Raw genomic sequence first — 355,238 nt, 5'->3', positions numbered from 1 at the left:
TTTGCCCGGCCAGCGTCACGACAGCATCGGGGTCGAGCCTTTGATCGCCGGCCTCGATTTTGAGGCACTCCTCGGCGACAAGGCCTTCGACAACAACTGGCTGCGCGCCAACCTGAATGAACGCGGCGCCGTGGCGGTCATCCCGTCAAAAGCAGACCGGGCCGGGCGCATCCCTCACGACACCGAGATGTACAAATGGCGCCATCTCGTCGAGAACTTCTTCTGCCATCTCAAGGCATTCCGACGCATTGCAACCCGTTACGAAAAGACCGATGCTTGCTTCGCCGGACTCCTCAATCTCGTCTCCGCTTTCCTCGCAATCCGATGAATGTAAACAGGCCTTAATGCATGTCGCACAGAAGTGTGCAGCGGTTCTGGGACAACGACATGCATAAAAACAAAAACTTAAAGCGTGTCGCCTGAATCCGTTTCAGCGCGACACGCTTTAGGCAGGCCTGCCACATTTATTAACGCCTGCTTAACCCTTTGGAATCATTCTGCATACGTCGTTATGCATGTCGTCCAGACCGGCGCGCGGTTTTGGAGAACGGCACGGCATGACAAGCTTGAGCGCGGAGAGCCGGAGTGAAGCTGCTAGCCGGATTGGTTGCGTCAGTCGCCTTGTACGGGGGCGTTCAGTTCCTGCATGACGGCAGCGGCCGCAGCGCCGCCAAAGAAGCCGCCGCCTCAAGCACCTATCGGCTGACGGCCAACGGCGACGAAGCAGCCTGCGCGGTCAAGCGCGGCGCCGAGGTCTCGGACGGCCTGTCGCTGCTGACAATTGCCCCGACCTGCCGCAAGCTGCTGCCCGGCATCGAGCATGCAAAATTCTGGCGCGAGCAGGCGGATGGCTCTGTCGCTTTCAGCGAAAACGGCATCGATCCGATCGTCACCTTCGGCGTTGCCGATGGCGACGGCTACGAATCCTACGCGCCGGCGCTGCCGCTTCTGTCGCTGGCGGCCGCCGGACATTAGACAGTCCTAGATGACGGCAACGGTGGAACCTTATCGTTCGCTTAGGCTGCCGGAATAGCGTGGTCGCGCCATTTCCAGAACCTCACGAGAAGCGCCCTGAACGACGCATTGCGGCGGATTTGCAGTCTTTGAGGGATAGAGGCCGAATACATATATCGCCTCAGCGATCATCTGGTTTGGTCATGTTGCCGGCGCGCCTCCTCGATCACGTCCCGATTTGAATCTGCCCAGGTCATCAAGGCCATGACTGGGGTGAGAAGCGACCTGCCGACTGCGGTCAGCTCGTAATCCACGCGCGGTGGGATCGTCGGAAAGAGGGTTCGACTGATCAAACCGTCGCGTTCCAATTGACGAAGCGTAATCGTGAGCATCCGCTGCGAGATCCCGTCGATCTGCCGTCGCAATGCATTGAAGCGGACCGGCCCATCCTTCAGGGCCACGAAGATGTAAAGGCTCCACTTATCGGCAATGCGATCGAGGATCTCCCGAACGGGACGGCAGTCGGCGTCTTCGCTTGGGGTAGGAAACTCTATGTCACTGAGTGTCATGGATGTGCCTTCTTGCGAGCAGTCAAATAGTTACCTTAATAGCGTTGGTCACAGTTTGATACCGCCAAGGAGCCACCAATGACCAACATCCTCCTCGTTACCTCTAGCCCACGCGGACCTCAGAGCCTTTCCACCCGATTTGCCCGCGACATCGCTGAAAGCCTCAACGCCCGTTCTGGCGGCATAATTGTCGAACGTGATCTTGGGGCGGCACCGCTGCCGCATATCACAGCAGCCTATATCGACGGCCGCATTGCGCCGCCCGAGACACGTGCACCCGAACAGATCGAAGCCGTCAATCTCGCTCAAAGCCTCGTTGACGAGGTTCAGGCTGCCGACGTGATTGTCATTGGCTCGGCCATGATCAACTTCGGCCCGCCGACGCAGCTCAAGGCTTGGTTTGACTACATCACTTGGCCTGGCGTCACCTTTCGCTACGACGCAACCGGTGTGATGGGATTGTTGCCCGCCAAGAAAGTCTATCTCGTGACGGCAACTGGCGGCGTCTTTTCGGAAGGCAGGAACGCCCCGTTAGACTTCCAGACCACCTATCTCTCGCATCTTCTCGGTTTTATCGGACTGACGGATATCGAAGTGGTCCGCGTGGAAGGGACACTCGTAAGTCCGGATGCCGCCAAGGCTGCGATCGCCTCCACCGAAGCACAGATCCGGGCTGCAATAGAGCGTGCCGCCTGACCCGCAAACCCATCAGTCAGCTACCGAAGAAATCGGCGAATGGTCCGATGCGAGCGGCTATGGCGATGGAAAGGATGGCAGGGCTGCCTTGCAGCTGCTGCCATCCCCGGCTCATGGTGTGCTTTGGCCTTTCATGGCTGGCCTGTCAAACGACGCGTCGATCACGTCGCGCCATGTTCCCGCAGAACGTGATCGATGCCGCATGACCAGTGCCGCCGGCAGTCGTGACCTCTGACGATTGACCTATTCCGCCGCCGCGCGAACGCCGGCTTTCGCCGCTGCGTGCAGCCGCACGGCATCGCCGAAAGCCTTGAAGATCTTGGCGGAGTTGCTGTCCGACCTCACCCAGTATTCGGGGTGCCATTGCACGCCGACCGCGAAGGCGCGGGCGTCCTTGACGGAGACCGCCTCGATCGTGCCGTCGGCGGCTAAAGCCTCGACCTGCAGTTTGGATCCGAGCCGGTCGATCGCCTGGCGATGCAGGGAATTCACCTTGATCTCACCGGCGCCGAACACGCCGGCAAGACAGCTTCCCGGCTTGATCGAGATCGTCTGGTGGATGCCGAAGCGCTCGTCCTGATTGTCGCTCACCGGCGCGCGGTGGTCGAGCGAGCCCTCGCGCTCCTGGATCTCGGTGCCCAGCGTCCCGCCGAGCGCAACGTTTAGTTCCTGGATGCCGCGGCAGATGGCGAGCAGCGGCACGCCGCGCTCGATCGCCTTGCGGATCAGCGGCAGCGTGGTGGCGTCGCGCGCCGGATCGTAGGGGCCGTTCGCCTCGCTGGGATCGCCGCCATAGAGCGAGGGATGCACATTGGATTTCGAACCCGTGACCATGACGCCGTCGACGGACGAGAGCAATTCGTCGAAATCAAGCCGGTCACCGAAGGACGGCACCATGAGCGGGAACACGCCGGCGCCGACAAGCGCAGCCTCCAGATATTGCTGCGGCGCAGCATGCCAGGTGTAGTTGTCGAACTGGCGGACATCGGTCGAGATGGCAACGAGCGGCTGCTGCATTTTGGATATGGGTTCCATTGAAGCTAACGAATTATTCTGCCTACTAAATAGGCGATCTGAAGGCACTTTGCCATGGCAAGTTTCGCCGCCTTGCATGGGCCAGGTTCATCGGCGTTAAACTATAGTTGCAGGCAGGCCCGCGAATGGCCGGAACCTTGGCTGCGATGCTGGACACGACCTTTCGCCTGTGTATGTTTCTTCTCCTACCGATCCGGGCAGCGAGGATGTCCGAACGTCGGTCTGTTGATCCGCAAGGGAGGAAACTGCATGGATCGTCGTTCATTCATCCGCAAGGCCGGTGTGTCCGGCGTGGGCGCCGCGGCGGCCGCGGCACTTGCCACGCCGGCCATTGCCCAGTCCAATCCGAAAGTGACCTGGCGGCTGGCATCGTCCTTTCCGAAATCGCTCGACACGATCTATGGCGGCGCCGAAGTCTTCTCCAAGATGCTGTCGGAAGCGACCGACGGCAATTTCCAGGTCCAGGTCTTTGCGTCTGGCGAGCTGGTACCCGGCCTGCAGGCAGCCGACGCCGCCGCCGGCGGCACCGTCGAAGCCTGCCACACGGTGGCATACTATTACTGGGGCAAGGACCCGACCTGGGCGCTGGGCGCCGCCGTGCCGTTCTCGCTCAATGCGCGCGGCATGAATGCCTGGCATTACCATGGCGGCGGCATCGACCTGTTCAACGAGTTCCTTGCCACGCAAGGGCTGTTCGGCCTGCCGGGCGGCAACACCGGCGTGCAGATGGGCGGCTGGTTCCGCAAGCAGATCAACACGGTCGCCGATCTTTCCGGCCTTAAGATGCGCATCGGCGGCTTTGCCGGCAAGGTGGTGCAGAGGCTCGGCGTCGTGCCGCAGCAGATCGCCGGCGGCGATATCTACCCGGCGCTGGAAAAGGGCACGATCGACGCCGCCGAATGGGTCGGTCCCTATGACGACGAGAAGCTCGGCTTCTACAAGGTCGCGCCCTACTACTACTATCCCGGCTGGTGGGAAGGCGGCCCGACCGTGCACCTGATGTTCAACAAGGCCAAGTACGAGGAGCTGTCGCCGACCTACAAGTCGTTGGTGCACACCGCCGCGCAAGCCGCCGACGCCAACATGCTGCAGAAATACGACTATCTCAATCCGGCGGCGGTGAAGCGGCTGGTCGCGGGCGGCGCCAAGCTGCAGCCGTTCAGCCAGGAGATCATGGCCGCCTGCTTCGAGAAGGCCAACGAGGTCTATGCCGAGATGGAAGCCTCGAACGCGCCGTTCAAGAAGATCTGGGACTCGATCAAGGCCTTCCGCAAGGAGCACTACCTCTGGGCCCAGGTCGCCGAATACAACTACGACACCTTCATGATGGTGCAGCAGCGCAACGGCAAGCTGTAGGCGGGGCCCTCCTTCTCCCCTTGTGGGAGAAGGTGGATCGGCGCGCAGCGCCGAGACGGATGAGGGGTACTCCAGGGAACGCCAGCGTCTCACTCCGCTGGAACACCCCTCATCCGTCGCCTTCGGCGACACCTTCTCCCACAAGGGGAGAAGGGAAGAACCAGCACCTCACCCCTGGCCCGGCACCACCAGCACCTTGACCTCGCCCGGCGCGGGCGGATTGGCGATCACATCTGGCGCTTCCTCCAGACTGACCTGCTTTGAAATCAGCCTGTCGACTTCGATCGCGCCCGAGGCGATCAGTTGCGCCGCCCGGCCATGCGTAAAGGGGTTGAGGAAGGAACCGAGCACCTTCAGTTCGCGGAACAGAAGGTCGAAGGGCTCGATTTCCACCTTCATGCCTTGCGGCACCACGCCGACGATGACGACCGTGCCGCCGGCCTTCGCAATCCGCATCGACTGCTCGACCGTGTCGCGCACGCCCGCGCATTCCAGCACCACGTCGACACCGCCCGGCACAAGGCCGGACGAGCCTGCGATGGCTTCGATGGGATCATTTGCGCTCGGGTCGACCGTTGCCGTCGCGCCGAGTTCCTCGGCCAGCGCCCGGCGCGAGGCCTGCCTGGTCGACAGGATGATGGTCGCGGCGCCCGCGAGCTTGGCCAGTTGTACGACGAGCAGGCCGATGACGCCGCCGCCAAGCACCACCACCGACGAGCCCGGCCGGATAGCGGCAAGGTCGACGCCGTGCAGGCAGCACGCCAGCGGCTCGCAGAAGGCGCCATGCGTCGGCTTGAGGCCGGCGGGCAGCAGGAAGGCCTGGTTTCGCGGCATCACGACATAGTCGGCGAAGCCGCCGTCGCGGTGGATGCCGATGGCCCTGAGATTGCTGCACAGATTGACGCGGCCGGCATGGCAGTGCGCGCAGCGCCCGCAAGCGATGTTGGGATCGCCGGTGATGCGGTCGCCGACGGCAATGCCGGACACCGCATCGCCGACGGCCTCGACGATGCCGCAGAATTCATGGCCGAGCGTCACCGGCGGAGTGCAGGGAAACTCGCCATGGAAAAGATGCCGGTCGGTGCCGCAGACGCCGCAGGCCTCGATGCGCACGAGAACGTCCTCGAGCCCGGGAACGGGTTTCGGGACCTCGCGCAATGCAATGTTGCCCACCGCTTCCAGCCGTACGGCTCTCATGGGTATCACCTCAATTGAATTTGGGTGGCTGCGACAGATCTTGCGCCGGCTCCGCCGGCTTGGCAGGTGCGTCGCCGAAGTTCGGCGGCTGCGACAGATCGGACGTGCCGGGTGCCGCCGGCGCCGTGCCGCCATTTGCGGGTGCCGCCCCTTTGTCCGCCGGCGGCGTGCCGAGCGGCGAAAGCCCCGGCATGTCCGGCAGCTTGATATCTATCGTGCTCGGCTCGGCCACCGTGCCTTTGTAGTGCATCACCATTTGCGGGAAAGCGATGGTCAGTCCGATCATCAGCACCTGGATGCAGACAAAGGGCACCGCGCCCCAATAGATCTGGCCGGTGGTGATCGGCTGGATCTTCTTGCCGGTGAGGCGGTCGAGATAGGGCACGCGGGCGGCGACAGAGCGCAGGTAGAACAGCGCGAAGCCGAATGGCGGATGCATGAAGCTGGTCTGCATGTTGACGCCGAGCAGAACGCCGAACCAGATCAGGTCGATGCCGAGCTTGTCCGCGGCAGGCGCGAGCAGCGGCACGATGATGAAGGCGAGCTCGAAGAAATCGAGGAAGAAGGCGAGCACGAAGACGAGGATGTTGACGCCGATCAGGAAGCCGGTCTCGCCGCCGGGCAGCGAGGTCAAGAGGTGCTCGACCCAGATATGGCCGTTGACGCCGTAGAAGGTGAGCGAGAAGACGCGCGCGCCGATCAGGATGAAGAGCACGAAGGACGACAGCCTGGTCGTCGAGGCCAGCGCCTGCTTGACCACGTCAAGCGACAGTCGCCCCTTTGCCGCCGCCATGATCAATGCGCCTACGGAGCCCATGGCGCCGCCTTCGGTCGGCGTGGCGATGCCTAGGAAGATGGTGCCCAGCACCAGGAAGATCAGCGCCAGCGGCGGGATCAGCACGATGATCACCTGCTGCGTCAGCCTGGACATCATGTTGATGTTCAGGCCCTTGTCGGCAATCGCCACGACATAGATCAGGATCACGCCGACGCAGGCGCCGAGGATGTCGGCATTGTCGCCATGCGTTGGCGCCAGATAGCGATAGGCCGCATAGGAAGCCGCGACCGCCACCAGCAGCGCCGCCACCAGCGACAGCACGCCATGGCCGAGCGTGCGAGCCTCCAGCGGCAAGGCCGGCATCGATTTCGGCCGGATGATCGACATGACCAGGATGTAGGCCATGTAGATACCGGTCAGGACCAGGCCGGGGATCAGCGCGCCGGCATACATGTCGCCGACCGAGCGGCCGAGCTGGTCGGCCAGGACGATCAGCACCAGCGAGGGCGGGATGATCTGGGCGAGCGTGCCGGAGGCGGCGATGACGCCGGATGCCAGGCGCCGGTCGTAGCCGTAGCGCAGCATGATCGGTAGCGAGATCAGGCCCATCGCGATAACGGAGGCCGCGACCACGCCCGTCGTTGCGGCAAGCAGCGCGCCGACGAAGATCACCGCATAGGCGAGGCCGCCGCGGACCGGTCCGAACAGCTGGCCGATCGTGTCGAGCAGGTCCTCGGCCATGCCGGACCGTTCGAGCACGATGCCCATGAAGGTGAAGAACGGGATGGCCAGCAGCGTGTCGTTCGACATCACCCGGCTGCCGTAGAAATTGTCGGGCAGCGCATGCAGCAGCGGCCAGGCAAGGTTGATCGATCCGCCGGAATAGGGCGACAGCACGACGCCGATGAAGAAGAACATGAGGCCGTTGGCGGCGAGCGAGAAGGCGACGGGGTAGCCGATCAGCAGAAAGATGATCAGCGAGGCGAACATGATCGGCGCCATGTTCTGGGCGATGAACTCGATCATGAGCGCACTTCCCCGGCCAGCGCCTTGGCTTCCTCGGCCAGCGCCTTCGCCTCGAGCTCTGCCTGCTCATGTGCCGATATGAAGGGATTGGGATCGTCCATGTGACCGCGCATGATGGCGATCTTCTTGATAATCTCGGAGATGCCCTGCACCGCCAGAAGGAAGAAACCGACCAGCAGGATTGCCTTTGCCGGCCAGATGATCAGCCCGCCGGAATTGTTCGACATTTCTCCGCTTCGGTACGACAGCGACACGTAAGGCACGAAATAGATCACCATCAGCACCACGAAGGGCATCAGGAAGAACAGGTGGCCGAGCAGGTCGATCCAGTGCTGCATGCGGCGTGAAAACATGCCGTAGACGATGTCGATGCGGATATGGTCGTTCTGCCTCAGCGTGTAGGCGGCGGCCAGCATGAAGGCGGCGCCGAACAGGTACCACTGCAGCTCCAGCCAGGAGTTCGACGAAATGTCGAACACCTTGCGGATGACGGCATTGCCGGCGCTCACCAGGATCGCGAACAGGATCAGCCATGAGACCCAGCGGCCGATGAATTCGTTGATGCGGTCGATCGTCCTGGAAAGAGCGAGAAGCCCTGCCATGCACATTCCTCCCTGGCGCATCGGCCCGAAAATCGCATGCGATTTTCGGAAGGCACGATGCGTAAACTCAAAGCGCCGCTGCGCGCCCGATTCCCCCTCCGGTGTCGCGCCGCTTGGCCCAACGGTATGCAGTGCGTGGTACGGATGGTCAACATGACAAAGGCGCGCCCGGCGGAAGGCAGGCACGACGAGTGTCGGTCAGCGGCTGGAATCCGCTGCCTTACGAAACGTCATTCAACCAAAGTCTGATGCTCAGGCGATCTTGGCCTGGTCGCGGCCGGCACCGATCAGCATCAGCATGGCGACGAGGAAGAGGTAGATCCAGGCGTCGCGCCATTCGAGCGGGAAATAGCCGGCCCAGAGCGATTCCGCCATGCCGAAGGCCGCGGCGCCAAGCGCCGCCTTGAGCGGCGACAGATAGCCGCCGACCGCCGTCACGAACAGGATCTTCAGGCCGTAGACCAGCCCGGTGCCGAAGCTGACATTGCCGTAATAGAGACCGGCAAGCACGCCCGCCAAGGCCGCGCAAAAGCCGCCATACAGCACCGCGCGGCGGAACACGGCGCGCACGTCGATACCGCACATCGCCGCCGCTTTCGGATCGTCCGAGACGGCGCGCCAGGCGCGGCCGAAGCGTGAATGCGAAAACAGCCAGGCCGCCAGCGCCACCACCGCGATGACGCCAGCGCAGTCGAGCAGTTGGATGACGGTGAGCGTGACCTTGAAGCCGTCACCTTCAGCGAAAATGACGGGATCGGCGAGCATCGGCGGTAGCCAGAGGTCGTGCGTGTCGGCTGCGATGCGGCTGGCCTCCGACAGGAAGAGCAAGATGCCGAGCGTCGTCACCACGATGGCGTTGGGCGAGCGGTCGGCGAGCTTTTCGAATACGTTGCGCGACAATACGTGGCTGATCAGCGCGGCGTAAAGCAGGGCGGCAACCACGCCGAGCGCGACCGAGGCGGCCAGCGTCAGCCACAGCGCCTGGTAGCTGAAGGCGGCGGTCAGGATCATCGTCTGGCCGCAAAAGGCGAACACCGCGCCATAGGCCAGATTGGTGCGGTGCAGGATGCCGTTGGTCAGCACATAGCCGAAGGCGAGCAGCGCATAGAGCGCGCCCGAATGCAGCCCGTTCAGCACCTGCTGGTAGAAATAGAGCATGCGGCATCCCAAGAGCAATTCCAGGAAAAGTGCGTACCGGTTTTCCGTTCGGAATTGCGCAAAAACAAAGACTTAGAGCGGTCGGCGATTCTGTGAAACGCTGAAACGCTCTAGGGCCGTCCCCTCGGCCACATTCGAAGCGTCGCATCCGGAATCTAACTTGTCAAATACGTTTTATCGGTTAGATTTCTGTCATGACGGTATCCTGGACCCCGCACCGCTTCACCGGTGGCATTCTGGCGCTCGATACGGCGAACACCGTCGTATTGCGCAACGATCCGGAAAAGACTTTCGACCGTTTCGACGATCCGGTCGAGATCGCCCGTTTCGCCGAGGCGGCGAGCGGTTTTCGCGCCGCCGAGCTCGGCGGCCGGCGGCTGGAGGCGGCGGAGCCGAACGATGTAAAGCCGACTGTCATAGCCATCCGCGAAACGACCGATCGATTGTTCCGCAACGCCGTGTCGAAAGGCGCGATCGCCACCGGGCTTCTGTCGAATTTCCTCACGGCCTGCGCGGAAGGGCTGTCGGGCCGCGCTGTGGAAATCGGTGCGCCCGGTCAGCCTTTCGGTGATCCGGCAACGCCCATCGCCTTCGAGGCGGCGCTTTCCGTGTCGGCGCTCTCGCTTCTGTGCGACGACACTTTGGCGAGGCTCAGGATCTGTCCCAATTGCAGTTGGCTGTTCGTCGACCGCAGTCGCAACTCCAGCCGCCTCTGGTGCGACATGGCCGTTTGCGGCAACCGCCAGAAGGCCAATCGTTACTATCGCCGCCGCACGGCGGTCAGGGAGGCAAGCAATGCCTAAAAGGTTCTCACGTTCGGTCGTTCTTTGTGTCGTCCTGATTGCCGCGGTCGCGCTCGGCGCCTGCCGCGACACCGGCAAGGATCAGCTCTTTGCCATCTCGGGAAAACTGTTCGAGTTCAACTACCGGCTGGCCATCGCCACCTATGTCATCACGCTGAGGCCGCTGCGGCCGATGGTCGACGGCCAGGTCGCGGTCGTGAGCTTCCAGAACCCGGCCGGCGGCGATCCGATCATCGTCAACCAGAAGATCTGGCCTAAGCTGCCCCACATCACGCTGACCAGTCCGCCGCTTACCTGCGTGGTCAAGGACAAGCCCTATGCCGTCTCGATCCGCATCCAGGATGCGAGCGGCACGTTGCTGCAAAGCATCGACACCACCATGACGTCGTCCGAGGATCAGACGATGCTGCCGGACCGGCCTCTGGTGATCGGTCCGAAATACGAACTCAACCCTGACCTCGCCGGTCATCCGGACGGCAAACTGCCCGATGCGCAGAAGCCGGATTGCTCGAAAGCGACCTGAAACGCACGCATCCGCGCGAAATTTTTGTTCCTCGCGAAGCGATTAGCATCATCTTGCGTGCGCCGCTGGCTACTCGCCAGACCGTTTGTTGCGTGTTACTTGGCTCCTGCGATTTTATTTGACCTCTCCCGTAAGGGAAGAAAGACTGCGGCGTCCCACTCCGACGCTGGCTGCCTGATATGGGGCGCCTCCGCAGAGGAAATACCTGATGACGCTGCACGACGTCGCGCTCGACGACAAGTTCGATCTTGGCAAGGAGCGCATCTTCCTGTCCGGCGCGCAGGCAGTTGTGCGCATGCTTCTGATGCAGCGCGAGCGCGACCGCCGCGCCGGCCTCAACACCGCGGGTTTCGTCTCCGGCTATCGAGGCTCGCCGCTGGGCGGCCTCGACATGCAGCTGTGGCGGGCGAAAAAGCAGCTTGCGCAATCCGATATCGTCTTCCAGCCCGGCCTCAACGAGGAACTCGCCGCCACGGCCTGCTGGGGCTCGCAGCAGACCGAACTTCTGGGCGAGGGCACGCATGACGGTGTTTTTTCGGTCTGGTACGGCAAGGGGCCCGGCGTCGACCGTTCCGGCGACGTCTTCCGCCATGCCAATCTTGCCGGTTCGTCGAAGCATGGCGGCGTGCTCGCCCTGATGGGCGACGACCACATGGCAGAATCCTCCACCAACGCGCATGCCACCGAATTCCTCTTCGTCGACACCATGGTGCCGATCCTCAATCCGGCCGGTGTCCAGGAGATCATCGATTACGGTCTCTACGGCTTCGCCATGTCGCGCTTCGCCGGCACCTGGGCGGCGATCAAATGCGTGAAGGACAACATCGAATCGACGGCTTCGGTGGACGCCTCGATCGAGCGGCTCAACATCGTCATTCCCGAATTCGACATGCCGCCGGGTGGCCTGAACATCCGCCACGAGATCGACATGCTCGGCCAGGAAGAGCGGCTGCACGAACATAAACGCGCCGCAGCTTCGGCTTTCATCCAGGCCAATGGTCTCAACCGCATCGTCTATTCCGGCGGCCGCAATCCGAAGCTCGGCGTCATCACCATCGGCAAGAGCTATCTCGATGTCCGCCAGGCGCTGGAGGATATCGGCATCGATGAAGCGGCGGCCAACCGCATCGGCATCCGGCTGTTCAAGGTCGGCTGTCCGTGGCCGCTCGACCTGCAGCACATCGCCGAATTCGCGCGTGGCCTCGACACCATCGTCGTCGTCGAGGAAAAGCGCTCGCTGATCGAGGTGCAACTGCGCGAGAACCTCTACGGCACCGCTACGCGGCCGGTGATCGTCGGCAAGAAGGACGAGCGCGGCGATTGGCTGTTTCCGGCCAAGGGCGCGCTCGATCCGAACGAGATCGCCATCGCGCTCGGCGAGAGGATCCTGCGCACGATCGGCCCGTCGGAAGAAATCGCCGCGCGCGTCGCCAAGCTGCGCCAGTTCCAGGCTATGCTTGCCGACACTGTCGACATCGGTTCGCGCACGCCCTTCTTCTGCTCGGGCTGCCCGCACAATTCCTCGACCAAGGTGCCGGATGGCTCGATCGCCGCCGCCGGTATCGGCTGCCATTTCATGGCGCTGTGGATGGACAGGAACACCGTCGGCTTCACCGCCATGGGCGGCGAGGGCGCGCAATGGGTCGGACAGGCGCCGTTCTCCAAACGGGACCACATCTTCCAGAATCTTGGCGACGGCACCTACAATCATTCCGGCGTTCTGGCGATCCGCTTCGCGCTGTCGAGCGGCGCCAGCATCACCTACAAGATCCTCTACAACGACGCGGTTGCGATGACCGGTGGCCAGCCGCATGAGGGCGGCCTGACGGTCGACATGATTGCCAGGCAGGTGCGCGCCGAGGGCGTCGACCGCATCGCCGTCGTCACCGACGAGCCCGACAAATATGCCGGCAAGGCTGATTTCCCGGCCGGCATCACCATCCATCACCGCGACGATCTCGACCTCGTCCAGCGCGAATTGCGTGGGCTCAAAGGCGTTTCCGTTCTCGTCTATGACCAGACATGCGCCGCCGAAAAACGCCGCCGCCGCAAGCGCGGCACCTTTCCCGATCCCGACAAGCGCGTCTTCATCAACGAATTGGTCTGCGAAGGCTGCGGCGATTGCGGCGTGCAGTCGAACTGCGTCTCGATCCAGCCGGTAGAGACCGAATTCGGCCGCAAGCGCCGGATCGACCAGTCGAGCTGCAACAAGGATTTTTCCTGCCTCAACGGTTTCTGCCCGTCTTTCGTCACCGTGCATGGCGGCAAGATCAGGAAGGCCGAAGGCATTGCCGGCAGGGCCGATCCCCTCGACGGCGTGCCCGTGCCGGCTGAATTCCGCATGGGCAACCAGGGCTGGGCGGGGATCATCGACGGGGTCGGCGGCACCGGTGTCGTCACCGTCGGCGCGGTGCTCGGCATGGCCGCGCACCTGGAAGGCAAGGGCTGCGGCATGATCGACATGGCGGGCCTTGCCCAGAAGGGCGGCTCGGTCTTCACCCATGTCCGCATCGCCCCGACGCCCGAGGACATCCACGCCATCCGCGTTTCGGCCGGCAAGGCCGACCTCGTGCTCGGCTGCGACCTCGTCGTCTCCGGCGCCAAGAAGGTGCTGGGCGCGGTGCGCGAGGGCCACACGATCTTCCTCGCCAACACCGCCGAGATCATGCCCGGCGAATTCACCCGTTCCGCCGACTTCTCGCTGCCGGTCGAGCGGCTGAAGAAAGCGATCCGGGCGGCCGCCGGCGACGACAAGGCGCATTTCTTCGACGCCACCCGCACGGCAACCGCTTTGTTCGGCAATTCGCTCGGCGCCAACATGTTCATGCTTGGCTTCGCCTTCCAGCATGGCGGCCTCCCGCTCTCGGCCGAAGCTGTTGAAAAGGCGATAGAATTGAACGGCGAAGCGGTGGCGATGAATATCGCCGCGTTCCGCTGGGGCCGCCGCGCCGCGCACCAGCCCGACTTCGTGCGCGGCCTCGTCGGCCAGACGGGCAAGCCGGCGCCCAGACTGGCTGAAACACTCGATGAGGTCATTGCGCGTCGCGTCACCTTCCTCACCGCCTATCAGAACGCCGCCTACGCCAGGCGCTACGCCGATCGCGTGGCGACGTTGCGCGCCGCCGAAGCCAAGGCCGAGCCTGGCTCGACCGCGGTGACCGAGGCCGTCGCCAGGAATCTCTTCAAGCTGATGGCGATGAAGGATGAGTACGAGGTGGCGCGGCTCTACACAGACGGCACTTTCGCCGCCGACCTCGCCAAGCAGTTCCAGGGCTACGAGAGGCTTGAATTCCATCTCGCGCCGCCGATCCTTGGCCGGCGCGGCAATGACGGCACGCCCAGGAAATCCAGCTTCGGCCCGTGGATGATGAAGGGCTTTCGGCTGCTGGCGGCGATGAAGGGCCTGCGCGGAACCGCTTTCGACCTTTTCGGCTACACGGCCGAGCGGCGCATGGAGCGGCAGCTGCTGAGAGAGTACGAAGCCGATCTCGACCTCATCGCCGGCGCGCTGGCGCCGGGCCGGGTGCAGGCCGCCGCGGCCCTTGCCTCCGTGCCGGCGCTCATCCGCGGCTATGGCCATGTCCGGCAGGCCAGCGCAGGGAAAGCGGCAGGCGAGCGCTCGCGGTTGATCGAGCGCTTGACCCAAGCCTCCGCGGAGCCTTCGCTTCGGGCAGCGGAGTGACCGCGCCCGCGCGTTGACGGCGCGCCAAAACTCCCCGGATTCCCTGGTCTGTCCCGCCTGCCGCAACCCTCCGCGACCGGGGTTGAGCGCTGTTCTAAGCCTTTCTTAAGGCGGGTGTGGCATGACAAGGCTTAGCGTTGGGCCGACGATATGGGCAGAGCAAAGACCGAAGACATCCCGGCGGATGTTTATATCCAGTTCGTGCGGGCGTTGTCCGACAACGCCTACATGCTGGTGGTCGGCGGCGTATGCTACTGGATCCTCGGATTGACGATCTACCTGCGGACTGGCGATCCGCTGTATCTTGGCTTCGCCTTCGTTCTGTTGTCGGTCAGCCTCTGGCGTTACTTCAGCATCCGCAGCTTCCAGCGGGCAGGCGGCACCATACCCACTGTCGAAAAGGCAGAGGCGTGGGAACGCGGTTACATTCTCAAAGGCAGTGCGCAGGGCCTCGCATTGGGGTCATTGTGTTTCGTGTCGATCTACCTGCGTCCCGATGCCTTCGCCGAACTGGCGTCTGTGTCGTTGGCATTGACCACCCTGCTCACGGTTGTCGGCCGAAGCTACGGGTCCAGGCGCATGGTGCAGATTTTTGCCGTGACCCTCATTGGGCCGGCAGCACTTGCGCTCTTCCTGCGCATGGACATCCCCGACTTCGTCCTCGGGCTGATGATCATTCCGACGATAATCGTCACCATCAGCAGCGCCGACCATGTCCGCAACGTTCTGTTCTCGGCGGTCATCGGTCACAGGCAGGCGAAGGAGTTGGCGCAAAGATTCGATCGGGCGCTAAATACGATGTCGCATGGCCTTGTCATGCTCGACTCGAACGGCAAGGTGGTCGTCGCCAACGCCGAGGCGGCACATTTGATGTCATTGAAATCGCCGGGCACGCTGCTGGGGCGGGCGATCCACGGCCTCCTGATGCGCGGCGTTGCCGGCGGCATGCTGGCCCCGAAAGACTGCCGCTACATCGAGGCGCAACTGACGCGCGCCCTGCGCGAAGGTCGCGACCGCAAAGTGCTGGTCTCGCTCGCCAACGGCCAGCATTACGAATTCTCCGCCCGTGAAGGCAGCCAGGAACTGGGCGTCATCACCTTCGAGGACGTGACGGCCCGCGTCGAGGCGGAGGAAAAGATCCGCTTCATGGCGCGCTACGACAATTTGACCGGCCTGCCGAACCGCGCCTATTTCCACGAACTTGTCGGCGAGGCCATGGCCTCCGGCGAGCAGGAGCGGCTCTGCGGTCTGGCGGTGCTGGATCTCGACGACTTCAAGAGCGTCAACGACACCCTCGGCCATCCTGTCGGCGACGGGTTGATCTACGCCGTGGCCGAGCGTCTCGCGGCGATTGCCGGACCGGGCATCACGGTCAGCCGCTTCGGCGGCGACGAGTTCATGATCTTCTTCGACCGTGTCGAGGACGAGAGCCATCTCAGCACCCTGCTCGACCAGATATTCGCGAATCTGCAGGGCGAGGTGGACGTCGCCGGCCACGGGTTGCGCATCCAGACCAGCGGCGGCGCGGTGCTGTCCAAGGTCCAGGGCACCGACGTCGATGCCATGATCGTCAAGGCCGACCTTGCCCTCTACAAGGCCAAGGAACTCGGCAAGAACAGCTGGCGGCTGTTCGAGGCCGCCATGGATGCCGCCTTCCGCAATCGCCAGCTGATGAAGGCCGATCTGCGCAACGCCGTGCAGGCCAGGGAATTGCGCGTCGTCTATCAGCCGATCGTGGCTGTCAGCACCATGCGCATCGCCAGTTGCGAGGCGCTCTGCCGTTGGGACCATCCCGATCTCGGCCCGATCTCGCCTAGTGTCTTCATCCCCCTGGCCGAGGAGATGGGTATCGTTTCCGACATAAGCACTTTCGTGCTGGAGGCGGCTTGCGCCGAATGCGCCAAATGGCCGGCCCAGACCAGCGTGTCGGTCAACCTCTCGGCCAAGGACTTCCGCAATCGCGATATCGTCCAGAAGGTCAGGGATGCCTTGGCCAAGTCGGGCCTGGCGGCGCACCGGCTCGAAATCGAGGTCACCGAGACCGCCCTGCTCGACGACAAGTCGCTGACGCGCGAGTCGATCGAGGAATTGAAGGCGCTTGGCGCGCGCATCGCGCTTGACGATTTCGGAACCGGCTACTCCAGTCTGAGCTATCTCCATAAACTGCCGCTCGACAAGATCAAGATCGACCGCTCTTTCCTGGTCGATCTAAACCAGAACCGGCGGTCGCTCGATCTTCTGAAGGGCATCGTCGGTCTGTCCCGGACATTGGGCCTTTCGGTTACCATCGAAGGGGTCGAGACCTTCGAGCAGCTCAAGACGCTGGTCCATTTGGTCAAGCCGGACTTCGTGCAGGGCTTCCTGTTCGGCGCCGCGCTCAGCGCATCGGGCATCGAGACGATGTCGAGCGTCACATGGCCATTTGCCGCCGACCTGCACATCGCTGGCAAACGGACAGCCAGCTAAAAGCAATCCCAGGAAAAGTGTGAAGCGGTTTTCCGGCCGGGATTGCGTTTGAACAAAGAGCAATTCCAGGAAAAGCGTGAAGCCGTTCTCTATCTGGAACTGCATTCAAACACAGAGCGAATTATTCATTTAATGAAATACCGATCGCTCCGGCATCCGTCTAGACCACTATGTCTTGGCGCTTTCAAGATCTGACTTCAGAATAATTTTGATGACAGCCGCCAGATCGGATCGGACGACTTCCGGCTGCGCCGTTGCTTTTTGCGTGCAAGATCGGTGAAATGACTGCTTCCGTTAAGGTTAACAAGCGGTAAATCAGCAATATCGAATTTTCAGCTTTGTGTCTCATTTCAACTCGAATAGCTTACATCCAGGCGGAATTCGAGGATTGGCAATGGATGCTGCGAGGAAGAGTGCGTCGGCTGATGCCGGCGCGAAAGACGGTTCGGTGCTGAACCGATCGATCATGCAACTGTTAGAGCATGTCGAGTATCGTCTCATTACTGGGGGCGAGGATTTGGAGGCGATCTACCGGCTTCGTTATCGATCCTACCTACGCTCAGGCATGTGCGGCCCGATCGCCAGCGGCATGTTCGAGGATCGCTGGGACAATCTGCCCAATTCCTACCGGTTCGGTATCTACTGCTACGGCGAATTGGTCAGTACAGTGCGCCTCCACTATATTACCAGCGAACATCCGTATTCGCCCTCCGTCGACGCCTATCCCGAAATATTGATCGAGCGGCTTGCCCGCGGAGAAAGCTTCATCGACGGAACCCGGTTCGCGACCGACCCGGACAGCGCGCCGGCGCCCGGAGTGCTGCCTTTCCTGACGCTCAGGATTTGCATGGTGGCCTACAGTTATTTTCGCCAGACCGCGATGTTTATCCCGATTAAGTTGGAGCATTCCGCTTTTTATAGCCGCTTCTTCAGCGCCAAGCAGAGGACCGAGGGCAAGGCGTTTCCGGGCGTTGTCCCTCCGCTCGCATTATTCGAAATTCCCGGCAATGAAGAGAATGTTCACCGGATACTCGACCGGTTGCCGTTCTTCAGATCGACAGCGACGGAGCAAAGGCTGATGTTCGGCAATCCGGCCATCAACCGGCTGACGCCTCTCTCGATTGTGCCGACGGCCAAATACTATCGCACCGCTGCCTGAACGCGGGCCATGAACCTTTCGCCGGCTGCGCCGTTATCAGGACCGCAGCCCAGCCTGACAGGCGATCGCGCCTGTCATAGGAAAGGATCCCCCAAATGACCATCCACTCGTTCGCGCTGACGCCGCTGATCTCGCTGATCGCCGGTGTGCTGATCCTGGTGATGCCGCGGCTCCTCAACTATATCGTCGCGCTGTACCTGATCGTCGTCGGCCTGCTCGGCCTGTTCCCCCACCTCGCCAGCTGAAGGTCCGTCAGCCCGCGAAAAAGCGCAGGGCTGCTGCCACGATCGCTTCAGGGGCATCTTCCTGCATGAGATGGCCGGACCCGGTAATGAGGGTCAAGGCGCAATCCGGCAGCAGGGCCGCGAGCTTCTTGCCTCGCTCGGGTGGAATCCAGCGATCTTCTTCTCCCCACAGCAAAGCCACCGGACAGCGGAATTCGGCATAGAGCGGCTCGACCTCGTCGGTAAAACGCTGATCCATCTGGGCGATCTGGCGATAGAAAGCCGACTGGCCAATCGGCCCCGTCCACGGCGCGATATAGGGCTCGAGCTCGCTGTCGGACAGGGGCCTGGCAGCAGCGCCCGCAACATACGTTTTTAGGATCGCCGCCTGGATGTAGTCCGGCACGCCTGCGAAGGCGGCTTCGTGCTGCCGGACATGCTGGACAAAGGGCGAGCCCCAGGGACGCACCGCCACCGGATCGATCAGCAGCAGCCTTTCATAGTTGCAACCGTCGATCAAATGCGCGCGCAAGGCTGTGGCACCACCGAAATCATGGGCGATGACTTTAGGCCGCTCAAGCTTCCAGAAACCCAGCATTGCCGCCAGCGCCCTGTTCTGGATGCCCAGCGAAACATCCTGGCCTTCCCGTTTGTCGGATCGCCCATACCCGGGAAGATCGTAGAAATATAGCGTATGGTCGCGCGCCAGTTCAGGAGCGACCCGATGCCAGACATGCGAGGAGAACGGCGTTCCGTGGACGAGCACAATCGGTGGCCCGGAGCCGGCCGTGCCCCAGGCGATGCTGATGCCGTTCCAGTCAAATTTCTGTGTCGGCGAGATCATGGCGCTTCACCGTTCGGCCGATGTTGTCGGCGACAGTAGCCTCTCCTTACGTCGCCAAGGAATCGCGAAATTATCACAGTATGTTCAAAGCCGCTGATGCCGTTTGTCGCCGAGATCCAGCGCCGCGTCGGCAGCCGGCTTCAACTTTCCCTTGAGGCAGTTGTCGCAGGCTGTGCGGCAATAGCGCCATTGCTCTTGGTTCGGCTTTTCGCTATGTGCCTCAAAGGCATTTTCGAAGGGGTACTTCCATGGCTGAACACACGCCGACCGGTCCTGTCGAGCTTGGCGCGCAGATGGACTATGCCGAGCACGACCGTACCTATAAAGGCTTCCTCGGCCTGGCCAAATATGGCTCGCTGGTCTGTGCCGCCATCCTTATCGCAATGGCCTTCGGCTTTTTCGTCGGCGGCTTCTTTTCAGGCCTCATCGTGTTCATCCTGATCACGGCCATCGGCACTCTCATTCTGCGGTAGACTTCCCAAGCCCATTGCCCTCGACGTCGCCGGACGTCCCGGCCGACGCCTTGCGTAATCAAGGTTCCAGCCGAAAGGATCATCCGGTGGGACAAATAGTGTTCATCCCTCGTGAGCTTGACCCGAACGAGCCGCGCGTCGCGGCCTCGCCGGAGACAGTCAAACGTCTGGCGGCTCTCGGCTTTGACGTAATCGTCGAAAAGGGCGCCGGTCTCCGGTCCCGCATCCCCGACCAGGATTTCGCCACGGCGGGTGGCGCGATCGGCAATGCTGCCGACGCCAAGAAGGCCGATGTCGTGCTGAAGGTGCGCCGGCCGACGGATGCGGAGCTGAAGGGCTACAAGTCCGGCGCGGCGGTCATCGCCATCATGGACCCCTACGGCAACGATGCCGCCGTCGCGGCTCTTGCCAAGGCCGGCGTCACCGCCTTCTCGATGGAATTCATGCCGCGCATCACCCGCGCCCAGTCGATGGACGTGCTCTCCTCGCAGGCCAATCTCGCCGGCTACCAGGCGGTGATCGACGCGGCCGCCGAATATGACCGCGCGCTGCCGATGATGATGACCGCGGCGGGCACCGTGCCGGCGGCCAAGACCTTCATCATGGGCGTCGGCGTTGCCGGCCTGCAGGCGATCGCCACGGCGCGCCGCCTCGGCGCCATCGTCACCGCCACCGACGTGCGGCCGGCCGTGAAGGAGCAGGTGCAGTCGCTCGGCGCCAAGTTCCTGGCGGTCGAGGACGAGGAGTTCAAGGCAGCCGAGACGGCCGGCGGCTATGCCAAGGAAATGTCGAAGGAATACCAGGCCAAGCAGGCGGCGCTCACCGCCGAGCACATCGCCAAGCAGGACATCGTCATCACCACCGCGCTGATCCCGGGCCGTCCGGCGCCGAAGCTGGTCTCCGCCGCCATGGTCGCTTCGATGAAGCCGGGTTCGGTGATCGTCGATCTCGCTGTCGAACGCGGCGGCAATGTCGAGGGCGCGGTGCCCGGCAAGGTCGTGACGACGGAAAACGGCGTCAAGATCGTCGGCCATCTCAATGTGCCGGGCCGCGTTGCGGCATCGGCTTCGCTGCTCTACGCCAAGAACCTCTACGCCTTCCTCGAGACCATGGTCGACAAGGCGGCGAGAGAGCTTGCCATCAAGCGCGACGACGACCTGGTCAAGGCGACCATGCTGACCGACGGCGGCAAGGTCGTGCATCCGAACTTCGCCAAGGCGGCGGAGGAGCCGCGCACCGAGCCGGCTGCAATACCGGCTTCGACTATGGTCGCCGACGCTTCCGGCAAGAAACCGGCGCCGAAAAAGAAAGCCGCAGCCAAGTCGCCCTCGACCAAGCCAGAAGGGACCGCGTGATGGAACAGCTGCAGAAAGCTCTCGACCAGCTCGATCAGGCGACCGCCGCCGTACGGCTCGCGGTGCAGGATCTCGCCAACAACGCGCCGGGCGCGGCCGACGCCGCCGGCAGCGCCGCGCACGCCATCTCCGGCGGCGCCATCGATCCCTTCGTCTTCCGCTTCGCCATCTTCGTGCTGGCGATCTTCGTCGGCTATTATGTCGTGTGGTCGGTGACGCCGGCCCTGCACACGCCGCTGATGGCCGTCACCAACGCCATCTCCTCGGTCATCGTCGTCGGCGCGCTGCTCGCCGTCGGCATTGCCGCCTCCGGCCTGGCCGCGGGCTTCGGCTTCGTCGCGCTGGTGCTGGTCTCGGTCAACATCTTCGGCGGCTTCCTCGTCACCCAGCGCATGCTGGCCATGTACAAGAAGAAGGAAAAGTGACGTGAACGCCAACTTCGCTTCCTTCCTCTACCTCGTCTCCGGCGTGCTGTTCATCATGGCGCTGCGCGGGCTGTCGCATCCGACCACCAGCCGCCAGGGCAATCTCTACGGCATGATCGGCATGGGCATCGCCATCGCCACCACGCTGGCGCTGGCGACCCCGTCGGCCGGACGCTTCGGCCTGATCGTGCTCGGCCTCGCCATCGGCGGCGGCGTCGGTGCCGTCACCGCGCGCCGCATTGCCATGACCTCGATGCCGCAGCTGGTCGCCGCCTTCCACAGCCTCGTCGGCTTCGCTGCCGTCATGGTCGCCGCGGCCGCCATCTACGCGCCCGAAAGCTTCGGCATCGGCACGGCGGGCGATATCCACGCCCAGGCGCTGATCGAGATGAGCCTTGGCGTCGCCATCGGCGCCATTACCTTCACCGGCTCGGTCATCGCCTTTCTGAAGCTCGACGGCCGCATGTCCGGCAAGCCGATCATGATCGGCGGCCGCCACCTGATCAACATCGCCCTCGGCGTCGCGCTGGTCGTGCTGATTGTGCTTTTGGTCACCACCGAATCCAAGCTCGTCTTCTGGCTGATCGTGCTGGCCTCGCTGGTGCTGGGTGTGCTGCTCATCATCCCGATCGGCGGCGCCGACATGCCGGTCGTGGTGTCTATGCTGAACTCCTATTCGGGCTGGGCCGCGGCGGCGCTTGGCTTCACGCTCGGCAACCTCGCGCTGATCATCACCGGCGCGCTGGTCGGCTCGTCCGGTGCGATCCTGTCCTACATCATGTGCAAGGGCATGAACCGCTCCTTCTTCTCGGTCATCCTCGGCGGCTTCGGCGGCGAGACGGCCGCCGTTGCCGACGACGGCATCGAGCGCACCGTCAAGCAGGGCTCGGCCGACGACGCCGCCTATCTGATGATGAACGCGCAGAAGGTCATTATCGTGCCAGGCTACGGCATGGCGGTCGCCCAGGCGCAGCACGCGCTGCGCGAGATGGCCGACAAGCTCAAGGCCAACGGCGTCGAGGTCAAATACGCCATTCATCCGGTCGCCGGCCGCATGCCCGGCCACATGAATGTGCTGCTCGCCGAAGCCAGCGTGCCTTATGACGAGGTGTTCGAGCTGGAGGATATCAACTCCGAATTCGCGCAGGCCGACGTCGCCTATGTCATTGGCGCCAACGACGTCACCAACCCGTCCGCGCGCGACGACAAGTCCTCGCCGATCTACGGCATGCCGATCCTCGACGTCGACAAGGCCCGCACCTGCCTGTTCGTCAAGCGCTCGCTCGGCTCCGGCTACGCCGGCATCGACAACACGCTGTTCTACAAGGACGGCACCATGATGCTGCTCGGCGACGCCAAGAAGATGACCGAGGAAATCGTCAAGGCCATGGATCACTGACCAGCCGCAGCTTCCGCAACAAAAAGGCCCGGTGGATGTGAACTGACCCCGTAAAGTTGGACACAACCTTCGGGGTCAGTTCAGATGCCGGGCTTTTTTTGTTGAGTGTGTAAGTCCCGCTCAAATGTCCAGATTGGCGACCGACAGCGCATTGTCCTGGATGAACTCGCGGCGCGGCTCGACTTCGTCGCCCATCAGCCGCGAGAACAGCGAGTCGGCGTCCGTCGCGTCGTTGACCTTGACCTGCAGCAGCGAGCGCACATTCGGATCGAGCGTCGTTTCCCAGAGCTGCTCGGCGTTCATCTCACCAAGACCCTTGTAGCGCTGCATGGTCAGTCCCTTGCGGCCGGTCGCGAAGACGGCATTGAGCAGCGCCAGCGGCCCCGAGACGGTTTCGGAGACATCCTTGCGGCGCAGCACTGGAGGCGTCCCATAGACCTCGCTGAGGCGCTGTGCATAGCGGTCGAGCTGGCGGGCGTCAGCCGAATTGATCAGTGCCATGTCGAGATGGGCGTATTCCTTGACGCTGCGCACGGTGCGCTCGAATACATAGCCACCGGTCCCTTCGTTCGACGTCGACATCCGCCCTGTCCAGCCGCGCTCCGTGTCCTCGGCGATGATGTCGAGACGTTGTGCGACCCGCTCGGCCATCGCGTTGGCGCGGCCAAGATCGTCAAGCACATCGGGATTGAGCGCGCCGGCAATCGCCGCCTGCTCGACGACGCTACGGCTGTAGCGCGTGTGCAGCCCGTTGATGAGCTGGCGCACGGCTAGCGCATCGTCGATGGCGCTGCGCAGATCCTGTCCGGCCCGAACCTCGCCGGAGCCCAGCGCAAGCGAGGCTTCCTCCAGCCCGGAGCCGATCAGGAATTCCTCGAAGGCGCTTTCGTCCTTGAGGTATTGCGAGCTCTTGCCGCGCGTCACTTTGTAGAGCGGCGGCTGGGCGATGTAGAGATGGCCGCGCTCGATCAGCTCCGGCATCTGCCGGAAGAAGAAGGTGAGCAGGAGCGTGCGGATGTGGGCGCCGTCGACGTCGGCGTCCGTCATCAGGATGATCTTGTGGTAGCGCAGCTTGTCGGCGTTGAACTCGTCCTTGCCGATCGAGGTGCCGAGCGCGGTGATCAGCGTGCCGATCATGTCGGAGGAAAGCATGCGGTCGAAGCGCGCGCGCTCGACATTGAGGATCTTGCCGCGCAGCGGCAGGATCGCCTGGTTTTGGCGCGAGCGCCCGCCCTTGGCCGAGCCGCCGGCCGAGTCACCCTCGACGATGAAGATTTCCGACTTCGCCGGATCGCGTTCCTGGCAGTCGGCCAGCTTGCCGGGTAGCGAGGTGACGCCGAGCGAGCTCTTGCGCGTGATATCGCGGGCCTTGCGCGCGGCCTCGCGCGCGGCAGCAGCCTGGATCACCTTCTCGACCACCACCTTGCCTTCGGCCGGGTGTTCTTCCAGCCAGGTACCGAGCGCCTCGTTGACCAGGCTCTCGACCACCGGGCGGACCTCGGACGAGACCAGCTTGTCCTTGGTCTGCGATGAGAATTTCGGGTCAGGCACCTTGACCGAGAGAACCGCGGTCAGGCCTTCGCGGCAATCGTCGCCGGTCAGCGAGACCTTTTCCTTCTTGGTCTGGCCGGAGGACTCGCCATAGCCGGTGACCTGCCTGGTCAGCGCGGCGCGGAAGCCGGCCAGATGCGTGCCGCCGTCGCGCTGCGGGATGTTGTTGGTGAAAGCCAGCACATTCTCGTGGTAGCTGTCGTTCCACCACATCGCCACTTCGACGGTGATCCCGTCGCGCTCGGCGCGGATGGCGATCGGCGTCTCGATCAGCGGCTTCTTCACCCGGTCGAGATATTTGACGAACTCCTCCAGGCCGCCGTCATAGTGCAGCTCATGGCGCACCAGGTCGGCATGGCGCGCGTCCGTCAGCACGATGCGCACGCCCGAATTGAGGAAGGCGAGCTCGCGCAGCCGGTGCTCCAGCGTGTTGTAGTCGAACTCGACCATGGTGAAGGTCTCGGACGACGGAAAGAAGGTGATCTCGCTGCCGCTGCGGCCCTCATATGTGCCGGGCTGCTTGTCCTGCACGTAGCTGCCGGTCACCTTCAACGGCGCGTCGGCATTGCCATGCGTGAAGCTCATCTCGAAGATTTCGCCGTTGCGGCGGATCTTGAGCTTGAGCCATGCTGAAAGCGCGTTGACCACGGAAACGCCGACCCCGTGCAGGCCGCCCGAGACCTTGTAGGAGTTCTGGTCGAATTTGCCGCCGGCATGCAGCTGCGTCATGATCACTTCCGCCGCCGAAACGCCTTCGCCGGAGTGGATATCGGTCGGAATGCCGCGGCCATTGTCGATGACGGTGACGGAACCGTCGGGGTTGAGCGTCACCGAAACGAGGTCGGCATGGCCGGCCAACGCCTCGTCGATGGCGTTATCGACCACCTCATAGACCATGTGATGCAGGCCCGAGCCGTCATCAGTGTCGCCGATATACATGCCCGGCCGCTTGCGCACGGCATCCAACCCCTTCAAAACCTTGATGGAATCGGCGCCGTACTCGGCTTCCGCGCCAATGGCGCTTTCGATCTGGTCGCTCATAAATACCTGTCTGATTGATGTCGCTGATCCGGTGTGGAAAAATGGTCCCGAATCGCGCCGTTTTGATGTCCTAGATATAGGCGCAAACGGCCGTTTTTCCAAGGTTTTACGGGCATTTTGCCAGCTTGGCGACAAGCAGGATCGAAAATGCTTCCGCGCCTTTGTAACGCGACCGGCGAACAAACCCTAGAACGTGCCTGCACTCGCAAAAATCATGTGGGTGACCTGCCGCTCGGACACGTGGACGCCCGCTTCGTCGGACACTACATTCGGCGCTGTCAGCGGAGCATCTTCATGGACACGCAGCCTGCCCCCTTCGTGCCGCCCGCGCCGAAGCCGCGCACCACGCCGCCTTCGACGCTGGAGATGATGCGCATCGTCTACCGCAACCCGCTCGAATTGTGGGGCGAGCATACCTACAACGAGCCCTGGATTTCGGCGAACGGCGTGGGCGGACATCTGATCGTCGCCAACGATCCCGGCCTCATCCGCCACGTGCTGATCGACAACGCCAAAAACTACAAGATGGCGACGGTGCGCCAGCTGATCCTGCGCCCGATCCTGCGCGACGGCCTGCTGACCGCCGAGGGCGAGGTCTGGAGGCGCTCGCGCAAGGCGATGGCGCCGGTATTCACGCCGCGCCACATCTTCGGCTTCGCCCAGCCGATGCTGAAGCGCACGCTGGACTTCGTCACCCGCTACGAGACCGGTGGCATGTCGGACATTGCCCACGACATGACGCTGCTCACCTATGACATCCTCGCCGAGACGCTGTTTTCCGGCGAGATCGCCGGCGAGCCCGGAAGCTTCGCCAGCGAGATCGACCGGCTGTTCGAGACCATGGGCCGCGTCGATCCGCTCGACCTGTTGCGGGCGCCCGAATGGCTGCCGCGCCTGACCCGCATCCGCGGCCGCAAGACCATGGCCTATTTCCGCAACATCGTCGCCGGTACGGTGAGGATGCGCGAAGAGCGCATGAAGCGCGATCCCGACGGCGTGCCGCAGGATTTTCTGACGCTTCTCCTGCGGGCCGAGGGACCGGAGGGGCTGACGCGCGCCGAAGTCGAAGACAACATCATCACCTTCATCGGCGCCGGCCATGAGACGACCGCGCGTGCGCTGGGCTGGACGATCTATTGCCTAGCCGAGGCGCCCTGGGAGCGTGACAAGGTCGAGCAGGAGATCGACGCGGTGCTGGCGCGCGAGCCCGATCCGACGAAGTGGCTGGATGCCATGCCGCTCACCCGCGCCGCTTTCGAGGAGGCGCTGCGCCTCTATCCACCGGCGCCCTCGATCAACCGAGAGCCGATCGAGCCCGAAACCTGGAACGGTCTTTACATCCCGAAATACGCCGCCGTGCTGGTGATGCCCTGGGTCGTGCACCGCCACCGCAAGCTGTGGGACAGGCCGGACGCGTTCATGCCGGAGCGGTTCCATCCGGAAAACCGCGACCGGATCGACCGCTTCCAGTACCTGCCCTTCGGTGCCGGCCCCCGCGTCTGCATCGGCGCCAGCTTCGCCATGCAGGAGGCGATCATCGCGCTGGCGATCCTGTTGTCGCGCTTCCGCTTCGACGCGACTCCTGAGACCCGGCCATGGCCGGTGCAGAAGCTCACCACGCAGCCGCAGGGCGGCCTGCCGATGCAGGTCTCCCGGCGCCTGAGTTGAGGTGATTACCGGTCGGCGATCGGCCGGCGCTGCTGGAACTGGCCGGCGGCGCGGAAGCGCCAGAGATAGCTGGGCAGGATGCTGGCGATCGCCTGCGGCTGGATGCCGAGGCCGGCAAGTGTCCTGGCGGCCTTCGCGGCTTCGGCCGAAACGATATTGTGCTCGCGCAACTGCAGCACCTGGTCCTTGGTCAACAGCGGATTGGGCAGTAGCTGAAGGATCGACGCCTGGATGTTGGCCACCCAGAACGGCACCGGCACCAGGAGGCGGCGGCGCTCGACGACCAAGAGCAGCTCTTCCATGCATTCCTTGAAGGTCAGAACCTGCGGGCCGCCGAGCTCATAGACCTGGCCGCCCTTGACCGTGCCGTCGACCGAACGCGCCACCGCTTCGGCGACGTCGCCGACATAGACCGGCTGCAGCTTGTTCTGTCCGCCGCCGATCAGCGGCAGCACCGGCGAGTAGCGCGCCATGTTGGCGAAGCGGTTGAAGAAGCTGTCCTCCGGTCCGAAATTGATCGACGGCCGGAAGATGACGGCGTCGCCGATCGTGTCGAGCACGGCCTTTTCGCCGAGCGCCTTGGTGCGGGCGTAGTCGGACGGCGAATTGAGATCGGCGCCGAGCGCCGAGATGTGGGTGAGGCCGGCGCCGACGGCGCGTGCGGCCTCGGCGACGGCGCGCGCGCCGAAATCGTGCACCGCGCCGAATTTCTGGCGGCCCGTCTCATGCAGGATGGCGACCAGGTTGACGACATGGTCGGCGCCCTGCACGGCGCGGTCGACCGACCAGCGCACGCGCACATTGGCCTGCACCGGCTGGATCTGGCCGACATTGCCGAGCGGCTGCACATGGCCGGCAAGGTCGGGCCGCCGGCAGGCGACCCGGATGCGGTAGCCGCGCTTGGCCAGCGCCCGCACGACATGGCGACCGACGAAGCCCGAGCCGCCGAAGACGACGACGAGCTTGGGGGTCTGCAGGATTTCGGTCATGACTGGCTCCACGCGCGAATGCTTGGCTGAAGCCGTTTCTTAATCCGTTTCTCGCCAAAGGCAAAGCGCGACCGGAGGTCGCCGCCGCCTTGTTTTTGAGCTTGCCCGGAAGGCGGCTCCCAGCCGCGTCTTTAATGCATGTCGCCCAGAAGTGTGCAGCGGTTCTGGGACAACGACATGCATCAAGACAAAGACTTAAAGCGCGTCGCCTGAATCCATTCAGCGCGACGCGCTTGAGAAAACAGAAAACCCCGCCGAAGCGGGGTTTTCCGGGCAGTGTCCACGCCGAAGCAGGGTCCAACGAGGCGGCCTGACCTGAGACGGTATCAAGGTGGCGTGAAGCAAGCACGCCCGCCTCCGCCCTGAACGCCCGGCGCGGCGCCGCCAACCGCGAGCCGGACGAAGCCAACCAAGACGGCTCGCGGCGTGGGGTGCCGGATATGGGTCGTGTCAGGCCGGGAAAAGGTTCAACAGCGCGGCAAATCAGGCCGAATAACGCTCGGCGAATTCCGAAATGCGCTGCACCACTGCCTTGGACGTGGTGATGCCGCGTGCCTTTGCCTTCTCGGCGGCCTCGGCACGCGAGCGGCCGGGAATGTGCACGCCATAGCGCCGCCGCAGCCGGTCGAGCTGGTCCTTCATGCGCTGCTCGAATTCCGGATCGAGCAGCTTGGGTTCGATGGCGAGAACGAAGAGGCCGGTGGCGGGGCTGTCCGGTCCGCCCGAGAACCATGGCGCGTCGAGCGACCAGTTGGCGCCGGAAATGCCCGCCGCCAGCACCTCGACCATCAACGCGATGTTGGCGCCGCGCTGGCTGCCAAAGGCGAGCATCGCGCCCTTCATCGCCGCCGCCGGATCGGTGGTCGGGTTGCCGCTGGCATCCAGCGCCCAGCCTTCCGGGATTTTCTTGCCCTCTTCGGCCGCCTTGCGGATGTTGACGAAGGCCGTGGCGCTCGACGACTGGTCGATGACCAGCGGCGGACCGTCGGCGGCGGGCGACGCGAACGACATCGGATTGGTGCAATAGACCGGCTTGATGGAGCCGGAGCCGGCCAGCACCGCCGGCCCGTTGGTGGCGGCGAAGGAGACCAGCCCCTGTTCGGCCAGCCGCCCGGTGAAATAGCCAAGCGCGCCGCATGTATAGGCGTTCTTTTGCGAGAAGATCGACACACCGAACAGCTTTGCCGCCTTGACCAGGTCGTCGATCGTGCGGTCGAAGCCGGTATGGGCAAGCCCACCGCGCGCGTCGGAGAGATAGACCGCGAGCGCTGGCCTCGTGATCACAGGATCGGCGTTGCCGTCGATGCGGCCCGCTTCGAGCGCTTCGAGATAATCGATGAAATGCGACAGCCCGACCGTCGCCAGGCCCTCCGCCTCCGCCGCGATGATCGAGGCTGCGAGCGACCGCGCCGCCTCCTCATTGGCGCCGGCGCCGAGCGCCGCCATCCGGCATAGGCCTGTTGCCTGGTCGAGAGTGAGTTGCATGGTGATTGCCTCTAAGCGAATAGGGAATAGCGAGTAGGGGAGCCAGCGAACCGCCCGCTATTCGCTACTCCCTATTCGCCACTTGCTTCTAGCCGATTTTTACCGGAATCCGAGCCTCTATCCGGCTGAAGGCAAAGACGAGAATACCCGTGATCGTCATATAGATCAGCGCCAGCAGCAGCAAAGGCTCGTAGGTCAGGTATGTGTCCTGCCGCACCTTGGAGGAGACGGCGAAGATATCGATGACGCTGATCGTCGCCACCAGCGGGGTCGATTTCAGCTGCAGCACCGTTTCGCCGGTCAATGTCGGCAGCGCCCGGTAGAAGGCTTGCGGCAGCCAGATGCGGCGGAAGATCTTCCAGCGGCTCATGCCGAAGGCGCGGGCGGCCTCGAGCTGGCCTCTTGGCACGCCGGCGAAGGCGCCGCGCATCACCTCGCCCTCATAGCCGGCAAAGGACAAGGTCAGCGCCAGCACGCCGTAGGGCCACGCCTGTCTCAGATAAGGCCACATCCAGGACTCGCGGATCCACGGATATTGCGGGAAGATCGAGCCGAGGCCGTAATAGAGCAGCCAGAGCTGCAACAGCAGCGGCGTTCCGCGGATGATGGTGCAGAAGACCTTCGCCGGTGCCGAGAACCATATCGGTCCGCCTGCCTGGGCGAGCCCGAGCGGCACGGCAAGCGCAAAGCCCAGCGCGCAGGTGACGGCGAGGATCCAGAGCGATCGCCAGAGGCCCATCAGGCCCATTTCCCAATATTGCGGCAGCCAGTCCCAGCGCATGAAGAAGGCGGCGCAGAGAACCAGCGCCAGCGCGATCAGCATCAGCACGATGCGGTGCGGCTTGAGCCAGATCGAGGCGCGCGCCGCCATGTTGATCGCGGTGGCTTCGGCTGACATCAGCGCGCCTCCTTGACGGAGGGCATGCCGCGCCGCGACCAGGCCTCGACACGGCCGATGATCAGGTTGGAAAAGAGCGACAGGGCAAGATAAAGCGCGCCGGCCGCGAGATAGAAAAGAAGGTAGGCTTTGGTCACGCCGGCCGCCTGTCGCGTTGCCAGAGTGAGTTCGAAGAAGCCGACGACGGCGAGCAGCGCTGTGTCCTTGGTGGCGATCAGCCACAGGTTAGCCAGGCCTGGAATGGCGAAGGGCAACATCGCGGGCAGCGTGATGCGTCGCAGCATCAGGCCCGGCGACATGCCGTAGGCGCGGGCGGCCTCGATCTGGCCTTGCGGGATGGCGAGGATGGCGCCGCGGATGACCTCGGTCGAATAGGCGCCCTGGACGAAACCCAGCACGAAAATGCCGGCCGCCAAGCCGCTTATGTCGATGCGCTGATAGCCGATCGCCGTCAGCACCTGATTGATGAGGTCAGTGCCGGCGTAGTAGAGCAGCAGGATCAGCACCAGTTCCGGCACGGCGCGCACGACGGTCGTGTAGACCGCGAGCAGATCGCGGGTAACCGGGCCGCCATAGAGCTTGCCGAAGGCGCCGGCGGTGCCAATCATCAGGCCAAGGCAGGTGGCGCCTATGGCGATCTCGACCGAATGCAGCAGGCCGACCAGCAGCGTGCCGCCCCAGCCGGGCGCCACGGGTGACAGGAGTTCCATGATGCCGGCCGCGGAGGCCGGAAGAAAGGCGTCGATCAGCTTCGCCCCCGGATTGCTGGCGTCAGCCGCTGTCAAGTCTCGTCAGCGGCAAGCGTGCGTGGACAGGTTTCGGCGAAGCCGCACGGCGCGATGCCGTGCGGCTGTTGCTCATGCCTTGGCGATGTCAGTTCGACTGCGGGTCGTCACCATAGACATCGAAGTCGAAGTATTTCTTGGTGATCTCGGCATATTTGCCGTTCGCGCGGATGGCTTTGATGCCGGCGTTGATCTTGTCCTTCAGCTCGGTGTCTTCCTTGCGGAGGCCGGCGCCGACGCCAGGTCCGAGGACCTCGAGATCTGGAGCCACGTTGCCCTTCATGTCGCAGCACGCCTTGCCCTGATCGGATTTCAGAAACTCGCCAAGCGCGATGGCATCGGCCTGCACCGCGTCGACGCGGCCGGCGGCGAGATCCTGGTTGGCTTCGTCCTGGGTCTGGTATTCCTTGATCTCGGAAGCCGTGGCACCGAAGTGCTTCTTGGCGTAGACGGCATGCACGGTCGACACCTGGACGCCAACCACCTTGCCCTTGAGGTCTTCAGGCGTGGCGCCGAACTTCTGGTCCTTCGGTCCGATGATGCCGGTCGGGGTGTTGTAGTATTTGTCCGAGAAGGCGATCGTCTTCTCGCGCTCGGCGGTGATTGACATCGAGGCGGCGATAAGGTCGATCTTCTTGGTCGTCAGCGCCGGGATGATGCCGTCCCAGGCGACGGGGGTGATGACACAGTCGAGCTTCTCCTCGGCGCAGACGGCGTCGATGAACTCGATCTCCCAGCCGACCCACTTGCCCGAGGCATCCGGCGAGGCGAAGGGCGGATAGGGTTCGGCGGCGACGCCGACCTTCACCGGATCGGCCTTCGCCACGCCCATCGCGGCGACACCCAGCAGCAGCGCTGCGGCAAATGTCTTCAGAACAGTCTTCATTTCAAACTCCCAGTTTGTTGTTGGTTCCCGGTTTTCTTCCGTCTCGGCCTGTCCTAGCCGATGTTGCGGATGAACTGCTTGAGCCTTTCGGATTTCGGTGCGCCGAACAGCTGTTCCGGCGGGCCTTCCTCCTCGACCAGCCCGTTGTAGAGGTAGACGACATGTGTCGCGACCTCGCGGGCGAACTTCATTTCATGCGTCACCAGCACCATGGTGCGCCCCTCGCGCGCCAGGTCGCCGATCACCTTCAGCACCTCGCCGACCAGCTCGGGATCGAGCGCGGAGGTCGGTTCGTCGAACAGCATGACGCGCGGATTGATCGCCAGCGCCCGGGCGATCGCGGCGCGCTGCTGCTGGCCGCCGGACAGGAAGGCCGGATAGACGTCGCGCTTCTCCGCCAGTCCGACGCGGGCAAGCAGCTTCTCGGCCTGGACGATCGCCTCGTTGCGCTTGACGCCGAGCACATGCACCGGGACCTCGATGACGTTTTCGATCAGCGTCATGTGGCTCCACAGGTTGAAATTCTGGAACACCATGCCGAGCTTGGAGCGGATGCGCTCGATCTGCTTGCGGTCGGCCGGAACGGTGTGGCCATGGCTGTCGGCCTTGAGCTTGATCTCCTCGCCATTGACCCGGATGATGCCGCTGGTCGGGTTTTCCAGGCAGTTGATGCAGCGCAGCAGCGTCGATTTACCGGAGCCGGAGCCGCCGATGATGGCGATCACCTCGCCGTCACGCGCCGACAGCGAAACGCCTTTCAGCACGTGCAGCTGGCCGAATTTCTTGTGCAGGTTTTCGACGTGGATCGCTTCTGCGGCGCCGTTCTGCGCCTCGCCGGATCGGACTTCGGCAGCGTCCACCGCGCTCACCGGGTGACCTCCATATGGCCGACGGCAGGTCGTCGAACGTCCATCCGGCTAATCAACATACGCTATACTGTTCCGCTCCTGCTTTCAGCATGGACCCGACAGCGCGAGCCCGTCAATCCCGCCCATTACGGCACTTGCGGCCTTGTTGTGCAAGTGTATAAATAGCCTTCCATGAAATTTTCTCGGTTTTTTTCAGCATAAAAGGGCATCGATGAGCGCTTTCGGATCACAGTCCATGGCGGCGCCGCTGCAGCGCGTGCTGATGCGTTCGGCGGCCAATGCCATGCGCGACGCCGACAGGGCCGCCTGGCATTATGGCCCCGGGTTCAACCCGGCGAAAGCAGCCGCGCAGCATGCGGTCCTTGCCGAGCTGGTAGCGGCTTCCGGCGCCGAAATCGAATGGATCGAGGACAAGGCCGACGCACTTTCGGATTCGGTGTTCACACACGACCCGTCGCTGATGACCGACCGCGGCGCGCTGATCCTGTCCATGGGCAAGCCATTGCGCGCCAGGGAGCCCTCGCTGCATGAGGAAACCTACACAAGGCTGGGCATTCCGATCCTCGGCCGCGTCGAGGCTCCCGGCCAGGTCGAAGGCGGTGACTGTGTGTGGGTGGACGCCCGCACGCTGGCGATCGGGCGCGGTGTCCGCTCCAACCAGGAAGGCATCCAGCAGGTTGCCAACCTGCTGGCGCCGCTGGGCGTTTCCGTCTACGGCTTCGATCTGCCGCTGTGGCAGGGCGAAGAGGCGTGCCTGCATCTGATGTCGGTGATCAGCCCGCTGGCCGACGACCTGGCACTGGTCTATTCACCGCTTTTGCCGGCCCCGTTCTATCAGATGCTGAAGGCGCGCGGCATCAGGCTGGTCGAAGGTGACGCCGAAGAGTTCGCGGCTTCCAATGGCCTCAGCCTGAACGTGTTGCCGACCAGCCCGCTCAAGGTCATTGCCGTCGCAGGCTTTCCCAAGACCAAGGCCGCGATGGAAGCCGCAGGCTGCACGGTTGAGATCTTCGAGGCGGATGCGCTCTGCATCGCCTGCGAAGGCGGCCCGACATGCCTGACGCGGCCGATCCTGCGGCAATGAATGCGCGCCGTAAGTTCCGTCGCGAGGGCGAGGAGCGGCGGCGGCAGGATCTGATCGAAGCGACCCTGGACAGCGTGGCGGAGCATGGCCTGCAGGGCGCCACCTTGCGCACCATCGCATTGCGCGCCGGCGTCACCGCTGGGCTGATCCGGCACTATTTTCCCGGCAAGGAAGAATTGCTGCAGGAAGCTTATACTGCGCTGGTCGGTCGCATGACCGAACAGGCGAAAGCGGCATTGGTCATGGAAGATGCCTCGCCGCGCCGACGCCTTGCGGCTTTCGTCACCGCCAACCTCAATGCGCCGATCATCGACACGCGGGTGTTTTCGCTCTGGGCAACCTTCATCGGCCGCGCCGGTGCGGATTCGACGCTCGCCCGTGCCCACCGCGAAGGCTACCTCGGCTTTCGCAACGAGGTGGAAGCGGTCGTGGCCGAAGTGCTCGCCGCCGAACGACGCAAGACGGACGCGGGCGAGCTGCGTCACCATGCCATCGCCATCAATGCGATCATCGACGGGCTCTGGATCGAAGGCTGCCTGGCCGGCGAGATGTTCTCGCCCGGCGAATTGGCGGCGATCGGCATCAAGGCTGTCGAGGCCGAACTCGGCCTCGCGCCGCTAGAGCAATTCCAGGAAAAGTGAGAAGAAACCAATGACCACCATCGGCGAAGCGCTGATCACCCTGCTCGAAGCGCATGGCGTCGATACCGTCTTCGGCATTCCAGGCGTGCATACGGTGGAACTCTATCGCGGCCTGGCGCGCTCGAAGATCCGTCATGTCACGCCGCGCCACGAGCAGGGCGCCGGCTTCATGGCCGACGGCTATGCGCGGGCCGGCGGTCGGCCGGGCGTCGCCTTCGTCATCACCGGACCGGGCCTCACCAACACCATCACCGCGATGGGTCAGGCGCGCGCCGATTCGGTGCCGATGCTGGTCATTTCCGGCGTCAACGCCACCGATACGCTGGGCAAGGGGTTGGGCTTCCTGCATGAACTGCCCGACCAGCGCGGAATGATGGAAAAGGTCGCGCTTTTTTCCGAGCGTGTCACCGAGGCCGGGCAGCTGCCCGGCGCGCTCGCCCGCGCCTTCGCGCTGTTTTCGTCGGCGCGGCCGGGGCCGGTCCATATCGAGATTCCCACCGATGTCATGGTCAAGCCCGCCGATGGCATCGTGGCAGTGCTGACCAATACCGTATCGCCGGCGCCGGACGAGGCGGCGATTGCCGAAGCGGCGAAGTTGGTCAAGGCCGCCCGTCGCCCGCTCATCCTTTCAGGTGGCGGCGCCAAGAAGGCCGACGCTGCGTTGCGGCGCCTTGCCGAGACACTCGGCGCGCCCGTGGTGGAGACCACCAATGCGCGCGGTCTCATGCATGGCCATTCGCTTTGCGTGCCGGCAAGCCCGAGCCTCAAAGCGGTGCGCGCGCTGATGGCCGACGCCGATCTGGTGATTGCCGCCGGCACCGAATTCGGCCCGACCGATTATGACGGCTATGGCGACGGCGGCTTCGTGCTGCCGAACAACCTGATCCGCATCGACATCGGCGCCGACCAGATCGCGCGCCGGCCGGTGACGGTCGGCATCCAGGCGGATTGCGCCGAAGCGATCGAGGCTTTGCTTGCCGCGATCGGGCCTGGCCATGTGGCGGCAAGGGATGGCGAGGCTCGCGCAGCCGCAGCGTGCGCGGCGGCGCGGGCCGAACTCAAGCCCGACTATCTGGCGCAGGTACGCGCCGTGGAGATGATCCGCGACGCGCTGCCGGGCGCCATCGTCGTCGGCGATTCGACCCAGCCGATCTACGCCGCCAACCTCTATTACGACCACGACCGTCCCGGCGGCTGGTTCAACGCCGCGACCGGCTTCGGTGCGCTGGGCTACGGTCCGCCGGCCGCGATCGGCGCCGCACTGGCCGTGCCGGAGGCGCCGGTGGTGTGCCTCACCGGCGACGGCGGCTTCCAGTTCACCCTGCCGGAAATCGGCGCCGCGCTCGACGCCGAAGCGCCGGTGATCTTCGTCGTCTGGAACAATCGCGGCTATCGCGAGATCGAAACCTCGATGCTCGATGTCGGCGTCGAGCCGGTCGGCGTGTCGCCGGCGCCGCCGGATTTCTGCAAGCTCGCCGAGGCCTATGGCATCGAGGCCGAGCGGCTGGCCGGGGTCGGCGGCCTTGCCGAGGCGCTGAAGCGCGCGCGGGCGTCCGGCAAGCCGCGCGTCATTGAAATCACCGTCGACTGAAGGACGTGGCGACCGGTGCGGCTGCCGCGTTGATCCCAGGCTGGCGCACCGGCGATCTCATGATTCGATCCATTCCAGGCGGCGGGCGTTTGATGTGGCCCGCGACCGGCCAGACGCATGCAAAGACGCTGCGCCTGCCATGTCGATATTTCAATTGAGTGACAACGCGAAAGGCGCGACGTTCCAATCTGGGGCGGTATAACCAAAAGAATAATCATAAAAAGTGACAGGAGCAGTCGAAGTATGACGGAAACGCTGAACGGCAGGCATGTCGTGGTGACGGGCGGCACTGGTGCGCTCGGCGGCGCGGTTGTCGGCAGGTTGCTTGAACAAGGCGCGATCTGCCACGTGCCCAATGCCCACGCGGCGGCCCCGCCGCATTTTCCTTACGCAGCCCACGCCAGCGTGCATCTGGCGCATAATGTCGACCTGTCGGATTCGGCCAAGGTCGATGCCTTCTACCACCAGGTGCCCGAGCTCTGGGCCTCGATCCACCTTGCCGGCGGTTTCACCGCGGCGCCTGTCGAAAAGATCGAACCGGCATCCTTTGCCGAGATGATGGACACCAATGCCCGCACCGCCTTCCTGTGCTGTCGCGCTGCTATCCGCTCGATGCTGGCGTCTGGCACCGCGGGCCGGATCGTCAATGTCACGGCGCGCGCCGGGGTCGACCCAAGGCGCGGAGCCGGCAAAGTCGCCTATGCCGCCAGCAAGGCGGCGGTGGCGGCGATGACCGTGGCGATGGCCGAGGAATTGAAGCACAAGGGCATTCTGGTCAACGCCGTGGCGCCCTCGACGCTCGACACGCCGGCCAACCGCGCCGACATGCCCGACGCCGATTTCGGCAAATGGGTCAGCCTCGAGGCTGCGGCGGAAGCGATCGCCTATCTCGCCTCGCCCACCAACCAGGTGATGAGCGGCACGCTGGTGCCGCTCTACGGCCGCGCCTGACCTCACGGATATCTAATGCATGTCGCCCAGAAGTGTGCAGCGGTTCTGGGACAACGGCATGCATCAAAACAAAGACTTAAAGTGCGTCGCCTGAATTCGTTTCAGCCCGACGCGCCTTAGACAGAAGAAAACCCCGCCGGATCGCTCCGGCGGGGTTTTTGTTGTTCGCCAGGCGAAGAGGCTTAGCTGCCCTGCTTCTTCAGCGCCGCGCCCAGGATGTCGCCCAGCGAGGCGCCGGAGTCGGTCGAGCCGTACTGGGCGACCGCTTCCTTTTCCTCGGCGATTTCCAGCGCCTTGATCGAGACCTGCAGCTTGCGGGTCTTCTTGTCGAAGGCGATGATGCGGGCATCGACCTTCTGGCCGACGGTGAAGCGCTCGGGGCGCTGCTCGTCGCGGTCGCGCGAAAGGTCGGAACGCTTGATGAAGGTCTCGATGCCGCTGTCGACCAGCCGCACGTCCAGACCGCCATCCTTCACGCCGATGACCTCGCAGGTGACGACGGCGTTCTTGCGCAGTTCGCCAGAGGTCGCCGCTTCGCCGACCGTGTCACGGGCCAGCTGCTTGATGCCGAGCGAGATGCGCTCCTTCTCGATGTCGACGTCGAGCACCTGCGCCTTGACCATGTCGCCACGATTATACTCTTCGATGACCTGCTCGCCCGGACGGGTCCAGTCGAGGTCGGACAGGTGAACCATGCCGTCCACGTCGCCTTCGAGGCCGATGAACAGGCCGAACTCGGTCTTGTTCTTGACCTCGCCCTCGACCTGGCTACCGACCGGATGGCTGCGCGCGAAGGCTTCCCACGGATTCTCCAGCGTCTGCTTGAGACCGAGCGAGATGCGGCGCTTGGCCGGATCGACCTCGAGCACCACCACGTCGACTTCCTGCGTCGTCGACAGGATCTTGCCGGGGTGCACGTTCTTCTTCGTCCACGACATTTCAGAAACGTGGATGAGGCCCTCGATGCCCGGCTCCAGCTCGACGAAGGCGCCGTAGTCGGTGATATTGGTGACGGTGCCCTTGATCTTCTTGCCGATCGGGAACTTGGTGCCGATATCCGACCACGGATCGCTCTCGAGCTGCTTCATGCCGAGCGAGATACGGTGGGTTTCCTGGTTGATGCGGATGATCTGCACCTTGACCGTCTGGCCGATGTTGAGGATCTCGGTCGGATGGTTGACGCGGCGCCATGCCATGTCGGTGACATGCAGCAGGCCGTCGATGCCGCCGAGGTCGACGAATGCACCGTAATCGGTGATGTTCTTGACCACGCCTTCGACCACCTGGCCTTCCTCGAGGTTCTGCACGATTTCCGAACGCTGTTCGGCGCGGCTTTCCTCGAGCACGGTACGGCGCGACACCACGATGTTGCCGCGGCGGCGATCCATCTTGAGGATCTCGAAGGGCTGCGGGTTGTGCATCAGCGGGGTGACGTCGCGGATCGGGCGGATATCGACCTGGCTGCGCGGCAGGAACGCCACGGCACCGTCGAGGTCGACGGTGAAGCCGCCCTTGACCTGGTTGAAGATGACGCCTTCGACGCGCTCACCCTTGGTGAACTTCTCTTCGAGACGCACCCAGCTCTCTTCGCGGCGGGCCTTCTCGCGCGACAGCATGGCCTCGCCAAGCGCGTTTTCGATACGCTCGACATAGACCTCGACGGTATCGCCGACCTTGAGGGAGGATTCCTTGCCCTTGGCGCCGAATTCCTTCAGCGGCACGCGGCCTTCGACCTTAAGGCCGACGTCGATGATGGCCATGTCCTTTTCGATCGCGGTGATCGTGCCCCGGACAACCTGGCCCTCGCCGGAATGGCCGGCGCCGAATGATTCTTCGAGCATGCTCGCGAAATCGTCGCGAGACGGATTAGCTACTGACATTGTTTCTCCTGGAATACCCCGCGTCTGTCGCGGAGCGGGCGCCGTGGGTTAGCGTTGCGTGAGCCTGCCGGCGTTCCGGGCTCAAGAGCCCTTGGCCGCTATTTGAGCGGCAAGTCCGGCGCATAAAGAATGCTGGCAGGCTGGTTCGTGCCCGATATGGGCATTTTTCCGGCGTTCGGCAATTGCAAACGCGGAGAAAACCCGGATCAGGCCTTGTTTCTCTTGGCAAGGACCTCGTCAACGATCGCCATCGCCGCCAGAAACGCGGCTTCTATAGCCATTTCGCTGGTATCAAGCAAGTGCGCGTCTCCCGCCGGCTTCAGCGGCGAGTCTGTTCGACCCATGTCGCGCTCGTCGCGGCGCTCGATATCGGCAAGGATGGTGGCGAAATCGGCGCTGCCGCCCATGCTCTCGATCTCGGCCAGCCGGCGCTGCGCCCGCACCTCGGCACTTGCCGTGACGTAGAGCTTGATGTCGGCGTCGGGACACACGACGGTGCCGATGTCGCGGCCGTCGAGCACCGCACCCGGCGGCGCCTTGGCGAAAGCGCGCTGCTTTTCGACCAGGATGCGCCGGACAGTGGGGATCACCGCGACCTTCGAGGCGGCCTCGCCCACCGCATGCGCCGAAAGCACGGTGCGGTCGAGGTTCGACAGGTTGACCTGCCGGGCCGCGGTTTCGGCCGCCGAGACATTGTCGAGCGGCAGGCCGAGTTCGAGCAGCTTGTGGGCCACCGCGCGATAGGTGAGGCCGGTGTCGAGCAGGTTCAGCCGGTAGTGGTCGGCCAGCCGGCGGGCCAGGGTGCCCTTGCCGGCGCCGGCGGGGCCATCGATGGCGATGGTGAAGGCGTGGGTCATTGGTGGGTCGCCGTGATCGAAAAGCGCGCTGAATAAGGCGAGCGTTCCGTCAGCGTCTCAAGTCGGCTCATGCTCATCGCCCGTCACTCGATCTCCGCGCCCAGTCCCGTCATCAGTCCCATGAACTCCGGAAAGCTCGTTGCGATCATGTTCGCATCGTCGATCGTCACCGGCTTCTCCGTCGCCAGCCCCATGACCAGGAAACTCATCGCGATGCGGTGGTCGAGATGGGTTTGCACCGTCGTATCCTGGCCATTCGGATGCCCGCCCAGCCCCTTGCCGCCCGGCTTGCCGCGCACGGCGAGCGAAGCCTCGCCCTCGCTGCAGTCGACGCCGTTGAGCTTCAGCCCGGTGGCCACCGCCGCCAGACGGTCGGATTCCTTGACGCGCAACTCCTCCAGCCCCTGCATCAGCGTCTCGCCCTCGGCAAAGCTCGCGGCGACCGCCAGCACCGGATACTCGTCGATCATCGACGGCGCCCGCTCCGGCGGCACCACGACGCCCTTGAGGTCGGAGGAGCGCACCCGCAGATCCGCCACATCCTCGCCGCCGGCATTGCGCGGGTTGAGGACGTCGATGCGCCCGCCCATTTCCTGCAGGGTCAAAAGCAGTCCCGTGCGGGTCGGATTCATCAGCACGTTCTCTATAACAATGTCGGAGCCCGGCACGATAAGCGCCGCCACCAGCGGGAAGCCTGCGGAGGAGGGGTCGCCGGGCACGGCGATTGTCTGTCCGGTCAGCTTGCCCTGGCCTTCGATGAAGATGTGGCGCACACCGCGCTCGTCGGTCTCCACCGTCAGGTTGGCGCCAAAGCCCCTCAGCATCTTCTCGGTATGGTCGCGCGTCATCACCGGTTCGACCACCGTGGTGATGCCCGGCGTGTTGAGGCCCGCGAGCAGCACCGCCGACTTCACCTGGGCCGACGCCATCGGCACGCGATAGGTGATGGGGGCGGTATGCTTCGGGCCGCGCAGCGTGATCGGCATGCGGTCTCCCGGCGCTGCCTTCAGCACCTGCACGCCCATCTGGCGCAGCGGGTCGAGCACGCGGCCCATCGGCCGGCCGGAAAGCGAGGCATCGCCGATGAAGGTCGTCTCCATGTCATAGGGGCCAACAAGCCCCATGGTCAGTCGCGAGCCGGTGCCGGCATTGCCGAAGTCGAGCGGGCCTTCGGGCTGCAGCAACGCGCCGTTGCCGGTGCCGCGGATCACCCATTCGGCGCCCTTCTTTTCAATATGCGCGCCCATCGCCTGCATGGCAGCACCGGTGCGCATCACGTCTTCGCCTTCGAGCAGGCCGGTGATGCGGGTTTCGCCGGAGGCCAGGCCGCCGAACATGAACGAGCGGTGCGAGATCGATTTGTCGCCCGGCACCCGCGCGGTGCCGGAAAGGGCAGGGGATTTGCGGGCCGTGGCTGGCTTGGCGGCGGCGGAGTGAGACATCCTTGTCTTCCAAATGAAATGCCGGCTGGCCGGCTCAGTTCGTCATGCTGCGGCGGTCTCGTATCACGGCGCGCCGCAATGGTCATCCCCTTGCGCGAGGCCTTCGAATGCGGGCTTTTGCGACGCCGGCTTTAGGCTTTGACAGCGCCGCAAACTGCGGCTAAGGGGACCGTTCTTTTATTGACGAGGCTTGCTGTGGCAAAAGCTGAACTTGGCACCAAACGCATCGACCCCGAAACGGGTCGGAAATTCTATGACCTGAACAAGGACCCGATCGTCTCGCCCTATACCGGCAAGAGCTATCCGCGTTCCTACTTCGACGAAGGCAAGATTTCCGCCGTCGAAGAGGAGGAGGAGGAGGTCGCCGAGAAGGAAGTCGACGCCGAGGAAGAAGAAGGCGCCGAAGTCGTCTCGCTCGAAGAGGCCGATGACGAAGCCAAGGGCGGCGCCGACGATCTTCCCGATCTCGGCGATGACGAGGATGACGTCGATCTCGGCGACGATGACGACGACACCTTCCTTGCCGACGAAGAGGAAGAGGACGACGACGTCGCCGACATGATCGGCGTCGGCGACGACGATGACGAGGTCTGATTCGATCGTTTGCCGGCCATTTTGGCCTGTGACGAAAAAGCGGCCTTCGAAGGCTTGATCTTGACCGAAGGCGGCGCTAGAAGCCGCCAGCACTAAACGACGGCACGGTTTCCAACCGCGCCGGATCTCTTCGCCGGAAACGGCGCCGGCTGACTGCCGGGAGTGGGGCCATAGCTCAGTTGGGAGAGCGCTTGAATGGCATTCAAGAGGTCGTCGGTTCGATCCCGATTGGCTCCACCAAACAGTCTCTTGCTTGGCTTGGCGGCATTTGCGCTCGTTGCCTGCCAATCTACCCCAGACACACAACCTGTTGCTAACTCGCAGCCTGTTGCTGACCTCCAACCTGCCCCGGCCGCCGTTGCCGCTCCCGCACCGAGTTCGGCTGTGCTGGATCAGGCGGTTGCGATCGTTCCTCCCGGCAAGGGCGTTCCGGCCAGATACGCCGCATTCTCCGGCATATGGGCGGGGCAGCTCAATGGCATGTATGACGGCAGGCTGGCGGTGCTGACGGTGTCCTCCGGCGGCCAGGTGACGGTCAGCTATGCATGGGGCGATCTGGCCGACAACAAGCCGGGCGTCGCCGACGGCTCCGGCCGGATTGTCGGAAACAGATTGAAGCTGGGGCGCCTGCCGAACGGCGCGGACATCACCGCCACGATGCCGTCCGAGGGAACGCTCGACGTTGCCTACACGCTTGGCGACCAGACCTATACCGGCTCGTTCGCCCGGGTCAGCCAGTGAACAAGATCAGCCGCTAAGATTAAAGCGGGTCCCGTGTGATCCGCACGCACATCGGCGTTCCGATTTCGATAGCATGGCCGGTATCGGTCAGCCGGCCGCTCGTCTCGTCCCTGGCGAAGATCGAGATACGGTCGGCATTCTGGTTGGCCGAAAACAGATGCCTGCCGGATGGCGTCAGCGCCAGGTTGCGCGGCGTCGCGCCGCCACAGGGCGTGAAATCGACCAGATCCAGCGTCCCCGACTGCTGATCGACGCCGAAGATGACGACGCTGTCATGGCCGCGATTGGAGCCATAGATGAAGCGGCCGTCGGGTGAGATCTGGATGTCGGCGCAGTGATTATGCGCTCGCGCCTGCTCGGGCACCGCCGGCTTGGCGTCGATCGGTTCGAGCCGGCCCGTGGTGGGATCGAGCGCCAGCGACACGACAGTCGAGTCCAGCTCGTTCATGACGAAGACGAAGCGGCCACCCGGGTGCAGCGCGACGTGGCGCGGTCCGGCGCCGCGCGCGAGTGCCGAGGAGGCGAGCTTCACCAGAGTGCCGTCTGGCTCGATGCGGTAGGAGACCAGCTGGTCGATGCCGAGATCGGCGACGATGGCGACGCCGCCCTGGATGGTCTCGGTGACGCTGTGGGCATGCGACCGCTCCTGCCGATCGGCATTGGTGCCGGTGCCGGAATGCGCGACGCTCGCCAGCGGCGCGGTCAGGCCGCCGTCTTCGTCGAAGCCGAAGACCGCGACCGCCTTGTCCGGGCCGCCGCTTCCCATGCCGTAATTCGCCACCAGCAGCTTGGAGCCGTTACGGGTGATCGTGTTGTGCGCCGTGATGCTGCCGAGCGAGGGTTGCTTGTTAATGTAGGCGAGTGAACTGGTGGCGCGGTCGAAGCCATAGGCCGAGACTGTTCCCTCGCGCCAGGCAAAGACTTCGGAATTGGCATAGATGCGCGAGCCGTCGGGCGTCACCGACAGGAATGTCGGATTGTCGACCTCGTTGGTCTCGGCAAGCTTTTGCACGGCAAGCATCGCCTCGTCGAAGGCGTAGACGCTTAGGCCGACGCCGCGCGCGCCCTGGAAATAGGGCGCCTCGCGGTTGAGGCTGCCGACAAACACAAGACAGGCGCTTTGCATCGATCTTCCTCCCAAGCAGGTTCCGCAAAGTGTCCTACGGTTTTGCGAAGAGAACCTGCGAAAAACAACAATCCCTAAGCAGGCATTCGTGGGCTTGCCCGCGAATGCCTGCTTAGGGGCCGGCGGCTCCTCCGCTTGTGCCGGCTGTCAAAAATTTCGCCGATCATCGCTTGCAAGGCAATCCCATATGTGAAAATATTATTCACAAAAGAAAATTGACGGGAGGAAAGCGATTATGCATCTCGCCATCCGGCATCGTGCCCGGAACAGCCTTGCAGGTCGCGCCGGAACCTTCCGGAGCGAGGCATGAGCACCTTCTCGCCGACCATCGGCGTCGCCTCGACGCATCCAGCAGATATGCCTGAGGCGCATGCCGAAATACCGGTCTGGAACTCGGAAAACTGGTTCTACGAGGACTGGCAGGTCGGCCACAAAATCCGTTCGCTCCGCCGCACCATCGCCGAGGGCGAAAGCCATATGTTCAATGCGCTGGTGCTGGATATCCACCCTTACGTGCAGGACCAGATGTTCGCCGAAAGCGAAGGCATCTTCGGCCGGCGGCTGGTGGCAGGCGCCTTCGTCTTTTCGGCCGGTCTCGGCCTGGTAGCCACCAACTGCGTCAACGCCTTTTCGTACGGCTACGACAAGCTCAGATTCATCAAGCCGGTCTTCATCGGCGAGACCATCTATTCGATCCGCACCAACCTCGACAAGAAGCCGCGCTACCGGGACATGGGCCTGATCCGCGCCAGTTATGAAGTCTTCAAGGGTGAAGGAGAGCTGGTGCTCTACTGCGAGCATCTGCAGACGGTGAAATACAAGAACCCGGCCGACTTTGTCGGCAAGACCGAGAAGTGAACCGTGGCCGCTGAAAAAGAACTTCCGCTGACCGGCCTCGTCGTCGTCGACATGAGCCAGTTCCTGTCGGGCCCCTACTGCTCGCTGCGCCTGCTCGACCTTGGCGCGCGCGTCATCAAGATCGAGCGGCCCGATGGCGGCGACCTGTCGCGCCGGCTTTATCTCAGCGACACCGAGATCGGCGGCGATTCCACCATTTTCCACGCCATCAACCGCGGCAAGGAAAGCCTTGCCGTCGACCTCAAGAACGACGCCGATCTTGCCATGCTTCGCGCGCTGATCGCCAAGGCCGACGTGCTCATCCAGAACTTCAGGCCGGGTGTCATCGAACGGCTCGGCCTCGACTATGAGCATGTGAGCACGATCAACCCCCGGCTCGTCTACGCCTCGATCAGCGGCTATGGCGAGGAAGGACCGTGGGTGAAGCGCCCGGGACAGGACCTGCTGGCACAGGCACGCTCCGGCGTGATGTGGCTGAACGGCGATGAGGAGCAGGGGCCGGTGCCATTCGGCCTGGCGATCGCCGACATGCTGGCGGGCGCGGCTAGCGCGCAAGGCATCCTTGCCAAGCTGGTACGGCGCGGCATCACCGGCCAGGGCGGCCATGTCGAAACCAGCCTCCTTGAGGCGCTGATCGACTTCCAGTTCGAGGTGCTGACCACGTATCTCAATGACGGCCGCCGTCTGCCGAAGCGCTCGTCCTTCCGCAGCGCGCACGCCTATCTCTCGGCGCCCTATGGCGTCTATCCGGCCAAGGACGGCTACCTGGCGATCGCCATGACGCCGATACCGAAGATTGCCGACCTGCTCGAATTGCCTGAGCTGAACCCGTTCCGCGACAAGCCGGCGACCTGGTTCACCGCCCGCGACGAGATCAAGGCGATCATCGCCGGCCGCATCGCTGGAAAGACCATCGACGAATGGCTGGCTGTTCTCGAGCCCGCCGACGTCTGGTGCGCCAAGGTGCTGACCTGGCCGGAACTGATGGCAAGCGACGGCTTCAAGACGCTCGACATGCTGCAGACCGTGACGCGCGAGGACAACGTCTCGATCCTCACCACGCGCACGCCGCTGCGTGTCGACGGCGCGCGCGCCAAGGTCGATCGGGCAGCGCCCCGCATCGGCGAGCACAGCGAAAAAATCCGCGCGGAGTTCGGCCTGTGAGCGGTGTTTCGTTGAAAGGCATGACCTGGAGCCATCCGCGCGGCTATGACCCGATGGTGGCGTGCTCGGCGCTGTGGAAGGAAAAGACCGGTGTCTCGATCGAATGGGAAAAGCGCTCGCTGCAGGATTTCGAATCCTTTCCCGTTGAAGACCTCGCCCGCGCCTATGATTTGATCGTCATCGACCATCCGCATGTCGGCCAGATCACTGCCGAAAAGTGCCTGGCACCGCTCGATGTGCCTGGACGCGAGGCGGAACGCGAGGCGCTCGCGCAGGCAAGTGTTGGCCGGTCCTATCCGAGCTACACCTGGCAAGGCCGGCAATGGGCTTTCCCGATCGATGCCGCGACCCAGGTGCAGGCCTGGCGGCCCGACCTGATCGAAGCCGCGCCGACGATCTGGACCGAAGTGCTGGCGCTTGCCGAGCAGGGCCGCGTACTCTTGCCGCTCCGGCCGCCGCATTCGCTAATGTGCTTTTTCACGTTAGCCGCCGATGTCGGCCGGCCATGCGCGGTCGAGGGACCGGGCGACATGGTCGATGGCGAGACCGGCGAAACCGCCTTCGAGATGCTGCGCGAGATCGCGGCGCTGGTCGATCCCGCCTGCCTGGCGATGGACCCGATCGCCGTGTTCGAAAGGATGGCACAATCCGGCTCGCCCATTGCCTGCGCGCCGCTGGTCTACGGCTATGTTCCCTACGCAGTGCCGGGTTTCCGGCCGCACCGCCTCGCCTTTGCAGACATGCCTGTCGCCGGCGGCAGCGGCCCGGTCGGCTCGGCGCTCGGTGGCACCGGCATTGCCGTCTCCGCCTTTTCCGCCGCTCGCGAAGCGGCGATCGACTTCGCCTACTGGATCGCCGGGGGCGACGTGCAGCGCGGCCCCTACGCGGCCGCGGGCGGCCAGCCCGGCCATGCCGCGGCGTGGGAGGATGACGCCGTCAACGCCGCGACCGGTGACTTCTATCGCGCCACCCGGGCGACGCTCGAAGGCGCCTGGGTGCGTCCGCGCCATGACGGCTACTTGGCTTTCCAGCGGCAGGCCTCCGACCGCATCAATGAAGGCCTTGCCGGCCGGCAGGACGCCCGTCGCGTCGTTGCCGACATCAATCGCCTGTTCCGGGAGAGTTTCGCGCCGGCTGCCGCCGGCTAGTTCTAGTGCACCAAGGGAGGAAAAAATGACCAGCCTGATACGCGGCCTTCTCGCCGCAACTGCTATAGTCTCAATCCCGCTCGCCGCTCATGCCGCGGACGTGAAATCGGTGATTGACGGCCTGCCTGCCGATCTCAAGGCGCAATATGACGGCGCGCCGCAGAAAGTGCTGCCGTCGGCCTGGGATAATTTCACGCCGCCGGCAAAGCCGTGGAAGTGGTGCCACTCGGAGAGCTACCAGGGCAATCCGTGGCGCGTGTCGGTCACCAAGGAACTGAAGCGGCTGGTCGATGGCCTCATCGCCGACGGCACGGTGTCGAGCTTCGAGGTATCGGATTCGAACAACGACCCGAGCCAGCAGATCAACCAGATCCGCGCCTTCATCGACAAGAAATGCTCGATCATCACTTCGATCCCCGGCTCGGCGACGGCGCTCGACGATGCCGTGGATGCCGCGGCCAAGGCAGGGATTCCCTTCATCACGGCGGCCGGCTCGATCACCAGCCCCAATGCCATCAATGTCGATTCCAACTATGCCCGCTGGGGCTATGACATGATGACCGCGATCGGCAAGGCAAAGCCTGACTCAAGCGTGCTGGTGGTCGAAGGCATCGCCGGTCATCCGATCGTGGTCCAGGAGAAGCAGGGCGCCGACAAGGCGCTCGCCGAGAACAAGGGCCTCAAGATCGCGCGCACCGTCAACGGCAACTGGACGGCCAATGTCACCAAGACGGTGGTGCTGCAGGCGATCGCCACCAATCCGGCGCCGATCGATGCGGTGTGGACGACCGGCAGCGAGAGCCGCGTCGTGGCCGAGGCCTTTGCCGAAGCCGGGCGGCCGGCGCCGCTGATCACCGGCTCGATCACCGGCGACGCGCTCGGCTACTGGAAGGCCAATCCCGACAAGTACCGCTTCGAGGGCCATGCCGTGCTGCCGGGCTGGACGGCGCAGACGCTGTTCCGTGTCGGCGAGCGTATGCTCGACGGCCAGAAGCCGAAGCTCAACACGCTGCTGATCCCGATTCCGCCGGTGCATGCCGCCGAGCTCGGCAAATGGTACAAGGACTGCATGACGCCGGATGCCGTTTCGGTCTTCCCGGTGCCGCCGACGGACCCGATGCCCGAGGACGTGCTCGACGCCTATTTCACCAATCCCGCGCCGACCAAGGGCTGGGACTACGCCAAGGTGCCGGACGCCTGCGCCAAGTGATGTTTTGTGGAGCCGGCTCTTCTTGAGGGGCCGGCTTCTCCATTTCGGAAAGACACATGCTGGAAGTCCAACGCGTCTCCAAACGCTATGGCGAAACCATCGCGCTCGCCGAGGCGTCCATCGCCTTCCGGCCAGGCACGATCCATACGATCCTCGGCGAGAACGGCTCGGGCAAGAGCACACTGGTGAAGCTCTTGTCCGGCATCGTCCAGCCTGATGGCGGTGCCATCCTGCTCGACGGCAAGGCGTTTTCCGGCATTGAGCCCGCCGCCTTCCAGGCTGCCGGCTTCGCTACCGTTTTCCAGGAGGTGCTGGTCGCGCCCGACCGTTCGGTGACCGACAACATCCTGCTCGGTCTTGACGGGTTTTGGTGGCGAGGCGTGCCGCGCGGCGAGCGGCGCGCCCGGGCGCAGGCGGCGCTCAGCCGCTTCGCGGTGACGCCGATCGATCTTGACCGGCCATGCGGCGAGCTGCCGCTTGCCGCGCGCCAGCTTGTCGTGCTGGCGCGCGCCGTAATCCGCAATGCGCGTGTCCTGATCCTCGACGAGGTGACGGCGGCGCTTGATTTCGCCGATCGCGAATCGGTCTTCGCGCTGATGCGCGCCATGGCCGGGGCGGGCACGCTGGTCCTGTTCATTACCCACCGCATGGACGAGGTGATGGCGTTGTCGGACCGCATATCCATCCTGCGCGCCGGCCGTGTGGTGAAGACCGAGGAGCGTGGCGTGTCGACGCCCGCCGAGCTTCTGGCGGCCATGGCGCCGCTAACCGCCGCGGAGCTGGCGCATGGCTGACGCAAACGCTCTTCATGTCCGCGAGCTTGTCATCGCTCCCGGGGTCGATCCGATCGGCCTGACGATCGCGCCGGGCGAGATTGTCGGTCTTGCCGGGCTCGACGGTCATGGCCAGGAACGCTTCCTGCGCGCGCTGGCGGGGCTCGAGTCGCCGGTAGGTGGCGAGGTCGCGGTCGACGGCAAGCCGGGATCGATCACCAGCTTCCGCAAAGCTGTCGCCAAGGGCATCGCCTATTTGCCGCGCGACCGCCGTTCGACCGGCATTTTTCCGACCCAATCGGTGCTCGACAATTTCGCCATCTCCACCGTGTCGAATGATCGCCGTTTAGGTCTGCTCAGCTTTGCCGCCCGGCGCCAGCGCTACGAGGCCTACAGGCAGAAGCTCGGCATTGTCGCGCCGCGTCCCGATGCGGCGATAACCACGCTGTCGGGCGGCAACCAGCAGAAGGTGCTGCTCGCGCGGGCCCTGGCGCTCGAGCCGGACTTCCTTCTGCTCAACGACCCGACGCGCGGCGTCGACGTGGCGACCCGCCATGTCCTCTACGATGTCTTTCGCGGCCTCGCCGCCGAGGGCATGGCCCTGGTGATCCTGTCCAGTGAGATCGAGGAGATCCTGCTTCTCTGCCATCGCGTGCTGGTGTTCCGCGAGCAGCGCGTGTCGGCCGAGTTCGCAGGCGCGGAGATGACCACCGACACGGTGATTGCCGCCATGTTCGGGCGCGCCGTATGAGCCCGGTCCTTCGCAAGTTCCGTGGCGTCGGCTTTGCCGTGGTGATGCTCGTCATCCTGCTCGTGCTCGACGTCGCGCTCAATCCGGCGCGCTTCCAGCCTTCGTCCTGGGGCACGCTGCTCGGTCTGGCCGCACCCCTGATCGGCGCGGCCGTCGCCTCGGCGCCGGTCATCCTCGCTGGACGCGGCGGCATCGACATCTCCGTCGGCCCGCTAATGGGCTTCGTCAACGCTCTGGTCATCCAGGTGCTGTTCCTCAATCTCGGCATCTCGTCGCCGCTGATCATCGTTCCGGCCGCGCTGCTGGTCGGCGCGGCGGTGGGCGCCGCCAACGGCGTGCTGGCCACAATCGTCCGTATCCAGCCGATCGTGGCGACGCTCGGCACCTATCTCATCCTGACCGGCATCACGCTCACCATCCTGCCGGCGCCGATCGGTCCGGCGCCGGATTGGCTGAAGGCCATGGCCGGGCCGCTCTCGATCGTGCCGCTGGCGCTGATCGGCCTATGCTGGCTCCTGATCCGCCGGACGCCCTACTACGACCTGCTGATGGCGGTCGGCAGCGACGACCGCGCCGCCTACACAGCCGGCGTGCCGGTGACCAAGGTGCGGCTTGCCGCCTACGTCCTGACCGGGACCTTCGCCGCCGCTGCCGGACTGATGCTCACCTCGCTGATCGGCTCGGCCGATCCGAACATCGGCCCGACCTATACGCTGATTGCGATCGCCGCCGTGGCGCTCGGCGGCGTCAGCCTCGCGGGTGGACGTGGCGGGCTTGGCGGCGCTGCGATCGGCGCCATCGACATCTTCCTGCTGCAGAGCCTGCTCACCACCTTCAACGTCTCCACCTATGTGCTGCAGATCGCCTACGGCCTGATCCTCGTCGTCGCCGTCGTGCTGACGGCGTTGCAGGAGCGGTTGGCGAGGCGGAAAGGTTGACCGGGATGACGCGCAACTGGTTCCAGTCCACCAACGCCCGCATCGCCGGCGCCTTCCTGATGGCGCTGCTGCTTCAGATCGTCGGCACGCTGCTCATTCCCGGCTATTCGGCGCCTTTCGCCATCCGCGCGCTGCTGGTCATCGCCTCGCTGCTGGCAGTGGCCTCCATCGGCCAGACGCTGGTCGTCATCCTCGGCGGCATCGATCTTTCCATTCCCTTCGTCATCGGCTTTGCCAATGTCGTGGCGGCGCAGCTTTATGGCCAGGGGTGGAACTTTGCCTTGGTCTGTGTTCTCGTCGGTATCCTTGCCGTCGCGATCGGCGCCCTGAACGGGCTGATCTCGCGCGGACTGAATATCCATCCACTCATCGTCACGCTCGGCATCGGCATGATTGTCCAGGGCGCCGTGTTGTTGTGGACCGGCGGCTTCCCGTCCGGATCGGCGCCCGAGGCGGTGTCAACCTTCGTCTCGATCGGGGGCTCGGTCGGCCCCTTGCCCGTGCCCTTGCTGGTGCCATGCCTCGGGGTGTTGACGGTGCTGATCGTGCTGGTGCTCGCCCGCACGCCCTATGGCCGCCGGCTCTACGCGGTCGGCAGCAACCCGGAGGCAGCGCCGCTGGCGCTTATCGATCCGTTGCGGATGTGGGTGGTCACCTATGCGGCGAGCGCCTTCTTCGCGGCGATGGCCGGCGTGCTGCTTCTCGGCTTCACCGGCTCGGCCTATGGCGATGTCGGCCAGCCCTATCTGTTCCAGACAATTGCCGCCGTCGTGGTCGGCGGCGCGGCACTGGTCGGCGGGCGCGGCAACTATCTCGGCACCATTGCCGGGGTTCTTGTGCTCACCGAAGTCAACACGCTGCTGATCGGCCTCGGCTTCCGGCCGTCGACGGTGCAGGCCGCGCTCGGCTTGGTCATCCTGCTGCTGGTTTCGGTGTACGGGCGCGAGCGCCACGTTCGCACGACGATCTAGATCGAGTGACTATCCAAGCCGCCACAGCCGGCGCGCATTGCTGGAGAGCAGGCGCGTTCGCTCTGAGTCGCTTGCGCCGGCAAGCAGCGCATGCGTCGCGGCAATCCAGGTCGTCAGCCCGCCGCCCAGCGTGCAGACCGGCCAGTCGCTGCCCCAGATCACCCGGTCCCAGCCGAAGCACCGGATCGTGTGCTCGACATAGGGCTTGAGCGTATCGGCCGTCCAGGTCGCCGGGTCGGCATAGGCGACGACGCCGGAGATCTTGCCGACGACGTTCGGCCGCTTTGCGATCGCTTCCATATGCTCTCGCCACGGATGTTCCGCATTGCCCTTGATATCGGGCACGCCGCAATGGTCGAGGACGAACTGGACGTCGGGCGCGAGGTCGGCAAGCGCCATCGCCTTCGGGATTTGATGCGGCAGCACCACAAGGTCGAATGTCAGGCCGGTGCCGGCCAGCCGCTTGATGTTCTGACGGAACAGCGCCCCTTCCGAAAGATCGTCGGGCACGACATGCAACACGCGGCGGAAGCCTTTGACGAACGGGTCTGCCTTGGCCGTCTCCAAATAGGGCTCGAAACCGGCCTCTTCCGGCCGGCAGGACGCGATCGCTCCGCGAAGCAGGCTCCCAGCCCGACCGGCAACCGACTTCACATGGGCGGTCTCGGCGGCGATGTCGGCGGGGTCGACATCGACCTCCATGTGCAGCACGCCATCGATGCCGCAGCGCCGCGCGTCGGTGGCGTATTCGCCATAGGCGAAATCGCGGTTCAGCGCCGGCACGCCGGCCAGCCACGGATAGCGAAGCGCGCTCTGGTCGATGAGATGCAGATGCGTGTCGATGATCACGGCGGCGTATCCTCCTTGGTCCTCGAGAATGATCCCGAAAAGTTGCAGACTTTTCGGATAAGATCATACTCCAAAAAACAAAGCCTTAGAGCGGGATGACCGGCTGCTTTGGCTTCATCCCGCTCTAAGGCACTATCTCGCCGAAAAATCCATTATTCAAATAAGAAATTACGACGATTGCGGCACGTCGGACCCTGCCAGTTGCGAGAGCCTGGCGGCGGCGCCTTGCAGATGCCGAATCGTCAGCGTGATGTCGGGCGCCGTTGGCGCGTTGACAAGGGTGATGTAGGGGATGGTCAGCGCGGCGATGGCTCTGCCATCCGGCCCCAGCACCGGCGTCGACAGATTGTAGACGCCGGCGGTCTGCAGCGAGGCCATCATCTCGTAGCCACGGTCGCGCACCTGGTCGAGGCGGGCGAAGAACTCCGGTGTCAGGTTGAACTGTTCCGTGCTCTGCACATGCTCGGCGATCATCATCTTGCGCTCTTCGGGCGAGCGGAAGGCAAGCAGCACATGGCCGGAACCGGTATCGAAAAGGCTGATATGCGACCCGACGCGGATCGAGATACCCCAGTAGCGCGGCGCTTCCTGCTGCGCGATAACCACGGCGGCGCCGCGATCGAACACCACCAATTGGTTGGCCTGCCATGAGGTCTCGGCCAAGTCGCGCATGATCGGCGTTGCGTAGGACACCAGCCGCCGCACCGGCGCGTGCAATTGCGCGAGGCCGAAAAGCTTGAGCGTGAGCGAATAGCGGTCGCCGTCGATCTTGGTGACATAGCCGCGCCGCACCAGGCGGTCGAGCATCCGGTAGAACTCGTTCGGGCTGCGGTCGAGCCGCTTGGCGATCTCGGCCTGCGTCAGCCCGCCGTCCACGCCCGACAACAGCTCAAGGATATCCAGGCCTTTGTCGAGCGCCGGCGCGCGGTAGCGGTCCCCGTCTTCTTCCTCTGCCACCCGCCCCTCCAGTGAATTTCGATCTGCATATATGCATGAACTTCTCTCCACGGGAAGCATAATCGGCTTGACCCGGGAATGAAAATGCTATTTGCATATGAATGAAGCTTGAGCGATCGGCTGCGCACTCGGCCGGCCGTCGCCGCGAGCTCATGGGAGGAGAACATGACGAGATTGCTTCTAGGCATTTCCACCGGCCTGGCCGGCCTGCTGCTCGGCGGCACGGCCTTTTCAGCCGATTTGCCCGGCAAATTTCCGGGTGTGACGATCGACGTGAAGCTGATCGGCGGCCAGCAATATGAAAAGCTCTACGAGCGCATCCCCAAATGGGAGAAGGCGACCGGCGCCAAGGTCAACATCCTGACCAAGAAGAACGGCTTCGACATCGACAAGGAGCTGAAGTCCGACATCGCCTCGGGCAGCACCAACTGGTGCGTCGGCTGGAACCATTCGTCCTTCGCGCCGCAATATACCGGCCTTTACACCGACCTCAGCAAGCTGCTGCCGAAGGAAGAGATCGACGCCTTCGTGCCGTCGACGATCACGGCCGCGACTATCGACGGCAAGCTCGAGATGCTGCCGCGCGCGCAGTTCGACGTCTCGGCGCTCTACTACCAGAAGAGCCTCTACGAGAACGCCGACAACAAGACCAAGTTCAAGGCCAAATACGGCTATGACTTGGCTCCGCCCGACACCTGGAAGGAAGTCACCGACCAGGCCGAGTTCTTCGCCAACCCACCCAATTTCTACGGCACGCAGTTCGCCGGCAAGGAAGAGGCGATCAACGGCCGCTTCTACGAGATGGTGGTCGCCGAGGGCGGCGAATATCTCGACAAGGACGGCAAGCCCGCCTTCAACTCCGAGGCCGGCATCCGCGCGCTCGACTGGTTCGTCAATCTCTACAAGGCCAAGGCCGTGCCGGCCGGCACCACCAACTATCTCTGGGACGATCTCGGCCAGGGCTTCGCCTCGGGCACCGTGGCGATCAACCTCGACTGGCCGGGCTGGGCCGGCTTCTTCAACGACCCGAAGTCGTCGAAGGTCGCCGGCAATGTCGGCGTCAAGGTTGCGCCCAAGGGTTCTTCCGGCAAGCGCACCGGCTGGTCAGGCTTCCACGGCTTCTCGGTGACCGAGAACTGCGCCAACAAGGAAGCAGCCGCATCCCTGGTGTGGTGGCTGACCAATGAGGACAGCCAGAAGCTGGAAGCCGCCGCCGGCCCGCTGCCGACCCGCACCGCGGTTTGGGACTGGGACCTGAAGCAGGCCGAAAACGATCCTTACAAGAAGGAGGTTCTGGCCGCCTTCCAGGAGGAAGCCAGGCACGCCTTCGCCGTGCCGCAGACGCCTGAGTGGATCGAGATCTCTAACGCCGTCTATCCCGAACTGCAGGCGGCGATCCTTGGCGACAAGACCTCCAAGCAGGCCCTGGATGAGGCCGCCGCCAAGGCGACGCAGATCCTCCAGGACGCCGGCAAGCTCTAGACATTGCTGCCAACGCTGCCTCCCCCATCGCGAATGGGGGAGGCGACAGCGTCTTGCCGCTATGGGCAGAGCCGTCCGTACAGACCGGGCCTTGCCGGTGAGCGGTCCGAAGTCGCCCGAAGTCGAATGCAAAACCTCACAGGATCCCGATGAAGGGCTTCAAGCCATCCGCGCCGTTCCTGTTGTTGCTCCCGGCCATCATCGTGCTGGCGGCGGTCGTGGTGCTGCCGTTGATCCTGTCGCTCTATTCCAGCTTCACGCCGTTTCGCCTGACGCGGCCCGAGACGTTCTTCGTCTTCGTCGGCTTCCGCAACTACCTCTCGATCCTGTCCAATGCGGATTTCTGGTGGGCCTTTGGCCGCACCGTTCTGTTGCTCACCATCGCGCTCAACCTCGAGATGCTGCTTGGCCTCGGCCTGGCCATGCTGGTTGAGAAGGCGACGCGCGGGCAACGCATCCTGCGCACGCTGATGATGTTCCCGATGATGTTCTCGCCGATCCTGGTCGGCTTCCAGTTCAAGTTCATGTTCAATGACAATATCGGCCTGGTGAACAACGCGTTGCAGTCGCTAGGGCTTACGCAGGACGCCATCCCGTGGCTGATCGAAGGCCGTCTTGCCTTCATCGCCATCTCGATCGCCGAGATCTGGTCGTCGACCTCGATCTTCGCCATCCTCATCCTGGCCGGGCTTCTCGCCATGCCCAAGGAGCCGATCGAGGCGGCGCGCGTCGACGGCTGCACGCCCTGGCAGACCTTCCGCTATGTGACCTGGCCGTTCGTCATGCCTTTCGCCTATATCGCCATGACGATCCGCTCGCTCGACGTGGCTCGCGCCTATGACATCGTCAAGATCATGACCGATGGCGGACCCGCCGGCCGCACGGAGCTGTTGTGGACGCTGGTCGGGCGCACCGCCTACAGCGATGCGCGCATGGGCATGGCCAACGCCATGGCCTATTTCTCTATCCTGCTATCGATCGCCTTCACCGTCTATTTCTACAACAAGCTCGCTGCGGCGCGCGCGCAGATCGGCGCGGAGTGGTGAAGATGGACGAGAACGCCTCCGCCCGCCTCACGCGCCGCGCGCTGACCGTCGCGCACCGCGTCGGCCTGTTCCTCGCGATGCTCGTCATCTGCCTGCCGGGCATCTGGATCGTGCTGTCGTCGCTCAGGCCCACGGTCGAGATCATGGCCAAGCCGCCGGTCTGGATCCCGCAAGAGCTGTCCCTCGACGCCTATGTCGCCATGTTCAGCGGCATCGGCAAGGGCGGCATCCCGGTGCTGGACTATTTCCGCAACTCGCTGATCATCTCGGTCACCTCGACAGTGATCGCGGTGGCCATCGGCATGGCCGGCGGCTATGCCTTCGCGCGCTACCGGTTCCGCGGCAAGTCTGGCATGTTCCTCGGCCTGATGCTGACACGCACCGTGCCCGGCATCGCGCTCTCGCTGCCGTTGTTCTTCCTCTATGTCCGGCTGGGCATCATCGACACCCATATCGGCATGATCCTCGCTTATGTCGCGCTCAACGTGCCGTTCACGATCTGGCTGATCGACGGCTTCTTCCGGCAGGTGCCGAAGGACCTCGCCGAAGCCGCGCAGATCGACGGCTGCACGCGCTGGCAGGCGTTCTGGCAGGTCGAATTCCCGCTGGCGCGTCCGGGCATCGCATCGGCCGCGATCTTCGCCTTCCTCACCTGCTGGAACGAGTTCGCGCTGGCCTCGCAGCTTACCCGTTCCGTCAATTCCAAGACGCTGCCCGTCGGGCTGCTCGACTACACGGCCGAATTCACCATCGACTGGCGCGGCATGTGCGCGCTGGCCGTGGTGATGATCATCCCGGCGCTGACCCTCACCTATATCGTTCAGAAACACCTCGTCGGCGGCCTGACCTCCGGCGCGGTGAAAGGTTGATTTCCATGGCTACGGTTTCGCTGAAAAAGCTCGCCAAGCGCTACGGCAATATGGAGATCGTGCACGGCATCGATCTCGAGATCGCCGACCGCGAGTTCATCGCGCTGGTCGGTCCCTCCGGCTGCGGCAAGTCGACGACTTTGCGCATGATCGCGGGTCTCGAGGATATCAGCGGCGGCACGATCGACATCGGTGGCCGCATGGTCAACGACCTGCCGCCGCGCTCGCGCAACATCTCGATGGTGTTCCAGTCCTACGCGCTTTACCCGCACATGAGCGTGCGCGAGAACCTCGGCTTCTCGCTCAAGATCGCCGGCGCCGCCAAGGACGACATGGACAGGCGCGTCGCCGAGGCCTCCGCCATCCTTGGCCTCGACGAACTGCTCGAGCGCCGTCCCTCGCAGCTTTCCGGCGGTCAGCGCCAGCGCGTCGCCATGGGCCGCGCCATCGTGCGCGATCCGGATGTCTTCCTGTTTGACGAGCCGCTGTCGAATCTCGACGCCAAGCTGCGCACGCAGATGCGCACCGAAATCAAGAAATTGCACGCCAAGGTGAAGTCGACGGTCATCTACGTCACCCACGACCAGGTCGAGGCGATGACGCTTGCCGACCGCATTGTCATCATGCGGTCGGGTTATATCGAGCAGGTCGGCACCCCGGACGAGGTGTTCAGCCGCCCCGCGACCCACTTCGTCGCCGGCTTCATCGGCTCGCCGCCGATGAATTTGCACGAGGCGACGGTGAGCGACGGCAAGCTTGTCTTCAGCGGTGGCGACAGCCTGCCTCTGCCTGGCCAGTTCAAGTCGAAGACATCGGCCGGCGACAAGGTCGTGTTCGGCATCCGCCCTGATGATTTCTACCCCACCGGCCACGGCCTGAGTTCCGGCGGTGAAACCGAAGTCCACCGCGCCGAGCTGCCGGTCAGCATCACCGAGCCGCTCGGCAACGAAACGCTGGTCTTCGCCGAGTTCAACGGCACCGACTGGGTGTCGCGCATGCTCAATCCGAAGCCGCTGAAGGCCGGCGACAGGATCGGCATGAGCTTCGATCTGAGCCGCGCGCACCTGTTCTCTGCCGAAACCGGCAAGTCGCTGAGGATCTGACATGGCAAAAATCGAGAAAGTCGAGCTGCGCATGGTCGACCTCGTGCCGAAGGTCAAGCGCACGGACGCGATCCAGAGCTTCGTCAGCCAGGAAACACCGATCGTCACCATCACCGATTCCGACGGCGCGTCGGGCACCGGCTACAGCTATACGATCGGCACCGGCGGCTCCTCGGTGATGCGGCTTCTGGCCGACCACCTTGCGCCGCGCCTGATCGGCCGTGACGTCGACCAGATCGAGGCGATCTGGCACGACCTCGAATTCGCCACGCATGCCACCACCATCGGCGCCATCACCGCGATCGCGCTGGCCGCGATCGACACAGCACTTTGGGATCTGCGCGCCAGGAAGCAGAGCCTGCCGCTGTGGAAGCTAGCCGGCGGCGCCAAGGACCGCTGCCCGCTCTACACCACCGAAGGCGGCTGGCTGCATATCGAGACGGCCGCACTGGTCGAGGACGCGCTTGCCGCGAAGGCGAAGGGGTTTACCGGTTCGAAGGTCAAGATCGGCAAGCCGCATGGCTCGCAGGACGTCGCGCGGCTGTCGGCCGTGCGCAAGGCGGTCGGCGACGGCTACGAGATCATGACCGACTGCAACCAGGGCTTTTCCGTCGACGAGGCGATCCGCCGCGCCGAGCGGCTGCGCGAGCTCGATCTTGCCTGGATCGAGGAGCCGCTGCCGGCCGACGATATCGACGGCCATGTGCGGCTGTCGAAATCGACCGCGACACCTATCGCGGTCGGCGAATCGCTCTATTCGATAAGGCATTTTCGCGAGTACATGCAGAAGGGCGGCTGCAACATCGTCCAGGTCGATGTCGGCCGCATCGGCGGCATCACGCCCTGGCTTAAGGTTGCCCACGCGGCGGAAGCCTTTAACATGCCGGTCTGTCCGCATTTCCTGATGGAGCTGCATGTCAGTCTGGTCTGCGCCATCCAGAACGGCAAATATGTCGAGTATATTCCGCAGCTCGACGAGTTGACGGGCGACAAGATGCGCATCGAGAATGGCCATGCGCTGGCGCCCAGCGAGCCCGGCATCGGTATCGACTGGGACTGGGACGCGGTCAAGGCAAGGAGCATCGCCGAGTTCACCACGGCGATCGTGAAATAGGGAGGCGGATATGCAGCGCATGGGAATGGTGCTTGGCCTGAAGCCCGAGAAGGTGGAGGAATACGTTCGCCTGCACGCCGCCGTCTGGCCGGACGTTCTCGCCATGATCTCGGCCTGCAACATCAAGAACTATTCGATCTACCTGAAGCGGCCGGAGAACCTCTTGTTCTCCTATTTCGAGTACCACGGCGCCGACTACGCCGCCGACATGGCCAGGATGGCCGCCGACCCGAAGACCCAGGAATGGTGGGCGGTCTGCATGCCCTGCCAGGAGCCGCTGGAGACCCGCAAGGAAGGCGAATGGTGGGCGACGATGGACGAGGTCTTCCATCATGACTGATGCCTTCGATCCGGTATCGCTGGCGCAGTCCTGGCCAAAACCCTCGAAGCCGCGCCCGATCGTCACCTTCGGCGCCGGCTCGATCGTCGGCGACGCGCATTTCCCCGCCTACCGCAAGGCCGGCTTCCCGATTTCCGGCCTCTATGATCCGGATCAGGCCAAGGCGCAGAAGCTCGCCGACAAATGGGGCGTGATCGCGTTCCGTTCGGTCGATGAGGCGGCGATGGTGAAAGACGCGATCTTTGATCTGGCGACGCCTCCGGGGCGGCATGCCGAGGTGTTGAAGGCCCTGCCCGACGGCGCGGTGGCGCTGATCCAGAAGCCGATGGGCAACTATCTCGGCGAGGCCACGGAAATCCTCGAAATCTGCCGTGCCAAGAACCTGAGGGCGGCGGTCAACTTCCAGCTTCGCTTCGCGCCGATGATGCTGGCGCTGAAGGACGCCATCGCCAAGGGCTGGCTGGGCGAGGTGGTGGATTTCGACGCGCTTCTGGCGCTCGATACGCCGTGGCAGCTCTGGGAATTCCTGCTCAAGGCGCCGCGTGTCGAGATCGCCATGCACTCGATCCATTATCTCGACCTGATCCGCCAGCTTCTCGGCAATCCGCTGGGCGTGCATGCCAAGACGCTTGGCCATCCCAATCACAAGGTCGCCCAGACCCGCACCAGCGCCATCCTCGATTACGGCGATACGGTGCGCTGCGCGCTCTCGATCAACCACGACCACAAATTCGGCCGCCGCCACCAGGCCTGCGAGTTCCGCATCTGCGGCGCCGAGGGCGCGGCCTATGTCAAGCTCGGCCTCAATCTCGACTATCCGCGCGGCGAGCCGGACATATTGGAAATCCATCCCAGGGGCGGGTCGGATTGGGTCAGCGTGCCGCTCGCCGGCGAATGGTTCCCCGACGCCTTTGTCGGCCGCATGGCCAATATCCAGCGCTTCGCTTCCGGCGAGGACGCCGAGCTTGTCAGCTCCGTCGAGGATGCCTGGCACACCATGGCGTTGGTTGAAGCCGCCTATAAATCGAGCGCCGCGCCGGCGACGCCGCTCGCCGCGAAGCCGTAAGACAGGACATGGAACAGACCACCTATTTCGAAGACTACGAGATCGGTTCGTCACGCCTCACAAGCGGCCGCACGATCACCGAGACCGACTTCGTCGTCCACGCTGGCCACACCGGGGATTTCTTTCCGCATCACATGGATGCCGAGTTCATGAAGACGACGCCCTTCGGCCAGCGCATCGCCCATGGCACGCTGGTCTTCTCGGTCGGCGTCGGCCTGACCGCAAGCGTGATCAATCCCGTCGCCTTCTCCTACGGCTATGACCGGCTGCGCTTCATCAAGCCGGTTTTCATCGGCGACACGATCCGCACGCGCACCACCATCGCGGCCAAGGAGGATGACCCGAAGCGCCCCACTTCGGGTCGCGTCATCGAACGCGTCGAGGTTTTGAATCAGCGCGACGAGGTCGTGCTGGCGGCGGATCACATCTACATCGTCGAGCGTCGGCTCGGCTGACAGACGGAGACAGGAACATGGCTGATCTGACAGGTAAGGTCGCGATCGTCACGGCGGCCGCGCAAGGCATAGGCCGGGCAAGCGCGCTGGCTTTCGCAAAAGCCGGCGCTATCGTCCACGCCACCGACATCAATGAGGCGGCCCTGGCCGAACTTGGCAAGACGCCCGGCATCAAGACGCGCAAGCTCGACGTACTGAACGACGACGCGGTGAAGGCCGCTTTCGCCGAGATCGGCCGCGTCGATGTGCTGTTCAACTGCGCCGGCTTCGTCCATTCCGGCTCGATCCTGGAGATGAAGGACGAAGACCTCGACTTCGCCTTCAACCTCAATGTACGCGCCATGATCCGCGCCATCCGCGCCGTGCTGCCGGGCATGCTGGAGCGTGGCGATGGTTCGATCATCAACATGTCCTCAGTCGCCGGCGCCCCGAAGGGCGTGCCGAACCGTTTCGCCTATGGCGTGACCAAGGCTGCCGTGATCGGCCTGACCAAATCGATCGCCGCCGATTATGTCGCCAAAGGCATCCGCTGCAACGCCATCTGCCCGGGCACCGTCGAGAGCCCTTCGCTGCAGGGCCGCATGCAGGCGCAGGGTGACTATGACGCAGCGCGCGCCGCCTTTATCGCTCGCCAGCCGATGGGCAGGCTCGGCACGCCGGAGGAGATCGCCGATCTTGCGATCTATCTGGCCGGCGCCACCTACACGACCGGACAGGCCTATAATATCGACGGCGGCTGGTCGATCTGAAACCGTTTCAGCGGCCGGGTTGAGTGTCGGCGGCAATCCAGTTACGAGGCAGATATGACCAGGATCACAAACCTCAGAACCTTCGACCTGCGCTTTCCGACGTCGCAAAGCCTCGACGGTTCGGACGCGATGAATCCGGACCCGGATTATTCGGCCGCTTATGTCGTCCTCGACACCGATGTTCCGTCGCTGAAAGGGCACGGCCTCACCTTCACCATCGGCCGCGGCAACGAAATCTGCTGCGCTGCGATCGAGGCGCTGCGCCATCTGGTCGTCGGGCTCGATCTCGACTGGGTGAAAGAGGATCCCGGCCGCTTCTGGCATCACGTGACCGGCGACAGCCAGTTGCGCTGGATCGGTCCCGACAAGGGCGCCATGCACCTTGCGGTCGGCGCGGTGGTCAACGCGGTCTGGGACCTATGGGCCAAGGAGGCCGGCAAGCCGGTCTGGCGCCTCGTCGCCGAGATGAGCCCGGAAGAGATCGTGCGCATCGTCGACTTCCGCTACCTCACCGACGCGATCACGCCGGCCGAGGCTCTCGATATCCTGAAAAAGGCCGAAGCCGGCAAGGCCGGTCGCATCGCCACGCTCGAGCGCGAAGGCTATGCCTGCTACACCACCTCGGCCGGCTGGCTCGGCTACCCCGACGACAAGCTGCGGCGCCTTTGCCAGGAAGCGGTCGACGATGGGTTCAACCACATCAAGCTGAAGGTCGGCCGCGACCGCGCCGACGATATCCGCCGCCTGCGGATCGCCCGCGAGGTGATCGGCCCGGACAGATATTTGATGATCGACGCCAACCAGGTCTGGGAGGTCGACCAGGCGATCGACTGGCTGAAGGACCTTGCCTTCGCCAAGCCGTTCTTCATCGAGGAGCCGACAAGTCCGGACGATGTCGCCGGCCATTCGAAGATCCGCAAGGCCGTGGCGCCGATCAAGGTCGCGACCGGCGAGATGTGCCAGAACCGCATCATGTTCAAGCAGTTCATCGCCGGCGGCGCGATCGATGTCGTGCAGATCGATTCCTGCCGCATGGGCGGTCTCAACGAAGTGCTGGCGGTGCTTCTGATCGCCGCCAAATTCGGCCTGCCGGTCTGGCCGCATGCCGGCGGCGTCGGCTTGTGCGAATATGTCCAGCATTTGTCGATGATCGACTATGTCGCCGTGTCAGGCAGCAAGGACGGTCGCGTCATCGAATATGTCGACCATCTGCACGAGCACTTCCTCGAACCCTGCGTGATCCGCGACGCCGCCTACATGCCGCCCCATGCACCCGGCTTCTCGATCGAGATGAAGGCTCAGTCGATCGAGGACTATCTGCATCGCGGCTGATACCCGGTGACCGCGGCGGCAACCGTGCCGCGGTGCGCTGTGCCGGACCGCACCGAATCGGTTATGCCTTCCGCATGCAGGAAACATCCCTCTACGAGCCGGTGAAGCGGTTTCTCGAGAGCATGGATTTCGCCGTCAAGGGCGAGATCGGCGGCTGCGACGTGGTCGGCGTGCGCGCCGGCGAGCCGAATGTCGTCGTCATCTGCGAACTCAAGCTGCAATTCAACCTCGAGCTCGTTCTCCAGGGTGTCGACCGTGCCGCCGTCTGCGACGAGGTCTGGCTGGCGGCTCGGCAGTCGGCGCGCGGCAAGGGCCGCGAGCACGACCGCCGCTTCCGCGCACTCTGCCGCCGCCTCGGTTTCGGCCTGCTCGGCGTCGATGGCAAGGGTGAGGTGGAGCTGATCCTCAGTCCGGCCGCCTTGCCGCCGCGCCGCGATCCGCGGCGGCGCTCACGCCTGGTCGAGGAGCATCACCGTCGCAAGGGCGATCCGTCCATCGGCGGCAGCACGCGGAGGAAGCCGATCATGACCGCCTACCGGCAGGAGGCGCTTGCCTGCGCCGCCGCGATGGCCGACGGGCCGAAGCGGCCGCGCGACCTCAAGGCGCTTTCGCCGCGCGCGGCGAGCATCCTTCTGCACAATTACTATGGCTGGTTCGCCAGGGCCGAGCGCGGCGTCTACGCGCTGACCGAAACCGGCCTTGCGGCGATCGGACCTTTGCCGGCGGCGTTGTAACTTATCGCGGATCGAAAGCTTCGCCGGCTTACCACTCGGCGCCCGGCTTACCACTCGGCGAGTGAGCCGTCCTTATGGCGCCATACCGGGTTGCGCCAGCGATGGCCTTCCTTTGCGCGTTCCTTGACGTAATCCTCGTCGATCTCGACCCCCAGTCCGGGCCCGTCCGGGATCGCGACATAGCCTTCATGATAGCGGAACACGTCCTTGTTGGCGGCATAGTCCAGAAGGTCGTTGGCGGCATTGTAATGGATGCCGAGGCTTTGCTCCTGGATGAAGCAATTGTAGCTCACCGCGTCGAGCTGCAGGCATGCGGCAAGCGCGATCGGGCCGAGCGGGCAATGTGGGGCGACCGCCACGTCATACGCTTCCGCCATCGCCGCGATCTTGCGGCATTCCGTGATGCCGCCGGCATGCGACAGGTCCGGTTGGATGATGTCGACGACCGCCTCCTCGAACACCGACTTGAAGTCCCAGCGGCTGTAGAGCCGCTCGCCCAGCGCGATCGGCGTCGAGCCGAGCGCGGCTATCTCCTTCAGCGCTTCGCGGTTTTCGCTCAGCACCGGCTCCTCGATGAACATCAGCCGGTATGGCTCCAGTTCCTTGACCAGGATGCGCGCCATAGGCCGGTGCACGCGGCCGTGGAAATCGACGGCGATGCCGATATTGGGACCAACCGCCTCGCGCACCATGGCGACGCGTTCCACCGCTGCATCGATCCTGTCGTGGCTGTCGACGATCTGCAGTTCCTCCGTGCCGTTCATCTTGAGCGCCAGGAAGCCGCGCGCGACCATGTCCCTGGCGCCCGCCGCAACCTCCGCCGGCCGGTCGCCGCCGATCCAGGAATAGACCTTGATGGTGTCGCGCAGCTTGCCGCCAAGCAGTTCATGCACCGGCACGCCGAGCGCCTTGCCCTTGATGTCCCACAGCGCCTGATCGATACCGGCGATGGCGCTCATCAGGATCGGCCCGCCGCGGTAGAAGCCGCCGCGATACATGACCGTCCAATGATCCTCGATCAAGCGCGGATCCTTGCCGATCAGATAGTCGGCCAATTCCTTGACCGCCGCCTCGACCGTCAGCGCCCGGCCTTCGACGACGGGCTCGCCCCACCCGCTGATGCCGGCATCGGTCTCGATCTTGAGGAAGAGCCAGCGTGGCGGAACGATATAGGTGGTCAGAGCGGTGATCTTCATGCGGCCGGCCGGTCTCAGTTGTTTTTCAGTTTCTTGGCGCTGGTCAGGTCGCGCGCCGCGAGATCGAGTATCTTGTTCGCCGCGTTGCGCGCGGCGACCGCATCGCGCATGCGCAGCGCCTCGACGAGGTCGCCATGCGCCGCCGCCGCTTCCATGCGCCTGACGGGCGAGATCGTCGCGGTGGCTTCCAGCGAAAACAACAGCGCCGTGTCGATCAGCTTGCCGATCTGGCGAAAGATCGGGTTATGGCTTGCGCCATAGACGATCTGGTGGAAGGCGATGTCGGAGCGCGAGAACCGCGTCAGGTCCTCGCCGGCGCCGGCCATGCCTTGCCACGCCATCTCGAGGTCGGCGATCTCCTGCATCGTCGCCCGCGTCGCCGCGAGCTCCGCGACAAGCGGCTCGATGGCGCGGCGGGTCTCGAGGATCGCGTCGAACAGCTTGTCGTCCAGCGCATGCGGCGCATGCCAGGCGAGCACCTGTGCGTCGATGATGTTCCAGTTGTCCTGGTCGCACACGACCGTGCCGACGCGCGGCCTGGACAGCACCAGCCCCTTGGCCGCCAGCACCTTCAGGGCCTCGCGGATGACGGTGCGGCTGACGCCATATTCGATGCCGAGATCGTTCTCGGTCGGCAGCGACGACCCGGCCGGGTAGCGGCCGGAGAAAATGTCGGAGGCTAAAGCCTTGGTCACGTCGGGCATGACGCGTGGACGACGCGCGGTCTCGCGCGGTTCGGCCTCTTCGTCAGCCTTCTTCGGTGTTTCGGTCACCTCAGCCCCTCCTCCAAGGCAGCGAACCCTTTGGTTTGCGCGCAATTGGTCCGGCCTTAGCGGATGCGAGTGATTTGCGCCAGCGACTACTTGTCAGACTATCTATCTCATTTATCATACCAGATCAATTGACGGGTATGATAAAATTGACTACACACTCCCAATCCGGGCCGAGCGCCCGGCCGTTTGCTGGGAGGTAATCATGCGACTTTTGAAAACCGCGCTCGTCGCGGGTGCTCTCGCCGTCTTGTCGGTCACCACGATTGCGTCCGCCTATGCGCAGGACACCAAGATCGGCTTCATCGTCAAGCAGCCCGAGGAGCCGTGGTTCCAGGACGAATGGAAGTTCGCCGACCAGGCTGCCAAGGAAAAGGGTTTCACCCTGGTCAAGATCGGCGCCGAGGACGGCGAGAAGCTGATGTCGGCGATCGACAATCTGGGCGCTCAAGGAGCGCAAGGCTTCGTCGTCTGCACGCCGGATGTGAAGCTCGGCCCTGGCATCGTCGCCAAGGCCGCCGCCAACAATCTGAAGCTGATGACGGTGGACGACCGCCTCGTCGGCGCCGACGGCAAGCCGTTGGAAGACGTGCCGCATATGGGCATCTCCGCCACCAAGATCGGCGAAGCCGTGGGACAGGCCATCGTCGACGAGATGAAGGCGCGCGGCTGGAAGGCGGACGAGGTCGGCGCGATCCGCGTCTCCTACGACCAGTTGCCGACCGCCGTCGACCGCGTCGAGGGCGCGATTTCGGTGCTGAAGGCCAACGGCTTCAAGGCGGAGAACATCTTCGACGCCCCGCAGGCCAAGACCGACACGGAGGCCGCGCTCAACGCCGCGACGGTGGTGCTCAACGCCCATGCCGACATCAAGAAGTGGATCGCCTTCGGCCTCAACGACGAGGCGGTGCTGGGCGCCGTGCGCGCTTCCGAGAGCGTCGGCATTCCGGGCGACGGCATGATCGGCGTCGGCATCGGCGGCGCGGAATCAGCGATCAACGAGTTCAAGAAGCCGGCGGCGACCGGCTTCGTCGGCACGGTCATCATCTCGCCCAAGCGGCACGGCTACGAGACGGCGCTCAACATGTATGACTGGATCGCCAACAACAAGGAACCAGCGAAGCTGACGCTGACCGCTGGTGCGCTGGCCAAGCGCGACGACTATCAGAAGGTCCGCAAGGACCTCGGCATCGAATAGCCTTCCTTGTACAAACAGGCGGCGGCCTTGTCGCCGCCTGTTTGATACGATCCGGCAAGGGTAGCGCAGAAGGATCGAAGCGTGTCCTTTCTCGAATTCTCCAACATCACCAAGACCTATCCAGGCGTCAAAGCCCTGTCGGATGTGTCGTTCGGCGTCGAAAAGGGCGCCGTGCATGGGCTGATGGGCGAGAACGGCGCCGGCAAATCCACCTTGATCAAGATCCTGTCCGGCGACCAGCATGCCGATGCCGGCGAAATAAGCATCGACGGCAAGGTCCAGGCCTATGCCTCGACCAGGGACGCTTTCGACAACGGCGTCATCGTCATCCACCAGGAATTGCAGCTCGTTCCCGAGCTGACCGTCGCCGAGAATCTCAGCCTCGGGCGTTTCCCGGCCAGCGCCGGCATCATTGCGCGCCGCCGGATGCTCGACGATGTCGGCGCCAAGCTGAAATCGGCCGGCATCGACATCGACATGCGCCGCAAGGTGAAGACGCTGTCGATCGGCGAGCGGCAGATGGTCGAGATCGCCAAGGCCGTGATGCTCGACGCCCGTGTCATCGCGCTCGACGAGCCGACCTCGTCGCTGTCCTCGCGCGAAAGCGAGATCCTGTTTAAGCTGATCGACCGGCTGCGCGGCGAAGGCAAGGTCATCATCTATGTCTCGCACCGCCTCGACGAGGTGTTCAGGCTCTGCGACAGCCTGACGGTGCTGCGCGACGGCAAGCTCGCCGCTCATCACACATCGCTGAAGGATGTGACGCGCGATCAGGTCGTGGCCGAAATGGTCGGCCGCGAGATTTCCGACATCTGGGGTTTTCGCCCGCGAAAGGCCGGAGATGTCCGGCTGAAAGTCGACAATCTGAGCGGCGCCAGGCTGCGGACGCCGGCGAGTTTCGAAGCACGCGCCGGCGAGATCGTCGGCTTGTTCGGCTTGATCGGCGCCGGACGCTCGGAGCTGATGCGGCTCGTCTTTGGCGCGGATCCACGCTCGGGCGGCACGATTGCCGTCGACGGCAAGACGGTTGCCGCCGCCAGCCCGCATGACGCGATCAGGGCAGGCATCGTGCTGTGCTCGGAAGACCGCAAGCACGACGGCATCATCCAGGGCCGCTCGATCGAGGAGAACATCAACATCTCGTCCAGGCGCCATCACACGCGCTTCGGCATCCTGAACCGCGCCAGCGAGATCGCGACCGCCGAGACCTTCATCAAGAAGCTCAAGGTGCGCACGCCATCGCGCAGGCAGGACATCGTCAATCTCTCTGGCGGCAACCAGCAGAAGGTCATCCTTGGCCGCTGGCTGTCGGAACAGGGCATACGCGTGCTGATCGTCGACGAACCGACGCGCGGCATCGATGTCGGCGCCAAGTCGGAGATCTACGAGTTGCTCTACCAACTCGCCGAGGACGGCATGGCGATCGTCGTCGTCTCCTCCGAGCTGCCGGAAGTGATGGGCATCTGCGACCGCATCCTGGTGATGTGCGGCGGACGCATCAGCGCGGAGCTCGCGCGCGAGCAGTTTGCCGAAAGGGCGATCCTGGCCGCCGCGCTGCCCGACAAGAAAACCCCCGACGCGATCGCATCCTGAGGATTTGCAATGACCGACCGGTTGAAGAAGGTACTGCTCGGAGAACAGGGCCTCGTCGTCATCTTCATCGTCGCCTTCGCGCTGGTGTCGCTCCTGGTGCCGAACTTCCTCACCGACCGCAACATGCTTGGCCTGCTGCAGTCCGTGGTCACTGTCGGCATCGTCGCCTGCACCATGATGTTCTGCCTCGCGGCGCGTGACTTCGACCTGTCGGTCGGCTCCATCGTCGCCTTTGCCGGCATGGTCGCGGTGATGGCGTCGAACACCACAGGCTCGATCCTGCTCGGCCTCGTCGCGGCAATCGCCTGCGGCGCCGTCGTCGGCTGGGTCAATGGCGTCGTCATCGCCAAATTCCGCATCAATGCCTTGATCACCACCTTGGCCACCATGCAGATCGTGCGCGGCATGGCGCTGATCTCGTCGGACGGCCGCGCCGTCGGCATCAACAGCCCCGATTTCTACCAGCTCGCTCTGTCGAAGCTGCTCGGCATACCGACGCCAATCTGGGTGCTGGCCGTGCTGTTCGGCATTTTCGGCTTCGTGCTCAACAGCACCGTCTTCGGCAAGAACACGCTGGCCATCGGCGGCAATCCGGAGGCCTCGCGCCTTGCCGGCGTCAATGTCGACAGGACGCGCATCTGGATATTCACGCTGCAGGGCGTGGTCTGCGGCATCGCCGGCATCCTGCTTGCATCGCGCATCACCTCGGGCCAGCCCAACGCCGCGGTCGGGCTCGAGCTGTCGGTGATCTCGGCCTGTGTGCTCGGCGGCGTCTCGCTTGCCGGCGGCAGGGCCACCATGTCGGGCGTCATCGTCGGCGTGCTGATCATGGGCATCGCCGAGAACGCGATGAACCTGCTCAACATCCCGGCCTTCTACCAGTACATCGTCAGGGGCGTGATCCTGCTTCTGGCCGTCCTGCTCGACAATCTGCGTTCCTCCGCCTTGGGGAGGCGCTGATGGCACGGCTTTCCGGTAAACGCATCTTCCTGACCGGCGCGGCGCAAGGCATCGGCTACGCGATCGCCGAGGCGTGCCTGCGCGAGAAGGCCGAGCTGTTCCTGGTCGACCGCGACGCGAGCCTGCTCGCCGAAAGTGCCGCACGTTTGGGCAAGGTCGCTCATGCTGCGGCCGACATCGCTGACGCCAAAGCAATCGATGCCGCAATGGCCTCGGCAGCGAAGGCCATCGGCCCGATCAACACCGTCATCAACAATGCCGGCACCAACGTCTTTTCGACACCGCTCGAAACCACCGAGGATGACTGGACGCGCAATCTCGACGTCAACGTCAAAGGCGCCTGGCACTGCGCCAGGGCGGCGCTGCCCGGCATGATCGGGCAGGGCGGCGGCGTGATCCTCAACATCGCCTCCACGCACGCCTTCACCATCATCCCGCACACTTTTCCCTATCCCGTCGCCAAGCACGCCCTGCTTGGCCTGACCCGGTCGCTGGCCATCGAATATGCCGGCAGCAACATCCGCGTGAACGCACTGGCGCCCGGCTACGTCGCCACGCAGAAAGTCATCGACTACTGGAACGGTTTCGACGATCCGGAGGCCGCGCGCGCCAAGACGCTGGCGCTGCATCCGGGCGGACGGATCGCGACGCCTGAGGAGATCGCCATGGCCGCGGTCTTTCTCGTCTCGGACGAATGCCCCTTCATCAACGCCGCCTGCCTCGTCGCGGATGGTGGCCTGAGCGTGCTTCACCACCCCTGAAACAAGCCATAAATCGGAGGATAAAATGGCAAATGATGTGTTCGCAAAATCCCTGTTGACGCGCCGCCAGGCGCTTGCGCTTGGTGCAAGCGCCGCGCTGGCGGGCTCGCTGCCGCGCATCGCGTTTGCTGCGGACGAGAAGGTCACGCTCTGGCACGGCTGGACCGGTGCCGACAACACCACCGCGCTCAACGGCGTCATCGACACCTTCAACAAGGGCGGCAAGGGCGTCACCATCGAGCCGACCGGCTATGACTGGGATACCTTGTTTTCCAAATGGGTGGTCTCCTCGGCGGGTGGACGCGCGCCGGACCTGGTGCTCTTCCACATCACCGAACTGCCCGAATTTGCCACGCGCAAGGTCATCCGTCCGATCGACGATGTCGTCGCCTCGTCCGGCCTCGACCTGTCGCAGGTTCCGGATGCCGGCCGCACCGGTGTGACCTTCGACGGCAAGGTCTATGCCGCGCCGCTCGACGTCCATCCGCTCGGTTTCTACTACAATGTCGATATGGTGCAGGAGGCCGGGCTCGATCCGACCAAGCCGCCAAAGACCGGCGAGGAATTCCTCGAATGGGCAAAGAAGCTCACGGTCAAGGACGGCGGCGGCAAGGTCACGCGATACGGCTTTGAATTGCCGAACACCTGGGCGACTGCGCGCTGGATCTGGTTCAGCCTGATGTACCAGTTCGGCGGCACATTCCTCGACGACAAGGGCCTCGCCGCGGTCGACAGCGAGGCCTCGCAGAAGGCGCTGCAGTACCTCGTCGACCTGATCAACGTTCATGGCGTCACCAACCCCGAGGTCGGTGGCAACAAGGGCGAGGACGCCTTCGCCTCGAAGCAGGTCGCGATGAAGTTCATCGGTCCGTGGGAGGTAAATCTGCGCATGGCGCAGAAGATGAATTTCATGACCGCGCAGCTGCCGGTGTTTGGCGCCAAGCCGGCGGTGTGGGCCAACTCGCACTGCATGGCGGTGTCGAAGCAGAAAAACGACGATAAGCTCGCCGCCGACGGCACCTTCATGAAGTGGTTCTTCGACAATTTCGCAGCACCCGCCACCACCGTCGGCATCATCCCGCAGAGCAAGGCGGTGCGCGAGAGCGCTGCCTTCACCGGCACCGAGCAGTACAAGTACTTCAAGTCCTTCGTCGACGACCTGCCTAACATCGTCTACGAGCCGCTGATCCCGCAGTACCTCTCGGTCTTCTCCTTCGACAAGCCGACGCCGCTGGTCACCAACCTTCAGGCCGCGCTCAGCGGCTCCAAGCCGGTGCCGGATGCCTTGAAGGCGATGAAGGAAGGTCTCGACGCGCAGCTGAAGAAGGGCTGATGACATCGCTGGCATCACAACCGGCGGGCCGCTCCAGGGCCCGCCGCGCAGCTGCGCAGGAGGGAGGGGCGGTGCGCAGCGGCATGACGCTTGCCGCCTATCTCTTCCTGTCGCCCTATCTGGCGCTGTTCATAGCCTTCATGCTGATGCCGACGCTGGCCGCCGTCGGCATCAGTTTCATGCGCTGGGACATTCTCGGCACGCCTGAATTCATCGGGTTCGACAATTACCGGCAGATATTCGCCGATCCGCTGTTCCTGACCGCGATCAAGAACACCTTTTATTTCGTCTTCCTGACGGCGATCCCGATGGTCGTGCTCGGCCTGGCCCTTGCCATGCTGCTCGACCAGAAGCTCAAGGGCACCGCCTTCGTGCGAACGGTGGTGTTCCTACCCTATGTGGTCATGGTCTCGACGGTCGGCATCCTCTGGGGCTGGCTGTTCGACAAGGGCACCGGCCTCGTCAACTATTACCTGACCACGATCGGCATCGAGCCCATCGCCTGGCTCAAGGATCCGCATTGGTCGATGCCGGCCTTGGCCATCACCACCATCTGGTGGACCGTCAACACCAACATGATCATCTTCCTGGCGGCGCTGCAGGATATTCCGGAAGAACTGCACGACGCCGCCACGCTCGACGGCGCCGGCCCGTGGCAGCGTTTCGTCTACATCACGCTGCCTTTGCTGCGGCCGGCCATGGCGCTGGTCACCGCGCTCACCATCATCAATGGCTGGCGCGTCTTCGGCCAGGCCTATGTGATGACGCAAGGGGGGCCCGAAGCGAGCACCTTCGTCATCGTGCAGTACATCTACCTCACCGCGTTCCAGAATTTCGAAATGGGGCCGGCAGCCGCCGCGGGCGTGGTGCTGCTCTTGATCACGCTGGTCTTCTCGCTGGCCCAGATGAAGCTGATGAAGGCGATCTGATGCAGGACCAACGTTCAGCCCGTGCCGGGAAATCGCTTGGCGGGCGCGCGCTGGCCTATATGCTGATGGGCGTGGTGACGGTGCTCTGGGGCGCGCCGATCCTTTGGATGCTGGTCACATCGATCAAGCCGGAGAGCGAGATCTACGCCTATCCGCCGGCATGGATACCGGATGCGCCGACGCTTGAGGCCTATGGCGCGCTGTTCCAGCGCTTTCCCATGCTGACCTGGTTCCGCAACTCGGCAGTCGTCGGGTTACTGACGACCGTGCTGACCTTGGCCGTCGACGCGCTGGCCGCCTATCCGCTGGCGCGCATGCAATTCCCCGGCCGCCGCGTCATCATGGGCGTCATCTTCGCGACTTTCCTGCTGCCATACGAACTGCTGTTCGTCCCGCTGTTCCTGGGCCTGAACAGCTACGGCCTGGTCGACAGCATTTTCAGCCTGACCGTGCCGGCCTCGGCCAACGCCTTCGGAGTGTTCCTGCTCACCCAATTCTTCCAGGCCGTGCCGAGGGAATTGGAGGATGCCGCGATCATGGACGGATGCAGCCGTTTCGGATTCTTCTGGCGCATCCTTTTGCCGCTCACCAAGCCGGGCCTTGCCACCGTGGCGATCTTCACTTTCGTCGCCAGCTGGAACAATTTCTTCTGGCCATTGATCGCCACCAATTCCGACGAGACGCGCACGCTTCCGGTCGGGCTGGCGACGCTGGTTGGCGGGGCCGGCATGTCGATGAAGCAAAGCGTGCTGATGGCGTCAGCCGTCGTGGCGACCCTGCCGACGGCGCTCTTCTTCCTCGCCTTGCAGCGCCACTTCGTGCGCGGCATTGCCGCGACCGGCATCAAGGGCTGACGACGGCCGATATCGCCATCGCCGGCGACCGCCTTCGCTGCGTGCTCTCGACGCAAGGCGGTTTGATCTGGCGGCTCGCGGCCGATCTGGGCGACGGCTGGCAACCGCTGGACAGGAGATGCGGAATGACGAAGGTTGCGGAAGTTTTCCGCTCGCGCGACAGCCTTCGTGCCGGCGACGCCCTTTCGCCCGGTGGGGCCACGCCGGGCAGCGGCCAGACTGCCGTTCTCGATCGCGATCAGAAACGCTCGCGGTAATCGCGCGGGTTGGTGCCCAGCACGCGTAGAAAACCGCGACGCATCGTTTCTTCGGAGCCGAAGCCGCAGCGCCGGGCCGTTTGGCCAACCGTCTGCCCCCGTTCCAGCATCCGCCGCGCCGCTTCGATACGGATCTCCTCGATGGCACGGGCGGGTGTCCGCCCGGTTGCTTCCTGATAGTGCCGCGAGAAACTGCGCCGGCTCATATTGGCTTGCTCGGCCAACTGCGCCAGCGAAAGGTCGCTGGCCAGATTGTCGAGGATCCAGCCATGCAGCCGATCGAAGCGCCCGTCGCCTTCCTGCAGCTTGAGGGTCTGGCTGAACTGCGCCTGGCCGCCCGGACGTTTCAGGAAGACGACCAGTTCGCGCGCCACCGCCAGCGCCATGCGCCGGCCAAGGTCGGCCTCGACGAAGGAAAGCGCAAGATCGATGCCCGCTGTCACGCCGGCCGAGGTCCACACATTGCCGTCACGAATAAAGATCGGGTCGGGTTCGAGCCGAACCGCCGGAAAGCGCCGGGCGAACTCCGCGCAGCGCCCCCAATGGGTAACCGCGCGGCGGCCGTCGAGCAGGCCGGCCTGCGCCAGCAGCATGGCGCCGCTGCAGACGGAAGCGGTTCGCGTGGCATCGCGCGAGCGGCCGACGATCCACTGGACCAGCTCGGGATCATCGCAGGCCGCGTTGACGCCCCATCCACCGGGCACGATCAGCGTGTCGATCTCGAGCCCGTGCGCCGGCAGCGCTGTTGCCTCCAGCACGAGACCGGCCGATGTCCTGATCCGCGGCAAAGTGGCGACGACGGCGACGTCATAGGCGGCCGGTCCGCCGGCCTGCGTCCTGAAGTCGTTGGCGCTGGCGAAAACCTGAAGCGGTCCGCTGACATCGAGGAGCTGGATGTCGGGATAGGCAAGGATTTCGATACGGCGCATGGCATTGGCCTGAAACGAGGGATGATTGGCGATCGTGCCAAACCATGATGCCTTAGATTGCCAGAAGTCAACTCGCCCCGAGTCAACCTGTGGAGATTTCCATGACCCTTCGTTTCGGCATTCTCGTATTCCCCAATGTCCAGCAGCTCGACCTCACCGGGCCGTACGAAGTCCTGGCCACCGCCAGGGGCGCCGAGGTCGAATTGATCTGGAAGGACCGCAATCCGGTGGCGTCTTCGACGCGTCTTTCCCTCACGCCGACCGCGACCTTCGACGATTGCCCGCCTCTCGACGTGCTGTGCATTCCAGGCGGAGGCGGCGTCAACGCGCTGCTGGAAGACCAGGCGGTCCTCGATTTCGTCTGCGAGCGCGCGGCGCAGGTGCGCTACATCACCTCGGTCTGCAGCGGCGCCCTGGTGCTCGGCGCGGCCGGATTGCTGAAGGGCAAGCGCGCCACCACGCACTGGTATGCGCATGATTTCCTTGAAGAGTTCGGCGCGATCCCTGTCGATGCGCGGATCGTCGAAGACGGCAAGCTGATCACCGCCGGCGGCGTCACCTCGGGGATCGATTTCGGGCTGGCGCTGGTCGCAAGGCTCCTCGGACAGGCCGAGGCCGAGACGGTGCAGCTGTCGCTCGAATATGCGCCGGCTCCCCCTTTCCGCTCCGGCACGCCCGCCGAGGCTTCGCCGGCCGTGTTGGCGGAGGCAAAGGAGCGGCTCGCGGGTTCGAGGCGGGTCCGCGAGGAAATGTTCGCCCGCTGGCGCGAAGCGCGCGCGGCGGCCACGCCGTCGCACATTCACGCCTGAAGCCAGGGAGCCGAGTGGCGCAGCTCCGCGCCACTCGGCCCGGCTTCGTTTCGACTGTTGACTCGCCTTTCGCTCTGTGCAGAAATTGGTTGGACCATTGAACCACTTTAGGCTCAGCCGGCGTGACCGACTTCCTGCCCCCCATCCAGACGACGGCCCGCGATGACGCGGTGCTGAAGGCCTTGGCGGGCTTTGTCCGGCAGGAAGCGCTGGGCCCCGGCGGAAAACTGCCGACCGAGCGCATCCTGGCCGAACGCCTCAAGGTCAGCCGCAACACGGTTCGCGAAGCCCTGACGCGATGGGAGGGGCTCGGCCTGGTGGAGCGGCGCCAGGGCTCGGGCACCTATCTCAAGACCGCTGTTTCCCCTGATATGCTGCACATGCCGCTGACGCTCGCCGGCGGCAATGATTTCACTGGCCTGATGCGCACGCTGGAAATCCGCCGTGCGCTCGAAGCCGAGGCGGCGGCGCTTTGCGCCATTCGCGCCGGCAAGGCCGAGATCGCCGGGATCGAGCGCAAGCTCGACATCATGGAAGAGGCCTTCCGGACCCGCGCCGGCATGTCCTCGGAGGAAGACTGGGAGTTCCACCAGGCGGTCTATCGCGCCTCGGGCAATCCGCTCTTCGAGCAGATCATCGCCGCCATGCATGAGCTGTTCCACCGCTTCTGGGAGCATCCGCTCGGCGTGCGCGACTTCGGCCACGCCAGCTTCCCCTACCACCGCACCATCTTCGACCGCATCGCCGCGCGCGATCCCGATGGCGCTCGCGCCGAGGCGCTGAAGCTCATCGCCACCGTCGAGGACGATCTGAAGCGCGGCGCCGCCAACCTCAAGCTTTTGGACCGCAAATGAACGAGCAGCTCAACGCCTTCGACACTGCTTCGCTGGCCAGCGACTATCTCGCCGAGGCGGCGACGCTTCTGGCGCATGACGATCCGTTTCCCGGCAACGCCGTGGTGCCGCCGATCTACCAGACCTCGCTGTTCACCTTCGCCAACTATGCCGACATGGCCGACACCTTTGCCGGCAGAAGGAAGCAGCCGATCTACTCGCGCGGCGACAACCCGACGGTGATGGAGTTCGAGGCGCGCGTGGCGGCCCTGGAAGGCGCTGAAGCCGCCCGCGGTTTCTCCAGCGGCATGGCGGCCATCAGCGCCACGCTGCTCGCCTTTGTCGGCGCCGGCGAACGCATCGTCGCCGTGCGCAACTGCTATGGCGATGCCTACCGCCTGTTCGAGCGGCTTTTCCCGCGCCTCAACATCAAGGTCGACTATGTCGACGGTTCCGATCCGGACGCGATTGCCGCGGCACTTCCCGGCGCCAAGCTGCTTTACCTCGAAAGCCCGACCTCGATGCTGTTCGAGCTGCAGGATATCGCGCATCTCGCCCGGCTGGCTAAGGAGCAAGGTATCGTCACCACCATCGACAATTCCTGGGCGACGCCGGTGTTCCAGAAGCCGATTTCGCACGGCGTCGATCTCGTGCTGCATTCGGCCTCGAAATATCTCGGCGGTCACAGCGACACCGTCGCCGGCGTGGTGGCGGGTTCGGCGGCGCACATCAAGCATATCAATGAGCAGACCTATTCCCAGCTTGGCGCCAAGCTGTCGCCCTTCGAAGGCTGGCTGCTGCTGCGCGGCCTGCGCACGCTGCCGCTGCGCCTGCCGCATCACATGAAGAGCGGGCTCACCATTGCCGAGCGGCTGAAGGCGCATGACAAGGTCGAGCGGGTCAACCACCCCGCCTATTCCAATCACCCCGGCAAGAAGACTTTAGCCGGCTATGCCGGGCTGTTCTCCTTCGAGGTCACCGAGGATGTCGACATCCCGGCTTTCGTCGATGCGCTGAAATATTTCCGCATCGGCGTCAGCTGGGGCGGCCATGAAAGCCTGGTCGTGCCGGCCAAGGCCTCGCTCGAGCAGACGCCGGGCATCAATTCGATGGCGCGCTTCGGCGTCAGCCCCCGAACCATCCGATTCAATGTCGGATTGGAGAATGTCGAGGACCTCTGGGCAGACATCGCCCAGGCCTTCGACAAGTCAAAAAAATAACGCGTTCAAAATGGGAGTTCTGAACATGAAAAGACTGACCTTCATGCTTGCCGCCGTAGCCGGCCTGGCGATTTCCGCCAGCGGCGCGCTGGCCGACACCACCATCAAGCTGGTCGAGGTCATCACCAGCCCGCCGCGCACCGAATTCCTGAAGAAGCAGATCGCTGAATTCGAGACCGCCAACCCGGGCATCAAGGTCGAGGTGGTTTCGCTGCCCTGGGGCCAGGCCTTCGAAAAGTTCCTGACCATGGTGCAGGCCGGCGATACGCCCGATGTCGTCGAGATGCCGGAACGTTGGATGGGCCTCTATGCCAACAATGCCCAGCTCGAGGATCTCGGCCCCTACATGGCCAAGTGGGACGACGCCAAGACGCTCGGCGACCGCGCCAAGCAGTTTGGCTCGACCGTCAACAACACGCAGTTCATGATCCCCTACGGCTATTATGTGAACGCGCTGTTCTGGAACAAGAAGCTGTTCAAGGAGGCGGGTCTCGACCGTCCGCCGGCAAATCTCGACGAGTTCGTCGAGTTCTCCAAGAAGATCTCGGCGATCCCCGGCAAATACGGCTACTGCCTGCGCGGCGGCCCCGGCGCCTTCAACGGCATGCACATGTTCATGAACATCGCCGACGGCAAGGGCGGCTACTTCACCAACGACGGTGTCTCGACCATCAACGATGAAGGCTCGGTCAAGGGCCTGCAGATGCTGGCCGACATGTACAAGAACGGCCTGGCGCCCAAGGACGCCGTGAGCTGGGGCTTCAACGAAACGGTGACCGGCTTCTATTCCGGTACCTGCGCCATGCTCAATCAGGATCCGGACGCGCTGCTCGGCATCGCCGACAAGATGAGCGCCGACGACTTCGCCGTCGCGCCGCTCCCTGTTGGACCGAGCGGCAAATCCTACCCGACGCTCGGCTATGCCGGCTGGGCGATGTTCGCCAACTCCCAGCACAAGGACGAAGCCTGGAAGCTGATGGCGACGCTGCTCTCGCCCAAGGACAATCTGGAATGGGCAAAGGAAGTCGGCGTCGTGCCGATTCACAACGGCGCCGACCAGGACGCCCATTTCAAGACCGAGCAGTTCAAGGGCTGGTTCACCGAGCTCAGCGACACCTCCAAATATGAAATGGTGACGCCGCCGACGCATCTCGAAAACCTCGGCAATTTCGTCGACCAGGTGGCGATCAAGAACTTCCAGGAAGTGCTGCTCGGCCAGAAGCCGGCCAAGCAGGTGGCCGACGAATGGGCCAAGTTCCTGACCAAGGAACAGCAGGACTGGATGGCCAAGAACAAGAAGTAGCACCGGTTTTTCCTTCTCCCCGTTCAACGGGGAGAAGGTGGCCCGAAGGGTCGGATGAGGGGCTGCGCCAAGTTCTGAGAAGCTAGCGCCGCCCCTCATCTGCCTGCCCATCCTCCGCAGCAGCTGTCCGGCAGGTGCGGAGGGTGGACCGGCATCTTCTCCCCGTGGACGGCAGGGCGATCGCATATGAGTTTTTACGAAGAGGACCCCCACCCCTAACCCCTCCCCACAAGGGGGAGGGAGACTTGGTAGGCGCTGATCTCCGCAAATCGCCTAGGTTCGACGCCAAAAGGGTAGCATGCGGCAGCGTTCCCTCCCCCTTGTGGGGAGGGTTAGGGTGGGGGTCCTCTTCGTAGAAACTCATGTGCGATCGCCCTGCCTCAAGGAGGCAGAGGCCGGCGCTGTCCCGACGCCGCCGGCATCCATTAATCACCCATGAGCCGCCTGTATGACCTACGCCGTGTCCGAAATCCGATCCGCCGCCCGGCCGCGCAAGCAGCGGCTGAGCAAGGCCTCGATCGAGCCGTGGCTCTATCTTTCACCTTCTATCGTCCTGCTGGTCCTGGTGCTGCTGGTGCCGCTGATCATCGGCATCAGCTATTCCTTTCGCAAATTCTCCGCCTTCAAGTCGCAATATGTCGGCCTCGCCCAATACCAGGCGATGCTCACCGACCAGGTGCTCGGCCAGGCGCTGATCAACACGCTGTGGTGGACCGTCGCCAGCCTGTTCTTCCAGTTCTTCCTCGGCCTCGGCCTGGCGCTGCTGCTCGACAAGCCTTTCTACGGCCGCAAGGTGGTGCAGGCTGTTGTATTCCTGCCCTGGGCGGTGCCCTCCTTCCTGTCCGGCCTCACCTGGGCGTGGCTGTTCAACCCGATCATCGGGCCGCTGCCGCACTGGCTCTTCGCGCTCGGGCTGAAGGCCGAGCCGACCAATGTGCTGTCCGATCCCGCCACCGCCATGTGGGGGCCGATTATCGCCAACATCTGGTTCGGCATCCCCTTCTTCGCCATCACGCTGCTGGCGGCGCTGAAGTCGATCCCGTCCGAGCTGCATGAGGCCGCGGCGATCGACGGCGCCTCGCCCTGGCAGCGCTTCACCAAGGTGACGCTGCCTTTCCTGGCGCCGACCATCGTCATCACCGTCATGCTGCGCACCATCTGGATCGCCACCTTCGCCGACCTGATCTTCGTCATGACCGAGGGTGGGCCTGCCGGCTCGACCAGCACGGTGCCGGTCTACATCTATGTCAGCGCCTTCAAGTCGTTGGACAAGGGCTACGCCTCGGCGGTGGCGGTGCTGCTTCTGGTGCTGCTCATCGCCTACGCCATCGGGCTGATCGCCATCCGCCGCATGCTCGTGAGGCATGTCTGATGATCGCCGGTCGCTCCATCTCCTCGCGCATTTTCGGCGGCATCGGGCTCTACGCGGCCGTCGCCGCCTATGTGATCTTCGCGCTGTTTCCGATCTTCTGGACGCTGAAGATCTCGGTCACGCCCGAGCGACTGCTCTATTCGGAAGGCATCACCTTCTGGCCGTCGCAGACGACGTTCCAGAACTTCGTCGCCGTGCTGGAGGCGTCGGACTTCCCGCGCTATTTTCTGAACAGCGTCATCGTCTCGGTGTCGACGGCCGCGTTTGTCACCGTCATCGCCACGCTCGCCGGCTACGCCATGTCGCGCTTCACCTTCCGCGGCAAGGCGACGCTGGCGATCCTTTTGCTTCTCACCCAGACCTTCCCGCTGGTCATGGTCATCCCGCCGATCTACCGCATCATGGGCGATCTCGGCCTGACCAACAGCCTGATCGGCCTGATCATCATCTACACTGCATTCAACACCGCCTTCGCCACCTTCCTCATGCAATCCTTCTTCGACGGCATCCCGAAGGATCTGGAAGAAGCGGCGATGATCGACGGCTGCACGCGCGCCCAGGCGATGCGCCGGGTCATCGTGCCGCTGACTTTGCCCGGCATGGGCGCCACGCTCGGCTTCGTCTTCACCGCCGCCTGGAGCGAATTGCTGTTCGCGCTGATGCTGATCTCCAGCGACGAGCAGAAGACCTTTGCCGTCGGCCTGCTCACCTTCATCGGCAAGTTCGCCGTCGACTGGGGGCAGATGATGGCGGCCTCGATCCTGGCGCTCATCCCGGTCTGCATCTTCTTCGCCTTCCTGCAACGCTATCTCGTCACCGGCCTCACCGCCGGCGCGGTCAAAGGATAATCGATGGCTTCCGTCACGCTGCAAAACGTCGAGAAGGACTATGGCGCGCTGCGCATCTTGCACGGCGTCGATCTGCAAATCGCCGACGGCGAGTTCGTTGTCCTGGTCGGCCCATCGGGCTGCGGCAAGTCCACGCTGCTGCGCATGATCGCCGGGCTGGAAGAGGTCACCGGCGGCGAGATCCGCATCGGCGAGCGCCTGGTCAATGACGTCGCGCCGAAGGACCGCGACATCGCCATGGTGTTCCAGTCCTACGCGCTCTACCCGCATATGGACGTCGCCTCGAATATGGGCTTCAGCCTGCTGCTGAAGAAGGCCGAGAAGACGACGATCGACGGCAGGGTGGGTGCGGCCGCCAAGCGCCTTGGCCTCGACTCCTATCTCGGCCGCCTGCCGCGCCAGCTTTCCGGCGGCCAGCGCCAGCGCGTCGCCATGGGCCGCGCCATCGTGCGCGATCCAAAGGTGTTCCTGTTCGACGAGCCGCTCTCCAACCTCGACGCCAAATTGCGCGTCCATATGCGGGCCGAGATCAAGGCGCTGCACCAGCAGCTCAAGACCACCTCGGTCTATGTCACCCACGACCAGGTCGAGGCCATGACCATGGCCGACCGCATCGTCGTCATGCATGACGGTTACGTCCAGCAGGTCGGCCGCCCGCTCGAGCTTTACGACCGGCCGGCCAACGCCTTCGTCGCCGGCTTCATCGGCTCGCCGGGGATGAATTTCTTGCCGGCGAAAGTTGCCAAGGGCGGCAAGGCGGATGCCGTGCTCGCCGATGGCCAAAAGCTCAGATTGCCGGACGGCCTGCCGTTGCAGGACGGCGACGCGCTCACCGTCGGACTGCGGCCGGAACACATCAAGCTGGTCGACGACGGCGCGCTGAAGGCCGAGGTCGAGGTGGTCGAGCCGCTCGGCCTGTCGACGCAGTTCTATGTCAGGCTGGCCAACCAGCAGATCTGCGTCTTCGTCATGGGTCGCAGCGACGTGAAGCCGGGCGATGCGATCCGCCTCGCCGCCGACCCGGCGTCGCTCCACCTCTTCGATCCGAAGAGCGGCGACCGTATCGGCTAGCCGTCGATGCAGGACGCAAGACCATAGGCTAAAATCGTTCCTGTTGATTCGCTAGAGCATGATCCGGAAAAGTGGGAACCGGTTTTCGGAAAAGATCATGCTCCAACAAGAGCTGAACCGGCATGGCGTTTCAACGAAACGTCATCCCGATTCAGACAGGAAAAGCATGAGCAAAGCCCTCGGCACATTCGCACTGATCACGGTTTTGGGCGCCTTGCTGATGGCGCTGTCGTTGGCCGTAGCGAGGCACGGCTATCCCTATGGCGCGTTCGGCGTGAAGCGTCTCGACGGCATCGCCGACGCCGGCTCTTTCCTGGCGATCGCCGCCGTCTATTTCTTCGGCGCGATGCTGATGATGATCCTGCCGATCCGCGCCGCCGGCGTCGTGCTGACCCATGCCGCCGACGCGATTTTCTGGGCGACGATCGTGCTGTTCGCGGCGATCGTCGGCTCGCTGCTCGCCAGATGGGCCTTCGGCCAGCATGATGTGCTTTGGGCGCTTTTCAACTGGCGTTTCCTCTTCGTTGCGGCGATCGTGGCCGCGCATCTCACCATGAACGAGCTTCGCCGCAACATCCTGCTCAGAAGCCTGTTCTTCGTCCTCTTCGGCGCGGTCACGCTTGCCTGCCTGTTCTGGTCGTTCTCGACCTGACGCGAGCCTGCTCTAGGTTTAAGATCGCGGGTAGACCTCCTCCCGGGCAATGACTATATCATTTGTCTGACAATTGACCTGCCGATGGCGACCACGACCAAAAACTCAAGGAAAAAAGATGACCGTGCTGCGTAAGAATCTGATCGATGGCGAGTGGCTTGGCGAGGCCGGCTCGCGCAACATCAACCCGTCGAACACCAACGATGTCGTCGGCGAGTACGCCTCGGCCGGGCCGGAAGAAGCAAAGCAGGCCATCGCAGCCGCCAAGGCGGCCTTTCCGGCCTGGTCGCGCTCCGGACCGCTGGCCCGCCACGCCGTGCTGAAGAAAACCTCCGACGAGATCATGGCGCGCAAGGACGAGATCGGCCGCTCGCTGGCGCGCGAGGAAGGCAAGACGCTGGCCGAGGGCGTCGGCGAGACGATCCGCGCCGCGCAGCTCTTCGATTTCTTCGCCGGCGAGACGCTGCGCCTGTCGGGCGAGATGGTGCCGAGCGTGCGGCCCGGTGTCGGCGTCGAGATGACCCGCGAGGGCGTCGGCGTCGTCGGCATCATCACGCCGTGGAATTTCCCGATCGCCATCCCTGCCTGGAAGATCGCCCCGGCGCTCGCCTACGGCAACACGATCGTCTTCAAGCCGGCCGAGCTGGTGCCCGAAAGCGCCTGGACAATCGTCGACATCCTGCACCGCGCCGGCCTGCCCAAGGGCGTGCTCAATCTTGTCATGGGCAAGGGCTCCGTGGTCGGCCAGGCCATGCTCGACAGCCCCGACGTCAACGCCATCTCCTTCACCGGCTCGGTCGGCACGGGCAAGCGCGTCGCCGCGGCAAGTGTGGAACATATGCGCAAGTTCCAGCTTGAGATGGGCGGCAAGAACCCGCTCGTCGTGCTCGATGACGCCGATCTTGGCACGGCCGTCGATTGCGCGGTCAACGGCGCCTATTTCTCGACCGGACAGCGCTGCACCGCGTCCTCGCGCCTGATCGTCACCGAAGGCATCCACGACCGCTTCGTCGATGCCGTGAAGGAGCGCCTCGACAAGCTGGTCATCGGCGATGCGCTGGACGCCAAGACCCAGATCGGTCCGGTCGTCGACCAGACCCAGCTCAAGCAGGACGAGGACTACATCGCTATCGGCCGCCAGGAAGGCGCCGAGCTCGCCTTCGGCGGCGACCGGCTGGAGCGAGGGACTCCCGGCTTCTATCTGCAGCCGGCGCTGTTCGTTGGCTCCAGCAATGCCATGCGCATCTCGCGCGAGGAGATTTTTGGCCCGGTCGCCAACGTCATCCGCGTCAAGGACTATGACGAGGCCCTGACTGTGGCCAACGACACGCCGTTCGGCCTGACCTCCGGCATCTGCACGACCAGCCTGAAGCACGCGACGCATTTCAGGCGCAACTCGGAAGCCGGCATGGTCATGGTCAACCTGCCGACGGCGGGCGTCGACTTCCACGTGCCGTTCGGCGGCCGCAAGGGCTCCAGCTACGGTCCGCGCGAGCAGGGCCGCTACGCGATGGAGTTCTACACCACGGTGAAGACCGCCTATACATTTGCCGGCTAAGCAAGAATCGGAGGGGGAACCGATGGCGTCCAGCATGGCCGGCATGACATGGCTCAACCCGCCGCCGCACCACACGGTCGGCGACGGCACGCTCACCGTTCGAACGGCCAAGGAAACCGACTTCTGGCGCGAGACCTTCTATGGCTTCTGGCGCGACAACGGCCATTTCCTCTACCGTCCGGTCGAGGGTGACTTCAGTGCCGAGGTCACCGTCAAGGGCGACTACAAGGTGCTCTACGATCAGGCGGGGCTGATGCTGCGTCTCAGCGAAACGCACTGGATCAAGGCCGGCATCGAATACACCGACGGGCTGGCTTATTTCTCCGTCGTCGTCACCAACGACACCTCCGACTGGTCGCTGGTCGCCATCGCCGCCGGTAAGGACGGCGTCAGGATCCGCCTGACCCGTCATGCCGAAGCGATCCGCATCCAATATCTGGACGCCTCCGATGGCCACTGGAAACCGGTGCGGCTGGCCTATTTCCCGATCTCGAGATCGGTCGATGTCGGCATGATGTGCTGCTCGCCGCAGCGCGAAGGCTTCGAGGTGACATTTTCCGGCTTCACAATCGGGCCGGCGATTTCGCGGGACCTGCATGACTGATGGATGTAGCCCAGAAGCGTCATGCGGTTCCGGGACAACGACATGCATCAAAACAATGACTTTAAAGCGCGTCGCATCGAAACGGATTCAGGCGACGCGCTTTAGACCGGCGCCGGCATGTGGCCATTGTGCCTCTCGTCCTCGACGGGAATGGCTGCCCTGCGGCGCCGGAAAGCCGGCAATGGGCTCAGCTTGAACAGGCCGTAATAGACGATGAAGGACGCCATGAAGTAGGGGCCGAGCATCTCGACCTCGAAGAAGGAGCGGATCAGCATCAGCCCGATCGCGCCGGCAAGAACCACCGAATCGGCGCTCCAGTCGCCGAACACCACTTTCGATATGTGGCCGTAGAAGGCGCGCAGGATGACCAGCGCCAGCAAGGTGACGCCGATGAAGCCGATCTCGACCAGCGTCTCGACATAGGTGTTGTGGAAGTGGAAGCCGGAGCGGGTCGAGATGTAGAATTCCGCCCACAGCCGCTCCGGATCGGCAAAGCCCTGCACCCAGTAGGCGGCATAGCCATAGCCGAGCAGCGGATGCTGCTGCGCCGCTTCCCAGCCCTGCTCCCAGAGATAGGTGCGGCCGGTGAGCGTCGAATCCTTGCCGAAAATGCCGAGCACGACATCCAGCAGGCCGAGGTTCAGCGCCGCCGCGACGGCTGTCACCAGCGCGCCGGCGCCGACGATGAACAGCACGCGACGATAACGCCGCGACAGAACCTTGGACATGGTGAGCAGCGCCACGATGCCGATCACCGCCGGCAGCGAGGCCACCGACGTGGCCGAATGGCAGATGGCAAGCATGTAGACCGACAAAAGCATGATCGGCGCGGTCCAGACGAAGCCCAGCCAGTTGCGCCGGTAGAACACCAGGAACGCAAGGCAGAAGAAGATGCCAAGCGAAGAGAAGAAGCCGATCTGGTTCTTGGAGCCGAAGGCGCCGACGAAATTGACCGTGCCGTCGATCGTGTCGAGCGCGTAAGCGCCGACTTTCAGTGAATAGAACAGAACGAAAAAGATACCGATCAGCGAGCCGACCACCAGCGTGCGCACGTTGATGGTGCGCGCCGCGACATAGGCGCAGACGATGTGCGAGGAATATTGCACCGCCGCGCGTGCGCTGATGCCCGCCGCCTGGGACCAGAACACCGAGAAGCAGACATAGGCCGCAAGCAATATGGGCAACCACGCGCTGGAAAGCTTCCAGGTGAAGCGCCGATAGTCGACAAGGAGCAGCGGCAGCCAGACGGCGTAGTAGGCGAGGATCAGGATCTGGCCGAAATTGGGCGAGTAGGCGAAGGCGATCATAGAGACCGTGACGGCGAAGACGCCGTAAGTCTCGTTGCGGTCGGGATCGATCAGAATGGATTTCGGAATCTTCATACCGGATTTTGCCCGTTGAGCCCTTTTTTTGCGATGAACCGCGCTAAGCTACGGCCCGCGCGCGCTGCATCTGCCGCTGCAGGAAGCGCCGCACCGGCTCGTCATAGATGCGCGTGGCGATGTCGGCGATGACGATGACCAGGGCCGCCATCACGAAACCGAACCACGGATGATGCGCGAACGGATCGATCGAGACGGCCTTGCCGGCCCCGGCGATGATCATCAGCATCGGCGTGTGGATGATGTAGATCGGGTAGGAAATCCGCCCGAGCCAGCCATAGAAGCCTGACAATAGCGGCGCGGTCGGCGCAACCGCGCCGGTCATCACCATGATCGGAAAGACGATGACGATTGCGGCAAGGTCGTAGACAACGCGGGCGCCGCCGGCCGGGGCAAGGGCGAAGACGGCAAGCGTAAGCAGGATCGCGCCTTCGACCCAGTAGCCGCGCCGCAGGAAGCCGAGGCTGCCTTGCCAGCGCACCATCGATCTGCAGAGCAGCACGCCGAGGAAGAACGAGAAGGCTACGCGCGGCAGCCCGCTGAGGATGGTGTTGCCGGTCATGCCGAAATCGAGCGTGCCGGCAAAAACCGAGGCGACGACGAGCAGCACCAGGCTGGCGGCGACAATCCCCGTCAGCACGCGCCGCGACAGCAGGAAGAAGACCGCGACATAGGCGATGTTGACGATAAGCTCGAAGAACAGCGACCACGAAGCGGGATTGAGCGGAAAGATCGTATGATAGGCGTCGCTGACCAACGGAATGAACAGCATGCCGGTCGTGAGTTGCATGCCGATCTCGGACAGCGGCATGTACTCCGTCGGCATCAGCCTGTTCTTGACCAGCAAATAGAAGAAGCCGAGCAGCGTGCCGGCCAGATAGAGCGGATAGAGCCGGATCAGGCGGATGGCCACGAAGGAGCCGAAGCCCATGCCATTCTCGATCTTGCGGTCATAGGCATGCGCGATGACGAAGCCGCTGAGCAGGAAGAAAAGATCGACCGCGAGATAGCTCGACGGCAGCACCCTGCCGTCGGCAAGGAATGGCGAGAAATGGTACAGCATGACGCTGATCGCCGCCACGCCGCGGATGGCGTCGAGGTTCAGATACACATGACGCGGGGCTGCGGGCTGCATGTTATGCCTTCAAGCGGTCCAAAACAGATCGCTCGCCCGCGCCGCGCGCGAACGAGCCTGACGTTTTCCTCCCGCCTCCATTCCTCGGTTTCGCTTCGGGCAAGCCCGGGCCGGCCGCGCTACTGGCTGGTCGTCGGCGCCAGCTTCACCTTAATCACGTCTCCCGGCAGCACGGGCGTGTCTTCCTTGGCTTCGACCTCGCTCGTCTTGCCGTCGGCGACCCGCACCAGCGAATAGAGCAGCGCAGGTTCTTCAGTGCCGGTGAGGGCGGCGGCCGTTGCCGGATCGGATGCCTGGGCGATCAGGCCCTTCTGCATGCCGGTCCGCAACGCTGCCTCGTTCAGACTCGCTTCGGTCTGCTGCCGATCGGCGGTGAGGCCCGAACTCAGCGTGTTGCGGGCATCGATGGCGTCCTGCTCGGCCTTGCTGATCGATTGCTTGGCGGTGAGGATGGCTGTCTCGTAGTCGAGGATCTTGCCTTGCAGGTCGGTGACCGACTGCTGCGAGGAAAGCAATCGCGCATTGGCAATCAGGCCTTTCTGCGCCAGCGGGCCGATGCTGTCGGCCTGCTGCACCGCCAGATCGACCTGCTTCTGCTGGTTGGTGATCTTCTTCTGCAGCGATTCGATTTCCGACTGCAGGACGCCCTTCAAAGAGTCGAGCGCATCGAGCTTCAGCTTCAGCGACTTCTGGTCGGAGACCAGGATCGCCGTTTCGTCGGCGACGATGGTCGGCAATCTCGAATCGCCCTGAATTTCCTGAGGCACCTCGAAAGTCGTTTTCCCGGTAAGCTCGGCATCGATGCGGGCTCGCTTGACCAGCAGCCGCAAGTGCTGGTCGTCATAGATGTCATAGCTGCCCTTGGCGGTGATCAGATCCTTGGCAAGTTGAGGACCATAGTCGGCACTGCGCCGTATGCCGCCGGCAATGCTGATCGCCTTGAGCACGGTCAGATTTGGCACGAAGGGAAACTGGCCGGGGTTCTGGACTTCGCCGGAAATGTAGAACGGCCGGAATTGCGCCATCTCGACCGAGGCCTCCGGCTTGTCGGGCAGCGCCAGCTTGCGTTGCAGGGCGACCCCGATCGCCGAGGCGATCTCCGATGTCGTCTTGCCGGCGGCCTGCATGTCGCCGACGAATGGCACCGAGAGCGTCCCTCCCGGGCCAACCGAATACTCGCCATTGATAGCCGACCAGTCACGGAAGGTGCCGTCGACCGTCTGCCATTCGGCGACGCGGATGTTAAGCTTATCCTGTGGGCCAAGCTGATAATCGCCGGCGGCAGCAAGCTGCGGCAGGGCCAGTGACGCTGCAAGCAAGATGCCCGCGAAGCGGGCTGGTATCCTGGACATGAGACTGCAGGCGAAAGACAGTCCGAAGGGGTTTTTTGTCAAATGAACTTTCCGATCCGCTTTGGCCCCATCCGCCCGAATGAGATCACTGCCGGATGCCTGCCCCGAGTTCTGCGGGACAGGCCCGTCGGTCAATAGCTGCCGCGCGACATCCACACGGCAGGAACTGTCTTGAAGATGATGCGAATGTCCTCGAACAACGACCAGTTCTCGACATAATGGCGGTCGAAGGCGACGCGCGTGTCATAGGATACGTCGTTACGGCCGCTCACCTGCCACAGCCCGGTGAGACCCGGGCGCGACTTCAGGTAATAGACCGCGGCGCTGCCATAGATCTCCAATTCGTCGCGCACGACCGGGCGCGGGCCGACAAGGCTCATGTCGCCCTGCAGGATGTTGAGGATCTGCGGCAGTTCGTCGAGGCTAAGCTTACGAAGCACCTGGCCTACGCGGGTGACGCGCGGATCGTTCTTCAGCTTGCGCGTCGCGATCCATTCGGCATTGGCTTCCGGATTGGCCGCCAGATACGCAGCAAGCACGCGCTCGCCATCCGGCACCATAGTGCGGAATTTGAGGCAGGAGAAAATCCTGCCGCCGCGGCCGATACGCTTGTGGCCATAAAAGATCGGCCCATTGTCCGAAAGCTTGACCAGCAGGGCGACCATCAGGAAAAGCGGGCTGAGCAGAGCCAGCCCCGCCAGGGAACCGACGATATCGAAACTGCGTTTGATCAGACCGCCGATAGGGGGTGGAAAATCAACGCCGGCCTGCGCAAAACCCGCATTAGCCGACTTGGCGACGTCCCTCATGCAGAAGCTCCATACGTTGAACGGATGGTTTACGCCAAGATATCAAAAAAATGCTGCAGCGCAACACACAATTTCCCATCACATTGAAATGTTCACGTCATGAATTGACTAAATAATAAACCAGCCATGCCCAAATTTTCACCTTTGTGGCATGTTTATGACAAGGTGAGAGAAAACCGGGAAAATGTAGTCCGTCTTTTGGGCCATTTTTGGACAGTGCGTTCCTTGCTGCAGAAGAAACGCGGTTGCATGTCGCTGGAAGCACTCGCGATGGTAAGTTGTTCAGGTAAAATACTAATCAAAGTGGTGAGTTTTACTGAGGCGCCAAGCGCTGCATTGAATAGGTGGTGGGGCCACAGTGTGCGACGCAGCATGGCAGAGTCGATCTCGTAAAATCGTTGGAAACCATACCTGTCGGGCCTTGCTCCGAACGGCCCGCCTTAATAGAGTCGCAAATTGTTCCTGTCATAGTCTGCATGGGTAAGGAAGGCCGGAAGCAACCGGCCGGATTGGGCAGCCACAAAAGGCTCTTTGGCGCAACGGGGAGTTACGCGGGTGGGTAAGTCGCAGCTTCTGCATGCTCGTCTCGGTTGAGAGGCCGGCGATCATGTCTCTGCCAAAATTCATCGTCGGTATGATGTTCGCGCTAGCGATCGTCATCGGCTGGTCGTATTTCGACGGCGCCCCGCTGGGCACCATCGTCCTTCGTACCGTCGTCTGTGCCGTCATTATCCAGGCGGGCTATTTCCTTCTGATCTTTGCCATGATTGGCACAACCACGCCGACATCGGCCGGTAAGGTCCGCGAGACCGACCGCGGCACAATCCTGAACAAGGTCGCCGAAGGCGAAAAGCTAAGCGCCAGACGCAGCCTCCACTGATCGTTCGACCGGCGCCGGGACAAGCCCTGCCTCGGCCGGCGGCGCGGTCTCGCGCTCGGCCTGCTCCCCGGCCAGCATCCTGGCAAGGCGGCTGCCGGCTTTTGCCTTCAGCCGCCGATAGTGTCCGACCTCGACGAAGCGTCCGTTCTCTATGGCCACGACCCAGTCGGCAAAGGCGATCATCGATGGCCGGTGCGCGATGGTCAAAATCGTCATGTGGCCGCGCAGCGCCTCGATCGACTGCGCGATCGACGACTGGTTTTGCCAGTCGAGCGCGCTCGTCGCCTCGTCGAGGATGAGCAGCGACGGCTTGCGCAGCAGCGCCCGCGCCAAGGCGATGCGCTGCCGCTCGCCGCCGGAAAGCCGCACACCGCGGTCGCCCACCACCGTCTCGAGCCGCAATGCCAGCCGTTCGACAAAATCGGCCGCATGGGCGTTGCGCAGGGCCGCCCATAGCTCGTCGTCGCCGGCCTCGGGCGCGGCAAGGCGCAGATTGGCGGCGATCGTGTCGTGCAGCAGGAACACATCCTGCGGCACATAGGCGACCCGATCGCGCCAGGCCCTTCGATTTTGTGCCGTGATCTCCACGCCGTCGGCCAGGATCCGGCCGCCGGTGGGTTCGAGCAGGCCGAGCAGCATGTCGGCGATCGTGCTCTTGCCTGAACCGGAGGGGCCGATCAGCGCCGTCACCTTGCCGGCCGGCAGGCCGAAGGTGATATCGCTGACCACCGGTTTCCCATCGCCCTCGCCATAGGCGAACGATACGTTGCGAACGTTGAGGCCGGTTTCGAGCGACAGTTTCGCGCCTTGCTCGGCCATGCTCTCTTCCGGCTCGCGTTCGGCATCGAAACGGGCCTGGAGGCTTTGCATCGAAGCGTAGGCCGGCAGGTTGATCAGCACCTGCTGGGTCTGAAGCTGCATGTCCATGAAGCGCGGCGCGACCCGCATGAAGACCAGGAGCAGCACGACGATCTCGGCAAGCGACAGGTGGAAGCGGACCAGCGCGATGTAGATGAACAGGCTGAGCCCGATCACGCTCGCCACCTGAAACAGCGCGGTGCCGAGCGAACTGTTGCGGACAAAGGCGATGTTGTCGGCCTTCATCCTGTCCAGCGTCGAACCGAGCTCGGCAAAATAGCCTGCCTCGACATTGAGGCTCTTGGCGACCTTTATGCCGCTGAGGAACTCGGAGACCGTTCGGTACTGGTCCTGGCGATTGCCGGTCAGCGTGCGGCCATAGGCGCTGGCGCGCGCCCGGAACGGCTGCAGCGCAACCAAAAGCACCAGGCCGACCAGGATGGCGAAGGACGTCATCACCGGCGAGATGAACAGCGAGACCACGAGATAGCCGACCAGGAGCAGCGTGGCCTGGGTGAGCATCAGCAGCGAGAAGGCCGCCACCTGCACCCGGTCGACATCGCCGTTCAGCGCATGGTCGAGATCGGAGCTGCGGATGCAGGTGAAAACGCCCCAGCGCGCCTTGCCGATGCTCTCGAACAGGTTCATGCGCACGCGATTGACGAAATCGTAGAGCAGCCGCGCCATGTAGACCGACTTGAAGCGGTTGAACGTCGCTTGCAGCGCCACCAACGCGACAAGCAGGCAGAGCACCGTTGCGAGCGACAGCGTTCCGCTGGGCACCAGCCAATGCAGGGCCTCCGGCACCCGCACCGCATAATCCTGGTCGGCCTTGCCGATCAGGCGCAGCAGCGGAACGAGCAGCAGGATTGAGGCGCCTTCCGTCAGGCTGCCGAGGATCAGGAAGGCAAGTGCCGTCGCCGTGCGCCGTCCGCCGATATGCGCCATCATGGCGCCGAAACCGGCCACGTCCCGGAAAAACGACAGGCGAAGCTTGGAGGACCAGCCCATGCCCTGGCTCACCTTGTCCTGGACGCCAGGTCGGTTTCGATCGCCGCGACCGCTTCGTCGATCCGCGCGAGCCCGGCCGGCACTTCGAGGCGGCTGACGCCGATCCGCCCGGCGATCTGCGCGCACTGCCGCAGATGCGCGGCGGCGAAATCGCCCGGCAGCGCCTGCCGGCCGAACCGCGTGATATAGGAGAATTTGATGATCGCCGGCAGCGCGGCGGCACCCGTCAGCGGCGAGATCGCCGCCCGCCCGCCGCGCTCGAGCACATAGATGCGCGATACCGGCACCGCCTCGGTGGCAAATCCGTCGCGCAGCCGATGCTGTGCCTTGTCGATCTGCGGATGCACCTGCGGGCGCACCTCCGCCTGCTCGAGGCGAATGACGCTGGCCGCATCCGCGGCGAGCTTGAGTTGCGGAAATCCAGGCAGGATCATCGGCCGGTCCGGATCGGACAAATCCAGCGCTACGACGTCGTCGGTGAGCAGTCGATGGCCGGCACGGATCATCGCGCCCGCCATCGTCGACTTGCCGGCGCCCTTGTCGCCCATGAAGATCACGCTCTTGCCGCCGACGGCGATGGCGCTGGCATGCAGGACGAGCAGCCCGCGTCGATGCAGGGCGAGCGCCATCACCGGCCCGAGCAGGGGAAAGGCGAGCAGCGGATCGTCGATGCCCGGCGCCGGATCGACATCGATCCGGTTGGCGCCGCTGATCATGAAGGCGCCGACCGCCTGCCAGGAAAGATACTGGCGCGTCGCCTCGAAGCGGAAGGCGGTGGCGTCCTGCGCCACGGCGTCGGGAAAATCGACCGGCCCGACCGCAATCTCCAGGTCCGGCGTCGCCGGTGCCGTCGGCTCCAGTTCCGGCAAGGTCACTTCCGAGCTGACGATCAACCCGTAGGCCTTGTAGAAATGGCGGACACGTCCGCTCGGCGTCACTGTTTCAGCGGTGGGCTCGGGCCGCGCAAGGGAAGCGATTGGAAGATTCATGCAGCGCTTCCCTGGACTTGCCGCAGCCACAGCGACAGCGATACCGAGCGCCAGACATGCTGGACGTCGGGCAGCGTCGCCTGCTCGGGCTGACGCAGCATGCGCTCATAGATCGCGTTCACTTCAGGCAGGTTGACATAGGGCGCGATCCGTTCGCTGTCCGATATCAGCAACCTGTCCAGAAGCTCGCGGTGGTTGCCGAGCATGCCTTTGACCAGGTTGGCGGTGAAATCGATCTTGTCGCGCCGCCATTGCACTGCTGGCGGCAGAACGCCTTGCATGGCCCGGCGAAGCACATGGCGGCCAAAACCGTCCTTGAGCTTTTCCTCGCCGGGCAGCGCCAGGCAGAATTCGACGAGCGGCTTGTCCCAGAACGGGTAGCGGGGCTCGACGCCGAAATTGGCGGCGGCCTTGTCGAGCACTTCGAAGGCGTGCGGCACCAGCCCGGTGGACAGAAGCCAGCGATGCGTCAGCGCTTCGCTGGCGCTGACGGCGCGGGGCATGTAGCCGCTGCGGTGAAAGCGCTCGGCAAGATCGGTGCGCCTGGCAAGATCCGGATTGACCAGACTTGCCCAGCCGCGCGGCGCGGGCGCTGGCCTCAGCAATACCTTGCCGACAAGGCGTCTGGCCATCGACCTCATCCTGGCGATCCGCCAGGCCGGTCCATAGATGGTCAGGAATTTGAAATAGAGGGAAAGCATGCCCTCGCCATAGGTGTTGGCGGCGCTGTGCAGTTCGCGCCACAGCTCGAGCCACCTGCCGGCATTGGCGAGCTCGTGAAGATGCCCATGGCCTTGCGAGACGACCTCGTCGCCGCCATGCCCGTCGAGAAGCACTTTGACGCCCTTTGCGCCCGCCGTTCGGTAAAGGTCGCGGGTCAGCGACAGGCCGGGCGCGAGGAACGTGCCTTCCTGCTCCTCCAGGATGCGCTCGAACTCGCCGAACGGCGCGTAATTGCCAACGGCGATCAGCGTGGCGTCGAGCGGATTGTCGTCGAGCACCGCATCGATGAACGGCTTCTCGTCCATCGACGATCCCTTGTCGAACACCAGCGAGAAGGTCTTGAGCTTCGGGTTGCGCTTCGCCGCCGCCCTGAGACCCGCGAGGCAGGCGATCGAGGATGAATCAAGCCCGCCGCTCAGCATGGCGCCGACGGCCGGCGTGCCGCGCATCCGGTTCTCCACCGATTGCGCGAAAAGATGCCTGAATTCTTCAGCCGCGTCCGAGCGCAGCGGTCGTTGCGACGGCTCGATCTGCCAGTAGCGGCGAAGCGTCACCTGACGGTCCGCGACCATCATGCCGTGCCGTGCCGGCAGGCGGAAGATTTCGGCATAGGGAGTAGCCTGCGGATCATCCGGCAGGCCGGCGAGGAAGCCGGAGATCTGGTGCTCGCTGAGGCGCCTGCCGACGCCGTCCAGCGCCAGGATCGGCCCGATCTCCGAGGCAAACGCAAAACGCCTGTCGGTCGAATGATAGTAGAAAGGTTTGACGCCGAAATGATCGCGCGCGCAAAACAGCGCCTGGCGCTCGCCATCCCATATTGCGAAGGCGAAATCGCCCTGCAGATAGGTTGGACAGGCCTCGCCCCATTTCAGATAGGCGCGCATGATCAGCACCGGGTCGGCTGTCGACTGGTCGCGCATGCCGAGCCGCGCCAGAAGCTCGTCGCGGTTGTCGAGCCGGCAGTCGGCGGTGATGGCGAGCTTGCCGCCGGCCATGGTCAGCGGGCCGGGGCCGTCCTCGTCGGTTGTGTCGAGCCAGGCGTGGCCGAGCGCCACGCTGCCGTCCATCCACCATGAGCTGCCGTCGCGGCCGCGGTGGCGCATGCGCGAAAGCATCTGCTGGATATCGCCGGCCGCGGCGGGCCGGCCATTGTCGCTATGCACGATTCCGGCGACGCCGCTCATCGGTCACGATCCATGATCGACCAGATGGGCAAATCCGTTGATCGAGCCGCCAAGCACGATGTGGTTGCCGCTCATCAACCAGGCATGCGCCTTGAGATCGCTGCCCGTCCCCTTTTCGATGCCGATGCTGATTTTCGAGGCGTTGCCCTGGCGCGCAAGCAAATATTGCCCGGCCAGCGCCTGCGTGAGGCAACTGGCGCCCGGCACGAGCCGCGCCGCGGCGGCGACGCCCCAGGCGACACGCCGCAGGTCTGCGATGCTGGCGTCGCGTCTGGCGTCCTGCCGCGTGACCAGGCTGCGGACACGCCTGTAGGAGGAAAGCGTTAGCGCCAGCCGCACAGCGCTCACCACCGTCAGGCAGCGCGCCAGAAACAGCACCTCTCGGCCGCTCAGCGAGCGGAGCCTAGACCAGTTCCTCACTGTGGAGCCTCGCAAGCCCTGCTTCGGTCAGCCCCTTCAGCAAGCCGTCGACATCGGCCTTGCAACGCTCGGCATCGACATTGTAGCGCGCCAGCACGGCGCTGCGGATATCGAGCATCGATCGCGGCTCCTGGATCTGCTCCCAGATGAAGGCGCCGACGCCGTTCAGGCTGTAGTAGACATTGGATTTGAGGTGGAGCAGCGCCAGTCCGGCGCCGAATTCGCAGGCCACCGCCTCGCCGGTTGCGACCACGCGGTCATGGTCCGAAGGGTTCCAGTGCATCCTAAAACCTCGTTGCTGGGCCCGCCGCGCCCCTCAGTCTCGCCGTGGATCGGTTGCCTGCGATCCTCGGCAGGAAGCCGGGGGACAAAAAGCCCCCCGGCTCACCTGTTGGAGAACATCCGGAGCCCCAACTAGACTCCCGGACGGCCTGTAAGCTTAAGAGAAGGTCAGCTCGCCGACCGGCGTGTGCGCGGGAAAGCTCGCGTCGAGCGCCGTGACGCCAGCACCGCCCTGCGTGATCGTTTCAATCGAACCGTGAACCGTCAGGCTGGGGGTTTCGTACTCATGCTTTTCAACATTCTGTTCCATTTTACTCTCCAATTAAGGACTGGAAGCGGCTGCAGAAAACCGCCAGCATGTCACAATGCTGCACCGCAATTGCTGCACGGCAACATCCATGAGTCAAGCCTGATTTACCAAGCATTAATCAATTCTTGGTTGCGCCCGCTTTCCTTGGTGATCAAGGCACGAGCACCATCATGATAAACCTCAAGCATCCTGAAATTCAACCGCAGGTCTTTGCCGTGTGCATAAGCATTTGATTTATCTATGATAATTTTTTGGGCGAGTAACTTGCCTCGCAAATGCGAAGAAAATGCCGCAAAAACCGCTGTCCTCGGACCCTGCCAAGGCACCTCCAGGGTTGTCTTCAAAAGTGATTGAGAACATGGCGATTTTAAACGCTGGGGTTGCATCGGTCGCTCGACCTCAGCCGTGCTTTGGGCGGCTGCGATAATTTTCCCGGTGCTTTTCTTCGCAAGTGCGGTATAAATCGTCCGGGCGGCATTTTGCGGAGAACGACATCGGGCATGGCGATGCAGGATGGCTCGTATGAAAGGCTGCGTGCCGCCGGCTGTGCCGATGAAGTCGCCTATGTGCAGGCCTGTCTGCGGCTGTTTTTCACGCCGGGCGCCAGCATCGGCGCCGATCATACAGATATGCCCGCGCCGATCTCAGCGGCCCCAGCAATCTCAGCACAGAATGTCGCCGACATCGCCAGGCTGAACAAGATCGCCGTATTCCTGCTCAAGGCTCTCCAGCGTGCGCCTGCCGACGCGGCGCCCCCGGAGTTGCTCGGCTGGCTCGACGGCTACCGGCGGCGCACCATGTCGATGAACGCCGCCTGCATCGGCGATGCGATAGCCATCGATCGCGCGCTGCGCGACAGGCAGGTCGATTTCGTCTTCCTCAAGGGACCTCTCCAGCAGCATCGGCTCTATGGCGACCATTTCATGAAGCCCTCCGGCGATGTCGACATTCTGGTCGCGCCGGCCGGTTTCGCCAAGGCCCGCGAGGCGTTGCGCGCGATCGGCTACGAGGTCGCGGGCAAGTCGCGTTCGGTCTGGTGGGTGCGCTTCCTCGGCGAGCAGCACATGGTTCGCGAAGATGGCCCGAGGGCGTCGACGGTCGACCTCCACCACCGGGTGCAGCAGCCGGGTTCGCCGAGCCCGCGTGACATCGATGGCTTCCTGCGCCGCAAGCGCGACGTCGAGGTTGCCGGCGCCGCCATGCCGATCATCTCGGCGGCCGACACCTTGCTTTTGTCCTCGATCAGCGTTGCCAAGGCCTTTTTCAATCGCGAGCCTTGCGCCGGCTACGTCTGCGACGTCAGGGCCAGCGCCAGCCGGCTGAGCGAAGCCGAGCAGCAGACGGTGCTCGACCACGCAACCGAGCAGGGCCTGGCGGACACGCTGCTTTTGGGATTGCGCGCCGCCGACGTGCTGCTTGGCGCCGCCGGCACCCTGCTTTCGGATCGCGCCGCCCGCATTCTGGCGCGCATCGACAATGCCGACCTTTTCCACATGGTCATCGCGCCATGGCTTGCGTCGCTGCGTTGGCCGCAGCGCCGCCATGTGCTGTGGGAGCTCTGCGGTCGCGAGCCCGTCCGTTACCTGGCCGAAGCCGGCTGGGCGGCGTCCGCCGACCTTAGCCGGCGTATCTTCGAGCGCCCGGTCACAGCTGTCGAACTGGTGCCGGGCGACACAATCAAAATCGTGGGCGGGGCTGCCACTCATGCAAGCGAAAGGTGAGCCCATGTCCCTGACGACGCCCGTGACGAGCCCGAGGGTCTGCGTCATCATCGCCGCCCGCAACGCCGCGCGGACGATTCCCGTCGCCATAGCTTCGGCGTTGCGCGAAGCAGAAGTTGCCGAAGTCGTGGTGGTCGACGACGCTTCCACCGACAACACCAAGGATGTGGCTTTAGCCGCCGATGACGGCAGCGGCCGGCTTGCCGTCATCCGCCTCGACGTCAATCGCGGTCCTTCTTCCGCCCGCAACGTTGCTATCCAGGCCTCCAAATCGCCCTTCATCAGCATTCTCGACGCCGATGATTTCTTCCTCGAGGGCCGCTTTCGCCGGCTATTCGCCCGCACCGACTGGGATTTCGCCGCCGACAACATCATGCTGATCCGCGACGATGCCGCGACCGACCTCGCCAGGATCGCCGCGCCGCCTTTCGCGGCCGAGCCGGAATTTCTCGATTTCGAGCGCTTCATCGACGGCAACATCTCGCGCCGCCGCGTCCAGCGCGGCGAGCTCGGCTTCCTCAAGCCTGTGATCAGCCGGGCTTTCCTCGATCGGCACGGGCTGACTTACGATGAAAAGCTGCGTCTTGGCGAAGACTACGAGCTCTATGCCCGCGCTGTCGCTTGCGGGGCGCGGTTCAAGATCATCAAATCCTGCGGCTATGGCGCGATCGTGCGCGCCGATTCGCTGAGCGGCCGCCATAGGACGCAGGATCTGAAGCGCCTTGCCGATGCCGATCTGGCATTGCTTGAGATCGACAACCTTCCGGAGCGCTCGAAAGCAGCATTGCGGCGCCACGAACGCCACGTGCGTGACAAATACCGGCTGCGCAACTTCCTTGACGTGAAAGCCGAGCGTGGCCTGGCGTCGGCCGCGGCCTATGCCTTCGCCAGCCAGTCGAACCTGATCCCGATCGTCCGCGGCGTCGCCACCGACAAACTCGACGCGCTGTTCCGCCGCACCGGGATTGCTGCAAAGCAGCAAGTGCCGCCGATGCGCTTCCTGATGGCGGCAACCAGCGTCGCAAACCGATGATCCACGCATCTTCCGGAAACCGCCGGCCCTTAAAAAATCCGCATTCCGAAAACTATGATATTGCCTAGTCGTTGCAGGAATGGCAGTCTATGTTGCAATGCAGCAATTTCGAAAGGCCGATAGGATGGCTTCGATTTTTGGCTTCAGATCCCGGGATCCGGCTCGCGACCGGCAGACCGATCTCCAGCGTTTCGACCGGCTAGCGAAGCTGTTTGACCAGATCGCGGCCGAGATCGAGACGGAGAAAACCGGGCTGGAGGGCCGTTATAAGTCGACGGCTGCCAACGCGGCCTTTCTGGTTGAGGCGATGGAGAATGGTTCGGCGTCGGCCAGCAAGGGATCGGATGTCGGCGCGATGACCAAGTCGATCCTGAACTGCGAGCGGCGCATTGCCGAGCTTGCTCGCCAGAAAGGCCTGATGAAGGAACTGCGTCATTCGCTCGAAGCGATTGTCGAGGATGGTGCCGATCGGTCTGCTCAGCAGCCCGCCGCAAGAGGCTGACGGCGCCCTCGCGGGCGTCATCGGTACGAGACGTTAGAGGAGTTAAAAAGGGAAGATCACAAGCGGCTCGCTCACGCGAACCGAGGATGACTTGGGTTGGGCGGACAACACAAGGTGAGTTTGTTATGAACGCAGATCCGAGCAACACCTCCACCATGGCGGCTTGCGAAATGTCGCATACGCCAGGGAACGGATTAATCAGCCTGCGGCTTGGCATGGTCAGCGCCCTGTTTGCGATCGCGGCGACCCTTGCCGCGAGCCAGCATCCGGCGCACGCGCAAGATGCCCAGCAGGAGGTCAAAAGCGCACCGTCCTTTGTCGACAATTTCTCGAATTTCGACCGGTCCCGCTGGTTCGTCTCGGACGGCTGGACCAATGGCGCCCATCAAAACTGCACCTGGTCGAAGGATCTTGTGCGGCTTTCCGACGGCGTGCTTTCGCTGGGCTTCGAAAAACGCAAGCTGAAGGACCGCGAGTTCGCTTGCGCCGAGATCCAGACCAAGCATCGCTACGGCTACGGCGTCTACGAGGCGCGCATGAAGACCGGAACCGGCTCAGGCCTCAACGCCGCCTTCTTCTCCTATATCGGTCCGCAGGACAAACAGCCCTGGGACGAGATCGACTTCGAGGTCCTCACCAAGGACCCGTCGAAAGTGCAGGTCAACAGCTACATCCAGGGCAAGCCGAAGAACGGCAAGCTGGTCGACGTCGAGGGCGGTGCCGACAAGGGCTTCAACGACTATGGTTTCGTCTGGGAAAAGGACCGGCTGCGCTGGTACCTCAACGGCAAGCTCGTCCATGAAGTGACCAACCCGGACGAGTTGCCGAAGCATTCGCAGAAAATCTTCTTCAGCCTCTGGGGCAGCGACAAGCTGACCAACTGGATGGGCGCTTTCGTCGATCCCGGCAGCAAGGTGACCATGGAGGTCAAGCGCGTCGCCTTCACCGCTTTGGGTCAGCCCTGCCAGTTTCCGGAATCGCTGGCATGCAGCATAAGTAACAGCAACTAGGCATGGTCCCGAACCGCAGGGCCCGCGAAAGTGGGGGCCGGTTTTTGGGATAGGATCATGCCGAACTGACTAGGCCGCGAGGCCTGGGGGACATCTGAACCGGCCGGGTCGCTTTTTGCGGCCCGGCCCTCAACAGGAACAGAACCGAATGAATTTGACGGTGTTTGGGATTGGCTATGTCGGTCTCGTGCAGGCCGCTGTGCTTGCAGAGGTCGGCCACGAGGTGGTTTGCGTCGATATCGACGAGAAGAAGGTGGAGCGGCTCAACCAGGGTTTGATCCCAATTTTCGAACCGGGCCTCGAAAGCCTCGTCAGGGAAAACCACGCCGCCGGGCGCATCCGCTTCACCACGGACGCCGCCGCGGCGGTCAAGCATGGCCAGATCCAGATGATCGCGGTCGGCACGCCACCCGGCGAGGATGGCTCGGCCGATCTGAAATATGTTCTGGCGGTCGCCGAGACCATCGGTCGCGAGATGGACAGCACCAAGATTGTCGTCGGCAAGTCGACCGTCCCGGTCGGCACCTGTGAAAAGGTCAAGGCCCGGATCGCCGAAACGCTGAAGAAGCGCGGCCGCGAGGATCTCACCTTCGACGTCGCCTCGAACCCGGAATTCCTCAAGGAAGGCTCGGCGGTCGCCGATTGCATGAAGCCGGACCGCATCATCGTCGGCACGTCCAGCGAGGACACCGAGATGGTGATGCGCGAGCTCTACGCGCCGTTCAACCGCAACCACGAGAAGATGATCGTGATGGATGTGCGCAGCGCCGAATTCACCAAATACGCCGCCAACTGCATGCTGGCGACCAAGATCAGCTTCATGAACGAGATGGCCAATCTCGCCGAGCAGCTGGGCGCCGACATCGAGGAGGTGCGCAAGGGCATCGGCAGCGATCCGCGCATCGGCTACCACTTCATCTATCCCGGCCTCGGCTATGGCGGCTCGTGCTTCCCGAAGGATGTGCGCGCGCTTATCAAGACCGCCGAGGGCGTCAAGTTCGACGCCAAGCTGCTGCGCGCCGTCGAGGAGCGCAACAATGCGCAAAAGTCGGTCCTGTTCGACAAGGTCACCCACTATTTCAAGGGCGCGCTCCGGGGCAAGACATTCGCCGTCTGGGGGCTGGCCTTCAAACCCAACACCGACGATATGCGCGAGGCGCCGGCGCGCGTCCTGATGGAGGCGCTGTGGGCGGCCGGCGCCAAGGTGCAGGCCTACGATCCCGAGGCGATGCAGGAGTGCCAGGCGATCTACGGCCTGCGCGACGACCTGCTGCTGTGCGGCACCAAGGAGGCGGCTCTGCGCGGCGCCGACGCGCTTTTGATCTGCACTGAATGGAAGAGCTTCCGCGCGCCATCCTTCGACGCGCTCAAGGACGCGCTGACCACGCCGGTCATCTTCGACGGCCGCAACCTCTACGATCCGAAGGTGATCGCGCGCTACGGTATCGAATATTTCTCGATCGGCAGGATGGCGGCATGACGATTGCTGCTCACCTCCAGAAGAACTGCCGCCGCCGCGCACGACCGCGGCGAATGGCGCATCGGCACTAGCATGAGGTCACCAATGGCTACCCAGCGGAAACCGACGGTCACCGTTATCGTCCCTACCTTCAACCGGGAAAAGTTCCTGCCCGAATCTGTCGGCAGCTTGCTGCGGCAGACTGTGGTGCCGGATCAGATTCTGATCGTGGACGATGGCTCGACGGACAACACCAGCGCGGTGGCGGCATCTTTCCCCGCGCCGGTGGAGTATTACCGCAAGGAGAATGGCGGCAAGTCGACGGCGCTGAATTTCGCCCTGAAGCGCTGCAAGGGCGATTTCGTCTGGATATTCGACGACGACGATGTCGCGCACCCGACGGCGCTTGAACGGTTTGTGACTGCCTTCGAGCGGGAGCCGACCGCCGATTTCGCGTTCGGCGAATATGCGCGTTTCCAGCAGTCAGCCCAGATCGAAGAGCAGGATTACGAGATCGTCGCCTTCGACCACGTCAACCAGGACAACTTTTTCCCATCCCACCTCGAATATTGCCACGTTCATCAGCCGGGTCTCCTGGTGCGCCGTCAATGCTACGACGACGTCGGAGGCTTCAACGAAACGCTGGTCCGGTCGCAGGACTACGAGATGATGCTGAGACTCGCGCGCCGGTTCAAGGGCGTCAGGGTCGACGGCCTGATGTTCTTCCAGCGCCAGCACGACATGGTCCGCGGCAGCACCAAGGTGGTCATTTCCTATGCCAACCGGATAAAAGCCTGGAGCTCATACGACCGGGCGATCATGGAAGAGATCTACAAGTCGGTCGATCTGCATGAGTATCTCGATCGCTCGGAGCAGGCTTTGCCGAAGACGGCGGATCTCGAGATGCAGGCGCTGCTGCAGCGTTCGAGCATCATGGCCAGGAAGGGGCTATGGCATCACGCGGCCGAAGACATCCGCCGCTACGCCTTGCTTGCCGAACGGGCCGGAAAGACCTCGCTCAGCGACAAGGAACGCGCCATCGTGCGGCGTACGTTCGAAGCCTACGACACGGGTTTGGCGTCCGCGCCCGCAGACGAATTTGTCTCGGCGGTGAAAGGATGGAAGTCCGGAGCCCTGAAGGCCGACATCGTCAGGGAGTACATGCATTCGTTCCCGCATTATCTGGCCAGGGACTTGAAGGCGGGAAAGGTGATCCCGGCATCGAAGTTGTTGCGGGAGTACTCGACGCTGTCGCTTTCCGCCTCGGTCAGCCGGTTGTGCCAGGCAATGACGTCGAAGCTTCCATCGGCGCGCAGCGCAAGCTGATGATCCCTGGGTTGCGGATGCTCGCCCACCGGACTGAATTAGGAGCCGAACGATGAAAGTCCTTTTTGCAAGCGGCAACGGATATATTCCCGAGTTCACCGGCGGCGTGCAATCCAACACCCACCATCTGGTCGAACAGCTGATCGAGCATGGCCACCAGGCGTCGGTGCTCGCCTCACTGTTCGGCGACGGCATGTTCGGCTTAAAGGCGCGCGCCAAGATGAAGCTGTTGCGGCAGCCCGCGGTTGTCGACAATTTTCCCGGCTACCCGGTCATGCGCGCCTGGTTCCCCTGGGAGGCGGCCGGCTTCGCCGTCGGGAAAGCCAGACCCGATGTCGCCGTCGTGCAATGCCACAAGTCCGTCCTGCTCGGAAAGGCGCTTCTCGCCGAACGGGTGCCGCTGGTCGTCTATCTTCACAACGTCGAATTCCATGAGCTCGCCGGCGATCCGCGCGAGCTGCATTCGGCTTTATACATCGCCAATTCGGAGTTCACGGCGCGCACCTACAAGGAAAAATTCGGCATCGATTCTATTGTTCTTCCGCCGACTATCAACGAGGCTCTCTACTGCACGCACACGACCGGCGAATTCGTCACCATGATCAATCCTTACGAGGAGAAGGGTTTCGATCTGGCGGTCAGGATTGCGGCCGCTTGCCCGGAGGTACCGTTCCTGTTCGTGGAAAGCTGGAAGCTGGACGACGACCATCGTGCCCGCGTCGAGAAGACCATCGCGCCGCTCTCCAACGTCACGCTGGAAAACCGCACCGACGACATGAAGACGGTCTATGGTCGCACCAGGATCCTGCTTGCCCCCAGCAAATGGGAGGAAGCCTGGGGCCGGGTGGCATCCGAGGCGCATTGCAGCGGCATCCCTGTCGTCGGCTCGAGGCGCGGCGGCCTGCCCGAAGCCATCGGTCCCGGCGGCGTGGTGCTCGATTACGACGCACCGCTCGCCGACTGGGTTTTGACGGTAAGGCGCCTGTGGAACGATCGCCAGGAATACGAACGGCTTTCGGCTTCGGCTCTCGCCTTCTCCAAACGCCCGGAGCTCGATCCCGCGCGGCAGTTGGTGGTGTTCCTCGATCTGCTCGAAAGAGCGGCCCGGCAGGACGCCCGCCGCGCCGCTTAGCTCGCCAAAACGAAGAGATGGATCTGGGTTGCTGCAGTGCACCAAAATGTTGCGATGCAGCAATGCCTGGACTAGTTTGTGCTTACAGGAGTCAAAGTTCATGCTGCAGGTCTTGGGCCTCGCCAGTAACATTTCCAGGCTGATGGACAGCACGCCGGTTCTTGCCGCGGCTGAAGCCCGATTGGCCGCTCGGAGCATTGGCGGATGTTCTCGACACCGCCAGGCGAAATGGTTTGGAAGGAGCCATCTGGCCAGGTTTTGGGCGAGCACATCGCGCCGATGAGGATTTGTTTCGTAGTCGACAAGTTTCCCACCTTGTCCGAGACATTCGTGCTCGACCAGATAGCCGGATGCCTTGAAAGCGGGATGGAAGTCAGCGTCGTCTGCAACGAGATGGCCTTTGGCAGGGACACCAATGTAGACGATGCACGCTGGCAGAAACTGCCCGGGGCGGTCGTTTCTTGGTGGGGCGGTCTGGATCGCTACCGCTCGTCGCTCAAGAAATGGTCCGGCAGGTTTTGGGACAAACTTTCGACCTTCATCGACCTGGCCAACGCACACAAGCTGCGAAACGTCGATGTGATCGTCGCGCATTTTGGCCACAATGGCCTGCGCGTCGCTCGCATCATGAAGCGGCGCAGGATTGCCGCCCCTCTGGTGACCATATTCCATGGCGTCGATGTCGGCAGGCCGATGCATGACAACACACTCGGCAGCTATAGGCCTGTTTTCGAAAAAGGGGCTCTCCAACTCCCTGTGAATGCGTTCTTCCGTGAGGCCCTGATCAATGCCGGTGCCGCGCAGGCGCAAGTCCTGGTTCACCATATGGGCATCCGTCCCGGCGAGATCGATTATCACTGGCGCTCTTGGCAGAAGGGTACGCTGTCTTTCATCTCGGTCTGCCGCCTGACTGAGAAAAAGGGGATTGAGTACGCGCTTCGTGCCCTCGCTCGCCTGCCGCACCGCGATTGGGTCTATTCGGTGATCGGCGGCGGAGAACTGCTGGAGGATTTGAAGCTGATCGCAACCGATCTCGGCATCGCGGAGAGAGTGACTTTCCTCGGACCGCGTCCGCATAGCGAGGTCAAGCAGCGCCTGCGTGACGCCCATGTCTTCCTCCTGCCAAGTGTCGCCGGGCGAGACGGTGATCTGGAAGGAATACCGGTTGCCCTCATGGAGGCGATGGCCGGCGGCCTGATCACTGTCAGTACCTATCATTCGGGGATTCCGGAACTGATCGAGGATCGCAAGACAGGCTTCCTCGTGCCCGAACGGGACATCGCGGCGCTTGCTGGCAAACTTACTTGGATCGCCGAGAACCCGGGCCTGTGCGAGCCGATAGCGCTTGCCGCACGAGGGAAGGTCGAGGCGGATTTCAACTCGAATGCCTTGAATGAACGCTTTGCGCAGATCGTTGCGAAGCTAGGGGAAACCGGATCCATCACATGAACGCCAATCCGCCGCCCCCGCAATTTGGACGCGTTGCTTTGCACGGCGGGCTGGTCACGGCTGGCGCGCAAGGCTTCAAGATGGTGATCCAATTCCTTTCGGTCATCATTCTTGCCCGGCTGCTTGTCCCGGAGGACTTCGGCCTGGTCGCTTCCGTTGGGCCGATCGTAGCCTTCGTCGGTTTGCTTCAGGATCTCGGTCTCCAGCAGGCGGTCATCCAGCGCAAGGAGATCGGTCAACAGCAACTCAACCAGGTCTTTTGGCTGAGCGCGGTTGTCGGCCTGTGCGCCGCGGTGGTCGTGGCTTGCCTTGCCCCCGCCATCGCCGCTTTTTACGGCGATCAGCGAATGTGGGGAATAACACTTGCTTCCGCCGTTCCGCTGCTTTTTGGCAGTCTGGCCGCCGTGCCGCTTGCTTTGATGAACCGCCATCTCCAATTCGGCCAGCTTGCGCTGAACGACACGCTCACCGCGGCTGCCGGCCTGCTCGCCACCGCAACCGCAGCCTATCTAGGGTTTGGCTATTGGTCTCTGGTTTTGGGCCCGGCCGTTTCAGCCGTCGTCGCGCTGGTTGCTGGCTGGCTGGTGACGCGCTGGACGCCGTCGCGGCCGAACCTGAAGATCGACGCCGACATATTCAGGTTCGGCGCGAACCTCACTGGCTTCAATCTCGTCAATTTTCTCGCTCGCAACCTCGACAACATTCTCATCGGAAAATATTCCGGCGCGGTCGAGCTTGGCTACTATGATCGCGCCTACAAGCTTCTGCTCTTTCCACTGCAGAACATCACCCAGCCGCTGACCCGTATCATGGTGCCGCTGCTCAGCCGCATCCATGAGGACAAGCAGCGATTTCGAGACATCTATGTAAGGACAAATTGGTTGCTGGCCGTGGTCACCATGCCCGGCATTGCGACGTTGACATTGACGTCGGAGCCAGTGGTCAGGCTTCTCTTCGGCGAGCGCTGGATGGCGGTGGCGCCGATTTTCGCCTGGCTGGGCATCGCCGGCCTGATGCAGTCCGTGTCGAGCACCACGGGCTGGATATTCATCTGTCAGGGCAAGACGAAGACGATGTTTCATTGGGGCATCTATTCGTCGTTGACGACCGTCGTCTCCTTCATCGTCGGCCTGCATTGGGGGGCCATAGGCGTTGCGGCTGCCTATGCCATCAGCGGTTACGTGCTACGCATCCCGGTGCTCGCTGCCTTGATCCAACGTGTCGGTCCGGTCACGGCCGGTGATTTCCTTGCCATACAGGGGCTTTTCCTCTTCTCGTCCCTGCTCGCCTGGTTCTCGTACCGGTCGCTGCCGACGTCGCTGACCAGCCAGTCGGACCTGCTCGCCGTCATTGTGGCGCTTGCCCTAAACTACGGTTTCGCCGTGGCCCTGATGCTTGCCGTTCCGCAGTCGCGCAAGGCTTTGTTCGCCATGCTTGCCAACGTGGCGCGCAACATTCGGTGAGCGGTCGGCTATCAAGGGCGACAACGGCTTGGCCGCCGACATTGCCGATGCATGCTGTTCCAGCACGGCCTGAAGGCTTGCTCGGCGATAGAGGTCGAGGTTGCCGGCGAATCTGCCGAGCTTTTCGGCCGCTTCCGGTGGTGTCACGGTATCGATGTCGAGGAGGAGGTCGGCGACGCCGATGTGATTGGCGACTTCCTTGGTTTTGAATTCATAGGCGATCGGCAGGACCGGCGTACCAACGCAAAGCGACATGATCATCATGTGCATGCGGGTAGCGACGACGAAGTCGCAACCCTTTACCAGCGCCATCAGTTGGTCGGGCGTATGAAACGAGGCGTCGACACTGACATGCTTGGCGATCTCCGGATCGAGTTCGGCCACGATCGCCCGCGCTGTCTTGGCGTCGTCATGGGCATATTCCGGCACGCCCTGGCAGGTTGAAACGAAGGTCACCTCTTTGGCGTGGTCCCTGACAAGAATGGTAGCGATCTCGCGGATCGAATCGAGATAGCGGCGCATGCCGTCTTCACCGTCGCTGACAAAGCTCCAGTGGCGGACGGAGATAGCGACGCGGCCCGTCGGCGTCGGTGCGCTGTCGAGGTGTTTTTTGATCCTGTCGGTATCGGCCAGGGCAAAGACGGCATCGGCGACCACATGGCATTTGCCCGGATCCTTCACCAGATCCAGCATGTGATTTCTGGATCGCTCGTCGCGCAGCAGGATGAGCGGACTCCGATCAAAGATCGGACCGAGCTCCCGGCGATTGTAACTTTTCTTGAATGGGCCGAGTGATTGCGTGAAGAAGATGGGATCCTTGCCCAGGATAGCATCGACGCGGAATTGATTGAGGCGCTTTTCAAGATCGTAGTTTTCGACGAGGTAAGTTCCGCCTGTCGTCACGACAAGGTCGGCGCTTGCGTAGGCATCAAGGCCGCGGCGGTCGCTCTGGTTGAGAAAAAAGCTGCTGGCGGCACCGTTTTGGGCGAAGCGACGCAAGGCGCGCAAGACCGCCCAATTGTAGATCGACTTGAGCCGGCCCTTTATCCCGCCGCCGTGATTGTACCTGAACAGGGATTCCGACAGCAGCTTGTGAAATTCCAGATCGGGGTAATCCTTCTTCGGGTAGAGCCGGGCCGCGACTTCGGGCTGACTGTCGAAAACGAAGAACTGCACGTCGTCGCCGGCGATCGATTTGAGAATATGGCGTATAGCCAAAAGGATCGCGGCATCGCCAGTGTTCAGACACACTGTGTTTTCGACCACGACTTTCATGGGCTAACCTCGTTTCGCGTCCGTGGCCAGGCCAACGGCGGTTAAGACGGCACTTTGCCGAGATGCTGCCACGCGATCCGCATCACGATTTGGCAGGTTGCGCCAGACCGGAAGCCAATGCGGAATCCGGATCAATGCCAGGCAGGCTGAAAGTAGCGGATCATTTTTGCAGTGCAACAAAAAATGTGCGGCCATTTGCTACGCCGCACCAAAATTGTTGCGATGCAGCAAAAGCTGTACTAGCATCCCCGATGGGTGGGCCCAACAGCGGGCGAGTTTCATGCTGCATGTCTTGTACCTTGTGCATGACGTATCCGATCCGGCGGTGCGCCGGAGGGTCCAGATGCTCAAGGCAGGCGGCGCCAGGGTCACCTTGGCGGGCTTCCGCCGCACCACCAGTCCGGTCGCCGAGATCGAGGGTATCGAGCCTGTCGACCTTGGTGCGACGCGCGACGGCCGATTCGCGCAGCGCCTGGGTGCGGTCGCCAAGGCGGCCGTGTCGATCGGTGCGAAACTGGGCGCCGTGCCCAGGCCCGATCTCATCATCGCGCGCAACCTCGAGATGCTGGCACTGGCGCGCCGCGCCAATGGCGCGCTCGGCGCGAACGTGCCGATCGTCTATGAATGCCTCGATATCCATCGCCTGGTGCTGCGCGACGATTTTGTCGGCAGGACGCTGCGTGGCGCCGAGCGTCGTCTCGCCCGCGACGTGAAGCTCCTGGTGACGAGTTCACCTGCCTTCATCGCCAATTATTTCGAGCCGTTCGGGCAGATCGACGCACCTGTCGAGCTGATCGAGAACAAATATTTCGAGGCAGCATCCGTTGTCGCCACGCATTCTTTCGAGGACGACAGCCCCGCGCCGCCCTGGCGCATCGGCTGGTTCGGCGCGCTGCGCTGCCGCCGCTCGCTGGAGCTGTTGGCCGATTTCACCCGCCGGCAGGCGGGGCGTTTCGAGGTCGTGCTCAGAGGCCGCCCGGCGCTGTCCGAATTTCCGGACTTTCACGGGTTCGTCGAGGCCGAGCCGTGGCTTTCGTTCGGCGGGCCTTACCGCAATCCGGAGGACATGGCGGCCATCTACGGGCAAGTGCATTTCTCCTGGGCGATCGATTTCTTCGAGGCTGGCCAGAATTCCGAATGGTTGCTCCCCAACCGGCTCTATGAGGGTTGCCGCTTCGGCACCGTGCCGATCTCGATGGCGGACACCGAAACCGGCCGTTTCCTGAAGCAGCAGGACATCGGCGTGCTTCTGTCCGAAGCGACGCCCGAAGGCGTCGAGGCGATGCTTGGCCGGATGGACCAGGACGGATATCGCGGTCTGAAGTCGCGCGTATTGGCCCGCAATCCGCGGACCTGGAGCTACGACCGCAGCGACTGCGCGGCCTTCGTCGACAGGCTGCGCGGCCTTGCCGCCGTGCCTGCAACCTTTGCGGCGGAGGCGGCGGCGTGATGGCGCAGCACGACATACAAAAACCGATGACCGAGGCCGCCGCATCGATCCTCATCGTCATCCCCTGCCTTAACGAGGCGGCCCATATCGGCGGCCTGCTCGACCGATTGCGGCCTGCGGCGGCAAGGCTTGGCGGCCGCATCGTCGTCGCCGACGGCGGCAGCACCGACGGCACGCAAGGCATCGTCGAAAACATCGTCGCGAAGGATCCCCGCGTCATCCTGCTCGCCAATCCGAAGCGTATCCAGAGCGCCGCCATCAATCTCGCGGTAGCGGCCCTCGGCGACGACGCCGGCTACCTCATCCGCATCGACGCCCATGGCGGCTATCCGGACGATTACTGCGACCGGCTGGTCGAGGAGGCCCTTGCCACCGGCGCCGATTCGGTCGTGGTTTCGATGCTGACCGCCGGCACCGGCGCCGTGCAGAAGGCGGTCGCGGCGGCGCAGAACTCCAAGCTCGGCACCGGCGGCTCGAAGCATCGGCACATGTCCGAGGGCGAATGGGTCGACCACGGTCACCACGCGCTGATGCGCATCGCCGCCTTCAAGGATGCCGGCGGCTATGACGAGAGTTTCAGCCACAACGAGGATGCCGAGCTCGACTACCGTCTGCGCCGCGCCGGCTATCGCATCTGGATGAGCGGCAGGACGCAGATGGTCTACTACCCGCGCTCGACGCTGAAGAGTCTCTATTTCCAGTATCTCGGCTATGGCCGCGGCCGCGCCCGGAACGTTCTGAAGCATCGGATGGTGCCGAAGCTGAGGCAGATGATCCCGCTTTTGGTCGCGCCCGTGGTGCTGTTGGCCCTGTTCTCCTTCGTCCACTGGCTGGCTGCCGTGCCTTTCCTGCTGTGGGCTGCCGTGTGCCTCGGCTACGGCCTCGTGACGGCGATACGCCAGCGCAATGCGAGCATCGCGCTGGCCGGCGTCTCGGCGATGGTCATGCATTTCGGTTGGTCCGTCGGTTTCTGGCAGCAGCTTTTGACGCCTCGTTCGCAGCGCAAGGTGGCGTGATGGCCGGCCGCTCGATCGACATCTGCATCTGCACCTTCCGCCGGCCGGAGCTGGCCGACACGCTGCGCTCCGTCGCGGCGCTGGAGAAGCCTGCGGGAGCAGAGATTGGCATCGTCATAGCCGACAATGACGACGAGCCCAGCGCGCAGAAGCTGGTCAAGGCACTGGCCGGGGAGCTGAAATTGCCGGTCCGCTATCGCCATTCGCCGGCGCGCAACATCTCGATCGCCCGCAACGCCTGCCTCGACGCCAGCGTTTCAGACTTCGTCGCCTTCGTCGACGACGACGAGACGGCGTCGCCCGGCTGGCTGGTCGAGTTGATGGCGACGGCCGATGCCACGGGCGCAGCGGCGGTGCTCGGACCGGTGCGGGCGCATTACCGCCAGGACGCGCCGGACTGGATGCAAAAGGGCGATTTCCACTCGACCTTGCCGGTCTGGGTGCGTGGCGAAATCCGCACCGGCTACACCTGCAACGTCCTGCTCAGAATGACCGATGCGAGTCTGCGCGGCCGGCGCTTCAGCCTGGCGCGCGGCCAGACCGGCGGCGAGGATACCGAGTTCTTCGACGCCATGGTCAAGGCCGGCGGCCGCATCGCCTTCGCGCCGCAAGCCTTCGTCGACGAGGTCGTGCCGCGCGCCAGGGCGGCGTTCGACTGGTTGCGCCGCCGCCGCTTCCGCTTCGGCCAGACACATGGCCACCTGATCGGGCGGGGCGCCGGCGGCCTGCGCCGCGCCGGCCAGGTTGGCCTCGCTTCGGTCAAGGCCGCCTATTGCTTCGGCATGGCCATTTTGACCGCAATCAGCCCGGTGCGACGGAACCGCAGCGTGCTTCGCGGCATTATGCACGTTGGCGTCATCAGCGGTTTGGTCGGCGTCCGCGAAATCCGCCAGTACGGCCTCACTTCGCCAGAACAAGGGAACAAGCGTGCAGCCTGACGTCAGCTTCGTAATCGCCGCCTATAACGCAGAGGCGACCCTCGACCGCGCCATCGCCGGCGCGATCGCGCAGCTTGGCGTGACCGTCGAGGTCATCGTCGTTGACGACCAGTCGCGCGACGGCACGCTGGATGTGGCGCGCGCTTATCCGCAAGATATCGTCAAGGTGGTGGCCCTGCCCGCCAACCGCGGCCCGGGCGGCGCCCGAAATGCCGGCCTCGACCTTGCCCGGGGTCGCTGGGTGGCGGTGCTCGATTCCGATGATGCGGTCCTTCCCGACCGCCTGGCCATGATGATCTCGCGCGCCGAAGCGGCGGATGCGCAAATTGCGGTCGACAACGTGCAGGTCGTGCGCGAGGACGACACGCCCGACGACACGATGTTCCCGGTCGGCTATCTCGAAAGCTTGCGCGAGATCTCGCTGGCCGACTACATCGCCGGTAATCTGGTCTTCGAATCGCGCTTCAATCTCGGCTATCTCAAGCCGATCTTCCAGCGCCGCTTCCTCGACGACAACAGGCTGCGCTACGACGAAAAGCTGCGCATCGGCGAGGACTACATTCTGCTGGCAAGCGCGCTGGCCAGCGGCGGCCGTTGCGTGGTCGAGCCGACCGTCGGCTATGTCTATCACATCCGCACCGGCTCGATCTCGCGGGTGCTCGAATTGCATCACGTCGAGGCGATGACGCGCGCCGACGCCGCCTTCGCGGCGGCATATCCGATGGACAGCAGCGCCCAGGCGGCCTTCGCCAGGCGCGGCCGCAGCCTGCGCAAGGCGGCGTCGTTCCTGTCTCTGGTTCAGCACATCAAGGCGCGCGCGCCGCTCAAGGCGATAGGCGCGGCGCTCAGGGATCCGGCCGCGGTCGTGCATATGAGTATGCCTATCGCGGTCCGGCTCAGAAGGGTTGCGGCACAGGTTTGCCGTCGGGGCGGGGAGACGAAGCAGCGGGCATTGTCTAGAGCATGATCCCGAAAAGTGCGAAGCGGTTTTCGGAAAAGATCATGCTCCAACAATGAATTAGCCAGCGGTAAGTAGAAATCTTTTCTGTCAGAAGGAATAGCATATGCAGAAAGTCAGGAAGGCAGTCATCCCGGTGGCGGGGCTCGGAACGCGGTTCCTGCCGGCAACCAAGTCGATGCCCAAGGAAATGCTGCCCGTCGTCGACAAGCCCGTCGTGCAATATGCCGTCGACGAGGCGTTCGAGGCCGGGATTGAGCACATCGTCTTCGTCACCGGCCGCAACAAGGCGGTCATCGAGGACTATTTCGACCTGCATCCTGAACTGATCGGCACGCTGGAGCAGACCGGCAAGAAGGCGCAGCTGCAGTCGCTGGAGAGCCTGCTGCCGGAGGCCGGCGCCACCAGCTTCATCCGCCAGCAGTCGCCGCAGGGCCTCGGCCACGCCGTATGGTGCGCCCGCGATGTGATCGGCAACGAGCCCTTCGCGCTGCTGCTTCCCGACATGGTTTCTTTCGGCGCGCGCGGCTGCCTCGCCGAGACGGTCGACCTTTATCAGCGGACCGGCGGCAATGTGATCGCCGTCGAGCGCTGCGACCCGTCCGAAACCAGCAAATACGGCATTGTCGGCCGCGGCGACGAGGTCGGCTCCGGCTTCAAGGTCACGGCGATGGTCGAAAAGCCCGCGCCAGCCAATGCGCCGTCGAATTTCTACATCAACGGCCGCTACGTGCTGCAGCCGGAAATATTTGCCCTGCTCGGCAACCAGCAGCGCGGCGCCGGCAACGAAATCCAGCTCACCGACGCCATGGTGCGCCTGGCTCAGAGCCAGTCCTTCTACGCCCAGCCTTTCGATGGCCGCATGTTCGACTGCGGTTCCAAGGAAGGCTTCATCGAGGCCACCATCGCCTTTGCTCTGGCGCGCGACGACATGAAAGGACCTGTCTTCGAGATGCTGCAGCAATTTGTCCGGTCGCATGAGCGCCGGGAAGTAGCCGCATAATGCCCATCTTTTGGGTGCATATGCGAACTTGCGATGGCGCGACAGCCACACCAGCGCCCGGGCCTTCAGGCCCGGCGCATCCTGGCAACGACGTTGCGCGGTCTTTTCTGGTCACGACGCCGATCTACCAAGGCCGATAGCGCCTGCAACCTGGAATTGGACCGAAGATGAATTATGCCAACTTCCCTCTCGACAAGAGGATGCCGTTGCCCGGCTCCGATCAGGAAAAGGGTGAAGACTTCATCGATGTCGAACGTCTGCTTGGCATGGCCGCCCGGCAGGCCAAGGTGGTGGCGGTCTGCGCCATCATCGGCCTGTTCCTGGGCCTGATCTATCTGCAGACGACACCCAAGCAATATATGTCCATGGCAAGCGTCTTGATCGACGAGGGCATGAACAAGGTCATGGACGACATCTCGGCTGCCAGCGTTACGCAGCAGACCGACGCGACGATCCTCAGCCAGATCGAGATTCTCAACTCGGCTCGGCTGGCGTCGGAGGTGGTCGACAAGTTGAAGCTCGACCAAAATCAAGATTTCATGAACCCGCCGCAATCGGCTTTGGCCAAGGGCATCGGGTTCCTGCGCGGCATCGTCAGCTATTTCCGCGGCAATGCGGCCGATCAACTCCCCGGCATCCAGAATGTCGATGCCGCGACGCGCGAAGCCATGATCAAGACCGCGACCCACGATTACGCGGTTCTTATGCTGCAGACTGGGCTGATGGCGGATCGCGTCAGCCGCAGCAATGTCATCAGCATCGGCTACCAGGCGACAGACCCGGCACTCGCCACGGCCATCACGAAAGCCTATGCGGATGCTTATCTCGCCGACCAGCTCAACGCCAGCTTCGACGCCACCGAGCGCGCGGCCCTGTGGCTGCAGGGGCGGCTGACCGAGTTGCGCGAAAGCTCGCAGGCCGCTTCGCTGGCGGTCGAGAAGTTCAGGGCCGAGCATGGCCTTTCAGCCAACAGCGACGGCCAGTTGCTGAGCGACAAGCAACTCGCCGACCTCAACGCCCAGCTTATCGTCGCGCAGGCCGATTCCGCGCGTGCCAGCGCCCGCTATCAGCAATACAAGGCGATCGTCGACAGCGGTTCCGAAAGCGCCTTCAAGGATTCGGCCATCGGCGCGGACCAGCCCAGCAGCTCGGTCATCATCGCGCTCAAGACCCGTTATCTGGCCATTGCCAAGCGCCTGCAGGATATTGAGACGAATTTCGGCAAGGATCACCCGCAGGCAGTCGCGCTGGCCAAGGAAAAGGCCGATGTGTCGACGCAGATCTTCGGGCAGCTGAAGCAGCTCACCGAAAGCTACCGCAACGACTTCGAAGTGGCGCAGGCGCGCGAGACGTCGCTCCGCGACAAGATATCCACCGCCGCCGGCAAAAGTTCGATCGACAACCAGTCGCAGGTGAAGCTGAAGGAGCTCGACCAGCAGGCGCAGGCGCTCACCACGCTCTACCAGACCTTCCTCGGCCGCTACGAGGAAGCCTCGCAGCAGCAGTCCTTCCCGGTCGGCAAGGTCCGCATCATTTCCGACGCGGCAATGCCGCTCGCGGCCTCCAGCCCCCGCACCTTGCGCGTGCTGGCGCTGTCGCTTGTGCTTGGCCTGATGCTCGGCGCCGGCTTTGGCGGCCTCAACGAGTTCAACGAGCGTTTCTTCAGGACGGGCGAGGATATTCGTGACCGCGTCGGCCTGAAGTTCCTCGGTTATCTGCCGACGATCGGCGGCGGCAAGGCCAGGGATAGCAAGCCCGACGACCTGCCGACCGACGGCAAGGTGGCCAGCCTTTCCGCGGCCGAGAAACGGGCGCGCATGCGTGTCAGCATCGACGCTCCGGCCTCGATGTTCGCCGAGACGCTGCGCAACGCCAAGATCGCCTTCGACGTGGTGATGGAAGACCGCGGCAGCCGGGTTATCGGCGTCATCTCGGTGCTGCCCGGCGAAGGCAAGTCGACGGTGGCCGCCAACCTTGCCGGCCTGCTCGCAGCCAACGGCGCCAAGACGCTTCTCATCGACGGCGACCTGCGCAATCCCGGCCTCAGCCGCAGCCTCGGCATGGAGGCCGAGCAGGGCCTGATGGAAGCGGTGGTCAACGGCCAGACCTGGCAGTCGGTCGGCAAGGTCGACCGCCAGACCAAGCTTGCGATCATTCCCGCCGTGCTGCGCGGCCAGTTCTCGCATACCAGCGAGCTTCTGGGTTCGGCCGGCATGCGGCGCTTCATCGAGAACGCCAAGGAGACGTTCGAATACATCGTCGTCGACCTGCCGCCGCTCGGCCCCGTTGTCGACGCCAAGGCTTTCGCGCCGCTGGTCGACGGCTTCGTTCTGGTTACCGAATGGGGCCGCACGCCGCGTGCCATGGTGCGCTCGATGCTGGAATCGGAGCCCTATATCGCCAACAAGATCACCGGCGCGGTGCTCAACAAGGTCGACTTGAAGAAACTGGCCAAATACGGCTCGCTCGGCGGCTCGGAAAAGTTCTTCGACCGCTACTCGAGCTATTATCTGGACAAGTCGGAGTCGCGCTCCAAACAAGCTGCTTGACGCGGCGCCCGCTAGAGCGGTTCACCGTTTCACCGAAACGGCGAACCACTCTATCTCTTTGTTTTGACGCAATTCCGGACAGAAGGTTACGGCGAAGACGCCGAACTTAACCGCTCTCACTTTCCCTGGAATTGCCCTAACTTCGTGAGGACAGCAGCCGGCCGTATTTGCCGACGATCCTGAGTGCGGTCAGCCGTCCCGTTTGAAAGGCACCGGTATCGATGTCGAGCCGGCGTCCGTCGAGGGTGGGAACGTCCACGATCGTGTGGCCGTGCACCACCCACCGGTCGAGACGGTGCGCTGCCTGGAAGAATTCCTCGCGGATGTTGGTGAGGTCGCCCTCGTCCTGCGCCTCGAGCGCGACGCCGGGCCGGATGCCGGCATGCACGAAGACGAATTGCTCGGAGCACACCATCGCCGGCAGCGTGCGCAGGAAGTCGACATGGCTGGCGGGAATAGCCTCGCGGATGCGCGCATCCGTCTGCTCGCTCGAGCCATAGAGGCTTGCCAGCCGGTCCGGGTCGACGCCGTAGGAGAACAAGGTCTCGCGCCCGCCATAGCCGAGCCAGGGCTCGCGCGAGAGATAGCCGTCCAGATAGCTGAGCAGCGCCACCTCATGGTTTCCCACGAGGCAGACGCGCAGGAAGCCTTTCGGCGGCGGCCCCATCAAATGTTCGATCACGCGCCGTGAGTGCGGCCCGCGGTCGATATAGTCGCCCAGCATGATGATGATCTTGCGGCCGCGGAATTGCTGCGCGTCGAGCTGGATTTTCTGTTCCAGCGCGCGCAACTCGTCATGGCAGCCATGCACGTCGCCGATCGCATAGACGACCGTGTCGCGCATATCCATGACAAGGCGCTCGCGCGGCGCGGGTCGAGGACGTCTCGATCGTTGGAACAGGTTCACGGATTGAGGCTCGGATACTTGCACTGATTTGCACCTCGATATCATGCCGGATGCAAACAATTCCACACCGGCGTTCCAAACAACGAGATGAGCGGTTCGCCGTTTCCGCGAAACGGCGAACCGCTCTAAGCAGCCTTCAACCGATTAAGGAATGGCGTGTGACGGAGTAGCAGCCGGATGCGTGGCTCGGCCACCACCAGCCAGTTCGCCGCAACGGCGGCGGTAGCCGGGAATCGCTGGATGTCGACACCACCGGATGTCGTCTTGTGCTGAGCCATGCCGTGCCTTCGCAATGGCCGCCCAGCAGAGTTTAGGAGCTATTGCTGCATTGCACAACAGACGATTGCGCTGCGGCAGGAATTCGTTTCGTGGCGCACGACCGCCGCAGCCTATATTCCGATGCCGCGGCCCTTCAGCGCGGTCGCGATCTCGTCGAGGATCACCGGGTCGTCGATGGTCGCCGGCATCGTCCATTCCTCCTTGTCGGCGATCTTCTGCATCGTGCCGCGCAGGATCTTGCCGGAGCGGGTCTTGGGCAGCCGCTTGATCGTCACCACGGTCTTGAAGGCGGCAACCGGGCCGATCCGCTCGCGCACCAGCCCCACCACCTCGCTCTCGATCGCGCCGGTATCGCGCGACACGCCGGCGTTGAGCACGACGAAGCCGAGCGGTACCTGGCCTTTCATGGCGTCGGCAATGCCGATGACGGCGCATTCGGCGACATCGGGGTGGGCCGCCAGCACCTCCTCCATGGCCCCGGTCGAGAGCCGGTGGCCGGCGACGTTGATGATGTCGTCGGTGCGGGCCATGACATAGAGATAGCCGTCCTCGTCCATCATGCCGGCGTCGGCCGTCTTGTAGTAGCCGGGGAATTCTTCGAGGTAAGCCTGGCGGAAACGGGCATCGGCATTCCACAGCGTCGGCAGGCAACCGGCGGGCAGCGGCAGCTTGACCACGACATTGCCCAGCGTGCCGCGCGCCACCTCGTGGCCCGCATCGTCGAGGATGCGAATGTCGTAGCCCGGCATCGGCACCCCGGGCGAGCCGTATTTCACCGGCAACAGCCCGATACCCGCCGGATTGATCGTCATCGGCGAGCCGGTCTCGGTCTGCCACCAATGGTCGATGACGGGACGGTCGAGCTTCTGCTCCGCCCATTTAATGGTTTCAGGGTCGGCGCGTTCGCCGGCCAGGAACAGGGTACGGAACTTCGACAGGTCGTATTTCGGCACGAATTCGCCCTTGGGATCCTGCCCCTTGATGGCGCGGAACGCGGTCGGCGCGGTGAACAGCGCCACCACGCCATGCTGCGAGATCACCCGCCAGTAGGTGCCGGCGTCCGGCGTGCCGATCGGCTTGCCTTCGAACAGCACGCTGGTGCAGCCATGCAGCAGCGGCCCGTAGACGATGTAGGAATGGCCGACCACCCAGCCGACATCGGAAGCCGCCCAGAACACTTCGCCCGGCTTGACGCCGAACTCGTTGTCCATCGTCCATTTCAGCGCGACCATGTGGCCGCCATTGTCGCGCACGATGCCCTTCGGCTGTCCGGTCGTGCCGGAGGTGTAGATGATGTAGAGCGGGTCTGTGGCCAACACCGGCACGCAGTCGACATTGGCGCCGGCGGCGCGCTCGCGAGCGACTGCATCGGCATAGTCGAAATCGTAATTGTCCTTCATCTCGCAGCGCAGCTGTTCGCGCTGCAGGATGAGGCAGGCGTCGGGCTTGTGCTTCGACATCTCGATCGCCTTGTCGAGCAACGGCTTGTAGGCGACGACGCGGCCTGGCTCCAGGCCGCAGGAAGCGGTGATGATCAGCTTCGGCTTGGCGTCGTCGATGCGGGTGGCGAGCTCGTGCGAGGCGAAGCCGCCGAACACCACCGAATGCACGGCGCCTAGCCTCGCGCAGGCGAGCATGGCGATCGCTGCTTCCGCCACCATCGGCATGTAGATGATGACGCGGTCACCCTTGCCGATGCCGCGATGCCTCAGCACCGAGGCCAGCGCGACGACCTCGCGCTTCAGTTCGGCATAGGTGAATTTCCGGATCGTGCCGGTGATCGCGCTGTCATGGATCAGCGCCAGCTGGTCGGCGCGGCCGCCCGCCACATGGCGGTCGAGGGCATTGTAGCAGGTGTTGCAGGAGGCGCCGACGAACCAGCGGCCATAGACGCCTTGCGTCGGATCGAAGACCTTCTCGGCTGGTATATACCAGTCGATCGCCTTCGCCGCCTCGGCCCAGAACCCTATGGGGTCGCGTTTCCAGCCCTCATAGACTTCATGGTAGCGTGAGGCCATCGACATTCCTCCCAGGACATTCTGCCGCCTGGCAATAGCCTAGAGCAATTCCAGGAAAAGTGTGAAACGGTTTTCCGTCCGGAATTGCGTCAAAACAAAGGGATAGAGCGGTTCGCCGTTTCCGTGAAACGCTCCAATGCATGTCGCCCAAAAGTGCGCAGCGGTTCTGGGACAACGACATGCATCAAAACAAAAAACTTAAAGTGCGTCGCCTGAATTCAGCGCGACGCGCTTTAGTCGCCGGCAGACGTCTCCGTTCGGCGCCTCAAGCAGAGGCGTCGCTGTCGCTGTCCGCGATATAAGCCGGCTTAAAGCGGCAATGCCGCCAGCATCAGCCCGACGCCGCCGGCTATCAGGATAGCCGCCGCAAGCGCCTTCCGGTGGCGCTCGAACGCCGTCGGAGCCCGTTCCCAATTGTAACGCATACAAATTCACTCCCCAAAGCGCGGCGGAGTCATAGCTTACTCAGGGGAAGGAAGGCAACCCTGGGGAATCGGGCGCCTTGACGGTGGGCGAGACGGCCGCCGTAACTGAGCACCACAGCGCGAGACAATGGACAGCGTAGGATTGGCGCGGTAGTTGCTCTGTGGCTGATGGAGCGGGCGCATGGCTGAGATTGGTTCTGAAACGGTTCTGCGGATGGCGGACGATGCGTCCGTGCAGCATGTCGGCGATGGCGCCGTCGTGCTCCTGGCTCGCAGCGGCCAGCTTTACACCTGCAACGACACGACCGAGGCTTTTCTCGGCAAGGTCGATGGCGCGCGCAACCTTGACCAGATCGTCGACCTGTTGTCGGACGAATTCGAGGTCGACAAGGCAACGCTCGACGAGGATATGGCCGCATTGGCCGCCGAATTGGTGGCCGAAGGCATCCTCGCCGACCCGGGCGTGTGATGGCCGACGGACCGTTCCTGCGCATCCTGTTCCGCGCGCACTTGTGGCTCAGCGCCCGGCTGATGCCGGTGCTGGTCGGCCGGCGCGATTTCGAAAGCGTATTGAAACTGGCGCCGCTGCAGTCGCCGGCACCCTATCGTGACCTGCCATGGACCTACATCGTCCATCGAGTCAACCGAACCGTCCGGCGTCCCTGGTTGATGCGCGACCGCAGATGTCTTCGCGAGGGTCTCCTCGGCTTCCGCTTTCTGCGCATGGCCGGTCTCGATCCGGAGCTGCGTTTCGGCGTCGATGCAAGGTCGATGCACGAGCCTCGCCTGTCGGCGCATTGCTGGGTCTGCCTCGACGGCAAGTCGGTGGTCAGCGACAGCCAGCCCGGCATGGTGGAGGTTTATCGCCACCCGTCCAGTGTAAAGGCGCGCGCCGCTTGAGCGACCAGACCTTCTGCTACGACCTCAAAGGCCAGGTCATCGGCATCACCGCCGCGCGCGCCGACCTCTGGCCGAGCTTCGACCTGATGCTCGGCACGCTGCGCATGAGCGAGCCCGTCCAGCCCGGCTTTCGCGTCAATATCGTCGAGACGCCGGAATTGCCGGAGAACCCGGAAGGAAAACTCGCCTTCGACGGCGACGTGCCGCTGGATGGCCATTGCCGGATGATCGACGCCGGCCAAGTCTTCCATCTCGTCTTTCCCGGTCAGCAGACGGTGTCGATCCACGACGACGAGAATTGGGCCGAAATCCGCGTTCATCCGGACAGCAAGATCAAGTGGACGCTGCTGATGATGGTGCTCGATGCCGCGCTTGATGCCGGCGCGCAGCACATGCTCCATACCGCCGGCCTGACACTGCCGGGCAGCGAGGCGCTCGTGCTGATCCATGCGCCGAGCGGTACCGGCAAGTCGACGACGTCGCTGGCGCTCGCCTCGCAGGGCTTCGGCCTCTGCTCGGACGACGTTATGATCCTCAGGGCGACGCAGGATGGCGTCACGGCCTGGGGCTTGCCGCGTAAAGTGAAGATCCACCGCCACACCGCAAAGATGTTGCCTTTCGTGTCGCCCTGCCTTGGCGAGACATGGGACAATGAGGGCGAGCAGGCCGTCGCGCTGGATCGCCTTGGCGAGATCATCCGTGTCGAGGACGTTCGCACCAGGCCGATCGCCGCGCTTCTGCATCTTGCCCGCTCGGCCGATGGCGAGACCCGGCTCGTGCCGATGGCGAGAACGGATGCCATGGTGGCTTTAGCCACCGACAATGTGCGGACCGGCATGACCGGCCTGTCGCCGCTGCAGAAAAGGCGAATGACGACGATCGCGGCATTGGTCAAGACGGTACCGACCTTTACGCTGGAAGTCGGGGCGAGGCCGGTCGAAGCGGCGGCGCTGATCCGCGCCGCGGTGCTTCAGGCCGGATAGGGCCGCGCCCGCGCAAGCCTCTGCACCCAGCGGAAGGCATCGCGGCTGAGGCGTGAGCGCAGCTTTTCGCGGGAATTGACCCGCAGCAGCATGTTGCCGGTGATCAGCCATTTGGCCAGCCGTATCGAGAGGTCCGGCTTGATGCGGTTGGCAAGCTCGATCGCCCGCGGCGCGCCGAACAGGCGTCCCGTCACATTGAGGACCGTCGCCAGCTCGAGCTCGATGCCGGTCATGCGGGCGGCCTCGAGCAGTCGCGCTTCCTCCTCCGGCGATTTCAGCGTCCGCACGCCTTGCAGAACGTCGACGCAAAGCTGCAGCCGGTGGAACTTGTGGCCGCCGGCCGCATGAACGATGCCGATGGTCAGCAGCGCCGCCGGCGTGTCGGTTTCGCCGCCGTCGATCGCCTGCAGTTCGCGAAAGCCGAGCGACAGTCGTCTGCGCATGCCGGTGTCGTGCACCAGATTGCCATGCAACTCGATCATCAGACTGGAGTTCTCCTTCTCCAGCCATTTGAATTCCTGCAGCTCCTGCGACTCGGCCTCGCCGCTGCCAAGCTCGAAGCCGCATTCGGCAATGGTCTTGTTGGCCTCGTCGATGCTGGCTGGGTCGACCAGGATGTCGATATCGGTGAACGGCCGGTCGGCAACCTGGCGATAGAGCTTGCGCGCGAACACCGGCCCCTTGACGATCCGGGCCGGAACGCCTTTCGCCGCCAGCGCCTTCATGATGCGGTCGCCATGATATTGCAGCAGCATCGATTGCCCGGTCGCCGTCGTCGCCTGGTCGCGCAACTCGGCAAGCTTGTGCAGCAAGCTTGCGTCTTTCGGCAGATTGGCCTCGCCCCGCTCCCTGAGCTTGCGCAGCACGATCGGCAACACGCCGTGGAACTCGGCATTGGCCAGCAGCGCCATCAGGCCGGCCGCTGAAACATCCTTGCCCCAATCGGCGGGCGCCTCGGGGTCGGCAAGGTTGATCAGCAGTTTTTCCTGGGTGGGCGAAAGCTGGGGCAACATCGGTTCGGCAAACTGCAAAGAGGTCCGCGCATGCTTGCCAGAAAAGCCCCTGAGAAGCCAGCGGCGCCTACATCCCCCAGCGCAGCGCCGCCGTGTGCACCGGAGCGTCCCACAGTGCCGTCATTTCATCGTCTAGCAAAGTGAGCGTGATCGAGCATCCAGCCATGTCGAGCGAAGTCACATAGGAGCCGACGAGCGAGCGGGCCACCGTCACGCCCTGTTTTTCGAACATTCTGCGGGCGCTGTTGTACATCAGGTAAAGCTCCATCGATGGCGTCCCGCCGAAACCGTTGACGAACAGCAGCGCCGGCCCATTGATGCGGTCGCCGAAGTCGCCGGCAATCGCCGCACACACCTCCTCGGCGATGGCGTCGGCGCTCTTCAGCGCATCACGCCGCCGGCCGGGTTCGCCGTGGATGCCGACGCCGAATTCCATCTCGCCGTCGCCGATCTCGAAAGTCGGCTTGCCGGCAGCGGGCACCGTGCCGCTGGTCAGCGCCACGCCCATCGAGCGCGTCGCGTCATTGACGCGGTCGCCGAGCGCCTTGAGCTCGGCCAGGGCCATGCCGTTCTCGGCCGCGGCGCCGACGATCTTTTCCACCACCAGCGTGCCGGCGACGCCGCGCCGGCCGGTCGTGTAGGATGAGTTCTCGACCGCGACGTCGTCATTGGTCACCACTTGCAGCACGCCGTCCGCCATCTCGGCCGCCATGTCGAAATTCATAACGTCGCCTTCGTAGTTCTTGACGATGAACAGGCAGCCGGCGCCGGTGTCGACGGCCTGCACGGCCGCGAGCATCTGATCCGGCGTCGGCGAGGTGAAGACCTGGCCGGGGCAGGCGGCGTCCAGCATGCCATGGCCGACCAGCCCGCCATGCAGCGGCTCGTGGCCGGATCCGCCGCCCGAGATCAGCGCCACCTTGCCGGGCTTCAGCTCTTTGCGGCGGATGAATTTATGCTCGTCGCCGAGCACGAGGATGTCGGCATGGGCGGCGGCGAACCCATCGAGGCTTTCGGTCAGCACGGTATCCACCGAATTGAGAAACTTCTTCACGGCGTTCCTCCCAACTGTCTTCATTCTACGCAATTCCGAACGGAAAACCGCTTCACACTTTTCCTGGAATTGCTTTGCTCAGCCGCTGCCCTTGCCGGCGATGCTGGTTATTTTCTGGATGAACTCGTTGATCGCCCGGTCGAGCGCTGCGTTCTGCCTGTCGTCGCCGAAATCCGGAACGATGAGCGAGACATGGCGTGTCTTGCGCGGTCCGGAAGCCGCGGACACCTTGCCGGGATGCGCCTGGTGATAGGCGTCCATGAACTGGTCGCGCTCCGCCTGGCTGAAATGGCAGACGGAAAAGATGGATGGCAGATGCTTTGACGGGATCGGGATCGAATAGGTCGGGCTGGAAATCTGCGTGACGAAGCTGCGATGCTTGCCGAGCGCATCGGCAAGACGTTGGCGCGTGCCCGACGGGCGCTGGTCGATGACCTGCGACAGGATCGTCTTGTAGGCGCGGATCGCCTCTTCCGAGCTTGCTTCCGGTATCTTTTCGGTCCTGGCCATGCCGCGCTTACACCGGAACGCCGGCAATGGCCGCCTTGGCCATCGCCAGTTGAGCGGGAGCGACCGACAGGTCGCGCAGGCCGGCTTCAAGCAGCGTCGGAATGGCTGCCGGATCGCCACCCGCGTCGCCGCAGAGGCTGACCGGGATCCTCTTGTCGCGCCCGAATGCGGCGACGGCAGTGATCAGCCGCAGCACTGCCGGATGGTGCACGGAGTTGAGATGCGCGACCGCGGCATTGTCGCGCGCAGCCGCCATCACATATTGCGTCAGATCGTTGGAACCGATCGAGAAGAAGGCGACATCGCTGAAGCCCTCCGGCGCCAGCGCGACGGACGGCACCTCGACCATGATGCCGAGCGGCGGCAACTTGTGCGCCACGCCCTGCGCGGCAAGTATAGCCTGCTCCTGCGCGAACAGCGCGGCGGCTTGGCTGTACTCGTCAGGAGTGGCGATCATCGGGAACATCACCTTCAGATTGCCGTGTACGGCCGCGCGCAGCAATGCCCGTATCTGCACGCGGAAGATCTCGCGCCGCGCCAGCGAAAGCCGGATGCCGCGCAGGCCAAGAAACGGGTTGGTCTCCTCGACGGTGAAACCGGGCACAGGCTTGTCGCCGCCGGCATCGACGGTGCGGATGGTAACCGGCTTGTCGCCCGCCCATTCCAGCACCTTGCGATAGGCTTGGTACTGCGTCTCCTCGTCCGGCAGAGCCTTTCCGAACAGGAATTCCGTGCGCATCAGGCCGACGCCGTCGCAGGTCGCGATATCGATGCCGTCTACATCGGAAGGGTAGGCGATATTGACCTGGACGCGCACGGCGGTGCCGGCCTTGGTCACTGCCGGCTCCGTCAGGAATGTCCGCGCCGCGCCCTGGCGGTCGGCGAACGAGGAGGCCGATTGCCGGAAGGCTTCGACCTCAGCCGGCGACGGCGAGAAAATGATCCCGCCGCGTTCGGCATCGAGCAGCGCGAGCCCGGTGAATGTTCCAGCCAGGGCGCTGAGACCCACCACCATCGGCACGCCGCGCGAGCGCGCCAGCATCGCGACATGGCTGGCCGTGCTGCCGCGCTTGAGCGCTATGCCGCCGCCTTTGCTCCAGTCGGTTTCGAGGAATCGCGTCGGCGCGATGTCCTCGCCATAAAGGATGGCGCCCTGGGGCAACGCGACCTCGCTGTCCTCGCTCAGCGCCCGCACTACTTGGTCGCGGATGTCGCGCAGGTCGGCCGCACGGGCGCGAAAATAGTCCTGGTCTGATGCTTCGTAGCCGGCGATTTCGCTGTCGAGCGCCGCTCGCCAGGCGACGTCCGCCGGCTGCCCGGAGCCGATCGACGCGAAGGCCGGGCCGCTCAGCGCGTCGTCCTCCAGCATGGCGATGTGGAATTCGAGGATACCGGCGGCATCGCCGTCCGCGGTTTCGACCAGCGCGGCCAGACGGGCGACGGCCTTGCCTATTGCTGCTTCGAGGGCGGCTTTCTCTTCCGCGGCGCTCGCCTTGGCCTTGTAGCTGGCCGGAGGCTGGTTGAGGTCGAACAGCGGCCCTTCGGCATAGCCCGGAGAGGCTGGGATACCCTCAATCCGCATGGCCCGCATTCCTTGCGGGGCGGGAAACATGCAGGCCGGTGTCAAGCGGACCGGACATGATCCGCATCCTCGTCGAAGTTGCGCTGCACCAGATCGACCAGCGCTTTGACGGCGCCGCTTGCCCCGTCGCCCTTGGCGCGGATGTGCAGCATTGTCCCCTTCGGCGCCTTCGCCCCCATCACCTTGACGATGCTTTTGGCGTCGAACCAAGGGCCGTTGGCGGCGATCGCCACTTCCACTTCGGCCGCGAACGACTTGGCGAGCTTGGTGAACTTCACCGAAGGGCGTGCGTGCAGGCCCACGGCGTGGGTGATCAGAACGGTTGCTTCGGCGGATGCTGACATTCAGTCGGTTCCCGTTCGTTCACGACGGCGACAGTTCATGCGCCGTCGCCACCACTTCCTTGAGCGAGGCGCCGCCGGAGGATTCGGTCGCCGCCATCACCGCGCCCTCGACGATCGGCGCGTTGCAGACGATTATTCTATGCGAGCGCGGCTCGCCGATCATCTCGACCGCCATCTCCGAGTTGGTCTCGGCGCCGCCGAGATCGACCAATATGGCGACGCCGGCTTCCGACCAGGCCTTGTCGATCGCGCCCATGATCGCCTCGACGCTGGTGCCGAGCCCGCCATGGCCGTTTCCGCCGCACCATGCAAGCGGCACTTCGTCGCCCACCATCTGGCGCACCATGTCCGCCGTGCCCTCGGCAACCAGGGGCGAATGCGACACGATGACGATACCGACATTGCTCATCAAATGCCCTCTATCGCTTCCGCGACTGCGCGTACCAGAAGCGCGGTCGAGCGCGCTCCGGCGTCCATATGCCCGATCGAGCGCTCTCCCAGGAAGGAGGCGCGCCCGCGCAAGGCTTTCATCGGCACCGTGGCCTCCGCGGCCTTGTCGGCCGCATCGGCGATCTCGCTGGCCGTCTTGCCTTGCGCCAACGCCTCATACACCGGCTGCAGCACGTCGAGCATGGTTTTTTGGCCAACTTGCGATTTACCCCGCGCGGCCACCGCCTCGATCGCCTTGCCCAGTGCCGCTGCCAGCCCGTTCCGATCCGGTGCCGGCGGCAACTCTTTGCCGAGCGCCATGAACAGCGTCCCGAACAGCGGCCCGGAGGCACCGCCGACGGTCATCACCAGCTTGGTCCCGACCGCCTTCAGCGCCTCCGGAAGCGGCTTCGCAGCGAAGGCGTCCGCCTCGGCGCGCACGGCCTCGAAGCCGCGCTTCATGTTCAGGCCGTGGTCGCCGTCGCCGATCGCCTGGTCGAGCGCGGTCAGCTCCCCGGCATGCGCCGCGATCGTATCGGCCGCCGCCGCGATCAGTCGGGAGAAATCGGATGCGGCCATCATCGGTCCTTCATGCCGGGGCGAACAGCGCCGCCACGGCCGCGAATACTTCGGCCACGGCGAAGGCGCCGGGGTCCGCTACGTCGAGCTGCCTGCCAATGTAGGCGGAGCGGCCGGCCTTCGCCGTTTGCATCGCGGCGGTTGCCTCGGCGCCTTGCCGCGCCGCCTTAGCGGCCGCTTCCAGGCCGCTTGCGTCGAGGGCTCTCAGCGCCGGCTCCAGCGCATCGACCATGGTGCGGTCGCCGACCTTGGCGCCGCCATAGAAGGTCATGCGGTCGAGCCCGGCGAGCAAGGCCTTGCCGACCGGCGCGCCGGCACCGAGCGATTGCGATGCGGCGGTGAAGAAGATCGACAAAAGCACGCCGCTGGAACCACCCATCGAGGCCCCCAGCGTATCGCCGATCGCGGCGGCGGTTGCGGCCTTGTCGGCAAGCGGCAGCGTATCGATGCGCTCGAGAATGCTGCGCGCGCCCGTCGCCACGGTGGAGCCGGTGTCGCCGTCGCCCGCCTTGGCGTCGAGCGAGTTGAGGGGTTCTTCGAGCGAGATCAGCCTTTGGCAAACGGCGGTGATCAGCCGCTGCGCGGCCGCATCGCGGCTGGCGGCTCTTGCGACTGCGGCGATAGCGGGCTTGGCCATCGCCACGACGACCGGCACGCGAACCGGCTTGGCCGGCAGCCAGGCATGCGGACCGACCGGCGCCAGCAGCGCTGCCTCGCGTTCAGCGTCCAGCTTGAGCAGCGACAGCGAGAAGCCGTTCATATTGAGCGCCGTCATCAGATGGCCGGGGCCGATCGTCAGCGCCACCGTCTTCGCCAGCGGCGAGGCGAGCACCGCATTGGCGATTAAAGACATTTCGAGCGGTGGCACCGATCCGAGATTGTTGATCAGCAAGGCATAACGGCTGCCAGCATCTAGCCGCGCCGCGAGGCGCTCCGCCATGATTGCGACGAGCGTGCCGGCGCTCTGCAGCGCGATGCGCTCGACGCCCGGCTCGCCATGAATGCCGAGGCCGAGCTCGCCGTCATCGGCGCCGAATCGTTCCTCATGCGCCTGTCCAGGGATCGAGCAGGAGGAGAGCGAGATGCCGAGTGAAAAAATGTCCTTCGCCACCGCGCGTGCCGCGGCCGCGATCGACGCCAGGTCACGGCCGCTCTCGGAGAGGTGACCGGCGATCTTGTGCACGAAAAGCGTGCCGGCGACGCCGCGCGGCTGCGCGATGTCGGGCAGCGCGATGTCGTCGCCGACGATCACCATCTCGACCGCAAGACCTTCGGCCCGCGCCTTCTCCGCCGCCAGCCCGAAATTGAGCCGGTCGCCGGTATAGTTCTTGACGATCAGCAGGCAGCCGGCGGACCCGGTCGTGGCGCGGATCGCCGCCAGCACCGCCTCGACGCTCGGCGAAGCGAATATCTCGCCGGAGACTGCCGCGGTCAGCATGCCGGCGCCGACGAAGCCCGCATGCGAGGGTTCATGCCCGGCGCCGCCGCCGGAGACCACGGCCACCTTCGTCTTGTCCCAGTCGGCGCGAAGCACGACCTTGATCTCGGGATAGCCGTCGAGGCGGGCCAGCGTGCCCGACCCCGCCGTGGCGAGAAAGCCGTCGAGCGCTTCGGTGACGATCGTGTCTTTGCGGTTGAAAAAGTGCTTCATGGATTTCGTCCAGTCCGTATCTGCGGTCGTCAATCGGTTTGCAAATATGCGGCGCGAGCCGGCTACATAAGTCCCCCGCTACTACATCAATCTTTGCCCGTCCGTGCCGAAATAGAGCGGCGCGATATAGCGGATCGTCACCTTGTCCCCCTTGGCTAAAGGCGTGTCGGGATCGGTCAGCGTCACCAGCTTCCTCGCGCCCACCGTCACGTGCAGATGGTTCTGATCGCCGAGATGCTCGACCCAGTCGACGATCCCGTCGGCGTGCCCGTTCGCCGCCTTCTCGATCGACAGATGTTCGGTGCGGGCGCCGATGGTGGTCGTTCCGGTTGGCGCGCCGCCGTCGGGCAGCAGCCCGGCCGGCAAAAGGTTGATCGCCGGCTGGCCGAGGCGCGCGGCGACATGAAGGTTCGCCGGCTCCGAATAGATCGCGCGCGGCGTGCCGATCTGCACCAGCACACCGTCGGCGAGGATGCCGATGCGGTCGGCCATTGTCATCGCCTCGATCTGGTCGTGCGTGACATAGAGCATGGTGGCGCCGAGCTCGGACTGGATGCGCTTCAATTCGAGCCTGAGATCGCCGCGCAGCTTGGCGTCGAGCGAGGACAGCGGCTCGTCCATCAGGTAGATCGCGGGCTTGCGCACCAGGGCGCGGCCGATGGCGACGCGCTGCATCTCTCCGCCGGACAGTTTTGTCGAACGGTTTTCGAGCTTGTGGTCGATGCGCACCATGCGCGCCACCTCCTCGACCCGGCGCCGTACAGCCTCCTCCGGAAGCCGCCGCGCCGGCGAGCGCAGCGGGAAGGCGAGGTTGTCGAAGACCGAAAGATGCGGGTAGAGCGAATATTGCTGGAAGACGAAGGCGGTGTCGCGCTCGGCCGGAGACAGCGCCGTCGCGTCGTGCCCGCCAATGCGGATCGCGCCGCTGTCCGGCCGTTCCAGTCCGGCGATCAATCTCAGCGTCGTCGTCTTGCCGGCGCCGGTCGGCCCGAGCAGCACGACGAATTCGCCGTCCTTGATCGCGAGGTCGAGATCGTCGATCGCGACGGTGTCGCCGAAACTCTTGGTCACCCCCTGGATGTGAACGTCAGCCATGGCGCGCCTCCGCTGCCTGATCATACATGGCGGTCCTGATCGCGCGTCCGGAGCCCTTCTCGAACAGCGACAGCCGCGCCCCGTTCAGCGCCAGCCCGACCTGTTCACCGGGGCTGAGATGGATGCCTGCCGGCACCCGCGCCTTGATGATGCCGTCGGCCGTCTCGACGGCGACGATCTGCGTGGTGCCGAGATATTCGGTGCCGTAGATCGCGCCGCGCAGCTTCGAGCCGTCGTCGAAGCGGATGTGCTCGGGACGGATGCCGAGCGCCATGTCGGCGGGCGCGACATCCTCGCGCACTTCAGGCACCGCCACCTTGGCGCCCTGCACGACGATCTCCTTCGCGCCCTTCGCAAGTCCACCGCCGAAGCGCAAGAAGTTCATCGGCGGCGAGCCGATGAAATCGGCGACGAACATCGTCGCCGGCCGGTCGTAGATCTCGCGCGGCGTGCCGAACTGTTCGATGACGCCATGGTTCATCACCGCTATCTTGTCGGCCATCGACATCGCTTCCATCTGGTCGTGCGTGACATAGACGGTCGTGGCGTGGATGCGGTTGTGTAGCTCGCGCAGCTCATGCACCATCAGATCGCGGAACTCGGTATCGAGCGTACCGAGCGGCTCGTCCATCAGGAAGCATTTCGGCCGCCGCACGATGGCGCGGCCGAGCGCGACGCGCTGGCGGTCGCCACCGGCAAGGCCGGAAACGGATTTGTCGAGCAGATGGTCAATGCGCAGCAGCTTCGCGGTCTCCTCGACGCGGCTGCGGATCTCGGCCGACGCCATGCCCTGCGCCAGCAGCGGGAAGCCGATATTCTTGCGCACATTCATATGCGGATAGAGCGCGAAGAGCTGGAAGACGAAGGCGATGTCGCGCTCGCGCGCCCGGCGCATGGTGACGTCCTCGCCGCCGAGCAGGATCTTGCCGCCGGTCGGCAGTTCGAGGCCGGCGATCATGCGCAGCGTCGTCGTCTTGCCGCAGCCGGACGGCCCGAGCATGACGAAGAACTCGCCGTCCTCGACGACGAAATTGGAATCCTGCACGGCGACGAATGCGCCGAAGGCCTTCCTCAGGTTCTGAACGCGGATATCGGCCATGTCTATTCCGGGAATTTCGAGACGATGATGAACATGACCGTGCCGGCAAGCATGGTGACGAAGGAATAGGTGTAGAGCAACAGCGCGAAGGGCTGGAACAGCATCAGGAAGCCGATGGCGATCAGTGCCGTCGCGATGTTTTCCATCAGCCCGCGCCGAGCCCAGCGGGGCCATGACGATTTTCTGGAGATGGCGGGGCGCGTCATGCGTAGCTCCCTTCCTTCTCCCCATTCACGGGGAGAAGGTGGCCCGAAGGGTCGGATGAGGGGCGGCGCCAGCGCCTCAATTCAACGTTGACGTCGGCGCTGCCCCTCATCTGCCTGCCGGCATCTTCTCCCCGTGAACGGGGAGAAGGGGCGCTTCCGCAGCGCCGGTTCCATATTTGCTGACTATTCATCATTTGCGCACCGCGCCGAAGGTGATGCCGCGCAGTAGCTGCTTGCGGAGCAGGATGGTGAAGACGAGGATCGGCACCAGGAAGATGGTCGTGCCGGCCGCTACGGCCGGCCAGTCCTGGCCGCCTTCGCCGATGATGGTCGGGATGAAGGGCGGCGCGGTCTGCGCCGTGCCGGAGGTGAGCAGCGCGGCGAACGCATATTCGTTCCAGGCAAAGATCAGGCAGAAGATGGCGGTCGCGGCAATGCCGGTGGTCGCCTGCGGCAGCACGGTGCGCCAGAAGGCCTGCAGCCGCGTGTAGCCATCGATCATCGCGGCTTCTTCATATTCGCGCGGGATCTCGTCGATGAAGCCCTTGAGCAGCCACACCGCGAGCGAGACATTGACCGCGGTGTAGAGCAGGATCATGCCGAGCGCGGTGTCGGAAAGGCCGAGCTCGCGATACATCAGGTAGATCGGGATCGCCACCGCGATCGGCGGCATGAAGCGCGTCGACAGGATGAAGAACAAAAGGTCGTCGGCCAACGGCACCTTGAAGCGCGAGAAACCGTAGGCCGAAAGCGTGCCGAGGAACACCGCGCAGAAGGTCGAGCCGAAGGCGATGATCAGCGAATTGACGAAGCGCGGCAGGAAGTTCGACGGTCCGGCGATCACCATGTTGCGCTTGCGCACCGTCTCGTCGCAGAAGCCGGTCGCCGGTCCGAGCGAGTTGATGTATTCCGGCGTCTGCCGGGTCCGGGTGGTGAACAGGTTGCAATAGCCCTCGATGCTGGGCTGGAAGATGATCTTGGGCGGGTAGGCGATCGAATCCGGCGGTGTCTTGAAGCTGGTGGCAAAGATCCACAACAGCGGCACGATCGAGATCAGCGCATAGGCTATGATGATCGTGCCGGCGATCAGCTTCGCGTTCGACGACGGCGCGACGACGGAATGGGCGGTGGTCAGGCTCATCTCTGCTTCACCTTGTTGAGCGCCTTGACATAGATGTTGGCGAGACCGAACACCGCGACGAACAGGATGATGGCGAAGGCCGAGGAATAGCCGGTGCGCCAGCTCTCGAAGGCCTGCCGTTTCAGCGTGATCGAGGCGACCTCGGTGGTCGAGCCCGGCCCGCCGCCGGTCAACAGATTGACCATGTCGAACATCTTGAAGTTCTCGATGCCGCGGAACAGCACCGCGAGCATGATGAAGGGCAGCGCCATCGGCAGGGTGATCGACCAGAATTGCCGCCAGTTGGAGGCGCGGTCGACCTCGGCCGCTTCATAGATGTATTCGGGGATCGAGCGCAGGCCGGCGAGGCAGATCAGCATCACGTAAGGCGTCCACATCCAGGTGTCGACGATGATGATCGACCACGGCGCCAGCTCGACATTGGACAGCATCTGCACGTTTGTCGGCGGGATGCCGGTGACGAAGGAGATGACATAGGAGAACAGGCCGATCTGCGGCTCGTAGAGGAAGCGCCAGAAATTGCCGACCACTGCCGGCGACAGCATCATCGGCACCAGGATGATCGTCGTCCAGAAGGCGTGGCCGCGGAATTTCCTGTCGATCAGCCAGGCCAGCGTGAAGCCGATGACGGTCTGCAACAGGATCGTCCAGAACACGAAATGCGCCGTGGTCTGCATGGCGATCCAGATGTCCTGGTCGCCGAGGATGCGCTGGTAATTCGACAGCCCCAGGTTCTTTACCACCTCGTTGGGACGGTTGGCGCGGAAGTTGGTGAAGGAGAGGTAGATCGCCCAGAACAGCGGGAAGATGTTGATGGCTAAAAGCAGAAGGATCGTCGGCGAAATGAACAACCAGGCGAGGCCCTTGTCGCTGATGCCCCGGATCTTCTTGGCCAACGGCTCCGGGGTCGCCCGGGCAACGTTGTCCGCAGTCCGATTGAGCATGGTAAGTCCTGCTTCGGTCACTGGTCAGTCTCGATGATGGAATTTATCTGAACTGCGTCCCGTGCCAAGGGCGGCACGGGACCAGAGCATGATGCCGAAAAAGTGTGAAGCGGTTTTCGGACGACATCATGCTCACTCTCACTTTGGTCCGGAGCCGGATGATTTCAGGTCATTCGACCCGAAATCATCCGCTCTGCGGTCGAGCTCGGGAGGAGCCTTACATCTTGCCGTCATCCTGGAAGACCTGCGTCCAGTCCTTGACGAGGCCGTCGAGCGCGTCCTTGGGCGAGCCCTGGCCGGCGACGACGTAATCGTGGAAGCGCTTCTGCGAGGCCTGCAGCAGCGGCGCGTAGCTGGGTTCAGCCCAGAAATCCTTCACGATGGCCATCGAGTCGAGGAAGGCCTGCGCGTAGGGCTGGCTGGACGGGAACTTCGGGTCCTTGACGACAGAGTTCAGGCATGAATAGCCGCCGAGCGACCACCACTTGGCTTGCACGTCCTTGTTGGCGAACCACTTGATGTATTTCAGCGCCGATTCCTGCTTGTCGGAATAGGAAACCACCGAAATGCCCTGGCCGCCGAGCTGCGCGAACTGCTCGCCGTCGGGACCCTTCGGGTTGACGAAGTAGCCGATCTTGTCGCCGCCGACATTCTCGTCCTTCTGCAGGCCGGGCCAGGTGAAGGCGAAGTTCATATGCATCGCCACCTGCCCGGATTTGAAGGCGTCGACGCCTTCGCCCATGTAGCTGTTGGAAGCGCCGGGCGGCGTGCAGCAGTCATAGAGCGCCTTGTAGAACTCCAGTCCCTTCACCGATTTCTCGGAGTTGACGAAGCCATCCATCTCATAGGGCTTCTTCGGATTCTCGTACTGGAAGCCGTAGCTGTAGAGCACGTCCATGGCGCCCATGGTGATGCCTTCCGAGCCGCGCTCGGTATAGATCGAGGCGCCGTAGACGGTCTTGCCGTCGATCTGCCGCTTCTGGAAGAATTCGGCAATCTGCTTCAGCTGGTCGAAGGTGGTCGGCGGGGCGAGATCCCAGCCATACTTTTCCTTGAATTCCTTCTGCAGCTCGGGCTTGGAGAACCAGTCCTTGCGATAGGTCCAGCCGACGACGTCGCCCATGGCCGGCAGCGCCCAGTAGTTCGGCGTGTTCTTCGGCCATTCGGAATAGCCGACCACGGTTGCCGGCACGAAGTCGTCCATGCTGATCTTCTCCTTGTCGAAGAAGTCGTTCAGCTTGACGTAGTGGCCGTTCTCGGCCGCGCCGCCGATCCACTGGCTGTCGCCGATGATCAGGTCGCACAGCTTGCCGTGCGAGTTGAGCTCGTTGAGGAAGCGGTCGGCATAATTGGTCCACGGCACGAATTCGAACTTCATGCCGATGCCGGTTTCCTTGGTGAAGTCCTTGGACAATTCCACGAGCGCGTTGGCCGGATCCCAGGCCGCCCAGCACAGCGTCAGGTCTTCCGCATGCGCGACGTTCGAGACGGCTGTCGACGCAAAGATCGCCGAGGCCAGTCCCAACGCCAGTTTCAAGGTCGATTTCATGCCTTACCTCCCATTTGCGAAACGCGTCCGGATGACGGTTTCAAGAGCCCTCAACCTCTCTCCTCAGAGGCCCAAACATGGCGACGCGGTGCGCCGCAGATGTTTAGTAATTTGTTTAGTGATGCAATTTTTACTAAACAAGGCAAGCGAATTCGTTGCTGCGCCGCAGCATGGCGAAACGGGTGATTGAAATCGTTGGGGAATGATCGCAGGACGCCACGTCCCGCTGCTGTCAGCCGGCCCCGCTGGCGGGGCTCGGGCTTGCCGCCGGGTCGCCCTTGGCACCATCCGTGGCTATCGCAAAAGTCAGCCCTGCGCCTTGCGCGGCATAGGCGGCCAGCGTACCGAACATGAATATCTCGATATCGTCGGGATGCGCGCCCAGCGTCAGTATCTTCACGTCTTCTCTCCCGGAAATGGTATCGTGCCGAACGGAATCCTGCTCGCCCTGATCGCCTATGCAAGCTATTCGTTCAGCGACGGGGTCATCAAGAGCTTGGGCGGGCAGTTCACCGTCTTCGAGATCGGCTTTTTCTCGACCTTGTTTGCCGGCTGCTTTCTGTTCTTCACCAAGCCCAACGGCGAACGCTGGCGCGACGTCTGGCGCACCAAAAGGCCATGGGCGGTGCAGGCGCGCGCCTTGGCGGGTATCGCGTCCGGCGTGCTCAGCGTCTTTGCCTTCACCACCATTCCGCTGGCGGAAGTCTACGCACTGATCTTCCTGGCGCCTTTGCTGGTCACCATCCTGTCGACAGTCATCCTGAAGGAGAGGGTCGGCCCCTGGCGGTGGCTGGCCGTGGTCGCCGGTTTTGCCGGCGTCATGCTGGTGGTGAGGCCGGGCTTCCGCGAATTGCATCTCGGCCATCTAGCCGCCTTCGCCAACGCCTTCCTCGCCGCCACCAGCGTCACCCTGATGCGCTCGCTCGCCCAGCAGGAAAAGCGCACGACGATTCTCGGCGCGCTGGTCGGCTATGGCTTGGTCTTCAACGGCGTCGGCGCGGCCGCGACGTCGTTCGCGCTCCCCAATCTCGGGCAATTGGTCTGGCTGATGCTGGCCGGCATGTTCACCGCCGGCGGACAGCTGCTGCAATTGCTTGCGGTCAAATACGCGCCCGCAAACCGTATCGCGCCGACGCATTACTCGCAGATCGTCTGGGCGGTTATCCTCGGCGCGCTGTTCTTCCAGGAATATCCCGACTGGCTGTCATTGGTCGGTCTGGCTGTGGTCGGCGCTTCCGGCCTTCTGACGATGGTGCGCGAAGAAGTCAGGCTCGGCACCGTGCGCTGGAACCCGTTTTCACGCACCAGGCTTTGACCGCGCGCCGGTCTGGCAAGTTGCGTGGCAACCGCGACCGCTGATATGCGGGCGCCATGACGACGAAACGCTTGCCGGACCTTCCGGTCACCGCCGTGCTGCCGGCGCTTGGCGCGGCACTTGCCGGGCGCAGCAGCGCCGTGCTGGTGGCGCCGCCCGGCGCCGGCAAGACGACGCTGGTGCCGCTGGCGCTGCTCGATGCGCCCTGGCTGGGTGCCGGCAGGATCGTTCTTCTCGAACCGCGCCGGCTCGCCNCCCGTGCCGCCGCCCGCCGCATGGCCGAATTGCTCGGCGAAGAGCCAGGCGGCACGGTCGGCTATGCCATGCGCATGGAAAACCGCACGTCGGCGCGGACAAAAATCCTGGTCGTCACCGAAGGCGTGCTCTCCCGCATGATCCTCGACGACCCGGAATTGCCCGGCGTCTCGGCGGTGATCTTCGACGAGTTCCACGAGCGATCGCTCGACGGCGATTTCGGCCTGGCGCTGGCACTCGACGTGCAGGGCGCGCTGAGGCCGGACCTGCGTCTGCTGGTCATGTCGGCAACGCTCGACGGCGCGCGCGTCGCGAGGCTCCTGGCGCAGGCGCCGGTGATCGAAAGCCAGGGCCGCGCCTTCCCGGTCGAGATCCGCTACGACGAACGGCCGGCCGGCGCGGCGATCGAGGACGCCATGGCCAGGGCCGTGCGCGCGGCTTTGGCCAGCGAGCAGGGCAGTGTGCTCGCCTTCCTGCCCGGGCAGCGCGAGATCGAGCGCACCGCCGAACGGCTTCAAGGCAATGTCGCCGCCGATACCGACATCGTGCCGCTCTACGGCCAGCTCGACAACCGGGCACAGGACGCGGCGATCAAGCCGGCGCCGGCCGGTCGCCGCAAAGTGGTGCTGGCGACCTCGATCGCCGAGACGTCGATCACCATCGACGGCGTGCGCGTCGTCATCGATTCCGGCCTGTCGCGGCTGCCGCGCTACGAGCCGGCGAGCGGCTTGACCAGGCTTGAGACGGTGCGTGTCAGCAGGGCTTCGGCCGACCAGCGTGCCGGCCGCGCTGGTCGCACGCAGCCCGGCGTGGCCGTGCGCCTGTGGCGTGCCGAGCAGACGGCGGCGCTCCCCGCCTTCACGCCGCCGGAAATCCTCGAGGCCGATCTGTCCGGCCTGCTGCTCGACTGCGCCGCTTTCGGCGTCGCCGATCCGTCGAGCCTTTCGTTCCTCGATCCGCCGCCGGCACCGGCGCTCAGCGAGGCGAGGGCTCTGCTCAAGGCGCTGCACGCCATCGACGACGCGGGGCGGCTGACGGAAGCGGGCGCCGCCATGCGCAAGCTGGCGCTGCCGGTGCGGCTGGCGCATATGGTGGCCGAGGCGGCAAGGACCGGCCATGCGCGGGAAGCGGCTACGCTCGCAGTGCTTTTGACCGAGCGTGGGTTGGGCGGCGACAGCGCCGATCTGGAGCGGCGTCTGATCCGGTTTCGCGGCGAGAAATCCCCCCGCTCCAACGCCGCCAGGCAACTCGCCGAGCGTTTGGCCAGACAGGCCGGTGGCGGGCAGGGCGGCGAGGCGGCCTCTGCCGGCGCCCTCCTTATCCACGCCTGGCCGGATCGCGTGGCAAGGGCGCGTGGCGAGCGTGGCCGCTTCGTGCTGGCCAATGGTTCGGGCGCCATGGTCGACGCCGCCGATCCGCTGGGTGGCGAGACCTGGCTGGTCGTGGCCGACCTGCAGGGCAAGGCGCAGAACGCCCGCATCACCGCAGCCGCTCCCGCCGACGAGACCGACATCCGCGCCGCCCTCGCCGACCGCATCGAGACGAAGCGCGAGGTCACCTTCGATCGCGAGCGCCGCACCGCGCGCATGCGCGAGACCGCGCGGCTAGGTGGTATCACGCTGTCCGAACGCATGCTGCCGGCGCCGTCGGGCGCCGATGCCGACCGCGCCATCACGGAGGCCTTGCGCGAGCACGGCCTGTCGCTGCTCGATTGGGGCAAGGAGGCGGAAGCGCTGCGCCAACGGCTCGGCTGGCTGCATCGCGGCCTTGGCGCGCCCTGGCCGGACGTTTCCGATGCCGCGCTTCTGGATCGCCTCGACGATTGGCTCTTGCCGTTTCTCGCCGGCGATGCCTCCTTCGCGGCCATCAGGCAGGCGACGCTGTCGTCGGCGCTCATGGCGCTGGTCCCGCACGATCTGCAGCGCAAGGTCGACGTGCTGGCGCCGACGCATTTCGACGCGCCGTCCGGCAGTCGTGCGCCGATCCGCTATGACGGCGAGTGGCCGGTGCTTTCGATCCGCGTGCAGGAGCTGTTTGGCCTCGACCACCATCCCTCGATCGCCAATGGCACCGTGCCGCTGACGCTCGAATTGCTGTCGCCGGCGCACCGGCCGATCCAGACGACGCGCGATCTCCCCGGCTTCTGGCGCGGCTCCTGGGCGGATGTGCGCACCGACATGCGCGGCCGCTACCCCAGGCATGTCTGGCCGGAAAATCCGCTTCTGGCCGCCGCCACCAGCCGCGCTAAGCCGCGCGGGACGTGACGATGCTCTATCGTTTCCCGGCCGTCGGCTGTAATCCTTGGCGATGATCAACATCCTGCGCGCGCCCGACACCCAGCAAAGCCAGCGGTTGCGGCTCAACACGCTGATCCGCCTGCGCTGGCTGGCCATCGTCGGCCAGAGCTTGACCGTGCTTGTCGTCGCCTATGGCCTGAAATTCCCGCTGCCGGTGTCGATGTGCTTTGCGCTGATCGCCTGCTCGGCCTGGATGAATCTGTGGCTCACCTTCCGCTACCCGGCGGCGCATCGGCTCACCCCGCTCTCGGCCTTCGCCATCCTGACTTTCGACGGTGTCCAGCTCACCGGCCTGCTCTATATGACCGGCGGCCTGACCAACCCGTTTTGCGTGCTGCTCGCCGTGCCGGTGGTCATTTCGGCGGCATCGCTGCCGCTGCGGCTCACCGCCATCCTCGGCGCGCTGGTCGTGGTGGCCGCCACGCTTCTGGTGTTCTTCCACCTGCCGCTGCCCTGGTACGAAGGCTCGCCGCTGCTGATGCCGTTTATCTATGTCGCCGGCATGTGGATGGCGGTATTCGCCTCGATCGCCTTCACCGCCATCTATGCCTTCCGCGTCGCGGCGGAAGCGCGCCTGCTCGCCAACGCGCTTGCCGCCACCGAACTGGTGCTGCAACGCGAGCAGCATTTGTCGGCGCTGGACGGGCTGGCCGCCGCCGCCGCGCATGAACTCGGCACGCCCCTGGCCACCATCACCGTCGTCGCCAAGGAGATGGAAAAGGCGCTCGGCAAGGACCCGAAATACGGCGAGGACGTGAAGCTCTTGCGCTCGCAGAGCGAACGCTGCCGTGAGATCCTGAAGCGGCTGACCAGCCTTTCGTCGGAAGGCGAAGCGCATTTGTCGCGCATGCCGCTCACCTCGCTGGTCGAGGAGGTGACAGCGCCGCATCGTGATTTCGGCATCTCGATCCGGTTGCGTCCCGGCGAATGCATCGGCCCCGAGCCTGTCGGCCGGCGCAACCCCGGCGTCATCTACGGGCTCGGCAACCTGGTCGAGAATGCCGTCGATTTCGCCCGCAAGTCGGTCACCGTCAGCTGGAGCTGGGACAATGACCAGGTCGTCTTCTCGATCACCGATGACGGGCCGGGTTTTCCGGCCGAGATCATCGACCGCATCGGCGAACCTTATATGTCGACCCGCCAGGGCACGGAGGCCGGCGGCGGCCTGGGGCTGGGGCTGTTCATCGCCAAGACCCTGCTGGAACGGTCGGGCGCCACCATCGATTTCCGCAATTCGAGCGGGCTCGGCGAAGGCGCGGTGGTGCAGGTCGCCTGGCCGCGCGGCGTGTTCCTCAACCAGGAACTGGTTTCGGCCTCCATGTTCGACAATGCCTAAAGCAATTCCAGGAAAAGTGCGCAGCGGTTTTCCGTCCGGAATTGCGATACGCTAAACGCAATTCCAGGAAAAGTGCGCAGCGGTTAGGCTCGGCGACTTCGCCGTAGCCTCTGTCCGGAATTGCGATACGCTAACGGAAGCCCTGCATTTGCCGCATGGCAGCTCTGTTGCCGGCTGTAAAAATTGGACATTGCCGTTGCAGGACTGTATCTGCGTAAAAGTAAGGCATGTCGCCCAAAACTATGCAGTGGCGTGTGGGAAAGCGGCACGCCCGGAAACTAATGCATGTCGCCCGGAAGTGCGCAGCGGTCCTGGGACAACGAAATGCATTAAAACAAAGACTTAAGGTGCATTCGCTAGAATCCGTTATGCGAAGTAAGTCAGCAGGATGCCGATAAGATGAGCGGAGACGACACGACGGGTGCAATGGTCGAGGGCGAGGACACCTCGCTGCTCATCGTCGAGGACGACAAGCCGTTCCTCACCCGGCTTGCCCGGGCCATGGAGACCCGGGGCTTCGTGGTCGAGACGGCGGAGAGTGTGGAAGAGGCGGTCGCCAAGGCGCGCGCCCATCCGCCGGCCTATGCGGTGGTCGACATGCGGCTCGGCGACGGCAACGGCCTCGATGTCGTTGCGGCCATCCGCGAGAAGCGCAACGACGCCCGCGCCATCATCCTGACCGGCTATGGCAACATCGCCACCGCAGTGACGGCGGTGAAGCTCGGTGCCATCGACTATCTCTCCAAGCCGGCCGACGCCGACGACGTCTTCGCCGCGCTCACCCGCACCTCCGGCGAACGTGCGGCACCGCCGGAAAACCCGATGTCGGCCGACCGCGTGCGCTGGGAGCACATCCAGCGCGTCTACGAAATGTGCGACCGCAACGTTTCCGAGACAGCGCGCCGCCTCAACATGCATCGCCGCACCCTGCAGCGCATACTGGCCAAACGCGCGCCGCGCTGAGAGACTGTTTCGAAATTCGCTCTGGCGGCCATCTGCTGGCGTTTTCTGCGCTTCCGGTGCTCACGGACCTGAACGTCCGCTCCGCTCCGGTTCTCGAAACCACCACCATATGACTCACCAGAGCGAATTTCGAAACAGTCTCTGAGAGCGCGGAGGATCCATGCGAGACGAGAAGCCAAAATCGATCCTGCGCGAATTCCTCGACGGCGAGGCCGCCGGCGGCATCATCCTGATGGTGGCTGCGGCGCTTGCGCTCATCGTCGCCAACTCGCCTTTGGCGGCCACCTATTTCGCCGTCCTGCACGCCTCTCTCGGGCCGCTCAGCATCTCGCATTGGATCAATGACGGGTTGATGGCGGTGTTCTTCCTGCTGGTCGGCTTGGAGATCAAGCGCGAGATGCTGGACGGGCAGCTCTCGACCTGGCCGCGCCGGGTGCTGCCCGGCATCGCCGCCGCCGGCGGCATGGTGGTGCCGGCGCTGGTCTATGTCTTGATCAATCGCGACAATACGGCCGCACTCTCCGGCTTGGCTATCCCCACCGCCACCGACATCGCCTTTGCGCTCGGCGTCCTGTCGCTGCTCGGCAGCCGCGTGCCGGCCTCGCTGAAGGTCTTCCTCACCGCCTTGGCCATCATCGACGATCTCGGCGCCGTCATCATCATCGCGCTGTTCTACACCAGCGGCCTGTCGCTCGCCTATCTGGCGGCCGCCTTCGCCGTCATCGCTCTGCTCGTCGTGCTCAACCGCATGCGGGTGATGAAGCTCTGGCCTTATCTGCTGCTCGGCGCGCTGCTGTGGGTGCTGGTGCTGAAGTCGGGCGTGCACGCCACGCTGGCCGGCGTGGCGCTGGCGCTCACCATCCCGCTCGAACGCTCCCCCGGCATCAGCCACGAAACAGAGCATTCGCCGCTGCACCGGCTGGAACACGGCCTGCACAAGCTTGTGCCTTTCCTCGTCATCCCGGTCTTCGGCTTCGCCAATGCCGGCGTCTCGCTCGGCGGCGTGAGCTTTGCAGCACTGGTCGAGCCGCTGACGCTGGGTGTCGCCGCCGGCCTTGTGCTGGGCAAGCTGGTCGGTGTCTTCGGCTCCTCGGCGCTCGCGATCCGGTTCGGCCTTGCCGACCTGCCGGCCAATGCCGGCTGGCTGCATATGCTGGGCATTTCGCTGCTGTGCGGCATCGGCTTCACCATGAGCCTGTTCATCGGCCTGCTCGCCTTCGCCGGCAACCCGGCCCTCCAGGACGCGGTGAAGGTCGGCATCCTTGCGGGCTCGCTGGTCGCGGCGCTGCTCGGCGCCGCCGTGCTGCTCATGGCGCCGGCGGCTGGCGGGGTGGAGGAAGACCTGGGTTAGTCCCCAAAGGCGCGAGGCTCCGGCGGCAGGCCGAAGGCCGCAAACAAAGCTGGGCCGAGCGGCGGGACATAGATCGTCAGCGAGGCGATCTTGCCGTCGGCGGGTTCAATGACATGCACCGAATGGGGCCGCCACGCGAAATCCCGGCGGCCGAGCGCGTAGACGCCCACGGCCGGCTGGGCGTTGGCCCCGACAGCCACCGCGCGATAGCCGGCAAAATTGCCCCAGACGCTTCCCAGGAATGCGCCGATTGCCGGGCGTCCGCGGTACCATTCCCGCCATGGCGGCATGTGGTAGACGGCGTCCTCGCGCAGCAGGTCGACGAGCCCGTCCAGATTGTCGCCCTGCCAGGCCCGCATATAGCGTTCGAGCAGCTGCCCTTCGTCCGGGCTGGGCTGGGGTCGCTGCGGCGCGCGCCCCTGGGCGTAATGTCCGCCGAGCGTCGCGCGGGCCCGCTGCAAGGCGCTGTTGATCGAGGCGGTCGAGCCGCCCAGCAATTGCGCGGTCTCGATTGCAGACCATCCGAGCACATCGCAAAGCAAGAGGGCAGCGCGCTGCCTCGGCGGCAACAGCTGGATCGCCGCCACGAAGGCGAGCCGGACGGCCTCGCGGGTCTCGTAACGCGCTTCCGGGCCGGGCCTGTCGTCGGCAATGTCAGGCAGTTCCGCGTCCGGATATGGCTCCAGCCAGGCGAGTTCGGCGGCCGGTCCGCCGGTCGCTCTTCCTTCGGAGGGTGGCCGCTCGGGTTGCTCGAGAATGCGCCGCGACGACGACCGTGCCTTGATCGCATTGAGGCAGCTGTTGGTGGCGATCGAGTAGAGCCAGCCGCGCGCCGAGCCGCGACCGTCGAATTGCGACCGCGCGCGCCAGGCCCTCAGGAACGTCTCCTGGACGAGATCGTCCGCCTCGTTGAGCGAGCCCATCATCCGGTAGCAATGGAGCTTGAGCTCGCGGCGGTGGGTGAGGCTCAGGCGCTCGAAGGCCAGCCGGTCGAGGCCCGGCTGGCCTGGCCGGCCCAAAGGTTCGATAGGGCCGGAAGCGTCAGTCATGAGGAGCCCGGGGCGCTGAATTCGGCCGGCATCCTGCGCGCCTCATGCCGCTGCCGCAAGACCGCTGCCGCTCACGGTGAAGGAACTGCCCTGCGGCTTGCCCGTCGCGAGCTGGATCACCGCCCGTCCGACATCGGCCGGCGTCTGCATGTCGCTCATGCTGGCCAGGAAGTCGGCCGGGCGTATGCCCATATAGGCCGCGACGCCATCGATGCCATGATCGCCGACCCCGGTGCCCGGCATGATGCGGGCCGGCGAAAGCGCCATGAAGCGCAGGCCGAGGCCCAGCCGGTCCGCCTCTTTCTGGCAATGCCCGGCCAGGAATATCTGCATGCGCTTGGCGCCGGCATAGCCGCCGGAATTCGGCGGTCCTCCGCTGATGGCGGCGCCGCTGGCGATCAGCAGCACCCGGCTGCCCGGTTTGAGCCGGCCTTTGAGGGCTTCCCGACAGAACAGGAACGACGCCTTGACGTCCATTTCCCAATTCGCCGAGAAGACTTCCCAACTCTGCTCCTGTATCGGCGCGGAAGGGGCGAGCGCGCCGGCGCAGACCACCAGCACGTCCGGCGCAAGCGCATCGAATACCGCTTGCGGCGCAGTCTCCGCCGTCGCGTCCATGCTCAGGGTTTTCAGGCCCGGGCGTTCCCAGGCGAGTTGCTTCAGGTCGGCGGCACCGCGCGCGACGGCAAGCACGGTCGCTCCTTCGCCAAGCGCTGCTTCCACGATCGAGCGGCCGACACCCCGGCTGCCTCCGACGACGATGACGCTCTGATTTTGTAGAGATTTCACGCTTCACCTCTTTTCCAGGCCGCCGGCCATCCGGACGCGCCTGTTGATGAAGACAATCGTGATCGGCGGAAATCATCGGTGCGGAACGAAAATTCTCGCCGGCCTTCGGCAGGGGGTGGCTTGAGCCTCGGACGTCAGCGGCAACACGCCACGACCAGTATCTACCCGCTCTCGCCATCCAGCGCCGGCACCGCAACGCCGGCGAGCTCGGCCGCCAACAGCCGGGCGGCACCCGCGCGGGCAATCCGCAGCATCAGAGCCTTGCGCGTCGCGGCCGCCATGCGGTGCTCCGGCGCATCGCGCAGGATCTCCGCGCCATAGCCGTCGGAAAGGATGAAGCCGCATTCCTCGGGAAAGATTTCCTGTGGAACGCCGGGATGGGTGGCGAAGAAGAAACGGTCCGAGTGCAGCCGGTAGTCCGGCCATTTGCGGTCGACGCGAAAATCCTCGATCGAGGATTTGATCTCGATGATCCAGATATCGCCCTGCCGCGTCAGCGCGACGAGATCGGCGCGGCGGCCGGTGGCCAGCGAAAGCTCCGGCAGCACATGCGCGCCCATTTCGGTAAGCAGCCGCTGCACGCCGCGCCGCACCAGCATGGCGCGCTCGGACTGGCGGCCGTCGATCAGCGGATTGAAGGGAATCGGGGAAACGATGGGCATGGCCGGCACCATGCCAGATTTTGTTCACGGTTTGAACCCGGTTAGGGCGATTATATGGTTAACAAACCCAAAGTGAAATAGGATTTTATGCCCTACAGGCCGGCACGGCCCTTCGGATATCACTCTTTAATATATAGCTCAAAAAAGGATACAATAATCCCTATAACTACGGCAATATGAAACGAAAAATAGACGTATAGAAGGGATCTTCTTTCCTCCTTTTGCCATCTATTTTTTCTGATATCTAAAAGACTGAAATATATAAATATCAATACTGGCGTAAAAGCAAAAAGAAACATAGGAAGTGGCACTGGTCGCCTCAAAGAATCTACTGAAAGCGAAACATACCGTGCTCAACTCCCGAAAGCTACCTAGCCGTCGGGGAAGGCGATTGTCCGGTTGACAAACCCAAAGTGAAATAGGAATTTAATCAGGACAGGCGCCGGCTAACGTCTGTATGATTCCGTACCGCGATTTTGTATTGAAGGCCCGCGTTGTGCGGATCATATTTTTGTGCCCGGCGCGTCTCAATGTTGTCGGTGCATGGCCCGGCCTGCGAAATCCTGTGAACCCCCCTTGATTGAGCAGACCGGGCTATCTTAGTTCCGGACCTGCGCGATGGACGACGAATAGAGGTCTGCACGAGCCGTGTTGAATGGGTCGAAGCCGCTGGCGAATTGTTCGTCCATGTGGTCGACGGCGAAAAGCATTCTCCGTCTTATTCGAGCTTGAAGCCTTCGCCCTGATGTACGCGGAAGGCCAGCGGATTCGCATGAAGCTGGACAAGATCACGCGGCTGTAAGGCGCAAGAAAAGCCCCAGCGCTGAGGGGGATCGGCGCCAGGGCTCTTAAGGCATGTACGCTGTACCAGCATGACCTTACGTTAGGCTGCGCTAATATCGTGAACGAATGGTGAAGCGGGCGCAGCCCTTAAGTTGCGTGATTGTATGTTTGACAGACCAAAACGCAAATTAATCGAACCGGGATGAGCCTGAAACCAGGGGTGTTCAAGCGAAGATTAGTTCTTGCTAATCATGTCCCTTGGCAGCAATCTCGGCTCAAGGAGCCGCTCATCTGGTAATGTCGGCATAATGGATTTTGCCATGACCCGCGATCAGATGCTCGCCCATCTCCGGTCCGCCGACGCCGTCGCGCGCGAGGCGGCGGCGCATGGGCATCATCCGTTCGGTTGCGTGCTGGTCGGGCCGGACGATCGCGTTCTGATGCGGCAGGGCAATCTCGACACGGTGCGCCATGCCGAGACCGAGCTGGCCCGGCGCGCGGCGGCGGCCTATGAGCCGGAGTTCCTGTGGCAATGTACGCTGGTCTCGACCGGTGAGCCCTGCGCGATGTGCGCCGGCACGATGTATTGGGCGAATATCGGGCGGCTGGTCTATGGCTTCGAGGAGACCGAGCTTCTGGCGCTCACCGGGGATCACGCGGAAAATCCGACCATGGACCTCGCTTCGCGCACCGTATTCGCCTCCGGCCAGAAAAAGATCGAGGTCTTTGGGCCCTTCCCCGAAATCGCGGACGAGATGCTCGCCCCGCACCGCGATTTCTGGAAGCGCTGAGGCGTTCCGGAACCGCGTGCTTCCCTCGCTATTGCAGGTCGGTCCAAGGCGCGGCATCAAGACGCCGGCTTAGGTGCCACCCCAGCCTGATAAAGGAAATGGCCGACGCGGCTGCCGGATGAGCATTGCCTGCGTCGGCCACTGTCGCGGCGGACATTGGGAGCGTCGCCGGCTAGAATTAGGGCGCCCAACAAGGTGGGCAATGCACCTGTGCCGCTTGGTAAAAATCGTACAGTGATTTCCAATTGAACCTACCGGCCGGCGGAATATGAATCGCGAATGTTCCCCGGCGGTGCCATGGGCATCGATGCTTGGGAGTTCGTTGTGCCTGCCCTTGAGGCGTTGTGATGCTACGGGTTCCGCAAAGCCAATTCCTGGGGCCGGAAGATTTGGCCATCTGCCAGCGCGTGTTCGATCGAATATGCGCCGATGCCAATTTGGACCGAAAATCGGTAGATGGTCAGGTTCTGGCGCTGACAGTATTGGCCTTCTTTCAGCGCGGCGTCACTGATCATGACGAGCTGTTGGCCGCAGTGCTCGGTCGTCGTGAAGACTTTACGAAGCTAGGCATCTAAGCGAGCCGTAGCGATTTACCCCCGGTTGACAGACCCGTCGCCAGTCCTGTCCCGTTCCATCGAATAAACGGCGCATCCTTGGCGGGTTAGTTCCGCAGCCATGATTGGATGGCGCGTCAGGCAAGGTGGCAATTGCACCCAAAAGAAGTCAGGCCAGGGGCTGTTTTCAGCGGGGCGGATTATATAACGATATATATGGGTTGCCGTTGCTTGGGGGTTGATATGGCGATGGACGGGGCGGTAGTGAACGGCGAGAGGCTTTCGGCCTTCGACCTCGACGGTCTGCGTGAGGTGTTCAGGAAGTCGGTTCGTGAGCATGACGTCACAGCAGCCGATTGGGCGGAGCACGCCAAATTGTTTCTCAAGCGGACAACCAACCGCCAAACCGGCAAAGATGTGATCGGCCAGGCCGCCTAGCTGGTAGGCGCTCTCTATGCCGTTTGCGCTCGATTGACTTCCACCGCTCCCGCCATGTCATCCAGGATCGGGCAGTCCGGCCGGTGGTCGCCGTGGCAGGCCTGGATCAGCGTCTGCAGCGTCGAGCGCATCGACTGCAATTCGCGCACCTTCTCCTCGATCGCCCTGACATGGGCGGCGGCGATCTCGCGCACGTCGTGGCTGGCGCGGCCGCGATCCTGATAGAGCGCCATCAGCTGCCTGCAATCGTCGATTGAGAAGCCGAGGTTGCGCGCGCGGCGCAGGAAGGCCAGCCGATGGATGTCGTCGCCGGAATAGTCGCGATAGCCGTTCTCGGCCCGCGCCGGGCGGATCAGGCCGATTTCCTCATAATAGCGGATGGTCTTGGCCGGCAGGCCGGAACGCTCGGCGGCATCTCCGACATTCATGGCGCTCTCCTCGAGTTCCAGGCGGCTCTTCAGCTGCCTCATTGATTTTGTTTCACAATCCTTGTGAAGCCTGTTGCGGAAATGCCGCAGTCCGGCACTTACCGGCACGTAAGGTCTTGCATATAGGCAGTGCGCGCTTGGCAAGCAAAAGAAATGCCAGCATGAATGATGGCAACAAAGCGGCCGACTCGTGCCGCTGGCATCGAGGCGGGGCGTCGGACCTATTCATGCGCTTGAAGTCATTTGCAATCGTCGCCGCTCTTGCGCTGTCGACCGCGATCAGCGGCTGCAGCACCATCGGCGGGCAGTTGTTCACCAACAACTATGGCGCGATGACCGATGCCGGCTATCAGCTGCCGCGCATCCCGATCGAGAAGGTCCCCGCCAGGTATCATCGGCAGGAAGTGCGGTATGACTCTCCGGAGAAGCCGGGCACCATCATCGTCGATACCCAGAACAAGTTCCTCTACTTCATCGAGGGCGACGGCATGGCGATGCGTTACGGCATCGGCGTCGGCCGCGAGGGTTTCGAGTGGCATGGCACCGCCCATATCGCGCTGAAGCGCGAATGGCCGACCTGGACGCCGCCTTCGCAGATGATCAAGCGCCAGCCCGAGCTTGCCAAATTCGCCAGCGGCATGGAGCCGGGCCTGAAGAACCCGCTCGGCGCGCGCGCCATGTATCTCTTCAACAAGGGCGGCGACATGGGCTACCGCCTGCATGGCAGCCCGGAATGGTTCTCGATCGGCAAGGCGATGTCGTCGGGCTGCATCCGGCTGATGAACCAGGACATTATCGATCTCTACGACCGCACGTCGGTCGGCGCCAAGGTCATCGTGATTTGATCACGAAGGCCGAAGCCAAAAACTTTCGCAAGCGGACCGTCTAGGCAACAACAAGACGTCCAAGAACAGAAAACCGGGCTGTTGGGGCCCGGTTTTTTGTTTTTGGCGGCTCGGCCGGCTATTGCGCCGGGCGGAGTAGAACTCTCAGGCGACCTGCTCGACCTGCTGGACTTCCGGAACAAAGTGGCGAAGCAGGTTCTGGATGCCGTGCTTCAGCGTCGCCGTCGACGATGGGCAGCCGGCGCAGGCGCCCTTCATGTGCAGGAACACGGTGCCGTTCTCGAAGCCGCGGAAGGTGATGTCGCCGCCGTCCTGGGCAACCGCCGGGCGCACGCGCGTGTCGAGCAGCTCCTTGATGGTCAGCACCAGCTCTTCGTCGGCCTTGTCGTAGAATTCGCCGGTCTGGCTGGTCTCGACGGCCGGGTCAGTGGACGCCATGACCGGCGCGCCGGACATGAAATGTTCCATGATGGCGCCGAGTATAGCCGGCTTCAGGTGCTGCCAGTCGGGGCCGTCCTTGGTGACGGTGATGAAGTCATAGCCGAAGAAGACCCCGGTCACGCCCGGGATCTCGAACAGCCGGCCGGCCAGCGGCGACGCCGTCGCCGCGGCTTCGGCGTTGCGGAAATCGGCTGTGCCCTCGCGCAGCACTTCCTTGCCCGGAAGGAATTTCAGCGTCGCCGGGTTCGGCGTCGATTCGGTCTGGATGAACATGGGTATCTCCAGGCCCTTTCCGGGCCGATAGTTTGGAATAATTCTAAATAGGCTCTATCGGCTGGACATTCAAGCGAAACGCGTCGCCCAAAATGGCTGGCTGGCGGAATGTATTTGCCGTGGCGGGATATCCGAACCGCGGCAGTCCTCATCCTCCAACTTCGACGGTCAGTTGTCCACTCGTCTGCAGGATATCGACCTCGGCGCCATCGTCCGTTCGCCTGAATTCGAGGTCGGCGCTGCCCTTGCCGACACGCAGCCCGCGAAGCTCGATACGGTTCACAAAACCGGGCATTCGCGGCCGCACGATCCGCAGCTTATTCGCGAAACCGTCGGGTTCCAGGCCAAGGCAGGCCGTCAGCAGGAACGGCGCTGCCCCGGCCGCCCAGGCCTGCGGGTGACAGGCCACCGGATAATGCACCGGCGTCTGGAAATCCGCGCGCGGAAAGCCCGCCATCGCTTCGGGGAGCCTGTGATGGCGAAAGTGAATGGCAGCCTCGGCGATCCCAGTGAAAATGCGCAACGCCGCGTCGTCCTCGCCATATTCCCGGCAGCCGGCGGCCACGAGAGCATTGTCGTGCGGCCAGACGGTCCCGAGGTGGTAGCCGACGGGATTGTAGCGCCGCTCCGAGGTGGCGAGCGTGCGCACGCCCCAGCCATTGAACATATCGTCATGCATCAGCCGCGCCACCGACCGGCGGCCCTTGTCCCGGTCCGCGATACCGCACCAAAGCGCATGTCCGGGGTTCGAGGAAACGACCGCGACCTGCCGGCCCCGCGCTTCGAGCGCGAGGGCAAAGGCGCCATGGTCCTCGCACCAGAAATCGCGGTTGAAGCGTGCCCGAAGCCCCTCGGCCTCTTGGCGAAGCTGCTTGGCGCGATTGCGGTCCCCCGCGCGCTTGTAGAGCTCGGCGATGGCATGCTTGGCGGCAAAGACATAGCCTTGCACCTCGACGAGGGCGATCGGCGGCCTGGCGAGGCTGCCGTCGGCCCTGACGATCGCATCGGCCGAGTCCTTCCAGCCCTGATTGATGAGGCCGCTCTCCGCTGTGCTCCGATATTTGAGATAGCCCTCGCCGTGCTTGTCCCCGGCCCTGGCGATCCAGCGCAAGGCTCTTTCCACAGGCTCCCGCAGCTCACGAAAGAGCCCGAGATCGCCCGTCCACGCCGCATGGCGGCCCAGAAGCAGCAGGAAGAGCGGGGTCGCGTCCACCGTGCCGTAGAACCTGGCATGCGGGACATCGCCCGCGCGGGCGAGCTCGCCGACGCGCAGCTCGTGCGGGATCTTGCCGGGCTGCTCCTCCCGCCATCGGTCCGTCCGGGTTCCCTGATAGCTGGCGAGAAGGCGCAGCGTCTGGGCGGCGATCTCCGGCTGGAAGGCCAGCATTTCCAGCGCGACGATCAGGCTGTCGCGCCCGAAAAGGGCGACGAACCACGGCACGCCGGCGGCAAAATACTCTCTGTTGGCCCAATCGGATCTGAGCATCGCGAGATCACGCAGCGAGCGCTCCATGATGCCGTTGAGCAGCAGGCTGTCGCTGTCGAACTTCGTGTGCAGCTCCAGCCATTCTTGCGAGCCTGCCCGGAGATTCTCCGCAAGGTTGTCGAGGATGATTGCCGGCCGCTGGTTCAAATGGTTGGCTTCGGCCTCCTCGGAAACTTCCCTCAGCTCGATGGTCACCGCGATGGTCCGCGCTTCTCCTGCCGGCACATCGATCCTGAACTCTGCCGTGGTCTCGTGCGTGGCATCGGGTGGAGGCGAGAAGGCGATCGTCGCTGTCCTGCGCATCCGGTCGGCGCCGTGATAGACAAAATGCAGCCTGCCGTCTCGCCATGTGGGTCGCTCGGCCCTGCCGAGGTCCTGCCGTACCAGGCCACGCACGTCGAAGATGTCCTCGAAACCGGCACGGAATTGCAAGGTCAGCGGAAAGCCATGCGCCGTGTGACCGAAATTCTGGATGGTCAGGACCTCGCGCACGCATGTCTGCCCTGCGTCCAGGATGCGTTCCCAGCGGATGCCGAGCTCATCCTTGGGGATCGATTCTTCGCCATCGAAATGCAGTTCGGGATTGGTCAGTTCAAAAAGCGCCGCGTAGCCCTTTTGCGCGGTCGAGGCCAGCACGATCGGCGCCAGCCCGGCCAGCGCCATCCGATAGCCGCCGAGGAAGCGGCAGTCGTGGAAATAAAGTCCGAAGCCATGCTCGCCTTTCAAAGGAATCTGTCCGCCGGAGGCGACGACATAGTAGAGATCGAGGCTTTTGACGGTTACCGCGCCCGCGATGCTTTCGACCATGGCCGGATGGCGCTTGGCGAGCACACGGTGCCTGCGCCCTGGCTTTGCAGGGGGCGGCTGCCGGGCTTCCTGCTGGGTTCGTGCACGCTGCCGGAGAGGTGGCGTCGCGGCGGGTTCGGCGGCTCTGCGTTGCGGCCTCGACGTGCCGTTCCGGTTCGTCTCCCGGTTTGATTCGACCATCAGTGCTCCGTTTGGAATTGTCGCCTCGGTGACGATTCCAAATGGCGCACCGCAGGCGCGGGCCAAGGGGCGATGTCGCAGTCTATGGTTGAATGGCCATGCCGAAATAACCCAAAAGGCGCCGCCGGCGGGATGCGCCTGCCGGATTTCGGGGAGACCTTCGCAAGTCAGGCGAGGCTATCGATTTCCTCGTCCGAAAGATTCTGCGGCACCACCGTGACCGGAATGGGGAAAGCAGCACCCCGGCCCGCAACCGCGCTGACCAGCGGTCCCGGGCCTTCCTTGCCGGCGCCGGCCGCCAGCACCAGGATGGCAATGTCCTGGTCGTCCTCGATCAGCTTGTGGATCTCTTCGGTGGGTTTGCCTTCGCGCACCACCATCTCCGGTTCGATGCCGAGCTTCTGGCGTACTTTGTTCGCATAGCCGTCCAAGGCCGCGCGCGCCGTCGCGTTGGCTTCCTCGCGCATGATCTTTTCCACGCCCAGCCAGTGCTGGAAATCGTCCGGCACGATGACATAGAGCAGCACCAGCACCCCGCTGGTGCTCTGCGCCCGCTTCGAAGCGTAGGCGACGGCGCGCTCGCACTCCGGCGTGTCATCGATGATCGTCAGGAATTTCCTGCGATGCCCGGCTTCGCGGCTAAGGCGTTTGGAGACCATGTTTATCTGCTCTGTATGGTTTCGGCCGCAATCTGCCACTGCCGCGAACCGGCGGCAAGCCGCCGGCCGGCGTGGCATGGAAGTTCAACGAGAGCCGATCAGTCCTGCAGCAAGCCGATAATGTCGCGCACCGTCTTCATCGTGCCCTCGGCAATGGCGCGGGCGCGGTCGCCGCCATCCTCGAGCACGGCATCGACATAGGCTCGGTCGCCCTCGATGCGGCGCATCTCGGCAGCGATCGGCGCCAGCTTCTCCACGGCAAGATCGGCGAGCGCCGGCTTGAACACGGAAAACTGCTGGCCGCCATATTCCTTCAGCACGTCTTCCTTCGAGATCTCGGCGAGGCCGGCATAGATGCCGACGAGGTTTTCCGCCTCGGGCCGGCTCTCGAGCCCATCGACTTCGCTCGGCAAGGCCTCCGGATCGGTCTTGGCCTTGCGGATCTTCTTGGAGATGGTGTCGGCATCGTCGGTCAGGTTGATGCGCGACAGGTCGGACGGATCGGACTTCGACATCTTCTTCGAGCCGTCGCGCAGGCTCATGACGCGCGCCGCCGGACCGCCGATCACCGGTTCGGTGATCGGGAAATAGCCGTTCACCGTCTCCTCGCCGATCTGCATCTCGACGCCGATGCCGAGCGCCGCGATCTTCTCGGAGAAGTCGTTGTTGAATTTCTGGGCGATGTCGCGTGTCAGTTCCAGGTGCTGCTTCTGGTCCTCGCCCACCGGCACATGGGTGGCGCGGTAGAGCAGGATGTCGGCCGCCATCAGGCTCGGATAGGCGAGCAGGCCAAGCGAGGCGTTCTCGCGGTCCTTGCCGGCTTTGTCCTTGAACTGCGTCATCCGGTACATCCAGCCGATGCGCGCCACGCAATTGAAGATCCAGGCAAGCTCGGCATGCTGCATGACCCGCGACTGGTTGAAGACGATGTGCTTCTTCGGGTCGATGCCGGAGGCCAGGAACGCCGCGGTGATGGACCGCGTCTGGTCGCCGAGATCCTGGTGGACGAGCTGCGCCGTCAGCGAATGCAGGTCGACGACGCAGTAGATGCAATCGGACTGTTCCTGAAGGGCGACGAATTTCTTGATGGCGCCGAGATAGTTGCCGAGATGCAAATTGCCGGTCGGCTGGACGCCCGAAAAGACGAGTGGCTTGAAGGCGGACATGGTTTCCTCATGGCTTGTGGAGGGCCGTTTCGCACGCGGCGAAAGTCTTTCGACGGCGCGCTTATGTACCAACCCGAGGGCGGGAGCAAGTGGCGACGATAGGGGCGGATGTGGGGGCTGACTATTCGTCGAGGGTGGGTTTTGGCGCAGCCGTGTTCTTACCCGATCCGCGCCTGACATTGCGCCGGAGCATGCCGAAATCGGCGCCACCGGTGCCGAAGGCGGTGATGAAGTAGAGCAGCGCCCCGCCGGCGACGAGGCCGAGCACCGTCGTCGCCTTGACGACCAGCGGCGAGCCCGGGCCGATCCTTGCGGCGAAATAATGCTCGGCGAAATACAGCGCCGTCGCCATCACCACCGCAGACAGCACCAGCCTGGGAATACGCTTCAGCAAAGGAATGTCGCGGCCCCAATGGCCGCGCCTGATCAGCATGGCGAGCAGCATCAGCGCGTTGACCCAGCCGGCGACGGCCGAAGCGACCGCGATGCCCGGAGCGCCCATCGACGGGAACAGGCTCAGCGCCGTGGCGACGTTCACGCCGACCGAGATGGCGGCGAAGATCATCGGCGTGCGCGTGTCCTCGCGGGCGAAATAGCCGGGCGTGAACGCCTTGATCAGCACGAAGGCCGGCAGGCCGAGGCCGAAGATCGCCAGGATTGCCGCCACCGTCGGTGTCGAATGGTTGGCGGCGAAGGCGCCGCGCTCATAGACCAGCCGCACGATCGGCTCCGACATCACCCAGAGCGCCGCCGCTGCCGGCAAGGTCATGAACAGCGTGAACTCGACCGAGCGGTTCTGCAAATTGGCGGCCTCGACCAGGTTGCCCGATTTCAGCGCCCGCGACAGTTCCGGCAACAACACGATCGCCACCGCCACGCCGACGACGCCGAGCGGCAGCTGGTAGATGCGGTCGGCATAGGCGAGCGACGACACGGCGCTATTCTGCGCCGAGGCGATCGCCGTGCCGATCAGCTGGTTGATCTGGGTGATGCCGCCGGTGATCGCCGCCGGCAGCGCCAGGATCAGGAGCCGCTTGACGTTGGGCGTCATCTTCGGCCGGCGGAAGCCGATCGAGATACCGGCATTGCGCACCGCGATCCAGACGATCGCGAGCTGCACGATGCCCGCCGCCAGCACGCCCCAGGACAGGCCGAAGCCGACATCATGCGCGTCCAGCCCATGGTACCACGCATAGGCGAGCACGCTGATCAGGATGATGTTGAGGAAGGCGGGCGCGATCGCCGCGGCGAAATAGCGGCGCAGCGAATTCAGCATGCCCGCCATCATGGCGCCGAGCGACATGCAGATAAGGTACGGGAACATGATCGTCGCCAGCCGGACGGTCGTCTCGAACTTGCCGGGAATGTCGGCGAAGCCCGGCGCCACCAGGTAGCGCACGATCAGCGGCATCGCCAATTCCATCGCGATGGTCAATGCCAGCAGCGCCGAGAACAGCACGCCGAACACCTCCTCCGAGAAGCGTTTGGCGCCCTCGTTGCCGTGCTGCTCGATCTCCTTGGCGAAGAGCGGCACGAAGGCGGCGTTGAAGGCGCCTTCGGCAAACAGCCGGCGGAAGGTGTTGGGGAACTGGAAGGCGGCGTTGAAGGCGTCGGCGACCGGGCCGGTGCCGAGGGCCGCGGCCATCAGCATCTCGCGGCCAAAACCCAGCGCGCGGCTCATCAGCGTGCCGGAAGCGACGGTGGCGAATTTCTTGACTAGGCTCATGCCGGAGACGACTGCCAGAAAAATTGCGTCAAATGGATGGTCACTCGGCTGCTGCCTTGGCCTTGCCGTTGCGTTCGGAAGAATTGCCTTCCAGCGTGTCGATCAGCCGCTTGTGGATGGTGGCGGTGCGCGTCGGGCTGTCGATCTTCTGGCCGGTGAGGTCCGTGACGTAGAACGTGTCGATAACCTTCTCGCCGAAGGTCGTGATGTGCGCCGATGCGATGTCGAGCGAAAGGTCGGACAGCGTTCCGGTGATCTCGGAGAGCAGCCCCGGCCGGTCGAGGCCCTCGACCTCGACCACCGAAAAGCGGTTCGACAGCGTGTTGCGGATTTCGGCGCGCGGCTGGATTTTGAACACCTTGGACCCGCGCCTCGGCTTGGTGCGCTTCTCGATCATCTCGGGCAGCCAGCTCTTGCCGGAGAGCACATCCTCGATCAGCCGGCCGACCCGCTCGGCACGCCGCCGCTCATCCTCGTCGAGGTCGAATTCCCTGGAGATCAGGATGGAGTCCAGCGCCCGTCCGTCCGAGGTGGTGAAGATCTGCGCGTCGACGATGTTGCCGCCGGCCCCAGCGCAGGCGCCTGCAATGATCGAAAGCAGGCGCGGATGGTCCGGCGCCAGCACGGTGATCTCGGTCACCGCCTCGAACTCATGCGTCTTGACCATGGTGGCGAGCTTCTTGTCCGCCGCATCCGCCTCGCGGATGAATTCGGCATGGCGAAGCTGGTCGGACAGGTCGACCGTCAAAAGGTAATTCTCATAATGCTGCGCGACATAACGCTTGCGCTCCTTGGCCGGCCAGGCCGAGAGCGCCTCGGCCAGCCGTTCGCGCGCAGCAGCCGTACGCTCGGCGCGCGAGACTTCGGAGAAGCCGCCGGTGAGCAGCAGTTCGGTCTCGAAGTAGAGCGTGCGCAGCAACTGTCCCTTCCAGCCGTTCCACACGCCGGGTCCGACCCCCCTGATGTCGCAGACGGTCAGGATCAAAAGCAGCTTCAGCCGCTCGACCGACTGCACGATCGAGGCAAAATCCTCGATCGTCTTGCGGTCGTTGAGGTCGCGCGTCTGCGCCGTCATCGACATCACGAGATGGTTCTCGACCAGCCAGGCCACCGTTTCGGTGTCGGCCGGCGACAGCCCCATATGCGGACAGATGCGCCGGGCAATGCGTGCGCCGGCCTCCGAATGGTCTTCCGGCCGGCCCTTGGCGATATCGTGCAGCAGCACCGCCACATAGAGCGCCTCGCGGCTTTTCTTCAGCCCCGGCATCAGCGTATGCGAAAGCGGATGCACTTTTTCGCCGTCGCCGCGCTCGATCTCGGCCAGCACGCCAATGCAGCGGATCAAATGCTCGTCCACCGTATAGTGGTGGTACATCGAGAACTGCATCATGGCGACGATCTTGCCGAAGTCGGGGATCAGCCGGCCGAGCAGCCCGGCCTCGTTCATGCGTCTCAGGTTCAGCTCGGCATTGCGGTCCGAGGTCAATATGTCGAGGAACAGCCGGTTGGCCTCCTCGTCGCGCCGGAGCGACTTGTTGACCAGGCCGAGCGAGCGGGTGAGCAGCTTCAGCGCGTCGGGATGGAACTCCAGCCCATGCTTGTCGGCGAACCAGAAGAGCCTGAGCAGGTTGACCGGATCGCGCTCGAACACGCTGTCGTCGGCGATGTTGATGCGGTGATTGTCGACGATGAAATCGGAGGTGCCGGCAAGCTTGCGCTTGCGGCGCGAGAAAGTGAGGAAGATGCGGTTGAAGCCCGGCACATGCTTGGCCTGCTCTTCCTCGAGCGCCGCGCAGAAGATGCGGGTGAGATCGCCGACATCCTTGGCGACGAGGAAATAGTGCTTCATGAAGCGCTCGACCGCCGACAGGCCGGGATGCGTCGTGTAACCAAGCCGCTCGGCGATCTCGCGCTGGATGTCGAAGTGCAGCCGCTCTTCCGCCTTGCCGGTGAGGAAATGCATGTGGCAGCGCACTGCCCACAGGAAGTCCTCGGCCTTGTGGAATTCGCGGTACTCGGCCTCGGTGAAGACGCCCTTCTCGACCAGTTCCTCGCCGGTGCGCACGCGATAGAAATATTTGCCGATCCAGAACAGCGTCTGCAGGTCGCGCAGGCCGCCCTTGCCGTCCTTGACGTTGGGTTCGACCAGATAGCGGCTTTCGCCTGCCTTGGCGTGACGATCGTCGCGCTCGGCAAGCTTGGCCTGCACATATTCCGGCCCGGTCGTGCGCACCACCTCATGGTCGAAGCGGGTGAGCAGCTCGTCATAGAGCTTGTGCTCTCCCCACAGGAAGCGCGCCTCGAGGATCGACGTGCGGATGGTGATGTCGCTGCGCGACAGCCTGAGGCACTCCTCGATGTTGCGGGTCGCGTGGCCGACCTTCAGCCCCATGTCCCACAGCATGTAGAGCATGTATTCGACGATCTGCTCGCCCCATGGCGTCTGCTTGTAGGGCAGCAGGAACAGGAGATCGATGTCGGAGCCCGGCGCCAGCGTGCCGCGGCCGTAGCCGCCGACCGCCACCACCGCCATGCGCTCGGCGGTCGAACGGTTCTTGACGCGGTACACATGGGTGGCGGCGAAATCATAGAGCGCCTGGATCAGCTCATCCATCAGATGCGAGAGCCGCTCGGCGCAGGCATTGCCGCCGCCATCCTGCCTGAGCATGGTTTCGGCGGTCTTCCGGCCATCCGCCATCCTGCCCTTGAGCAGCTGGAGGACGGCCGTGCGCGCGGCCTTGCTGGAGCCGTCGCCCGCGCTCGCCGCCGTCAGCGCTGTCAAGTCGCGGCGCAGCGCGTCGCCATCGATGATTTCGTCGAGTTTGAGGGAGATCTTTGCCATTCGGCGGCGTCTATAGCGCGTTTTCCGCGCGCTGTGTATGGGGCTGGTGGCCGCGTTCCAACGGCCGGCGATGGATGCCGTGCGCAGCCGAAAGGCGAAAGCTCCAAAAATCCAAACCACCCCTTGACCTTCCAGTTACTGGAAGGACTACCTCCGCCTCAAGTTCGAAATTCAGAGGCCTGGCCATGACCCATTCCGACCATCATCACCATCATGCGCACGGCGGAGCCTGCTGCTCCGCCAAGGATACCGCGCCTGCCGCCGAAGCGGTGATTCGCGATCCTGTCTGCGGCATGACGGTCGATCCGGCGGCCGGCAAGCCGACGGCCGAGCATGGCGGCCGAACGTTCCATTTCTGCAGCGATCGCTGCCGGACGAAATTTGTGGCCGGGCCGGAAGCGTATCTCTCCGCCACCGATCCCGTCTGCGGCATGAGCGTCGATCGGGCGAGCGCCAGGCACTTTCTGCGCCATGAAGGGCAGGGTTTCTATTTCTGCTCCGCTGGCTGCAAGGCCAAGTTCGAGGCGGAGCCGGCAAAGTACCTTGCCGGCCGGCCCGAGCCGCAGCCGATGCCGAAGGGCACGCAATACACCTGCCCGATGCATCCCGAGATCATCCGCGACAAGCCCGGTTCCTGCCCGATCTGCGGCATGGCGCTGGAGCCGATGGGCGTCCCGACAGGCGACGAAGGCCCTAACCCCGAGCTCGTCGATTTCACGCGCCGGTTCTGGGTCAGCGCGGCGCTCTCCATGCCGCTCCTGATCATCGCCATGGCGCCGATGCTAGGCTTCAGCTTCGAAAGCCTCATCGACGGCCGGACGAAGACGTGGATAGAGCTGGCGCTGGCAAGCCCGGTGGTGCTGTGGGCGGCGTTTCCGTTCTTCCACCGCGGCTGGGAATCGATCCTCAACCGCAGCCCCAATATGTGGACGCTGATTTCGCTGGGCGTCGGTGCCGCCTACCTCTTCAGCCTCGTCGCGGCCCTGTTTCCGGATGTCTTCCCGCATCAGTTCCGCGGCCATGACGGCACGGTGCCTGTCTATTTCGAGGCCGCCGCCGTCATCGTTGCCCTGGTCCTCCTCGGCCAGGTGCTGGAGCTGCGCGCCCGTGAGCGCACCGGCTCGGCCATTCGCGCCTTGCTCGACCTTGCGCCGAAGACAGCGCGGCTGATCGGCGCCGACGGCTCCGAGAAGGACGTGCCGCTCGACAGCGTCCAGACCGGCGATCGCTTGCGCATCCGCCCCGGCGATGCGGTGCCGGTCGACGGCATCGTGCTGGAGGGACGCTCGGCGATCGACGAATCGATGATCACCGGCGAACCGCTGCCGGTCGAAAAGACGCAAGGCGACGCGCTTACCGGCGGCACGCTCAACAAGAACGGTTCGCTGGTCATGCGCGCCGAGAAAGTCGGCGCCGAGACCACGCTCTCGCGCATCGTCGAGCTGGTCGCCAAGGCGCAGCGCTCGCGCGCGCCGATCCAGGGGCTCGCCGACCGCGTGTCCTTCTATTTCGTTCCGGCCGTCGTTCTGGTCGCCGTCCTGGCCTTCATCGCCTGGGCGGCCCTCGGTCCCGAGCCGAGCCTGATCTTCGCCATCGTCTCGGCGGTGTCGGTGTTGATCATCGCCTGTCCCTGCGCGCTCGGCCTCGCGACGCCGATGTCGATCATGACGGCGACGGGGCGCGGCGCGCTCGCCGGCGTGCTGATCAAGGAAGCCGCGGCGCTGGAGCGCTTTGCCTCCGTCGACACGCTGATCGTCGACAAGACCGGCACGCTGACCGAGGGCAGGCCGCGGCTTACCGATGTCGTCGCGGCCGGGGGCATCGATGAGAATGAGCTGCTGGGCCTTGCCGCGGCGCTCGAAAAGGGATCGGAGCATCCGCTGGCCGAGGCGATCGTCGAGGGCGCTGCCGGGCGCGGCCTGAAGCTGGCCGATGCTGTCGATTTTGAGGCGGTCACCGGCAAGGGCGTTTCGGGCACCGTTTCGGGCAGGAAGGTCGCGCTCGGCAATGCGGCGATGATGACGGACCTCGGCGTCGAAACCTCGGCGGCCAATGCCGGGGCGCTGCAGGCCGACGGCAAGACGGCCATGTTCGTGGCCGTCGACGGCAGGTTCGCCGGCATCGTCGCCGTCGCCGATCCCGTAAAGGCAACGACGGCCGAGGCGATCAAGGCGCTGCACGACAAGGGCCTGCGCATCATCATGGCAACAGGCGACAACGAGCGCACCGCAAGGGCCATTGCCGGCAGGCTCGGCATCGACGAGGTGCGCGCTGGCCTGCTGCCCGACGGCAAGAGCGCGCTGGTGGAAGAACTGCGCGGCAAGGGCGCCGCCGTCGCGATGGCCGGCGACGGCGTCAACGACGCGCCGGCGCTTGCCAGCGCCGATGTCGGCATCGCCATGGGCACCGGCGCCGATGTCGCCGTCGAAAGCGCCGGCATCACGCTGGTCAAGGGCGACCTCAACGGCATCGTCAGGGCCCGCACGCTCGCCCAGGCGACGATAGGCAATATCCGCCAGAACCTGTTCTTCGCCTTCCTCTACAACGTACTCGGCGTGCCGGTCGCGGCCGGCGTGCTTTATCCGCTCACCGGCATGCTTTTGTCGCCGATGCTCGCGGCGGCGGCGATGAGCCTGTCGTCGGTGTCGGTCATCGCCAATGCTTTGCGGCTGAGGACGTTGAAACTCTGAGCGAAGCCCCCAGATACGCTATCCAACGGAAGGAGATCCTGAATGACTTTGGCCAAGAAAATCGTGCTGCTCTTGATGGCCGCCGGAATGCTGCTTGCCGTCTTCCTCGAAAGCGTGCCGGCCTCATCGGAAGAGATGAAGCACGACATGTCCAAAATGGCGATGGGCGCACAGAGTCCTGCTGTCGCCGGCTACAAGAAGGCGATGAAAAAGATGCACAAGCAGATGATGATCAAATACACCGGCAATGCCGATGTCGACTTCGTCCGCGGCATGATCCCGCATCATCAGGGCGCCATCGACATGGCCAAGGTTGTGATCGGCAACGGCAAGGACCCGGAAATCCGCAAGCTCGCCGAAGGCGTCGTCACGGCCCAGGAAGCCGAGATCAAACAGATGCAGGACTGGCTCGCCAAGCACCCCGTGAAGTAACCCTCCCGCAAATCCGGACGGCCAGGAGACTTCGGTCTGGATTTCCAACCGGGGCTATGCTGCGATCCGGCTTCACGCGGAGAAAACCATGCCGTCATCAGTGAGAACCTTGAAGCTGCCGTCCGGCGAAGCCGTTCCGGTGCTGGGTCAAGGCACCTGGAAGATGGGCGAGGACCGGCGCCGCCGCGCCGATGAGGTCGCGGCGCTGAAGCTGGGCCTCGACCTCGGCATCACGCTGATCGACACCGCCGAAATGTATGCCAGCGGCGGGGCCGAGGAAGTGGTGGCCGAGGCCATCGCCGGGCGCCGCGACGAAACCTTCCTGGTCTCCAAGGTGCTGCCCTCAAACGCCACGCGCGCCGGCGTGAAGCGCGCCTGCGAGAACAGCCTGAAACGGCTCGCGACCGATCGCATCGATCTCTATCTGCTGCATTGGCCGGGCAGCATACCGCTGTCTGAGACCGTGGAGGCTTTCGAGGCGCTGAAGGCCGAAGGCAAGATCCGCCACTGGGGCGTCAGCAATTTCGACACCGACGAGATGGAGGAACTGGTCGGCTTGGCCGGTGGCGGCAACGTCCAGACCAACCAGGTGCTCTACAATCTGTCGCGCCGCGGCCTCGAATTCGACCTTGCGCCGTGGAGCAGGCAGCACCGCATTCCACTGATGGCTTATTCGCCTGTCGAGCAGGGCGCGCTGGCCCGCAATGCCCGGCTCGAGGCGGTCGCCGCCCGCCACAACGCCACGGCGGCGCAGATCGCGCTTGCCTGGGTCATGGCGCAGGATGGCGTCATCGCCATCCCGAAGGCCGGCCGCCAGGAGCACGTGCGCCAGAACGCCGCCGCGCTCGATATCGCTCTGACGGCGGAAGACCTTGCCGATCTCGACCGCGCCTTCCCGCCGCCGACGCGCAAGCGCGGCCTGGAGATCATCTAGCCGAAAACCTCACGTCGGAATGTGCGGTTTAAAGAGAGCGAGCATTGGAACGAGTTTCAGACGGATCTTTTCACGCGACCTACAAAATCGGCGACATCAAGGTCACTTCGCTGCGCGATGGCTATGTCGACATGCCGGTCCGGCGACTGCGCCAGCCGGGAGACAAGCCCTTCGGCGACGATCTCCCGTCGCAGGTACCGCTTTTCGACGGTGCACTCAGATTGTCGGTCAATGCCTTTGCCGTCGACGACGGCCACGAAATCACGCTGATCGATTCGGGATCCTCGAACGCCTGGCACCCGACGATGGGCTTTCTGCCGCAGGCGCTGAGCGAAGCGCGGATCGCCGTCGATCGGATACGCACGGTCGCTTTCACCCACACGCATCTCGACCATATCCACGGGCTCATCCTTCCGGACGGTCGCGACGGTTTCCCGCGGCTCTCCTCCTTGCTTGTCCCTCGAGCCGAGCTCGGCATGTTCCGGTCGGAAGCGAGGTTGAGGCGCTTCCATGATCGAGCGCAGCCTTTGGACCCGGGGCAACGCTTGAGCGCGCATATCGAGGCGGTTGCGGCGCCGGGTCATGAAATCGGCCATACATGCTTTCGTGTCACGAGCGGCGGCGAAACATTGTTGGTCTGGGGCGACCTCGTGCATGCGCCGTCGCTTCAGTTCGAGCGGCCGGAGGTCGCATGGGAATTCGACGCCGACCAGGACCAGGCGCGGGCAACCCGGCTGCGCATTTTGGCGCTTGCCGCGGACAACGCTTATTGCGTTGCCGGAGCGCATCTCGATTCACCGGGCGTCGGCCGGGTTTCCCGAGCCCAAACAGGCTTCCGCTTCGAACCTCTGTAGGAACCGGGGCTACGTCTTGGCCGGCAGCCCAAGCCGCAGCCGCAGTCGCCGCAATGCCCTTGAAAACACATCGAGGTCATTGGCGGCGCGGGCAAGCGTGAGTGCGCCCTGAATGGCGGCGACGGCTTCCTCGGCCAGTTCGCTGGCCTCGCCCGGCCGGTGCCCGGACCGCTCCAGCGCACCGGCAAGATGCACGACCCAGCGGCCGAAATAGCTTCTGATCTGATCGGCGAAGAGATCGCGCGATTCGTCCAGCGCGAAGGCGCCGATCAGGCAAACGCGCCGCCCCGAGCGGAAGTAGCTGTCCGTCGCCTCGATCATGTGTTCGATCCCACCCCGCGGATCGGGGCTGTCGCGCAGGGGTGCAAAGACATTGTCCTCAAACCAGCCGTCGATATGGGCAATGACGGCCCTTGCCATCTCTTCCTTGCCGCCGGGAAAGAAGTGGTAGAGGCTTCCTTTGCCGAGCCTCGTCGCTGCGCCGATCAAGGCCAGGCTGGCGCCTTCATAGCCATGCTCGCGGAAGACTTCGGCCACGATCGCCAGCAGGTCCGCGCGTTCTGGCGCGATGCGCCGCACCGGCCCTAGAGCCCGAGTTCCGAAAGGCCGGGGTGGTCGTCCGGCCGGCGGCCGAGCGGCCAATGATATTTCCGCTCGCTCTCGATGATCGGCAGGTCGTTGATGCTCGCCACGCGACGGCGCATCAGCCCGGCTTCGTCGAACTCCCAGTTCTCGTTGCCGTAGGAGCGGAACCAGTGGCCGCTGTCGTCGCGCCATTCATAGGCGAAGCGCACCGCGATGCGGTTGTCGTTCCAGGTCCACACCTCCTTGATCAGGCGATAGTCGAGCTCGCGCGCCCATTTGCGCTTGAGGAAGGCGACGATCTCGCCGCGGCCGGAGACGAACTCGGCCCGGTTCCGCCAGACGCTGTCCTCGGTATAGGCAAGCGAAACCCGTTCCGGGTCGCGGCTGTTCCAGGCATCCTCCGCGAGCCGCGCCTTTTGCGCTGCCGTTTCGGCCGTGAAGGGCGGCAATGGCGGACGGCTCATGAGATCTCCTGTCGGTTTCGATCACTGGTAACCGACATTGTACCAATCGGTACAGTGAGTCAACACAGCTTTCCGGACGCCTCAGGCGGCCGGACTCATTGAATCTCGGTTTTCAGCCTTTCAAAGGCATCCCGGACATATCCTGCCAGCGGATGCCTGGCCTGTTGCTGCTGCCATGTTTCTACGGCCAGGCGCAACGCCACGACCGCCACCAGGGAGACCAGCCGCAGACTGTTGCGTGCCTGGTCCGGCCGCAACTCGCATAAGCCGTCGAAGATGGCTTGCTCGAGCTGCAGGTAGCCCGCATGCGTGCGTGAGCGCAGCGTCTTGCTCTCCCGCATGATCTTGGCGGTCACCATCATTTCTGATCCCTGGACACTGCCGACAAGATTGAGCAATGCGCCTCGGGCGATGTCGATCGCCGATCCGGTTGGTGACTCGGCAAGGATCATGGCTTTGACCATGCTCGCGTAGTTGCCCAGAGACGCCAGCAGAACCTCGTCCTTGCTCTTGAAATAGTGGAAGAACGTCCGGCGCGAGATGCCGGCGGCTGCAGCTATCTCGTCAAGCGTGGTCGCGTCGTAGCCATTGGCCAGGAAAGCGTTCAGGCCGGCTTCGGCGATGCGGTGGGACGTTTCTCGCCGCTTCCGCTCGCGCAGGCCCTCTGGTTTTGGCGCATCGGTCATGGAGCGTTCCTGTCATGAACGTTCCTCAAATGCGACAAGAAATTTGGTGCACATTCCAAGCTCGTCGTCACGCCCTGCCATAATGGCGCCGTCAATTTATTGCACTGAGTGCAAATATTGACGCTCCCCAACACGCCCCCGCAGGGCGCATCCGGACAGAGGCGTCCATGGCAGTTCGCTTGCGTTCCCGTCGCGAGGCTCACATCGATCGTGGCCCGGTCGATCCGCGCGCGTGCCGCGCGGATCACCGCATAATTTGGCCGTTTGTGCTGGTCCTGAGCATGCTCGCTGTCGGCTGCGCGTCCGCGCCCCTGGATCAGGTGGGCTCACTGCAATCCTATGACGAATTGAAGCCGTCGGACGGTTTGTTGGCCCGCTCACTAATGCGAGTGAGCAAGGACGACGTGCTTGCTGCAAAAACGGTTCGGATCGTTCCAACGGGTTTTTCGCAGCCCGCCGCCGGAAAATCGACATTGACGCCGGCCCAGCGCGGCCTGATCACGAATGCCGTCGACAGGACGCTCTGCTCCGGCCTGAGCCGGCGTTTTCAAGTGGTCGCCCTGACCGAGCCGGCCGACCTGACGATCCACGCGATGGTAACGCGTGTGGCGCCGACGAATGCGCTGGCTGCAGGCGTTTCGAAAGTCGCGTCCACGGCGGTTTCCGTCGCGCTGCCCGAAATGCGCGTTCCGGTTCCGCGCCTGCCGATCGGATTGGGCAGCCTGTCACTTGAAGCCGAAGCGATCGGTGACAACGGCAAGCAGGCGGCGGCCATGATCTGGGGACGTGGCGCGAACGCCCTGCTGGATTCCGGCCGGGTCGCCCGAGAGGGCGACGCCTACGACCTGGCGGCGAAGTTCGGCCACGATTTCAGCAAGCTCCTGGTCACCGGCAAGACGCCGTTCGGCAAGCTGCCGTCGCTGCCGACCAGGGCGGAGCTGCGCGCCATGGTCGGCGGCGGGCCCAAATACCCGGCCTGCAAGGCATTCGGCAAATCACCCGGACTGGTCGGTTTCCTCGGCGATCGGATGGGAATGCCGCCGGCGTGGACCGACAAGGGAGCCGCGCTGCGCAACGACTGAAGGCGATGACGCAAATGCAGGAGAAGTCCCCGATGCCGCTTTCCGCGACGGCTTTTCAACAGGGCAGAAGGATGCGCTTCCTTTGGCTGGTTGCCCCCCTCGTCCTGGCGCCGGCCCTGCTTGCGGAAAGCGGGTGGCCGCAAGGCAGCACCTCTCGCGAAATATTGGAATTTCTCGGTGCCGTGCTGATCCTCATCTGTATCGGCGGTCGTTGCTGGGCAACGCTGTATGTTGGCGGACGCAAGAACCGTGAACTCGTCACAACCGGCCCCTATGCCTATACGCGCAACCCCCTCTATTTCTTCTCGGCCCTTGGACTGGCTGGCGTCGGGCTGACATTCGGGTCGCTGATCCTTTCGGCGTTTCTCTTTGCCTTCACCTATCTGGTCTTTTCCTATGTCGCGACGCGCGAAGCGATCGCGTTGGACGCGATCTTTGGCGAGGCCTATTGGTGCTATTGTCGAAGCGTGCCGGCCTTCTTTCCCCGTCTGCGGCGCGATCGCGACGACGTCCTGGGTCCGTCTCCCGTCACGTTCGACCCGGTGGCGCTGAGGCGGACCGCCATCGACAGCTCTTACTTCCTTGTGGCGATACTGGCGGTCGAATTGCTCGGCTGGCTCCAGTCGGCAAGGCTGGTGACGCCTATGTTCCGATTGTTTTGATTACCGGCCTGCCAATCCCTTCAGCCGATAAAGCGCCTCCAGCGCCTCGCGGGGCGTCATCTCGTCTGGATTGATGGCGCCCAGCGCTTCGCCCAGCGCATCGTTTGTCGCCGGCTTCGGCGCTTCGCGCTTCACCGCTACCGAAAACAGCGGCAGGTCGTCGACCAGGCGGTTGGTCTTGCCGGAAACCTCGCCTTCCTCCAGCTGGTGCAGCACTTCCTTGGCGCGGGCGACCACCGCTTCGGGCAGGCCGGCCAGCCGCGCCACCTGAACGCCGTAGGACCGGTCGGCCGCACCCTTGCCGACCTCGTGCAGGAAGACGACATCGCTTTCCCACTCCTTGACCCGCATGGTGACGTTGTGGAGCCGCGGCAATTTGCCGGCCAGCGCCGTCATCTCGTGGAAATGGGTGGCGAAGATCGCCCGGCAGCGGTTCTTCTCATGCAGATATTCGACCGCCGCCCAGGCGATCGACAAGCCGTCGAAAGTGGCGGTGCCGCGGCCGATCTCGTCGAGGATCACCAGCGCCCGCTCGCCCGCCTGGTTGAGGATCGCCGCCGTTTCGACCATCTCGACCATGAAGGTCGAGCGGCCGCGCGCGAGGTCATCCGAGGCGCCGACGCGTGAGAACAGGCGGTCGACGACGCCGATATGGGCGCTTTGCGCCGGCACGAAGGAGCCGGTTTGGGCGAGGATGGCGATCAGCGCGTTTTGCCTGAGGAAAGTCGATTTACCGCCCATATTGGGGCCGGTGAGCAGCCAGATCGCGCCGGCCTTGGCTCCGCCTTCGGGCGACAGGTCGCAATCATTGGCGACAAACGGGCCTTCGCCGGAACGCCTGAGCGCCTGTTCGACCACCGGGTGGCGACCGCCGGCAATCTCGAAGGCGAGGCTGGAATCCACCAGCGGCCGGCACCAGCCCTCGCTTTCGGAAAGCAACGCCAGCGCGGATGAAACATCCAGAACCGCAAGCGCCTCGGCGCCGGCACGGATCCGCTCGGCCTCGCTTACGACCTCAGCCGTGAGCCGGTCGAAGGCGGCGAGCTCGATGCCGAGCGCCTTGTCGGCGGCATTGGCGATCTTGGATTCCAGCTCCGCCAGTTCGGTCGTCGTAAAGCGCATGGCGTTGGCCATGGTCTGGCGATGGATGAAGCGCGCCTTAGCGGCGTCGCCGCCGGTCATGATCGAGTGATGGTTGGCGGTAACCTCGATGTAATAGCCGAGCACGTTGTTGTGCCGGATCTTCAGCGAGCGGATGCCGGTTTCCTCGATCAGCGAGCGCTCCAGCCCGGCGATCACTTTTCGCGACTCGTCGCGCAGCGCCCGCATCTCGTCGAGCTCGCCATGATAGCCGCTGCGCACGAAGCCGCCGTCGCGCTTGATCAGCGGCAGCTCGTCGTCGAGGGCGTCGCCGAGGTGACGGGCAAGCGCCTCGGGCAAGGCATTGATCGCGGCAAGCGCGGCGGCCAGCTCGGCGGGCAGGGCGGCCGCCGCGAACAATTCGGCGATCGCGCCTGCGGCCTCGAAGCCGGCGCGCAGCGCGCCCAGATCGCGCGGCCCGCCGCGGTTGAGCGCCAGCCTGGACAGCGCCCTCGGCATGTCGGCGACGCTTTTGAGGTTCGCCCGCAAGCCCTGGCAGAGCCGTGTCTCGGAGCGGAAGAACGATACCGAATCCAGTCTGGCCGCGATTGCCGCCGGGTCTGTCAGCGGCGCCATCAGCCGGTCGGCGAGCATGCGCGCGCCGCCGCCGGTCACGGTGCGGTCGATCGCCTTGAACAGCGAGCCGTCGCGGCTGCCGGACAAGGTGCGCAGCAATTCCAGATTGGCGCGCGTCGCCGGATCGATAAACAGCGTCGAGCCCTGCTCCTCGCGCTCGGGGCGCGACAAAGGCGGGCGCTCCGCTTTCTGTGTCTTCTCGACATAGGCAATAGTGCCGGAGATCGCCGACAGCTCGGCGCGCGAAAACGTGCCGAAACTGTCCGGTGTCGCCACCTCGAAGAAGCGCGCGATGCGGCTTGTGGCCGAAGCCGAATCGAACAGGGAAGGCGGCTGCGGGTTGGCGACCCGGCCCAGCACGTCGAAGACCGGTCTCAGATCCGGGTCGTGGAACACCGGCTCGGCGACGATCAGCTCGCGCGGGTCGACGCGGAAGATGTCGGCAAGCAACCGCTCGGCGCTCGTCTCGGCAACGCGGAACGCGCCGGTCGAAATATCGATCCAGGCCAGTGCGAAGCTCGCCTGGCTGGTTGCCGCGCCGCCACCCTTCACGCGGCCGAGTGCCATCAGGAAACTCGATTCCGAAGGCGCAAGCAGCTTGTCCTCGGTGATGGTGCCGGGTGTGACCAACCGCACCACGTCGCGCCGCACCACCGATTTGGAGCCGCGTTTCTTGGCTTCGGCCGGGTCCTCGATCTGTTCGCAGACGGCGACGCGAAAGCCTTGCGCGATCAGCTTCTGCAGATAGTCGTCCGCCGCATGCACCGGCACGCCGCACATCGGGATGTCGTGGCCCTGATGCTTGCCGCGCTTGGTCAAAACGATGCCCAGCGCCTGGCTCGCCTTCTCCGCGTCGTCGAAGAACAGCTCGTAGAAATCGCCCATGCGGTAGAACAGAAGCGAATCCGGGTTCGCCGCCTTGATCTCGATGAATTGCTCCATCATCGGCGTCACGCCGCCCGTGGCAGGCGCCGCGGTCGTCTCCGGGACGTCGGTATCTGTCGGCATATGCATGTTCATGCCCGAACGCTAGCAGAAGTGGCAGCCCGGTTTAATGCCGGCGGCGCGAAAAGCAGGGGAAGACTGGCGACGGGGCCTTCCGCGACTGGCCCGGTTGCGCTGGGCTACCGTGCGGGAAATTGCCGCGCTTGTCAGCGAACCGGACCGGGCCTGATCGCTTGGCCGTTTACAGCGCTGCCGTGTAGCCTTAATCCGAAGACACACAAACACGCACCTGTCTCAAGGGTGCGCTCAGGCGAGGAAATCAAAAGCATCATGGCCAGGAAAACCGAAAGCAGCGGCCCCTCCGTCAGTCCTGAGGAGGCGTTGGAATTCCACGCCATGGGACGGCCCGGCAAGCTGGAGATCGTCGCCACCAAGCCAATGGCGACGCAGCGCGATCTGAGCCTCGCCTATTCGCCGGGCGTCGCCGTGCCGGTGCGCGCCATCGCCGAGGATCCTAGCCGCGCCTTCGACTACACGGTCCGCGGCAACATGGTGGCGGTCATCTCCAACGGCACCGCCATCCTCGGCCTCGGCAATCTCGGCGCGCTGGCCTCCAAGCCGGTCATGGAGGGCAAGGCGGTGCTGTTCAAGCGCTTCGCCGATGTCGATTCCATCGACCTCGAGGTCGATACCGAGGATGCCGACGAATTCATCAATTGCGTGCGCTTCCTCGGCCCCTCCTTCGGCGGCATCAATCTCGAGGACATCAAGGCGCCGGAATGCTTCATCATCGAGCAGCGGCTGCGCGAGTTGATGGATATTCCCGTCTTCCATGACGACCAGCATGGCACCGCCATCATCTCGGCCGCCGGGCTGATCAACGCGCTGGAGGTCACCGGCCGCGACATGAAGACCACCAGGATGGTCTGCAACGGCGCGGGCGCCGCCGGCATCGCCTGCATCGAATTGATGAAGGCGATGGGCTTTGCGCCCGAAAACATCACCCTGTGCGACACCAAGGGCGTGGTCTTTCAAGGCCGCACCGAAGGCATGAACCAGTGGAAGTCGGCGCATGCGGTCAAGACCGAGGCGCGCAGCCTCGCCGAAGCGCTGGACGGCGCCGACGTCTTCCTCGGCCTGTCCGCCAAGGGAGCGCTGACCACCGCCATGGTGCAGTCGATGGCGAAGAACCCGATCATCTTCGCCATGGCCAATCCCGATCCAGAGATCACGCCGGAGGAAGTGGCCGAGATCCGCACCGACGCCATCATGGCCACCGGCCGCTCGGACTATCCCAACCAGGTCAACAATGTGCTGGGCTTTCCCTATATCTTCCGGGGCGCGCTGGATGTGCGCGCCACCACCATCAATGACGAGATGAAGATCGCGGCCGCCAGGGCGCTGGCCGAGCTGGCGCGCCAGGACGTGCCGGACGATGTCGCCGCCGCCTATCAGGGCAACCGGCCGAAATTCGGCGCCAACTACATCATTCCCGTGCCGTTCGATCCGCGCCTTATCTCGGCGATCCCGCTGGCGGTGGCGAAGGCGGCGATGGAAACCGGCGTCGCCCGCAAGCCGATCCTCGATCTCGACCGCTACGCGCAGGAACTATCGGCCCGCCGCGACCCGATCGCCTCGACGCTGCAGCGTATCTACGACCGCGTGCGCCGCCAGCCCAAGCGCATCGTCTTCGCCGAGGGCGAGGAGGAGCAGGTGATGCGCGCCGCCGTCTCCTATGTGAACCAGAAGCTCGGCACGGCGATCCTTCTCGGCCGCGACGATGTCATCAAGGACAATGCCCGCAATGCCGGCATCGACTTGAACAAGCCGGGCCTCGAAATCATCAATGCCAGGCTGTCGCGCCGCAACGGCATCTACACCGACTATCTCTACGAACGCATGCAGCGGAAGGGTTTTCTGTTCCGCGACTGCCAGCGCCTGATCAACAACGACCGCAACCATTTTGCCGCCTGCATGGTGGCGCTCGGCGATGCCGACGGCATCGTCACCGGCGTCACCCGCAATTATTCGACGGCGCTCGACGACGTGCGCCGCATCATCGACGCCAAGCCCGGCCACCGCGTCATCGGCGTGTCGATCGTGCTCGCGCGGGGCAGGACGGTCCTCGTCGCCGACACTGCGGTGCACGACATGCCGAACGCCGAGCAGATCGCCGATATCGCCGAGGAGGCGGCCGGTTTTGCCCGCCGCATGGGTTATGAGCCGAGGCTCGCCATGCTTGCCTACTCCACCTTCGGCCATCCCCAGGGCGAGCGCTCCGAGCGCGTCCAGGAGGCGGTGCGCATCCTCGACAAGCGCCGCGTCGATTTCGAGTATGACGGCGAGATGGCGGCCGACGTGGCGCTGAACCCGCGCGCCATGGCGCAATATCCTTTCATCCGCCTGACCGGTCCGGCCAATGTGCTCATCATGCCGGCATTCCACTCGGCCTCGATCTCGACCAAGATGCTGCAGGAACTCGGCGGCTCGACCGTCATCGGCCCGCTGCTGGTCGGCCTCAACAAGCCGGTCCAGATCGTCTCGCTCAACGCCAAGGACTCAGACATCGTCAACATGGCGGCGATCGCGGCCTATACGGCGGGGAATTGAGGCGCGACTGGCCTCGGCTTTCGCCGTGCCGAAAAAGAAAAAGGCCCGCGGCGGTGCCGCGGGCCCTTCTTTTGTGATCTTCGCGTTCGATCAGAAATTGCGCTGGAAGCGGACGATGCCACCCCAGCTGTCTTTCTTGTCGGCCTTGGTGAAGTTGCCGTAGATGGTCTTTTCGCCGAAGCGGCCGAAATGATCCCAGTCGACTTCGGTCGTGATCGTGAAGCCCGGGACGATGGTGTAGGCGACATTCGCGGCCAAGGCGTAGTTCTTGTCGTCATCGGCCGAAGCCTGGACGTTGAACGACGTCTTCGCATTGAACTTGTAGGTGCCACCAGCCCAGACGGCCCAGTTGCCGCCCCACGGCTTGTATTGGGTGCGGCCGCTCGGGGCAAAGTCGTCGCTGTTGTCGGTGGTGCCGTAGCCGCCCATGACGAACAGCGACAATTCCTTGCTGACGTTGACGTCCAGGCGAACCTTGCCGTCGACTTCCTCGTAGTTGCTGTCATAAGCAACGACGCCGGTGAGCGCGCCCCAGTCACCCTTGTACTTCAAGCCGCCGACGACATGTGGAACATAGCTGTCGATCGTGTAGGCGCCCGTGCCCTCTTCGAGCGAAACGACGGCCGAGAGGCCGTTGCCGGCGTCGAAGTAGTACTGGACGACATTGGTGTCCTTGATGCCGTAGGGGATGATCGTGTCCTGGATGACATTGCCCGCGTAGCCGATGAACGAGTCGTAGGCCGTTTCGTCCTTGCCGACGCGCAGGCCGCCAAGCTGGATCCAGGCGAAGTTCAGCGACGTGGCCGTCGGGCCGCCGTTCGGGAAGTTCCAGCGGGTCTCGGTATAGGTCTTCAACGTGCCGAGCTCGGTCTCCTGGCCGGTCCAGGTCTTCAGCGCGAAGCGGGCGTTCTTCTTCCAGCTGTTCTGCGAGTCGCCGTCCTGAACGTCGGTCGTCTTGCGGCCGTCGAGGGTGCCGACGTCGCCGAAGCCCGCGTCGTAGCGAATGTAGCCGCCGACGCGCAGGCAGGTCTCGGTGCCGGGGATGTAGAAGTAGCCCGTGCCGTAGACATCGCAGATCTTGACGTATTCGGCCGGTTCCGGCTCGGCGACGGTCACCGCGTCGGCGGCGCGGGCGCCCGAAACTGCGATCAGGGCCGCAGCGGAGCCGAGAAGAAGGCTCTTGATGTTCATTTTCTTGAATCTCCAGTCAAAGGTTCAAGACAGGCCTGACATGCCGTTCGGCTTCTGCCACCCCCGTCCCCATCGTTGAAAAAGGTGCGCGCACCGGCGCCGCTTCTTCGCTTTGGACATGGCTTAATCGGCGGTAAGGCACAACAGAGATTGTGTCTGAAAGGCGGCTTTTTGACTCTTATAAAGGTCTTGTTGCCCAAATATCACGTCATATATTTGTAAAATTGGAACATATTGCACAATCTATACAATCAAAACGTCGGGAATTCACCATAATGTGCCAAATGTGCCAATTATTACAGTTTTGTGACGGATAGTTTGCCGAACAAATTTCTAAAATCGCGGATAAACATAGAAAAATCGACTCCTGGAGACCGAAGTCAAGACAGGGTGCGGGCGGCGCGGACCACGTCCTCGACCATGTCTTGCCTCAACATCTCGATGGGGATACGGCCGTCGAGCTCGGGCGAGGGCCGGCTCAGCCAAAACCAGGCAAGCCTCTGACTGGTGATCGCCGCCAGCACGTCGCTGATTCCCGGAACCGGCCTGCCGTCGACGAACTGGGCCAATGGGAAGACGTGCTTGCGGCCGCCCTTGCGCAGCGCGACGACCTCGCCGCGTCTTTGCCAGCGATGCAGCGTGGAACGCGGGATGCGGAGCTTCTCTTCCAGATGGGTCGAGCCGGCGACCTCGCCGGCCCAATCCTCGATCAGCATCGACTGGAGGTCCGCGGCCCGCTCGGCAATCTGCTGGGCCGTCGGTCTTGCCGTTTCCTGTTTCGCCGACGCGCGCTCAAGGGCGCGGTCGGATACGGCCGAACCGTCGCTCGCGATTCCGCTCGACATCGTGCGGAAGAATTCGGAAACGAGCGCGGTCCAATCGCCCTTGAAGGAATCGATTGCAAGGCGCTGCGTCGGCGGCAGGAAGGGGAGGGCGGCCGCCACGTTACCGGCGAGCACACTGGCCGAAACCAGGGCCTGGGCGTCCAGCAGGACACCGTGCTGCATCAACGTCTGCTGCACGGCTTCGGTCACCAGGCCAGCCAAGGCCTCTTGCGAAATCCCCTCGGGCGGAGTCTGAAATCTGGTCATGCGTTCGTCTTGTGGCCCGCGCTCCTCCCCAGGCGCCGGCGGTTGCTGAAATCTATAGCGGAAAATTAAAATCGCGACGGCAACGGACGCCGCGGCCCGGTAGCTTGCTGGCTTGCATCTTCACACCCCTGGTTTGGCGTGCCGAAATGTCAGTCGCGGCATGCCCCACGCTGCCTGTAGGAGGGCTCTGTGACAGGCGTGCGACAGTTGGCGCCTCTTCCTTGCCCCCTTGGCGCCAAGCTACCCCTCACCCGGATTGCCAACCGATTTGCGAAGGGCAAATCGGGGCAATCCGACCTCTCCCGCAGGGGGAGAGGTAAAGGCACTACAGCAGCCCGGCTTGCTCGGCCTCGCGGCGCAGGTTCTGGCGCGGACGCGGGCCGATCTGCTGGATCACCAGCCCGGCCGCCAGCGAGCCGAGATCGCCGCAATCCTTGAGGCTGCGTCCGGTCGTGTAGCCGTAAAGGAAGCCGGCGGCATAAAGATCGCCGGCGCCGGTCGTGTCGACCAAATCCTTGATCTTTGTCGCCTGGATGATGACGGTTTCCTCGCCGCGCACGATCACCGAGCCTTTTTCCGAGCGGGTGACAGCGGCTATTCTGCAATCCTTGCGGATAGCGGCCAACGCCTCCTCGAAGGAAGCGGTCTGGTAAAGCGACTTGATCTCATGGCTGTTGGCAAAGACGATGTCGACAGTGCCCGAACGCATCAGCTCGAGGAACTCGTCGCGGTAGCGGTCGACGCAAAAGGAATCCGACAGCGTCATCGACACTTCGCGGCCCGCCGCATGCGCCAGCTTCGCTGTCTGGCGGATGGCCTCCTTGGCGCGCGGCGGATCCCAGAGATAGCCCTCGAAATAGGTCACCTTGGCGCCGGCGGCCTTGTCGGCCTCGACATCCTCGGGGCCAAGCTCTACGCAGGCACCGAGATAGGTGTTCATCGAACGCTCGCCGTCGGGCGTGACGAAGATCATCGAGCGCGCCGTCGGCGGTTCGCCCTCGAGCGGTCCGGTATCGAAGGCCACGCCCTGGGCGTGGATGTCATGCGTGTAGATTTCGCCCAGCGCGTCGTTCGACACCTTGCCGAAGAAGGCGGCCCGTCCGCCGAGGCTGGCCACACCGGCGGCTGTGTTGCCGGCGCTGCCGCCGGAAGCCTCGATCGCCGGTCCCATGCGGCTGTAGAGCAGTTCGGCGCGCCTAGCGTCGATGAGGTTCATCGCGCCCTTGATGATACCGTTGGTCTCGAGAAAAGCCTCGTCGCATTGCGCGATGATGTCGACAATGGCATTGCCGATGCAAAGCACGTCATATTCCGGCATCAAAATCTCCGCCAAGAACCCATCCGGCTATCTGGCATGCCGGCCGGGCGCGGGTCTAGCGAGTTGCCGCCGCTTTGCCTACCCCGAAAATCGCCACTGCCTTCTGCGATGCCGATTGTTCGCCGCCTGCGGCAGTGTTCCGATTCAACTGGCCCATATCAGCTGCAGCACGGGCGACTATCATTCGGTCGCGATCGAAACATTTGCGCCCCGCCGAGCGCTAGAAGCTGATCGCTGAGGCAACGGGCTGAAGGCACAACCGTAAAATGTCCGAGAAGACCGAAATGTCCACCGACCTCGCACTGCTTGGCGTGCTGGCGGTGTTGTGGGGCGCTTCGTACACCTTCATCAAGATCGGCGTCGAGACGATCCCGCCCGTGACCTTCATCGCCGCCCGCACGTTGATCGCCGGGGCTATTCTCTTCATCGTCATTCGCTGGCGCGGCCTTGCCATGCCGGCAGATGCGGCAACCTGGCGCCGGTTCGCCTTCCAGGCCTGCCTCAACAGCGTCGTGCCGTTCACGCTGATCGCCGCCGCCGAACGCTCCGTCGATGCCGGTCTTGCCACCATCCTCAATTCGACCTCGCCGATCTTCACCTTCCTGCTGACGGCATTGATCACGCGCCATGAGCCAGTCACGGCGCGCAAGCTCGTCGGCGTCGGCGCCGGCATTGTCGGCATCTGCCTGATCATCGGCACCGAGGCGCTTGGCGGGCTTGGCCATCAATTGTGGGCGCAGCTTGCAATCATCATTGCGACGATCTCCTACGCCGGGGCGGCGATCTTCGGCCGTGGCTTCAGGGGCCTCGATCCGATGCTGCCCGCCGCGGGCTCGATGCTTTGCGGCGCGGTGATGCTTGTGCCGCTCAGCCTGATCGTCGACCGGCCGTGGACGCTTGCGCCGTCGTCCGCTTCGATCCTGGCCCTGCTCGGACTGTCGATCTTTTCGACGGCGCTGGCCTTCGTCATCTATTTTCGCCTGATCCATACGCTGGGCTCGGTCGGCACCACCTCGCAAGCCTATCTGCGCGTGCCGATCGGCGTCGGCATCGGCGCTGTCTTCCTTGGCGAGAGCCTGGGGCCGGCGGCCTGGGTCGGCATGGGCTTCGTCGTCGCCGGCGTCGCGGCCATGACCATTCCCGCACGGCGGGCAAGGGCAATTCCACGAAAAGCGTGACCGGCCAGGTTCGGCAATCTCGCTGTAGCCGCCGGTGAACCACCCTGGGCGCGATAGTTGCGCCGGCCGCCGTCGCAGCCTATCTCGGGGCTTCGTTTCTCGATGAGAGCCTGGACCCGCCGTGATCCTAGACGCCGCCCGCGCCGCCGCCAGCCGGCTGTTCTCGCCTGAATTCCGCTCCGTCTTCCTGAGGACGCTGGGGCTGACGCTGCTCGCCCTTGTCGCGCTTTGGCTCGGCCTCGAGAGCCTGCTCGAATGGCTGGCCTGGCCATGGTTGCAGACACTGCTGCCGGGCCTGCCGTCCTGGGCCGGATGGCTGGGCGGCATTATCGCCGGCATCGTTCTTGCGGTAGGGATGGCTCTGCTCATCGCGCCGGTCACGGCGATCGTCGCAGGCCTGTTCCTCGACGACGTTGCCGAAGTGGTCGAGCGTACCGACTATCCCAACGATCCGCCCGGCCGCGCCGTGCCGGCGCTGCATTCGCTTGCGCTGGCCATCAAATTCTTCGGCGTGGTCGTCCTCGGCAACATCGTCGCGCTGCTGCTGCTTCTGGTGCCGGGCGTCAACATTGCCGCCTTCTTCATCGTCAACGGCTATCTGCTCGGCCGGGAATTCTTCGAGTTCGCCGCCATGCGTTTTCGCCCCGAGGCCGAGGCCAAGGCGCTGCGCCGCAAATATGCCGGCACCGTGTTCCTGGCCGGGATCGTCATTGCCGTGTTCCTCGCAGTGCCGCTGCTCAACCTTCTGACGCCGCTTTTCGCGGCCGCAATGATGGTGCATCTGTACAAGGCGGTTGCGGCGCGGGAGCCGGTTTAATGCATGTCGCCCAGAAGTGTGCAGCGGTTCTGGGACAACGACATGCATCAAAACAAAGACTTAACAGGCTGCTGCAAAAGTCGCGTTTGGCGAAGTTTTGTGATTCACTTCGGTTGGCGATCTGGAGTGATTTGCGATGCGCGGACGGGATGATCGATCGGAAGGTCTTTTCAGCTATGTTCGGCTGGAGGAACGCATTCCCGCGGATCATCCGCTCCGGGCGATCCGGGGGTTGTGCGACGAAGCGCTCGGTTGTCTGGATGCCCGCTTTGAGGCGCTCTATTCGGGAATGGGGCGACCGTCGATACCGCCCGAGATGCTGCTGCGGGCGACACTGCTGCAGGCGTTCTTCTCGGTGCGTTCGGAACGCCTGCTGATGGAGCAGATCGACTACAATCTATTGTTCCGCTGGTTCGTCGGCCTGCCGTTGGACGCATCGGCGTGGCATGCGACGGTGTTCACCCACAATCGCGATCGGCTCATGGAGGCCGATGTTGCGCGCGAGTTCCTGGGTGCTCTGATGGGGCTTGGCAAAGTGAAGGAGCTTCTGTCGAGCGATCATTTTTCGGTCGACGGCACGCTGATCGACGCCTGGGCCTCGGTGAAGAGCTTTCGGCCGAAGGACGGTTCGGGCGAACCACCCAAGCCAGGCCGCAACGGTGAGCGCGACTTCCGCAAGGAAAAGCGCTCGAACCAGACGCATGCTTCCACGACCGATCCGGACGCGCGGCTCTACCGCAAGGCGGACGGCCATCCGAGCCGGCTATGCTACATGGGCCATGTGCTCATGGAGAACCGCAATGGGCTTGCGGTCGGCACGACGCTGACGCACGCCACCGGCACGGCCGAGCGGGAGGCGGCGCTCAGCATGCTCGACCGGCGCCGGCGCAACCATCGCATCACGCTCGGCGCCGACAAGGCCTATGACGTGACGGAGTTCGTCGGCGACCTGCGCCAGCGCCAAGTCACCCCGCACATCACCGTGCAAGGTACGGTCTCGAGCACGGGCACGGTGCGCAAGACCGCCATTGACGGTCGCACCACGCGCCACGCCGGCTATACGGTCAGCCAGCGCATCCGCAAACGCATTGAGGAGATTTTCGGTTGGGTGAAGAAGCCGGGCGGACTGACCAAGACGAAGCTGCGCGGGCGGTCAAAAGTCGAGGCTGCCTTCACCTTCGCCATCATCGCCTGCAATCTGGTCCGTATCCCCAGATTACTGGCGATGCAGCCGACATGACGCCAAACCGACAAACACAACATCACACACGCAAGCCCGAAAGCCGCAAAAGCCAAATCCAGCCCGATCCAGACAAACCAATCCGGCAAATGTCATCAAAAATCGAATAGGACGCGACTTTTGCAGCAGCCTGTTAAAGCGTGTCGCCTGAATCCGTTTCAGCGCGACACGGCTTTAGTCCTGTTCGGTGCCGCCGCTGCGGAACAGCGCCTGCAGCTTGCCGAACGGCATTGCCGCCCGAGTGAAGCCGAAGGTGCCGTCCTGCTGGATCTCGCGCGCCGCCGTCTCCAGCATGCCATAGGCGAAATTGGCCAGCCACGGTCCGAGCGAGACGCGCCTGACGCCGGCCATGGCAAGGTCGGCGACGGTGAAACCGGGGCGGGCCATCACATTGACCGGCCGGCTCACCGACGAGCAGATCGTGCGCACCATTTCGACGTCGCTGATGCCCGGCGCATAAAGCACATCGGCGCCGGCTTTCTCGAAGGCCTGCAGCCGCTTGATGGTGTCGTCGAGGTCGGTCTTGCCCCAGAGGAAATTCTCGGCTCGCGCGGTGAAGACGAAATCGTGCTTGAGCGCCCGGGCCGCCTCGACGGCGGCCGCGACGCGTTCGATCGCCAGCGAGAAATCGTAGATCGGATTGGCGGGGTCGCCCGTATGGTCCTCGATCGAGCAGCCGGCGAGACCGGCGGCCTCGGCCGCGAAGATGGTCTCGGCCGCCTGTTCGGGGCTGTCACCCTTGCCGCGTTCGAGATCGGCCGAAACCGGCAGGTCGGTTGCCGCGGTCACCTCGCGGCAATGGTGGATCATCGCCTCGAAGGTCACGGCGCCGTCCGGCAGGCCGCGCGAGAAGGCGAAGCCGGCGCTGGTCGTCGCCAGCGCCCTGAACCCGAACGAAGCCAGAAGCTTGGTCGTGCCTATGTCCCAGGGATTGGGCATGACGAAGGTGGAGGCATGCAGGTCGCGAAAAATCTTGCCCTTGTCCATGGTGGGTCCTCAATCACGAGTGGGGGTCGTACCGGGAATTTATCGCGGCTGTTCGAGCCGGGCAAATGAATGCGGCTGTTTAGAAGCGTTTGGCGTTTTCTACTGACAATTTCTCGAAAGCGTCGGAATTGCGAACGTAACGCGACCTGGCTTGGTCCCAGTGATAGGTGACCGAGATATCGTACGAGGCGGCCTTGGGCGCCGGCTCCTCGCAGGTTTCACCTCTCGGCTTGGTGGCGTCGGTCACGGTCACCGTGATCGCCGCGTAGGGTTCCTTGTCGTCGGGCGTCTGGAAGGAAAGATCCTGCGTGCGCTTATAGGCGCAGACATTCTCGTCGAATGTATCGATCTGGTCGATCGGCTCGAAGCGGTCGTTTCGAACCAGGATAAGGATCGTGCCGACATAGCCCTGGTTCGAATTGAAATGCGTGCTCATGGTGATGAGCACGTCGTCGCCGGGACTGACCGCGAGCTTTCCCGGATCGCGAAAATAGGTGCTCTGGTCGGTTCCGACGTTGACGGCATCGAGCAGCTTCGGCCTGCCGGTGAGATCGTAGAGCGCCAGCACGGCGAACCCTTCGGCGCTGTCTTGCGCCTGGCCGAGGTCGAAAAGCATCGTCAGCCGGTCCTTGCCGCCGGCCCTGATTGGAAGAACCGCCGCATTCGGCAGGTTGACGGTTTCGGGCGGCGAGCCGCCGTCGTCGCCACCGAGCATGTCGCGCATCTCGATCGGCGCGCTGCCCTTGTAGAAACCGTCATCGCCTGCCGTCAGATCGGGAACGACCATCTTCGCAAGGTCGAGATAGGTGACGTCCTGCCGACCTGGAACGGCGCTGTTCAGTTCCGGGAAGCTGACGGCCTGGGCCTGCGCGGCCGTCCATAGCCAGGGAAGCAGCAGGCAGGCAAAGATGAAGCGAAACAGCCCGGCGACCATATGGAAGCCCCCTCGAACGTCGCACGCTAGCACGGCATTCCAAGGCGTGCATCCGGCTGCGATCAGCGGATCGGCACGAGTCCGGCGAGTTCCCGCATGTCGTCGAACAGGATGCCGCCGGCCGCCGCCAGGCCGTCGCGGTCGGAGAACGGATCGGCATAGTAGGAGAACACCCGCATGCCGGCGGCAATGCCCGCCTGGGTGCCTGCGACGCTGTCTTCAATGACGATGCAGTCGGTCGGCGCGAAGCCCATCGTCATTGCCGCATGCAGGAAGAGATCCGGGAACGGCTTGCCTCGACTGACCATCGTGGAGGAAAACATGGCATGCTCGAACAGCGGCAAGAGCCCGGTCTGGCCAAGCGTGATGTGCATCTTCGAGACCCGCGCCGATGAGGCGACGCAATAGGCGATGCCAGCCGCGCGGACTTTGTCGACGAACTCCCGGACATGGGGGATCGCCTCGACGCCATGCGCGAACAGATCCGGCAGGCCGGCATTCCAGCGCTCGACGAAGTCGGCGCCGAGCCTGACCGCGGTCGTCTCTTCGATCTCCTTTTGCACCGAGACCATGCTGCGGCCGGAAAAATGCTTGCGGCAATATTCGAAGCTGGTCGTAAAACCGGCAGCGGTGAGCCATTCGGCGAGGCGCCTGTTGGCAAGGTTCTCGGTATCGACCAGGACCCCGTCGCAGTCGAAGATGACGAGTTTAGGTATTGCCATTCAAGCGGTGCCGGTCGATCCGAAGCCGCCGGCGCCGCGCGTCGTGCCGCCGGCCAGCGCTCTTTCCTCAACCGCAACCTGGGTCACCGCCGCAAAGACGATCTGGGCAATGCGCATGCCGCGCGTCACCGAGAAATCCTCGTCGCCGAGATTGACCAGCAGCACTTTCACCTCGCCGCGGTAGTCGCTGTCGACGGTGCCGGGCGAGTTGAGCACGGTGAGGCCGTGCTTGAAGGCAAGACCCGAGCGTGGCCGCACCTGGCCTTCCATGCCTTCGGGGATTTCCAGGACGAGCCCGGTCGGCACCAGGGCCCGCTTTCCGGGCAGGATGAGCAGCGGCCGGTCTTCCGGCACCGCGGCCCGCAAATCCATGCCGGCCGCACCAGCGCTCTCATAGGCCGGCAGAGGCAGGCCTTCGCCATGCGGAAGCCTGACGAAACCGACGGCGGGGCCGATGACGGAGGAGTTTTGGAAAGCTGCGCGCATAAAATCGATCCTATCGGCGCGAATGCCGATTCGGTCAATTCGGCCGTGACGCTATCCAAGGCTTTCTTTGAGGCGTCACGATGATTTCGTTTTCCAGCGAAGACGTCTCGATAAGGTTGTTGCGCAGGTGGAATGCTTACTTGGCGATTGGCGAGAACGCTTATCGCTTCGTCATCCACGGGCGGAGCAAGGAGCGAAGCGACGCGGCGCAGACCCGAGGATCCATTCCGTGACTTCAAACGTTGCGACGACGGTTCAGCATTCTGCTCCGCTGCATTCTATGGTCAAGGTAACGGAATGGATCCTCAGGTCTGCGCTCCGCTTCGCGTCGCTCCGCCCGTGGATGACGAAGTTGGGATGCCTTGGACACCTCAGCGCAGTTCCACCGGCACCACGGTGGTCTCCTTGATCTCCTCCATGACGAAGGAAGCCGAGACGTCCGACAGCGGCACCTTGGCGATCAGCCGCTGGTAGAGACGGTCATAAGCCTTAACGTCGGCGACGCGGGCCCTCAGCACATAATCGAGGTCGCCCGACATACGGTAGGCGCCGGTGATCTCGGCAAAGCCGGTCACCGCCGCACGGAATTTCTGCAGCCAGTCCGGGTCATGGTTCGACGTGCGGATCAGTATGAAGACGGAGAGGCCGAGCCCAAGCTTGTCGGCATCGACCAGCGCGACGCGGCCGGTGATCACGCCGTCTTCCTCCAACCGCTTGACGCGCCGCCAGCAGGCATTGCGCGACAGCGCCACCCGCTCCGACAGCTGGTCGACCGAAAGCGTGCCGTCGCGCTGCAGCTCGGCCAGCAATCTTCGATCAATCTCATCGATTTCTGTCGACATGTTGGGATAGATGTCCCATGAAATAGCCAAAAGCAAGGACAATTTGGGATCGATGAACCAAAACCGTGTGGCACGATACTCATCATCGGGGCTCATCCCGGCAGGAGGGATCACCATGTCGACACGGCTTACGGCGCTGTTCACGTCTCACCCGGAGAAGGTCGGCGAGACCTATTTCGGCCACATGGCTTTCGCCGCCTGGTTCTGTTCGCGCCTGTCGATGGCGGCGGGCGCCGCGCTTGTTCACGCTTTCTTGCCGTTTCTGTTCGAAACTACGGCGAGCCGAATCGTTCGCGAGCTCTATGAGCGCACGCACAACCGAGGCTCGCATGCGGTGAAGGAGCCGAAGGCTCTCTTGGACCGCGCCTAGAGCCGGATGATTTCAGGTCGGTCCGACCTGAAATCTGAATCCGTCTCTAGATCAAAGAGATTGAGCATGATGTCGTCCGAAAACCGCTTCACACTTTTCGGCATCATGCTCTAGAGATGGTGGAATGCGATGTGCCGGTGGGCGGCCTATCTTGGTGAAGCGGTCTTCCTCGAAGACATCATCACCGCGCCCTGCCATTCGCTGATCGCCCAAAGCCACTGCGCCCAGGAAGCCAAGTCGCCGACCAATGGCGACGGCTTCGGCCTTGCTTGGTATGGCGACCGGCCAAGCCCGGCCTTTGCCGCGACATCCTGCCGGCCTGGTCCGATCCCAATTTGAAAAGCCTCTGCCGGCAGATCAAGTCCGGCCTGTTCCTCGCCCATGTGCGCGCCTCGACCGGCGGCGCCACCAGCCGCATGAACTGCCACCCCTTCATCTCCGGCCGCTGGTCATTCATGCATAACGGTCAGATCGGCGGCTTCGAGAAGATCCGCCGCACCTTGGAGAACACGCTCTCCGACGAAGTCTTCGGCCAGCGCGAGGGCACTACCGATTCCGAGCTTTTCTTCCTCCTGATGATCGACCAGGGTCTGGCGAGCGACCCGCAGGGCGCGGTGTCGCGGGCGACCGGCCGTGTCGTCGAGGCCTCGCGCCGCGCCGGCATCGAGCCGGCCCTGAAACTGACGGCGGCCTTTTCCGACGGCGAGGCGTTGTATGCCGTTCGCCATGCCACCGACGACCATGCGCCGACGCTCTACACCTCTGCCTTCCGCGACGGCGGCCGCTGCATCGTGTCGGAACCCTTCGACCGCGACGGCGGCGATTGGCAGGCGATCCCGCCGTCGAGCTTCGTCACCATGACAAAGGATAGTATGGCGATCCGGCCGTTTGCGCCTGCTGTCGCGAAACTGGCGCTGGCCGTCTAGCCAAAGACAGAGGTCGCCGTAGAGCACCAGCCTGACACGTCGACCGGCGCAATTTCGATCAAGCACAATCCATCTTTGGATGCTCAACTCAGCTTGAAGCTGCGTCGCAATCCGCCATGTTGAGGAAAGGCGCGCAGCAGCCGGAGCTTCGCCATGGACCCCGCCTTCTCCTCCGCCATCGACCTCGCGGCTGCGATTGCCGCACGTAACATCTCGGCAGTCGAGGCGCTCGATGCGCATCTTGCCCGGATCGACCGGCATAACGAGGCGATCAACGCTATCGTCATCCTCGATCGGGAAGAGGCGCGGGCGCGTGCCCGGCAGGCCGATGAGGCAATGGCATGCGGCGACGCGCCCGGTCCGCTGCATGGTGTGCCCTTCACGCTGAAGGACGCCCATGAGACGGCCGGCATGAGGACCACCGCCGGCTTCCCGCCTTTTGCCGACTATGTACCGAGGCAGGACAGCCCCGTCGTGGCCAGGCTCAAAGCGGCCGGCGCCGTGCTTATGGCCAAGACCAATGTCGCGACCATGCTGGGCGACTGGCAGTCGGACAATCCCCTGTTCGGCCGCACCAACAATCCATGGAACCTCGATCGCACCGCGGGCGGCTCCAGCGGCGGCGCGGCGGCAGCCGTTGCGGCAGGCATGACGCCTTTCGAGATCGGCACCGACATGCAGGATTCCATCCGCCTGCCTGCCGCCTTCTGCGGCATCTATGGGTTGAAGCCGACCGAGCATCGCGTGTCGCTGGCCGGAGGCTTCCCTGACCCAGGAGGCACTCCGCGCAGCGTCCGGCTGATGTCATGTATTGGCCCGCTTGCCCGCAACATCGAGGATCTGGCGCTGATCTATCGGATGATCGCCGGCCCGGACGGGGCGGACTCCGATCTGGCGCCCGTGCCGGTCGAGCCGATACCGAAACTCGAACTCAAGTCGTTGCGCATCGCCTTCGCCGGGTCTTTCCCGGGCTTTCCGGTTGAGGCCGAGATCAGTGCGGCCGTCGAAAGCCTGGCCGCACAGCTCGCGTCAACGGGCGCGGTCGTGGAGGAGGCAAGGTTGCCGAAGCTCGACCTGCATGACGATCTCGCCGAAGGCGGCAAGCTGATCGGCATGATGCTGGAAGCCGCGCAGCCGGAACCGCCGGAAAAACCGACGCCGGTGTCGAAGTGGTTCGCGGCGCTCGCCCGCCGCGACCGGTCGATCCTCGCCTGGGAGCGCTTCTTCGAAAGCTGCGACGCCTTGCTTTGCCCGGTCGCCATGACGACGGCCTTCCCGCACTGCAAGCCGGGCAGCCCGCTCAAGGTGGACGGCAAGGACGAGAGCTATTGGATGCTGCCGGCCCACGGCGCGGTGTTCAACTATTCCGGTCACCCGGCGCTCGCATTCCCTTGCGGGCAGGACAGCCATGGCTTGCCGATCGGTTTGCAGCTCGTCGGCCGGCACTGGTCGGAGGCGCGGCTGCTCGCTATCGCGAGTGCAATTGCGCCACTCAACGGTGGCTTTCGCCGACCACCGGGTTACTAAAGCGCGTCGCGCTGAAATGGATTCAGGCGACGCGCCTTAAGTCTTTGTTTTGATGCATGTCGTTGTCCCAGAACCGCTACACACTTCTGGGCGACATGCATTAAGAGAACCGCTCCAGCCCGTACGGCACCAACAGCCCATCGCGCTCGCCTTCGAGGATTTCCCGCGTGGCAAACAAGCCGACGGCTGGCGCCAGTGTGATGCCCGAATGCATGACGGCGATGTAGAGGCCGCCTACTCCTTCGGCCCGGCCGATGATCGGAAAGCCGTCGGCCGGTGTCGGCCTGTAGCCGACTGTGTGGAAGTCTAGCTCCAGTCCGTCCGCGTCATGCAACGCTGCCCTCATCGCCGCGAACAGGTCGCGCGCCGTGGCTTCAGGGTTTTCGCCCGGATCGCTGCCGGCGAAATCCGAGCCGGCGACGATGCGGCCCTCGGCCGTCTGGCGCATGTGCAGTCTCTCGGCATGCACCAGCCCGTTGAGCAGCTTTTTATAGGGGCGGGAGTGCACGATGAGGCCCGGCGGCGTGTCGAGCGGCAGCTTGATGCCGGCTGTCGCGGCAATGGCCGGGGTGCCGGTGCCGGCCGCAACGACGACCTCGTCGGCGCCGACGGTTTCGCCCGAAACGACCACGCCGGTCACCTTGCCATCCGATGGGATCAGCCTGTCCACGACGCCGATGATCACCCGCGCGCCGCTCTGTTCGGCATCGGCGAGCAGCGCCTTTGCTGTCGCGGCCGGCTCGGCAACGCCTTCCTCCGCAACGTAGACGGCGAAATCAGGGGGATCGACAAGGTTGGGCTCGATCTGCGCGGCCCGCTCACGGCCGACGCGCTCGATGCCATAGCCCCACGACAAGTGTTCGGCCGCATAGGCTTCGAGCCTGTCCGGAGGGAGGTCGAAGCACAGGCCGCCGCACCAGGCGAGCGGCAACCCGGCCACGTCCTTCGCCAGCCTTTTCCATTCGGCCATGGCGCGTATGCGCAGCCTGAAATAGACCTCGGGGTTGCCCCAGCTGGCATTGATCCAGGCAAAGGAATTGGGCGTGGCGACGCCGCCGGCGCCGCTTGCCGAGACGACCGTCACCCGCGCGCCGGCTTTCGTCAGATGCCAGGCGATCGAAGCGCCGATGATGCCGGCGCCGATGACGATGATGTGTTTCGTCACGCTGCTCTCCATCCCGTTTCCGTGAGCTTTCCACCTGCCATTTGCAGGAGCCTTTGCCAACGCAAACTTGCGCGCTTGACATAAATACGTACGTACGTATTATATCGTCATGGCTAGACGATCACTCCGCGAAAACCTCCTCGAGGCTGGCTTCCAGACCATCTGGAATTCCGGCTACACCGCAGCCGGCGTCCGCGACATCGTCGCCGCGGCCGGCGCCCGTCCGGGCTCCTTCACCAATCATTTTGCTTCCAAGGAGGAGTTCGCCGGCGAGGTGCTGGAACGCTACTTCGCCTATGTGAGCGGACTGGTCGAGAACGCGCTGGCGCCTGACGGCACGCCGCCTGTGGGCAGGCTGCGCCGCTATCTCGACGTCATCACCTCGAAGCTCGAAGCGCATGACTGGGCGCGCGGCTGCATGATCGGCAATCTCAGCCTGGAAACGGCTGTTCACAGCGAGCCGCTCCGGCTCCGGCTGGTCGACATTTTCGAGTGCTGGCGCCAGCCATTCGCGGCCTGCATCGCCGAGGGTCAGGCGGCGGGCGAGATCACCACGGCCTTCGGTGCCGAGGACCTCGCCGATTTCCTGCTGTCGTCCTGGCAGGGCGCCATGCTGCGCATGAAGGTCGAGCGCAGTCCCGAGCCGCTCGAGCGGTTCAAGAAAATCATCTTCAGCACCGTATTTGGGAAGGAGACAGTGCGATGAATTCGAAGACCGACGCACAGCAGGCCACCTTGCGGCGTTCGCAGGTGGCGGTGCTGGATTCCACCATGTCCTATGTGGAGGCCGGAGCGGCTGGTCCGACTGTGTTGTTCCTGCACGGCAATCCGACGTCCGCCTTTATCTGGCGCAACATCATCCCGCATGTCGCGCTCTTCGGCCGCTGCATCGCGCCCGACCTGATCGGCTACGGCCAGTCCGGCAAGCCCGATATCGACTATCGCTTCTTCGATCATGTCCGCTATCTCGATGCCTTCATCGAGGCGCTCGACATCAAGGATCTGGCGATCGTCGCGCAGGACTGGGGCACGGCGCTGGCATTCCATTTCGCGGCGCGACGGCCGCAGCGCGTCCTCGGCCTTGTCTTCATGGAGTTCATCCGTCCCTTCGAGCGCTGGGAGGATTTCCATCAGCGTCCCCAGGCGCGCGAACTCTTCAAGGCATTGCGCACGCCCGGCGCCGGCGAGAAGCTGGTGCTTGAGGACAATATCTTCGTCGAAAAAGTGCTGCCGGCCTCGGTGCTGCGTACGCTGAGCGAAGAGGAGATGGCCGCCTACCGGGTGCCATTCCCGACGCCGCAGTCGCGCAAGCCGGTGCTGCGCCTGCCGCGGGAACTGCCGATCGAAGGCCAGCCCGCCGACGTTGTCGCCATCAGCGAACACGATCACCGCGCGCTGCGGCTCTCCACCTATCCGAAACTGCTGTTTGCGGGCGATCCCGGCGCGCTGATTGCGCCGCAGGCGGCACGCGAATTCGCCGCCGGGCTGAAGAACTGCCGGTTCATCAATCTCGGACCCGGTGCGCACTATCTGCAGGAGGACCATGCCAACGCGATAGGCGGCACCATTGCCGGCTGGCTCCCCGAGGTCGTTCAGGCGGGCCGCACGGCCGAACTGGCCTGAAGCAAGCCATGGCTTCCCGCGGCTTCCATGCCGCCGGACCGGTCGACAGTCCGGCAAAGCGCTGCTAGAAGCCCGGCCTGTCACACGGAAATCCCAGAGAATGCCCGAAACAATACCCGAGGAAGTGGCGCGCCGCCGCACCTTCGCGATCATCGCCCACCCTGACGCCGGCAAGACCACGCTGACCGAAAAACTACTTCTGTTCGGCGGCGCCATCCAGCTTGCCGGCGAGGTCAAGGCCAAGAAGGACCGCATCCAGACCCGGTCCGACTGGATGAAGATCGAGCGCGAGCGTGGCATTTCGGTCGTCACCTCGGTGATGACCTTCGAATATGACGACAACGTCTTCAACCTCCTCGACACGCCCGGCCACGAGGATTTCGCCGACGACACCTATCGCACGCTGTCGGCGGTGGATTCTGCCGTCATGGTCATCGACGCCGCCAAGGGCATCGAGCCGCGCACGCTGAAACTGTTCGAGGTCTGCCGGCTGCGCGACATCCCGATCATCACTTTCGTCAACAAGATGGACCGCGAGAGCCGCGATCCGTTCGAGATTCTCGACGAGATCGAGCAGAAGCTGGCGCTGGACACCGCGCCCGTCACCTGGCCGATCGGCCGCGGCAGGACTTTTTCGGGCACCTATCATCTCGCGCTGAACGCCGTGCGCAGGGGCGACGAGGAAAAGGAGCGTACCCCTGTCAACGGTCCGGACTCCAATCGCGTCGCGGGACTGCTGCCGGAAAATGAGCGCGAAGCCTTCATCGAGGAGCTGGAACTCGCACGCGAAGCCTGCCGTCCGCTCGATATCGACGCCTTCCGCGAAGGCCATCTGACGCCGGTCTATTTCGGCTCAGCGCTGCGCAATTACGGCGTGCGAGACCTGATCGAGGCGCTCGGCGCTTACGGCCCGCCGCCGCGTGCGCAGGAAGCCGATGAGCGTACGGTCGAGGCGACGGAGGACAAGATGACCTCCTTCGTCTTCAAGATACAGGCCAACATGGATCCCAACCATCGCGACCGCATCGCCTTCGTCCGCGTCTGCTCGGGCAAGCTGGAGCGCGGCATGAAGGCCAAGCTGGTGCGCACCGGCAAGCCGATGAGCCTGTCGGCGCCGCAGTTCTTCTTCGCCCGCACCCGCGTCACCGCCGACGAGGCCTTTGCCGGCGACGTCGTCGGCATTCCCAATCACGGCACGCTGCGCATCGGCGACACGCTGACCGAGGGTGAGGAGATCCTGTTCCGCGGCGTGCCGAACTTCGCTCCGGAAATCCTGCGTCGCGTGCGCCTTGGCGACGCGATGAAGGCCAAGAAGCTCAAGGAAGCCCTGCACCAGATGGCCGAGGAAGGCGTCGTGCAGCTGTTCTCGCCCGAGGATGGTTCGCCGGCTATCGTCGGCGTCGTCGGCGCCCTGCAGCTCGACGTGCTCAAGGAGCGGCTGAACATCGAATACACGCTGCCGGTCGATTTCGAAATGTCGCGCTTCTCGATCTGCCGCTGGATCTCAGCCGATGACAAGGCGGAAGTGCAGCGCTTCATCGAGGCCCATCGCGGCGACATCGCCCGCGACCTCGACAACGATCCGGTGTTCCTCGCCCAGCACGCCTTCTCGCTCAACTACGAGGCCGAGCGCTGGAAGGCGATCCGCTTCACCGCGGTCAAGGACTATCAGGTCCGCGACAAGGCGGCGTAATGCACTTTCCCTTCTCCCCGTTCACGGGGAGAAGGTGCCCGAAGGGCGGATGAGGGGCGGCGCCAACATTCAAGGGCAAGGTACCCCGACCCCTCACAGCCTCAGGGCGTTCGAATCTCGACAAGCCAAGCAATTGGCTTTTCGCCCGCCAAGCGGAAGGCCTCTCACCCCTTCGCCGCCGCCTCCAGCCTGTCGATCTCGATCTTGCCCATCTTCATCATGGCATCCATGACGCGTCCGGCCTTGGCCCGGTCGGGATCCTGAAGCAGGCGCGGCAGCTGTTCCGGCACGACCTGCCAGGAAACGCCGAACTTGTCCTTCAGCCAGCCGCAAGGTCCGGGCTCGCCGCCGCCCTCGGTAAGCTTCGTCCAGAAATGATCCACCTCGGCTTGCGTCTTGCAGTCGATCGACAACGAGATCGCTTCGGTGAACTTGTATTGCGGCCCGCCGTTGAGCGCCTGGAAGGTCACGCCGTCGAGTTCGAACGAGGCGACCAGTACCTGGCCTTGCTGAGCATGGCCTTCGGGCCAGCGCGTGACGCTTAGCGCCTTCGAATTCTTGAAGATGGAGATGTAGTGGTTCATCGCCTCTTCGGCCTGGGTGTCGAACCACAGGAAGGTGGTGATCTTCTGCATTGTTTTCTCCTTTGTGCTCTCTTGGGGAAAAGGTCAGGCGGCACCTTTGACGGCGTCCTGAAGCGAAGCGAGATAAGCATCGAGCTGGGCGTAACTATCGGCCATGCCCGAGGTCATGCCGGTGCCAAGCGCGCCGTCGCGCGCGGCTTGCGATGCGTAGAGGATTGTTTGCGTCAGCAGCGTCTTGCCGTCGACCTCGGTGAACGAAACGGTTCCGAGCGCCTCGCCGCCGGTCCAGTCCTCGTCGAACAACTCGGCGGCCACGATCAGCCTCGGCCGCACGATCTCGCGATAGGTGGCGCTCATGCCCATGGCTTGCCCATCACGATGGCGCCACACATAGCGTGCCGCCCCGCCCACTCTGAGGTCGATCTTGCAAACCTCCAGCCGCCAGCCGTCCGGGCCATGCAGCCAGCCCTTGAGCAGCCTCGGAACGGTCCAGCAATCGAACACCATCGGGCGCGGCGCGTCGAAAACGCGGGTTATGCGAACCTCGCGATCGCTGGGGGTTGTAACGGTCAGCGTCGCGACGGTCGTGCCTGGCAATCTCGTGGTGCTCATCAAATGTCCTCTCTACGCTTGCTTCACCCAAGGACGTTCAGCCGGGCGCCGATCCGACAGTGCGCCGGCTTTTCCGGCCAGCCCGCAGGCATTGGGCCTATTGTTCCCGCTCGTCCGAACCCTGCTGGGCCTTGAGCGCGCCGAGCAGCGCATCCAGCCGTTGGAAATTGCCCTCCCAGATCTTGCGGTAGCGCTCCAGCCATTCCGTGGCTTCGGCCAGCGGCTTCACTTCGAGCCGGCATGGCCTGCGCTGCGCGTCGCGGCCGCGCGAAATCAGCCCCGCGGCTTCCAGCACTTTCAGATGCTTGGAGATCGACGGCTGGCTCATGGCAAACGGCTCGGCAAGTTCCATCACCGAGGCCTCCCCTTCGATGAGTCGGGCGAGAATGGCGCGTCGCGTGGGATCGGAAAGCGCTGCGAAGGTGGCGTCGAGCTGGTTCATATTAAATAGCCAAATGGATATATACCTAAATGGCTATATTACAGTCAGCGTTGTTGGTCAACCAGCTTCCTGGCGCAGCGCAAAATTGTGGCAAGGCCGGATCATGGCCGCTATAACCGCTGCCGACTAAGATTGAGCGCCGCCCGCCGCGTACGGCGCGGCCAGCCAGCAAGGACAATCCAATGCCTGCCTATCGTTCCCGCACCACCACCCACGGCCGCAACATGGCCGGCGCCCGCGGCCTGTGGCGCGCCACGGGCATGAAGGATAGTGATTTCGGCAAGCCGATCATCGCGGTGGTCAACTCCTTCACCCAGTTCGTGCCGGGCCATGTGCATCTGAAGGACCTCGGCCAGCTCGTCGCGCGCGAGATCGAGAAGGCCGGCGGCGTCGCCAAGGAGTTCAATACCATCGCCGTCGATGACGGCATCGCCATGGGTCACGACGGCATGCTCTATTCGCTGCCGTCGCGCGAGCTCATCGCCGATTCCGTCGAATACATGGTCAACGCGCATTGCGCCGACGCCATGGTCTGCATCTCCAACTGCGACAAGATCACGCCCGGCATGCTGATGGCCTCGCTGCGCCTCAACATCCCCACCGTCTTCGTCTCCGGCGGCCCGATGGAGGCCGGCAAGGTGGTGCTGGCCGGCAAGGCGCAGGCGCTCGACCTGGTCGACGCCATGGTCGCGGCCGCCGACGACAAGATCTCCGACGGGGACGTCAAGGTCATCGAGCGCTCGGCCTGCCCGACCTGCGGCTCCTGCTCCGGCATGTTCACCGCCAATTCGATGAACTGCCTGACCGAGGCGCTCGGCCTGTCGCTGCCCGGCAACGGCTCGACCTTGGCCACCCATGCCGACCGCAAGCGCCTGTTCGTCGAGGCCGGCCATCTGGTCGTCGATCTCGCCCAGCGCTATTACGAGCAGGCCGACGAAACAGCACTTCCGCGCAGCATCGCCTCCAAGGGCGCCTTCGAGAACGCCATGACACTCGACATCGCCATGGGCGGCTCGACCAACACGGTGCTGCACATCCTAGCTGCCGCCCATGAGGGCGAGGTCGATTTCACCATGGAGGACATCGACCGGCTGTCACGGCGCGTTCCTGTGCTCTGCAAGGTCGCCCCGGCCAAATCAGACGTCCATATGGAAGACGTCCACCGCGCCGGTGGCATCATGGCCATCCTCGGCCAACTCGACGAAGCAGGCCTCATCAACCGCGACCTGCCGACGGTGCACACGTCAAGCCTCGGTGAGGCGCTTGATCATTGGGACATCTCCCGCACGACCAGCCAGAATGTCCGCGACTTCTTCCTGGCGGCACCTGGCGGTGTGCCGACACAGGTCGCCTTCAGCCAGGACCGCCGCTGGGATGAGCTCGACACGAACCGTGAAACGGGTGTCATCCGCTCGGCGAAGACGCCGTTCTCGAAAGATGGCGGCCTTGCCGTGCTGAAGGGCAATCTGGCGCTCGACGGCTGCATCGTGAAAACAGCTGGCGTCGACGAGTCGATCCTGAAATTCACCGGGCCGGCGCGGGTGTTCGAAAGCCAGGATGCCAGCGTCAAGGCGATCTTGTCGAACGAGATCAAGGCCGGCGACGTCGTCGTCATCCGCTACGAGGGGCCGCGCGGCGGCCCCGGCATGCAGGAGATGCTCTACCCGACCAGCTACCTGAAGTCGAAGGGCCTCGGCAAAGCCTGCGCGCTGATCACCGACGGCCGCTTCTCCGGCGGCACGTCCGGCCTGTCGATCGGCCACGTCTCGCCGGAGGCGGCGGAAGGCGGCACTATCGGGCTGGTGGAAGAGGGCGACACGATCGAGATCGACATCCCCAACCGCACCATCCGCCTCGCCGTCAGCGATGCCGAACTCGAAGCGCGCCGCAAGGCGATGGCGGCGAAGGGCGCTGACGCCTGGAAGCCGGCGGAAAAGCGCAAGCGCAAGGTGACGACCGCACTGCGCGCCTACGCCGCCTTCGCCACCAGCGCCGACAAGGGCGCTGTGCGGAAAGTGCCGGAGTAGCGCGGTTCTCCCTTCTCCCACAAGGGGAGAAGGAGGGCGCACTACGGCATCAGCTGATATTCATAGAGCTTCTGATAGAGCCCGCCCTGCTTGAGCAGGGTCTTGTGCGGGCCGTTTTCCCGTACCTTGCCGTTCTCCAGCACCACGATCGTGTCGGCCTGGTGCACGGTGGACAGCCGGTGCGCGATCACGATCGTCGTGCGCCCGACGGTAAGCTGCTGCAGCGCCTCGCGGAACAGCGCCTCCGATTCCGCGTCGAGCGCGCTGGTCGCCTCGTCGAGCAGCAGGATCTCGGCATTGCGCAGCATGGCGCGCGCGATCGAGATGCGCTGGCGTTGGCCGCCGGACAGCAGCGAGCCATTCTCGCCGACCTCGGTGTTGTAGCCCTTGGCCATGGCGCTGATGAAAACATGCGCATTGGCGGCCTTGGCGGCGGCGATCACCTCTTCGTCGGTCGCGCCCTCGCGGCCGAGGCGGATATTGTGCATCACGGTGCCGGCAAACAGGAAGGTGTCCTGGCTGACATAGGCGATCTTCTGCCGGAGCGAATCGAGCGTCGCGAACGAGATGTCCTGGTCGTCGAACAGCACCTTGCCGACCTGTGGGTCGTACATGCGCATGATGAGGTTCAGGATCGTCGACTTGCCGCTGCCGGACGGTCCGACCAGCGCCGTCATCTTGCCGGCCTCCAGCGTCAGGTTGAAGCCTTCGAACACCGGCGAGCTTTCCGGATAGGCGAAACTCACATCGTCGAAGCGGATTTCACCCGGGCCGGGTTGCAGCGGCTTGGCGTCGGGTTTTTCGGCAAGCGTCAGCGGTCGATCGGCGAGCTGGAACATCATGCGCACGCCGACCATGCCGGTCTCGAGCGAGATGCGCACGCGCGCCAGGCGCTTTGCCGGCTCATAGGCGAGCAGCAGCGCCGCGATGAAGGCCATGATGTTGCCCGGCATCTGGCCGCCCTCCAGCACCAGCAGGCCGCTGACCAGCACCGCGCCGGCAATCGCCAGCCCCGCCAGCGTTTCCATGACCGGGCTGGTGGCTGCCTCAAGCGTGGCGATGTTGTTGGCGCGGTTCTCGACGTCGGACACCGCCTTGTGCATGCGCTTGCGCATCGCGCCTTCGAGATTGAAGGATTTGACGACGCGCACGCCGATCGCCGTCTCCTGCATCACATGCACGATCTGGCCAAGCGACATGAATTCCATCGCCGCGATCTTGCGCACGCGCTTCAGGATGCGGTTGACGCCATAGATCGCCACCGGCCCGACAACGAAGCAGATCAGCGACAGCGCCGGCTGTTGCCAGACCATGACTCCCACCAGGACGACCAACGTCACCAGGTCCCGCACATAGGAGGTGACGACAAGGTCAAGCACGCTGCGCGCCGCCTGCGCGTTGTTGGTCATACGGGCGATCAGGTCGGACGACGAGGTCGAATGATAGAACTCGATGCCTTGCGCCAGAATGCGATCGTAGATCTTGCGCTGCCGGTCGGCGATGATGGCGTTGCCGACGCGGCTCATGAAATAGGCCTGGACGAAGCCGGCAAAGCCCTTGACCAGGAAGATCGCCGCAACGCCCGCCGCGATCAGGTTGACGCGGTCGAGCCTCTTGAAGACGACGAATTCGTTTGTGATCTCGCGCAGGATCCAGGCGCTGGCCCCGGTCATGGCGGCCACCACCAGCATCGACACTATGGCGGCCGCATAGCCGAATTTATGCTCGTGGAAGGATTCTCTCACCAGCCTGATGATGAGGCGCTGGTTTTCCGTCGAGCGCAAGAAACGAAACAACGGCACACCCTGTGTCTGGCTGCAAGAATTTCGGATTCGCCACGAGGGCGAGAGGCGGCTTATAGAGCGAGTTGCGGCGCGATGGAACCTTTCGGCCGCGGGGCAGAGAAAAGGCTGCGCAAGGCTGTCTTTTCGGCCACGATGATTGCCTGTTCTTGAAAGGGGTGGCGACGGATGGATTTCGACCTCATCGTTCGCGGCGGCACGCTGCCGGACGGCAGCATTGCCGACATTGGCATCGCCGGCGAAACCATCCGGGCCATAGAGCCCAACCTGCCTGGTTCGTCGCCGACGGAGATCGATGCGCGCGGCAACCTTGTTTCACCGCCCTTCGTCGATCCGCATTTCCACATGGATGCCACGCTGTCCTACGGCATCCCGCGCATCAACGCGTCGGGCACGCTGCTCGAAGGCATCGCGCTCTGGGGTGAGTTGAAGCCGCTTTTGACCCATGAGGCCGTGCGCGAGCGCGCGCTCGCCTATTGCGACTGGGCCGTGTCGATGGGCCTGCTTGCCATCCGCAGCCATGTCGATGTCTGCGACGACCGGTTGCTCGCGGTGGAAGCCCTGCTCGACGTGAAGAAAACCGTCGCGCCCTATATCGACCTGCAACTGGTCGCATTTCCGCAGGACGGCCTCTATCGCTCGCCGACGGCGCTCGACAACACCATCCGCGCGCTCGACATGGGCGTCGATGTCGTCGGCGGCATCCCGCATTTCGAGCGCACCATGGCCGACGGCACCCGCTCGGTGACGGAGCTTTGCGAGATCGCAGCCAAGCGCGGCCTGATGGTCGACCTGCATTGCGACGAGACGGACGATCCGCTGTCGCGCCATATCGAGCAGTTGGCCTTTGAAACGCAACGGCTCGGCCTGCAGGGCAGGGCGGCCGGCTCCCACCTCACCTCCATGCATTCGATGGATAATTACTACGTCTCGAAGCTTTTGCCGCTCATCGCCGAGGCCGGTGTCTCGGCCATCCCCAATCCGCTGATCAACATCATGCTGCAGGGGCGCCACGACACCTTTCCGAAGCGGCGCGGCCTGACCCGGGTGAAGGAGATGCTGGCGCTCGGCATCCGCGTCGGCTGGGGCCAGGATTGCGTGCTCGACCCCTGGTATTCGCTGGGCACCGCCGACATGCTCGACGTCGCCTTCATGGGCCTGCATGTCGCGCAGATGTCGAGCCCGGCCGACATGGCGCGCTGCTTCGACATGGTGACCAATGTCAACGCCGCCATCATGGGCCTCGACCATCTTGGCCTCGCCGTCGGCAAGCGCGCCAGCCTCGTCGTGCTCGATGCCGGCAATGCGATCGAGGCCGTTCGCCTGCGCCCGGAGCGTCTCTGCGTCATCGCTCGCGGCAAGGTCGTGGCCGAGCGGACCAGGCAGGAAACCAGGCTTTCGATTGCGGGGCGGCCGGGAATGGTCAACCGAAGGCACAAGTCCGCGTAGAACCAGCCGATTTCCGCTGCTGGTCTCACCGATCGGCTTAATTTCCCTCGTCAAACTCGCGGCTTGCGGCTAGGGAGCCGCCATGGCTCAATCCCTTGCCCGCAACTTCACGGTCAGGAACGTTTTGTTGGCCGGCATCCTGTTGATGCTGGCCGGCGACTTCATGTTCGCGCTCAACGACGCGATGGGCAAATGGCTGGTCACGTCCTTCTCCGTCGGACAGGTGGTACTGATCCGCTCGATCGGCGCCTTCATCGTGCTCGGCCCGATGATCGCCAGCCAGGGCACGGCCAGGCTGTTTCACATGGATCGGCCGCTTCTGCAGTTCCTGCGGGTCGTGGCCACCACCACCGATACCGGGCTTTTCTACGCCGCGGTCGTCTATTTGCCGCTGGCCGACGTGATGAGCTTCTACATGGCCGGGCCGATCTACGTCGCGGCGCTATCGCACCTGCTGCTCGGCGAAAAGGTCGGCTGGCGCCGGTGGCTGGCGATCCTGGTCGGCTTCTGCGGCGTGCTGATCATCCTGAAGCCGTCCTCGGCGGCCTTCTCGTTGTCTTCGGCTTTCGCTCTGGTCGGCAGTATCGCCTTCGGCTTCGCCATCATCCTCGGCCGCCTCCTGCGCGGCACCAGCGACACGACTTTAGTCACCTGGCAGACCATCGGCACGCTGCTGGTCGGCGGCGTGCTCGCCATTGGCGCCTGGCGCACGCCGTCGTCGCTCGATCTCGGCGCCATGCTCTTGCTCGGCGTCGTTTCTTGCGCCGCCCACCTGATGATCACCAGGGCGCTGAAGCTGGCGCCGGCCTCGACATTGGCGCCGCTGCATTACAGCCTGCTTTTATGGGCGGTGGTCTTCGGCCTGGCTTTCTTCGGCGACGTGCCGAGCCCACGCATCCTGATCGGCTCGGTTATCGTCGTGCTCGCCGGCATCTTCATCTTCCACCGCCAGAAAGTGGTGGAAACGGCGGTGCCGCCGGAGAACGTGCCGAAGGGCGTGAACTAACCCGATTTCGCGAAAGTATTTTTACGGTGCAAATCGCCCGCCGTATGCAATCTGCGATTGATTCCGATGGGGCAGACAGGATATTTATAGCTGGGAAAATTGGGGTATTGGGGGGAAATGACGGGCAGTTTCTCTATATGGCATTGGCTTATAGTTCTGATCGTTATCGGCTTGCCATTGTTGTTTATCTTGAGGGCGCCGCCAGCCGGCGTCAATCGTTTCGGGGACACATCGCCGTCAATGAACTTTGGTGAGGCAATTTCAAGTTTTTTCCGAAATTATGTAAGTTTTTCCGGCAGGGCCAGTCGTTCGGAGTTCTGGTATGCGTATCTGTTCATTTTCATTGTCGGCGTCATAACGATCGTTGTTGATGCCGTTGTCGGAAATGAACTTATTTCATCGATCTGGAATCTTGCCATCCTTTTGCCGACACTCGCTATGACCGCTCGCCGGCTGCATGACATCAACAGAAGCGGCTGGCATCAGCTGCTTGCGGGGTTGTTCCCCATCGGCACCATCGCGCTGATCATCTGGTATTGCAGAAAGTCCGACGAAACAGGGTCGTTGAACGAGATACAGAGAGTTTTCAGGTAGACGCAACGGAGCGGTTCATTTCCGGCAAATGATGAAACGCTCGCCCATGCGGGATCTGCCGCGCTAGTCCCTGGCTCTATCCCGGTGTTGTTTGATTGTGTCGATAAAGGCACGCAACGTAGACGGCACATGGCGATAGCCCGGGTAATACAGCGCCAGGCCAGGTGTCAGCGGGCACCAGTCGGTCAACACCGTTTCCAGTCGGCCTGAGCGCAACTCGATGCTCGCGAAGGACTGAGGCACATAAGCGATCCCCAGACCGGCCACGGCCGCCTGGACCATCAGGCCGTTGTCGTCGAGCGACAGGGAGCCAGGGACGTCGATCGAGAGTTCTTGGCCGTTGCGGCTGAACTCCCAGAAGTATCGTTTGCCGCTCGGCAGTCTCTGGCGGATGCAGGCATGTTGCCTCAGATCTTCAGGCACCGCCGGCGGCTTTCGGCCAGCCAGATAGGCGGGCGCGGCGACCGCGACAAAGCGCGCGGGACCGCTGAGCGGCACCGCAATCATGTCTTGCGGTATCGCGTCGGCAAGACGCACGCCAGCGTCGAAGCCGTCGCGGACGATGTCAACGAGGCGACCTTCCGATACCAGGTCAAGCTCGACGCCGGGATACTGCGTGAGGAAATGCGGCACTACATGGCTGAGCAGCCATTGCGCCGCGGCCTTGTTTGCATTGATGCGCAATGTTCCGCTCGGCGCGCCGCGGTCGTCGGCGAGCTGGTCCAACGCCGCATCCAGCCCGCGCAGAGCCGGTTCCAGAAGCTCAAGCAGCCGCTGCCCGGCTTCGGTAGGCGACACGCTGCGGGTAGTGCGGTTGAGCAGCCGGACGCCCAGTGTCTTTTCGAGCGCGATGATGGTGTGGCTGAGCGCCGAGCGCGATACGCCAATGCCGTCCGCCGCCTGGCGAAAGCTGCGCCTTGTGGCGACCGCGCGGAACGCTTCCAGCTCCGTGAAAGTCGGTCGGGACATTGGTGAAAACTCCTCACTAGCCTATCCGAATTTGTCCAGCTTATTCGACGAATGGCAACTGTCTATCTCCTTGGCAGCCCGCCGCGGGCTGAGCCTCGCGCCTCTCGTGAGCACGTCCAACCCCGGCAAGCCCGATCAAGTCAGAAGAAAGGACATGGCCATGAGCATGAAGTTGACACGGGACGAACTTGTCGACCGCCTCGTTACAGCAGGTGAACTCGAAGTTGCTGGCGCGCCCACGGATGAAATCGCCAGCTATTTCGACGTCGAGAATTTTCGCTTTCATGGGCCAGACGGCTTTGAAAGCGACTTTGATGGCCTTAACAGCTATTTGGCGGCGATCCGCGCGGCATTCGAGGATCGCAAGATTCGGCGCGGCATTGTCCTGGTGGAAGGCAACATGGTCGCGTGCCAGACCTGGATAACCGGCCGCTTTGTCCGCGAGTTTGCCATGTCGCCGGCCGGACCGCTGCCTCCGAACGGCGCGTATATCACCATGGACCTGATCAACATCTTCATCTTCACCGATGATGGCCGCCTCGTCGAGGAGTTCGTCCGCACCGATTACCGGAGTTTTCTGAGGCAGCTCGGCGCCGAGGGACGATAGGTCAGGCGCCGTCTTGTCTAACCTTTTCGAATCGCTGCGAGGTGCCTGGAGAATTCCTTTGTCTCCATCAGCGCCTTGCAGCGGGCGAAGCGGCCGTCGGCATAGGCGCGGAAATCGTCGACCGGATTGTTGTTGGCGAGCTGGATCAGTCCCCACAGCGTCCATAGGAGGTCGCACATCGCTTTGTAGATGACGACCCGTCCGCGCTCGGCCGGTCGTGCCTCGCCGCCGAAATAGGCGCGCATCAGTTCTTCGTCCTGGACCGCATCGAACCTGCCCTCGACCGAAAGGTCGCCGAGGTCCCACAGCGGATCGTTCATGCCGGAATATTCCCAGTCGACGATCCACATCCGCTCGCCCGTATCGAGGAAGTTTTCGCATAGCGGATCGCAATGGCAGGCGGCGAGCGGGATAGCATGCGCGGCAAGAGCCGTACGCACCGTGCCAGCCTCGCGCACCACATCATGATAGCCGGCGGGCAGCGCCACATCCTTGGTCGACAAGACCTTGAGGTAGTCGTCGATCATCGCGAACAGTTCGAAGCGGAAGGGAAAGAGCGCGCCCGACGCATGCAGCTTGCGAAAGGCCTCGCCGGCGCGCGCGGGGCTGCCCGGCCTTGCCTTGAATTTTTCGGGCGACATCGTCTCGGCGCCGGCGATGAAGCGCGTCGCCATTCGGCCGGATGCCGGATCGGCATAAACTACTTCGGGGCTGACGCCGGCCTTGGCCGCCTCGCGCGCCGCCACTGCTTCATTGGCGCGGTTGATATATTCTTCCGTGCCCTTGCCGGGAATGCGCAAACAGACGTTGCCGGCCCTGTAGACCATGTTGGTCAGGCCGCCGAGCCGCTCAAGCGGACCGCTATAGCCGGCCAGCGCCGGAATTGCGGCCAGCGCCGCGCGTGCCTCGTCCATCGTCATCCCCTTAACTTTCATGTCATGTTTTATGACCGGACGGTTCCACAGTTTTCGTTGCTTGGCTATCATCCGTCGAACGAGAATCGGGCGTCGGGAGCGGCAATGGCGGACGGCAAGCACAACAGCGCGCTGGGAGCCGCTTATGCGGCGAAGCGGCCGGAGGAAGTGGCCGCGATCTATGACAGCTGGTCGGAGACCTATGATGCCGACATGTCGGCGGCCGGCTACCGCCATCCGACGATCTGCCTGGCGCTGCTGGCCCGGCACCTGCCGCGCGGCGCCGAACCCCTGCTCGACGCCGGCGCCGGCACCGGCCTGATCGGCGAATGGCTGGCCATCACCGGCTACCCGAAAGTCGAGGCGCTCGACATCTCGCAAGGCATGCTCGACAAGGCCGGGGCGAAGGGCGTCTACACCGCGCTGCATCGCCTGGCCATGGGCGAAACCCTGCCCTTCGCCGACGGTGCCTATGCGGGGATTATTTCGGCAGGCGTCTTCACCTCCGGTCATGTCGGGGTCGAGGGCCTGGACGAGTTGATCCGCATCTGCCGCCCAGGCGGCGTCATTGTGCTGACCGTCAAGAACACGCTTTGGCATGCCGACTTCGCCGAGCGTATCGCCGCGCTGGAAGCCCAGGGCTTGCTGACGCGTGTCGAGGAGACGCAGCCCTATGCGTCGATGCCGGGCGAAACCGACACCGTGCCTAGCAGGGGACTGGTAATCAAGAGGTCGTAGCTTGAAAAATAAAACTAATCTTTTACCGTTACGGCTTGCCGGCGGTCAGTTCAGCCGAAATCTTTTTTACTTTCTGCAAGACAAGGTAGTCTAGGTCTTCAGTGTCACTCGCCGCTGCTTCGTATTTTTTTCGGGCTTGGTTTGTGAATTCCTCAAAGGCTGCGTTTCGTGTCTTAGTATCATAAGAGGACTGAAGTCCAACCTGCTTAGCAAGTTCTTTTGCCATGGACAATGTCGCCGCAGCGCGATTGGCTGAACTCAACGCGCCGGCAATCGTGTCAAAATCCTTCGGCCCTATGCTCAGGTACAACTCAGTGGTGCCGCCACCTTTTGACTTAATGTCGAAGCGAATTTTCAGTGCTCCGGCGCGACCTTCAACGTCTACACTGCTAGTTTCGTAGCTAAGATATTTGGAAGTGGCCCCGCTCCTCTTCACCTCTGCCTCTGATAGCTTCATTAGATTACCTCCGTTAACATTCGGATGTAATCTTTCAAATAAGGCAAAAATGTGGCGATTGACAATTCAAGTTAGAGCCTAATCCTGTCTCCGGCCGGATCATACATCGGCTCGAGATGGATGCTGGCCGGCGTGCGTTCCATCGCCACCACAAGCTCATAATCGCCCGACGCGAGGAAATCGTCGCTGACGCCGTCGGCATTGCGCACATAGCCATAGCCTATGTTCTTCTCCAACGTGTAGCCGTAGCCGCCGCTGGTGAGGTAGCCCACCGGCTCGCCATTGCGCAGGATCGTCTCGCGCCCGACCAGAACGATCTCCGGATCGTCCACTGTGAAGCCGGCAAAGCGTTTCGTCGGCGGCTTGCCGGCCGCCTTCTCCAGTGCCCTGCGCCCGACGAAGTCGGCGTTCTTGCGAAGCTTCACCGCCCAGCCGAGATCCGCTTCCAGCGGCGTGTCGTTCGGCGTGATGTCGGAGCCCCAGGCGCGGTAGCCCTTTTCCAGCCGGAGCGATTCCAGCGCCCGGTAGCCGACCGGGCGAACGTCGTGTGCCTTGCCCGCCGCCATCATCACGTCGAAGACCTCGCCGGTGGCGGCGATCGGCACATGCAGCTCCCAGCCGAGCTCGCCGACATAGGTGATGCGCAGTGCCTTCACAATATGGCCGGCAATGCCGATCTCGCGCGCATGGCCGAAGGGGAAGGCGACATGCGAGATATCCGCATCCGTCACCGCCGCCAGCACGTCGCGGGCGCGCGGCCCCATCAGCGACAGCGTGCCGAAATCCTCGGTGACGTCCTTCAGTCTCGCGTCGAGACCAGGGCCGATATGGTCGCTGATCCACGACAGATCATGCGTGCGGAAGCCTGTGCCGGTGACGATGTAGAACCTGTCCTCGCCGAACCGCGACACGGTGAGGTCCGCCTCGATGCCGCCGCGCGTGTTGAGGAGCTGCGTGTAGGTCAGCCGCCCGACCGGCTTATTGACGTCGTTGGCGCAGACCCAGTCGAGCGCCTTCAGCGCATCGGTGCCGGTCAGCTCATATTTGGCGAAGGAGGACTGGTCGAAGATACCGACTTTCTCGCGCACATGCCGGTGCTCGTCGCCAACTGGGCCGAACCAGTTCTGCCGGCCCATCGAATAGACGTCCTCGGCGGCTGAGCCGTCGGGCGCGAACCAGTTCGGCCGTTCCCAGCCAAGCTTGGAACCGAACACGGCGCGGTGCGCCTTCAGCCGCTCATAGAGCGGCGAGACGATGCGCGGCCGTCCGGACAGATATTCCTCATGCGGAAAGCCGATCGTGTAATGCTTGCCATAGGCTTCCAGCGTGCGGTCGCGCACCCAGTCGCGGTCGCGATGCAGGCCGGAAAAACGCCTGATGTCGACGACCCACAGATCGAGCGGCGCCTCGCCGTCGACGACCCATTGCGCCAGCACCCAGCCGGCGCCGCCGCCGGACGCGATGCCGAAGGCATTGAAGCCGGCGCCGACGAACATATTGGCGCATTCCGGCGCCACGCCGAGGATGAAGTTGCCGTCCGGCGTAAAGCTTTCCGGCCCGTTGATCATCTGCTTGACGCCGACGGTTTCCAAGGCGGGAACGCGCGCGATCGCCTGGGTCATATGCTGTTCGAAATGATCGTAGTCGTCGTCGAACAGGCGGAATTCCCAGTCGTTCGGGACGTCGCCGCCGGGAAGTCCGGTTGCCCAGGCCTGCGGATTGGGCTCATAGCCGCCCATCACCAGCCCACCGACCTCTTCCTTGAAATAGGTACGGCGGTCGGGATCACGGATCGTCGGCGCGTCGGTGGCGAGCCCGTCGATCTTCTCGGTGACGATGTACTGATGCTTGACCGGCTGCAGCGGTACATCGATGCCGGCCATCGCGCCGACCTGTCTTGCCCATTGTCCGGCGCAGTTCACCACCTTGTCGCAGGCGATGTCGCCCTTTTCGGTCTTCACCCCGGTGATCCGGCCGTCCTTCATCGTAAAGCCGGTGACGCGCACGTCCTCGAACAGTTTTGCGCCATGCATGCGCGCGCCCTTGGCGAGCGACTGGGCGATATCGGAGGGGCTTGCCTGTCCATCGGTCGGCAACCAGGAGGCGCCGACCAGATCGCCGGTTTCCATCAGCGGCCACATGCGCTTCACTTCCGCCGGCGACAGCAGCTGCATGTCCATGCCGAAGCTTTTGGCGGTCGTTGCCAGCCGCTTGAACTCGGTCCAGCGGTCGGCATTGGTGGCGAGCCTCAGGCATCCGGTCATCTTCCAGCCGGTCGCCAGCCCGGTCTCGGCCTCGAGCCCCTTGTAGAGCTCGACCGAATATTTGAGCACGCGGGTGATCGAGGCCGACGAGCGCAACTGCCCGACCAGTCCTGCCGCGTGCCAGGTCGAGCCCGAGGTCAGCTTGCCCTGTTCGAGCAACACCACGTCGGCCTTGTGGTCGCGCGCCAGATGATAGGCCGTGGAACAGCCGATGATGCCGCCGCCGATGACGACGATCGCGGCATGGCTGGGCAGGGTCATGACTTTGTTCCGTATTTCGTCCGGTAGCTGTCCAGCGCCGCGTCGAGCCGCACGAGGTTTTCCTCGGTATAGGCGACGTAATCGATGCCGGGCGCGTCGAGATAAAGCTCGGACACCATGCTCCACATCGCCTCGCGCAGCAGCGAAGCGCATTGCATGGCGGCGTGCGAACGGCGGACCTCGTTATCGGGCTCCTTCATGAAATAGGCGGTCATGAAGGCGAAGGACTCGTCGTCGCTCATGCCGGCATTGGAGGCCGCGCCGGCAAGGTCGAACATCGCGGTGTTGAAGCCGGCATATTCGAAGTCGATCAGCCACAGGCGCTTGCCGTCGTCGAGGATATTGGCCGGCAAAAGATCGTTGTGGCCGAAGACGATAGGCAACAGCTTCTGCGCCCGCTCCAACTCATCGGCGAGCGAAAGATAACGCGGCAACTGGTCCTTCTTGCGGCTGCCGCCTTCGTCCAGGGTGCGCGCATAGTCGCGGATGACGTGGAACACCCAGAACATGAAGCCGGCGCCGGAGACATGGTTCGGCATCTCGCGGTGGAAGCGGCGCAGCAACGCCGCCACCCGGTCGAGATTGGCCCGCACGTCCTCTCCGAGATAGGTCTTGGCCCCAAGAAACGCCGTCACCAGGATGCCCGGCTCGGCATAATGCACGGCAGGGGCGAGGCCAGCCGCCTGCGCCGCCCGCGCCGTCATCACCTCGCGCTCGCGAAAGACATGATGGAATGGAAAGTCCTGGCCGAAGCGCACGACGTGCCGCCCGGCGGCGTCGGTGACGACGAAGTTGGCGTTGCTGAGGCCGCCCGGCAGCGGCTCTATCTCGATGCCGCCGCTCCAGCAAGGCAAGACGCGGATGCGATCTTCGGCGATCACGGTTTTGCTCCGGCTTCAGCCGGTCCTCCGTAAAACAGCGATGGGAGAAAACGAAAAAGCCTCGTCGGTGCGAGACGCCAGGATCGGTATCCCGCACCGCACCGACGAGCCCCTTGGCCAGGTATAATATCCCGGCATCCGCCCCCGCGGATTCTACAAACGCTCAAGTCTGGCTGATTCCAGACGATATCATCATCAGGTTGCGGCTCTGCCATCACCCTCCCGTCGCAGTTCCGAGCCTGACACTACGTCACTCTCACGCCGAGGTGGCCGAGCTGTCAATCAAAAGCTGTGACCTTTTTTGGGTGTTTTGCCCGAAAATATAAGCAACTCCTTTCAAAGCGTTGCTAAAGCCTTAAATTCGGTCAAAATCCCGGACATCCACATGATCCATTCGAAACGGCACGGCGAAATCCTGCGGCTCCTCACCGAGGAGGGCACGATCACCATTGCCAGCCTTGCCGAACGGCTGGGCGTCTCGCTGGAAACGGTGCGACGCGACGTCAAGCCGCTCGCAGATGACGGGTCGGTTCTGAAGATGCACGGCGCCGTGGGCCTTGCCTCGATGGTGGGCGAGGCGCCGTTCGAGCGGCGCATGCGCGAGAATGCCGAAGCCAAGCGCCTGATCGCCAGGATGGTCGCGGCCACCATCCGCGACGGCGAGGCGATCATGCTCGACACCGGCACGACCACATCCTTCCTGGCGCGCGAACTGCTGGGTCACCGCCGGCTGACCGTGGTCACCAATTCCTCCGACATTGCCCGCACGTTGGCCACCGTCAACGGCAACAAGGTCTATATGGCGGGCGGCGAGCTGCGCAGCGATTCAGGCGCGGCGTTCGGCATCTCGGCAATCGAGTTCGTCAGCCGCTTTTCAGTCGACCACGCGGTGATCTCGATAGGCGCGGTCGATGCCGCCGCCGGCCTGACCGACTATGATCTCGACGAGGCGGAATTCGCCCGCATGGTGCTGTCGCGCGGCCAGCGCTCGCTCGTCGTCACCGACCACACCAAGTTCGGCCGCCAGGGCCTGGTCCGGGTCTGTGGCTTCGACGGTTTTTCCGAGCTCGTCACCGACCAGCCGCCGCCGCGCGACATCGCCGCTGCGCTGAACCAGGCCGGCGCGCGGCTCAGCATCGCAGCGGCCTGACATTATCATCCAAGGAAAAAAGGCTAGCCGAACACCAGCGACTGGTGCGCCGCCACGCCGGCCATGGCGCCGCCCGATACCGCAAAGGCGATGTTGTGCATGAGGCGGGCAGCGTCTCCAGCGGCGTACACGCCCGGTACGGACGTCTCCTGTTTGTCGTCCACCACGATCGCCCGGCCAAGCGGGCCTTCGTTGAAGGCACAGCCAAGCTGTTCGGCGAGCGGACTTGCCATCACATTGCGTGGCGCGGTGAACAGCGCCCGCACGCTTGCGCCGCGATCGCCGTCGAGCCTGACGACCAAACCACCCGAGCCGTCTTCCTGCACTTCGGTCACTTTGGCCGGCTCGAACCGGATATTGCGCTTCTCCAATGCCCGCGCCTGGTCAGCGTCGGGTTCGAACAAGCCGTTGGCGAACAGCGTGACGTCACCCCAGTCGGAGATCAGCTCGGCCTGGTGCAGCGACATCGGTCCGGTCGCCAGCACGCCGAGCGGCCCGCCGGCCACCTCGTAACCGTGGCAATAAGGGCAGTGCAGCACCGTCTTGCCCCATTGATCGGTCAATCCGGGAACGTCCGGCAGGATGTCCCGGACGCCGGTGGCGAGCACCAGCCGTGTCGCGCCGAAACCTTCACCATTGTCCATCCGGACCTCGAAGCCATTGCCGGAAACGGCAGCCTGATCGGCTCGGCCATCGATCACCTTGACGGCGGGATAGGCAAGCAACTGTCCTCTTGCCTCTTCGAGAATGTCCGACGGCGCCCGCCCGTCCTGGCCGAAGAAGCCGTGCGAATGTTCGGCAAAGCGGTTCCTAGGCTGTCCGGCATCGATCACCAGCACCTTGCGTCGTCCCCGTGCCGCGTACATGGCGGCGGACAGGCCGGCAAAGCTGCCGCCGACGACGATCACATCATACTGCATGGCTGGATACTCCAATCAGGTCATAACGGCGGCGGAAATCGGCCGTCAGGTCGGCCAGCGTGATATGGCCGAGCCTCTCGGCGAGCAGCCTTTCCGCCTCCAGGCGAAAGTCGTCGAGCACCGCGATCACCGCCTGCTCGACCAGGCATCCGGGACTTTCCGGCTCGGTGCTGAAGGGCAGCAGCGTCTCGCCGAGCGCAGCGCTGATCTCGGCAAGCGAGATCTTGTCCGGCGCACGCCCGAGCTGCCAGCCGCCGCCGTGGCCGCGCGACGAGGTGACGATGCCCGCATCGCGAAGCCCGGCGATGGTGCGGCGCACCACCACCGGATTGGTGTGGATGAAGCCGGCGAGCTGCTCCGAGGTCAGCGCCCGGTCGGGGGCGTCGGCCATGTGAACGAGGATGTGCAGGGTCGAGGACAGTCGGCTGTTGCGTTTCATGTAACTTAGTTAGTTACGAATCGAGAAGCCGTCAAGTTTTGGACCTTGCCCCACTTCCCAGCACCGCATTACCCGGTGTTTAGTCCGGCCATGGCCTTCACCATCCGCCAGTTGCAGTTCTTCGTCGCCGTGGCCGAGCAGGGCACCGTCTCGGGCGCGGCGCAGAACCTGTCGATTTCACAGTCCTCGGTCACCGAGGCGATCAAGGAACTGGAGAGCGATCTCGGTGTCGAGCTCTTCGAGCGCCATCCGCGCGGCCTCAACATCACTCACAAAGGTCACCAGTTCCTGCGCCACGCGACCAAGATCCTGGCCGATGTCTCCGATGCGCGTCGCTCTTTCTCCAGCGATCAGGCCGCCGCGCCCGGCCGGCTGCAGCTCGGCGTCACCTCGCTGGTCGCCGGCTATGTGCTGTCCGACCTGCTCGCCCGCTACCGCCGCGCCTATCCGGGGGTCGAGGTCTCGGCCATCGAGGACAATGGCGACTATCTCGAGCACCTTCTGGTCGGCGGCAAGCTCGATATCGCCGTCATGGTGACCTCCAACCTGCGCGACCGCACGGCGCTGCAGTCCGAAATCCTGGAAGTCTCGGCTTACCGCTTGTGGGTTCCAATCAGCCACCGGCTCGCCAGCGCCGACATCATCGGCATCGGCGACATCGCGTCCGAGCCGCTGATCATGCTCACCGTCGACGAGATCGAGGAGAACACCGGCAAGCTGCTGTCGGCGATCGGCGCTAGGCCGCATGTCGCCTTCCGCACCCGCTCGGTCGAGGCCGTGCGCAGCCTGGTCGCCACGGGCGCCGGCGTGGCGCTTCTGCCCGACCTCGTCTACCGGCCCTGGTCGCTGGAAGGCGACCGCATCGAATCGCGCGACATTTCGGGCTCGCTGCCCGTCGTTCAAGTCGGCATGGTCTGGCGCCGCGGCTCCAGCCTGCCGCAGTCGGCGCGTGACTTCATCGGCCTCGCCCAATCGCAGCGGATGGTCCGCCAGCGGTTCTGAGATAATCTATCGGAAAAACCGATATCGGCTTTCTGATAAATGAATTTGCGAAACCGGATTTTTCACAGCACTTTCAGCCAGGGACCAAAGCCGCCGCGAGAGTGCGGCCCCTAGAAATGGGAGAACGACGATGAATGCATTCCTGAAGTCATGCACTGCGTTGACTGTCGCGCTGACTTTCTCCGGCCAGGCGATCGCCCAGGTCACGGAGCTCGGCAAGGGCGAGGGCGAGGTCAATATCGTTGCCTGGCCGGGCTATATCGAGCGCGGTGAGACCGACAAGGGTTATGACTGGGTGACGGCTTTCGAGAAGGAAAGCGGCTGCAAGGTCAACGTCAAGACCGCCAACACGTCGGACGAAATGGTCTCGCTGATGAACGAGGGCGGCTTCGACCTTGTCACCGCTTCGGGCGATGCTTCGCTGCGTCTCGTCGCCGGCAAGCGCGTCCAGCCGATCAACACCGATCTGATCCCAAGCTGGAAGACCGTCGACGACCGTCTCAAGGACGCGCCCTGGTTCACCGTCGACAAGGTGCATTATGGCGTCCCCTATCAGTGGGGCCCGAACATCCTGATGTACAACACCGAAGTCTTCAAGGAAGCGCCGAAGAGCTGGAACGTCGTCTTCGAGGAAATGAAGCTGCCCGACGGCAAGTCGAACAAAGGCCGCGTCCAGGCCTATGACGGCCCGATCCACATCGCGGACGCCGCCAACTATTTGATGTTCCACAAGCCGGAACTCGGCATCAAGGACCCCTACGAGCTCAACGAGGACCAGTACAAAGCGGCGCTCGACCTCTTGCGCACCCAGCGCACGCTGGTCGGCCGCTACTGGCACGATGCTGCCATTCAGGTCGACGACTTCCAGAACGAGGGCGTGGTCGCCTCCGGCTCATGGCCCTATCAGGTCAACACGCTGGTCGCCGCCAAGAAGCCGATCGCCTCGACCGTGCCGGAAGAGGGCGTCACCGGCTGGGCCGACACCACCATGATCGAAGCCGACGCCGCCCATCCGAACTGCGCCTATATGTGGCTCGAGCATTCCTTGTCGCCCAAGGTCCAGGGCGACGTCTCGGCCTGGTTCGGCTCGCTGCCCGTCGTGCCCGCCGCCTGCAAGGGCAATGAGCTTCTCGGCGACCAAGGCTGCAAGACCAACGGCTACGAGAATTTCGACAAGATCAGGTTCTGGAAGACGCCGGTGTCGAAATGCGCCAGCCAGAAGGACCAGTGCGTGCCGTACTACCGCTGGGTGTCGGACTATATCGGCGTCATCGGCGGGCGGTGATCTCCTTTACCCTCTCCCTTGCGGGGAGGGTCGACGCTTGAGCGTCGGGGTGGGATTGCTCGGCCGCTTGTGCCAGATCACCCCCACCCGCGGCTTCGCCGCGACCTCCCTTATCGAGGGGGAGGTAGGGTGTGCGCGAACTCGCCTTCGTTTGACCCGGCAACTGAACTGACAGGGCCCATGACCTCTGCCGTTTCCTTCAAACAAGTCTCGCGCCATTTCGGCAGCGTGCGCGCCGTCGACGCAGTCGATCTCGATATCGTCCCCGGCGAGTTCTTCGCCATGCTCGGTCCGTCCGGCTCCGGCAAGACGACCTGCCTCAGGCTGATTGCCGGCTTCGAGCAGCCGACGGCAGGCTCGATCTCCATCTTCGGTGAGCGCGCCGAGGGCGTTCCGCCCTATCGCCGCAACGTCAACACCGTCTTCCAGGACTACGCGCTGTTCCCGCATCTGAACGTCTTGGACAACGTCGCTTACGGCCTGATGGTCAAGGGCGTCGGCAAGGCCGAGCGTCTGAAAGCGGCGGAAGAGGCGCTGTCGCTGGTGCGCCTTCCAGGATACGGGACGCGTCGCCCCAGCCAGCTTTCCGGCGGCCAGCGCCAGCGCGTCGCGCTCGCCCGCGCGCTCGTCAACCAGCCCAAGGTGCTGCTCCTCGACGAGCCGCTCGGCGCGCTCGACCTCAAGCTGCGCGAGAACATGCAGGAGGAATTGAAGTCGCTGCAGAAGGTGCTCGGCATCACCTTCGTCTTCGTCACCCATGACCAGGGCGAGGCGTTGTCGATGGCCGACCGCGTCGCGGTCTTCAATGACGGCAGAATCATGCAGGTCGGCTCGCCGGAGGATATCTACCAACGGCCGAAGACGCGCTTCGTCGCCGATTTCGTCGGGTCGTCGAACGTGCTGCCGCCGGATTTTGTCCAGCGCTATTCCGGCCAGCACCGCTGGGGGAGCCTGAGGCCAGAATCGATCCGCGTCTCCAGTGCGGCGAGTGGCGACGGCGTTGCCGCGCGACTGGTCGGCACGAATTATCTCGGCGCCACCACGAGGCTGGCGCTCGACGCCAACGGGCTGATGCTGCACGCCGTGGTGCCGGCGGGCACGTCGCTGCCGGCGGAAGGCGAAGCGGTCCTGCTCACTTTCAACCGCGAGAGCCTGCACTTGATGGACGAGCCGGCATGATGAAGGTTGGCGCGCAGCACCCCCCTCTGTCCGGTCCACCCTCCGAAGCTGCAGCGCAGCTGTTGCGAAGGACGGGCAGGACAAAGAGGGGGGCGAAGGATCGCGGCCTCGGTCTGTGCACGGTGGCCCCATGACCATCGCCGCTGTTCAATCTAATCCCGCCCCCGCCATCCTTCCCGGTAGCGGCGGCATGCGCGGCGCGCTCTCCGACCTGTTCTGGCGCCGGCCGAAACTCCTGCTCCTCCTGATGCTTCTGCCGCCGGTGCTGTGGCTCGGCATCGTCTATATCGGCTCGCTGTTCGCCCTGTTGGCTCAAAGCTTCTTTTCGATCGACGAGTTCTCCGGCCTCATCAACCGCGAGTTCACGCTGAAGACTTATGGCGACCTGTTCCAGGCCGCCAATCTCGACATCATCCTGCGCACGGTGACGATGGCGGCGCTCGTCACGCTCGCCTCGGCGATCGTCGCCTTCCCCATCGCCTATTACGCGGCGCGTTATGCGCGCGGCCGCTGGAAGGCGTTGTTCTATCTCGGCGTCATGCTGCCACTGTGGTCGAGCTACCTGGTCAAGATCTATGCCTGGAAGCTGATCCTGGCCAAAGAAGGCATCCTCACCTGGCTGCTCGCCAAGCTACACCTTCTCTGGCTGCTCGACGCCTGGCTGTCGCTGCCGATCGTCGGCGGCAACTCGCTGTCGGTCTCCTTCACCGGCACCTTCATCGTCTTCGTCTATGTCTGGCTGCCCTTCATGATCCTGCCGGTGCAGGCCGCGCTCGAGCGTGTGCCGGGCAACCTCGTCGAGGCCTCGTCCGATCTCGGCGCCTCGCCCGGGCAGACCTTCCGCAATGTGCTGTTTCCGCTGGCGCTGCCCGGCATTGTCGCCGGCTCAATCTTCACCTTCTCGCTGACATTGGGCGACTACATCATCCCGCAGATCATCGGCACCTCGCGCCTGTTCATCGGCCAGGCCGTCTATTCGCAGCAGGGCACCGCCGGCAACATCCCTTTGGCCGCCGCTTTCACCGTCGTGCCCATCGTCATCATGGGCTTCTACCTCTGGGGCGCCAAGCGCATGGGGGCTTTCGATGCGCTCTGATCGTGGTCAACGTGCTCCGCTCGGCCTGAAGATCGCCGCCGCCTGCGGCCTGCTCTTCCTGCATCTGCCGATCCTGCTGATATTCGTCTACGCCTTCACGACCGAGGAGAAGAGCTTCGTCTGGCCGCCGCCGGGGCTGACCACGCAATGGTTCGCCGTCACCTGGAACCGTCCGGATGTGTGGGAGGCGCTGTCGCTGTCGGTGCGCGTCGCCGCCATTTCGACGGCCATCGCCCTGGTGCTCGGCACGCTGTGCGCCGCCGCCGTCTCGCAGACCCGCTTCTTTGGCCGCGAAGCAATCTCGCTGCTGGTCATCCTGCCGATCGCGCTGCCCGGCATCATCACCGGTATCGCGCTGCGCTCGGCCTTTGCGCTCGCCGACATCCCTTTCTCGTTCTGGACGATCGTGCTTGGTCACGCCACCTTCTGCGTGGTCGTCGTCTACAACAACGCCGTCGCCCGCTTCCGCCGCACCTCAGGCTCGATGATTGAGGCATCGATGGATCTCGGCGCCGACGGTTTCCAGACCTTCAGGCATGTCGTGCTGCCCAACATCGCCACGGCACTCCTTGCCGGCGGCATGCTGGCCTTCGCGCTGTCCTTCGACGAGGTCATCGTCACCACCTTCACCGCCGGCCAGCAGCAAACCGTGCCGATCTGGATGCTGGAGGAGCTGATCCGTCCGCGCCAGCGTCCGGTCACCAATGTCGTGGCCATGGTCGTCGTGCTGGTGACGCTGCTGCCGATCCTCTTGGCCTATTACCTGACCCGCGACGGCGACCAGATCGCCGGCTCGGGCAAATAACGGAATAAGGGAGAACCCCCATGGACACTCAAATGCTGATCGGCTCGAAATTCGAGAAAGGCACCGAAACCGAGGAGCCGATCCTCAATCCGAAGACCGGGGCGACCATCCTCAACCTGCCGGAAGCGAGCCCGGCGCAGATCGAGGCGGCTGTCACTGCCGCCGAACAAGCGTTCGTCTTGTGGTCGCGCACCACGCCCGCGCAGCGCTCCGGCTATCTGCTCAAGATCGCCGATCGCATCGAGGCCGAAGCCAAGGAGTTTGCGGCGCTCGAGGCGCTGAATTGCGGCAAGCCGATCAACGCGGTGCTCAACGACGAGATTCCGGCGATCGTCGACTGCTACCGTTTCTTCGCCGGCGCGGTGCGCTCGATGCCTGGCCAGGTCGCCGGTGAGTATATTCCCGGCCACACCTCGATGGTGCGGCGCGACCCGATCGGCGTCGTCGCCTCCATCGCGCCTTGGAACTATCCGCTGATGATGATGGCCTGGAAGCTGGCGCCGGCGATCGGCGGCGGCAATACGGTCGTATTCAAGCCGTCGGAGCAGACGCCGCTGACCGCGCTGAAGCTGGCGAAGATCCTGGCCGAGATCCTGCCTGAGGGCGTCGTCAATGTCGTGCTCGGCCGCGGCGACAGCGTCGGCAATACGCTGATCAACCACCCCAAGGTCAACATGATCTCGATCACCGGCGACGTCGCCACCGGCAAGAAGGTGCTGCAGGCTGCGGCCAAGTCGGTCAAGCGCACGCATCTGGAACTCGGCGGCAAGGCGCCGGTCATCGTCTTCGACGACGCCGACCTCGGCGCCGTGGTCAACGGCCTGCGCGCCTTCGGCTATTACAATGCCGGCCAGGACTGCACCGCCGCCTGCCGCATCTATGCCGGCAAGAAGATCTACGACAAGCTCGTCGCCGACCTCTCGTCGGCCGTCTCGACCATCAAATACAATCAGCCCGACGATACCGAGAACGAGATCGGCCCGCTGATCTCGCGCCGCCAGCGTGACCGCGTGTCGAGCTTTGTGGAGCGCGCTTCCGAATTGAAGCACATCGACATCACTACCGGTGGCCAGCCGGGCGAGGGCTCCGGCTTCTACTATCAGCCGACGGTCGTCGCCGGCGCGCTGCAAGAGGACGAGATCGTGCGCCGCGAAGTGTTTGGCCCCGTCGTCTCGATCACTCGCTTTTCCGATGTCGACGAAGCAGTGAACTGGGCCAACGACAGCGACTACGGCCTTGCTTCGTCGGTGTGGACGAGGGACGTCTCGCGCGCCATGGCGACCGCCGCGCGCCTGCAATATGGCTGCACCTGGATCAACACGCACTTCATGCTGACCAACGAGATGCCGCATGGCGGCCTCAAACAGTCCGGCTACGGCAAGGACATGTCGCTCTACGCGCTCGAAGACTACACGGCCGTGCGGCATGTCATGGTGGCGCACGGGTAGCAGCGCTTTTACCTCTCCCCTTGTGGGAGAGGTCGGATTGCCCCGATTTGCCCTTCGCAAATCGGTTGGCAATCCGGGTGAGGGGTAGCTTGGCGCCAGGCTGGAACACCCCTCATCCGTCTCGACGCTAACGCGTCGACCTTCCTTCTCCCACAAGGGGAGAAGGAAGGTCGAGCGTAACCACTACTCCACGATCCGATAGATATTCCAGAGGCTGGTGCCCGAAACGACATAGGGCTCCATTTCCTTGCCCCATTTGGCGTGCGCGTCGATCTTGTTGATCTTGGCGAAGAACGCCTCCAACTGGGCCAGGCTCTCGACCTGGTGATGCGACTCGACAGTTGCTTCCCGGGCGCCGATCGATCCGGTCATGATCTGGAATTGCAGGTCGGCTAGGCCGACCTGCGAGCCGATCTCTCGCTCCCATTTCTTGAGCAGTTCGAGCACCGTCTGCTTGTGTCCGAACTTGGCGTCGATCTGCCATCTGGCGCTGAACATTTTCCTTCTCCTCCCTGATTTGCGGTTGAGCCCGCGGTTGATCTATTCGTCCCAGGCCTGCACGACGGTCTGCCGCGCGATGCGGCCGTTCTTCAGCTCCAGCATCGCGGCGCAGAATACTTTCGTGCCGTCCGGATAGGCGCAGGCCTGGGTGAAGGCGAGGCTGTCGCCCTCGGCGATCGTGGTGTCGACCTTGTGGGTCATCGCCCGGCTGCAGATGTCGTCCCAGAAGGTGCTGATCGCCGCGCGTCCGCGGATCTCGCGCGGCTTGCTCGGCGGGTTGTTGCGGTCGATCACCCGCACCAGCGCATCGTCATTGTAGAAGCTTGACAGCAGCTTGCCGTCACGGCCTTCGATCGCCTTCTTGATCGCCGCGCCGTCTACTGTTTGTGTCTTGGTCAACATTTTTATCTCCATGGCCCACATCATGTTGGGCGTTCGATTGAAGAGGTGCTGCCCGGTAGCGGCGCCGGGCAGGGGTTCTCACTGCGACTTCGCCTTTACGGCGGCGAACACGTCGTCGGTCTGCTTCTTGAAAGTGGCGAGATCGACCTGGCTGCCGTTGAGCATTGTCGACCAGTGGCGAACGATCGCGGCCATCGCCACCGCCTCCTTGATCTCCTCGTCGCTGGCGCCGTTGAGCTTGGCCGCCTGGGTGTGGAAGTAGATGCAGTACTGGCACGGGATCTGCGAGGCCACCGCAAGGCCCATCAGCTCCTTGGTCTTGCCGTCGAGCGCGGTGTTCGGATTGAGCTGTACGCCTTTGATTTCGGCCCAGGCGCCGGCGACCGCGACATCGGGCAAAGTCTTGAACATGTCGGGCACCGAACCGAGGGTGGCCTGGATGTCCTTGTAGGCGGCCGTGGCCGAAGCGTCTTCGGCATGCGCCGGGGTGATGGCCAGCAATGCGCCCGCGGCAAATGCCAGCAATCCGATCTTGCGACTGAGTTTCAGCATTTCATCCTCCATTTCGCAGTGCCCCTTCGGCGACATCGCCCGGCCTGCATGGGGAGAATTGATATCGCCTACAGCAGGCCCGGCGCTTCCCCCGAAAGCGCCATGGCTCTTATGGCCCGTCCGGGCCAGGGTGCCTGGCTGAAAATGCCGCCGCCGCCGCTCGTGACGGCAGGTCGAGCTTGAGCAGGATATTGGCGACATGGCGCTTGACCGTGTGCTCGCTGAGGCTGAGCTCGGCGGCGATCGCCGCATTGCTCTTGCCGTCGGCGACCAGGTTCACCACCTCGCTTTCGCGCGCGGTCAGCGCCGCCGGCTCGGCAGGCTTTGGCTTGGTCCGACAGGCCGGCTCCAGATGCTGCTCCGACGTCGCCAGAACCGCCGGCAGGGGCTCATCCAGCTCATCGAGGCTGACACGGCCGGCATCGATGAAATGCAGGCCGGAGCCCACGGCGAGGTCGGCGACCAGCCGCGAGGCGAGGATGTCGCCGCGTCCGGCATGGGTGGCGAGCTGCATCGTCACCCGCGCCGTCAGCCCGACCGGCTGGCCGCGCATTTCGATCTCGCCGACATGCGCGCCTTGCGCGCTGGCCACGCCGATCTGCTGCGCCGCCTCGCGCAACGCCGCGGCGCAGCGTATGGCGCGCGCCGGCCCGTCGAAGCGCGAGATCATCAATTCGCCATGCGTGCCGGCCGTGCGTCCGCCATGGCGGCTGACCAGAAGCCGCCAGGTTTCCTGGAAGCGCTGGCTGCGCTCGCTCCACATGCGATCGCCGAGCTTGGCGGTGTCGTAGATGCGCGTCACCAGCAGCGCTGCGAGCACGCGCTCGGTGTCGGCCACGGCGGGCTCGCCGGTGAGGCATTCCTCGATCAGGTCGGCCACGCGATCGACATCGCCGGTCCAGATCGGATGATCGCGTCCGGGTATCTCGACCAGACGGGCATGGGGAATTTTCTTCGCAAGGAAGCGACTGGCGTCGGGGTCGACACGGGCGTCGTTGCGGCGATGGATGAGCAGCGTCGGCGCGCTGATCATCGGCAGGATGCCGCGCACGTCGATGTCGGCGTTCATGCGGGCAAGCGCCGCAGCGGCCGTCGGGCTGGCCGACAGCCGCTCGAACCGCGCCCACCACTGCGAGAAATGCGCATCGTCGACCCGTCCCGGCGCGAAATTGGGCAAGGTCGCGCCGGTGCCCCAGGAGGTCTCCGCCGTCTCGATGAAGGCTTCCAGCCGTTCCGGCGGCATCACCCATTTGTGGAAATGCGCATAGCCGCCGTAAAGCACCAGCGCGCGCGTCCGTTCCGGATAGGTGGCGGCGAACAGCATCGCCATCGGCGCGCCTTCCGAAGCGCCGAGGATCGCCGCCCGGCCGCTGCCGGCGGCATCCATCACCGCGCGCACGTCGTCCATGCGGGTCTCGAGGCTGGGCAGATGCCGGGTATCGACGCGGTCGGAAAGCCCGGTGCCGCGCTTGTCGAACAGGATCAGCCGCGAGAAGGCGGAAAGCCGTCTCAACAGGCGGCTGTAACCCTCGTCTTCCCAGTGCAGGTCGAGATTGGAGATGAAGCCCGGCACGAAGACAAGATCGAACGCGCCTTGGCCGACCACCTGATAGGCGATCCGGACATCGCCGCTACGGGCATATCGGGTCTCGATCGGCCTCACGAGTTCTTCCGCCTGGCCTGACGATTTCTGATCGTCAAACATAGCAGAACCGTGCCGACAGCGGCAGCCTAAACTTTAGCAGAAAGAAATATAAGGCCGTCTAGAGCCGCGGCTATTTTTGCGAAGCGGCGACGTCGGCTGGGAAGGCCTTGAGTCCAAGCTTCGCGTCGGCCTCGGCCGGGGTGATCGGCCGCTTGATCTTGGCCGAGGCGGCGATCACGAGGTCGTCGAAATTCGTGGTGCCGGCATCCAGCATCTCGAAGAACTGGCGCCGCATCCGTGGCTCCCAGAACTTGTTGATGTGTTCGGCAACCCCGGCAATGCCTTCCTCGCGCGGCTTCGAATGGAAGAAGGCGGCGATCTGGTTGGCCATGCGCACCAGCTTTTCCGCGGTGCTGGTGATGTGATCTTCGTCATGCGACATGCTTGGCAACTCCGCAAGCCACTCGGTCGGGATGGGTGAAAATATCGAAATCGTCGCCGCGCACCAGCGCCACCAGCGTCATGCCGGAGGCCTCCGCGGTGCGGATGGCAAGCGCGGTCGGTGCCGAAACCGCCATGATGATCGCGGCACCGATGGCCGCCGTTTTCTGCACCATCTCCACCGACACGCGCGAGGTCACGACAACGGCGCCGCTCGAGCCGTCGATGCCGGCCCTGGCCAACGCGCCGGCGAGCTTGTCCAGCGCGTTGTGGCGGCCGACATCCTCTCGTGCCATCACGATGCCCTTGCCGGGCACATAGAAGCCGGCTGCGTGCACCGCGCCGGTTTCAGTGTGCAGTGGCTGCCGCTTTGATAGCAGCTTGACCGAACGGGTGACGTCCTCGGCGTTGAGCGTAAGCTTCGACGCACCGACCGCGTCGACCGAGCGCATCGCTTCCTCGATGGATTCGATGCCGCACAAGCCGCAGCCGACCGGCCCGGCCAGCCGGCGCCGCCGCGCCTGGAAACGCGTGTTGGCCTTGTCCTTCAGCCTGATCTGGATATCGATGCCGGCGCCGAGATCCTCGACTTCGATCGCCTCGATCTCGTCAGGGTCGGCGATGATGCCTTCGGTCAGCGAGAAGCCGAGCGCGAAATCCTCGAAATCGGCGGGGCTCGCCATCATCACTGCATGCGTGGTGCCAGCAAAGGAGAACGCCACCGGCACCTCTTCCGGCACCATGCGGTCCGCGGCAGCGGTGCCGCCGGCGCGATGCGCGAGACGAGAGGTCTGAGAGATAGGAGGGCGTTCGTTCGTCACGAGGCGCACCCCTCTGCCCTGCCCATCCTTCGCAGCAACTGTCGAGGCCCGCGCCTTTCCTCTCCCCCGTCGATCGGGGGAGAGGTGTCGAGCGGAGCTCGACCGAGTGGGGGTCGACATGCCGTCAAGATTGAAGCTCTTGTTGTCGAATGCCTCGACACAGCTACTCCGCCGCTTCCAGCGGTGCGATGCGCCGGCTCTGCTTGGCTTGTTCGTTATAGTCCTTCTGCCAGTCGGTCGGGCCGTTGGACGGCGCCACCTGCACGGCGGTGACCTTGTATTCCGGACAGTTGGTCGCCCAGTCGGAGAAGTCGGTCGTGATCACGTTGGCCTGCGTGTCCGGATGGTGGAAGGTCGTGTAGACGACGCCGGGCGAGACGCGGTCGGTGATCAGCGCGCGCAGCGTGGTTTCGCCCGAACGGCTCGCCAGCCGCACCCAATCGCCGTCGCGCACGCCGCGGACTTCGGCGTCATGCGGGTGGATCTCCAACCGGTCCTCGGCATGCCACGTGACGTTCTCGGTACGCCTGGTCTGCGCGCCGACATTGTATTGCGACAGGATACGGCCGGTGGTGAGCAGCAGCGGATAGCGCGGGCCGGTCCGCTCGTCCGTCGCCACATATTCGGTACGGATGAACTTGCCCTTGCCGCGCACGAAGCCGTCGACATGCATGATCGGCGTGCCGAGCGGGGCCTTCTCGTTGCAGGGCCATTGCACCGAGCCGACGCGGTCGAGCAGATCGAAGGAAACACCCGCGAAGCTTGGCGTGGTCTTGGCGATCTCGTCCATGATTTGCGACGGATGCGTGTAGTTCCAGTCAAGCCCGATGGCGCGGGCAAGCTCCTGCGTGGCTTCCCAGTCGGCGTAGCGCGCCTTCGGCTCAATGACCTTGCGCACCATGTTGATGCGGCGCTCGGCATTGGTGAAGGTGCCGTCCTTCTCGAGGAAGGTCGAGCCCGGCAGGAAGACATGCGCGTAGTTGGCCGTCTCGTTGAGGAACAGGTCGTGCACGACCACGCATTCCATCGCCGCGAGGCCGCCGGCGACATGCTTGGTGTCGGGATCGGACTGCAGGATGTCCTCGCCCTGGATGTAGATGCCCTTGAACGAGCCGTCGACGGCGGCGTCCAGCATGTTGGGGATGCGCAGGCCGGGCTCATCGTCCAGCTTCACGCCCCACAGGCTCTCATAGATGTCGCGCACCGCTTCGCCCGAGATATGGCGGTAGCCGGGTAGCTCATGCGGGAACGAGCCCATGTCGCAGGAGCCCTGCACATTGTTCTGGCCGCGCAGCGGGTTCACGCCGACGCCCGGACGGCCGATATTGCCGGTGGCCATGGCGAGGTTGGCGATGGCGATCACCGTGGTCGAGCCCTGGCTGTGCTCGGTGACGCCGAGGCCGTAATAGATCGCGCCATTGCCGCCCTTGGCATAGAGGCGCGCGGCGCCCCGGATCAGTTCGGGATCGACGCCGGACAGCTTGCCGACAACCTCAGGGCTGTTCTCCGGCAGGGCGACGAAGGACGCCCAGTCATGGAACTCCGCCCAGTCGCAGCGCTCGCGGATGAAGGCTTCGTCGAACAGGCCCTCGGTGACGATAACATGCGCCAGCGCCGTCAGCACCGCCACATTGGTGCCGGGCTTCAGCGGCAGGTGATAGTCCGCCTCGACATGCGCCGACTTGACAATCTCGGTGCGGCGCGGATCGAGCACGATCAGCTTGGCGCCCTGGCGCAACCGCTTCTTCAGCCGCGAGGCGAACACCGGATGGGCGGAAGCGGGATTGGCGCCGATGATGACGGCGACGTCGGTAAAGTCGACCGAATCGAAATCCTGCGTGCCGGCCGAGGTGCCGTAGGTCTGGCCAAGCCCGTAGCCGGTCGGCGAATGGCAGACGCGGGCGCAGGTGTCGACATTGTTGTTGCGGAAGCCCTGACGCACCAGCTTTTGCACGAGATAGGTTTCCTCGTTCGTGCAGCGCGACGAGGTGATGCCGCCGATCGCGGTGCGTCCGTACTGGTACTGGATGCGGCGGAATTCCTTCGCAGTATGCGCAATCGCCTCTTCCCAGCTCACCTCGCGCCACGGATCAGTGATCTTCTCGCGGACCATCGGCGACAGGATGCGGTCCTTGTGGGTGGCATAGCCATAGGCGAACCGGCCCTTGACGCAGGAATGGCCGTGGTTCGCCTTGCCGTCCTTGTAGGGCATCATGCGGATGACTTCGTCATCCTTCACTTCGGCCTTGAACGAGCAGCCGACACCGCAATAGGCGCAGGTGGTGACGGCTGAGCGCTCCGGCATGCCCTTTTCGAGCACAGTTTTTTCGCGCAATGCGTCGGTCGGGCAGGCCTGCACGCAGGCGCCGCAGGAGACGCATTCCGAAGCGATGAAGTCCTCATGCATGCCGGCGACCATGCGCGACTCGAAGCCGCGGCCCTCGATGGTCAGCGCGAAGGTGCCCTGCACCTCTTCGCAGGCGCGCACGCAGCGCGAGCAGACGATGCATTGCGCCGGGTCGTAGGTGAAATAGGGGTTGGATTCGTCGCGGGCGATATAGTCGACGGCCAGTGAGCCGTGGCCGGGCGCGACGCCGCCGTCTTCCTTGACGTGGTTGCGGCCTTCGACGCCGTAACGGTTTTCGCTCAGGCCGACCGACTTCGCCACCGCGTCGAACTCGCTGGCGCCGGTCCCGGCCTTCTCGTTCCAGCCGGTCGGATGGTCGGAGACATAGAGTTCCATGACGCCGCGGCGGATGGCGTCGAGCCTGTCGGACTGCGTGCGCACCACCATGCCTTCGCCGACCGGCGTCGTGCAGGAGGCTGGCGTGCCGCCGCGCCCTTCGATCTCGACCAGGCAGACGCGGCAGGAGCCGAAGGAGTCCAGCATGTCGGTGGCGCAGAGCTTCGGGATCTCGACCCCGCCCTCCATCGCCGCGCGCATGATCGACGTGCCTTCCGGCACGGTGATGCTTTGCCCGTCGACCGTCAGCGTAACCTGCTTCGTCGCTTTCGACTCGGGCGTTCCGTAGTCGATCTCTTCGATGAGTGTCGGGAAGTCGGCCTTGATGTTCATCTGCCAGCTCCTATTCAGCAGCCACGCGCGCGGGCGCCGGCTTGAAATCCTCGGGGAAATGCGTGATCGAGCTCATCACCGGGTAGGGCGTGAAACCGCCCAGCGCGCAAAGCGATCCAAACTTCATCGTGTTGCAGAGGTCGGTGACAAGCGCGAGGTTCTTCTCCGCCTCTATTCCCGCCGCGACCTTGTCGAGAACCTCGACGCCGCGCGTCGAGCCAATGCGGCAGGGCGTGCACTTGCCGCAGCTTTCGATGGCGCAGAATTCCATGGCGAAGCGCGCCTGCTTCAGCATGTCGGCCGTGTCGTCGAACACGGTGATGCCGGCATGGCCGATCAGGCCGTCACGCTTGGCGAATTCCTCGTAGTCGAATGGCGTGTCGAACAGCGCGCGCGGGAAATAGGCGCCGAGCGGCCCGCCGACCTGCACCGCCTTCACCGGACGCCCCGAAGCCGTGCCGCCGCCGATGTCGTCGACAATCTCGCCCAGCGTCAGGCCGAAAGCCGTCTCGAACAGGCCGCCATGCTTGACGTTGCCGGCGATCTGGATCGGGATCGTGCCGCGCGAGCGGCCCATGCCGAAATCCTTGTAGTAGGCGGCGCCCTTGTCCATGATGATCGGCACCGAGGCCAGGCTGATCACGTTGTTGATCACCGTCGGCTTGCCGAACAAGCCCTGGATGGCCGGCAGCGGCGGCTTGGCGCGCACCACGCCGCGCTTGCCCTCGAGGCTGTTCAACAGCGAGGTTTCCTCGCCGCAGACATAGGCGCCGGCGCCGACGCGGATTTCCATGTCGAAGGCGTTCGGCGAACCCAGTACATTGACGCCAAGCACGCCCGCCTTGCGGGCGATCGCGACCGCCTTGTTCATCGTCGCCACCGCATGCGGATATTCCGAGCGGACATAGACGAAACCCTTGGTCGCGCCGGTGGCGATACCGGCGATCGCCATGCCTTCGATCAGCACGAAGGGATCGCCTTCCATGATCATGCGGTCGGCGAAAGTGGCGCTGTCGCCCTCGTCGGCGTTGCAGACGATGTATTTCTGTTCGCCTGCTGTATCCAGCACCGTCTTCCACTTGATGCCGGTCGGGAACCCTGCGCCGCCGCGGCCGCGCAGGCCGGACTCGGTAACTTGCTTGACGACATCGGCCGGCGCCATGGCGACTGCGTTTTGCAGGCCCGCCAGGCCGCCATGCGACTTATAGCTGTCGAGCGACAACGGATCGATAACGCCGCAGCGCGCGAAGGTCAGCCGCGTTTGTTTGGCGAAGAAGGGGATCTTGTCCGGGGAGCCCAGCCAGCGCTTGTGATGGCCGCCTGTGAGAAAGCCGCTGTCGAACAGGCCCTTGACGTCGGACGGCTTGACCGGCCCATAGGCGACCCGGCCATTGGCCGTCGCCACTTCGACCATCGGCTCCAGGAAATAAGCGCCGCGCGAGCCATTGCGCACGATCTTGGCTTCGACGCCGCGTTCGCTCAGCTCCGCACGAATAGCCTTGGCAACCTTCTCGGCGCCGAGCGCCAGCGCGCCGGAATCCGCCGGGATATAGATCCGCGGGATCATGAACGCACCTCCGCGACGATCTCTTCGATCTTCTCGTCATCGAGCCGGCCGATGACTTCGCCGTCGAGCATCGCCGACGGCGAGCAGGCACAAAGCCCGAGGCAGTAGACCGGTTCCAGTGTAACCGATCCGTCGCGCGCGGTCTCGTGGAAATCGATGCCGAGCAACTGCTTGACCTTGGCCGCGACGGCGTCCGAGCCCATCGACTGGCAGGCTTCAGCCTGGCAGAGCTTCAGCACATGCCGGCCGGCAGGCTTGGCGCGGAAATCGTGATAGAAGCTGACGACGCCGTGCACCTCGGCCCGGGAGAGGTTCAGCCCATCGGCGATCACCGGCAGCGCGTCCTTCGGAACGTGCCCGAACTCTTCCTGTATGCTGTGCAGGATCGGCAGCAACGGGCCCTCGAGGCCCTTCATCTGGTCAATGATCGCCGCCGTGCGCGACGCGATCTCGGTACTTGCGGCCTGCATGGTCAAGCAGCGCCCTCCCTGGGTCGTGGCATCCAATCATATGTCGCCCAAACTCTGCAGCGATTTTGGGTCAACGACATGCATGGACGCAATATCGCTAAGTCATTACGAAATCAGAGGAAACCTCCGAAATCAATAAAGCGCTCCCGTTGCTCGATAGAAATTTTCTATCGAAATTAGGCAGCTCGCAATCTCTAACCTAGCGATGGGCACGGAAATCGTCCGCCAGCGCCATCGCCTCGTCCAAGAGCGCCTGCACCAGCGGCGTGTGCGGCTCGCGCGGCGCGGCCACCAGCCCGACCGTGTGGCTGGCGTCCGGTTCGACGATGGGAATGGCCCGGATGGGTTCGGAAAAGCCGAACGTTTCCGCAAGGTTGAGCGGCATGATCGACGACCACTTGCCGGTCCTTATATGCGAGAACAGGACGATCATCGAATTCGACTCCAGCGTCGGGCGCACCTGCACGCCGGCTTCCGCCAGATGCTGGTCGATGATGCGCCGGTTCTGCATGTCCGGCGTCAGCAGGCAGAGCGGCAGATGGCTGATCTCGGCCCATGTCACTTTGTCGCGGTCGGAATAGGGGTTCCCGACCGCCGTGATCAGTTGGTAGCGCTCGTCATAGAGCGGCACGCTGGTGACGCGCCCGAGCGGCTCGTTGTCGAGATAGGTGATGCCGGCATCGACATCGAAATTGCCGAGCAGCGTCAACACCTCGATCGATGTGCGCGACAGGACCGAGAAGGTGACGCCCGGATGCTTTTCGCGGAACGGCGTCGTCAGCCGCGCCACCATGGCAAGGGCGGTTGGGACGGCGGCGATGCGGATGCGGCCGGCAAGGCCGTGGCGCGCCGCCCGCATCTCCTCGCGCATCGTCCTTGTGTCGCCGACGATGCGGCGCGCCCAGCCCAGCACCTGCTTGCCTTCCGGCGTCAGGCCCTGGAAGCGGGAGCCGCGCAGCACCAGCATGACGCCGAGCTGCTCTTCGAGCTGCTTGATGCCGGCCGACAGTGTCGGCTGGGTGACGCCGCACACCTCCGCGGCCCGGCCGAAATGCTCCTCCTTGGCCAAAGCGATGAAGAATTCCAGCTTGTCGATCATGCCATCCGATCCACCACGGTTTGCCCAAGGTCGGGGAAATCGCCTTGCCGCGCAAGTCGCACGCACAATCGGACGTCGTCCACATTTTTGAGCCGGCTATCTGTTTTCCCATGCCGCGCATGGCGGTATGTGGGATAGGAGGATGCAGGAGGACGAGATGCTGGGCTGGTTTCGCAAGCTGTTGCCGCGCGAAGATCGCTTCTTCGATCTGTTCGAGCGGCATTCGCGCACCGTGGTCGGCGGCGCCGAGGCCCTCGAGCAGCTTCTCGATGGCAACGACATCGACCGCTGGTGTCAGAGGATCATCGATCTCGAAGACGAGGCTGACGGCATCACGGCCGAGGTTCTGCTTGCCGTCAGGCGCTCCTTCATCACGCCCTTCGACCGCGGCGATATCAAGGATCTGATCCAGTCGATGGATGACGCCATCGACATGATGCACAAGACCGTCAAGACGGTGAAACTGTTCGAGGTGAGGGAGTTCGACCCGCTGATGCGGGAAATGGGTGACGTCATCGTTCAAGCCGCCCGATTGGTCGCAGAGGCCATCCCGCTGCTCGGCAAGGTCGGCGCCAACGCCGCACGCCTCAATGCCATCGCCGAGGAGGTCATGCGCGTCGAAGGCCGCGCCGACGACCTGCACGAGCAGGGCCTGAAGGATCTGTTCAAGCGTCACGGCCGCGGCGACCCGATGGCCTATCTGATCGGCAGCGAGATTTATGGCCAGCTGGAAAAAGTGGTCGACCGCTTCGAGGACGTCGCCAACGAGATCAGCGGCATCGTGATCGAGAACGTTTAGGCGATGGACGCCACGATCGCTTTTCCCCTGTTGGTCGGCCTCGTTGTCGTGGCGCTGTTCTTCGATTTCCTCAACGGCCTGCACGATGCCGCCAATTCGATCGCGACCATCGTCTCCACCCGGGTGCTCAGGCCGCATTACGCGGTGTTGTGGGCAGCTTTCTTCAATTTCATCGCCTTCCTGTTTTTCGGCCTGCATGTCGCCGAGACGGTGGGAAAAGGCATCGTCGACGCCAGCATCGTCACTCCGGCTGTGATTTTCTCAGCGCTTGTCGGCGCCATCGTCTGGAACATCGTCACCTGGGTCGCGGGCATTCCGTCGAGCAGTTCGCACGCACTGATCGGTGGGCTGGTCGGCGCCGGCGTCGCCAAGGCCGGAACCGGCGCCATCGTCTGGTCGGGGCTCGGCAAGACGGTCGCGGCCATCGTGCTCTCGCCGGCGACCGGATTTGTCCTCGCGCTCCTCCTCGTTCTCGTGGTCTCCTGGCTGTTCGTGCGCCAGACGCCGTTCGCCGTCGACAATACATTTCGCGTGCTGCAATTCTTTTCCGCCTCGCTCTATTCGCTTGGGCATGGCGGCAATGACGCGCAGAAGACCATGGGCATCATCGCCGTGCTGCTCTATTCGCAAGGCGTGCTCGGCCAGACTTTCTATGTGCCGCTGTGGGTGGTCCTCACCTGCCAGTCGGCGCTGGCGCTGGGCACGCTGTTTGGCGGCTGGCGCATCGTCCATACGATGGGATCGAAGATCACGCGGCTGAACCCGATGCAGGGTTTCTGCGCCGAGTCGGGCGGCGCCATAACGCTTTTCGCCGCCACCTGGCTCGGTGTCCCGGTCTCGACCACCCACACCATCACCGGCGCCATCATCGGCGTGGGTGCCGCCCGCCGAGTCTCTGCCGTCCGCTGGGGCATCGCCGGCAACATCGTCGTCGCCTGGGTGGTCACCTTGCCGGCGACGGCGGCGATTTCCGCGCTCACCTACCTCGCGACGCGGTTGGCCGGATGATGAGGCCGGATCCGACCGCGGAGCTATTTGCCCGCGAGGTTCAGGATGTTGCCGTCAGGATCCTTGAACCAGGCGACCTTCATGCCGTCGCCGACATGGATATCGTCTTCGAGCGATAGGCCGGGCATCTCATAGTGCTCGAAGGTGACGCCCTTCGACTTCAGCGATTTGACGATTGCGCCGATCTCGTCGCCGACTGCCCAGGTTACCGCTGTCGCCTCGTTGGTGCCGGCAAACTGCGAATGGTAGACGTTGATGAGCGTGTCGCCGCTTTTGTAGACGATCAGCTCGCCGCCCATGTCGTCCACCTGCTTGAGGCCTAGCGTGCCTTCATAGAAAGCCTTCGCTTTCGCCAGGTCCTTGACCGCGAGATTGGCTGTTGCGTTGCTGTTTTCGAGCATGACCGTCTCCTTCTCGGATTGTCCGTGTCCTCGCTCAGGCGACCGAAATAGGGCGGGCGGGCCGTTTGGCCATGACAAGCCAGGAACTGCCGGTCCGTCAGGAGCCTCATCCGGCAAATCCGACGTGGGCCGTCGTTTTCGGGAGCACCTCGGACAAGCGATTGTTCCACGGCTTGGTTCTCGCGGGAAACTGCACTATCTGACACCCCGAACGCCGAGGAAGAAAATCATGGCCGTCACCAAGGAATCCGTCATCGAGCGCCTGAAAACGGTGAACGGGCCTGACTTCACCGGCAACATCGTCGATCTCGGCATGGTCTCGGAGATATTCATCGCCGATTCCAAGGTATTCTTCTCGATCACCGTTCCCGCCGCCCGCGCGCAGGAACTGGAGCCATTGCGTACCGCCGCCGAGCGTGCGGTGAAAGCGATCCCCGGCGTCGCCAATGCCGTCGTCGCGTTGACCGCCGAGAAAAAGGGCGGCGGCATGGAGGCGCCGGTTCGGCCGCGCCCAGCGCCGGGACCGTCTTCGCAGGCAGCGCCGCCACGCCCCGCGCCCCAGGTTGCTCCGCAGCGTCCGGCGCCGCACGCGCCAGCATCGCAAAGCCATGGCAGGCGCGGCGTGCCCGGCATCGATGCCATCATCGCGGTGGCTTCCGGCAAGGGCGGCGTCGGCAAATCGACCACCGCGGTCAACCTGGCGCTCGGCCTTGCCGCCAACGGGCTGAAGGTCGGGGTGCTCGATGCCGACATCTACGGTCCGTCGATGCCGCGTCTGCTCAACATCCATGGCCGGCCGCAGACCGTCGACGGCAAGGTGCTGAAGCCGATGCAGAATTACGGCCTCAAGGTGATGTCGATGGGCTTCCTCGTCGATGAGGAGACGCCGATGATCTGGCGTGGCCCGATGGTGATGTCGGCATTGACGCAGATGCTGCGCGAGGTCGAATGGGGCTCGCTCGACGTGCTGGTCGTCGACATGCCGCCCGGCACTGGCGACGCCCAGCTTACCATGGCCCAGCAGGTGCCGCTTGCGGGCGCCGTCATCGTCTCGACGCCGCAGGACCTGGCGCTGATCGATGCGCGCAAGGGCCTCAACATGTTCAAGAAGGTCGACGTGCCGCTGCTCGGTATCGTCGAGAACATGAGCTACTTCCTCGCGCCCGACACCGGCAAGCGCTACGACATCTTCGGCCATGGCGGCGCGCGCCGCGAGGCCGAACGCCTTGGCGTCACCTTCCTCGGCGAGGTGCCGTTGGAGATGGGCATCCGCGAAAGCTCGGATGCCGGCGCGCCGGTCGTTGCCTCCAAGCCGGACGGCGCCGAGGCGAAGATCTATCGCGACATCGCAACCAAGGTCTGGGAGCGGGTCCTGCAAGAGCGCGGCGCGGCCGAAGCCGCCGTGCCGAGCATCGTGTTCGAGTAACCCTCGCGGGGAGGGTCAGGCGCCGACCTTCTCGCCGAACGTCGAGAAGAACTGCCCCGCAAGCTTCTTCGATGTCGACTCGATCAGCCGGCTTCCGAGCTGTGCGATCTTGCCTCCGACCTCGGCCTTGGCGGCGTATTTGAGCACGGTCGCGTCCGGCCCGTCGGCGGTCAGCGTGACGTCGGCGCCACCCTTGGCGAAGCCGGCAATGCCTCCCTTGCCTTCGCCCTGGATGGTGTAGGAATGCGGCGGCTTGAGATTCTTCAGCGTGACTTCGCCGTTGAAGGTCGCCTTGATCGGCCCGATCTTCAGCACCACGGTGGCCGCCATCTCGGTATCGGATTTCTTCTCCAGGCTCTGGCAGCCGGGTATCGCCACCTTCAGGATGTCCGGGTCGTTGAGGGCTTCCCACACTTTCTTGACGGGTGCGGCGATCCGCTCCTCGCCTTCGATCACCAAAGCCATCAAGACCTCCCGGATTGCTGATGCTGATTGGTCGTAGCGCGTGGTCCGAAACAAGTCTATCGCACCAAAGTCCGGGTCGCGGCGCGCCTGCCTCTTGCCTGCATGGACGCATTGTCCTATCGATTTGTCATACAAATACGGAGACCACCATGGCAGGCGCCCCCACCAAGAATAAGAAATTTCGCTCGCAGGAGTGGTTCGATAATCCCGACAATCCGGGCATGACGGCGCTCTATCTCGAGCGCTATCTGAACTACGGCCTGACGCGCGCCGAGCTGATGTCGGGCAAGCCGCTCATTGGCATCGCGCAGACCGGCTCCGACCTTTCGCCCTGCAACCGACACCACCTCGAGCTTGCCAAGCGCGTGCGCGAAGGCATCGTCTCGATGGGCGGCATCCCGTTCGAGTTCCCGTGCCATCCGATCCAGGAGACCGGCAAGCGCCCCACCGCCGCGCTCGACCGCAACCTTGCCTATCTGAGCCTCGTCGAGGTGCTCTACGGCTATCCGCTCGACGGCGTCGTGCTCACCATCGGTTGCGACAAGACCACGCCGGCGCTGTTGATGGCGGCCGCCACCGTCAACATTCCGGCCATAGCGCTGTCGGTCGGCCCGATGCTCAATGGCTGGCACAAGGGCAAGCGCACCGGCTCCGGCACCATCGTCTGGGAATCGCGCCAGCGCCTGTCGGCCGGCGAGATCGGCTATGACGAGTTCATGGATATCGTCGCCTCCTCGGCGCCGTCGACCGGCTATTGCAACACCATGGGCACGGCGACCACCATGAACTCGCTGGCCGAGGCGCTCGGCATGCAGCTGCCGGGCTCGGCCGCTATTCCGGCGCCATACCGCGAGCGCGGCCAGATTTCTTACGAGACCGGCAAGCGCATCGTCGAGATGGTGCATGAGGACCTGAAGCCCTCCGACATCATGACCCGCCAGGCCTTCGAGAACGCCATAGTCGTCAACTCGGCGATCGGCGGCTCCACCAACGCGCCGATCCACCTCAACGCGATCGCCCGCCATCTCGGCGTGCCGCTCGACAATGACGACTGGCAGAAGATCGGTCTCGACATCCCGCTTCTCGTCAACCTGCAGCCGACGGGCGAGTATCTCGGCGAGGATTATCACCACGCCGGCGGCGTGCCGGCGGTCGTCGCCGAATTGATGAAAGGCGGGCTGCTGCCGCATCCCGACGCGGTCACCGTCAACGGCAAGACGATGGGCGACAATTGCCGAGACGCGGTCAACGAGGATCACGATGTCATCCGCAGCGCCGACAAGCCGCTCAAGGCCAATGCCGGCTTCATCAATCTCAAGGGCAACCTGTTCGATTCCGCCATCATGAAGACCAGCGGCATCTCGCCCGAATTCCGCGAGCGTTACCTCTCCAACCCGAACGACCCGGAGGCCTTCGAAGGCAACGCCATGGTCTTCGACGGTCCGGAGGACTACCACGCCCGCATCGACGATCCGGCGCAGGGCATCGACGAGCACACGATCCTGTTCATGCGCGGCGCCGGTCCGGTCGGCTATCCCGGCGGCGCCGAGGTGGTCAACATGCAGCCGCCCGCCTACCTCATCAAGAAGGGCATCCACGCGCTCGCCTGCATCGGCGACGGCCGCCAGTCCGGCACCTCCGGCTCGCCGTCGATCCTCAACGCCTCGCCGGAAGCCGCCATCGGCGGCGGCCTGGCGCTGCTCAAGACCGGCGACCGCGTCCGCATCGACCTGAAGAAGGGCACCGCCAATATCCTCGTCAGCGACGAGGAGATCGCCAAGCGGCGTGCCGCGCTGCAAGGTAATGGCGGCTACCACTATCCCAAGCACCAGACGCCGTGGCAGGAGATCCAGCGCGGCATGGTCGACCAATTCTCGGCCGGCATGGTGCTGAAGCCGGCGGTGAAGTATCAGGACGTCGCGCATACCAGCGGCGTGCCGCGCGACAATCACTGACCTTGTAGTCTGCTAATCATGAGGGCGGCTTGCGGATAGCGGGCCGCCCTTTCCCATGCCTTGTTTCGGCTCCCCGGCATCCACAGATAAGCTCGATCTCGGCAGGCTTGCGAAGGAGAGACCATCGTGGCGAAACGGCGTTCTTCCCTCGGCTTCCTCGGCATGTTCGGCCGCTCCGGCGACCTGCGCCAGCTCGATGACGCGTTGCGCAAGGCCGACCTGCATCCTGCCCTGGTACCCGAGGGCGTAAAACTCACCATCGTCAGCCTGATGAACGACCGCTGGCCGGACGAGCCGCCGGCGGATGCCTATGCGTCGGTGGCGCAGCTCTGCGGCTATTGCGTCGCCGGGCCGCAAGTGTTCGAGCAGGCCAATGGCCCTGAGCCGACATCGGCGGTCGAGCGCCGCATCGAGGCGGCGCTGGAGGCCGGCGACAGCTTCGACGCGCAGATCGTGCTGATGACGCTTCACGCCAAGCTGATCAACGCCGACGTCGTCGAGCGCTACGGGCTGAGTGCCGAGTGAACCGTTGGGTAGGATGCGTTGAGATTCAGGTCAGGCCGAGTCGAAAATCGTGGATTCCGAGAACTGGAGCGGAGCGTACTTGAAGTACGTGAGCACCGGCCTATGCCGGCCGTAGCCTTAACTCCCACGCCGCTACCCATGAGCGCTTCGGCCGGCGAAGGCCGGAAGCGCAGGAAGACGCCGTTCGCAGGCCGGCCTCACCTGAATATCGACGCGTCCTAGCCGCCCATGCCGCTGCGCGGCAGCTTGATCATCTCGCCGAAGCGGGCGCGCAGTTTGTCGTCGAGCAGGCGCGGGACGTGGCGCGGGAAACGTTCGGCGAGCACGCGTTTCTTCTCGGCGATTGCCCGCGACAGGATGTCGGGCCGGCCCTTTTCGTTCCATTCCTTCGGCGAGAAACGGTCGCCGACGGCGGGATAGAAATACTCGGTCTGCATCAGCTTCAGCGTCTGCTCGTTGCCGAGGTAGTGACCGGGGCCCTTCATGCAGACATCGGATATCGTGTCGATCGACAGCGCGTCGTCGGTCACCTCGATGCCGCGCACGCAGCGCAGGCAATGTCCGAGCATGTCATTGTCGATGATCAGGCTTTCGAGGCAGAAGCCGAGCAGCGAGGCATGCATGCCGGCCGATTCATACACCAGATTCAGGCCGGACAGCCCCGCCATGACATTGGTGATGCCTTTCTCGTAACCCGCCTGGATGTCGGGCAGCTTCGAGTCCGACATGCCGGCGGCCGAGCCGCCGGGCAGGTCGTAATACTGCGCCATCTGCGCGCAGGCGGCCGTCAGCACCGCCTGCTCGGCCGAGCCGCCGGACATGGCGCCGGTCCTGAGGTCGGAAACGAACGGCCATGTGCCGAAGATCGCCGGATGCCCGGGCTTGATGGCATTGACATAGACCAGGCCCATCAGCACTTCCGCCACCGCCTGGACGACGGCGCCGGCAATCGCCGCCGGCGCGGTGGCGCCGGCCTGGCCGGCCGATAGAAGCAGGATCGGAATGCCGCCCTCGACGCAGGCTTCGAGCACGCCGCAGGCGTCCTCGGCGAATTTCATCGGCGGCACCACGAAGCAGTTCGAGTTCGACACGAACGGCCGCGCACGGAAATTCTCCTCGCCGCCGGCGATGGCGTAGAGCATGTCGAGCGCCGGCTTGACGTTCTCGCGCACGGTGAACGAGGTGCCGACATGCTTCGACGTCCCCATCACGCAGGCATAGAGCGTGTTGAAATCCATATCGAGCGGGTCGGGAATGTCGCGCGGCACCATGGTGCGCTGGAAGAAGTGGATGTTGTCCAGTCCATCGACGAGACGGGCGGCGTCATAGAGATCCTGCAGCAGCGATTCGCGATATTCGCGCTTCTCGACATCGACCAGGTGCACCGCCGCGCCCGCCGTGCCGTAATGCACGCGTTTGCCCTGGATCAGCATGTCGTGCTTCGGATCCTGGCCGTGGAGGGTGAAGTTGCGCGCCGCTCGTCTGACCGTGTCCAGCACCAGCGCGCGCGGCAACCGAATGCGGCCGTCGTCGCCATAAATACCGCCGACCCGGGTCAGCGCTTCGATGCAGGACGGGATGGCGTTGGCGAAGCCGACGGTCTCCAGCAGCGTCAGCACCGCTTCGTGGATGCGTTCCCGGTCGTTCTGGCTCAATGGCCCGTAGCTGCCGCCTTCAAGCCCCGCTCGCACCGGGCGGATGTCGTCGGCTAAAGGCGCCGCCCGCATCGCACGGCGCGCTTCGCGCCCGCCGGAACGCCGCGAACGCTGGTCCGCCGCAGCTTCCTGCTTCTCAAGAGCCACTGACATGGAAGCACTCCACCTTTGTCTTTATCTGCGAGACGGGACGCGGCGGTTGGTCCACCATCGGCCTGCCTCATCCCCTTCTGGCCTCGACTATGCTGCCGGCATTGGTACAGCCTATGGGCCAACCGATCCCGTCGAATATGCCAGAATTCTAAAGCGACAAGGATGTGCCCAAACAAAAAAGAGCCGGCGCAGAGCCGGCTCTTTTTTGGACATATGCGGCGATCAGGCGGCCGCGGGCCTGCGACCGGCGGCGGTGGCGAGTTCGCGGATGCCTGGTTCGATATGCTGCAGCGAGATCGAGGAGATGCCCAAACGCATGAAACGAGAGGGCTTTTCGCTGCGGTCGAAGAACCGGTCGCCGGGTTCGATGATGACGCTGCGCGAAGCGGCGGCTTCGGCCAGACCGCGTGAATCGGTGCCGCGCGGCCCTTCCAGCCAGAGCGATGTGCCGCCCGCCGAATCGGTCGAGCGCCATTCTGGCAGGAAAGCGGAAATCGCATGGACCAGACGCTTGCGCCGCTCGTCGAAGGCGGTGGAAAGCCTGCGCACCAGCGCCTCGTGATGGCCGAGCGACAGGAACAGCGCAACGGCGCGCTGGTTGTTCGCCGGCGGATGCCTGAGCATGAACCGGCGCAACGCGCGAAGCTCGGCGATCAGTCCGGCCGAGGCCACGATGTAGCCAAGCCTGAGACCCGGAGCCAGCGTCTTCGACATCGAGCCGACATAGATGACGCGGCCCGAGCGGTCGAGGCTCTTCAGCGCCTGCTGCGGCGCCTCGTCGAGCAGCTGGCTGTCATAGCCGTCCTCGATGATGATCTGGTTGTGGCGGTTGGCACGCGCCAGCAGATCCTGCCGCCGCTCCGCCGACAAGGGCACCATGGTCGGGCAATGATGGCTGGGCGTGACGAACACGAAGCCTGAATCATTGGGAATAGAAGAGGTCACGATGCCCGACTGGTCGACCGGGACCGGCTGGATGTCGGCGCCGGCCAGGCGGAAGATCGAGCGGGCGTCGGGATAGCCAGGATCCTCCATCGCCACCTTCGAACCCTTGGTCATCAGCAGCGTGGCCAGCATATAGAGCGCGTTCTGCGCGCCCAGCGTCACGATGATCTCGTCCGGATTGGCGAAGATGCCACGCCGCGGCAGAAGCCTGGCCTGGATCTGCTCGATGAGCAGAGGATCGTCGCGGTCCACCATGTCGGACGCCCAGTTGCGGATCTCCAGCACCGCGAGCGCCATGCGGTTGCACTCGCGCCATTCGGCGGTCGGGAACAGCGCCGGATCGAACTGGCCGTAGACGAACGGGTAGGAGGACTTGATCCAGTTGTCGTGCTTGGCCGGCGGCGGCATGTCGCTGGCGGCGATCTGCCGGCGCGCCTTCCAGTCGATCTCGTTCTGCTGGTCCGGCGCCTTCTGGTGCGGCTTGGCCGGGGTGGCCAGCACGTCCGGATTGACGAAATGGCCGCGCCGCTCGCGCGCCACCAGGAAACCCTGGTCTACCAGCTGCTGAAAGGCCAGAACCACCGTGCCGCGGGCAACCCCAAGTTTTTCCGCGAGAATTCGGCAGGACGGCAACGGCATCGAAGCGGCGATCTGTCGGTCGAGAATGGCCGCGACGATCGCCTGGCGGATCTGTGCCTGGAGGGTTTGGCCGGATTCAGCCGAAATCCGGAACAGGCCGGACCATATGGCCGTGTCATTGCGCTGTGACATGGGAAATCTTCCTCGGATGGCCAGCTGTTTTCACTTGGCTGGACCAGTGGAGTGTATGGGTGGCATAAGGGGTTGCGCCAATCAATTTTTCTGATCGCTGGGATTTATGCCAGTGATCTATCAAGCGCGATGCGAAGCATCGTCGCCGCGCGATAAAGCGCGATGCGAAGCATCGTCGCGGCAGCATCCAAGCGTGACGCGCAGCGCCATCGCGGCCGAGCGAATGCATCAGAAATGCCCGACGCGCAGCATCAAGCGGCTCCATCTCCGCCCAGCGCCACGCCTCATCAAAGCGTGATCCTGCGCGGCATTGCCGCGCTTGAACGAAATGGAAATCGGCTTCAATAGAATGACGCGACGACACGCGCCGGAAACATCCAGCCTGCTAAGATAAGTCTAAAAACCCGCCAGGAGCCCGCCAGTGGACCAGTCATCTTTCGACAAGCAACTTGCCGCCCTGCGTGATCAGCGCGCGGTCGCCAAGGGCTCGATGCGCGAGGCCTTTGCCGCCGATCCCAAGCGTTTCGAAACCTTCTCCGCCACTGACGGCGATCTTCTGCTCGACTGGTCGAAATGCGCGGTCGACGCAAATACGATGACGATGCTGGAGAAGCTCGCCGGCGCCGCGAATCTCGCAGGCCGCCGCGCTGCCATGTTCGAAGGCAAGAAGATAAACATCACCGAGAATCGCGCCGTGTTGCACACCGCGCTGCGCAACCTGACCGGCAAGAGCGTCGTCGTCGACGGCCAGGACACCAAGGCCGACGTGATCGCAGTGCTCGACGCCCTGGGCGCTTTCGCCGACGCCGTCCGCTCCGGCAAGGCGGCCGGCGCCACCGGCAAGAAGATCACCGATATCGTGAACATCGGCATCGGCGGCTCGGATCTCGGCCCGGCGATGGTGACGCTTGCACTCGCTCCCTACCATGACGGACCGCGGGCGCATTACGTCTCCAATATCGACGGCGCCCATATCCATGACACGCTGAAGGGCCTGTCTGCCGAAACGACCCTGTTCATCATCGCCTCCAAGACCTTCACCACCGTCGAGACGATGACCAATGCTCAGACGGCGCGCGATTGGGTTCAGAAGGCGCTTGGCAAGGAGGCGGTCGGCAAGCACTTCGCCGCCGTCTCGACCGCGCTCGACCTTGTGGCGAAGTTCGGCATCGAACAGGATCGCGTCTTCGGCTTCTGGGACTGGGTCGGCGGCCGCTACTCGGTCTGGAGCGCGATCGGCCTGCCAGTGATGATTGCCGTCGGTCCGCGCAACTTCCGCGCCTTTCTCGACGGCGCGCATGAGATGGACGAGCATTTCCGCTCAGCGCCCATGAGGAAGAACCTTCCGGTGTTGCTGGGGCTGATCGGCTGGTGGCACCGGGTCGTCTGCAAATATCCGGCCCGCGCCGTCATTCCTTACGACCAGCGCCTGTCGCGCCTGCCGGCCTACCTGCAGCAGCTCGACATGGAATCGAACGGCAAGAGCGTCACGCTGGACGGCACCGCGGTCGCCACGCCGACCGGCCCGCTGGTCTGGGGCGAACCCGGCACCAACGGCCAGCATGCCTTCTTCCAGCTCCTGCACCAGGGCACCGACTTTATCCCGGTCGAGTTCCTCGCCGCCGCCGTTGGCCACGAGCCCGAACTGAAACACCAGCACGACCTCCTGCTTGCCAACTGCCTGGCGCAGTCGGAAGCCTTCATGAAGGGCCGCACGCTGGAAGAGGCACGCGCGCAGATGCTGGCCAAGGGCATGACGCCGGCCGATGTCGACAGGATCGCGCCGCACCGTGTCTTTTCGGGCAATCGCCCCTCGCTGACCATCGTTTACCGCAAGCTCGATCCGCGCACGTTGGGCCGGATTATCGCGCTCTATGAACATCGCGTCTTCGTCGAGGGCACGCTGTTCAACATCAATTCCTTCGACCAATGGGGCGTCGAGCTCGGCAAGGAATTGGCGACGGGCCTGCTGCCTGTCGTCGAGGGCAAGGAGACTGCCGCAAAACGCGACGCCTCGACGGCCGGACTGGTGGCTCATATCCACCAATTGCGCGGCAGGGAGTAAAAGGATTGGCGGACATCAAGGGAATACTGTTCGACAAGGACGGCACGCTTGTCGATTTCAATGCAACATGGCTTGGTGTCGCCGATTTCATGGCCATGGACGCCGCTGAAGGCGATCGCTGGAAGGCCGATCGCCTGCTCGCCGCCGCCGGCTTCGATTTCGTCAGCAAGCGCTTCAAGCCGGATTCGATCTTTGCCTCGGGCTCCAACATGGACGTCGTCGAGCTCTGGTTCCCGCGCCTGTCCGACGAAGACCAGATGCTGGCCGTCTCCCGCTTCAACGAGATCACTTCGGTGCAAGGCTCATCAATGGCGGTCGCGCTGCCGGGCGTCGTCGAGTCGCTGCGCACATTGTACAAACGATCCTATCGGATGGGTGTTGCCACCAACGATTCGACCAGCGGAGCCGAAAAGACGCTCGCCACGCTCGGCATCGCGCAGCTCTTCGACGCGGCCTTTGGCTACGATGCGGTGGCGAACTCCAAGCCGGCGCCCGACACGGTGGTCGCTTTTTGCGATTTGACCGGGTTGAAGCCGGGCGAGATCGCCATGGTCGGCGACAACCGCCATGACCTCGAAATGGCGCGCGCCGGCGGCTGCGGTCTGGCGGTGGGCGTCCTTTCCGGCACCGGCACGCGCGACTCGCTGGCGCCGATGGCGGACGTCATCCTGGATTCGGTTGCCGACCTGCCGGATTTTCTCACGGCGCGGGTAAACGTGGCGGCGAGCTGATCAGCCTTCCGCAACAAAGGCGAAGACGCCGCTCGGCTTCGGCTCTGCGCCGCCGTTTCCGCCGACATCCGGCACCTGGTATTCGCCGAGCAGACGAAGCCGCGATCTCGGCAGCCAGGCGCGGCCCGGGTCGCCGACCAGCACCTCGATGCCGTCGGAGAGGCACCGGTCGAGGAATGGGATCATTCGTTGCCCTACGTCCTGAGCATAGAAGACGTCGCCGGCGAGCACCAGGTCGACCGCCGGAGGCGGGCCGGCGGTGACACCCTCATCGCATATGTGGATGGCGACGTCGTTGGCTTCCGCGTTGAGGCGGAGCGCGACGACGCCGTTGCGGTCGATTTCCGCCGCGATCACCTCGCGCGCTCCGGCTTTTGCCGCTGCGATGCCGACCAGCCCTGAGCCGGCGCCGAGGTCGAGCACCCGCTTGCCGGCCACGATCGACGGACGGTCGAGAACGTAGCGCGCCAGCACTGCCCCACCCGCCCATGCATAGGCCCAGTAGGGCGGCTGCGGCCCGGCTGCGCTTTCGTCGTCCGGTTCGAGCAGCCGCTGCAGGCCGCTGCCGGGATGGGCAAGGTAAAGGCGGATGTCCGGCAGCGAGGGCACCGGAGCGAGCCGCATGTTTGCCTGGATGAATACCGCCGGATCAAGCCTCCTGGCTCGCTCCGGCGTTGCGCTTTCGGAAGCCTTGCTCAAGCCTATTCCCGCAGCGCGCGCCGCAGGATCTTGCCGACCGGCGTCTTCGGCAGCTCGGTGCGGAACTCGATGTATCTCGGCCGCTTGTAGCCGGTCAGGTTCTCGCGGCAATAAGCCATCAGCGTCTCGACGGTGAGCGCCGGGTCCTTCTTGACCACGAACAATTTAGGCACTTCGCCGGAATGCTCGTCCGGCACGCCGATCGCCGCCACTTCGAGCACGCCCGGGTGATGCGCCACCACCTCTTCCAATTCGTTGGGATAGACGTTGAAGCCGGAGACCAGGATCATGTCCTTCTTGCGGTCGACGATCTTGGTGTAGCCGCGCTCGTCCATGAAGCCCATGTCGCCGGATTTGAAGAAACCGTCCTCGGTCATCACCTTGGCGGTCTCGTCGGGCCGGTTCCAGTAGCCAGCCATCACCTGCGGGCCGCGGATGCAGATCTCGCCGACTTCGCCGAGTGGCACGTTGTTGCCGTCGTCGTCACGGATGGCGATTTCCGTCGAAGGCAGCGGCAGGCCGATCGTGCCGGTGAAGTCGCCGGAGCTGAACTTGTTGGCGGTCGCCACCGGCGAGGTTTCGGACAGCCCGTAGCCTTCGCTCACCGGGCAGCCGGTCAGCGCCCTCCAGCGCTCGGCGACACCCTTCTGCACAGCCATGCCGCCGCCCAGCGTCAGGATCAGCGGCTTGAAGTCCAGCTTGCGGAACTCCTCGTTGTTGAGCAGCGCATTGAACAGCGTGTTGAGGCCGGGGAAGATGTGCATCGGGTATTTCGCCAATTCCTTGACGAAGCCCGGAATGTCGCGCGGGTTCGGGATCAGCACGTTCTGCGCGCCTTGCTGCATGCCCATCAGCGCGTTCACCGTCAGGGCGAAGATGTGATACAGCGGCAGCGCGCAGATGAAGTTGAGATGCGCCGGCTTCGGCTTGACCGCGTAGGCATCTTCCACCCACAGCGAATTCTGCGCGACGTTCGAAAGCACGTTGCGATGCAGCAGCGTCGCGCCCTTCGAGATGCCGGTCGTGCCGCCCGTATATTGCAGGAAGGCGATGTCGTCGCCCGTAACCGCCGGCGGCTTGAAGGCGATGGTCGCCCCGGTTTTGAGCACGGCGTTGAACTTGACGTGGCCGGGCAGCGACCATGCCGGAACCATCTTCTTCACCCGCCGCACGACGAGGTTGACGATGGCGCCTTTGAGGCCGCCCAGCATGTCGCCCATCGCCGCGACGATGACATGCTTCACCTGAGTCCTGGCGATCACCGCCTGCAGCGTGCCGGCGAAATTTTCGAGAATGACGATCGCCTGCGCGCCGGAATCCTTCAACTGGTGCTCCAGTTCGCGCGGCGTGTAGAGCGGGTTGACGTTCACCACGGTGTAGCCGGCGCGAAGCACCGCCATCATCGCCACCGGATATTGCAGCACGTTCGGCATCATCAGCGCCACGCGCGCGCCCTTCTCCAGGCCTCGCGCCTGCAGATAGGCGCCGAACGCGGCCGAGAGCCGCTCGAGCTCGGCATAGGTGATCGACTTGCCCATGCACACGAAGGCCGGCCGTCCGGCGAATTGCTTGCAGGCGCCGACAAGGAACTCGCCGATGGACTTGTAGGGCAGGGCGCCGATCTCGGCCGGCATGTCCTTCGGATAGCTTTTCAGCCACGGTTTTTCCGGCAGGCCGACTGTGAGTTCGGTGATCGCCTTCGGCAGGCCCTTCAGGGCAGGCTTGGCGGTGGTCGGCTTAGCGGCCGCTGCTTTTGCGGCTGCCGGCTTGTCCACTTTCGCGGCTGCCGCCTTGGCCTTTGCCGCTGCGGGTTTGGCGGCGGCCGGCTTTGCCGCTGGCTTGGCAGGCGCCGCCTTTGCGGCCGTCTTGGCCTTCGGCGCTGCGGCGGCCTTGGCAGACTCGGGCGCATCGCTTCTGGCGGCCTTGGCCTTTGCTTTCGCCGGGCCTGTCGTCTTGGCTGCTTTTGCCACCTGTCTCTCCCTGTCGCCTTCGATCTGGGCGCCCGCTTCCAAAACGAAGCGTCCTCCACGCCGGTCGCGGATTTTCCGGGAAATCCCGTCCATCGTCTATGTATTGCCTCTATCGGCGGCCGTGCAAGCCTTGCCCCAGCGGCAAGGCCGGGAAAGATTTCCCGTCGAAATCTTATGCTCCGATGACGTCACGCATCGTGCTTGAACGGCGGGAGATCTCGCGCCGTCATGCATCGGGCGCCCATTTCGACAAGCGGCCGATCAATAAAAAAATGTCTTCGTTAATAATATCGTGAGCAAAAAATATTGCTCATTTTTTCTGCGATTTGAGCAAGGCATAGATTCTTTTCCTGCTTCCCATGGGGTACGCAAACGAGGTGTTCCAAAGGCGCAGAAACGGTGCTTATATGCGCGCTTCGCGAGCCTGATAGAGGGGCTTGAGAGAACATCAGGGAGTGCTCAATGAAAAAGACAATGACTTTTGCAGCCGCGTTGCTGGCTGCAAGCGTCCTCAGCGGCATGGCCAGTGCTAAGACGCTCGTCTATTGCTCGGAAGCGTCGCCGGCCAATTTCGATCCGGGTACGACGACCGGCGGCAACGACTTCGACGCGTCTTCGCGCACCGTCTATTCACGACTGGTCGAATTCAAGCACGGCGGCACCGAGATCGAGCCTGGTCTCGCCGACAAGTGGGAAATTTCCGACGATGGCCTGGTCTATACTTTCCACCTGCATCCAGGTGTGAAGTTCCAGACCACCGACTACTTCAAGCCGACACGCGACTTCAACGCCGATGACGTCGTCTTCTCCTTCGATCGCCAGTTCAATAAGGAGAATCCTTGGAACGGCGACAAGTATCTGCCGAACCTCACCTGGGACTATTACACCGGCATGGACATGCCGAAATACGTCGCCAAGTGGGAGAAGGTCGACGATCTCACCGTCAAGCTGACGCTGACCGAGCCCAACGCGCCGATGCTGGCCAATCTCGGCATGGATTTCGCCTCGATCGTGTCGAAGGAATATGCCGACCAGCTCCAGAAGGACGGCAAGATGGCCGACTTCTCGACCAAGCCGATCGGCACCGGTCCGTTCCAGTTCGTCGACTATCAGCTGGATTCGGTCATCCGCTATGCGGCCAACCCCGACTACTTCAAGGGCAAGGAAAAGATCGACGACCTGGTCTTTGCCATCACGCCTGACGCGACCGCCCGTATCCAGAAGGTGCTGGCCGGCGAATGCGACGTCGCGCCCTATCCGAACCCGGCCGACATCGCCACCATCAAGGCCAACAAGGACGTGACCCTGATGGATCAGGCCGGCCTGAACATCGGCTACATGAGCTACAACACCACGATCCCGCCGCTCGACAAGCCGGAAGTGCGTCATGCGCTCAACCAGGCGATCGATCGGGAATCGCTCATCAAGTCGCTGTTCCAGGATGCCGGCGCCACGCCGGCCGAAAACCTGATCCCGCCGACCATGTGGTCGTGGGACAAGGACGTGAAGACCGACGCCTACAATCCGGAAGCGGCCAAGAAGGTTCTGGCCGATGCCGGGCTGAAGGAAATCCAGCTCTGGGCCGCCGATCGCGTTCGTCCCTACAACCCGAACTTCCAGCGCGCGGCCGAACTGATCCAGGCCGACTGGGCCAAGGTCGGCGTCAAGGCGAATATCGTCAACTACGAGTGGACGAAGTATCGCGAGGAAGGCAAGAAGAAGGACCGCCCCGGCGCCTTCCAGATCGGCTGGACCGGCGACAATGGCGATCCGGACAATTTCTTCGCCACCCTCTTCGCCTGCTCCGCCATCGGCGTCTCGAACTACTCCAGCTGGTGCGACAAGGATTTCGAGGACCTGATCCAGAAGGCCAAGAAGACCAGCGACCAGGCCGAGCGCACCAAGCTCTACGAGCAGGCGCAGGTGATCTTTGCCAAGGAAGCTCCGGCTTTCCTGCTGGCCCACAGCCAGGTTTACGCGGTCGTTCGCAATAATGTCAGCGGGTTCAAGATGGACCCGCTCGGCATTCATCGCTTCGACGGCGTTGACAAGGCCGAGTAATATTGCGAACGGGGCGACGCCAACTCCGGCGCCGCCCCATTCCATTTGACGATGCTCCGATATCTTCTCCACAAAATCGCCCTCCTGATCCCGACCCTGGTCGGCATCACCATCTGCGCGTTCGCGTTCGTCCGGCTGCTGCCCGGCGACCCGATCCTCGCCATGGCGGGCGAGCATGGCGTCGCCCCCGCCCGCTACGAAGAGCTCAAGCAGCAGTTCGGCTACAACCTGCCGATCTGGGAGCAGTATGCGCGCTATGTCGGTGAGGTCGCCACCGGCGATTTCGGCGTCTCCATTTCTTCCAAGCGCCCGGTCCTCGAGGAGTTCAAGACACTCTTCCCGGCGACGCTGGAACTGTCCTTCTTCGCCATGATCTTCGCCATGGTGCTCGGCGTTCCCGCCGGCATCTTCGCCGCCGTCAAGCGCGGCTCATGGTTCGATCAATCGCTGATGGGCACGGCTCTCGTCGGCTATTCCATGCCGATCTTCTGGTGGGGCCTTTTGCTCATCATCTTCTTTTCCGGCTATCTCGGCTGGACGCCGGTCTCGGGCCGCATCGGCCTGCAGTTCTTCTTCAAGCAGATCACCGGCTTCATGACCATCGACAGCCTGCTCTACGGCAAGTGGGACGCGTTCCGCTCCGCGCTCAGTCACCTCGTCTTGCCGGCGATCGTGCTCGGCACCATTCCGCTGGCGGTGATCGCCCGACAGACGCGATCGGCCATGCTTGAGGTGCTGGGCGAGGATTATGTCCGCACCGCGCGCGCCAAGGGCCTTTCGTCAGCCCGCGTCGTCGGCGTGCATGCGCTCCGCAACGCGCTGATCCCGGTGGTCACCACCATCGGCCTGCAGGTCGGCACGCTGCTTGCCGGCGCCATCCTCACCGAAACCATCTTCGCCTGGCCGGGCATCGGCAAGTGGATGGTCGATTCCATCTTCAAGCGCGACTATGTCGTCGTGCAGTCAGGCCTGCTTTTGATCGCGCTCATCGTCATGGCGGTGAACCTCATCGTAGATGTACTCTATGCCGTCATCAACCCGCGCATTAGGGCGGCATAAATGAGCCAGTCGACGGAAATCGCCCCAATGGCGGCGGGCAGCCCGGATCGTCTCACCGGCTTCAAGACCTTCTGGCACTATTTCTCGGTTAACCGCGGCGCCGTGATCGGCCTGTTCGTCTTCATCCTGCTGGTGCTGGCCGCGCTCTTGGCGCCGCTGCTCGCGCCCTATGCGCCCGACGTGCAGGACAAGACCGCGTTCCTCAGGCCTCCGGCCTGGCAGGCCGGCGGCAGCACGCAATATCTGCTTGGCACCGACCCGGTCGGCCGCGACATCCTCTCGCGCCTGCTCTATGGCGCGCGCTTCTCGCTACTGATCGGCGCCGTCGTGGTTACGCTTGCCCTCACCGGCGGCATCACGCTCGGCCTGCTGGCCGGCTATTTCCGCGGCTGGGTCGACGTCGCGATCATGCGCGTCATGGACCTGATCCTGGCCTTCCCGTCGCTGCTTTTGGCGCTGGTTCTGGTCACCATCCTCGGCCCGGGCCTGTTCAATGCGATGCTGGCGATCTCGCTGGTGCTGCAGCCACATTTCGCCCGCCTGGTGCGTGCGGCGGTGATGGCCGAGAAAAGCCGGGAATATGTCGTCGCGGCCAAGGTCGCCGGCGCCGGCCACGTCAGGCTGATGCTCGCCACCATCCTGCCTAACTGCCTGGCGCCCTTGATCGTCCAGGGCACGCTATCCTTCTCCAACGCCATCCTGGAAGCCGCCGCGCTTGGCTTCCTCGGCCTCGGCGCCCAGCCGCCGACGCCGGAATGGGGCACCATGCTTGCCTCGGCGCGTGAATTCATCCTGCGCGCCTGGTGGGTGGTCACTTTCCCGGGTCTCGCCATCCTCATCACCGTGCTCGCCATCAACCTGGTCGGCGACGGCCTGCGCGATGCCCTCGATCCCAAGCTCAGGAGGTCGTGATGGCGCTGCTCGACATCCAGAATCTCGTCGTCGAATTCCAGACCGCGTCCGGCCCATTCCGCGCCGTCGACGGAGTCTCGCTCCATGTCGACGAACGCGAGGTCCTCGCCATCGTCGGCGAATCCGGCTCCGGCAAGTCGGTGTCGATGCTGGCCGTGATGGGCCTCCTGCCATGGACGGCCACGGTGACGGCCGACAAGATGAGCTTCAATGGCCGCGACCTCCTGAAGATGGGCCCGGCCGAGCGGCGCAAGATCGTCGGCAAGGATATGTCGATGATCTTCCAGGAGCCGATGGCCAGCCTCAATCCCTGCTTCACGGTCGGCTTCCAGATCGAGGAAGTGCTGCGCTTTCATATGGGCATGGATAAAGCGCAGCGCCGGGAGCGCGCCATCGAGCTGTTGAAGCAGGTCGGCATTCCTGAGCCAGCCGAGCGGCTGAGCTCCTTTCCGCATCAGATGTCCGGCGGCCAGTGCCAGCGCGTCATGATCGCGATTGCCATCGCCTGCAATCCGAAGCTTTTGATCGCCGATGAACCGACGACCGCGCTCGACGTCACCATCCAGAAGCAGATCCTCGATCTCCTGGTCTCGCTGCAGGCCAAATACGGCATGGGCCTGATCATGATCACCCACAATATGGGCGTGGTGGCCGAGACCGCCGATCGCGTCATCGTCCAGTACAAGGGCCGCAAGATGGAAGAGGCCGACGTGCTGTCGCTCTTCGAATCGCCGAAGAGCAATTACACGCGCGCGCTGCTCTCGGCGCTGCCGGAGAATGCCGTCGGCGACCGGCTGCCGACCGTCTCCGACATGCTGTTCGAGCCGGCGCCCCAGGGAGCTAGTGCATGACCGGAACCGGCGCATGACCAAGGTCGTCGAAGGCAAGAACATCGTGCGCGACTATCATGTCGGCGGCGGCTTGTTCCGCGGCGCGCGCACCGTGCATGCGGTGAAGGGCGTTTCGTTCGGTGTCGAGAAGGGCAAGACGTTGGCAATCGTCGGCGAGAGCGGCTGCGGCAAGTCCACGCTCGCCCGCATCATCACGCTGATCGATCCGGCCACCTCGGGCGAGCTGTTCATCGACGGCAACAAGGTCGACATCGCCAGGGACGGTCTCTCCAAGGAGATGCGCCGCAAGGTGCAGATCGTCTTCCAGAACCCTTATGGCTCGCTGAACCCGCGCCAGAAGATCGGCGACGTGCTCGGCGAGCCGCTGCTCATCAACACCGACAAGCCGGCCGAGGAGCGCCGCGACCTTGCGATGAAGATGCTGAAGAAGGTCGGGCTGGGACCGGAGCATTACAACCGCTACCCGCACATGTTCTCGGGCGGCCAGCGCCAGCGCATCGCCATCGCCCGCGCGCTGATGCTGAACCCGAGCCTCTTGGTGCTGGACGAGCCGGTCTCGGCGCTTGACCTCTCGGTGCAGGCGCAGGTGCTCAATTTGCTCGCCGACCTGCAGGACGAGTTCCAATTGACCTACGTCTTCATCAGCCACGACCTGTCGGTGGTGCGCTATATCGCCGACGACGTCATGGTCATGTATTTCGGCGAAGCCGTCGAATACGGTCCGCGCGACGAGGTCTTTTCAGACCCCAAGCACGCCTACACCAAGACCCTGTTTGCCGCGACGCCGCGCGCCGACGTGACAAGCATCAAGGCGAGGCTGGCGAAGAAGAAGGCGGCTTAACGTTTGCTTTGTTCTCGCGCGGAGCAAGAGCGGAAGCCTCTCGGATAGGGCGATTAAGAAGGTACTGTGGCGCCGCGTTCCTTCACACCCCCCTCTGTCCTGCCGGACATCTCCCCCGCAAGGGGGGAGATTGGCAGCTTCGCCGGCGCCGCTCCTCCTCCGGCGCAGGCGATTGGCGAAAAGCGTAGTGACATCCGATCTCCCCCCTTGCGGGGGAGATGTCCGGCAGGACAGAGGGGGGTGCTGCCCCGCCAGCATCGCGAAGGCTAACACAGCCGCGGCGCTCTGAAGTCACGGCAAGATGGCGCTGACCTCCCCTCGCGGGGAGATCAGATCACGCCAACTTCGCAACAATCGCCCGCAACGCTTCCCCAAACCGCCGCACTTCCTGCACCGTGTTGTAGTGCACCAGCGAGGCGCGGACCGCGCCGCTGTCCATCGAGAGGTTGAGCCGCTTCATCAGCCGCGGCGCATACATATGGCCGTCGCGGATGCCGATCTGCATGGCGGCCATTTCCTCGACGATCCGCTGCGGCGACAGCTTGCCGATGTTGAAGCAGAAGGTCGGCACCCGCTCGTGAATCCGCGCTTCGTCGGCGACACCGTAGATGGTGGCATTGCAATCCTTCAGCACCTTCATCATCTCGCGCGCCAGCATCAGTTCGTAGTCGCGGATGGCGTTCATGCCGGCGACGATGTTGTCGCGGCGCGAGCGGTTGTTCTCTGGCAGGAGGTTGCGGCCGATCGATTCCAGGTAGCGCACGGCCGCGTCCATGCCGGAGACGTTCTCGTAGATGAAGGTGCCGGCCTCGACTTTATACGGCGGCTCGTCGGGAATGAAATCCTCGCGGAAGGTCGGCAGCCGCTTCAGCGTTTCGAAGCGGCCCCACAGGAACCCCATATGCGGCGAGAAATTCTTGTAGCCGGAGCAGACGAGGTAGTCGCAGTCCCAGGCCTGCACGTCCATCAGTCCGTGCGGTCCGTAATGCACGCAGTCGAGGAACACCTCGGCGCCGGCCGCATGGGCGATCCTGCCCACCGAAGCAACATCGACGATCGAGCCGATCGAATGCGCCGTCACCGTGCAGGCGACGAGCCGGGTGCGCTCCGACACCAACGGCTTGAGGTCGTCGACATGGAGGTTGCCGTCCTCGCGCATGCGCCACCATTTGAACTTGGCGCCTGCCGGCTCCAGCGCCAGCCAGGTGGCGATGTTCGCGTCATGATCCATGTCGGTGATGACGATCTCGTCCCGTCCACCATCTGTGTCCTTGGCAAGCATCTGGCCGATGCCGAGGCTGACCAGGCGGATGAATGAGGTTGCGTTCATGCCGAAGCAGATTTCGGACGGGCTGTAGGCGTTGATCAAAAGCGCCACGCTTTCGCGCGCCTCGGCGACCGACTGGTCGACCGTGACGCTGCGGCCATAGCGGCCGCCGCGCTGCACATTGTGCGAAACCAGATGGTTGGTCACCGCATCCAGCACGCTTTGCGGGATCTGCGCGCCCGCGGCATTGTCCAAGAAGATGAAATCGCCGGCTCGCTGGAGTGCCGGGAACATGTCCCGGATTTTTTCGACGGGGAATGCGGCGGCGTTCGTGGTGTCGGTCTGATGCTTGTTCACGGGGGTACGCTCCTGCGGGGACTAGGACGGGGATCGGTTGGTGAGGTCAGCGCGTCTTTTCGGTCTGGAAGCGGCGCTCGAGCAGGCTGACCAGGCGGACCATCGGCCAGAGGAAGATGAGATAGACGAGAGCGGCGCCGATCAGCGGCGAGGGGTTGGCATAGAGCGACTGCGCGTTGGTCGCTTCCTTGAGCAGTTCCGGCAGTGCCACGGTCGAGGCAAGCGAGGTGTCCTTGAACATCGAGACGCAGTTGCTGGTCATCGGCGGGATGACCACGCGCACCGCTTGCGGCAGCACCACCTTGCGCAGGGTGAGCAGGAACGGCAGGCCAAGCGCCTGCGCCGCCTCGAACTGTCCGCGCGGAATGCTTTCGATGCCCGAGCGGAACACTTCGGCCGAATAGGCCGACATGATGATGGCGAAAGCGGTCACCGCGGACGCCCAGGACGACAGCCGGATGCCGAGGAAGGGCAGCGCGTAGTAGATCAGGATCAGCACCACCAGCACCGGCAGGGCGCGAAAGATGTCGGTGTAGCCGATGGCGAGCCACCGCAGCGGCTTCGGCGCGTAGAGCCGCACCAGGCTGATCGCCAGCCCCGCGGCGATGCCGATGACGATGCTCATCACCCCGAGCAGCAGCGTGTTGAGGAAGCCGCGCAGCAAGGCCGGCAGGCTGGACGCGATAACATCGGGATTGAAGAAGGTGTCGATCAGCGACATGGCAGCGTTCTCGAACCGTTTTTGCGCCCAGAGCAATTCCAGGAAAAGTGTGAAGCGGTTTTCCGTCCGGAATTGCGGCAAATGAAGGTTATAGACGCCAGAGCGGGGCCCGAAACGTCAACTTAGGTCTGCGCTGCGGTTCCGGGAAATTCAAGGAAACGAGCCGTGCCGGTCTGGAAGGCCGGCACGGCTCGCTCTTGTCGATCCGCTCAGGCCTTGGGCAGCGGCATTTCCTTGACGGTGGAGGAATCCGTCGGAGCATCGCTGTCGAACCACTTCTTATGGATCGCGGCCAGCGTCCCGTCCTTCTTCATCGCCGTCAGCGCGTCGTTCAGCTTGCCGAGCAAGGGGTGGTCCTTGGTCATCATCAAGCCATACTGCTCGCCGGTCTTGATGCGTTCCTTGACGACGAGATCCTTCATCTTCTTGAAGGAGTACTGCATGCCGGGGATGTCGCTGACGGCGGCGTCGACGCGGCCGGCGCTGAGGTCGAGCAAAAGGTTCTGCTGTGTGTCGTAGCCTTTCACGTCGCTGAAGCCATCGGCCTGCTGATGGTCCTTGACCCAGGTTTCGCCGGTCGAGCCGGAAAGCACGCCGACGACCTTGCCCTTGAGGTCGGCCTCGGCATTGATCGCGCTGTCGGCCTTGGTGGCGATGCCCATGTCGGAATCATAGTAGGGCTGCGTGAAGGACTGGGACTTCAGCCGCTCCTGCGTGATGGTGATCGAGGAGATGGCGACGTCGATGCGCTTGGAGGTGGTGGCCGCGAACAGCGCCTGGAAACCGAGGTCGGCGATGTCGGTGGTCATGCCGATGCGCTTGGCCGCCTCGTTGACGATATCGACCTCAAAACCCTCGAAGGTGCCGCTCTCGTTCTTGTACTCGAAAGGCGGATTGGTCGGATAGGCGCCGACATTGAGCACGTCCGCGGCGTAAGCCGTGGCGGGGCTGGCGGCGATGCCGATGGCGGCGGCCATGAGAAGCAGGTTGCGACGAGTAAAGCTCATTTTTGTTCCCTCTGTTGTTGAACGGGCGGGTTGTTCCCGCACGGTTTTTGCCGCCCCGCTTCCGGCAGGGCGTCAATTCATTGCGGCGGTATCGCCCTCGCCGTACCAGAGCGCGATGACATCGCCCGCGCGCGTACCGCGAGGTTGCCGATGTTTTCGGTGTGCAGGTCGCGGATCTGGGCACGCACGCCATCGAAAGCATAGCGCGAGCTGGACGATGATTGGGGCAACACAAACGACAAGGACTGAAACCCCTCCCACCAGCGATGGACTGCCCGGCAAGCCCCCTCCGGCGCGGCAGTCGCTATCGATTTTGGATGCTATCCAAAGTGCGGCGCTTTTCAAGGCAAAAGTTTTAAGCTTAAAAAGTTCGGCCGGCCTGTTGTTCCGCCGATACGCCTTCTAACCTCGACTGTTCTAGCCCAGTTCGGCGCGCGCAGCCGTACAGTTGGCCGCTGTGCCGGCGCCAAGGAACATCGTGTCGCTGGCCAGCACGAAGAAACTCGCGCCGATGGCCGCCCATCGGCTGACATTCTGCGGGCTGGCGCAGAATATGCCGGCGGTCCTGCCATGCGCGACCGTCGCGCCGATAATGGTCTTGATCGCCGCATTGAGTTTGTCTGCGCCGGCAGGTCCGGTTGCGTCGATCGATACCGAAAGATCGCCGGGGCCGACGAAGATCAGATCGATGCCATCGACCGCCGCGATCGCTTCGATATTGGCGAGCCCTTCGGCCGTCTCCACCTGAACTGCGACCACGATCCGCTCATTGGCGGCGGCAAGATATTCGGGAATGCGATAGCCGTAGCCCGCGGCCCGGCCGGGGCCGACGCCGCGCTCGCCCAGCGGCGGATAGCGCGAGGCCTTGACGGCCATCGCCGCCTGGGCCGCTGTCGAGACGCGCGGGATCAGCACGCCTTGCGCGCCGCTGTCCAGCGCCGCCTGGATGGCTTCCGGTGCATGGCCGGGAACGCGCACCATGGCCGGCACGCGATGCACGTCGGCGGCGCGCACCATGGCCTCGATCGTCTCGCGCGAGATCTGCGCGTGCTCCCAGTCGATGCACAGGAAATCGAGGCCGGACGACGCCATGACCTCGACGGCCACTGGATGGGGAATGGCGGCAAACGAGCCAATGAGGTTCGTCTTGCCGATGCATTTCTGGCGGAACTCGCTCATGCCGATTCCCCTTCGTGTTGCTCAATGCATATCTGCAAACGGCTGCGCCGCGAAGCTATTTCAGGCTTGAAATATTTTCACGCCGGCCTAGCGTGTGGCGTCCCGCCACGAGTTTCCGAGATGATCAAGACGCATCCCCTGCACGGCCCGAACAGACTGAAGCTCGGCGTCTTCTCGACCAACGCCGATGGCGGCCTTGCCATCACCGATGTGCCGGAACGCTGGACCGCGAGCTGGCAGGACAATCTGACGGCGGCGCAGATCGCCGACCGCGCGGGTCTTGAATTCATGCTGCCGATCGCGCGCTGGCGTGGCTTCGGCGGCCGCAACAAGGTGCGCGAATTCTCGTTCGAGACCTTCACCTGGGCCGCGGCGCTGGCGGCCGCGACGGATCGGATCGGTCTGTTCATGACGGTGCATGTGCCGCTGGTGCATCCGCTCTACGCAGCCAAGGCGCTGGCGACGGTCGATCACATCAGCCAGGGCCGCGCCGGCTTGAACATCGTCTGCGGCTGGAACCCGAAGGAATTCGGCATGTTCGGCACGCCGCTGGTCGAGAAGGGTTATGACCAGGCAGCGGAATGGATTGAAATCCTCGAGCGGCTCTATGCATCGAGCGAGCCACTCGACTATGAAGGCACTTATTATCGGCTGAAGGAGGCGGTGAGCCGGCCGGCCAGTCTTCAGGTTCCGCGCCCTGTGACCATGAACGCTGCTTTCGGCGGCCCGGGCCGGGATTTCGCTGCCGCCAGATGCGACTATCTGTTCACGACCTTCTCCGAGATGAACGATGCCGGCAAGCATGTCGCCGACATTGGCGAGCGCGCCGCAAAGGCAGGCCGCGATATCGGCGTCTATACGGTTGCGCATGTCGTCTGCCGCCCGACCATGGAAGAGGCGCAAGCCTATTACGCGCGTTACGCCGTCACGATGGCCGATCACGAAGCGGTCGACGCGCATATGGCCGGCAAGAAGGAATTCTCCCAGTCGCACGATCCGCATGCCTATGACAGCTACCGGCAGCGTTTCGCTGGTGGCGCCGGCACCTATCCGTTGATCGGCACCCCGCAGACGATTGCCGCCGACATGGCTGCCATTGCCGCGCATGGCTACCAGGGGATCGCGCTGTCCTTCGTGAACTACACGCAGGAACTGCCCTATTTCTGCGACCATGTGCTGCCGATTTTGAGACAGGCAGGACTTCGCGGGTAACTATTCTGGGATGACCGCCGTCGCCTGGATCTCCACCTTGGCGCGGTCTTCGACCAGCGCCACCACCTGCATGGCCGCCATCGCCGGGAAATGCCGGCCGATCACCTCGCGATAGGCCTCGCCGATGCCTTTGAGATTGCCGACATACTCGGCCTTGTCGGTGAAATACCATGTCATCGAGGTGATGTGCCGCGGCTCGCCACCGGCTTCGGCAAGTACGGCAACGACGTTGGCGAGCGTCTGGCGCACCTGGCCGACGAAGTCGTCGGTCTCGAACCGGCATTCGGCATTCCAGCCGACCTGGCCGCCGACGAAGACAAGCCGGCCACGCGCGGCCACGCCATTGGCATAGCCGATCGGTTTAGCCCAGCCTTCCGGCTGCAGAATGGTGTGCATGTCTAGCCTCCCCCTAATTCAAACTCGGTTCTCACGACGCTCCCATGACCTGCCTGGCGATCACCACCTTCTGCACGTCGGAAGCGCCCTCATAGATGCGCAGCGCCCGGATCTCGCGATAGAGGCTCTCGACGATGTGGCCCTTGCGCACGCCGTCGCCGCCATGCAGCTGCACCGCCTTGTCGATCACCTGCTGCGCCTTGTCGGTGGCGAAGAGCTTGGCCATCGCCGCCTCGCGCGTCACCCGCGCGGCCCCCATGTCCTTGGTCCAGGCGGCGCGATAGATCAGCAGGGCCGCCGCATCGACATCGAGCGCCATGTCGGCGATATGGCCCTGCACCATCTGCAGCTCCGCCATCGGCGCGCCGAACAGTTTCCGCTCGGCCACTCTGCTGACGCTCTCGTCCAGCGCGCGCCGCGCGAAGCCGAGGGCCGCGGCGCCGACGGTGGAGCGGAAGACGTCGAGCACCGACATGGCGATGCGGAAACCGTCGCCGGGCTTGCCGATCAGGGCGGAAGCCGGGACGCGGACATTATCGAAGGAAAGCCGCGCCAGAGGGTGAGGGGCGATCACCTCCAGCCGCTCGGCGATGCCAAGGCCCTTGGCGTCGCCAGGCACGATGAAGGCGGAAATTCCTTTCGCACCCGGCGCCTCGCCGATGCGGGCGAAGACGACGTAGAGATTGGCGATACCGCCGTTGGAGATCCAAGTCTTTTCGCCCGACAGGACATAGTCGTCGCCGTCGCGAACGGCCGTCATCTCCATATTGGCGACATCGGACCCGGAGCGCGGCTCCGACAGCGCAAAGGCCGAGATCGCCCGACCGGCCCGCGTCTCCTTCAGCCATCCCTGCTGGTCCGGCGCGCCGAACAGCGAGACCGCGCCCGTGCCTAACCCCTGCATGGCGAAGGCGAAGTCGGCGAGCCCGTCATGGCGAGCCAGCGTTTCACGGGTGATGCACAGTGTGCGGACATCGAGCGGCCCGGGGTTGGCCGGATCGAGCGCCGTTGGTTTCAGCCAGCCGTCACGGCCGAGCTTCGCCACGAGTTCGCGGCAGGCGGCATCGACGTCGAGATGATCGACGGGGAGGTTGCTCGCGCACCAGGTTTCGAGGCGTTCCGCAAGTTGGCGGTGGTGGCCTTCGAAGAAGGGCCAGGAAAGGAAGGAACGGTCAGGCATGGAGAAAGCCTCCAGCGTCGCGTTCCTTCACACCCCCCTCTGTCCTGCCGGACATCTCCCCCGCAAGGGGGGAGATCAGCTGAACGTCACGCCTTCGCCACTTGCCGGTGCAGGACGAGCGGCGACGTCGGAGCTGCCAATCTCCTCCCTTGCGGGGGAGATGTCCGGCAGGACAGAGGGGGGTGCCTGGGCGAAAACCGTCCATCCTCAATTCCCCTCGAACACCGGCTTTTCCTTCGCCAGGAACGCCTTGTACGCCCGCTCGAAATCGCCGGTCTGCATGCAGATCGCCTGCGCTTGCGCTTCCGCCTCGATCGCCTGGTCGAGGCCCATCGACCATTCCTGGTTGAGCTGCGTCTTGGTGATGCCGTGCGCGAAGGTTGGCCCCGAGACGATACGCGCCGCCATCTCGAGCGCATCGGCCTCGAGCGAAGCTGCATCGACCAGGCGGTTGTAGAATCCCCAGCGCTCGCCTTCGGCGGCACTCATTGTGCGGCCGGTGTAAAGCAGTTCGGCCGCGCGGCCCTGGCCGATGATGCGCGGCAGGATCGCACAGGCGCCCATGTCGCAGCCGGCAAGCCCGACACGCGTGAACAGGAAGGCGGTCTTGGCTTCCGGCGTGGCGATGCGGATGTCGGAGGCCATCGCAATGATGGCGCCGGCGCCGACCGCGACGCCGTCGACTGCCGAAATGATCGGCTTGCCGCAATTGAGCATCGCCTTGACGAAGTCGCCGGTCATGCGCGTGAAGGCAAGCAGCGCCTTCATGTCCATCTTGACCAGCGGACCGATGATGTCGTGGACATCGCCACCCGAGCAGAAATTGCCGCCATTTGGCAGGAACACCACGGCATCGACATCGTCGGCGTAGACGAGGTCGCGAAACGTATCGCGCAGTTCCGCATAGCTGTCGAAAGTCAGCGGGTTCTTGCGCTCGGGCCGGTCGAGCCGGATTTTCGCGATCCGGCCGTCGACCTCCCACAAGAAGTTCTTCGGCTTGAGCTTGGCCATGGCGCTCATTCGCGTCCCTCCCAATTGCTGCGGAACGATTTCAGCATGCCGGTCAGCCGCCGCGCCTCGTCCTCGCTGACATTGCCGAGCAGCTCGCCGACCCAATTCTCATGCGCGGCGGCGATCGCGGCGAAAGACTTCGAGCCTTCCTCGGTCAGCCGCACCATCGAGGTGCGGCGGTCGCCATTGCGGCGTGCGCGGGTGACAAGCCCCTCCGAAACGAGCCGGTCGACGATGCCCGTCACATTGCCGTTCGACACCAGCAGGAAGCGCGACAGGTCGCTCATCAGCATGCCCTCCGGCGAGCGGTAGAGCGCCGCCATCACGTCGAAGCGCGGCAGCGTGGTGTCGAACTCCTTCTTCAGCCGCTCGCGCAGCTCAGCCTCGATGGTGCGCGAGGCGCGCAGCAGGCGTATCCACAGCCGCAGCCTGTCCTTGCCCGGTCCGGCGGAGGTCGGTCCCGCTACCATGTTTCGCCTCCCGAGACCGAGATCGCCTGTCCGGTGATTGACCGCGCAGCATCGCTGCACAGCCACAGCACCGCCGAGGCGACTTCTCCGGGCTGGATGAAACGTCCTTGCGGATTTGTCGCCGACAGGGTCTGCCGCGCTTCCTCGACTGAACGGCCGGTCTTCTCGACGATACGCGCGATGGAATCCTCCAGCATTTCGGTTTCGACGAAGCCCGGGCAGACGGCGTTGACGGTGATACCGGACTTAGCGGTTTCGGAGGCAAGCGCCCGCATCAAACCGACCACACCATGCTTGGCGGCCACATAAGGTGCGACATAGGCATAGCCTTTCAGGCCGGCGGTCGAGGCGACGAAGACGATGCGGCCTTGTTTGCGCGCCAGCATGCTGGGCAACGCCGGCTTCACCGTCAGGAAGGCGCCGGTGAGGTTGACGTCGAGCGTGCGCTGCCAGTCGGCCAGCGCGGTCTTGTGTGCCGGCGCGCTGCCAGCCATGCCGGCGTTGGCGACGACGATGTCGAACGGTCCGCGCGCTGCTTCCGCCTTGCCGTGGAGGGCCGTCATCTCGGTTTCATTGGTAACATCCGCCGCGATGGGGAATATCCGATCGCTTTCCTTCGCGACCTCGGCAAGGGCAGCCTCGCGCCGCCCGCAGATCGTGACGTTCAGCCCTGCTTGCGCCAGCGCTTCCGCAATGGCTTTGCCGACGCCCGAGCCGCCACCGGTGACCAGCGCATGCTTGCCGGTGATTTCCCGCGTCGCGCTCATACCTTGAGCCCCGCTGCCGCGTCGCGCTCGGCCAGCCGATAGATCTGGTCGCGCCCGGGCAGATAGGGATCGGGCCATTTGACGCCGCGGTCGCCGAGTGTCACCGCCGCATGCAGCGTCCAGTAGGGATCGGCAAGATGCGGCCGCGCCAGCGCCACCAGATCGGCGCGGCCGGCCATCAGGATCGAATTGGCGTGGTCCGGCTCATAGATGTTGCCGACTGCCATCGTCGCCATGCCGACCTCGTTGCGGATACGGTCGGAAAACGGCGTCTGGAACATGCGGCCATAGACCGGTTTCGCAGCGATCGAGGTCTGCCCGGCGGACACGTCGCAAAGGTCGATACCGGCCTCATGCAGCAGCCTGGCGATCTCGACCGCGTCCGAAGGCGTGACGCCTTCGATGCCGACCCAGTCATTGGCCGAGATGCGCATCGAGATCGGTTTCTCGGCCGGCCACACGGCGCGCACCGCATGGAAGATTTCCAGCGGATAGCGCATGCGGTTTTCCAGCGAACCGCCATACTCATCGGTGCGGCGGTTGGTCAGCGGCGTGATGAAGGCCGACAGCAGATAGCCGTGCGCGGCATGGATTTCCAGCATGTCGAAGCCGCAGCGCACGGCCATTTCCGCCGAGGCGACGAACTGGTCGCGGACCAGGTCCATGTCGGCGCGGTCCATCGCCTTCGGCACCTGGTTCTTCGGCGACCATGGCACGGCTGAAGGCGCCATCACCGGCCAGTTGCCGGAAGGCAGCGGCACGTCGGTTCCTTCCCATCCGACCCGGGTCGAGCCCTTGGCGCCGGAATGGCCGATCTGGGCGCAAATCTTTGCTTCGGTCTCGGCATGGACGAAATCGACCAGCCGCGTCCAGGCGATCTCATGCTCCGGCTTGTAGAAGCCTGGACATCCGGGCGTGATGCGTCCCTCCGGGCTGACGCAGGTCATCTCGATGTAGAGCAGGCCGGCGCCGCCCTTGGCGCGCTCGGCGTAGTGCGAAAAATGCCAGTCGGTCGGGCAGCCGTCGACCGCCTTGTACTGCGCCATCGGCGAAACGACGATACGGTTGTTGAGCGTCATGTCGCGCAGCTTGAACGGCGCGAACATCGGCGCGCGGCGTAAGCTGTTGCCGCCGGCGCCGGCCTTGCGCTGGAACCACTCTTCCGCACCAGCCAGCCATTCGGCATCACGCAGGCGAAGGTTCTCATGGCTGATGCGCTGCGAGCGGGTAAGCAGCGAATAGTTGAACTGAACTGGATCGAGACCGAGATATCGTTCGACTTCCTCGAACCATTCGAGCGAATTGCGCGCCGCCGACTGCAGCTTCAGCACCTCGGTGCGCCGCGCATCCTCGTATTTGCGGAAGGCCGCCTCGAGGTCAGGCTCGGACTCGACATAGTCGGCCAGCGCCACAGCGCTTTCCAGCGCCAGCTTGGTGCCGGAGCCGATCGAGAAATGCGCTGACGCCGCGGCGTCGCCCATCAGCGCCAGGTTCTTGTATGACCAGCGCTCGCACAGCACGCGCGGGAAGTTGATCCAGGCCGAGCCTCTTATGTGGTTGGCGTTGGTCATCAGCGGATGGCCGCCGAGATGTTTTTCGAAGATGCGCTCGCAGACCGCGATCGATTCCTGCTGCGTCATCGCGCCGAAGCCGAAAGCGGCCCAGGTCTCTTCGCTGCATTCGACGATGAAGGTCGCGGTCTCGTTGTCGAACTGGTAGGCATGCGCCCACACCCAGCCATGCTCCGTTTTTTCGAAGATGAAGGTGAAGGCGTCGTCGAATTTCTGCGTCGTGCCGAGCCACACGAACTTGCATTTGCGGGTGTCGATGTCCGGCTTGAAGACGTCGGCGAAGGTGGCGCGGGACTTCGAGTTCAACCCGTCGGAAGCGACCACGAGGTCGTGCGTTTCCATGAAGGGTTTCGGGTCGGAGATGTCGGTCTCGAACATCATTTTGATGCCGAGCTCGCGGGCGCGGCGCTGCAGCAGGACCAGGAGCCGCTTGCGGCCAATGCCGCAGAAGCCATGGCCGGAGGAGACGGTTCGCACGCCATCATGGATGACGGCGATATCGTCCCAATAGGCGAAATGCTTCTTGATCCAGACGGCGCTGACCGGGTCGTTCCTGGTCAGGTTCTCCAGTGTCTCCGCCGACAGCACCACGCCCCAGCCGAACGTGTCGTCCGCGCGGTTGCGCTCATAGACCGTCACCTCATGCGCGGCGTCGCGCAGCTTGAGCGAGATGGCAAAGTAGAGACCGGCCGGTCCGCCGCCGAGAACCGCAACCTTCATGTCTTGCGATCTCCTCTAGAGCAATTCCAGGAAAAATGCGTAGCGGTTTCCTTCCGGAATTGCATGAAACGCTCAAAGGGCATCCGGAACCGCCAGCTGGACCGGCGGTTCCGATTGTCAGTATTGCGCCCACGCGGAATTATTTCAAGCTTAAAGTTTTATAATTGAACGATGGTGAGACGCTTGAACGATCAGGTCACTTGGCGGGGTCCTTTGGACTCCATAGCACCGTCTCGGCGCCCTTCTCATAGGCCATGCCCTGTGGGTAGCTGATCGCCTCGAGCTGCAGGCCCCATGGCGCCTGGAAGTAGAGAATGGTCTGGCCGGCGGCCGGTCCTTCCTTCACCGGCAGCGGCCCCAGCCTGGTCTTCACGTCCTTGGCGTCGAGATAGGCTTTCGCCGCTGCGACGTCGTCGACATAGAAGGCGATGTGGAAGCCGCCGATGTCGCTGTTCTTCGGCGTCAGATCCTTCTGGTCGGGCGCGGTGTATTTGAACAGTTCGATGTTCGATCCATAGCCGCAGCGGACCATGGTGATCTCCTCGATCACCGCCTTCGGATCGACGCCGAGCAGGTCTTGCATGAAGGTTCCCTTGTCGTCGGCGAACGGCCCGAAGGCCATCGCCTTCTTGCAGCCGACGACATTGGTGAAGAAGTCGATGGCCTGCTTCATGTCGGGCACGGTGATGCCGGTGTGGTCGTGTCCGTGCATGCCGGGGATCGAATCCGCCGAGGCGGCTCCCATTGCGCCGGACAAGGAGGCCGCGAGGATCGCCGCCCAGATTGCATGTTTCATGTCACCCTCCATTGGCGGGCTGGTCTTACGTCGCGCACATCCGAAGCCCGCTGGTCGGCATGCGGAAAACTCACATCATGTCGGCGCCTTGGCCTGCAGCCAGCCCGCATCGATCTCGGGGAGCGGAATGGCGGCGAGCAGGTCGCGTGTGTAGGTCTCCCTCGGGTTCTGGAACAGCGCGTCGGTGGCGCTGGCCTCCACGATCCTGCCTTCGCGCATGACGATGACCTGCTGGCACAGCCGCCGGATCACCGACAAATCGTGGCTGATGAAGGCGACCGTCAGCCCCATCTCGGCCGCAAGCTTTTCCAGCAGCGTCAGGATCTGCGCCTGCGTCGAGACGTCGAGGCCGGAGACGATCTCGTCGGCCAGCACGAATTTCGGCGCCAGCGCCAGCGCCCGCGCGATGCCGACGCGCTGGCGCTGGCCGCCCGACAGCTCGTGGCGGTAGCGGCTGGCGAAATTCTGCGGCAGGCCGACGCGCTGCAAGGCCTCCGCCACACGCTCCTTCAGCCTGTCGCCAAGCCCGTTCTGCCTCAGGGGTGCAGCGATGATGTTGAAGATCGTGTGCCGCGGATTGAGCGACGACATCGGATCCTGGAAGATCATCTGCAGGTCGCGGCGCAGCGGCCTCAGCCCGGCTTCCGAAAGGTGGCCGATGTCGCGCCCTTCGAAGCTGATCGAGCCGGCGCTCGGCTCGATCAGCCTGACCAGCGCGCGGCCGAGCGTCGACTTGCCCGAACCGGATTCGCCGACGATGCCGGTGACCGATCCTTTCGGCAGGTCGAAGTCGAGCCCCTTGAGAATCTCGGCCAGCGGCGCCCGGCCGATCAGCGGCTTGCGCGTCATGTCGGGCAGCGCCACTTTCAGCCCGCGCACGGAAAACAGCGGCTCAGCCATGGCTGGCCCTCCATGCCTGGTCGGCGGCTACGATCTCCGCCGCCAGCCCGGCGAGCACGCTCTCGTCCACCGGCTTCAGCGACGCGAGTGGATCGGTGTAGCGCGGCGTCGCTGCCATCAGCGCCCGCGTGTAGGGATGCTTGGGATCCGCGAAGAGATCAGCGGTGTCGGCTTCCTCGACCACCTTGCCTGCATAGAGCACCGACACTCTCTGGCTGATCTTGGCGACCACGCCGAGGTCGTGGGTGACGAACAGGATCGCCGTGCCATGGTCGCGCTGCAGTTGCGCGATCAGCCGCAGAATCTGTTTCTGTACCGTCACGTCGAGTGCTGTCGTCGGCTCGTCGGCGACGATCAATCGAGGTTCCGCCGCGAAGGCGGCTGCGATCAGCACGCGCTGGCGCATGCCGCCGGACAGCTCGTGCGGATAGCATTTCAGCACGCGTTCGGGGTCGCGGATATGCACCTCGTCCAGCAATTGCCGGATGCGGGTATCGGCCCTCTCGCCGCTCCAGCCGAGGATGCGCACCAGCCGGTCCGTCATCTGCGAGCCGATGCGGCGCGACGGGTTGAGCGCGGTCAGTGGATCCTGCGGGATAAGCGCCGTGCGCGCGCCGATCAGGGTCCGGCGTGCCTTGGCATCGAGCCGGCCGAGATCCTCGCCTTCGATCAGCATCTCGCCTTCGACGATGCGTACGCTTTTCGGCAGCACGCCGAGCACCGCCTTGCCGATCATCGTCTTGCCGGCGCCGCTCTCACCGACCAGCGCGCGCACCTCGCCCGGCTGGACTGAGAGCGACACCGAACGCAGCACGCGCTGGCCGTTCGGCAGTACGGCGCTCAAGTGGCGGATATCGAGGCACGCGCTCATCGCAGCACCGGGTCGAAGCGCGCCTTCAGCGCTTCGCCGAACTGGCTGAAGGAGAGCACGGTGAGGATCAGGGTGATCAACGGGAACACCAGCACCCACCAGGCCTGATGGATCGACAGCCGGCCCTCGGCGATGATGCTGCCCCAGGTCGGATCGTCCGTCGAGATCGACAGATTGACGAAGGAGAGGATCGCCTCGACGATCACGGCAATGCCCATTTCGAGCGACAGCAGCGCCACCACCGACGGCAGCACATTGGGCAGCACCTCGCGCAGCATGATGCCGATGCGGCCATAGCCGGCGATGCGCGCGCTTTCGACATAGTCCATGCGCGCCTGGCCCATCGCCTCGGCGCGGATCACCCGGCAGAAGCGCGTCCAGTCGATGATGGCGATGGCCAGGATGACGGAACTCAGGCCGGTGCCGAGCACGGCGACCAAGAGGATGGCGAACAGCACCGGCGGGAAGGCCATCCAGACATCGACGATGCGCGAGATGATGCGATCGGCCCAGCCGCCGAAATAGCCGGCGACCAGCCCCAGCGCCGAGCCGATGACGCAGGCGGACGTCGCCGCCGCAAAGGCGACGATGAAGGCGATGCGGCCGCCGAAGATCAGCCGCGAGAGCAGGTCGCGGCCAAGGCTGTCGGTGCCCAGCCAATAGCCGGGTTCGGCGCCGTCCAGCCAGAAAGGCGGCAGGCGCTCCAGCATCAGGTCTTGCGCCAGCGGATCCTGCGGTGCGACCAGCGGCGCGAAGATCGCCGCCAGCAGCGCCAGCAGAAGCCAGCCGCCGGCAAGCCACAGCCTCGGGCTCAAACCGCGCCTGGCGACACGAGCCTCATCCATGGCGCAGCCTCGGATTGAGCAGCGCATACGTCATGTCGACGGTAAGGTTGATCAGCACGAACAGCAGCGCGAACACCAGCACGATGCCCTGGATCAGCGGCAGGTCGCGGTTGATGACGGCGTCGATCGCCATGTTGCCGAGGCCCTCATAGGAGAACAGCCGCTCGACGATGACGGTGCCGCCGATCAGGAAGGTGAACTGCACGCCGACCAGCGTCAGCGTCGGCAGCGCCGCGTTCTTCAGCGCCTCGCGCAGGATCACCTGCGTCTCGGAAAAACCCTTGACCCGTGCCAGCACGACATAGTCGAGGTCGAGCACCTCTTTCAGCGACTGCTTCAGGAGCTGTGCGATGATCGCCGCCAGCGGCAACGCCAAGGCCACGGCCGGCATCAGCATGTGTTTCAGCAGGTCCCAGGTGAGGTCGAATCGAAGCCTGAGAATGCTCTCGACCAGATAGAACTGGGTGACGAAGGGCAAATCGAGCTGCGGCGACACCCGGCCTGAAATATCGAACACGGGGATAAGCACGCCGAAGAGCAGGATCAGCACCAGGCCCCACAGGAAATCGGGGATGGAGAGCGTTGCGCCGCTGGCGATGTCGATGCCGGCCTCGACAGCCGTGCCGCGCGAGCGGGCGCCCAGGATCGCGGCCGTGGCGCCGATCGCGACCGCCATCAGCAGCGCCACGGTCGCCAGCTCCAGCGTTGCCGGCAGCCGGTTGAAGACGAGGCCAAGCACATCCTGGCGCAGCGAGATCGAGGTGCCGAAATCGCCGTGCAGAACGCCGCCGAGCCAGATGAAGAACTGCTGCACGATGCTCTTGTCGAGCCCGTAGAGCGCTCGCAGCCGCGCGATGTCGTCATTGCTGGCGCCGGGCGGCAGCATCATGGCGATCGGGTCGCCGGGCGCGACGCGGATGACGACGAAGACGACGATGGCGACGCCGAACAGCGTCACCAGCATCGTCAACAGACGAACGAGGAATCTCTGCAGCAGCATGCGCGCCTGTATGCCCAATGGCGGTTGCGCGCCGCCCGAACGAGCGGCGCGCGCGGCAATCCATGGCCGACGATCAGGCCGCCGGGGTCATCAGCGCCGGCAGCAGCGCGCCGGACACGTGCTGTACGACATTGACCTTCTTCGAATGCACGATCGGCTGCGCATACTGGATCAGCGGCAGCACATAGGCCTGTTCGGCGATGTACTTGTCGACGCCCTTCCAGCCGGCGATGCGCTTGGCCTCGTCCTTCTCGCCCCACAGCGGGTTGATCATGTCGACCAGGTCCTGGCTGTCCCACACCGAATGCGGGCTCGGGCCGTACATAGCGAAACCGGTCGAGGTGGTCGGATCGCCGATCGAGTTGCCCCAATTGTAGAAGGCGGCCGGCGCCAGCTTGTCGGCGGCGCGCAGTTCGTAGTGCTTGGCGATCTCGTAGACCTCGATCTTGGCCTCGATGCCGACCTTGCGCCACATGCCGACGATCGCCTGGATCATCTCATAGTCCTTGGGCTTGAAGCCCTTGGTCGTCTGTATGGTGAACTTCACCGGCTTCTCCGGCGAATAGCCGGAGGCGGCAAGCAGTTCCTTGGCCTTGTCGGGATCGTGCTCGACCTTGATCGAGGCATCGAAGGCCGTGTATTCCGGCGTCTCCAGCGTCGCGATCGGCTGGCCGTAGCCGCGCAGCAGCCGCTTGACCAAGAGATCCTTGTCGACAGCCATCACGGCCGCCTGGCGGACGTTCTTGTCCAGCATCGCCTCGATGTCGTTGAAGAAGATCATGCCGATGTCGGAGACGTTCTTGACCGAGCCGGCCAGCCCGTCCTTGGCGATCAGCCGGTCATATTCCTCATAGGGGATTTCGAGCGTCACCTGGGAGGAGCCGGATTCGATCTCGGCGACGCGGCTCGCCGCGTCGGTGACGAACTTGATCGTCACATTCTCGAAGGCCGGCTTGTTGCCCCAATAGTTTGGATTGGCCTTGAGCCGCAGGAAAGCGTTGCGCTCGAACTTGTCGACCATATACGGCCCGGTGCCGATCGGCGCCTTCTCGAAACCTTCGGCGCCCACCTTCTCGTAATAAGCCTTGGGCAGGATGTAGCCGGTCAGGAACGACATCCACTTGAAATAGACCGGATCGAACTGCACCACGTCGCCGGTGATCTTGTTTCCGTCGATCTTGAAATTGTTGACGTTCTTCCAGACGAACTGGATCGGGTTGCCGGTCTTCTCGTCGCCCGCCCGCTGCAGCGACCACACAACGTCTTCCGCGGTGAAGGGCGAGCCGTCATGCCATTTGACGCCGTCGCGCACCGTCATCGTCACCTTGGTGCGGTCGTCGTTCCAGCCCCATTCGGTGAGCAGGCCCGGCGTGAAGGAGAGGTCCGGCTTCTGGCCGATGATCTGGTCGAACACCGACTGGTAGAGGCCCTGGATGGTCGGGTTCACCGCCGAGGGTCCGGTCGTCGGGTCCCAGGACGGCAGGTTGACGTTGTAGGCGATGGTGAGCTCGTCCGCCGCCTTTGCCACCTTCGGCAGCCCGAGCGTCGCCGCGCCGATCGCTGCGGCGCCGTAGCCAAGCAAGTCGCGTCTGTTGATGGTCATGGTCGTTCCCCTTGTTGGTTGTCCATTTTTGGTTGTCATTGTCCGCGCGGCGTTTTCATTCGGTAGGTCTGGTGGGCAACCGCGCCTTGTCCATCCTGGAATTCTAGTTCCCTCCCAACTGTTGGGCGAGCATATAACCGGACCCCGCGCCGGTGCCGGCTCCAGGCCATGTCGCGGCGCCGGTCAGGTAGAGGTTGGCGACCGGCGTGTTCCAGCGCGCGAAGGACCGCGCCGGGCGGAAGAGAAAATTCTGCGCCAGGTGGTGGCTGCCGCAGATCTGGTCGCCGCCGACGAGGTTCGGGTTCTCGCGCTCGAGGTCGAGCGGCGAGAAGACGGCACGGCCGAGGATCTTCCGGCGCAGCCCTGGCGCGTAGCTCTCGATGATGTCGAGCACGCGTTCGGCATAGGCCTCCTTCACCGCATCCCAGTGAGCCGGCGCGATCTTGCCGGCCGCGTCGCCGGCAATCTCGGCCGGCAGCATGCGTACCTGCACCCACAGCACATGCTTGCCGTCCGGCGCCCGCGACGGGTCGACGGTAGTCGGCTGGCCGACGACGAGCACCGGCTGGTCGGGCAGCAGGCCGGCGATCGCCTGCTGGTAGACGCGCGACATGGCATCGAGCGACGGCGCCAGATGCACATAGGCGAACTGGCGAAGCTCGGCGCCGGCGCTCCAGTCCGGCAGATCGTCCAGCGCCAGGTGGATCATCATCGTGCCCGGCGCATGGCGGAACTTCTTCATCGCCGCGTCGAAGCCGGCGTCGCCGGATCCATTGGGCAGCAGCTTGCCCGGCAGCGCTTTCGGCGCGACGCCGGCAATGACGGCCTTGCGTGCGACGTGGGTTTCGCCGGATGCCAGCCGCACCCCGGTTGCCTTCCCGCCGGTGGTCGTGATCTCGGCGATTTCCGCGCCGGTCGTGATCTTGCCGCCGGCCGCCGTCACCATGCCGGCCAGCGCTCGGATTATGGTATCGGCGCCGCCCTTGCCCAGCACCATGCCAAAACTCTGGTTGGCCATCGATTCCAGGTAGGGGAACACGGCGCCGCCGGCGATGTCGGGCGCGAAGTCGAGATGCATGCCCCAGGCCGCGAGCGTCGTGCGGACTTGCGGCGTTTCGAAATTTTCTTCCAGCCAGGTGCGGGGAGAGGAGAGCAGCAGCCGTCCCGTATCGAGCGCGCCGGCGAGACCCTTCTTGCGCCACAGCTTCCAGCCCGTGCCGGCAAGCGCCCGTGCGCTCATCGGTGATCCCAGCAGGCGGAACAGATGTTCGGCTTCACCCGGAAAGGCTGAGACCAGCCGACGCCATGTCTCTGCGTCCGCAGCCGAGAAGGCGGCCAGGCGCGACACGGTTTTTTTCAGATCGTTGCTGACGCCGAACCATGTCCCGTCCGGGAATGCGCTGGCGAAACAGTCCGCCACGGGCGCGAATTCCAGCCCGTGGCTTTTCAATTCATTTGCATATTTCCGGTGGAAGGCGGAGCCGGCAAACAGGCTTAGATTCATTGCGCCGAAATCGTGCCGGAAACCGGGAAGCGTGTATTCGGCGGTCCGGACCGCGCCGCCGATTGCCTGGTTGCGCTCGAAAACCGCTATTTTCCAGCCTTTGAGAGCCAAATGCGCGGCGCATGCCAGACTGTTGTGGCCCGCCCCGACAAAAATGGCGTCGAACTCGCTCACGCCCCGCCCCGAAAATGCTTTATGCTTAAAGATAATTGCAGATGCATATGTTTTCGTCTAGTAGGTATATTAAGGGCCGCAACGAGCCTTGATGATCACGCATAAGAGGGAACGAAAGACCATGGACACGCAACAACTCCTTGGCGAGGTCGCCAGCCAACTGCTTTCGGGAGCAATCAAGGTGGTCGACCTGACGGCGCCGCTCGGCCCCGATACGCCGCTGATCAAGCTGCCGCCGGAACTCGCCGTCGATACACCGAAGGTCGAGATCCATCAGATTTCCAAATACGACAAGAACGGTCCGTGGTGGGCCTGGAACTGGCTGAAGCTCGGCGAGCATTCGGGCACGCATTTCGACGCGCCGCAGCACTGGATCACCGGCAAGGACTATCCGGACGGCGCCACCGACACCATTCCGGCGCAGAATTTCATCGGCCCGGTCAACGTCATCGACTGCTCCAAAGAGTCTGCCGCGGACCACGACTTCCTGCTCACCGTCGATCACATCAAGGCCTGGGAAGCCAAGCATGGCGCGATCAATCCCGGCGAATGGGTGGTGATGCGCACCGACTGGTACAAGCGCAACGGCTCGGAAACCGAGTTCCTCAACGCCAACGAGACCGGCCCGCATACGCCCGGACCGACGGCGGAAGCCATCCAGTTCCTGATCAGCAAGGACATCAAGGGCTGGGGCTCGGAGACGATCGGCACCGACGCCGGCAAGGCCGGCGGCATGGAGCCGCCATTCCCGGCGCATACGCTGATGCACAAAGCCAACCGCTACGGGCTGGCCAGCCTGTGCAATCTCGACCAACTGCCGGCGAAAGGCGCGATCCTGATCGCAGCACCCCTCAAGATCGACCACGGCACCGGCAGCCCGATCCGCGCGCTGGCCCTGGTGCCGGGCAAATAGGCGAGGCGGCGGTCTTCGGGAGAAGATCATGCGCGAGGGCAATGGAGTGAAGATGGGTGATGGGTGGCAGCCTGCAGAGGCTGGCGCTCTACGCGAAGGAACGCGGCTTAGCCCGATTGGCCCCCTGTCACTCAAGGGCACCCCCCAATGACCGCCGCCGATCATATCATCGTCGGCAGCGGCATCAACGCCCTGGTCTGCGCGGCGATGCTTGGCGCCAAGGGCTCCAAGGTGTTGGTGCTTGAGCGTAACGACCGCATCGGCGGCTGCATGCGCACCGAGGAGATCACGGCGCCCGGCTTCGTCCATGACGTGATGGCGACGACCTTCGTGCTGTTCATCACGTCGCCGGCCTTCGCCGCACTCGGCAAGGACCTTGCGCGGCATGGGCTGGAGTTCTGCCATACTGCCACGCCGACTGGCGTGCTCACGCCCGATGGCAGCCATGCCGTGCTTACCACCGACCGCGCCGCCAACATCGCTGCGCTGAACCGGATCGCGGCCGGCGACGGCGACCGCCATGGCGGCGATGTCGGGGAAATCGAGCGCAATGCCGGGCTGCTCTTCGGCCTGCTCGGCGGCGGGCTCTGGTCCTATCCGACGACCAAGCTGCTGGCCGGCGAGGCCTGGCGGCGCGGCCCGCGCAACCTTGCCGCTTTCATGGGCGAGGCGCTGGTGCCCGCGCGGAGTTGGTTGGAAACGACTTACAGTTCGGACGTCGTCCGCGCGCTATGGGCGCCCTGGGTGCTGCATGCCGGGCTCGGACCGGAAGACGCCTTCTCCGGCCAGATCGCCAAGGTCATCGCCTTCGCGCTGGAGGCCGCCGGCGCGCCGATCGTCAAGGGCGGCGCCAGGAACCTTCTTGCCGCCTTCGAGGCGCTGATCAAGGAACGCGGCGGCGAAATCCGCGTCAACGCCGATGTCGCTTCGATCGTCCAGACCGGCGGCCGCGCCAGCGGCGTGCGGCTCGTCTCCGGCGAGATGTTGAACGCGACGAAAAGCGTGATCTGCTCGGTGACGCCGACGCAGCTCTACAGCCGCCTGCTCGGCGATGCGGCCCCCAAGCGCGACGTCGAGGCGGCGCGCGGCTATCGCTACGGCAAGGGCAATTTCCAGATCCATTATGCGCTGGACAAGCCGCCGACCTGGCGTGGCGAGGACCTCGACAAGGTGGCACTGCTGCATCTGACGCCGGGGCTCGACGGTGTGTCGAAAGCCTGCAACGAGGCGGTGCGTGGCCTGCTGCCAGAAGTGCCGACCATCTGCGTCGGCCAGCCGCATGCGCTCGACCCATCGCGCTGTCCGCAAGGCAAGGCGATCCTATGGCTGCAGTTGCCCGAGGCGCCTCGCCACATCAAGGGCGATGCCGCCGGCAAGCTCGAGGCGCCCGCCGACGGCCGCTGGACGGAGGCGCTGCGTGAGGCCTATGCCGACCGTGTCGAGGCGATCTTTGCCCATCACATCGACGGTTTTCGCGAGACGGTCATCGCCCGTCGCGCCTATTCGCCGGCCGATCTGGAAGCGATGAACATCAACCTGGTCGGCGGCGATCCCTATGGCGGCTCGTCCACCATCGACCAGTCCTTCCTGTGGCGGCCGTTCAAGGCAAGCCGCAACCATGAGACCAGCGTCAAGGGCCTCTACCATATCGGCGCCTCGACCCATCCCGGCGCCGGCCTTGGCGGCGGCTCCGGCTTCCTTTTGGCGGGGAGGCTGTGATGGACCAGAAGCCTCTCGAAAAACGCCAGCGCATCTCGACGCTCGGCCAGATCGGCCTGCAGCAATTCGCGCCCTATCTGATGAACCGCATCATGGGCCGCTACAACGCCACTTTGCGCGAAGATTTCCGCAAGCAGGGCCTGACCATTCCCCAGGTCCGCACGCTGGCCGTGCTGTCAGTCACCGATGGCGTCACCGTCAACGACCTCTCGGTCTACACCGTCATCGAGCAGTCGACCTTGAGCCGCACGCTCGACACGCTCGAAGGCCAGGGCCTCGTACGGCGCGAGCAGGGCGTCACCGACAGCCGCATTCGCCACGTGTTCCTGACCGGTGACGGGCGCGCGCTGTTCACCCGCGCGTGGCCGGCCATGCACGACGCTTTCGAGGCGATGTTCGATGATGTCGACGACGCCGAATATGCCGCGCTGATCGCTATTCTGCAGAAGATGCTGAAGAACATCCGCAAGCACGACATCTGAGTTTGACGTACGCACCGCCCGGTAACGCGGTAACGGAAGGAGGCAGACATGGCCGAACGGTCTTTTGCCAAGGAAGTCGAAAAGCTGAGGTTAGGGGCCGGCGAGGAATTCGCCGGCGAGGGCATCCTCGCCATCACCAAGGCGCTGCTGCAATGCGGCGTCGGCTATGTCGGCGGCTACCAGGGCGCGCCGATCAGCCACCTGATGGACGTGCTTGCCGATGCGCAGGACATTCTGGGCGAGCTCGGCGTGCATTTCGAGGCGAGCGCCTCGGAAGCCACCGCCACCGCCATGCTTGCCGCATCCGTGCATTATCCGATCCGGGGTGCGGCCACCTTCAAGTCGACGGTCGGCACCAATGTCGCTTCCGATGCGCTCGCCAATCTGGCGTCCGGCGGCGTCACCGGCGGCGCGCTGATCATCGTCGGCGAGGACTATGGCGAGGGCTCCTCGATCATGCAGGAGCGCAGCCATGCCTTCGCCATGAAGAGCCAGGTCTGGCTGCTCGACCCGCGCCCCAACCTGCCTTCCATCGTCAAGGCGGTCGAGGATGGCTTCGAGCTGTCCGAGGTCTCCAACACGCCGGTCATGCTGCAGGTGCGCATCCGCTGCTGTCACGTGCACGGCCACTTCATCGCCAAGGACAACAAGCGCCCGCCGATGTCGGTCGCCGATGCGCTCGACGCGCCGCGGCGTGACACCGGCCGCATCGTGCTGCCGCCCGCCTCCTTCCTGCATGAGAAGGAGAAGGTCGCCAAGCGCTGGCCGGCTGCGGTCGACTTCATCAAAAGCCGCAAGATCAACGAGATGTTCGGGCCTGACCATGGCTCGGTCGGCATCGTCATGCAGGGCGGCATGTACAATTCCGTCATCCGTGCGCTGCAGCGGCTCGGCCTCGCCGACACCTATGGCGACACCGACGTGCCGCTTTACGTGCTCAACGCCGTCTATCCGCTGGTCGACGATGAATTCCTGTCCTTCTGCGAAGGCAAGCAGGCGGTACTGGTCGTCGAGGAAGGTCAGCCCAACTATATCGAACAGGCCTTTGCCGCGATGCTGCACAAGGCCGGGCGCGGCACCAAGCTGGTCGGCAAGGAGCATCTGCCGATGGCCGGCGAATATACCGGACAGGTGATGCTCGACGGCATCGGCTCTTTCCTGCGGGCGCACGCCCCGCATCTGCTGCCGGGCGAGGTGCGGGCGCCAAACAAGCTGGGCGACGGCGTCGATACCGCCGATCTCATCAATGTCGTTCCAGGCCGCCCGCCGGGCTTCTGCGTCGGCTGTCCCGAGCGGCCGATCTTCGCCGCGACCAAGCTGGTCGAGCAGGAGCTCGGCAAGCACCACATCGCTTCCGACATCGGCTGCCATCTGTTCTCGATCATGCCGCCCTTCGAGCTCGGCGCCACCACCATGGGTTATGGGCTTGGGCCGGCCTCGGCCTCCGCCTTCAACTCGCCGGAAGCAACACGCCGCTCTATCTCCTTCGTCGGTGACGGCGGCTTCTGGCACAATGGCCTGACCTCCTCGATCGGCAACGCGGTCTTCAACAAGAATGACGGCGTCATCGTCATCGTCGACAATTTCTATTCGGCCGCGACGGGTGGCCAAGACATCTTGTCATCACGCGCGTCGAACCGCACCAAGTCGACCAAGCATCCGATCGATGAAGCGGTGAAGGGCATGGGCGTCAAATGGCTGCGCCACATCGACCGCACCTATGATGTCGGCAAGATGCGGGCCGCCCTGCGCGAGGCGCTGACCACCGAGGAGAAGGGGCCGAAGGTCATCGTCGCCTCTTCCGAATGCATGCTGAACCGCCAGCGCCGCGAGAAGCCGCTGGTCGACAAGGCGATCAAGGGTGGCGAGCGAGTGGTGAAGCCGAAGTTCGGCGTCGACGAGGATATCTGCACCGGCGACCACGCCTGCATGCGGCTGTCAGGCTGCCCGTCGCTGTCGGTGAAGTCGCTCGACGATCCGCTGCGCGACGATCCTGTCGCCTCGATCGACCAGAGCTGCGTCGGCTGCGGCAATTGCGGCGAAGTGGCGGATGCCGCGGTGCTCTGCCCGTCCTTCTACCGTGCCGATGTCGTGCACAACCCGGGCCGCTGGGACCGTTTCCTGGAAAGCGCGCGCCGCGCCGTGATCGGCCTCTTGCAGCGGCGCCGCGAGAGCCGCCGCTTGACGTTCGCCGATGCTTGAACACAACGCCGCACTGCGCCCGAAGGCGGGCGCCTCAGACGACGAACGGGTGATAAAGCTCGCCGTGCTTGCCGTCGGCGGCCAGGGCGGCGGCGTGCTTGCCGACTGGATCACCGATGTCGCCGAGCGCAACGGCTATATCGCGCAGTCGACGTCCGTGGCCGGCGTTGCCCAGCGCACCGGCGCCACGATCTACTATATCGAGATGGCCCGCGACACCGGCCGGCTGCCGGTCTTCGCGCTGTCGCCGTCGCAAGGCGACGTCGACATCCTGATCGCCGCCGAGCTGATGGAAGCCGGCCGCGCCATCATCCGCGGCTTCGTCACGCCCGAGCGCACGACGCTGATCACCTCCTCGCACCGCATTGCCGCCGTCTCCGAAAAGATCGAGCCGGGCGATGGCCGCGCCTCGTCGGAGAAGGTGCATGCGACGGCTCAGGCTGCTGCAAAGCGGTTTATCGCCTTCGACATGGAAAAGATCGCCGCCGAGAACGGCACCATGATCTCGGCCAGCCTGCTCGGCGCGTTGGCCGGGTCCGACGCGCTACCCTTCACCCGCGAAAGCTACGAGCAGGCGATCGGCGCCGGCGGCCGCGGCGTCAAGCCAAGCCTTGCCGCCTTCGGCGCCGCCTGTGACCGCGCGCGCGGCATCGCCGCCGCTCCGGTGGACGAAAAGGCAGTGGCGAAACCTGACGCGCCTGACGCGCGTCAGGCGAAAGTGAGCGGGCCGGAAACCCTTTTGAAGGGTTGGCAGGAACTTGCCGGCCGCGTCGCGGCACTGCCGCAACCGCTGCGCGACATGGCCGAACGCGGCCTGAAGAAAGTCGTCGACTACCAGGACATCGCCTATGGCGGCGAATATCTCGACCGGCTGGACAAGGCGGTTGCGCTGGACGATGCGGAGCGCGGCTTCGCGCTGTCGGTTGCCGCGGCGAAACATCTGGCCAACGCCATGTGCTATGACGACATGATCCGCGTTGCCGATCTCAAGACACGCTCGACGCGGGACAAGCGGGTGCGCAAGGAGGTCAGCGTCAAGGAAGGTTCGGTCCTGCAGGTGACCGAATATTTCCATCCCCGCATCGAGGAATTCTGCGGCACGCTGCCGGCAAGCCTTGGCAGCTATATCGAGAACCGGCCGAAGCTCGCCGCCTTCCTCGACCGCCGCATCAATCGCGGACGTCGCATCCGCACCGACAGCTTCACCGGCTTTGCCATGCTGTGGTTGATCGGCGGCCTGCGCCGCTGGCGCCGCCGCCTGCTGCGCCACAGGATAGAGGTCGAGCATCTGGAGCGCTGGTACAGCCTGGCGCTCGGCTACGTGCGTGAGGACTATGCTTTAGCCACTGAGATCCTGAACTGCCGCCGGCTGATCAAGGGCTACAGCGACACCCACGCGCGTGCCCAGTCGAAATTCGACCGCGTGCTCTCGGCGCTCGCCATGCTCAAAGGCCGCGACGATGCCGCCGACTGGATCCGCCGCCTGGGCGAAGCTGCGCTCAAGGACGAGAAGGGTGACATGCTGGATGGCGCGCTGAAGACGGTGGCGACGCTTGGATAGATAACCAGTGACGCCAATCCGGGGCGGTAGTCATCGGCATCTGAACCATTTTCACCACCGGGAAGCATGCCATTTACCATAAGGCGTGAATAGATTCTTGGCCTGCAATCGATCTCCTACATAGAGGCAGGAGACAACTTGAGGTCGCATGGATCGCGATTGCAATGGCCGAAGAACTTTCCTCGCAGACTGAACAGGCCCATGAGCACCTGGACAAAGAGCTAGACGCAGCCAAGGTGATTTTCAGATCGGGCGACGAGTCTACGGCCGTACCCCTGTTCGAGAAGCTCGCCGAGGCTGGCTCTGCAGCCGCGATGACATGGGTCGGATATGTATATCTGAAAGCCAGGGGTGTCGCTGTTGACACTATTGCTGCACACGAATGGTTCTTGAAGGCCGCTGAATTGGGCGACGCCGAGGCTATGGGCTGGCTCGGCAATATCTATTTCTACGGGCATGGTGTCCCTGTCGATTTCCAGCTTGCGCGCGACTGGTACCTAAAAGGCGCATTGGCCGGGGATGCCGACGCGATGTGTCGTTTCGGCCAGATGTATTTCTATGGCAGCGGCGTAGATGTCGACAAGACCATAGCCTTCCAATGGTACCTGAAGGCTGCGGAGGCGGGTGATGGCAACGCCATGTCGCGTGTGGGCAGTATGTATTCCGTCGGCGACGAAATCCCTGTCGATACTGATGCGGCCCGCTTTTGGTACTCGAAATCTGCCGAGGCTGGTGATGCCTATGGCCAGCATTGCTACGCTTCGGTCTTGGACAAGGCCGGAGAGCACGACGAGGCTGTTAGTTGGCTCAGAAAAGCTTCCGATCAGGGCCATGATCCCGCGACCAAGGCTCTGGGCGAGCAGACCGCTTATCAGTTCCTGCAGGAAAAGCGCTACGCTGAGGCGGCCCTTCTCTTGAAGGAATCCGGTTCGGCTTGGGCGCATGAATGGCTTGGATACCTCTACGGCCGGGGGCATGGCGTCAGCAAAGATCTCGATATGGCCATCGCTTACTACGAGATGGCCTACTCAGGTGGAAACCAAGCCGCCGCAATTCGCCTCGGGCATACGAATTTCAAGCAAGGACGCCCGAACGAAGCGATCGACTGGCTACGGAAAGCTACATCCAAACCGATCTCTTCAGCTTATTGGCAATACCGTATCCTGAAGAATAACCCGCATTTGCAACGCCATCCCGGCGAGGCCGACGAATTGCTCAAACAGGCTGCCGACGCCGGCCACGTCTTTGCGAGGCGCGCCCTGGCGATGCGGATGATCAAAGGCGACAAAGTCCTCGGATCACGTAGCAAAGGTGTGCGCGCCTATCTGGCCATTTTTTTGCACGCAATACGGATTGTTGCGCACGACGAATATGATGAACGGCTTCAATGACCCGCCGCCTGCGCGACGCGGCGCTGAAGGACGAGAAGGGCGACATGCTCGATGGCGCGCTGAAGACGGTGGCGACGCTCGGCGAAGACACCGCCCGATAACGAAGATGTGATCAGGACCGGTCCGACGGATTTCGATCCTCTCCTCCGTTTCACGAAGGTAGGGATGAATTACGGAGATGATGCTTGTTCACAAAATACTTTCTGCCACTCGCCTTGGCCGCCGGCACATTGACGCTGTCCGGCGCCGGCTCTCAGGCCATGCCGATGGCCAAGCCCAGCGCAACATCGCCGGTCGAGACCGTAGGTTGGCGTTGCGGTCCCGGCTGGCACGTGAACCGCTGGGGCAATTGCGTGCCGAACGGTCGCCGGTTCGTCCGGCCCGTGCGCCATTGGCATCCCGGCTTCTGGGTTCATGACCGCTGGCATCCCGGCTATTGGAGCTCGTGACCCGTCGAGGGGATCGACGCTCGCGCCGGTAACGGCGCGGGCGTCTTGCTTAGGTCCTAAACCGGAGCGAAGCTCGGTCACAGAGACCCTTGGGTTCGCGTCCGTAGCTTATAGCGTTGCAGCGGCGAGGAAGCTTTGAGATGTCGGCGGGACAGCGCCCCCCTCTGTCCTGCCGGACATCTCCCCCACGAGGGGGGAGATCAGCCGTCACCGCAGCTTTCGCCAATCTCTTACGTGATAGAATTGAGCGGAGCGCCGAAGCTGCCAATCTCCCCCCAAGTGGGGGAGATGTCCGGCAGGACAGAGGGGGGCGCGAAGGATCGCGACCGATCTCGCCTTGCGTTGCCCCGTCCCAGGACGAATTGACAGACGCCTGGCGCCTATCACCGACGAAGCCCAAGGCTCACACCACCAAGTCCCGCATCGGCTTCACCGCGGCCGAGTCCGGAAACACCTTGTCGCCAAGCACCGCAGCGGACAGCCCGAACTGGTCGGCAAGCAGCCCCTTCAGCACCGCGCGCACATCGCTGGTCGGCGCCAGGTCGCGCTGTTCGTAGAGCTGGGCCGGCTTCAATCCCGGCCAGTCGGCGACGACGCGGCCGCCGTTGATCGCGCCGCCGGCGAGCAGCACCACCGTGCCGGTGCCGTGGTCGGTGCCGACGGTGCCGTTGATGCGCGCCGTGCGGCCGAATTCGGTAATGGTGACGACCGCCGTGTCCCGCCAGCGCGCGCCGAGCCCCTTCTCGAACTCCTCGAAGGCGCCGTCGAGGCCGCCGAGCAGATTGGCGAGCCGGCCGGTTGCGCCGCCTTCGTTGACATGCGTGTCCCAGCCGTCGAACGCGAGTGCCGCGATGCGCGGCCCGTCATCGGCCGCCATCAGCCTCGCCGCGCCTTGCGCCGACTGGCGCATGCCGGCGGCATTGTCGAGGCCGCCTTTCGGTTTCATGGTCTTGCCGTCGAGCGCGTCGCCCATTGCCATCCGGTCGGCGTCGAGGCCTCTCTGCAGCGCTGCGGCCAGCACCGGGTCGCGATGGTTGTAGAGATCGAGCACACGCTCTGCCAAGGCATCGCCGGGCGTCGGCAGGGCCTGCGGCGCCCAGCCGAGCACGGGTGCGGCGCCGCGGATCACCAGCGGCGTCGAAGGCCCGACCGCGAGCCCGCCGGCTTTTACGATCCTGTCGCCTGCCGGCAGGCTGGCTAAAGCCCGGTTGAGCCAGCCGGTCGTGGCATTGCCTGGGCCGGGCAGGCCGCTTTCCAGCACGTCCTGGCCGTCGAAATGCGAGCGGTCGCGGTAGCCGGTCGCGGCCGCATGCACGACCGCCGCCTGGCCCGCCTTGAACAGGCGCGCAAACACCGGCATTGCCGGGTTGACGGCGAAGAAACCGTCGAGCGGCAATGCCGGGTTGGCGCCTGAGAGCGAAAGCGCGATGTCCCCATGCAGGCCGGCATAGTCGGGGTCGCCGACCGGCCCGACCGTCGACAGCCCGTCCAGCGCGCCGCGCAGCACGATGACGATCAGGCGCGGGTCGCGGTTGTCGGCGGCGCGCGCCAAGCGCGGCAGATGGGCCCAGGCAAACAGCGCGCCGCCCGTCATCAGCACCGCGCGGCGGGAGAGGCTGGGGGTTTCGCAAAGAAGGCTCATGGGTCCATCTCCATCGCTATCGTCGCTGGAATTCCGGTGCCATCAACAGCAGCGCCAGGCCCTGCTGCCTGGACTCGGCGCGCGAAATCGCCTGCCGTGTCTCGGCCGATACGGATGCGCCGATCAGCGACGCCAGCATCTCGTTGGGATTGCCAATGTCGTCCGCCTGCTTTGCCGCCTGCCAGGCGATGTCCAGGCGCGTCTTGAGGCCCTCGGCGGAGGTCCACGCATCCGTCTGGTCGGAAAAGCCGTTCGGGCCCGGCGGCTGCCACAGCGGTTCGCCAAGCGCCTTCAGCCAGCGAAGCGACCGTTGCGGTTCGTTGCCGGCGGTGGAGCCGATCGCCCGTCGCAACGCGACGACATAGTCCAATGGCGAGCGCAGCTTCGCCAGCGGCGTCGACCAGGCCTCGGGCATGTCGATCAGTGTCACGGCCAGAGCCCGCAGGTCGCCGTCGGTCTTGGCAAAGACCCTTGCGAGACGCTCGACCGCCGCCGGCGGTGGATCGTCCGCGATGAAATGTCTGGCAAGCTTGGTGGCGATGTGTCGCGCGGTGGCCGGATGGCGGGCAATGTCGTTGAGCGCCGCCTCGGCCTGGCCCATGCCGCCGCCGGGATAGGTCTTGCCGAGCAGCACCGCATTGCCTGGCTGGTGGGCATTGGCGTTGAAGACGAACGTGCCCGGTTCTCCGAGCCGCCCCTTGCGGCCTGCCATCGTCCAGCCTGTCAGCATGCCGGCGAAACTGGTGACGTCGGCCTGGCTGTAGCCGCTGCCGACGCCCAGCGTGTGCAGCTCCAGGATCTCGCGGGCGAGGTTCTCGTTGAGGCCGCGGCCGCGCCGCTTGCCGACGCGCGAATCCGGCCCGATCGACTGCTGGTTGTCGAGAAAAAACAGCATGGACGGATGATGCTCGACCGCCAGCAGCATGTCGGCGAAGCGGCCGAACACGAAGGGGCGGATCGCCTCGCGCTCGAAGGCGCCGGCGCTTGCCCGCACGACCGCTGCCTTGGCGACGGAGACGCAGAAATGGTTCGACCAGAAGCCGACCAGCCTCTCCACGAAGCCGGGTGTCGCGGCGAACGCCTTGTCGAAACGGGCCTGCGCCTCGTCGCGATAGATATCGGCCTCGACCCGCGGCACCGCGGGCTTGTCCTTTGTCTCGGTCAAGCCGCCCGGGTCATCCATGGCCGTCGGCCGCATGGCGGGCTCCGCCTTCTGATCCCGTGCCGCCCTGCGTTCTGCTGCCGCCGTCATGCTGGCCTGGATCGCCGCGGTGCTGTCGAGCAACCCAGCGTTCCTCGGATCGTCAGGGGAGATGAGCGCGATGTCCTGCTGCTTCAGCTCGGCCTTGAGGTAACCACGCGGATCGGCGGCGATCTTTCCGAAATCGTCGCCGGGTTTTGCGCCGAGGCCGAAGCGGTGGAGCGCCACCAGCGCCGGATCAGGCGACACGGACTTTGCAACCGGTGCGGCCAACGAAGCCTCCGTCCGAGCCCGACGCAGATCGCGCCGGTCGACATATTCCATGATCGCAAGAGCGCTCACGACCCCGGCCGCAGCGCCGGCGCCATGAGCGGGTCATCACCAGCGGCGCCAGTGGTGCCAGCGGTGATACGGATGCCAGACCGGGCCGATATAGACGCGCGGTCCGCCCCAGTAATAATAGCCCGGATAGACCACGCGGCGGTTGGGGACGCAGCGGCCCCAATAGTTGGGATGCCAGCCGGGACCGCAGCCCCCAGCGACATGCTCGACAAGCGCGGGCGCGGGCGCAACCGGCGCGATCGGCATCGCCGAGGCGGCACTGGCCGCGGCCGCTCCGCCGATGGCGAGCGCGGCCGCGATCGAATATTTTGTCAGACTGTTCATGGGATACTCCCGAGAGTTTCGCGGTTGAAGAGAACCTGCCAGCCAAAAGCGGCCGCAGGCCTGTCCCTCTCTCCCTTGAACGGAGCGTGGCCGCCCTTTCCGTCGCTGCCTATGGCGATTTTTTTGCGGGCATCGGCAGCGGCCTGCCGGCGCGCCGCAACAAAGCGTCTGCCAGCAGTTGACGGTCCTCCGGCGAGCTCGATGCGGCGAACTCGATGATGCGTTGCTCGAGCCGGGTGCGGACGGTGACATCGGCATTGCGCGCGCGCTCCAGGGCGGCGGCAAGCGCGTTGCTGTCGAGGGTCGGCTGTTGCAGGAGGTTTGCCGCCTCGCGCCGCGCGGCCTGTCCGTCGAGGATCACGTCCCGCGACTCCCGGCGCGCTTCGCGCAGCGCTTGGCGAAACACCTTGCGGTCGGCGGCGGGCAGCCGGCCGCCGGCCGATTCCAGCGAATAGCCCGGATTCGACTTCCCGATCAGCCAACCAGTGCCGCCGGCAAGCGCGCCGATCAGAAAAACATTCAGCACCAGCGACGCGGCGACAAGACGGGGGCTCATAGGTCTTCCTCGTACGGATCGGCTTCCGGGCCGGCGTCGCCGAACGACGTCGCATTGGTGTCCATGGCATAGTGGTCGGACTGGATATCCGGATTGACGACGGTCACCAGCGCCAGCCCGGCCACGGCGCCGGCGAGCCCGACGCCCGCAAGCCCGAAGCCCAGCCACCAGAACCGCCGGCGGCGCTCCTGCCTGACCTCGGTCGCGGCCCGGGCGACGATCGCGCCATGGAGTGTCGGGCTGGGCGCTTCGACGCTATGCCGGCCGAGGATTGCGTCGAGCCTGGCGGCGCCCGCCAGGATGGCGCGGCCCTCGTCGGTCTTGGCAAACAGCATCGCAGCGGCCTGTTCGGCCGGCGGCCAGCGATGCAATGCGCTGCCATAGGCATCCGCCAGCGCGGCGAAGCGCCTTGCATCCAATGGCACCTCGACGGTCTTTCTCTCGTCAGCCATTTCGTTCCCCCTTCCGCTTTGTCGGCGTGGCCCCCCACGCTGCGTCCAGCACGTCCTTAATCGTCTCAATCATCGCCATCGTCTCCGACGAGCATCGCTTGCAACGAGCGGCGCCCCCGTGCGAGCAGGCTTTCCAGCGCATCGACGCTGACCTGCATGGCGCCGGCGGCCTCGATGTTGGACAGCTCCTGATAATACACCAGCACGATCGCCTCGCGCTGGCGCGGCGCGATGCGCTGCAGGGCTTGGCTGACCCGTCGCCCCTCGTCGCCCGGCATGGCATCGGGAAGCGGCGCCTCATCGGCCACCTCCGGCAATTCGTCCGTCGTCCATTCGCGCCGGCGCCGCAGCCGGTCGTAGCAGAGGTTGAGCGCGACGCGGTGGATCCAGGTGTCGAAGCGTGCGTGTCCCTGGCGCCAGCCCGAGGCGTGGCGCCAGATGCGCACGAAAGTCTCCTGGGCGACGTCCTCGGCCTCCGCCGCGTCGCCGAGCATCCGCGTGGCCAAAGCCAGGACGCGCGGCAGCTTGCGCGCCACCATTGCCTGCACGGCGGCAGCGTCGCCCGTGCCGATGCGGCGTACCAGTTCCTCGTCCGTGTCGGCGCCCATCAATCGGGGCGCTCGAGTCTGTCATTCTGCGGCATAGCCTCTTGGTCATTGCTCCTCGTTGGGAGCGGATTTGTGGCCCGGCCTTTCGTCGGCGTCGAGCACGCCGTCGCCATTCTTGTCGAGCTTTGCGAAGCGCTTGGCGAGGAAGGGGTCGAGCTCGACCTTGTCGACGAAGCCGTCCTTGTTGGTATCCATGCGGGTGAAGGATTTGGCGGGATCGCCCTTGGCCTTGCGCGCGGTCTGGAAAGCGGTCCATTCGGCGAGGCTGACCTTGCCGTCATTGTCCGTATCCGCCCGCATGAACGCCTTTTCCCGGCGCGCCTCGAATTTTTCCAGCGTCAGGCCGGACTTGGTGAGGTTAGACTTGGTGAGGTCGGACTTGGCGGGAGCCGAGGTGTCCGGCGTCGTCTGGGCCGGTGCGGGGGCAGAGGTAGGCGCCGTTGTCTGGGCGACCGCGCTAGCGGTCAGCGAACCAAGGGCAACGACAAGTATCGTGGGGCGGTTCATGCTCTCGTCTCCGGTTGGGCACGGCCATTGGCGGCCACGCTTCAGCCGTTAAACGCGGCGACGAGCAAAATCCGTCGGTCCTTTTTCGACCGGACAACAAATCCATCGGATCCGGCGGCGGACCGCAGTCGTCCCTGAAGGGACGGGAGGCGCGCCTATCTCTGTTGGTCGACCACCACCAGCTGGTCCGGTTTGAAACCGGCATGCTGCGGTGTCCAGACGTCGCCCTCGCGGTTGAACCAGTGGCACAGATACGTGCCAGAGGCCGCGCCGTCGCTGACGGTCATTTCCGGGCCTCCGGATTTCAGCCTGACGACGTCTCCGGTCTTGAAACTATTGGGCATTTCGACCTCCCATGCTGACAGGTGGAGTTTCCCACCAACAGCTACTCCCGACAATGGCCGAGATTCGCCGATGACGTGGTGCAGGGCGGGGAGGACGTGGAAAACTGGTGCCGCTTGCGTGGCACGCCGGGTAGCACTGAAGGCATGGCCGGATCATGTCGGGGCTTGGAGCCGAAGCGAGCGGCCTGATCGTTCCTTGGGTTCAGTCGGTGTCGCGCCGGGGAGCCGGCGGCTGCGCCGATCGGCTATCTTCTCCGGCCGGTCGGACGGTCATGGACTTTTCATCGGGCCACAGTGCTTGTGCCTTCATCACCGCTGCCAAAAGATTATCGGCTTCAACGCTTCCGATTTCAGTCAGAAGCGGGCTGTTGCCTCCGGCTCCGAAATCGACGTGATAGACCGTCCAACTCCTCATTGCATTTCCGACAATTTGCGTCTCGGCACGGGCACGCGGATGGAAGCCCGGCTCGCTTTTTGTGGTTAGGATTTTGAGGTCCGCGAGCCGGGCATGCACCGACCGATAGGCGGGGGGCTTGGGGTTATCAGCCGGCGCGATCGCAAGACTGTCTGATTTGCCCGCTAGCCCACAATCGACCGAGGTCCATCCTGCCGAACGCATTGGTCCGAAAGGATCCAAGATATAGCCCCTTATTCCGTTGGGGTAGGTTGCCCTGCCCCGCAGGAAAGGTGCCGCCCGCCGCGAATCTGGACGGGCAGACCGCTAAGCGCTCGGCCTTCGGTGCAGTTTGGTTCTCTTGGAGATTTTGGTGCCGCTTAGGTGACTCGAACACCTGACCCCATCATTACGAATGATGTGCTCTACCAACTGAGCTAAAGCGGCCCGGGAAGCGCCAAGCTTCCAGAATGGGCTGCGTGATAGACGCAACCGCTCGCTAATTCAAGATGGGCAGCGGTGAATTCCGGCCTCCTTGTCGGCAATCTCCATCTACGGTTACCGCGTAACGGCGCAGCCGTGGCACGCGGCGGCGTCCGACCCGGCTGCATCGCCCGGAGCGTTCGCAACGAAAAATGTTGATTCTCCAGCAAAAAATGCCGAAATGGCGTTGGATACGCCGGCAAGGCAGCCGCTCGCCCGTTGATCGATTGGTCGCCTGCGGCTAACGATCAGGGAACTGTGAGCGAACGCGCAGAGGGAGCTCGCTTGGACCCCATCGAGAAAGCCATCCGCAATACCTTCGAGAAAGGCAATGCCGAGGACCGGGCGTTCCGCGAGAAGGTCTATCGATCCGCCTTTGCCGCGCTGGACCGCGTCCTGCAGGCCAACCCGAACGTCACGGTCGAGGCCGCCATCAGTCGCCGCAAGGCGGTGCAGGCCAAGATCACCGAGATCGAATCCGAATTCCTGCCGGCCGCTCCCGATGTGACGCTGCCCCCGGAAAACATCGCATCGGCCGGCAATGCCGCGCCGGGTCCCCGCGTCGACGCTCCGGCTGCTTCGGCCGCGCCCTCGGTCGACGCGCCGCTGCCGCCGTCGCAAACGGCGACGTCGCCCTCGATCAGCGTTGACGGCCCGGTCCAGCCCGATGCGTCGGACCAGCCGCGCTCGCGCGTGCTGCCGCGCGTGCCCGACATCATGCCGGACGAGGCGGCGCTTCCCGACGCGCCGTCGCTCGACGATTCGCCGGGCGCTCCCGTCGGCAACGGCGCCCAGGTCTCGCCCGACCGCGACGAGCGACGGATCGGGGGCCGGCGCCTGCCGCTGACCGCGATCTTCGTCGTCGCCACGCTGCTCGCCGCTGTCGGTATCGGTCTCTACTTCGCCAAGCAGACCGGGGTCTTCAAGACGGCAGCCCAGCTTGACACCGGCCCGCCGGAATCGACGCCGACGCTGGACGATGAGGATTCCTCGCAGCCGGCCGAACCCGGCTCGCCGCAGAAGCCGGGCGAGGCGGACCAGTCGAAGAACTGGATCAACGTTTTTTTGCCTGCCGACCCGACCCATGTCAGCGCGCCTTCAGACGCCGCCGCCGACGTGATGAAGGACGACACCGGCCAGTTCCTGCGCATCCGCTCCGGCGCGTCCGGCTCGGCCATTGCCTTCGATGTCGGCCAGGGCGTGCTGGAGAAGCTTGCCGGCAAGCATGCCATGTTCGACATCGTCGCCCGCTCGGAAGAGGGCAAGGAGACGCAGATATCGGTCGACTGCAATTTCGGCGATCTCGGCGATTGTGGCCGCAAGCGCTACGCGGTCGGCCACGAACGCAACGAGTATCTGTTCGACGTGCAGTTCCCGGCCAAGCACCCGGGCGCCGCCGGCACGATCGCCGTCAACTCCGACTTCGATAAACAAGGCAAGTCGGTCGATATTTACGAGATCCGCGTCTCGATCGCGGAGTAGTTGCGGGAGCAACTCACGTCCGGGTTCGTTCTTCCGAAGGAAGACCGGGCGCGCATCCGCTCGGCTTCCCCGCAAAAGAAGAGGAAGACGCCATGAACGCCGTGCATCCGAAAGAAGTCGAGGAAGTTCGAGGCCTGATCGAACAGTGGGCCGCTGCTGTGCGCCGGAAGGACATCGACGGGATTCTGCGCCATCATGCGCCGGATTTCGTCATGTTCGATGTGCCGCCGCCACTGCAATCCACGGGCATCGAGGCGTATCGTGACACTTGGCCACTGTTCTTTGGCGCCTCGCCGGAAGCGCCCGTGTTTGACATCGTCGATCTGAAAGTCACCGCCGGCGCCGATGTGGCCTTCGCGATTGCCCTGATGCGCTGCGTCGAGGTGAAGGCATACGGTTCCAGTGACCTCGACTTCCGGTTGACCATCTGCTTCCAGAAGGTCGCCGGTCTGTGGACCTTCACGCACGAGCATCATTCCGTTCCGGCTATGGACTAACCGTCCAAAAGCGCTTGCAGTGTCTCGATGCGGTCGGCCTCGGCAGCCGGCTTGTCCCAGCGCAGCCGTGAGATGCGGGGAAAGCGCATGGCGACGCCGGATTTGTGCCTGGTCGAGCGGTTGAGGCCTTCGAACGCCACCTCCAGCACCAGGCCGTTTTCGCGATCGGCGCGCACCGAGCGCACCGGCCCGAAACGCTCGATAGTGTTGTCGCGCACATATTTGTCGATCTCTCTCAGTTCCTCGTCGGTGAAGCCGAAATAGGCCTTGCCGACCGGCACCAGCTCTTCGGCACCCACCGGCCCCGACCAGACGCCGAATGTGTAGTCGGAATAGAAGCTGGAACGCTTGCCGTGGCCGCGCTGCGCATACATCAGCACCGCATCGATCGTGTGCGGATCGCGCTTCCATTTGAACCACGGGCCCTTCGGCCGGCCTGCGAGATAGGGCGAATCCCAGCGCTTCAGCATCACGCCTTCGATGATCGGATGCGGCGGCGCCTGGCGCAGCCGCTCCAGAGCCTCCCAATCGGGGAACGCGACCAAGGGTGAGAGGTCGAAGCGGCCGGGATCGAGGGTTTTGACGAAGGCCTCAAGCCGTTTGCGGCGCACGGCGAAGGGCAGCGCGCGCAAATCCTCGCCGTCGATCTGCAGCGCATCGTAGCAGCGCATGAAAGCCGGATATTGCTGCTGGATTTTTGGCGACACGCTTTTGCGGTTCAGCCGCTGCTGCAGGTCCGAAAACGTGCCGGTCGCCTCGCGCGGGTCGCCGACCAGCAGCTCGCCGTCGAGCGCCGCCTCGAAATTCATCGCCGCGGCAAGGTCTGGAAAAGCGCCGGAGACGTCGTCGCCGGTGCGCGAATAGAGCCTGCGGACGCCGCCCTCGCACACGGCCTGGACGCGAATGCCGTCCCATTTCCATTCCGCGGCATAGTCGGCGTGGTCGAGTTTTTCGAGGTCGCCGTCGTCGACGGCGTTGGAGAGCATCACCGGCCGAAACAGCGCGAGCGCCGCGCTCCTTGGTTTGTCCGCCTTACCTTCCAGCCAGGCGAACAGCTCGGTGTAGGGCGGCGTCAGCCCGTGCCAGAGCTCCTCGATCTCGGCGACGTCGACCTTGCCAAGGTCGGCCAGCGCCTGTTTGGCGAGCCGAGCCGACACGCCGATGCGCAAGCCGCCGGTCACCAGCTTGATGATGGCGAAGCGCGCCGAGATGCTGGCGTCGTCGAGCAGCCGCGCCAGCACCTTCGGCCCATCCGACCGGCTGGCGGCCTGCAGCTTGCCGACCACCTCGGCCAGCGTCGGGTGATCGTTGGGAATATGCCCGGCCGGTTGCGGCCAGACCAGCGACACGGTTTCGGCAAGGTCGCCGACGTAGTCGCAGGAATATCCGAACAGCACCGGATCCATGCGCTCGATCACCAGCGCGCGCAGCATCGCCGGCTTCACCGCCGCGATCGAGAGGTCGCCGGTGATCGCGGCCAGCGCCAGCCCGCGGTCGGGGTCCTCGACGCTGCGGAAATAGTCGGTGAGCAGCGTCAGCTTGCCGTTGCGCGACGGCGTCAAGACCAGGCGGTCGAGGAGTTCGGCAAAGCGGTTCATTGGGGCGCTGCTCGGCGGCGCTGGCGCTCCGGCACACCCCCCTCTGTCCTGCCGGACATCTCCCCCGCAAGGGGGGAGATTGGCAGTTTCGACCCCGCCGCACATCCTGCAACGCTGGTGATTGGCGAAAGCCAGCGCACCATCCGATCTCCCCCCTTGCGGGGGAGATGGCCGGCAGGCCAGAGGGGGGTGTGACGGAACGCGATGCCTGCGATTTCTGTATCCGCGAGTTCCATCAATCGCCCTCGTCCTCATACCCCACGAGGTGCAGCGGCCTCGCGGCAATCCCCTCCAACTCGCACCAGCGCACCAGCGCCTCCTCGCGGCCATGCGTGACCCAGATTTCCTGCGCGCCGGTTTCCTTGATCGTGATGATCAGCTCATCCCAATCGGCATGGTCGGAAATGATCAGCGGCAGCTCGACGCCGCCTTGCTTGGCGCGCTGGCGGATGCGCATCCATCCCGAGGCGAAGCAGGAGATGGGATCCGGAAAACGCCGCGCCCAGCGGTCGGCGAAGGCCGACGGCGGCCCGATGACGATGGCGCCGGTGAAGTCGGCCTTGGCGCCGCTTTCAACCGTCGCCGGCTCCAGGCTGCCCAGATCGACGCCCTGGCTCTGATAGTAATCGCTGAGCTTCGCAAGCGCGCCATGGATATAGATCGGCCTGTCGTAACCGGCGTCGCGCAACAGCCGCATCACACGCTGCGCCTTGCCGAGCGCATAGGCGCCGATCAGATGCGAGCGTTCGGGAAACTGCGCCGCCGATTTCAGCACGCGCGCGATCTCCTCGTGGTCCGGCGGATGGCGAAACACCGGCAGGCCGAAGGTCGCCTCGGTGATGAAAACATCGCACCGGATAGGCTCGAAAGGCAGGCAGGTGGCGTCCTTCTGCCGCTTGTAGTCACCGGAGGCGACGATGCGCAGGCCGTTACGTTCGACACAGATCTGCGCCGAGCCCAGCACATGCCCGGCCGGATGGAAGGTGATGGCGACGCCATTGATGTCGGTGGTTTCGCCCAGTAGCGCGGCCTGCGTCGTTCCGGCGAAATCCTCGCCATAGCGCAATCCCATGATGTCGAGCGTTTCTTGGGTGGCAAGCACCGAGCGATGGCCGGAGCGCGCATGGTCCGAATGGCCGTGCGTGATCAGCGCCCGCTCGACGGACCGCACCGGGTCGATGAAGAAATCGCCGGGCGGGCAGTACAGGCCCTCCGGTCGGGATTTGAGCAGGTCGCTGGCGCGCATGGCGTTGAACATAGTGGCTAAATTCCGCGCGGGAAGCCTGTTGCAAGAGACTGCTGACTCGTCCTACAGCCATCCGCCGGTTCCGCCTCGCCGGCGGGATACTTCGTCAATGAAAGCGCTCCGGGCCTCGTCGGGCGATTTGAACGCCGACCGTCGTGCCGATTTCGCCGAGATGCTGCTCGCGTCGGGCGAGCCCGCGCAGGCGGCGGAGCTTTTGCTCGGCGCGCTGGACCTCGTGCCGCGATGGGCCGCCGGCTGGTTTCGCCTCGGTGAGATGCAGGAAGCGGCTGGCCTGCTCGACCAGGCCGCGCGGGCCTGGGCCATGGCGCTGAAGCTGGAGCCCGCGGACCGCCTTGGCGCAGCGCTGAAGCTTGAGCTGATCGGCAAGGCGCCAGCCGCCGCGGCGCCGCCCAGCGCCTTTGTCGAGACCTTGTTCGACCACTACGCCGACAGTTTCGAGGACTCGCTCGTCCGCAAGCTCGGCTACGGGCTGCCGGATTTCCTCGGCCGAGCCATCCGCAAGGCGAGGCCCGGTCGATTTCGGCTGGCCCTCGACCTTGGCTGCGGTACCGGCCTGATGGGTGAGAGGCTGCGGCCGTTCGTCGACCGGCTGGAGGGCTACGACATCTCGGCCGCAATGTTGAGGAAGGCCAAAGCCAAGGGCATCTACGACCTGCTGGCCAAGGCCGACCTTCAGCATTTCTCCCACCCCGGCGCCGGAGCCGACCTCGTGGTCGCGGCCGATGTGTTCATCTATCTAGGCGCCCTCGAACGCATCGTCGGCGTGGTCGCGAACATGCTTGCCGAGGATGGCGTATTCGCGTTTTCGCTCGAGACGCTTGCCGAAGGCGGTGATTTCGCCCTTTTGCCGTCACGGCGTTATGCCCATTCCGAGGCCTATGCGCGGCGCGTGCTTTTGGCCAACGGGCTTGCGGTCCTGTCGCTGGAAGGCATGGTTATCCGGCACGACCGGCGCGACCCGGTCGAAGGCCTGGCCATCGTGGCTGGCTTGCCCGCTGCATCTACCGAGGTGAGGAATCCGGCAGCGGCATGAGCCTGACCTTGCTGCGAAAAAGCCTGAATGGCATGGTCGGGGTTGCGCGGGGCGGATACCTGAGTCTTTGTTTTGCGCAATTCCGGACGGAAAACCACGACGCAGTTTTCCTGGAATTGCCCTAAGGAGAGATCCATGCGCTGGACAATGGTTGCGTTGGCGTCTTGCCTGACGGTCGCCGGATGTGTCGGCGGCACATCGATGGCCGAGCGTCAGGACGAGGATGTCCAATCCTCATTGCAGTATGACGACGTGCCTTGCGATCAATTGCTGGCGCAGCGCAATCAACTGGCGCAGCAGCACAATCTGCCTGTCACCGCCAAGCCGACCTTTTCCAATCCGGCGATGGGCTTCGGCCCGTTCACGCCGGATATGCGCTCCAAGGCCTCGCGCGAGAGCAACAAGGCGAGCGGCGAGATCGATGCCATGAACCGCTCGATCGAGCGCCGCGACTGCGGCAAGCCGAAGAAGAACGAGACGCTCGGGCTGCCCGGCTCGAAGCCTTCCTAAGGATCAACAATCGATATCCTGCTTGCGATCGGCCGGATCGCCGAGCTTGTTTGTCGCGCCCGGAAGTCACCATCCGATGAACCTTTCCGATCTCGGCGACCGCATCTGTATCCTGGGACCGTCCAACAGCGGCAAGTCCACTCTTGCCAACGCAATTGCGCGCAAGCGCGGCTTGGAAGCCATTCACCTCGACCTGCTCTTTCATCTGCCAAATACGGATTGGGAGCAGCGTCCAAAGGATGAATTCATTGCCCTGCATGACACCGCGATCGCCGGCGAACGCTGGGTGATGGATGGAAACTACTCGATTTGCATGCCGCAGCGCTTCGGGCGGGCGACAGGACTAATTCTGCTGGACATCTCCACGCCCGCGAGTTTGCTCCGTTACTTCCGGCGGACGCTGTTCGAGACCAAGCGGCATGGCGCCCTGGAAGGCGGCCGTGACAGCGTCAAATGGGATATGATCCACCATATTGCCGTGGTCACGCCCAGAAATCGCAAGCGACACCGTGCGATGTTCGATGAGCTCGATCTGCCGAAGCTGCGGCTCGCCTCCGTGCGAGCGATCAAGCAATGCTTCCGCGCGTGGGATCTGGCACTCGACTAATAACCCGCGTCACGATCGACCAGGTTTTCGAGCTTCTCGCCGCGTTCGAAGGCAGCCATCTGGCGAAGCATGATCGGCACCAGATGGGCGGGGTCCGACGTCGCCGCCGCATGCGGCGTGACGAACACTTTCGCATGGCCCCACAGCGGACTGGTCTTCGGCAGCGGCTCGACCTCGAACACGTCGAGGCTCGCTTCCTTCAGCGTGCCGTCCTCCAGCGCGCGCAATATGTCGGCGTCCTTCTGCAGGCGTCCGCGTCCGGCGTTGATCAGCACGGCGCCGCCAAGGCCGTTGCGCCGGCGTAATTCCTTGAGCAACCCGTAGTTGACGATGCCTTGCGTGCGCGGGGTGAGCGGCAGGAGCACGACCAGGATATCGGTGGCATTGAGGAACGGGATCAGCCCCGCCTCGCCGGCATAGGTCGAAACACCTTTCATCGGCCGGTCGGTGCGCGACCAGCCGTTGACGGCGAAACCGAGCGAGAGCAGCACCGATGCCGCAGCCCGGCCGAGATGGCCGAGGCCCATGATGCCGACGGAGATGTCGCCAGCCGGGCGCTGCGGCGGCTCGTGCCACGTCTTCTTCGCCTGTTGGCTGCGGTAGAGCATGCCCTGGCGGTGATGGTCGAGCACCCGCCAGACGACATATTCGGTCATGTATTGGGTGAGATTGTCGGCGACGATCTTGACGATCGGCACGTCGGGCAGGCCGGGATCGGCAAAGATGTGGTCGACGCCGGCGCCGATCGAAAAGATGGCGCGCAGATTGGGCAGCGACGACAGGAGGTTGGGTTTCTGCTTCCACACCACCGCATAGGTGATCGACGGATCGTTCGGGCCGTTCGGTTCCAGCACCACCTCGCGCTCGGCCGAAAGCAGTTCATGCCAGCGCTGCGGGTGGAAGCCGGTGAGGGCAAGCAGGATTTTGCCTTTTTCCATTCGCGGATTTTTCTTTCCTGTTCTGCCGGTTCCGGTCGGGCTACTCGCTGACCACGCCGGTCGGCGCCGTCTCGATCTTGAAGGCCGCCGCCATCAGCGCCCGCGTATAGTCGGTTTGCGGACTGCTGAAAATCTGTTCGGATGTCCCAGCTTCGACGATCTGGCCATTGCGCATGACGATGACGTCATTGGCAAGGGCGCGGACGACTTTCAAATCGTGGCTGATGAAGAGGTAGGCGAGATTGTGCTTGGCCTGCAGGTCGCGCAAAAGGTCGACCACTTGCGCCTGCACGCTCATGTCGAGCGCCGAGGTCGGCTCGTCGAGCATGACGAAGCGCGGGTTGAGCACCATGGCGCGGGCGACGGCAACGCGCTGGCGCTGGCCGCCGGAGAATTCATGCGGATAGCGATGCCGCGTTTCCGGGTCGAGGCCGACCTCCTTGAGCACGGCGACCACCTTGTCGTCGCGCTCGTCTGGCGGGAGCTTCGGCTCGTGGATCTTCAGCCCTTCCTCGATGATCTCCGACACCGACAGTCGGGGGCTGAGCGATCCGAACGGATCCTGGAAGACGATCTGCAGCTCGCGCCGCAGCGGCCGCATGGCGCTGAAGGAAAGCTGGTTGATGTCGCGTCCGTTGAAATTGATCGTGCCGGTCGAGGAGATCATCCGGGCGAGCGCCAGCCCGAGCGTGGTCTTGCCCGAGCCGGATTCGCCGACGACGCCGAGCGTCTGGCCGGCGCGCACGGCGACGTCGATGCCGTCGACCGCCTTCACATGGTCGACCGTGGTGCGGAAGAAGCCCTTCTTGATCGGGAACCAGACCTTGACGTCCTTGCCCGTCATCACGGGCTTGGCATTCGGGTTGGACGCCGGCGGCTTGCCCTTCGGCTCGGCCGCAAGCAGGTGCTTGGTGTAGTCGTGCTGCGGATTGGCGAAGATTTCACTGGTCGGACCGCTCTCGACGATCTTGCCCTTGGTCATCACGCAGACGCGGTCGGCGATCCTGCGCACGATGCCGAGATCATGCGTGATGAACAGCAGCGACATGCGCTTGCGGCTCTTCAGCTTGGCCAGCAGTTCGAGGATCTGCGCCTGCACGGTGACGTCGAGCGCTGTCGTCGGCTCGTCGGCGATCAGAAGCTCCGGCTCGTTGGCCAAGGCCATGGCGATCATGACGCGCTGGCGCTGGCCGCCGGACAACTGGTGCGGGTAGGCATCGAGCCGTTTTTGCGGATCGCGGATGCCGACCTCATTGAGCAGCTCCAGCGTGCGCGCGCGTGCCGGCGCATCGCGCAAGCCCTGATGCAGTTGCAGTACCTCGACAATCTGCTGCTCGATCGTGTGCAGCGGGTTGAGCGAGGTCATCGGCTCCTGGAAGATCATGGTAATCTTGTTGCCGCGCACGGCGCGCAGCGCCTTCTCGTTGGCGCTCAACAAGTCGGCGCCGTTAAACAGGATCTTTCCCGAAGGATGGCTGGCTGCAGGATAGGGCAGAAGCTTCAGCACCGAGAGCGCCGAGACAGATTTGCCGGATCCGGATTCGCCGACCAGCGCCAGTGTCTCGCCCTTGGCGATATCGAAGGAGATGTGGTCGACGGCCATCGACTGCGTGCCGCCTTGCGCGAAGGCGACGCTCAAATCGCGGATGGACAGCAGAGGCTCGTTCATTTGAATGTCTTGCGCGGATCGAAGGCGTCGCGTGTCGCCTCGCCGATGAAGACCAGCAGCGACAGCATCAGCGAAATCACGATGAAGCCGGAAATTCCGAGCCATGGCGCGTTGAGATTGCGCTGCGCCTGCTTCAGCAACTCGCCGAGCGATGCAGACCCTGGCGGCAGGCCGAAGCCGAGATAGTCGAGAGAGGTGAGTGTCGAGATCGAACCGCTCAGCAGGAAAGGCAGGAAGGTCAGCGTCGCCACCATGGCGTTGGGCAACAGATGGCGGAACATGATGGTCAGGTTGGGCACGCCGAGCGCGCGCGCCGCGTTGACATATTCGAAGTTGCGGGCGCGCAGGAACTCGGCCCGCACGACGCCGACCAGCGCCACCCAGGAGAACGCCAGCATCAGGCCGAGCAGGATGAAGAAGCCGGGCGGCAGGATCGCGGAGATGATGAGCAGGAGATAGAGCACCGGGATCGCGGACCAGATCTCGATGAAGCGCTGGAACAGAAGGTCGGTCCAGCCGCCGAAATAGCCCTGCACGGCGCCCGCCGCTACGCCGATCAGCGAGGAGCCGAGTGTCAGGACAAGTCCGAACAGCACTGAAATGCGGAAGCCGTAGAGCACGCGCGCCAGCACGTCGCGCGCCTGGTCGTCGGTCCCTAGCCAGTTCCAGTTGCCGACGACGCAGTTCTCGTCGGCCTCTCCCTTCGGATATTGGTTGCAGCGCGCCTTCTTGTCATAGAGCCAGGAGGGTTTAGCCGGCGCCGCTTCGGGGATGGCGTTGTTGACGGTCTGGTAGGAGTAGCGGACCGGCGGCCAGATCATCCAGCCATTGGCGTTGATCTCGTCCTGGATGACCGGATCGCGATAATCGGTGACGGCATAAAAGCCGCCGAACTTCTCTTCCGGATAGGCGACCAGCACCGGAAACAGGATCTCGCCCTTGTAGGAAACGATGATCGGCTTGTCGTTGGCGATCAGCTCGGAAAACAGCGTCAGCACGAACAGGAACAGGAATATCCAAAGCGACCAGTAGCCGCGCCGGTTGGCCTTGAAGTTCTGCAGCCGCCGCTGGTTGAGCGGCGACAGCCACGGCCGGGCGGCGCGGGCCGGCTTGGTTTCGGCCGAGGCTACCGCCATCAGACGTCTCTCCGCTCGAAATCGATGCGCGGATCGACCCAGGTGTAGATCAGGTCCGACAGCAGGCCGACGAACAGGCCGAGCAGCGAGAAGATGTAGAGATTGGCGAAGACCACGGGATAGTCGCGGTCGATCACCGACTTGAAGCCGAGCAGGCCGAGCCCGTCGAGCGAGAAGATGTTCTCGATCAGCAGCGAGCCGGTGAAGAAGGCCGAGATGAAGGCCCCGGGAAAGCCGGCGATCACGATCAGCATGGCGTTGCGGAAGACGTGGCCGTAGAGCACCTTGCGCTCCGACAGGCCCTTGGCCCGCGCCGTCACCACATATTGCTTGCGGATCTCCTCAAGGAAGGAGTTCTTGGTCAAAAGCGTCGTTGTGGCGAAGGCCGACAGCACCAGCGCCGTCAGCGGCAGTGTCATGTGCCAGAAATAGTCGATGATCTTGTCCGGCCAGGACAGCTGGTCCCAATTGTCGGAAACGATGCCGCGCAGCGGGAACCAGTCCCAGAACGAGCCGCCGGCAAACAGCACCATCAACAGGATGCCGAACAGGAAGCCGGGGATGGCGTAGCCGACGATCACCACACCGCTCGTCCAGATGTCGAAGGTCGAGCCGTCCTTCACCGCCTTGCGGATGCCGAGCGGGATCGAGATCAGGTAGGACAGCAGCGTGATCCACAGCCCGATCGAGATCGAGACGGGCATCTTTTCCAGGATCAGGTCGAGCACCGAGATGTCGCGGAAATAGCTGTCGCCGAAATCGAAGCGGGCATAGTTCCACAGCATCATGCCGAAGCGCTCGAGCGGCGGCTTGTCGAAGCCGAACTGCTTTTCCAGCTTCTTGATGAATTCGGGGTCGAGCCCCTGCGCGCCGCGATATTTCGAGCTGACATCGCCCGAAACATCGAAATTGGTCGCGCCGGCATCGCCACCGCCGCCGCCTAGCCGGTCATTGCCGCCTTGGTTGGTGAGCCTGGCGATGACCTGCTCGACCGGCCCGCCCGGCGCGAACTGGATGACGGCGAAGGAGATCGCCATGATCCCGAACAGCGTCGGGATCATCAGAAGGATGCGGCGCAGGATATAGGCGCCCATCAGGCTGCCGGCCCCGCGCGAAGGGGAGTATCAGGCTTTGCCAATTTTTGCCGCCTTGCCCTTGTCGACCCACCACAGCGCCTCGACCGGAAAGCCGAAATCGGGTTTCTGCTCGGGAAAGCCGAACATGTCCCAATAGGCGCTTCGGTGATTCGCCAGATACCAACTTGGAATCCAATCGCGCCGCGCACGCAAGACCCGGTCGAGCGCGCGCATCGCGACCGTCAGGGTTTCGCGGTCCTTGGCGGCGCCGACGGCGTCGATCAGCGCATCGATGGCCGGGCTCGCTATGCCCGGCAGGTTGCGTGAGCCTGAAACGCCTGCGCTTCGCGAATGAAAGAAGATCTCGAGGTCGTCGCGGGTTGGCGTCGCGCTGAAGGAGAAAGCGGCCGAGAGCAGGTCGAAATCGAATGTCGATTGCCTGAGCTGGTACTGGGCCGAATCGACCAGCCGGATTGAGGCATCGATGCCGATAGCCTTCATGTTGGCGACCCAGGGCGAAAAAACCTGCACGAATGTCTCGTCGTCGGCGAGGAATTCTGCGGGCAGCCGTCCTCCCTTCTCGTTGACGACGAAATCGCCGGAACGTTCCCAGCCGGCCTCGGCCAGCAGCTTCGCTGCCTTGCCGAGCTGCTTGCGGTCGCGTCCCGACCCATCGGACGGCGGCTGTGTCACCGCCTCGCCGAAAGCCTCGGGCGGCAGCTTGTCGCGTAGCGGCTCCAGCAATGCGAGCTCCTCCGGCGATGGCGCCCCCGCGGCACGAAAGTCTGATTTCTCGAAGCAGGACTGCGAGCGCTCATAGGAGCCGTAAAAGAAATTGCGCCGCGTCCATTCGAAATCGAAGCACAGCGCGATCGCTTGTCGCACACGCGGGTCCTGGAACTGGGCGCGCCGCTGGTTGACGGCCGTGGCCTGCATCGAGGGCACCGTTTCGGCCGGGAATTCGTGCTTGACCACCTTGCCGGCGGTGAAGGCCGGAAAATCATAAGCGGTCGCCCAGACGCGCGAGGTGAACTCCTCGCGGTAGAGGATCTCGCCCTTCTTGAAGGCCTCGAAACCGGCCGTGCGGTCCCGGTAGAACTCGATACGGATACGCCCGAAATTGTTCTGGCCGCGATTGACCGGCAGGTCGTTGCCCCAATAGTCGCCCACCCGTTCATACTCGATCCAGGCGCCCGCCGACCAGCGGTCGACCTTATAGGCGCTAGAGCCGAGCGGCGGATTGAGCTGCGAGGAATCGAATGGGTTGGCGGTAAAGAAGGCCTTCGACAGGATCGGAAATCCGACGACGTTGAGGATTGTGCGGGCCGACTGCTTGCCGGAGAATTTGAGCTCGACGGTATGAGCATCCTTCACCACGGCGTCTTCCAGATGCGTCAGCGACAGCGCGTAGCCCGGATGCCCTTTGTCTTTCAGCAGTTTGAAGGTGAAGGCGACATCGTCAGCGGTCAGCGGCGTGCCGTCGTGGAAGCGCGCCTGCGGACGCAGCGAGAAAGTGAAGCCGTTGCGGTCGTCGGAAATCGTGACACCGTCGGCGATCAATCCATAGACCGCGTCGGGCTCGTCAAGCGCCCGCACCATCAGCGAATCGAAGCACATCTCCATGCGCTGAGGCGCATCGCCGTTGGGGACAAAGGCGTTCAGCGTGTTGAAGGTCTGCGGGCTCTGGTTGGCGCCCCAATTGGGAGGGGAGAAGTTGAAAGTGCCGCCCTGCGGCGCATCGACATCGACATAGTCGAAATGCGCGAAATCCGGCTTGTATTTCAGGTCGCCGAAGGCCGACAGGCCGTGCACCTTCACGCCGGTCGGAATGGCGGCGAACGCCTTGCCGGGCAGCAGCGCCGCAGCCGTCGCTGCGGCGCCGAGCGCCAGGAAGGCGCGGCGAGGAAGCATCGTCTGCCGCCTCATCAATTGAGGCCCTTGTATTTGGCGGCGAGCGCCTTTTCCTTCTCTGTGTCGATCCACCAGGAGTCGGTATCGGCGCCGCGGTAGCTCGGCTGCTTTTCCGGCATGCCGAACTTGTTCCAATAGGCGAGCCAGACCACCGCGCGGTAATATTGCGGCACGACGTAGTAGTTCCACAAAAGCACACGGTCGAGCGCATGGGTGGTGGCGACGAGGTCGTCGCGGTCGGTGGCGAAGATGATGCGGTCGACGAGCGCGTCGACCACCGGGTTCTTGATGCCGGAATAGTTGCGCGATCCCGGCGAATCGGCCGCCTTCGAGCTCCAGAAGTCGCGTTGCTCGTTGCCGGGCGATTCCGATTGGCCGAGTATGCCGATGATCACGTCGTAGTCGAAATGATCGCGGCGGTTGATGTACTGGGACTGGTCGATGATCCGCAGTGTCGCCTCGACGCCGATCTTGCGCAGATTGGCGATCCAGGGACTGGAGATGACCTGGTCGGTGTCTGCCGAGCCCAGTATTTCGAATTTGAACGGCGCGCCGGTCTTGGCGTTCACCATCTTGCCGCCCTTGATCACCCAACCTGCCTTTGCGAACAGCTCGACCGCCGTCTTGAGATTCTTCCGTTCCGCCTGCGGCGAGTCGTAGACCGGCAGCTTGAATTCCTGCGTGAACACCTCCGGCGGCAGCTTGTCGCGGTATTTTTCGAGGATTTCCAGCTCCTTGCCTTGCGGCAGCCCGCTCGACGCCAGCTCCGTGCCCCCGAAATAGCTGTGGGTGCGCGTGTTCGAATTGTAGAACAGCGTGCGGTTCATCGTTTCGAAGTCGAAAGGATAGGTCAGCGCGGCCCGCACCAGCCGGTCCTGGAACATCGGTCGCCGCTGGTTGAGCATGAAAGCCTGCATCGGCTGCGGCGACGTCGTCTTGAATACCTTCTTGATCACGTCGCCGGCGCTGACCGCGGGGAAGTTGTAGGCCGTCGCCCAGCGTCGAGAGCTGTTTTCCGGTTTGATGTCGTCGAGCCCGCCCTTCGTGAAGGCCTGCCACGCGGCATTGTCGTCAAGGATGTAGGTGAAGCGCTGGGTGTCGAAATTCTCGCGGCCGATCTTCACCGGCAGCTTGGCGCCCCAATAGTCGGGCACGCGCTGCCAGACGATCTCCGAGCCCGGCTTGAAGCTGGCGATCTTGTAGGCGCCGGAGCCCAGCGGCGGCTCCAGCGTCGGCCTGGTGATGTCGCGCTTCTTGCCGCTTGCGTCGGTGCCTTCCCACCAGTGCTTCGGCAGCACGACGAGATCGCCGAGAATCTTGGGCAGTTCGCGATTGCCCTTCTGGTTGAAGTGGAATTCGACCTCGCGGTCCGAGATCGCGACCGCCTCGGTCACATTCTCGAAATATCGGCTGTACATCGGGCTATTGGCCTTGAGCACCTGGAACGACCAGACCACGTCGTCGACGGTGATCGGCTGGCCGTCATGCCATTTGGCGCGTCGGTCTAGCCGGTAGGTCGCAGACGAATAGTCGGCCGGGTACTTGTAGGCCTCGGCGACCAGCGGATGGCTGACGCTGCCCTCATCGGTCGCCTGGTCCATCAATGTGTCGTAGAGGAGCCCCCCAGTGAACTGGGCGAAGCCGGCAGCCGGCGACCCCTGCACGATGTAAGGATTGAAGCTGTCGAAGGTGCCGACGACAACGGTGTTGAGGGTGCCGCCCTTCGGCGCGTCCGGATTGACGTAGTCGTAGCGCTGGAAGTTTTCGCCGTATTTGGAAGACCCGATCAGCGAGGAGGTGGTGTGCCACTCGTCGGCGAAGCTCGCCTGCAGGCTGACGGCGAAAGCGCAGGCCAACATAGATGCGAAAAGTGTCCGGGAGCGGCCAACCGTCATGCGTTCTCCTCGTCACGAACCCTAGAGCGTTCATCGTTTCACGGAAACGACAGCCGCCTATCGCCTTGTTTCGACGCAATTCCGGATGGAAAGCCGGTTCCCATTTTTCCTGGAATTGCTCTACCCACCGGCAATCTAGATCATTTGACGCCGGTGAAAACCGCAAGCGCAGCCTTTGTCGCCGCCTATTGCAGGTTTCCTAACAGAAAAAGCCGGGACGAACCCGGCTTTTCCAAGGAACTCTCTATGACAAATTGTTTATTGAGCGGGCGCCGGCGCCGCGGGCTTGGCCGGAGCGGCTCCCTCCGCCGGCTTCGCGGCTTCGGCAGGCTTGGCGCCTTCCGCGGGCTTGGCTTCGGCCGAAGCGCCGGGCTGCGGCAACGGCTTCGGATTGTCCGACAGCGTGCGCAGATAGGCGATGACGTTGGCGCGGTCCTCATCCTTCGGCAGGCCGGCGAAACCCATCGCCGTGCCCTTCACGAACTTCTTCGGCGAGGTGATGAAGTGGTTGAGGTTGTCGTAGGTCCAGTGCTCCTGGCCGCCCTTGGAAAAATCCTTCATGCCGGCCGAATAGGCGAACCCCTCGTGCTCGGCGACGGGGCGGTCGACGATGTCCCAGAGATCCGGGCCGACCTTGTTCGGGCCGCCCTTTTCGCCGGAATGGCAGGCCTGGCACTTCTTGAAGATGGCTGCGCCCGCCTCGGCATTGGCGGTAGCAAGCAGGTCGGCGATCGGCTTGGCTTCCGCCGCGGGAGCAGCCGGGCCGCCTTCGGCCGGCTCCTGGGCCTCGATGGCGAAGCCGGGCTTCTCGGGGGTGGGCGAGGCGAACAGCCCGTCCGAGACGAGACCGATGGAAAAGACGATGAAGCAGGTTCCCAGAAATCCGCCGAGCAGCTTGTTGACTTCGCTGGAATCCATACGCCCCTTGCTCCCTTTTCCGGCGGACCGTCCCGTCCACTCCGTCCGTCGGTATCGCTAACTGCCTCGAAAGGCCAGTCAAACCGGGCGGAAACTAGGTCTTTTGCTCAGGCGTTGCAACACCTATAAGGGCGCTTCCAGTGAGACCTTTTGCCACTTTCCACCCGCGTTTTTCGACTGCTCCAGAATCCGATGTCAACCTTGATCCTGATCCCCGCCCGCATGGCCTCGACGCGCCTGCCGGGCAAGCCGCTGGCCGATATTGCCGGCGCGCCGATGATCGTCCACGTCGCCCGCCGCGCCTCCGAGGCCGGGCTCGGCCGCGTGGTCGTGGCGACCGACACGCAAGCGGTTGCGGAAGCCGTAAGGGCGCATGGGTTCGAGGCGGTCCTGACCCGCTCAGACCACGAATCGGGCTCGGACCGAATCTTCGAGGCGCTGACGGCCCTCGATCCTGAGAAGAAGGTGGAAACGATCGTCAACGTGCAGGGCGACCTGCCGACCATCGATCCCGAGATCATCGGCGCGTCGCTGCGGCCATTCGCGGACAAGGCGGTCGATATCGCCACGCTCGGCGTCGAGATCGTGCGCGACGAGGAGAAGACCAACCACAACGTGGTCAAGATCGTCGGCTCGCCGGTGTCGCCGACACGGCTGAAGGCGCTCTATTTCACCCGCGCCACTGCGCCCTGGGGCGAGGGGCCGCTCTATCACCACATCGGCCTTTACGCCTATCGCCGTGCCGCGCTCGAACGCTTCGTCGCGCTGAAGCCGTCGCCGCTGGAGCGCCGCGAGCGGCTGGAGCAGCTGCGCGCGCTGGAGGCCGGCATGCGCATCGACGCCGAGATCGTCCAATCGATGCCGCTTGGCGTCGACACGCCGCACGATCTCGATCGCGCCAGGCAAATCCTTTCAAGTTGAGAAACAAGCATGACCGCTAAGACCAATAGAATTTCCTTCCAGGGTGAGCCAGGCGCCAACTCCGACACGGCCTGCCGCAACATGTTCCCGTCGATGGAGCCGCTACCCTGCCCGACCTTCGAGGACGCCTTCAACGCGGTCGAGACCGATAAGGCGGAGCTCGCCATGATCCCGATCGAAAACACGATCGCGGGCCGTGTCGCCGACATCCATCACCTGTTGCCGGAATCGAAGCTGCACATCGTCGGCGAATATTTCCTGCCGATCCACTTCCAGCTGATGGTGCTGCCGGGGGTGAAGCGCGATGAGATCAAGACCGTGCACAGCCATATCCATGCGCTGGGCCAGTGCCGCAAATACATCCGCAAGAACGGCTGGAAACCGGTGATCGCCGGCGACACGGCGGGTTCGGCGAAGATGGTGTCCGAGGTCAGGGACCGCACCATGGCCTCGCTGGCGCCGGCTTTGGCCGCCGAGTTCTATGGGCTCGATATCATCGAGAAAAATGTCGAGGACACCGACTCCAACGTCACCCGCTTCGTCGTGCTGACCAAGAACAAGCAATGGGTCGGGCGCCCCGCACCGGACGCCAAGATGATGACGACCTTCATCTTCCGCGTCCGCAACGTGCCGGCCGCGCTCTATAAGGCAATGGGCGGCTTCGCCACCAACGGCATCAACATGACCAAGCTCGAGAGCTACCAGCTCGGCGCCTTCACCGCGACGCTGTTTTACGCCGATATCGAGGGCCACCCGGACGATCCGCTGGTCAAGCTGGCGTTGGATGAATTGCGCTTCTTCTCGCGCGAGATGCGCATCCTCGGCGTCTATCCGGCGAGCGCCTCGCGCGAGCAGTGGAAGGTGGCGGATTAGTCTTTCGCGGGTTGCGGGAAGGCGCCGGCGCAGCGGCCAGCCCCTTCTCCCCGTCTCTAAACGGGAAGAAGTGCCCGGCAGGGCGATGAGGGGCAGCGCTGGCTTCGAATGTTAGGGCATCCGGTTCCGGTCGAGGCCTGAAGCCCCCACTTGGCCTATCCAGCGTCTGCGCTGCCCCTCACCTGCCTGCCGGCATCCTCTCCCTGTATAGTGACGGGGAGAGGGGCGCTGTCATCGATGCTTTCGCCAATCGTCAACACCGCAGCAATGGAGCGGCATGGGCAGCGCCGAATCGATTTTTGACATCGGCGCAAGAACCGCTCTTTGGTCAGCCAAACCCCAGCGGCACGTAGTCGATCTCCATGAACGCCTCGACCTCGGGCACCCAGCGGTCGCGCACGAAGGCGACGTGGTCGGGGTGCTCGTTGTAGCGCGTGTAGGCCGCCTGGTCGGCGAACTCCATCGAGAAGCCGAACTGGTAGTCGTTCTTCGGGCTCACCTGCCGCAACTGCTCGAAATGCGTGACGCCTTTGATCCCGGTCAGGATCTTCTTGGCGTCGTGCAGGAACCGCTTGGTCTCCAGCGACTGCAATGGATGCCTCAGCGTGAACACGACGGTGTGACGGATCATTCTAGGCTCCTATTCGCTATCGACCCAGGCGCGGATGAGGTGATGGGCGATCGCCCCTTTCGGCGGTGTGATCAAGCCATCGGCATGCTGCCTGTCCAGCATCGTGCGCACCTCGTCGCGAAAGAACCAGCGGCAGTCCTCCAGTTCGTTGAGGTCGGCCTGGATATCCTCGTTGAGCGGTTCGCCGAAGCAGCCGATCATCAGCGAATAGGGGAACGGCCAGGGTTGGCTGGCGTGGTAGACGACGCGGCCGAGCCGGATGCCCGCTTCTTCCAGCGTCTCGCGGCGCACCGCCGCCTCGATCGTCTCGCCGGGTTCGATGAAGCCGGCAAGCGCCGAATACATGCCCGGCGCGAAATGCTTGCCGCGCCCCAGCAGGCATTTTTCGCCCGTCACCGTCAGCATGATCGCCACCGGGTCGGTGCGCGGGAAATGGTCGGTGCCGCAAGCCGGGCAATGGCGCCTGTAGCCGCCGGCGCGCATCCCCGAGCGGTTGCCGCATTTCGAGCAGAAGGCGTGGCTTACATGCCAGGCCAGCAGCGCTGCCCCTTGTGCCAGCGCGCCGGCCGCCGCCTCGTCGATCAGCCCCTGCATATAGACGGAACGATAGTCGATCGCCTTGACCGTCTCGGGCAGTTTTTCCGGCTCGACGCCAGCCGGCACCGCCAGCACCGGGCCTTGCTCGGAAAAGCCGAGCAGCACGCCTTGATCGAGGGCCGCTTCGAAAGCTCCGCTTTCATCCGCCTTGAACCAGGGGTCGAACTTGCCGTCATCGAGTTTGAGGTAAAGTCGTCCGGCATGCATCAGCATCAGCCGCGCAGTCTGGTCGGCCAGCGCTTTTTCGACCGCATCGTCGGCGCGGTTCTCGGACTGACGGTCGATCTGGTTGCCGGCGAAACCGACGAATTGGCTCGGCTCGCGCAAGGGCGCGTCAAACAGGCGAAAGCTCATGGGGACTCGGGTGGGCTGAAGGACTCGGGGGTGCTGAATGGACACTGGTCAGCTTATAGCGCCGCCTTGATCGTTTCGGCAAACCGCCTGATATCGGAGCGCTGGTAAGGTTCGCGTATGCCGTGCCCCCAGACCGGTCCCGGCCAGCCGGGATCGCCCTCGGACCGGGCGACGACGTGGACATGCAACTGGCGCACGATGTTGCCGAGCGCGCCGGTGTTGATCTTGGTGCAGCCGGTCACCCGCTTCAGCGCCTGCGCCACCATATTCGTCTCGAAAGTCAGCATCGCCTGGTCGAGCGGCGTCATTTCGTGGATTTCTTCCGTGCCCGGCCGCTGTGGCACCAGCACCAGCCATGGCCAGCGCCGATCATTCATCAGCCTGAGCTCGCACAGCCCCAGCCACATAAGCTGCTCACTGTCCGCCTCCAGCCGGGCGTCCAGCGTAAATCCGGCCTTGAGGCCAGGCAGCATGGGCGTTTCCTTCATTTTTTGTAACATTCTTCAAACCAAGAACGCTAGAGCGGCGGCAAGGTGGCTGCAAGCGATTCATTGACCGCTGTTGGCGATTTGAGGGGCTTCCAGTCTCGATATGGCTGCAGGTTCTGGCTCTGCCCTTGCATTTCGCCGCCGAATTGCCGATATGGAGCGCGGGAGGTTGGTGGTGGACGATCCACTCGCCAACCGGGTCAGGTCCGGAAGGAAGCAGCCCTAACGAGCCCGGAACGGGTCATTGTTCCAGCCTCCCGCCTCTTCGCCTTATTCCCGCGACATTGACGGCGCCAAGCCGTGCGGGCGAGACTATGCGCAGGAATCGGCCGCCTTCCGTCGCGGTCCTTGGAGCTTTTGACGGCGAATGAGCGAAGCCGGAAACTTTGGGACGGAAAAGGCCGGCGCCTATCGCGTGCTGGCGCGCAAATATCGTCCTGCGAATTTTTCCGAGCTGATCGGCCAGGAGCCGATGGTTCGCACGCTGACCAATGCGTTCGCCACCGGCCGCATCGCCCAGGCCTGGATGCTGACCGGCGTGCGCGGTGTCGGCAAGACGACGACCGCGCGCATCCTCGCGCGGGCGCTCAATTACAAGACCGCAACCATCGACCAGCCCTCCGTCGACCTTTCGACCCCCGGCGAGCATTGCCAGGCGATCATGGAAGGCCGCCATGTCGATGTCATCGAAATGGACGCCGCCTCCCATACGGGCATCGACGACATCAGGGATATCATCGACCGCGTGCGCTACGCGCCGGTCTCGGCCCGCTACAAGGTCTACATCATCGACGAAGTGCACATGCTCTCCACCCAGGCCTTCAATGGCCTGCTGAAGACGCTGGAAGAGCCGCCGCCGCACGTCAAATTCATCTTCGCCACCACCGAGATCCGCAAGGTGCCGATCACGGTCCTGTCGCGCTGCCAGCGTTTCGACCTGAGGCGCATCGACGCCGGTGCGCTGGTCGGGCACCTGTCCTCGATAGCCGCCAAGGAAGGCATTTCCGTCGACGACGAGGCCTTGGCGATGATCGCGCGGGCCGCCGAAGGCTCGGCGCGCGATTCGCTTTCCATCCTCGACCAGGCGATCGCTCATGGCAGCGGCGCCGTGAGCGCCGGCGCGGTGCGCGCCATGCTCGGCTTGGCCGATCGCGCCCGCATCATCGACCTGTTCGAGCATGTCATGAAGGGCGACGTCGCCGCGGCCCTGGCCGAATTCCGCGCGCAGTACGACACCGGCGCCGATCCGGCCGCGGTGCTCACCGATCTTGCCGAGTTCAACCATCTCGTCACCCGCTTGCGCTTCGTGCCGGCGGCCGCCGACGACGCCTCGCTGTCCGAGGACGAGCGCCGGCGCGGCGCCGAATTCGCCGGCACGCTCTCGGTGCGCGTGCTGTCGCGAACCTGGCAGATGCTGCTCAAGGGCATTCCCGAGGTGCAGTCTTCCAACCGCCCGGTCAGCGCCGGCGAAATGGTGCTGATCAGGCTGGCGCATGCCGCCGACCTGCCGACGCTGGACGAGGCGTTGAAATCGCTGGAAGGCGCGGGCCCGCTGCCGAATGGCGCGCCGCGCTCCAATGCAGCGCCGGCCGGCAATGGCGGCGGCGCAAGTGCTGTCGCGCAGGCCCGGATGCCGGCTTCCAATGGTGGCGGCGCCCAGGCGATGCGGTTGGTCGAGGCGCAGCCTGTGCCGGAGGCCTTCGTTCCGGCGCCGGAGCCGGTCACTGAGGCGCCTGTCGTTCCGGTCAAATCGCTGGCCGACATTGTTGCGCTTGCCGACGCCAATCGCGACATGGCCTTCAAGGTGCTGCTGAAACGCTGCGTGCGGCCGGTGCGCATCGAGCCCGGCCGTCTCGACGTCACCTTGACCGACGACGCGCCCAAGATGCTGCTCAACGACCTGACCTCCAAGCTGCGTGCCTGGACCGGCCGCAACTGGCTGGTGTCGTTGTCGAAGGAAGAGGGCGGCCAGACATTGGCCGAGATGGAGACGACCAAGCGCGAGAATGCTTTCTCCGACGCCAAGAGCGACCCGACGGTCGCGGCCATCCTCGCCCGCTTCCCCGGCGCCAAGATCATCGACGTACGCATCCCGGACGTGCCGGAAGGGGAAGAGGCCGAGGCTGACCTGCCTGTCGAGCCCGCGGCGGATGACGACGAGACCTGAAACACTTTAGAGGACCACCCCGATGAAAGATCTTCTCGGCCTGATGGGCAAGGCGAAGGAAATGCAGGCCAAGTTCCAGGCCATGCAAGACGAGATTGCCACGCTCGAAGCCACCGGCCAGGCCGGCGGCGGCCTGGTCAGCATCACGCTTACCGGCAAGTTCGAGATGAAGGCGCTGAAGATCGATCCTTCGCTCATCAAGGCGGACGAAGCCGAGATCCTCGAGGACCTCATTCTGGCCGCCCACAATGACGCCAAAAATAAGGTCGAGCAGATCATGCAGGAGAAGACCAAGGCGTTGACGGCGGGCTTGCCGATCCCGCCCGGAATGAAATTGCCGTTCTGAGGCGGCGTCCGCCAGTTAATTGATTATGAACGAAAATTGAGCCCGGGCCACAATATTAACCATTTGCCGGCGTTGTTCACGGGCTCATTTCGCGGCTTTCATAAAGTTTTACCTAAGTCCAGAAGTTGCTAACCTTCTAGCCATCTTTTTGCCTGAAAGAGTCTCATTCTTGCCACATCTCGGGGCGGGCTGGCATCTGGACATGAGGCTTTTTTGGTGATCGCGACGCGATGGAAGACGCCGCTGCTGCTTATCGGCATCGTCACTTCCCCCTTGCTCCTGGCCGGTTGCAGCCAGACCACTTCCTCCCATGGCATGTCGGTGTCGGGTCTGACCGACGCCCTCACGCCGAGTTTCCTCACCACCCGTTCAAGCCACTCGCTGAAGGACAAGGAATGCCTGCAAAGGGCGATGTTCTTCGAGTCCAACCGGTCGAGCCGCGACGGCATGATCGCCGTCGGCACGGTCGTGATGAACCGGCTGCGCTCGGGCCAGCACGGCAGCACCATTTGCGAGGTCGTCGGCGAGAGGGGCCAGTTCGCGCCCGGCGTGCTGACGCGGCCGATGAACTCCAGGGCGCTGCCCGATGTCGAGGAAGCCGCCGATGCGGTGCTGCGAGGCGAGCGCAAGGCCAAGCTCAAGAACACGATGTATTTCCACACCGCCGGCCTGCGTTTCCCCTACAACAACATGCATTACACGATGGTGGCCGGCGGCAACGCCTTCTATGAGAAGCGCGGCCGTAACTGGCAGCCGTTGCCGGACGAGCCGATGGTCGCCATGAACGTGGGCGACCAGCAGAAGTCCGGCCGCCAGAAGCCCGCGGCCGCCGCGCCGGTGCTCGTCGCCTCCGCCGAGCCGGTCGTCAAGACGATCGTCCGCCCGGATCCGGCAAAGCAGGCCGCCATGGCAGCCGCGCGAACCGAAGACGCTTCCGCCTATGTGACGGCTTCTGTTGCACCGGCCGCCCCATCATCCACAAAGTCGGGCCGTCTCGCGCAGAAACAGACGGTGGTGGCGATGCAGGAGCCGATGGCCGAACCGGACGCCTCGCGTTTCGGCGGCACGCTCAAGGGCCGCTACGTCACTTCGGTGCCCGACGCGCCGCAGGAAGCGTCGATGGGCTTCCAGTCGACGCCTGAGAACACCGACGCCATCGGTGCGATGATCGTCAGCCAGGACCGGCCGCTCGAAACCAACTGAAGCTAGATTTCATCCGACACAGGGCCCGCCATGGCAGCATGGCGGGCCATCAATTTCGCTGGCTGTTCCAAACCGCTCTGAAAAATCCTAGATCAGAGCGATGTCGAAGAGAATCGCCGGTCCGGAAATCGAACGCCTGATCCAGCTCCTGGCCAAGGTGCCGGGACTTGGGCCGCGTTCGGCCAGACGTGCGGCGCTTCATCTCATCAAGAAGAAGGAACAGCTGCTCGAGCCTTTAGCCGCCGCCATGGGCGAAGCGGTCGACAAGGTCCGCATCTGCTCGACCTGCGGCAATGTCGACACCTCCGACCCTTGCATGATCTGCACCGATCCGCGCCGCGATGCCGGCACGCTGATCGTCGTCGAGGACGTCTCCGACCTCTGGGCGCTGGAGCGCGCCGCCGCCATGAACGTGCGCTACCATGTTCTCGGCGGCACGCTGTCGCCGCTCGACGGCATCGGTCCTGACCAGCTCAATATCCGCACATTGGTCGACCGCGTCGCCGGCGGCGAGGTGAAGGAAGTGATCCTTGCAGTCAACGCGACCGTCGAGGGACAGACCACGGCGCACTACCTCACGGATCAGTTGTCCGGCTTCGAGATCAAGGTGACACGGCTCGCGCATGGCGTCCCGGTCGGCGGCGAGCTCGACTATCTCGACGAAGGCACTCTGGCCGCGGCGCTGAGGTCGAGGACGGCGTTTTGAGGGGAGAAGTCGGTGACGGGCGAATTTTCTCAAACGATTGGACTCCGTCACACCCCCCTCTGCCCTGCCGGGCATCTCCCCCGCAAGGGGGGAGATTGGCAGTTTCGTCCCCGGCTCTCTTTCTGCAACGTTGGTGATTGGCGAAAGCCTGCGCGCCATCCGATCTCCCCCCTTGCGGGGGAGATGTCCGGCAGGACAGAGGGGGGTGTGAAGGAACACTGCCTTTGGCTATTGGCCGCTGCTTTCTTTCTGACCGCTTTGGTTTTTACTTTCACCACTCCCTCTCACGCCGCCCCCATCGACGACCAGTTCCAGGCTTGGCTGCAAACCGACCTCTGGCCCGAAGCCAAGTCCAAAGACATCTCCAAGAAAACCTTCGACGCCGCCTTTCTCGGCGTGAAGCCGAATCTCAAGCTGCCGGACCTTGTCCTGCCCGGCGAGACCCCGACTACACCTGAGAAGCAGCATCAGGCGGAATTCGGTCCGCCCGCCAACTATTTCGCCGAGAAGATCATCCGCGCCGTCACGACCGGCGGGCGGGCGCGCGAAAGCGCCAACGTGCGGGTGCTCGGGCTGATCGAGAAGCGCTATGGCGTGCCGGGCGAGATCGTGCTGGCGATCTGGGGCCGCGAGACCGGCTTCGGCGCGGCCAAGATGCCATACGATGCCTTCGAGGTGCTGGGCACCAAGGCGTTCATGTCGACGAAGAAGGATTTCTTCCGCACTGAGGTGCTGGCTGCGCTCGAAATCGTCGAACGCGGCCTGGCGCCGGTCAACGCCATGAAGTCGTCCTGGGCCGGCGCTCTCGGCCAGCCGCAATTCATGCCGACTTCCTTCTTGAAACATGCCGTCGACTTCGACGGCGACGGACGGCCCGACATCTGGAATTCGACGCCCGACGTGCTCGCCTCGATCGCCAATTACCTCGTCCACTATGGCTGGGTGAGGGGGCGCGGCTGGGGGGCTGAGGTGACGGTGCCGGCAAATGTCTCCTGCTCGCTCGAAGGACCCGACCAGGGCAAGAAGATTTCGGATTGGGTGGCGATGGGCATCAGGCGCGTCGACGGCAAGGCGTTCCAGGCCAGCGAATTGAAGGCTGAGGGCTTGCTGCTGATGCCGGCCGGGCGCAGCGGTCCGGCCTTCATCGTCACGCCGAACTTTTATGTGCTGAAGCAATATAACAACAGCGATCTCTACGGCCTGTTCATTGGCCATGCGGCCGACCGCATCGCCAAAGGCGACGCCATTTTTGCCGGCAGCTGGGGCGCGGTCGGCGACCTGCACCGGTCAGATATCGCGGCCCTTCAGCGCGCGCTGGAGGCGAAGGGCTACGATGTCGGCAGCGCCGACGGCCTGCCCGGCTTCAAGACCCGCCGCTCGATTGGCTCCTGGCAGGCAAAGAGCGGCAAGCCAGCGACCTGTTTTCCCGACGCAAGCCTGGTTGCGCAGCTGAAATAGCCGTGCATCCGGGCCGCCGACTGCGGCGGATTTTTTCCCGATTTCCGGCTTCGATTAGCCGGCGCATAGGCCGACTCGTTGCGGTCGATTCTGATCCAGTGCGCTGTCTTGCAAATGCCCGTTGCCGGTTTGAGCGGTGCCGAATAGGGTGTTGACCAACTGGACAAAAAACACGACGGTAAGCGGTCAAAGCCGGTGACGGCTCTGCAAAAAACAATACAGCCCTGAGCCGGGAACTCGGGTCAACAAAACAGGGAACGATCACTATGATGCTGGAAAAGTTTGCTCTCCGCTCTCGCGCCTTGCTAGCGGGCGCCGCGTTGTCCGCGCTGCTCGTCGCACCCGCTTTCGCGGTTACGCCCGCCGACACGCTGGTCGAGGGCTTTGCCATCGACGACATCATCACGATGGATCCGGGCGAAGCGTTCGAGCTGTCGACGGCCGAAGTCACCGGCAACACTTATGATCTCCTGGTCCGCCTGGATCTCAGCGACACCTCCAAGGTCAAGGGCGACCTCGCCGAGAGCTGGACCGTTTCCGATGACGGCCTGACCTACACCTTCAAGCTCAAGCCCGGCATGAAGTTCGCCTCCGGCAATCCGATCACCGCGGCCGATGTCGCCTATTCCTTCGAACGCGCCATCAAGCTCGACAAGAGCCCGGCCTTCATCATCGGCCAATTCGGCATCAGCGGCGATAACGTCACCGAAAAGGCGAAGGCCGTCGACGACACCACCTTCCAGTTCGTCGTCGACAAGCCCTATGCGCCGAGCTTCGTGCTCAACTGCCTGTCGGCCACGGTCGCCTCGATCGTGGATGCCAAGCTGGTCAAGGAACATGTCGCCGCTGCAACGCCTAGCGCCGACTACAAATGGGACAACGACTTCGGCAACGCCTGGCTGAAGACCGGCTATGCCGGCTCGGGCCAATACAAGCTGCGCGAATGGCGCGCCAACGAAGCCGTCGTTCTCGAGCGCAACGACAATTACAATGGCGAGAAGGCCAAGCTTGCCCGCGTTATCTACCGCAACATGAAGGAAAGCTCGGCACAGCGCCTGGCGCTCGAAGCCGGCGATATCGACGTCGCCCGCAACCTCGAGCCGAACGATCTCGACGCCATCGCCAAGAACGCCGATCTCACCACCACCAGCGCGCCGAAGGGCACGGTCTTTTACATCAGCCTCAACCAGAAGAACGCTAACCTCGCCAAGCCTGAGGTGCGCCAAGCCTTCAAATACCTGGTTGACTATGATGCACTGAGCTCGACCATCCTCAAGGGCATCGGCGAAATCCACCAGACCTTCCTGCCCAAGGGCGTCCTGGGTGAACTGGACGAAAACCCGTTCAAGCTCGACGTCGCCAAGGCCAAGGAACTGTTGGCCAAGGCCGGCCTGCCGGACGGCTTCAAGGTGACCATGGACGTGCGCACCGGCCAGCCGTACACGGGCATGGCGGAATCGATCCAGCAGACTCTCGGCCAGGCGGGCATCAAGCTGGAGATCATCCCTGGCGATGGCAAGCAGACGCTGACCAAATACCGTGCCCGCAACCACGACATCTATATCGGCCAGTGGGGCCAGGACTATTTCGACCCGAACTCCAACGCCCAGACCTTCGCCTCGAATCCGGACAATTCGGATGCCGGCAAGTCTCATACGCTTGCCTGGCGCAATAGCTGGGACATTCCGGACTTGACCAAGGAAACCGAAGCGGCTTTGCTCGAGAAGGATTCGGGCAAGCGCGCTGACATGTACAAGAACCTCGAGAAGAAAATTCTCGACACCAGCCCCTTCGTCATCATCCACCAGCAATTGGAAGTGGCCGGACTGCGCAAAAACCTCAAGGGCTTCGCGCTCGGCCCGAGCTTCGACACCAACTTCGTCTGGCCGGTCTCGAAGCAGTAGTCTCGGCGGACGATACGCGTGAGCGTAGCCGACAATCAGCTGGCGACGGCAGGGCGCGGCAGCGACCGTGCCGTCGCGGTCGCCTCGTCGATCGGCCGCTTCCTGGTCATCGCGGTGACGACCTATCTCGGTCTTCTCGCGGTCACCTTCTTCATTGGCCGCGTCATCCCCATCGATCCGGTTCTCGCCGTTCTGGGTGACAGGGCTCCCACCGCAGTCGTCGAGCGCACGCGCCGCGAAATGGGCCTCGATCTGCCCTGGATCGAGCAATTCTACATCTATGTCAAACACGCTCTGAGCGGCGATTTCGGCACCTCGGTGCTGACCACCAATCCGGTGATGTCCGACATCCGCCGTGTCTTCCCGGCCACCATCGAGCTCGCGACGCTGGGCACGCTGATCGGCACCATTATTGGCGTGCCGCTCGGCGTGCTGGCCGCCGTCAAACGCGGCAGCCTGATCGACCAGGTCGCCCGGATCGTCGGCCTCATCGGCTATTCCGTGCCGATCTTCTGGCTCGGCCTGCTGGGGCTGGTGCTGTTCTACGCCAAGCTGCAGTGGATCGCTTTCCCGGCGCGGCTCGATGTCGTCTACGAATACACCTTCACGCCGATCACCGGCTTCTACCTGCTCGATGCCGCGATCCAGGGGCAGTGGGACGTTTTCTACGACGCCTGGCGCCACATCGTCCTGCCGGCCGCGCTGCTCGGCTATCTGTCGCTCGCCTATATCAGCCGCATGACCCGCTCCTTCATGCTGAACGAGTTGGCGCAGGAATACATCGTCGCGGCGCGCGCCAAGGGCCTGTCGGAGACGCGCATCATCTGGGGTCACGCGCTGCGCAACGCCGCGGTGCCGATGGTGACGGTGATAGCGCTTTCCTATGCCAGCCTGCTCGAAGGCTCGGTGCTGACCGAGACCGTTTTCTCCTGGCCGGGCATCGGGCTTTACATCACCAATTCGCTGCAGAATGCCGACATGAACGCCGTGCTCGGCGGCACCATCATCATCGGCTCGGTCTTCATCGCCATCAACCTTCTGTCCGATCTGCTCTACAAGCTCCTCGATCCAAGGACGAAGGCAGGATGAGCGCTGAAGCCATTCAATCCCGCCGCGCGTGGCTGCTCAGCGACCGGCCGGCCTCGCGCCTGCAGGCGAGGCTCGGCCGCGCCTATGTCGCCTGGCGGCGCTTCTCCGCCAACCGGTTGGCGCTGGTCGGCTTGCTCATCATTCTCGCGCTGGTGATGGTTGCCGCCCTTGCCGGCGTGCTGGCGCCCTACTCGGCGACCGTGGGCGACCTCAAGAATGCCCGCCTGCTGGCGCCGAGCGCCACGCACTGGTTCGGCACCGACGACCTCGGCCGCGATATCTATTCGCGTATCATCTACGGCTCGCGCTGGACGCTCTATGTCGTGATCCTGGTCGCCATCATCGCCGCGCCCATCGGCCTTCTGGTCGGCACGATCGCCGGTTATGCCGGCGGCTGGACCGACGCGGTCCTGATGCGTGTCACCGACATCTTCCTCGCCTTTCCGAAACTGGTGCTGGCGCTGGCCTTCGTCGCGGCATTGGGACCTGGCATCGAAAACGCGGTGCTGGCGATCGCCATCACCTCTTGGCCGCCCTATGCGCGAATCGCGCGCGCCGAGACGCTGACGGTGCGCAACTCCGACTACATCAAGGCGGTGCAACTGATGGGCGCCTCGCCCTTCCGCATCGTGCTGCGCCACATCATGCCGCTCTGCATCTCCTCGCTGATCATCCGGGTGACGCTCGACATGGCTGGCATCATCCTCACCGCCGCCGGGCTCGGCTTCCTCGGCCTCGGCGCGCAGCCGCCGCTGCCCGAATGGGGCACGATGATCGCATCGGGCCGCCGCTTCATCCTCGATCAATGGTGGGTCGCGGGCGCGCCGGGCTTCGCCATCCTGATCGTCAGCCTCGGCTTCAACCTGCTCGGCGACGGACTGCGCGACGCACTCGACCCCCGGAGCGGCGATCAATGAGTGGCGATCAATGAGCGACACGCTTCTCGAAGTCGACGATCTGCGCGTCACCTTCCCGACCCGCACCGGCCTCGTGCAGGCCGTCCGCGGCGTCTCCTTCTCGCTCGGCCGCGAACGTCTCGGCATCGTCGGCGAGAGCGGCTCCGGCAAGTCGCAGACCGGCCGCGCCATCATGGGCCTCACCCCGCCGCAGGCCGAGGTTTCGGCGAAGAAGCTCAATCTCGACGGCATCGATTTGCTTTCCATATCGCCGCGTGAACGGCGCGCGTTGCGCGGCAACCGCATCGCCATGATCCTGCAGGATCCGAAATACTCGCTCGACCCGGTGATGAGCATCGGCCGGCAGATCGTCGAGACGCTGCGCACGCATGAGAAGGTCTCGAAGGCTGAAGCCCGCGAGCGGGCATTGGCGATGTTGCAGGCGGTGCAGATCCGCGATCCGGCGCGCGTCTTCGATCTTTACCCGCACGAGGTCTCGGGCGGCATGGGCCAGCGCGCCATGATCGCCATGATGCTGATCGCCGGGCCGGAGCTGATGATCGCCGACGAGCCGACCTCGGCGCTCGACGTCACCGTGCAACTGGACGTGCTGAACATCCTCGACAAGCTGGTCAGCGAGCGCGGCATGGGCCTGATCTTCATCTCGCACGATCTGCGCCTGGTTTCCTCCTTCTGCGACCGCGTCGTCGTCATGTATGCCGGCAAGGTCGTCGAGCAGATCAAGGCTTCCGAACTGCGCGATGCCCGGCATCCCTACACGCGCGGCCTGCTCAACTGCATGCCGAAGATCGGCTTCGAACGCCATCCGCTGCCGGTGCTCGATCGCAAGCCGGAATGGGCGGCATGACGGCCGTGATCGCCATCGAAGGGCTGGAAGTGGTGTTCGACCGCTTCCGCGCGCTGAAGGGCGTCAGCCTCGAAGTGCGGGAAGGCGAGTCCTACGGCCTGGTCGGCGAAAGCGGCTCCGGCAAGTCGACGCTGCTGAGGGCCATCACCGGCCTCGCGCCGGTTTCCTCGGGCACCATCACCGTCAACGGCAAGAGGCTCGGCAAGACCCGCGACAAGGCCTTTTACCGTGAAGTGCAGATGGTCTTCCAGGATCCGTACGGCTCGCTGCATCCGCGCCAGACGGTCGACCGGCTGCTGCAGGAGCCCTTGGCCATCCACGGCATTGCCGACGGCGAGAAGCGCATCGAGCGCGCGCTGGACGAGGTCGGCCTCGGCAAAGGCTTCCGCTTCCGCTACGCGCACCAGCTCTCTGGCGGCCAGCGCCAGCGCGTGGCGATTGCCCGCGCGCTGATCCTCGAACCCTCGATCCTTCTGCTCGACGAGCCGACCTCGGCGCTCGATGCCTCGGTTCAGGCGGAGGTGCTGAACCTGCTCGAAGAGGTGCGGCGCCGTCGCAAGCTCACCTTCCTGATGGTCAGCCACGACCTCGCCATCATCACCCACATGTGCGAGCGGCTGATGGTGATGCAGAACGGCGAGGCGGTGGAAACGCTGACGGCAAGCCAGTTGATCGGGCATCGGGTGAGCGCGGACTATACGCGCAATTTGCTGAGGGCGAGCGAAGGGTTTGTGAGGGTGTAGCTCCATAGGTCGAGTTTCGTCACAATCCCTCTGTCCTTCCGGACATCTCCCTCGCAAGGCGGGAGATCAGCAGTTCTTGCGCTCCGCTCTGCAGTGTGATCACCGTGCCGGCGATGATGCCGCCCATCCTCGAGGCAGGCCCAATCGACTGGGCCATGGTGCCGACTTGAGCAAAACGTGAAATAAGGTCAGAAGAGGCTTGCAGCGGCATCAACAACAACGGGCCTAATCTCGATAAGGGACAGCCTGATGAGGGACGAGATGAAGAATTCAGCCATTTCCGAGCGCAAGAACCAGTCGATCTCGCGCGGCGTCGGCATGACCACCCAGATCTATGCCGATCGGGCCGAGAATTCGGAAATCTGGGACGTCGAGGGCCGCCGCTATATCGACTTCTCGTCGGGCATCGCGGTCGTCAACACCGGCCACCGCCATCCGAAGGTGATCGAGGCGGTCAAGGCGCAGCTCGACCGCTTCACACACACCTGCCACCAGGTCGTGCCATATGAGAGCTACGTGCATTTGGCCGAGCGCCTGAACGGCATGCTGCCCGGCAAGTTCGACAAGAAGACGGTGTTCGTCACCACCGGCGCCGAGGCGGTCGAGAACGCCATCAAGATCGCCCGCAACGCCACCGGCCGCCAGGCGGTCATCGCCTTTTCCGGCGGTTTCCACGGCCGCACCTTCATGGGCATGGCGCTGACCGGCAAGGTCGTGCCTTACAAGGTCGGCTTCGGCGCAATGCCCGCCGATGTCTTCCATGCGCCGTTCCCGGTCGCGCTGCACGGTGTGTCCGTCGCGGATTCGCTCGCCGCGCTCGACAAGCTGTTCAAGGCCGATGTCGACCCGGGCCGTGTAGCGGCCATCATCCTCGAGCCGGTGCAGGGCGAGGGCGGCTTCTACGAAGCGCCGCGCGATTTCATGGCGGCGCTTCGCAAGATCTGCGACCAGCATGGCATCCTGTTGATCGCCGACGAGGTGCAGACCGGCTTTGCCCGTACCGGCAAGATGTTCGCCATGGATCATCACGACGTGGCGCCCGATCTCACCACCATGGCCAAGAGCCTTGCCGGCGGCTTCCCGCTCTCGGCCGTCACCGGCCGTGCCGAGATCATGGACGCGCCCGGCCCCGGCGGGCTTGGCGGCACCTATGGCGGCAGCCCGATCGGCGTCGCCGCCGCGCACGCCGTGCTCGACGTCATCGAGGAGGAAAAGCTCTGCGACCGCGCCAACACGCTGGGCAGCCGGCTGAAGCAGCGGCTGGACTCGATCCGCGACGACGTGCCGGAGATCGTCGATATCCGCGGTCCGGGCTTCATGAACGCCGTCGAGTTCAACGATGTGAAGAAGGGCCTGCCGTCGGCGGAGTTCGCCAACGCGGTGCGGTTGAAGGCGCTGGACAAGGGCCTCATCCTGCTCACCTGCGGCGTCTACGGCAACGTCATCCGCTTCCTGTCGCCGATCACCATCCAGGACGGCGTCATGACCGAGGCGCTGGATATTCTGGAGACATCGATCCGCGAGGCTCGCGCGGCTTAAAAGCGGTGTAGCGTTCTCCTGACGGTCTGCGCCGGTGCGCGAGCGAGCCGTCAGGAGCTCGGATTTTTGTAACCAGGCTGGAATATCCATCTTGGCGTGAAGGATCCGTCACGCCAGTTTATCGGCGCCGCGCTCGGTTTCGCAGCGCAGCGAAATAGTCGTCGTCAACCGGAGTCCCCGGCGCCGATGATGCGCCCTCGAGGAGTAAGCCGCGCAGAAGGTGACGATCCTGGTCGTGGCGGATCAATTCACGCACATACTCGCTGCTCGTACCGTAGCCGCGCTCAGTCACTTGCCGGTCGACAAAATGCTTCAAGCCGTCGGGCAATGAGATATTGATCGTGTTCATTCGGATATTTTGTTGCGCAAAGCAAAAATTGGCAATCTCTACGCACTGGCCTTGGCCGGCTCCATATCCTGAAACGCGGCAAGCGCCGCCTTCAGCGCGTCCGGACCGCCCGCCACCGTCTGCGGCGGCGGCGAGAAGCCGGCGGCGAGCATCTTGCGGCCGAGCATGTGGTCGCCGGGGCGGTTGACGGATTCGATGCCGAGCAGCCGGTTGCCGGCATAGTGGTAGATCGAGAACTTGTTCTCGGCCGGCTCGCCCAGCACGACATGATGATCGCCGCCTTGCGTCAACCCGACCATCTGCAGCTTCATGTCGCCGATATCGGACCAGAACCACGGCACCGCCGAGAAGGGCTCGGCATGGCCGAGGACGGTGCGTGCGGCAAGCCGCGCCTGGTCGGTGGCGTTCTGCACCGATTCCAGCCGCACGTCGCCGCCGGTGAACCAGTGCCGGTAGGAGGCGGCGTCGCCGATGGCGAGGATTTCCGGGATCGAGCTTAGCATATGCTGGTCGACGCGGATGCCGTTGCCTACAGCCAGGCCGGCGGCCTCCGCCAGTTCGACATTAGGCACCACGCCGATGCCGATGATCACCATTTGCGCAGGCAGGCGCTCGCCGCTTGACGTGATGGCAGCCGAAACGCGGCCGTTGTCGCCCTCCAGATGGGCGACTGTGGCGCCGGTCAGGATGCGCACGCCGATCGCCTCCAGGCGCTGGCGCACATGCGCGGCGATAATTGGCGCGACGGCGCGGCCGAGCAGCCGGTCGACGGCCTCGATGACCATGACGTTGCGGCCGGCGGCCCTGAGCGTCGCCGCGATCTCGAGGCCGATGAAGCCGCCGCCGAGAATGACCACGTCCTCGGTTTGCGCGCTGAGCTCGCGGATCGCCCGCGCGTCGGCCAGCGAGCGCAGCGAGACCACGCCGGCGAGATCGGTGCCGTCGAGCTTGAGCAGACGCGGCCGCGAGCCGGTCGCAAGGATCAGCCGGTCGAAGGCAAGTTTGCCGCCGCCTGCCACGTCCAGCCGGCGCGCGCCGGCATCGATACCCTCGATGCGCACGCCCGGCCGATAGTCGATGGTGTTGCCGGTATAGAAGGCCTCGCCGCGCAAGGGCTGCGGCTTGGCCTCGGCGTCCTTGATGAAGGTCTTGGACAGCGGCGGCTTGTGATAGGGCAGTTCCTTCTCGTCGCCGACCAGGACGACAGGCCCTTCATAGCCTTCCTCGCGCAGGCTTGCGGCTGCCTGCACGCCGGCATGGCCCGCACCGACAATCACAACCCCGTTCGTCATCGCAATCCTTTTTCGTCTTAGAATCTAGGCTCTTGCGCCAGGTGGCGATTGTCTGCCGCCGCCGCAAATGCAGGCGTCCGGGTCGCACCCAGAACGGCCGTCTGTCAATCCGGATGTCGCGGCGTTGCCCGGTTAAACTTGATATTTACAGTTTAGAATAATTCTAAACTGTTGTTTCAATTGAATTTTTCCCGTCATACCAGTTGACTCCCGGGCTCTCCGTCGCTTTATGGAGAGCTGCGCGCCAAGCGCATCCCTTTGATGTTTGGGCCTTGAACCCTTTCGATTGGAGGCAAGTGGGTGTCTTTTTATCGCGAACCGCGCATCGACGCGGCCACCATTTTTCCCGGCATGCTTATGCCTCGGCGCGGGTGGGCGCCTTTTGTTGAATTTCCAAGGAACTGGAGAAGGATAATGACGGCACGTAACGGCGGCAGGCTGGCTGCGATCTGCGCCACGGCTGCATTGACGGCGGCGGTGTTCGTGTTGCCGGCGAAAGCCGGGACCGACGCGAAAGCGGTGATCAAGACCTATGCCGACATCGCTTTAGCCAAATACGAGGATTCGCTGACCACCGCGCAGGCGCTGGACAAGGCCGTCGATGCGCTGATCGCCACGCCGTCGGCCGACACGCTGAACGCCGCGCGTGAAGCCTGGAAGGCGGCGCGCATTCCTTACCAGCAGACCGAGGTCTACCGCTTCGGCAACAAGATCGTCGACGACTGGGAAGGCAAGGTGAATTCCTGGCCGCTGGATGAAGGCCTGATCGACTATGTCGCCAAGAGCTACGGCACCGAGTCGGACGAAAACGCGCTCTATACGGCCAACGTCATCGCAAACAAGGAGATCGAGATCAACGGCAAGAAGGTCGACGCCTCGAAGCTGACGCCGGAATTCCTGTCCGGCACGCTGCAGGAGGCCGGCGGCGTCGAAGCCAATGTCGCGACCGGCTATCACGCCATCGAATTCCTGCTCTGGGGCCAGGATCTGCACGGCACCGGGCCAGGCGCGGGCGAGCGTCCCTATACGGACTACGACCTGAAGAATTGCAGCAACGGCAATTGCGACCGCCGCGCCGAATATCTGAAGTCGGCCAGCGACCTTCTGGTGTCCGACCTGCAGGAGATGGTCGACAACTGGAAGCAAGACGGCGCCGCGCGCAAGACCCTGACCGACGGCGAGGCGAATGCCGGCATCTCCACCATCTTCACCGGCATGGGCTCGCTCTCCTATGGCGAGCTCGCCGGCGAGCGCATGAAGCTCGGCCTCTTGCTGCACGATCCGGAGGAGGAGCACGACTGCTTCTCCGACAACACCTATATCTCGCATCTCTATGACGCGGTCGGCATCCGCGACGCCTACCATGCCAGCTACAAGCGGCTGGACGGCTCCGTGATTTCGGGTCCTTCGGTGTCCGACATGGTGAAGGCCGCCGATCCGGCGATCGACAAGGAGCTGTCGGGCAAGCTCGACACCACCGTCGCCAGGATGGAGGCGATCAAGGAGCGCGCGCTTGCCGGCGAGGCCTATGACCAGCAGATCGCCGAAGGCAACACCGAAGGCAACGCCACCGTGCAGGCGGCAATCGACGCGTTGATCGACCAGACCAAGTCGGTCGAGCGCGCCGTCGGCTCGCTCAAGCTGAACCAGATCGCTTTCGAGGGCTCCGACAGTCTCGACGCGCCCGACAAGGTGTTCAAGTAAGCCCAGGGCATGATTCCAAAAAGTGGAAGCCGGTTTTTGGACAAGATCATGCCCAACTAAGAAACCAGCCAAGCGGCGCCGGACCGGCGCCGTCAGCCAGAGCGAATAAATGCTGATCTGCCATTGCAACATCATCACCGAGAAGGAGATCGAGCAGACGATCGCCGGCCTGCTGGATGAGGATCCCTGGCAGTTGATCGTGCCCGCGAAGGTCTATCACGCGATGCGCAAGCGCGGTCGCTGTTGCGGCTGTTTCCCAAATGTGGTGGAAACGATCATTCGGGTCACCGAGAACTACCACGCCCGCTCAGAGGTGGGGGACGTGGACATCGTTTCACACCTGGATCGCGTGAGAGGCTTGCGCGTCCAATACGGGAGCAGAACCCATGAAAGGCGAACCGCAGGTCATCGAGCGGCTTAACGAAGCCCTGTTTCTGGAGCTTGGAGCCGTCAACCAGTACTGGGTGCATTATCGTCTGCTCGAGGACTGGGGCTACACCAAGCTCGCCAAGAAGGAGCGGGCGGAATCGATCGAGGAAATGCATCACGCCGACCGGCTGATCGCGCGCATCATCTTCCTCGAAGGCCACCCGAACCTGCAGTCCGTCGCGCCGCTGCGCATCGGCCAGAACGTCAAGGAAGTGCTCGAATCCGATCTGGCCGGCGAATATGACGCGCGCACAGCCTACAAGCGCTCGCGCGAGATCTGCCACGACGAAGGCGACTTCGTCTCGATGAAGCTGTTCGAGGACCTATTGACCGACGAGGAGGGACACATCGACTTCCTGGAGACGCAGCTCGACCTGCTGGCCTCGATCGGCGAGGAAAAGTACGGCCAGCTCAACGCCGACTCGGCCAACGAGGCGGAGTAAGGACATGCGGGAATGCGGCGCCCGGTAGATTTTTCGCGCCGCTCGCGGCGGGCCGCAATTCACGGCCTGCCGCTTCAGAAGACCCGGCGATACCTGCGCGGGGCATTGCTTTTGCTGGCGATCATGCTTTCTGTGCCAGCTGTGGCCGACGAGCCGGCTGCCTTGCCGACGAGCCGCGCCGACCTGACGCCGAAGGATCAGGCGCGGGTGCTGGCGGTCACCAAGCCAACGGCCGATTTCACCAGGCCCGAGCCATTCGAGCTGATGCAGGGCGGCGCCGGCACGTCGCGCAAGGACATCAACCGCGATGCCTTCTCGCAATCCTCCGCCAACATCACCTTTGAGGAAGAGGGAACCTTCAAGCTCGGCAACGCGCTTTTCCGCAAGAACTGGGTGTCGTCGCCGTCTTCGACCCAGGCTTCGGATGGCCTCGGGCCGCTGTTCAACGAGCGCGCCTGCCAGAACTGCCATCTGAAGGATGGCCGTGGCCGCCCGCCGGAAGGTGATGCCGGCTCGACATCGATGTTCCTTCGGCTCGCGCGTGACGCCGGCAGCGCTCAGGAAAAGGCCGCGCTTGCCGAACACAAGCTGCTGAACTTCCCCGATCCGGTCTACGGCGCGCAACTGCAGGATCTGGCAGTTCCCGGGCTCAAGGGCGAAGGCCGTCTACGCGTCGAGTGCTCCGAGGAGAACGTGACGCTCGGCGACGGCACCGCCGTTTTGCTGCGCAAGCCAAGCTATTCCGTGGAAAATCTCGGCTACGGCCCGCTCGATCCACGCACCACGCTGTCGCCGCGCCTGACGCCGCCGATGATCGGCCTCGGCCTGATCGAACAGATCGCGCCCGCCGATATCCTCGCTCATGCCGACCCGGACGACCGCGACGGCGACGGCATTTCGGGCAGGCCCAACATCGTGCGCGATGAGTTGAGCGGCGCGGCGACCTTGGGCCGCTTCGGCTGGAAGGCGCAGACCGCCTCGATCCGCCAGCAGGCGGCCGACGCCTTTGCCGGCGATATCGGCATCTCGACGCCGGAAATGCCGAAGCATTGGGGCGATTGCACAGAAGCGCAGAAGGATTGCCTTGCCATGCCGAACGGGGTGCAGCAGCGCCTCGGCACGGCCGAGGCGCCGCCGCCGGTGATGGACCTCGTCACCTTCTATTCTCAGAACCTCGCCGTGCCGGCGCGGCGCGATCTCGACAGGCCTGACGTGCTTGCCGGCAAGAAGCAGTTCTACGGGATGGGCTGCATTTCCTGCCACACGCCGAAATTCGTCACCATGCGCGGCACGCCCAACAAAGCGCAGGCCTTCCAGCTGGTCTGGCCTTACTCCGACTTCCTGCTGCACGACATGGGCGAGGGCCTCGCCGACGGGCAGCGGGTCGGCGAAGCGAGCGGCGCCGAGTGGCGCACCCCGCCGCTCTGGGGTATCGGGCTCACCGCGACAGTCAACGGCAATGCTTTTTATCTGCACGACGGCCGCGCCCGCACGCTTGCCGAGGCGATCCTGTGGCATGGCGGCGAGGGCCAGAAGGCGCGCGACCGCTTTGCCGGTGCCGCCGCAGCCGATCGTGACGCGCTGATCAAATTCCTGGAGTCGCTGTGATGTCGAAACGCCTGGCCCTCGCTCTTCCGCTTCTTTTGGCCGCCGTGCTGCCGGCTTCGGCCGCGGTCAAGGCCTCCGATGTCATCGGCCGCGCGATCGACGGTTTCGTCCGCCCGGCCTATGCCAGCCTCGACGAACATGCGGCGGGCCTGGCCAAGACGATGCACCAGCTTTGCGAAACGCCTTCCGAACAAAATCTCGAAGCGGCGCGCTCGGTGTTTTCCGGTACGGTCGAGGCCTGGTCGGTGGCCGAGATCATCGCCTTCGGGCCGGTCAAGGAAAACAACCGGCTGGAGCGCATGCTCTATTGGCCGGACCGCAAGAGCATCGGCCTGCGGCAGGTGCAGTCGACGCTTGCCGCAAAAGATCCGTCAGCCGCCGATCCAGCGCAGCTGGCGCAAAAAAGCGTTGCCATGCAGGGACTTGGCGCGCTCGAATATGTGCTCTACGGCGATGGCGCCGAAATGCTCGCCAGGAAGGATGATCCCTACCGCTGCGCTTATGGGGCAGCGGTCGCCGGCAACATCGAAGCGATCTCCGGCGAGGTCCGCGATGCCTGGAACAAGCCCGACGGTTTCGCCTCGCTCTGGGCCAATCCCGGCCCGAAAAACCCGCTCTACCGCGACGGCAACGAGGCGGTGACCGAACTCGTCGGCGTCTTCATCAACGAGCTGGACATGATCCGTGACGTGCGGCTCAAGGGCTTTCTCGGCGCCAAGCCCGATGCCGACAAGCCGAAGCAGGCGATCTACTGGCGCTCGCGCAACACGACGGCCTCGCTAGCAGCAAACCTGTCCGGCATCGACGAGCTGTTCCGGGCCTCCAGGCTCGGCGACGCGCTGCCCACCGACGCGCGATGGATGGCCGAGTCCATCCACATCCAGCTCGCCAATGGCGTGACCACCGCGAAATCCGTCGGCCGCCCGATCGACAAGGCGCTCGCCGATCCGTCGCTGCGCGACAAGCTCGAGCACTTCGCGCTGATAACGTCGAGCCTGTCGACCTTGATCGGCACCAGGATGACCGCCGAGTTCGGTCTGACCGCCGGCTTTTCATCGCTGGACGGGGATTGATACCATGAGAACGGCCCTCATAGACCGCCGCGATTTCCTGCGGGCCGCAGGCGCCAGCTTCGCCGCCGTCATGGCGCCGCGCGCCTGGGCCGAGACGCTGGCGGCGGACGCGGTGTTTGCCACGGCTTTCGTCAAGCGCGACGGCAGCTTCGGCGCCGCCGTGCTCTCCGAGGCCGGCAAGATCCTGCATGCGGTCGATCTGCCGGACCGCGGCCATGACGTCACTTTCGATCCGGTGTCGAAACGCTCGGTCGTCTTTGCCCGGCAGCCCGGCACTTTCGCTGTCGTCTTCGACCATACCGGCCGCGACAAGCCTCTGACCATCGCCAGTATCGCCGGCCGGCATTTCTTCGGCCATGGCGTGTTCTCGCCCGATGGCGGCCTGCTCTATGCGACCGAGAACGATTTCGACAACGCCGCCGGCGTCGTCGGCATATATGACGCGCGGGCGAAATTCAGCCGCATCGGCGAGTTCCCGACCTACGGCATGGGGCCGCACGAGCTGCTCCTGCTCGGCGACGGCCGAACACTTGCCATCGCCAATGGCGGCATCGAAACCCATCCCGACTATGGCCGCGCCGAGCTCAACATCGCCACGATGAAGCCATCCTATACGCTGGTCGACCGCACTAGCGGCGACCTGATCGAAAAGCACGAATTGCCGGCGGCGCTGCATCAGCTGTCCATCCGCCACATGGATCGCGACCAGGCGGGCACCGTCTGGTTCGGCTGCCAGTATCGCGGACCGGCAACCGATCGCCCGGCGCTGGTCGGCCGCGCGGCGCGCGGCAAGGAGCTCGAGCTCATGGAGATGCCGCAGGACGTGCTCTCCGGCTTCCGCAATTATATCGGTTCCGTCGCCGCGAATGCCGCGACAGGCACGGTCGCCGTCACTTCGCCCGAGGGAAACTCGCTGGCCGTCATCGATGCCGCCAGCGGGCGTGTGGTTGCGACCAGGTCCCTGGTCGAGGTTTGCGGCCTTGCGCCTGACGGCGCCGGCTTCATGGCAACGACGGGCGCCGGCGAGATCGTCGGCGGCGCCGGCGCGACACGTTCCGAGCCGGACTATGTCTGGGACAACCACATGCTGCGCATCGCGGCCTCGGCCTGACAGCCGGCGAGGTGGCCCTTGGTGTCAATCGGAAGCAAAGCCGCTTAACATTTCTCTACCCTGGCCCTTGCGGTGGCCGCCTATGCCGGGCAGAGGGAATTGTGTTTCGATCCAGTTCTTTAACCGGCCAATTGAAGCTGCCTGAATGAAGCCGACCCCTATGAAGGTGCTCGCCATTGATTGCGCCGCCAACCTCTGTGCCGCCTGCGTCTATGATGCAGGCGCTGCGAAGGAGCTTGGCCGCGAGGTGCGCGATCTCGGCAAGGGGCATGCCGAGCATCTGATGGCCGTCATCGAGACGGCCCTGCGAGCCGGCGGGATCGGCTACCGCGATCTCAACGCTGTTGCCGTCTCGATCGGCCCCGGCTCCTTCACCGGCCTGCGCGTCGGCGTCTCGACGGCGCGCGGTCTGGCGCTGGCGCTGAAGATCCCGGTGATCGGCGTGACGACGCTGGAAGCTCTGGCGGCGGAGGGTGCGGAAATTTTCCCCAGGCGCGCGGTGCTTGCCGCGCTCGATGCCGGCCGCGAGGAAATCCATGCGGCGCTCTATGATAAAGCGTTAGTCGAAACTTACGGACCTTCGGTAGTCACGCTCTCCGAAGCGACGACCATGGCCATCGGCACCGAAGCGGTCCTTGTCGGGACGGCTGCGCCGCAGATCGGCACGGCGGCCGGTCGTCCCTTCGACACGGGTCCGGTCGCCGCCACCGCCGACATTGCGACCTACGCCAGGCTGGCCTCGGCCAGGGAGCCGGGTGAGAAGCCGAAGCCGCTCTACCTGCGCGGCGCCGACGCCAAGCCGCAGGCGGGCTTCATTCTTCCAAGACAGGGCCATGATCCCAAAGGTCGCAAGGGAGACCATGATCCCAAAAAGCGGGACTTAGGTTTTGGGAAAGATCATGGTCCAAAGGGAAAAGTCTCCTGATGCGCATTCCGTTCTTTCGACCGCGCCGCAGGGACTATGCGCTGGAACCGCTGACGGTTGCCGACAGCGCCGCTGTTTCGGCGCTGCATCGCGAGGATTTCGTGCGGCCCTGGACCGATGGCGAGTTCGCCGCCCTCCTCGAGCAGGACACGGTGTTCGGCTATGCGGCGCGGGAAACGGGTCAAGGCGCCAAGCCGCCGGTCGGCTTCGTCCTGGCGCGGCTCGCGGCCGGCGAGGGCGAGATCCTGACCGTGGCCGTCGCCCGTTCGCATCGCCGCCAGGGCCTCGGCTGGCAGTTGATGGATGCGGTGCTGCGCGAACTTCATGCGCAGCGCGCGGAAGCGCTGTTCCTCGAGGTCGACGAGACCAATGCGCCAGCGATCGGGCTTTACCGCAGGCTTGGCTTCCGCCAGGTCGGCCATCGGCCGAACTATTATCGCTCCACCGAGCACGGTCCGACCGGCGCGCTTGTCATGCGCCGCGATCTTCGCTAGCCAGACGGCGGGCCGAGGCGGAAGCGCATGATCAAGAAGTTGCGGATTTTCCTGGCGCTCGGTCTTGTCGTCGTCGGCTCGCTGGTTCTGGTGCCGCTGCAGATACTGTCGATGAAGACGGGGCTCTGGCCCGAAACTTTCATCCTGAAAATCTGGCACGGCATGATCCTTCGGGCGCTCGGCCTGCGGGTGCATGTGAAGGGCGCGTTGGCCAGGGAGCGCCCTCTGCTGGTGGCGGCCAACCACATTTCCTGGACCGACATCATGGTGCTCGGCTCCTTTGTCGATGTGAAGTTCATCGCCAGGGCCGATATAGAGGGCTGGCCGCTGATCGGCATGCTGTCGAAGCTGCAGCACACCGTCTTCATCGAGCGCGAGCGCAAGCGCACCTCCGGCGACCAGGCAAGCGAGATCGGCAGGCGAATGACCAAGGGCGATGCCATGGTGCTGTTCGCCGAAGGCTCGACCGGCGACGGCAATCTCATGCTGCCGTTCAAGAGCACCCTGTTCGGCGCGGCCTCGATGGCGATTTCGGAAGGCGCGGCGGACCAGGTCTTCATTCAGCCCGTGGCGATCGCCTATACTCGGTTGCACGGCATGCCGATGGGCCGGCGCCACCGCCCGATGGTCTGCTGGATTGGCGACCAGGATCTGATGCCGCATCTGAAGGGTCTGCTTGCCGAGGGCGCGATCGACGCCGAGGTGCATTTCGGCGAGCCGGTGCCGTTCTCCAAGGGCTCGAGCCGCAAGGAGACGGCTCGGCTGATGGAAGCCAAGGTGCACGAGATGATGCAGGCCATCCTCGCCGACCCGGCCAAGAGCCGGTGAGTCCGGGCTGCACGACGCGCTTCGGGCAGATTCGTCTGTTTTTTGTCACGGAAAGGCGCTAGAAGCCGCCCAATGGAATTGAACACGATCGAAAGCCACGGCATCGGCATTGCGGCCGAGCATTCGGCCGGCACTGGCCGGGCGGCGAAAAAGGTCTTCGTCAAGACCTATGGCTGCCAGATGAACGTCTACGATTCCCAGCGCATGACCGATGCGCTGGCCGCTGACGGCTATGTCGCCACCGACGCCATGGAAGACGCGGATCTGGTGCTGCTCAACACCTGCCATATCCGCGAAAAAGCGGCGGAAAAGGTCTATTCCGAGCTTGGCCGTATCCGCGACATGAAGGCTGAACGCGCCGAGGCCGGCCGCGAGCTTCTGATCGGTGTGGCCGGCTGCGTGGCGCAGGCCGAGGGCGCGGAGATCATCCGGCGCGCCCCGGCGGTCGATCTGGTGATCGGCCCGCAGACCTATCACCGGCTGCCCGACGTGCTGGCGAGAGTCCGTGGCGGCGAAAAGATCGTCGAGACCGAATACGCCATCGAGGACAAGTTCGAGCATCTGCCGCAGCCGAAGCGCGCCGAGATCGCCAGGCGCGGCGTCACCGCCTTCCTGACGGTGCAGGAAGGTTGCGACAAGTTCTGCACGTTCTGCGTGGTGCCCTATACGCGCGGCTCCGAGGTCTCGCGCCCGGTCGCGCAGATCGTCGCCGAGGCCGAGCGCCTTGCCGAAGCCGGCGTGCGCGAGGTGACGCTGCTCGGCCAGAACGTCAACGCCTGGCACGGCGTCGGCGAAAATGGCGAGGAATGGGGTCTCGGGCGCCTGCTGTTCCGGCTGGCGGAAATTCCCGGCCTGGCGCGGCTGCGCTACACCACCAGCCATCCGCGCGACATGGACGACGAACTGATCGCCGCGCATCGCGACTTGGCCGTTCTGATGCCCTATCTGCATCTGCCGGTGCAGTCCGGCTCCGACCGGATTTTGAAGGCGATGAACCGCAGGCATACGGCGCGCGACTATCTGGCGCTCATCGACCGCATCCGTGCCGCCCGCGCCGATATCGCCATGTCCGGCGACTTCATAGTCGGCTTCCCCGGGGAGACCGACGAGGATTTCGAGGCCACCATGAGACTGGTTCGCGAGGTGAACTACGCCTCGGCCTTTTCGTTCAAATATTCGCCGCGCCCCGGCACGCCGGGCGCCGAAATGGACGGCCATGTGCCGGAAGCGGTGAAGGACGAGCGGCTGCAGCGCCTGCAGGCGCTGCTGCTGAAGCAACAGCAGGATTTCGGCTTGAGTCTGGTCGGCAAGACCATCGGCACGCTGATTGAGAAGCCCGGTCGGCAGGCCGGCCAGAAAGTCGGCCGCTCGCCTTGGCTGCAGCCGGTTATTGTTGACGACAAGGCCGGCGGAATCGGTGACATTATCGACGTGCGAATCACAAGGACGGGCTACAATAGCCTGTTCGCCGAGTTGGCCTGATGCATGTCATGCATAGCCACAAGCCTCGGCAGATGAGGAGAGACGGTTGAGCGCTGCTGAACTGAAGAATTCGCCCCAGAACCAGGCGTCCGGGGCTTCCGACATGGCGCACATCGTACTGACCTTCGACAACAACAAGCTTGCCAGCGCCCTTTACGGTCAGTTCGACGAGAATTTGGCCCGGCTCGAACAGAAGCTCGGCGTCGATATCCGTTCGCGCGGCAACCAGCTTGCAATCAAGGGCTCGGCTTCGGCCGCCGAACAGGCGCGCCGCGCGCTGGATACGCTCTATGGCATCCTGCAGAAGGGCGTCGACATCGGCCAGTCGGATGTCGACGGCGCCGTTCGCATGGCGATCGCCGCCGACGATCAGCTGACGCTGCCCACCCTGGAGCGCAAGGGCAAGGTTTCGGCCGCCCAGATCTCGACGCGCAAGAAGACGATCTATGCCCGTTCGCTGACGCAGGACGCCTATATGCGGGCGCTGGAGCGTTCGGAAATGGTCTTCGGCATCGGTCCGGCCGGCACCGGCAAGACCTATCTGGCGGTGGCGCATGCGGCCATGCTGCTCGAACGCGGCATGGTCGAGCGCATCGTGCTGTCGCGCCCCGCCGTCGAGGCTGGCGAGCGGCTGGGCTTCCTGCCCGGCGACATGAAGGAGAAGGTCGATCCTTATCTCAGGCCCCTCTACGACGCGCTCTACGACATGATGCCGGCCGACAAGGTCGAGCGGGCGATCGCGGCCGAGGTCATCGAGATCGCGCCCTTGGCCTTCATGCGCGGCCGCACGCTGGCGCATGCCGCAGTGATCCTCGACGAGGCGCAGAACACCACGCCCATGCAGATGAAGATGTTCCTGACCCGTCTCGGCGAGAACTCGCGCATGATCGTCACCGGCGATCCGACCCAGATCGACCTGCCGCCCAACACCAAGTCGGGCCTGGTCGAGGCGCTGCGCATCCTCGACGGTGTGTCGGGCGTCGTCACGGTCCGCTTCAACGAGGGCGACGTGGTGCGGCATCCGCTGGTCGCCGAGATCGTCAAGGCCTATGACCGCGACGGCAAGCTCGCCAGGGGTCTCGGCACCGAGAGCTAGAGCATGATCTCGAACCGAAGGACCGCGCTAGCGAAAAGTGCGCCGCGGTTTTCGGGAAAGATCATGCTCAATCAAAAAAGAGCCCCATGGCTGAAAATCAGGAATCCAGCGGCGCAACGCCGGTCGACATCGATATTTTCGTCGAGGCCGGCGACTGGCCCACGCAGGCCGAACTGACACGCCTGGTCGATCAGGCGGTCGCGGCCGCCTTTGCCGAAACCGGCGCGGGCGGCGCCTCGGAGCTCAGCATCGTCTTTTCCGACGATGCCCACATCCAGACGCTCAACGCTGAGTGGCGTAGCAAGGACAAGCCCACCAACGTCTTGTCTTTCCCGGCTTTTTCGTTCCCGAAGGGCGGCAAGCTGCCGCCGATGCTGGGCGATATCGTGCTGGCTTCCGAGACGGTGGCGCGTGAGGCCGCACTGGAAGACAAGCCGATTGCGAACCATATCACCCATCTCGTTGTCCATGGCTTGCTGCATCTTTTGGGCCATGATCACGAGACCGAGGCCGAGGCCGAGGAGATGGAAGCGATCGAGCGCGCGGCGCTTGCGAGGCTTGCCATTCCCGATCCCTACGCGTAACAAAAAAGCTCAATTGACCTGATGGCGATGAACGATAAACCAGAAACTGCCGCCCGTCCGGACGCCGGCAGTGCTGCCAAGCCTTCCGAAAAGACGGAAGAGGGCTCCAGTCCGAGTAGTCCGACCGGCAGCGCGGCCGCGGAGCCGACGCATGCCGGTCCTTCCCTCTTCGACCGCGTGCTTGGCCTGTTCCGGCACCGCAACGGCACCAGCCTGCGCGAGGAGATCGCCGACGCGCTCGCAGAGACGACGAGCGATGTAGAATCCTTCTCGCCCGGCGAGCGCGCCATGCTCAACAACATCCTGCGCCTGCGCGAGGTGCGGGTTGAGGACGTCATGGTGCCGCGCGCCGACATCGAGGCGGTCGAGATCAACACCACGCTTGGCGATCTGCTCGGCCTGTTCGAACAATCCGGCCACTCGCGCATGCCGGTCTATGCCGAGACGCTCGACGATCCGCGCGGCATGGTCCATATCCGCGACGTGCTTGCCCACATCACCAAGGTCGCGCGCGTCAGGAAGGGCCGCGCCAGCCGCAAGACGCCGGCGACCACGGCGCTCGACCTTGCCCAGGTCGATCTGGCGCGCACCATCGGCGACCTCAACCTGATCCGGCCGGTGCTGTTCGTGCCGCCCTCCATGCTTGCCTCCGACCTGATGGGACGCATGCAGACGAACCGCACGCAGATGGCGCTGGTCATCGATGAATATGGCGGCACCGACGGCCTCGCCTCGCTGGAAGACATCGTCGAGATGGTCGTCGGCGACATCGAGGACGAGCACGACGACGACGAGCCGATGATCACCCAGACCGGCGATGGCGTGTTCGTCGTCGACGGCAAGGCCGAGATCGACGAGGTCGCCAAGATGATCGGCGGGGAATTCGCCGCCGGCGAGCATGGCGAATATGTGGACACCATCGGCGGCATGATCTTCAACACGCTCGGCCGCGTCCCGGCGCGAGGCGAAGTGGTGCAGGCCATTCCGGGCTTCGAATTCCACGTGCTCGACGCCGACCCGCGCCGCGTCAAGCGCGTGCGCATCGTCCAGAGCCAGAAGGGCGAGCGCCAGCGCCGCCGCGCCGCGCGCACCGAACAGGCGTGATATTACAGCCCGATGCCGGTGGACGACCCATTCAACCACGCCGTCCTTGGTTCCGGCGTCTTCTACAAGGATCCGCGCGCGGCACTGGCTTGGCTGCAGGCTGCCTTCGGCTTCGAGCCGAGTATGCTGGTGAGCGACGCCGACGGGCGGCTCGTCCATGCCGAAATGCGCTTTGGCGACGGCTATATCATCGTCGATTCCGAGTGGGATGGGCATATCGCCAGCCCGGCCTCTGTCGGCGGCAAGAACACGCAGTCGGTTTATGTCCGTTTGCAGCGAGACATCGACGCGCATTGCGAGAAAGCGCGCGCGGCAGGCGCGAAGATTGTCGAGGAACCCGCCGACCATTTCTATGGCGAGCGGCAATATCGTGCCCGCGACCCGGAAGGCCATATCTGGACATTCACCCAGACCGTGCGCGTGGTGCCCAGGGACGAGGCCGAGCAACTGAGCGGCCTGCGCATCGAGGGCTGGCACAGATAGCGCGGCCGTGAATCAGGCGGCGCTCATCTGGGTTTGGATCAGGCGGCGCGGCCTGTTAAATCTCTAGCTGCCTGATTCGCGCGACTTAGGAAGCTTGATGCAGCGCTTTACCGGCCGGATAATTCTGCTGTGGGGGTGGCGGCGGGCGCTGGTGGCCTTTGCCGCCGGAGCGCTGGCGGTTCTCGCCCAGGCGCCTTACGACTTTTTCGCCGTCTGTTTCGTTTCGTTCCCGGTCCTGGTCTGGCTGCTCGACGGCGCCACCGGCGAGGCGTCGGATGGCTGGCTCAGGCGCCTGCGGCCGGCCTTCGCTACCGGCTGGTGGTTCGGCTTCGGCTATTTCCTCGCCGGTCTCTGGTGGATCGGCCAGGCATTGTTGGTCGAGGCCGACAGCTTCGCCTGGGCCTTGCCCTTCGCCGTTGTCGGCATCCCCTTTGCGCTCGCCTTCTTCTATGGCCTTGCCGCCGTGGTGGCGCGGCTGTTCTGGAGTAGCGATATCGGCCGCATCGCCGCCCTTGCCTTCGGCTTCGGTCTTGCCGAATGGTTGCGCGACTTTGTCTTCACCGGCTTTCCCTGGAACGCCGTCGGCTACGCGGCGATGCCGGTGCCGCTGCTGATGCAGAGCGTGTCGGTGACCGGCATGATCGGCATGAACGCGCTCGCCGTCTTCCTGTTTTCCCTTCCTGCGCTGGTCGCGGCGCGCCGGCACCTGAGGCTGGGCGTTGCCCTGTTCGTCGTCCTCGTCGCCGCTGATGTCGGCTTCGGGTATTTCAGGCTCGCCGCCCGGGTCAAACCGGTGCGCTCGATCGATGTCCGCATCGTCCAGCCCGCGGTCGATCTCAGCGAAAAATGGGACGCTTCGGTGCGCGACCGCATCTTCGCAACTTTGCTGGGGATATCGGGGAAGGCGCCGGAAGAGGGCCACGCCAAGCCGCAGCTCATTCTGTGGCCGGAAACCTCGGTGCCGTTCCTGTTCACCGAGCGTCCAGACGCGCTGACGGCGCTGGGCGACATGCTGGCCGACGGCCAGATGCTGATTGCCGGTATCGTGCGCGAGGAGGGCGGATCGGCGAGTGCCGGCAGCCGCTATTACAATTCCGTAGTGGCGATCAACGACAAGGGCGAGATAGTCGATGCCGTCGACAAGGTGCATCTGGTGCCCTTCGGCGAGTATCTGCCCTTCGCCGACCTTTTCGAACGCCTCGGCATAGGCCAACTCGTTGCCGGACCGATGAATTTCGCCGCCGGCAACGAGCGTCATCCGATCGGCGTGCCGGGCGGCCTGCGTGCCGCGCCGTTCATCTGCTACGAGGTGATTTTTCCCGATCTCGTGGCCGTTGACGCCGCGTCATCCGACCTGATTGTGAACGTCACCAACGACGCCTGGTTTGGCGACACGCCAGGCCCGTATCAGCACTTCAGGCAGGCCCAGATTCGTGCGGTGGAGAATGGATTGCCTCTGTTGCGCGCGGCTAACAACGGCATCTCCGCAATTGTCGATTCGCGCGGGCGCATTGTCGATGCGCTTGCCGTCAACGCGCGCGGCGCCATCGACGCGCATGTGCCGGTTTCCGGCCACGCACTTCTGTCCGCCGACCAGCGGCGCATTAACGGATTGCTGATCATATTGGTGTTTGCGCTTGCCGCCTTCACATTGAATGTAAGGCAGCGGCTACGGGTGAATTGACAGTCGGCACATTAGAAACTCATACTGTAACGCCTAAAATTTTCTCGAAGTCGGTTGGAGGTTCTGTTGGGGCAGGTGGCTCCGGCTTCATATGGGCGGAACAAAATAGAAAAAGCCGGAAAAATTCGGCGAGGAAAAAATGACAGAAGAGAACAAGAAGAAGCCGAATCCGATCGATATCCATGTCGGGAGTCGCATCCGGCTGCGTCGCAATATGCTTGGAATGAGCCAGGAAAAGCTGGGCGAAAACCTCGGCATCACGTTTCAGCAGATCCAGAAGTATGAAAAGGGCACGAACAGGGTTGGCGCCAGTCGTCTGCAGGCGATCGCCTCCATCCTGAGCGTTCCCGTCGCCTTCTTCTTCGAGGACGCCCCGGGCGAGGGGGCCGTCGGCGGCAATCGGGGATTTGCCGAAGACTCCTCGATGGCGTTCGCCATCGAATTCTGCGGCAGTCCCGAGGGGCTTCAGCTCAACCGGGCTTTCGTCAAGATCGGCGATGTCAAAGTACGCCGCCGGATCATCGATCTGGTGAAAGCGCTCTCCACCGACGACGCCGATTGATTTTTACCTATGCCACTGGCGCCATGCCGCCGGTGGCATAGCCGGCTTTGCCTACATTCATGCCAGAACCGTCGCGCCGCTTGACGAGCAGCGCCCGGCACCGCTAACACGTGGCGCGCCAAAATCGGCAGCCTGCCGATCTTTTTTCAAGAGGGGACACCCGTGACGCGGCAGAACTATCTCTTCACCTCGGAATCCGTCTCCGAGGGTCATCCCGACAAAGTCTGTGACCGTATCTCCGACGAGATCGTCGATCTGGTCTATCGCGAAGCCAAGAAGACGGGCATGGATCCGTGGAAGGTTCGCGTCGCCTGCGAAACGCTGGCCACCACCAATCGCGTCGTTATCGCCGGCGAGGTTCGCGTCCCCGTCACGCTTTTGAAGAAGGACAAGGCGGGCAACGTCCTGATGGATGCGTCCGGCCACCCTGTGGTCAACCCGGCCAAGTTCAAGTCGGTTGCCCGCAAGGCGATCCGCGAGATCGGCTACGAGCAGTCGGGCTTCCACTGGAAGACCGCCAAGATCGAAGTGCTGCTGCACGGCCAGTCGCCCGATATCGGCCAGGGCGTCGACAGCGCCGCCGACCGCCAGGGCGAGGAAGGTGCCGGCGACCAGGGCATCATGTTCGGTTACGCCTGCCGCGAGACGCCCGACCTGATGCCGGCGCCGATCTATTACAGTCACAAGATTCTCGAACTGCTGGCCGCCGCGCGCCATGAAGGCAATGGCGAGGCCGGCAAGCTCGGCCCGGACGCCAAGAGCCAGGTCACTGTGCGCTATGCCGACGGCAAGGCGGCGGAAGTCACGCAGATCGTGCTCTCCACCCAGCATCTCGATGCGAGCTGGGATTCCAAGAAGGTTCGCAAGGTCGTCGAGCCCTACATCCGCGAGGCGCTGGGCGACTTGAAGATCGCCGCGGACTGCAACTGGTACATCAACCCGACCGGCAAGTTCGTCATCGGCGGGCCTGACGGCGATGCCGGTCTCACCGGCCGCAAGATCATCGTCGACACCTATGGCGGCGCGGCACCGCATGGCGGCGGTGCCTTCTCCGGCAAGGACACCACCAAGGTCGACCGTTCGGCGGCCTACGCGGCGCGTTACCTTGCCAAGAACGTGGTGGCGGCCAAGCTTGCCGACCGCTGCACCATCCAGCTCTCCTACGCCATCGGCGTCGCCCAGCCGCTGTCGGTCTATGTCGACCTGCACGGCACCGGCAAGGTGGACGAAGCGAAGCTCGAGGATGCGTTGCGCAAGGTTATGGACCTGTCGCCGTCGGGCATCCGCCGTCATCTCGACCTCAACAAGCCGATCTACGCGAAAACCTCGTCCTACGGCCATTTCGGCCGCAAGGCCGGTCGCGACGGTTCCTTCTCCTGGGAGAAGACTGACCTCGCCAAGGCCCTCAAGGACGCGGTCGCCGACGCGATTGCCGCCTGACGGCGTCGCCAAGCCTATCCATGAAGCCAAACGACAGGCCAAGCCGCGCGACCGAAGGATTTTTCGGTCGCCGGCACGGCAAGACCATTCGCCCGCAGCAGGCGGTCGCCCTTGAAAGCGGCCTGCGCGAATACCGGGTCGACCTGACGGCGGAAGCGCCGGCTGATCTCAAGACGCTCTTCAAGGCAGAAATTTCAGCGCTTCAACTGGAGATCGGCTTCGGCGGAGGCGAGCATCTCCTGCATCGCGCCACGGAGGCGCCGGCAACCGGCTTCATCGGCGTCGAGCCTTTCGTCAACGGCATGGCCAAGATGATGACGGCGCTTGCCAAGGCGCCGCTTGCCAATCTGAGGGTTTATGACGACGACGCCACGCGCCTGCTCGACTGGCTGCCGTCAGGCTCGCTCGACGGCATCGACCTGCTCTATCCCGATCCGTGGCCGAAGAAGAAGCATTGGAAGCGGCGCTTCGTCAGTGCCGCCAATCTCGGCCGGTTCGCCAGGGTGCTGAAGGCAGGCGGCAGGTTCCGCTTCGCCTCCGACATCGACAGCTATGTTAACTGGACGCTGCTTGCCTGCCGCGATCACGGCACCTTCGCATGGCAAGCGCAAGACGCCGCCGGCTGGCACGAGCCCTATGCGGGCTGGCCCGGCACGCGCTACGAGGCCAAGGCCATCCGCGAGGGGCGGCGGCCTGCCTACCTGACCTTTATCCGGAAATAAAATAGTATCGGGCAGTTCTCAACTTCGGCCGCTTAGAACCGACCGATCTTGTCCAGCGCGGACGGATCGATGCCGGGCTTCTCCAGGTCGCTCGGGGGCGGCTTGCGGCCGGCTTTGGCGGCCCGCGACGCGGCTGCCGCGCTGCCGAATGTGTTGAAGAAGTCACCGATTACGAAAAACAATCCGCGGTCCATATAACCAACCTCGCGCGCCGCGGCGCGCGTCCTTCTCTTTTGCGTTGCAACATAGATGGGTGCCGCCTGCCGCTGCTTGCAAGGCAGGCGGCCGCATGGCGGCCATGCCCGGCGCGCAACCCTGCAGCTCCGGCTGAACTTCGCCCGGACTACCTGCAGGCTTGAAACACAGTCCGGGATCGTCTATATCAGCCTCAAATTCTTGGTCGGTATGACGAAGAGTGGGTCCACCCGGTCCCGCTCTTTTTTGTTACCTGCCGGCCGGAAGCAAGAAGCGACAGGGATCTGATGACTGCAGCGGCAAGCGAGGCCGACGACCGTATCATCCGCGAAAGCGGTATCGATGCGCGCATTGCGCTGATCGTGCAGCCGGTGCTCAAGGCCATCGGCTTCCGGCTCGTGCGGGTGCATCTGACCGGCCAGAACGGGCTGACGCTGCAGATCATGGCCGAACGCGAGGACGGCACCATGACCGTCGAGGATTGCGAAGAGGTCAGCCGGGCGGTGTCGCCGGCCCTCGATGTCGATGATCCGATCGAAAAGGCGTATCATCTCGAAGTTTCGTCGCCCGGCATCGACCGACCGCTGGTGCGCAAGTCGGATTTCACCACCTGGACCGGCCATCTGGTCAAGCTGGAGACGTCGGTTCTTGTCGCCGATCGTAAGCGCTTCAAGGGCAAGATCGCCGAGGCCGATGCCGATGGCATCCTTATCGAGCGCGACAAGGCGGCCTATGGCGAAGAACCGACCGTGCGCGTGCCTTATGACGCGATTGCCGAAGCCCGGCTGGTGCTGACCGACGATCTCATCCGCGATGCCCTATCGAAGGACAACCGGGCTCGCAAGGAAGCCAAGAAGCGCCGCGGCGAAGCGGAAGACGCTGCCGCCGGCGAGGAAAACGAAACCGAACAGGAAAGTTGATTGAGTAGCCGGGCTATATGCCTGGCGCGAAATCGGGAGAACGACAATGGTTGTAAGCGCCAACAGGCTTGAACTGCTGCAGATCGCCGATGCGGTCGCGCGCGAAAAGTCGATCGACAAGCAGATCGTCATCGCCGCCATGGCCGATGCGATCCAGAAGGCGGCGCGCTCGCGCTACGGCCAGGAGACCAACATCCGCGCCGACATCAACCCGAACACGGGCGAGATGAAGCTGCAGCGGCTGATGGAAGTGGTCGAGAAGGTCGACGACTACGCGACGCAGATCGCGCTTTCCTCGGCGCGCGAGCGCAACCCCGACGCCCAGGTCGGCGACTTCATCGCCGAGCAGCTGCCGCCGATGGATTTCGGCCGCATCGCCGCCCAGTCGGCCAAGCAGGTCATCGTGCAGAAGGTGCGCGAGGCCGAACGCGATCGCCAGTATGACGAATACAAGGACCGCATCGGCGAGATCGTTAACGGCACCGTCAAGCGCGTCGAATACGGCAACGTCATCGTCGATCTCGGCCGTGGCGAGGCGATCATCCGCCGCGACGAGCTGATCCCGCGCGAGAACTACAAATATGGCGACCGCGTCCGGGCCTATGTCTACGACGTGCGCCGCGAGCAGCGCGGCCCGCAGATCTTCCTGTCGCGCACGCATCCGCAGTTCATGGCCAAGCTGTTCACCATGGAAGTGCCTGAAATCTACGACGGCATCATCGAGATCAAGTCGGTCGCCCGCGATCCGGGCTCGCGCGCCAAGATCGCCGTCATCTCGCGCGACAGCTCGATCGATCCGGTCGGCGCCTGCGTCGGTATGCGCGGCAGCCGCGTCCAGGCCGTGGTCGGCGAATTGCAGGGCGAGAAGATCGACATCATTCCGTGGTCGCCTTCGGCCGCTTCCTTCATCGTCAACGCGCTGCAGCCGGCCGAAGTCGCCAAGGTGGTGCTCGACGAGGATGCCGAGCGCATCGAAGTGGTGGTGCCGGACGACCAGTTGTCGCTCGCCATCGGCCGCCGCGGCCAGAACGTGCGTCTGGCCTCGCAGCTCACCGGCTGGGATATCGACATCCTGACCGAGCAGGAAGAGAGCGAGCGTCGCCAGAAGGAATTCGTCGAGCGTTCGGCGCTGTTCATGGAGGCCCTCGACGTCGACGAGATGGTGGGCCAGGTGCTTGCCTCCGAAGGCTTCACCAGCGTCGAGGAAGTCGCTTATGTCGACTCGGGCGAAATCTCCTCGATCGACGGCTTCGATGAGGACACCGCTTCGGAAATCCAGACCCGCGCCCGCGAATATTTGGAGAAGATCGAGGCCGAGCATGACGAAAAGCGCAAGGCGCTGGGCGTCAAGGACGAGCTGCGCGACATCCCCGGCGTCACCACCGCCATGATGGTGACGCTTGGCGAGGACGGCGTGAAGACCATCGAGGACTTCGCCGGCTATGCTGCGGACGATCTGATCGGTTGGAAAGAGCGCAAGGACGGCGAGACCAAGGTCTTCCCGGGCGTGCTCGCCAGCCATGGCGTCTCGCGCGCCGAGGCCGAGCAGATGGTGCTCGCCGCGCGCAGGCAGGCCGGCTGGATCACCGAGGAAGAGCTTGCCGCCGAGCCGTCGGCGGTCGACGAAACCGTCGGTGCGTGAGGTGACCACCGATCACAAAGCCCGTGGACGAGATGAACGATCGCACTTGCATCGTTACGCGCAGGCAGGCCGAAGCGGATGAACTGATCCGCTTCGTCGTCGGCCCGGATTCGGCCGTCGTTCCGGACATCAAGAGAAATCTGCCCGGCCGCGGTTGTTGGGTCACCGCCGATCGCCTACATATCGAGAAGGCAGCGGCAAAGAACCTGTTTGCCCGTGCTTTTAAGGCACAGGTGACCGTTCCAGCCGATCTTGGCGGCATGGTTGACGGGCTGCTCTCCAGATCCGCTCTGGGTATGCTTGGCCTTGCCCGCAAGGCTGGCGCCGTCGTTCTTGGCGCCGCCAAGGTCGAGGGCGCGGTGCGCGACGGGCAGGCGCTCCTCGTGCTGCATGCGGCTGAGGCTGCGGACGATGGTATCCGCAAGATCAGTCAGGCGCGGCGGGCGACCGTCCATCTTGGCGGCCCCGCCATCCTTGCCTACAAACTTTTCTCCGAGGCCGAGTTGAGCTTGGCATTGGGGGGTACAAATGTGATACATGCTGCCGTTCTCGCGCAGGACGCGGGACAGGCGGTTGAAAAGCGCGTTGTTGCGCTCGACCGATATCGGGGCGGTACCCCGAATGACCTGGCAATGCTTGCGGCCGTTGCTGACGAAGATGATGCCGCAGAGGATATGGAATGAGCGATACGAAATCGGGCGACGACAAGACGTTGAGTGTTACGCCAAAGAAGACCTTGACGCTGAAGCGCCCCGGCCTCGAGCAGGGCACTGTGCGCCAGAATTTCTCGCATGGCCGCACTAAGTCGGTCGTGGTCGAGACCAAGAAGCGCAAGTTCTCGTTGCCCGGCGACAAGCCGGAGCCGGTGGCGCCGTCCGTCTTCACGCCGAAGCCCGCCGTGGCTGCCCCTGTTGCCGCCGCGCCTGTCGTGCAGGAAGCGCCGAAGGCGCCGCCTCCGTCGCCAGAGCGTTCGGGCATGGTTCTGAACGAACTTTCGCGTGGCGAGATGGAAGCGCGCCGCAGGGCGCTGGAAGGGTCCAAGGCCCGCGAGGCCGAGGATCGCCAGCGTGCTCAGGAAGAGGGCAAGCGCCGCGCCGAGGAAGATGAGCGCCGCAAGCGCGAGCGTGACGAATCCGCGCGCCGTCAGGCCGAGGAAGAAGCGCGCCTGCAGACCGAGGCCGAGGCACGGCGTCGTGCTGAGGAAGAGGCTCGCCGCCGCGCGCCGCTGGCCGCCGAGGTCGCCACTGTCGATGACGAGGAAGAGGCAAAGCCCAGGCGCTCCGGTGCCGGCGGTGCAGCCAGTGTTCCGGCGCGTCGTCTTGCGACGCCGGAAGTGGCCCGTCCGGCCAAGCCGACCAAGGGCGAGGAAGATCGCCGCCGCGGCAAGCTGACGCTGAACTCGGCGCTATCGGATGAAGACGCGCGCGCCCGCTCGCTGTCGTCGATGCGGCGCCGCCAGGAAAAATTCAAACGCGCGCTCCACAATGAGCCGCGCGAGAAAGTCATGCGCGAAGTGATCCTGCCAGAAACCATCACCATCCAGGAACTGGCGCAGCGCATGTCCGAGCGCGCCGTGGACGTGGTCAAGTACTTCATGAAGCAGGGCCAGATCTTGAAGCCGGGCGACGTCATCGACGCCGACACGGCCGAGCTGGTCGCCTCCGAATTCGGCCACACGGTCCGCCGCGTCGCCGAGTCCGACATCGAGGAAGGCCTGTTCAACATCGCCGACCGTCCGGAAGACCTGGTGTCGCGTCCGCCGGTCGTGACCATCATGGGCCATGTCGACCACGGCAAGACCTCGCTGCTCGACGCGATCCGCAACGCCAATGTCGTCTCCGGCGAGGCCGGCGGCATCACCCAGCATATCGGTGCCTACCAGATCGAGAAGAACGGTCAGAAGATCACCTTCATCGACACGCCCGGCCACGCCGCCTTCACGGCGATGCGCGCCCGCGGCGCCCAGGTCACCGACATCGCCGTGCTGGTGGTGGCGGCCGATGACAGCGTGATGCCGCAGACGATCGAATCGATCAGCCACGCCAAGGCGGCCGGCGTGCCGATCATCGTGGCCATCAACAAGATCGACAAGCATGATGCCGACCCGCAGAAGGTGCGGACCGAATTGCTGCGCCACGAGGTGTTCGTGGAATCGATGGGCGGCGAGGTGCTGGACGTCGAGGTTTCGGCGACCAAGGGCACCAATCTCGACAAGTTGCTCGAAGCGATCCTGCTGCAATCCGAAGTCCTCGACCTCAAGGCCAATCCCGACCGCACCGCCGAAGGCGCGGTCATCGAGGCGCAGTTGGACAAGGGCCGCGGCCCGGTCGCCACCGTTCTGGTGCAGACCGGCACGCTGATGCCAGGCGACATCATTGTCGCCGGTAACGAGTGGGGCCGTGTGCGCGCGCTTGTCAACGATCGCGGCGAGCATGTGCCGGAAGCGCCGCCGGCCATGCCGGTCGAGGTGCTTGGCCTTCAGGGCACGCCGCAGGCGGGCGACCGCTTCGCCGTCGTCAACAACGAGGCGCGCGCCCGCGAGATCACCGAATACCGCCAGCGCCTGGCGCGCGACAAGGCGGTGGCCAGGCATGCAGGCCAGCGCGGCTCGCTCGAGCAGATGATGTCCCAATTGCAGACGAGCGGACTGAAGGAATTCCCGCTGGTCATCAAGGGCGACGTGCAGGGTTCGATCGAGGCGATCAATGCCGCTCTTGAAAAGCTCGGCAACGACGAGGTGCGTGCGCGCATTGTTCATGCCGGTGCCGGCGGCATCACCGAAAGCGACGTCTCGCTCGCCGAGACGTCCGGAGCGGCGATCATCGGCTTCAACGTCCGCGCCAATGCGCAGGCGCGTGCGGCTGCGGCTGCGGCCGGCATCGAGATCCGCTACTACTCGATCATCTACAATCTCGTAGATGACGTGAAGGCAGCACTCTCCGGCATGCTCTCGCCGGAGCGCCGCGAAACCTTCATCGGCAATGCCGAGATCCTCGAGATCTTCGACATCTCGAAGATCGGCAAGATCGCCGGCTGCCGTGTCACCGAAGGCAAGGTCGAGCGTGGCGCTGGTGTTCGCCTGATCCGCGACAACGTCGTCATCCACGAAGGCACGTTGAAGACGCTGAAGCGCTTCAAGGACGAGGTTTCGGAAGTGCCGGGCGGCCAGGAGTGCGGCATGGCCTTCCAGAACTACGAGGACATGCGCGTTGGCGACGTCATCGAATGCTTCCGCGTCGAGATGGTAACCAGAACGCTGTAAATTCGGGTATACTTGCCGAAATGATCCCGGGCGGCGGCCGAAAGGCTGCCGCCCAGACCCCTTAGCATTTGAGACATGTGGCGCGGTCCCATCCCGCGCTTCATGATTTCAGGACCAGAAAAAAATGCCCCGTTCGACAACATCAGGCCCCTCCCAGCGCATGCTGCGCGTCGGCGAGCAGGTGCGTCATGCGCTTTCCGAGACCTTGCAGCGCGGCGACGTCATCGATCCGGTGATTGAAAACAGCGTCGTCTCGGTGTCCGAGGTGCGCATGTCGCCCGATCTCAAAATCGCCACCGCCTTCGTCTCGCCGCTCGGCGCGGGTGACGACAGCGCCGTGGTCGAGGCGCTCAACAAGCACGCCAAGTTCATCCGCGGCCGTGTTTCCGGCGCGCTCAGGCAGATGAAGTACATGCCGGAGTTCCGCTTCCGGCTCGACACTTCCTTCGACAATTTCGCGAAAATCAACGAACTGCTGAAGTCGCCCGAAGTCGCGCGCGATCTCGGCACGGATGACCAGGCCGGAGACACCGGCCGGACCAAAGACGACAAGGACCAGGAATAGTGGCGCGCCGCGGCAAGAAGAAGGGGCGGCCGGTCTCCGGCTGGGTGGTGCTGGACAAGCCGGTCGGCATGGGCTCGACCGAGGCGGTCTCCAAGATCAAATGGCTGTTCCAGGCCGAGAAAGCCGGCCATGCCGGCACGCTCGATCCGCTGGCCTCCGGCATGCTGCCGATCGCCTTGGGCGAGGCCACCAAGACCGTTCCTTACGTGCAGGACGGCGCCAAGGTCTACCGCTTCACCGTCGCCTGGGGCGAGGAGCGCTCGACCGACGACCTCGAGGGCCCGGTAACCAACAGCTCCGACCGCCGGCCGGACGAGGCGGACGTGCGGGCGCTGCTGGCGAAATACACCGGCGTCATCATGCAGACGCCGCCGCAATTCTCGGCCATCAAGATCGCCGGAGAGCGCGCCTATGACCTCGCCCGCGAGGGCGAGACGGTCGACATACCGGCGCGCGAGATCGAGATCGGCCGTCTGGACATCATCGAGCACGGTGCCGACAAGACCGTTTTCGAGGTTGAATGCGGCAAGGGCACTTATGTGCGCGCGCTGGCGCGCGACATGGGCCGCGATCTCGGCTGCTTCGGCCATATCGCCGAATTGCGCCGCGTCGAGGTCGAGCCTTTCACGTCCGATGATTTTGTCACGGTGGCCGAGTTGGAAGCGGCCCGTTTTGGCGGCAAGACCGAAGCGGCACCGGACGAAGCCGAGGCCCCGGTCGATTTCAGCGCCATCGACGCGTTGCTGGTCGACACCGCGGTGGCTCTCGACTGCCTGCCGCAGGTCGCGGTCAGCGACGACGCGGCGACGAAGATCCGTCTCGGCAATCCCGTCATCATTCGCGGCCGTGATGCGCCGGTCGAGGCCGAGGAGGCCTGTGCCACCGCGCGCGGCAGGCTCGTCGCCATCGGCGCCATCGAACAGGGCATGTTCAAGCCCAAGCGGGTCTTTGTCGGGTGAATCCGGCGCAAGTGTTTGTTATCTACGCAATTCCGAACGGAAGACCGCTGCTCTAATCTCGGCTGGGCGCCGAAGCTCAGAGATCTCATGGCAAAGGCTGATACAGGCAGGAAAAGGGCGCCGCTGAAAACCCGTCGGCCACCGGTCGGGGCGTCGCCCGGGACGCTTATCGCCGATCCGGCGGCGCGGCGCAGCGAGCTTCGGCTGGCGCTGATCTCGCCCGGGAAATATCAAACCATCGACAATGCGAGCATCGACGATCTCAACACCCATTGCCAGAAATGGCCTGTCGTTTGGCTGGATTGCACTGGGCTTGCCAACATCCCGCTGATCGAGGAGATCGGCAGGATCTTCAATTTGCACCCGCTGGCGCTGGAGGATGTCGTCAACACCGGCCAGCGGCCCAAGGTGGATTTCTTCGAGGATCATGCCTTCGTCGTCATGCGCATGATCGACGATATCACCTCGCACCGCTACGAGCAGATCGCGCTGTTCTTCGGCACGAATTTCGTCGTCAGTTTCCAGGAACGCGAAGGCGATCCGTTCGATCCGGTGCGCAAGCGCATTGCGGGCGCGATGCCGAACCGGCTGCGCTCGCGCGGCGCCGACTATCTCGCCTATGCGCTTATCGATGCCATCGTCGACAGCTATTTCCCGCCGATCGAGGCGGCGAGCGAACTGGTCGACGGCATCGAGGACGAGATGCTGAACAAGCCGCACAAGCACCAGATGCGGCAGCTGCATGAATTGCGGCGCGACGCCAACGTGCTCAAAGGCGTGCTTTGGCCGATGCGCGATGCGCTGGCGACGCTGATCCGCAACGACGTGCCCTTCGTGAAGGCCGAGACCAAGATCTTCTTCAACGACACGCTCGACCATTCGTTGCGGCTGATCGAACTGGTCGAGAACCAGCGCGACATGCTCACCGGCCTGATCGAGATGCATCTCTCGCTGACCCAGGCCCATACCAACGACGTCATTTCCTATCTGACGATCGTCTCGGTGATCTTCATGCCGCTGACCTTCCTGGTCGGCGTCTGGGGGATGAATTTCGATCCGGATAGCTCGCCCTGGAACATGCCGGAGCTGAAAGCCTATTACGGCTATCCGGCGTCCCTGGTCTTCATGGTGCTGGTCGCCGCCGCTTTGATTGCGTTCTTCAAATGGAAGAAGTGGCTGTAGCCTCGAATTCTTCTGTTCTTGCAAGCGGAACCTGCGACAAGCCGGCTTGACGATTGGGCTGGTGTTTTGTCGGAAATTGCCCTATATGCGCCGCAGCTTCGCGCCCTGACGCGTTGCTTGCACTGGCCCCTGCTGGACGACATCCCGGCTGTGGGCGTCCCGTTTCCTCCAACAGATAAGGAAAAGCACGATGTCGATCACTGCCGATCGCAAGAAGGAATTGATGACTGAATTCGCAACCGCCAAGGGCGACACCGGGTCTCCGGAAGTCCAGGTTGCCATCCTTTCCGAGCGCATCAAGAACCTGACCGAGCACTTCAAGGACCACAAGAAGGATAACCATTCCCGCCGTGGCCTGCTTGCTCTGGTCTCCCAGCGCCGCAGCCTGCTTGACTACCTCAAGCGCAAGGATGACGCGCGCTACCAGACGCTGATCGACAAGCTCGGTCTGCGTCGCTGACGAATTGACCGGCGGGCTCTCCAAGGGGCCCGCCGGTCGCGCATTGGCGCATCGGATCGTCCGTTGCCTCGATGCTGAGAAAAAGGAAATTCCCCTCCGCGCATGGCGCGTTCCGGAAACAGCGGTTTCCGGCGTCATGCGCAAGGCGGCCGACCAATCGGCCAATCGGGTTCCGGACTTGCAGAGGGCTATCCGGAACCGCCCATGGACGGTCATGGGGCAGGATTGCAGGATGCTCGCTCGGCTGGGAGCCGGACCTATCGAGCTTCCCGTTGTCTTGCCCGTGGCTGCCCGAAGGAAGCCAGGAAAGGGAGAACCGCGACCGTCAAGACGGTGCGGCCCCTTCCGCATATGAAGGACAAGATATGTTCAATCAACACAAAGTGGAAATCGAATGGGGCGGCCGTCCGCTCATCCTGGAAACCGGCAAGATCGCCCGCCAGGCTGACGGCGCAGTGCTCGCCACCTATGGTGAGACCGTTGTTCTCGCCACGGTCGTCTCGATGAAAGAGCCGAAGCCCGGCCTGGATTTCTTCCCGCTTACCGTCAACTACCAGGAAAAGACTTACGCTGCCGGCAAGATCCCGGGCGGCTATTTCAAGCGCGAGGGCCGTCCGAGCGAAAAGGAAACGCTGGTTTCCCGCCTGATCGACCGCCCGATCCGCCCGCTTTTCGCCGACGGCTACAAGAACGACACCCAGATCGTCGTCACCGTCGTCCAGCATGATCTCGAAAACGATCCGGATATCCTGTCGATCGTCGCCACCTCGGCGGCGCTCACGCTTTCCGGCGTGCCCTTCATGGGCCCGATCGGCGGCGCCCGCGTCGGTTATATCAACGGCGAATATGTGCTCAACCCGCATATCGACGAGATGCAGGAATCCAAGCTCGACCTCGTCGTTGCCGGCACCGCCGACGCCGTGCTGATGGTCGAATCCGAAGCCAAGGAACTGCCCGAGGACCTGATGCTCGGCGCGGTCATGTTCGGCCATCGCGGCTTCCAGCCGGTGATCGAGGCGATCATCAAGCTCGCCGAGGTCGCCGCCAAGGAGCCGCGCGACTTCACGGCGCCGGATTACTCCGCGCTCGAAGCCGAGATGCTGAAGATCGTCGGCGACGAGCTTCGCGAGGCCTACAAGATCACCGACAAGCAGAAGCGCTACGCCGCCGTCGACGCCGTCAAGGCGAAGGTCAAGGCCGCGTTCGCGCCGGCCGAAGGCGAAGACGCCAAATACACCTCTGAGCAGATCGGCTCGGTGTTCAAGGAGCTCCAGGCCAAGGTCGTGCGCTGGAACATCCTCGACACCGGCTCGCGCATTGACGGCCGCGACCTGAAGACGGTCCGCAAGATCGTCTCCGAAGTCGGCGTCCTGGCGCGCACCCATGGTTCGGCGCTGTTCACCCGCGGCGAGACCCAGGCGCTGGTGGTTGCCACGCTGGGCACCGGCGAGGACGAACAGTATGTCGATTCGCTGACCGGCATGTACAAGGAGAAGTTCCTCCTTCACTACAACTTCCCGCCCTATTCGGTCGGTGAGACCGGCCGTATGGGCTCGCCCGGCCGCCGCGAAATCGGCCATGGTAAGCTCGCCTGGCGCGCCATCCGCCCGATGCTGCCTTCGGCGGAGCAGTTCCCCTATACGTTGCGCGTCGTTTCGGAGATCACCGAGTCAAACGGCTCGTCCTCGATGGCGACCGTCTGCGGCACCTCGCTGGCGCTGATGGACGCCGGCGTGCCGCTGGCAAAGCCGGTCGCCGGTATCGCCATGGGCCTGATCAAGGAAGGCGAGCGCTTCGCGGTGCTCTCCGACATCCTTGGCGACGAGGACCATCTCGGCGACATGGACTTCAAGGTCGCCGGCACCGCCAACGGCGTCACCTCGCTGCAGATGGATATCAAGATCGAGGGCATCACCGAGGAGATCATGAAGATCGCGCTGGACCAGGCCAAGGATGGCCGCCAGCATATCCTCGGCGAGATGGCGCATGCTCTGACCGGCGCCCGCCCCGAACTCGGTGAGTTCGCACCGCGCATCGAGGTCATGCATATCCCGACCGACAAGATCCGCGACGTCATCGGCTCCGGCGGCAAGGTGATCCGCGAGATCGTCGAGAAAACCGGCGCCAAGATCAACATCGAGGACGACGGCACGGTCAAGATCGCTTCGGCCAACGCCAAGGAGATCGAGGCGGCGAAGAAGTGGATCCACACCATCGTCGCCGAGCCGGAAGTCGGCGAGATCTACGAAGGCACCGTCGTCAAGACGGCCGACTTCGGCGCGTTCGTCAACTTCTTCGGCCCGCGCGACGGTCTCGTCCACATCTCGCAGCTCGCCAATGAGCGCGTCGCCAAGACCTCCGATGTCGTCAAGGAAGGCGACAAAGTTTGGGTCAAGCTGATGGGCTTCGACGAGCGCGGCAAGGTCCGCCTGTCGATGAAGGTCGTCGACCAGGCGACCGGCAAGGAAATCGCCCAGGACAAGAAGAAGGCCGAAGGCGAGGAAGACGCCGCCTGATAGGCCTGACATCAAGTTGAAGCGGGCGCGGCATAGGTCGCGCCCGTTTTCGTTTACAGAGGGCGACAATGGCCGCTGAGCCGCTGAAGACGCTGTTCTATCCGTTCGAGGCCGAGGCGCTGGCTCTGCCGCGAAAGGATGCCCGCGTTCTTTTTCTGGGCGCCGAACCCGGTTTCCGATTGCCCGCCGGTTTCGATGCGGCGCTGCATATCGTGCAGGGTTTCCGGCCGCATTTTCGCGCCCTGCAGGCGTCCGGCTATAGCGTGACGCCGCGGGTGGAAGGCCAGGGCTACGACATGGCTCTCGTGCTCGCCGGCCGGCATCGCGGACAGAATGAGTTGCGCATCGCCGAAGCCATCGAGCGCGTCGCGGCGGCCGGGCTGATCGCTGTCGCGGGCGGCAAGGACGACGGCGTCGACAGCCTGCGCAAGCGGATCAACGCCTTGACGCCGCTCGAAGGTCATCTGCCGAAGTATCACGGCGTTGCCTTCTGGTTCCGGCGAGCCGGCACGGAGGCGGCCGCGACGCTGCGCGCCGGCAACCCCGACCTTCTCGTCGAAGGCGGCTTCAAAACCACGCCCGGCATGTTCTCTTTCGATCGGGTCGATGCCGGTTCAAGATTGCTCGCCGCAAGCCTGCCCGGCGATCTCAGGGGCGGCATCGCCGATTTCTGTGCCGGCTGGGGTTATCTGGCGTCGGAAGTCCTGCGCCGCACGCGAGCCATCACTGCGCTCGATCTTTATGAAGCGGATTTCGAAGCCCTGGAGGCCGCCAGGCTGAACGTCCATGGCGCCATCGAGCCGCGCTTCTTCTGGACCGATCTCCTCACCGAGGCGCTCGAACGGCGCTACGACGCAATCGTCATGAACCCGCCCTTCCACGCCGGTCGCGCGGCCGAGCCTGGCATCGGCGCCGGCATGATCCGAGCGGCGTCGAAAGCGCTGAAACCGGGCGGCCGGCTGTTCATGGTCGCCAACCGCCAGCTTCCCTATGAGCAAGCGTTGTCGGCAGCCTTTGCCAGCCATGCCGAGGTCGCCCGCGACGGCATGTTCAAGGTGCTTTCGGCGCGCCGCTAAAAGCAAATCCAGGAAAAGTGTGAAGCGGTTTTCCGTCCGGAATTGCGCTGGGAGGAAGGCGCTTGGGTTCTACTGCACGCTGACGATGCGGGCCGGTTCGTGGGTGCCGAAGGCGGGCCGCGCTTCGCCGAGCTCGATCTTGAGCGGCGCCGGCCGGCCGAACAGATAGCCCTGGACCATCTCGCAGCCGGCAGCCCTGAGCAGCGTGGCCTGGTTCTCGGTCTCCACGCCTTCGGCGATGATGCCGACGCCGAGTGCCCGCGACAGGCCGACAATGGTCGAGACGATCGCGCCGGAGCTGGAATCGGTGTCGATGCGGGCGACGAAGGACCGGTCGATCTTCAGCTTGCCGAAGGAGAAATCGATCAGGTAGCTCAAATTGGAATAGCCGGTGCCGAAATCGTCGACGGCCACCGAAATCCCCATCTCGGCAAGCTGCTCCAGGATCGCGGCCGCGCGGTCGCGGTCCTGCATCATCGCCGTTTCGGTGACCTCGAGTTCCAGCCGTGACGGCTTGATCCCGGTCGATTCCATCACCTCGCGCACGATACCGATAAAGTCCCTGGTCATGAACTGGACCGGCGAGATGTTGACGGCGACGAAGCAATCCTGCGGCAGGTACTTGGCGTCGCTGCAGGCCTTGCGCAGCACCCATTCGCCGATCGGATTGATCATGCCGGTTTCCTCGGCGATCGGAATGAACTCCATCGGCGGGATCATGCCGCGTTCCGGATGCTTCCAGCGGATCAGCGCCTCATAACCGACGACGCGGCCGCTCGGCAGATTGAGCTGCGGCTGATAGTGGAGGCTGAAGTCGCCGCGGTCGAAAGCGGTCTTCAGCTCCGACTCGATCCATTGCCGATAGTCCGCCACCCGCCCCATATCGGCATGGAAGACAGACCAGTTGCCGATGCCGCTGGCGCGCGCGTTCTGCAGGGCAAGGTTGGAACGGCGCAGGACCAGGACCGGGTCGACGCCGTCCTTCGGCATCGCCACGATGCCCACCGACAGGCTGACCGACTGCAGATGCGTCTCCAGCTGATAGGGCTCCATCATCTCGTTGATCAGCTTTTCGATCAGCCGCTCGATCGAACCCCTGATCTCGCGGTCCGGCAAAAGCACGCCGAATTCGCCGGCCCCGATGCGCCCGATCACCGCATCCTCGGGCATGTTCTCCCTCAGCCTTTTGGTGAAGGCCCGGATCAACTCGTCGCCCTGGCTGTAGCCGATGGCGTCGTTGATCTGCTTGAAGCGGTCGATGTCTATGTCGATTAGGAACACCGGCTCGCCGGTTCGAACCGTCTGGGACGCGGCGTCGGCGATCCTGCCGACCATGGCCGGACGCGACAGCAGGCCCGTCAATTTGTCGAAATGCGTCTCCTTGAAGACATATTCGGCCGATTCATCGACGCCCGCGAAAAACGACATGGCGGCGCCCCCGGCTGCAAGGGCGCAAAGAGCGGCAATGACACCACCCATCGCTTCGGCCGGCATGCCGGCCAAGCCGTCGCCGAAGCCGAACCGCAGCCCCCACAGTCCGAGGATGAAACTGCCCATGCCCGAGCTGGCGATGGTGATCAGCCGGAACAGCGGAGTCCGTTTGGGATTGCTGACTGCAGACATGCATGGTCCCTAGATTACGGGACCTTATAGCGGATATCTCCTTAAAATGAGTTTCCGCCAATGCATCCAATTTTACTGGAAGGCTACTATCGCGATCGCCAACTATTCGCGAGGGACATCGTTCTGCTTCAGTTCTTCCAGTGCAGGCATCGAAATGATGTGATAGCCGGAATCCACATAGTGGATCTCGCCGGTGACGCCCGACGACAGATCGGAGAGCAGGTAAAGCGCCGAACCGCCGACTTCGTCGATGGTCACGGTGCGCCGCAGAGGCGAATTGCGCTGCTGGTAGGAGAACATATGGCGAGCGTCGGAAACGCCGGAGCCTGCCAGCGTCCGCACCGGTCCGGCCGAAATCCCGTTCACCCTGATGCCGCGCGGGCCGTAGTCATTGGCGAGGTAGCGCACGCTGGCCTCGAGCCCGGCCTTGGCGACGCCCATGACATTGTAGTTCGGCATCACCCGGACCGAGCCGGCATAGGTGAGCGTGATCATCGAGCCGCCATTGCCCATCAGCGCGGCGGCGTTGCGGGCGATCTCGGTGAAGGAATAGCAGGAGATCACCATGGTGCGCACGAAATTGTCGCGGCTGGTGTCGGCGTAGAGACCCTTGAGCTCGTTCTTGTCGGAAAATCCGATGGCATGCACCACGAAGTCCAGCCCACCCCAGGCCTTGCCGAGTGTCTCGAAGGTCGCGGTGACCGAGGCGCTGTCCTCGACATCGCAGGGCACGACCAAAGAGGCTCCCACCTTCTCGGCAAGCGGCTTGACCCGTCGCCCGAACGCGTCGCCCTGGTAGGTGAAAGCCAGCTCCGCCCCATGTTCCGACAGCTTTTTGGCGATGCCCCAGGCAATCGAATGGTCGTTGGCGACACCCATGACAAGCCCGCGCTTGCCCTTCATCAACCCGTCCATAAACGGCAATCCTTGTTAAAAAACGCTGGCTTATGCGGAATAGCGCTGGAAGATCAACGTTGCGTTCGTGCCACCGAAACCGAAGGAGTTGGACAGGACGGTGTCGATCCTGGCGTCGTCGATACGCTTGCGCACGATCGGCATGCCCTCGAATTCCGGGTCGAGCTCCTCGATATGGGCGCTCTCGCCGATGAAGCCGCCCTGCATCATCAGGATCGAATAGATCGATTCCTGCACACCGGCCGCCCCCAGCGAATGGCCGGTGAGCGACTTGGTCGAAGTGATGTGAGGCATCTTGTCGCCGAACACCTCGCGGATGGCGCCCATTTCCTTGGAATCGCCGACCGGCGTCGAGGTGCCGTGGGTGTTGATGTAGTCGACCGGGGTCGAGACGGTGGCAAGCGCCTGCCGCATGCAGCGCATGGCGCCTTCGCCGGACGGCGCAACCATGTCGTAACCGTCGGAAGTCGCGCCATAGCCGACGATCTCGGCATAGATCTTGGCGCCGCGCGCCTTGGCGTGTTCTAGTTCCTCGAGGATGAGGACACCCGCGCCGCCGGCGATGACGAAGCCGTCGCGGTTGACGTCATAGGCGCGGGAAGCGGTCGACGCATTGTCATTGAACTTCGACGACATTGCGCCCATGGCGTCGAACAGGTCCGACATCGTCCAGTCGAGGTCCTCGTGGCCGCCGGCGAACATCACATCCTGCTTGCCCCACTGGATCAGCTCATAGGCATTGCCGATGCAATGCGCCGAGGTCGAGCAGGCGGACGAGATCGAATAGTTGACGCCGTGGATCTTGAACCATGTGGCCAAGGTGGCCGACGCCGTCGAAGACATTGCTTTCGGCACGGCGAACGGGCCGATGCGCTTGGGACTGTTGTTCTTGATCGTGGTTTCCGCCGCTTCGACGATGGTCCGGGTCGAGGGGCCGCCGGAACCCATCACGATGCCGGTCCGCTCATTGGTAATGTCGCTTTCGCCGAGCCCGGCATCGGCGATCGCCTGATCCATGGCGACGTGGTTCCAGGCGGCGCCTTGGCTCAGGAAGCGCATGGCGCGGCGGTCGATCATCGCGGTGGGGTCGAGCGTCGGCGCGCCCCAGACCTGGCAGCGGAAGCCGTGTTCGGCGAAGGAATTGGAAAAGCTGATGCCGGATTTGGCATCGTAAAGCGAGCTCTGCACCTCATTGGCATTGTTGCCGATCGACGACACAATGCCGAGCCCTGTCACTACGACCCGTCTCATTCGTAACTCCTTCCGGCGTAGTTGGGCGAAAAACCTAGCCGGTTTTCGCCTTTGATCATACGCATATAAACTGACGTGGCGTCCGTTGGATAAGCGAGCGCCGCGGCGAAACGGTCAGGCTGCGGACTGCTTGGACAGACCGACCTTCAGATCCGTAGCCGCGTATATGGGTTCGCCATCCGCCTTGAGCCAGCCGTCGGCGATACCGAGCACCAGGCGGCCGCGCATCACGCGCTTGAAGTCGACGCCATATTCGACCTTCTTCACCGACGGCGTCACCATGCCCTTGAACTTCACTTCGCCAGTCGAAAGCGCCATGCCCTTGCCCGGCTCGCCGAGCCAGCCGAGATAGAAACCGGTCAACTGCCACATGGCGTCGAGGCCGAGGCAGCCCGGCATGATCGGATTGCCGATGAAGTGACAGGCGAAAAACCACAGGTCCGGCTTGATGTCGAATTCCGCGCGGATGAAGCCCTTGTCGAAAGCGCCGCCGGTCTCGCTGATTTCGGTGATGCGGTCGAACATCAGCATCGGCGGGTAGGGCAGCTGGGCGTTTCCCGGTCCGAACAGCTCGCCGCGGGCGCAGGCAAGCAGTTCCTCGTAATCATAGCTGGACTTTTGACCCGCCATTAACTCCGTCCCCGTTCTCGTTCCGGGCGGCAGGGCGCCCTTGTCGGTGGTTTCCTAACACACTCTGTTTGCGGCCGGAAACCGGCGTTTGCGCTTAACCCGTGCGCCTGCCCGGGTCAATGCGCGCTATTGATCGCGTTCGGACTACAGAATATATGTCGGCTGATGTCCGGTTTTGGCTTTTGACGTCTTTTTGCCATTCTGGACCTGTTGATGGGCTGGGCAGCAAGCTTCGAAGTGAAGATGGATTCGGGCTACCGGAAGGAAAATGTCGCTGTGGACAAGCGGGTTCGCGAAGCCGGCCTGAGGCCGACGCGCCAGCGCATCGCGCTGGCCGACCTGCTTTTTGCCAAGGGCGACCGCCACCTTTCGGCCGAGGAACTGCACGAGGAGGCGATCGCCGCCGGCGTGCCGATCTCACTGGCGACGGTTTATAACGCGCTCCACCAGTTCACCCAGGCCGGCCTGCTACGCATCCTGGCGGTCGAAGGCTCGAAAACCTATTTCGACACCAACACCTCCGATCATCATCACTTCTACGTCGAGGGCGAGAACCGGATTTTCGATATCGAAAGCGGGCCGGTAACCGTCTCCAACCTGCCGGCGCCCCCGGAAGGCATGGAGATAGCCAATGTCGACATCGTGGTGAGACTTCGCCCCAAACGCTGCGATTGATCCGCTGGCGATGCGTCCCGTCGACCTGGCAGTCCGGCTGGAATGGGTCGCGGTTGCCGTGGCGGCCATCGTTTTCTATGCAGTGTGGGGCGTCTCCTGGTGGCTGTTTGCGCTGCTCATCCTGGCGCCTGACCTGTCGATGCTCGGCTACCTTGCCGGGCCGCGCATCGGCGCGATTGCCTATAACGCCCTGCACATCCTGATCGCGCCGCTTGTTCTGGCGCTCGCCGGCGAGCTTCTTGCCAATTCAACGATCGCTGCCGTGGCGCTGATCTGGATCGCCCACATCGCCATCGACCGTGCCCTGGGCTACGGCCTGAAATTGTCCAGTGGTTTTCAGGATACCCATCTCGGGCGCATCGGGCGCCGCGAGGCTGATCCGTCCGGCAAACTCAGTTCTTGAACTTCTCGCCCGGATAAGCGCCCCATACCTGCGACTGGGCCATCCAGCCGATGTGGCCGTCGAAGGTCATTTCGCACCATTGGCCGTCGCATTTCTTGATCGAGCCGATCACGCCTGGCTCGATGATGGCGACGACACCCGCATCCTTGTCGGGCTCGTCGAGCAGGCTGATTCGCCCGCCCTTGCCGCGCTGCCAGGGCGCGACAATCGCGGTGCGGCGGCCGGAGAGCAGCGATTGGTTGATCCAGCCCTCCGAGCCGTCGGCATCGCGCACGCGGCGCCAGGTGTCGAATTCCTGGATGACTTCCATCGGCAGGCCGGCCTTCATGTACATCCAGTTGACGGAGTAATTGGCGCCGGGGCCGACGCGCGAGTTGACGCGGGCCGGCTTCAGGCTGACGAAGCGCGGCAGCGGCAGGCCGCTTGGGCCAAGCGTTATGGTTTGCGCCGGCGCCGCAGCGCTTTGCGCGAAGGCCTGCGGCGCGCACAGGAGGGCGCCAAGGATGGCTGCGCTGAAGGCCAGGCGAAGCGACGCGAAACCAGACACTTTCGTTCCTTTCGGCGCCGGTCCGTCTGGATGAGCGCCCCTTTTTCTTTGTCTTCGGCGGCACTGCTTGTTACAGGAGTGGGCTGATGCCGCGATCGGCTACAAGTTTCGCCGCTCTTGGTTAAAGAGGTCTCAACGAGATCGGTTTCGAGGAAGCTTCGGGGATAAAATGGCAGGCAAAAAACGGCCCCTCGTCGTCATCACGCGCAAGCTGCCCGATCCGGTCGAAACCCGCATGCGCGAGCTGTTCGATGCGCGGCTGAATGTCGAGGACCGGCCGATGACGCAGCCGGAGCTGGTCGCCGCGGTCAAGGAAGCCGACGTGCTGGTTCCCACCATCACCGACCATATCGATGCCGCGCTGATCGCCCAGGCCGGCGAAAACCTCAAGCTGATCGCGAATTTCGGCAACGGTGTCGACAAGATCGACGTAGCGGCGGCGGCCAAGAAAGGCATCACCGTCACCAACACCCCGAATGTGCTCACCGAAGATACCGCCGATATGACCATGGCGCTGATGCTCGCCGTGCCGCGGCGCCTGGCCGAAGGCGCCAATGTGCTGACAAGCGAGAAGAAATGGGCCGGCTGGTCGCCGACCTGGATGCTCGGCCGGCGCATCTGGGGCAAACGGCTGGGCATCGTCGGCATGGGCCGCATCGGCACGGCGGTCGCCAGGCGGGCCAAGGCCTTCGGCCTGTCGATCCATTACCACAACCGGCACCGCGTGCTGCCGGCGGTCGAGGAGGAGCTGGAGGCAACCTACTGGGAAAGCCTCGACCAGATGCTGGCCCGCATGGACATCATCTCGGTCAATTGTCCCTCGACGCCGGCGACGTTCCACCTTTTGTCCGGTCGTCGGCTGGCGCTGATGCAGCCTTCGGCCTACCTCGTCAACACCGCGCGCGGCGATATCATCGACGAGGAATCGCTGGTCAAGCTCATCCATGACGGCAAGATCGCCGGCGCCGGCCTCGACGTTTACGAGCACGAGCCGGCGCTGAACAGCAAGCTGTTGAAGCTTGCCGCCAAGGGCAAGGTGGTGCTTTTGCCGCATATGGGTTCGGCCACGCTCGAGGGCCGCATCGACATGGGCGAGAAGGTGATCATCAACATTCGCGCCTTCTTCGACGGCCACCGCCCGCCGGACCGGGTTCTGCCGCTCAGGACCTGAAAGATCCAATGGATGTCGCCCAAAAGTGCGCAGCGGTTTTGGGAGAACGACATGCATCAAAACAAAGGTTTAAAGCGCGTCGCCTGAATCCGTTCACGGTACACGACAGTCAGGGTGAGAACGGGATGATGTGTTTGGATTGAAGATTCCTCAGCAAAGGATCTTCGCCCATGACACTGATTCATTCCGCTCTCATCGAGACGTTAGGTCGGCACTTTTCGCTAAGCAAGAGCCGGCTTGTGACGCTTGCGGTGCTGATCGCCGGACTTGCCCAGTCGCGTAGCGTCAACCTTTCGCATC

Annotated in this window: 328 protein-coding genes, 2 tRNA genes, 1 other RNA gene and 4 pseudogenes; 186 read left to right on the top strand and 149 right to left on the bottom strand. The window is 64.0% G+C overall.

What is annotated here, in order from left to right; translation table 11 throughout:
* Together YU3_RS0110525 and YU3_RS0110520 are read left to right on the top strand one after the other, a co-directional pair.
* On the top strand, positions 1–328 hold a 328-nt coding region (locus YU3_RS0110525), incomplete at its 5' end, for an IS5/IS1182 family transposase (RefSeq protein ID WP_027166201.1).
* Between the two features lie 257 nt (positions 329–585).
* Positions 586–975 carry a hypothetical protein gene (locus YU3_RS0110520; protein ID WP_027166200.1) on the top strand — a complete coding sequence of 130 codons (390 nt, stop codon included), beginning with the start codon at positions 586–588 and terminating at the stop codon, positions 973–975.
* Between the two features lie 167 nt (positions 976–1,142).
* On the opposite strand, the gene YU3_RS0110515 is transcribed toward YU3_RS0110520, so the two are convergent.
* The gene (locus YU3_RS0110515) at positions 1,143–1,523 is read right to left on the bottom strand and encodes a helix-turn-helix domain-containing protein (RefSeq protein WP_027166199.1); all 381 of its coding nucleotides are present in this window, start codon (positions 1,521–1,523) and stop codon (positions 1,143–1,145) included.
* Positions 1,524–1,601: 78 nt separating this feature from the next.
* Between YU3_RS0110515 and YU3_RS0110510 the strand changes: the two genes are divergently transcribed.
* On the top strand, positions 1,602–2,219 hold the full coding sequence (locus YU3_RS0110510) for an NAD(P)H-dependent oxidoreductase (RefSeq protein ID WP_027166198.1): 618 nt from the start codon (positions 1,602–1,604) through the stop codon (positions 2,217–2,219).
* Between the two features lie 243 nt (positions 2,220–2,462).
* Here the strand turns inward: YU3_RS0110510 and YU3_RS0110505 are convergent, their stop codons facing one another.
* Entirely contained in the window at positions 2,463–3,236 is a 774-nt protein-coding gene (locus YU3_RS0110505; protein ID WP_027166197.1) for a gamma-glutamyl-gamma-aminobutyrate hydrolase family protein, read from the bottom strand.
* Positions 3,237–3,503: 267 nt separating this feature from the next.
* On the opposite strand from YU3_RS0110505, the gene YU3_RS0110500 reads away from it, so the two are divergent.
* A complete protein-coding gene (locus YU3_RS0110500) occupies positions 3,504–4,610 on the top strand; it encodes a TRAP transporter substrate-binding protein (RefSeq protein ID WP_027166196.1) in 1,107 nt (368 codons plus the stop codon).
* 168 nt (positions 4,611–4,778) lie between these two features.
* On the opposite strand, the gene YU3_RS0110495 is transcribed toward YU3_RS0110500, so the two are convergent.
* The 4 genes from YU3_RS0110495 to YU3_RS0110480 form a co-directional block, all read right to left on the bottom strand.
* Positions 4,779–5,807: a zinc-dependent alcohol dehydrogenase family protein gene (locus tag YU3_RS0110495; protein WP_027166195.1), complete on the bottom strand. Its 1,029-nt coding sequence runs from the start codon at positions 5,805–5,807 to the stop codon at positions 4,779–4,781.
* 10 nt (positions 5,808–5,817) lie between these two features.
* Positions 5,818–7,611: a TRAP transporter large permease subunit gene (locus tag YU3_RS0110490; RefSeq protein ID WP_036258235.1), complete on the bottom strand. Its 1,794-nt coding sequence runs from the start codon at positions 7,609–7,611 to the stop codon at positions 5,818–5,820.
* Entirely contained in the window at positions 7,608–8,213 is a 606-nt protein-coding gene (locus YU3_RS0110485) for a TRAP transporter small permease subunit (RefSeq protein WP_027166193.1), read from the bottom strand. The genes YU3_RS0110490 and YU3_RS0110485 overlap by 4 nt, the downstream gene beginning before the upstream one ends.
* 252 nt (positions 8,214–8,465) lie before the next feature.
* Entirely contained in the window at positions 8,466–9,371 is a 906-nt protein-coding gene (locus YU3_RS0110480) for a branched-chain amino acid ABC transporter permease (protein ID WP_027166192.1), read from the bottom strand.
* Positions 9,372–9,565: 194 nt separating this feature from the next.
* Between YU3_RS0110480 and YU3_RS0110475 the strand changes: the two genes are divergently transcribed.
* The 6 genes and pseudogenes from YU3_RS0110475 to YU3_RS39195 all read left to right on the top strand — a co-directional run bounded on the left by YU3_RS0110475 (position 9,566) and on the right by YU3_RS39195 (position 18,249).
* Positions 9,566–10,174 carry a CGNR zinc finger domain-containing protein gene (locus YU3_RS0110475; RefSeq protein WP_027166191.1) on the top strand — a complete coding sequence of 203 codons (609 nt, stop codon included), beginning with the start codon at positions 9,566–9,568 and terminating at the stop codon, positions 10,172–10,174.
* Positions 10,167–10,697, top strand: coding sequence for a hypothetical protein (locus tag YU3_RS0110470; RefSeq protein WP_027166190.1), 531 nt, complete (start codon positions 10,167–10,169; stop codon positions 10,695–10,697). The genes YU3_RS0110475 and YU3_RS0110470 overlap by 8 nt, the downstream gene beginning before the upstream one ends.
* Before the next feature lie 202 nt (positions 10,698–10,899).
* Positions 10,900–14,379, top strand: a pseudogene (locus YU3_RS0110465) (indolepyruvate ferredoxin oxidoreductase family protein); the annotation flags it as partial.
* Positions 14,380–14,529: 150 nt separating this feature from the next.
* Positions 14,530–16,845 carry an EAL domain-containing protein gene (locus YU3_RS0110460; RefSeq protein ID WP_027166188.1) on the top strand — a complete coding sequence of 772 codons (2,316 nt, stop codon included), beginning with the start codon at positions 14,530–14,532 and terminating at the stop codon, positions 16,843–16,845.
* Positions 16,846–17,239: 394 nt separating this feature from the next.
* Positions 17,240–18,004, top strand: coding sequence for a hypothetical protein (locus YU3_RS0110455; protein ID WP_027166187.1), 765 nt, complete (start codon positions 17,240–17,242; stop codon positions 18,002–18,004).
* A gap of 95 nt (positions 18,005–18,099) precedes the next feature.
* On the top strand, positions 18,100–18,249 hold the full coding sequence (locus tag YU3_RS39195) for a DUF3096 domain-containing protein (RefSeq protein WP_073989262.1): 150 nt from the start codon (positions 18,100–18,102) through the stop codon (positions 18,247–18,249).
* Between the two features lie 7 nt (positions 18,250–18,256).
* On the opposite strand, the gene YU3_RS0110445 is transcribed toward YU3_RS39195, so the two are convergent.
* Positions 18,257–19,072 carry an alpha/beta hydrolase gene (locus YU3_RS0110445; protein WP_027166186.1) on the bottom strand — a complete coding sequence of 272 codons (816 nt, stop codon included), beginning with the start codon at positions 19,070–19,072 and terminating at the stop codon, positions 18,257–18,259.
* A gap of 248 nt (positions 19,073–19,320) precedes the next feature.
* Here YU3_RS0110445 and YU3_RS0110440 point away from each other — a divergent pair, with 248 nt between their 5' ends.
* The 4 genes from YU3_RS0110440 (at position 19,321) to YU3_RS0110425 (ending at position 22,724) form a co-directional block, all read left to right on the top strand.
* A complete protein-coding gene (locus YU3_RS0110440; RefSeq protein WP_027166185.1) occupies positions 19,321–19,545 on the top strand; it encodes an aa3-type cytochrome c oxidase subunit IV in 225 nt (74 codons plus the stop codon).
* 86 nt (positions 19,546–19,631) lie between these two features.
* Positions 19,632–20,900, top strand: a complete 1,269-nt coding sequence (locus YU3_RS0110435; RefSeq protein WP_027166184.1) for a Re/Si-specific NAD(P)(+) transhydrogenase subunit alpha — start codon at positions 19,632–19,634, stop codon at positions 20,898–20,900.
* Entirely contained in the window at positions 20,900–21,325 is a 426-nt protein-coding gene (locus tag YU3_RS0110430; RefSeq protein ID WP_027166183.1) for an NAD(P) transhydrogenase subunit alpha, read from the top strand. Before YU3_RS0110435 ends, YU3_RS0110430 begins: the two co-directional genes overlap by 1 nt.
* 1 nt (position 21,326) lies before the next feature.
* The gene (locus YU3_RS0110425; RefSeq protein ID WP_027166182.1) at positions 21,327–22,724 is read left to right on the top strand and encodes an NAD(P)(+) transhydrogenase (Re/Si-specific) subunit beta; all 1,398 of its coding nucleotides are present in this window, start codon (positions 21,327–21,329) and stop codon (positions 22,722–22,724) included.
* 120 nt (positions 22,725–22,844) lie between these two features.
* Here YU3_RS0110425 and gyrB read toward each other — a convergent pair whose 3' ends face one another.
* Complete coding sequence (gene gyrB / locus YU3_RS0110420; protein ID WP_027166181.1) at positions 22,845–25,316, bottom strand: DNA topoisomerase (ATP-hydrolyzing) subunit B; 2,472 nt, start codon at positions 25,314–25,316, stop codon at positions 22,845–22,847.
* 294 nt (positions 25,317–25,610) lie between these two features.
* On the opposite strand from gyrB, the gene YU3_RS0110415 reads away from it, so the two are divergent.
* Entirely contained in the window at positions 25,611–26,984 is a 1,374-nt protein-coding gene (locus YU3_RS0110415; protein WP_027166180.1) for a cytochrome P450, read from the top strand.
* A gap of 5 nt (positions 26,985–26,989) precedes the next feature.
* Here the strand turns inward: YU3_RS0110415 and YU3_RS0110410 are convergent, their stop codons facing one another.
* From YU3_RS0110410 to YU3_RS0110385, 6 genes are all read right to left on the bottom strand, one after another.
* Positions 26,990–27,973 (bottom strand): complex I NDUFA9 subunit family protein, encoded by a 984-nt coding sequence (locus tag YU3_RS0110410; protein WP_027166179.1) that lies wholly within the window; start codon positions 27,971–27,973, stop codon positions 26,990–26,992.
* A gap of 483 nt (positions 27,974–28,456) precedes the next feature.
* Positions 28,457–29,458, bottom strand: a complete 1,002-nt coding sequence (locus tag YU3_RS0110405) for an Ldh family oxidoreductase (RefSeq protein ID WP_027166178.1) — start codon at positions 29,456–29,458, stop codon at positions 28,457–28,459.
* An 88-nt stretch (positions 29,459–29,546) separates the two neighbouring features.
* Complete coding sequence (locus tag YU3_RS0110400; RefSeq protein ID WP_027166177.1) at positions 29,547–30,356, bottom strand: ABC transporter permease; 810 nt, start codon at positions 30,354–30,356, stop codon at positions 29,547–29,549.
* A complete protein-coding gene (locus YU3_RS0110395) occupies positions 30,356–31,066 on the bottom strand; it encodes an ABC transporter permease subunit (RefSeq protein ID WP_156913441.1) in 711 nt (236 codons plus the stop codon). Before YU3_RS0110395 ends, YU3_RS0110400 begins: the two co-directional genes overlap by 1 nt.
* 163 nt (positions 31,067–31,229) lie before the next feature.
* A complete protein-coding gene (locus YU3_RS0110390; protein WP_027166175.1) occupies positions 31,230–32,027 on the bottom strand; it encodes a transporter substrate-binding domain-containing protein in 798 nt (265 codons plus the stop codon).
* 53 nt (positions 32,028–32,080) lie between these two features.
* Positions 32,081–32,896 (bottom strand): ABC transporter ATP-binding protein, encoded by an 816-nt coding sequence (locus YU3_RS0110385; RefSeq protein WP_027166174.1) that lies wholly within the window; start codon positions 32,894–32,896, stop codon positions 32,081–32,083.
* Positions 32,897–33,107: 211 nt separating this feature from the next.
* Between YU3_RS0110385 and YU3_RS0110380 the strand changes: the two genes are divergently transcribed.
* The 4 genes from YU3_RS0110380 to YU3_RS0110365 all read left to right on the top strand — a co-directional run bounded on the left by YU3_RS0110380 (position 33,108) and on the right by YU3_RS0110365 (position 37,163).
* Complete coding sequence (locus YU3_RS0110380; RefSeq protein WP_027166173.1) at positions 33,108–33,980, top strand: dimethylarginine dimethylaminohydrolase family protein; 873 nt, start codon at positions 33,108–33,110, stop codon at positions 33,978–33,980.
* Entirely contained in the window at positions 33,950–34,621 is a 672-nt protein-coding gene (locus YU3_RS0110375) for a TetR family transcriptional regulator C-terminal domain-containing protein (RefSeq protein WP_027166172.1), read from the top strand. Before YU3_RS0110380 ends, YU3_RS0110375 begins: the two co-directional genes overlap by 31 nt.
* Positions 34,622–34,631: 10 nt before the next feature.
* Complete coding sequence (locus tag YU3_RS0110370; RefSeq protein WP_027166171.1) at positions 34,632–36,212, top strand: 5-guanidino-2-oxopentanoate decarboxylase; 1,581 nt, start codon at positions 34,632–34,634, stop codon at positions 36,210–36,212.
* A 243-nt stretch (positions 36,213–36,455) separates the two neighbouring features.
* Positions 36,456–37,163 carry an SDR family NAD(P)-dependent oxidoreductase gene (locus YU3_RS0110365; RefSeq protein WP_027166170.1) on the top strand — a complete coding sequence of 236 codons (708 nt, stop codon included), beginning with the start codon at positions 36,456–36,458 and terminating at the stop codon, positions 37,161–37,163.
* A gap of 182 nt (positions 37,164–37,345) precedes the next feature.
* Here the strand turns inward: YU3_RS0110365 and rpsA are convergent, their stop codons facing one another.
* The 3 genes from rpsA to aroA form a co-directional block, all read right to left on the bottom strand.
* The gene (rpsA, locus tag YU3_RS0110360; protein WP_027166169.1) at positions 37,346–39,043 is read right to left on the bottom strand and encodes a 30S ribosomal protein S1; all 1,698 of its coding nucleotides are present in this window, start codon (positions 39,041–39,043) and stop codon (positions 37,346–37,348) included.
* 206 nt (positions 39,044–39,249) lie between these two features.
* Positions 39,250–39,900 (bottom strand): (d)CMP kinase, encoded by a 651-nt coding sequence (gene cmk / locus YU3_RS0110355; protein ID WP_027166168.1) that lies wholly within the window; start codon positions 39,898–39,900, stop codon positions 39,250–39,252.
* Between the two features lie 83 nt (positions 39,901–39,983).
* Positions 39,984–41,342: a 3-phosphoshikimate 1-carboxyvinyltransferase gene (aroA, locus tag YU3_RS0110350; RefSeq protein ID WP_027166167.1), complete on the bottom strand. Its 1,359-nt coding sequence runs from the start codon at positions 41,340–41,342 to the stop codon at positions 39,984–39,986.
* A 195-nt stretch (positions 41,343–41,537) separates the two neighbouring features.
* Here aroA and YU3_RS0110345 point away from each other — a divergent pair, with 195 nt between their 5' ends.
* From YU3_RS0110345 to YU3_RS0110335, 3 genes are all read left to right on the top strand, one after another.
* Positions 41,538–41,936 (top strand): TIGR02300 family protein, encoded by a 399-nt coding sequence (locus YU3_RS0110345; RefSeq protein ID WP_027166166.1) that lies wholly within the window; start codon positions 41,538–41,540, stop codon positions 41,934–41,936.
* 164 nt (positions 41,937–42,100) lie between these two features.
* A tRNA-Ala gene (locus tag YU3_RS0110340) sits at positions 42,101–42,176 on the top strand.
* Between the two features lie 144 nt (positions 42,177–42,320).
* Positions 42,321–42,677, top strand: a complete 357-nt coding sequence (locus YU3_RS0110335) for a hypothetical protein (RefSeq protein ID WP_245273471.1) — start codon at positions 42,321–42,323, stop codon at positions 42,675–42,677.
* A 19-nt stretch (positions 42,678–42,696) separates the two neighbouring features.
* Here YU3_RS0110335 and YU3_RS0110330 read toward each other — a convergent pair whose 3' ends face one another.
* The gene (locus YU3_RS0110330; RefSeq protein WP_027166164.1) at positions 42,697–43,803 is read right to left on the bottom strand and encodes a lactonase family protein; all 1,107 of its coding nucleotides are present in this window, start codon (positions 43,801–43,803) and stop codon (positions 42,697–42,699) included.
* Positions 43,804–44,109: 306 nt separating this feature from the next.
* Between YU3_RS0110330 and YU3_RS0110325 the strand changes: the two genes are divergently transcribed.
* The 8 genes from YU3_RS0110325 to YU3_RS0110290 are packed head-to-tail and all read left to right on the top strand — an operon-like array spanning position 44,110 to position 51,616.
* Positions 44,110–44,661: a MaoC family dehydratase gene (locus YU3_RS0110325; RefSeq protein ID WP_027166163.1), complete on the top strand. Its 552-nt coding sequence runs from the start codon at positions 44,110–44,112 to the stop codon at positions 44,659–44,661.
* Positions 44,662–44,664: 3 nt separating this feature from the next.
* Positions 44,665–45,825, top strand: coding sequence for a CaiB/BaiF CoA-transferase family protein (locus YU3_RS0110320; protein ID WP_027166162.1), 1,161 nt, complete (start codon positions 44,665–44,667; stop codon positions 45,823–45,825).
* Positions 45,826–45,845: 20 nt separating this feature from the next.
* Entirely contained in the window at positions 45,846–46,973 is a 1,128-nt protein-coding gene (locus YU3_RS0110315; RefSeq protein ID WP_198021654.1) for an extracellular solute-binding protein, read from the top strand.
* 25 nt (positions 46,974–46,998) lie between these two features.
* A complete protein-coding gene (locus YU3_RS0110310; RefSeq protein ID WP_027166160.1) occupies positions 46,999–48,183 on the top strand; it encodes a substrate-binding domain-containing protein in 1,185 nt (394 codons plus the stop codon).
* Between the two features lie 56 nt (positions 48,184–48,239).
* Positions 48,240–48,977, top strand: coding sequence for an ATP-binding cassette domain-containing protein (locus YU3_RS0110305; RefSeq protein ID WP_027166159.1), 738 nt, complete (start codon positions 48,240–48,242; stop codon positions 48,975–48,977).
* The gene (locus YU3_RS0110300; protein ID WP_027166158.1) at positions 48,970–49,707 is read left to right on the top strand and encodes an ATP-binding cassette domain-containing protein; all 738 of its coding nucleotides are present in this window, start codon (positions 48,970–48,972) and stop codon (positions 49,705–49,707) included. The genes YU3_RS0110305 and YU3_RS0110300 overlap by 8 nt, the downstream gene beginning before the upstream one ends.
* Positions 49,704–50,645: an ABC transporter permease gene (locus YU3_RS0110295; RefSeq protein ID WP_027166157.1), complete on the top strand. Its 942-nt coding sequence runs from the start codon at positions 49,704–49,706 to the stop codon at positions 50,643–50,645. The genes YU3_RS0110300 and YU3_RS0110295 overlap by 4 nt, the downstream gene beginning before the upstream one ends.
* 5 nt (positions 50,646–50,650) lie before the next feature.
* Complete coding sequence (locus YU3_RS0110290; protein ID WP_027166156.1) at positions 50,651–51,616, top strand: ABC transporter permease; 966 nt, start codon at positions 50,651–50,653, stop codon at positions 51,614–51,616.
* A gap of 9 nt (positions 51,617–51,625) precedes the next feature.
* Here the strand turns inward: YU3_RS0110290 and YU3_RS0110285 are convergent, their stop codons facing one another.
* Together YU3_RS0110285 and YU3_RS0110280 are read right to left on the bottom strand one after the other, a co-directional pair.
* Complete coding sequence (locus YU3_RS0110285; RefSeq protein WP_027166155.1) at positions 51,626–52,465, bottom strand: amidohydrolase; 840 nt, start codon at positions 52,463–52,465, stop codon at positions 51,626–51,628.
* Positions 52,466–52,633: 168 nt separating this feature from the next.
* Positions 52,634–53,422: an IclR family transcriptional regulator gene (locus YU3_RS0110280; protein ID WP_036258227.1), complete on the bottom strand. Its 789-nt coding sequence runs from the start codon at positions 53,420–53,422 to the stop codon at positions 52,634–52,636.
* 165 nt (positions 53,423–53,587) lie between these two features.
* On the opposite strand from YU3_RS0110280, the gene YU3_RS0110275 reads away from it, so the two are divergent.
* The 11 genes from YU3_RS0110275 (at position 53,588) to YU3_RS0110225 (ending at position 63,712) form a co-directional block, all read left to right on the top strand.
* Positions 53,588–54,904, top strand: a complete 1,317-nt coding sequence (locus YU3_RS0110275; protein WP_027166153.1) for a sugar ABC transporter substrate-binding protein — start codon at positions 53,588–53,590, stop codon at positions 54,902–54,904.
* Between the two features lie 149 nt (positions 54,905–55,053).
* Complete coding sequence (locus YU3_RS0110270; protein ID WP_027166152.1) at positions 55,054–55,950, top strand: sugar ABC transporter permease; 897 nt, start codon at positions 55,054–55,056, stop codon at positions 55,948–55,950.
* A 2-nt stretch (positions 55,951–55,952) separates the two neighbouring features.
* Entirely contained in the window at positions 55,953–56,819 is an 867-nt protein-coding gene (locus tag YU3_RS0110265; RefSeq protein WP_027166151.1) for a carbohydrate ABC transporter permease, read from the top strand.
* Between the two features lie 5 nt (positions 56,820–56,824).
* Positions 56,825–57,922, top strand: a complete 1,098-nt coding sequence (gene ugpC / locus YU3_RS0110260; RefSeq protein WP_027166150.1) for a sn-glycerol-3-phosphate ABC transporter ATP-binding protein UgpC — start codon at positions 56,825–56,827, stop codon at positions 57,920–57,922.
* Between the two features lies 1 nt (position 57,923).
* Complete coding sequence (locus tag YU3_RS0110255) at positions 57,924–59,036, top strand: mandelate racemase/muconate lactonizing enzyme family protein (RefSeq protein ID WP_027166149.1); 1,113 nt, start codon at positions 57,924–57,926, stop codon at positions 59,034–59,036.
* 10 nt (positions 59,037–59,046) lie between these two features.
* Positions 59,047–59,376: an L-rhamnose mutarotase gene (locus YU3_RS0110250; RefSeq protein ID WP_027166148.1), complete on the top strand. Its 330-nt coding sequence runs from the start codon at positions 59,047–59,049 to the stop codon at positions 59,374–59,376.
* Entirely contained in the window at positions 59,369–60,442 is a 1,074-nt protein-coding gene (locus YU3_RS0110245; protein ID WP_027166147.1) for a Gfo/Idh/MocA family oxidoreductase, read from the top strand. Before YU3_RS0110250 ends, YU3_RS0110245 begins: the two co-directional genes overlap by 8 nt.
* An 8-nt stretch (positions 60,443–60,450) precedes the next feature.
* A complete protein-coding gene (locus YU3_RS0110240) occupies positions 60,451–60,897 on the top strand; it encodes a MaoC/PaaZ C-terminal domain-containing protein (protein WP_027166146.1) in 447 nt (148 codons plus the stop codon).
* Positions 60,898–60,914: 17 nt separating this feature from the next.
* Positions 60,915–61,646, top strand: coding sequence for an SDR family oxidoreductase (locus YU3_RS0110235; protein ID WP_027166145.1), 732 nt, complete (start codon positions 60,915–60,917; stop codon positions 61,644–61,646).
* A gap of 54 nt (positions 61,647–61,700) precedes the next feature.
* Complete coding sequence (locus YU3_RS0110230) at positions 61,701–62,978, top strand: L-fuconate dehydratase (protein WP_027166144.1); 1,278 nt, start codon at positions 61,701–61,703, stop codon at positions 62,976–62,978.
* 74 nt (positions 62,979–63,052) lie between these two features.
* Positions 63,053–63,712, top strand: a complete 660-nt coding sequence (locus tag YU3_RS0110225; RefSeq protein ID WP_027166143.1) for a DUF2161 family putative PD-(D/E)XK-type phosphodiesterase — start codon at positions 63,053–63,055, stop codon at positions 63,710–63,712.
* Positions 63,713–63,759: 47 nt separating this feature from the next.
* On the opposite strand, the gene dgoD is transcribed toward YU3_RS0110225, so the two are convergent.
* Both dgoD and YU3_RS0110215 read right to left on the bottom strand, forming a co-directional pair.
* On the bottom strand, positions 63,760–64,908 hold the full coding sequence (gene dgoD, locus YU3_RS0110220) for a galactonate dehydratase (protein WP_027166142.1): 1,149 nt from the start codon (positions 64,906–64,908) through the stop codon (positions 63,760–63,762).
* Positions 64,909–64,922: 14 nt separating this feature from the next.
* Positions 64,923–65,612 (bottom strand): FadR/GntR family transcriptional regulator, encoded by a 690-nt coding sequence (locus YU3_RS0110215; protein WP_084508034.1) that lies wholly within the window; start codon positions 65,610–65,612, stop codon positions 64,923–64,925.
* A 271-nt stretch (positions 65,613–65,883) separates the two neighbouring features.
* Here YU3_RS0110215 and YU3_RS0110210 point away from each other — a divergent pair, with 271 nt between their 5' ends.
* From YU3_RS0110210 to YU3_RS42105, 8 genes are all read left to right on the top strand, one after another.
* Positions 65,884–66,876 (top strand): arabinose ABC transporter substrate-binding protein, encoded by a 993-nt coding sequence (locus YU3_RS0110210; RefSeq protein WP_027166140.1) that lies wholly within the window; start codon positions 65,884–65,886, stop codon positions 66,874–66,876.
* A gap of 81 nt (positions 66,877–66,957) precedes the next feature.
* Positions 66,958–68,469, top strand: coding sequence for an L-arabinose ABC transporter ATP-binding protein AraG (araG, locus tag YU3_RS0110205; protein ID WP_027166139.1), 1,512 nt, complete (start codon positions 66,958–66,960; stop codon positions 68,467–68,469).
* Between the two features lie 9 nt (positions 68,470–68,478).
* Positions 68,479–69,429 (top strand): L-arabinose ABC transporter permease AraH, encoded by a 951-nt coding sequence (araH, locus tag YU3_RS0110200; RefSeq protein ID WP_027166138.1) that lies wholly within the window; start codon positions 68,479–68,481, stop codon positions 69,427–69,429.
* Entirely contained in the window at positions 69,426–70,190 is a 765-nt protein-coding gene (locus YU3_RS0110195) for an SDR family oxidoreductase (RefSeq protein WP_027166137.1), read from the top strand. The genes araH and YU3_RS0110195 overlap by 4 nt, the downstream gene beginning before the upstream one ends.
* 25 nt (positions 70,191–70,215) lie before the next feature.
* Entirely contained in the window at positions 70,216–71,523 is a 1,308-nt protein-coding gene (locus tag YU3_RS0110190) for an ABC transporter substrate-binding protein (RefSeq protein WP_027166136.1), read from the top strand.
* Positions 71,524–71,594: 71 nt separating this feature from the next.
* Positions 71,595–72,452 carry a sugar ABC transporter permease gene (locus YU3_RS36355; protein WP_198021653.1) on the top strand — a complete coding sequence of 286 codons (858 nt, stop codon included), beginning with the start codon at positions 71,595–71,597 and terminating at the stop codon, positions 72,450–72,452.
* Positions 72,452–73,306 (top strand): carbohydrate ABC transporter permease, encoded by an 855-nt coding sequence (locus YU3_RS0110180; RefSeq protein ID WP_051333908.1) that lies wholly within the window; start codon positions 72,452–72,454, stop codon positions 73,304–73,306. Before YU3_RS36355 ends, YU3_RS0110180 begins: the two co-directional genes overlap by 1 nt.
* Positions 73,307–73,431: 125 nt before the next feature.
* The gene (locus YU3_RS42105; protein ID WP_280795732.1) at positions 73,432–73,563 is read left to right on the top strand and encodes a hypothetical protein; all 132 of its coding nucleotides are present in this window, start codon (positions 73,432–73,434) and stop codon (positions 73,561–73,563) included.
* Here YU3_RS42105 and YU3_RS0110170 read toward each other — a convergent pair.
* Positions 73,545–74,492, bottom strand: a complete 948-nt coding sequence (locus YU3_RS0110170) for a GlxA family transcriptional regulator (RefSeq protein ID WP_027166133.1) — start codon at positions 74,490–74,492, stop codon at positions 73,545–73,547. The two genes, YU3_RS42105 and YU3_RS0110170, sit on opposite strands and share 19 nt — an antisense overlap.
* Before the next feature lie 101 nt (positions 74,493–74,593).
* Here YU3_RS0110170 and YU3_RS0110165 point away from each other — a divergent pair, with 101 nt between their 5' ends.
* From YU3_RS0110165 to YU3_RS0110120, 10 genes are all read left to right on the top strand, one after another.
* Complete coding sequence (locus YU3_RS0110165) at positions 74,594–75,301, top strand: DJ-1/PfpI family protein (protein ID WP_027166132.1); 708 nt, start codon at positions 74,594–74,596, stop codon at positions 75,299–75,301.
* Positions 75,302–75,423: 122 nt separating this feature from the next.
* Complete coding sequence (locus YU3_RS0110160; RefSeq protein WP_027166131.1) at positions 75,424–76,155, top strand: FadR/GntR family transcriptional regulator; 732 nt, start codon at positions 75,424–75,426, stop codon at positions 76,153–76,155.
* Positions 76,152–77,354 (top strand): PLP-dependent transferase, encoded by a 1,203-nt coding sequence (locus YU3_RS0110155; protein ID WP_027166130.1) that lies wholly within the window; start codon positions 76,152–76,154, stop codon positions 77,352–77,354. Before YU3_RS0110160 ends, YU3_RS0110155 begins: the two co-directional genes overlap by 4 nt.
* Positions 77,355–77,379: 25 nt before the next feature.
* A complete protein-coding gene (locus YU3_RS0110150; protein ID WP_027166129.1) occupies positions 77,380–78,657 on the top strand; it encodes a sugar ABC transporter substrate-binding protein in 1,278 nt (425 codons plus the stop codon).
* Positions 78,658–79,105: 448 nt separating this feature from the next.
* Positions 79,106–80,029, top strand: coding sequence for a sugar ABC transporter permease (locus tag YU3_RS0110145; protein ID WP_027166128.1), 924 nt, complete (start codon positions 79,106–79,108; stop codon positions 80,027–80,029).
* A complete protein-coding gene (locus YU3_RS0110140; RefSeq protein ID WP_027166127.1) occupies positions 80,029–80,877 on the top strand; it encodes a carbohydrate ABC transporter permease in 849 nt (282 codons plus the stop codon). The genes YU3_RS0110145 and YU3_RS0110140 overlap by 1 nt, the downstream gene beginning before the upstream one ends.
* A gap of 3 nt (positions 80,878–80,880) precedes the next feature.
* Positions 80,881–81,948 (top strand): sn-glycerol-3-phosphate ABC transporter ATP-binding protein UgpC, encoded by a 1,068-nt coding sequence (gene ugpC / locus YU3_RS0110135; protein WP_027166126.1) that lies wholly within the window; start codon positions 80,881–80,883, stop codon positions 81,946–81,948.
* A 166-nt stretch (positions 81,949–82,114) separates the two neighbouring features.
* The gene (locus tag YU3_RS0110130; protein ID WP_027166125.1) at positions 82,115–82,600 is read left to right on the top strand and encodes a hypothetical protein; all 486 of its coding nucleotides are present in this window, start codon (positions 82,115–82,117) and stop codon (positions 82,598–82,600) included.
* Between the two features lie 118 nt (positions 82,601–82,718).
* Complete coding sequence (locus tag YU3_RS0110125) at positions 82,719–84,158, top strand: aldehyde dehydrogenase family protein (RefSeq protein WP_027166124.1); 1,440 nt, start codon at positions 82,719–82,721, stop codon at positions 84,156–84,158.
* A 22-nt stretch (positions 84,159–84,180) separates the two neighbouring features.
* Positions 84,181–84,762, top strand: coding sequence for a DUF1349 domain-containing protein (locus YU3_RS0110120; protein WP_027166123.1), 582 nt, complete (start codon positions 84,181–84,183; stop codon positions 84,760–84,762).
* A 101-nt stretch (positions 84,763–84,863) separates the two neighbouring features.
* On the opposite strand, the gene YU3_RS36350 is transcribed toward YU3_RS0110120, so the two are convergent.
* The 4 genes from YU3_RS36350 to YU3_RS0110100 all read right to left on the bottom strand — a co-directional run bounded on the left by YU3_RS36350 (position 84,864) and on the right by YU3_RS0110100 (position 89,440).
* Positions 84,864–86,144, bottom strand: coding sequence for an O-antigen ligase (locus YU3_RS36350; RefSeq protein ID WP_051333907.1), 1,281 nt, complete (start codon positions 86,142–86,144; stop codon positions 84,864–84,866).
* A gap of 43 nt (positions 86,145–86,187) precedes the next feature.
* Positions 86,188–87,279, bottom strand: a complete 1,092-nt coding sequence (locus YU3_RS0110110) for an acyltransferase (protein ID WP_084508026.1) — start codon at positions 87,277–87,279, stop codon at positions 86,188–86,190.
* 119 nt (positions 87,280–87,398) lie between these two features.
* Entirely contained in the window at positions 87,399–88,631 is a 1,233-nt protein-coding gene (locus tag YU3_RS0110105; protein WP_051333906.1) for a polysaccharide biosynthesis/export family protein, read from the bottom strand.
* Positions 88,632–88,762: 131 nt separating this feature from the next.
* Positions 88,763–89,440 (bottom strand): sugar transferase, encoded by a 678-nt coding sequence (locus YU3_RS0110100; protein ID WP_027166120.1) that lies wholly within the window; start codon positions 89,438–89,440, stop codon positions 88,763–88,765.
* Positions 89,441–90,047: 607 nt separating this feature from the next.
* Between YU3_RS0110100 and YU3_RS0110095 the strand changes: the two genes are divergently transcribed.
* Positions 90,048–90,320: a hypothetical protein gene (locus YU3_RS0110095; RefSeq protein WP_027166119.1), complete on the top strand. Its 273-nt coding sequence runs from the start codon at positions 90,048–90,050 to the stop codon at positions 90,318–90,320.
* Here the strand turns inward: YU3_RS0110095 and YU3_RS36345 are convergent.
* The 7 genes from YU3_RS36345 to YU3_RS40495 form a co-directional block, all read right to left on the bottom strand.
* Entirely contained in the window at positions 90,294–92,189 is a 1,896-nt protein-coding gene (locus tag YU3_RS36345) for an ABC transporter ATP-binding protein (protein ID WP_084508032.1), read from the bottom strand. The two genes, YU3_RS0110095 and YU3_RS36345, sit on opposite strands and share 27 nt — an antisense overlap.
* A gap of 8 nt (positions 92,190–92,197) precedes the next feature.
* Positions 92,198–93,178: a serine kinase gene (locus tag YU3_RS0110085; protein ID WP_036258222.1), complete on the bottom strand. Its 981-nt coding sequence runs from the start codon at positions 93,176–93,178 to the stop codon at positions 92,198–92,200.
* Entirely contained in the window at positions 93,175–95,085 is a 1,911-nt protein-coding gene (locus YU3_RS0110080; protein WP_027166117.1) for a lasso peptide isopeptide bond-forming cyclase, read from the bottom strand. The genes YU3_RS0110085 and YU3_RS0110080 overlap by 4 nt, the downstream gene beginning before the upstream one ends.
* A gap of 3 nt (positions 95,086–95,088) precedes the next feature.
* Entirely contained in the window at positions 95,089–95,505 is a 417-nt protein-coding gene (locus tag YU3_RS36340; protein ID WP_036258252.1) for a lasso peptide biosynthesis B2 protein, read from the bottom strand.
* Entirely contained in the window at positions 95,489–95,788 is a 300-nt protein-coding gene (locus YU3_RS0110070) for a PqqD family protein (RefSeq protein WP_027166116.1), read from the bottom strand. The genes YU3_RS36340 and YU3_RS0110070 overlap by 17 nt, the downstream gene beginning before the upstream one ends.
* Before the next feature lie 156 nt (positions 95,789–95,944).
* Complete coding sequence (locus YU3_RS40500; RefSeq protein WP_156913439.1) at positions 95,945–96,097, bottom strand: lasso RiPP family leader peptide-containing protein; 153 nt, start codon at positions 96,095–96,097, stop codon at positions 95,945–95,947.
* A 104-nt stretch (positions 96,098–96,201) separates the two neighbouring features.
* The gene (locus tag YU3_RS40495) at positions 96,202–96,483 is read right to left on the bottom strand and encodes a hypothetical protein (protein ID WP_156913438.1); all 282 of its coding nucleotides are present in this window, start codon (positions 96,481–96,483) and stop codon (positions 96,202–96,204) included.
* A gap of 114 nt (positions 96,484–96,597) precedes the next feature.
* On the opposite strand from YU3_RS40495, the gene YU3_RS36335 reads away from it, so the two are divergent.
* The 9 genes from YU3_RS36335 to YU3_RS0110020 all read left to right on the top strand — a co-directional run bounded on the left by YU3_RS36335 (position 96,598) and on the right by YU3_RS0110020 (position 107,192).
* Positions 96,598–97,818 carry a nucleotidyltransferase family protein gene (locus YU3_RS36335; RefSeq protein WP_084508024.1) on the top strand — a complete coding sequence of 407 codons (1,221 nt, stop codon included), beginning with the start codon at positions 96,598–96,600 and terminating at the stop codon, positions 97,816–97,818.
* 4 nt (positions 97,819–97,822) lie between these two features.
* Positions 97,823–98,851: a glycosyltransferase family 2 protein gene (locus YU3_RS0110055; RefSeq protein ID WP_036258248.1), complete on the top strand. Its 1,029-nt coding sequence runs from the start codon at positions 97,823–97,825 to the stop codon at positions 98,849–98,851.
* Positions 98,852–98,975: 124 nt separating this feature from the next.
* Positions 98,976–99,353, top strand: a complete 378-nt coding sequence (locus YU3_RS0110050; RefSeq protein ID WP_027166114.1) for a hypothetical protein — start codon at positions 98,976–98,978, stop codon at positions 99,351–99,353.
* A 125-nt stretch (positions 99,354–99,478) separates the two neighbouring features.
* A complete protein-coding gene (locus YU3_RS0110045; protein WP_027166113.1) occupies positions 99,479–100,363 on the top strand; it encodes a family 16 glycosylhydrolase in 885 nt (294 codons plus the stop codon).
* 148 nt (positions 100,364–100,511) lie between these two features.
* Positions 100,512–101,843: a UDP-glucose/GDP-mannose dehydrogenase family protein gene (locus YU3_RS0110040; RefSeq protein ID WP_027166112.1), complete on the top strand. Its 1,332-nt coding sequence runs from the start codon at positions 100,512–100,514 to the stop codon at positions 101,841–101,843.
* A gap of 84 nt (positions 101,844–101,927) precedes the next feature.
* Positions 101,928–103,148, top strand: a complete 1,221-nt coding sequence (locus tag YU3_RS0110035) for a glycosyltransferase family A protein (RefSeq protein ID WP_027166111.1) — start codon at positions 101,928–101,930, stop codon at positions 103,146–103,148.
* Between the two features lie 52 nt (positions 103,149–103,200).
* On the top strand, positions 103,201–104,280 hold the full coding sequence (locus tag YU3_RS0110030) for a glycosyltransferase (protein WP_027166110.1): 1,080 nt from the start codon (positions 103,201–103,203) through the stop codon (positions 104,278–104,280).
* 204 nt (positions 104,281–104,484) lie between these two features.
* Positions 104,485–105,729 (top strand): glycosyltransferase, encoded by a 1,245-nt coding sequence (locus tag YU3_RS0110025; RefSeq protein ID WP_245273470.1) that lies wholly within the window; start codon positions 104,485–104,487, stop codon positions 105,727–105,729.
* Positions 105,726–107,192: a lipopolysaccharide biosynthesis protein gene (locus YU3_RS0110020; protein ID WP_027166108.1), complete on the top strand. Its 1,467-nt coding sequence runs from the start codon at positions 105,726–105,728 to the stop codon at positions 107,190–107,192. The genes YU3_RS0110025 and YU3_RS0110020 overlap by 4 nt, the downstream gene beginning before the upstream one ends.
* Here YU3_RS0110020 and YU3_RS0110015 read toward each other — a convergent pair.
* Entirely contained in the window at positions 107,094–108,467 is a 1,374-nt protein-coding gene (locus tag YU3_RS0110015; RefSeq protein WP_027166107.1) for a polysaccharide pyruvyl transferase family protein, read from the bottom strand. The genes YU3_RS0110020 and YU3_RS0110015 overlap by 99 nt on opposite strands.
* 280 nt (positions 108,468–108,747) lie before the next feature.
* Here YU3_RS0110015 and YU3_RS0110010 point away from each other — a divergent pair, with 280 nt between their 5' ends.
* The 6 genes and pseudogenes from YU3_RS0110010 (at position 108,748) to YU3_RS0109985 (ending at position 116,381) form a co-directional block, all read left to right on the top strand.
* Positions 108,748–109,917: a glycosyltransferase gene (locus YU3_RS0110010; RefSeq protein ID WP_027166106.1), complete on the top strand. Its 1,170-nt coding sequence runs from the start codon at positions 108,748–108,750 to the stop codon at positions 109,915–109,917.
* 26 nt (positions 109,918–109,943) lie between these two features.
* On the top strand, positions 109,944–110,933 hold the full coding sequence (locus YU3_RS0110005; protein WP_027166105.1) for a glycosyltransferase family 2 protein: 990 nt from the start codon (positions 109,944–109,946) through the stop codon (positions 110,931–110,933).
* Complete coding sequence (locus tag YU3_RS0110000; protein WP_027166104.1) at positions 110,933–111,871, top strand: glycosyltransferase; 939 nt, start codon at positions 110,933–110,935, stop codon at positions 111,869–111,871. Before YU3_RS0110005 ends, YU3_RS0110000 begins: the two co-directional genes overlap by 1 nt.
* Positions 111,861–112,809: pseudogene (locus tag YU3_RS36330) on the top strand (glycosyltransferase family 2 protein); the annotation flags it as partial. The gene YU3_RS0110000 and the pseudogene YU3_RS36330, both read left to right, overlap by 11 nt.
* Before the next feature lie 126 nt (positions 112,810–112,935).
* Positions 112,936–113,832, top strand: a complete 897-nt coding sequence (gene galU, locus YU3_RS0109990) for a UTP--glucose-1-phosphate uridylyltransferase GalU (RefSeq protein ID WP_027166103.1) — start codon at positions 112,936–112,938, stop codon at positions 113,830–113,832.
* 167 nt (positions 113,833–113,999) lie between these two features.
* Positions 114,000–116,381 carry a polysaccharide biosynthesis tyrosine autokinase gene (locus YU3_RS0109985; RefSeq protein ID WP_027166102.1) on the top strand — a complete coding sequence of 794 codons (2,382 nt, stop codon included), beginning with the start codon at positions 114,000–114,002 and terminating at the stop codon, positions 116,379–116,381.
* Between the two features lie 136 nt (positions 116,382–116,517).
* On the opposite strand, the gene YU3_RS0109980 is transcribed toward YU3_RS0109985, so the two are convergent.
* Positions 116,518–117,231, bottom strand: coding sequence for a metallophosphoesterase (locus tag YU3_RS0109980; RefSeq protein ID WP_245273469.1), 714 nt, complete (start codon positions 117,229–117,231; stop codon positions 116,518–116,520).
* Positions 117,232–117,677: 446 nt separating this feature from the next.
* Positions 117,678–119,585 carry a propionyl-CoA synthetase gene (locus YU3_RS0109970; RefSeq protein WP_027166100.1) on the bottom strand — a complete coding sequence of 636 codons (1,908 nt, stop codon included), beginning with the start codon at positions 119,583–119,585 and terminating at the stop codon, positions 117,678–117,680.
* A gap of 606 nt (positions 119,586–120,191) precedes the next feature.
* Between YU3_RS0109970 and YU3_RS0109960 the strand changes: the two genes are divergently transcribed.
* From YU3_RS0109960 to YU3_RS0109950, 3 genes are read left to right on the top strand one after another with little or no spacing between them, the layout of a single operon-like run.
* On the top strand, positions 120,192–120,479 hold the full coding sequence (locus YU3_RS0109960; protein WP_027166099.1) for a PqqD family protein: 288 nt from the start codon (positions 120,192–120,194) through the stop codon (positions 120,477–120,479).
* Positions 120,479–120,910, top strand: a complete 432-nt coding sequence (locus YU3_RS0109955; RefSeq protein WP_027166098.1) for a lasso peptide biosynthesis B2 protein — start codon at positions 120,479–120,481, stop codon at positions 120,908–120,910. Before YU3_RS0109960 ends, YU3_RS0109955 begins: the two co-directional genes overlap by 1 nt.
* The gene (locus YU3_RS0109950) at positions 120,907–121,893 is read left to right on the top strand and encodes a serine kinase (RefSeq protein ID WP_027166097.1); all 987 of its coding nucleotides are present in this window, start codon (positions 120,907–120,909) and stop codon (positions 121,891–121,893) included. Before YU3_RS0109955 ends, YU3_RS0109950 begins: the two co-directional genes overlap by 4 nt.
* Here YU3_RS0109950 and YU3_RS0109945 read toward each other — a convergent pair.
* From YU3_RS0109945 to YU3_RS39190, 15 genes and pseudogenes are all read right to left on the bottom strand, one after another.
* Entirely contained in the window at positions 121,881–122,906 is a 1,026-nt protein-coding gene (locus YU3_RS0109945) for a nucleotidyltransferase family protein (protein WP_027166096.1), read from the bottom strand. The two genes, YU3_RS0109950 and YU3_RS0109945, sit on opposite strands and share 13 nt — an antisense overlap.
* Before the next feature lie 67 nt (positions 122,907–122,973).
* Complete coding sequence (dhaK, locus tag YU3_RS0109940) at positions 122,974–123,960, bottom strand: dihydroxyacetone kinase subunit DhaK (RefSeq protein WP_027166095.1); 987 nt, start codon at positions 123,958–123,960, stop codon at positions 122,974–122,976.
* 78 nt (positions 123,961–124,038) lie between these two features.
* Complete coding sequence (locus tag YU3_RS0109935; protein ID WP_027166094.1) at positions 124,039–124,470, bottom strand: hypothetical protein; 432 nt, start codon at positions 124,468–124,470, stop codon at positions 124,039–124,041.
* A 7-nt stretch (positions 124,471–124,477) separates the two neighbouring features.
* Entirely contained in the window at positions 124,478–126,052 is a 1,575-nt protein-coding gene (ptsP, locus tag YU3_RS0109930; protein WP_027166093.1) for a phosphoenolpyruvate--protein phosphotransferase, read from the bottom strand.
* A 41-nt stretch (positions 126,053–126,093) separates the two neighbouring features.
* A complete protein-coding gene (locus tag YU3_RS0109925; RefSeq protein WP_027166092.1) occupies positions 126,094–126,396 on the bottom strand; it encodes an HPr family phosphocarrier protein in 303 nt (100 codons plus the stop codon).
* A gap of 19 nt (positions 126,397–126,415) precedes the next feature.
* Positions 126,416–126,805, bottom strand: coding sequence for a dihydroxyacetone kinase phosphoryl donor subunit DhaM (gene dhaM / locus YU3_RS0109920; protein WP_027166091.1), 390 nt, complete (start codon positions 126,803–126,805; stop codon positions 126,416–126,418).
* On the bottom strand, positions 126,805–127,404 hold the full coding sequence (dhaL, locus tag YU3_RS0109915) for a dihydroxyacetone kinase subunit DhaL (protein WP_027166090.1): 600 nt from the start codon (positions 127,402–127,404) through the stop codon (positions 126,805–126,807). The genes dhaM and dhaL overlap by 1 nt, the downstream gene beginning before the upstream one ends.
* Before the next feature lie 10 nt (positions 127,405–127,414).
* On the bottom strand, positions 127,415–129,055 hold the full coding sequence (locus tag YU3_RS0109910; protein WP_027166089.1) for a dihydroxyacetone kinase subunit DhaK: 1,641 nt from the start codon (positions 129,053–129,055) through the stop codon (positions 127,415–127,417).
* An 81-nt stretch (positions 129,056–129,136) separates the two neighbouring features.
* On the bottom strand, positions 129,137–130,150 hold the full coding sequence (locus YU3_RS0109905; protein ID WP_027166088.1) for an ABC transporter ATP-binding protein: 1,014 nt from the start codon (positions 130,148–130,150) through the stop codon (positions 129,137–129,139).
* Positions 130,143–131,249 (bottom strand): ABC transporter ATP-binding protein, encoded by a 1,107-nt coding sequence (locus YU3_RS0109900; protein WP_027166087.1) that lies wholly within the window; start codon positions 131,247–131,249, stop codon positions 130,143–130,145. Before YU3_RS0109900 ends, YU3_RS0109905 begins: the two co-directional genes overlap by 8 nt.
* 2 nt (positions 131,250–131,251) lie before the next feature.
* Positions 131,252–131,455 carry a hypothetical protein gene (locus YU3_RS0109895; RefSeq protein ID WP_027166086.1) on the bottom strand — a complete coding sequence of 68 codons (204 nt, stop codon included), beginning with the start codon at positions 131,453–131,455 and terminating at the stop codon, positions 131,252–131,254.
* 190 nt (positions 131,456–131,645) lie between these two features.
* A complete protein-coding gene (locus tag YU3_RS0109890; RefSeq protein ID WP_027166085.1) occupies positions 131,646–132,596 on the bottom strand; it encodes a carbohydrate ABC transporter permease in 951 nt (316 codons plus the stop codon).
* Entirely contained in the window at positions 132,593–133,540 is a 948-nt protein-coding gene (locus YU3_RS0109885) for a sugar ABC transporter permease (RefSeq protein WP_027166084.1), read from the bottom strand. Before YU3_RS0109885 ends, YU3_RS0109890 begins: the two co-directional genes overlap by 4 nt.
* A gap of 217 nt (positions 133,541–133,757) precedes the next feature.
* On the bottom strand, positions 133,758–135,089 hold the full coding sequence (locus tag YU3_RS0109880) for an ABC transporter substrate-binding protein (protein ID WP_027166083.1): 1,332 nt from the start codon (positions 135,087–135,089) through the stop codon (positions 133,758–133,760).
* A 274-nt stretch (positions 135,090–135,363) separates the two neighbouring features.
* A pseudogene (locus YU3_RS39190) lies at positions 135,364–135,489 on the bottom strand (PIG-L family deacetylase); the annotation flags it as partial.
* Positions 135,490–135,513: 24 nt separating this feature from the next.
* Between YU3_RS39190 and YU3_RS0109870 the strand changes: the two are divergent.
* The 5 genes from YU3_RS0109870 to nhaA all read left to right on the top strand — a co-directional run bounded on the left by YU3_RS0109870 (position 135,514) and on the right by nhaA (position 142,606).
* Positions 135,514–136,404, top strand: a complete 891-nt coding sequence (locus YU3_RS0109870) for a DMT family transporter (RefSeq protein ID WP_027166082.1) — start codon at positions 135,514–135,516, stop codon at positions 136,402–136,404.
* A gap of 56 nt (positions 136,405–136,460) precedes the next feature.
* Positions 136,461–138,923: an ATP-dependent helicase HrpB gene (gene hrpB, locus YU3_RS0109865; protein ID WP_027166081.1), complete on the top strand. Its 2,463-nt coding sequence runs from the start codon at positions 136,461–136,463 to the stop codon at positions 138,921–138,923.
* A 43-nt stretch (positions 138,924–138,966) separates the two neighbouring features.
* Positions 138,967–140,292 (top strand): ActS/PrrB/RegB family redox-sensitive histidine kinase, encoded by a 1,326-nt coding sequence (locus YU3_RS0109860; RefSeq protein ID WP_027166080.1) that lies wholly within the window; start codon positions 138,967–138,969, stop codon positions 140,290–140,292.
* Positions 140,293–140,691: 399 nt separating this feature from the next.
* Positions 140,692–141,255 carry an ActR/PrrA/RegA family redox response regulator transcription factor gene (locus YU3_RS0109855; RefSeq protein WP_027166079.1) on the top strand — a complete coding sequence of 188 codons (564 nt, stop codon included), beginning with the start codon at positions 140,692–140,694 and terminating at the stop codon, positions 141,253–141,255.
* Positions 141,256–141,415: 160 nt separating this feature from the next.
* Positions 141,416–142,606 (top strand): Na+/H+ antiporter NhaA, encoded by a 1,191-nt coding sequence (nhaA, locus tag YU3_RS0109850; RefSeq protein WP_027166078.1) that lies wholly within the window; start codon positions 141,416–141,418, stop codon positions 142,604–142,606.
* Here the strand turns inward: nhaA and YU3_RS0109845 are convergent.
* The 3 genes from YU3_RS0109845 to YU3_RS0109835 all read right to left on the bottom strand — a co-directional run bounded on the left by YU3_RS0109845 (position 142,603) and on the right by YU3_RS0109835 (position 145,106).
* The gene (locus tag YU3_RS0109845) at positions 142,603–143,655 is read right to left on the bottom strand and encodes an RNA polymerase subunit sigma-70 (protein WP_027166077.1); all 1,053 of its coding nucleotides are present in this window, start codon (positions 143,653–143,655) and stop codon (positions 142,603–142,605) included. The two genes, nhaA and YU3_RS0109845, sit on opposite strands and share 4 nt — an antisense overlap.
* A 42-nt stretch (positions 143,656–143,697) precedes the next feature.
* Positions 143,698–144,444 carry an SDR family oxidoreductase gene (locus YU3_RS0109840; RefSeq protein ID WP_027166076.1) on the bottom strand — a complete coding sequence of 249 codons (747 nt, stop codon included), beginning with the start codon at positions 144,442–144,444 and terminating at the stop codon, positions 143,698–143,700.
* A 161-nt stretch (positions 144,445–144,605) separates the two neighbouring features.
* Positions 144,606–145,106, bottom strand: coding sequence for an MmcB family DNA repair protein (locus YU3_RS0109835; protein WP_051333912.1), 501 nt, complete (start codon positions 145,104–145,106; stop codon positions 144,606–144,608).
* Positions 145,107–146,209: 1,103 nt separating this feature from the next.
* Between YU3_RS0109835 and YU3_RS0109825 the strand changes: the two genes are divergently transcribed.
* The 3 genes from YU3_RS0109825 to YU3_RS0109815 all read left to right on the top strand — a co-directional run bounded on the left by YU3_RS0109825 (position 146,210) and on the right by YU3_RS0109815 (position 147,672).
* On the top strand, positions 146,210–146,680 hold the full coding sequence (locus YU3_RS0109825) for a nucleoside deaminase (RefSeq protein ID WP_027166074.1): 471 nt from the start codon (positions 146,210–146,212) through the stop codon (positions 146,678–146,680).
* Between the two features lie 347 nt (positions 146,681–147,027).
* On the top strand, positions 147,028–147,255 hold the full coding sequence (locus tag YU3_RS39185) for a hypothetical protein (protein ID WP_084508022.1): 228 nt from the start codon (positions 147,028–147,030) through the stop codon (positions 147,253–147,255).
* Positions 147,256–147,477: 222 nt separating this feature from the next.
* Positions 147,478–147,672 carry a hypothetical protein gene (locus tag YU3_RS0109815; RefSeq protein WP_156913433.1) on the top strand — a complete coding sequence of 65 codons (195 nt, stop codon included), beginning with the start codon at positions 147,478–147,480 and terminating at the stop codon, positions 147,670–147,672.
* 14 nt (positions 147,673–147,686) lie between these two features.
* On the opposite strand, the gene cueR is transcribed toward YU3_RS0109815, so the two are convergent.
* The gene (cueR, locus tag YU3_RS0109810) at positions 147,687–148,100 is read right to left on the bottom strand and encodes a Cu(I)-responsive transcriptional regulator (RefSeq protein WP_027166072.1); all 414 of its coding nucleotides are present in this window, start codon (positions 148,098–148,100) and stop codon (positions 147,687–147,689) included.
* Between the two features lie 227 nt (positions 148,101–148,327).
* Here cueR and YU3_RS0109805 point away from each other — a divergent pair, with 227 nt between their 5' ends.
* Entirely contained in the window at positions 148,328–148,945 is a 618-nt protein-coding gene (locus tag YU3_RS0109805; RefSeq protein ID WP_027166071.1) for a L,D-transpeptidase, read from the top strand.
* 144 nt (positions 148,946–149,089) lie between these two features.
* Here YU3_RS0109805 and YU3_RS0109800 read toward each other — a convergent pair whose 3' ends face one another.
* From YU3_RS0109800 to YU3_RS0109775, 6 genes are all read right to left on the bottom strand, one after another.
* Positions 149,090–149,659 (bottom strand): NifU family protein, encoded by a 570-nt coding sequence (locus YU3_RS0109800; protein WP_027166070.1) that lies wholly within the window; start codon positions 149,657–149,659, stop codon positions 149,090–149,092.
* A gap of 148 nt (positions 149,660–149,807) precedes the next feature.
* Positions 149,808–151,976 carry a glycogen debranching N-terminal domain-containing protein gene (locus tag YU3_RS0109795; RefSeq protein WP_027166069.1) on the bottom strand — a complete coding sequence of 723 codons (2,169 nt, stop codon included), beginning with the start codon at positions 151,974–151,976 and terminating at the stop codon, positions 149,808–149,810.
* 323 nt (positions 151,977–152,299) lie between these two features.
* Positions 152,300–152,791: a universal stress protein gene (locus YU3_RS0109790; RefSeq protein ID WP_027166068.1), complete on the bottom strand. Its 492-nt coding sequence runs from the start codon at positions 152,789–152,791 to the stop codon at positions 152,300–152,302.
* Positions 152,792–152,889: 98 nt separating this feature from the next.
* On the bottom strand, positions 152,890–153,957 hold the full coding sequence (gene trpS / locus YU3_RS0109785) for a tryptophan--tRNA ligase (RefSeq protein ID WP_027166067.1): 1,068 nt from the start codon (positions 153,955–153,957) through the stop codon (positions 152,890–152,892).
* A 121-nt stretch (positions 153,958–154,078) separates the two neighbouring features.
* Entirely contained in the window at positions 154,079–155,683 is a 1,605-nt protein-coding gene (gene murJ, locus YU3_RS0109780) for a murein biosynthesis integral membrane protein MurJ (RefSeq protein WP_027166066.1), read from the bottom strand.
* Positions 155,684–155,723: 40 nt separating this feature from the next.
* Entirely contained in the window at positions 155,724–158,525 is a 2,802-nt protein-coding gene (locus tag YU3_RS0109775; RefSeq protein ID WP_027166065.1) for a [protein-PII] uridylyltransferase, read from the bottom strand.
* Positions 158,526–158,710: 185 nt separating this feature from the next.
* On the opposite strand from YU3_RS0109775, the gene YU3_RS0109770 reads away from it, so the two are divergent.
* The 4 genes from YU3_RS0109770 to YU3_RS0109755 all read left to right on the top strand — a co-directional run bounded on the left by YU3_RS0109770 (position 158,711) and on the right by YU3_RS0109755 (position 163,435).
* On the top strand, positions 158,711–161,215 hold the full coding sequence (locus YU3_RS0109770; protein WP_027166064.1) for a heavy metal translocating P-type ATPase: 2,505 nt from the start codon (positions 158,711–158,713) through the stop codon (positions 161,213–161,215).
* 42 nt (positions 161,216–161,257) lie between these two features.
* A complete protein-coding gene (locus YU3_RS0109765) occupies positions 161,258–161,647 on the top strand; it encodes a DUF305 domain-containing protein (RefSeq protein WP_027166063.1) in 390 nt (129 codons plus the stop codon).
* Between the two features lie 88 nt (positions 161,648–161,735).
* Entirely contained in the window at positions 161,736–162,581 is an 846-nt protein-coding gene (locus YU3_RS0109760; RefSeq protein ID WP_027166062.1) for an aldo/keto reductase, read from the top strand.
* 44 nt (positions 162,582–162,625) lie between these two features.
* The gene (locus YU3_RS0109755) at positions 162,626–163,435 is read left to right on the top strand and encodes an MBL fold metallo-hydrolase (RefSeq protein WP_027166061.1); all 810 of its coding nucleotides are present in this window, start codon (positions 162,626–162,628) and stop codon (positions 163,433–163,435) included.
* Between the two features lie 9 nt (positions 163,436–163,444).
* Here YU3_RS0109755 and YU3_RS0109750 read toward each other — a convergent pair whose 3' ends face one another.
* The 3 genes from YU3_RS0109750 to YU3_RS0109740 form a co-directional block, all read right to left on the bottom strand.
* Positions 163,445–164,014 (bottom strand): TetR/AcrR family transcriptional regulator, encoded by a 570-nt coding sequence (locus YU3_RS0109750; RefSeq protein ID WP_027166060.1) that lies wholly within the window; start codon positions 164,012–164,014, stop codon positions 163,445–163,447.
* A 5-nt stretch (positions 164,015–164,019) separates the two neighbouring features.
* The gene (locus tag YU3_RS0109745; protein WP_027166059.1) at positions 164,020–164,484 is read right to left on the bottom strand and encodes a nuclear transport factor 2 family protein; all 465 of its coding nucleotides are present in this window, start codon (positions 164,482–164,484) and stop codon (positions 164,020–164,022) included.
* 95 nt (positions 164,485–164,579) lie between these two features.
* Positions 164,580–165,170, bottom strand: a complete 591-nt coding sequence (locus YU3_RS0109740; protein ID WP_027166058.1) for a helix-turn-helix domain-containing protein — start codon at positions 165,168–165,170, stop codon at positions 164,580–164,582.
* Between the two features lie 167 nt (positions 165,171–165,337).
* On the opposite strand from YU3_RS0109740, the gene YU3_RS0109735 reads away from it, so the two are divergent.
* Positions 165,338–166,252, top strand: a complete 915-nt coding sequence (locus tag YU3_RS0109735; protein WP_051333902.1) for a DUF3313 domain-containing protein — start codon at positions 165,338–165,340, stop codon at positions 166,250–166,252.
* 32 nt (positions 166,253–166,284) lie between these two features.
* Positions 166,285–166,914 (top strand): isoprenylcysteine carboxylmethyltransferase family protein, encoded by a 630-nt coding sequence (locus tag YU3_RS0109730; RefSeq protein ID WP_198021652.1) that lies wholly within the window; start codon positions 166,285–166,287, stop codon positions 166,912–166,914.
* On the opposite strand, the gene mutS is transcribed toward YU3_RS0109730, so the two are convergent.
* Positions 166,915–169,650: a DNA mismatch repair protein MutS gene (gene mutS / locus YU3_RS0109725; RefSeq protein ID WP_027166055.1), complete on the bottom strand. Its 2,736-nt coding sequence runs from the start codon at positions 169,648–169,650 to the stop codon at positions 166,915–166,917.
* 255 nt (positions 169,651–169,905) lie between these two features.
* Here mutS and YU3_RS0109720 point away from each other — a divergent pair, with 255 nt between their 5' ends.
* Positions 169,906–172,185: an NADP-dependent malic enzyme gene (locus tag YU3_RS0109720; RefSeq protein WP_027166054.1), complete on the top strand. Its 2,280-nt coding sequence runs from the start codon at positions 169,906–169,908 to the stop codon at positions 172,183–172,185.
* 90 nt (positions 172,186–172,275) lie between these two features.
* On the opposite strand, the gene YU3_RS0109715 is transcribed toward YU3_RS0109720, so the two are convergent.
* From YU3_RS0109715 to YU3_RS0109705, 3 genes are all read right to left on the bottom strand, one after another.
* Complete coding sequence (locus tag YU3_RS0109715; RefSeq protein WP_027166053.1) at positions 172,276–173,376, bottom strand: porin; 1,101 nt, start codon at positions 173,374–173,376, stop codon at positions 172,276–172,278.
* A gap of 380 nt (positions 173,377–173,756) precedes the next feature.
* Positions 173,757–174,410 carry a hypothetical protein gene (locus tag YU3_RS0109710; protein ID WP_348631167.1) on the bottom strand — a complete coding sequence of 218 codons (654 nt, stop codon included), beginning with the start codon at positions 174,408–174,410 and terminating at the stop codon, positions 173,757–173,759.
* 382 nt (positions 174,411–174,792) lie between these two features.
* Complete coding sequence (locus YU3_RS0109705; RefSeq protein ID WP_027166051.1) at positions 174,793–175,785, bottom strand: adenosine kinase; 993 nt, start codon at positions 175,783–175,785, stop codon at positions 174,793–174,795.
* Between the two features lie 284 nt (positions 175,786–176,069).
* On the opposite strand from YU3_RS0109705, the gene YU3_RS0109700 reads away from it, so the two are divergent.
* The 3 genes from YU3_RS0109700 to YU3_RS0109690 all read left to right on the top strand — a co-directional run bounded on the left by YU3_RS0109700 (position 176,070) and on the right by YU3_RS0109690 (position 179,020).
* On the top strand, positions 176,070–176,963 hold the full coding sequence (locus YU3_RS0109700; protein ID WP_245273467.1) for an EamA family transporter: 894 nt from the start codon (positions 176,070–176,072) through the stop codon (positions 176,961–176,963).
* Between the two features lie 121 nt (positions 176,964–177,084).
* Positions 177,085–177,780 (top strand): sulfate transporter family protein, encoded by a 696-nt coding sequence (locus tag YU3_RS0109695; protein ID WP_027166049.1) that lies wholly within the window; start codon positions 177,085–177,087, stop codon positions 177,778–177,780.
* A gap of 136 nt (positions 177,781–177,916) precedes the next feature.
* Entirely contained in the window at positions 177,917–179,020 is a 1,104-nt protein-coding gene (locus YU3_RS0109690; protein WP_027166048.1) for an IS5 family transposase, read from the top strand.
* 174 nt (positions 179,021–179,194) lie between these two features.
* On the opposite strand, the gene YU3_RS0109685 is transcribed toward YU3_RS0109690, so the two are convergent.
* The 5 genes from YU3_RS0109685 to YU3_RS0109655 form a co-directional block, all read right to left on the bottom strand.
* Positions 179,195–180,007 carry an oxaloacetate decarboxylase gene (locus YU3_RS0109685; protein WP_027166047.1) on the bottom strand — a complete coding sequence of 271 codons (813 nt, stop codon included), beginning with the start codon at positions 180,005–180,007 and terminating at the stop codon, positions 179,195–179,197.
* 79 nt (positions 180,008–180,086) lie between these two features.
* The gene (locus tag YU3_RS0109680; RefSeq protein WP_027166046.1) at positions 180,087–180,941 is read right to left on the bottom strand and encodes a hypothetical protein; all 855 of its coding nucleotides are present in this window, start codon (positions 180,939–180,941) and stop codon (positions 180,087–180,089) included.
* 62 nt (positions 180,942–181,003) lie between these two features.
* The gene (locus YU3_RS0109675; RefSeq protein WP_027166045.1) at positions 181,004–181,663 is read right to left on the bottom strand and encodes an HAD family phosphatase; all 660 of its coding nucleotides are present in this window, start codon (positions 181,661–181,663) and stop codon (positions 181,004–181,006) included.
* Entirely contained in the window at positions 181,664–182,149 is a 486-nt protein-coding gene (dut, locus tag YU3_RS0109670) for a dUTP diphosphatase (RefSeq protein WP_027166044.1), read from the bottom strand. It lies immediately after the preceding gene.
* 371 nt (positions 182,150–182,520) lie between these two features.
* Positions 182,521–182,991 (bottom strand): Lrp/AsnC family transcriptional regulator, encoded by a 471-nt coding sequence (locus YU3_RS0109655; protein ID WP_027166043.1) that lies wholly within the window; start codon positions 182,989–182,991, stop codon positions 182,521–182,523.
* A 115-nt stretch (positions 182,992–183,106) separates the two neighbouring features.
* On the opposite strand from YU3_RS0109655, the gene YU3_RS0109650 reads away from it, so the two are divergent.
* From YU3_RS0109650 to YU3_RS0109635, 3 genes and pseudogenes are all read left to right on the top strand, one after another.
* The gene (locus YU3_RS0109650; protein ID WP_027166042.1) at positions 183,107–183,361 is read left to right on the top strand and encodes a DUF6356 family protein; all 255 of its coding nucleotides are present in this window, start codon (positions 183,107–183,109) and stop codon (positions 183,359–183,361) included.
* Positions 183,362–183,490: 129 nt separating this feature from the next.
* Positions 183,491–184,287: pseudogene (locus YU3_RS36325) on the top strand (class II glutamine amidotransferase).
* 153 nt (positions 184,288–184,440) lie between these two features.
* Positions 184,441–185,814, top strand: coding sequence for an amidase (locus YU3_RS0109635; protein WP_027166041.1), 1,374 nt, complete (start codon positions 184,441–184,443; stop codon positions 185,812–185,814).
* A 100-nt stretch (positions 185,815–185,914) separates the two neighbouring features.
* Here YU3_RS0109635 and YU3_RS0109630 read toward each other — a convergent pair whose 3' ends face one another.
* Positions 185,915–186,979, bottom strand: a complete 1,065-nt coding sequence (locus tag YU3_RS0109630; RefSeq protein WP_027166040.1) for an FAD-binding oxidoreductase — start codon at positions 186,977–186,979, stop codon at positions 185,915–185,917.
* 109 nt (positions 186,980–187,088) lie between these two features.
* Between YU3_RS0109630 and YU3_RS0109625 the strand changes: the two genes are divergently transcribed.
* From YU3_RS0109625 to YU3_RS0109615, 3 genes are all read left to right on the top strand, one after another.
* Positions 187,089–187,685 (top strand): TetR/AcrR family transcriptional regulator, encoded by a 597-nt coding sequence (locus YU3_RS0109625; RefSeq protein ID WP_027166039.1) that lies wholly within the window; start codon positions 187,089–187,091, stop codon positions 187,683–187,685.
* Complete coding sequence (locus YU3_RS0109620) at positions 187,682–188,602, top strand: haloalkane dehalogenase (protein WP_027166038.1); 921 nt, start codon at positions 187,682–187,684, stop codon at positions 188,600–188,602. The genes YU3_RS0109625 and YU3_RS0109620 overlap by 4 nt, the downstream gene beginning before the upstream one ends.
* Before the next feature lie 100 nt (positions 188,603–188,702).
* Entirely contained in the window at positions 188,703–190,295 is a 1,593-nt protein-coding gene (locus tag YU3_RS0109615; RefSeq protein WP_027166037.1) for a peptide chain release factor 3, read from the top strand.
* 164 nt (positions 190,296–190,459) lie between these two features.
* Here the strand turns inward: YU3_RS0109615 and YU3_RS0109610 are convergent, their stop codons facing one another.
* The 3 genes from YU3_RS0109610 to YU3_RS0109600 all read right to left on the bottom strand — a co-directional run bounded on the left by YU3_RS0109610 (position 190,460) and on the right by YU3_RS0109600 (position 191,933).
* Positions 190,460–190,930 (bottom strand): VOC family protein, encoded by a 471-nt coding sequence (locus YU3_RS0109610; protein ID WP_027166036.1) that lies wholly within the window; start codon positions 190,928–190,930, stop codon positions 190,460–190,462.
* A gap of 33 nt (positions 190,931–190,963) precedes the next feature.
* Positions 190,964–191,491, bottom strand: coding sequence for an SRPBCC family protein (locus tag YU3_RS0109605; protein WP_036258210.1), 528 nt, complete (start codon positions 191,489–191,491; stop codon positions 190,964–190,966).
* Between the two features lie 97 nt (positions 191,492–191,588).
* Complete coding sequence (locus tag YU3_RS0109600) at positions 191,589–191,933, bottom strand: metalloregulator ArsR/SmtB family transcription factor (protein ID WP_027166034.1); 345 nt, start codon at positions 191,931–191,933, stop codon at positions 191,589–191,591.
* A 182-nt stretch (positions 191,934–192,115) separates the two neighbouring features.
* On the opposite strand from YU3_RS0109600, the gene ilvD reads away from it, so the two are divergent.
* Positions 192,116–193,960 (top strand): dihydroxy-acid dehydratase, encoded by a 1,845-nt coding sequence (gene ilvD, locus YU3_RS0109595; RefSeq protein ID WP_027166033.1) that lies wholly within the window; start codon positions 192,116–192,118, stop codon positions 193,958–193,960.
* Between the two features lie 41 nt (positions 193,961–194,001).
* On the opposite strand, the gene YU3_RS0109590 is transcribed toward ilvD, so the two are convergent.
* Positions 194,002–195,756, bottom strand: coding sequence for an ABC transporter ATP-binding protein (locus YU3_RS0109590; protein WP_027166032.1), 1,755 nt, complete (start codon positions 195,754–195,756; stop codon positions 194,002–194,004).
* A 174-nt stretch (positions 195,757–195,930) separates the two neighbouring features.
* Here YU3_RS0109590 and YU3_RS0109585 point away from each other — a divergent pair, with 174 nt between their 5' ends.
* The 3 genes from YU3_RS0109585 to YU3_RS0109575 all read left to right on the top strand — a co-directional run bounded on the left by YU3_RS0109585 (position 195,931) and on the right by YU3_RS0109575 (position 198,811).
* Positions 195,931–197,211, top strand: a complete 1,281-nt coding sequence (locus YU3_RS0109585; protein ID WP_027166031.1) for an amidohydrolase family protein — start codon at positions 195,931–195,933, stop codon at positions 197,209–197,211.
* A gap of 82 nt (positions 197,212–197,293) precedes the next feature.
* A complete protein-coding gene (locus YU3_RS0109580; protein WP_027166030.1) occupies positions 197,294–198,217 on the top strand; it encodes a DMT family transporter in 924 nt (307 codons plus the stop codon).
* Positions 198,218–198,334: 117 nt separating this feature from the next.
* The gene (locus YU3_RS0109575; protein WP_027166029.1) at positions 198,335–198,811 is read left to right on the top strand and encodes a DUF805 domain-containing protein; all 477 of its coding nucleotides are present in this window, start codon (positions 198,335–198,337) and stop codon (positions 198,809–198,811) included.
* Positions 198,812–198,874: 63 nt separating this feature from the next.
* Here YU3_RS0109575 and YU3_RS0109570 read toward each other — a convergent pair whose 3' ends face one another.
* A complete protein-coding gene (locus YU3_RS0109570; RefSeq protein ID WP_027166028.1) occupies positions 198,875–199,780 on the bottom strand; it encodes a LysR family transcriptional regulator in 906 nt (301 codons plus the stop codon).
* A gap of 160 nt (positions 199,781–199,940) precedes the next feature.
* Here YU3_RS0109570 and YU3_RS0109565 point away from each other — a divergent pair, with 160 nt between their 5' ends.
* Positions 199,941–200,387 (top strand): nuclear transport factor 2 family protein, encoded by a 447-nt coding sequence (locus tag YU3_RS0109565; RefSeq protein ID WP_198021651.1) that lies wholly within the window; start codon positions 199,941–199,943, stop codon positions 200,385–200,387.
* A gap of 17 nt (positions 200,388–200,404) precedes the next feature.
* Here the strand turns inward: YU3_RS0109565 and YU3_RS0109560 are convergent, their stop codons facing one another.
* A complete protein-coding gene (locus tag YU3_RS0109560) occupies positions 200,405–201,307 on the bottom strand; it encodes a phosphotransferase family protein (RefSeq protein ID WP_027166026.1) in 903 nt (300 codons plus the stop codon).
* Between the two features lie 99 nt (positions 201,308–201,406).
* On the opposite strand from YU3_RS0109560, the gene YU3_RS0109555 reads away from it, so the two are divergent.
* The gene (locus YU3_RS0109555) at positions 201,407–202,039 is read left to right on the top strand and encodes a class I SAM-dependent methyltransferase (protein WP_027166025.1); all 633 of its coding nucleotides are present in this window, start codon (positions 201,407–201,409) and stop codon (positions 202,037–202,039) included.
* Positions 202,040–202,067: 28 nt separating this feature from the next.
* Here the strand turns inward: YU3_RS0109555 and YU3_RS0109550 are convergent, their stop codons facing one another.
* The 3 genes from YU3_RS0109550 to YU3_RS0109540 all read right to left on the bottom strand — a co-directional run bounded on the left by YU3_RS0109550 (position 202,068) and on the right by YU3_RS0109540 (position 205,902).
* Entirely contained in the window at positions 202,068–202,496 is a 429-nt protein-coding gene (locus YU3_RS0109550) for a hypothetical protein (RefSeq protein WP_027166024.1), read from the bottom strand.
* A gap of 71 nt (positions 202,497–202,567) precedes the next feature.
* Positions 202,568–205,021 (bottom strand): FAD-dependent oxidoreductase, encoded by a 2,454-nt coding sequence (locus YU3_RS0109545; protein ID WP_027166023.1) that lies wholly within the window; start codon positions 205,019–205,021, stop codon positions 202,568–202,570.
* Positions 205,018–205,902, bottom strand: coding sequence for a phosphotransferase family protein (locus YU3_RS0109540; protein WP_027166022.1), 885 nt, complete (start codon positions 205,900–205,902; stop codon positions 205,018–205,020). Before YU3_RS0109540 ends, YU3_RS0109545 begins: the two co-directional genes overlap by 4 nt.
* Positions 205,903–206,287: 385 nt before the next feature.
* Between YU3_RS0109540 and YU3_RS0109535 the strand changes: the two genes are divergently transcribed.
* On the top strand, positions 206,288–207,052 hold the full coding sequence (locus YU3_RS0109535) for a DeoR/GlpR family DNA-binding transcription regulator (RefSeq protein ID WP_027166021.1): 765 nt from the start codon (positions 206,288–206,290) through the stop codon (positions 207,050–207,052).
* A 23-nt stretch (positions 207,053–207,075) separates the two neighbouring features.
* On the opposite strand, the gene YU3_RS0109530 is transcribed toward YU3_RS0109535, so the two are convergent.
* Both YU3_RS0109530 and YU3_RS0109525 read right to left on the bottom strand, forming a co-directional pair.
* A complete protein-coding gene (locus YU3_RS0109530) occupies positions 207,076–207,972 on the bottom strand; it encodes an NAD(P)/FAD-dependent oxidoreductase (protein WP_027166020.1) in 897 nt (298 codons plus the stop codon).
* Positions 207,962–208,411: an Rrf2 family transcriptional regulator gene (locus YU3_RS0109525; protein WP_027166019.1), complete on the bottom strand. Its 450-nt coding sequence runs from the start codon at positions 208,409–208,411 to the stop codon at positions 207,962–207,964. Before YU3_RS0109525 ends, YU3_RS0109530 begins: the two co-directional genes overlap by 11 nt.
* A 90-nt stretch (positions 208,412–208,501) precedes the next feature.
* On the opposite strand from YU3_RS0109525, the gene YU3_RS0109520 reads away from it, so the two are divergent.
* The 6 genes from YU3_RS0109520 to YU3_RS0109495 all read left to right on the top strand — a co-directional run bounded on the left by YU3_RS0109520 (position 208,502) and on the right by YU3_RS0109495 (position 215,226).
* Entirely contained in the window at positions 208,502–209,413 is a 912-nt protein-coding gene (locus YU3_RS0109520; protein ID WP_027166018.1) for a LysR substrate-binding domain-containing protein, read from the top strand.
* Positions 209,414–209,543: 130 nt separating this feature from the next.
* On the top strand, positions 209,544–210,698 hold the full coding sequence (locus tag YU3_RS0109515) for an ABC transporter substrate-binding protein (RefSeq protein WP_027166017.1): 1,155 nt from the start codon (positions 209,544–209,546) through the stop codon (positions 210,696–210,698).
* 180 nt (positions 210,699–210,878) lie between these two features.
* Positions 210,879–211,877, top strand: a complete 999-nt coding sequence (locus tag YU3_RS0109510; RefSeq protein WP_027166016.1) for an ABC transporter ATP-binding protein — start codon at positions 210,879–210,881, stop codon at positions 211,875–211,877.
* Positions 211,878–212,007: 130 nt separating this feature from the next.
* Complete coding sequence (locus YU3_RS0109505; protein ID WP_027166015.1) at positions 212,008–212,973, top strand: ABC transporter permease; 966 nt, start codon at positions 212,008–212,010, stop codon at positions 212,971–212,973.
* The gene (locus YU3_RS0109500) at positions 212,963–213,778 is read left to right on the top strand and encodes an ABC transporter permease (RefSeq protein WP_027166014.1); all 816 of its coding nucleotides are present in this window, start codon (positions 212,963–212,965) and stop codon (positions 213,776–213,778) included. Before YU3_RS0109505 ends, YU3_RS0109500 begins: the two co-directional genes overlap by 11 nt.
* A 20-nt stretch (positions 213,779–213,798) precedes the next feature.
* The gene (locus tag YU3_RS0109495) at positions 213,799–215,226 is read left to right on the top strand and encodes a gamma-aminobutyraldehyde dehydrogenase (RefSeq protein WP_027166013.1); all 1,428 of its coding nucleotides are present in this window, start codon (positions 213,799–213,801) and stop codon (positions 215,224–215,226) included.
* Positions 215,227–215,409: 183 nt separating this feature from the next.
* Here YU3_RS0109495 and YU3_RS0109490 read toward each other — a convergent pair whose 3' ends face one another.
* From YU3_RS0109490 to YU3_RS0109445, 10 genes are all read right to left on the bottom strand, one after another.
* On the bottom strand, positions 215,410–215,724 hold the full coding sequence (locus YU3_RS0109490) for a hypothetical protein (RefSeq protein ID WP_027166012.1): 315 nt from the start codon (positions 215,722–215,724) through the stop codon (positions 215,410–215,412).
* Between the two features lie 42 nt (positions 215,725–215,766).
* On the bottom strand, positions 215,767–216,129 hold the full coding sequence (locus tag YU3_RS0109485; RefSeq protein WP_027166011.1) for a nuclear transport factor 2 family protein: 363 nt from the start codon (positions 216,127–216,129) through the stop codon (positions 215,767–215,769).
* A 78-nt stretch (positions 216,130–216,207) separates the two neighbouring features.
* Positions 216,208–216,681 (bottom strand): carboxymuconolactone decarboxylase family protein, encoded by a 474-nt coding sequence (locus YU3_RS0109480; protein WP_027166010.1) that lies wholly within the window; start codon positions 216,679–216,681, stop codon positions 216,208–216,210.
* A gap of 109 nt (positions 216,682–216,790) precedes the next feature.
* Positions 216,791–218,344 (bottom strand): alpha/beta fold hydrolase, encoded by a 1,554-nt coding sequence (locus YU3_RS0109475; RefSeq protein WP_027166009.1) that lies wholly within the window; start codon positions 218,342–218,344, stop codon positions 216,791–216,793.
* A gap of 112 nt (positions 218,345–218,456) precedes the next feature.
* Positions 218,457–218,768 carry a formate dehydrogenase subunit delta gene (locus YU3_RS0109470; RefSeq protein ID WP_027166008.1) on the bottom strand — a complete coding sequence of 104 codons (312 nt, stop codon included), beginning with the start codon at positions 218,766–218,768 and terminating at the stop codon, positions 218,457–218,459.
* Complete coding sequence (gene fdhD, locus YU3_RS0109465; protein ID WP_027166007.1) at positions 218,758–219,588, bottom strand: formate dehydrogenase accessory sulfurtransferase FdhD; 831 nt, start codon at positions 219,586–219,588, stop codon at positions 218,758–218,760. The genes YU3_RS0109470 and fdhD overlap by 11 nt, the downstream gene beginning before the upstream one ends.
* A 163-nt stretch (positions 219,589–219,751) precedes the next feature.
* Positions 219,752–222,664 carry a formate dehydrogenase subunit alpha gene (gene fdhF, locus YU3_RS0109460; protein ID WP_027166006.1) on the bottom strand — a complete coding sequence of 971 codons (2,913 nt, stop codon included), beginning with the start codon at positions 222,662–222,664 and terminating at the stop codon, positions 219,752–219,754.
* 10 nt (positions 222,665–222,674) lie between these two features.
* Positions 222,675–224,231, bottom strand: coding sequence for an NADH-quinone oxidoreductase subunit NuoF (locus YU3_RS0109455; protein WP_027166005.1), 1,557 nt, complete (start codon positions 224,229–224,231; stop codon positions 222,675–222,677).
* Positions 224,228–224,707 carry a formate dehydrogenase subunit gamma gene (locus YU3_RS0109450; RefSeq protein WP_027166004.1) on the bottom strand — a complete coding sequence of 160 codons (480 nt, stop codon included), beginning with the start codon at positions 224,705–224,707 and terminating at the stop codon, positions 224,228–224,230. Before YU3_RS0109450 ends, YU3_RS0109455 begins: the two co-directional genes overlap by 4 nt.
* A gap of 193 nt (positions 224,708–224,900) precedes the next feature.
* Positions 224,901–225,800: a LysR family transcriptional regulator gene (locus YU3_RS0109445; RefSeq protein ID WP_027166003.1), complete on the bottom strand. Its 900-nt coding sequence runs from the start codon at positions 225,798–225,800 to the stop codon at positions 224,901–224,903.
* 157 nt (positions 225,801–225,957) lie between these two features.
* Between YU3_RS0109445 and YU3_RS0109440 the strand changes: the two genes are divergently transcribed.
* Both YU3_RS0109440 and YU3_RS0109435 read left to right on the top strand, forming a co-directional pair.
* Positions 225,958–226,599 carry a DUF47 domain-containing protein gene (locus YU3_RS0109440; RefSeq protein ID WP_027166002.1) on the top strand — a complete coding sequence of 214 codons (642 nt, stop codon included), beginning with the start codon at positions 225,958–225,960 and terminating at the stop codon, positions 226,597–226,599.
* Between the two features lie 3 nt (positions 226,600–226,602).
* Entirely contained in the window at positions 226,603–227,607 is a 1,005-nt protein-coding gene (locus tag YU3_RS0109435) for an inorganic phosphate transporter (protein WP_027166001.1), read from the top strand.
* A gap of 23 nt (positions 227,608–227,630) precedes the next feature.
* Here the strand turns inward: YU3_RS0109435 and YU3_RS0109430 are convergent, their stop codons facing one another.
* The gene (locus tag YU3_RS0109430; RefSeq protein ID WP_027166000.1) at positions 227,631–228,008 is read right to left on the bottom strand and encodes a VOC family protein; all 378 of its coding nucleotides are present in this window, start codon (positions 228,006–228,008) and stop codon (positions 227,631–227,633) included.
* Positions 228,009–228,234: 226 nt separating this feature from the next.
* On the opposite strand from YU3_RS0109430, the gene YU3_RS0109425 reads away from it, so the two are divergent.
* On the top strand, positions 228,235–229,434 hold the full coding sequence (locus YU3_RS0109425; protein WP_280795803.1) for an Mrp/NBP35 family ATP-binding protein: 1,200 nt from the start codon (positions 228,235–228,237) through the stop codon (positions 229,432–229,434).
* 15 nt (positions 229,435–229,449) lie between these two features.
* On the opposite strand, the gene YU3_RS0109420 is transcribed toward YU3_RS0109425, so the two are convergent.
* Positions 229,450–229,899 carry a carbon monoxide dehydrogenase subunit G gene (locus tag YU3_RS0109420; RefSeq protein ID WP_027165998.1) on the bottom strand — a complete coding sequence of 150 codons (450 nt, stop codon included), beginning with the start codon at positions 229,897–229,899 and terminating at the stop codon, positions 229,450–229,452.
* Positions 229,900–230,048: 149 nt separating this feature from the next.
* On the opposite strand from YU3_RS0109420, the gene YU3_RS0109415 reads away from it, so the two are divergent.
* Together YU3_RS0109415 and YU3_RS0109410 are read left to right on the top strand one after the other, a co-directional pair.
* Positions 230,049–231,854, top strand: coding sequence for an IlvD/Edd family dehydratase (locus tag YU3_RS0109415; protein WP_027165997.1), 1,806 nt, complete (start codon positions 230,049–230,051; stop codon positions 231,852–231,854).
* A 126-nt stretch (positions 231,855–231,980) separates the two neighbouring features.
* Positions 231,981–232,379: a hypothetical protein gene (locus tag YU3_RS0109410; RefSeq protein ID WP_027165996.1), complete on the top strand. Its 399-nt coding sequence runs from the start codon at positions 231,981–231,983 to the stop codon at positions 232,377–232,379.
* A 218-nt stretch (positions 232,380–232,597) separates the two neighbouring features.
* Here YU3_RS0109410 and YU3_RS0109405 read toward each other — a convergent pair whose 3' ends face one another.
* Together YU3_RS0109405 and YU3_RS0109400 are read right to left on the bottom strand one after the other, a co-directional pair.
* On the bottom strand, positions 232,598–234,187 hold the full coding sequence (locus YU3_RS0109405; RefSeq protein WP_027165995.1) for a trimethylamine methyltransferase family protein: 1,590 nt from the start codon (positions 234,185–234,187) through the stop codon (positions 232,598–232,600).
* A 222-nt stretch (positions 234,188–234,409) separates the two neighbouring features.
* Positions 234,410–235,903, bottom strand: a complete 1,494-nt coding sequence (locus YU3_RS0109400; protein WP_027165994.1) for a PLP-dependent aminotransferase family protein — start codon at positions 235,901–235,903, stop codon at positions 234,410–234,412.
* A gap of 421 nt (positions 235,904–236,324) precedes the next feature.
* Here YU3_RS0109400 and pgi point away from each other — a divergent pair, with 421 nt between their 5' ends.
* Together pgi and YU3_RS0109390 are read left to right on the top strand one after the other, a co-directional pair.
* Complete coding sequence (gene pgi / locus YU3_RS0109395; protein ID WP_027165993.1) at positions 236,325–237,968, top strand: glucose-6-phosphate isomerase; 1,644 nt, start codon at positions 236,325–236,327, stop codon at positions 237,966–237,968.
* Between the two features lie 5 nt (positions 237,969–237,973).
* On the top strand, positions 237,974–238,699 hold the full coding sequence (locus YU3_RS0109390; RefSeq protein ID WP_027165992.1) for an HAD family hydrolase: 726 nt from the start codon (positions 237,974–237,976) through the stop codon (positions 238,697–238,699).
* Here YU3_RS0109390 and YU3_RS0109385 read toward each other — a convergent pair whose 3' ends face one another.
* Positions 238,700–239,323 (bottom strand): 50S ribosomal protein L11 methyltransferase, encoded by a 624-nt coding sequence (locus YU3_RS0109385; RefSeq protein WP_084508030.1) that lies wholly within the window; start codon positions 239,321–239,323, stop codon positions 238,700–238,702.
* A 77-nt stretch (positions 239,324–239,400) separates the two neighbouring features.
* A complete protein-coding gene (locus YU3_RS0109380; protein WP_027165990.1) occupies positions 239,401–241,368 on the bottom strand; it encodes a long-chain fatty acid--CoA ligase in 1,968 nt (655 codons plus the stop codon).
* Positions 241,369–241,830: 462 nt separating this feature from the next.
* Here YU3_RS0109380 and YU3_RS0109375 point away from each other — a divergent pair, with 462 nt between their 5' ends.
* Genes YU3_RS0109375 through YU3_RS0109355 form a run of 5 tightly spaced genes read left to right on the top strand, consistent with a single transcriptional unit; the run spans position 241,831 to position 247,092 of the window.
* Complete coding sequence (locus YU3_RS0109375; protein WP_027165989.1) at positions 241,831–243,429, top strand: ABC transporter substrate-binding protein; 1,599 nt, start codon at positions 241,831–241,833, stop codon at positions 243,427–243,429.
* A 51-nt stretch (positions 243,430–243,480) separates the two neighbouring features.
* Positions 243,481–244,488 (top strand): ABC transporter permease subunit, encoded by a 1,008-nt coding sequence (locus tag YU3_RS0109370; RefSeq protein ID WP_027165988.1) that lies wholly within the window; start codon positions 243,481–243,483, stop codon positions 244,486–244,488.
* A gap of 27 nt (positions 244,489–244,515) precedes the next feature.
* Complete coding sequence (locus tag YU3_RS0109365) at positions 244,516–245,400, top strand: ABC transporter permease subunit (protein ID WP_051333900.1); 885 nt, start codon at positions 244,516–244,518, stop codon at positions 245,398–245,400.
* A complete protein-coding gene (locus tag YU3_RS36315; protein WP_084508013.1) occupies positions 245,400–246,251 on the top strand; it encodes an ABC transporter ATP-binding protein in 852 nt (283 codons plus the stop codon). Before YU3_RS0109365 ends, YU3_RS36315 begins: the two co-directional genes overlap by 1 nt.
* A 13-nt stretch (positions 246,252–246,264) precedes the next feature.
* Positions 246,265–247,092: a dipeptide ABC transporter ATP-binding protein gene (locus tag YU3_RS0109355; RefSeq protein WP_027165986.1), complete on the top strand. Its 828-nt coding sequence runs from the start codon at positions 246,265–246,267 to the stop codon at positions 247,090–247,092.
* Between the two features lie 334 nt (positions 247,093–247,426).
* On the opposite strand, the gene YU3_RS0109350 is transcribed toward YU3_RS0109355, so the two are convergent.
* The 4 genes from YU3_RS0109350 to YU3_RS0109335 form a co-directional block, all read right to left on the bottom strand.
* On the bottom strand, positions 247,427–248,716 hold the full coding sequence (locus YU3_RS0109350) for a cysteine desulfurase-like protein (protein ID WP_027165985.1): 1,290 nt from the start codon (positions 248,714–248,716) through the stop codon (positions 247,427–247,429).
* 46 nt (positions 248,717–248,762) lie between these two features.
* Entirely contained in the window at positions 248,763–249,437 is a 675-nt protein-coding gene (locus YU3_RS0109345; protein WP_027165984.1) for an amino acid ABC transporter permease, read from the bottom strand.
* 209 nt (positions 249,438–249,646) lie between these two features.
* The gene (locus YU3_RS0109340) at positions 249,647–250,444 is read right to left on the bottom strand and encodes an ABC transporter substrate-binding protein (protein WP_027165983.1); all 798 of its coding nucleotides are present in this window, start codon (positions 250,442–250,444) and stop codon (positions 249,647–249,649) included.
* A 417-nt stretch (positions 250,445–250,861) separates the two neighbouring features.
* Entirely contained in the window at positions 250,862–251,623 is a 762-nt protein-coding gene (locus tag YU3_RS0109335) for an HpcH/HpaI aldolase/citrate lyase family protein (protein ID WP_027165982.1), read from the bottom strand.
* A 120-nt stretch (positions 251,624–251,743) separates the two neighbouring features.
* On the opposite strand from YU3_RS0109335, the gene YU3_RS0109330 reads away from it, so the two are divergent.
* A complete protein-coding gene (locus YU3_RS0109330; RefSeq protein ID WP_027165981.1) occupies positions 251,744–252,835 on the top strand; it encodes an LLM class flavin-dependent oxidoreductase in 1,092 nt (363 codons plus the stop codon).
* On the opposite strand, the gene YU3_RS0109325 is transcribed toward YU3_RS0109330, so the two are convergent.
* The 13 genes from YU3_RS0109325 to YU3_RS0109265 all read right to left on the bottom strand — a co-directional run bounded on the left by YU3_RS0109325 (position 252,836) and on the right by YU3_RS0109265 (position 266,643).
* Positions 252,836–253,231 carry a RidA family protein gene (locus tag YU3_RS0109325; protein ID WP_027165980.1) on the bottom strand — a complete coding sequence of 132 codons (396 nt, stop codon included), beginning with the start codon at positions 253,229–253,231 and terminating at the stop codon, positions 252,836–252,838.
* 31 nt (positions 253,232–253,262) lie between these two features.
* Positions 253,263–254,411, bottom strand: coding sequence for an acyl-CoA dehydrogenase family protein (locus YU3_RS0109320; RefSeq protein ID WP_027165979.1), 1,149 nt, complete (start codon positions 254,409–254,411; stop codon positions 253,263–253,265).
* A gap of 207 nt (positions 254,412–254,618) precedes the next feature.
* Positions 254,619–255,431 carry an enoyl-CoA hydratase family protein gene (locus tag YU3_RS0109315; protein WP_027165978.1) on the bottom strand — a complete coding sequence of 271 codons (813 nt, stop codon included), beginning with the start codon at positions 255,429–255,431 and terminating at the stop codon, positions 254,619–254,621.
* Entirely contained in the window at positions 255,428–255,892 is a 465-nt protein-coding gene (locus YU3_RS0109310) for a MarR family transcriptional regulator (protein ID WP_027165977.1), read from the bottom strand. The genes YU3_RS0109315 and YU3_RS0109310 overlap by 4 nt, the downstream gene beginning before the upstream one ends.
* A complete protein-coding gene (locus YU3_RS0109305; protein ID WP_027165976.1) occupies positions 255,886–256,659 on the bottom strand; it encodes an SDR family NAD(P)-dependent oxidoreductase in 774 nt (257 codons plus the stop codon). The genes YU3_RS0109310 and YU3_RS0109305 overlap by 7 nt, the downstream gene beginning before the upstream one ends.
* Positions 256,656–258,950, bottom strand: a complete 2,295-nt coding sequence (locus YU3_RS0109300; protein WP_027165975.1) for a bifunctional salicylyl-CoA 5-hydroxylase/oxidoreductase — start codon at positions 258,948–258,950, stop codon at positions 256,656–256,658. Before YU3_RS0109300 ends, YU3_RS0109305 begins: the two co-directional genes overlap by 4 nt.
* A 196-nt stretch (positions 258,951–259,146) precedes the next feature.
* On the bottom strand, positions 259,147–259,746 hold the full coding sequence (locus YU3_RS0109295) for a VOC family protein (protein WP_027165974.1): 600 nt from the start codon (positions 259,744–259,746) through the stop codon (positions 259,147–259,149).
* 75 nt (positions 259,747–259,821) lie between these two features.
* On the bottom strand, positions 259,822–260,646 hold the full coding sequence (locus YU3_RS0109290) for an ATP-binding cassette domain-containing protein (protein WP_027165973.1): 825 nt from the start codon (positions 260,644–260,646) through the stop codon (positions 259,822–259,824).
* Positions 260,639–261,517 carry an ABC transporter ATP-binding protein gene (locus YU3_RS0109285; protein ID WP_027165972.1) on the bottom strand — a complete coding sequence of 293 codons (879 nt, stop codon included), beginning with the start codon at positions 261,515–261,517 and terminating at the stop codon, positions 260,639–260,641. Before YU3_RS0109285 ends, YU3_RS0109290 begins: the two co-directional genes overlap by 8 nt.
* Positions 261,514–262,362: an ABC transporter permease gene (locus YU3_RS0109280; protein ID WP_027165971.1), complete on the bottom strand. Its 849-nt coding sequence runs from the start codon at positions 262,360–262,362 to the stop codon at positions 261,514–261,516. Before YU3_RS0109280 ends, YU3_RS0109285 begins: the two co-directional genes overlap by 4 nt.
* A complete protein-coding gene (locus YU3_RS0109275; RefSeq protein ID WP_027165970.1) occupies positions 262,355–263,362 on the bottom strand; it encodes an ABC transporter permease in 1,008 nt (335 codons plus the stop codon). The genes YU3_RS0109280 and YU3_RS0109275 overlap by 8 nt, the downstream gene beginning before the upstream one ends.
* 73 nt (positions 263,363–263,435) lie before the next feature.
* Positions 263,436–264,965, bottom strand: a complete 1,530-nt coding sequence (locus tag YU3_RS0109270; protein WP_027165969.1) for an ABC transporter substrate-binding protein — start codon at positions 264,963–264,965, stop codon at positions 263,436–263,438.
* A 103-nt stretch (positions 264,966–265,068) separates the two neighbouring features.
* Complete coding sequence (locus YU3_RS0109265) at positions 265,069–266,643, bottom strand: NAD(P)/FAD-dependent oxidoreductase (protein ID WP_027165968.1); 1,575 nt, start codon at positions 266,641–266,643, stop codon at positions 265,069–265,071.
* 121 nt (positions 266,644–266,764) lie between these two features.
* Here YU3_RS0109265 and YU3_RS0109260 point away from each other — a divergent pair, with 121 nt between their 5' ends.
* From YU3_RS0109260 to YU3_RS36310, 7 genes are all read left to right on the top strand, one after another.
* On the top strand, positions 266,765–267,556 hold the full coding sequence (locus YU3_RS0109260; RefSeq protein WP_027165967.1) for a cyclase family protein: 792 nt from the start codon (positions 266,765–266,767) through the stop codon (positions 267,554–267,556).
* A 147-nt stretch (positions 267,557–267,703) separates the two neighbouring features.
* Positions 267,704–269,275 (top strand): NAD(P)/FAD-dependent oxidoreductase, encoded by a 1,572-nt coding sequence (locus tag YU3_RS0109255; RefSeq protein ID WP_027165966.1) that lies wholly within the window; start codon positions 267,704–267,706, stop codon positions 269,273–269,275.
* Positions 269,275–269,757 carry a MarR family transcriptional regulator gene (locus tag YU3_RS0109250; protein ID WP_027165965.1) on the top strand — a complete coding sequence of 161 codons (483 nt, stop codon included), beginning with the start codon at positions 269,275–269,277 and terminating at the stop codon, positions 269,755–269,757. The genes YU3_RS0109255 and YU3_RS0109250 overlap by 1 nt, the downstream gene beginning before the upstream one ends.
* Positions 269,758–269,805: 48 nt before the next feature.
* A complete protein-coding gene (locus YU3_RS0109245) occupies positions 269,806–271,959 on the top strand; it encodes an indolepyruvate ferredoxin oxidoreductase subunit alpha (RefSeq protein ID WP_027165964.1) in 2,154 nt (717 codons plus the stop codon).
* The gene (locus YU3_RS0109240; protein ID WP_027165963.1) at positions 271,952–273,520 is read left to right on the top strand and encodes an indolepyruvate oxidoreductase subunit beta family protein; all 1,569 of its coding nucleotides are present in this window, start codon (positions 271,952–271,954) and stop codon (positions 273,518–273,520) included. Before YU3_RS0109245 ends, YU3_RS0109240 begins: the two co-directional genes overlap by 8 nt.
* A 164-nt stretch (positions 273,521–273,684) precedes the next feature.
* The gene (locus YU3_RS38625; protein WP_051333899.1) at positions 273,685–274,911 is read left to right on the top strand and encodes an SEL1-like repeat protein; all 1,227 of its coding nucleotides are present in this window, start codon (positions 273,685–273,687) and stop codon (positions 274,909–274,911) included.
* 185 nt (positions 274,912–275,096) lie between these two features.
* Positions 275,097–275,360: a hypothetical protein gene (locus YU3_RS36310; protein WP_036258202.1), complete on the top strand. Its 264-nt coding sequence runs from the start codon at positions 275,097–275,099 to the stop codon at positions 275,358–275,360.
* 403 nt (positions 275,361–275,763) lie between these two features.
* Here the strand turns inward: YU3_RS36310 and YU3_RS0109220 are convergent, their stop codons facing one another.
* From YU3_RS0109220 to YU3_RS0109175, 10 genes are all read right to left on the bottom strand, one after another.
* Positions 275,764–277,002 carry a DUF1501 domain-containing protein gene (locus YU3_RS0109220; RefSeq protein ID WP_027165961.1) on the bottom strand — a complete coding sequence of 413 codons (1,239 nt, stop codon included), beginning with the start codon at positions 277,000–277,002 and terminating at the stop codon, positions 275,764–275,766.
* 16 nt (positions 277,003–277,018) lie between these two features.
* Positions 277,019–278,476: a DUF1800 family protein gene (locus YU3_RS0109215; RefSeq protein WP_245273465.1), complete on the bottom strand. Its 1,458-nt coding sequence runs from the start codon at positions 278,474–278,476 to the stop codon at positions 277,019–277,021.
* A gap of 105 nt (positions 278,477–278,581) precedes the next feature.
* Entirely contained in the window at positions 278,582–278,869 is a 288-nt protein-coding gene (locus YU3_RS0109210) for a hypothetical protein (RefSeq protein ID WP_027165959.1), read from the bottom strand.
* 109 nt (positions 278,870–278,978) lie between these two features.
* Positions 278,979–279,425: a periplasmic heavy metal sensor gene (locus YU3_RS0109205; protein ID WP_027165958.1), complete on the bottom strand. Its 447-nt coding sequence runs from the start codon at positions 279,423–279,425 to the stop codon at positions 278,979–278,981.
* The gene (locus YU3_RS0109200) at positions 279,422–279,877 is read right to left on the bottom strand and encodes a hypothetical protein (RefSeq protein ID WP_027165957.1); all 456 of its coding nucleotides are present in this window, start codon (positions 279,875–279,877) and stop codon (positions 279,422–279,424) included. Before YU3_RS0109200 ends, YU3_RS0109205 begins: the two co-directional genes overlap by 4 nt.
* Positions 279,878–279,942: 65 nt before the next feature.
* Positions 279,943–280,485 (bottom strand): RNA polymerase sigma factor, encoded by a 543-nt coding sequence (locus tag YU3_RS0109195; RefSeq protein ID WP_027165956.1) that lies wholly within the window; start codon positions 280,483–280,485, stop codon positions 279,943–279,945.
* 45 nt (positions 280,486–280,530) lie between these two features.
* Positions 280,531–280,992, bottom strand: coding sequence for an acid-shock protein (locus tag YU3_RS0109190; RefSeq protein WP_027165955.1), 462 nt, complete (start codon positions 280,990–280,992; stop codon positions 280,531–280,533).
* 155 nt (positions 280,993–281,147) lie between these two features.
* Positions 281,148–281,336: a DUF2158 domain-containing protein gene (locus YU3_RS0109185; protein ID WP_027165954.1), complete on the bottom strand. Its 189-nt coding sequence runs from the start codon at positions 281,334–281,336 to the stop codon at positions 281,148–281,150.
* 202 nt (positions 281,337–281,538) lie between these two features.
* Complete coding sequence (locus YU3_RS40485; RefSeq protein ID WP_156913432.1) at positions 281,539–281,955, bottom strand: hypothetical protein; 417 nt, start codon at positions 281,953–281,955, stop codon at positions 281,539–281,541.
* A gap of 146 nt (positions 281,956–282,101) precedes the next feature.
* Positions 282,102–282,177, bottom strand: a tRNA-Thr gene (locus YU3_RS0109175).
* Positions 282,178–282,498: 321 nt separating this feature from the next.
* Between YU3_RS0109175 and YU3_RS0109170 the strand changes: the two genes are divergently transcribed.
* Positions 282,499–283,695, top strand: coding sequence for a hypothetical protein (locus tag YU3_RS0109170; protein WP_027165952.1), 1,197 nt, complete (start codon positions 282,499–282,501; stop codon positions 283,693–283,695).
* A gap of 92 nt (positions 283,696–283,787) precedes the next feature.
* A complete protein-coding gene (locus tag YU3_RS0109165) occupies positions 283,788–284,192 on the top strand; it encodes a nuclear transport factor 2 family protein (RefSeq protein ID WP_027165951.1) in 405 nt (134 codons plus the stop codon).
* Here YU3_RS0109165 and YU3_RS0109160 read toward each other — a convergent pair.
* Positions 284,189–285,790 carry a cisplatin damage response ATP-dependent DNA ligase gene (locus YU3_RS0109160; RefSeq protein ID WP_027165950.1) on the bottom strand — a complete coding sequence of 534 codons (1,602 nt, stop codon included), beginning with the start codon at positions 285,788–285,790 and terminating at the stop codon, positions 284,189–284,191. The genes YU3_RS0109165 and YU3_RS0109160 overlap by 4 nt on opposite strands.
* A gap of 235 nt (positions 285,791–286,025) precedes the next feature.
* Positions 286,026–287,036, bottom strand: coding sequence for a ligase-associated DNA damage response exonuclease (locus tag YU3_RS0109155; RefSeq protein ID WP_027165949.1), 1,011 nt, complete (start codon positions 287,034–287,036; stop codon positions 286,026–286,028).
* Between the two features lie 109 nt (positions 287,037–287,145).
* On the opposite strand from YU3_RS0109155, the gene YU3_RS0109150 reads away from it, so the two are divergent.
* From YU3_RS0109150 to YU3_RS0109140, 3 genes are all read left to right on the top strand, one after another.
* Positions 287,146–288,090 carry a methyltransferase domain-containing protein gene (locus YU3_RS0109150; protein ID WP_027165948.1) on the top strand — a complete coding sequence of 315 codons (945 nt, stop codon included), beginning with the start codon at positions 287,146–287,148 and terminating at the stop codon, positions 288,088–288,090.
* Positions 288,091–288,225: 135 nt separating this feature from the next.
* Positions 288,226–288,600 carry a hypothetical protein gene (locus YU3_RS0109145; RefSeq protein WP_027165947.1) on the top strand — a complete coding sequence of 125 codons (375 nt, stop codon included), beginning with the start codon at positions 288,226–288,228 and terminating at the stop codon, positions 288,598–288,600.
* Between the two features lie 76 nt (positions 288,601–288,676).
* Positions 288,677–289,207: an ATPase AAA gene (locus YU3_RS0109140; protein ID WP_027165946.1), complete on the top strand. Its 531-nt coding sequence runs from the start codon at positions 288,677–288,679 to the stop codon at positions 289,205–289,207.
* Here YU3_RS0109140 and YU3_RS0109135 read toward each other — a convergent pair.
* The 7 genes from YU3_RS0109135 to YU3_RS0109105 form a co-directional block, all read right to left on the bottom strand.
* Entirely contained in the window at positions 289,204–290,145 is a 942-nt protein-coding gene (locus tag YU3_RS0109135; protein WP_027165945.1) for a glyoxylate/hydroxypyruvate reductase A, read from the bottom strand. The two genes, YU3_RS0109140 and YU3_RS0109135, sit on opposite strands and share 4 nt — an antisense overlap.
* Before the next feature lie 40 nt (positions 290,146–290,185).
* Positions 290,186–291,814, bottom strand: coding sequence for an ABC transporter ATP-binding protein (locus YU3_RS0109130; protein WP_027165944.1), 1,629 nt, complete (start codon positions 291,812–291,814; stop codon positions 290,186–290,188).
* Positions 291,811–292,950: an ABC transporter permease gene (locus tag YU3_RS0109125; protein ID WP_027165943.1), complete on the bottom strand. Its 1,140-nt coding sequence runs from the start codon at positions 292,948–292,950 to the stop codon at positions 291,811–291,813. The genes YU3_RS0109130 and YU3_RS0109125 overlap by 4 nt, the downstream gene beginning before the upstream one ends.
* On the bottom strand, positions 292,950–294,044 hold the full coding sequence (locus YU3_RS0109120; protein WP_027165942.1) for a microcin C ABC transporter permease YejB: 1,095 nt from the start codon (positions 294,042–294,044) through the stop codon (positions 292,950–292,952). Before YU3_RS0109120 ends, YU3_RS0109125 begins: the two co-directional genes overlap by 1 nt.
* Before the next feature lie 30 nt (positions 294,045–294,074).
* Positions 294,075–295,937, bottom strand: a complete 1,863-nt coding sequence (locus tag YU3_RS0109115; protein ID WP_036258239.1) for an extracellular solute-binding protein — start codon at positions 295,935–295,937, stop codon at positions 294,075–294,077.
* Positions 295,938–295,951: 14 nt separating this feature from the next.
* Positions 295,952–297,832, bottom strand: coding sequence for an extracellular solute-binding protein (locus YU3_RS0109110; RefSeq protein ID WP_027165940.1), 1,881 nt, complete (start codon positions 297,830–297,832; stop codon positions 295,952–295,954).
* A 258-nt stretch (positions 297,833–298,090) separates the two neighbouring features.
* The gene (locus YU3_RS0109105) at positions 298,091–298,750 is read right to left on the bottom strand and encodes a cytochrome c family protein (protein WP_027165939.1); all 660 of its coding nucleotides are present in this window, start codon (positions 298,748–298,750) and stop codon (positions 298,091–298,093) included.
* A 192-nt stretch (positions 298,751–298,942) separates the two neighbouring features.
* On the opposite strand from YU3_RS0109105, the gene YU3_RS0109100 reads away from it, so the two are divergent.
* Entirely contained in the window at positions 298,943–299,671 is a 729-nt protein-coding gene (locus YU3_RS0109100) for a 3-deoxy-manno-octulosonate cytidylyltransferase (RefSeq protein ID WP_027165938.1), read from the top strand.
* Between the two features lie 9 nt (positions 299,672–299,680).
* Positions 299,681–300,544: a prephenate dehydratase gene (locus tag YU3_RS0109095; RefSeq protein ID WP_027165937.1), complete on the top strand. Its 864-nt coding sequence runs from the start codon at positions 299,681–299,683 to the stop codon at positions 300,542–300,544.
* Positions 300,545–300,872: 328 nt separating this feature from the next.
* Here the strand turns inward: YU3_RS0109095 and YU3_RS0109090 are convergent, their stop codons facing one another.
* The 3 genes from YU3_RS0109090 to YU3_RS0109080 are packed head-to-tail and all read right to left on the bottom strand — an operon-like array spanning position 300,873 to position 302,599.
* Complete coding sequence (locus YU3_RS0109090) at positions 300,873–301,175, bottom strand: Dabb family protein (RefSeq protein ID WP_027165936.1); 303 nt, start codon at positions 301,173–301,175, stop codon at positions 300,873–300,875.
* A gap of 9 nt (positions 301,176–301,184) precedes the next feature.
* Entirely contained in the window at positions 301,185–302,126 is a 942-nt protein-coding gene (gene nudC, locus YU3_RS0109085; RefSeq protein ID WP_027165935.1) for an NAD(+) diphosphatase, read from the bottom strand.
* Between the two features lie 53 nt (positions 302,127–302,179).
* Positions 302,180–302,599, bottom strand: a complete 420-nt coding sequence (locus YU3_RS0109080) for an HIT family protein (protein ID WP_027165934.1) — start codon at positions 302,597–302,599, stop codon at positions 302,180–302,182.
* A gap of 179 nt (positions 302,600–302,778) precedes the next feature.
* Between YU3_RS0109080 and ffs the strand changes: the two genes are divergently transcribed.
* The 12 genes from ffs (at position 302,779) to YU3_RS0109020 (ending at position 315,533) form a co-directional block, all read left to right on the top strand.
* Positions 302,779–302,875: signal recognition particle sRNA small type (ffs, locus tag YU3_RS39165), an RNA gene on the top strand.
* Between the two features lie 106 nt (positions 302,876–302,981).
* The gene (locus tag YU3_RS0109075) at positions 302,982–304,781 is read left to right on the top strand and encodes a DNA polymerase III subunit gamma/tau (RefSeq protein ID WP_027165933.1); all 1,800 of its coding nucleotides are present in this window, start codon (positions 302,982–302,984) and stop codon (positions 304,779–304,781) included.
* A 22-nt stretch (positions 304,782–304,803) separates the two neighbouring features.
* On the top strand, positions 304,804–305,127 hold the full coding sequence (locus YU3_RS0109070; protein ID WP_027165932.1) for a YbaB/EbfC family nucleoid-associated protein: 324 nt from the start codon (positions 304,804–304,806) through the stop codon (positions 305,125–305,127).
* 216 nt (positions 305,128–305,343) lie between these two features.
* Complete coding sequence (locus YU3_RS0109065) at positions 305,344–306,330, top strand: cell wall hydrolase (RefSeq protein ID WP_027165931.1); 987 nt, start codon at positions 305,344–305,346, stop codon at positions 306,328–306,330.
* A 100-nt stretch (positions 306,331–306,430) separates the two neighbouring features.
* Positions 306,431–307,036 carry a recombination mediator RecR gene (gene recR, locus YU3_RS0109060; protein WP_027165930.1) on the top strand — a complete coding sequence of 202 codons (606 nt, stop codon included), beginning with the start codon at positions 306,431–306,433 and terminating at the stop codon, positions 307,034–307,036.
* Between the two features lie 183 nt (positions 307,037–307,219).
* The gene (locus tag YU3_RS0109055) at positions 307,220–308,494 is read left to right on the top strand and encodes a lytic murein transglycosylase (RefSeq protein ID WP_027165929.1); all 1,275 of its coding nucleotides are present in this window, start codon (positions 307,220–307,222) and stop codon (positions 308,492–308,494) included.
* A 269-nt stretch (positions 308,495–308,763) separates the two neighbouring features.
* Positions 308,764–310,398 carry an ABC transporter substrate-binding protein gene (locus tag YU3_RS0109050; protein WP_027165928.1) on the top strand — a complete coding sequence of 545 codons (1,635 nt, stop codon included), beginning with the start codon at positions 308,764–308,766 and terminating at the stop codon, positions 310,396–310,398.
* An 18-nt stretch (positions 310,399–310,416) separates the two neighbouring features.
* The gene (locus YU3_RS0109045; protein WP_027165927.1) at positions 310,417–311,487 is read left to right on the top strand and encodes an ABC transporter permease; all 1,071 of its coding nucleotides are present in this window, start codon (positions 310,417–310,419) and stop codon (positions 311,485–311,487) included.
* The gene (gene nikC, locus YU3_RS0109040) at positions 311,484–312,404 is read left to right on the top strand and encodes a nickel transporter permease (RefSeq protein ID WP_027165926.1); all 921 of its coding nucleotides are present in this window, start codon (positions 311,484–311,486) and stop codon (positions 312,402–312,404) included. Before YU3_RS0109045 ends, nikC begins: the two co-directional genes overlap by 4 nt.
* 10 nt (positions 312,405–312,414) lie before the next feature.
* Positions 312,415–313,251, top strand: a complete 837-nt coding sequence (locus YU3_RS0109035) for an ABC transporter ATP-binding protein (protein WP_027165925.1) — start codon at positions 312,415–312,417, stop codon at positions 313,249–313,251.
* Entirely contained in the window at positions 313,248–313,994 is a 747-nt protein-coding gene (locus YU3_RS0109030) for an ABC transporter ATP-binding protein (protein WP_027165924.1), read from the top strand. Before YU3_RS0109035 ends, YU3_RS0109030 begins: the two co-directional genes overlap by 4 nt.
* Positions 313,995–314,255: 261 nt before the next feature.
* Positions 314,256–315,533: a 4-aminobutyrate--2-oxoglutarate transaminase gene (locus YU3_RS0109020; protein ID WP_027165922.1), complete on the top strand. Its 1,278-nt coding sequence runs from the start codon at positions 314,256–314,258 to the stop codon at positions 315,531–315,533.
* Between the two features lie 118 nt (positions 315,534–315,651).
* On the opposite strand, the gene YU3_RS0109015 is transcribed toward YU3_RS0109020, so the two are convergent.
* Both YU3_RS0109015 and YU3_RS0109010 read right to left on the bottom strand, forming a co-directional pair.
* Positions 315,652–315,882, bottom strand: a complete 231-nt coding sequence (locus tag YU3_RS0109015; RefSeq protein ID WP_027165921.1) for a type II toxin-antitoxin system ParD family antitoxin — start codon at positions 315,880–315,882, stop codon at positions 315,652–315,654.
* Between the two features lie 38 nt (positions 315,883–315,920).
* Positions 315,921–317,174 carry an FAD-dependent oxidoreductase gene (locus YU3_RS0109010; protein WP_027165920.1) on the bottom strand — a complete coding sequence of 418 codons (1,254 nt, stop codon included), beginning with the start codon at positions 317,172–317,174 and terminating at the stop codon, positions 315,921–315,923.
* 414 nt (positions 317,175–317,588) lie between these two features.
* Here YU3_RS0109010 and YU3_RS0109005 point away from each other — a divergent pair, with 414 nt between their 5' ends.
* The 18 genes from YU3_RS0109005 to YU3_RS0108920 all read left to right on the top strand — a co-directional run bounded on the left by YU3_RS0109005 (position 317,589) and on the right by YU3_RS0108920 (position 334,946).
* Complete coding sequence (locus YU3_RS0109005; RefSeq protein WP_027165919.1) at positions 317,589–318,878, top strand: imelysin family protein; 1,290 nt, start codon at positions 317,589–317,591, stop codon at positions 318,876–318,878.
* A gap of 109 nt (positions 318,879–318,987) precedes the next feature.
* Positions 318,988–319,299, top strand: a complete 312-nt coding sequence (locus YU3_RS0109000; protein WP_027165918.1) for a (2Fe-2S)-binding protein — start codon at positions 318,988–318,990, stop codon at positions 319,297–319,299.
* A complete protein-coding gene (gene bfr / locus YU3_RS0108995) occupies positions 319,265–319,750 on the top strand; it encodes a bacterioferritin (RefSeq protein WP_027165917.1) in 486 nt (161 codons plus the stop codon). The genes YU3_RS0109000 and bfr overlap by 35 nt, the downstream gene beginning before the upstream one ends.
* 12 nt (positions 319,751–319,762) lie before the next feature.
* Positions 319,763–321,358, top strand: coding sequence for a di-heme oxidoredictase family protein (locus YU3_RS0108990; RefSeq protein WP_027165916.1), 1,596 nt, complete (start codon positions 319,763–319,765; stop codon positions 321,356–321,358).
* Positions 321,358–322,431 (top strand): imelysin family protein, encoded by a 1,074-nt coding sequence (locus YU3_RS0108985; protein WP_027165915.1) that lies wholly within the window; start codon positions 321,358–321,360, stop codon positions 322,429–322,431. The genes YU3_RS0108990 and YU3_RS0108985 overlap by 1 nt, the downstream gene beginning before the upstream one ends.
* Before the next feature lie 4 nt (positions 322,432–322,435).
* Positions 322,436–323,542 (top strand): DUF1513 domain-containing protein, encoded by a 1,107-nt coding sequence (locus YU3_RS0108980; RefSeq protein ID WP_027165914.1) that lies wholly within the window; start codon positions 322,436–322,438, stop codon positions 323,540–323,542.
* A gap of 160 nt (positions 323,543–323,702) precedes the next feature.
* Positions 323,703–324,467 (top strand): tRNA (adenosine(37)-N6)-threonylcarbamoyltransferase complex dimerization subunit type 1 TsaB, encoded by a 765-nt coding sequence (gene tsaB, locus YU3_RS36305; protein ID WP_084508005.1) that lies wholly within the window; start codon positions 323,703–323,705, stop codon positions 324,465–324,467.
* On the top strand, positions 324,467–324,961 hold the full coding sequence (rimI, locus tag YU3_RS0108970) for a ribosomal protein S18-alanine N-acetyltransferase (protein ID WP_027165913.1): 495 nt from the start codon (positions 324,467–324,469) through the stop codon (positions 324,959–324,961). The genes tsaB and rimI overlap by 1 nt, the downstream gene beginning before the upstream one ends.
* A gap of 27 nt (positions 324,962–324,988) precedes the next feature.
* On the top strand, positions 324,989–325,789 hold the full coding sequence (locus YU3_RS0108965) for a lysophospholipid acyltransferase family protein (protein WP_027165912.1): 801 nt from the start codon (positions 324,989–324,991) through the stop codon (positions 325,787–325,789).
* A 72-nt stretch (positions 325,790–325,861) separates the two neighbouring features.
* Positions 325,862–327,271: a tRNA (N6-isopentenyl adenosine(37)-C2)-methylthiotransferase MiaB gene (gene miaB / locus YU3_RS0108960; protein WP_027165911.1), complete on the top strand. Its 1,410-nt coding sequence runs from the start codon at positions 325,862–325,864 to the stop codon at positions 327,269–327,271.
* A 103-nt stretch (positions 327,272–327,374) separates the two neighbouring features.
* Positions 327,375–328,367: a PhoH family protein gene (locus YU3_RS0108955; RefSeq protein WP_245273473.1), complete on the top strand. Its 993-nt coding sequence runs from the start codon at positions 327,375–327,377 to the stop codon at positions 328,365–328,367.
* A gap of 86 nt (positions 328,368–328,453) precedes the next feature.
* A complete protein-coding gene (gene ybeY / locus YU3_RS0108950; RefSeq protein WP_027165909.1) occupies positions 328,454–328,951 on the top strand; it encodes an rRNA maturation RNase YbeY in 498 nt (165 codons plus the stop codon).
* A 27-nt stretch (positions 328,952–328,978) separates the two neighbouring features.
* A complete protein-coding gene (locus YU3_RS0108945; protein WP_027165908.1) occupies positions 328,979–330,055 on the top strand; it encodes a hemolysin family protein in 1,077 nt (358 codons plus the stop codon).
* Positions 330,056–330,067: 12 nt separating this feature from the next.
* Positions 330,068–330,538, top strand: a complete 471-nt coding sequence (locus YU3_RS0108940; protein WP_036258186.1) for a VOC family protein — start codon at positions 330,068–330,070, stop codon at positions 330,536–330,538.
* Positions 330,539–330,635: 97 nt separating this feature from the next.
* On the top strand, positions 330,636–332,222 hold the full coding sequence (gene lnt, locus YU3_RS0108935; RefSeq protein WP_027165906.1) for an apolipoprotein N-acyltransferase: 1,587 nt from the start codon (positions 330,636–330,638) through the stop codon (positions 332,220–332,222).
* A gap of 139 nt (positions 332,223–332,361) precedes the next feature.
* Complete coding sequence (locus YU3_RS0108930; protein ID WP_027165905.1) at positions 332,362–332,784, top strand: helix-turn-helix transcriptional regulator; 423 nt, start codon at positions 332,362–332,364, stop codon at positions 332,782–332,784.
* A 162-nt stretch (positions 332,785–332,946) separates the two neighbouring features.
* Positions 332,947–334,224: a methionine adenosyltransferase gene (metK, locus tag YU3_RS0108925; RefSeq protein WP_027165904.1), complete on the top strand. Its 1,278-nt coding sequence runs from the start codon at positions 332,947–332,949 to the stop codon at positions 334,222–334,224.
* A gap of 20 nt (positions 334,225–334,244) precedes the next feature.
* Positions 334,245–334,946 carry a tRNA (guanosine(46)-N(7))-methyltransferase TrmB gene (locus YU3_RS0108920; RefSeq protein ID WP_027165903.1) on the top strand — a complete coding sequence of 234 codons (702 nt, stop codon included), beginning with the start codon at positions 334,245–334,247 and terminating at the stop codon, positions 334,944–334,946.
* 32 nt (positions 334,947–334,978) lie between these two features.
* On the opposite strand, the gene YU3_RS41210 is transcribed toward YU3_RS0108920, so the two are convergent.
* Positions 334,979–335,140 (bottom strand): hypothetical protein, encoded by a 162-nt coding sequence (locus tag YU3_RS41210; protein ID WP_198021650.1) that lies wholly within the window; start codon positions 335,138–335,140, stop codon positions 334,979–334,981.
* A 288-nt stretch (positions 335,141–335,428) separates the two neighbouring features.
* Between YU3_RS41210 and rimP the strand changes: the two genes are divergently transcribed.
* The 10 genes from rimP to YU3_RS0108860 all read left to right on the top strand — a co-directional run bounded on the left by rimP (position 335,429) and on the right by YU3_RS0108860 (position 347,723).
* A complete protein-coding gene (gene rimP, locus YU3_RS0108905) occupies positions 335,429–336,061 on the top strand; it encodes a ribosome maturation factor RimP (RefSeq protein WP_027165901.1) in 633 nt (210 codons plus the stop codon).
* A gap of 46 nt (positions 336,062–336,107) precedes the next feature.
* The gene (nusA, locus tag YU3_RS0108900; protein WP_027165900.1) at positions 336,108–337,703 is read left to right on the top strand and encodes a transcription termination factor NusA; all 1,596 of its coding nucleotides are present in this window, start codon (positions 336,108–336,110) and stop codon (positions 337,701–337,703) included.
* Positions 337,704–337,735: 32 nt separating this feature from the next.
* Positions 337,736–338,386, top strand: a complete 651-nt coding sequence (locus YU3_RS0108895) for an RNA-binding protein (RefSeq protein ID WP_027165899.1) — start codon at positions 337,736–337,738, stop codon at positions 338,384–338,386.
* Positions 338,383–340,965, top strand: a complete 2,583-nt coding sequence (gene infB / locus YU3_RS0108890) for a translation initiation factor IF-2 (protein ID WP_027165898.1) — start codon at positions 338,383–338,385, stop codon at positions 340,963–340,965. Before YU3_RS0108895 ends, infB begins: the two co-directional genes overlap by 4 nt.
* Positions 340,966–341,089: 124 nt before the next feature.
* Positions 341,090–341,530 carry a 30S ribosome-binding factor RbfA gene (rbfA, locus tag YU3_RS0108885; RefSeq protein WP_027165897.1) on the top strand — a complete coding sequence of 147 codons (441 nt, stop codon included), beginning with the start codon at positions 341,090–341,092 and terminating at the stop codon, positions 341,528–341,530.
* Positions 341,530–342,489 carry a tRNA pseudouridine(55) synthase TruB gene (gene truB / locus YU3_RS0108880; protein ID WP_027165896.1) on the top strand — a complete coding sequence of 320 codons (960 nt, stop codon included), beginning with the start codon at positions 341,530–341,532 and terminating at the stop codon, positions 342,487–342,489. The genes rbfA and truB overlap by 1 nt, the downstream gene beginning before the upstream one ends.
* Before the next feature lie 87 nt (positions 342,490–342,576).
* Complete coding sequence (corA, locus tag YU3_RS0108875) at positions 342,577–343,671, top strand: magnesium/cobalt transporter CorA (protein ID WP_027165895.1); 1,095 nt, start codon at positions 342,577–342,579, stop codon at positions 343,669–343,671.
* Between the two features lie 148 nt (positions 343,672–343,819).
* Complete coding sequence (gene rpsO / locus YU3_RS0108870) at positions 343,820–344,131, top strand: 30S ribosomal protein S15 (RefSeq protein ID WP_274534970.1); 312 nt, start codon at positions 343,820–343,822, stop codon at positions 344,129–344,131.
* Positions 344,132–344,496: 365 nt separating this feature from the next.
* Positions 344,497–346,647, top strand: a complete 2,151-nt coding sequence (pnp, locus tag YU3_RS0108865; protein WP_027165893.1) for a polyribonucleotide nucleotidyltransferase — start codon at positions 344,497–344,499, stop codon at positions 346,645–346,647.
* Between the two features lie 68 nt (positions 346,648–346,715).
* Positions 346,716–347,723, top strand: a complete 1,008-nt coding sequence (locus tag YU3_RS0108860; RefSeq protein WP_027165892.1) for a class I SAM-dependent methyltransferase — start codon at positions 346,716–346,718, stop codon at positions 347,721–347,723.
* 69 nt (positions 347,724–347,792) lie between these two features.
* On the opposite strand, the gene YU3_RS0108855 is transcribed toward YU3_RS0108860, so the two are convergent.
* The 4 genes from YU3_RS0108855 to fabA form a co-directional block, all read right to left on the bottom strand.
* On the bottom strand, positions 347,793–349,346 hold the full coding sequence (locus YU3_RS0108855) for a bifunctional diguanylate cyclase/phosphodiesterase (protein ID WP_027165891.1): 1,554 nt from the start codon (positions 349,344–349,346) through the stop codon (positions 347,793–347,795).
* A 102-nt stretch (positions 349,347–349,448) separates the two neighbouring features.
* Positions 349,449–350,261: an enoyl-ACP reductase FabI gene (gene fabI, locus YU3_RS0108850; RefSeq protein WP_027165890.1), complete on the bottom strand. Its 813-nt coding sequence runs from the start codon at positions 350,259–350,261 to the stop codon at positions 349,449–349,451.
* Positions 350,262–350,291: 30 nt separating this feature from the next.
* On the bottom strand, positions 350,292–351,512 hold the full coding sequence (fabB, locus tag YU3_RS0108845) for a beta-ketoacyl-ACP synthase I (protein ID WP_027165889.1): 1,221 nt from the start codon (positions 351,510–351,512) through the stop codon (positions 350,292–350,294).
* Positions 351,513–351,626: 114 nt separating this feature from the next.
* Entirely contained in the window at positions 351,627–352,142 is a 516-nt protein-coding gene (gene fabA, locus YU3_RS0108840; RefSeq protein ID WP_027165888.1) for a 3-hydroxyacyl-[acyl-carrier-protein] dehydratase FabA, read from the bottom strand.
* A gap of 243 nt (positions 352,143–352,385) precedes the next feature.
* Between fabA and irrA the strand changes: the two genes are divergently transcribed.
* On the top strand, positions 352,386–352,817 hold the full coding sequence (gene irrA, locus YU3_RS0108835) for an iron response transcriptional regulator IrrA (RefSeq protein WP_027165887.1): 432 nt from the start codon (positions 352,386–352,388) through the stop codon (positions 352,815–352,817).
* A gap of 10 nt (positions 352,818–352,827) precedes the next feature.
* A complete protein-coding gene (locus YU3_RS0108830; RefSeq protein ID WP_084508003.1) occupies positions 352,828–353,220 on the top strand; it encodes a DUF4260 domain-containing protein in 393 nt (130 codons plus the stop codon).
* Here the strand turns inward: YU3_RS0108830 and YU3_RS0108825 are convergent.
* Positions 353,210–353,767, bottom strand: coding sequence for an SH3 domain-containing protein (locus YU3_RS0108825; protein ID WP_027165885.1), 558 nt, complete (start codon positions 353,765–353,767; stop codon positions 353,210–353,212). The two genes, YU3_RS0108830 and YU3_RS0108825, sit on opposite strands and share 11 nt — an antisense overlap.
* Before the next feature lie 169 nt (positions 353,768–353,936).
* On the opposite strand from YU3_RS0108825, the gene YU3_RS0108820 reads away from it, so the two are divergent.
* Complete coding sequence (locus YU3_RS0108820; protein WP_027165884.1) at positions 353,937–354,938, top strand: D-glycerate dehydrogenase; 1,002 nt, start codon at positions 353,937–353,939, stop codon at positions 354,936–354,938.
* Positions 354,939–355,238 lie beyond the last annotated feature (300 nt).

This window comes from Mesorhizobium sp. WSM3224 (assembly GCF_000427725.1).
Taxonomy (GTDB): domain Bacteria; phylum Pseudomonadota; class Alphaproteobacteria; order Rhizobiales; family Rhizobiaceae; genus Mesorhizobium.
This window is presented reverse-complemented; position numbering and strand designations above follow the sequence as displayed.

Excerpts from the sequence above, each read along its gene's own strand:
- YU3_RS0109560 (WP_027166026.1), bottom strand. The coding sequence starts at position 201,307 with ATGACGATGGACGAGGCACGCGCGGCGCTGGCCGCAATTCCGGCGCTG.
- YU3_RS0109885 (WP_027166084.1), bottom strand. The coding sequence starts at position 133,540 with ATGCTCAATCGGACTGCGGACAACGTTGCCCGGGCGACCCCGGAGCCG.
- rpsA (WP_027166169.1), bottom strand. The coding sequence starts at position 39,043 with ATGTCAGTAGCTAATCCGTCTCGCGACGATTTCGCGAGCATGCTCGAA.
- YU3_RS0109005 (WP_027165919.1), top strand. The coding sequence starts at position 317,589 with ATGACGGCACGTAACGGCGGCAGGCTGGCTGCGATCTGCGCCACGGCT.
- YU3_RS0110225 (WP_027166143.1), top strand. The coding sequence starts at position 63,053 with ATGCAGGAAACATCCCTCTACGAGCCGGTGAAGCGGTTTCTCGAGAGC.
- YU3_RS0109340 (WP_027165983.1), bottom strand. The coding sequence starts at position 250,444 with ATGAGCTTTACTCGTCGCAACCTGCTTCTCATGGCCGCCGCCATCGGC.
- YU3_RS0109365 (WP_051333900.1), top strand. The coding sequence starts at position 244,516 with ATGGCGGCGGGCAGCCCGGATCGTCTCACCGGCTTCAAGACCTTCTGG.
- YU3_RS0109805 (WP_027166071.1), top strand. The coding sequence starts at position 148,328 with ATGCGCTTGAAGTCATTTGCAATCGTCGCCGCTCTTGCGCTGTCGACC.
- YU3_RS0110165 (WP_027166132.1), top strand. The coding sequence starts at position 74,594 with ATGACCCTTCGTTTCGGCATTCTCGTATTCCCCAATGTCCAGCAGCTC.
- YU3_RS0109510 (WP_027166016.1), top strand. The coding sequence starts at position 210,879 with ATGACCTCTGCCGTTTCCTTCAAACAAGTCTCGCGCCATTTCGGCAGC.
- YU3_RS0109905 (WP_027166088.1), bottom strand. The coding sequence starts at position 130,150 with ATGGCTGACGTTCACATCCAGGGGGTGACCAAGAGTTTCGGCGACACC.
- YU3_RS0110290 (WP_027166156.1), top strand. The coding sequence starts at position 50,651 with ATGACGCGCAACTGGTTCCAGTCCACCAACGCCCGCATCGCCGGCGCC.
- YU3_RS0109495 (WP_027166013.1), top strand. The coding sequence starts at position 213,799 with ATGGACACTCAAATGCTGATCGGCTCGAAATTCGAGAAAGGCACCGAA.
- mutS (WP_027166055.1), bottom strand. The coding sequence starts at position 169,650 with ATGAACATGCATATGCCGACAGATACCGACGTCCCGGAGACGACCGCG.
- YU3_RS0110105 (WP_051333906.1), bottom strand. The coding sequence starts at position 88,631 with ATGTCCAGGATACCAGCCCGCTTCGCGGGCATCTTGCTTGCAGCGTCA.
- corA (WP_027165895.1), top strand. The coding sequence starts at position 342,577 with ATGGCAAAGGCTGATACAGGCAGGAAAAGGGCGCCGCTGAAAACCCGT.
- rimP (WP_027165901.1), top strand. The coding sequence starts at position 335,429 with ATGACTGCAGCGGCAAGCGAGGCCGACGACCGTATCATCCGCGAAAGC.
- YU3_RS0108855 (WP_027165891.1), bottom strand. The coding sequence starts at position 349,346 with ATGTCTGCAGTCAGCAATCCCAAACGGACTCCGCTGTTCCGGCTGATC.
- YU3_RS40495 (WP_156913438.1), bottom strand. The coding sequence starts at position 96,483 with ATGCAACCCCAGCGTTTAAAATCGCCATGTTCTCAATCACTTTTGAAG.
- YU3_RS0109250 (WP_027165965.1), top strand. The coding sequence starts at position 269,275 with ATGGACCAGAAGCCTCTCGAAAAACGCCAGCGCATCTCGACGCTCGGC.
- YU3_RS0109440 (WP_027166002.1), top strand. The coding sequence starts at position 225,958 with ATGCTGGGCTGGTTTCGCAAGCTGTTGCCGCGCGAAGATCGCTTCTTC.
- YU3_RS0109800 (WP_027166070.1), bottom strand. The coding sequence starts at position 149,659 with ATGTTCATCCAGACCGAATCGACGCCGAACCCGGCGACGCTGAAATTC.
- YU3_RS0108920 (WP_027165903.1), top strand. The coding sequence starts at position 334,245 with ATGAAGCCAAACGACAGGCCAAGCCGCGCGACCGAAGGATTTTTCGGT.
- YU3_RS0109880 (WP_027166083.1), bottom strand. The coding sequence starts at position 135,089 with ATGAAATCGACCTTGAAACTGGCGTTGGGACTGGCCTCGGCGATCTTT.
- YU3_RS0110390 (WP_027166175.1), bottom strand. The coding sequence starts at position 32,027 with ATGAAGACTGTTCTGAAGACATTTGCCGCAGCGCTGCTGCTGGGTGTC.
- YU3_RS0110085 (WP_036258222.1), bottom strand. The coding sequence starts at position 93,178 with ATGAATCTTCCAATCGCTTCCCTTGCGCGGCCCGAGCCCACCGCTGAA.
- YU3_RS0110150 (WP_027166129.1), top strand. The coding sequence starts at position 77,380 with ATGAAAAGACTGACCTTCATGCTTGCCGCCGTAGCCGGCCTGGCGATT.
- YU3_RS0110440 (WP_027166185.1), top strand. The coding sequence starts at position 19,321 with ATGGCTGAACACACGCCGACCGGTCCTGTCGAGCTTGGCGCGCAGATG.
- YU3_RS0109400 (WP_027165994.1), bottom strand. The coding sequence starts at position 235,903 with ATGTCACAGCGCAATGACACGGCCATATGGTCCGGCCTGTTCCGGATT.
- YU3_RS0109020 (WP_027165922.1), top strand. The coding sequence starts at position 314,256 with ATGAAGAATTCAGCCATTTCCGAGCGCAAGAACCAGTCGATCTCGCGC.
- YU3_RS0109985 (WP_027166102.1), top strand. The coding sequence starts at position 114,000 with ATGAATTATGCCAACTTCCCTCTCGACAAGAGGATGCCGTTGCCCGGC.
- rbfA (WP_027165897.1), top strand. The coding sequence starts at position 341,090 with ATGCCCCGTTCGACAACATCAGGCCCCTCCCAGCGCATGCTGCGCGTC.
- YU3_RS0109730 (WP_198021652.1), top strand. The coding sequence starts at position 166,285 with ATGCCGCTTTCCGCGACGGCTTTTCAACAGGGCAGAAGGATGCGCTTC.
- YU3_RS0109415 (WP_027165997.1), top strand. The coding sequence starts at position 230,049 with ATGGCAGGCGCCCCCACCAAGAATAAGAAATTTCGCTCGCAGGAGTGG.
- YU3_RS0109245 (WP_027165964.1), top strand. The coding sequence starts at position 269,806 with ATGGCCGAACGGTCTTTTGCCAAGGAAGTCGAAAAGCTGAGGTTAGGG.
- YU3_RS36335 (WP_084508024.1), top strand. The coding sequence starts at position 96,598 with ATGGCGATGCAGGATGGCTCGTATGAAAGGCTGCGTGCCGCCGGCTGT.
- YU3_RS0109690 (WP_027166048.1), top strand. The coding sequence starts at position 177,917 with ATGCGCGGACGGGATGATCGATCGGAAGGTCTTTTCAGCTATGTTCGG.
- YU3_RS0110325 (WP_027166163.1), top strand. The coding sequence starts at position 44,110 with ATGAGCACCTTCTCGCCGACCATCGGCGTCGCCTCGACGCATCCAGCA.
- YU3_RS0109910 (WP_027166089.1), bottom strand. The coding sequence starts at position 129,055 with ATGAAGCACTTTTTCAACCGCAAAGACACGATCGTCACCGAAGCGCTC.
- YU3_RS0108980 (WP_027165914.1), top strand. The coding sequence starts at position 322,436 with ATGAGAACGGCCCTCATAGACCGCCGCGATTTCCTGCGGGCCGCAGGC.
- YU3_RS0109055 (WP_027165929.1), top strand. The coding sequence starts at position 307,220 with ATGTCCGGCAGGACAGAGGGGGGTGTGAAGGAACACTGCCTTTGGCTA.
- YU3_RS0109280 (WP_027165971.1), bottom strand. The coding sequence starts at position 262,362 with ATGGATGAGGCTCGTGTCGCCAGGCGCGGTTTGAGCCCGAGGCTGTGG.
- YU3_RS0110380 (WP_027166173.1), top strand. The coding sequence starts at position 33,108 with ATGAGCGCTTTCGGATCACAGTCCATGGCGGCGCCGCTGCAGCGCGTG.
- YU3_RS0110145 (WP_027166128.1), top strand. The coding sequence starts at position 79,106 with ATGACCTACGCCGTGTCCGAAATCCGATCCGCCGCCCGGCCGCGCAAG.
- YU3_RS0109825 (WP_027166074.1), top strand. The coding sequence starts at position 146,210 with ATGACCCGCGATCAGATGCTCGCCCATCTCCGGTCCGCCGACGCCGTC.
- YU3_RS0109615 (WP_027166037.1), top strand. The coding sequence starts at position 188,703 with ATGCCCGAAACAATACCCGAGGAAGTGGCGCGCCGCCGCACCTTCGCG.
- YU3_RS0109545 (WP_027166023.1), bottom strand. The coding sequence starts at position 205,021 with ATGACCCTGCCCAGCCATGCCGCGATCGTCGTCATCGGCGGCGGCATC.
- YU3_RS0109550 (WP_027166024.1), bottom strand. The coding sequence starts at position 202,496 with ATGAAGCTATCAGAGGCAGAGGTGAAGAGGAGCGGGGCCACTTCCAAA.
- YU3_RS0110050 (WP_027166114.1), top strand. The coding sequence starts at position 98,976 with ATGGCTTCGATTTTTGGCTTCAGATCCCGGGATCCGGCTCGCGACCGG.
- YU3_RS0109685 (WP_027166047.1), bottom strand. The coding sequence starts at position 180,007 with ATGGACAAGGGCAAGATTTTTCGCGACCTGCATGCCTCCACCTTCGTC.
- YU3_RS0109790 (WP_027166068.1), bottom strand. The coding sequence starts at position 152,791 with ATGGTCTCCAAACGCCTTAGCCGCGAAGCCGGGCATCGCAGGAAATTC.
- YU3_RS0109115 (WP_036258239.1), bottom strand. The coding sequence starts at position 295,937 with ATGCTTCCTCGCCGCGCCTTCCTGGCGCTCGGCGCCGCAGCGACGGCT.
- YU3_RS0109620 (WP_027166038.1), top strand. The coding sequence starts at position 187,682 with ATGAATTCGAAGACCGACGCACAGCAGGCCACCTTGCGGCGTTCGCAG.
- YU3_RS0110110 (WP_084508026.1), bottom strand. The coding sequence starts at position 87,279 with ATGCAGCCCGCAGCCCCGCGTCATGTGTATCTGAACCTCGACGCCATC.
- YU3_RS0110045 (WP_027166113.1), top strand. The coding sequence starts at position 99,479 with ATGAACGCAGATCCGAGCAACACCTCCACCATGGCGGCTTGCGAAATG.
- YU3_RS0110265 (WP_027166151.1), top strand. The coding sequence starts at position 55,953 with ATGGACGAGAACGCCTCCGCCCGCCTCACGCGCCGCGCGCTGACCGTC.
- YU3_RS0109260 (WP_027165967.1), top strand. The coding sequence starts at position 266,765 with ATGGACACGCAACAACTCCTTGGCGAGGTCGCCAGCCAACTGCTTTCG.
- YU3_RS0110295 (WP_027166157.1), top strand. The coding sequence starts at position 49,704 with ATGAGCCCGGTCCTTCGCAAGTTCCGTGGCGTCGGCTTTGCCGTGGTG.
- YU3_RS0109375 (WP_027165989.1), top strand. The coding sequence starts at position 241,831 with ATGAAAAAGACAATGACTTTTGCAGCCGCGTTGCTGGCTGCAAGCGTC.
- infB (WP_027165898.1), top strand. The coding sequence starts at position 338,383 with ATGAGCGATACGAAATCGGGCGACGACAAGACGTTGAGTGTTACGCCA.
- YU3_RS0109675 (WP_027166045.1), bottom strand. The coding sequence starts at position 181,663 with ATGGCAATACCTAAACTCGTCATCTTCGACTGCGACGGGGTCCTGGTC.
- YU3_RS0109290 (WP_027165973.1), bottom strand. The coding sequence starts at position 260,646 with ATGGCTGAGCCGCTGTTTTCCGTGCGCGGGCTGAAAGTGGCGCTGCCC.
- recR (WP_027165930.1), top strand. The coding sequence starts at position 306,431 with ATGTCGAAGAGAATCGCCGGTCCGGAAATCGAACGCCTGATCCAGCTC.
- YU3_RS0110100 (WP_027166120.1), bottom strand. The coding sequence starts at position 89,440 with ATGAGGGACGTCGCCAAGTCGGCTAATGCGGGTTTTGCGCAGGCCGGC.
- YU3_RS0110480 (WP_027166192.1), bottom strand. The coding sequence starts at position 9,371 with ATGCTCTATTTCTACCAGCAGGTGCTGAACGGGCTGCATTCGGGCGCG.
- YU3_RS0108965 (WP_027165912.1), top strand. The coding sequence starts at position 324,989 with ATGATCAAGAAGTTGCGGATTTTCCTGGCGCTCGGTCTTGTCGTCGTC.
- YU3_RS0109015 (WP_027165921.1), bottom strand. The coding sequence starts at position 315,882 with ATGAACACGATCAATATCTCATTGCCCGACGGCTTGAAGCATTTTGTC.
- YU3_RS0110015 (WP_027166107.1), bottom strand. The coding sequence starts at position 108,467 with ATGAAAGTCGTGGTCGAAAACACAGTGTGTCTGAACACTGGCGATGCC.
- araH (WP_027166138.1), top strand. The coding sequence starts at position 68,479 with ATGACCGACCGGTTGAAGAAGGTACTGCTCGGAGAACAGGGCCTCGTC.
- nusA (WP_027165900.1), top strand. The coding sequence starts at position 336,108 with ATGGTTGTAAGCGCCAACAGGCTTGAACTGCTGCAGATCGCCGATGCG.
- YU3_RS36350 (WP_051333907.1), bottom strand. The coding sequence starts at position 86,144 with ATGAAGATTCCGAAATCCATTCTGATCGATCCCGACCGCAACGAGACT.
- YU3_RS0110140 (WP_027166127.1), top strand. The coding sequence starts at position 80,029 with ATGATCGCCGGTCGCTCCATCTCCTCGCGCATTTTCGGCGGCATCGGG.
- YU3_RS0108955 (WP_245273473.1), top strand. The coding sequence starts at position 327,375 with ATGGCGCACATCGTACTGACCTTCGACAACAACAAGCTTGCCAGCGCC.
- YU3_RS0109370 (WP_027165988.1), top strand. The coding sequence starts at position 243,481 with ATGCTCCGATATCTTCTCCACAAAATCGCCCTCCTGATCCCGACCCTG.
- tsaB (WP_084508005.1), top strand. The coding sequence starts at position 323,703 with ATGAAGGTGCTCGCCATTGATTGCGCCGCCAACCTCTGTGCCGCCTGC.
- YU3_RS0110455 (WP_027166187.1), top strand. The coding sequence starts at position 17,240 with ATGGATGCTGCGAGGAAGAGTGCGTCGGCTGATGCCGGCGCGAAAGAC.
- nikC (WP_027165926.1), top strand. The coding sequence starts at position 311,484 with ATGAGCGCTGAAGCCATTCAATCCCGCCGCGCGTGGCTGCTCAGCGAC.
- dhaM (WP_027166091.1), bottom strand. The coding sequence starts at position 126,805 with ATGAGCAATGTCGGTATCGTCATCGTGTCGCATTCGCCCCTGGTTGCC.
- YU3_RS0109490 (WP_027166012.1), bottom strand. The coding sequence starts at position 215,724 with ATGTTCAGCGCCAGATGGCAGATCGACGCCAAGTTCGGACACAAGCAG.
- YU3_RS0109835 (WP_051333912.1), bottom strand. The coding sequence starts at position 145,106 with ATGCCCATCGTTTCCCCGATTCCCTTCAATCCGCTGATCGACGGCCGC.
- YU3_RS0110500 (WP_027166196.1), top strand. The coding sequence starts at position 3,504 with ATGGATCGTCGTTCATTCATCCGCAAGGCCGGTGTGTCCGGCGTGGGC.
- YU3_RS0109705 (WP_027166051.1), bottom strand. The coding sequence starts at position 175,785 with ATGCCGGAATATGACGTGCTTTGCATCGGCAATGCCATTGTCGACATC.
- irrA (WP_027165887.1), top strand. The coding sequence starts at position 352,386 with ATGGATTCGGGCTACCGGAAGGAAAATGTCGCTGTGGACAAGCGGGTT.
- YU3_RS0110245 (WP_027166147.1), top strand. The coding sequence starts at position 59,369 with ATGACTGATGCCTTCGATCCGGTATCGCTGGCGCAGTCCTGGCCAAAA.
- YU3_RS0110410 (WP_027166179.1), bottom strand. The coding sequence starts at position 27,973 with ATGACCGAAATCCTGCAGACCCCCAAGCTCGTCGTCGTCTTCGGCGGC.
- YU3_RS0109050 (WP_027165928.1), top strand. The coding sequence starts at position 308,764 with ATGCTGGAAAAGTTTGCTCTCCGCTCTCGCGCCTTGCTAGCGGGCGCC.
- YU3_RS0109310 (WP_027165977.1), bottom strand. The coding sequence starts at position 255,892 with ATGGTAGCGGGACCGACCTCCGCCGGACCGGGCAAGGACAGGCTGCGG.
- YU3_RS0110275 (WP_027166153.1), top strand. The coding sequence starts at position 53,588 with ATGACGAGATTGCTTCTAGGCATTTCCACCGGCCTGGCCGGCCTGCTG.
- YU3_RS0109195 (WP_027165956.1), bottom strand. The coding sequence starts at position 280,485 with ATGGGCGCCGACACGGACGAGGAACTGGTACGCCGCATCGGCACGGGC.
- YU3_RS0109760 (WP_027166062.1), top strand. The coding sequence starts at position 161,736 with ATGCCGTCATCAGTGAGAACCTTGAAGCTGCCGTCCGGCGAAGCCGTT.
- YU3_RS0109580 (WP_027166030.1), top strand. The coding sequence starts at position 197,294 with ATGGCTCAATCCCTTGCCCGCAACTTCACGGTCAGGAACGTTTTGTTG.
- YU3_RS0109515 (WP_027166017.1), top strand. The coding sequence starts at position 209,544 with ATGAATGCATTCCTGAAGTCATGCACTGCGTTGACTGTCGCGCTGACT.
- YU3_RS0109295 (WP_027165974.1), bottom strand. The coding sequence starts at position 259,746 with ATGAAACATGCAATCTGGGCGGCGATCCTCGCGGCCTCCTTGTCCGGC.
- YU3_RS0110125 (WP_027166124.1), top strand. The coding sequence starts at position 82,719 with ATGACCGTGCTGCGTAAGAATCTGATCGATGGCGAGTGGCTTGGCGAG.
- YU3_RS40500 (WP_156913439.1), bottom strand. The coding sequence starts at position 96,097 with ATGGAACAGAATGTTGAAAAGCATGAGTACGAAACCCCCAGCCTGACG.
- YU3_RS0109100 (WP_027165938.1), top strand. The coding sequence starts at position 298,943 with ATGTCAACCTTGATCCTGATCCCCGCCCGCATGGCCTCGACGCGCCTG.
- YU3_RS0108860 (WP_027165892.1), top strand. The coding sequence starts at position 346,716 with ATGGCCGCTGAGCCGCTGAAGACGCTGTTCTATCCGTTCGAGGCCGAG.
- YU3_RS0109190 (WP_027165955.1), bottom strand. The coding sequence starts at position 280,992 with ATGAACCGCCCCACGATACTTGTCGTTGCCCTTGGTTCGCTGACCGCT.
- YU3_RS0110375 (WP_027166172.1), top strand. The coding sequence starts at position 33,950 with ATGCCTGACGCGGCCGATCCTGCGGCAATGAATGCGCGCCGTAAGTTC.
- YU3_RS0109105 (WP_027165939.1), bottom strand. The coding sequence starts at position 298,750 with ATGGATTCCAGCGAAGTCAACAAGCTGCTCGGCGGATTTCTGGGAACC.
- murJ (WP_027166066.1), bottom strand. The coding sequence starts at position 155,683 with ATGAGCCTAGTCAAGAAATTCGCCACCGTCGCTTCCGGCACGCTGATG.
- YU3_RS0110315 (WP_198021654.1), top strand. The coding sequence starts at position 45,846 with ATGACCTGGAGCCATCCGCGCGGCTATGACCCGATGGTGGCGTGCTCG.
- YU3_RS0110240 (WP_027166146.1), top strand. The coding sequence starts at position 60,451 with ATGGAACAGACCACCTATTTCGAAGACTACGAGATCGGTTCGTCACGC.
- YU3_RS0109525 (WP_027166019.1), bottom strand. The coding sequence starts at position 208,411 with ATGAAACGCAACAGCCGACTGTCCTCGACCCTGCACATCCTCGTTCAC.
- YU3_RS0109030 (WP_027165924.1), top strand. The coding sequence starts at position 313,248 with ATGACGGCCGTGATCGCCATCGAAGGGCTGGAAGTGGTGTTCGACCGC.
- YU3_RS0110515 (WP_027166199.1), bottom strand. The coding sequence starts at position 1,523 with ATGACACTCAGTGACATAGAGTTTCCTACCCCAAGCGAAGACGCCGAC.
- YU3_RS0110470 (WP_027166190.1), top strand. The coding sequence starts at position 10,167 with ATGCCTAAAAGGTTCTCACGTTCGGTCGTTCTTTGTGTCGTCCTGATT.
- YU3_RS0110005 (WP_027166105.1), top strand. The coding sequence starts at position 109,944 with ATGACCGAGGCCGCCGCATCGATCCTCATCGTCATCCCCTGCCTTAAC.
- YU3_RS0110490 (WP_036258235.1), bottom strand. The coding sequence starts at position 7,611 with ATGATCGAGTTCATCGCCCAGAACATGGCGCCGATCATGTTCGCCTCG.
- YU3_RS0110180 (WP_051333908.1), top strand. The coding sequence starts at position 72,452 with ATGCAGGACCAACGTTCAGCCCGTGCCGGGAAATCGCTTGGCGGGCGC.
- YU3_RS0110415 (WP_027166180.1), top strand. The coding sequence starts at position 25,611 with ATGGACACGCAGCCTGCCCCCTTCGTGCCGCCCGCGCCGAAGCCGCGC.
- YU3_RS0109765 (WP_027166063.1), top strand. The coding sequence starts at position 161,258 with ATGACTTTGGCCAAGAAAATCGTGCTGCTCTTGATGGCCGCCGGAATG.
- YU3_RS36345 (WP_084508032.1), bottom strand. The coding sequence starts at position 92,189 with ATGGGCTGGTCCTCCAAGCTTCGCCTGTCGTTTTTCCGGGACGTGGCC.
- YU3_RS0109335 (WP_027165982.1), bottom strand. The coding sequence starts at position 251,623 with ATGAGCGAGTTCCGCCAGAAATGCATCGGCAAGACGAACCTCATTGGC.
- YU3_RS0109110 (WP_027165940.1), bottom strand. The coding sequence starts at position 297,832 with ATGACGGTTGGCCGCTCCCGGACACTTTTCGCATCTATGTTGGCCTGC.
- YU3_RS0110300 (WP_027166158.1), top strand. The coding sequence starts at position 48,970 with ATGGCTGACGCAAACGCTCTTCATGTCCGCGAGCTTGTCATCGCTCCC.
- YU3_RS0109300 (WP_027165975.1), bottom strand. The coding sequence starts at position 258,950 with ATGAAGGTTGCGGTTCTCGGCGGCGGACCGGCCGGTCTCTACTTTGCC.
- YU3_RS0109200 (WP_027165957.1), bottom strand. The coding sequence starts at position 279,877 with ATGGCTGACGAGAGAAAGACCGTCGAGGTGCCATTGGATGCAAGGCGC.
- YU3_RS0110255 (WP_027166149.1), top strand. The coding sequence starts at position 57,924 with ATGGCAAAAATCGAGAAAGTCGAGCTGCGCATGGTCGACCTCGTGCCG.
- YU3_RS0110365 (WP_027166170.1), top strand. The coding sequence starts at position 36,456 with ATGACGGAAACGCTGAACGGCAGGCATGTCGTGGTGACGGGCGGCACT.
- YU3_RS0109185 (WP_027165954.1), bottom strand. The coding sequence starts at position 281,336 with ATGCCCAATAGTTTCAAGACCGGAGACGTCGTCAGGCTGAAATCCGGA.
- YU3_RS0109305 (WP_027165976.1), bottom strand. The coding sequence starts at position 256,659 with ATGAGCGCGACGCGGGAAATCACCGGCAAGCATGCGCTGGTCACCGGT.
- YU3_RS0109945 (WP_027166096.1), bottom strand. The coding sequence starts at position 122,906 with ATGTTGCCCCAGCTTTCGCCCACCCAGGAAAAACTGCTGATCAACCTT.
- YU3_RS0109220 (WP_027165961.1), bottom strand. The coding sequence starts at position 277,002 with ATGAGCCTTCTTTGCGAAACCCCCAGCCTCTCCCGCCGCGCGGTGCTG.
- YU3_RS0110330 (WP_027166164.1), bottom strand. The coding sequence starts at position 43,803 with ATGCAAAGCGCCTGTCTTGTGTTTGTCGGCAGCCTCAACCGCGAGGCG.
- YU3_RS0109500 (WP_027166014.1), top strand. The coding sequence starts at position 212,963 with ATGCGCTCTGATCGTGGTCAACGTGCTCCGCTCGGCCTGAAGATCGCC.
- YU3_RS0109745 (WP_027166059.1), bottom strand. The coding sequence starts at position 164,484 with ATGAGCCGTCCGCCATTGCCGCCCTTCACGGCCGAAACGGCAGCGCAA.
- YU3_RS0109815 (WP_156913433.1), top strand. The coding sequence starts at position 147,478 with ATGGCGATGGACGGGGCGGTAGTGAACGGCGAGAGGCTTTCGGCCTTC.
- ybeY (WP_027165909.1), top strand. The coding sequence starts at position 328,454 with ATGGCTGAAAATCAGGAATCCAGCGGCGCAACGCCGGTCGACATCGAT.
- YU3_RS0109610 (WP_027166036.1), bottom strand. The coding sequence starts at position 190,930 with ATGCAGAAGATCACCACCTTCCTGTGGTTCGACACCCAGGCCGAAGAG.
- gyrB (WP_027166181.1), bottom strand. The coding sequence starts at position 25,316 with ATGAGCGACCAGATCGAAAGCGCCATTGGCGCGGAAGCCGAGTACGGC.
- YU3_RS0109130 (WP_027165944.1), bottom strand. The coding sequence starts at position 291,814 with ATGAACGAGCCTCTGCTGTCCATCCGCGATTTGAGCGTCGCCTTCGCG.
- YU3_RS0109270 (WP_027165969.1), bottom strand. The coding sequence starts at position 264,965 with ATGACCATCAACAGACGCGACTTGCTTGGCTACGGCGCCGCAGCGATC.
- ugpC (WP_027166126.1), top strand. The coding sequence starts at position 80,881 with ATGGCTTCCGTCACGCTGCAAAACGTCGAGAAGGACTATGGCGCGCTG.
- YU3_RS0109605 (WP_036258210.1), bottom strand. The coding sequence starts at position 191,491 with ATGAGCACCACGAGATTGCCAGGCACGACCGTCGCGACGCTGACCGTT.
- YU3_RS0110030 (WP_027166110.1), top strand. The coding sequence starts at position 103,201 with ATGAAAGTCCTTTTTGCAAGCGGCAACGGATATATTCCCGAGTTCACC.
- YU3_RS0110070 (WP_027166116.1), bottom strand. The coding sequence starts at position 95,788 with ATGCACTGGAACCCTTCGGACCATGACCGCGTGGTCGCAACCGGCGAG.
- YU3_RS0110460 (WP_027166188.1), top strand. The coding sequence starts at position 14,530 with ATGGGCAGAGCAAAGACCGAAGACATCCCGGCGGATGTTTATATCCAG.
- galU (WP_027166103.1), top strand. The coding sequence starts at position 112,936 with ATGCAGAAAGTCAGGAAGGCAGTCATCCCGGTGGCGGGGCTCGGAACG.
- YU3_RS0109150 (WP_027165948.1), top strand. The coding sequence starts at position 287,146 with ATGAAAGCGCTCCGGGCCTCGTCGGGCGATTTGAACGCCGACCGTCGT.
- dhaL (WP_027166090.1), bottom strand. The coding sequence starts at position 127,404 with ATGGCCGCATCCGATTTCTCCCGACTGATCGCGGCGGCGGCCGATACG.
- YU3_RS0109435 (WP_027166001.1), top strand. The coding sequence starts at position 226,603 with ATGGACGCCACGATCGCTTTTCCCCTGTTGGTCGGCCTCGTTGTCGTG.
- YU3_RS0109095 (WP_027165937.1), top strand. The coding sequence starts at position 299,681 with ATGACCGCTAAGACCAATAGAATTTCCTTCCAGGGTGAGCCAGGCGCC.
- YU3_RS0109680 (WP_027166046.1), bottom strand. The coding sequence starts at position 180,941 with ATGGTCGCCGGGCTGTTTCGCTTCATCTTTGCCTGCCTGCTGCTTCCC.
- YU3_RS0109890 (WP_027166085.1), bottom strand. The coding sequence starts at position 132,596 with ATGAGCCTGACCACCGCCCATTCCGTCGTCGCGCCGTCGTCGAACGCG.
- YU3_RS0109320 (WP_027165979.1), bottom strand. The coding sequence starts at position 254,411 with ATGCCTGACCGTTCCTTCCTTTCCTGGCCCTTCTTCGAAGGCCACCAC.
- YU3_RS0109275 (WP_027165970.1), bottom strand. The coding sequence starts at position 263,362 with ATGCTGCTGCAGAGATTCCTCGTTCGTCTGTTGACGATGCTGGTGACG.
- YU3_RS0109735 (WP_051333902.1), top strand. The coding sequence starts at position 165,338 with ATGGCAGTTCGCTTGCGTTCCCGTCGCGAGGCTCACATCGATCGTGGC.
- YU3_RS0109125 (WP_027165943.1), bottom strand. The coding sequence starts at position 292,950 with ATGGCGGTAGCCTCGGCCGAAACCAAGCCGGCCCGCGCCGCCCGGCCG.
- YU3_RS0110040 (WP_027166112.1), top strand. The coding sequence starts at position 100,512 with ATGAATTTGACGGTGTTTGGGATTGGCTATGTCGGTCTCGTGCAGGCC.
- YU3_RS0109770 (WP_027166064.1), top strand. The coding sequence starts at position 158,711 with ATGACCCATTCCGACCATCATCACCATCATGCGCACGGCGGAGCCTGC.
- dut (WP_027166044.1), bottom strand. The coding sequence starts at position 182,149 with ATGCGCGCAGCTTTCCAAAACTCCTCCGTCATCGGCCCCGCCGTCGGT.
- YU3_RS0109895 (WP_027166086.1), bottom strand. The coding sequence starts at position 131,455 with ATGACGCGCCCCGCCATCTCCAGAAAATCGTCATGGCCCCGCTGGGCT.
- YU3_RS0109935 (WP_027166094.1), bottom strand. The coding sequence starts at position 124,470 with ATGGCCAGGACCGAAAAGATACCGGAAGCAAGCTCGGAAGAGGCGATC.
- YU3_RS0110025 (WP_245273470.1), top strand. The coding sequence starts at position 104,485 with ATGTTCTCGACACCGCCAGGCGAAATGGTTTGGAAGGAGCCATCTGGC.
- YU3_RS0109720 (WP_027166054.1), top strand. The coding sequence starts at position 169,906 with ATGGCCAGGAAAACCGAAAGCAGCGGCCCCTCCGTCAGTCCTGAGGAG.
- YU3_RS0109430 (WP_027166000.1), bottom strand. The coding sequence starts at position 228,008 with ATGCTCGAAAACAGCAACGCAACAGCCAATCTCGCGGTCAAGGACCTG.
- YU3_RS0110130 (WP_027166125.1), top strand. The coding sequence starts at position 82,115 with ATGAGCAAAGCCCTCGGCACATTCGCACTGATCACGGTTTTGGGCGCC.
- YU3_RS0109470 (WP_027166008.1), bottom strand. The coding sequence starts at position 218,768 with ATGTCGCATGACGAAGATCACATCACCAGCACCGCGGAAAAGCTGGTG.
- cueR (WP_027166072.1), bottom strand. The coding sequence starts at position 148,100 with ATGAATGTCGGAGATGCCGCCGAGCGTTCCGGCCTGCCGGCCAAGACC.
- YU3_RS0110270 (WP_027166152.1), top strand. The coding sequence starts at position 55,054 with ATGAAGGGCTTCAAGCCATCCGCGCCGTTCCTGTTGTTGCTCCCGGCC.
- YU3_RS0108830 (WP_084508003.1), top strand. The coding sequence starts at position 352,828 with ATGCGTCCCGTCGACCTGGCAGTCCGGCTGGAATGGGTCGCGGTTGCC.
- lnt (WP_027165906.1), top strand. The coding sequence starts at position 330,636 with ATGCAGCGCTTTACCGGCCGGATAATTCTGCTGTGGGGGTGGCGGCGG.
- YU3_RS0110445 (WP_027166186.1), bottom strand. The coding sequence starts at position 19,072 with ATGATCTCGCCGACACAGAAATTTGACTGGAACGGCATCAGCATCGCC.
- YU3_RS0109120 (WP_027165942.1), bottom strand. The coding sequence starts at position 294,044 with ATGGGCGCCTATATCCTGCGCCGCATCCTTCTGATGATCCCGACGCTG.
- YU3_RS0108945 (WP_027165908.1), top strand. The coding sequence starts at position 328,979 with ATGAACGATAAACCAGAAACTGCCGCCCGTCCGGACGCCGGCAGTGCT.
- YU3_RS0109385 (WP_084508030.1), bottom strand. The coding sequence starts at position 239,323 with ATGCGGCTCGCTCCGGTGCCCTCGCTGCCGGACATCCGCCTTTACCTT.
- aroA (WP_027166167.1), bottom strand. The coding sequence starts at position 41,342 with ATGTCTCACTCCGCCGCCGCCAAGCCAGCCACGGCCCGCAAATCCCCT.
- YU3_RS0110095 (WP_027166119.1), top strand. The coding sequence starts at position 90,048 with ATGTCTCTGCCAAAATTCATCGTCGGTATGATGTTCGCGCTAGCGATC.
- YU3_RS0109255 (WP_027165966.1), top strand. The coding sequence starts at position 267,704 with ATGACCGCCGCCGATCATATCATCGTCGGCAGCGGCATCAACGCCCTG.
- YU3_RS0108990 (WP_027165916.1), top strand. The coding sequence starts at position 319,763 with ATGCGGCGCCCGGTAGATTTTTCGCGCCGCTCGCGGCGGGCCGCAATT.
- YU3_RS0109775 (WP_027166065.1), bottom strand. The coding sequence starts at position 158,525 with ATGGCAAAGATCTCCCTCAAACTCGACGAAATCATCGATGGCGACGCG.
- YU3_RS0109160 (WP_027165950.1), bottom strand. The coding sequence starts at position 285,790 with ATGAACCGCTTTGCCGAACTCCTCGACCGCCTGGTCTTGACGCCGTCG.
- YU3_RS0110485 (WP_027166193.1), bottom strand. The coding sequence starts at position 8,213 with ATGGCAGGGCTTCTCGCTCTTTCCAGGACGATCGACCGCATCAACGAA.
- YU3_RS0109155 (WP_027165949.1), bottom strand. The coding sequence starts at position 287,036 with ATGCGCGCCAGCGACCTGCTCAAATCCCGACCGGAGGGCCTGTACTGC.
- YU3_RS0110010 (WP_027166106.1), top strand. The coding sequence starts at position 108,748 with ATGCTGCATGTCTTGTACCTTGTGCATGACGTATCCGATCCGGCGGTG.
- YU3_RS0109900 (WP_027166087.1), bottom strand. The coding sequence starts at position 131,249 with ATGGCCGATATCCGCGTTCAGAACCTGAGGAAGGCCTTCGGCGCATTC.
- YU3_RS0110305 (WP_027166159.1), top strand. The coding sequence starts at position 48,240 with ATGCTGGAAGTCCAACGCGTCTCCAAACGCTATGGCGAAACCATCGCG.
- YU3_RS0108930 (WP_027165905.1), top strand. The coding sequence starts at position 332,362 with ATGACAGAAGAGAACAAGAAGAAGCCGAATCCGATCGATATCCATGTC.
- YU3_RS0109070 (WP_027165932.1), top strand. The coding sequence starts at position 304,804 with ATGAAAGATCTTCTCGGCCTGATGGGCAAGGCGAAGGAAATGCAGGCC.
- YU3_RS0109505 (WP_027166015.1), top strand. The coding sequence starts at position 212,008 with ATGACCATCGCCGCTGTTCAATCTAATCCCGCCCCCGCCATCCTTCCC.
- YU3_RS0109140 (WP_027165946.1), top strand. The coding sequence starts at position 288,677 with ATGAACCTTTCCGATCTCGGCGACCGCATCTGTATCCTGGGACCGTCC.
- YU3_RS0109090 (WP_027165936.1), bottom strand. The coding sequence starts at position 301,175 with ATGATCCGTCACACCGTCGTGTTCACGCTGAGGCATCCATTGCAGTCG.
- YU3_RS0109955 (WP_027166098.1), top strand. The coding sequence starts at position 120,479 with ATGGCCGACGGACCGTTCCTGCGCATCCTGTTCCGCGCGCACTTGTGG.
- YU3_RS0109600 (WP_027166034.1), bottom strand. The coding sequence starts at position 191,933 with ATGAACCAGCTCGACGCCACCTTCGCAGCGCTTTCCGATCCCACGCGA.
- YU3_RS0110405 (WP_027166178.1), bottom strand. The coding sequence starts at position 29,458 with ATGCAACTCACTCTCGACCAGGCAACAGGCCTATGCCGGATGGCGGCG.
- YU3_RS0109165 (WP_027165951.1), top strand. The coding sequence starts at position 283,788 with ATGAACGCCGTGCATCCGAAAGAAGTCGAGGAAGTTCGAGGCCTGATC.
- YU3_RS0110475 (WP_027166191.1), top strand. The coding sequence starts at position 9,566 with ATGACGGTATCCTGGACCCCGCACCGCTTCACCGGTGGCATTCTGGCG.
- YU3_RS0109535 (WP_027166021.1), top strand. The coding sequence starts at position 206,288 with ATGATCCATTCGAAACGGCACGGCGAAATCCTGCGGCTCCTCACCGAG.
- fabB (WP_027165889.1), bottom strand. The coding sequence starts at position 351,512 with ATGAGACGGGTCGTAGTGACAGGGCTCGGCATTGTGTCGTCGATCGGC.
- YU3_RS0108940 (WP_036258186.1), top strand. The coding sequence starts at position 330,068 with ATGCCGGTGGACGACCCATTCAACCACGCCGTCCTTGGTTCCGGCGTC.
- YU3_RS0109010 (WP_027165920.1), bottom strand. The coding sequence starts at position 317,174 with ATGACGAACGGGGTTGTGATTGTCGGTGCGGGCCATGCCGGCGTGCAG.
- YU3_RS0110510 (WP_027166198.1), top strand. The coding sequence starts at position 1,602 with ATGACCAACATCCTCCTCGTTACCTCTAGCCCACGCGGACCTCAGAGC.
- YU3_RS0109655 (WP_027166043.1), bottom strand. The coding sequence starts at position 182,991 with ATGTCGACAGAAATCGATGAGATTGATCGAAGATTGCTGGCCGAGCTG.
- YU3_RS0109970 (WP_027166100.1), bottom strand. The coding sequence starts at position 119,585 with ATGGCCTCACGCTACCATGAAGTCTATGAGGGCTGGAAACGCGACCCC.
- YU3_RS0110430 (WP_027166183.1), top strand. The coding sequence starts at position 20,900 with ATGGAACAGCTGCAGAAAGCTCTCGACCAGCTCGATCAGGCGACCGCC.
- YU3_RS0109240 (WP_027165963.1), top strand. The coding sequence starts at position 271,952 with ATGCTTGAACACAACGCCGCACTGCGCCCGAAGGCGGGCGCCTCAGAC.
- YU3_RS39195 (WP_073989262.1), top strand. The coding sequence starts at position 18,100 with ATGACCATCCACTCGTTCGCGCTGACGCCGCTGATCTCGCTGATCGCC.
- miaB (WP_027165911.1), top strand. The coding sequence starts at position 325,862 with ATGGAATTGAACACGATCGAAAGCCACGGCATCGGCATTGCGGCCGAG.
- YU3_RS0108985 (WP_027165915.1), top strand. The coding sequence starts at position 321,358 with ATGTCGAAACGCCTGGCCCTCGCTCTTCCGCTTCTTTTGGCCGCCGTG.
- YU3_RS0109530 (WP_027166020.1), bottom strand. The coding sequence starts at position 207,972 with ATGCAGTATGATGTGATCGTCGTCGGCGGCAGCTTTGCCGGCCTGTCC.
- YU3_RS0108820 (WP_027165884.1), top strand. The coding sequence starts at position 353,937 with ATGGCAGGCAAAAAACGGCCCCTCGTCGTCATCACGCGCAAGCTGCCC.
- YU3_RS0109570 (WP_027166028.1), bottom strand. The coding sequence starts at position 199,780 with ATGTCCCGACCGACTTTCACGGAGCTGGAAGCGTTCCGCGCGGTCGCC.
- YU3_RS0109355 (WP_027165986.1), top strand. The coding sequence starts at position 246,265 with ATGACCAAGGTCGTCGAAGGCAAGAACATCGTGCGCGACTATCATGTC.
- YU3_RS0110170 (WP_027166133.1), bottom strand. The coding sequence starts at position 74,492 with ATGCGCCGTATCGAAATCCTTGCCTATCCCGACATCCAGCTCCTCGAT.
- fabI (WP_027165890.1), bottom strand. The coding sequence starts at position 350,261 with ATGGACGGGTTGATGAAGGGCAAGCGCGGGCTTGTCATGGGTGTCGCC.
- YU3_RS0110155 (WP_027166130.1), top strand. The coding sequence starts at position 76,152 with ATGAACGAGCAGCTCAACGCCTTCGACACTGCTTCGCTGGCCAGCGAC.
- YU3_RS0109345 (WP_027165984.1), bottom strand. The coding sequence starts at position 249,437 with ATGTCGCTGATCGACACCTTCTTCAATCCCGATGTTATCGCGTCCAGC.
- YU3_RS0110250 (WP_027166148.1), top strand. The coding sequence starts at position 59,047 with ATGCAGCGCATGGGAATGGTGCTTGGCCTGAAGCCCGAGAAGGTGGAG.
- YU3_RS0109980 (WP_245273469.1), bottom strand. The coding sequence starts at position 117,231 with ATGGATATGCGCGACACGGTCGTCTATGCGATCGGCGACGTGCATGGC.
- YU3_RS0109145 (WP_027165947.1), top strand. The coding sequence starts at position 288,226 with ATGCGCTGGACAATGGTTGCGTTGGCGTCTTGCCTGACGGTCGCCGGA.
- cmk (WP_027166168.1), bottom strand. The coding sequence starts at position 39,900 with ATGACCCACGCCTTCACCATCGCCATCGATGGCCCCGCCGGCGCCGGC.
- ilvD (WP_027166033.1), top strand. The coding sequence starts at position 192,116 with ATGCCTGCCTATCGTTCCCGCACCACCACCCACGGCCGCAACATGGCC.
- YU3_RS0109925 (WP_027166092.1), bottom strand. The coding sequence starts at position 126,396 with ATGTCAGCATCCGCCGAAGCAACCGTTCTGATCACCCACGCCGTGGGC.
- YU3_RS0110230 (WP_027166144.1), top strand. The coding sequence starts at position 61,701 with ATGACCAGGATCACAAACCTCAGAACCTTCGACCTGCGCTTTCCGACG.
- YU3_RS0109075 (WP_027165933.1), top strand. The coding sequence starts at position 302,982 with ATGAGCGAAGCCGGAAACTTTGGGACGGAAAAGGCCGGCGCCTATCGC.
- YU3_RS0110215 (WP_084508034.1), bottom strand. The coding sequence starts at position 65,612 with ATGCCCGACGTGACCAAGGCTTTAGCCTCCGACATTTTCTCCGGCCGC.
- fdhF (WP_027166006.1), bottom strand. The coding sequence starts at position 222,664 with ATGAACATCAAGGCCGACTTCCCGACACTCATCGAAGAGATCGACTAC.
- YU3_RS0109700 (WP_245273467.1), top strand. The coding sequence starts at position 176,070 with ATGTCCACCGACCTCGCACTGCTTGGCGTGCTGGCGGTGTTGTGGGGC.
- dgoD (WP_027166142.1), bottom strand. The coding sequence starts at position 64,908 with ATGAAGATCACCGCTCTGACCACCTATATCGTTCCGCCACGCTGGCTC.
- YU3_RS0109135 (WP_027165945.1), bottom strand. The coding sequence starts at position 290,145 with ATGGAAAAAGGCAAAATCCTGCTTGCCCTCACCGGCTTCCACCCGCAG.
- YU3_RS0110000 (WP_027166104.1), top strand. The coding sequence starts at position 110,933 with ATGGCCGGCCGCTCGATCGACATCTGCATCTGCACCTTCCGCCGGCCG.
- YU3_RS0110400 (WP_027166177.1), bottom strand. The coding sequence starts at position 30,356 with ATGTCAGCCGAAGCCACCGCGATCAACATGGCGGCGCGCGCCTCGATC.
- YU3_RS0109625 (WP_027166039.1), top strand. The coding sequence starts at position 187,089 with ATGGCTAGACGATCACTCCGCGAAAACCTCCTCGAGGCTGGCTTCCAG.
- YU3_RS0110310 (WP_027166160.1), top strand. The coding sequence starts at position 46,999 with ATGACCAGCCTGATACGCGGCCTTCTCGCCGCAACTGCTATAGTCTCA.
- pnp (WP_027165893.1), top strand. The coding sequence starts at position 344,497 with ATGTTCAATCAACACAAAGTGGAAATCGAATGGGGCGGCCGTCCGCTC.
- YU3_RS0110495 (WP_027166195.1), bottom strand. The coding sequence starts at position 5,807 with ATGAGAGCCGTACGGCTGGAAGCGGTGGGCAACATTGCATTGCGCGAG.
- YU3_RS0109455 (WP_027166005.1), bottom strand. The coding sequence starts at position 224,231 with ATGATCCCGCGGATCTATATCCCGGCGGATTCCGGCGCGCTGGCGCTC.
- YU3_RS0109585 (WP_027166031.1), top strand. The coding sequence starts at position 195,931 with ATGGATTTCGACCTCATCGTTCGCGGCGGCACGCTGCCGGACGGCAGC.
- YU3_RS40485 (WP_156913432.1), bottom strand. The coding sequence starts at position 281,955 with ATGCGTTCGGCAGGATGGACCTCGGTCGATTGTGGGCTAGCGGGCAAA.
- YU3_RS0110055 (WP_036258248.1), top strand. The coding sequence starts at position 97,823 with ATGTCCCTGACGACGCCCGTGACGAGCCCGAGGGTCTGCGTCATCATC.
- YU3_RS0109420 (WP_027165998.1), bottom strand. The coding sequence starts at position 229,899 with ATGGCTTTGGTGATCGAAGGCGAGGAGCGGATCGCCGCACCCGTCAAG.
- YU3_RS0109405 (WP_027165995.1), bottom strand. The coding sequence starts at position 234,187 with ATGTCAGTGGCTCTTGAGAAGCAGGAAGCTGCGGCGGACCAGCGTTCG.
- YU3_RS0109000 (WP_027165918.1), top strand. The coding sequence starts at position 318,988 with ATGCTGATCTGCCATTGCAACATCATCACCGAGAAGGAGATCGAGCAG.
- YU3_RS0109330 (WP_027165981.1), top strand. The coding sequence starts at position 251,744 with ATGATCAAGACGCATCCCCTGCACGGCCCGAACAGACTGAAGCTCGGC.
- YU3_RS0109845 (WP_027166077.1), bottom strand. The coding sequence starts at position 143,655 with ATGACTGACGCTTCCGGCCCTATCGAACCTTTGGGCCGGCCAGGCCAG.
- YU3_RS0109035 (WP_027165925.1), top strand. The coding sequence starts at position 312,415 with ATGAGCGACACGCTTCTCGAAGTCGACGATCTGCGCGTCACCTTCCCG.
- YU3_RS0110505 (WP_027166197.1), bottom strand. The coding sequence starts at position 3,236 with ATGCAGCAGCCGCTCGTTGCCATCTCGACCGATGTCCGCCAGTTCGAC.
- nudC (WP_027165935.1), bottom strand. The coding sequence starts at position 302,126 with ATGAGCTTTCGCCTGTTTGACGCGCCCTTGCGCGAGCCGAGCCAATTC.
- YU3_RS0110035 (WP_027166111.1), top strand. The coding sequence starts at position 101,928 with ATGGCTACCCAGCGGAAACCGACGGTCACCGTTATCGTCCCTACCTTC.
- YU3_RS0109485 (WP_027166011.1), bottom strand. The coding sequence starts at position 216,129 with ATGTTGACCAAGACACAAACAGTAGACGGCGCGGCGATCAAGAAGGCG.
- YU3_RS0109565 (WP_198021651.1), top strand. The coding sequence starts at position 199,941 with ATGAGCATGAAGTTGACACGGGACGAACTTGTCGACCGCCTCGTTACA.
- ugpC (WP_027166150.1), top strand. The coding sequence starts at position 56,825 with ATGGCTACGGTTTCGCTGAAAAAGCTCGCCAAGCGCTACGGCAATATG.
- YU3_RS42105 (WP_280795732.1), top strand. The coding sequence starts at position 73,432 with ATGACGAAGGTTGCGGAAGTTTTCCGCTCGCGCGACAGCCTTCGTGCC.
- YU3_RS41210 (WP_198021650.1), bottom strand. The coding sequence starts at position 335,140 with ATGGACCGCGGATTGTTTTTCGTAATCGGTGACTTCTTCAACACATTC.
- YU3_RS0109480 (WP_027166010.1), bottom strand. The coding sequence starts at position 216,681 with ATGCTGAAACTCAGTCGCAAGATCGGATTGCTGGCATTTGCCGCGGGC.
- YU3_RS0109325 (WP_027165980.1), bottom strand. The coding sequence starts at position 253,231 with ATGCACACCATTCTGCAGCCGGAAGGCTGGGCTAAACCGATCGGCTAT.
- YU3_RS36315 (WP_084508013.1), top strand. The coding sequence starts at position 245,400 with ATGGCGCTGCTCGACATCCAGAATCTCGTCGTCGAATTCCAGACCGCG.
- YU3_RS0110080 (WP_027166117.1), bottom strand. The coding sequence starts at position 95,085 with ATGAGCGGCGTCGCCGGAATCGTGCATAGCGACAATGGCCGGCCCGCC.
- fabA (WP_027165888.1), bottom strand. The coding sequence starts at position 352,142 with ATGGCGGGTCAAAAGTCCAGCTATGATTACGAGGAACTGCTTGCCTGC.
- YU3_RS0109650 (WP_027166042.1), top strand. The coding sequence starts at position 183,107 with ATGTCGACACGGCTTACGGCGCTGTTCACGTCTCACCCGGAGAAGGTC.
- YU3_RS0109555 (WP_027166025.1), top strand. The coding sequence starts at position 201,407 with ATGGCGGACGGCAAGCACAACAGCGCGCTGGGAGCCGCTTATGCGGCG.
- YU3_RS0109315 (WP_027165978.1), bottom strand. The coding sequence starts at position 255,431 with ATGAGCGCCATGGCCAAGCTCAAGCCGAAGAACTTCTTGTGGGAGGTC.
- YU3_RS0109740 (WP_027166058.1), bottom strand. The coding sequence starts at position 165,170 with ATGACCGATGCGCCAAAACCAGAGGGCCTGCGCGAGCGGAAGCGGCGA.
- YU3_RS0109575 (WP_027166029.1), top strand. The coding sequence starts at position 198,335 with ATGACGGGCAGTTTCTCTATATGGCATTGGCTTATAGTTCTGATCGTT.
- YU3_RS0110020 (WP_027166108.1), top strand. The coding sequence starts at position 105,726 with ATGAACGCCAATCCGCCGCCCCCGCAATTTGGACGCGTTGCTTTGCAC.
- YU3_RS39185 (WP_084508022.1), top strand. The coding sequence starts at position 147,028 with ATGCTACGGGTTCCGCAAAGCCAATTCCTGGGGCCGGAAGATTTGGCC.
- rimI (WP_027165913.1), top strand. The coding sequence starts at position 324,467 with ATGCGCATTCCGTTCTTTCGACCGCGCCGCAGGGACTATGCGCTGGAA.
- YU3_RS38625 (WP_051333899.1), top strand. The coding sequence starts at position 273,685 with ATGGCCGAAGAACTTTCCTCGCAGACTGAACAGGCCCATGAGCACCTG.
- YU3_RS0109635 (WP_027166041.1), top strand. The coding sequence starts at position 184,441 with ATGGACCCCGCCTTCTCCTCCGCCATCGACCTCGCGGCTGCGATTGCC.
- ptsP (WP_027166093.1), bottom strand. The coding sequence starts at position 126,052 with ATGCGGATTGAGGGTATCCCAGCCTCTCCGGGCTATGCCGAAGGGCCG.
- trpS (WP_027166067.1), bottom strand. The coding sequence starts at position 153,957 with ATGTCCGCCTTCAAGCCACTCGTCTTTTCGGGCGTCCAGCCGACCGGC.
- YU3_RS0109205 (WP_027165958.1), bottom strand. The coding sequence starts at position 279,425 with ATGAGCCCCCGTCTTGTCGCCGCGTCGCTGGTGCTGAATGTTTTTCTG.
- YU3_RS0109285 (WP_027165972.1), bottom strand. The coding sequence starts at position 261,517 with ATGAGCGCGTGCCTCGATATCCGCCACTTGAGCGCCGTACTGCCGAAC.
- YU3_RS0109860 (WP_027166080.1), top strand. The coding sequence starts at position 138,967 with ATGATCAACATCCTGCGCGCGCCCGACACCCAGCAAAGCCAGCGGTTG.
- YU3_RS0110235 (WP_027166145.1), top strand. The coding sequence starts at position 60,915 with ATGGCTGATCTGACAGGTAAGGTCGCGATCGTCACGGCGGCCGCGCAA.
- nhaA (WP_027166078.1), top strand. The coding sequence starts at position 141,416 with ATGCGAGACGAGAAGCCAAAATCGATCCTGCGCGAATTCCTCGACGGC.
- YU3_RS0108895 (WP_027165899.1), top strand. The coding sequence starts at position 337,736 with ATGAACGATCGCACTTGCATCGTTACGCGCAGGCAGGCCGAAGCGGAT.
- YU3_RS0110120 (WP_027166123.1), top strand. The coding sequence starts at position 84,181 with ATGGCGTCCAGCATGGCCGGCATGACATGGCTCAACCCGCCGCCGCAC.
- YU3_RS0110190 (WP_027166136.1), top strand. The coding sequence starts at position 70,216 with ATGGCAAATGATGTGTTCGCAAAATCCCTGTTGACGCGCCGCCAGGCG.
- bfr (WP_027165917.1), top strand. The coding sequence starts at position 319,265 with ATGAAAGGCGAACCGCAGGTCATCGAGCGGCTTAACGAAGCCCTGTTT.
- YU3_RS0109855 (WP_027166079.1), top strand. The coding sequence starts at position 140,692 with ATGAGCGGAGACGACACGACGGGTGCAATGGTCGAGGGCGAGGACACC.
- YU3_RS0110395 (WP_156913441.1), bottom strand. The coding sequence starts at position 31,066 with ATGGAACTCCTGTCACCCGTGGCGCCCGGCTGGGGCGGCACGCTGCTG.
- YU3_RS0110370 (WP_027166171.1), top strand. The coding sequence starts at position 34,632 with ATGACCACCATCGGCGAAGCGCTGATCACCCTGCTCGAAGCGCATGGC.
- YU3_RS0109445 (WP_027166003.1), bottom strand. The coding sequence starts at position 225,800 with ATGATCGACAAGCTGGAATTCTTCATCGCTTTGGCCAAGGAGGAGCAT.
- YU3_RS0109960 (WP_027166099.1), top strand. The coding sequence starts at position 120,192 with ATGGCTGAGATTGGTTCTGAAACGGTTCTGCGGATGGCGGACGATGCG.
- YU3_RS0109520 (WP_027166018.1), top strand. The coding sequence starts at position 208,502 with ATGGCCTTCACCATCCGCCAGTTGCAGTTCTTCGTCGCCGTGGCCGAG.
- YU3_RS0110210 (WP_027166140.1), top strand. The coding sequence starts at position 65,884 with ATGCGACTTTTGAAAACCGCGCTCGTCGCGGGTGCTCTCGCCGTCTTG.
- YU3_RS0109715 (WP_027166053.1), bottom strand. The coding sequence starts at position 173,376 with ATGAACATCAAGAGCCTTCTTCTCGGCTCCGCTGCGGCCCTGATCGCA.
- YU3_RS0109210 (WP_027165959.1), bottom strand. The coding sequence starts at position 278,869 with ATGAACAGTCTGACAAAATATTCGATCGCGGCCGCGCTCGCCATCGGC.
- YU3_RS0109080 (WP_027165934.1), bottom strand. The coding sequence starts at position 302,599 with ATGCTGCCTGGCCTCAAGGCCGGATTTACGCTGGACGCCCGGCTGGAG.